393 protein-coding genes, 1 tRNA gene, 7 pseudogenes and 2 riboswitches (1 of these 403 cut by a window edge) are annotated in these 453,979 nt (G+C 71.5%); of the genes and pseudogenes, 189 read left to right on the top strand and 212 right to left on the bottom strand.

Annotation, left to right across the window (positions count from 1 at the left end; genetic code table 11):
• The 5 genes in view from ACZ4Z3_RS04725 to ACZ4Z3_RS04745 are tightly spaced (each overlapping or abutting the next) and all read left to right on the top strand, a layout consistent with a single transcriptional unit that may run on beyond the window.
• Window positions 1–226: the 3' portion of a response regulator gene (locus ACZ4Z3_RS04725; RefSeq protein WP_468499666.1), read on the top strand. Its footprint begins 176 nt before the window's first position; only the last 226 of its 402 coding nucleotides appear in the window; its start codon lies beyond the left edge, outside the window; its stop codon occupies window positions 224–226.
• Window positions 226–600 (top strand): response regulator transcription factor, encoded by a 375-nt coding sequence (locus ACZ4Z3_RS04730; protein ID WP_468499667.1) that lies wholly within the window; start codon window positions 226–228, stop codon window positions 598–600. Before ACZ4Z3_RS04725 ends, ACZ4Z3_RS04730 begins: the two co-directional genes overlap by 1 nt.
• Entirely contained in the window at window positions 597–1,697 is a 1,101-nt protein-coding gene (locus tag ACZ4Z3_RS04735) for a HEAT repeat domain-containing protein (protein WP_468499668.1), read from the top strand. Before ACZ4Z3_RS04730 ends, ACZ4Z3_RS04735 begins: the two co-directional genes overlap by 4 nt.
• Window positions 1,694–3,184: a glycosyltransferase family 2 protein gene (locus ACZ4Z3_RS04740; RefSeq protein ID WP_468499669.1), complete on the top strand. Its 1,491-nt coding sequence runs from the start codon at window positions 1,694–1,696 to the stop codon at window positions 3,182–3,184. Before ACZ4Z3_RS04735 ends, ACZ4Z3_RS04740 begins: the two co-directional genes overlap by 4 nt.
• Entirely contained in the window at window positions 3,181–5,280 is a 2,100-nt protein-coding gene (locus ACZ4Z3_RS04745; protein ID WP_468499670.1) for a sensor histidine kinase, read from the top strand. The genes ACZ4Z3_RS04740 and ACZ4Z3_RS04745 overlap by 4 nt, the downstream gene beginning before the upstream one ends.
• 25 nt (window positions 5,281–5,305) lie before the next feature.
• Here ACZ4Z3_RS04745 and ACZ4Z3_RS04750 read toward each other — a convergent pair whose 3' ends face one another.
• Complete coding sequence (locus tag ACZ4Z3_RS04750; protein ID WP_468499671.1) at window positions 5,306–6,220, bottom strand: glycoside hydrolase family 16 protein; 915 nt, start codon at window positions 6,218–6,220, stop codon at window positions 5,306–5,308.
• Between the two features lie 288 nt (window positions 6,221–6,508).
• Between ACZ4Z3_RS04750 and ACZ4Z3_RS04755 the strand changes: the two genes are divergently transcribed.
• The 3 genes from ACZ4Z3_RS04755 (at window position 6,509) to ACZ4Z3_RS04765 (ending at window position 9,283) form a co-directional block, all read left to right on the top strand.
• Window positions 6,509–7,432 (top strand): ABC transporter ATP-binding protein, encoded by a 924-nt coding sequence (locus tag ACZ4Z3_RS04755; protein ID WP_468499672.1) that lies wholly within the window; start codon window positions 6,509–6,511, stop codon window positions 7,430–7,432.
• Between the two features lie 50 nt (window positions 7,433–7,482).
• Window positions 7,483–8,199 (top strand): ABC transporter permease, encoded by a 717-nt coding sequence (locus ACZ4Z3_RS04760; RefSeq protein WP_468500196.1) that lies wholly within the window; start codon window positions 7,483–7,485, stop codon window positions 8,197–8,199.
• A 70-nt stretch (window positions 8,200–8,269) separates the two neighbouring features.
• The gene (locus ACZ4Z3_RS04765; RefSeq protein WP_468499673.1) at window positions 8,270–9,283 is read left to right on the top strand and encodes a COX15/CtaA family protein; all 1,014 of its coding nucleotides are present in this window, start codon (window positions 8,270–8,272) and stop codon (window positions 9,281–9,283) included.
• A gap of 1 nt (window position 9,284) precedes the next feature.
• Here ACZ4Z3_RS04765 and ACZ4Z3_RS04770 read toward each other — a convergent pair whose 3' ends face one another.
• The 4 genes from ACZ4Z3_RS04770 to ACZ4Z3_RS04785 form a co-directional block, all read right to left on the bottom strand.
• Window positions 9,285–10,079 carry a nucleotidyltransferase family protein gene (locus ACZ4Z3_RS04770; protein ID WP_468499674.1) on the bottom strand — a complete coding sequence of 265 codons (795 nt, stop codon included), beginning with the start codon at window positions 10,077–10,079 and terminating at the stop codon, window positions 9,285–9,287.
• Between the two features lie 30 nt (window positions 10,080–10,109).
• On the bottom strand, window positions 10,110–11,216 hold the full coding sequence (locus ACZ4Z3_RS04775) for an amidohydrolase family protein (RefSeq protein ID WP_468499675.1): 1,107 nt from the start codon (window positions 11,214–11,216) through the stop codon (window positions 10,110–10,112).
• Between the two features lie 58 nt (window positions 11,217–11,274).
• On the bottom strand, window positions 11,275–11,637 hold the full coding sequence (locus ACZ4Z3_RS04780) for a hypothetical protein (RefSeq protein ID WP_468499676.1): 363 nt from the start codon (window positions 11,635–11,637) through the stop codon (window positions 11,275–11,277).
• A gap of 170 nt (window positions 11,638–11,807) precedes the next feature.
• On the bottom strand, window positions 11,808–12,764 hold the full coding sequence (locus tag ACZ4Z3_RS04785; protein ID WP_468499677.1) for a heme o synthase: 957 nt from the start codon (window positions 12,762–12,764) through the stop codon (window positions 11,808–11,810).
• A 373-nt stretch (window positions 12,765–13,137) separates the two neighbouring features.
• Between ACZ4Z3_RS04785 and tkt the strand changes: the two genes are divergently transcribed.
• The 5 genes from tkt to pgl are packed head-to-tail and all read left to right on the top strand — an operon-like array spanning window position 13,138 to window position 19,914.
• Window positions 13,138–15,225, top strand: a complete 2,088-nt coding sequence (tkt, locus tag ACZ4Z3_RS04790; protein WP_468499678.1) for a transketolase — start codon at window positions 13,138–13,140, stop codon at window positions 15,223–15,225.
• A gap of 33 nt (window positions 15,226–15,258) precedes the next feature.
• The gene (gene tal, locus ACZ4Z3_RS04795; RefSeq protein ID WP_468499679.1) at window positions 15,259–16,377 is read left to right on the top strand and encodes a transaldolase; all 1,119 of its coding nucleotides are present in this window, start codon (window positions 15,259–15,261) and stop codon (window positions 16,375–16,377) included.
• Entirely contained in the window at window positions 16,374–17,906 is a 1,533-nt protein-coding gene (gene zwf / locus ACZ4Z3_RS04800) for a glucose-6-phosphate dehydrogenase (RefSeq protein WP_468500197.1), read from the top strand. The genes tal and zwf overlap by 4 nt, the downstream gene beginning before the upstream one ends.
• Window positions 17,903–19,132: a glucose-6-phosphate dehydrogenase assembly protein OpcA gene (gene opcA, locus ACZ4Z3_RS04805; RefSeq protein ID WP_468499680.1), complete on the top strand. Its 1,230-nt coding sequence runs from the start codon at window positions 17,903–17,905 to the stop codon at window positions 19,130–19,132. The genes zwf and opcA overlap by 4 nt, the downstream gene beginning before the upstream one ends.
• Entirely contained in the window at window positions 19,132–19,914 is a 783-nt protein-coding gene (pgl, locus tag ACZ4Z3_RS04810) for a 6-phosphogluconolactonase (RefSeq protein WP_468499681.1), read from the top strand. Before opcA ends, pgl begins: the two co-directional genes overlap by 1 nt.
• A 105-nt stretch (window positions 19,915–20,019) precedes the next feature.
• Here pgl and ACZ4Z3_RS04815 read toward each other — a convergent pair whose 3' ends face one another.
• Entirely contained in the window at window positions 20,020–21,420 is a 1,401-nt protein-coding gene (locus tag ACZ4Z3_RS04815) for an MFS transporter (RefSeq protein ID WP_468499682.1), read from the bottom strand.
• A gap of 431 nt (window positions 21,421–21,851) precedes the next feature.
• On the opposite strand from ACZ4Z3_RS04815, the pseudogene ACZ4Z3_RS04820 reads away from it, so the two are divergent.
• The 10 genes and pseudogenes from ACZ4Z3_RS04820 (at window position 21,852) to fabG (ending at window position 31,925) form a co-directional block, all read left to right on the top strand.
• Window positions 21,852–22,687 (top strand): annotated as a pseudogene (locus tag ACZ4Z3_RS04820) (2-amino-3,7-dideoxy-D-threo-hept-6-ulosonate synthase).
• On the top strand, window positions 22,684–23,904 hold the full coding sequence (locus tag ACZ4Z3_RS04825; protein ID WP_468499683.1) for a 3-dehydroquinate synthase II family protein: 1,221 nt from the start codon (window positions 22,684–22,686) through the stop codon (window positions 23,902–23,904). Before ACZ4Z3_RS04820 ends, ACZ4Z3_RS04825 begins: the two are co-directional and overlap by 4 nt.
• A gap of 6 nt (window positions 23,905–23,910) precedes the next feature.
• Complete coding sequence (locus ACZ4Z3_RS04830) at window positions 23,911–25,305, top strand: class I adenylate-forming enzyme family protein (protein ID WP_468499684.1); 1,395 nt, start codon at window positions 23,911–23,913, stop codon at window positions 25,303–25,305.
• A 68-nt stretch (window positions 25,306–25,373) separates the two neighbouring features.
• A complete protein-coding gene (locus tag ACZ4Z3_RS04835; RefSeq protein ID WP_185093775.1) occupies window positions 25,374–25,649 on the top strand; it encodes an acyl carrier protein in 276 nt (91 codons plus the stop codon).
• A complete protein-coding gene (locus tag ACZ4Z3_RS04840; RefSeq protein ID WP_468499685.1) occupies window positions 25,646–25,936 on the top strand; it encodes an acyl carrier protein in 291 nt (96 codons plus the stop codon). Before ACZ4Z3_RS04835 ends, ACZ4Z3_RS04840 begins: the two co-directional genes overlap by 4 nt.
• The gene (locus ACZ4Z3_RS04845) at window positions 25,926–27,140 is read left to right on the top strand and encodes a beta-ketoacyl-[acyl-carrier-protein] synthase family protein (RefSeq protein ID WP_468499686.1); all 1,215 of its coding nucleotides are present in this window, start codon (window positions 25,926–25,928) and stop codon (window positions 27,138–27,140) included. The genes ACZ4Z3_RS04840 and ACZ4Z3_RS04845 overlap by 11 nt, the downstream gene beginning before the upstream one ends.
• Entirely contained in the window at window positions 27,137–27,961 is an 825-nt protein-coding gene (locus ACZ4Z3_RS04850) for a hypothetical protein (RefSeq protein ID WP_468499687.1), read from the top strand. The genes ACZ4Z3_RS04845 and ACZ4Z3_RS04850 overlap by 4 nt, the downstream gene beginning before the upstream one ends.
• Window positions 27,948–29,657, top strand: a pseudogene (locus ACZ4Z3_RS04855) (class I adenylate-forming enzyme family protein); the annotation flags it as partial. The gene ACZ4Z3_RS04850 and the pseudogene ACZ4Z3_RS04855, both read left to right, overlap by 14 nt.
• 588 nt (window positions 29,658–30,245) lie before the next feature.
• On the top strand, window positions 30,246–31,166 hold the full coding sequence (locus tag ACZ4Z3_RS04860) for an NAD-dependent epimerase/dehydratase family protein (RefSeq protein ID WP_468499688.1): 921 nt from the start codon (window positions 30,246–30,248) through the stop codon (window positions 31,164–31,166).
• A gap of 42 nt (window positions 31,167–31,208) precedes the next feature.
• Window positions 31,209–31,925: a 3-oxoacyl-ACP reductase FabG gene (fabG, locus tag ACZ4Z3_RS04865; RefSeq protein ID WP_468499689.1), complete on the top strand. Its 717-nt coding sequence runs from the start codon at window positions 31,209–31,211 to the stop codon at window positions 31,923–31,925.
• A 98-nt stretch (window positions 31,926–32,023) separates the two neighbouring features.
• On the opposite strand, the gene pgi is transcribed toward fabG, so the two are convergent.
• The 15 genes from pgi to ACZ4Z3_RS04940 all read right to left on the bottom strand — a co-directional run bounded on the left by pgi (window position 32,024) and on the right by ACZ4Z3_RS04940 (window position 52,406).
• Window positions 32,024–33,679, bottom strand: a complete 1,656-nt coding sequence (gene pgi, locus ACZ4Z3_RS04870; protein ID WP_468499690.1) for a glucose-6-phosphate isomerase — start codon at window positions 33,677–33,679, stop codon at window positions 32,024–32,026.
• 241 nt (window positions 33,680–33,920) lie between these two features.
• Window positions 33,921–34,256: an RNA polymerase-binding protein RbpA gene (locus ACZ4Z3_RS04875; RefSeq protein WP_003957010.1), complete on the bottom strand. Its 336-nt coding sequence runs from the start codon at window positions 34,254–34,256 to the stop codon at window positions 33,921–33,923.
• Between the two features lie 224 nt (window positions 34,257–34,480).
• Complete coding sequence (secG, locus tag ACZ4Z3_RS04880; RefSeq protein ID WP_055514354.1) at window positions 34,481–34,711, bottom strand: preprotein translocase subunit SecG; 231 nt, start codon at window positions 34,709–34,711, stop codon at window positions 34,481–34,483.
• A 220-nt stretch (window positions 34,712–34,931) separates the two neighbouring features.
• Window positions 34,932–35,687, bottom strand: a complete 756-nt coding sequence (gene tpiA, locus ACZ4Z3_RS04885) for a triose-phosphate isomerase (protein ID WP_468500198.1) — start codon at window positions 35,685–35,687, stop codon at window positions 34,932–34,934.
• A 39-nt stretch (window positions 35,688–35,726) separates the two neighbouring features.
• Window positions 35,727–36,938: a phosphoglycerate kinase gene (locus ACZ4Z3_RS04890; protein ID WP_468499691.1), complete on the bottom strand. Its 1,212-nt coding sequence runs from the start codon at window positions 36,936–36,938 to the stop codon at window positions 35,727–35,729.
• 134 nt (window positions 36,939–37,072) lie between these two features.
• The gene (gene gap, locus ACZ4Z3_RS04895; RefSeq protein WP_055538514.1) at window positions 37,073–38,083 is read right to left on the bottom strand and encodes a type I glyceraldehyde-3-phosphate dehydrogenase; all 1,011 of its coding nucleotides are present in this window, start codon (window positions 38,081–38,083) and stop codon (window positions 37,073–37,075) included.
• Between the two features lie 269 nt (window positions 38,084–38,352).
• The gene (locus ACZ4Z3_RS04900; protein ID WP_468499692.1) at window positions 38,353–41,310 is read right to left on the bottom strand and encodes a M14 family metallopeptidase; all 2,958 of its coding nucleotides are present in this window, start codon (window positions 41,308–41,310) and stop codon (window positions 38,353–38,355) included.
• Window positions 41,311–41,498: 188 nt separating this feature from the next.
• Window positions 41,499–42,488 (bottom strand): DNA-binding protein WhiA, encoded by a 990-nt coding sequence (gene whiA / locus ACZ4Z3_RS04905; RefSeq protein ID WP_055710847.1) that lies wholly within the window; start codon window positions 42,486–42,488, stop codon window positions 41,499–41,501.
• On the bottom strand, window positions 42,479–43,549 hold the full coding sequence (locus tag ACZ4Z3_RS04910; protein ID WP_468499693.1) for a gluconeogenesis factor YvcK family protein: 1,071 nt from the start codon (window positions 43,547–43,549) through the stop codon (window positions 42,479–42,481). Before ACZ4Z3_RS04910 ends, whiA begins: the two co-directional genes overlap by 10 nt.
• Window positions 43,546–44,598, bottom strand: coding sequence for an RNase adapter RapZ (rapZ, locus tag ACZ4Z3_RS04915; protein WP_468499694.1), 1,053 nt, complete (start codon window positions 44,596–44,598; stop codon window positions 43,546–43,548). Before rapZ ends, ACZ4Z3_RS04910 begins: the two co-directional genes overlap by 4 nt.
• Window positions 44,595–46,664, bottom strand: a complete 2,070-nt coding sequence (uvrC, locus tag ACZ4Z3_RS04920) for an excinuclease ABC subunit UvrC (protein WP_468499695.1) — start codon at window positions 46,662–46,664, stop codon at window positions 44,595–44,597. Before uvrC ends, rapZ begins: the two co-directional genes overlap by 4 nt.
• A gap of 78 nt (window positions 46,665–46,742) precedes the next feature.
• Entirely contained in the window at window positions 46,743–47,414 is a 672-nt protein-coding gene (locus ACZ4Z3_RS04925; protein ID WP_099968787.1) for a response regulator transcription factor, read from the bottom strand.
• Between the two features lie 302 nt (window positions 47,415–47,716).
• The gene (locus ACZ4Z3_RS04930) at window positions 47,717–50,398 is read right to left on the bottom strand and encodes a PAS domain S-box protein (protein ID WP_468500199.1); all 2,682 of its coding nucleotides are present in this window, start codon (window positions 50,396–50,398) and stop codon (window positions 47,717–47,719) included.
• Between the two features lie 413 nt (window positions 50,399–50,811).
• Window positions 50,812–50,991: a hypothetical protein gene (locus tag ACZ4Z3_RS04935; RefSeq protein ID WP_468499696.1), complete on the bottom strand. Its 180-nt coding sequence runs from the start codon at window positions 50,989–50,991 to the stop codon at window positions 50,812–50,814.
• 86 nt (window positions 50,992–51,077) lie between these two features.
• Window positions 51,078–52,406 carry an ABC transporter substrate-binding protein gene (locus tag ACZ4Z3_RS04940; protein ID WP_468500200.1) on the bottom strand — a complete coding sequence of 443 codons (1,329 nt, stop codon included), beginning with the start codon at window positions 52,404–52,406 and terminating at the stop codon, window positions 51,078–51,080.
• A 267-nt stretch (window positions 52,407–52,673) separates the two neighbouring features.
• Here ACZ4Z3_RS04940 and ACZ4Z3_RS04945 point away from each other — a divergent pair, with 267 nt between their 5' ends.
• The 3 genes from ACZ4Z3_RS04945 to ACZ4Z3_RS04955 all read left to right on the top strand — a co-directional run bounded on the left by ACZ4Z3_RS04945 (window position 52,674) and on the right by ACZ4Z3_RS04955 (window position 55,250).
• Window positions 52,674–53,051 carry a response regulator gene (locus ACZ4Z3_RS04945; RefSeq protein WP_468499697.1) on the top strand — a complete coding sequence of 126 codons (378 nt, stop codon included), beginning with the start codon at window positions 52,674–52,676 and terminating at the stop codon, window positions 53,049–53,051.
• A gap of 211 nt (window positions 53,052–53,262) precedes the next feature.
• A complete protein-coding gene (locus ACZ4Z3_RS04950) occupies window positions 53,263–54,228 on the top strand; it encodes a hypothetical protein (RefSeq protein ID WP_468499698.1) in 966 nt (321 codons plus the stop codon).
• Between the two features lie 110 nt (window positions 54,229–54,338).
• A complete protein-coding gene (locus ACZ4Z3_RS04955; RefSeq protein WP_468499699.1) occupies window positions 54,339–55,250 on the top strand; it encodes a carbohydrate kinase family protein in 912 nt (303 codons plus the stop codon).
• 110 nt (window positions 55,251–55,360) lie between these two features.
• Here ACZ4Z3_RS04955 and uvrA read toward each other — a convergent pair whose 3' ends face one another.
• Window positions 55,361–58,399: an excinuclease ABC subunit UvrA gene (gene uvrA, locus ACZ4Z3_RS04960; protein WP_468499700.1), complete on the bottom strand. Its 3,039-nt coding sequence runs from the start codon at window positions 58,397–58,399 to the stop codon at window positions 55,361–55,363.
• A 223-nt stretch (window positions 58,400–58,622) separates the two neighbouring features.
• Between uvrA and ACZ4Z3_RS04965 the strand changes: the two genes are divergently transcribed.
• A complete protein-coding gene (locus ACZ4Z3_RS04965; RefSeq protein WP_468499701.1) occupies window positions 58,623–59,339 on the top strand; it encodes a maleylpyruvate isomerase family mycothiol-dependent enzyme in 717 nt (238 codons plus the stop codon).
• A gap of 36 nt (window positions 59,340–59,375) precedes the next feature.
• The gene (locus tag ACZ4Z3_RS04970) at window positions 59,376–60,026 is read left to right on the top strand and encodes an MBL fold metallo-hydrolase (protein WP_468499702.1); all 651 of its coding nucleotides are present in this window, start codon (window positions 59,376–59,378) and stop codon (window positions 60,024–60,026) included.
• A gap of 25 nt (window positions 60,027–60,051) precedes the next feature.
• Here the strand turns inward: ACZ4Z3_RS04970 and ACZ4Z3_RS04975 are convergent, their stop codons facing one another.
• Entirely contained in the window at window positions 60,052–60,924 is an 873-nt protein-coding gene (locus ACZ4Z3_RS04975) for a universal stress protein (RefSeq protein ID WP_468499703.1), read from the bottom strand.
• Between the two features lie 500 nt (window positions 60,925–61,424).
• On the opposite strand from ACZ4Z3_RS04975, the gene ACZ4Z3_RS04980 reads away from it, so the two are divergent.
• Genes ACZ4Z3_RS04980 through ACZ4Z3_RS04990 form a run of 3 tightly spaced genes read left to right on the top strand, consistent with a single transcriptional unit; the run spans window position 61,425 to window position 64,023 of the window.
• Entirely contained in the window at window positions 61,425–62,324 is a 900-nt protein-coding gene (locus tag ACZ4Z3_RS04980) for an ABC transporter substrate-binding protein (protein ID WP_468499704.1), read from the top strand.
• The gene (locus ACZ4Z3_RS04985; protein WP_468499705.1) at window positions 62,321–63,238 is read left to right on the top strand and encodes an amino acid ABC transporter permease; all 918 of its coding nucleotides are present in this window, start codon (window positions 62,321–62,323) and stop codon (window positions 63,236–63,238) included. The genes ACZ4Z3_RS04980 and ACZ4Z3_RS04985 overlap by 4 nt, the downstream gene beginning before the upstream one ends.
• A complete protein-coding gene (locus tag ACZ4Z3_RS04990; protein ID WP_468499706.1) occupies window positions 63,235–64,023 on the top strand; it encodes an amino acid ABC transporter ATP-binding protein in 789 nt (262 codons plus the stop codon). The genes ACZ4Z3_RS04985 and ACZ4Z3_RS04990 overlap by 4 nt, the downstream gene beginning before the upstream one ends.
• A 134-nt stretch (window positions 64,024–64,157) precedes the next feature.
• On the opposite strand, the gene aroQ is transcribed toward ACZ4Z3_RS04990, so the two are convergent.
• Window positions 64,158–64,631: a type II 3-dehydroquinate dehydratase gene (gene aroQ, locus ACZ4Z3_RS04995; RefSeq protein ID WP_099968798.1), complete on the bottom strand. Its 474-nt coding sequence runs from the start codon at window positions 64,629–64,631 to the stop codon at window positions 64,158–64,160.
• A 100-nt stretch (window positions 64,632–64,731) separates the two neighbouring features.
• Between aroQ and ACZ4Z3_RS05000 the strand changes: the two genes are divergently transcribed.
• Together ACZ4Z3_RS05000 and ACZ4Z3_RS05005 are read left to right on the top strand one after the other, a co-directional pair.
• Window positions 64,732–65,778 (top strand): S66 family peptidase, encoded by a 1,047-nt coding sequence (locus tag ACZ4Z3_RS05000; protein WP_468499707.1) that lies wholly within the window; start codon window positions 64,732–64,734, stop codon window positions 65,776–65,778.
• Window positions 65,779–65,900: 122 nt separating this feature from the next.
• Window positions 65,901–67,178, top strand: a complete 1,278-nt coding sequence (locus ACZ4Z3_RS05005) for an MFS transporter (protein WP_468499708.1) — start codon at window positions 65,901–65,903, stop codon at window positions 67,176–67,178.
• Between the two features lie 50 nt (window positions 67,179–67,228).
• On the opposite strand, the gene ACZ4Z3_RS05010 is transcribed toward ACZ4Z3_RS05005, so the two are convergent.
• From ACZ4Z3_RS05010 to ACZ4Z3_RS05035, 6 genes are all read right to left on the bottom strand, one after another.
• Window positions 67,229–68,329 carry a calcium:cation antiporter gene (locus tag ACZ4Z3_RS05010; RefSeq protein ID WP_468499709.1) on the bottom strand — a complete coding sequence of 367 codons (1,101 nt, stop codon included), beginning with the start codon at window positions 68,327–68,329 and terminating at the stop codon, window positions 67,229–67,231.
• Between the two features lie 111 nt (window positions 68,330–68,440).
• Complete coding sequence (locus ACZ4Z3_RS05015) at window positions 68,441–69,442, bottom strand: TerC/Alx family metal homeostasis membrane protein (protein ID WP_468499710.1); 1,002 nt, start codon at window positions 69,440–69,442, stop codon at window positions 68,441–68,443.
• Between the two features lie 291 nt (window positions 69,443–69,733).
• A complete protein-coding gene (locus ACZ4Z3_RS05020; RefSeq protein ID WP_468499711.1) occupies window positions 69,734–71,716 on the bottom strand; it encodes a TerD family protein in 1,983 nt (660 codons plus the stop codon).
• 46 nt (window positions 71,717–71,762) lie between these two features.
• A complete protein-coding gene (locus ACZ4Z3_RS05025) occupies window positions 71,763–72,341 on the bottom strand; it encodes a TerD family protein (RefSeq protein ID WP_055539083.1) in 579 nt (192 codons plus the stop codon).
• A 171-nt stretch (window positions 72,342–72,512) separates the two neighbouring features.
• Window positions 72,513–74,657, bottom strand: a complete 2,145-nt coding sequence (gene uvrB / locus ACZ4Z3_RS05030) for an excinuclease ABC subunit UvrB (RefSeq protein WP_468499712.1) — start codon at window positions 74,655–74,657, stop codon at window positions 72,513–72,515.
• A 39-nt stretch (window positions 74,658–74,696) separates the two neighbouring features.
• Window positions 74,697–75,587 carry an MHYT domain-containing protein gene (locus ACZ4Z3_RS05035; RefSeq protein WP_468499713.1) on the bottom strand — a complete coding sequence of 297 codons (891 nt, stop codon included), beginning with the start codon at window positions 75,585–75,587 and terminating at the stop codon, window positions 74,697–74,699.
• 281 nt (window positions 75,588–75,868) lie between these two features.
• On the opposite strand from ACZ4Z3_RS05035, the gene ACZ4Z3_RS05040 reads away from it, so the two are divergent.
• Together ACZ4Z3_RS05040 and ACZ4Z3_RS05045 are read left to right on the top strand one after the other, a co-directional pair.
• Window positions 75,869–76,741, top strand: coding sequence for a glycerophosphodiester phosphodiesterase (locus ACZ4Z3_RS05040; RefSeq protein WP_468499714.1), 873 nt, complete (start codon window positions 75,869–75,871; stop codon window positions 76,739–76,741).
• A 97-nt stretch (window positions 76,742–76,838) separates the two neighbouring features.
• A complete protein-coding gene (locus ACZ4Z3_RS05045; protein ID WP_468499715.1) occupies window positions 76,839–77,393 on the top strand; it encodes a methylated-DNA--[protein]-cysteine S-methyltransferase in 555 nt (184 codons plus the stop codon).
• Window positions 77,394–77,452: 59 nt separating this feature from the next.
• Here ACZ4Z3_RS05045 and ACZ4Z3_RS05050 read toward each other — a convergent pair whose 3' ends face one another.
• Window positions 77,453–77,881 (bottom strand): VOC family protein, encoded by a 429-nt coding sequence (locus tag ACZ4Z3_RS05050; protein WP_468499716.1) that lies wholly within the window; start codon window positions 77,879–77,881, stop codon window positions 77,453–77,455.
• A 99-nt stretch (window positions 77,882–77,980) separates the two neighbouring features.
• On the opposite strand from ACZ4Z3_RS05050, the gene ACZ4Z3_RS05055 reads away from it, so the two are divergent.
• Window positions 77,981–78,886: a pseudouridine-5'-phosphate glycosidase gene (locus ACZ4Z3_RS05055; RefSeq protein WP_468499717.1), complete on the top strand. Its 906-nt coding sequence runs from the start codon at window positions 77,981–77,983 to the stop codon at window positions 78,884–78,886.
• 37 nt (window positions 78,887–78,923) lie between these two features.
• Window positions 78,924–79,865 (top strand): carbohydrate kinase family protein, encoded by a 942-nt coding sequence (locus ACZ4Z3_RS05060; RefSeq protein WP_468500201.1) that lies wholly within the window; start codon window positions 78,924–78,926, stop codon window positions 79,863–79,865.
• A gap of 76 nt (window positions 79,866–79,941) precedes the next feature.
• On the opposite strand, the gene ACZ4Z3_RS05065 is transcribed toward ACZ4Z3_RS05060, so the two are convergent.
• Window positions 79,942–80,739, bottom strand: coding sequence for a methyltransferase domain-containing protein (locus tag ACZ4Z3_RS05065; RefSeq protein ID WP_468499718.1), 798 nt, complete (start codon window positions 80,737–80,739; stop codon window positions 79,942–79,944).
• Between the two features lie 263 nt (window positions 80,740–81,002).
• On the opposite strand from ACZ4Z3_RS05065, the gene ACZ4Z3_RS05070 reads away from it, so the two are divergent.
• Window positions 81,003–82,130, top strand: coding sequence for a magnesium and cobalt transport protein CorA (locus ACZ4Z3_RS05070; RefSeq protein ID WP_468499719.1), 1,128 nt, complete (start codon window positions 81,003–81,005; stop codon window positions 82,128–82,130).
• Window positions 82,131–82,157: 27 nt separating this feature from the next.
• Here ACZ4Z3_RS05070 and ACZ4Z3_RS05075 read toward each other — a convergent pair whose 3' ends face one another.
• Window positions 82,158–82,586, bottom strand: a complete 429-nt coding sequence (locus tag ACZ4Z3_RS05075) for a CBS domain-containing protein (RefSeq protein WP_468499720.1) — start codon at window positions 82,584–82,586, stop codon at window positions 82,158–82,160.
• Window positions 82,587–82,810: 224 nt separating this feature from the next.
• Window positions 82,811–83,452, bottom strand: coding sequence for a nucleoside/nucleotide kinase family protein (locus ACZ4Z3_RS05080; protein WP_468499721.1), 642 nt, complete (start codon window positions 83,450–83,452; stop codon window positions 82,811–82,813).
• 92 nt (window positions 83,453–83,544) lie between these two features.
• Here ACZ4Z3_RS05080 and ACZ4Z3_RS05085 point away from each other — a divergent pair, with 92 nt between their 5' ends.
• From ACZ4Z3_RS05085 to ACZ4Z3_RS05095, 3 genes are all read left to right on the top strand, one after another.
• A complete protein-coding gene (locus tag ACZ4Z3_RS05085; RefSeq protein ID WP_468499722.1) occupies window positions 83,545–84,228 on the top strand; it encodes a DUF2293 domain-containing protein in 684 nt (227 codons plus the stop codon).
• Window positions 84,229–84,375: 147 nt separating this feature from the next.
• Complete coding sequence (locus tag ACZ4Z3_RS05090) at window positions 84,376–84,855, top strand: anthrone oxygenase family protein (protein WP_468499723.1); 480 nt, start codon at window positions 84,376–84,378, stop codon at window positions 84,853–84,855.
• Window positions 84,856–84,987: 132 nt separating this feature from the next.
• Entirely contained in the window at window positions 84,988–86,475 is a 1,488-nt protein-coding gene (locus ACZ4Z3_RS05095) for a glutamate synthase subunit beta (RefSeq protein ID WP_468499724.1), read from the top strand.
• 109 nt (window positions 86,476–86,584) lie between these two features.
• Here ACZ4Z3_RS05095 and ACZ4Z3_RS05100 read toward each other — a convergent pair whose 3' ends face one another.
• The gene (locus tag ACZ4Z3_RS05100; protein ID WP_468499725.1) at window positions 86,585–87,175 is read right to left on the bottom strand and encodes a carboxymuconolactone decarboxylase family protein; all 591 of its coding nucleotides are present in this window, start codon (window positions 87,173–87,175) and stop codon (window positions 86,585–86,587) included.
• 41 nt (window positions 87,176–87,216) lie between these two features.
• Here ACZ4Z3_RS05100 and pdxR point away from each other — a divergent pair, with 41 nt between their 5' ends.
• The 4 genes from pdxR to ACZ4Z3_RS05120 all read left to right on the top strand — a co-directional run bounded on the left by pdxR (window position 87,217) and on the right by ACZ4Z3_RS05120 (window position 93,232).
• Window positions 87,217–88,656, top strand: a complete 1,440-nt coding sequence (gene pdxR, locus ACZ4Z3_RS05105) for a MocR-like pyridoxine biosynthesis transcription factor PdxR (RefSeq protein WP_468499726.1) — start codon at window positions 87,217–87,219, stop codon at window positions 88,654–88,656.
• A gap of 306 nt (window positions 88,657–88,962) precedes the next feature.
• Window positions 88,963–91,398, top strand: a complete 2,436-nt coding sequence (locus tag ACZ4Z3_RS05110) for a PEP/pyruvate-binding domain-containing protein (RefSeq protein WP_468499727.1) — start codon at window positions 88,963–88,965, stop codon at window positions 91,396–91,398.
• Window positions 91,395–92,285, top strand: a complete 891-nt coding sequence (locus ACZ4Z3_RS05115; RefSeq protein WP_468499728.1) for a hypothetical protein — start codon at window positions 91,395–91,397, stop codon at window positions 92,283–92,285. The genes ACZ4Z3_RS05110 and ACZ4Z3_RS05115 overlap by 4 nt, the downstream gene beginning before the upstream one ends.
• 206 nt (window positions 92,286–92,491) lie before the next feature.
• Window positions 92,492–93,232: a protein-tyrosine phosphatase family protein gene (locus ACZ4Z3_RS05120; RefSeq protein WP_468499729.1), complete on the top strand. Its 741-nt coding sequence runs from the start codon at window positions 92,492–92,494 to the stop codon at window positions 93,230–93,232.
• A gap of 9 nt (window positions 93,233–93,241) precedes the next feature.
• Here the strand turns inward: ACZ4Z3_RS05120 and ACZ4Z3_RS05125 are convergent, their stop codons facing one another.
• From ACZ4Z3_RS05125 to ACZ4Z3_RS05135, 3 genes are all read right to left on the bottom strand, one after another.
• On the bottom strand, window positions 93,242–94,045 hold the full coding sequence (locus ACZ4Z3_RS05125; RefSeq protein ID WP_468499730.1) for an SAM-dependent methyltransferase: 804 nt from the start codon (window positions 94,043–94,045) through the stop codon (window positions 93,242–93,244).
• Between the two features lie 89 nt (window positions 94,046–94,134).
• Complete coding sequence (locus ACZ4Z3_RS05130; protein ID WP_055715270.1) at window positions 94,135–94,413, bottom strand: DUF397 domain-containing protein; 279 nt, start codon at window positions 94,411–94,413, stop codon at window positions 94,135–94,137.
• 9 nt (window positions 94,414–94,422) lie between these two features.
• Entirely contained in the window at window positions 94,423–95,283 is an 861-nt protein-coding gene (locus ACZ4Z3_RS05135) for a helix-turn-helix domain-containing protein (protein ID WP_468499731.1), read from the bottom strand.
• 243 nt (window positions 95,284–95,526) lie between these two features.
• Between ACZ4Z3_RS05135 and ACZ4Z3_RS05140 the strand changes: the two genes are divergently transcribed.
• From ACZ4Z3_RS05140 to ACZ4Z3_RS05150, 3 genes are all read left to right on the top strand, one after another.
• Window positions 95,527–96,243, top strand: a complete 717-nt coding sequence (locus ACZ4Z3_RS05140) for an ATP-binding protein (protein ID WP_468499732.1) — start codon at window positions 95,527–95,529, stop codon at window positions 96,241–96,243.
• Entirely contained in the window at window positions 96,234–96,698 is a 465-nt protein-coding gene (locus tag ACZ4Z3_RS05145; protein WP_181361772.1) for a hypothetical protein, read from the top strand. Before ACZ4Z3_RS05140 ends, ACZ4Z3_RS05145 begins: the two co-directional genes overlap by 10 nt.
• A 263-nt stretch (window positions 96,699–96,961) precedes the next feature.
• Window positions 96,962–98,920, top strand: coding sequence for an ABC transporter ATP-binding protein (locus tag ACZ4Z3_RS05150; protein WP_468499733.1), 1,959 nt, complete (start codon window positions 96,962–96,964; stop codon window positions 98,918–98,920).
• Window positions 98,921–98,990: 70 nt separating this feature from the next.
• Here the strand turns inward: ACZ4Z3_RS05150 and ACZ4Z3_RS05155 are convergent, their stop codons facing one another.
• The 5 genes from ACZ4Z3_RS05155 to ACZ4Z3_RS05175 form a co-directional block, all read right to left on the bottom strand.
• Window positions 98,991–99,170, bottom strand: a complete 180-nt coding sequence (locus ACZ4Z3_RS05155; RefSeq protein WP_359692496.1) for a hypothetical protein — start codon at window positions 99,168–99,170, stop codon at window positions 98,991–98,993.
• A gap of 294 nt (window positions 99,171–99,464) precedes the next feature.
• Entirely contained in the window at window positions 99,465–100,877 is a 1,413-nt protein-coding gene (locus ACZ4Z3_RS05160; RefSeq protein ID WP_468499734.1) for an amidohydrolase, read from the bottom strand.
• Window positions 100,878–100,940: 63 nt separating this feature from the next.
• A complete protein-coding gene (locus tag ACZ4Z3_RS05165; RefSeq protein WP_468499735.1) occupies window positions 100,941–102,908 on the bottom strand; it encodes an FUSC family protein in 1,968 nt (655 codons plus the stop codon).
• 652 nt (window positions 102,909–103,560) lie between these two features.
• Window positions 103,561–104,292: a DUF7873 family protein gene (locus ACZ4Z3_RS05170; protein ID WP_468499736.1), complete on the bottom strand. Its 732-nt coding sequence runs from the start codon at window positions 104,290–104,292 to the stop codon at window positions 103,561–103,563.
• A gap of 72 nt (window positions 104,293–104,364) precedes the next feature.
• Complete coding sequence (locus ACZ4Z3_RS05175; RefSeq protein ID WP_468499737.1) at window positions 104,365–104,748, bottom strand: hypothetical protein; 384 nt, start codon at window positions 104,746–104,748, stop codon at window positions 104,365–104,367.
• Window positions 104,749–105,026: 278 nt separating this feature from the next.
• Here ACZ4Z3_RS05175 and ACZ4Z3_RS05180 point away from each other — a divergent pair, with 278 nt between their 5' ends.
• Window positions 105,027–105,431 (top strand): RidA family protein, encoded by a 405-nt coding sequence (locus tag ACZ4Z3_RS05180; protein ID WP_468499738.1) that lies wholly within the window; start codon window positions 105,027–105,029, stop codon window positions 105,429–105,431.
• Between the two features lie 144 nt (window positions 105,432–105,575).
• Here the strand turns inward: ACZ4Z3_RS05180 and ACZ4Z3_RS05185 are convergent, their stop codons facing one another.
• On the bottom strand, window positions 105,576–106,301 hold the full coding sequence (locus ACZ4Z3_RS05185) for an aspartate/glutamate racemase family protein (protein WP_468499739.1): 726 nt from the start codon (window positions 106,299–106,301) through the stop codon (window positions 105,576–105,578).
• 5 nt (window positions 106,302–106,306) lie between these two features.
• On the bottom strand, window positions 106,307–107,791 hold the full coding sequence (locus ACZ4Z3_RS05190; RefSeq protein WP_468499740.1) for an NCS1 family nucleobase:cation symporter-1: 1,485 nt from the start codon (window positions 107,789–107,791) through the stop codon (window positions 106,307–106,309).
• A gap of 161 nt (window positions 107,792–107,952) precedes the next feature.
• Between ACZ4Z3_RS05190 and ACZ4Z3_RS05195 the strand changes: the two genes are divergently transcribed.
• Entirely contained in the window at window positions 107,953–108,678 is a 726-nt protein-coding gene (locus ACZ4Z3_RS05195; protein WP_468499741.1) for a GntR family transcriptional regulator, read from the top strand.
• 83 nt (window positions 108,679–108,761) lie between these two features.
• Here the strand turns inward: ACZ4Z3_RS05195 and pip are convergent, their stop codons facing one another.
• Complete coding sequence (gene pip, locus ACZ4Z3_RS05200) at window positions 108,762–109,757, bottom strand: prolyl aminopeptidase (RefSeq protein WP_468499742.1); 996 nt, start codon at window positions 109,755–109,757, stop codon at window positions 108,762–108,764.
• A 93-nt stretch (window positions 109,758–109,850) separates the two neighbouring features.
• Window positions 109,851–110,630, bottom strand: coding sequence for a uracil-DNA glycosylase (locus ACZ4Z3_RS05205; protein WP_468499743.1), 780 nt, complete (start codon window positions 110,628–110,630; stop codon window positions 109,851–109,853).
• A gap of 61 nt (window positions 110,631–110,691) precedes the next feature.
• Between ACZ4Z3_RS05205 and ACZ4Z3_RS05210 the strand changes: the two genes are divergently transcribed.
• Window positions 110,692–111,198 carry an RNA-binding S4 domain-containing protein gene (locus ACZ4Z3_RS05210; RefSeq protein ID WP_468499744.1) on the top strand — a complete coding sequence of 169 codons (507 nt, stop codon included), beginning with the start codon at window positions 110,692–110,694 and terminating at the stop codon, window positions 111,196–111,198.
• Window positions 111,199–111,249: 51 nt separating this feature from the next.
• On the opposite strand, the gene ACZ4Z3_RS05215 is transcribed toward ACZ4Z3_RS05210, so the two are convergent.
• The 3 genes from ACZ4Z3_RS05215 to ACZ4Z3_RS05225 form a co-directional block, all read right to left on the bottom strand.
• A complete protein-coding gene (locus ACZ4Z3_RS05215) occupies window positions 111,250–111,747 on the bottom strand; it encodes a DoxX family protein (protein ID WP_468499745.1) in 498 nt (165 codons plus the stop codon).
• A gap of 171 nt (window positions 111,748–111,918) precedes the next feature.
• Window positions 111,919–112,611, bottom strand: a complete 693-nt coding sequence (locus ACZ4Z3_RS05220) for a class I SAM-dependent methyltransferase (protein ID WP_468499746.1) — start codon at window positions 112,609–112,611, stop codon at window positions 111,919–111,921.
• A 37-nt stretch (window positions 112,612–112,648) separates the two neighbouring features.
• Window positions 112,649–113,662 (bottom strand): acyltransferase domain-containing protein, encoded by a 1,014-nt coding sequence (locus tag ACZ4Z3_RS05225; protein ID WP_468499747.1) that lies wholly within the window; start codon window positions 113,660–113,662, stop codon window positions 112,649–112,651.
• Between the two features lie 166 nt (window positions 113,663–113,828).
• On the opposite strand from ACZ4Z3_RS05225, the gene ACZ4Z3_RS05230 reads away from it, so the two are divergent.
• The gene (locus ACZ4Z3_RS05230; RefSeq protein WP_468499748.1) at window positions 113,829–114,095 is read left to right on the top strand and encodes a DUF6343 family protein; all 267 of its coding nucleotides are present in this window, start codon (window positions 113,829–113,831) and stop codon (window positions 114,093–114,095) included.
• Between the two features lie 29 nt (window positions 114,096–114,124).
• Here ACZ4Z3_RS05230 and ACZ4Z3_RS05235 read toward each other — a convergent pair whose 3' ends face one another.
• The 4 genes from ACZ4Z3_RS05235 to rpsA form a co-directional block, all read right to left on the bottom strand.
• Entirely contained in the window at window positions 114,125–114,505 is a 381-nt protein-coding gene (locus ACZ4Z3_RS05235) for a tetratricopeptide repeat protein (RefSeq protein ID WP_055539514.1), read from the bottom strand.
• A 49-nt stretch (window positions 114,506–114,554) separates the two neighbouring features.
• Entirely contained in the window at window positions 114,555–115,184 is a 630-nt protein-coding gene (gene coaE, locus ACZ4Z3_RS05240; protein WP_468499749.1) for a dephospho-CoA kinase, read from the bottom strand.
• A 93-nt stretch (window positions 115,185–115,277) separates the two neighbouring features.
• Window positions 115,278–116,216, bottom strand: coding sequence for a PAC2 family protein (locus ACZ4Z3_RS05245; protein ID WP_055539512.1), 939 nt, complete (start codon window positions 116,214–116,216; stop codon window positions 115,278–115,280).
• 163 nt (window positions 116,217–116,379) lie between these two features.
• The gene (rpsA, locus tag ACZ4Z3_RS05250; RefSeq protein ID WP_031166273.1) at window positions 116,380–117,876 is read right to left on the bottom strand and encodes a 30S ribosomal protein S1; all 1,497 of its coding nucleotides are present in this window, start codon (window positions 117,874–117,876) and stop codon (window positions 116,380–116,382) included.
• 378 nt (window positions 117,877–118,254) lie between these two features.
• Between rpsA and ACZ4Z3_RS05255 the strand changes: the two genes are divergently transcribed.
• Window positions 118,255–119,112 carry a class I SAM-dependent methyltransferase gene (locus tag ACZ4Z3_RS05255; protein ID WP_468500202.1) on the top strand — a complete coding sequence of 286 codons (858 nt, stop codon included), beginning with the start codon at window positions 118,255–118,257 and terminating at the stop codon, window positions 119,110–119,112.
• Window positions 119,113–119,188: 76 nt separating this feature from the next.
• Window positions 119,189–121,735, top strand: coding sequence for an ATP-dependent helicase HrpB (gene hrpB, locus ACZ4Z3_RS05260; protein WP_468499750.1), 2,547 nt, complete (start codon window positions 119,189–119,191; stop codon window positions 121,733–121,735).
• Here the strand turns inward: hrpB and pgfA are convergent.
• The 3 genes from pgfA to ACZ4Z3_RS05275 form a co-directional block, all read right to left on the bottom strand.
• A complete protein-coding gene (pgfA, locus tag ACZ4Z3_RS05265) occupies window positions 121,725–122,717 on the bottom strand; it encodes a cell envelope lipid trafficking protein PgfA (RefSeq protein WP_468499751.1) in 993 nt (330 codons plus the stop codon). The genes hrpB and pgfA overlap by 11 nt on opposite strands.
• 86 nt (window positions 122,718–122,803) lie before the next feature.
• Complete coding sequence (locus tag ACZ4Z3_RS05270; RefSeq protein ID WP_107099360.1) at window positions 122,804–122,938, bottom strand: SPW_0924 family protein; 135 nt, start codon at window positions 122,936–122,938, stop codon at window positions 122,804–122,806.
• Window positions 122,939–123,094: 156 nt separating this feature from the next.
• Window positions 123,095–124,849, bottom strand: coding sequence for a lytic transglycosylase domain-containing protein (locus tag ACZ4Z3_RS05275; protein ID WP_468499752.1), 1,755 nt, complete (start codon window positions 124,847–124,849; stop codon window positions 123,095–123,097).
• A gap of 413 nt (window positions 124,850–125,262) precedes the next feature.
• Between ACZ4Z3_RS05275 and ACZ4Z3_RS05280 the strand changes: the two genes are divergently transcribed.
• Entirely contained in the window at window positions 125,263–126,111 is an 849-nt protein-coding gene (locus ACZ4Z3_RS05280) for a DUF4184 family protein (protein ID WP_468499753.1), read from the top strand.
• A 1,147-nt stretch (window positions 126,112–127,258) separates the two neighbouring features.
• Here ACZ4Z3_RS05280 and polA read toward each other — a convergent pair.
• Window positions 127,259–129,985, bottom strand: a complete 2,727-nt coding sequence (gene polA / locus ACZ4Z3_RS05285) for a DNA polymerase I (protein WP_468499754.1) — start codon at window positions 129,983–129,985, stop codon at window positions 127,259–127,261.
• A 241-nt stretch (window positions 129,986–130,226) separates the two neighbouring features.
• Here polA and ACZ4Z3_RS05290 point away from each other — a divergent pair, with 241 nt between their 5' ends.
• From ACZ4Z3_RS05290 to ACZ4Z3_RS05325, 8 genes are all read left to right on the top strand, one after another.
• Window positions 130,227–132,506: an FdhF/YdeP family oxidoreductase gene (locus ACZ4Z3_RS05290; protein ID WP_468499755.1), complete on the top strand. Its 2,280-nt coding sequence runs from the start codon at window positions 130,227–130,229 to the stop codon at window positions 132,504–132,506.
• A 72-nt stretch (window positions 132,507–132,578) separates the two neighbouring features.
• Window positions 132,579–133,064, top strand: coding sequence for a hotdog fold thioesterase (locus tag ACZ4Z3_RS05295; RefSeq protein ID WP_468499756.1), 486 nt, complete (start codon window positions 132,579–132,581; stop codon window positions 133,062–133,064).
• A gap of 66 nt (window positions 133,065–133,130) precedes the next feature.
• Window positions 133,131–133,538, top strand: coding sequence for a hypothetical protein (locus ACZ4Z3_RS05300; protein ID WP_468499757.1), 408 nt, complete (start codon window positions 133,131–133,133; stop codon window positions 133,536–133,538).
• An 877-nt stretch (window positions 133,539–134,415) separates the two neighbouring features.
• Window positions 134,416–135,651 (top strand): branched-chain amino acid ABC transporter substrate-binding protein, encoded by a 1,236-nt coding sequence (locus tag ACZ4Z3_RS05305; protein ID WP_468499758.1) that lies wholly within the window; start codon window positions 134,416–134,418, stop codon window positions 135,649–135,651.
• Between the two features lie 115 nt (window positions 135,652–135,766).
• Window positions 135,767–136,699, top strand: a complete 933-nt coding sequence (locus ACZ4Z3_RS05310; protein WP_249828685.1) for a branched-chain amino acid ABC transporter permease — start codon at window positions 135,767–135,769, stop codon at window positions 136,697–136,699.
• 5 nt (window positions 136,700–136,704) lie between these two features.
• Window positions 136,705–138,528, top strand: coding sequence for a branched-chain amino acid ABC transporter permease (locus tag ACZ4Z3_RS05315; protein WP_468499759.1), 1,824 nt, complete (start codon window positions 136,705–136,707; stop codon window positions 138,526–138,528).
• Between the two features lie 7 nt (window positions 138,529–138,535).
• Window positions 138,536–139,429, top strand: coding sequence for an ABC transporter ATP-binding protein (locus ACZ4Z3_RS05320; protein ID WP_468499760.1), 894 nt, complete (start codon window positions 138,536–138,538; stop codon window positions 139,427–139,429).
• The gene (locus tag ACZ4Z3_RS05325) at window positions 139,426–140,142 is read left to right on the top strand and encodes an ABC transporter ATP-binding protein (protein ID WP_468499761.1); all 717 of its coding nucleotides are present in this window, start codon (window positions 139,426–139,428) and stop codon (window positions 140,140–140,142) included. The genes ACZ4Z3_RS05320 and ACZ4Z3_RS05325 overlap by 4 nt, the downstream gene beginning before the upstream one ends.
• Before the next feature lie 121 nt (window positions 140,143–140,263).
• On the opposite strand, the gene ACZ4Z3_RS05330 is transcribed toward ACZ4Z3_RS05325, so the two are convergent.
• Window positions 140,264–140,920: an ANTAR domain-containing response regulator gene (locus tag ACZ4Z3_RS05330; RefSeq protein WP_468499762.1), complete on the bottom strand. Its 657-nt coding sequence runs from the start codon at window positions 140,918–140,920 to the stop codon at window positions 140,264–140,266.
• 100 nt (window positions 140,921–141,020) lie between these two features.
• Between ACZ4Z3_RS05330 and ACZ4Z3_RS05335 the strand changes: the two genes are divergently transcribed.
• Together ACZ4Z3_RS05335 and ACZ4Z3_RS05340 are read left to right on the top strand one after the other, a co-directional pair.
• A tRNA-Leu gene (locus ACZ4Z3_RS05335) sits at window positions 141,021–141,095 on the top strand.
• 106 nt (window positions 141,096–141,201) lie between these two features.
• Window positions 141,202–141,957: a helix-turn-helix domain-containing protein gene (locus ACZ4Z3_RS05340; protein ID WP_468499763.1), complete on the top strand. Its 756-nt coding sequence runs from the start codon at window positions 141,202–141,204 to the stop codon at window positions 141,955–141,957.
• 14 nt (window positions 141,958–141,971) lie between these two features.
• Here the strand turns inward: ACZ4Z3_RS05340 and pyk are convergent, their stop codons facing one another.
• Both pyk and ACZ4Z3_RS05350 read right to left on the bottom strand, forming a co-directional pair.
• Window positions 141,972–143,411: a pyruvate kinase gene (gene pyk / locus ACZ4Z3_RS05345; RefSeq protein ID WP_468499764.1), complete on the bottom strand. Its 1,440-nt coding sequence runs from the start codon at window positions 143,409–143,411 to the stop codon at window positions 141,972–141,974.
• 172 nt (window positions 143,412–143,583) lie between these two features.
• Window positions 143,584–144,291 carry an SIMPL domain-containing protein gene (locus ACZ4Z3_RS05350; RefSeq protein WP_468499765.1) on the bottom strand — a complete coding sequence of 236 codons (708 nt, stop codon included), beginning with the start codon at window positions 144,289–144,291 and terminating at the stop codon, window positions 143,584–143,586.
• A gap of 194 nt (window positions 144,292–144,485) precedes the next feature.
• Here ACZ4Z3_RS05350 and ACZ4Z3_RS05355 point away from each other — a divergent pair, with 194 nt between their 5' ends.
• Window positions 144,486–146,294: a 5'-nucleotidase C-terminal domain-containing protein gene (locus ACZ4Z3_RS05355; protein ID WP_468499766.1), complete on the top strand. Its 1,809-nt coding sequence runs from the start codon at window positions 144,486–144,488 to the stop codon at window positions 146,292–146,294.
• 119 nt (window positions 146,295–146,413) lie between these two features.
• On the opposite strand, the gene ACZ4Z3_RS05360 is transcribed toward ACZ4Z3_RS05355, so the two are convergent.
• The 5 genes from ACZ4Z3_RS05360 to ACZ4Z3_RS05380 all read right to left on the bottom strand — a co-directional run bounded on the left by ACZ4Z3_RS05360 (window position 146,414) and on the right by ACZ4Z3_RS05380 (window position 153,531).
• The gene (locus ACZ4Z3_RS05360) at window positions 146,414–147,856 is read right to left on the bottom strand and encodes a lysine N(6)-hydroxylase/L-ornithine N(5)-oxygenase family protein (protein WP_468499767.1); all 1,443 of its coding nucleotides are present in this window, start codon (window positions 147,854–147,856) and stop codon (window positions 146,414–146,416) included.
• The gene (locus tag ACZ4Z3_RS05365) at window positions 147,853–149,244 is read right to left on the bottom strand and encodes a pyridoxal phosphate-dependent decarboxylase family protein (RefSeq protein ID WP_468499768.1); all 1,392 of its coding nucleotides are present in this window, start codon (window positions 149,242–149,244) and stop codon (window positions 147,853–147,855) included. The genes ACZ4Z3_RS05360 and ACZ4Z3_RS05365 overlap by 4 nt, the downstream gene beginning before the upstream one ends.
• A 586-nt stretch (window positions 149,245–149,830) precedes the next feature.
• The gene (pepN, locus tag ACZ4Z3_RS05370; protein WP_468499769.1) at window positions 149,831–152,335 is read right to left on the bottom strand and encodes an aminopeptidase N; all 2,505 of its coding nucleotides are present in this window, start codon (window positions 152,333–152,335) and stop codon (window positions 149,831–149,833) included.
• A 90-nt stretch (window positions 152,336–152,425) separates the two neighbouring features.
• Window positions 152,426–152,977 (bottom strand): response regulator, encoded by a 552-nt coding sequence (locus tag ACZ4Z3_RS05375; protein WP_468499770.1) that lies wholly within the window; start codon window positions 152,975–152,977, stop codon window positions 152,426–152,428.
• A gap of 140 nt (window positions 152,978–153,117) precedes the next feature.
• Window positions 153,118–153,531: a chorismate mutase gene (locus ACZ4Z3_RS05380; RefSeq protein WP_468499771.1), complete on the bottom strand. Its 414-nt coding sequence runs from the start codon at window positions 153,529–153,531 to the stop codon at window positions 153,118–153,120.
• A gap of 112 nt (window positions 153,532–153,643) precedes the next feature.
• Between ACZ4Z3_RS05380 and ACZ4Z3_RS05385 the strand changes: the two genes are divergently transcribed.
• Window positions 153,644–154,630, top strand: a complete 987-nt coding sequence (locus tag ACZ4Z3_RS05385) for a hypothetical protein (protein ID WP_468499772.1) — start codon at window positions 153,644–153,646, stop codon at window positions 154,628–154,630.
• Between the two features lie 223 nt (window positions 154,631–154,853).
• Here ACZ4Z3_RS05385 and ACZ4Z3_RS05390 read toward each other — a convergent pair whose 3' ends face one another.
• On the bottom strand, window positions 154,854–155,765 hold the full coding sequence (locus ACZ4Z3_RS05390) for an SDR family oxidoreductase (RefSeq protein WP_468499773.1): 912 nt from the start codon (window positions 155,763–155,765) through the stop codon (window positions 154,854–154,856).
• A gap of 374 nt (window positions 155,766–156,139) precedes the next feature.
• Window positions 156,140–156,898 (bottom strand): annotated as a pseudogene (locus ACZ4Z3_RS05395) (SDR family oxidoreductase); the annotation flags it as partial.
• Window positions 156,899–156,951: 53 nt separating this feature from the next.
• Here ACZ4Z3_RS05395 and ACZ4Z3_RS05400 point away from each other — a divergent pair.
• The 4 genes from ACZ4Z3_RS05400 to ACZ4Z3_RS05415 are packed head-to-tail and all read left to right on the top strand — an operon-like array spanning window position 156,952 to window position 160,427.
• Window positions 156,952–157,731, top strand: coding sequence for an enoyl-CoA hydratase family protein (locus ACZ4Z3_RS05400; RefSeq protein WP_468499774.1), 780 nt, complete (start codon window positions 156,952–156,954; stop codon window positions 157,729–157,731).
• Window positions 157,724–158,572, top strand: coding sequence for a CoA transferase subunit A (locus tag ACZ4Z3_RS05405; RefSeq protein WP_468499775.1), 849 nt, complete (start codon window positions 157,724–157,726; stop codon window positions 158,570–158,572). The genes ACZ4Z3_RS05400 and ACZ4Z3_RS05405 overlap by 8 nt, the downstream gene beginning before the upstream one ends.
• Window positions 158,573–158,613: 41 nt before the next feature.
• On the top strand, window positions 158,614–159,360 hold the full coding sequence (locus ACZ4Z3_RS05410) for a CoA-transferase subunit beta (protein WP_468500203.1): 747 nt from the start codon (window positions 158,614–158,616) through the stop codon (window positions 159,358–159,360).
• Window positions 159,360–160,427, top strand: coding sequence for an NAD(P)H-dependent flavin oxidoreductase (locus ACZ4Z3_RS05415; protein ID WP_468499776.1), 1,068 nt, complete (start codon window positions 159,360–159,362; stop codon window positions 160,425–160,427). The genes ACZ4Z3_RS05410 and ACZ4Z3_RS05415 overlap by 1 nt, the downstream gene beginning before the upstream one ends.
• Window positions 160,428–160,801: 374 nt before the next feature.
• Here the strand turns inward: ACZ4Z3_RS05415 and ACZ4Z3_RS05420 are convergent, their stop codons facing one another.
• Genes ACZ4Z3_RS05420 through ACZ4Z3_RS05430 form a run of 3 tightly spaced genes read right to left on the bottom strand, consistent with a single transcriptional unit; the run spans window position 160,802 to window position 163,410 of the window.
• Window positions 160,802–161,959, bottom strand: a complete 1,158-nt coding sequence (locus ACZ4Z3_RS05420; protein WP_468499777.1) for an acetyl-CoA C-acetyltransferase — start codon at window positions 161,957–161,959, stop codon at window positions 160,802–160,804.
• 33 nt (window positions 161,960–161,992) lie between these two features.
• Complete coding sequence (locus ACZ4Z3_RS05425; protein ID WP_468499778.1) at window positions 161,993–162,607, bottom strand: TetR/AcrR family transcriptional regulator; 615 nt, start codon at window positions 162,605–162,607, stop codon at window positions 161,993–161,995.
• A gap of 14 nt (window positions 162,608–162,621) precedes the next feature.
• Window positions 162,622–163,410, bottom strand: a complete 789-nt coding sequence (locus ACZ4Z3_RS05430; RefSeq protein WP_468499779.1) for an SDR family oxidoreductase — start codon at window positions 163,408–163,410, stop codon at window positions 162,622–162,624.
• Between the two features lie 69 nt (window positions 163,411–163,479).
• Between ACZ4Z3_RS05430 and ACZ4Z3_RS05435 the strand changes: the two genes are divergently transcribed.
• Complete coding sequence (locus ACZ4Z3_RS05435) at window positions 163,480–164,619, top strand: acyl-CoA dehydrogenase family protein (protein ID WP_468499780.1); 1,140 nt, start codon at window positions 163,480–163,482, stop codon at window positions 164,617–164,619.
• Window positions 164,619–165,590, top strand: coding sequence for an acyl-CoA dehydrogenase family protein (locus ACZ4Z3_RS05440; protein ID WP_468499781.1), 972 nt, complete (start codon window positions 164,619–164,621; stop codon window positions 165,588–165,590). The genes ACZ4Z3_RS05435 and ACZ4Z3_RS05440 overlap by 1 nt, the downstream gene beginning before the upstream one ends.
• Before the next feature lie 49 nt (window positions 165,591–165,639).
• Here the strand turns inward: ACZ4Z3_RS05440 and ACZ4Z3_RS05445 are convergent, their stop codons facing one another.
• Window positions 165,640–166,359, bottom strand: coding sequence for a vWA domain-containing protein (locus ACZ4Z3_RS05445; protein ID WP_468499782.1), 720 nt, complete (start codon window positions 166,357–166,359; stop codon window positions 165,640–165,642).
• 209 nt (window positions 166,360–166,568) lie between these two features.
• On the opposite strand from ACZ4Z3_RS05445, the gene ACZ4Z3_RS05450 reads away from it, so the two are divergent.
• Window positions 166,569–167,498, top strand: a complete 930-nt coding sequence (locus ACZ4Z3_RS05450; protein ID WP_468499783.1) for a rhomboid family intramembrane serine protease — start codon at window positions 166,569–166,571, stop codon at window positions 167,496–167,498.
• 162 nt (window positions 167,499–167,660) lie between these two features.
• Here the strand turns inward: ACZ4Z3_RS05450 and ACZ4Z3_RS05455 are convergent, their stop codons facing one another.
• The 3 genes from ACZ4Z3_RS05455 to ACZ4Z3_RS05465 all read right to left on the bottom strand — a co-directional run bounded on the left by ACZ4Z3_RS05455 (window position 167,661) and on the right by ACZ4Z3_RS05465 (window position 174,818).
• A complete protein-coding gene (locus ACZ4Z3_RS05455; protein WP_468499784.1) occupies window positions 167,661–169,121 on the bottom strand; it encodes a glutamate synthase subunit beta in 1,461 nt (486 codons plus the stop codon).
• Window positions 169,114–173,718 carry a glutamate synthase large subunit gene (gene gltB / locus ACZ4Z3_RS05460; RefSeq protein WP_468499785.1) on the bottom strand — a complete coding sequence of 1,535 codons (4,605 nt, stop codon included), beginning with the start codon at window positions 173,716–173,718 and terminating at the stop codon, window positions 169,114–169,116. The genes ACZ4Z3_RS05455 and gltB overlap by 8 nt, the downstream gene beginning before the upstream one ends.
• Window positions 173,719–174,089: 371 nt before the next feature.
• Entirely contained in the window at window positions 174,090–174,818 is a 729-nt protein-coding gene (locus tag ACZ4Z3_RS05465; RefSeq protein WP_468499786.1) for a VIT1/CCC1 transporter family protein, read from the bottom strand.
• 511 nt (window positions 174,819–175,329) lie between these two features.
• On the opposite strand from ACZ4Z3_RS05465, the gene ACZ4Z3_RS05470 reads away from it, so the two are divergent.
• The 6 genes from ACZ4Z3_RS05470 to ACZ4Z3_RS05495 are packed head-to-tail and all read left to right on the top strand — an operon-like array spanning window position 175,330 to window position 182,304.
• Window positions 175,330–176,415 carry an ADP-ribosylglycohydrolase family protein gene (locus ACZ4Z3_RS05470; RefSeq protein WP_468499787.1) on the top strand — a complete coding sequence of 362 codons (1,086 nt, stop codon included), beginning with the start codon at window positions 175,330–175,332 and terminating at the stop codon, window positions 176,413–176,415.
• Window positions 176,412–177,695 carry an ADP-ribosylglycohydrolase family protein gene (locus tag ACZ4Z3_RS05475; RefSeq protein ID WP_468499788.1) on the top strand — a complete coding sequence of 428 codons (1,284 nt, stop codon included), beginning with the start codon at window positions 176,412–176,414 and terminating at the stop codon, window positions 177,693–177,695. The genes ACZ4Z3_RS05470 and ACZ4Z3_RS05475 overlap by 4 nt, the downstream gene beginning before the upstream one ends.
• A gap of 19 nt (window positions 177,696–177,714) precedes the next feature.
• On the top strand, window positions 177,715–178,887 hold the full coding sequence (locus ACZ4Z3_RS05480; RefSeq protein ID WP_468500204.1) for an ADP-ribosylglycohydrolase family protein: 1,173 nt from the start codon (window positions 177,715–177,717) through the stop codon (window positions 178,885–178,887).
• Window positions 178,884–180,257, top strand: coding sequence for an ADP-ribosylglycohydrolase family protein (locus ACZ4Z3_RS05485; RefSeq protein ID WP_468499789.1), 1,374 nt, complete (start codon window positions 178,884–178,886; stop codon window positions 180,255–180,257). Before ACZ4Z3_RS05480 ends, ACZ4Z3_RS05485 begins: the two co-directional genes overlap by 4 nt.
• Window positions 180,254–181,453 carry a CaiB/BaiF CoA transferase family protein gene (locus ACZ4Z3_RS05490; protein ID WP_468499790.1) on the top strand — a complete coding sequence of 400 codons (1,200 nt, stop codon included), beginning with the start codon at window positions 180,254–180,256 and terminating at the stop codon, window positions 181,451–181,453. Before ACZ4Z3_RS05485 ends, ACZ4Z3_RS05490 begins: the two co-directional genes overlap by 4 nt.
• Complete coding sequence (locus ACZ4Z3_RS05495) at window positions 181,450–182,304, top strand: HpcH/HpaI aldolase/citrate lyase family protein (protein ID WP_468499791.1); 855 nt, start codon at window positions 181,450–181,452, stop codon at window positions 182,302–182,304. Before ACZ4Z3_RS05490 ends, ACZ4Z3_RS05495 begins: the two co-directional genes overlap by 4 nt.
• A 105-nt stretch (window positions 182,305–182,409) precedes the next feature.
• Here the strand turns inward: ACZ4Z3_RS05495 and lgt are convergent, their stop codons facing one another.
• The 11 genes from lgt to hisI form a co-directional block, all read right to left on the bottom strand.
• A complete protein-coding gene (gene lgt / locus ACZ4Z3_RS05500) occupies window positions 182,410–183,525 on the bottom strand; it encodes a prolipoprotein diacylglyceryl transferase (protein ID WP_468499792.1) in 1,116 nt (371 codons plus the stop codon).
• Window positions 183,526–183,652: 127 nt separating this feature from the next.
• Entirely contained in the window at window positions 183,653–184,426 is a 774-nt protein-coding gene (locus tag ACZ4Z3_RS05505) for a DsbA family protein (protein ID WP_468499793.1), read from the bottom strand.
• Between the two features lie 116 nt (window positions 184,427–184,542).
• A complete protein-coding gene (gene trpA, locus ACZ4Z3_RS05510) occupies window positions 184,543–185,361 on the bottom strand; it encodes a tryptophan synthase subunit alpha (protein WP_468499794.1) in 819 nt (272 codons plus the stop codon).
• Window positions 185,358–186,647 carry a tryptophan synthase subunit beta gene (trpB, locus tag ACZ4Z3_RS05515; RefSeq protein ID WP_468499795.1) on the bottom strand — a complete coding sequence of 430 codons (1,290 nt, stop codon included), beginning with the start codon at window positions 186,645–186,647 and terminating at the stop codon, window positions 185,358–185,360. Before trpB ends, trpA begins: the two co-directional genes overlap by 4 nt.
• A gap of 189 nt (window positions 186,648–186,836) precedes the next feature.
• Window positions 186,837–187,022, bottom strand: a complete 186-nt coding sequence (gene trpM / locus ACZ4Z3_RS05520; RefSeq protein WP_468500205.1) for a tryptophan biosynthesis modulator TrpM — start codon at window positions 187,020–187,022, stop codon at window positions 186,837–186,839.
• A gap of 163 nt (window positions 187,023–187,185) precedes the next feature.
• Window positions 187,186–187,995: an indole-3-glycerol phosphate synthase TrpC gene (gene trpC, locus ACZ4Z3_RS05525; protein WP_468499796.1), complete on the bottom strand. Its 810-nt coding sequence runs from the start codon at window positions 187,993–187,995 to the stop codon at window positions 187,186–187,188.
• Window positions 187,996–188,213: 218 nt separating this feature from the next.
• Window positions 188,214–188,684, bottom strand: a complete 471-nt coding sequence (locus tag ACZ4Z3_RS05530) for a DUF2752 domain-containing protein (RefSeq protein WP_468499797.1) — start codon at window positions 188,682–188,684, stop codon at window positions 188,214–188,216.
• 133 nt (window positions 188,685–188,817) lie between these two features.
• Window positions 188,818–189,093 (bottom strand): HGxxPAAW family protein, encoded by a 276-nt coding sequence (locus ACZ4Z3_RS05535; RefSeq protein ID WP_468499798.1) that lies wholly within the window; start codon window positions 189,091–189,093, stop codon window positions 188,818–188,820.
• A 250-nt stretch (window positions 189,094–189,343) separates the two neighbouring features.
• Window positions 189,344–189,988 (bottom strand): TIGR02234 family membrane protein, encoded by a 645-nt coding sequence (locus ACZ4Z3_RS05540; RefSeq protein WP_468499799.1) that lies wholly within the window; start codon window positions 189,986–189,988, stop codon window positions 189,344–189,346.
• Between the two features lie 52 nt (window positions 189,989–190,040).
• Window positions 190,041–191,519, bottom strand: a complete 1,479-nt coding sequence (locus ACZ4Z3_RS05545; protein WP_468499800.1) for an anthranilate synthase component I — start codon at window positions 191,517–191,519, stop codon at window positions 190,041–190,043.
• A gap of 11 nt (window positions 191,520–191,530) precedes the next feature.
• Window positions 191,531–191,977 carry a phosphoribosyl-AMP cyclohydrolase gene (hisI, locus tag ACZ4Z3_RS05550; RefSeq protein WP_468499801.1) on the bottom strand — a complete coding sequence of 149 codons (447 nt, stop codon included), beginning with the start codon at window positions 191,975–191,977 and terminating at the stop codon, window positions 191,531–191,533.
• Between the two features lie 214 nt (window positions 191,978–192,191).
• Between hisI and ACZ4Z3_RS05555 the strand changes: the two genes are divergently transcribed.
• The gene (locus tag ACZ4Z3_RS05555) at window positions 192,192–192,827 is read left to right on the top strand and encodes a TIGR03085 family metal-binding protein (protein WP_468499802.1); all 636 of its coding nucleotides are present in this window, start codon (window positions 192,192–192,194) and stop codon (window positions 192,825–192,827) included.
• Window positions 192,828–192,913: 86 nt separating this feature from the next.
• On the opposite strand, the gene hisF is transcribed toward ACZ4Z3_RS05555, so the two are convergent.
• Genes hisF through hisD form a run of 8 tightly spaced genes read right to left on the bottom strand, consistent with a single transcriptional unit; the run spans window position 192,914 to window position 198,714 of the window.
• A complete protein-coding gene (gene hisF, locus ACZ4Z3_RS05560) occupies window positions 192,914–193,669 on the bottom strand; it encodes an imidazole glycerol phosphate synthase subunit HisF (protein ID WP_468499803.1) in 756 nt (251 codons plus the stop codon).
• Between the two features lie 16 nt (window positions 193,670–193,685).
• Window positions 193,686–194,090 (bottom strand): RidA family protein, encoded by a 405-nt coding sequence (locus tag ACZ4Z3_RS05565; protein WP_468499804.1) that lies wholly within the window; start codon window positions 194,088–194,090, stop codon window positions 193,686–193,688.
• Window positions 194,087–194,812: a bifunctional 1-(5-phosphoribosyl)-5-((5-phosphoribosylamino)methylideneamino)imidazole-4-carboxamide isomerase/phosphoribosylanthranilate isomerase PriA gene (gene priA, locus ACZ4Z3_RS05570; RefSeq protein ID WP_055512123.1), complete on the bottom strand. Its 726-nt coding sequence runs from the start codon at window positions 194,810–194,812 to the stop codon at window positions 194,087–194,089. The genes ACZ4Z3_RS05565 and priA overlap by 4 nt, the downstream gene beginning before the upstream one ends.
• A gap of 3 nt (window positions 194,813–194,815) precedes the next feature.
• Entirely contained in the window at window positions 194,816–195,490 is a 675-nt protein-coding gene (gene hisH, locus ACZ4Z3_RS05575) for an imidazole glycerol phosphate synthase subunit HisH (protein ID WP_468499805.1), read from the bottom strand.
• Window positions 195,481–195,645 (bottom strand): hypothetical protein, encoded by a 165-nt coding sequence (locus ACZ4Z3_RS05580; RefSeq protein ID WP_468499806.1) that lies wholly within the window; start codon window positions 195,643–195,645, stop codon window positions 195,481–195,483. Before ACZ4Z3_RS05580 ends, hisH begins: the two co-directional genes overlap by 10 nt.
• Complete coding sequence (gene hisB / locus ACZ4Z3_RS05585; RefSeq protein WP_055512118.1) at window positions 195,642–196,235, bottom strand: imidazoleglycerol-phosphate dehydratase HisB; 594 nt, start codon at window positions 196,233–196,235, stop codon at window positions 195,642–195,644. Before hisB ends, ACZ4Z3_RS05580 begins: the two co-directional genes overlap by 4 nt.
• The gene (locus ACZ4Z3_RS05590) at window positions 196,232–197,371 is read right to left on the bottom strand and encodes a histidinol-phosphate transaminase (protein WP_468499807.1); all 1,140 of its coding nucleotides are present in this window, start codon (window positions 197,369–197,371) and stop codon (window positions 196,232–196,234) included. Before ACZ4Z3_RS05590 ends, hisB begins: the two co-directional genes overlap by 4 nt.
• Entirely contained in the window at window positions 197,368–198,714 is a 1,347-nt protein-coding gene (hisD, locus tag ACZ4Z3_RS05595; RefSeq protein ID WP_468499808.1) for a histidinol dehydrogenase, read from the bottom strand. The genes ACZ4Z3_RS05590 and hisD overlap by 4 nt, the downstream gene beginning before the upstream one ends.
• A 183-nt stretch (window positions 198,715–198,897) precedes the next feature.
• Between hisD and ACZ4Z3_RS05600 the strand changes: the two genes are divergently transcribed.
• The 4 genes from ACZ4Z3_RS05600 (at window position 198,898) to ybaK (ending at window position 202,992) form a co-directional block, all read left to right on the top strand.
• Window positions 198,898–200,481, top strand: coding sequence for an oxidoreductase (locus ACZ4Z3_RS05600; protein ID WP_468499809.1), 1,584 nt, complete (start codon window positions 198,898–198,900; stop codon window positions 200,479–200,481).
• A gap of 149 nt (window positions 200,482–200,630) precedes the next feature.
• The gene (locus ACZ4Z3_RS05605) at window positions 200,631–201,689 is read left to right on the top strand and encodes a hypothetical protein (RefSeq protein WP_468499810.1); all 1,059 of its coding nucleotides are present in this window, start codon (window positions 200,631–200,633) and stop codon (window positions 201,687–201,689) included.
• Between the two features lie 11 nt (window positions 201,690–201,700).
• Window positions 201,701–202,441: an LON peptidase substrate-binding domain-containing protein gene (locus ACZ4Z3_RS05610; protein ID WP_055536690.1), complete on the top strand. Its 741-nt coding sequence runs from the start codon at window positions 201,701–201,703 to the stop codon at window positions 202,439–202,441.
• A gap of 38 nt (window positions 202,442–202,479) precedes the next feature.
• Window positions 202,480–202,992 carry a Cys-tRNA(Pro) deacylase gene (gene ybaK / locus ACZ4Z3_RS05615; RefSeq protein ID WP_468499811.1) on the top strand — a complete coding sequence of 171 codons (513 nt, stop codon included), beginning with the start codon at window positions 202,480–202,482 and terminating at the stop codon, window positions 202,990–202,992.
• 203 nt (window positions 202,993–203,195) lie between these two features.
• On the opposite strand, the gene ACZ4Z3_RS05620 is transcribed toward ybaK, so the two are convergent.
• The 4 genes from ACZ4Z3_RS05620 to ACZ4Z3_RS05635 form a co-directional block, all read right to left on the bottom strand.
• Window positions 203,196–203,849, bottom strand: a complete 654-nt coding sequence (locus ACZ4Z3_RS05620) for a DUF2567 domain-containing protein (RefSeq protein WP_468499812.1) — start codon at window positions 203,847–203,849, stop codon at window positions 203,196–203,198.
• Window positions 203,850–203,883: 34 nt separating this feature from the next.
• A complete protein-coding gene (locus ACZ4Z3_RS05625; protein ID WP_180303892.1) occupies window positions 203,884–204,708 on the bottom strand; it encodes an ABC transporter permease in 825 nt (274 codons plus the stop codon).
• A 106-nt stretch (window positions 204,709–204,814) separates the two neighbouring features.
• Window positions 204,815–205,840 carry an ABC transporter ATP-binding protein gene (locus ACZ4Z3_RS05630; protein WP_468499813.1) on the bottom strand — a complete coding sequence of 342 codons (1,026 nt, stop codon included), beginning with the start codon at window positions 205,838–205,840 and terminating at the stop codon, window positions 204,815–204,817.
• Window positions 205,841–205,975: 135 nt separating this feature from the next.
• Window positions 205,976–207,184, bottom strand: coding sequence for an NYN domain-containing protein (locus tag ACZ4Z3_RS05635; RefSeq protein ID WP_468499814.1), 1,209 nt, complete (start codon window positions 207,182–207,184; stop codon window positions 205,976–205,978).
• Between the two features lie 243 nt (window positions 207,185–207,427).
• On the opposite strand from ACZ4Z3_RS05635, the gene ACZ4Z3_RS05640 reads away from it, so the two are divergent.
• Window positions 207,428–207,592 (top strand): hypothetical protein, encoded by a 165-nt coding sequence (locus ACZ4Z3_RS05640; protein ID WP_468499815.1) that lies wholly within the window; start codon window positions 207,428–207,430, stop codon window positions 207,590–207,592.
• Window positions 207,593–207,698: 106 nt separating this feature from the next.
• Here the strand turns inward: ACZ4Z3_RS05640 and dnaE are convergent, their stop codons facing one another.
• Window positions 207,699–211,238: a DNA polymerase III subunit alpha gene (dnaE, locus tag ACZ4Z3_RS05645; protein ID WP_468499816.1), complete on the bottom strand. Its 3,540-nt coding sequence runs from the start codon at window positions 211,236–211,238 to the stop codon at window positions 207,699–207,701.
• A gap of 228 nt (window positions 211,239–211,466) precedes the next feature.
• Here dnaE and ACZ4Z3_RS05650 point away from each other — a divergent pair, with 228 nt between their 5' ends.
• From ACZ4Z3_RS05650 to ACZ4Z3_RS05660, 3 genes are all read left to right on the top strand, one after another.
• Window positions 211,467–212,816 carry a DUF2252 domain-containing protein gene (locus ACZ4Z3_RS05650; RefSeq protein WP_468499817.1) on the top strand — a complete coding sequence of 450 codons (1,350 nt, stop codon included), beginning with the start codon at window positions 211,467–211,469 and terminating at the stop codon, window positions 212,814–212,816.
• A gap of 85 nt (window positions 212,817–212,901) precedes the next feature.
• Complete coding sequence (locus tag ACZ4Z3_RS05655; RefSeq protein ID WP_468499818.1) at window positions 212,902–213,588, top strand: hypothetical protein; 687 nt, start codon at window positions 212,902–212,904, stop codon at window positions 213,586–213,588.
• A gap of 114 nt (window positions 213,589–213,702) precedes the next feature.
• The gene (locus tag ACZ4Z3_RS05660; protein WP_468499819.1) at window positions 213,703–214,503 is read left to right on the top strand and encodes a DsbA family protein; all 801 of its coding nucleotides are present in this window, start codon (window positions 213,703–213,705) and stop codon (window positions 214,501–214,503) included.
• Between the two features lie 169 nt (window positions 214,504–214,672).
• Here the strand turns inward: ACZ4Z3_RS05660 and ACZ4Z3_RS05665 are convergent, their stop codons facing one another.
• Entirely contained in the window at window positions 214,673–215,311 is a 639-nt protein-coding gene (locus ACZ4Z3_RS05665; protein WP_468499820.1) for a hypothetical protein, read from the bottom strand.
• 214 nt (window positions 215,312–215,525) lie between these two features.
• Here ACZ4Z3_RS05665 and ACZ4Z3_RS05670 point away from each other — a divergent pair, with 214 nt between their 5' ends.
• Window positions 215,526–218,816 carry an AAA family ATPase gene (locus ACZ4Z3_RS05670; RefSeq protein ID WP_468499821.1) on the top strand — a complete coding sequence of 1,097 codons (3,291 nt, stop codon included), beginning with the start codon at window positions 215,526–215,528 and terminating at the stop codon, window positions 218,814–218,816.
• Window positions 218,817–218,973: 157 nt separating this feature from the next.
• Window positions 218,974–220,623: an alkaline phosphatase D family protein gene (locus ACZ4Z3_RS05675; RefSeq protein WP_468500206.1), complete on the top strand. Its 1,650-nt coding sequence runs from the start codon at window positions 218,974–218,976 to the stop codon at window positions 220,621–220,623.
• 48 nt (window positions 220,624–220,671) lie between these two features.
• Here the strand turns inward: ACZ4Z3_RS05675 and ACZ4Z3_RS05680 are convergent, their stop codons facing one another.
• A complete protein-coding gene (locus tag ACZ4Z3_RS05680) occupies window positions 220,672–221,241 on the bottom strand; it encodes a dienelactone hydrolase family protein (protein ID WP_468499822.1) in 570 nt (189 codons plus the stop codon).
• 106 nt (window positions 221,242–221,347) lie between these two features.
• Here ACZ4Z3_RS05680 and ACZ4Z3_RS05685 point away from each other — a divergent pair, with 106 nt between their 5' ends.
• Window positions 221,348–222,463: a mechanosensitive ion channel family protein gene (locus tag ACZ4Z3_RS05685; protein WP_468499823.1), complete on the top strand. Its 1,116-nt coding sequence runs from the start codon at window positions 221,348–221,350 to the stop codon at window positions 222,461–222,463.
• A gap of 191 nt (window positions 222,464–222,654) precedes the next feature.
• Here the strand turns inward: ACZ4Z3_RS05685 and ACZ4Z3_RS05690 are convergent, their stop codons facing one another.
• The 6 genes and pseudogenes from ACZ4Z3_RS05690 to ACZ4Z3_RS05715 form a co-directional block, all read right to left on the bottom strand.
• Window positions 222,655–223,395, bottom strand: coding sequence for an SDR family NAD(P)-dependent oxidoreductase (locus tag ACZ4Z3_RS05690; RefSeq protein WP_468499824.1), 741 nt, complete (start codon window positions 223,393–223,395; stop codon window positions 222,655–222,657).
• A gap of 29 nt (window positions 223,396–223,424) precedes the next feature.
• Window positions 223,425–225,012, bottom strand: a pseudogene (locus ACZ4Z3_RS05695) (Na+/H+ antiporter).
• 96 nt (window positions 225,013–225,108) lie between these two features.
• Window positions 225,109–225,525: a GNAT family N-acetyltransferase gene (locus tag ACZ4Z3_RS05700; protein WP_468500207.1), complete on the bottom strand. Its 417-nt coding sequence runs from the start codon at window positions 225,523–225,525 to the stop codon at window positions 225,109–225,111.
• A gap of 71 nt (window positions 225,526–225,596) precedes the next feature.
• Window positions 225,597–226,541 (bottom strand): RluA family pseudouridine synthase, encoded by a 945-nt coding sequence (locus tag ACZ4Z3_RS05705; protein ID WP_466802890.1) that lies wholly within the window; start codon window positions 226,539–226,541, stop codon window positions 225,597–225,599.
• 83 nt (window positions 226,542–226,624) lie between these two features.
• On the bottom strand, window positions 226,625–227,236 hold the full coding sequence (gene lspA, locus ACZ4Z3_RS05710; protein ID WP_107462226.1) for a signal peptidase II: 612 nt from the start codon (window positions 227,234–227,236) through the stop codon (window positions 226,625–226,627).
• An 81-nt stretch (window positions 227,237–227,317) separates the two neighbouring features.
• Entirely contained in the window at window positions 227,318–228,421 is a 1,104-nt protein-coding gene (locus tag ACZ4Z3_RS05715; protein ID WP_468499825.1) for a TraR/DksA family transcriptional regulator, read from the bottom strand.
• A 638-nt stretch (window positions 228,422–229,059) separates the two neighbouring features.
• Between ACZ4Z3_RS05715 and ileS the strand changes: the two genes are divergently transcribed.
• On the top strand, window positions 229,060–232,203 hold the full coding sequence (gene ileS / locus ACZ4Z3_RS05720) for an isoleucine--tRNA ligase (protein ID WP_468499826.1): 3,144 nt from the start codon (window positions 229,060–229,062) through the stop codon (window positions 232,201–232,203).
• 269 nt (window positions 232,204–232,472) lie between these two features.
• On the opposite strand, the gene ACZ4Z3_RS05725 is transcribed toward ileS, so the two are convergent.
• From ACZ4Z3_RS05725 to rsmH, 16 genes are all read right to left on the bottom strand, one after another.
• Complete coding sequence (locus ACZ4Z3_RS05725; RefSeq protein ID WP_055538814.1) at window positions 232,473–233,678, bottom strand: DivIVA domain-containing protein; 1,206 nt, start codon at window positions 233,676–233,678, stop codon at window positions 232,473–232,475.
• A gap of 46 nt (window positions 233,679–233,724) precedes the next feature.
• The gene (locus tag ACZ4Z3_RS05730; RefSeq protein ID WP_055521870.1) at window positions 233,725–234,021 is read right to left on the bottom strand and encodes a YggT family protein; all 297 of its coding nucleotides are present in this window, start codon (window positions 234,019–234,021) and stop codon (window positions 233,725–233,727) included.
• Window positions 234,022–234,082: 61 nt separating this feature from the next.
• Entirely contained in the window at window positions 234,083–234,724 is a 642-nt protein-coding gene (locus ACZ4Z3_RS05735; RefSeq protein WP_055538812.1) for a cell division protein SepF, read from the bottom strand.
• Window positions 234,725–234,852: 128 nt separating this feature from the next.
• Window positions 234,853–235,572 (bottom strand): YggS family pyridoxal phosphate-dependent enzyme, encoded by a 720-nt coding sequence (locus ACZ4Z3_RS05740; RefSeq protein ID WP_468499827.1) that lies wholly within the window; start codon window positions 235,570–235,572, stop codon window positions 234,853–234,855.
• A gap of 5 nt (window positions 235,573–235,577) precedes the next feature.
• Complete coding sequence (pgeF, locus tag ACZ4Z3_RS05745) at window positions 235,578–236,309, bottom strand: peptidoglycan editing factor PgeF (RefSeq protein ID WP_468499828.1); 732 nt, start codon at window positions 236,307–236,309, stop codon at window positions 235,578–235,580.
• A complete protein-coding gene (gene ftsZ / locus ACZ4Z3_RS05750) occupies window positions 236,306–237,496 on the bottom strand; it encodes a cell division protein FtsZ (protein WP_099968919.1) in 1,191 nt (396 codons plus the stop codon). The genes pgeF and ftsZ overlap by 4 nt, the downstream gene beginning before the upstream one ends.
• A 279-nt stretch (window positions 237,497–237,775) precedes the next feature.
• Window positions 237,776–238,579: a cell division protein FtsQ/DivIB gene (locus ACZ4Z3_RS05755; protein WP_468499829.1), complete on the bottom strand. Its 804-nt coding sequence runs from the start codon at window positions 238,577–238,579 to the stop codon at window positions 237,776–237,778.
• Window positions 238,580–238,603: 24 nt separating this feature from the next.
• Window positions 238,604–239,692 carry an undecaprenyldiphospho-muramoylpentapeptide beta-N-acetylglucosaminyltransferase gene (murG, locus tag ACZ4Z3_RS05760; protein ID WP_055521865.1) on the bottom strand — a complete coding sequence of 363 codons (1,089 nt, stop codon included), beginning with the start codon at window positions 239,690–239,692 and terminating at the stop codon, window positions 238,604–238,606.
• Window positions 239,693–239,725: 33 nt separating this feature from the next.
• Window positions 239,726–241,051: a putative lipid II flippase FtsW gene (ftsW, locus tag ACZ4Z3_RS05765; protein ID WP_468499830.1), complete on the bottom strand. Its 1,326-nt coding sequence runs from the start codon at window positions 241,049–241,051 to the stop codon at window positions 239,726–239,728.
• 94 nt (window positions 241,052–241,145) lie between these two features.
• The gene (gene murD, locus ACZ4Z3_RS05770; RefSeq protein ID WP_468499831.1) at window positions 241,146–242,573 is read right to left on the bottom strand and encodes a UDP-N-acetylmuramoyl-L-alanine--D-glutamate ligase; all 1,428 of its coding nucleotides are present in this window, start codon (window positions 242,571–242,573) and stop codon (window positions 241,146–241,148) included.
• Complete coding sequence (gene mraY / locus ACZ4Z3_RS05775) at window positions 242,555–243,628, bottom strand: phospho-N-acetylmuramoyl-pentapeptide-transferase (protein WP_055542685.1); 1,074 nt, start codon at window positions 243,626–243,628, stop codon at window positions 242,555–242,557. Before mraY ends, murD begins: the two co-directional genes overlap by 19 nt.
• A complete protein-coding gene (locus tag ACZ4Z3_RS05780; protein WP_468499832.1) occupies window positions 243,625–245,040 on the bottom strand; it encodes a UDP-N-acetylmuramoyl-tripeptide--D-alanyl-D-alanine ligase in 1,416 nt (471 codons plus the stop codon). Before ACZ4Z3_RS05780 ends, mraY begins: the two co-directional genes overlap by 4 nt.
• Window positions 245,041–245,044: 4 nt before the next feature.
• On the bottom strand, window positions 245,045–246,721 hold the full coding sequence (locus tag ACZ4Z3_RS05785) for a UDP-N-acetylmuramoyl-L-alanyl-D-glutamate--2,6-diaminopimelate ligase (protein WP_468499833.1): 1,677 nt from the start codon (window positions 246,719–246,721) through the stop codon (window positions 245,045–245,047).
• 82 nt (window positions 246,722–246,803) lie between these two features.
• Window positions 246,804–248,777 carry a peptidoglycan D,D-transpeptidase FtsI family protein gene (locus tag ACZ4Z3_RS05790; RefSeq protein ID WP_468499834.1) on the bottom strand — a complete coding sequence of 658 codons (1,974 nt, stop codon included), beginning with the start codon at window positions 248,775–248,777 and terminating at the stop codon, window positions 246,804–246,806.
• Window positions 248,774–249,373, bottom strand: coding sequence for a cell division protein FtsL (gene ftsL / locus ACZ4Z3_RS05795; protein WP_468499835.1), 600 nt, complete (start codon window positions 249,371–249,373; stop codon window positions 248,774–248,776). The genes ACZ4Z3_RS05790 and ftsL overlap by 4 nt, the downstream gene beginning before the upstream one ends.
• 111 nt (window positions 249,374–249,484) lie before the next feature.
• Window positions 249,485–250,441 (bottom strand): 16S rRNA (cytosine(1402)-N(4))-methyltransferase RsmH, encoded by a 957-nt coding sequence (rsmH, locus tag ACZ4Z3_RS05800; protein ID WP_055539329.1) that lies wholly within the window; start codon window positions 250,439–250,441, stop codon window positions 249,485–249,487.
• A 355-nt stretch (window positions 250,442–250,796) separates the two neighbouring features.
• Between rsmH and ACZ4Z3_RS05805 the strand changes: the two genes are divergently transcribed.
• The 4 genes from ACZ4Z3_RS05805 (at window position 250,797) to ACZ4Z3_RS05820 (ending at window position 256,507) form a co-directional block, all read left to right on the top strand.
• The gene (locus tag ACZ4Z3_RS05805; RefSeq protein ID WP_468499836.1) at window positions 250,797–251,405 is read left to right on the top strand and encodes a beta-class carbonic anhydrase; all 609 of its coding nucleotides are present in this window, start codon (window positions 250,797–250,799) and stop codon (window positions 251,403–251,405) included.
• 286 nt (window positions 251,406–251,691) lie between these two features.
• Entirely contained in the window at window positions 251,692–252,732 is a 1,041-nt protein-coding gene (locus ACZ4Z3_RS05810; protein ID WP_468499837.1) for an AAA family ATPase, read from the top strand.
• Window positions 252,729–254,093 carry a DUF58 domain-containing protein gene (locus tag ACZ4Z3_RS05815; RefSeq protein WP_468499838.1) on the top strand — a complete coding sequence of 455 codons (1,365 nt, stop codon included), beginning with the start codon at window positions 252,729–252,731 and terminating at the stop codon, window positions 254,091–254,093. Before ACZ4Z3_RS05810 ends, ACZ4Z3_RS05815 begins: the two co-directional genes overlap by 4 nt.
• Complete coding sequence (locus ACZ4Z3_RS05820) at window positions 254,090–256,507, top strand: transglutaminase TgpA family protein (RefSeq protein WP_468499839.1); 2,418 nt, start codon at window positions 254,090–254,092, stop codon at window positions 256,505–256,507. Before ACZ4Z3_RS05815 ends, ACZ4Z3_RS05820 begins: the two co-directional genes overlap by 4 nt.
• 232 nt (window positions 256,508–256,739) lie before the next feature.
• On the opposite strand, the gene ACZ4Z3_RS05825 is transcribed toward ACZ4Z3_RS05820, so the two are convergent.
• The 3 genes from ACZ4Z3_RS05825 to ACZ4Z3_RS05835 all read right to left on the bottom strand — a co-directional run bounded on the left by ACZ4Z3_RS05825 (window position 256,740) and on the right by ACZ4Z3_RS05835 (window position 258,862).
• A complete protein-coding gene (locus ACZ4Z3_RS05825) occupies window positions 256,740–257,141 on the bottom strand; it encodes a DUF3040 domain-containing protein (RefSeq protein ID WP_359697148.1) in 402 nt (133 codons plus the stop codon).
• Between the two features lie 277 nt (window positions 257,142–257,418).
• On the bottom strand, window positions 257,419–258,189 hold the full coding sequence (locus tag ACZ4Z3_RS05830; protein WP_468499840.1) for a methyltransferase: 771 nt from the start codon (window positions 258,187–258,189) through the stop codon (window positions 257,419–257,421).
• A 133-nt stretch (window positions 258,190–258,322) separates the two neighbouring features.
• Window positions 258,323–258,862 (bottom strand): SAV_6107 family HEPN domain-containing protein, encoded by a 540-nt coding sequence (locus tag ACZ4Z3_RS05835; RefSeq protein ID WP_055514033.1) that lies wholly within the window; start codon window positions 258,860–258,862, stop codon window positions 258,323–258,325.
• A 177-nt stretch (window positions 258,863–259,039) separates the two neighbouring features.
• Here ACZ4Z3_RS05835 and ACZ4Z3_RS05840 point away from each other — a divergent pair, with 177 nt between their 5' ends.
• The 4 genes from ACZ4Z3_RS05840 (at window position 259,040) to ACZ4Z3_RS05855 (ending at window position 264,689) form a co-directional block, all read left to right on the top strand.
• The gene (locus tag ACZ4Z3_RS05840; protein WP_468499841.1) at window positions 259,040–260,026 is read left to right on the top strand and encodes an ATP-binding cassette domain-containing protein; all 987 of its coding nucleotides are present in this window, start codon (window positions 259,040–259,042) and stop codon (window positions 260,024–260,026) included.
• Complete coding sequence (locus tag ACZ4Z3_RS05845; RefSeq protein ID WP_468499842.1) at window positions 259,998–262,082, top strand: YhgE/Pip family protein; 2,085 nt, start codon at window positions 259,998–260,000, stop codon at window positions 262,080–262,082. The genes ACZ4Z3_RS05840 and ACZ4Z3_RS05845 overlap by 29 nt, the downstream gene beginning before the upstream one ends.
• A gap of 35 nt (window positions 262,083–262,117) precedes the next feature.
• Window positions 262,118–262,750, top strand: a complete 633-nt coding sequence (locus ACZ4Z3_RS05850; protein WP_055716610.1) for a TetR/AcrR family transcriptional regulator — start codon at window positions 262,118–262,120, stop codon at window positions 262,748–262,750.
• A 424-nt stretch (window positions 262,751–263,174) separates the two neighbouring features.
• Window positions 263,175–264,689: a phytoene desaturase family protein gene (locus tag ACZ4Z3_RS05855; RefSeq protein ID WP_468499843.1), complete on the top strand. Its 1,515-nt coding sequence runs from the start codon at window positions 263,175–263,177 to the stop codon at window positions 264,687–264,689.
• 10 nt (window positions 264,690–264,699) lie between these two features.
• On the opposite strand, the gene ACZ4Z3_RS05860 is transcribed toward ACZ4Z3_RS05855, so the two are convergent.
• From ACZ4Z3_RS05860 to ACZ4Z3_RS05885, 6 genes are all read right to left on the bottom strand, one after another.
• Window positions 264,700–265,614: an SCO2102 family sporulation regulator gene (locus ACZ4Z3_RS05860; protein ID WP_468499844.1), complete on the bottom strand. Its 915-nt coding sequence runs from the start codon at window positions 265,612–265,614 to the stop codon at window positions 264,700–264,702.
• Window positions 265,615–265,670: 56 nt separating this feature from the next.
• Complete coding sequence (metF, locus tag ACZ4Z3_RS05865) at window positions 265,671–266,594, bottom strand: methylenetetrahydrofolate reductase [NAD(P)H] (RefSeq protein WP_468499845.1); 924 nt, start codon at window positions 266,592–266,594, stop codon at window positions 265,671–265,673.
• A 107-nt stretch (window positions 266,595–266,701) separates the two neighbouring features.
• On the bottom strand, window positions 266,702–267,364 hold the full coding sequence (thiE, locus tag ACZ4Z3_RS05870) for a thiamine phosphate synthase (protein WP_468499846.1): 663 nt from the start codon (window positions 267,362–267,364) through the stop codon (window positions 266,702–266,704).
• A 150-nt stretch (window positions 267,365–267,514) separates the two neighbouring features.
• Window positions 267,515–267,880: an Rv2175c family DNA-binding protein gene (locus ACZ4Z3_RS05875; protein WP_107462251.1), complete on the bottom strand. Its 366-nt coding sequence runs from the start codon at window positions 267,878–267,880 to the stop codon at window positions 267,515–267,517.
• A 97-nt stretch (window positions 267,881–267,977) separates the two neighbouring features.
• On the bottom strand, window positions 267,978–269,207 hold the full coding sequence (locus ACZ4Z3_RS05880) for an NAD(P)/FAD-dependent oxidoreductase (RefSeq protein WP_468499847.1): 1,230 nt from the start codon (window positions 269,205–269,207) through the stop codon (window positions 267,978–267,980).
• A gap of 32 nt (window positions 269,208–269,239) precedes the next feature.
• A complete protein-coding gene (locus ACZ4Z3_RS05885; protein ID WP_468499848.1) occupies window positions 269,240–269,620 on the bottom strand; it encodes an avidin-fold protein in 381 nt (126 codons plus the stop codon).
• Between the two features lie 52 nt (window positions 269,621–269,672).
• A riboswitch (TPP riboswitch) is annotated at window positions 269,673–269,784 on the top strand.
• Here ACZ4Z3_RS05885 and thiO point away from each other — a divergent pair.
• The 5 genes from thiO (at window position 269,782) to ACZ4Z3_RS05910 (ending at window position 275,203) form a co-directional block, all read left to right on the top strand.
• Window positions 269,782–270,957, top strand: coding sequence for a glycine oxidase ThiO (gene thiO / locus ACZ4Z3_RS05890; RefSeq protein ID WP_468499849.1), 1,176 nt, complete (start codon window positions 269,782–269,784; stop codon window positions 270,955–270,957). It overlaps the preceding riboswitch by 3 nt.
• Window positions 270,958–270,980: 23 nt before the next feature.
• Window positions 270,981–271,181: a sulfur carrier protein ThiS gene (thiS, locus tag ACZ4Z3_RS05895; RefSeq protein ID WP_468500208.1), complete on the top strand. Its 201-nt coding sequence runs from the start codon at window positions 270,981–270,983 to the stop codon at window positions 271,179–271,181.
• Window positions 271,182–271,184: 3 nt separating this feature from the next.
• Complete coding sequence (locus ACZ4Z3_RS05900; RefSeq protein WP_468499850.1) at window positions 271,185–271,979, top strand: thiazole synthase; 795 nt, start codon at window positions 271,185–271,187, stop codon at window positions 271,977–271,979.
• A gap of 109 nt (window positions 271,980–272,088) precedes the next feature.
• A complete protein-coding gene (gene pknB / locus ACZ4Z3_RS05905) occupies window positions 272,089–273,999 on the top strand; it encodes a Stk1 family PASTA domain-containing Ser/Thr kinase (protein ID WP_468499851.1) in 1,911 nt (636 codons plus the stop codon).
• A gap of 256 nt (window positions 274,000–274,255) precedes the next feature.
• Window positions 274,256–275,203 (top strand): deoxyribonuclease IV, encoded by a 948-nt coding sequence (locus tag ACZ4Z3_RS05910; protein ID WP_468499852.1) that lies wholly within the window; start codon window positions 274,256–274,258, stop codon window positions 275,201–275,203.
• 22 nt (window positions 275,204–275,225) lie between these two features.
• Here ACZ4Z3_RS05910 and ACZ4Z3_RS05915 read toward each other — a convergent pair whose 3' ends face one another.
• Window positions 275,226–275,873 carry a sulfite oxidase-like oxidoreductase gene (locus ACZ4Z3_RS05915; protein WP_055717127.1) on the bottom strand — a complete coding sequence of 216 codons (648 nt, stop codon included), beginning with the start codon at window positions 275,871–275,873 and terminating at the stop codon, window positions 275,226–275,228.
• Window positions 275,874–276,047: 174 nt separating this feature from the next.
• Between ACZ4Z3_RS05915 and bfr the strand changes: the two genes are divergently transcribed.
• Window positions 276,048–276,527, top strand: coding sequence for a bacterioferritin (gene bfr, locus ACZ4Z3_RS05920; RefSeq protein WP_055521109.1), 480 nt, complete (start codon window positions 276,048–276,050; stop codon window positions 276,525–276,527).
• A gap of 31 nt (window positions 276,528–276,558) precedes the next feature.
• Here the strand turns inward: bfr and ACZ4Z3_RS05925 are convergent, their stop codons facing one another.
• On the bottom strand, window positions 276,559–276,801 hold the full coding sequence (locus ACZ4Z3_RS05925; RefSeq protein ID WP_468499853.1) for a (2Fe-2S)-binding protein: 243 nt from the start codon (window positions 276,799–276,801) through the stop codon (window positions 276,559–276,561).
• Between the two features lie 148 nt (window positions 276,802–276,949).
• Window positions 276,950–278,299: a class II 3-deoxy-7-phosphoheptulonate synthase gene (locus ACZ4Z3_RS05930; protein WP_468499854.1), complete on the bottom strand. Its 1,350-nt coding sequence runs from the start codon at window positions 278,297–278,299 to the stop codon at window positions 276,950–276,952.
• A gap of 134 nt (window positions 278,300–278,433) precedes the next feature.
• On the opposite strand from ACZ4Z3_RS05930, the gene ACZ4Z3_RS05935 reads away from it, so the two are divergent.
• Both ACZ4Z3_RS05935 and ACZ4Z3_RS05940 read left to right on the top strand, forming a co-directional pair.
• Window positions 278,434–278,490 (top strand): trp operon leader peptide, encoded by a 57-nt coding sequence (locus ACZ4Z3_RS05935; protein WP_101392327.1) that lies wholly within the window; start codon window positions 278,434–278,436, stop codon window positions 278,488–278,490.
• Window positions 278,491–278,613: 123 nt separating this feature from the next.
• Window positions 278,614–280,527 (top strand): anthranilate synthase family protein, encoded by a 1,914-nt coding sequence (locus ACZ4Z3_RS05940; protein WP_468499855.1) that lies wholly within the window; start codon window positions 278,614–278,616, stop codon window positions 280,525–280,527.
• Between the two features lie 126 nt (window positions 280,528–280,653).
• Here ACZ4Z3_RS05940 and ACZ4Z3_RS05945 read toward each other — a convergent pair whose 3' ends face one another.
• The 4 genes from ACZ4Z3_RS05945 to ACZ4Z3_RS05960 all read right to left on the bottom strand — a co-directional run bounded on the left by ACZ4Z3_RS05945 (window position 280,654) and on the right by ACZ4Z3_RS05960 (window position 284,694).
• Complete coding sequence (locus ACZ4Z3_RS05945; RefSeq protein WP_468499856.1) at window positions 280,654–281,682, bottom strand: 6-phosphofructokinase; 1,029 nt, start codon at window positions 281,680–281,682, stop codon at window positions 280,654–280,656.
• 186 nt (window positions 281,683–281,868) lie between these two features.
• Window positions 281,869–282,516 (bottom strand): response regulator, encoded by a 648-nt coding sequence (locus ACZ4Z3_RS05950; protein WP_055523929.1) that lies wholly within the window; start codon window positions 282,514–282,516, stop codon window positions 281,869–281,871.
• A 71-nt stretch (window positions 282,517–282,587) separates the two neighbouring features.
• Complete coding sequence (macS, locus tag ACZ4Z3_RS05955) at window positions 282,588–283,832, bottom strand: MacS family sensor histidine kinase (RefSeq protein ID WP_468499857.1); 1,245 nt, start codon at window positions 283,830–283,832, stop codon at window positions 282,588–282,590.
• A gap of 70 nt (window positions 283,833–283,902) precedes the next feature.
• On the bottom strand, window positions 283,903–284,694 hold the full coding sequence (locus ACZ4Z3_RS05960) for a lysophospholipid acyltransferase family protein (protein WP_468499858.1): 792 nt from the start codon (window positions 284,692–284,694) through the stop codon (window positions 283,903–283,905).
• Window positions 284,695–284,891: 197 nt separating this feature from the next.
• Between ACZ4Z3_RS05960 and ACZ4Z3_RS05965 the strand changes: the two genes are divergently transcribed.
• Entirely contained in the window at window positions 284,892–285,809 is a 918-nt protein-coding gene (locus ACZ4Z3_RS05965; protein WP_468499859.1) for an alpha/beta hydrolase, read from the top strand.
• Entirely contained in the window at window positions 285,802–286,530 is a 729-nt protein-coding gene (locus tag ACZ4Z3_RS05970) for a hypothetical protein (protein WP_468499860.1), read from the top strand. Before ACZ4Z3_RS05965 ends, ACZ4Z3_RS05970 begins: the two co-directional genes overlap by 8 nt.
• 118 nt (window positions 286,531–286,648) lie before the next feature.
• Here the strand turns inward: ACZ4Z3_RS05970 and ACZ4Z3_RS05975 are convergent, their stop codons facing one another.
• The 6 genes from ACZ4Z3_RS05975 to ACZ4Z3_RS06000 form a co-directional block, all read right to left on the bottom strand.
• Window positions 286,649–287,407, bottom strand: coding sequence for an endonuclease/exonuclease/phosphatase family protein (locus tag ACZ4Z3_RS05975; protein ID WP_468499861.1), 759 nt, complete (start codon window positions 287,405–287,407; stop codon window positions 286,649–286,651).
• A gap of 146 nt (window positions 287,408–287,553) precedes the next feature.
• Window positions 287,554–288,507 carry an ROK family glucokinase gene (locus ACZ4Z3_RS05980; RefSeq protein WP_468499862.1) on the bottom strand — a complete coding sequence of 318 codons (954 nt, stop codon included), beginning with the start codon at window positions 288,505–288,507 and terminating at the stop codon, window positions 287,554–287,556.
• A gap of 95 nt (window positions 288,508–288,602) precedes the next feature.
• On the bottom strand, window positions 288,603–289,109 hold the full coding sequence (locus tag ACZ4Z3_RS05985; RefSeq protein WP_055523007.1) for a DUF5304 domain-containing protein: 507 nt from the start codon (window positions 289,107–289,109) through the stop codon (window positions 288,603–288,605).
• Between the two features lie 57 nt (window positions 289,110–289,166).
• Complete coding sequence (locus ACZ4Z3_RS05990; RefSeq protein ID WP_468499863.1) at window positions 289,167–290,336, bottom strand: ArsA family ATPase; 1,170 nt, start codon at window positions 290,334–290,336, stop codon at window positions 289,167–289,169.
• Window positions 290,337–290,510: 174 nt separating this feature from the next.
• Window positions 290,511–290,951: an SRPBCC family protein gene (locus ACZ4Z3_RS05995; protein ID WP_055516449.1), complete on the bottom strand. Its 441-nt coding sequence runs from the start codon at window positions 290,949–290,951 to the stop codon at window positions 290,511–290,513.
• A gap of 83 nt (window positions 290,952–291,034) precedes the next feature.
• Window positions 291,035–291,832 carry a metallophosphoesterase family protein gene (locus ACZ4Z3_RS06000; RefSeq protein ID WP_468499864.1) on the bottom strand — a complete coding sequence of 266 codons (798 nt, stop codon included), beginning with the start codon at window positions 291,830–291,832 and terminating at the stop codon, window positions 291,035–291,037.
• A 305-nt stretch (window positions 291,833–292,137) separates the two neighbouring features.
• Between ACZ4Z3_RS06000 and ACZ4Z3_RS06005 the strand changes: the two genes are divergently transcribed.
• On the top strand, window positions 292,138–293,934 hold the full coding sequence (locus ACZ4Z3_RS06005; protein ID WP_468499865.1) for an AMP-dependent synthetase/ligase: 1,797 nt from the start codon (window positions 292,138–292,140) through the stop codon (window positions 293,932–293,934).
• A gap of 18 nt (window positions 293,935–293,952) precedes the next feature.
• On the opposite strand, the gene ACZ4Z3_RS06010 is transcribed toward ACZ4Z3_RS06005, so the two are convergent.
• Together ACZ4Z3_RS06010 and ACZ4Z3_RS06015 are read right to left on the bottom strand one after the other, a co-directional pair.
• A complete protein-coding gene (locus ACZ4Z3_RS06010; protein WP_468499866.1) occupies window positions 293,953–295,590 on the bottom strand; it encodes a GMC oxidoreductase in 1,638 nt (545 codons plus the stop codon).
• A gap of 60 nt (window positions 295,591–295,650) precedes the next feature.
• Window positions 295,651–296,793 carry a glycosyltransferase family 4 protein gene (locus tag ACZ4Z3_RS06015; RefSeq protein ID WP_468499867.1) on the bottom strand — a complete coding sequence of 381 codons (1,143 nt, stop codon included), beginning with the start codon at window positions 296,791–296,793 and terminating at the stop codon, window positions 295,651–295,653.
• A 230-nt stretch (window positions 296,794–297,023) separates the two neighbouring features.
• Here ACZ4Z3_RS06015 and ACZ4Z3_RS06020 point away from each other — a divergent pair, with 230 nt between their 5' ends.
• Window positions 297,024–298,265 (top strand): glycosyltransferase 87 family protein, encoded by a 1,242-nt coding sequence (locus tag ACZ4Z3_RS06020; RefSeq protein WP_468499868.1) that lies wholly within the window; start codon window positions 297,024–297,026, stop codon window positions 298,263–298,265.
• Between the two features lie 23 nt (window positions 298,266–298,288).
• On the opposite strand, the gene ACZ4Z3_RS06025 is transcribed toward ACZ4Z3_RS06020, so the two are convergent.
• Entirely contained in the window at window positions 298,289–299,197 is a 909-nt protein-coding gene (locus ACZ4Z3_RS06025) for an NAD(P)-dependent oxidoreductase (protein ID WP_468499869.1), read from the bottom strand.
• 83 nt (window positions 299,198–299,280) lie between these two features.
• On the opposite strand from ACZ4Z3_RS06025, the gene ACZ4Z3_RS06030 reads away from it, so the two are divergent.
• Window positions 299,281–299,652, top strand: a complete 372-nt coding sequence (locus tag ACZ4Z3_RS06030; RefSeq protein ID WP_468499870.1) for a winged helix-turn-helix transcriptional regulator — start codon at window positions 299,281–299,283, stop codon at window positions 299,650–299,652.
• A 31-nt stretch (window positions 299,653–299,683) separates the two neighbouring features.
• Here ACZ4Z3_RS06030 and ACZ4Z3_RS06035 read toward each other — a convergent pair whose 3' ends face one another.
• From ACZ4Z3_RS06035 to ACZ4Z3_RS06055, 5 genes are all read right to left on the bottom strand, one after another.
• Window positions 299,684–300,901 carry a nuclear transport factor 2 family protein gene (locus tag ACZ4Z3_RS06035; protein WP_468499871.1) on the bottom strand — a complete coding sequence of 406 codons (1,218 nt, stop codon included), beginning with the start codon at window positions 300,899–300,901 and terminating at the stop codon, window positions 299,684–299,686.
• Window positions 300,902–300,974: 73 nt separating this feature from the next.
• The gene (locus ACZ4Z3_RS06040; protein ID WP_468499872.1) at window positions 300,975–302,012 is read right to left on the bottom strand and encodes a C40 family peptidase; all 1,038 of its coding nucleotides are present in this window, start codon (window positions 302,010–302,012) and stop codon (window positions 300,975–300,977) included.
• A 315-nt stretch (window positions 302,013–302,327) separates the two neighbouring features.
• Window positions 302,328–303,362, bottom strand: a complete 1,035-nt coding sequence (locus tag ACZ4Z3_RS06045) for a C40 family peptidase (RefSeq protein WP_468499873.1) — start codon at window positions 303,360–303,362, stop codon at window positions 302,328–302,330.
• 265 nt (window positions 303,363–303,627) lie between these two features.
• A complete protein-coding gene (locus ACZ4Z3_RS06050) occupies window positions 303,628–304,971 on the bottom strand; it encodes an NYN domain-containing protein (RefSeq protein ID WP_468499874.1) in 1,344 nt (447 codons plus the stop codon).
• A 70-nt stretch (window positions 304,972–305,041) separates the two neighbouring features.
• A complete protein-coding gene (locus ACZ4Z3_RS06055) occupies window positions 305,042–305,281 on the bottom strand; it encodes a hypothetical protein (RefSeq protein ID WP_055541554.1) in 240 nt (79 codons plus the stop codon).
• Between the two features lie 191 nt (window positions 305,282–305,472).
• Between ACZ4Z3_RS06055 and ACZ4Z3_RS06060 the strand changes: the two genes are divergently transcribed.
• Both ACZ4Z3_RS06060 and ACZ4Z3_RS06065 read left to right on the top strand, forming a co-directional pair.
• Window positions 305,473–306,249: a rhomboid family intramembrane serine protease gene (locus ACZ4Z3_RS06060; protein WP_468499875.1), complete on the top strand. Its 777-nt coding sequence runs from the start codon at window positions 305,473–305,475 to the stop codon at window positions 306,247–306,249.
• Window positions 306,246–306,527 (top strand): Lrp/AsnC family transcriptional regulator, encoded by a 282-nt coding sequence (locus ACZ4Z3_RS06065; RefSeq protein ID WP_468499876.1) that lies wholly within the window; start codon window positions 306,246–306,248, stop codon window positions 306,525–306,527. The genes ACZ4Z3_RS06060 and ACZ4Z3_RS06065 overlap by 4 nt, the downstream gene beginning before the upstream one ends.
• Before the next feature lie 123 nt (window positions 306,528–306,650).
• On the opposite strand, the gene ACZ4Z3_RS06070 is transcribed toward ACZ4Z3_RS06065, so the two are convergent.
• From ACZ4Z3_RS06070 to ctaE, 7 genes are all read right to left on the bottom strand, one after another.
• Window positions 306,651–307,058, bottom strand: a complete 408-nt coding sequence (locus ACZ4Z3_RS06070; RefSeq protein ID WP_468499877.1) for a hypothetical protein — start codon at window positions 307,056–307,058, stop codon at window positions 306,651–306,653.
• Between the two features lie 109 nt (window positions 307,059–307,167).
• Window positions 307,168–308,538 carry an aminotransferase class V-fold PLP-dependent enzyme gene (locus ACZ4Z3_RS06075; RefSeq protein ID WP_468499878.1) on the bottom strand — a complete coding sequence of 457 codons (1,371 nt, stop codon included), beginning with the start codon at window positions 308,536–308,538 and terminating at the stop codon, window positions 307,168–307,170.
• 164 nt (window positions 308,539–308,702) lie between these two features.
• Window positions 308,703–308,819, bottom strand: a riboswitch (SAM riboswitch).
• Window positions 308,820–309,114: 295 nt separating this feature from the next.
• A complete protein-coding gene (trpD, locus tag ACZ4Z3_RS06080; protein WP_468499879.1) occupies window positions 309,115–310,179 on the bottom strand; it encodes an anthranilate phosphoribosyltransferase in 1,065 nt (354 codons plus the stop codon).
• Window positions 310,180–310,334: 155 nt separating this feature from the next.
• Window positions 310,335–311,975 (bottom strand): cytochrome bc1 complex cytochrome b subunit, encoded by a 1,641-nt coding sequence (qcrB, locus tag ACZ4Z3_RS06085; protein ID WP_468499880.1) that lies wholly within the window; start codon window positions 311,973–311,975, stop codon window positions 310,335–310,337.
• A complete protein-coding gene (qcrA, locus tag ACZ4Z3_RS06090) occupies window positions 311,972–313,030 on the bottom strand; it encodes a cytochrome bc1 complex Rieske iron-sulfur subunit (RefSeq protein WP_468499881.1) in 1,059 nt (352 codons plus the stop codon). The genes qcrB and qcrA overlap by 4 nt, the downstream gene beginning before the upstream one ends.
• Complete coding sequence (gene qcrC, locus ACZ4Z3_RS06095) at window positions 313,027–313,836, bottom strand: cytochrome bc1 complex diheme cytochrome c subunit (RefSeq protein WP_468499882.1); 810 nt, start codon at window positions 313,834–313,836, stop codon at window positions 313,027–313,029. Before qcrC ends, qcrA begins: the two co-directional genes overlap by 4 nt.
• Before the next feature lie 98 nt (window positions 313,837–313,934).
• Complete coding sequence (ctaE, locus tag ACZ4Z3_RS06100; protein WP_055715524.1) at window positions 313,935–314,555, bottom strand: aa3-type cytochrome oxidase subunit III; 621 nt, start codon at window positions 314,553–314,555, stop codon at window positions 313,935–313,937.
• Between the two features lie 154 nt (window positions 314,556–314,709).
• On the opposite strand from ctaE, the gene ACZ4Z3_RS06105 reads away from it, so the two are divergent.
• The gene (locus ACZ4Z3_RS06105; RefSeq protein WP_055715525.1) at window positions 314,710–315,111 is read left to right on the top strand and encodes a response regulator; all 402 of its coding nucleotides are present in this window, start codon (window positions 314,710–314,712) and stop codon (window positions 315,109–315,111) included.
• Between the two features lie 41 nt (window positions 315,112–315,152).
• On the opposite strand, the gene ACZ4Z3_RS06110 is transcribed toward ACZ4Z3_RS06105, so the two are convergent.
• The 4 genes from ACZ4Z3_RS06110 to ctaC form a co-directional block, all read right to left on the bottom strand.
• Window positions 315,153–316,400, bottom strand: coding sequence for a L,D-transpeptidase (locus tag ACZ4Z3_RS06110; RefSeq protein WP_468499883.1), 1,248 nt, complete (start codon window positions 316,398–316,400; stop codon window positions 315,153–315,155).
• A 129-nt stretch (window positions 316,401–316,529) separates the two neighbouring features.
• Window positions 316,530–316,928, bottom strand: coding sequence for a cytochrome c oxidase subunit 4 (locus tag ACZ4Z3_RS06115; protein WP_468499884.1), 399 nt, complete (start codon window positions 316,926–316,928; stop codon window positions 316,530–316,532).
• Window positions 316,925–318,670: an aa3-type cytochrome oxidase subunit I gene (gene ctaD, locus ACZ4Z3_RS06120; protein ID WP_468499885.1), complete on the bottom strand. Its 1,746-nt coding sequence runs from the start codon at window positions 318,668–318,670 to the stop codon at window positions 316,925–316,927. Before ctaD ends, ACZ4Z3_RS06115 begins: the two co-directional genes overlap by 4 nt.
• On the bottom strand, window positions 318,667–319,626 hold the full coding sequence (gene ctaC, locus ACZ4Z3_RS06125) for an aa3-type cytochrome oxidase subunit II (RefSeq protein WP_468499886.1): 960 nt from the start codon (window positions 319,624–319,626) through the stop codon (window positions 318,667–318,669). Before ctaC ends, ctaD begins: the two co-directional genes overlap by 4 nt.
• A gap of 305 nt (window positions 319,627–319,931) precedes the next feature.
• On the opposite strand from ctaC, the gene ACZ4Z3_RS06130 reads away from it, so the two are divergent.
• Complete coding sequence (locus tag ACZ4Z3_RS06130; protein ID WP_468499887.1) at window positions 319,932–321,308, top strand: aminotransferase class V-fold PLP-dependent enzyme; 1,377 nt, start codon at window positions 319,932–319,934, stop codon at window positions 321,306–321,308.
• Window positions 321,309–321,329: 21 nt separating this feature from the next.
• On the opposite strand, the gene ACZ4Z3_RS06135 is transcribed toward ACZ4Z3_RS06130, so the two are convergent.
• Window positions 321,330–322,304: a carbohydrate kinase family protein gene (locus tag ACZ4Z3_RS06135; protein ID WP_468499888.1), complete on the bottom strand. Its 975-nt coding sequence runs from the start codon at window positions 322,302–322,304 to the stop codon at window positions 321,330–321,332.
• A gap of 135 nt (window positions 322,305–322,439) precedes the next feature.
• On the opposite strand from ACZ4Z3_RS06135, the gene ACZ4Z3_RS06140 reads away from it, so the two are divergent.
• Both ACZ4Z3_RS06140 and ACZ4Z3_RS06145 read left to right on the top strand, forming a co-directional pair.
• Window positions 322,440–322,649 (top strand): hypothetical protein, encoded by a 210-nt coding sequence (locus ACZ4Z3_RS06140; protein WP_055512668.1) that lies wholly within the window; start codon window positions 322,440–322,442, stop codon window positions 322,647–322,649.
• Between the two features lie 116 nt (window positions 322,650–322,765).
• On the top strand, window positions 322,766–324,445 hold the full coding sequence (locus tag ACZ4Z3_RS06145) for a hypothetical protein (RefSeq protein ID WP_468499889.1): 1,680 nt from the start codon (window positions 322,766–322,768) through the stop codon (window positions 324,443–324,445).
• A gap of 176 nt (window positions 324,446–324,621) precedes the next feature.
• Here ACZ4Z3_RS06145 and ACZ4Z3_RS06150 read toward each other — a convergent pair whose 3' ends face one another.
• Complete coding sequence (locus ACZ4Z3_RS06150) at window positions 324,622–324,978, bottom strand: HesB/IscA family protein (RefSeq protein WP_055512670.1); 357 nt, start codon at window positions 324,976–324,978, stop codon at window positions 324,622–324,624.
• A gap of 318 nt (window positions 324,979–325,296) precedes the next feature.
• Between ACZ4Z3_RS06150 and nadA the strand changes: the two genes are divergently transcribed.
• Window positions 325,297–326,481, top strand: coding sequence for a quinolinate synthase NadA (gene nadA / locus ACZ4Z3_RS06155; protein WP_468499890.1), 1,185 nt, complete (start codon window positions 325,297–325,299; stop codon window positions 326,479–326,481).
• A 157-nt stretch (window positions 326,482–326,638) separates the two neighbouring features.
• On the top strand, window positions 326,639–327,058 hold the full coding sequence (locus tag ACZ4Z3_RS06160; RefSeq protein ID WP_468499891.1) for a hypothetical protein: 420 nt from the start codon (window positions 326,639–326,641) through the stop codon (window positions 327,056–327,058).
• A 165-nt stretch (window positions 327,059–327,223) separates the two neighbouring features.
• Here the strand turns inward: ACZ4Z3_RS06160 and ACZ4Z3_RS06165 are convergent, their stop codons facing one another.
• The 5 genes from ACZ4Z3_RS06165 to ACZ4Z3_RS06185 form a co-directional block, all read right to left on the bottom strand.
• Window positions 327,224–330,346: an efflux RND transporter permease subunit gene (locus ACZ4Z3_RS06165; RefSeq protein ID WP_468499892.1), complete on the bottom strand. Its 3,123-nt coding sequence runs from the start codon at window positions 330,344–330,346 to the stop codon at window positions 327,224–327,226.
• Between the two features lie 156 nt (window positions 330,347–330,502).
• The gene (locus ACZ4Z3_RS06170) at window positions 330,503–331,192 is read right to left on the bottom strand and encodes a response regulator (RefSeq protein WP_468499893.1); all 690 of its coding nucleotides are present in this window, start codon (window positions 331,190–331,192) and stop codon (window positions 330,503–330,505) included.
• Between the two features lie 22 nt (window positions 331,193–331,214).
• Complete coding sequence (locus ACZ4Z3_RS06175; RefSeq protein ID WP_468499894.1) at window positions 331,215–332,450, bottom strand: sensor histidine kinase; 1,236 nt, start codon at window positions 332,448–332,450, stop codon at window positions 331,215–331,217.
• Window positions 332,451–332,658: 208 nt separating this feature from the next.
• Window positions 332,659–332,937, bottom strand: coding sequence for a PspA-associated protein PspAA (gene pspAA, locus ACZ4Z3_RS06180; protein ID WP_468499895.1), 279 nt, complete (start codon window positions 332,935–332,937; stop codon window positions 332,659–332,661).
• A gap of 36 nt (window positions 332,938–332,973) precedes the next feature.
• Window positions 332,974–333,768 (bottom strand): PspA/IM30 family protein, encoded by a 795-nt coding sequence (locus ACZ4Z3_RS06185; RefSeq protein WP_079049790.1) that lies wholly within the window; start codon window positions 333,766–333,768, stop codon window positions 332,974–332,976.
• A 334-nt stretch (window positions 333,769–334,102) separates the two neighbouring features.
• Here ACZ4Z3_RS06185 and ACZ4Z3_RS06190 point away from each other — a divergent pair, with 334 nt between their 5' ends.
• Both ACZ4Z3_RS06190 and ACZ4Z3_RS06195 read left to right on the top strand, forming a co-directional pair.
• A complete protein-coding gene (locus tag ACZ4Z3_RS06190) occupies window positions 334,103–334,732 on the top strand; it encodes a DUF3043 domain-containing protein (RefSeq protein WP_468499896.1) in 630 nt (209 codons plus the stop codon).
• Window positions 334,729–335,526, top strand: a complete 798-nt coding sequence (locus ACZ4Z3_RS06195) for a class I SAM-dependent methyltransferase (RefSeq protein ID WP_468500209.1) — start codon at window positions 334,729–334,731, stop codon at window positions 335,524–335,526. The genes ACZ4Z3_RS06190 and ACZ4Z3_RS06195 overlap by 4 nt, the downstream gene beginning before the upstream one ends.
• Window positions 335,527–335,693: 167 nt before the next feature.
• Here ACZ4Z3_RS06195 and ACZ4Z3_RS06200 read toward each other — a convergent pair whose 3' ends face one another.
• On the bottom strand, window positions 335,694–335,906 hold the full coding sequence (locus tag ACZ4Z3_RS06200; protein WP_055522013.1) for a hypothetical protein: 213 nt from the start codon (window positions 335,904–335,906) through the stop codon (window positions 335,694–335,696).
• 124 nt (window positions 335,907–336,030) lie between these two features.
• On the opposite strand from ACZ4Z3_RS06200, the gene ACZ4Z3_RS06205 reads away from it, so the two are divergent.
• Window positions 336,031–337,236, top strand: coding sequence for a bifunctional adenosylcobinamide kinase/adenosylcobinamide-phosphate guanylyltransferase (locus ACZ4Z3_RS06205; RefSeq protein ID WP_468499897.1), 1,206 nt, complete (start codon window positions 336,031–336,033; stop codon window positions 337,234–337,236).
• On the opposite strand, the gene ACZ4Z3_RS06210 is transcribed toward ACZ4Z3_RS06205, so the two are convergent.
• Complete coding sequence (locus tag ACZ4Z3_RS06210) at window positions 337,225–338,118, bottom strand: class I SAM-dependent methyltransferase (protein WP_468499898.1); 894 nt, start codon at window positions 338,116–338,118, stop codon at window positions 337,225–337,227. The two genes, ACZ4Z3_RS06205 and ACZ4Z3_RS06210, sit on opposite strands and share 12 nt — an antisense overlap.
• A 338-nt stretch (window positions 338,119–338,456) precedes the next feature.
• On the opposite strand from ACZ4Z3_RS06210, the gene cobT reads away from it, so the two are divergent.
• The 3 genes and pseudogenes from cobT (at window position 338,457) to ACZ4Z3_RS06225 (ending at window position 340,712) form a co-directional block, all read left to right on the top strand.
• Entirely contained in the window at window positions 338,457–339,578 is a 1,122-nt protein-coding gene (cobT, locus tag ACZ4Z3_RS06215; protein ID WP_468499899.1) for a nicotinate-nucleotide--dimethylbenzimidazole phosphoribosyltransferase, read from the top strand.
• A gap of 63 nt (window positions 339,579–339,641) precedes the next feature.
• A pseudogene (locus ACZ4Z3_RS06220) lies at window positions 339,642–339,880 on the top strand (phosphatidylglycerol lysyltransferase domain-containing protein); the annotation flags it as partial.
• Window positions 339,881–339,998: 118 nt separating this feature from the next.
• The gene (locus tag ACZ4Z3_RS06225) at window positions 339,999–340,712 is read left to right on the top strand and encodes a hypothetical protein (RefSeq protein ID WP_468500210.1); all 714 of its coding nucleotides are present in this window, start codon (window positions 339,999–340,001) and stop codon (window positions 340,710–340,712) included.
• Here ACZ4Z3_RS06225 and ACZ4Z3_RS06230 read toward each other — a convergent pair.
• Window positions 340,637–341,419: a hypothetical protein gene (locus ACZ4Z3_RS06230; protein WP_468499900.1), complete on the bottom strand. Its 783-nt coding sequence runs from the start codon at window positions 341,417–341,419 to the stop codon at window positions 340,637–340,639. The two genes, ACZ4Z3_RS06225 and ACZ4Z3_RS06230, sit on opposite strands and share 76 nt — an antisense overlap.
• A gap of 113 nt (window positions 341,420–341,532) precedes the next feature.
• Here ACZ4Z3_RS06230 and ACZ4Z3_RS06235 point away from each other — a divergent pair, with 113 nt between their 5' ends.
• The gene (locus tag ACZ4Z3_RS06235) at window positions 341,533–342,330 is read left to right on the top strand and encodes an adenosylcobinamide-GDP ribazoletransferase (RefSeq protein WP_468499901.1); all 798 of its coding nucleotides are present in this window, start codon (window positions 341,533–341,535) and stop codon (window positions 342,328–342,330) included.
• A 58-nt stretch (window positions 342,331–342,388) separates the two neighbouring features.
• Here the strand turns inward: ACZ4Z3_RS06235 and ACZ4Z3_RS06240 are convergent, their stop codons facing one another.
• Window positions 342,389–343,198: an endo alpha-1,4 polygalactosaminidase gene (locus tag ACZ4Z3_RS06240; protein ID WP_468499902.1), complete on the bottom strand. Its 810-nt coding sequence runs from the start codon at window positions 343,196–343,198 to the stop codon at window positions 342,389–342,391.
• A 352-nt stretch (window positions 343,199–343,550) separates the two neighbouring features.
• Here ACZ4Z3_RS06240 and ACZ4Z3_RS06245 point away from each other — a divergent pair, with 352 nt between their 5' ends.
• The 7 genes from ACZ4Z3_RS06245 to ACZ4Z3_RS06275 all read left to right on the top strand — a co-directional run bounded on the left by ACZ4Z3_RS06245 (window position 343,551) and on the right by ACZ4Z3_RS06275 (window position 354,671).
• The gene (locus ACZ4Z3_RS06245; protein WP_359694730.1) at window positions 343,551–345,089 is read left to right on the top strand and encodes a leucyl aminopeptidase; all 1,539 of its coding nucleotides are present in this window, start codon (window positions 343,551–343,553) and stop codon (window positions 345,087–345,089) included.
• A gap of 290 nt (window positions 345,090–345,379) precedes the next feature.
• A complete protein-coding gene (gene lpdA / locus ACZ4Z3_RS06250) occupies window positions 345,380–346,768 on the top strand; it encodes a dihydrolipoyl dehydrogenase (RefSeq protein ID WP_468499903.1) in 1,389 nt (462 codons plus the stop codon).
• 61 nt (window positions 346,769–346,829) lie between these two features.
• Window positions 346,830–348,674 (top strand): 2-oxoglutarate dehydrogenase, E2 component, dihydrolipoamide succinyltransferase, encoded by a 1,845-nt coding sequence (sucB, locus tag ACZ4Z3_RS06255; protein WP_468499904.1) that lies wholly within the window; start codon window positions 346,830–346,832, stop codon window positions 348,672–348,674.
• Window positions 348,675–348,931: 257 nt separating this feature from the next.
• The gene (locus tag ACZ4Z3_RS06260; protein ID WP_468499905.1) at window positions 348,932–349,573 is read left to right on the top strand and encodes a GntR family transcriptional regulator; all 642 of its coding nucleotides are present in this window, start codon (window positions 348,932–348,934) and stop codon (window positions 349,571–349,573) included.
• 510 nt (window positions 349,574–350,083) lie between these two features.
• The gene (gene aceE, locus ACZ4Z3_RS06265; protein WP_468499906.1) at window positions 350,084–352,786 is read left to right on the top strand and encodes a pyruvate dehydrogenase (acetyl-transferring), homodimeric type; all 2,703 of its coding nucleotides are present in this window, start codon (window positions 350,084–350,086) and stop codon (window positions 352,784–352,786) included.
• Between the two features lie 249 nt (window positions 352,787–353,035).
• The gene (locus tag ACZ4Z3_RS06270) at window positions 353,036–354,055 is read left to right on the top strand and encodes a helix-turn-helix transcriptional regulator (RefSeq protein ID WP_468499907.1); all 1,020 of its coding nucleotides are present in this window, start codon (window positions 353,036–353,038) and stop codon (window positions 354,053–354,055) included.
• A gap of 97 nt (window positions 354,056–354,152) precedes the next feature.
• Window positions 354,153–354,671 carry a DUF4240 domain-containing protein gene (locus ACZ4Z3_RS06275; RefSeq protein WP_359701645.1) on the top strand — a complete coding sequence of 173 codons (519 nt, stop codon included), beginning with the start codon at window positions 354,153–354,155 and terminating at the stop codon, window positions 354,669–354,671.
• A gap of 66 nt (window positions 354,672–354,737) precedes the next feature.
• Here ACZ4Z3_RS06275 and ACZ4Z3_RS06280 read toward each other — a convergent pair whose 3' ends face one another.
• Entirely contained in the window at window positions 354,738–355,688 is a 951-nt protein-coding gene (locus tag ACZ4Z3_RS06280) for a peptidoglycan recognition protein family protein (RefSeq protein WP_468499908.1), read from the bottom strand.
• Between the two features lie 221 nt (window positions 355,689–355,909).
• Here ACZ4Z3_RS06280 and ACZ4Z3_RS06285 point away from each other — a divergent pair, with 221 nt between their 5' ends.
• Window positions 355,910–357,094, top strand: a complete 1,185-nt coding sequence (locus ACZ4Z3_RS06285; protein WP_468499909.1) for a MarP family serine protease — start codon at window positions 355,910–355,912, stop codon at window positions 357,092–357,094.
• A 153-nt stretch (window positions 357,095–357,247) separates the two neighbouring features.
• Here ACZ4Z3_RS06285 and ACZ4Z3_RS06290 read toward each other — a convergent pair whose 3' ends face one another.
• On the bottom strand, window positions 357,248–357,736 hold the full coding sequence (locus tag ACZ4Z3_RS06290; protein ID WP_468499910.1) for a GNAT family N-acetyltransferase: 489 nt from the start codon (window positions 357,734–357,736) through the stop codon (window positions 357,248–357,250).
• Window positions 357,737–357,839: 103 nt separating this feature from the next.
• Between ACZ4Z3_RS06290 and ACZ4Z3_RS06295 the strand changes: the two genes are divergently transcribed.
• Together ACZ4Z3_RS06295 and ACZ4Z3_RS06300 are read left to right on the top strand one after the other, a co-directional pair.
• The gene (locus ACZ4Z3_RS06295; protein ID WP_468499911.1) at window positions 357,840–358,763 is read left to right on the top strand and encodes a TIGR01777 family oxidoreductase; all 924 of its coding nucleotides are present in this window, start codon (window positions 357,840–357,842) and stop codon (window positions 358,761–358,763) included.
• Window positions 358,764–359,107: 344 nt separating this feature from the next.
• Window positions 359,108–360,517: an NAD(P)/FAD-dependent oxidoreductase gene (locus tag ACZ4Z3_RS06300; RefSeq protein WP_468499912.1), complete on the top strand. Its 1,410-nt coding sequence runs from the start codon at window positions 359,108–359,110 to the stop codon at window positions 360,515–360,517.
• Between the two features lie 75 nt (window positions 360,518–360,592).
• On the opposite strand, the gene ACZ4Z3_RS06305 is transcribed toward ACZ4Z3_RS06300, so the two are convergent.
• Window positions 360,593–362,032 carry a regulator gene (locus ACZ4Z3_RS06305; RefSeq protein WP_468499913.1) on the bottom strand — a complete coding sequence of 480 codons (1,440 nt, stop codon included), beginning with the start codon at window positions 362,030–362,032 and terminating at the stop codon, window positions 360,593–360,595.
• A gap of 332 nt (window positions 362,033–362,364) precedes the next feature.
• Here ACZ4Z3_RS06305 and lipB point away from each other — a divergent pair, with 332 nt between their 5' ends.
• The 4 genes from lipB (at window position 362,365) to ACZ4Z3_RS06325 (ending at window position 365,786) form a co-directional block, all read left to right on the top strand.
• On the top strand, window positions 362,365–363,156 hold the full coding sequence (gene lipB, locus ACZ4Z3_RS06310; RefSeq protein WP_468499914.1) for a lipoyl(octanoyl) transferase LipB: 792 nt from the start codon (window positions 362,365–362,367) through the stop codon (window positions 363,154–363,156).
• Between the two features lie 131 nt (window positions 363,157–363,287).
• Window positions 363,288–364,253, top strand: coding sequence for a lipoyl synthase (gene lipA / locus ACZ4Z3_RS06315; RefSeq protein WP_055537037.1), 966 nt, complete (start codon window positions 363,288–363,290; stop codon window positions 364,251–364,253).
• A gap of 346 nt (window positions 364,254–364,599) precedes the next feature.
• A complete protein-coding gene (locus tag ACZ4Z3_RS06320; protein ID WP_468095800.1) occupies window positions 364,600–364,803 on the top strand; it encodes an SCO2195 family GlnR-regulated protein in 204 nt (67 codons plus the stop codon).
• Between the two features lie 284 nt (window positions 364,804–365,087).
• Window positions 365,088–365,786, top strand: coding sequence for a DUF4191 domain-containing protein (locus ACZ4Z3_RS06325; RefSeq protein ID WP_468499915.1), 699 nt, complete (start codon window positions 365,088–365,090; stop codon window positions 365,784–365,786).
• Window positions 365,787–365,921: 135 nt separating this feature from the next.
• On the opposite strand, the gene ACZ4Z3_RS06330 is transcribed toward ACZ4Z3_RS06325, so the two are convergent.
• A complete protein-coding gene (locus tag ACZ4Z3_RS06330) occupies window positions 365,922–366,389 on the bottom strand; it encodes an RDD family protein (RefSeq protein WP_468499916.1) in 468 nt (155 codons plus the stop codon).
• 197 nt (window positions 366,390–366,586) lie between these two features.
• Here ACZ4Z3_RS06330 and glnA point away from each other — a divergent pair, with 197 nt between their 5' ends.
• From glnA to pspAB, 4 genes are all read left to right on the top strand, one after another.
• A complete protein-coding gene (gene glnA / locus ACZ4Z3_RS06335) occupies window positions 366,587–367,996 on the top strand; it encodes a type I glutamate--ammonia ligase (RefSeq protein WP_055514748.1) in 1,410 nt (469 codons plus the stop codon).
• Between the two features lie 510 nt (window positions 367,997–368,506).
• Complete coding sequence (locus ACZ4Z3_RS06340; RefSeq protein WP_055514749.1) at window positions 368,507–368,764, top strand: SCO2583/SCO2584 N-terminal domain-containing protein; 258 nt, start codon at window positions 368,507–368,509, stop codon at window positions 368,762–368,764.
• A 96-nt stretch (window positions 368,765–368,860) separates the two neighbouring features.
• Window positions 368,861–369,784 carry a zinc metalloprotease HtpX gene (htpX, locus tag ACZ4Z3_RS06345; RefSeq protein WP_468499917.1) on the top strand — a complete coding sequence of 308 codons (924 nt, stop codon included), beginning with the start codon at window positions 368,861–368,863 and terminating at the stop codon, window positions 369,782–369,784.
• Between the two features lie 6 nt (window positions 369,785–369,790).
• On the top strand, window positions 369,791–370,396 hold the full coding sequence (gene pspAB, locus ACZ4Z3_RS06350) for a PspA-associated protein PspAB (protein ID WP_468499918.1): 606 nt from the start codon (window positions 369,791–369,793) through the stop codon (window positions 370,394–370,396).
• A gap of 21 nt (window positions 370,397–370,417) precedes the next feature.
• Here pspAB and ACZ4Z3_RS06355 read toward each other — a convergent pair whose 3' ends face one another.
• Window positions 370,418–370,702 (bottom strand): hypothetical protein, encoded by a 285-nt coding sequence (locus ACZ4Z3_RS06355; protein ID WP_468499919.1) that lies wholly within the window; start codon window positions 370,700–370,702, stop codon window positions 370,418–370,420.
• 226 nt (window positions 370,703–370,928) lie between these two features.
• Between ACZ4Z3_RS06355 and ACZ4Z3_RS06360 the strand changes: the two genes are divergently transcribed.
• Window positions 370,929–372,122, top strand: a complete 1,194-nt coding sequence (locus tag ACZ4Z3_RS06360; protein ID WP_468499920.1) for a winged helix DNA-binding domain-containing protein — start codon at window positions 370,929–370,931, stop codon at window positions 372,120–372,122.
• A gap of 250 nt (window positions 372,123–372,372) precedes the next feature.
• Here the strand turns inward: ACZ4Z3_RS06360 and ACZ4Z3_RS06365 are convergent, their stop codons facing one another.
• Window positions 372,373–373,020: a DUF4360 domain-containing protein gene (locus tag ACZ4Z3_RS06365; protein ID WP_468499921.1), complete on the bottom strand. Its 648-nt coding sequence runs from the start codon at window positions 373,018–373,020 to the stop codon at window positions 372,373–372,375.
• A gap of 250 nt (window positions 373,021–373,270) precedes the next feature.
• Window positions 373,271–373,585 carry a hypothetical protein gene (locus ACZ4Z3_RS06370; RefSeq protein WP_099964905.1) on the bottom strand — a complete coding sequence of 105 codons (315 nt, stop codon included), beginning with the start codon at window positions 373,583–373,585 and terminating at the stop codon, window positions 373,271–373,273.
• A gap of 205 nt (window positions 373,586–373,790) precedes the next feature.
• Between ACZ4Z3_RS06370 and ACZ4Z3_RS06375 the strand changes: the two genes are divergently transcribed.
• From ACZ4Z3_RS06375 to ACZ4Z3_RS06405, 7 genes are all read left to right on the top strand, one after another.
• On the top strand, window positions 373,791–374,150 hold the full coding sequence (locus tag ACZ4Z3_RS06375) for an arsenate reductase family protein (protein WP_468499922.1): 360 nt from the start codon (window positions 373,791–373,793) through the stop codon (window positions 374,148–374,150).
• Between the two features lie 127 nt (window positions 374,151–374,277).
• Window positions 374,278–375,018 (top strand): RlpA-like double-psi beta-barrel domain-containing protein, encoded by a 741-nt coding sequence (locus tag ACZ4Z3_RS06380; protein ID WP_468499923.1) that lies wholly within the window; start codon window positions 374,278–374,280, stop codon window positions 375,016–375,018.
• A 496-nt stretch (window positions 375,019–375,514) separates the two neighbouring features.
• Window positions 375,515–376,546 carry a glutamine synthetase gene (gene glnII, locus ACZ4Z3_RS06385; protein ID WP_468499924.1) on the top strand — a complete coding sequence of 344 codons (1,032 nt, stop codon included), beginning with the start codon at window positions 375,515–375,517 and terminating at the stop codon, window positions 376,544–376,546.
• A gap of 160 nt (window positions 376,547–376,706) precedes the next feature.
• A complete protein-coding gene (locus tag ACZ4Z3_RS06390) occupies window positions 376,707–377,630 on the top strand; it encodes a DUF6891 domain-containing protein (RefSeq protein ID WP_468500211.1) in 924 nt (307 codons plus the stop codon).
• A 332-nt stretch (window positions 377,631–377,962) separates the two neighbouring features.
• Window positions 377,963–378,601, top strand: coding sequence for a winged helix-turn-helix domain-containing protein (locus ACZ4Z3_RS06395; protein WP_468499925.1), 639 nt, complete (start codon window positions 377,963–377,965; stop codon window positions 378,599–378,601).
• A 116-nt stretch (window positions 378,602–378,717) separates the two neighbouring features.
• Entirely contained in the window at window positions 378,718–379,740 is a 1,023-nt protein-coding gene (locus ACZ4Z3_RS06400; RefSeq protein ID WP_468499926.1) for an NAD-dependent epimerase/dehydratase family protein, read from the top strand.
• 204 nt (window positions 379,741–379,944) lie between these two features.
• Entirely contained in the window at window positions 379,945–381,507 is a 1,563-nt protein-coding gene (locus tag ACZ4Z3_RS06405; RefSeq protein WP_468499927.1) for a DUF1996 domain-containing protein, read from the top strand.
• A 111-nt stretch (window positions 381,508–381,618) separates the two neighbouring features.
• On the opposite strand, the gene ACZ4Z3_RS06410 is transcribed toward ACZ4Z3_RS06405, so the two are convergent.
• Complete coding sequence (locus ACZ4Z3_RS06410) at window positions 381,619–382,089, bottom strand: hypothetical protein (protein ID WP_468499928.1); 471 nt, start codon at window positions 382,087–382,089, stop codon at window positions 381,619–381,621.
• 438 nt (window positions 382,090–382,527) lie between these two features.
• Between ACZ4Z3_RS06410 and ACZ4Z3_RS06415 the strand changes: the two genes are divergently transcribed.
• Window positions 382,528–384,468, top strand: a complete 1,941-nt coding sequence (locus ACZ4Z3_RS06415) for a hypothetical protein (protein ID WP_468499929.1) — start codon at window positions 382,528–382,530, stop codon at window positions 384,466–384,468.
• 167 nt (window positions 384,469–384,635) lie between these two features.
• Window positions 384,636–385,328 (top strand): TetR/AcrR family transcriptional regulator, encoded by a 693-nt coding sequence (locus ACZ4Z3_RS06420; RefSeq protein WP_468499930.1) that lies wholly within the window; start codon window positions 384,636–384,638, stop codon window positions 385,326–385,328.
• 21 nt (window positions 385,329–385,349) lie between these two features.
• Here the strand turns inward: ACZ4Z3_RS06420 and ACZ4Z3_RS06425 are convergent, their stop codons facing one another.
• The 4 genes from ACZ4Z3_RS06425 to ACZ4Z3_RS06440 form a co-directional block, all read right to left on the bottom strand.
• Window positions 385,350–385,706 (bottom strand): 5-carboxymethyl-2-hydroxymuconate Delta-isomerase, encoded by a 357-nt coding sequence (locus tag ACZ4Z3_RS06425; RefSeq protein WP_468499931.1) that lies wholly within the window; start codon window positions 385,704–385,706, stop codon window positions 385,350–385,352.
• 46 nt (window positions 385,707–385,752) lie between these two features.
• Window positions 385,753–387,360: a SpoIIE family protein phosphatase gene (locus ACZ4Z3_RS06430; protein WP_468500212.1), complete on the bottom strand. Its 1,608-nt coding sequence runs from the start codon at window positions 387,358–387,360 to the stop codon at window positions 385,753–385,755.
• Between the two features lie 75 nt (window positions 387,361–387,435).
• Window positions 387,436–392,862, bottom strand: coding sequence for a pullulanase-type alpha-1,6-glucosidase (gene pulA / locus ACZ4Z3_RS06435; protein WP_468499932.1), 5,427 nt, complete (start codon window positions 392,860–392,862; stop codon window positions 387,436–387,438).
• A 157-nt stretch (window positions 392,863–393,019) separates the two neighbouring features.
• A complete protein-coding gene (locus ACZ4Z3_RS06440) occupies window positions 393,020–394,402 on the bottom strand; it encodes an alpha-amylase (RefSeq protein ID WP_468499933.1) in 1,383 nt (460 codons plus the stop codon).
• Between the two features lie 299 nt (window positions 394,403–394,701).
• Here ACZ4Z3_RS06440 and ACZ4Z3_RS06445 point away from each other — a divergent pair, with 299 nt between their 5' ends.
• The gene (locus ACZ4Z3_RS06445; RefSeq protein ID WP_468499934.1) at window positions 394,702–395,106 is read left to right on the top strand and encodes a hypothetical protein; all 405 of its coding nucleotides are present in this window, start codon (window positions 394,702–394,704) and stop codon (window positions 395,104–395,106) included.
• A gap of 94 nt (window positions 395,107–395,200) precedes the next feature.
• Here the strand turns inward: ACZ4Z3_RS06445 and ACZ4Z3_RS06450 are convergent, their stop codons facing one another.
• The 4 genes from ACZ4Z3_RS06450 to ACZ4Z3_RS06465 all read right to left on the bottom strand — a co-directional run bounded on the left by ACZ4Z3_RS06450 (window position 395,201) and on the right by ACZ4Z3_RS06465 (window position 400,360).
• Window positions 395,201–396,883, bottom strand: coding sequence for a glycoside hydrolase family 13 protein (locus tag ACZ4Z3_RS06450; RefSeq protein ID WP_468499935.1), 1,683 nt, complete (start codon window positions 396,881–396,883; stop codon window positions 395,201–395,203).
• Window positions 396,884–397,025: 142 nt separating this feature from the next.
• Window positions 397,026–397,937, bottom strand: coding sequence for a sugar ABC transporter permease (locus ACZ4Z3_RS06455; protein ID WP_468499936.1), 912 nt, complete (start codon window positions 397,935–397,937; stop codon window positions 397,026–397,028).
• Window positions 397,938–397,950: 13 nt separating this feature from the next.
• Window positions 397,951–398,955 carry a carbohydrate ABC transporter permease gene (locus ACZ4Z3_RS06460; protein ID WP_099963980.1) on the bottom strand — a complete coding sequence of 335 codons (1,005 nt, stop codon included), beginning with the start codon at window positions 398,953–398,955 and terminating at the stop codon, window positions 397,951–397,953.
• Window positions 398,956–399,088: 133 nt separating this feature from the next.
• Complete coding sequence (locus ACZ4Z3_RS06465) at window positions 399,089–400,360, bottom strand: extracellular solute-binding protein (protein ID WP_468499937.1); 1,272 nt, start codon at window positions 400,358–400,360, stop codon at window positions 399,089–399,091.
• A 460-nt stretch (window positions 400,361–400,820) separates the two neighbouring features.
• Between ACZ4Z3_RS06465 and ACZ4Z3_RS06470 the strand changes: the two genes are divergently transcribed.
• Both ACZ4Z3_RS06470 and ACZ4Z3_RS06475 read left to right on the top strand, forming a co-directional pair.
• The gene (locus tag ACZ4Z3_RS06470) at window positions 400,821–401,855 is read left to right on the top strand and encodes a LacI family DNA-binding transcriptional regulator (RefSeq protein WP_468499938.1); all 1,035 of its coding nucleotides are present in this window, start codon (window positions 400,821–400,823) and stop codon (window positions 401,853–401,855) included.
• A gap of 132 nt (window positions 401,856–401,987) precedes the next feature.
• Window positions 401,988–402,851 (top strand): phosphatase PAP2 family protein, encoded by an 864-nt coding sequence (locus ACZ4Z3_RS06475; protein WP_468499939.1) that lies wholly within the window; start codon window positions 401,988–401,990, stop codon window positions 402,849–402,851.
• A 54-nt stretch (window positions 402,852–402,905) separates the two neighbouring features.
• Here the strand turns inward: ACZ4Z3_RS06475 and ACZ4Z3_RS06480 are convergent.
• Window positions 402,906–403,407: pseudogene (locus ACZ4Z3_RS06480) on the bottom strand (MBL fold metallo-hydrolase); the annotation flags it as partial.
• 162 nt (window positions 403,408–403,569) lie between these two features.
• Entirely contained in the window at window positions 403,570–406,572 is a 3,003-nt protein-coding gene (locus tag ACZ4Z3_RS06485; protein WP_468499940.1) for a bifunctional [glutamine synthetase] adenylyltransferase/[glutamine synthetase]-adenylyl-L-tyrosine phosphorylase, read from the bottom strand.
• Window positions 406,573–407,091: 519 nt separating this feature from the next.
• On the opposite strand from ACZ4Z3_RS06485, the gene ACZ4Z3_RS06490 reads away from it, so the two are divergent.
• Window positions 407,092–407,448, top strand: coding sequence for a hypothetical protein (locus ACZ4Z3_RS06490; protein ID WP_468499941.1), 357 nt, complete (start codon window positions 407,092–407,094; stop codon window positions 407,446–407,448).
• Window positions 407,449–407,487: 39 nt separating this feature from the next.
• Here ACZ4Z3_RS06490 and ACZ4Z3_RS06495 read toward each other — a convergent pair whose 3' ends face one another.
• Both ACZ4Z3_RS06495 and ACZ4Z3_RS06500 read right to left on the bottom strand, forming a co-directional pair.
• A complete protein-coding gene (locus ACZ4Z3_RS06495) occupies window positions 407,488–407,982 on the bottom strand; it encodes a hypothetical protein (RefSeq protein WP_468499942.1) in 495 nt (164 codons plus the stop codon).
• Window positions 407,983–408,162: 180 nt separating this feature from the next.
• Window positions 408,163–408,339: pseudogene (locus tag ACZ4Z3_RS06500) on the bottom strand (glutamine synthetase); the annotation flags it as partial.
• A gap of 302 nt (window positions 408,340–408,641) precedes the next feature.
• On the opposite strand from ACZ4Z3_RS06500, the gene ACZ4Z3_RS06505 reads away from it, so the two are divergent.
• Window positions 408,642–409,058: a hypothetical protein gene (locus ACZ4Z3_RS06505; protein ID WP_468499943.1), complete on the top strand. Its 417-nt coding sequence runs from the start codon at window positions 408,642–408,644 to the stop codon at window positions 409,056–409,058.
• Window positions 409,059–409,066: 8 nt separating this feature from the next.
• Entirely contained in the window at window positions 409,067–409,990 is a 924-nt protein-coding gene (locus ACZ4Z3_RS06510; RefSeq protein ID WP_468499944.1) for a pentapeptide repeat-containing protein, read from the top strand.
• A 10-nt stretch (window positions 409,991–410,000) separates the two neighbouring features.
• On the opposite strand, the gene ACZ4Z3_RS06515 is transcribed toward ACZ4Z3_RS06510, so the two are convergent.
• The 3 genes from ACZ4Z3_RS06515 to ACZ4Z3_RS06525 form a co-directional block, all read right to left on the bottom strand.
• Window positions 410,001–410,858, bottom strand: a complete 858-nt coding sequence (locus tag ACZ4Z3_RS06515) for a hypothetical protein (protein ID WP_468499945.1) — start codon at window positions 410,856–410,858, stop codon at window positions 410,001–410,003.
• A gap of 19 nt (window positions 410,859–410,877) precedes the next feature.
• The gene (locus ACZ4Z3_RS06520; RefSeq protein ID WP_468500213.1) at window positions 410,878–411,417 is read right to left on the bottom strand and encodes a P-loop nucleotide/nucleoside kinase family protein; all 540 of its coding nucleotides are present in this window, start codon (window positions 411,415–411,417) and stop codon (window positions 410,878–410,880) included.
• A gap of 134 nt (window positions 411,418–411,551) precedes the next feature.
• Window positions 411,552–412,310 carry a GntR family transcriptional regulator gene (locus ACZ4Z3_RS06525; protein ID WP_468499946.1) on the bottom strand — a complete coding sequence of 253 codons (759 nt, stop codon included), beginning with the start codon at window positions 412,308–412,310 and terminating at the stop codon, window positions 411,552–411,554.
• 488 nt (window positions 412,311–412,798) lie between these two features.
• On the opposite strand from ACZ4Z3_RS06525, the gene ACZ4Z3_RS06530 reads away from it, so the two are divergent.
• From ACZ4Z3_RS06530 to ACZ4Z3_RS06585, 12 genes are all read left to right on the top strand, one after another.
• A complete protein-coding gene (locus ACZ4Z3_RS06530) occupies window positions 412,799–413,068 on the top strand; it encodes a DUF6284 family protein (protein ID WP_468499947.1) in 270 nt (89 codons plus the stop codon).
• On the top strand, window positions 413,065–413,514 hold the full coding sequence (locus tag ACZ4Z3_RS06535; protein WP_468499948.1) for a Pycsar system effector family protein: 450 nt from the start codon (window positions 413,065–413,067) through the stop codon (window positions 413,512–413,514). The genes ACZ4Z3_RS06530 and ACZ4Z3_RS06535 overlap by 4 nt, the downstream gene beginning before the upstream one ends.
• Entirely contained in the window at window positions 413,511–414,626 is a 1,116-nt protein-coding gene (locus ACZ4Z3_RS06540) for a conjugal transfer protein (protein ID WP_468499949.1), read from the top strand. The genes ACZ4Z3_RS06535 and ACZ4Z3_RS06540 overlap by 4 nt, the downstream gene beginning before the upstream one ends.
• Complete coding sequence (locus ACZ4Z3_RS06545; RefSeq protein WP_468499950.1) at window positions 414,626–414,970, top strand: RRQRL motif-containing zinc-binding protein; 345 nt, start codon at window positions 414,626–414,628, stop codon at window positions 414,968–414,970. The genes ACZ4Z3_RS06540 and ACZ4Z3_RS06545 overlap by 1 nt, the downstream gene beginning before the upstream one ends.
• On the top strand, window positions 414,967–415,284 hold the full coding sequence (locus tag ACZ4Z3_RS06550) for a hypothetical protein (protein WP_468499951.1): 318 nt from the start codon (window positions 414,967–414,969) through the stop codon (window positions 415,282–415,284). Before ACZ4Z3_RS06545 ends, ACZ4Z3_RS06550 begins: the two co-directional genes overlap by 4 nt.
• Before the next feature lie 98 nt (window positions 415,285–415,382).
• Window positions 415,383–417,509: an FtsK/SpoIIIE domain-containing protein gene (locus ACZ4Z3_RS06555; RefSeq protein WP_468499952.1), complete on the top strand. Its 2,127-nt coding sequence runs from the start codon at window positions 415,383–415,385 to the stop codon at window positions 417,507–417,509.
• 204 nt (window positions 417,510–417,713) lie between these two features.
• Window positions 417,714–418,181 (top strand): hypothetical protein, encoded by a 468-nt coding sequence (locus ACZ4Z3_RS06560; RefSeq protein ID WP_468499953.1) that lies wholly within the window; start codon window positions 417,714–417,716, stop codon window positions 418,179–418,181.
• 87 nt (window positions 418,182–418,268) lie between these two features.
• Window positions 418,269–419,015, top strand: a complete 747-nt coding sequence (locus ACZ4Z3_RS06565) for a DNA methylase (RefSeq protein WP_468499954.1) — start codon at window positions 418,269–418,271, stop codon at window positions 419,013–419,015.
• Window positions 419,012–419,854 (top strand): bifunctional DNA primase/polymerase, encoded by an 843-nt coding sequence (locus ACZ4Z3_RS06570; RefSeq protein ID WP_468499955.1) that lies wholly within the window; start codon window positions 419,012–419,014, stop codon window positions 419,852–419,854. Before ACZ4Z3_RS06565 ends, ACZ4Z3_RS06570 begins: the two co-directional genes overlap by 4 nt.
• Before the next feature lie 4 nt (window positions 419,855–419,858).
• The gene (locus ACZ4Z3_RS06575) at window positions 419,859–421,334 is read left to right on the top strand and encodes an ATP-binding protein (protein ID WP_468499956.1); all 1,476 of its coding nucleotides are present in this window, start codon (window positions 419,859–419,861) and stop codon (window positions 421,332–421,334) included.
• 466 nt (window positions 421,335–421,800) lie between these two features.
• Entirely contained in the window at window positions 421,801–422,043 is a 243-nt protein-coding gene (locus ACZ4Z3_RS06580; RefSeq protein ID WP_055537951.1) for a helix-turn-helix domain-containing protein, read from the top strand.
• 79 nt (window positions 422,044–422,122) lie between these two features.
• A complete protein-coding gene (locus tag ACZ4Z3_RS06585; RefSeq protein ID WP_468499957.1) occupies window positions 422,123–423,391 on the top strand; it encodes a tyrosine-type recombinase/integrase in 1,269 nt (422 codons plus the stop codon).
• A 74-nt stretch (window positions 423,392–423,465) separates the two neighbouring features.
• Here ACZ4Z3_RS06585 and ACZ4Z3_RS06590 read toward each other — a convergent pair whose 3' ends face one another.
• Window positions 423,466–424,827 (bottom strand): glutamine synthetase family protein, encoded by a 1,362-nt coding sequence (locus tag ACZ4Z3_RS06590; protein ID WP_099963987.1) that lies wholly within the window; start codon window positions 424,825–424,827, stop codon window positions 423,466–423,468.
• A gap of 417 nt (window positions 424,828–425,244) precedes the next feature.
• Between ACZ4Z3_RS06590 and ACZ4Z3_RS06595 the strand changes: the two genes are divergently transcribed.
• On the top strand, window positions 425,245–425,913 hold the full coding sequence (locus tag ACZ4Z3_RS06595; protein ID WP_468499958.1) for a DUF3105 domain-containing protein: 669 nt from the start codon (window positions 425,245–425,247) through the stop codon (window positions 425,911–425,913).
• 34 nt (window positions 425,914–425,947) lie between these two features.
• Window positions 425,948–426,571 carry a DUF305 domain-containing protein gene (locus ACZ4Z3_RS06600; RefSeq protein WP_468499959.1) on the top strand — a complete coding sequence of 208 codons (624 nt, stop codon included), beginning with the start codon at window positions 425,948–425,950 and terminating at the stop codon, window positions 426,569–426,571.
• A 303-nt stretch (window positions 426,572–426,874) separates the two neighbouring features.
• Here ACZ4Z3_RS06600 and ACZ4Z3_RS06605 read toward each other — a convergent pair whose 3' ends face one another.
• From ACZ4Z3_RS06605 to ACZ4Z3_RS06625, 5 genes are all read right to left on the bottom strand, one after another.
• Window positions 426,875–427,321 carry a VOC family protein gene (locus ACZ4Z3_RS06605; RefSeq protein WP_468500214.1) on the bottom strand — a complete coding sequence of 149 codons (447 nt, stop codon included), beginning with the start codon at window positions 427,319–427,321 and terminating at the stop codon, window positions 426,875–426,877.
• Between the two features lie 221 nt (window positions 427,322–427,542).
• Complete coding sequence (locus ACZ4Z3_RS06610) at window positions 427,543–428,778, bottom strand: MFS transporter (protein WP_468499960.1); 1,236 nt, start codon at window positions 428,776–428,778, stop codon at window positions 427,543–427,545.
• Window positions 428,779–428,906: 128 nt separating this feature from the next.
• Entirely contained in the window at window positions 428,907–429,956 is a 1,050-nt protein-coding gene (locus ACZ4Z3_RS06615; protein WP_468499961.1) for an endonuclease/exonuclease/phosphatase family protein, read from the bottom strand.
• 243 nt (window positions 429,957–430,199) lie between these two features.
• Window positions 430,200–430,835 carry a TetR/AcrR family transcriptional regulator gene (locus tag ACZ4Z3_RS06620; protein ID WP_468499962.1) on the bottom strand — a complete coding sequence of 212 codons (636 nt, stop codon included), beginning with the start codon at window positions 430,833–430,835 and terminating at the stop codon, window positions 430,200–430,202.
• Between the two features lie 89 nt (window positions 430,836–430,924).
• On the bottom strand, window positions 430,925–432,502 hold the full coding sequence (locus ACZ4Z3_RS06625) for an MFS transporter (RefSeq protein WP_468499963.1): 1,578 nt from the start codon (window positions 432,500–432,502) through the stop codon (window positions 430,925–430,927).
• A 190-nt stretch (window positions 432,503–432,692) separates the two neighbouring features.
• On the opposite strand from ACZ4Z3_RS06625, the gene panB reads away from it, so the two are divergent.
• The 3 genes from panB (at window position 432,693) to ACZ4Z3_RS06640 (ending at window position 435,693) form a co-directional block, all read left to right on the top strand.
• Window positions 432,693–433,559: a 3-methyl-2-oxobutanoate hydroxymethyltransferase gene (gene panB, locus ACZ4Z3_RS06630; RefSeq protein ID WP_055710971.1), complete on the top strand. Its 867-nt coding sequence runs from the start codon at window positions 432,693–432,695 to the stop codon at window positions 433,557–433,559.
• A 293-nt stretch (window positions 433,560–433,852) separates the two neighbouring features.
• Window positions 433,853–434,878, top strand: coding sequence for an ATP-binding cassette domain-containing protein (locus tag ACZ4Z3_RS06635; protein WP_468499964.1), 1,026 nt, complete (start codon window positions 433,853–433,855; stop codon window positions 434,876–434,878).
• Window positions 434,875–435,693, top strand: coding sequence for an ABC transporter permease (locus ACZ4Z3_RS06640; protein WP_468499965.1), 819 nt, complete (start codon window positions 434,875–434,877; stop codon window positions 435,691–435,693). Before ACZ4Z3_RS06635 ends, ACZ4Z3_RS06640 begins: the two co-directional genes overlap by 4 nt.
• A 41-nt stretch (window positions 435,694–435,734) precedes the next feature.
• On the opposite strand, the gene ACZ4Z3_RS06645 is transcribed toward ACZ4Z3_RS06640, so the two are convergent.
• A complete protein-coding gene (locus tag ACZ4Z3_RS06645) occupies window positions 435,735–439,121 on the bottom strand; it encodes an AfsR/SARP family transcriptional regulator (protein WP_468500215.1) in 3,387 nt (1,128 codons plus the stop codon).
• A 236-nt stretch (window positions 439,122–439,357) separates the two neighbouring features.
• Here ACZ4Z3_RS06645 and ACZ4Z3_RS06650 point away from each other — a divergent pair, with 236 nt between their 5' ends.
• Complete coding sequence (locus tag ACZ4Z3_RS06650; RefSeq protein ID WP_468499966.1) at window positions 439,358–440,158, top strand: site-2 protease family protein; 801 nt, start codon at window positions 439,358–439,360, stop codon at window positions 440,156–440,158.
• A 63-nt stretch (window positions 440,159–440,221) separates the two neighbouring features.
• Here the strand turns inward: ACZ4Z3_RS06650 and ACZ4Z3_RS06655 are convergent, their stop codons facing one another.
• From ACZ4Z3_RS06655 to ACZ4Z3_RS06665, 3 genes are read right to left on the bottom strand one after another with little or no spacing between them, the layout of a single operon-like run.
• A complete protein-coding gene (locus ACZ4Z3_RS06655; RefSeq protein ID WP_468499967.1) occupies window positions 440,222–440,476 on the bottom strand; it encodes a hypothetical protein in 255 nt (84 codons plus the stop codon).
• A gap of 13 nt (window positions 440,477–440,489) precedes the next feature.
• On the bottom strand, window positions 440,490–441,236 hold the full coding sequence (gene npdG / locus ACZ4Z3_RS06660; protein WP_468499968.1) for an NADPH-dependent F420 reductase: 747 nt from the start codon (window positions 441,234–441,236) through the stop codon (window positions 440,490–440,492).
• 51 nt (window positions 441,237–441,287) lie between these two features.
• On the bottom strand, window positions 441,288–442,400 hold the full coding sequence (locus ACZ4Z3_RS06665) for a sialidase family protein (protein WP_468499969.1): 1,113 nt from the start codon (window positions 442,398–442,400) through the stop codon (window positions 441,288–441,290).
• Window positions 442,401–442,567: 167 nt separating this feature from the next.
• On the opposite strand from ACZ4Z3_RS06665, the gene ACZ4Z3_RS06670 reads away from it, so the two are divergent.
• Both ACZ4Z3_RS06670 and ACZ4Z3_RS06675 read left to right on the top strand, forming a co-directional pair.
• Window positions 442,568–443,170 carry a hypothetical protein gene (locus ACZ4Z3_RS06670; protein WP_468499970.1) on the top strand — a complete coding sequence of 201 codons (603 nt, stop codon included), beginning with the start codon at window positions 442,568–442,570 and terminating at the stop codon, window positions 443,168–443,170.
• A gap of 253 nt (window positions 443,171–443,423) precedes the next feature.
• Window positions 443,424–444,710 (top strand): MFS transporter, encoded by a 1,287-nt coding sequence (locus ACZ4Z3_RS06675; protein ID WP_468500216.1) that lies wholly within the window; start codon window positions 443,424–443,426, stop codon window positions 444,708–444,710.
• Window positions 444,711–445,047: 337 nt separating this feature from the next.
• On the opposite strand, the gene ACZ4Z3_RS06680 is transcribed toward ACZ4Z3_RS06675, so the two are convergent.
• Window positions 445,048–445,263: a hypothetical protein gene (locus tag ACZ4Z3_RS06680; protein ID WP_468499971.1), complete on the bottom strand. Its 216-nt coding sequence runs from the start codon at window positions 445,261–445,263 to the stop codon at window positions 445,048–445,050.
• A 294-nt stretch (window positions 445,264–445,557) separates the two neighbouring features.
• Window positions 445,558–445,791 (bottom strand): hypothetical protein, encoded by a 234-nt coding sequence (locus ACZ4Z3_RS06685; protein WP_468499972.1) that lies wholly within the window; start codon window positions 445,789–445,791, stop codon window positions 445,558–445,560.
• Between the two features lie 67 nt (window positions 445,792–445,858).
• On the opposite strand from ACZ4Z3_RS06685, the gene map reads away from it, so the two are divergent.
• Window positions 445,859–446,716 (top strand): type I methionyl aminopeptidase, encoded by an 858-nt coding sequence (gene map / locus ACZ4Z3_RS06690; RefSeq protein WP_468499973.1) that lies wholly within the window; start codon window positions 445,859–445,861, stop codon window positions 446,714–446,716.
• Between the two features lie 263 nt (window positions 446,717–446,979).
• Complete coding sequence (locus tag ACZ4Z3_RS06695) at window positions 446,980–447,648, top strand: biliverdin-producing heme oxygenase (protein WP_468499974.1); 669 nt, start codon at window positions 446,980–446,982, stop codon at window positions 447,646–447,648.
• A gap of 90 nt (window positions 447,649–447,738) precedes the next feature.
• Here the strand turns inward: ACZ4Z3_RS06695 and ACZ4Z3_RS06700 are convergent, their stop codons facing one another.
• Window positions 447,739–448,383 (bottom strand): PhzF family phenazine biosynthesis protein, encoded by a 645-nt coding sequence (locus tag ACZ4Z3_RS06700; RefSeq protein WP_468499975.1) that lies wholly within the window; start codon window positions 448,381–448,383, stop codon window positions 447,739–447,741.
• Between the two features lie 358 nt (window positions 448,384–448,741).
• Between ACZ4Z3_RS06700 and efeO the strand changes: the two genes are divergently transcribed.
• Genes efeO through ACZ4Z3_RS06720 form a run of 4 tightly spaced genes read left to right on the top strand, consistent with a single transcriptional unit; the run spans window position 448,742 to window position 453,146 of the window.
• On the top strand, window positions 448,742–449,893 hold the full coding sequence (gene efeO, locus ACZ4Z3_RS06705; RefSeq protein ID WP_468499976.1) for an iron uptake system protein EfeO: 1,152 nt from the start codon (window positions 448,742–448,744) through the stop codon (window positions 449,891–449,893).
• A gap of 23 nt (window positions 449,894–449,916) precedes the next feature.
• Entirely contained in the window at window positions 449,917–451,251 is a 1,335-nt protein-coding gene (gene efeB, locus ACZ4Z3_RS06710) for an iron uptake transporter deferrochelatase/peroxidase subunit (RefSeq protein ID WP_468499977.1), read from the top strand.
• Between the two features lie 4 nt (window positions 451,252–451,255).
• Window positions 451,256–452,131: an iron uptake transporter permease EfeU gene (gene efeU / locus ACZ4Z3_RS06715; protein ID WP_468499978.1), complete on the top strand. Its 876-nt coding sequence runs from the start codon at window positions 451,256–451,258 to the stop codon at window positions 452,129–452,131.
• The gene (locus tag ACZ4Z3_RS06720; protein ID WP_468499979.1) at window positions 452,088–453,146 is read left to right on the top strand and encodes an SCO2278 family lipoprotein; all 1,059 of its coding nucleotides are present in this window, start codon (window positions 452,088–452,090) and stop codon (window positions 453,144–453,146) included. Before efeU ends, ACZ4Z3_RS06720 begins: the two co-directional genes overlap by 44 nt.
• A 58-nt stretch (window positions 453,147–453,204) precedes the next feature.
• On the opposite strand, the gene ACZ4Z3_RS06725 is transcribed toward ACZ4Z3_RS06720, so the two are convergent.
• A complete protein-coding gene (locus tag ACZ4Z3_RS06725; protein ID WP_468499980.1) occupies window positions 453,205–453,951 on the bottom strand; it encodes a bifunctional DNA primase/polymerase in 747 nt (248 codons plus the stop codon).
• Between the last annotated feature and the right edge of the window lie 28 nt (window positions 453,952–453,979).

A 453,979-nucleotide genomic window follows, 5' to 3' on the forward strand; every position in this document is an offset into this window, starting at 1 on the left:
AATGCTGCCCGGCATCGACGGGCGGGAGGTCATCCGCAGAATGCGAGCGGACGAGCGGACGAAACGGTGCCACCTCGTCGTCACCTCCGTGCTCGACCCGGAGGACCTGGGCGGGCTCCCGACGGACGGACTGCTGGCGAAGCCGTTCCGGCAGGCGGCGGTGGCACGCCTCGTCGCCTCCCACCGCAGTCCCTCCCACCGCAGTCCCGCATCGCAGGAGGAGTAATGGCCCGTGTGCTGGTAGCCGACGACGACGCCGACATCCGGGATCTCGTCGCGTTCAAGCTGACGCAGAGCGGCCACCAGGTCACGGCCGTGGAGGACGGCATGGCCGCGCTGCAGGTCCTGCGCGAGCGTCCGCCGGATCTCGTGCTCCTGGACATCCGGATGCCGCGGATGTCGGGACTGGACGTCTGCCGCGAGCTGCGCGCGGCGGAGGAGACCGCGTCGCTCCCGGTCATCCTGATCACCGCCCGTTCCCAGGAGGGAGACGTCGAGCTCGGCTTCTCGGCGGGCGCCGACGACTACATCGTCAAGCCCTTCAGCCCGCGCGAGCTGTCCAGCCGGGTCAACGCCGTGCTCACCCGGGCCGAACGGTGATCCCGCTCGACCTCGTCACCGGCGCGCTGCTGTACCTGCTGGCCGTGGGACTGGTACTGAGCCTGCTGGTCGTCGGCATCCGCGGGGCCCGTACGTACACCGGGCGTCGACGTGAGCGGATCGCGGCGCCTGTGCGCGGCCTGCTGCTGGAGCTGCTGTGCGCACCGGAGGAGGACCACGGCGAACTGCTGGAACGCATGGCGCGGATCGACCGGCGCACGTGGGCCGCGCTGGAGCCCACCGTGGCGTCCATGCTGGGAAAGGTGGCCGGCAGCGCGCGCACGGCACTGGTCCGGCTGTACGAGATGCGCGGCTCGGCCGCGGAGGCCGTGGCCGACCTGGGCAGCCGCAGTGCCGTCCGGCAGGGGCGTGCCGCACAGCTGCTCGGGCAGCTGCGTCACCGTCCGGCCGCCCCGTCGCTGTGCCGGCTGCTCGACGACCGTGACCGGGACGTGCGGCTGGCCGCGGCCCGCGCGCTGGGCAGGACCGATGATCCGGCGGCCGTACCGCATCTGCTGAGAAGCCTGTACGGACCGCGCGCCGTGTCACCCAAGATCATTACCGCGGCACTGACCTCTCTCGGTGCCGAGGCGTGGGAGCAGGTGGCGGCGGGGCTCAAGGATCCGGTGCCCCTCGTGCGGGCCGTGGCCGTGGAGGTGCTCGGGGTGACCGGTGCGATCGCCCGCGCCCCCGACATCGTCCACGCCCTGCGGGAGGACCCCGCCACCGAGGTCCGCATCCGGGCGGCGCGCTCGTTGGGCAGGCTGGGCATGCCCGACGGTCTGGAGCCGCTGCTGGCGGCCATCCGCCCGGACAGGCCGGCCGCCTTGCGCATCGTGGCGGCCGGCGCCCTGGGCAGCCTGGGCGCGAAGGCCGCGACGGACCCGCTGGCCACGCTGCTCGACGATCCCGACCCGCATGCGGCGGGCACCGCGGCGCGGGCCCTGCTGCGCCTCGGCCCGACGGGCAAGGCAGCGCTGCGGGGCGCCGTCCGCGACCGTCCCGCGACGCGGGCGGCCGTCCAGGCCAGGGCCGTGCTCGCGGAGGCCTCCGTCGGCGGCACGCGCCATGACGTCCTGGTGGAGGTGAGCCTGTGATCGTCGCGGCCCCCGGCCTCTGGGAGGGACCGCTGGGTGCCCTGCACCAGGTGATCACGGTGTGCGACACCGTCATCATCCTCTACTTCGTGGCCATCAACACCGGGCATCTGGTGCTCAACCTCCTCGCCCTGGGGGAGATCGCCAGGAGAATGCGCCGGGCACCCTTCGCCGGCTACGAGGACGCCGCGGGCAGCCCCTTCACCCCTCCCGTCTCGGTGATCATGCCCGCGTACAACGAGGCGGCGGGCATCACCGAGGCCGTACGGGCCATGCTGCTGCTGCACTACCCGAGGTTCGAGGTCGTCGTCGTCGACGACGGCTCCACCGACGGCACCCTGGAGGCCCTCGCCGAAGCCTTCGACCTCACCGAAGTGGACCATGTCGTCCCCCGGGACGTCCCCACCCGGGGGGCGGTCGTCTCGCTGCATCTGCCCAAAGGCGGCCCGGTGCCGCTCGTGGTGGCCCGCAAGGAGAACGGCGGCAAGGCCGACGCGCTCAACGTCGGGATCAACCTGGCCCGCTATCCGCTGGTGTGCATGGTGGACGCCGACTCCATCCTCGACTCGCAGGCGCTGCTGGCGGTGGCCAAACCGTTCAGCGACGATCCGCTGCGGGTGATCGCCACCGGTGGTGTGGTCGGTATCGCCAACGGCTGCACGGTGAAGGCGGGGCGCGTCGTCGAGGCTCACGTCCCCACCGACCCGCTCGGCCGCGCGCAGGTCGTCGAGTATCTGCGCGGTTTCTTCCTCGGCAGGACCGGATGGTCCAAGGTCGGCGGACTGCTGATCATCGCCGGTGCCTTCGGTCTGTTCCGGCGGGACGCGGTGGTGGCGGTGGGCGGGATGGACCCGGACTGCATCGGCGAGGACGCGGAGCTCGTCGTCCGACTCCACCGGCACATGAGGGAACAGGGCCGCGGGAGCGGCGACTACCGCATCGCCTTCGTCACGGAGCCGATCTCCTGGAGCGAGGCGCCCTCACGGCTGCGGGTCCTCGGCCGCCAGCGGCGGCGGTGGCAGCGCGGGCTGACGGAGATCCTGCTCAAGCACCGCCGCATGATCGGCAACCCACGGTACGGCCGCATCGGGGTGATGGCGATGCCGTTCTACGTGCTCTTCGAGCTGGCGGCCCCGCTGGTGGAGCTGGCCGGGTTGGTGCTGGTGCCCCTCGGTGTCCTGCTCGGCGCGGTCGACGTGACCTTCCTGTGGCGCTTCCTGCTCGCGGCGTATGTCTACGCCATGGTCGTCAGCCTGGTGTCGGTCGCGGTGGAGGAGTACGCGTACCACCGGTTCTCGCGGTGGCGTGACGTGTGGGGCGCCTTCGTCGGTGTCGCCGTCGAGAACGTCGGCTATCGCCAGTTCACGGCGTGGTGGCGGCTGCGCGGCATGTGGGACGCGCTGCACCGGGCCCCGCAGGAGTGGGGCTCGATGGCACGCAGTGGATTCGGCTCCGCACAGCTCCCAGAAGGCGGGAAACGCACATGAGGACGGCCCCGGGCCTGCACGGCGTCCGTGTGGGACGCCGGCTCACCGCGACCTTCGCGCTGCTGATCGGACTCCTGCTGGTCGTCGGGGCCGGAGCGCTTGTCACCATGTCCATGGCGAACAGACTGCACGATCGGGTCCTCACGGAACTGGAGCCGGAGGTGCGGGAGAACCTGCGCGTGCGCGAACAGGCGAGCCGCATGCACCGTGCCGTACGCACCTACCTCCTCACCGGGGACGAGACGGAGCTCGTCGGCTACCGACGCGCACGTGAGCAGACCTTCGCCATCCTCGCCGCCGCCCACCGGGACACCCCCACCTCGGCCCGGGGGAACCTGTTGGCGCAGGAAGCGGAGCTGCGTGCCTATGCGGCCGTCGCCGACCGGCAGGCCCAGGCCGCTCCCGGCAGTGACGAGGCGAACCGGCTGACCCTTCGGGCGGCCCGGCGGTTCACCGCCTTCGAAGCCACCAACCGGCGTCTCGACCTGAGCCTCACACGTGAGATGAACCGTCTGGAGGAGCGGGCCGACAGCATACTGGAGGCCAGCTTCGTGGGCACCGGCGTCCTGCTCGCGGTGGGCGGGGCGGTGGCCGTCCTGGCGTCCGTGCGCACCACTCGCGCCCTGACCAGGCCGCTCAGGAGCACCGCTCAGACGCTCGGTCGGCTGGCGGCGGGCGACCACTCGGCGCGTGCGCGGGAGGTGGGGCCGGAGGAGATCAGGGCGGTGGCGCGGTCGGTCAACGTGCTCGCCGATGAGAGCGACCGGCTGCGCGGGCTGGAGCGGGAACGCACGAGCCTCTCGCGGGCGGCGCGCGATCTCGGCATCCGGATCAGGGACCGCCTGGACGTGGACTACGTCCTTGACACCGCGTGCGGCGGCATGGGCGAGATCATCGGCGCCGACTACGTCTTCATCATGCTCGCCGAGGACGGCGGCTCCGCCTTCCCTCTGGTCAGGGTGTGGTCCCCGGAGCGTGGGCTGCTGCCCGAGGCGGAGGTCCGGGCCCTGCCCCCGCTCCCGGCGGACGTGGTCCGTGACCACTACCGGCTGGGAACGGTCTGGCTGGCGGCCGACCTGCCCCGGTATCTGTCCGGCACGACGCCGATGACAGGCGCCCCGGGTTCCTTCGGACAGGTCGGCATGCCCGCCGAGAACCGCGCCGCCGCGGCGGCGCTGGGCCTGGAGTCGGCGGTGGTCACACCGATCGGCGTCGGCGAGGAACCGATCGGCGCCGTGTGCGTGGCGCGTACCAGCGGCGACCGCGCCTGGCGTCAGGTGGAGATCGAGATGGCCGAGTCCATGGCCAGCGGTGTGGGCCGCGCGCTGCACACGTCCCTGCTGTACGAGAAGGAGACGCGCCTGGTCGAGAAGCTGCGCGCGCTGGACAAGGCCAAGAGCGACTTCCTTTCCACCGTCTCCCATGAGCTGCGCACCCCGCTGACCAGCATCGTGGGATACATCGAGCTGTTGAAGGACGAGGAGACCGGGCCACTGACGCCGCCTCAGCTGCAGATGTTGGACGTCGTCGACCGCAACGCCAACCGCCTGCGGGCGCTCATCGAGGATCTCCTCACCCTCTCCCGCATCGAGTCGGGCGCCTTCGGCTCCCTGAAGAAGCCCGTGGACCTGCGGGGTCTGGTGGCCTCGGCGGCCGACGCGATCCGCCCGGCCGCCGAGGCGGCCTCGGTGGCCCTGGAGACACGCTGTCCCTCCCGGCCCCTGGTGCTGGACGCGGACGGCGACCAGTTGGACCGGGTCCTGATGAACCTGCTGTCCAACGCCGTGAAGTTCACCCCCGAGGGCGGGAAGGTCACTGTGGCTGCCGAGGCCCGGGACGGAGAGGCGGTCCTCACGGTCAGCGACAACGGCATCGGTATTCCGGCGGCCGAGCAGGAGAGGCTGTTCCAGCGGTTCTTCCGTGCCTCGAACGCCACCGACGCGGCCATTCCGGGCACCGGTCTGGGGCTGACCATCGTCCACACCATCGTGGCGAACCACGGCGGCGAGATGGAGGTGCACTCCGAGGAGGGCCGGGGCACCACCTTCACCGCCCGGCTGCCGATCAGCGGCGGGACGGGGGCGGCCGCCTCCTGAGGCCGCCCCCTCACGGACGATCCGCTCAGACGGAGTCCTCGAAGGTCACCCCGCGCGACCGGTAGTCGTCGACGGCCGCCGCCACCTCCGCCGGGCTCAGCACCTGGTCCTGCGCGAAGTACACGTAGTCGACCTTCTCCTCGTACGCACGTGTCTTCCTGCTGTTGATCCCCGTCAGGTTGATCAGCCAGTGGTTGAAGCGGATGCTCATCATCGACTCGGGCAGATACGGCTCCGTGTGCGTGGCGAAGAGCCGGCCGTCGATGTAGTAGGTGACTGCCGTGTCGTCGACCGTGATGACGAGGTCGTGCCAGCCGGAGAAGCTCGCGCGCTCCTGGGTGGTGACGTGCTCCTCCTGGGGCGGGTCCTCCGAGTACGTCTCCCAGGAGGAGGCGAGCAGGGCACTGCCAGGGATGCCCCATCCGCCGTTGGGCAGGTACTCGAAGTCGAGTTCGCTGTAGGCGGGGTCCATCGAGTAGTTCAGCGGCGAGATGGTGAAGAACGTCTGCACCATGCGGTCGCCGTCCGGTCCGTAGATCGGCACGTCGCTGAACCGCACCCGCGCCGCGTAGGTGCCGTCCTGGAACTTGCGCTGCTGGTAGATCTCGGTGTGCTCGGTGCCGGCCGCCGTGCCGTTGGTACCGGAACGCATCGTCATGACGGAGGCGCCGGACTCGGTGGCGAAGGTGATGTTCTGGGGCCGCCAGGTGGCGCCGGGCACACCCGGCCCGCCCTGGCCGGACCTGAGCGTCCACCCACGCTGGACGAGGAGCGGATCGAGGTGGGTGCTGTAGGCCAGGTCGTCGAAGAACTGCGGTCCGACCACGGGCTGGGCCTCCGCTCTCGGGGCGGGCAGCACCACCAGGACGGCACACGTCAGCCCCCAGGCGACGAGTGCGGCCACGACTCTGAGCCGGGTGAACGAGGTGCATTCGATCATGCGTCAACTGCCTTTCAGGGGAAGGGAGAAGGGTCCACTGGGCACCCGGGGCAGGACCATGGCAAGTGAAACACCGTCAGAAGATCGCTTGCGCGGAACAGGTCCGCTTCACCCGAACAGCCCAGAATCCGCGAGACGGCGGTTCTCGCCCCGAGGGGCGACGGCCACGGAAACACCTGGTCCCGGCGGCGCGGCCGTCCCGGGAAGGCGCGCCCCCGCAGCGGGACGGACCAGGAGTGCACCCACCCGCCGGTCCCGGGCCGTGCGCGCCTACCTAGACTCGGGGCCATGCGATGTGAGCCCGTGGTCCGGATCCAGGCCCTGGTGAAGCGGTACGGCACGAAGACCGCGGTGGACGGCCTCGACCTGGTGGCCCGGGAGGGCGTGACCGCCGTACTCGGCCCGAACGGGGCCGGCAAGACGACCACGGTCGAGAGCTGCGAGGGATACCGGAAGCCGGACTCCGGCACGGTGCGCGTCCTCGGCCTCGACCCGGTCGGGCAGTCGGCCGAGCTACGGCCGCGGATCGGCGTCATGCTGCAGTCCGGCGGCGTCTACTCGGGGGCGCGCGCCGACGAGATGCTGCGGCACGTGGCCAAGCTGCACGCCCACCCGCTCGATGTGGACGCCCTCGTCGAGCGCCTCGGGCTGGGCAGCTGCGGCCGCACCACCTACCGCCGCCTGTCCGGCGGACAGCAGCAGCGGCTCGCTCTGGCGATGGCCGTGGTCGGCCGCCCCGAGCTGGTCTTCCTCGACGAGCCGACCGCGGGCCTCGACCCACAGGCCCGCCGCGCCACCTGGGACCTCGTCCGGGACCTGCGCGCCGACGGGGTCTCCGTCATCCTGACCACGCACTACATGGACGAGGCCGAGCAGCTCGCCGACGACGTCGCGATCATCGACGCCGGCCGGGTCATAGCCCAGGGAAGCCCCGAGGAGCTGTGCCGCGGCGGCGCCGAGAACACCCTCCGCTTCACCGGGCGCCCCGCCCTCGACGTCGGCTCCCTGCTGAAGGCGCTGCCCGCCGACTCCACGGCCGTCGAGCTGACCCCGGGCGTCTACCGGGTCACCGGCAAGGTCGACCCGCAGCTCCTCGCGACGGTCACGTCCTGGTGCGCCCAGCACGGCGTGATGCCGGACCGGATCTCCGTGGAACGGCACACCCTCGAAGACGTCTTTTTGGAACTGACCGGCAAGGAGCTGCGTTCGTGACCACCAGCGGTACCTACGCGCCCCGGCCCGGCGCCGCCCCGCTCCCCCGCATGATCGCGGCGCAGGCGGCCCTGGAGACGAAGATGCTGCTGCGCAACGGCGAACAGCTGCTGCTGACGGTCGTGATCCCCACGCTGCTGCTGGTGCTGTTCGGGTCGGTGGACATCGTCGACACCGGCGAGGGCGAGGCCGTCGACTTCCTGGCACCCGGTGTCCTCGCGCTCGCGGTGATGTCGACGGCGTTCACCGGGCAGGCCATCGCCACCGGCTTCGAACGCCGCTACGGCGTCCTCAAGCGGCTGGCCGTCTCCCCGCTCCCCCGTTGGGGCCTGATGACCGCGAAGACACTGGCCGTGCTGGTCACCGAGGTCCTCCAGGTCGTCCTGCTCACGGTGATCGCCTTCGCGATGGGCTGGTCCCCGCACGGCAACCCGTTCGCGGTCCTGCTGCTCCTGGTCCTCGGCACAGCGGCCTTCTCGGGCCTCGGCCTGCTGATGGCGGGCACCCTCAAGGCGGAGGCGACGCTCGCCGCGGCGAACCTGGTCTTCCTGCTGCTGCTGGTGGGCGGCGGTGTCGTGGTGCCCCTCGACAAGTTCCCCGACGCGGCGCAGAACGTGCTCGGTCTGCTGCCGATCGCGGCGCTCTCCGACGGACTGCGCGACGTCCTCCAGCACGGCGCGGGGATGCCGTGGGCGGACCTCGGGATCCTCGCGGTGTGGGCGGTGCTCGGGCTCGGCGCGGCCGCCCGGTTCTTCCGCTGGGAGTAACGGCAGGTCACAGCGGTGGTCCGGGAGCGGTGCGCCCCCTCGTGAACGCGTGCACAAGCGGCGGCCTACCATGGTGCGCGTGCCGAACGTGACCCGCGACGACCTCGTCTCCGCAGCGCGCAACCCGCTCGCCTTCATCGCCGAACGCTGGACCCCCGATCCACGGACGGTCCGGCGCGCGGCCCTGGCCGCCCTCGTCATGGCGGTGGTCATCGTGGTGACCGGTGGCGCCGTGCGGTTGACCGGGTCGGGCCTCGGCTGCCCGACCTGGCCCAAGTGCACCGACGACTCGCTCACCGCGACGCGCGAGATGGGCGTCCACGGTGTCATCGAGTTCGGCAACCGCATGCTGACGTACGTGCTGTGCGCGGCGGTCGGCTGGGCGATCATCGCCGCGCGCTCCCAGAAGCCGTACCGGCGCGACCTGACCCGGCTGGGCTGGACGCAGTTCTGGGTGGTCATGGGCAACGCGGTCCTCGGCGGCATCGTCGTGCTGGTCGGCCTCAACCCGTACACGGTGGCCGCGCACTTCCTGCTGTCGACCGCGCTCATCGCCGTCGCCGCCGTGATGTGGCACCGCACCCGCGAGGGCGACGCCGCCCCGCGTCCGCTGGTCGGCACGGCGGTGCGGCAGCTGGTGTGGATCCTGGTGGGCGTCACGGTGCTGCTGATCGCGGTCGGCACGGTCGTCACCGGCGCGGGTCCGCACGCCGGTGACTCCAGCGAGGTCGAGCGCATCCCGCTGAACTGGGAGACGGTCACCAAGCTGCACGCCGTGCTCGCGTGGATCGTGGTGACGCTGACCTTCGCCCTGTGGTTCGTCCTCAAGGCGGTCGACGCGCCCCGCGACCCGCTGCGCCGGACCCGGGACCTGTTCCTGGTCCTGCTCGCCCAGGGTGTCATCGGCTACGTCCAGTACTTCACCGACCTTCCCGAGGTCCTGGTCGGCGCCCATATGCTCGGCTCCTGCCTGGTGTGGATCGCCACCCTGAGGGTCCTGCTGTCCCTGCGGGAGCGACCGGCGGACGAGACGGACGTGCCGGTGCCGGCCCAGGCGGAGCGCCCGGTCGCGGCCCACGGCTGAGTCAGAAGTACGTCCGTACCAGGTCGTCGATCGCGGGGCCGAGGAACGCCCTGGTCAGCTCGCCCCGACGCGGCACCGTGCGGGCCGGCTCCCGGTAGCGGCGCCGCCGGACGTCCTCGACCACCTCGCGGGGCGCGCCCAGCTCCGGCAGCAGTTCCAGCGCCTCGCTCTTGGAGATCAGCCGGCCGTCCCGGAGGGTGGCGGTGGCCCGGGCGTGGGTGAGCAGACCGAGGTCGACCCAGACGTCCCGCTGCCACAGGTGGGCCTTGTCTACCGCCGGGCGCCAGAAGTCCCGCTGGTCGCGTACGACGAAGGCGTGCAGCTCGACATCCGTGACCGGCGGCAACAGGCTCTCGGGCGGCTCTCCCCGCAGGACCACGCCGAACGTGTGCAGTTCACGGCGGGTGACCGGAGTGACCGTCCGGCGGAACAGCTGCCCGTGCGCCCGGGTGAGGTGTCTGCGGCCGGGGTCGGACACGGTGTCGGCGGTCAGATAGGTGCAGTGGAGCAGGGCGGCGAGCGGCTCGTGGCGCAGCCGCGCGTGCAGCCGGGCCAGCCGCCAGACCGTCCCGGCGGTGATCGGCCGGTCGAGGACGGCGATCAGGTCCAGATCGCTGCGGCCCTCCTGGTAGTCGCCGCCGCCGAGCGAACCGTGGGCCCAGACGGCGAGCGGGTCCGGGCCGCCCCGCAGCCCGTCGACGAAGCGGCGGAGGAGGGCGGCGGTCGCACCGGTGGAGTCCGGCAGCGCGCGTAAGGCGGCGGTGCGGGCGGTGGGGGGCGGGTCGCTGCGTGTCATACGGGCCAGTCTGTCCGGCCCAGGTCCCGCTCACTCCAGGCCGTACACCCGTCGCGCGTTGTCCGCCGCGATCAGTGCGGCCACGCGCTGCGCGTCTCTCAGGGACCAGGCGCCCTCCGCGACCCAGGTGCCCAGTACCCGGGCCAGCGCCTCGCGGAAGAGGCGGGCGCCGACGACGTGCAGTTCGGGCAGGCCGTGGGCGCCGCTGGAGAACAGGAGCTTGCCGAAGGGGGCGAGCTCGAGGACCTCGGCGAGCACGGCGGGGGCCCGCGCGCCGGTGCGGACGAGTTCGGCGCCGAGGTCGGCGTAGACGTGCGGGAAGACCCCGGCGAGGTGGGCGGCGTGGCGGTGGTACGGGTAGCCGTGCAGCAGGACCAGGTCGGTGCCGAGGCCGGCCGTGGCGCGTACGAAGTCGGTGAGCAGGACGGGATCCGTGCGGTCGATGCGCAGGCCGGGCTCGCCGAGGCCGGCGTGGAGCTGGAGGGGGCGCCCGGAGGCGATGGCGATCCACAGCAGATGCCGAAGGAGGACCGGGTCGGTGAGTCTCCCGCCGACCGGCCGGTGCGTCAGCCAGCGGCCGACGGCGCCCCGTACCTCTCCCGGGCCGGGGGGTTCGGGGGCGAGTGCCAGTCCGTGCCGTACGCCCGCGACCGAGGCGAAGGCGACGGCGTTCGCGGCGGCCGCGTGCACGGACTCGGCGAGATTGGCGAGGAACGACTCCACGGTGCCGGAGGTGTCGGCGACCTGTTCGGCGAGGAGTTCGAGCCGGACGATCTCGTGTGCGTCCGCGTCGCCCGTGGTGGCCATCTCGCTGGGCCCGGTGAGGTCGCCGGGCAGCCCCGTGTCGACGAGGTAGGTGGTGATGCCGCTGCCCCGCAGCAGTCGGCGGCCCGCCTCCAGGACGCCCAGTTCACGGCGGCGGGCGAGATAGCGGGCCGGTGGGCAGTGCGGTTCGAGGCCCAGCAGGGGCGGGCACCAGCGGCGCACGGCGAAGCCGGTCTGGGTGTCGAAGAAGGTGGTGCCGGGCGCCGGTGGTCCCTCACCGCGGGCGAGGTGGGCCTCGAAGGTGCCGAGGCCCAGCTCCGTTCTCAGTACGCCGTGGCAGTACTGATCCACGAGGGACGGCGTTTCGATCATCCGGACTCCCCGTCGCTGGACCCGTGTGCTCCCACAGGTCCTAACGGGTGAGGCGGGCTCAGGTGTTGCTGTTGGCCGGTCCCCCGACCTGGATTCCGGCCATCCGCGACCACTCGTACGGGCCGGTGCGCACCTTGGCGGCGAACTCGCCGTCGAAGTCCTCGTACACGGTGACGCCGGCCTTGCGCACGGCTTCCTCGGCGATGGCGTGGGTGGGGGCGACGAGGTCGCCCCAGCCGCCGTCCTCGCCCACGAGGACGATGCGCGAGCCTCGCTCGCCGATGTAGGCGACCTGGGCCTCGGCGCCACGGTGCGCTGCCGCGAAGGAGCGGATCTGCTTGGCCAGCCGGGTCGCCTGGCGCTCGGCCTTGGCGGCCCGCTTGGCTTCCCTGGCCTCGTCTGCCTGCTTGGTGTCTGCCATGGACAAGATGTTACCGAGGGGTAGATCGGGCGGCGACGGTGAGGCCAGTGGGGTTGGCCACTCGCCATGCTGCGTCGCCGTGAGGGGGCGCGTGCGGGTGCGTCGTGGTTGTTCGCGCGGTTCCCCGCGCCCCTGAGGGGCGCTGTTGCGGACGCTTCTCAGCAGAACCCTCAGCGGAGGAAGGGGTCCACCGCCACCGCTACGAACAGCAGGGAGACGTACGTGATCGACCAGTGGAAGAGGCGCATCTCCTTGAGCTTGGCGCCGGTGACGCCGCTCTTCGCACGGTTCTGGAGGGCGTGGGCCTCCCAGAGCCACCAGCCGCCGGTCACCAGGGCGACCGTCGTGTAGAACCAGCCGGTGTAGCCGAGGGGGGTCAGCAGGAGGGAGACGGCGACCATCACCCAGCTGTAGAGGACGATCTGGCGGGCGACGACCCTGTTGGAGGCGATCACCGGGAGCATGGGCACGCCGACGCGGGCGTAGTCGTCCTTCACCTTCATGGACAGCGGCCAGTAGTGCGGCGGGGTCCAGAAGAAGATGACCAGGAAGAGGATCACCGCGGCCCAGGACATCGAGTTGGTCACCGCGGACCAGCCGATGAGGACCGGCATGCAGCCGGCGATGCCGCCCCACACGATGTTCTGCGCCGTACGCCGTTTGAGGATCATCGTGTAGACGACGACGTAGAAGAGGAGCGCTCCGAGCGACAGCCAGGCGGACAGCCAGTTGACGAGGAGGCCGAACCAGGCGGTGGAGACGACGGCGAGGGTGATGCCGAAGACCAGGCCCTCACGCGGGGTGACCATGCCGGTGACGAGGGGGCGCTGCGAGGTGCGCTCCATGAGGGCGTCGATGTCACGGTCGATGTACATGTTGAGCGCGTTGGCGCCGCCCGCGGAGAGGTAGCCGCCGATGCAGGTGGCGAGCACCAGCCAGAGGTCGGGCACGCCCTGCTCCGCGAGGAACATCACCGGAACGGTGGTGATCAGCAGCAGTTCGATGATCCTCGGCTTGGTGAGGGCCACGAACGCCTTGACGCGGGCCCCGAACGGCCGCTGACCCCGGATGCTGCTCGTGCTGTTCGCGCCCAGCACTCCCGGTGGACGGGATTCGACGGCCGTCACGCACACCCCTGACAGAGACTCCCAGCGAGCACCACGGATGTGAACTCCCCGTAACGGCTCGCGCGTACCACGCCACTGTAGACGTTGCCCAGAGCCAGCCTTTCAACGGGGTCGGGTCGTGTTGGACGGCATGCCCGGACGAGCCGAACACACTTCGGTTGAGCAGTCGGATGAGCGGCTGCGTATTCAGATGTCGAGCGACCGAACCCGCTGGTCTCACCATGCGGAACGACCGGTCGGGAGGCGGATCCGGGACGGTCCCGGCAGTCTGGAATGACTCGAAAAAATGCGCGTTGTTACAGGGGTAGGCTCGACTGCGGCCGGCGCCCCGAGAACGCCGGCACCGGACATGTGAGAGGAGCCCTGACCCAGGGTGAGCACCAAGCCGACCACTACAGACCTCGCGTGGACCGAGTTGGACCAGCGGGCCGTCGACACCGCCCGCGTCCTGGCCGCCGACGCCGTACAGAAGGTCGGCAACGGCCATCCGGGTACGGCCATGAGCCTCGCGCCCGCCGCGTACACCCTCTTCCAGAAGGTGATGCGCCACGACCCCGCCGACCCGGACTGGGTGGGCCGTGACCGGTTCGTCCTGTCCGCCGGCCACTCCTCCCTGACGCTGTACATCCAGCTGTACCTGGGCGGCTTCGGTCTGGAGCTGGAGGACCTGGAGTCCTTCCGCACCTGGGGCTCGAAGACGCCGGGCCACCCCGAGTACGGCCACACCAAGGGTGTGGAGACGACGACCGGGCCGCTCGGCCAGGGTGTCGCCAACGCCGTCGGCATGGCCATGGCCGCCCGCTACGAGCGCGGTCTGTTCGACCCGGAGGCCGCCGTCGGCGAGTCGCCGTTCGACCACCACATCTTCGTGATCGCCGGTGACGGGTGCCTCCAGGAGGGCATCTCCGCCGAGGCGTCGTCGCTGGCCGGGCACCAGAAGCTCGGCAACCTCATCATGCTGTGGGACGACAACCACATCTCGATCGAGGGCGACACCGAGACGGCCGTCTCCGAGGACACCGCCAAGCGGTACGAGGCGTACGGCTGGCATGTGCAGCGGGTGGAGCCCAAGGAGAACGGCGACCTCGACCCGGCCGCGCTGTTCGAGGCGATCGAGGCCGCGAAGGCCGTCACCGACAGGCCGTCGTTCATCGCGATGCGCTCCATCATCGCCTGGCCCGCCCCGAACGCGCAGAACACCGAGGCCGCGCACGGCTCGGCGCTCGGCGAGGACGAGGTCGCGGCCACCAAGCGGGTCCTGGGCTTCGACCCGGAGAAGCACTTCGAGGTCACCGACGAGGTCATCGCGCACACGCGTGCCCTGGGCGACCGCGGCCAGGCGGCCCGCGCCGTGTGGGAGAAGTCGTTCCAGCAGTGGCGGGACAACAACCCCGAGCGTGCCGCCGAGTACGAGCGCGTCGCGGCCGGTGAGCTGCCCGAGGGCTGGGAGGCGCACCTCCCGGTGTTCGAGGCGGGCAAGGGTGTGGCCACCCGTGCCGCGTCCGGCAAGGTCCTCCAGGCGCTCGGTTCGGTGATCCCCGAGCTGTGGGGCGGCTCCGCCGACCTCGCGGGCTCGAACAACACCACGATCGACAAGACGTCGTCGTTCCTCCCCGCGGACAACCCGCTGCCCGAGGCGAACCCGTACGGCCGCACCATCCACTTCGGTATCCGTGAGCACGCCATGGCCGCCGAGATGAACGGCATCGCGCTGCACGGCAACACCCGTATCTTCGGCGGCACCTTCCTGGTGTTCTCCGACTACATGCGCAACGCCGTCCGGCTCTCCGCGCTGATGCACCTGCCGGTGACGTACGTGTGGACGCACGACTCCATCGGTCTCGGCGAGGACGGCCCCACCCACCAGCCGGTCGAACACCTGGCCTCGCTGCGCGCCATCCCCGGCCTGAACGTCGTGCGTCCGGCCGACGCCAACGAGACGGCGATCGCCTGGCGCGAGATCCTCAAGCGTTGGACGAAGGAGTGGGGCAAGGGCGCTCCGCACGGCCTCGCGCTGACTCGTCAGGGCGTACCGACGTACGAGCCCAACGAGGGTGCCGCCAAGGGCGGTTACGTGCTCTTCGAGGCCGAGGGTGGCGACGCCCAGGTGATCCTGATCGCCACCGGCTCCGAGGTGCACGTCGCCGTCGAGGCCCGCGAGCAGCTGCAGGCGCAGGGCGTGCCGACCCGTGTGGTGTCGATGCCCTCCGTCGAGTGGTTCGAGGAGCAGGACCAGGGGTACCGGGACAGCGTCCTGCCGCCGTCCGTCAAGGCGCGTGTCGCCGTCGAGGCCGGGATCGGGCTGACCTGGCACCGGTACGTCGGTGACGCCGGCCGCATCGTCTCGCTGGAGCACTTCGGCGCTTCGGCCGACGGCAAGGTGCTCTTCAAGGAGTTCGGCTTCACCGCGGAGAACGTGGCCGCCGCCGCGCAGGAATCGCTCGCGGCCGCCCAGCGCTGACGCTCACATACGACACGTAGGAGATGTAATTCCATGACAGACGCACTCAAGCGCCTCTCCGAGGAAGGCGTGGCGATCTGGCTGGACGACCTGTCGCGCAAGCGCATCACGTCCGGCAACCTCGCCGAGCTGATCGACCAGCAGCACGTCGTGGGCGTCACCACCAACCCTTCGATCTTCCAGAAGGCGATCTCCCAGGGTGACGGCTACGACCAGCAGCTGTCGGACCTCGCGGCCCGCAAGGTGACCGTCGAGGAGGCCATCCGCATGATCACGACGGCGGACGTCCGTGACGCCGCCGACATCCTGCGCCCCGTCTTCGACGCGACCGACGGCCAGGACGGCCGGGTCTCCATCGAGGTCGACCCGCGGCTGGCGCACCACACCAAGCCGACGGTCGCCGAGGCCAAGCAGCTCGCCTGGCTGGTGGACCGCCCCAACACCCTGATCAAGATCCCGGCGACGATGGGCGGCCTGCCGGCCATCACCGAGGTCATCGGCCTCGGCATCAGCGTCAACGTCACGCTGATCTTCTCGCTGGAGCGCTACCGCCAGGTGATGGACGCCTACCTGGCCGGTCTGGAGAAGGCCAAGGAGCGCGGCCTCGACCTGTCGAAGATCCACTCGGTGGCGTCGTTCTTCGTGTCCCGCGTGGACACCGAGATCGACAAGCGCCTCGACGCGCTGGGCACGCCCGAGGCCAAGGCCGCGCGCGGCAAGGCCGGCGTCGCCAACGCGCGCCTCGCCTACCAGGCGTACGAGGAGGTCTTCAGCGGCGAGCGCTGGGCGGCCCTGGAGAGCGCGGGCGCGAACAAGCAGCGTCCGCTGTGGGCCTCGACCGGTGTCAAGGACCCGGCGTACAAGCCCACCCTGTACGTCGACGAGCTGGTGGCGCCGAACACGGTGAACACCATGCCGGAGGCCACCCTGGAGGCCACCGCCGAGAGCGGTGAGATCCGCGGTGACGCGGTCTCCGGGACCTACGAGCAGGCCCGTGCCGAGCTGGACGCGGTCGAGCAGCTCGGCATCTCGTACGACGAGGTCGTCCAGCTGCTGGAGGAGGAGGGCGTCGAGAAGTTCGAGGCGTCCTGGAACGACCTGCTCAAGTCGACCGAGGCGGAGCTGAAGCGCCTCGCACCCTCGGAGGGCTGAAAACCTTGTCGAGCAGCAATCCGCTGCGTGACGCCGCGGACCGACGGCTCCCGCGTATCGCGGGGCCGTCGGGCCTGGTCATCTTCGGTGTCACAGGCGACTTGTCACGCAAGAAGCTGATGCCTGCCGTGTACGACCTCGCCAACCGCGGACTGCTGCCGCCGGGCTTCTCGCTCGTCGGTTTCGCCCGCCGGGAGTGGGCGCACGAGGACTTCGCGCAGGAGGTCCACGACGCGGTCAAGGAGCATGCCCGCACCCCCTTCCGCGAGGAGGTCTGGCAGCAGCTCATCCAGGGCATGCGGTTCGTCCAGGGCACCTTCGACGACGACGTGTCGTTCGAGCGGCTGCGCGACACGATCCAGGAGCTGGACAAGGCGCAGGGCACCGGTGGCAACTTCGCCTTCTACCTCTCCGTGCCGCCGTCGGCGTTCCCGGTCGTGATCCAGCAGCTGAAGAAGCACGGGCTGGCCGACCAGTCGAGCGGTTCCTGGCGGCGCGCGGTCATCGAGAAGCCCTTCGGCCACGACCTGAAGTCGGCCGAGGAGCTCAACGCGATCGTCCACGAGGTCTTCGCCCCGGACCAGGTCTTCCGCATCGACCACTACCTGGGCAAGGAGACCGTCCAGAACATCCTGGCGCTCCGTTTCGCCAACACGATGTTCGAGCCGATCTGGAACCGGTCCTTCGTGGACCATGTGCAGATCACGATGGCCGAGGACATCGGCATCGGCGGCCGCGCCGGCTACTACGACGGCATCGGCGCCGCCCGTGACGTCATCCAGAACCACCTGCTGCAGTTGATGGCGCTGACCGCGATGGAGGAGCCCGCCTCCTTCGACGCGGACGCGCTCGCGGCGGAGAAGACCAAGGTCCTCGGCGCGGTACGGCTGCCGCGGGACCTCGGCCGGGACACCGTGTTCGCGCAGTACGCGGCCGGCTGGCAGGGCGGCGAGAAGGTCATCGGCTACCTCGAAGAGGACGGCATCGACCGCAAGTCGAAGACCGACACGTACGCCGCGATCAAGGTGGAGGTCGACAACCGCCGCTGGGCCGGTGTGCCGTTCTATCTGCGGACCGGCAAGCGCCTCGGCCGCCGGGTGACCGAGATCGCCGTGGTCTTCCAGCGGGCGCCCCACTCCCCCTTCGACTCCACCGCCACCGAGGAACTCGGCCAGAACGCGATCGTCATCCGCGTCCAGCCCGACGAGGGCGTCACCGTCCGCTTCGGCTCCAAGGTGCCGGGCACCTCGATGGAGATCCGTGACGTGTCGATGGACTTCGCGTACGGCGAGTCGTTCACGGAGTCCAGCCCCGAGGCGTACGAGCGGCTGATCCTCGACGTCCTGCTCGGTGACTCGAACCTCTTCCCGCGCACGGAGGAGGTCGAGCTGTCCTGGAAGATCCTCGACCCGATCGAGGAGTACTGGGACAAGCACGGCAGGCCCGCCCAGTACCAGGCCGGTACCTGGGGCCCCGTCGAGGCGGACGAGATGCTCGAACGAGACGGACGGAGCTGGCGCCGGCCATGAAGACAGACCTCACGGACACCACGGCCAGCAAGATCAACAAGGCGCTCGTCAAGGCCCGTCGCGCGATCGGCACGCCGGCCGTCGGCATGGTGCTCACGCTGGTCATCGTCACGGACGAGGAGAACGCGTACGACGCGCTGAAGGCGGCGAACGACGCGTCCCGCGAGCATCCCTCGCGCACGCTCGTGGTCATCAAGCGGGTCTCGCGCGGTCCCCGGGACCGGACGAAGTCCCGCCTCGACGCCGAGGTGCGGGTGGGCGCCGACGCGGGCGCCGGCGAGACGGTCGTCCTCCGGCTGTACGGCGAGGTCGCGGACCACGCCCAGTCGGTGGTGCTGCCGCTGCTGCTGCCGGACGCGCCGGTCGTGGTGTGGTGGCCGGTCAACGCGCCGCTCGACCCGGCCCGCGATCCGCTGGGCGCGCTCGGCCAGCGGCGGGTCACCGACAGCTACTCCGCCGAGAAGCCGATCGACGAGCTGCGGGCCCGCGCCGACAACTACGAGCCCGGTGACACGGATCTCGCCTGGACGCGGATCACCCCGTGGCGTTCCATGCTGGCGGCCGCGCTCGACCAGGTGGACTGCGAGGTCATCTCCGCGGAGGTGCACGGCGAGCAGTACAACCCGAGCGTGGAGCTGCTGGCGATGTGGCTCGCGGACCGGCTGCACGTCCATGTGCGGCGCGGGGTGTCGGCGGGCCCCGGCCTGAACGAGGTGCGGATGCTGACCAGCACCGGCCCCATCCGGCTGTACCGGCCCTCCGGTGGCCTCGCCCTCCTCACGCTGGAGGACCAGCCGGACCGGGCGGTGGCGCTGAAGCGCCGCGAGACGTCCGAGCTGCTGGCGGAGGAGCTGCGCCGACTGGACCCGGACGACACGTACGCCTCGGCGCTGCGGTTCGGGGTGGACCGGCTGGGCGGCTCCGCGGGGAGCGCGCTGCCGGGTGGGACGACGTCCGAGACGACGTCGGCCGGGGGCACGGCTTCTCCGGGAGGCGCCGGGTCGGCCCTGTCCTCGGGAAGCGCGTCGTCCTCGGCGGCGGACGCCTCGGGTGCGGGCACGGCTTCGACGGCCGCTTCCGGCTCGGCCTCCGCGTCCGCCTCGACGTCGGCTTCGGCGTCCGCTTCGCCCGCCCTGTCGGCGTCGGCGGCCGGTGGTGACGGCGAGGGCGAGGGCGAGCGGCCCACGCCGGCGCAGATGCCGCCCGTGAAGAAGGCGGCCTCGTAGTGGGTACTCCTCAGCTGGTCGTGCACCGGGACAAGGAGCTGATGGCGCAGGCGGCGGCCGCCCGGCTGATCACCAAGGTCGTGGACGCGCAGGCCTCGCGCGGCTACGCCTCGGTGGTCCTCACCGGTGGCCGCAACGGCAACGGTCTGCTCGCCGCGCTGGCGGCGGCGCCCGCGCGGGACGCCGTCGACTGGGGCCGGCTGGACCTGTGGTGGGGTGACGAGCGGTTCCTGCCCGAGGGCGACCCCGACCGGAACGTCACCCAGGCCAGGGAGGCGCTGCTGGACTCGGTGCCGCTGGACCCGAAGCGGGTGCACGCGATGCCCGCGTCGGACGGCCCGTGGGGCGCGGATGTGGACTCGGCGGCCGCCGCGTACGCGGAGGAACTGGCGCGGGCGGCCGGGCCGGAGAACCACGGTTCGGTGCCGACGTTCGACGTGCTGATGCTGGGCGTCGGCCCGGACACGCATGTGGCGTCGCTGTTCCCGGAACTGCCGGCCGTACGGGAGACCGAGCGGACGGTGGTCGGGGTGCGGGGCGCGCCGAAGCCCCCGCCCACCCGGGTCACCCTGACGTTGCCGGCGATCCGGGCGGCGCGGGAGGTGTGGCTGCTGGCGGCCGGCGAGGACAAGGCGCGGGCGGCGGCGATCGGCCTGTCCGGCGCCGGTGAGATCCAGGCGCCGGTCGCGGGCGCGTACGGAAGGGCCCGCACGCTGTGGCTCCTGGACGCGGCGGCGGCGTCCCAGCTTCCCCGCTCGCTGTACCCGCCGGCGTCTCCCTGAGGGGTACGCGCGCGGTTCCCCGCACCCCTGAAGGCGCACGGCACGGGGTGCGACCCCTGCTGTGCGAGGGGTGCGGGGAACCGCGCGATCAACCACGCATCACCGTCAGACGGAGAAGTGCTCCTCCCGCGTCTCCGGCAGAGCCGCCACGCACGCCAGGCTGACCAGGCACAACCCACCCGTGTAGAAGCCGAGCACCAGCGGCGACGACCACTGGCCGTTCAGCCACGTCGCGACGAGCGGTGCGAACCCGCCCCCGAGCGTGTTGGCGAGGATGAACGCCGCGGACGCCCCGGTGTACCGCAGCCGCGCCGGGAACAGCTCCGCGAGGAACGCCGCCATCGGCGAGAACATCAGCGCGAGCAGCATCAGCCCCACCGCGTACGCACCGGTGATGAGCAGCGCGTTCCGTGAGCTGAGCGAGGCGTACATCGGCACCGCCCACAGCACGGACCCGGTCGCGCCCGTCAGCATGAGGGGCCGCCGCCCGACCCGGTCGGCGAGGCGTGCGACGGGCAGGGTGATCGCGATCCCGGCCGCCGCCCCGATGCTCGCGGCCGTCAGCATCGTGTTCTGCGGGATGCCGAGCGCCTTGGGTCCGTAGGACAGGCTGTAGACGATCGTGAGGTAGTAGACGGCCGAGCCGCCGATCGCCGCCCCGGTGCCGAGCAGCAGCCGGCCTGGGTGCCGGGCGACGAGCGTGCCGAGCGGGAAGCGGGACGCCGGGGAGGGGGCCGGCTCGGCGGGCCGGTCCTCCGTGTCGGCCCAGGTCGGCGTGCGTGTGCCCTCGTCGGTCTCCGCCTTGAACACGGGTGACTCGGCGACCGTCGTGCGCACCCACAGGCCCACCATGACGAGCGCGGCACTGAGCAGGAACGGGATCCGCCAGCCCCAGTCGGCGAAGCCGTCCCGGCCGACGGTGTCGAGGGTGGGGACGATGACGGCGCTGGAGAGCAGGAAGCCGAGCGACGGCCCGATGTTGGGGACGGCCGCGTACAGCGCGCGGCGTCCGGGCGGGGCGTGCTCGGCGGCGAGCAGGACCGCTCCGCCCCATTCGCCGCCCATGCTGACGCCCTGGAGAAGACGGAGCGTCACCAGGAGGACGGGGGCGAGGAGTCCGGCGGTCTCGTAGGTGGGCAGCAGGCCCACGCCGACCGTCGCGACGCCCATCAGCAGCAGGGAGGCGACCAGGGCACGGCGCCGGCCGAGCCGGTCGCCGATCGTGCCGAAGAGGACGACGCCGAGGGGGCGGGAGACGAAGGCCGCGGCGAAGGTGAGGAACGCGGCGAGGGTGGAGACCGTGGCGTTGCCCGAGGGGAAGAAGGCGGGGCCGAGGACGAGCGCGGAGGCGGTGCCGTACACGGCGAAGTCGTAGTACTCGATCGTGGTGCCGATGAGGCTCGCGACGGCGACCTTCGGCGCCGTGGACCGCTGCGGCTCTGACGGTAAGGCGACCTGTCCGCCGCCCCCGGTGTCGGTGACGGTGTTTGCGGGGGATTCGGGCATGGGGGGCTCACTTCCGGTACGCCCGGACATGAATGGTCCGGGCCCGTGGGGGGACGGCCACGCATGTAACACGAACCGGAGTGCGCCTGTCACCCTAGGTCGGGAAAATCGATTTCCACAAGCAAGCCGGAGCTCTGCGGGAATCCCCGCCGGGAAATTGAGCACCCTTTTATTCAGCCAAAACCACCCAGAGCGTACGACCCCTACCACCTCACCACTTGCCGCATAACAACACACGAACACCACTCGGCGAGGGCGTCAACCCTGGGACTACTGTCGATTCGCTGTCAATATTCATGTAAACATCCACATAAAAATTTGCCGACCATCACGCCTTGCCAACGGCCGATCACGCACGGAATGCTGGCCCAGGAAGAACTTTAAAGTTCTACGAACATCGTTTTTCGGCCATGGAGAAGGGCTCTTTACCCATGCTGAAAACTGGCAAGCCATTACGTCTCAGAAGACTTTCCCTCGTCGGCGACGATCGACACTTGCTCATACCGCTCGACCACAGTGTTTCGGACGGTCCGGTCGCTCCTCCGGGGCAATGGGAAGATCTCCTGCGCGCGCTCGTGGCCGGCGGGGCCGATGGAATCATCGTCCACAAAGGGCGGGCCCGAAATCTTTCGTCGGACATCCTCAAGAGCTGCGCGCTCGTGGTGCATCTGAGCGCCAGTACGGCGTGCTCCGCCGATGTCGACGCGAAGGTACTGGTCGGCGATGTCGAGGAGGCGGTGGCCCTGGGCGCGGACGCCGTCAGCGTCCATGTGAACGTCGGCTCCGACACCGAGGGGCGGCAGCTGGCCGACCTGGGAGCGGTGGCGCGTTCCTGCGACACCTGGGGCATGCCGCTGATCGCCATGGTCTATCCGCGCGGGCCCCGGATCGACAACCCGCACGACCCCGCTCTCCTCGCGCACATCGTCAATGTGGCCGCCGCGACCTGGGCGCCGACCTGGTGAAGACGTCCGTCGCCCTGCCGCTCGACCGGATGGCCGAGGTGGTGGCCCACAGCCCCATCCCCGTCCTCGCGGCCGGCGGCCCCCCGGACGGCTCCGATCTGATCGCGTACGGCACCGCCCTCATGGCCGCCGGCTGCCGTGGGCTCGCCGTCGGCCGGCGCGTCTTCTCCTCCCCGTCCCCCGCCGCCCTGGTGTCCCGGCTGGCCGCCGTCGTGCACGCGCAGACGGGGCCACCGGGCGGCATGAGCACGACTGATCCCCATCCCGCCCACTACTCGACGATCGTGGCAGGTGTCGCATGAGATTCGCGTGGATCGATCTCCGTGAAGTCCCCCGTCCCCAGCTCCAGGCGGTGGTGGACGCGGCCGTCCACGCCCGGATGGCCGGAGTGGTCTCCGCGGACGCCGAGCTGCTCGCCACGCTGCCCCCCACCGTCACCCGGGTCCTGGCCGCCGCGGACGGCGCACCGGCCGCCGTGCGGAAGCCGGGCGACAAGGCGGCCGACAAGGGCGGCAAGGACGCGAAAGACGCCGGCGGGAAGGCGTCCGGGGCCACCGCGTCCGCGACCGACGCGGACACCGGGATCGACGTCCTGCTACGGAAGTTCACCACCCAGGAGGAGCTGGACACCCTCGCCGCGGCCCACCGTGCCGCCACCGGCGCGTCCGGCGCTCCCGTCGCCGGATTCGTCGACGTCCGCGACGACCGCACCCTGCGGCTGTCCTGCGCGGGCGCGATGGCCCTGCCGTACACCGTGATCCACTTCGCCGACCCCACGAAGATCCCGCTGGAGATCGTGCTCGCGGCGGCCGAGTCCGCCGAGGGCAAGCTGGTGACCGTGGTCGGCGACCTGGAGGAGGCCGCCATCGTCTTCGACGTCCTCGAACGCGGCTCCGACGGCATCCTCTACGCGCCGCGCTCCGCCGACGAGGTGTTCGCGCTGGCCCGGCTGCTCCAGGCGTCCACCCCGCAGCTGGAGCTGTCGACGCTGACCGTGGAGAGCATCCGGCACGTCGGCCTCGGCGACCGGGTCTGCGTGGACACCTGCTCGCACTTCGAGGAGGACGAGGGCATCCTCGTCGGCTCCTACTCCTCCGGGTTCGTGCTCTGCTGCAGCGAGACCCATCCGCTGCCGTACATGCCGACCAGGCCGTTCCGGGTCAACGCCGGTGCCCTGCACTCGTACACGCTGGGCCCCGACAACCGCACCAGCTACCTCAGCGAGGTCGGCTCCGGCAGCACCCTGCTCGCGGTCGGCGCCGACGGCCGCACCCGGCGGGTCGTGGTGGGCCGCGCCAAGCTGGAGTCACGGCCCCTGCTGGAGATCCGCACCCACGCCGAGGACGGACGGCTGGTCAGCCTGACCGTGCAGGACGACTGGCACGTCCGGGTGCTCGGTCCCGGCGGCAAGGTCCTCAACGTCACCGAACTCCGGGCGGGCGACGAACTGCTCGGCTACCTCGCGCAGGACAAGCGCCACGTGGGCCTGCCCATCGGCGAGTTCTGCAAGGAGGTCTGAGCCCCCATGGGCGAGCTCGTCGACGACGAGGGGATGGGCGCCCTGGTCCAGCGGCTGTTCGACGCGCGGGACGACACCCTCCCCTATCTGACGCACCAGCGGGAGACCGTCCACCGGGGCGAGTTACGGGAGCGCGTGGCCAAGCAGGCCGCCGTGTTCGCCGGGTACGGCATCGGACCGGGCAGCACCGTGGGCCTGCGGACCCCGCCCAGCTTCACCCAGGTCGAGGTGCTGCTCGCGCTGTGGCGGCTGGGCGCCCAGGTGCTGCTGTTCGACTTCCGGCTGAAGCTCGCCGAGGTGAGCGCGCTCGGCGAGGTCTGCCGCCCGCAGTTCATGGTCGGCGCCGGGTCGAACGTCCGGGCGACCTTCGGGTTCCGGCCCGAGTACGAGGTCACCACCGAGATCCGCAGGGGCGGGCGACCCGCCGGCACCGGGCACCGGCTGGTCCAGTTCAGCTCGGGCTCCACCGGGCGGCCCAAGGTGATCGGCCGGACCGTACGGTCGCTGGCCGCCGAGGTCGCGGCGTTCGGCCAGGTCCCCGGCATGCCCGGCCAGGGCGACCGGCTGCTGCTGCTCAGCTCGACCGCGCACAGCTTCGGCCTCATCGGCGGGCTGCTGCACTCCCTGGCCACCGGCGTCCGCGTGGTGTTCACCCCGCGCGTCTCGGCCCGTGACATCCTCCGGACCGCCGTGGAGCACCGTGTCACCGCCCTGTTCGGGGTGCCGATGCACTACGAGCTGCTCGCCGCCGCCCTCGACGCCCCCGTCCTGCCCGACCTGCGGACCGCCGTGTCCGGCGGGGAGCTGATGCCGCCCGAGGCCGCTGCGAGGTTCGCCGAGCGGTACGGCGTGGAGGTCGGCGAGGCGTACGGCACCACCGAGACCGGGATCGTCGCCATCGACGTCGCCGGGCGGCTGCGGCCCTCCGTCGGGCGGCCCGCGCCGGGCGTGGTGGTCCGCGTGCACAAGGGCGAACTGGACGTGGCGCTCGACGAGTCCCCGTACCTGTACGACACGGGCGGCACCCAGTACGCGGACGGCTGGCTGCACACCCGGGACCGGGCCACCGTCGGCGCCGACGGGGCGGTCACCGTGGGCGGCCGTGCCGACTCCCTGGTCGTGGTCGGCGGCCTGAAGGTCGACCTCACCGAGGTCGAGCACGTCCTGCGCCGGCACCCGGCGGTCGAACAGGCGGTCGTCGTCCACGAGGACGTCACCGAGGCGTACGTGGCGGTCGCCGACGGGGCGGACAGCCCGTCGCCGGCGGAGCTGCTGCGCTGGTGCCGGGAACGGCTGGCCGACTACAAGCTGCCCCGCGTGATCCGGCTGCTCGACGACCTGCCCCGCACCTCCAACGGAAAGCTCGTCCGCCAGGCGGCCACGCTGCGCTCCGCGGGGTGAACAGGCCACGGCGGCCGTCCGCCGTCACTTGCATCGGTCACTGAAATCAGTCACTGGAGATTCTGATCATGAGTACGTCCACGTTGGAAGACGAGATCCGCGAGTTCGTCCTGACCTCGGTCATCGACGAGATGAACATCCTGACGAGCCGCGACGGCATCACGGACGACAGCCCGGTGACGGTCGGCGGGCTGGAGGTGGACTCGCTGAGTCTGATCGAGCTGACGCTGCGGCTGGAGTCGCGGTTCGGCGTGGAGATCCCGGACACCGACATCGAACCGCTGGCCTCCCTCACCCTCGGCGGGCTCGTCGCCGAGGTCGTCCGACGCGGTGCCACGGCATGAGCGCGGAAGCCTCCGCGCCGGCCGCCCTCACCACCGACACCGTCCGGGCACTGCTGGCGGACCGGAAGATCTTCCCCGGTGTGCCCGAGGACCTCGACGAGGACGCCGAACTCGTCCTGGACTCCCTGGGGCTGGTGTGGCTGCTGCATGTGGTGGAGGAACGGTACGGCCTGGTCGTGGAACCCGGCGACGACGACATCTCCCAGCTGACCTCGCTCCGCCGGCTCACCGAGTTCCTGCGGACGGCGGAGCGGGCGGCGGACGGGGGTGAGCACCGTGACCGGTGAGGTGACGGTGACCGGCTTCGGCATCCGTACGGCGTTCGGCACGGGAGCGGACGCCCTGCGGCGCGGGGTGTTCGCGGGCGTCCCCTCGTTCGCGCCGACCACCCGGTTCGACACCGGCCCGTACCGCACGCCGATGGCCGGCGTCGCCCCGGACGGGCCCGACGCCGTCGAGGGCTGGGCCCTGCGCCACGCCCTCGCCCGCTGCGGGACGGAGGCCCTCGACATGGCGGGCCTCCCCCAGGGCGCCGAGGCCGCGGTCCTGCTGGGCATCGCCGGTGACTGCACGAGCATCACCCGCCACTGGCGGGACGCGGCGCGCCCCGGGGCCGACTCCGATCGCGCCCACGGCTCCGTGGGCATGGGGGACCCGCTCCGCGCGCGGCTCGCCGACGCCGTCCCGGCCCGTCTCGCCGAGTCGCTGGCGGGCGAACTGGGGCTGACGGGGCCCCGGTTGACGTTCACCAACGCCTGTGTGGCGTCGGCGGCCGCGATCATCCACGGCTGCCGGCTGATCTCGTCCGGCCGGATCGACGCGGCGGTGTGCGCCGGCGGCTATCTGGTGGAGGAGGAGACGTTCGGGAAGTTCGACTCGGGCCGGGCGCTGTCCCGTGACGGCATGGTGCGCCCGTTCAGCGCGGACCGCACGGGCCTGCTGCTCGGCGACGGGGTCGCGGCCGTCGTGCTGGAGTCGGCCGAGCACGCCCGGCGGCGCGGCGCCCGGCCGCTGGCGGGCGTGGTCGGCTGGGGCGCGGCCACCGACGCCCACCACATCGCGCAGCCGCACCCGGAGGGCGTGGGCCTCGCCCTCGCCGCCCGGCAGGCGCTGCGGATGGCCGGCGACCCGGACGGCGCGGACCTCGGTTACGTCAACGCGCACGGCACCGGCACCAAGTACAACGACGGCGCCGAGACCCGGGGTCTGCGGGCCGCCCTGCCGAAGCGGGCCGAGTCGGTGCCGGTCAGCTCCACCAAGAGCACCACCGGGCATCTGCTGGAGGCCGCGGGGGTCGTGGAGTTCGTCATCACCATGCTGGCCCTGACGGACGGGGTCCTCCCGCCGACCGCGGGGTTCACCGCGCCGGACCCGGAGTGCGACCTCGACTACGTGCCGAACGAACCCCGTCCCGCCGACCTCCGCCGCGCCCTCACCATCAACGCCGCGTTCGGCGGCGCCAACACCGCGCTCGTCCTGGAGCGGCCGTGACGACCACAGAGAAGGCGGCGCTCCGCTCGCCCCTCGCCGTGCTCACGTGCGCCACCGCGACCCACGGCACCGGCCGTGACGGCGACATCGCGCTGCCGCGGCTGCCCGGCTTCGTGGAGTCGGCGTTCAGTCCGCTGGCGTACGAGGTGGCCGCCCGGTGCCTGACCGCGTGCCCGGGCGACGGGTCCCGTACGGCGGTGGCGCTGGCGAGCCTGATGGGGGACACCACCACCGCGGACCTGGCCAGTACCCGGATGGTGTCGGGGCGGGTGCACAACCCGCTGCTGTTCATGCAGGCCACGCCCAACTCCGTGCTGGGGCACCTGAGCCGGGAGTTCGAGATCACCGGGCAGATGTTCAGCCTCTCCACCCTGGACGACCCGGTCACCGAACTGCTGGCCATGGCGGACCTGCTGCTGGAGGACCCGGAGCTGGACCGGGTCCTGGTGCTGGGCGTGGAACTGGGCGGCGGTGAACGGGTGGCCGCCGTGCACCGCGAGCTGACCGCCGACGACGGCCGCCCGGTTCCGGACCTGCCCGGGTCGGCCGGTCTGGCCGCGGCGCTGCTGCTGGCCCGGCCCGGCCCCGAGGCGCCGGTGACGGTCCGCGCGACGGACGCGGACGACATCGGGTGTCCTCCGGCGGCCGACCATCACGGCAGCGTCCAGGGCCTGTTCGACCTGGCCGCCGCGCACCGCCGGCTGCTGCGGGACGGGGGCAGCCAGATCCTGGCGGCGGCCGGCCCGGCGGCAGCGGCGTTCCTCCTCAGTTCCGAACGGCTCCCGGAGAGAAACGAGACGGACACCCATGCTCATCAGTAGGCAGGAGCGGGCGCGGATCTGCTCCGACAGCGAACTCGGCGCCGGCAACGTCCTGTACCGGCTGAAGGAGTACGACCGCGCCCTCGACGAGCCCGTCCTGCGGTTCGACGGCACCTGGCGGGCCCCGGACGGCAGCCACCCGGAGGTGCTGACGCTCGGGCAGCTCTACGAGGTGGTCGAGGCGTACGCGGGCTGGTACGCGGCCCGAGGTGTGCGGCCCCGTGACCCGGTCGCGATCCACTCGTACGCGGCGGCCGAGTTCGCGGTGAACTTCCTGGCGCTCACGGCGCTCGGCGCGATCCCCTCGTTCGTCAACGGCAATCTGTCGCCGGAGATCGCCCGCGAGTACGTCCGCCGGCAGGGAGTCGTGGGCACCTTCACCGACGAGGCGCACCACGAGGTGCTGGCCGGGACGCCCGGCCTCGGCTTCTGTGCGACCGCCGCCGGGATCCGGCCGGAGGACCGGGAGTCGCTCCCGGCGTCGTACCCCTACCGGCACGACCCCAGCGACCCGGTGCTGATCTCCCACTCGTCGGGCACCACGGGCCTGCCCAAGGGGGTGCCGCACACCCACCGGACCCTGATGTACGCGCAGCTGCACCGGCTGCGCTACTCCACCGGTACCGACATGGAGCGCACACTGGTCGGTCTGCCCGGCGCGCACAACGCGATGGTGGCGACGCTGATGTACTGCCTGCTGCTGCGCACCGACATCAAGCTGCTGTCCAGTCAGCGCGGAACGGACGTGCTCGACGCCATCGAGGAGTTCCGTCCGACGACGGTGCTGGCGTTCGCCGGGACGTTCGGCGAGATGGCGGTCCAGGATCTGGCGGCGCGTGATCTGGCGAGCGTGCAGGTGTGGTTCAACACCGGGGACGCGGCGCACGAGGCGCACATCCGGGCGCTCGTGCGGCACGGCAGCCATGTCGAGATCCGCCGGGATCTGAGCCGTGCGCGGGTCGACGGGTCGGTGTTCGTGGACGGGCTCGGCTCGTCGGAGGCCGGCTACTCGGTCTTCCACAACCGGCACACCAAGGACACCTCGGCGTACTCGCGCTGTGTGGGCAAGCCGATCAGCTTCGCGGAGGCCGCCGTGCTCGCCGAGGACGGCACCCCGCTGCCGCCCGGGCAGATCGGCCGCCTGGGTCTCAAGTCGCCGACGCTGACGCCGGGTTACTGGAACGACTCGCTGACCTGGAACCGGATGCGGCTCGGCGGCTACTGGCTCACCGGCGACCTCGCCCATCAGGACGAGGAGGGCAACTTCTACCACCTGGACCGGGCCCCGGACGCCATCCGCACCGCCGCCGGCATCGTCTTCAGCACCCGCACCGAGGAGTTGCTGCTGGCGGAGGTCCCCGGGCTCGCCGACTGCACGGTGGTCGGGGTCGCCCCGGACGGCGTACGGGCGGACTGGGACGGCGACGGGGAGGCAGAGGCGTACGCGCTGCTCCAGCTCGCCGACGAGGGCGCGGCCGAGGACGGCGGAGTGGGCGACGGCGGCGGCGAGGGCGACTCGGGCGACGAGAAATGGACCGCGCGTGTCAACTCCGTGCTGACGGCGGCCGGTCTCCCGCCGGTGACGCGGGCCCTGCGGATGAGGCCGGACGACGTGGCCAAGGGCGCCACCGGCAAGGTTCTGAAACGAGTGATGCGCGACAGGTTCGCCGCCGGTCCGGCCGCCGTTGCCGCCGCACCGGCCGACCGATGTCGCCGGGGAGCACGCATGAGCACGCACACAGGTGGCGACACCGTCAACCACCGGGCCGCGACCGTGGAGGCGTACCGGCTGTGGTGGCAGCACGACGCCCACTGGTACCAGGGGGTGGCGGCCAGATTCGGGCAGGAGGCGGCGAACGAGATCAACGCCGAGGCGCTGCGCAAGGTGGCCCTGCACGTCGGACAGCGCGTCGCCCGCCTCGCGGGGCCGCTTCCCGACTCCGGTGACGCCCGCAAGGACCTGGAGGAGCTGCGCCGCCGCTACGACGACTGCGGCGACCGGATGTTCCCGCCCGAGCTGCGCAACGCCTCCACCGAGGTCGAGGCCGACGATCTGATCGTCCTCACGCTGAAGCGGAACTTCGCGATCACCATGGTCCGCATGGCGGGTTCCCTGGAGGGTTACCGCTGCCCCTGCACCGCCGTCCACGCGGGCTGGTCCGAAGGGCTCGGCGTGACCCTGGCCGAGAACCGCGCCGAGAGTTGTCTGCGCGAGGGCGACAAGGCGTGCCGTCTGCTGATGCGGGTCGCCGCGCCGGCCCCGGCCGGAACGGAGGGCTGAGGCATGCGGATCCTTGTCGCCGGGGCCACCGGAGTGGTCGGGCGCCCCCTGGTGGGCGCGCTGCGGGAACGCGGCCACGAGGTGAGCGCACTCGTCCGGAAGGGGGCCCGCGACCGGGCTCCCGACGCGGACGGGGTGGTGGTCGCCGACGCCCTCGACCGTGCGGCGCTGCTGTCGGCGGTGTCGGCGGCCCGGCCCGAGGTGATCGTCCATCAGATGTCGGCCCTGCGGCTGCTGCGCGACGACCCTGCGGCGGCCTTCGCGCAGACGGCGCGGCTGCGCACCGAGGGCACCGCGAACCTGATCGCGGCGGCCCGCGCCGCCGGTGCGCGCCGGCTGGTCGCCCAGTCCATCGCGTTCGCCGCCGCGCCCGCCGGGGAGCCGGTCCTCGACGAGGACACCCCGCTGTACGTGGACGCCCCCGACCCCGGCTGGGCGGCGACCGTAGGGGCGGTCGCCGAGCTGGAACGGCAGGTGCTGGGCGCCGGCCTGGAGGGGGTGGTGCTGCGGTACGGCACCCTGTACGGCCCCCGCACCGCGTACGCCCCTACCGGTGGCACCGCGCAGGCCGTGCTGGCCGGTCGGCTGCCGTTGCCCGGCGGTGGCTCCGGGATCATGTCGTTCCTGCATGTGGAGGACGCCGTGGGGGCGGCCGTGGTGGCCGTCGAGGCGGACGCGACCGGCGTGTTCCATGTGACGGACGACGACCCGGCCCCGGCCGCGCAGTGGCTCCCCCACTTCGCGCGGGCGCTCGCCGCGCCCTCTCCCGGTACGGTTCCGGCGGCCCTGGCGCCCCGGCTGCTCGGCTGGTTCATGGCGCACCAGCTGACCTCCGCCCACGGTGCGGCCAACGACCGGGCGCGGGCGCGGCTGGGCTGGAAGCCGGCGCGGCCGAGCTGGCGCGACGGGCTGGGCCGGGAATGACCGGTCGACGATCGGAACCAGTGAGCAGAGAGGGAGCGCACGATGACAGGGACGGCGGCCCGTTCGGTCCTCGTCACCGGGGGGAACCGGGGCATCGGTCTGGCCATAGCCCGGCGTTTCGTCACGGCCGGCGACCGGGTCACGGTCACCTACCGGGGTGAGGAGCCCCCCGCCGGCGAGGACGTCCTCGCCGTCCGGTGCGACGTCACGGACGGCGAGCAGGTCGATCAGGCGTTCAAGGAGGCCGAGGCGGCCCACGGTGAGGTGTCCGTGCTGGTCGCCAACGCGGGCTTCACCCAGGACCGGCTGCTGCTGCGGATGACCGAGGACGACTTCACCTCCGTCGTCGACACCAACCTCACCGGGGCCTTCCGGGTCGCGCGGCGGGCGGTGCGCGGGATGCTCCGCGCCGGGCACGGCCGTATCGTCCTGATCTCCTCCACGGCCGCCCTGCACGGCGCCCCCGGCCAGACCAACTACGCGGCGGCCAAGGCGGGCCTCGTCGGCTTCGCCCGCGCCCTCACCCAGGAGCTGGGCGCCCGCGACATCACCTGCAATGTCGTCGCCCCCGGCCTCACCGAGACCGACATGAGCCGCGCCCTCACCCCGGAGCAACGCCGTGAACTGCTGCGCACCACCCCGGCGGGGCGGCTGGGCCGGCCCGAGGAGGTCGCCGACGCGGTGGCGTTCCTGGCCGACGCCGGCTATGTGCGCGGCGCCGTGATCCCGGTGGACGGAGGCGCCGGCCTGGGGCACTGAGGCCGGTCACCGCAGCCGGGCCCGGGCGCTGAGCCCGGCGGACCCGAGAGCAGGGTGGGGAGGGGCTCGGAGTGCCTCCCCCCTCCCCACCCGATCCACTACCGGCGGCCGCGCAGCTCCCGGTACTTGGCGACCAGGGCACGCGTGGACGCGTCCAGACCCGGCACCTCGGCGCCCTCGGTCAGTGCGGGCTCCACCCGCTTGGCGAGGACCTTGCCCAGCTCGACGCCCCACTGGTCGAAGGAGTCGATGTTCCAGACGGCGCCCTGGACGAACACCTTGTGCTCGTACAGCGCGATCAGCTGGCCGAGGACCGACGGAGTCAGCTCCTTCGCAAGGATCGTGGTCGTGGGGTGGTTGCCCTTGAACGTCTTGTGCGGCACCAGGTCCTCGGCCACGCCCTCGGCCCGCACCTCGTCCGGGGTCTTGCCGAAGGCCAGTGCCTGCGTCTGGGCGAAGAAGTTCGCCATCAGCAGGTCGTGCTGGGCCCTGAACCGCTCACCGAGGTCGGCGACCGGCTCGGCGAAGCCGATGAAGTCCGCCGGGATCAACTTCGTGCCCTGGTGGATCAGCTGGTAGTAGGCGTGCTGCCCGTTCGTCCCGGGCGTGCCCCACACCACCGGCCCCGTCTGCCACTCGACCTCCTGGCCGTCACGGTCCACGTACTTGCCGTTGGACTCCATGTCCAGCTGCTGGAGGTACGCCGTGAACTTGGACAGGTAGTGGCTGTACGGCAGGACCGCGTGGGACTGGGCGTCGTGGAAGTTGCCGTACCAGATGCCGAGGAGGCCCAGCAGGAGTGGCACATTGGACTCGGCGGGCGCGGTGCGGAAGTGCTCGTCGACGATCCGGAAGCCGTCGAGCATCTCCCGGAAGCGGTCCGGACCGATCGCGATCATCAGCGACAGACCGATCGCCGAGTCGTACGAGTAGCGGCCGCCGACCCAGTCCCAGAACTCGAACATGTTGGCGGTGTCGATACCGAAGTCCGACACCTTCCCGGCGTTCGTCGAGAGGGCGACGAAGTGCTTGGCGACGGCATCGGGGCCCGCCTTCAGCTCGGTCAGCAGCCAGTCGCGGGCGGAGGTCGCGTTGGTGATCGTCTCGATCGTGGTGAACGTCTTCGAGGCGATGACGAACAGCGTCTCCGCCGCGTCCAGGTCCCGTACGGCCTCGTGCAGGTCGGCCCCGTCGACGTTCGACACGAAGCGGACGACCAGATCGCGGTCGGTGTAGGAGCGCAGCACCTCGTACGCCATGGCCGGGCCCAGGTCGGAGCCGCCGATACCGACGTTGACGATGTTCTTGATGCGCCTGCCGGTGTGTCCGGTCCACTCACCGGAGCGGATCCTCTCGGCGAAGCCGGCCATCTTGTCCAGGACGGCGTGCACGGCCGGCACCACGTTCTCGCCGTCGACCTCGATCACCGCGTCACGCGGGGCGCGCAGCGCGGTGTGCAGGACGGCGCGGTCCTCGGTGGTGTTGATCTTCTCGCCGCGGAACATGGCGTCCCGCAGTCCGAACACGTCGGTCGCGGCGGCCAGCTCCCGCAGCAGCCGCAGTGTCTCGTCGGTGACCAGGTGCTTGGAGTAGTCGACGTGCAGATCGCCGACCTCCAGCGTGTACCCGGTGCCGCGCCCGGGGTCGGCCGCGAACAGCTCCCGCAGCTGTACGTCGCCCAGCTGCTGCCGGTGCTCGGCCAGCGCCGTCCACTCGGGCGTCTGGTTGAGCCTGGTACGGCTTTCTGCGTTCATCTCGGACTTCAGCCTTCTTTCCTACTGGTCCTGCGTACCTTGCCCCGCTGCCGGTCCCAACCTAATTGATCACGAGACGACACGAGCGGTCGTCCCGCCGTGGTCCGGCTCGACAACAGATACGTCGGTCGTGCGCACCGGTGTCAGCGTGTCGAGGGACAGGAGGCGAACAGGTGGGAAAGCGGCGCCCCGCGAACGACTACGGCCGGACACCCTGAGGTGCCCGGCCGGCCGCACTTTCCTAGATCTCGCCCCGCAGTTTGGCGAGCGCCTCGGCGAGGATCGCCTCGCCGTCCGCGTCGCTGCGTCGCTCCCGCACATAGGCGAGGTGCGTCTTGTAGGGCTCGGTGCGCGGTGGGTCCGGCGGGTTGTCCCGGTCCTGTCCGGCCGGGAAGCCGCAGCGCGGGCAGTCCCAGGTGTCGGGGACCTGCGCGTCGCTTGCGAAGCTCGGCTGGGTCTCGTGTCCGTTGGAGCACCAGAAGGAGATGCGAAGCCGGGGTGCGGACTCGCCGCGCTCGGCTTCGCCCATCGGCCCCGCCCCGACCCGGCTTCCTCGGATCGCGTTGCCACTTGCCACGGTCGTAACTCCCTGCGTGATGGTGCGGCGAAGCGAGTCGGCGTTTCGCTTCGCTGCGAGCGCCTCAGTCTACGTAAGGCCCAACGCGCGTCCAGTGATTGGAGTTACATCCCATCCCAGACGCGAGCCCCATGATAGGCCGCGCTCGAAGTCGCGTACCCAGCATGGGGCTTTACGTGCGGATCGGTGCGTCCGTGACGCGTTGTCCTACGCGGACCCGAGGGTCAGTTGTTGACCTTCATGAGGATGCCGAGTACGACAATGCACGCGAACCACAGCAGACCGACCACCACGGTGATCCGGTCGAGGTTGCGCTCGGCGACCGAGGAGCCGCCGACGGACGACTGCATGCCGCCACCGAACATGTCGGAGAGGCCGCCGCCCTTGCCCTTGTGCATCAGCACCAGCAGCATCAGCAACCCGCTGAAGACGATCAGGGCGATCGAGAACCCCATAACCACGGCTGGACCAACTTCCTCGGATCTGGATGGACGACAGGGGCATGGCGGCTGCGCCATGCCCCCGCAAGACTACGACGTTACGCCGCTAGCGCCTACTCACCTTTCCCTGATCGCCGTCGGGACGCTCTGATCCGGTGTCGGGAGGCCGACCGTGCTCAGCCCTGCGGGCATCCGCGCGCGCTCGCCCTCCCGACACCGGCCGCCTCCCGACGGCTCACTGGTCACGGAAGCGCACGATCTTGACGAACTCGTCCGCGTCCAGGGAGGCGCCGCCGACGAGGGCACCGTCGATGTCGGCCTGGGCCATGATCTCGGCGACGTTGCCGGCCTTGACGGAGCCGCCGTACTGGATGCGGACCTGGTCGGCCAGTTCCTGGCTGTACAGCTCGGCCAGCTTGGCACGGATGGCCGCGCAGACCTCCTGGGCGTCCTCGGCGCCGCAGACCTTGCCGGTGCCGATGGCCCACACGGGCTCGTAGGCGATGACGACGGTCTCGGCGTGCTCGGCGGGGACGTCCTTCAGGCCGCCCTCGACCTGGGCGAGGGTGTGGGAGACGTGGTTGCCCGCCTCGCGGACCTCCAGCTCCTCACCGACGCAGAGGATCGGGGTGAGGCCGTGCTTGAAGGCCGCCTTGACCTTGGCGTTGACGATCTCGTCGGTCTCGTCGTGGTACTGGCGGCGCTCGGAGTGGCCGACCGCCACGAAGGTGCACTTGAGCTTGGCCAGCATCGGGCCGGAGATCTCGCCGGTGTAGGCGCCGGAGTCGTGGGCCGACAGGTCCTGGGCACCGTACTTGATCTTGAGCTTGTCGCCGTCGACGAGGGTCTGCACGGACCGCAGGTCGGTGAAGGGGGGCAGGACCGCGACCTCGCAGGCCTCGTAGTCCTTGTCGGCCAGGGCGAAGGCGAGCTTCTGGACGTGGGCGATGGCCTCGAGGTGGTTGAGGTTCATCTTCCAGTTGCCCGCCATCAGGGGCAGGCGGCCGTTTTCAACAGCAGTCATCGAGGGTCAGTCCTCCAGTGCGGCGAGTCCGGGGAGCGTCTTGCCCTCGAGGTATTCGAGGGAGGCGCCGCCACCGGTCGAGATGTGGCCGAATGCGTTCTCGTCGAAGCCCAGGATGCGCACGGCCGCGGCGGAGTCTCCGCCACCGACGACCGTGAACGCCTCGGAGTCGAGGAGAGCCTGGGCGACCGCCTTGGTGCCCTCGGCGAAATCGGGGTGCTCGAAGACGCCCATCGGCCCGTTCCAGAAGACGGTGGCCGCGTCGGCGATCTTCGAGGCGTACAGCTTGCGGGTCTCCGGACCGATGTCCAGACCCATCTGGTCGGCCGGGATGGCGTCCGCGGCGACGGAGGTGGGGTCGGCCGGGGCCTTGGCCTTCAGGTCCGGGAACGCGGACGAGACGAGGGCGTCGACGGGCAGGACCAGCTCGACACCGGTCTTCTCGGCGCGCTCCAGGTACTCCACGACGGCCGGGAGCTGGTCCTCCTGGAGGAGGGAGCTGCCGATCTCGTACCCCTTGGCCTTGAGGAAGGTGTACGCCATGCCGCCGCCGATGAGGATGCGGTCGGCCTTGCCGAGCAGCTGGTCGATGACGGCGAGCTTGTCGGAGACCTTGGCGCCGCCGAGCGCGACCACGTAGGGGCGCTTGACGTCCTCGGTGAGCTTCTTGAGGACGCCGACCTCGGTGGCGATGAGGTGGCCGGCGTAGTGCGGCAGCCGGGCCGGGAGGTCGAAGACGGAGGCGTGCCTCCGGTGCACCGCGCCGAAGCCGTCGCCCACGTAGACGTCGGCGAGGCCGGCGAGCCGGTCCGCGAAGGCGGCGCGCTCGGCGTCGTCCTTCGACGTCTCGCCGGCGTTGAAGCGCAGGTTCTCCAGCACGGCGACCTGGCCGTCGGCGAGGCCCGTGACGGTGGCCTCGGCGGACTCGCCGACCGTGTCCGTCGCGAACGCCACGTCGGCGCCGAGGAGTTCACCGAGGCGGGCGGCGGCCGGGGCGAGCGAGAAGACCGGGTCCGGGGCGCCCTTGGGGCGGCCCAGGTGCGAGGCGACGACCACGCGGGCGCCCGCGTCGGCGAGGGCCTTCACGGTGGGCAGGACGGCGCGGATACGGCCGTCGTCGGTGATCGTGGTGCCGGACAGCGGCACGTTCAGGTCGGCGCGGACGAAGACCCGCTTTCCGGCGACTGAGTCAGCGAGGAGTTCGTCGATCGTCTTCATTGAGGGGACTCCCGGAGAGGACTTGTGGTGCTCGTGATCGTAAGAGGGCCGTTTCGCACGTGAGTCAGGGCCCGGGCGGCGCGTCACTGCGCCGCCCGAGCCCTGCCGTCACCTCATGTGCCTGTTTCCGTCGATCAGAGCTGGTTGCCGACGAAGACCGTCAGGTCGACGAGGCGGTTGGAGTAGCCCCACTCGTTGTCGTACCAGCCGAGGATCTTCACCGACGTGCCTTCCTGGACCATGGTCAGGGAGGCGTCGAAGGTGCAGGAGGCCGGGTCGCTGACGATGTCCGAGGACACGATCTGGTCCTCGGTGTAGAACAGGATGCCCTTGAGGTCGCCGTCCTCGGAGGCCTTCTTGAAGGCGGCGTTGACCTCGTCCTTGGTGACCTCGCGCTGCAGCTGCACGACCAGGTCGGTGGCCGATCCGGTCGGGACCGGGACACGCATCGCGATGCCGTCGAGCTTGCCCTTGAGCTGCGGCAGGACCAGCGCGGTGGCCTTCGCGGCACCGGTGGTGGTCGGGATGATGTTCTCGGCGGCGGCGCGGGCGCGACGCAGGTCCGAGTGCGGGAAGTCCAGGATGCGCTGGTCGTTGGTGTACGCGTGGACCGTCGTCATCAGGCCCTTGACGATGCCGAAGTTCTCGTCGAGGACCTTGGCCATCGGCGCCACACAGTTGGTGGTGCAGGAGGCGTTGGAGATGACGTGGTGGTTCGCCGGGTCGTACTTGTCCTGGTTGACGCCCATCACCACGGTGATGTCCTCGTCCTTGGCCGGAGCCGAGATGAGGACCTTCTTGGCGCCGCCGGCGAGGTGCTTCTCGGCGTCGGCCTTCTTCGTGAAGATGCCGGTGGACTCGATGACGATGTCGACGCCCAGCTCGCCCCACGGGATGTCGGCGGGGTTGCGCTCGGAGAGGACCTTGATGGTGTGGCCGTCCACGGTGATCGTGTCGGCGGTGTGCGACACCTCGGCCTTGAGACGGCCCAGGATGGTGTCGTACTTCAGCAGGTGAGCGGTGGTCGCGGTGTCACCCAGGTCGTTGACAGCCACGATCTCGATGTCTGCACCCTGCTCCAGCAGCGCGCGGAAGTAGTTACGACCGATGCGGCCAAAGCCGTTGATGCCTACGCGGATCGTCACGAACCGATCTCCTCGTTGGTACGCCGGCTCAGTGCCGGCGAGCTGTATGGGATGTCCCCGACCGCCTACGACCCTACCTCCCCGGGGCCCGTCGAGTGACATCGAGATGCCCTATACATGCCGGTGCGGTCCGTACCCGCCAGTAGGGGTAGGGACCGCCCGGGTTTTGCAAGCTGATTACCTTTTGAGCGGCCCCCCGATCATCTGATTTCAGACGTTCGGGGTGGCCTCTCCAGGGCCTGCCATCAGCCCTTCGGCGCAGTCGGCGCTCACTTCCTGAGCGCCGCCAGCGCCTTGCCGAGCAGCGCCGTGCGGTCGGCCGCCGCGGGCACCTGCTCCAGGCCGAAGCCCAGCAGCACGGTGTCGTTCGTGGTGACCGCGCCGAACGTCTTGAACAGTTCGCCGGACAGGCCCCAGTCCCGGACGACCGCCGGGCTGCCCGCGGGCGGGCCGGGGGTCTTCCACGCGCCGAGCGACGTCTCGAAGCCCTCGGTCGCGCCGGCGGTGCCGCCGGTGACCACCGTGGTGTTGTCGAGCAGCACGCCACGGCCGCCGGAACCGGGGTCGGTGATGTAGCTGAACGACACCTCGACCGACTTGCCGGCGTAGGCGGAGAGATCGAACTCGACCTGCTTCCAGCCGTCGGAGGCCCCGGTGAAGCTGTTCCAGGCACCGCTGGTGCCGGTCGGCGTGCAGCCGCCGGAGCCCAGGGTCAGGTACCGCTTCAGCGCCGGGTGGGCCTGGATGAAGTACCCGGCCTCGCACTCGACGGGCACGGCGGTGGAGGTGGCGCCGCCCGCCTCGGGCAGCGTCGTCCAGTCGTCGGCCCCGGCGGTGTGCGCCTCCAGGACCGCGTGGTCGTAGCCCTCCTCGGTGTTCCACAGGATCCGGGTGCGCAGCGTGGGCTTGTCGGCCGCGGTCACCGAGGTGAGGTCGATGGTGCGGGTGAGCCGGTTCCAGGCGTAGTCGGAGTGCGTGACCGCCGCCATCGACGCGCCCTCGTACGGGCCGTAGGGGTTGACGGTGCCGGGGTACTGGCCCGCCCCGGCGCTCGCGAACTGCGGGAAGGCGTCCGTCGGCAGGGCGTCGGAGGTGAGGCCGAACGACCCGGCCGTGTTGAGCGGGTTGCCGGGCGCGTCGCCGAGCGTTCCCGTGAAGCCCGCCAGCTTGCCGCTGCCCGCGAAGGATTTGGCGTCGGGCAGGGAGGTGCGGCTGTAGGCGCCCAGGTAGTACTGGCTGAAGTCGTTGGACAGGGTGCCGCCGCCGAGGTCGACGGAGCCGCCGGCGCTCTCGCCCGCCTCGATCAGCTTGCCGCCCTCGTTGAGGTAGGCGCGCAGGGCGAGCTGGGTGGCGACACCGGGGCGCACGGCGCCCGTGTAGTGGACGACCTGCTTGAAGTGCTTCAGTACGCCCAGCGCGTCGGGAGCACCCTGGGTGGCGACGTCCCAGACGAGCGCCTTCTTGCCGTTGGCCTTCAGCGCGTCGACATACGTCTGGGTCTGGGTCGCGGTCGCACCCTCCTCGGCGACGACGAGGGTGTCGGCCTTGGGCCGCTCGGCGATCGTGTAGGTGAAGCGCTTGCTGCGGGTGGCCTTGCCGTTCTTGGTCTCGCCGGTGAACCAGACCTCGACCTTGTCGCCGGGTTCGCCGTCCTGGACCTTCGCCCGGTACTCGTCGAACCAGAGGTTGTCCTCACCGCCGAACGTCTCGCCGCCCTTCCAGGGCCTGAGCGTCTGGTCGTAGGTCCGGCCGCGGCCGTTGATCCGGTACTTCAGCTCCTTGTCGCGCACGGACCTGCGGACGACGACGGAGATCTCCTGGTCGGCGCCGCGCGAGTACGACGTGGTGAAGGACGCCGGGGTGAAGTCGGGGGCGTCGAGGCCGACCGAGGACTTCGGCTGGTCGGGCTTGGCCGCGGACTCGGCGACGGAGAGCGCGAACGGGATGTTCTTCTCGAACTCCTGCTTGATCAGCTTCTCGTCGTCCGGGAACGTGAAGACGGAGGCGCAGTCCTCCGGCTTCCAGGCGTCGGCCGGGTCGATGTTCGAGGCGGTCTGGCACGTCGACATCTCGGGGGTGAACATCGCCGTGCCGTTGACGTTGGCCGCGTGGCCGTCCGCCTCGCCGTTGGTGGTGTACAGCTCCGAGGAGAGCTGGGGGTGGTACCCGGGGACGGCGGGGTTCTCCGGGGTACCGGCCAGCGCCTTGTAGAGCACGTCGTCCGGGGTGGGGGTGGCCACCTGCCAGCCGACGCCGTAGAGGATCAGTTCGGCGGCGGAGTGGTAGTTGATGCCGTACTCGAAGCCGATGCGCTTCTCGAAGGCGTCCAGGGCCTTGGTCTCGGGCTCGGAGCCGGGGCTCGCGCCGCGGTAGGTCTCGCTGGTGGGGAACGGGGACGAACCCTCGTTGTCGTAGCCCCACTTGTAGGCGAAGTTGCGGTTGAGGTCGACGCCGTCGCCGACGGTGATGGCCTTGTCGCCGTTGATGTCGCGCAGGTTCTTGCGCCACTGGCGGTTGCCGTCGGCCTTGTGGGTGAAGTCGTAGCCGTCCGGGTTTGCGGAGATCAGGAACCACAACTCGGTGGTGTCGACGATCTTCTTGATCCGCTTGTCCGTCTTGTAGTTGTCCAGGTAGTGGTGCATCAGCCGCCGGGTCATCTCCGGGGTGATCCACTCACGGGCGTGCTGGTTGGACATGTAGAGGACGGAGGGCTTGGCGCCGTCCTTGGTCTTCCTCGCGTTCTTGGTCAGCTTGAGCGCGAGGATGTCCTGCCCCTGGAGGGACTTGCCGATGGAGACCACCTTGGTCAGGGACGGGTGCTCCTGACCGGTCCGGAGGATCTCCTCCTTGATGTTGCCGGCGCCGCTGTACGGGCGGTAGACCCCGTCGCCCGCGGCGTCCACCCGGGCCTCCGCCTTGCGGGTGAGCCTGTGCTCCGTGAGGTCGACGCCCTGCTCCTCCAGGGCCTTCGCCTGCTTGTCGGTGAGGTAGACCTCGACCGACGCGGTGCCCTTCTCCGGTGCCTGCTCGCTGAGTTCGTGACCGTCCTGCCCGGCCGCCAGAAGCAGGGGTATCTGCTTCTTCGTGACCTCGGCACGGAAGACCTTGACCTCTTCCGCATCGCCGGAACCGTCGTTCTCGGCCGCCTGGGCGAACGGCGCGAGCCCCGCGCCGCCACCCAGCAGGAGCACGCCGGCAGCGAGGATCGATCTCGCTCTTCGTCTCATGAGCCCCCCTTGCGTGGGTTCGCCACAGTGGCGAACAGACGCCAGGCTCATGTCAGATCGGGGTCACGTCAAGGGTGCCGCACGGGCCACACAAGGAATTCACCCCATCACCGAAAAGCCGGCGCCGACAGCCCAACATGGGGTCGGCACCGGCGAGTTCGTCGATACGGCGTTCGGGTGACGGAGGGTCACCCTGCGAGGTTTTCGGCCATCTCCTCGGTGAGGCTCGACTCGGTCCCCGGGATGCCCAGGTCCTGTGCGCGCTTGTCCGCCATGGCCAGCAGCCGGCGGATACGACCCGCGACGGCGTCCTTGGTGAGCGGCGGGTCGGCGAGCGCGCCCAGCTCCTCCAGCGAGGCCTGCTTGTGCTCCATGCGCAGCCGTCCGGCGGCGGCGAGGTGCTCGGGCACGTCGTCGCCGAGGATCTCCAGGGCGCGGCCCACCCGGGCACCCGCGGCGACGGCGGCACGGGCCGAGCGGCGCAGGTTGGCGTCATCGAAGTTGGCGAGCCGGTTGGCCGTGGCCCGCACCTCGCGGCGCATCCGCCGCTCCTCCCAGGCCAGCACGGACTCGTGGGCGCCGAGCCGGGTCAGCAGCGCGCCGATCGCGTCTCCGTCCCGGACGACGACCCGGTCGACGCTGCGCACCTCACGGGCCTTCGCGGCGATCGACAGCCGGCGGGCCGCGCCGACCAGCGCGAGGGCGGCCTCCGGGCCCGGGCAGGTCACCTCCAGGGACGACGAACGACCGGGCTCGGTGAGCGAGCCGTGCGCCAGGAACGCCCCGCGCCAGGCGGCCTCCGCATCGCAGGTGGCCCCCGAGACCACCTGCGGGGGCAGCCCGCGGATGGGCCGGCCGCGACCGTCGACCAGTCCCGTCTGACGGGCCAGCTGATCGCCGCCCGCGACGACCCGCACCACATAGCGCGAGCCCCGGCGCAGTCCGCCGGGCGCCATCACGATCAGCTCGGAGCTGTGGCCGAAGATCTCCAGGATGTCCCGCTTGAGGCGGCGCGCCGCCATCGCGGTGTCCAGCTCCGCCTCGATCACGATGCGGCCGCTCACCAGGTGCAGCCCGCCCGCGAACCGCAGGATCGCCGAGACCTCCGCCTTTCTGCAGCAGGTCCGGGTGACGGGTAGCCGGGAGATCTCGTCCTTCACCGCTGCCGTCATCGCCATGGGCCGATCCTTCCATGCATCCGAAAAATACGGTCGTACGCGGCGGCCAGCAGCTCCGGATCGTGCCGCGGAGATCCATCGGGCCGGGCCACCGGCGCCAGCTCGACCGCGGCGCCGAACCGCTTCGCGGCCTCGGTGAGCACATCACGGTCGGGCACGGCGGCCTCGTCGGCCAGCACCACGTCCAGGGCGAGTTTAGGGGCGTGTCGTGCCAAAACCTCCAAATGACGCTGCGGGGAGAAGCCATCGGTTTCTCCCGGCTGCGGGGCGAGGTTCAGCGACAGCACGAGCCGGGCCTTGGTCTCGGTGAGGGCGTCGAGCAGCTTGGGCACGAGCAGGTGCGGGATGACCGACGAGAACCAGGAGCCGGGGCCGAGCACCACCCAGTCGGCGTCGAGGACGGCCTCCACCGCCTCGGGCACGGCGGGCGGGTCGTGCGGCACGACGTGCACGGACTGCACCTCGCCGGGGGTGAGCGCGACGGTCGCCTGACCCCGGACGGTGTCGATGTCGTCGGGGCGCGCCGGGTCGTGCCCCTTGACCAGGGCCTGGAGCTCCAGGGGCACCGCGGACATGGGCAGCACGCGGCCCTGCGCGCCGAGCAGCTTGCCGACCAGGTCCAGTGCCTGGACGTGGTCGCCGAGCTGCTCCCACAGGGCGACGATCAGCAGGTTGCCGACGGCGTGGTCGTGCAGGTCGCCCTGGGAGGTGAAACGGTGCTGGATGACCCGGGCCCAGGTCTGGCCCCAGTCGTCGTCGCCGCACAGCGCGGCCAGCGCCTTGCGCAGGTCGCCGGGCGGGAGCACGCCCAGCTCGTCGCGCAGGCGTCCGCTGGAGCCGCCGTCGTCGGCCACGGTGACGACGGCGGTGAGGTCGCCGGTGATGCGGCGCAGGGCGGCGAGCGAGGCGGACAGGCCCATGCCGCCGCCGAGCGCGACGACCTTGGGCTGGGCGCCACGACGGCGCGGCCGGCCACCGCGGGTCTCGGCGGGGCCGGTCGTGCGTCCTTCCGGGGTGGTCCGGCGCAGTCTGCTGAGCCGCAGAGCAGCACGTCCGGTCATTCGCGGCCCATGTCGCGGTGGACGACGACGGTCTCCACGCCCTGGGAGGCGAGGCGGGCGGCGAGCTTCTCGGACGTGGCGACCGAGCGGTGCTTGCCACCGGTGCAGCCGACCGCGATGGTCACGTACCGCTTGCCCTCGCGGCGGTACCCGGCGGCGATCAGCTGGAGCAGCTCGGCGTAGCGGTCGAGGAACTCCTTGGCGCCGGGCTGGTTGAAGACGTACGCGGAGACCTCCTCGTTGAGGCCGGTGTACGGGCGCAGCTCCGGGACCCAGTGCGGGTTGGGCAGGAAGCGCATGTCCACGACGAGGTCGGCGTCGACGGGGAGGCCGTACTTGAAGCCGAAGGACATGACGGTGGCCCGCAGCTCGGGCTCCTCCTCGCCGGCGAACTGGGCGTCCATCTTGGCGCGCAGCTCGTGCACGTTCAGGCTGGAGGTGTCGATCACCAGGTCGGCGTCGCCGCGCAACTCGCGCAGCAGCTCCCGCTCGGCGGCGATGCCGTCGGTGATGCGGCCGTCGCCCTGGAGGGGGTGCGGGCGGCGCACCGACTCGAAGCGGCGCACCAGGGCGTCGTCGGAGGACTCCAGGAAGACGATCCGGCGGGTGACGTTCTTCGTCTCCAGGTCGGCGAGGGAGTCGCGGAGGTTGTCGAAGAAGCGGCGGCCGCGGACGTCGACGACGACGGCGATCCGCGCCACGTTGCCCTGGGAGCGGGCGCCGAGCTCCACCATGGTGGGGATCAGCGCGGGCGGCAGGTTGTCCACGACGAACCAGCCGAGGTCCTCCAGACACTTGGCGGCCGTGGACCGGCCGGCGCCGGACATGCCGGAGATGATGACCAGCTCGGGGATGGCCGCCTCGGGGACCCCGGCTGTTTCGATGCCCGTACTCACGTGTGCTCCGTCTTCCTGTGGCGCTGGGTGCTGGGAGGCGTGGTCGCCCACGGCGCTGGGGGCCTGCCCGCGCTCCGCTGTGTGCTCTTGGTGCTGTTCTTCTGGACGCTCGGGGCGCTCGTGGGGTTCTGGGCGCTGTTCGTGCTCGGTCATGTCTCCTGCCCTCGTCGCCGGTCCGGGGGCCCCGCGGTGGACACCGCCACGGGCTCCACGGAGGTGTCCGTCGTGCCGGGCTCCTCGTCCTCCATGATCTCTCCGGTGGCGGTGTTCACGGCGGGTGCCGCCGGAGCCGCCTCCGCGAGGGCCGCGGCGATGGTCTCGGCCGTCTTGCGGCCTATGCCGGGGATCTCGCAGATCTGGTCGATCGTCGCGGCGCGCAGTTTCTTCAGTGAGCCGAAGTGCTTGAGCAGGGCCTGCTTGCGGGTGTCGCCGAGGCCGGGCACGTCGTCCAGGGGGCTCGCCCGGAACCGCTTGGCCCGCTTGGTGCGCTGGTAGGTGATGGCGAAGCGGTGGGCCTCGTCGCGGACGCGCTGGAGGAGGTACAGGCCCTCGCTGGTGCGGGGCAGGACCACCGGGTCGTCCTCGCCGGGCAGCCAGACCTCCTCCAGGCGCTTGGCGAGGCCACACACGGCGATGTCGTCGATGCCCAGCTCGTCCAGGGCCCGGCGGGCGGCGGCGACCTGCGGCTGTCCGCCGTCGACGACGACGAGCTGCGGCGGGTAGGCGAAGCGCTTGGGGCGGCCGTCCTCCTCCGTGAAGGCGTCCTCGCCCTCGGCCCACTCGCCGGTCTTCTCCTTCTCGGCGAGGTAGCGCCGGAAGCGGCGGGCGATGACCTCGTGCATGGACCGGACGTCGTCCTGGCCCTCGCCGTGCCAGACCTGTGTGTCCCCGACACGGCCCTTGATCTGGAAGCGGCGGTACTCGCTCTTGCGGGCCAGCCCGTCCTCGAAGACGACCATGGACGCCACGACGTCGTCGCCCTGGAGATGGGAGATGTCGTAGCACTCGATCCTGAGCGGGGCGCTGTCGAGGTCGAGGGCCTCGGCGATCTCCTCCAGGGCCCGGGAGCGGGTGGTGAGGTCGGAGGCGCGCTTGGTCTTGTGCAGCACCAGCGACTGCTGGGCGTTGCGCTGCACGGTCTCCATGAGGGCCTTCTTGTCGCCCCGCTGCGGGATGCGCAGGGAGACGTTCGAGCCGCGGCGCCCGGTGAGCCATTCCTGGACGGGTTCGACGGGGTCGGGCAGCGCCGGGACGAGGACCTCCTTGGGCACGGAGTCGCCGGTCTCCTCGCCGTAGAGCTGCTGCAGGGCGTGCTCGACGAGGTCACCGGTGGTGACGGCCTCGACCTTGTCGGTGACCCAGCCGCGCTGGCCGCGTACGCGTCCGCCGCGGACGTGGAAGATCTGGACGGCGGCCTCCAGCTCGTCCTCGGCGACCGCGATCAGGTCGGCGTCGGTCGCGTCGGCGAGCACGACCGCGTTCTTCTCCATGGCCTTCTTCAGGGCCTCGATGTCGTCGCGCAGCCGGGCGGCCCGCTCGTACTCCATCTCCTCGGCCGCGTCCATCATCTGCCGCTCCAGGCGGCGGAGGTAGGTGCCGGTGCGGCCGGCCATGAAGTCGCTGAACTCCTCGGCCAGTTCCCGGTGTTCCTCGGCGGTGATGCGCTCGACGCAGGGTGCGGAGCACTTGCCGATGTAGCCGAGCAGACAGGGACGGCCGGTGCGGGCCGCGTTCTTGAAGACGCCTGCCGAGCAGGTGCGGACGGGGAAGACGCGCAGCAGCAGGTCCACGGTGTCGCGGATGGCCCACGCGTGCGCGTACGGGCCGAAGTACTTGACGCCCTTCTTCTTGTGACCGCGCATCACCTGCACGCGGGGGTACTGCTCGTTCATCGTGACCGCGAGGTACGGGTAGCTCTTGTCGTCGCGGTACTTGACGTTGAACCGGGGGTCGAACTCCTTGATCCAGGAGTACTCCAGCTGGAGCGCCTCCACCTCCGTGGACACCACCGTCCACTCCACCGAGGCGGCCGTGGTGACCATGGAGCGGGTGCGCGGGTGGAGGCCGGCCAGGTCCTGGAAGTAGTTGGCCAGGCGCTGGCGCAGGCTCTTCGCCTTCCCGACGTAGATCACCCGACGGTGCTCGTCACGGAATTTGTACACCCCGGGTGAGTCCGGGATCTGTCCCGGACTGGGGCGGTAGCTGGAGGGATCGGCCATGCTCCACACCCTACTGGCGGGGAGTGACAGCGCGGGGCGCCCGGGCAGCCGTCGGAGGGCGGCTGCCCGCCCCGTCGGCTAGCGCGTCTCCAGGAACGTCAGGACGGCCAGGACCCGGCGGTGGTCGTCCGGTTCCTCCGGCAGCCTCAGCTTGCCCAGGATGCTCCGTACGTGCTTCTCGACGGTGCCCTCGGTGACCCACAGCCGCTTGCCGATGCCCGCGTTGGAGCGCCCCTCGGCCATGAGGCCGAGCACCTCGCGCTCACGGTTGCTGAGCATGGCCAGCGGATCGTCGCGGCGCTGCGCGGCGACCAGCTCCTGCACGAGTGAGGGATCGACCACACAGCCGCCCCGGTGGATGCGGTCGAGCGTCTCCAGGAACTCGTCGACGGCGGTGATCCGGCTCTTGAGCAGGTAGCCGATGCTGCGCCCGCCGGCCAGCAGCTCCAGGGCGTCCTCGACCTCGACGAACGCCGACAGGACGAGGATCCCGACCGAGGGGTACCGCTCGCGGATGGCCCGGGCCGCCTTCAGGCCCTCGGTGGACTGGGTCGGCGGCATCCTGATGTCGATGATCGCGATGTCCGGCACCTGCGACTCGACGAGGTCCATGAGCCCGCTGCCGTCGCCGGCCTGGCCCACCACCTCGTATCCGACGCGCTCGCACAGACTGGCCACTCCCTCGCGCAGGAGCACGTCGTCGTCCGCGAGCACCACCCGTCCCAGCGCCGGATGCTGATCGGCGTGCATTGGTCTCGGCCTCCCCCTGCCCGACCTGTTCTCTTCTCCACGGCAGCCTGCCTGAACGCGGTCTTTACGGCTAGCTGGAAGCCTAGTTGGGGGAGAGCCGGGGCGACACCGTGAGGGCGGCACGTCATGCTCGAAAGAGTGCAGTCGCGGGTGGCCGGTTGTCTCGGCGGAGACGGATCGGCCGTTCTCCCGCGTACTGGGCCGGACGGCCGTCTTCACCGTCCGGCACGGCCGCCCGAACGTACGCCCGACCGAGTCCCGCACTCCCCCCTTGAGGGTCTCGCCGCGTGCGCTTCGGGCGGTCATGAACGGGGCACGACGGCGTCCCCCGCCTCCGGGGGCGGTGTCAGCGGCAGGCGGACGGCCAGCGTCGTCCCGCTGCCCGGCGGGCTGGTCACGGTCAGCCGGCCGCCGATCGCCTCCACCCGGTCGATGAGCCCGATGAGTCCCGAGCCCCTGCCCGGTTCCGCTCCCCCGGCGCCGTCGTCGTGGATGACCACCTCCAGGACGCCGCCGGTGTCCTCGGCCGTGACGGTCACCACGCTCGCGCGCGCGTGCTTGACGGCGTTGGTCAGGCACTCCGACGTCACGTAGTACGCGGCCACCTCGACCGGCTCGGGGAAGCGGGGCGTGGAGAGCCGCAGGTCGAGTTCGACGGGGATCGCGCAGCGGCGGGCGAGGGAGCGCAGGGCGGGGCCGAGGCCGCCCTGGGAGAGGATGGCCGGGTGGATGCCGCGGGCCACCTGGATCAGGTCCTGGAACGTGTCGTCGAGGCCCTTGCCGAGGTGGTCGAGTTGCCTGCCGAGCTCCGAGCCGCGCCGCTCGACGAGGGTCTGCGCCATCCGCAGCTCCAGCTGGAGGGAGATCAGGCGCTGCTGCACGCCGTCGTGCAGGTCGCGTTCGATACGGCGCCGGGAGGCGTCGCCCGCGGCGACGACACGCGCGCGTGAGGCGGCCAGCTGGGCCCGGCTATCCGCGTTGGCGATCGCGGTGGCGATCAGTTCGGTGAAGTCGGCGAGCCGGCACTCGGTGCCCTCGGGCAGCGGGTCGAGCAGCGAGGCCGCGACGACGACACCCCACAGCCGGCCCTCGACGACGATGGGGGCGCCCGCGGCCGTTCCCGACCGGGCGGCGCCGCGTGTGCGGGCCACCTCCCGCATCACCGTGCGCGCCGCCCCACGCCGGGTCAGGCGCGGCGCTCCGCCACCGTCGTCGGCGTGTTCGCGCGCGATGCCGAGGACGGTGACGTCGCCGTCGCTCTCGTAGCGCAGGACGGCCGCGGCCGTGCTCAGCAGGGCTCCCACCTCCTCCGCCACCTTCGCGAACACGTCGGACGGAGGCACCCCGCGGGCCACCTCGGTGGCGACGCGGCGCAGTGCGGCCTGTTCCCGGGCGGCGAGGCGGCTGTCGGTGACGTCGCGGGCGGCGGCGTAGATGAGGCCCTCCTCGGGGACGGGCCGGGCGCTCCACTGGAGCCAGCACTCGGTGCCGTCCGCGCGGACGTAACGGTTCTCGAACTCGGCGACGTCGGCGCCGCTCGCCAGCAGCGCGATCGCCTCGCGGGTGCTGTCGCGGTCCTCCTCGTGGACGAACTCGACGAGCGGCCTGGCGGTCAGGGTCTCGACGGGATACCCGAGGGTGCGTTCGAAGGCCGGGTTGACGCGTTTGAAGTAGCCGTCGAGTCCGCTGATGCAGAGCAGGTCCAGGGAGAGGTTGAAGATGCCCTCCAGTTCCTGCTCGGCGCGCCTGCGGCGGCCGTGGGCGGCGGCGAAGGACGCCATGGTGTCGTTCATGCCGCCCAGCAGCTGGGCCCAGGTGCCGTCGAAGGCGTCGACGTCGGCCCGATGTTCGAGGCGGCCGGCGTCGATCGCCGTGTTCATGGCCCGGATCTGGCCGGCCAGCCGTTCCGTGGTCACCCGCAGCTCCCGGAACGTGTCCGCGACGTCCCCGAGTTCGTCGCGGCCCGCGTAGCGGATGTCGTACGACAGGTCGCCCTCCGACAGGGCCCGCGCGCCCGCGGCGACCTGTCCGAGGGGGCGGGTGATCGAGCGACGCAGGGCCAGCGCGAGGACGGTGACGGCACACAGGACGGCCAGGAAGAGGGCCAGTTCGCTGTAGGCGCGGGTGCGGGTGGCCCGTAGTTCGTCGTCGGCGGTGCGGGCGAGGTCCCGCATGGCCCGGTCCTGGATGTCCCGCAGATCGTCGACGTACTCCCCGGAGTCGGCGAGCCAGACGTCGTACGTGGGCCAGTCGACGGGCCGGGTGTCGGAGTCGTCGAGCAGGTCGCGGACCTTGCGGACGGCGCGGCCGGGCGCCTGGAACATGGTGCTGTGCAGTTGGGCCCAGAGTTCCGCGGAGGTGTTCTGCTCGAAGGTGCGGAGCTGGGCCTTCTCCAGTTCGGTCCAGCGCCCGGCGGTTGTGGGGCGTTGGCCGGCGGGGACGCCGAACAGGATGGCGAGCTCGGCCCGTTCCCGTTCGGCGGCGGCGATGGCCTTCCGCAGCGCCACGTGGGCGTCTGCGGCGCGGCCCGCGGCGCGCGTGGGTCGGCCGGACTCCAGTGTGGCGACGGTGTCGAGCAGCACGTCCTCGATGGCGTCGTACCGCTGGGCGACGGTCTGCGCGTCCAGGGAGTCCGTGCCCGTCTCCACGCGCACCGCGTGCAGTTGCCGGTGTACGGCGTCGAGGACACCGGCGACGTCGGGCACCGGCCGGGCGGTGGCGTGCCGGGCGGCCCGGCGCAGCGCGGCGTCGGTTGCCCGCTGGGCGTCGGCACGCTCGCGGGCGGCGCCCGGTTCGCCGTGCAGCCGGGCCCGCACGGCGGTCATCCGCTCCCGCGCGACGGCGTCGGAGACGTCGCCGGTCGCGAACGACACCGTGATCGCCGTGTCGAAGTCGCGCAGCGTCCGCCCCTTCTCCCAGTGCGACATGGCGGCGAACACGGTGAACACCAGCAGCACGGTCACCGGCAGCAGCACGAGCAGCATCAGCTTGGCGCCGACCCGCAGCCGGGCGAGGAACGGCACCCCCGGCACACCCCGGCCCCACCGCCGGCCCGCCCGGGCGTGCCGGGACACCGCCGTCCCGTCCCGACCACCGGAGCCCTCCGGCGCCGGGCGGGACGCGGAGTCGGCCGAGCGGGCGGGCCGACGCGGACTGGGCACCCGCCCCTCGGGACGCCCTACCGGGGCAGGCCCTACCGAGGCGGGCCCGACGGAGGCACGGGCTGCCGGGGGATGGTCCGCCGGGGAACGGTCCGCCGGCGAGGTGGGGCGCACGGGCGGTACCCGCGCCGCCAGGGACGCGCTGGGTGCGTCCGGCGCACGGTCCGTGGACGACGAGGTCGGCTCGGGGGTGTCGGGGGACCGGTTCGGGGAGGGGGTGCGACGCATGGTGGGGCTCACGGGTGGTGGGGGGTGGGGGCGCTGTCCGGGTGGGCCGGCGCAAAGTCGTCGGTCGCGTGCATGTGGTCCGCCTTTGCCGGCTCGGCGGCGTCGTCCGTGCTTCGGGCCGCCGCGACCAGGCGCGCCCCCGTCGGCCGCTCGCCGGGGAAACGTTCGATCAGGTCGCCGTCCGCCACCGCCCGGCCCTCAGGAGGGGGCGCGCGGTGTCCTCAGCATCCCGCTGATCCGGGCGACGGTCCAGACACCCTCGGCGCCCCGGCGGTCACGGCTCGCTCCGCGGGTAACCGTCGTGCGCGGCCAGGTCCTTGTCGATGTCCTCGACCGCCGCGTCCAGCGTCTTCTCGACCGGGGCCCCCGCGAAGACGCTGTCGGCGACCGCGCGGGAGAACGCCTTGGTGATCGCCGGGTACGCGGGGGTCTGCGGCCGGGGCCGGGCGACACCGCCGCGCAGCTGCTCGATGAACAGCCGCTCCGGACCGTTCTCGTCGAACTTCGTGGAGAGGCCGACCGCCCGTTCCGTCCCCGGGATCGCCCCGTTGGCCTCGCTCATCCTCAACACCTGCTCCGGCCGCAGCAGATACTCCAGGAACCGCCACACCGCGTCGCCGTCCGCGCCGCCGGAGGGGATGCCCCACTGCCAGGAGCCCATCCCGGTCGCGGTGCCGGCGCCGAAGTCGGGCAGCGGCACGATCGCCACGTCCCCGGGGTGCGCCGCGCTGAACTCGCCGTACTTCCAGTGCCCCATCCAGGAGAGCGGGGTGCGTCCCTTCACGAACGCGTTCTTGTTCCTGTCCCGGTCGACGTATCCCTCCTTCACCCAGCTCTGCAGGGTGCTGAGCGCCTTCACCGCCTGGGGGCCGTTGAGGAAGCCGTTGGCCGTGCGGAACCCCTGGGGGTCGATGAGGTCGCCGCCGGCCGACCACACGGCCGGCGCGAAGGCGTACGTGTTCCACTCGTCGGGGCTCGAGGAGTCGACGAAGTTGAGGTCGAGGGGCGCCTCGTACCCCTCGGCCCGCAGCTTGCGCAGGACCCCCGTCAGCTCGTCGGCGGTCCAGGCGTCCCCGGCGCCCTTCGGGATCCGGATGCCGGCCTTGCGCAGGACCGAGGGCCGGACGTACAGACCGAGCCCGGAGTCGAAGGTTCCGACCCCCCACAACCGGCCGTCGTACGTGCCCTGCTGCCGGACCGAGGGCAGCAGGTCCTCGCGGACCCCGGCGGGCACACAGGAGTCGATCGGCTTCAGCTTGCCGGACCAGGCGTAGCTGTAGAGGTTCGGGCCGTCGAAGTCGAGGAGGTCCGGGAGGTCTCCGCTGGCCGCCGCGGACAGGACGAGTTCGGTGTACGGGCGCTGCTCGGGCAGGGTCACCAGTTCGACCCGCACCTGCCGCTGGGCCTTGTTGAACTCCTTGACCTGGCTGCGCAGGGTGCTCTGCTCACCGCTCTGCCCGGCGTGGAACCACAGGGTGATGTGGGCGGTGCCGTCGATCCTGCCGTCGCAGGTCGTGTCGCCCGCCGCCTTGCCGTCCGCCCCCTGCCGGTCCTCTTCGTCACCGGCGCTGCATCCGGCCAGTAACAGTGCCACCGCCGACATTCCCGCCACCAGGGCACGACGGATCTGGCGTCTCCCGACGCCGTGGTGCGACGCGTTCATCGCGTATTACTCCCATTCGACCGGGCCACTCGGCCCCAGGGCAGCGACATGCTACTCCCCGTGGCTTGTTCGATTCCCTCGGTGAGTGGGAACGGATCGAATCGGCAAGGGACATGAGCACATTCCACGTAACGGGGCACGCGCCGGGAGGACACTTTCCGGCTGACCGGGATGTGGTTCCGTCACCGGCCGGGGGAGGCTGTCAGCATGTCCACGCGCTGTCTCATCGTCGACGACAGTGCCCGATTCCTGGAGGCCGCCCGGGCCCTCCTCGAACACGACGGGATCCGGGTCGTCGGCGTGGCGTCCACCGGCGCGGCGGCTCTGGCGCGGACCGCGGAACTGGCGCCGGACGTCGTCCTGCTGGACCTCGACCTCGCCGGCGAGAGCGGACTGGACCTCGCGCCGGCGCTCGCGCGGGCGTCACCGTCGGCCGTGATCGTCCTGACGTCCGCGCATCCCCTGGAGGACGTCCGGGAATTGGTCGCGGCCGCTCCGGCGCGCGGATTCCTTCACAAGTCGAGGCTCTCGGGACAGGCGCTGCGCGACCTGCTGGGGCCCGGTCCGGCCTCCCCGGAGCACTGAGGATCTTGCCGTCGGTGTCCGGCCATGTCCCGTCCCGGGTGTTGTCGGGACTTTGTCAACACGCTTCAATGCGGGGGAACTCGGGGCGGGGAACGCCGTCGTACGGATGTGAAGACGGACGGTCGCCGAGAGCGCGCGCGTCCGCGGGGCGCCCCGACCGGCCCACGCGTGGTCCGACCAGCCGACGCGCACCTCACAGAAAGGCTCCTCCATGCGGCACGCCTCAGAGCACGCCGATGTCGCGGCGATAGCGAACGTCGCCGCCGCGGAGTTGGAGTCGGCCCTGCGGGGTGGTCCCTTCCATGTGGCGCTGCGCGCCGCGATCGCCGCGCGGGGACTGCCGTTGCAGCGGGTGCAGCACCATCTGTCGCGCCACGGGGTCAAGGTCGGGGTGACCAGCCTGAGTTACTGGCAGCAGGGCGCCCGGCGCCCGCAGCGCCCCGAGTCGCTGCGGGCGGTGCGGGCCCTGGAGGAGATCCTGCAGCTGCCGGACGAGTCGCTGATCCGTCTGCTGGCCCGGTCCGAGGAGCCCTCCGGGCCGGGCCGCGGCGCCGGCCGTTCCTACCGCTCCCTCGTTGAGGGCTCAGGTGTCCTGGAGCGGCTCCTCGGCGAGCTGGGGTCGCCGCTCGACGGCGGGGTGCACATCATCGGCCATCACGAGCGGGTGCGCGTCGGCGCGCACCGGGAGCTGCTGGGCCGCGAGTCGCAGCACATCGTGCGGGCGCACCGGGACGGTGTGGACCGCTATGTGGCCGTCCACCACGGCGACCCGGGCTGTGTCCCGGAGCGGATGGCGGTCCGCGCCCTGGAGAACTGCCGCCGGGGCCGGGTGCGCTGGGACGACGACACGGGGGTCCTGGTCGCCGAGTTCCTCTTCGGCACCCGGCTGCGCAGCGGCGACACGTTCCTGTTCCGCTACGGCGTCGACGACGGGACGGCCGGGGTGTGCACCGAGTACGTCCGCGGTTTCCGGTCGGGGGGTGGGCTGTACGCCCTCCAGGTGCGCTTCGACGAGCGGGCGCTGCCGGTGCGCTGCCACCGGTTCAGCCGGCACTCGCCGGCCTCCCCGCGCGGAGGGCGGCAGGCCCTCCCCCTGAGCGGACTGCACCGTTCGGTGCACCTGGTGGAGCCCCGGGTGCGCACGGGCGTCCTCGGGATCGGCTGGGAGTGGGAGTGAGGGGCACGGGGCCGGGGTTCCTTCCCTCGGGCCTCGGTCGGGGTCGCCCGTCGCGGGGCGAAAACCTCTGAGGTACCTTCCGGCGGAGACTTCCCAGAAAGGACCCCTTCGTGATCGTCGTCGCCGGTGAAGCCCTGATCGACCTGGTCCCCAGGGGTTCGGGTCCGCTCGCGGATCTGCGGCCGGCGCGCGGCGGCGGGCCGTACAACACGGCGGTCGCGCTCGGTCGTCTCGGCTCCCCCACGGCGTTCTGCTCCCGTGTGTCGTACGACGTCTACGGCGAGGCCCTGCTGTCGGGGTTGCGCGAGGCCGGTGTGGACGTGACGTCGGTGCAGCGCGGCCCGGAGCCGACGACGCTGGCGCTGGCCTCGATCGGCGAGGACGGCTCCGCCCGCTACTCCTTCTACGTGGAGGGCAGCGCCGACCGCCTGTTCGAGGCCCCCGAGCAGCTCCCCGCGGGTACCCGCGCCGTCTCCTTCGGGACCTGCTCACTGGTCCTGGAGCCGGGGGCGAGCGCGTACGAGGAACTGCTGCACGGCGCGGCCGCGCGCGGGGTGTTCACCGCCCTCGACCCCAACGTCCGGCCCGGCCTGATCGCCGACCCGGCCGCCCATCGCGCCCGCTTCAAGAGCTGGCTGCCCTCGGTGTCACTGCTGAAGCTGTCCGAGGAGGACGCCGAGTGGCTGGGCGGCACCCCTGAGCAGTGGCTGGCCTCCGGCCCGTCGGCCGTCGTGGTGACCCGGGGCGGGGAGGGGCTGATCGCCTACACCCGCGACGGGGCCGAGCACCGTGTGCCGGGCGAGAAGGTCGATGTCGTCGACACCATCGGCGCCGGTGACACGGTGAACGCGGCCCTTCTGCACGGTCTGTCCGCGCGGGACGCCCTGTCCGCGGCCTCGCTCGCGGCCCTGCCCGCCGAGGACTGGGGCGGACTGCTCCGCTTCGCCGCCCGCGCGGCCGCGGTCACCTGTTCCCGAGCGGGCGCGGAACCGCCGTACGCGTCCGAGGTGGACGGGGACTGATCCGCCCCGGAAGGGGTGGAACGAGCGGTGCCCCGCGGGGAGGTTCCCCGCGGGGCACACGCCGTTCGTCCGGTGTCGGGCCGGGTCAGACCTTCCCGGCCCCCGGTGGCTCAGGCCTTGCGGGCCCGCGTGGTCTTCTTCGCGGGAGCCGCCTTCTTCGTGGCCGAGGCCGTCTTCTTGGCCGCCGTGGAGCCGGTGGCCCTCGTGGTGCGGGCGGTGGCGGTCTTCTTGGCCGTCGACCCGGCGGCGACCGCCTTCTTGGCCGTGGCACCGCGCGGCGCCTTCACCGGTGTGGCGTCGCTGATCCGGTCGGCGCCGAGGATCTCGCGCAGGAACTTGCCGGTGTGGCTGGCCGGGACCCCGGCGATCTGCTCGGGCGTGCCCTCGGCGACGACCAGACCACCGCCTGCGCCGCCCTCGGGACCCATGTCGACGATCCAGTCGGCGGTCTTGATGACGTCGAGGTTGTGCTCGATGACGATGACCGTGTTGCCCTTGTCGACCAGGCCGGACAGCACCTTGAGGAGCTTGCTGATGTCCTCGAAGTGGAGACCGGTGGTCGGCTCGTCCAGGACGTAGACCGTGCGGCCGGTGGAGCGCTTCTGCAGCTCGCTGGCGAGCTTCACGCGCTGCGCCTCACCGCCGGACAGGGTGGTCGCCGCCTGGCCGAGGCGGACGTAGCCGAGGCCGACGTCCTTCAGGGTGTTGAGGTGGCGGGCGATCGCGGGGACGGCCTCGAAGAAGTCCGTCGCCTCCTCGATCGGCATGTTCAGCACCTCGGCGATGGACTTGCCCTTGTAGTGGACCTCCAGGGTCTCCCGGTTGTACCGGGCGCCGTGGCAGACCTCGCACGGGACGTAGACGTCCGGGAGGAAGTTCATCTCGATCTTGATGGTGCCGTCGCCCGCGCAGTTCTCGCAGCGGCCGCCCTTGACGTTGAAGGAGAAGCGGCCGGGCAGATAGCCGCGGACCTTCGCCTCGGTGGTCTCGGCGAACAGCTTGCGGATGTGGTCGAAGACGCCGGTGTAGGTCGCCGGGTTGGAGCGGGGAGTGCGGCCGATGGGCGACTGGTCGACGTGGACGACCTTGTCGACGAGGTCGTCGCCGTCCACGCGCGTGTGCCGTCCCGGTACGTTCCTCGCGCCGTTCAGCTCGCGGGCGAGGTGGGTGTACAGGATGTCGTTGACCAGCGTGGACTTGCCGGAGCCCGAGACGCCCGTGACGGCCGTGAAGACGCCGAGCGGGAAGGACACGTCGATGTCCTGGAGGTTGTTCTCCCGGGCGCCGTGCACGGTGAGCCGGCGGGTCGGGTCGAGCGGGCGGCGGATGTCGGGCAGCGGGATGGCCTTCCTGCCCGAGAGGTACTGCCCGGTCTGCGACTCGGTGTTGGCCAGCAGCTCCTTCAGGGAGCCGCTGTGCACGACCTTGCCGCCGTGCTCACCGGCGCCGGGGCCGATGTCGACGATCCAGTCGGCGGTCTTGATGGTGTCCTCGTCGTGCTCGACGACGATGAGCGTGTTGCCCATGTCGCGAAGCCGGACGAGGGTCTCGATGAGCCGGTGGTTGTCCCGCTGGTGCAGACCGATGGAGGGCTCGTCGAGGACGTAGAGCACGCCGACGAGTCCGGAGCCGATCTGGGTGGCGAGGCGGATGCGCTGGGCCTCACCGCCGGAGAGGGTGCCGGCCGCGCGGTTCAGCGAGAGGTAGTCCAGGCCGACGTCGACCAGGAACCGCAGCCGTTCGTTGACCTCCTTCAGGACGCGCTCGGCGATCTTCTTGTCGCGGGCGGTGAGCTTCAGCTCGCCCAGGAAGTCCGCGCAGTCGCTGATGGACATCGCGGAGACCTCGGCGATCGACTTCTCCATGATCGTGACCGCGAGGACGATCGGCTTCAGCCGGGTGCCCTCACAGGTGGGGCAGGGCACCTCGCGCATATAGCCCTCGAAGCGCTCCCGGCTGGCGTCGCTCTCGGCCTCGCTGTGCCGCCGCTTCACGAAGGGGACGGCGCCCTCGAAGGCCGTGGTGTACACCCGCTCGCGGCCGTAGCGGTTGCGGTAGCGGACCTCGATCTGCGTCTTGTGGCCGTACAGCAGGGCCTTCTTCGCGCGCTGCGGGAGGCCGGCGAAGGGGATGTCGGTCCGGAAGCCCAGCGCGTCGGCGAGGGCGCCGATGAGGCGGCCGAAGTAGTCCTTGGTGTGGCCGTGCGACCAGGGGTGGATGGCGCCCTCGTCGAGCGACTTGTCCTCGTCCGGGACGATCAGCTCCGGGTCGACCTCCATGCGCGTGCCGATGCCGGTGCAGTCGGGGCAGGCGCCGAAGGGCGAGTTGAAGGAGAAGGAGCGGGGCTCCAGCTCCTCGAAGGACAGGTCGTCGTACGGGCAGTAGAGGTGCTCCGAGAACATCCGCTCGCGCTCGGGGTCGTCCTCGGGGAGGTCGACGAAGTCGAGCACGACCATGCCGCCGGACAGGCCGAGGGCGGTCTCCACGGAGTCGGTGAGCCGGCGCTTGGCGGAGTCCTTCACCGTGAGGCGGTCGACGACCACCTCGATGGTGTGCTTCTCCTGCTTCTTCAGGGTGGGCGGGCTGGAGAGCTGGACGGTCTCGCCGTCCACCCGCGCGCGGCTGTAGCCCTTGGTCTGGAGGTCCGCGAAGAGGTCGACGAACTCGCCCTTGCGCTCCCGCACCAGCGGGGACAGCACCTGGAAGCGGCTGCCCTCGGGCAGCTCCAGCACGCGGTCGACGATGGCCTGCGGCGACTGGCGGGAGATCGGGCGTCGGCACTGGGGGCAGTGCGGCTTGCCGATGCGCGCGAAGAGCAGCCGGAGGTAGTCGTAGACCTCGGTGATCGTGCCGACCGTCGAGCGCGGGTTGCGCGAGGTCGACTTCTGGTCGATGGAGACAGCCGGGGACAGACCCTCGATGAAGTCGACGTCCGGCTTGTCCATCTGCCCGAGGAACTGCCGGGCGTAGGAGGACAGCGACTCGACGTACCGGCGCTGGCCCTCCGCGAAGATCGTGTCGAAGGCCAGCGAGGACTTGCCCGACCCCGACAGGCCCGTGAAGACGATGAGCGAGTCGCGTGGGAGGTCGAGCGAGACGTTCTTCAGGTTGTGCTCGCGCGCGCCACGGACGATGAGACGGTCGGCCACGCCGGTCCGCACCTTTCTTGAGTGAAGTGACAGGAGCGGAGCCCCCGTCCTTCTCAGACTAGGGGGAGCCACTGACAGCGCCGGTCCTGTTTCCCCGTTCCACAACAATCCCGGGCCTTCCAGCATGCCCGACGCAGGACTCGACCATATAGCACGTGCATTCGATTTCGGTCCGGGGTTCACCGCCTTCACCCGAAGGAGTGGCGGAGCTAGGGTCGGCGTCATGAAGTTTCACGCGCGTGACCTGGACTCTGTACGGGAAGCGACCGAGCGGCTCCTCACCGCGGTCGCCAAGATGGACAACGCGGCTGTGACCCAGCCGTCACGGCTGCCCGGCTGGACCCGCGGCCATGTCCTCGCCCACCTCGCCCGCAACGCGGACGCGATCGTGAACGTCCTGGAGGGGCGTCCCATGTACGTGTCCGGCGAGGCCCGGGACGCCGACATCGAGCGGGACGCGCCCCGGCCGCTGGAGGCCCAGCTCACGGACCTGCGGGAGAGCGCGCACCGCTTCCAGGAGGCCGCCTCCGCCCCGGCCGACTGGTCGCGCACGGTCGAGCTGCGCAACGGCGTCACGGACTCGGCGTCGCGGGTGCCGTTCCGGCGCTGGATCGAGGTGGAGCTGCACCACGTGGACCTCGGCATCGGGTACGAGCTGGAGGATCTACCGAAGGACTTCACGCAGCGCGAGATCAACTTCCTGACCGAGCGGTTCCGCGACCACCCCGCCGTCCCCGCGGTGACGATCAAGCAGGACGACGGGCGGCTCCTGTTCACCGGAGCCGTGAAGGGCCTCACCTCGGAGCAGCTGGAGAGCGGCAGCCACACGCTCATGGTCACCGGCCGCCAGGCCGACCTCCTCGGCTGGCTCGCCGGACGACGCGACGGCACCGCCCTGCGCGTCGAGGGCGGCACCCTGCCGTCCCTTCCGGCGCTGTAGCGGCCGGGCGCCCCTCTGCGACCTAGACTGACGGCCATGACGTACAGCGGAGCGGTGAAGGTCGGCGGTCCTGCGGATGTGCACGAGCTGCCGGACCTGATGATCTCCAAGGTCGCGGTGGGCCCGATGGAGAACAACGCCTATCTGTTGCGCTGCCGGGCGACCGACGAGCAGCTGCTGATCGACGCCGCGAACGACGCCGGCACCCTGCTCACGCTGATCGGTGACGACGGCATCGCGTCCGTCGTCACCACGCATCGGCACGGCGACCACTGGCAGGCGCTCGCCGAGGTGGTGGCGGCCACGGGTGCTCGTACGTTCGCGGGGCGCGACGACGCCGAGGGCATCCCGGTGCCGACCGATGTGCTGGTCGACGACGGCGACACCATCCGGGTGGGGCGCGTGGAGCTGACCGCCCGCCACCTGGTCGGCCACACGCCGGGTTCGATCGCGCTGGTCTACGACGACCCGCACGGGCATCCCCATGTGTTCACCGGGGACTGCCTCTTCCCGGGCGGCCCTGGTCGGACCACACGTCCCGAGGACTTCGAGTCGTTGATGTCGGACCTGGAGGCGAAGGTCTTCGTACTCCCGGACGAGACCTGGATCTACCCGGGCCACGGCAACGACACCACGCTCGGCGCCGAGCGCCCTCACCTCGGCGCGTGGCGCGAGCGGGGCTGGTAGATCGGCGCATCGGCGCGCTTGGTACTCAGGTATGGGGGACGACAGCCACGGGGCAGCGTCCGTGGTGGAGGGCGGCGTGGGCGACGTGGCTCAGCAGCGGCCCCGTGTGCGCGTGCCGGTGCACGCGCCGGCCGACGACCAGCAGCCCGGCGTCCGCGGTGGCCTGCACGACGGCCTTGGCGGGACTCGTGAGACGGACACTGTCGGACACGTCCACCCCCGGGTACTTCTCCTGCCAGGGTCGGAGCGCCTTGCCCAGTTCCTTGTGGCCGTTCCTCGTCATCTCCTCGGTGGCGTCGTGGTCCACGCCCCAGGGGGTACGCGCGTGGAGCGGCACGCTGCGGCCGAGGACGGCTACCAGGGGAGCGCCGCGCGCGGCGGCGGTGTGGAAGGCGAAGTCGAGCAACTCGTCGCTGGACCCGTGCGGTTCCACCGCCACGACCACGCGGTTCGCGGTCGCCGGAGCCGGGTGCTCCTTCTCCGGGACCGTGCGGACCACGACGACGGGCCGGTCGGCGCGTGCCACGACCGGGAGGCTGACGTCGCCCAGGAGGTAGCTCGAGAAGGTCTCCAGCCTCCGGGACCCGAGCACGAGCATCTCGGAATCCGCTGCCGCCCGCAGCAGGGCCTCCCGGGCGTCCTCGGCGACCAGGCTGCCCACGACCGTCAGGCCCGGATGGCGGGTCTGCAGTTCCGACTGCGCGGTGTGGACCAGACGCTTCGACCAGTAGTTCTGGTCGACTTCGGAGGGCCCGCGGAGGGGTTCCGGCACCAGCATCGGCCACGCGTGCAGCAGCCGGAGGGTGAGCTTGCGCTTCTCGGCCTCGTCGGCGGCCCAGCGGGCGGCGGTGAGGCTCTCTGGTGAGCCGTCGAGGCCCACGGTGACGACTGGTTGCATGGCGGCGGCCTCCGTCTCGTACGAAGCTGGACATGACGGTGCACGAGTCCGGGGGCGAGCCGTCCGGACGTCGCCGGCGGGCCGAGCGTGGTGCGTTTCTCTCCCTTCGAGAACTACACCAATCCCCTGCGGCGCGCATGTGGACCAGGGAGGCCGTCCTTCTCTCGCGCCCCGTGTGAATCGAACACACACGCCGGTGGCACGCGCGCGCTCCCGGCGCACGCCCTGGCGCAGTCCACTGGAGGACAGGTCCGCACGGGATGACGGCTCCCGCGCGGATGGGCCGCCGGCCTCCCATCCCCGCCCTCGGCCGGCGGCCCCGCCCGTGCCGCGCGCACCGTCCGCACGTACTCCGCGCAAGCGCTCTCCACCGTCCGCGCGCACCCGCCGTCCCGGGTCCCCTCGCGAGGGTTCACAGGATTGCAACACGCGTTCCCACTATGCGGACAATCGCCGACATGACCTCGACAAACGGGACGTGGCGCTGTCAGTCTCCCGCCATGCGTCCTGCCCTTCGAGCCCCGCGCCCCTCCCGTCGTGCCGTCTCCGCCGCCACCGTCGCCCTGTTCGCCACGGTCGCCGTCGGGTGCGCCCCGCAGCCGGAGGAGGACCCGTCCGGCAAAGCCTCCGCCTCGGCGACCGGGGCGGCCTGCGCCAAGGGCGAGTTGCGCACCGAGGTGTCCGGGAAGCTGACCGTCGCCACCGACTCCCCCGCGTACGAACCCTGGTTCAAGGACGACGACCCGAGGAACGGCGAGGGCTTCGAGTCGGCGGTCGCGTACGCCGTGGCGAAGCAGCTCGGCTACGACAAGGCGGACGTCGTCTGGCAGTCCGTGCCCTTCAACAAGGCGTACGCGCCGGGTGAGAAGACCTTCGACTTCGACATCAACCAGGTGTCCGTCAGCGACGAGCGCAAGAAGGCCGTGGACTTCTCGTCCGGGTACTACGACGTGCGCCAGGCCGTCATCGCCCTCAAGGGCTCCGAGGCCGCGAAGGCGAAGAGCATCGCCGACCTCAAGGGCCTCCACCTGGGCGCCCAGGTCGGCACGACCAGCCTCGACTACATCGACGACGTGGTGAAGCCCGGTCAGGACCCCGCCGCCTACGCCAAGAACGACCAGGCCAAGTCGGCTCTGAAGAACGGTCAGATCGACGCGATCGTCGTCGACCTGCCCACCGCTTTCTACATCACCGCGGCCGAGGTGACGGACGCGACGATCGTCGGCCAGTTCGAGAACAAGGGCGGCACCCCCGAGCAGTTCGGCCTGGTCCTCGACAAGGGCAGCGCCCTGACGCCGTGCGTGACGGCGGCCGTGGACGCCCTGCGCGAGGACGGCACCCTGGCGAGCATCGAGCAGAAGTGGCTCTCCGACGCCGTCGACGCCCCGGTGCTCAAGTGACCGTCGTCGAGGAGGAGCCGGGCCGGGACGGCGCGGACGACGACGGCGGCATGCCCGGCGGGGACGACGGCTACGTCCCCTCCGCGCGACGGCTCGACCGGGAGCGGTACAAGCGTGCCCGGTCCCGGCGCGCCACGGGCATCGCCGCCCTGTCGACCCTCGTCACGGCCGTCGTCCTCTATGTGGTCGTCGTCAACGCGCCCGGCTGGCCACGCACCGAGGAGACGTTCTTCAGCGCCGAGTACGCGCGTGAGGCGCTGCCCGAGGTGCTCGAAGGACTCTGGCTCAACGTGCGGCTGTTGCTGGTGTGCGGTGCCGCCGTGCTCGTCCTCGGCATGCTCATCGCCGTCGCGCGGACCCTGCGCGGCCCGGTGTTCTTCCCGGTGCGGGCGCTGGCCGCCGCGTACACCGACTTCTTCCGCGGTCTCCCGCTGATCATCAACCTGATGATCGTCGTCCTGGGGGTCCCGGCGCTCCGCCTCCAGGGCGTGACCGTCGACCCGGTCCTGCTCGGCGGCACCGCGCTGACGCTGACGTACTCGGCGTACGTCGCCGAGGTGTTCCGCGCCGGCATCGAGTCCGTGCACCCCTCGCAGCGCGCGGCGGCGCGCTCGCTGGGCCTCACCAACCGACAGGCGCTGCGGCACGTCGTCCTGCCCCAGGCGGTGCGCCGTCAGGTGCCGCCGCTCCTCAACGACCTGGTGTCGCTCCAGAAGGACACCGGTCTGGTCTCGATCGGCGGCGCGATCGACGCGGTGCGCGCCGCCGACATCATCGTGGGCCGCAGCCTCAACTACACGCCGTACATCGTCGCGGGACTGGTCTTCGTCGCCCTGACCATCCCGATGACCCGCCTCACCGACTGGGTCACGGCCCGGATGGACCGGCGGCGGGCCCAGGGAGGCACGATATGAGCGGCGCCCCGAAGACGTCCCAGGTGTCCGAGGTGTCCGACGCCCCCGTGCTGCGGATGGAGTCCGTCCGCAAGACCTTCGGCGGTGCGCCCGTCCTGCGGGACGTCGACCTGGAGGTCGCCCCGCACACCGTGACGGCGCTGATCGGCGCCTCCGGGTCCGGCAAGTCGACGCTGCTGCGCTGCGCCAACCTGCTGGAGGAGATCGACGACGGGGCGATCTGGCTGGACGGCGAGGAGATCACCGACCCACGGGTGGACCAGGACGCGGTACGGCGCCGTATCGGGGTGGTCTTCCAGTCGTACAACCTGTTCCCGCACATGACCGTCCTGGAGAACATCACCCTCGCCCCGCGCCGGGTGCACGGCGTGGGCCGGGCGGAGGCGGAGGAGCGGGCCCGTGAGCTGCTCGACCGGCTGGGGCTCGGCGCCAGGGCGGGCGAGTACCCGGACCGGCTGAGCGGCGGGCAGCAGCAACGCGTGGCGATCGTCCGCGCGTTGGCCGTACGGCCCCGGCTGCTGCTCCTCGACGAGATCACCGCCGCCCTCGACCCGGAGCTCGTGGGCGAGGTGCTCACCGTCGTCCGGGACCTGAAGGACGAGGGCATGACCATGGTCCTCGCCACGCACGAGATGGGCTTCGCCCGCGATGTCGCCGACCAGGTCTGTTTCCTGGACGGCGGGGTGGTGCTGGAGCGCGGGACCGCCGAGGAGATCTTCGGCGACCCGCGGCAGGAGCGCACCCGGCGCTTCCTGCGACGGATCGTGGAGTCGGGCCGTCTGTGAGGCGGTTGATCGTGGAATCGGGCCGCCTGTGAGGCGGTGGCCGCCGGCGTCCTCGACGGACGCCAGGTCGTCAGGCGTCGGACGCGTGGTCCAGGGGTCGGACGCGTGGTCCAGGCGTCGGACGCGCGGGTCGGTCAGGCGTCGGCCGTGCCCGCGCCCACCAGCGCGGCCACCCGTTCCACGCCGAACACGTAGCCCTGCACCCCGCAGCCGGCGATGACGCCGTCGGCGCGCAGCGAGACGTACGAGTGGTGCCGGAACGTCTCCCGCTGGTGGATGTTGGAGATGTGCACCTCCAGCACGGGCAGGCCGTCACAGGTGTTGAGGGCGTCCAGGATGGCCACGGAGGTGTGCGAGTAGGCGCCGGGGTTGATGACGATTCCGCAGTGGTTCAGCCGTGCCTCGTGGATCCAGTCGACCAGCTCGCCCTCGTGGTTGGACTGCCGGAGGTCGACCGTGCCGCCGTGCGCGGCCGCGGCCTTGGCGCACAGGGCCTCCACGTCGGCGAGCGTGTCGGAACCGTAGATCTCGGGCTGCCGCTGGCCCAGCAGGTTCAGGTTGGGCCCGTTGAGGATCATGATCGGGGCGTTGGCGAGGCTGCGGGGCACGGTTCCTCCGGTCCGTTCGGGTGGGCGGCCCGCCGGGGCCGCTGCTCGGACCCGGTTTATCACGATGCGACGCCCTGGTGAGAGGCCCTAGCCTCCCGTCATGACCATGCCCATGTATCCCCCCAAGCCGTCGCCCGGCGACCGCGTCGCCGTCGTCTCACCCGGCGCCGGTCTGCCCGGACTGTTCCCCCGGCCCTTCGAACTCGGTCTGGAGCGGCTGCGGAAGGAGTACGGGCTCGAACCGGTCGAGTACCCGACGACCCGAAGGATGGGTTCGACGCCCCGGGAACGGGCCGACGACGTCCACGCGGCCTTCGCGGACCCGGATGTGAAGGCGGTGTTCACCTCCATCGGCGGCGACGACCAGATCACCGTCCTGCCGCTGCTGGACCGGGAGTTGATCCGGGCCAACCCCAAGCCGTTCCTCGGGGTCAGCGACAACACCAACCTGCTGGCCTTCCTGTACAACGCCGGGATCGTCGGCTACCACGGCGGGACCGTGATGACCTCGCTGGGCAGGCCCGGCGCCATGAACCCGGTGACCGCCGAGTCGCTGCGCGCCGCGCTGTTCGCCTCGGGGCCGTACGAACTGCGGCCCGCCGAGCGCTTCAACGACATCGAGCGCGACTGGGCGGATCCGGCGACCTTCGACGCGGAGCCGGAGAGCCGGCCCGGCGCCGGATGGACCTGGGTGAACGCCGACCGGGTGGTGGAGGGCCGCGCCTGGGGCGGCTGTCTGGAGATCCTGGGCTGGCTGCTGATGGCCGACCGCGAGGTGCCGCGCGACCTGTCCGTCTTCGACGGGGGCGTGCTCTTCCTGGAGACCTCGGAGGAACTGCCGAGCGGCGAGGAGGTCTTCCGGACGCTGCGGAACATGGGCGAGCGCGGGCTGCTCGGACGCTTCTCCGCGCTCCTGATGGGCCGCCCCAAGACCTGGTCCTTCGAGAAGCCCAACAGCCCCGAGGAGGCGGGGCGTTACGCCGCCGGCCAGCGGGAGGCGGTGCTGCGCGCGATGCGGGTGTACGCCCCGGACACCACGATCGTCTTCGACGTGGACCTCGGGCACACCGATCCGCAGGTCGTCATGCCCTACGGCGGTGCGGTCAGGGTCGACGGTCCCGCCCGGCGCATCACCGTGAGCTACTGACCGCGGTTGACGCCATCCGGAACACAGCACGTCGAGCGGGCCTCCGCACGCCCCCGTAACCAGGTGTCACGGTGGGTAGTTCACGCTGCATGCACAGTGCACGCAACGGAGAGCCGCCCTCCATGCCGCGACTCGCGGCCGCCTCGCTCGTCGGGACGGCCATCGAGTTCTACGACTTCTTCGTCTACGGGACGGCGGCGGCCCTCGTCCTGGGGCCGCTGTTCTTCCCGACGTTCTCGCCGCTGGCGGGCACCCTCGCGGCCTTCGGGACGTTCGGGGTCGGCTTCGTGGCCCGGCCCCTGGGCTCGGTGCTCTTCGGGCACATCGGGGACCGGCACGGGCGGCGCCCGGTCCTCGTCGCGTCCCTGCTGCTGACCGGAGGCGCGACCGTCGCCGTCGGCTGCGTCCCCACCTTCGACTCGATCGGTGTCACAGCCCCCTTCCTCCTGCTCGTCCTGCGCTTCCTGCAAGGGCTGGGGCTGGGCGGCGAGTGGGGCGGGGCGGTGCTGCTGACGGCGGAGCACGCGCCCGCCGAGCGGCGCGGACTGTGGTCGAGCTTCCCGCAGGTCGGTCCCTCGGTGGGCTTCCTGCTGGCCAACGGGGTGATGCTGGCGCTGGCGGCGACCCTGACGGACGCCCAGTTCGCCTCCTGGGGATGGCGGGTGCCGTTCTGGGCGGCGGGTGTCCTGGCCGTGGCCGGACTGTGGCTGCGTGCGTCGCTCGTGGAGAGCCCGCGGTTCCTGGAGATCGACGACCACGCGCGCGTGCCCCTCGCCGAGGTGGTGCGCGACCACTGGCGGCTCGTCCTGCTGACGGCCGGGGCGCTCTCCGTCGGGTACGCGGTGTTCTACACGGTGACGACGTGGTCCCTCGCCTACGGGACCGAGCGGCTCGGGGTGAGCCGTACCGTGATGCTGACGTGCGTCATGGGCGCCGTGGTCGTGAAGGGCGCCCTCACCCCGCTGGCCGCCCTGCTCGGCGACCGGTACGGACGGCGCCCCCTGTGCCTGGCCGGCTGCGCCGCCACCGTGCTGTGGATGTTCCCCCTGGTCGCGCTGCTGTCGACCGGCGAGCCCCTGCTCATGTTCCTGGGCTTCCTGGTGGCGATGCTCGCGTTCGTCACCATGTTCGCCGTCATCGCCGCGTATCTGCCGGAGCTGTACGAGCCCCGGGTGCGCTGCACGGGAGCCGCCGTGGGCTACAACCTCGGCGGGGTCGTCGGCGGCGCCCTCACCCCGATCGTGGCCACCGCCGTGTCCCAGGGCGGCCGGGTGCCCTGGGGGGTCGGCGCCTATCTGACGGGGATCGCCCTGCTGAGCCTCGGCTGCTTCGCGCTGCTGCCGGAGACCCGGCCGGTCCCGAGGGCCACGACGGAGGCGGCGGAGGCCACCGCGGGGTGAGCCGACGAGGGTGCTGGGGGCGTCCCTGCCAGTGATCGGGGGCGCCCGGACTACGGGGTCACCGCGAGTTCCAGGTACGCCGCGAAGATCACGAGGTGCACCCCGCCCTGGAGCGGCGTCGCCCGCCCCGGCACCACCGTCAGCGAGGCCACCACGACGGTCAGGGCGAGCAGCACCATATGGGTCGCGCCGAGGCCGAGGACGAGGGGACCGGAGAGCCAGAGCGAGGCCAGGGCCACCGCCGGGATGGTCAGGCCGATGCTCGCCATCGCGGACCCGAGGGCGAGGTTGAGGCTGGTCTGGACGCGGTCGCGGCGGGCGGCGCGCAGGGCGGCGATGGTCTCGGGGAGCAGCACGAGCAGGGCGATGACCACACCGACGACGGCGTGCGGCAGCCCCGCGGCCTGTACACCGGACTCGATGGTCGGCGAGACGCCCTTGGCGAGGCCGACCACTCCGACGAGCGCGAGGCCGAGGAGTCCGAGGCTGACGGCGGCGGTGTGGGAGGTCGGCGCCTCGGCGTGGTCGTCGGAGGTGATCACCTCGCCCTGCCGGGTGATCGGCAGGAAGTAGTCCCGGTGACGCATGGTCTGGGTCGCCACGAAGAGACCGTAGAGCAGCAGTGACGCCAGTGCCGCGAAGGTGAGCTGGGCCGTGGAGAACTCGGGGCCCGGCTTGCTCGTGGTGAAGGTGGGCAGCACCAGGCTGAGCGTCGCCAGGGTCGCGACCGTGGCGAGGGCCGCGCCGGTGCCCTCCGGGTTGAACACGGCGAGTCCATGACGCAGTGAGCCGACGAGAAGACACAGGCCGAGGATGCCGTTGCAGGTGATCATCACCGCCGCGAAGACGGTGTCCCGGGCGAGGGTGGAACTCTTGTCACCGCCGTCGGCCATGAGCGTGACGATCAGCGCCACCTCGATGATCGTCACCGCGACCGCGAGGACCAGCGATCCGAACGGTTCGCCGACCCGGTGGGCGACGACCTCGGCGTGGTGGACAGCCGAGAGGACGGCCCCCGCGAGCACCAGCGTGACCACGGCGACGAGCACCCCGGGCAGATCACGCCCCCAGGTGAGAACGAGCAGGACGACCGCGGCCACCGGGACGGCGGCTGTCCATCGCGCCGTGAGCGACCGGAGTCGAGCGAGCATGCGGTGATCCTTTCAGACGTGAAGGGGCCCCGCACTCCGGTCGACGCCGTGGATACGCGTCTTCGGTGGGCGGGGCCCCTTCGATCGTTGCTGTGCTGTGCGGCGGCCGCGTCAGGCCTCGACGCTGTCCTTCTCGGCGCCTTCGGTCTTCCGCTGCTCCGCCTCGGCCGCCGCCTGCTTCTTGGAGGCACGGAGGCTGGTGATCGTGGTGACGATCAGGACCGAGCAGATCACACCGAGGGAGACCGGGATGGAGATCTCGGGCACATGGACGCCGGACTCGTGCAGCGCGTGCAGGACCAGCTTCACGCCGATGAAGCCGAGGATGACCGAGAGACCGTAGGACAGGTGGACCAGCTTCTTCAGCAGCCCGCCGATGAGGAAGTACAGCTGCCTCAGGCCCATCAGCGCGAACGCGTTGGCCGTGAAGACGATGTACGGGTCCTGGGTCAGGCCGAAGATGGCCGGGATCGAGTCCAGGGCGAACAGGACGTCGGTGGTGCCGATCGCGAGCATCACGACGAGCATCGGCGTCATGACGCGCTTGCCGTTCTGCTCGATCCACAGCTTGGTGCCGTGGTAGCGGTCGGCGACGCCGAAGCGCTTCTCGGCGGCCTTGAGGAGCTTGTTCTCCTCCCAGTCCTCGTCCTCCTCCTCGGCCCTGGCCTCCTGGATCAGCTTCCAGGCGGTGTAGATCAGGAACGCGCCGAAGATGTAGAAGACCCAGGCGAAGCTGGCGAGGATCGCCGCGCCCGCGGCGATGAATATCGCGCGGAGCACCAGGGCGATCAGTACACCGATCAGGAGCACCCGCTGCTGGTACTGCGAGGGCACCGCGAACTTCGCCATGATCAGGACGAAGACGAAGAGGTTGTCGACGCTCAGCGACTTCTCGGTGATGAAGCCGGCGAAGAACTCTCCGGCCGGCTGGCCGCCGCCGAAGACGAACAGTCCGAGTCCGAAGACGGCGGCCAGGACGATCCAGACGACCGTCCAGATTCCGGCTTCCTTGATGGACACGTCATGGGGCTTGCGGCCGATGAAGAAGTCGACCGCGATGAGGGCGGCAAGGCCCACCACTGTCAGGACCCACAGGGTCGTGGAAACATCCACTGCGCCTCCGGCAGTACGTAACGGCAAATTGCAGCGTCATCGCTACCGGAGGTCTCTTCCACCCGGTCCTCCAGGACGTTCCACAACGCCTGGTGCCGCCGGGCCGACGCCCCGGGATCTGTCTGATCCGTATTGACGGGTACGCCGCAGCAAGCAGGGAGTACTCCCCTCCGCTCACAAGAGCATACCCATTCACCAAGAATGGGTAAAGGGGGAGGCAAAGAAAGTATCAAATTCGCAGGTCAGGGCGACTTTACTAGGTCTTGATGCAGATGGGGGCCAGGTCTGTGCTCACCGGTTCCAGGAGCGGCGGGCGTCCGCGACCTGGGTGAGCACCTGGTGGAGGATCCGGCTGCCCGGCGGGACGAGCGGCGGCTCGTACGTCCACGCGTGACCGACCCAGGGGTCGGCCAGGTGGTCGTCCGGGGTGGGTGTGAGTCGCAGCAGCGAACGCCACAGCGGGTCGAGCAACGGGCCGTAGGCAGCGGCGTCCTGACGGTCGGCGACCATCATCAGATGGACGCCGACGGCGGGACCCTCGTCCGCGAGGTAGCGCAGCTGGGTCACGGCCCGGTCGTCGAAGCCGTGCGGGAAGTCGTTGACGATCAGGAGCTGCTCGGCCGTGTCGAAGCCGGGCGGCAGCGCGTCGGCGACTCCGCCGCGCACCGCCATCTGCACGAGGTCCACCCGCTGGGTGAGCCGCCCCAGGACGTCCGAGACACCGGCGGCGCCGACGGCGGGCGGGCCGGCGAGGACGCCCGGCTGGGTCAGCGGTGCCAGCGTGGTCGCTCCGGCGCCGGCCGGGTCGATGACATGAACGCTGAACTCCCCCGGCGGGTACACCGCGAGGAGCCGCGCGGCGAGCGCCACGGCGGTGTCCAGGGCAAGACGGCGCAGTTCGTCGGAGTCCGCGAAGGAGTCACCGGATCCGGAACGGCCGCTGTCGATCCACAGGCCCCGCTCCAGCGGCAGCCGGACCAGCATGGGGATGCGCAGTCCGTCGCTCTCCGGCAGACGCAGGTCGCCCAGGCGCAGGGCCATCGGAACCTCCATCGGCACTCGGTAGCCGTGCCACACCGGGTTGTCCCAGCGGGCGTACGCCGTGGGCAGCGCGGGCTCCACGACGTCGGCCTCGGCCCGCAGCTGGGCGAGGTCACGGTCGAGGGCGGCGCGGGCCTGGTCGACGAGCTGGGCGTGCTTGGCGCGGGCGGCCTCGCGCGCGGCGTCGCCCTGCCCGCTGATGCGGCTGCGCGGGTCGGACAGGACCCGGTCGAGCTCCTGCTCCATGCGCGACTCGGCGAAGTCGACGGCGCTGCGGTACGCGGCGGTGGTCCGGGCCAGGTCCTCGAACATGCCCCACACCTGGTTGTAGAGCCGCTCGTCCATGGACCAGCCGGTGGCGTCCCCGGCGACGGGCTGCGCGGGCTGACCGGGCTGTGCCGGGGGCGCGGTCGGCGGGGGCGGTGGCGGTGCGGTGGTCTGCCGACCGGGGTGGGTGTAGTTGACGGGCCCGCCGGCCATGGGGGCGGTGGGCTGGGTGTCGGCGGACGGATCGTGCGGCGCGGTGCCGCCGTGCGAGCCGCCGAGGGACGGGGGCGGGGTTCCCTGGGGCGCCGTGCCGGGGCCGCCGTGGGTCTGGTCCGGGCCCAGTGCCGGGGCAGGGGTCTGCCGGGAGCGGTCGGCGTCCGGCACCCGGGGCGGGGGTGCCGCCACCGAGCGGGCGAGGCCACGGGCGACCGCCTCGTGGATACCGGCCGCGAGCTGCCGGGCCTCGGGCAGATCCTGGTCGGCGAACAGTTCCGCGAGGCCGCCCGCGTAGCCCTGGCCGACCGCGCGGACCTTCCAGGCGCCCTGCCTGCGGTAGAGCTCCAGGGCGACGACGGCGGTCTCCGTCTGCAGACCGATGACGGTGTACGTGGCGACCTCGGTGCCGTCGAGACCGGTGACCGCGAGGAACGGGGCGGCGACCGCGCCGAAACGAACCGGGCCGCCGGTCCCCGTCGGCAGGGCGAGCAGCACGGTCACCCGGTGCACGGACGGCGACAGCGCGTCGAGGTCCACCGCGAGGCGGTGGTCGGCCGCCGCCTGCTTGGAGACCTCCAGGCCGGGCAGGGTGGGCGCGCCCGGGTGGGCCACCCACTCCACGCCGTGCACCTTGCCGTGCTCGTCGCCGAGGGTGGCCCCGGCGACGATCGGCGTGCCGGCCGAGACGCGGATCTCCAGTCGGGCCTCGGGCAGTGGATGGTTCTGCCCCCGGACCAGCTCGGCCGTCATCGACTTCGTCCCCCTGTGTCGCTTGCTGCGTGATGCGTCGGGCTGCCTACAGGACCGGCAGGATCGCCGGCATCAGGTCCTGGAAGGTGCGGCCGTTGGCGGGCGAGCCGATGGCCGTCATCTGCCAGCCGGCACCCGAACGGTGCACCTTGGCCATGATCTGGGCCGTGTACTGGCCGCCGCCCGCTAGCGTGTAGCGGGCCAGCTCCTGGCCGTTGGTCTCGTCCACCAGACGGCAGAACGCGTTCTGCACTTCCTGGAAGGTCTGGCCGGTGAACGAGTTGACGGTGAAGACGATCTGGTCGATGTGGACCGGGACCCGGGCCAGGTCGACGAGGATCGCCTCGTCGTCGCCGCCCGCGCCGACACCGCCGACGAGGTTGTCACCGGTGTGACGGACGGAGCCGTCGTCGCTCACCAGGTGCCGGAAGAAGACGACGTCGACGGGCTGCTTGTCCGCGAACAGCACGGCGGAGGCGTCGAGGTCGATCTCACGGGTACGGGACCCGAACAGGCCGCGCCGGGGGGCAGCCTGCCAGCCGAGACCCATGCGGACCGCGGTCAGGCTGCCTCCGTCGTTCTTCTGCAGACTGATGGCCTGACCCTTGGTCATGTTGACGGTCACGCGCCGATTCCCCTCTCGAACTGTCCCCTGTTGCCGCGGGCTCCGCGGATGTGCAGCACCTTACGCAGCGGCACCGACACTGCCGCAGCCCGTGTCGCACTTTGTGTCGGTCTTGCAACACAGTGCGCCGCGCCGGGGTCACCGCTTCTCCCCCGGCGCCCCTCGGGCCCGTCAGGCCAGCCCCGCCTCCTTCATCTGCCGGAGTTCCTTCTTCATCTCGGACACCTCGTCGCGCAGCCGGGCGGCGATCTCGAACTGCAGGTCGGCGGCTGCCGCGCGCATCCGCTCCGTCATGTCCTCGATCTGCTGGGCGAGGTCGGCCGCCGGGCGGTCGGTCGGGACGGTCTCCTTGGCCTTGCCCCTGCCCTTGCTCGTGGTGGACTTGGCCGCCTTGCCGCCGAGGGACGGCACCGGGGCCTTGGCGCCCTTGCCGTCCTTCCCGCCCTTGCGGTAACCCGTGCCGAGCAGTTGTTCGGTGTCGACGTCCTCGCGGGCGATCTGCGCGACGATGTCGTTGATCTTCTTGCGGAGCGGCTGCGGGTCGATGCCGTTGGCCTTGTTGTACGCGACCTGCTTCTCCCGGCGGCGGTTGGTCTCGTCGATGGCCTTCTCCATCGCCGGGGTGATCTTGTCGGCGTACATATGGACCTGGCCGGACACATTGCGCGCCGCGCGGCCGATGGTCTGGATGAGGGAGGTCCCCGAGCGCAGGAAGCCCTCCTTGTCGGCGTCGAGGATCGCGACCAGCGAGACCTCGGGCAGGTCGAGGCCCTCCCGGAGGAGGTTGATGCCGACCAGGACGTCGTACTCGCCGGCGCGCAGCTCGCGCAGCAGCTCGACCCGGCGCAGGGTGTCGACGTCGCTGTGCAGGTAGCGGACCTGGATGCCGAGTTCCAGGAAGTAGTCGGTGAGGTCCTCGGCCATCTTCTTGGTGAGCGTGGTGACGAGGACCCGTTCGTCCTTCTCTGTGCGCTTGCGGATCTCGTGCACCAGGTCGTCGATCTGGCCCTCGGTGGGCTTGACGACCACCTCGGGGTCGACGAGGCCGGTGGGGCGGATGATCTGCTCGACCTGGCCGTCGGAGCGGGACAGCTCGTACTGGCCGGGGGTGGCCGAGAGATAGACCGTCTGTCCGATGCGCTCCTGGAACTCCTCCCACTTCAGCGGGCGGTTGTCCAGGGCGGACGGCAGCCGGAAGCCGTGGTCGACGAGGGTGCGCTTGCGGGAGGCGTCGCCCTCGTACATCGCGCCGATCTGCGGGACGGTCACATGGGACTCGTCGATGACGAGGAGGAAGTCGTCCGGGAAGTAGTCGAGCAGCGTGTTCGGCGGGGAGCCGGGCTCGCGGCCGTCGAAGTGCATCGAGTAGTTCTCCACGCCGGAGCAGGAGCCGATCTGGCGGAGCATCTCGATGTCGTACGTGGTGCGCATGCGCAGGCGCTGGGCCTCCAGGAGCTTGCCCTGCTTCTCCAGCTCCGCGAGGCGCTCCCCCAGCTCCTTCTCGATGTCGTTGACGGCCCGCTCCATGCGTTCGGGTCCGGCGACGTAGTGCGAGGCGGGGAAGACGTACAGCTGCTCGTCGTCGCTGATGATCTCGCCGGTCAGGGGGTGCAGGGTGGAGAGGGCCTCGATCTCGTCGCCGAACATCTCGATGCGGACCGCGAGCTCCTCGTAGACCGGGAAGATCTCGATGGTGTCGCCGCGGACGCGGAAGGTGCCGCGGGTGAACGCCAGGTCGTTGCGGGTGTACTGGATGTCGACGAAGCGGCGCAGCAGCTGGTCCCGGTCGATCTCCTCGCCGACCTTGAGGGGGACCATGCGGTCCACGTACTCCTGGGGGGTGCCGAGGCCGTAGATGCAGGAGACGGAGGCGACCACGACGACATCGCGGCGGGTGAGCAGTGAGTTGGTCGCGGAGTGGCGCAGCCGCTCCACCTCCTCGTTGATCGAGGAGTCCTTCTCGATGTAGGTGTCCGACTGGGGGACGTACGCCTCGGGCTGGTAGTAGTCGTAGTACGAGACGAAGTATTCGACCGCGTTGTTCGGCAGGAGCTCGCGGAACTCGTTGGCCAGCTGGGCGGCCAGCGTCTTGTTCGGCGCCATCACCAGGGTGGGGCGCTGGAGCTTCTCGATCATCCACGCGGTGGTGGCGGACTTGCCGGTGCCGGTCGCGCCGAGCAGGACGACGTCCTTCTCACCTGCCTCGATGCGCCGGGCCAGGTCGGCGATGGCCGTGGGCTGGTCGCCGCTCGGCTGGTAGGGGCTGACGACCTCGAAGGGCGCCACCGTGCGTTCGATCTTGGAAACGGGCCGCATGAATCCACCGTACGACCCCGCACTGACAACGGGGTCGGGTCAGCGGCTCTGCGGGGTGCGGGAGCGGGGTGCGCGGTGTTCGTGCTCGGCTCGGCGCAGGGGGCGGCCGGCGCCGGCGAGCGGTCGCCGGTCGGTGTGCGCGCAGGCGTGGGTGGGGACTCCGGGCCGCCGTTCGGCGGGGGTGCCGTGGAACTTGCCCATGATCATGAAGGGGTCGAACATCACCACGACGCCCGCCAGGATCAGGAAGACCAGCGGACCGATCATCAGCGGGGCGAGGAGGGCCGCGGACGACGAGCCGTCGGCCGGGGCGGCGCCGGCCGCGCCGTGCAGGTGGACGCTGAGGGCGGCCATGCCCGTGTAGTGCATGCCGCTGACCGCGATGCCCATGACGAGGCTCGCGCCGACGCTCCACAGGAAGCCGCGGACCTGTCCGGCGGCCCACAGGGCGGCGATCGCGGCCACCACGGCGATGACGACGGAGGCGGCGACGGTCACGGTGTTGTACTCGAGTGTGCCGTTGAGGCGCATTCCGGCCATGCCGAGGTAGTGCATGGAGGCGATGCCGAGGCCGGTGATCGTGCCGCCGGTGAAGAGCGCGGCCCCGGTCGCTCCTTTGGAGCCGACCATGAAGATGCCGATGCCGACCATGACGATCGCGACGGCGAGACTCGCGAACGTCATCAGCGGGTCGTAGTGGACCGGGGTCCGCAGGACCTTGAAGCCCATCATGGCGACGAAGTGCATGGTCCATATGCCGGAGCCGATGGCGGCCGAGCCCAGCGCCAGCCAGCCGATCCGCAGGCGGCCGTCGACCAGCATCGATCTGGTGGTGCAGCGCAGGCCGAGCGCGCCACCCAGGCAGGCCATGAGGTAGGCCGCCACCGGTGTGACGAGTCCGTAGCTGAAGCCGTCGACGGTGCCCTGCATCCGCGGCTGCCTTTCCCGCCCTGTCGCGTCCCTGGATTCCCTGTACTGCCCCCGCCCCCGGGTCCGCCACGACGGTCAGGGTTGTCGCAGAGAGTATGACCCCCACCGGAATGGTCGAACGACTTTCCGGCAAAGAAACACGGCCTTGCCTCACTTGTGCGGCGCCCGTGTGCGGACTTGGGCAACTCCATTCAATTCATGGCCATCCTGTACCCCCTCTCCCGTTGACTGGCTGCTGTCACTCTTGAGCTGACCGTGACCGATCGACGCGAGGAGTACGCATGCATGTGCGCGCAGTTGCCGCCGCGGCCGCCGCGTTCATGGGGGCCGCCGCCCTCCTGCTCCCCACTTCGGCCGCTGAGGCGGCCTCGTACGCCGACAATCTGATGGTCGTGGCGCATCGCGGGGCTTCCGCCTATGCGCCCGAGAACACCCTGGCCGCCGTCGACAGGGCCGACGATATGGGCTTCAGCTGGGTCGAGAACGACGTCCAGCGCACCAAGGACGGCGCACTCGTCGTCGTCCATGACGCGACGCTGGCCCGCACGACCGATGTGGAGCAGGTCTTCCCGGACCGCGCGCCGTGGAACGTGCGCGACTTCACCGTCGCTGAGATCGCCCGTCTGGACGCGGGCAGCTGGTTCGACACGCGCTACGCGGGCGCGCGCGTGCCGACGTTGGAGCAGTACGTGAGGCGGCTGTCCCGCAATCATCAGAAGCTCGTCCTGGAGATCAAGAATCCCCAGCTCTACCCGGGCATCGAGCAGCAGACCCTGAAGGTGCTGGCCGACGAGGGCTGGCTTACGCCTCTGCACCTCCGGGACCGACTGGTGGTGCAGAGCTTCAGCCCGGACACGGTGCGGCGGGTGCACGAGCTGAGCCCCGGCGTGAAGACCGGCTTCCTCGGCACTCCGGACATCGCGGACCTGCCCGAGTACGCGGCCTTCGCCGACCAGATCAACTCCTCGTACACGACGATCTCGCCCGCCTACCTCGCCACGATCCACGCCTTCGAGGGTCCGCACGGCAAGCCGCTGGAGATGCTCACCTGGACCGTCAACGACGCGGAGAACGCGCGCAAGGTCGCCCGGTACGGCGTGGACGGCATCATCACGAACAAGCCGGACGTGGTCGAGGAGGCCACACGGGACTGACCGCTCTGACCGCGCTGACCGCTCGCGACCGGGAGGGGTGACCTTCACACGGGCGCACGCCGCGAGCGTTGTCAGTGGCGGGCCGTACGGTGGTCGCATGAACAGCCACGGGCAGTACGAGCATCAGGTCGTGTGGGCCGTCGTGGGCACGGACATCGGTCCGCTGCTGCTGGCCGCGACGGACGACGGCCTGGTGAACGTCGTGTTCCACGCCACGGACCCGGTCCGGGACAAGGCGCTCGACCGCCTCGCGTCCCGGCTCGGCACCCAGCCCGTCGAGGCGCCCGGTGCCCCGCAGCTGGCCGAGGCGATACGCCAGGTCGACGCGTACTTCGCGGGTGACCGGCAGGTGTTCGAGCTGCCCCTGGACTGGTCGCTGATCTCCGGTTTCAACCGCCAGGTGCTGCGGGAGCTGGCGGTCGGTGTCCCCTTCGGCTCGGTCGTGGGCTACGGCGACCTGGCCCGCCGGGTCGGGCAGCCGGGCGCGGCTCAGGCGGTGGGCATGGCGATGGGGGCGAATCCGCTGCCGGTGGTGGTGCCGTGCCATCGGGTGGTGGAGAGCGACGGCGGCATCGGCGGGTTCGGCGGCGGGCTGGAGACCAAGCGGAAGCTGCTGGCGCTGGAAGGAGTGCTGCCCGAGCCGCTGTTCTGAGCCGCAGGTTCTCCTCCCTCGCCCAAGCACTGCCCCGACCCCGCGTGCGGCCGTCCGCGCTACTCGTAGTGCCGGGCCTCGACGATGTTGCCGTCCGGGTCCCGGAAGTAGAAGCTGCGCCGGGCCGCGCCTCGGGCGCCGAAGGAGTCGTACGACAGGTCGGAGACCGGGACCGCCCGTTCCTCCAGCCGGGATCGCAGTTCCTCGAAGCGGTCACCGGGCAGGGCCAGGCAGACGTGGTTGACGGGGTGGCCGGCGCTGTCGGCGGCGCCGGGCAGCATCCTCATGCGCTCCGCCGAGCTGCGCGGCATGAGGTCGAGAATGGTCTCGTCGTTGACGCGTACGGAGGGAAAGGGCACCGTTCCCTCGGAGTACTCGGCGAGGCGTACGGGTGCCAGCCCCACGGCCGTGTCGTAGAACTCGGCCGCGGCGACAGGCTCCCGCACCCAGAGGACGACGTGGTCGAGACGTGTGGTGTTCTCCGTCATGCTCCCCAGGCTGGTGTCCCTCACCACAGGTCGCAAGGGTTTGACCGGGCGCGTCGGCCGCCAGTGATGAGGGAGGAACGACTGACAGGAGGCAAGCGCGTGCTGGTGGTGTCGGAAGAGGTGCGGGACGCGGTTGACGCGCGTCGACCCGTGGTGGCGCTCGAGTCCACGATCATCGCGCACGGCCTGCCCCGGCCGCGCAATCTGCAGGTGGCCCGGGAGCTGGAGGACGTCGTACGGCAGGAGGGCGCCGTACCGGCGACCATCGCCGTGCTCGAGGGGCGGCCGCACATCGGCCTCGACAAGGACCAGTTGGAGCGGGTCGCGAACGAGGACGGCATCCGCAAGCTCGGCCATCGGGACCTGCCGCTCGCGGTGGCGTCGGGGGCGAGCGGCGCGACGACCGTGTCGGCGACCGCTCAGCTGGCGTCCCTGGCGGGCGTACGGGTGTTCGCGACGGGCGGTCTCGGCGGGGTGCACCGGGAGTGGACGACGACGCAGGACGAGTCGGCCGACCTGGGGCTGCTGGCGCGCACCCGGATCACGGTGGTGTGCGCGGGCGTGAAGTCGATCCTGGATGTGCCGGCGACGCTGCAGCGCCTGGAGACGCTGGGTGTCGCGGTCGCCGGGTACGGCACGGACCGCTTCCCCGGCTTCTATCTCTCCGACTCCGGGCACCCCGTGGAGTGGACGCTCCGGTCGCCCGGTGAGGTCGCCGAGGTCATGCGGGCCCAGGACGCGCTCGACGGGCCGGAGTCGGCGCTGATCGTCGCCAACCCTGTGCCCGAGGAGGAGCAGCTCGATCCCGGTCTCCACGCGCGTGTGCTCGACGAGGCGCTGCGGGCGGCCGAGGAGGAGGGGATCACGGGGCAGGCGGTCACACCGTTCCTGCTGAGCCATCTCGTGCGGCACACGGACGGCGCGTCCCTGAGCGCCAATCTGGCGGCGGTCCGGGGGAACGTACGGCTGGCCGCGCGGATCGCGGCGGCCTGGACCGGGGCGTGAGATGACCGGGCGGGGCGGGCAGGGGCCGGGCGGCGTGATGAACGCGCCGGGCACCGACGGGACGGGCGCCGACGAGGAGTCGGGCGGCGCGCTGCTCGTCGTGGGCGACGTCGTCACGGATGTCGTCGCCCGGCATCGCGGGCCGCTCGCGCCGGGCACCGACACGGCCTCCGCGATCCGTACGCTGCCCGGCGGCGCGGGCGCCAATGTGGCCTGCTGGGCGGCCCATCAGGGCTGTGGGGACGTGCGGCTGCTCGGGCGTGTGGGCACGGACGCGGCGGGGTGGCACGAGCGGGAGCTGCGCGCCTCGGGGGTACGCCCCCACCTCGTCGTCGACCCGGAGGCCGCGACCGGCACGGTGATCTGCCTGGTGGACACGGGCGCCGCCGCCGAACGCACGTTCCTCACGGACAGCGGTGCCTCACTGCGGCTGGACCCGGACGACTGGTCGCCGGCTCTGCTCGACGGGGTGGCCCGGCTGCATCTGTCGGGCTACCTGTTCTTCTCGGAGCCGAGCCGGGCGCTGGTTTCGGTGGCCCTCGCGTCGGCACGCGCGCGTGGGGTGCCGGTGAGTGTGGACCCTGCCTCGACGGGGTTCCTGACAGAGCTGGGCGTGGACCGTTTCCTCGCACTCGTCGAGGGAGTGGATGTGCTGCTGCCCAGCAGGGACGAGGCGTGTCTGCTCACCGGACTGCCCGATCCGGCCGACGCGGCGGCCAAGTTGAGCCGTCTCTTCCCGCTGGTGGTGGCCAAGCAGGGGGCCGAGGGCGCCCTGATCGCCCAGGGGGGCGGCGTGCGGGCCCGGGTTCCGGCGGCCCCCGCCGTGCCCCGGGACACGACCGGTGCGGGCGACGCGTTCACCGGTGCGTTCCTCGCCGCCCTGCTCGCGGGCGCGGAGCCCGAGGACGCGGCGGCACAGGGGTGCAGGGCGGGCGCGCTGGCCGTGGGGAAGGTGGGCGGGCGGCCACCGGTGGGCTGAGAGGGTGTGGGGCGCGTTGCGGCCCCGTACCCGTTCCGCGTGACGTCGGCTCCGTGGTGGCTGTCGCGTGCCACGCCTACGGCCTCCTCCCCCACGCCGAGACGAGCGGTGTGGCGGCGATGTCCATCGCGCCGGAGGACAGGTTGGCCAGGTGGCGGTCGATCTCCTCGTCCGTGGCGAGACCGGCGGTGACGAGGGCCGTACGGAGCCGTTGGATCGTGGAGGACTCCAGAGCGGCGCAGGCGGGCAAGGCGATGGGGAAGTACACATCGGCCTCCACGCCGCGCAGCCCGGCCCCGCGCAGCAGACGCGGGAGCCTGCGGCCGTGCGCCGGGTCCACCCCGCGCTCGTCGAGGAGAGCGCGGACGGCCTGCCGCAGCCGGTTGGCCAACTGCTGGTCGGGGCCGGTCTCCTCGAGGCAGGCCAGGGGTTGGAGCGCGGGGTCGGCGTCCTCGATCAGCAGGCGCCCGCCGGGCCGCAGGGCCTTGATCATCGACACCACGGCCCGCTCGCGGTCCGGGGCGTGGACCAGGGCGAGGCGGGCGTGGACGAGGTCGAATCCGTCGCCCGGCGGCTGGTCGACGCCCACGTGGTGGACGAGGACCTCGACCGGTGGGCGGGTGACCGAGGGGACCGCCCAGGAGAGGTCGATGCCGGTGGCGATGACCTTCCCCGTGGGCCCGACCTTCTTGGCCAGCCAGGAGACGACCGAGGCCCCGCTCGCGCCGACCTCCCAGCAGCGCCAGCCGGATCCGAGGCCGAAGCCCTCCATGTGCCGGAACGTCGTGCGGTCGAAGAGGGTGGCGAAGGCGTCGGAGGGCTGCCCCGTCTCGCCCTGCCGGTGGTCGAGGAGATGTCCGTCGGTTCGCATCATGTCGAAATCATCCCATTTGCCTGACTTATCACTCTTCGCGACGCTCCAACAGTCCCCCCAGGACCGCTCCGGCGGCGGCCGAGGCGGCACCGACCGTCACCCCGGACCCACCCGGCACCGTCCGCGCCGAGGCGCCCGGAGAGACCACGAACGAAGTGGAGCGTTCCGTTCCCACAGCCTTACCCGCAGCTCAAGGACGCCTGGCACACTGGCGCGACAAGGCACGAAGTGCGGTGCGAGGGGATCCACGCAAGGAGATCCAGATGTCCATGGCAGGGAATCTGCGGAAGGTCACCGGCCTCGACAGGGTCGGCGGCCTGCGCAAGGTGGCACGGCTGGCACGGCGTCGCGCCCGCGTCGACCTGAGCCACCCGGCCCGCTCCCCCCTGGGCACCTCCGTGGTGAACTGCGTGACGTACCACAAGGGAGTGCGCGCCCCCGGCGGCCGCGATGTCGTCGAGGCCCTCAGGCAGGTGCGCAGGGCCGACCACGGCTTCGTCTGGCTCGGGTTGCACGAGCCGACGGAGCGGGAGTTCGCCGGCATCGCCGAGCTCTTCGACCTGCACCCGCTGGCGGTCGAGGACGCGGTCGAGGCCCATCAGCGCCCGAAGCTGGAGCGGTACGGCGACACGCTGTTCGCGGTGTTCAAGACCGTCTGCTACGTCGAGCACACGGAACTGACCGCGACGAGCGAGGTGGTGAACACCGGCGAGATCATGGTGTTCGTGGGCCCCGACTTCGTGATCTCCGTGCGGCACGGCCGCCACGGCTCGCTCGGCCCGCTGCGCGAGGAACTGGAGGCCGACCCGGAGCAGCTCGCCAAGGGCCCGGCCGCCGTCCTGCACGCGATCGCCGACCATGTCGTGGACGACTATCTGACGGTCACGGACTCGGTGCAGGCGGACATCGACCAGGTGGAGACGGACGTGTTCGCGGCGAACGGCGCGCGCGTCGACCCCGGTCGGATCTACCAGCTCAAGCGGGAACTGCTCGAACTGAAGCGGGCGGTGGCCCCGCTCGCCCGGCCGCTGCTGGAGCTCACCACACGGCCCATCCGGGTGGTGGAGCCGGAGATACAGGCCTACTTCCGTGATGTCTCCGACCACCTGCTGAGGGCGACCGAGCAGATCGCCGCGTTCGACGAACTGCTCAACTCGATCCTCCAGGCGCACCTGGCGCAGGTCAGCGTCGCGCAGAACGAGGACATGCGGAAGATCACCGCGTGGGCGGCGCTGATCGCCGTGCCGACCATGGTCTGCGGGGTGTACGGCATGAACTTCACGTACATGCCGGAGCTGACCTGGAAGTTCGGCTACCCGCTGGTCCTGGGTGTCATAGCCGTGGCCTGCGTCGTCCTCTACCGGGGCTTCAAGCGCAACGGCTGGCTCTGAAGGAGGGGCGGACCGGGCTCGGTCGGGTCAGCGCGCCGTGGTCCGGGCGTAGACGCTCTCGGCCCAGTCGGCGATCTGGTCCTCCGGGAGATGCCGGGCGATGTCGGCCTCGCTGATCATGCCGACGAGGCGCTTGTTGTGGATCACCGGAAGCCGACGGATCTGGTGCTCCTTCATCTCTCGGAGCACCTCGCTGATGTCGGCGTCGGCGTCGATCCAGCGCGGTGTTCCCTTCGCCAGGTCGCCCGCCGTGACGCGGGACGGGTCGTGCCCCATGGCGACACAGCCCACGACGATGTCGCGGTCGGTGAGGATGCCACAGAGGCGTTCGTTCTCGTCGCTGATGGGGAGCGCCCCCACGTTCAGCTGGCGCATCAGCTGGGCGGCGCGGTCCAGGGTCTCGTGGGCGGGGATCCACTGGGCGCCCCGGTGCATGATGTCTCCGGCGGTGGTCATGCGGTACCTCCTGAAGCCGGGCGGCCGGCGCGGCGCGGGAGGCGCCGCGGGTCCCGACACGGCGCGGACGGCACCGCTGGTCCCGGCGCTGCTCATTCTCACCGCGCCCGGCGGCGGTCGCACCCGGAGGAGGACGCCGTTGGGGGCAGTCGCCGCCGGTTGACCGCCCTCCCGTGCCGCCTCGGTAGAGACGTGGGGTGGTCGGTCGAGCCGGCGGTCGGCCGTCAGCCGCCCCAGGCCGGATGCCGTGGGTCGTCGGCGCGGACCAGGACATCGGCCGTGGCGGCCGGGTCCGCCTCGGTCTCGTAGCGCTGGAAGGCGGGCAGGGTCCAGTGCTCGCGCTGCGGGGTGCGGCGGCGCAGGGCGCCCGTCGAGAGGTGGACGTGGACGGTGAGGTCGAAGGGGAACCAGTCCTTCAGGAGGAGGGGACCGTGCAGCAACAGCAGTGCGTCGGACGGGAGTTGCACGTAGGAGCTGCGGGTCGCGCGGTCGGTCTCGGGATCCCAGAGGTCGGGCAGGACACGACCCGTGCCGCCGGGTTCGAGCGGACCGAAGACTTCACGCCACAAGGCAGCCGTGTCGAACCAACCGTTGTAGTAGGCCTCCACGTCCTGGTGTCCGTACTCGAAGCGGAGCGACGCCGGCCGGAGGAAGCCCTCGGTTCCCACGACGAGCGAGGACCGGCCGCGTACGCGCAGCGCGTCCGACACCCGTGCCGCGAGGTCGCCCGGGCGGGCGGCGGGGGCGCCGTCGAAGGCGATCCGCGGCCAAGGGGAACCGTCGTCCGGCTTCAGGTCGAGGAGACGGTCGGCGAGGAGATCGCCGAGCCGCTCCCAGGTGATCGCTTCGAGTCGCACACGCTCCATGATGCCGCGCCCCGCGCACCCCGCCCGAGCCGGCCGCGGGACCGGCGCACCTGCCGCGTGACCATGCGGTCGGCGGGGGGAATGAACCGCGTATGGCAGCGCTCGCTACTCCCCCGCCCCCTACCGGACTTGTCGTCGTGCAGGCACTCAGGAAGAAGCACTGCGCCGAGTGCCGGGGCGGGCCGGTGGCGCTGCTCGCGCCGGAGAACGGGGCGCCGCGCTGCCTCGACTGCGCCGACCTGGGGCATCTGGTGTTCCTGCCGCGCGGCGACACCGCGCTCACCCGACGGGCCAGGGAGGAGAGTTCGCTGTCGGCGGTGGTCGTGCGGTTCAACCGGCGCAAGAGCCGGTACGAGCGGCAGGGCGTCCTGGTGGAGGAGGCGGCGCTCGCCCGCGCGGAGGAGCGGTGCCTGGCCGACGCCGAGGCACGAAGGCGCCGCCGGGTACGGGACGCACGGCGGCGGGCCGCGGAGGACGTGCGGTTCACGGACGCGTTCGCGGCGGAGATACGGCGGCTGTTCCCCGCGTGTCCGGCCGAGCGGGCACGGGAGATCGCCGCCCATGCCTCCGTGCGCGGCAGCGGACGCGTGGGGCGCAGCGCGGCGGGGCGGGCCCTGTCGGAGATGGCGGTGACTTCGGCGGTCATCGCGTCGGTACGGCACGTGGACACGCCGTACGACCGCTTCCTGATGAGCGGGGTCGCACACCACGAGGCTCGGCGCCGCATCGCGGGAGCCGTCGAGACGAGGCTGCGGGAGTGGCGGGGTACGGGGTGAATGTCCCGTGCGGTCCCACCCTGGACGTTCGCTGACGGGGGTGCGCTTCTCGGCCATGGTGACGCTGTCCGTGTGGGCGTTCACTTGTGGTGACGGCGAGGGCCGGGGCAGGCTCTTCCACATCGGGGGAACGAGGCGGGAGCGCACATGATCGACGGGCCGTACTTCGTGTTGGTGGTGCTGGGGCTGCTGGGTACCGCGGTCGTGGCGGGCGTCTTCTGCGGGTTCTCGACCTTTGTGATGAAGGGCCTGGCCTCGTTGCCGCCGGCGCAGGGGGCCGCCGCGATGCAGGCGATCAACATCAGTGCCGTGACACCGGCGTTCATGCTCGTCTTCGTGGGGACGGCGGTGCTGTGCGCCGTGCTGGCGGTGGTGACGTTCGTGCTGTGGCCGGACGAGGGCACGGTCGCGTTGCTGCTGGGCAGCGCGCTGTATCTGGTCGGCTGCTTCGGCGTGACGATGGTGGCGAACGTGCCGCGCAACGACACCCTGGCCACGCTGGACCCGGGCACGCGGGAGGCGGCCGCCTACTGGCGGCGGTATGTGAGCGAGTGGACGATGTGGAACCACCTGAGGACGGCCGCCTCGGTCGGCGCGGCGCTCTGCTATCTGCTCGCGCTCGCCTGAGGCGTACGCGCCGGGCGCGTCGTATCGTGGCGGGAGACGAGTGCGCCCGAAGACGGACGACCTCACACCGCCCCGAGTCCGCCGGTGTACGGCCGTGCCCGTACGCGCATGCGATACGTGAGGGAGACGGCGATGGCCGATCCCAAGGGTTTCCTGACCACCCCGCGCGAGGAGTGGCCCCGTCGGCCCGTGCCGGAACGGGTGCGGGACTGGAACGAGGTGTACGTTCCGGGTGCGCTGCTGCCGATCATCAGCAAGCAGGCCGACCGCTGCATGGACTGCGGTATCCCGTTCTGCCACGACGCGTGTCCGTTGGGGAATCTCATCCCGGAGTGGAACGACCTCGTCTCCCGGGAGGACTGGCGGGCGGCCAGCGACCGGCTGCACGCGACGAACAACTTCCCCGAGTTCACGGGGCGGTTGTGCCCCGCCCCCTGTGAGGCGGGCTGCGTGCTGGCGATCAACCAGCCCGCGGTGACCATCAAGAACGTCGAGGTGGCGATAGCCGACCGCGCCTGGGAGGACGGTTTCACCCCGCCGCGCCCGCCCGACCGTTTGACCGGGAAGACGGTGGCCGTCATCGGTTCCGGGCCCACGGGCCTGGCGGCCGCTCAGCAGCTGACCCGGGCGGGGCACACGGTCGCCGTGTACGAACGGGCGGACCGTGTCGGGGGTCTGCTGCGGTACGGGATCCCGGCGTTCAAGATGGAGAAACGGCATCTGGACCGGCGGCTGGACCAGATGCGGGCGGAGGGCACGAAGTTCCGTACGTCGACGAGCGTCGGCGAGGACATCGGGGCCGCCGAGCTGCGGGCCAGGTACGACGCCGTGGTGATAGCGACGGGTGCCACGGCCTGGCGTGAACTGGACGTACCGGGGCGGGAGTTGGCCGGGATCCATCAGGCGATGGAGTATCTGCCGTTGGCCGACCGGGTGTGCGAGGGGGATCTGGAGGTCTCGCCGCTGTCGGCGGCGGGCAAGCATGTGGTGATCGTCGGGGGCGGCGACACGGGGGCGGACTGTCTGGGGACGGCGGTGCGGGAGGGGGCCGCGTCGGTGACCCAGCTGGACATCTATCCACTGCCGGAGGCGGAGCGGGACGAGGACGTCGAGCCATGGCCGACGTTTCCGAAGATCTACCGGCTCTCGGCGGCGCACGAGGAGGCGCGCGATCTGCGCACCGCGCCGGCTGCGGACGCGGACGCGCGGCTGTTCGCGGCGTCCACGCTCCGCTTCACGGGGGACGAGGCAGGTCATGTGCGCGAGCTGCACCTGGTCGAGGTGGACGAGCGGCGCCGGCCGCGGCCGGGCACCGGGCGGATCCTCCCCGCCGACCTCGTCCTGCTCGCCCTCGGTTTCTCCGGCCCCGCCCGCCACGACGGGTTGATCGACCAGTTGGGGCTGACGGTCGAACCGCGGGGCACGATCGCCCGCGGGCCGGACTTCGAGACCAACGTGCCCGGCGTGTTCGCGGCCGGGGACGCCGCCCGGGGGCAGTCCCTCATCGTCTGGGCGATCGCCGAGGGTCGGGCCGTGGCCGCCGCGGTGGACCGCCGGCTCACCGGCACGGAGCGCCTGCCTACGCCGATAGGCCCGTACGACCGACCGATGACGGCGTGACGCGGGCGGCTCCGCACGGTCGCCGCCGGCTCCGAGCGTTGGTCGTGCCCGGCGACTCCAAGCGACGGTCGGTGCCCGCCGACTCCAAGCGCCGGTCGGTGCGCCGGCTCTAGCGTTCGTCCGTGCCCGCCACCTTTCCTGTCGCCAGGGCGATCCGGTTCCACGTGTTGATGGTGAGGATCAGCGCCAGGACGCGGGCCAGTTCGGTGTCGTCGAAGTGGGCGGCGGCCTCGGCGTAGACGTCGTCGGGGACGCCTCGGTCGGCGACGAGGGTGACCGCTTCGGTGAGGGCGAGGGCCGCCTGCTCGCGCGGGGTGAAGAAGTGCCGGGCCTCGCGCCACACCGGGACCATGTGGAGGCGGTCCTCGCTCTCGCCGGCCTTGCGGGCGTCGTTGGTGTGCATGTGCAGGCAGTAGGCGCAGTGGTTGAGGTGGGAGGCGCGGATCTGGATCAGTTCGACGAGGGCGGGGTCGAGGCCCTCGCGGGCCGCCGCGTCGAAGCCGATGAGCGCACGGAAGACGGGCCGGGCCGCCTTGGCGAAGTCGACGCGGCGGGGCCGGGGCGCGGTGCTCGCCGGCGCGTTCGTGATCGCGTTCGCCGTCGCGTTCAGACCCGCGCCCGTGGCCGTGCCGGTGACCTTGTCCGTGCTCGTGCTCGTGCTCGTGTTCGTGTTCGTGTTCGTGTTCGTCGTCATGACCATGAATCTATGGGCTGGAAAGACCTGCCGTAGGGTCCATTTCCATGGAGGATTCATGGGTCAATTCCGCGGAGCGGATCGGTGCCGATCTGCATCTGGAGCTGTCCGCCGCCGGGGGCCGGCGTGCCGCGCTCATCCGGGCCCTGCGGGACGCGGTGCGCGGCGGTCGGCTGGCGCCCGGCACCCTGCTGCCGCCGTACCGCTCGCTCGCGGCGGATCTCGGGGTCGCGCGGAACACTGTCGCCGACGCGTACGCGGAGCTGGTCGCCGAGGGGTGGCTGACGGCGCGGCAAGGGTCGGGCACCCGGGTCGCGGAGCGGGCGAAACCGCTGACCACGTCCGCGCGCGTCCCGAAGAAGGTGCCCGCACGCGCGCGTGGGCCACGGCACGATCTGCGGCAGGGCACTCCGGACGCGTCGTCCTTCCCGCGGGCGGCCTGGGCGGCGTCGTACCGCAGGGCGCTGGCGCAAGCGCCCAACGACGCGTTCGGCCCGGGGGATCCGGCGGGCCGTATCGAGCTGCGCGAGGCGCTCACGGAGTATCTGGCACGCGCGCGTGGGGTGCGCACCGAGCCCTCACGGATCGTGATCTGTTCGGGCTTCGCCCACGCCCTGCGGCTGCTCTTCCACAGCGATGTCAGCGGCCCGGGTCACGGGCGGGTGCTGCGGGGACCACTGGCCGTCGAGTCTTACGGCCTCGGTTTCCACCGGGAACTGCTGGCCGCGGCGTCCGTACGGACCGTTCCGCTGCCGCTGGACGAGGACGGGGCGCGGGTCGACTCACTGGACCGGGAGCGGGCGGTACTGCTCACGCCCGCGCACCAGTTCCCCACCGGCGGGCCGCTGCATCCGTCCCGCAGGGCCGCCGTCGTCGACTGGGCACGCGCGCGTGGCGGGGTGGTGCTGGAGGACGACTACGACGGGGAGTTCCGCTACGACCGCAAGCCCGTCGGTGCCGTGCAGGGGCTGGATCCCGAGCGGGTCGTGCACATCGGTTCGGTCAGCAAGAGCCTGTCGCCGGCGTTGCGGCTGGGCTGGATGGTGCTGCCGGAGCGGTACGTCGGCGCCGTGCTACAGGCGAAGGGCGAGCGGGAGGCGTGGGCGAGCGCCCCGGACCAGCTGGCGCTCGCGGACTTCATCGTCTCGGGGTCGTACGACCGTCATGTGCGGCGGATGCGGCAGCGGTACCGGGCGCGGCGGGACCGGCTGGTGGCCGCCCTAGCCGCGCAGGCGCCGCACATCGAGGTCACCGGGATCGCGGCCGGGCTGCACGCGGTGCTGCGGCTGCCGCCGGGCACCGAGCGGTCCGTGGTGCGGGCGGCGACCTGGCAGGGCGTCGCACTCGACGGGCTGGCCGGGTTCCGGCATCCGCGTGCGACCGGCGGGGATGCGCCGGACGGCCTGGTCGTGGGGTACGCGACGCCCCCGGAGCACGCGTACGCGGCGGCGGTGGAGGCGCTGTGCGGGGTGCTGCCACCGGAGTGAACGCTCCGGCCGCGTGCCCCGTCGCCCAGCCCCTGGTGATGGAGAACGGTACATAACGCCCATTCGACAAGAAATCAACCCCAGTGGGACCATGGCCTCGGGAGGTACGGCACCGCCGTCGGCACCGCATGACAACTCGGCGGTGACCTGCCCCATCCTTCGTTCCGTCGTCAGGCGTAGGGTCCCCTGCCGCGCGTCCCCCCTGTTGACGGCAGGTCCTGGAGGGTGTTGATGACGACGCTCGACGAACGTCAGGGAGAACACGGAGAAGGTGCGCACGGCGGGCGCCCGCCCCGGAGTGACGGCATGTCCGACGGCACCCTCGCATCGACCACCTCCGCGTTCGGCTCCCCCGTCGTCTCCCTGACCCAGCCGACGGCCTCGCTGCGCCCGCTCACCGGCTCCAAGGCGGCCCACCTCGCACGAGCGGCCCGCGCGGGGCTCCCGGTGCTGCCCGGCTTCGTACTCCCGCCCGGCTTCGACGGGTCAGCGGGGCCGTCGCCCCGCCACGGCCCCCGGCCCGCCCCCGAGGACATCGGCGCCTCCCGCTCCGAGACCGAGGCCGAGCCCGAGGTCGGCATCGCCTCCGTCGCCGTCACGCAGGCCTGGGCGGAGCTGTCCCGGCGCGGTACGCGTCCTCTCGTCGTCCGGTCGTCCTCGCCGCAGGAGGACACGGAGGAGTCGTCCCTGGCGGGCCGGTTCGACTCGGTGCTCGACGTGCGGGGGTGGGAGGAGTTCCGGGCGGCGGTACACACCGTGCGGGACTCGGCGCGCCTGCCCGACGGCACCGACGCGCCCATGGCGGTGCTCGTCCAGCCGATGCTCAGGGCTCGGGTGGGGGGCGTACTGTTCGGCGCGGACCCCGTGGCGGGACGGACCGACCGCATGCTGGTCAGCGCGGTGCGGGGCGGGCCCGACACCCTGGTCAGCGGTGAACAACCGGGCACGAACTACTGGTTGACCGGAAGGGGACGACTGCTGCGCACCGAGGCGCCGGAGCCGCCGTCCCACGCCACCGCCTCCCCCAGCACTCCCTCTCCGACCACTCCCTCCTCCACCATCACCGAGCGCACCGCTGACCCCACTGCCCTCCTCGCCCCCTCCGACCTGCGGCGGCTGGCGCGGCTGGCGCGGCGGGCCGCTCGGGTGTTCGGGGGGCCGCAGGACATCGAGTTCGGGTTCGACGACGACGGGCGGCTGTGGCTGTTCCAGAGCCGGCCCATCACGGCGATGGCGGCGCGGCCCGCGCGAGGGGCCCGGCTGCTGGGCCCCGGCCCCGTGGCGGAGACCCTGCCGGGCCGGTTGGAGCCGCTGGAGGAGGACCTGTGGCTGGCACCCATGGCCAGGGGGCTGGCCATCGCGCTGGACCTCGGCGGCAGCGCGCCCCGGCGACTGCTGCGGACACTGCCGGTGGTGACGACGGTCGGCGGTCGGGCGGCGGCCGATCTCCGGCTACTGGGGGCCGTCCCCCCGAGGCACCGTCTGCTCGCGCTGCTGAACCCCGCGACGGGTGCCCGGCGGCTCGGCGCGGCCTGGCGGGTGGGGCGGCTGACGTCGACGCTGCCGGGATTGGCGACGGACCTGGTGGCGGACGTCGACCGGCGGCTCACCGAGATCCCGGCGCCGTCGCGGCTGCGGGCCCCAGCGCTGGTGTCGTCCCTGCGCTGGGCGCGCGCCGCCCTGGTGTCGCTGCACGCCCAGGAGGCCCTGGCAGGCGCGCTCCTGCCCGCGCCCCGCGTCACGGCCGCGAGCGCCGCCCTCGCCACGCTCACCGAACCGTGGACCCAGGGTATGCCGGACGACCGGCTGATCGCAGCCGACCCCGTCCTGCTGACCCTGACGCCGCCCAGCCTGTGGGAGCCCTCGCGACTGCCGCGCACCGCGCGCACCCCGGCCCCGCAGGGTTCCTCGTCGAACACCGGCCCCGAGGACTCTGTCAACGACCACTCGATCCGCCCACCCGCCTCCGCCTCCGCAGGTCCTCTCGACGCTCACACGGGCCGTCCGCCCTCCGGCTCCGTGAGCGCCGTCGACCACCACGCCGTCCCCCCGCCCACCACCGCTGCGGGCCCCCTCGACGACCACGCCACCCCTCCGCCCTACGCCTCCATGGGCGCCCTCCCGCCCCGCGAAGCCCTCCGGCTGCGCATCCGGTGGGTGCAGGAGTTGCAGGTGCGGCTGGTGCGGGAAGCGGCTCACCGGCTGGACGTGCGCGGGGTGCCGGGTGGGCCCCGGCGCGTGGGGCTGCTGCGGTGGAAGGAGTTCGTCACCGCGCTGGAGGGCGGCCCGCTGCCCCGCGATCTCGGGGAGCGGCTCCCCCGGCCGGACTCCGCCCCGCTCCCGGACGCGTTCCGGCTGACGGACGGCGGTGTGGTCGTCGCCGAGCCGTCCGTGCGGCTTTCCGGTGACGGCAGGGGCGAAGGTCCGGGCGGGGGCGGCGCGGGCCGAGGCGTGTCGGCGGGGTGGGCCGTCGGCACCGCCTGGGACGGCGAGGGGGCGGGGCCCGAGGACGCGGTGCTCGTGGTCCGCACCCTCGACCCGGCGTTCGCACCGCTGCTGCCACGCCTCGCGGGGCTCGTCGCGCAGACGGGAAGCCCGTTGTCCCACCTGGCCGTGCTCGCACGGGAGTACGGGGTGCCGACGGTGGTCGGAGCCGCCGACGCGGTCCGCCGCTTCCCGCCGGGCACGCGGCTGACGGTCGACGGCACCCTCGGAGACGTACGGTCGCAGGAGCCACGATGAAGCGGCTGGCCTATCTCTTCGCGGGTGCCGCGGCAGCCGGGGCGGCCGGGTACTTCGTGATCTACCTCTACCGATGGCAGTGGCAGCGGGCCATCCTGTGCGGGGTCGTGCTGCTGATCGTCGGGCTGATGCTGCTGGGGATCGTGCTGTGGGGGCGGCTGGCGCGGATCGAGGAGCGGATCCGGGAGAGCGAACGGAGGCAGCAGGACGTGCTGGCCCGGCTGCGGCAGAGCCGGACGCAGGAGCAGGAGGACCGGTTCCGCTGGCTTGAGGACCCGGCGAGCCGTACGTATGTGTTCGTGCCGGTGCTGATGGTGACCGGGGTGGTGCTGTCCGGGATCGCCTGGCTGGTACAGCGGATCGCGTCGGCCACGGCCCGGCCGGCCGGCGACCGGCGGCTGGCCGGGCAGCTGTCCGTGCTGGCGGCGCCCGATCCGGCGCCGGAGAGGGATCTGGAGGACGAGCGTCCGCCGGGAGCGGGCGGCCCGGGCCGGGCGGCGCGGCTGTCCACGGTGACGGTCGTGGGCGTGGCGCTGCTGACCTTGCTCGTCGTGGGGCTCGCGGACCTGACCCAGACCAGGCGGCAGGAGCGCGACGGGTCCGAGGCGACGTCGGTGCTGGTCCGGGTCGACATACGCGGGGTTCCCGTGACCACCGAGCGGCAGTTCATGGCGGCGTCGCAGGCCTGGGAGCGGTGCAGGAACTCGACCTCGGTGCCCCTGAGCCGGACCACGCTCGGCGAACTGGGCGACGGGGTGTTCGCCGGCATCGTCCGGCCCGCCCTCACCGACCACGACCGTCTCCGGCTGCGCGGCTGCCTGGAGGACAGCGAGGTGGACCGCGCGAGTCTCACGGTGGTCGGCATCGGCGACACGGACGAGGGGTGAGCCCCGGAGGCAAACCGGCTCGCGCCCAGGGATGAGCGCAAGGCCCCTGACCTCGCACGACGCAAGATCACTGCAAAATACATGAATTAGGTGAGTTTGCGCACATCAGAACAGATCACCCGATAAGTCCGGGTTACGCTTCGAACGGGTCCTCCACCGGAGGCCCCTTTTCCGCGCCCTCCGCCCCCCAGCCCCTCAGGTCACCCATGTCTGTCAGCCTCGCGCCGTCATCCGTACAGCCCGGTCCGGCGTCCCCCGCTCCGGTCCGCCCCGGCACGCGCCCCCGTTCGCTGCGCCGCCGGCTCGCGCACATCGTCGTCGGCGTCCTGCTCGGCTACTTCGCCCTGTGGGCCGCCGGCACGCTCGGGATCCTGGCCGTGTCGTACGTCGCGCGCGAGTCGACCGCGCCGCCATCCGGCACCCGTGCCGTGCAGGGCATCCACAACTTCCAGCCCGTCGGCACGGCCGGCAAGCTGTGGCGAGGGGCGGCCCCCTCCCCCGCCGGCTACCGGGCCCTCTCCGACCTCGGCTTCGCCACGGTCGTCGACCTGCGGGCCGAGAACCTGTCGGCGGCGCAGCTCGCCAAGCCGCGCGAGGCGGGACTGGACGTCGTACGCCTTCAGATGCGGGACGGGCAGACGCCGAGCCCGGAGCAGGTGCAGCGGCTGCTCGACACCGTCTCCCGGAGCTCCGGGCCGGTGTTCGTGCACTGCGGCGCCGGCGTCGGCCGTACGGGGACGATGGCGGCGGCGTATCTCGTCAGGACCGGGCAGGACGGTGCCGAGGGCGCGGTCTGGCGCAACCTCTCGGTCGGGCCGCCGTCGATCGAGCAGATCTACTACGGGCTGAACCTGGAGCGGGAGCGGGCGACCGAGAAGCCGCCGCTGTCGGTGGTCACCCTCAGCCGCCTCGTGGACGCGCCGCGCCGCATCTGGTCGTACCTGTAGCCGCTCGCCTCAGACCTTGCGTGCCACCGCCCCGTACCCGGGAATGACCCCGTCGTCCTGGCCGGGTACCGGCTCGCCCAGCTCGGGGTGCCAGTGGTGCGGGACCTCCACGCCGGGGTCGACCAGGTCGAAGCCGTCGAAGAAGCGGGTGAACTCCTCGCGGGAGCGCAGGGCCAGGGTGACCCCCGCGGCCTTGAGCTTCTCCGTGGCCGCCTTCGACTCCTCCGGGGTGAAGTCGGCGGTCGCGTGCGTGACGACCAGATAGCTGCCGGAGGGCAGCTCGGCCGTCAGCCGCCGGACCAGGTCGTGCGCGCCGTCCTCGTCGGAGACGAAGTGCAGCAGCGCGATCAGGGAGAGCGCGACGGGCCGGCTGAAGTCCAGCACCTTCCCGGCGCCCTCCATGACGGCGACCGGGTCCCGTACATCGGCCTGGAGGTACTCGGTCCGCCCCTCAGGGGTGCCGCGCAGCAGGGCCGCCGCGTGCGCCAGCACGATGGGATCGTTGTCGCAGTAGACGACCCTCGCGTCGGGGGCGACCTCCTGGGCGATCTGGTGGAGGTTCGGCTCGGTGGGGATCCCGGTGCCGATGTCGAGGAACTGCCGTACGCCGTTGCGGGCCAGCCACCGTGTGGAACGGTGCATGAAGGCACGGTTGACGCGTGCCATCACCGGCACACGAGGGTCGAGGGCCAGCATCTGCCGGCCCATCGCCTCGTCCACCGGGTAGTTGTCCTTGCCTCCGAGGTACCAGTCGTACATCCGCGCGGGGTGGGGTCTGCTCGTGTCGATCTCGACGGGGGGCCGCCCGCTCATGACGAACTCCATAAGGTTCCGCAGCAGTCAATGATCAATTCAGGGCCAACATAGGGGTATCGGCTGAACAACAGGGAGTGCGCAACAAGTCAGGAGAGCAGGAAGTCGGCCACCCCCGCCTTGGCCCCCTGGATGAAGGCGTTCATCTCGTCGGGCGTGTAGATGAGGGCCGGCCCGTCGGGGTCGGTGGACTGCCGGACGGCGATACGGCCGTCGGCGAGCTTCATCGCCTCCAGGCAGTTGCCGCCGTTGCCGCCACTCCAGGGCTTGTGCCAGCCTTCGCTGCCCAGCTCGCGGGCGGGCATTCCGTTGTAGACACGGATGTGCGACTGCGAGTGCGTGCGCGACTGCGGCTTGATGCGATCCATTCGGTGTCTTCAGAGCTCCTTGCGGAGATCCCGGAGGATCTCCTTCGTGCGTTGTGCCGTGGCGGCCTGCGCCGCCATGCGGTCCATGACCTCGAGGTGGGTCGCCACCTCGGAGCGGTCGTCCAGGTAGACGGCGCCGGTCAGGTACTCGCTGTAGACCATGTCCGGGAGTTCGGGCATGGCGAAACGGAACAGGACGAACGGCCCGTACGTGCCGGGATGGGGTCCTGTGTCGAAGGTGGTGACCTGCACCGTCACATGGGCCAGCTCCATGACCTCCAGCAGTCGGTCGAGTTGGGCGCGCATGACGTCCGGTCCGCCGACGGGACGGCGCAGGGCGGTCTCGTCCATGACGAACCACAGCCGGGGGGCGTCCTTGCGGGTGAGCAGTTCCTGCCGCTGCATGCGCAGGGCCACATGCCGTTCGATGTCGTCGGGTCTGGTCTGGCCGATGGCGCCCGAGCCCATCACCGAGCGCGCGTAGCACTCGGTCTGCAGCAGGCCGGGTACGAAGTGCGGGTCGTAGCTGCGGATGAGGGCGGCCGCGCCCTCCAGGCTGACGTACATGGAGAACCAGTTCGGCAGGATGTCGTGGAACCGCTGCCACCAGCCGGGTTTGTTGGCCTCCTCCGCGAGCCGGACGAAGGTCTCGGCCTCCTCGTCGCCGACGCCGTACGCCTTCAGCAGGAGCTGGAGGTAGGGGATCTTGAGGGCGACCTCGGCGGTCTCCATACGGCGGACCGTGGCCGGCGCGACGTGCAGGATGCGCGCGGCGTCCTCCCGCCGGATGCCCGCGCGCTCGCGCAGATCCAGCAGACGCCGACCGAGCACCACCTGGCCGACCGTCGGCGCGGACCGCGGCTCGCTCATCTCGCAACTCCATCCGACCGTGAAAAGCCCGACACGAACCCCGTACACCTGGTCCCCACAGCTCGGCGGCGCCATACGGAAGTCCGCGGCTCACATGCGTTTCCGCATACATACGGACACTGTGCGTACATGTGAACGTTGTGCGAGGGATTTCCAACTGGCGCCGCTACACGTGCTGTTGCGTGCAGTGTGCCATGACCGTTCAGAGAGTCATACGGCACTCTGCAATTTTCAGAGTGACACTTGCCAAGTGTTCATGGCGCGGCGATAGTGGCAAGCGTGATTCCGCCCCCTGCGCCGTTAGGAACAGACGCCGCCGGTGACCGCCCCGGTCCCGGTCCGGCCTCCGGGGCGCGCCCCGATACCACCGTCGACCGCCGGTTTCGCTTCGAGCTGGCCGCGCACCCGGGTGCTGTGGCACAGGCCCGGCGCGTGACACGTACCCAGCTCACCGGCTGGGCCCTGTGCGAGGACACCTGCGACACGGCGGCCCTGGTCGTGTCCGAGCTGGTGACCAACGCGATCGTGCACACCGCGAGCGCCCAGATCGTCTGCGAGCTGCAGGACGGCGACGACCTGGTGCGGATAGCGGTACGCGACGAGGGCTGTGCTCCCGGCGAGCCGCATCCCTCGCCGCAGCGGCCCGAGGAGGAACACGGCCGGGGGCTGCTGCTCATCGAGTCCCTCTGCCGTTCATGGGGCGCCCAGCCCGCCGGCATGGGCCTGCTGGTGTGGGCCGACGTCCCCCGTGGCGTGCTGGACGTGGCCACCGCGGCCCGCTCCGACCTGGGCTGGGGCGCGAAGAAGCCGCCGAACGACGACCGCGGCGGCGAGGCGGACGCCTGCCACCGCGCGGAGCCGCGGATCGAGGACCGTTCGATGCCCGAAAGGGGCAGTTCGATGCCCGAACGAGGCAGGACGGGGGCCGAATGGGGCAGGACGGGGGCCGAATGGGTGTGAGCGCGTCGATCGGCCCCACCGGTGCCGCCGGTGGGGGCAGAGTGGCCCGCGTGGTGAGCCTCGACACCCTGACCCGCCTGCGCCGCGCCCAGCGGCCCGTCGCGACGCCCCGCCCCATCCCGTTGCCCGAGGGCATGACCACGCCCATGGGATGCGACGCCGTCGCCGTCCCGGCGGACATCGGCCCGCTGGTGCTGCCCCGGCTGCCCCGCGTCGGCTGCGTCTACGCCGACCGGGACCACTGGTGGTGGCTCGTTCCGGCCGACTCCGACTATGCGCTGGAGTGGCCGGAGCCGGCGCGGTACACCACCGGAGCGTTGGTCTCCGACGGTTCGGCCGCACTGATCCACCGGCCGGAGGGGACGATTCCCTATACCCCGCCGATACCTCTGTACCTGGCGGTGTGCCGGGTGACGGGGACGACGCCGGCGTGGTCGCGGACCATGACGGCCTGAAGGCACCCCTTCCGGTTGCCACGTGCGCCTTCCGGGTGGGGGTGTGCCGGTTCGCGGGCGGGTGCGGGTGCGGTGGGACTGGTCGCGCAGGTTCCCCGCGCCCCTGGAGGGCCTTCGGCCCTCGATCTCTGGCGGCGCACTCTCTTCTGACTCCGAGCGCCCTGCATGCTCCGGGGGGACCAAGGGACGCTCCCGTGCGCCCTGGTTCGGGGCGGGGCTGGGGGCCATAGTGGCCGTCGGCGACGACTCCGGGGAGGGCGCGGGTGCGGAAGGCGCGGGACAGGGTGAAGCCGGAGACGTCGGAGTCGGAGCAGCTGCTGTTCGGGGGGCCGCTGCGCTACGACATGGGCTGGTCGCAGCACGCGGACGCGTTCCTGGAGCTGAACTTCCGCGGGATGGTGCGTCGGCTGCCGTCGCTGCTGGCGTCGAGTTTCCGGCTGGCCTGGCGCGCGGACCGACGCGCCGCCCGTACCGTGCTGGCCGCCGAGACGGGCCGCGGCCTCGCCCAGGCGGTGAGCCTTCTCGCGGTGAACACCGTCCTCGCACGGCTGATGGCGGACGGCACGGTCGAGGAGCGGTTACGGGGAGCCGCTCCCGCTCTCATCACCATCGCCGCGGTCACCCTCGTGGCCACCCTGCTGCGGGCCGCCTCGACCTACGCCACGGGCCGTCTGGAACCCAAGGTGGAGCGGGTCGCGACAGAGCTGTATCTGGAGCGGGCGGCGGCCGTGGAGCTGTCCGCGATCGAGGACGACGGCTTCCACAAACTGCTCGACACCGCCAAGTACGGCGCCCAGTCGGCCCGCCGCATGATCAGCTACTCCGCGCGCGTGGTGAACGCGCTGATCTCCCTGACCGCCGCGGCCGGTGTGCTGACCGTGCTGCATCCGGCCCTGCTGCCGCTGCTCGTGACGATGACGCTGCCGAGCGCGTGGAGCGCCCTGACGATCGCCCGCCGCCGCTACGCCTCGTTCCACGCCTGGGTGCAGCACGCGCGCGCGGGCTATCTGATCGGCTCCCTGCTGATCGAGCCGGAGGCCGCCCCGGAGATCCGCGTGCACGGCGTGGGCCCGTTCCTGCTGCGTCACTTCCGTTCCATGTCGGAGACCGCAGAGGCCGAGCAGGCGCGCCTGGCCCGGCTCGCGGCCCGGACGGGGCTGTACGCGGCCGTGTGGACCGGGCTGGCCACCGTGGCGACGTACGCGACGCTGGGCGGTCTGCTGCTCGGCGGGGCGATGGCGCTGTCCGTGGCCGGTACGGCGGTCATCGCGATCCGCACCGGATCCGCCAGCCTCGACACGCTCGTCCTGGAGGTGAACTCCCTGCACGAGGAGGCCCTCTTCGTCGGCGACATGGAACGCCTGTACGTCGAGGCCGCCAAGCGCGCGATCCCGGTGGGGGGCGACCCGCTGCCCGAGGACCCGCACGAGATCCGCGTGGAGAACGTGACGTTCACCTATCCGGGGAAGTCCACCCGGCCCGCGCTCGACGACGTGACGCTGACCGTGCCGCTCGGCAAGATCGTGGCACTCGTCGGCGAGAACGGTTCGGGGAAGACGACACTGGTCAAGCTGCTGGCCGGGCTGTACACCCCCGACCGGGGCAAGATCCTGTGGGACGGTGTGGACGCGGCGTCCGCCGACCGGCACCAGCTCGCCGAGCGCATCGCGATGGTCGCGCAGGACTTCAAGCGGTGGCCGTTCACCGCCCGCGTCAACATGGCGATCGGCCGCCCCTCCGCACCCCTCACGGAGGAACGGCTCGCCGCGTCGGTCGCCGAGGCAGGGGCGCAGGACGTGGTGGAAGACCTCCCCCGCGGCCTCGACACCCTGCTGGCGCGCGGGTTCAGCGGCGGACACGAGCTGTCGGGCGGCCAGTGGCAGCGCCTCGGGATCGCGCGGGCCGCGTACCGGCGGGGGCGCATCCTCATCGTGGACGAACCGACCGCCGCCCTGGACGCTCGGGCCGAGCTGGAGGTCTTCGAGAAGATCCGCGCCCTGGCCGGGACCGGGCAGACCGTCGTCCTCATCACGCACCGGCTGGCGTCCGTCCGCCACGCCGACCTGGTGCACGTCCTCGACCAGGGCCGACTCGTGGAGTCCGGCACCCCGCAGGAGCTGCTGGCCAGGGGCGGGGTGTACGCGGAGCTGTACGCCCTCCAGGCGGAGCAGTTCGCGGTCGAGGTCCCGACGGCGAAGGTGCCCGCTCCGAAGGCGGGGTGACGCAGGCGGTACGACTCGGGCCGTACGACGCGGGCTTGACGACTCGGCGGTACGCCCCTGTCGGTACGACTCAGGCGGGGGCGGCCGCGGCGGTGTCGGCACCGCGCACGATGACCAGGAACATGTCCGTCGCTATGTCCATCACGACTTCCGCCTGCTGCCCTTCCTCGCGGGCAGCGTGCGCCAGCTCCTCCGCCGGCCACGAGCCTCGCGGCCCACCGGCGGGAAAGCGTCCCAGCACCGTTCGCATGTCCACCTTGCACCTCCGTGTAGCGCTGTCCTCGTAGAGTTAAACGCCAACCATGGCCTGAACGACTCTTCCAGTGACGCTACTGAGACGTAGTTGACACGCGGTCAACGCCGGAGCGAGAGATACCTCGCAGAAACCACACCTTTCGGTGACTCTCCGTACCATCTCCCATACGCGTCGTGACGGCTACTCCTCTCACGGTGCGTGGGTGGCGGCTCACTCATGGTCAACGCGTACGCCGGGTACCGGAACAGGCCCACCTCATGCGGCCTTTCCGGGGATTCGTGCGGACGCTCACGCGGGAGGCGCGTCGTAGTCCTGGATGCGCCCGCCGTGGCTGCGGTCGGTGAGGGCGGTCAGCCGGTCCTCCAGTTCGCGCACGGTCGCCGCCACGTCCACGGTGAGCAGCTCACGGTCCCGCATCAGGACGCGCCCGTCGACGACGGTGGTGCGGACGTCGGCGGAGCGGGCGCTGTGCACGAGGGTGGCGGCGAGGTCGTGCACGGGCCGGGTGTGCGGGCCCGTGAGGTCGACGAGGACGATGTCGGCGCGCCGGCCGGGTGCCAGGCTGCCGATCCGCTCCCCCAGCCCGACGGCCCGAGCGCTCTGCAGCGTGGCGTGGTGCAGCGCCTGCCGGGCGGTCAGCCAGCGAGGATCGCCCTCCGTCGACTTCTGCACGAGCGCGGTCAGCGCCATGGACTCCCATACGTCGAGGGAGTTGTTGGAGGCGGCGCTGTCCGTGGCGAGCCCCACGGGGACGCCGATACGCCGCAGCTCCCGTACCGGGGTGGTCGGCCAGGCGAACTTGAGGTAGCCGCGAGGCGCGGTCGCGACGGCCACCGGCCCGGTCGCCCGCTCCAGCACCGGCAGGTCTCGCGCGACGATGCCGGTGCCGTGCGCGATCAGCACGCCCGCGTCGAGGCCGAGGAGCCCGGTGCGCTCCAGGACCTCGATGGGCGTGACGCCGTGCCGGGCGAGGCTGTTGTCGGTCTGGGCGCGGCTCTCCGCGGCGTGCAGATGGACCGGGAGGCCGTGCGCACGGGCCAGCTCGGCGGTGGCGGCGAGGTCGGCGTCGTCGACGGTGTAGGGGGCGTGCGGGGCGAGCGCGGTGGTGATACGACCATCTGCCGCGCCCCGGTGCCGTAGTGCGAACTCCAGCGACCGCTCCCGCCCTTCGACGCCGAGCGAGGAGAAGAACGCCTCCCCCAGATGGGCGCGCAGACCGGTCTCGGCGACGACACCGGCGACCGTGTCCATCGAGAAGTAGTGGTCGGCGAAGCAGGTCACGCCGCCCCGGATCATCTCCGCGCAGGCCAGCCGCGCCCCCAACTCCACGTCCCGGGCCGTCAGATTGGACTCGACGGGCCAGATGACGTCGTTGAACCACTCCTCGGCCGGCATGTCCTCGGCGAAACCGCGCAGCGCGACCATCGGTGTGTGCGTATGACAGTTGATCAGCCCGGGCATCGCGACCTGGCCCCGGGCGTCGATGCGTTCGGCCGTGGCGACGACGGCCGTCTCGGACTGCGGCCCGATGCTCTCGATCGCCCCGTCCCGCACGACGATCGCGGCGTCCTCGACGAAGGCGATGCCCTCGTGCTCGTCGTGGACGAGGGCGGTGCAGCCGGTGATGACGAGATCGGCGGGCGAGGAGGACGGCGAGGGAGCAGGTGAGGGAGAGGGCGACGGGGGCGGAGGCGGCGTCATGCGGTCACGGTACGACGCGGGCGGGCCCGGAAGGGTCGGTGTCCGGCGGGTGGGAGCACCGGCTCAAGCGGTGAGCCGAGGCCGTACGCCCCTACGCCCTTCCGCCCCGCCGACCCCGGCCCCACCCGGTGTTTCCAGCAGGTCCGGCACGTCCGGTACATCCGGGAGGCTGATGCCGGTGTGCCGCTGATGGCGGGCGAGCTGGTCGAGGAGGGCGGTGAGCTGCTCGGTGTGGTGGCGGCCGAGTCGTCCGGTGTCGTCGAGGTGGACCGCGCAGGCGGTGGTGGTGTCGACGAGCTGTTCGAGGACGGCGGCGATCTCGTCGGTGCCCTCGCTGTGCCGGGCGAGGGCGGGGTGTTCGGCTCCGGCGAGGGTGATCGCGGTTCGTGCGCCGGCGAGGGTGCGGTAGGCCTCGCGGCGCAGGGTCCAGCGGGCGGCGCGGTCGTCGGACTCCAGCACATGGGCGAGGTAGAGGTGGGCGGCCGCGGCCGCTTCGTCGAGGCGGGCGCGGACGCCTCCGCCGCGCTGGCCCTTCGGTATGGGCAGATGGCCGACGATCAGGACGATGGCGCAGGCCAGCAGCGTCTCCCCGATTCGGCTCCAGGAGGCCTGGGGTTCGCCGCCGACCATGACGAGGGCGAGGACGAGCACGGTGACGACGGCGGTCTGGGCGGCGAAGTGCCGGGTGGCGACGGGGATGAGCGCGCCGCTGACCGCGACGAGGACGACGAGGCCCTCCGGCCGGGGCAGCACGGCGGCGCAGCCGGCGAAGAGCACGGCGCCCAGGACGGTTCCCGCGGCCCGGCACAGCACCCGGGACACGAGCGGCCCGAGGTCGGGCTTGACCAGGAACACGGCGGTCGCGGGCAGCCAGTACCAGTGCTCGTGGTGCAGTGCCTGCGCCACGGCCGCGCTGGCGCCGAAGGAGAGGGCGACGCGGAGCCCGTACTCGCGTCCACCGGTCCCGAGCGCGAGCCGGAGGAGGGATCCGACGGTACGGCTCCGGGTGGGCAGGGTGCGCGCGTCGCCCCGGTCGAAGGCTTCGGCGGCGTGCAGGAGGGCGTCGTCCAGGGCGCGCAGCGCGGGCGCGGAGCGGGCGGGCGCGGGCAGCGGCCCGGTAGCGGTGTTGCCGCGTACGGCCTCGGCGAGGCGCCGGGGTCCCGCGGAGGCCCGGTCGTCGACGTGGTCGCCGGTCCATGCGAGCGCGGTCGCGGCCTCGGCGAGCGGCAGGGCGGCCGTGTACTGGGCGTGCAGCCGCCGTTCGGTCGACGAGCTGGCGTACCGCCGCAGCCGGGGTCCGGTGAGCGCGTCCTGGGCGTGGTCGAGAGCGGCGGTGAGGGCGACGCGGCGGGCGGTCGCGTCCGGGGTACCGACAGCGTCGAGCAGTGCGGCGATCGCGTCGTACACGGCGGCCACGGCGGCCCGTTCCCCGTCGAACCGGTAGTCGCCGCCGGTCAGCGCGCTGGGGGTGGGCAGGACGAGGCGCAGGGCGAGCAGCCATCCGGCCCCGGCGAGATAGCCGAGCGCCCGCTCCCACCCCGGCTCCGGCAAGGGCATGCCGGCCCCGATGGCGGTGGCGACGAGCAGTTGGGTGCCGGCACCGGAGGCGACGGGCCCGACGGCGCTCATGCCGCCGGCGAGCAGTCCGAGTGAGGTGAACAGCAGGGTGAGGGCCACGGCACCGGCGTACTGTCCGGGGCCGCCGGAGGCGTGGCGGTCCGCGTACGCGGAGGCGTACTGCCCGGCGTACGTCCCGATGAGCAGTCCCAGGGCGCCCGCGAGGGCGGGCACGCCGAGGCGCCGCACCGAGACCCGGCGGCTGCCGGGCCGGTCGTTGATCCCGGCGAGCATGGCGCCGAGCGCCGCGACGACGCCGAGGGTGGGGTGTCCGGCGAGCAGGGCGAGGGTGAGCAGCGGTCCTCCGGCGAGTGCTCCGCGCACCACCGCGTTCCAGGGCACCGGCCCCCTTTGCGCACGCAGGGCATGAGCGAGCCAGGGCGGCAGGGCGGTGCGGAGTGCGGGGCGGGACACGGGGCTCCTGTCGTCGGGGGAGGCGGAGGTGTGCCTTCGGGCGACGGTGGCCGGGGCGCGGGTGGGGCGTGGTGCCGGTGGGGCCGATGGACGGGGTGGTGCCGTTCGGCCGTGGTGTCCACGGTAGGTCCCGGATCAGGAGGTTGTGGAACGCTCGTATTACCGCGATGTGACGATACTTGGAAAGGCCATGTTCTTTATGAACGCAATTGCCGCGCGACTCGCATGGCGCGTACACGGATCCGCGCCGAACGCGTGCGGGAACCAGCGGGAACTCGCCGGAAACCCGCGGGAAAGGAAGCGGGCCCGGGGGCGTAGCCGGCCCCCGGGCCCTGTGATGCCGCCCATGTGGCACGCCGCGACGGTTGAGAACCCAGGTCAGTCGTCATGTCGTCGCGTCCTGCCTTTGGACCACCGCACATCGAGCTGTGCGGGCCGGACTTGAACCGGCATTTCGACGTCCCGGGGCCTGGGTCCGGTCGTTGGGGCGATCGGCGGCGAATACTGAGTCTGGAGCAATAGTCTGAGATTGAACGCGGCCCGTCCCTGAAATCTTCGGCGGGTACGGTCCGCTCCGTCACGACAAGCCTCAGCTTCAGCTTTGCGCTCCTCGCGCACCCCGCCCGAAACATCGGGCGGGGAGTCTGTGAGGCTACCCGAACAGGTAGCCGAACACCGCGTCACCGACCCGCTGGTCGACGACGTCCACACCGTTCGCCTCCTCGCGCGCGAACTTCACGGCCTGCTGCAGCTTCTCGACGCGGTCGAGGATCTCCCGGACCCGGCGGGCGGGCAGCGCACCGGAGAACTTCACGGTGGTCCAGTACCCGACGGGTATGTCCTCGTAGTACACCTCGACCTGTGCGGGGTGCTTGTCGGTCGCCTCGGCCTTCACATGGTTGCGGGGCACCTTCTTGGTCCGCACCGTCCGCACGGGCTCGGTCTTCCAGGCGTCGGTGGAGGGGTCCTGCACCCACGCCTCGGAGGCGTCGAGCACGGGCAGCTTCCGCACGAGCGCGTTGATCTCGCCGAGCTGCTTCTCCAGGAAGAGCAGATAGGCCACCGGCACCTCGGCGACGAGCACCCGCCCGTCGACCGTCACGTCCGCCCGTGCCGTGCAGTTGGCCCAGTCCTTCGTGGCGGTCACGTCGAACAGTCGCGTGAGGATCCCCGCCGTGTCCCGCAGCACGTCCTCCGCCCGCACCTGCACCCGGGTCGACTCGGGCGGCAACTGCTCGCCCTCCTCGTCCTTCGGCTGATACGTACGCGCGATTCCGGCCAGCAGGGCAGGCTTCTGCAGCCCGTGATGAGCGGCCGTCAGGTCCTGCTGGGACTTGGCCTTGACGCCCTTCTCGACTGCGATGATCTGATTGAGTTTCGCCACGCCTGGAAGGTAGCAGCCGGGTAGGGGCTTCTTCGAAGGGATATTCCTCCCGGGCATATCGCCTCTCCCGTGTCACGCTTCCCAGAGGTTGCGGTGGCGGTGGCGGGTCGGGGGATGGTCGAGGGTTTCGGCCGCGGTGACGAGGTCGCCGGGCGGGGCCGCGCGCAGGTGTTTGCGGGCCGTGGTGCGGAAGGTGCGCAGGGCGGCCCGGGCCTGGGATTCGTAGGGGTTCCAGAAGCATTGGTTCACGGCCCGGGCGTACCGGTAGGACGTGAACGTACGGACGACTCGGGTCGGCCGGGGGCGGCGGCCCTCCCGGCGCGCGCTGCTCAGTTCGGCACCGCTGTAGCGGAGTTCGGTGAGGGTGTGCGCGGTCCAGGGGGCCGGCAGCCCGGCCGCCCAGTACGCCGGGATACTCCGGTGCCGGCTGCGGGTGTGGTGCACGGTGCGTGACATGGCTGACCTCCGGGGCTCGCCGGAATCTCCGGCTCGGCCCGCTAGGAGTCAGCCGCCGTGAAGCGCCCCAAGGGCTTCGCGCGCAGGCGTACGGACATGGACGGAGCATGGGGTGCCCTGCGCCGAGATGTCGAGCGAATTTCGACAAGGGCTCGGCACGCGGGGCTTGGGAGGCGGCGCGGTGTGGTGACGGCCGGAATTTCGGATGCGTTCCCGTCCCGTACTTCGCATCATCGACAGGTTGCCCCAGCACTCCCACCAACGCACCGGAGCCCTTCATGATCGAACGCGTCACCGTCCCCAGCCTCTTCCAGCCGCCGGTCTACTCGCACGCCTCGGTCGTCGAGGCCGGTGCGCGGCTCGCGTTCCTCGCCGGCTCCGTTCCGCTGGACGCCGAAGGGAAGCTGGTGGGTGAGGGGGATCCGGTACGGCAGGCGCAGCAGGTGCTGGCGAATCTCGGGGAACAACTGCGCGCGGTGGGCAGCGACTTCGCCCATGTCGTGGCGACCGACGTCTATGTGGTGAGCAGCGAGCCCCGGGTCCTCTCCTCGGTCTGGGACGTCGTCGAGGCCTCCGGTCTCAGCACCGGCCCCCATTCGTCGACCCTCCTCGGCGTGGCCTGCCTGGGCTACACCGGCCAGTTGGTGGAGATCACGGCTACCGCGGTGGTGCCGGAGTCGTAGCCGAACCGGAGGGGGTGACGGCAAGGCCAGGACGACGACCCGGTCCACGGCAGGGCCAGGACGACCCGACCGGCGTACGGCAAGGTCAGGACGACCGACCGACGTACGACGGGGCAGCCGCGGGGACCGACCCCGGCGTGCCCTTCACGCCGACGCCCCGCCGCCCCTCCCCCACACTCGCTGCTTGGCCGGCGGCTTCGCGTACGTCCCCGCCCGGCTGGTCTCCAGCCCCAGCCCCACCAACGCCTCCGCCAGCTTCACGGCCGCCCCCACCCCGTCCACCACGGGGACGCCCACCTTCTCCGCCACCACCTGCTGCAACCCGGTCATGCCGGCGCACCCCAGGACCAGCACCTCCGCACCGGCGTCCCGGACCCGCCGTGCCGCGTCGACGAAGGCCCGCAGCGTGCGGTCGGTGTCGTGCAGGTCGAGGACGCCCAGCCCGGTCCCGACCACGCCCGCGCAGTTGCGCCCCACCCCGGCCGTCTCCAGGCTGTCCTCGATCTGCCCGCACGACCGTTCCAGCGTGGTGACCACCCCGTACCGCCGCCCGAGCAGACACGCCAGGTGCGCGGCGGCCTCGGTGATGTCGACGACGGGCACGTCCAGAAGTTCCCGCGCCCCTTCGCGTCCGTGTTCACCGAACCCGGCCATGACCACGGCGTCGTAGGGCTCGTCGTACGTGCGCAGGGTGTCGAGCACGGCCGCGGCCGACAGATAGCTGTCGAGCCAGCCCTCCGCGGACTCGGGCCCCCACGCCGGGGTCAGCCCGGTCACGGTGGTGCGCGGGCCGGCCGCGGCCCGGGCACCTCGCACGATCTCCTCGGTCATCTCCCGCGTGGTGTTGCAGTTGGTGACGACGATCCGCACGTTTCTCAGACCTCCACGGTGACGGTGGGCTCGGTCTCCGCTCCCCCCTTCGCGGCACGCTCGTCGCGGCACAGCACCGCGTACAGCCCGGCGGCCAGCGCCGTTCCGATGAACCAGGAGTACGGGGCGACCGCGCTGAAGTCCTTCACCAGCGCGAGGACGGCGGAGACGGCGGCCGCGGGGAGGAACGCCCACAGGGCCTTGGGGTTGACGCCCTTGCGGTAGTAGTACCGGGAGCCGGGCTGCGCGTTGAACAGTTCGTCGACGTCGATGCGTCCGCGCTTGACCCAGAAGTAGTCCAGCATGATCACACCGAACAGCGGGCCGAGGAACGCGCCGAGACCGCCGAGGAAGTAGTTGACGACGGTCGGGTTGGAGAAGAGGTTCCACGGGGTCACGACGAGCGCCGCGACCGTGCTGATCATGCCGCCCACCTTGAAGCTGATCTTCTGCGGCCAGACGTTGGCGAGGTCGTACGCCGGGGAGACGAAGTTCGCGACGATGTTGACGCCCATGGTGGCGATGGCGAAGGTCAGGGCGCCCAGCACGAGGATCCAGGTGTTGCCGATCTCCGCGACGAGGTAGGCGGGGTCGGTGATCGCCTTGCCGAACACCTCGATGGAACCGGCGGTGACGATGACCGACACCACCACGAAGGCGGTGGAGTTGACCGGAAGACCCCAGAAGTTGCCGCGCTTGACGGTCCGGTAGTCGGGGGCGAAGCGGGAGAAGTCGCAGAAGTTGAGCATCAGCGTGCCGTAGGTGGCGAGGACCAGGCCGATCGCGCCGAACCACTGCCGCCACTGCTCACCGACGGAGACCGGGTGCGGCGTGGAGGTGAGGGAGATGGTCCAGTCGGCCTTGGCGAGGATCCACACCGCGAGCGCGATCATGACCAGCCAGATCGCCGGGCCGCAGAAGTCCTGGAACTTCCGCACCGACTCCATGCCCTGGCTGATGATCACCGCCTGGACGAGCCAGAGGGCGACGAAGGTGATCCAGCCGAGCTGGTGCAGGCCGAGGAACGAGCCGTGGGTCCAGGACTCCAGGCCCGGCCAGGCGGCCAGCAGCATGATGTTGACGGCGACGGACGCGAGATAGGTCTGGATGCCGTACCACATGATGGCGATCACTGCCCGGATGACGGCCGGGATGTTGGCGCCCCAGACACCGAAGCTGATACGGCTGACGACGGGGAACGGCACACCGTGACGCTGGCCGATCTTCCCCATCCAGTTCATGCCGATGTAGATGATCACGAAGCCGACGAGCAGCGACGTGAAGACCTGCCAGACGTTCATGCCGAGGACGAGCAGTCCGGCGGCGAACGTGTAGTTGCCGAGATTGTGGACGTCGGACATCCACAGGGCGAAGAGGTCGAAGACCTTCCAGTTGCGCCTGTCGGCGGGGGCGAGGTCTTCGTTGGTGAGGCGGGGGTCGGGCACGAACGCGGTGGTGCCGGTTGCTTCGGCGGGATCGGCGAGGGACACGGGGCCTCCGGGAGCGAGAGGAGGAGACGGGGACGGAGCGGACCGCGCGCGGGAGCTTTGGTATACCAAACTCCCGTCATGGTCCGCCGTCAACCGTTCGGGCCGATGTCGCTGTTGTTAACGAGCCGTAAAACGCCTCGGGCGTCGGCGAGGATGGCCTCATGAGCTCCCTGGCTCCTGACGGAGCGAAGATCGAAACCCTCGGTCCTCTCGGCGCGGTGCGCGAGCGTGTGCTGGGGACCCTGCGGCAGGACATCATCGCGGGCCGGCTCCGTCCGGGCGACCGGCTGGTCGAGCGCGAGCTGGCCGATCGTTTCGGGGTCTCACGGGTCCCGGTCCGCGAGGCGATCCGCGCGCTGGTCGCCGAGGGCTTCGTCCTCTTCGAGACGCCACGCCGCACAGTGGTCCGTCGTCTCACCAGGGCGGATGTCGCGGAACTCTTCGAACTGCGCGAGGCGTTGGAGGTGTACGCCGCCGGGCTCGCCGCCACCCGCGCCACCCCGGAGAGCCTGACCGAGCTGTCGGCCCTGCTCGATCAGGCGGCGGCCGCCACCCGTGCCGGGGACGCCGAGGCGATCACCGACATCAACACGCGCTTCCACGACCGTGTCCTCGCCATGGCCGGCAACAGCCTGCTCATCTCCGTCATGGAGCCGGTCGACGGCCGTCTGCGCTGGCTCACCCGCCAGAACACGGAGTGGCCGCAGCTGCTCACCGAACACCGCGAGCTGTACGAGGCGATCGCCTCCGGCGACCCCGACCGCGCCCGGACCCACGCCCTCACCCACGTACGGACCAACTACCGCTCCACCGTGCGGCACCTCTTCGAGGAGGACGAGACGGGGGACGAGGGCGGGGGCAAAGGCGGAGGCGGAGGGGAAGACTAGGGGGACGGACGTGGTGGCGGAAGGCAGAAGGAACTGGGCGAGACCCACGCTCCCCGCCCCCGTCCGCTCCCGCCCCCGCCGTCTCACCCCTTGGCGTACTTGTCCGTCGCATCCACCAGGGCCTGTGCCATGTCCGGCGCGCCCGCGTTGTGGCCCACGTCGTCGATGAGGACCAACTCGCTGCCGGGCCAGGCGTGGTGGAGGCGCCAGACGATGCCGAGGAGGTTTCCGGGGTCGAGGCTGCCCTGTACGAGGGTGCCGGGGACGCCCTTGAGCAGTCGCACGTCCCGCAGCACGACACCGTCGTCTCCCGCACCGCCTTCGCCCACCGCACCGCCCCCGCTGCCCTCGTCGAGGAAGTGGCCGTTGCCCCAGTAGTGGGTGACGGTGCGGGCGAAGCCGTAGCGGAACACGGGGTCCTCGTAGCGCGGCACGGAGCGGGGCGGCTGTGCCGCGATGGCCGTCTCCCAGTCGGTCCAGGCCCTCGCTGCCCGCGCCCGTACCTCCGCGTCGGGCGACTCGAGCAGCCGGTGGTAGGCGGCGGCGAGGTTGCCGTCCCGCTCGCCCTCGGGCAGCCCGGCGAGGAACCGTTCGAACGCCTCCGGGAAGTACTGACCGAGCCCCCGGGTCAGCAGGGCGACCTCGGCCTCGGAGCCCGACGCGACCCCCGTCAGCACCAGCTCGGACACCGCACCCGGATGCGTCTGCGCGTACCGCAACCCCAGCACCGAGCCCCACGACACACCCCACACCAGCCAGCGCTCGATCCCGAGGTGCCGTCGCAGCAGCTCCAGATCGGCGAGGAGACGCGGCGTCGTGTTGACGCTCATGTCCGTCTCGTACGCGCTCGCCGGCGGCGTCGAACGCCCGCAGCCGCGCTGGTCCAGCAGCACGATCCGGTACGCGCCGGGGTCGAACAGGCGCCGGAACCAGGGGCCCGCCTGGGATCCTGGCCCGCCGTGCAGCACCAGCGCGGGCTTGCCCCGCGGGTTCCCGCAGACCTCCCAGTACACGTGGTTGCCGTCACCGACGTCGAGCATGCCGCGGTCGTACGGTTCGATCTCGGGATACAGAGGCATTGCGCGACCCTAGACGGCGTACGACACCATCGGCAGCCGCTTTTCCGCCGCCCCGCAGAGGGGCCGGCCAAGCCCGGTGGACCGCTCGCGGCCCTACGAGGTGACGCTCAGCCCGGCCGCTTCGGCCGCCGTGCGCAGGACGTCCCGGAGCATGTCCGGGGTCAGCCGGCCGGTGAACGTGTTGCGCTGGCTGACGTGGAAGCAGCCGAAGAGATCGAGTCCGTCGAGCGGTACGCGGGTGCCGTGGCCGAAGACCGGTCGGGGCCGGGGCACCCGCCAGCCCGCCTCGGCGAGCGCGGGCAACGCGGCCTGCCAGCCGAACGCACCGAGGGCGACCACGGCCCGCAACGAGGGCCGCAGCAGCTCCAGCTCACTGACCAGCCACGGTCGGCACGTGTCGCGTTCCTCGGGAGTCGGCCGGTTGGCGGGCGGCGCGCAGTGCACGGGTGAGGTGATCCGTACGCCGTGGAGTTCCAGGCCGTCGTCGACGCCGACCGCGGTGCCGCGCGAGGCGAGGCCCACGTCGTGCAGCGCCGCGTACAGCACGTCGCCCGAGCGGTCGCCGGTGAACATCCGCCCGGTGCGGTTCGCGCCGTGCGCGGCGGGGGCGAGCCCGACGATCAGCAGCGCCGCGTCGGACGGTCCGAAACCGGGCACCGGACGGCCCCAGTACTCCTGGTCGGCGAACGCGGCCCGCTTGGTCCGCGCCACCTCTTCCCGCCAGGCGACCAGCCGGGGGCAGGCCCGGCATCCGGTGATCCGGGCGTCTAGCGCGTCCAGCCCGCTCCCACCGTCGAGCCCGGAGTGCCCTCCGCCCACGCCGCCACCATCCCGGCCACCGTCACCGCCACCGCCGCCGTCACCGCTGCGCATGTCTCCACGGTACGGTCTGTGATCTCCTCCCCCGTCGGCACCGGGGAGCTAAGGTCGATGCATGGCTTCTGAAGGTACGGGCGAGCGGACGGGCGGCCCTGGCACCACGCACCGGGATCCCGGCGCCGCGGCGGCCGCCGCCGAGGCCGCGCGGCCCACGAGCGGCGAGACCGTGCGCATCGACAGCTGGATCTGGTCCGTCCGCTTGGTCAAGACCCGCTCCATGGGGGCGACGGCCTGCCGGGGTGGGCACGTCCGCGTCAACGGCGAGCGGGTCAAGCCGGCGTACGCGGTGCGTGTCGGCGACGAGGTACGGCTGCGCCAGGCCGGTGGGCATGAGCGGATCGTCGTGGTCAAGCGTCTGATCCGTAAGCGGGTCGGCGCGCCTGTCGCCGCCGAGTGCTATGTGGACAACTCGCCGCCGCCCCCGCCTCGCGAGGCCATCGCCCCCGCCGGTATCCGCGACCGGGGAGCCGGTCGCCCCACCAAGCGCGACCGCCGGGACCTCGAGCGCCTCCGGGGCCTCACCGACTCCGCGAACGCCGCCCGCGCCCGCCGCGACGACTGACGGCGGCCGGCGGTACCCGGCTCCATCGCGCCGCGCACCGCGCCCCGGGGATCACGCCGTCCGTCGCAGCAGCCGCTTCAGTCCGGCCACGTCCTGCCGTCGTGCCCAGGCGATGACGAGCAGCGGCACCATCAGGATCAGCGGGGTCGCCGCGTACTGCCCGTCGAAGACGGCGACCTGGGTGATGAACGCCCCCACCATCAGCGCGCTCAACGACACCCCCGCGACCGAGGCCAGCGCGGGGATCACCAGCCCGATCGCTCCCGCCAGTTCGAGCGCGCCGATGGTGTACATGCCCGTGCTGCCCCAGCCGAGCGTCTCGAAGGACTCGGCGGCCGACGGGTGTGCGATCAGCTTGGGCAGTGCGCTCGCCACCGCGAAGAACAGCGCGAGCACGATCTGCAGTGCGCCCAGCGAGATCCGGGCCCATCGGCTGCGTGCCCTGCCCTTCGTGCCGGTGCCGGAAGCCGGGGCCGTGACCGCGGCAGTGGCATGGGCATGGGCAGTAGCGGTGGCGACTCCGGAGGTGGGAGCGGTGGTCTCGGACATGAGGTCTCCTGTGGGAAGCGGTGCGTCGTGCCTGTCACAGAGACAGACCGGCGTCCTCCCCCGAACTCATCGGTCCCGAGCGGATTTTCGCGCGACATCACTCGGACGCCACGCGCCCTGTCAGCCGTCTCACCACATGCCCCATCAGCCGTCTCGCCCGCGCCCGCCCTCTCACCCCACCGGCACCGCCCGCACCCACGTCCGATCCTCCGTCAGATACCGGTCCACCCTCAGCCCTGACTCTCCCAGCGCCTCCTCGAACTGCTCCTTCGTCATCGGCCGCACCCGGAACGTCTGGGTCCACTCGCCGTCCGGGAAGTGGTACTCGGCGTGCACGGAGCGGACCCCGTCCCCCACCGGCTCGCTCGACGCGATACGGACCGTGAAACCACGAGGGTCGACCCGCTCCCGGGGTACATCCGTGTGGTAGTCCTCCCCCTCGCGCTGGATCAGCACGATGCCGTCGTCCGCGACGTGCCGCAGGCATGTGGCGAGCAACCCGCGGCGCAGCTGGGGATCCCCGGTGTGGACGAGGAACGACGCGAGCAGCACCACGTCGAACTTCTCGCCCAGGTCCAGTTCCTCGATGGGGCTGCATATCGTCCGCGCCCCGCGCACCCGCTCCAGCATCTCCGCCGACTCGTCCACGGCGGTGACCGTGAAGCCCCGTTCGATCAGTGGGTGGGTCATGCGCCCCACGCCGCTGCCCAGTTCGAGAATGGTCGCGCCCGCGGGCGCTGCGGCGGCGATCACCTCCGGCTCGTCACCCACCGGCAGTCGTGTGTACACCTCGACCGCGCAGCCGTCCGGGGTGATCGCCCCCGGCCCCGTCCCCTGGAATCCCTCACGCGTCTGGATGCTCATATCCGTTCAACGGCCGGGCAGACGCGGGCCGTTCCGCTCACCCCTCACCCGATGGGGTGAACCTGAACCATCCGTGCCCGCTGTACCAGTGCCCTCCCGCCCGCAGATGGTCTCCGACGGCCCGTTCGAGACGTGTCCGGCGGGGCAGTGTCCCCACCGGCAGGTCCGGGTCGCCGAACACGAAACGCAGGGGCAGGTCGTCGTGGGGTTCGCTGTTCCCGCAGGTGATGTGGAACCGCTCCTGGAAGCGGACGATGTTGGAGTCCGCCGGCAGATACCGCTTCAGCTGCGGGTCGAGCAGCCACGAGTGGCAGCAGGCGGCGGTGTGGCGCTCCGCCGGGAAGTGCCTCGGGAAGAACTCCCGGGCGAGCGCGAGCGACCGGTCGCACGCCTCCGGTGTCAGAGGGCCGGCGTAGTCGGGTATGTGCAGGTCGAGGCAGTGCTCTCCGGGGCGCAGCGCCAGGCCGGCCGCCGCGAGCGCGACGCCCTCCCGGCCGCCCAGCCGGGTCCGCTGGAACTGCAGCCGCCCGAGCTGGAACAGTTCCCCGTGGAAGTGGAGCGAGAACCAGCCGGGTGCCACGAGCCCGCCCACCCCGTACCTCCGGCGGTGCAGCACGAGGCCCCGGCCCACGTCCGCGAGGGTGCGCCGGGAGATGTCCTCGGGGATGCCCCGCTCACGGTGGTACGCGCGCACGTACGGCAGGGCGGCGACGAGGACGTACACCGGGAAGTAGCGGCCCAGCGGACCGGACTCCAGAGGAAACGGCCGCAGTCTCAGCCCTTTGCCGATCTTCCCCATGTCCCGTACGAGACCCCGTACGCACCGTCCGAGGAGCGCGGTCGCCTCCGCGTCGTCCGTCAGCGTCCGGCGCAGCGCGACCAGGTCGTTGACGTCCTCGTACGGCACGGCCAGGTCCTGCAGGACGTCCGGGAGCTCCTCGGCGTCCGGCAGCCACGCCGGGGGCACGTCCGGCGCCTCCTCGTCGTCCTCCTCCAGCTCCTTGAGCCACTCGGCGAGCCTCTCGTCCGCCCGCACCACATCCCAGAGCACCTTCGGCCTCCCCCGTCACTCCACACCGTCTTCTGGAGAACGCACGAGCCGGAGAGTACGTTTCCGAGTAGGACGAAGAAGACGAGAACAGCGAAAGAGGGCACATGGGAGCAGGAGGTTCAGAAGGTCGGAAAGGGCGGCCGAGTGAGCGGGAGGCGTGGTTCTGATGCGTACGGGCAGTGAACCGAGGACGGCGCGCAGTCCGCTGCGGATGCGGCTCTGGATGAGCGTGTGGGGTGCGATCTGGGCGGTCCTGGGGACCGTGGCCTTCTCACTCGTCGGCCGCCCCGGCTGGGCGGCCGTCTGCGGTGCGGTGTTCCTGATCGCCGCCGTCGACGCCGCGGTGATCATGCGCCATATGCGCGAAGGCCCGCACTATCAGCCGGGCCGCGAGGTCCCGCCCTACCAGCCGCCGGACCCGCGCCACCCGTAGCGGCGGCGCGTCAAGCACTCCGGCGGCCGTCAGGAGTCGAACCGCGCGGCTTCCAGGTACTGCGGGTTCGGATCGAGCGCCGCGGCCAGCCGGAAGTGGCGTTTGGCCTGGTCGGGGCGGGCCTGCCGCTGGTAGGTGCGGGCGAGCGCGTAGTGCGCGTACGCGTTGTCCGGCTCGCGCTCCAGGACGATCGTGAACTCCAGTTCTGCCGGCCGCAGTTGCGCGGCGGCGAAGAAGGCACGGGCGCGCAGCAGACGGGCCGCCGTGTTCTCGGGGTGTTCGGCGATGACCCGGTCGAGCAGCTTGACGGCGCCCTGCGGGTCGTTCGCCGTGAGGAGCCGCTCGGCCGCGCGGAAGTCGATGACGTGCGTCTCCGGGGTACGTCCGGTGGAACCGCTGGTCTCGGGCACGGCTGAGTCCTTCCCTTGCTGGGACGGTTCAACGCCCCCTGGGGGTGCGCTATTCCTGTGCGAGTTCGGACCGCTCCCGGGGCTGGTGTGCTCTGCGCTCCAGGTCGGCCCAGACCTCCCGGACGCGTCGCCGCAGGTCCTCCAGGGGGACGTCGTTGTCGATGACGATGTCGGCGATCTCGCGGCGCTGGTCGCGCGTGGCCTGGGCGGCCATCCGTGCGCGGGCGTCCTCCTCCGTCATGCCGCGCAGCCGGACGAGCCGGTCGAGCTGGGTCTCCGTGGGCACGTCCACGACGATGACCAGGTCGTACAGGGGGGCGAGGCCGTTCTCGGTGAGGAGCGGGACGTCGTGGACGACGACCGCGTCCGGCGCGGCGGCGTGCTCCAGTTCCCGGGAGCGGGCGCCGACGAGGGGATGCACGATCGCGTTCAGCGTGGCGAGCTTGTCGGGGTCGGCGAACACCAGGGAGCCCAGCTTGGGGCGGTCAAGGCTGCCGTCCGGCGCGAGCACGTCCTCACCGAAGGCGTCCACGACCGCCGCGAGCCCGGGTGTGCCGGGGGCGACGACCTCGCGCGCGATCCGGTCCGCGTCGATCAGCACGGCCCCGTGCTCCACGAGCAGCCGGGACACCTCGCTCTTGCCGGCGCCGATACCGCCGGTCAGACCCACTTTCAGCATGCCCGGCAGCTTAGGGGGTGGGCGAAAGCCCCGCACAGAGCAGTGGGAGGCCCGATCCGCGCGGGCCTCCCACTGCTGGTGGAGAAGTGGGCGTCAGCCCTCGCCCTCCCGTTCCGCCAGGAACTTCTCGAACTCGAGGCCGATCTCGTCGGCGGAGGGGATCTCGACGGGCTCGGCGAGCATGTTGCCCCGCGTCTCGGCCCCCGCAGCGGCGTCGTACTGGTGCTCGAGGCCCTGGACGAGGGCGACCAGTTCGTCGTCGCCCTCGCGGATCTGCCGGTCGATCTCGGTCTGCGTGCGGTGGGCCTCCGTGCGCAGGGCGTGCGCGACGCTCGGCAGGACCAGGCCGGTGGCGGCGGTGACGGCCTCCAGGACGGTGAGGGCGGCGTCCGGGTACGGGGAGCGGGCGATGTAGTGCGGGACGTGCGCGGCGACGCCCAGCACGTCGTGGCCGGCCTCCATGAGGCGGTACTCCACGAGGGCCTCGGCGCTGCCGGGGACCTGGGCCTCCTCGAAGGGGCTGCGGTGTCCGGGGACCAGCTCGGCACGGTTGCCGTGCGGGGTGAGGCCGACGGGCCGGGTGTGGGGCACGCCCATGGGGATGCCGTGGAAGTTCACGGAGAGGCGGACGCCGAGCCGCTCCACGATCTGCTGGACGGCCTTGGCGAAACGCTCCCACTCCACGTCGGGCTCGGGGCCGGACAGCAGCAGGAAGGGCGCCCCCGTGGCGTCCTGGACGAGGCGCACGTCCAGGCTCGGCTCCTCGTAGTCGGTCCAGCGGTCACGCTTGAACGTCAGCAGCGGGCGCCGGGCCCGGTAGTCCACGAGCCGGTCGTGGTCGAAGCGGGCGACGACCTGGTGGGGCAGCGAGCCGAGGAGCCGGTCGACGATCTGGTCGCCGGTCTCGCCCGCGTCGATGTATCCGTCGAAGTGGTAGAGCATGACAAGTCCCGCCGACTCCTGGGCCAGCGCCATGTCGACGACTGCCAGGCCCTTCGGCTCCCATGCGTACAAACCCTGCGGATCAAGCACTGTGACCGCTCCTCCTCGTGTTCGTACGTCCCAACGCCGTACGGGGGGCCCGGCATTCCCGGAGCCGGTCGAGAAGTGCGGTTCACGCACACACGTCGGGCCCGCACCCCCCGGAGGGGATGCGGGCCCGACGTGTTATCGGCTGTGCCTCAGCGGCGAGCGGTCAGCTCTGGCCGCCGGCCAGCTTCTCGCGCAGTGCGGCGAGCGCCTCGTCCGAGGCCAGCGCACCGGAGGTGTCCGCGCCCTCGGAGGAGTACGAACCGCCACCCGCGGCCGGAGCCGCACCCGCGGCGTCGCCACCCTCGGCAGCGGCAGCGGCGTCGGCCTCGCGGCTCTTGATGACCTGCTGCTGGTGCTGCTCGAAGCGGGTCTGCGCCTCCGCGTACTGGCGCTCCCACTCCTCGCGCTGCTTCTCGTAGCCCTCGAGCCAGTCGTTGGTCTCGGGGTCGAAGCCCTCGGGGTAGATGTAGTTGCCCTGGTCGTCGTAGGACGCGGCCATGCCGTACAGGGTCGGGTCGAACTCGACCGAGGCCGGGTCGGCACCGAAGGACTCGTTGGCCTGCTTCAGCGAGAGGCTGATGCGCCGGCGCTCGAGGTCGATGTCGATGACCTTGACGAAGATCTCGTCGTTGACCTGGACGACCTGCTCCGGGATCTCCACGTGGCGCTCGGCCAGCTCGGAGATGTGGACCAGACCCTCGATGCCCTCGTCCACGCGGACGAACGCACCGAACGGAACCAGCTTCGTGACCTTGCCGGGCACGACCTGGCCGATCTGGTGGGTGCGGGCGAACTGCTGCCACGGGTCTTCCTGGGTCGCCTTCAGCGACAGGGAGACGCGCTCGCGGTCCATGTCGACGTCGAGGACCTCGACCGTGACCTCCTGGCCGACCTCGACGACCTCGGAGGGGTGGTCGATGTGCTTCCAGGACAGCTCGGAGACGTGGACCAGACCGTCGACGCCACCCAGGTCCACGAAGGCACCGAAGTTGACGATCGAGGAGACCACACCGGAACGGACCTGACCCTTCTGGAGGGTCGTGAGGAACGTCTGGCGGACCTCGGACTGGGTCTGCTCCAGCCAGGCACGGCGGGACAGGACCACGTTGTTGCGGTTCTTGTCCAGCTCGATGATCTTGGCCTCGAGCTCCTTGCCCACGTAGGGCTGGAGGTCACGGACGCGGCGCATCTCGACGAGAGAGGCCGGGAGGAAGCCGCGGAGGCCGATGTCGAGGATGAGACCACCCTTGACGACCTCGATGACGGTACCGGTGACGATCCCGTCCTCTTCCTTGATCTTCTCGATGGTGCCCCAGGCACGCTCGTACTGGGCGCGCTTCTTCGAGAGGATCAGGCGGCCTTCCTTGTCCTCCTTCTGGAGGACCAGGGCCTCGATCTCGTCACCGACGGCGACGACCTCGTTGGGGTCGACGTCGTGCTTGATCGAAAGCTCGCGGCTCGGGATAACGCCTTCGGTCTTGTAACCGATGTCGAGCAGGACCTCGTCCCGGTCGACCTTCACGATGACGCCGTCGACGATGTCGCCGTCGTTGAAGTACTTGATCGTCTCGTCGATCGCGGCGAGGAAGGCTTCCTCGTTACCGATGTCGTTGACCGCTACCTGCGGGGTGGTGGCGGTGGTCTCGGTGCTGCTCGTCATGTGGGAAAGGGCTCCGGTACGGACATTGAAGTCGTAGGTACTGCTTACGCCGGGAGCCCGTTTCGCTCTGCAGAAGCCGGACAGCCAAGGAAGCGCCACACAAAACCGCTGGTGGCGCCTCGACAACCGAGGGGACATACAACAGATGCGAGCGCAGCCTGCTACGTCTGAGGTGCGCAGGCCCGCAGCGCAACTTGTAGCATACGGGGGCAGCCAGGCAGGGTCAATGCGCGAAGGCGCACCACCCGGGGCGGAACGCCGCATACCCGGCACAAATCCCGTCCCATGAGGCCACGCAGGCCTGGGACACACCTTCCGTGACGCGATTCTGAGGCCGTCGCGCCACTCGGGTTACGGAAGAGTACGACGAGGGAGCCGATCATCCAAGAGCGCGATGTCCACGAAATCTCCACCGCCCCCGCGACCGTCGGCTCCCCCGATGCCGACGAGCCCGAGGCCACCCGGCGCGCGGCCGGGGTGGCGGAGAGCTCCCGGGCCAACCGGGGCTGGTGGGACCGGAACGCGGACGACTACCAGGTCGAGCACGGCACGTTCCTCGGCGACGACCGGTTCGTCTGGGGTCCGGAGGGGCTCGACGAGATCGAGGCGGAGCTGCTCGGGCCGCCGGAGGAGCTGAAGGGCAAGGACGTCCTGGAGATCGGCGCGGGGGCCGCGCAGTGCTCCCGCTGGCTCGCCGCACAGGGGGCCCGGCCCGTCGCCCTGGACCTCTCGCACCGTCAGCTCCAGCACGCCCTGCGGATCGGCGGATCGTTCCCCCTGGTGTGTGCCGACGCGGGCGACCTGCCCTTCGCGGACGCCTCCTTCGACCTGGCGTGCTCGGCGTACGGGGCGCTGCCGTTCGTCGCGGACCCCGTGCGGGTGCTGCGGGAGGTCCGCCGCGTCCTTCGGCCCGGGGGCCGTTTCGTGTTCTCGGTGACCCACCCGATCCGCTGGGCGTTCCCGGACGAGCCCGGTCCGGAGGGTCTGTCGGTCTCCGCGTCGTACTTCGACCGCACGCCGTACGTCGAGCAGGACGAGGAGGGGCGGGCCGTGTACGTGGAGCACCACAGGACGGTCGGCGACCGCGTCCGGGACATCGTCGCGGCGGACCTCCGTCTCGTCGACCTGGTCGAGCCGGAGTGGCCCTCCTGGAACACCTCGGAGTGGGGCGGCTGGTCGCCGCTGCGCGGGAACCTGATCCCGGGCACCGCGATCTTCGTGTGCGCGCGGGACTGAGGCACACGACCGCAGGTCCGGCTCACGCACACGTACCGGCCCACGCGCGCGTGGCGGACGTACGACACTGAAGGGCGTGATCCGTTACGACGCTCTGGACGCGCTGCCCGTGCGCGGTGCCCTGCCCGGCCTGAAGGACGCCCTGGAGGGGCACGGCACCGCCGTTCTCGTCGCGCCGCCCGGCACCGGCAAGACGACGCTGGTGCCGCTGGCGCTGGCCGGGCTGCTGGACGGCGGGCCGGCGCGGCGGGTGGTCGTGGCCGAGCCCCGGCGGATCGCCGCGCGGGCGGCGGCGCGGCGGATGGCGTGGCTGCTGGGCGAGAAGCCCGGCGAGAGCGTCGGCCACACGGTGCGCGGCGAGCGGGTCGTGGGGCGGCACACGCGCGTGGAGGTCGTCACGACCGGTGTGCTGCTGCAGCGGTTGCAGCGGGACCAGGAACTCGCCGGGGTCGACGTGGTGGTGCTCGACGAGTGTCACGAGCGGCATCTGGACGCGGACACGGTGGCGGCGTTCCTGCTGGACGTGCGGGAGACGCTGCGACCCGAGCTGCGGCTGGTGGCGGCGTCGGCGACGACGGACGCGGAGGGCTGGGCGCGGCTGCTGGGCGGGGCGCCGGTCGTGGCGGCGCAGGGTGTGTCGTATCCCGTCGAGGTGGTGTGGGCGCCGCCGTCGCGTCCGGTGCGGCCGCCGCACGGGACGCGGGTCGATCCGGCGCTGCTGGCGCATGTGGCCTCGGTGGTGCGGCGGGCGCTCGCCGAGCGGTCGGGGGACGTGTTGTGCTTCCTGCCGGGCGTGGGCGAGATCGCGCGGGTGGCGGGGCAACTGGGCGAGATCGACGGCGTCGACGTCCTCCAGGTGCACGGGCGGGCGGCGGCGGCCGTGCAGGACACGGTGCTGGCCGGCGGGGAGCGGCGACGGGTGGTGCTGGCGACGGCGGTGGCGGAGTCGTCGCTGACCGTTCCGGGGGTCCGGGTGGTCGTCGACTCCGGGCTGGCCCGGGAACCGCGGGTCGACCATGCGCGCGGGCTGAGCGCCCTGACGACCGTACGGGCGTCGCAGGCGGCCGGGCGGCAGCGGGCGGGGCGGGCCGGGCGTGAGGCGCCGGGTGCGGTGTACCGGTGCTGGGCCGAGGCCGAGGACGGCCGTCTGCCCCGGTTCCCGGCGCCGGAGATCAGGGTCGCCGACCTCACCGCGTTCGCCCTCCAGGCGGCCTGCTGGGGTGATCCGGAGGCTTCAGGTCTCGCGCTGCTCGACCCGCCGCCCGGTGGGGCGATGGCGGCGGCGCGGGAGGTGCTGACTGCGATCGGCGCGGTGGACGCCACCGGGCGGGCCACCTCGCGCGGTGCGCGCATGGCGCGGCTGGGCCTGCATCCCCGGCTGGGGCGGGCCCTGCTGGACGCGGCGCCCCTGGTGGGGGCGGACCGGGCCGCGGAGGTCGTGGCGCTGCTGAGCGAGGAGCCGCCGCGGGAGTACGGCGACGACCTCCTGGCGGCGCTGCGTGCGGCCCGGCGCGGCGGTGACGCGTACACCGGCCGGTGGCGTGCGGAGGTACGACGCCTGCGGACGGCCGCGGCACCGCCCTCGGAGCGGGACGCTTCCGGCCCGTCCCGTCCGCCCGCCGACGGCAGCCCAGCGCGGTCCGCCGACTCCGACGAGCGGCTCGTGGGGACCGTGGCGGCACTGGCCTTCCCCGAGCGGGTGGCGAAGGCGGTGCAGGGGGCCCATCTGATGGTCAACGGGACTCGGGCGCAGGTCGGGGAGGAGTCGGGGTTGCGGAACGCCCCGTGGCTCGCCGTGGCCGTGGCGGACCGGCCGGTGGGTGCCGGGCACGCGCGCGTGCGGCTCGGCGCCGTCGTCGACGAGGAGGTGGCGCGATCGGCGGCCGCCGCCCTGCACGACGAGGGCGAGGAGGTCCGCTGGAGCGACGGGGATGTCGTGGCGCGGCGGGTGGAGCGGCTGGGGGCCGTGGAGTTGGCGGTACGGCCGCTCCGGCAACCCGGATCCGGGCTCGTACGGGCGGCGTTGCTGGAGGGGTTGCGGACCGAGGGGCTGGGGCTGCTGCGGTGGTCGGAGGGCGCCGTGTCGTTGCGGCAGCGGCTCGCCTTCGTGCACGCGCGTCTCGGTGAGCCCTGGCCCGATGTCTCCGACGGTGCCCTGCACGCGCGCGTGGACGACTGGCTGGAGCCGGAGTTGAGCCGTGCCCGGCGGCGGGCGGATCTCGGACGGATCGACGCCGGGGAGGCGCTGGGGCGGCTGCTGCCGTGGGCGAGCGGGGACGCCGTACGGCTGGACGAGCTCGCTCCGGAGCGGATCGAGGTGCCGAGCGGGTCGCGGATACGCGTCGACTACACGCGGCCCGAGCAGCCGGTGCTGGCGGTGAAGTTGCAGGAGATGTTCGGGCTCCAGGCGTCGCCCGTGCTCGCCGGGGTGCCGGTGCTCGTGCATCTGCTGTCGCCCGCCGGGCGGCCCGCCGCCGTCACCGCCGATCTCGCCTCGTTCTGGAAGGACGGGTACCGGGCCGTACGGGCGGAGCTGCGCGGCCGGTATCCCAAGCATCCGTGGCCGGAGGACCCGGCGGCGGCCGAGCCGACCCGGTTCACCAACGCGCGGCTCAGGCGGTGACCGGCTCGGAGGTGACGGGTTCCTCGGCCCCGGGCCCTCCCGCCCTGCGGCCGCGGGCCTCCACGTAGAGGGCGAGTGCCAGGAGCAGGAGGCCCAGGCCCAGGAAGCCCCAGGGCAGGTAGGAGGTCATGAGGAGGACGACGACGCGCTGGGACGTGACGAGGTCGACGGTGTGTTCGATGTAGTCCTCGCGCATCTTCACGTGGCCGGCGAACGCGGTCACCTTCTCGCGGTCGCCGAGGAGGGTGCCGCCGCGGAGTTCCTCCTTGTGGATCTCCTCGCCGTACACGGGGGCTCCGGTGACCGGCTCCACCCAGAACTTGCGGACCGTGGTGTACCAGCGGGTCGTGCCGGTCTTCGCGACCGTCTCACGGGTGATGCCCTCGACGGGCATGATCCGGGGGAAGGGGACCTCGGTCCAGGGGATGGTCTGCTCGAAGTAGTAGACCTCCACGCCGCGGAAGTCCTGGGTGCCCTTGTAGTGGATGGGGGCGGTGACACGGGCCTGGGCGTCGAAGTACTCGTAGTCGCGGGGTTCGGTGAGGAAGGGCCACTTGAACTCCAGGCCCTCGCGGCGGACGGGGTCGCCGTCGACCATCTCGCCCCTGGCGTGGACGGGTTCCTGGGTGTGGGCGTCGAAGATGTAGCGCTCGGGGATCTTGGAGACCATCTCGCCGTCGGGGCCCTGGACATAGGACAGGCCGTCCCAGACGACCACGTCGCGGCCCGCCGTCCTCTCGATCCGCTCCGAGGCCTCCACGTTCCCCTTGAGGGTCTGCACGATGGTGACCTGGGGGACCTTGCGTTCGGTCATCGTGCCGTAGTCGAGGAGGGTGGCGTCCTTCGCGACGAGGACCATGTCCTGGTACTGGTCGGCGGGGATCTTGGCCAGGCGCGGGAAGGCGTACCAGCGGGTCAGCGGGGACAGCGCGGCGAAGAACACGGCGAACGCGAGCAGGATCAGACCGGCCCTGCGGTGCATCTCGGCCTCCCTCCCGGGCGGTTGTGGATGTGCGGCCTCCGTCGGCCGTTCGACCGTGGACAGCTCGGTGGACGTCGGCCGTTCGGCTACGGATGCGGGGGCACCGTCGTCAGCAGGGGTTTCGGGGATGTCTCCCCCGTCGGTGTGCCCAGCTCGGTGAGCGCGAGGACCAGCGCGAACGCCAGGGCGAGGCCGGTCGCGGCGGCGATCAGGGCACGCATGCGGAACCTCCCGACCGGTGGGCCCGCCGACAGCGGGAGCTGATACATCGTCAGGTCCGGCACCGTAGCAACGGCCGGGTGAGATGAGAACACGTTGCGCACACAACGACGGCGCCCCTCCGGAAGAGGGGCGCCGTCGTGGCGGGTGCGCGGTGGTTACTGCGAGGCGCCGGCGCTCGGCGAGGCGGACTCCGTGGGGGTCGCCTCCGCGGGGGCGGCCTCCACCTTCAGTTCGACGGTGAGGGTCGCGCCGCCCTCGGTCTCGATGCGGAGGAGGTAGGTGCCGGGGGCGTCGTCCGCGTACAGCTTCGGCAGGGTGAGCAGGCCGTCCTTGTCGGTCTGCAGGCCCGTCAGGGTGCGGAGCGGCTTGCCGTCGGCGGCGTTCTTGAAGTAGGGGCCCTTGTCGTTCTCGGCGGGGTCCAGGGGCGACTTGATGAGGGTCGCCGTGGCCGCGACCTTGCCTGCGACCGCGCCCTTGTAGGTGGCCTTCACCGCGACCTGTTCGGCGAACTCGCCGTTCGCCACGCAGGTCAGCTCGGTGGTGGTGGTGCGGGCGAGGGCGTCGGCCTGGCGGGCGGTGACGGTCGCCGTGTAGTCGAGGGCGGCCACGGTGCGGCCCACGACGGTGGCGCGGACGGTGACGGTGCCGGTCTTCTCGCCGGCCACGAGCCCGGGGGCGGTCGCCTTGCCGGTGCTGTTCGTGACGACCGTGGCGACCTTCTCGCCGCCGGTGAAGGTGGTGTCCGTGTCGCCGACGACGGTGAAGCGGACCCGGACCTTCGCGACGGCCTTGCCGGCCTTGGTCTCCGTGCGGGCGGCGATCCGGTCGGTGAAGGTGGCGCCGGCCGTGGCGGTGAGCTTCGCCGGGCCCGCGGCCTCCAGGTGGTGCACCGTGTCGGTGTTGGTGGGCGGCTTGGTCGGCGGGGTGGGCGGGGTCGGCGGCTTGGGCGTGGAGCCGCCGCCGGGCTTGCCGCCACCGGGCTTGTCCTTGTTCGGCGGGGTCGGGCTGGGGCTGGGCTTCGCGCTGCCCGAGCCGCCCTTGTTCCCGGTGTTGCCGTTGCCGGTGGTTCCGCCGCCGTTGTCGCTCGGGGTGCGGGGCAGCGAGCCGGTGCCGTCGGGGATCTCGTGGGTGCCCTTGCGGTAGTACTCCAGCCACGACATGACGGTGTTGTAGTAGGCCGTCGAGTTGTTGTAGCTGAGGATCGCGCTGCGCAGGTTCCCGGAGTCGGCCAGGTCCCAGTTGAAGCGGCACAGGTAGTGCCCCGCGGCCAGGGCGGCGTCGTAGATGTTGTTGGGGTCCTTGGCGCCGTCGCTGTTGCCGTCGCGGCCCGCCCACTCCCAGGTGGAGGGGATGAACTGCATGGGGCCGACCGCCCGGTCGTGGGTGGCGTCCCCGTCGTACGCGCCGTTGTCGGTGTCGCTGATGTTCGCGAAGCCGTTGCCGTTGAGCTGGGGGCCGAGGATCTTGCCTATCGTCGTGCCGCTCGCGTCGACGCGGCCGCCGCGGGCCTGGCCGGACTCGACCTTGCCGATTGCGGCGAGCAGTTGCCAGGGCAGGTTGCAGCCGGGCTTGGAGTCGCGCAGGGACGCCTCGGCCTTCTTGTAGGCGTCGAGGACGGTCGCGGGGATGCCACGCTCGCCGCCGCCGACCGTGGTCGAGCCGCCACCCGTGCCGGGTGAGGGGTTGGGGCTGTCGAGGGGCGGGAGGTCCGTGTAGTAGCGCCCGTCGCCCGACGCGGTGTCCTCGGAGTAGGTGGTCGCCTCCGGCGAGGGTGACTCGGCGGTCTGTCTCCCGGCGCTGTCGGTGGTCACTCCCGGAGCCTGGGACGCGGCCAGTGCCGCTACCGTGGCCGCGGCCAGGGCGGTGGTGGCCGCCCCCTTGCGGAGCCTCAATCCGAACTGCGCCGCCATTGAGTGAACCCTCCCCGGTGGTCGATCGCCTTGGCGTTCTTCCCTTTTGACACTGTCTCGGGCAACTTCTCCGGACTCTCTCCGGATCAGCTTTCCCGCTCTGCTACACCGACTCCGGAGTTCCGGGTTTGGTTGCCCTGTTCCGGCGTTTCCTTCCCCGGATTTCCGATGGCACCCGCACGCATCGACGCGGCGGCCCAGGCGACCCTACGACAACTTCCGTCGCCCGGACACCCGTTCACGCCCGATTTCCGCTGGTTGCCCCTGTCGGTTCCCTGTCACGCGGGCGCACGCCGGGGTCGGCGGGCGTCGCGCATACTGACGCCGGTGATCGCCGGACCGGCCGACCGCGGCGGAGGTCCGCCGCGGACACCTCACGCACAACGTCACAGAATCCGCTCCAGGGGGACGAATTGCCTTTCACGCTGAGCCATGCGGCCGCCGTGCTGCCCGCGTTGCGCGGGGACGGGAGCGCGCGGGGGCGACTCGTGGCGTCGGTGCTCGTCGCCGGTTCGTTCGCGCCCGATCTGACCTATTACGCGGCGAGTGTGCTTCCCGGGGCGATGGAATTCGGCGACGTCACGCACTCCTTCGCCGGGGTCTTCACCGTCGACGTGCTGTTCACCTGGGCGTTGGTGGGCGTGTGGCTGGTGCTCCGGGAGCCGCTCGTCGCGCTGCTGCCGAGGGCGCGGCGGGCGCGGGTGGCCTCGCTGGTGGGGTGCGGGGCGGGCGTGCGGCGGGTGCGTCCGTCGCTGGTGCTGTGGTGGTACGTGTCCGCGGTGCTCGGTGCGCTCACCCATGTCGTCTGGGACGCGTTCACGCATCTCGACCGGTGGGGGATGCGGTTGCTGCCGGTGCTGGGCGAGGAGATCGCGGGCTCGCCGTTGTACTGGTACCTCCAGTACGGCGGTTCGGCGGTCGCGGCCGTCGTGATCGTCGTGTTCCTGGTGCTGGCGCTGCGCCGTCAGCCGATGGTCGAGCCCGTGGGTGTCCCGGTGCTCTCGTCGGCCGACCGGTGGGTGGCGGGCGCCGTGATCGGGGGGTGCGCGCTGATCGCTACGGCGCAGCGGGTGGCCCGCTGGTGGGCCACCTGGGGTTCGGTCGCCAAGCCGTACGAGGTGATCCCGACGGTGTGCTTCGGGGCCGGGGCCGGGCTGATGCTGGGTGTGGTGCTGTACGGGGTGGGCGTCAGGATCTGGCGCCCGGCTTCCGCTGCGGTGATCGCAGCCGACGCGGAGGCGGACAGCTCGGTCCGCCGCTGAGCACCGGGCGGCGGCGCACGGGGGCTCCACGGGGGATACGGGGCCGGGCCGCGCCGGGGGCGTACACCGGGACGTGGCCCAGCAGGGCCGGGACGGGGTGGGTGAGCCGCCAGGGGATCAGTGTGTGCGCCCAGCGGCGGTGGGGCGCCCATGGGAAGTGGGGCTGCACCCTGGAGAGGCGGGTGAGCGCCTGTGGCAGGCGGCCGGCAGCTGTCGCGGTACGGCGGCGGAGCGTGCGTATGCCCATGCGGGCATCCTCACGCCCCGCCTCCCCGTCGGGCCCCTCGACGGGGGCCAGCCGGGTGACACCGGGGGCGCGCCGCGGGGACGGATGGGGCGGGCCGGGGAGCGCCGTCGAGGGGGGCGGCGGGCGGCGCTGCGACGGCGGAGGAGGCGGCACCGGACCGGCAGAGGCCGGCCCCTGGACGAGCACCGGAGGACCGAGCGGACCACCGGCCCCCTCGGCACCGCCGGACACCACCGTCGCGGCGGAGCGCCGCTTGCGGCGGAGTAAAGAGGGCGGCAGAGAAAACCAGCCCCCGGAAGGGGCACGGGAACGCGGCCAGCCGGTCGGCACGGCACCGCCGGACAGCGCCGTCGCGGCGGAGTAAGAGGACGGCAGGAAAAAGCAGCCCCTCCGAAGGGGCACGAGAGCGCCGGACAGCCTGTCGGCCCAGGAGCGCCGCCAGCCAGTCAGCACGGCACCGCCGGACAGCACCGTCGCGGCGAAGCGCCGTCGCGGCGGAGTAAGAGGACGGCAGGAAAAAGCAGCCCCTCCGAAGGGGCACGAGAGCGCCGGACAGCCTGTCGGCCCAGGAGCGCCACCAGCCGGTCAGCACGGCACCGCCGGACAGCACCGTCGCGGCGAAGCGCCGTCGCGGCAAAGCGCCGTCGCGGCGGAGTAAGGGGACGGCAGAGAAAGGCAGCCGCTCGAGAGGGGCACCGGAACGCCGGGCTGCCGGTCCGCTCGGCGGCGCCCTTGCGGCGGAGCCGGCCGGTTCGCTGGGCAGCGCCTGGCGCCGTTGCGGCGGCGTGAGGGGACAGGTCCGTCGCCCTGGTGGGGCGCAGGCGCGGGGGAATGAGAGGGCAGCGGGGGAAGCCTGCCCTCCGGAGGGGCCCGGTGTAGGGGCCGGGCCCCTCCCGGGGGTCAGTGCGCGGCCGATTCCCAGTCCGGGCCGTGGCCCACCGAGACGTCCAGGGGGGCTCGGAGGTGGACCGCGTTGGACATTTCGTGGCGGACCAGGTCCTCTACGCGGGCGCCCTCGCCGGGGGCGATCTCCAGGACGATTTCGTCGTGGACCTGGAGCAGCATGCGGGACGTGAGGCCGGCGTCCTCCAGGGCGCGGCCCACATTCAGCATGGCGATCTTGACGATGTCCGCGGCCGTGCCCTGGATCGGGGCGTTGAGCGCCATCCGCTCGGCGGCCTCGCGGCGCTGCCGGTTGTCGCTGTTGAGATCGGGCAGATAGCGGCGGCGGCCGAAGAGCGTCGCCGTGTACCCCGTCGCGCGCGCCTCGTCGACCGCCCGGCGCAGATAGTCCCGGACCCCGCCGAAGCGCTCGAAGTACGCGTCCATCAGGGCGCGGGCCTCCCCCGCGTCGATGTTCAGCTGCTGGGACAGGCCGAACGCCGACAGGCCGTACGCCAGGCCGTACGACATCGCCTTGATCTTGCGGCGCATCTCCGCGTCGACCGCGCCCTGCTCGACCCCGAACACCTGGGCGGCGGCCGTGGTGTGGAGGTCCTCGCCGGAGGTGAACGCCTCGATGAGGCCCTCGTCCTCGGAGAGGTGCGCCATCACCCTCAGTTCGATCTGGCTGTAGTCGGCCGTCATCAGCGACTCGAAGCCCTCGCCGACGACGAAGCCGCGGCGGATCGCCCGGCCCTCGTCGGTGCGGACCGGGATGTTCTGCAGGTTCGGGTCGACCGAGGAGAGACGGCCCGTGGCGGCGACCGTCTGGTTGAAGGTGGTGTGGATGCGGCCGTCCGTCGCGATCGTCTTGATCAGGCCCTCGACGGTGACACGGAGCTTCGCCTGCTCGCGGTGGCGGAGCATGATGACCGGCAGTTCGTTGTCGGTCTGGGTGGCCAGCCAGGCCAGGGCGTCCGCGTCGGTGGTGTACCCCGTCTTGGTGCGCTTGGTCTTGGGCAGGGCCAGCTCGCCGAAGAGGACCTCCTGGAGCTGCTTGGGCGAGCCGAGGTTGAACTCGTGCCCGGCCGCCGCGTGCGCCTCCTTCACCGCCTGCTGCACGGCACCGGCGAACATCTGCTCCATGGCTTCGAGGTGCGCGCGGTCCGCGGCGATGCCGTGGCGCTCCATGCGGGCCAGCAGTGCCGACGTCGGCAGCTCCACGTCCCGCAGCAGCTCGGCGGCGCCGACCTCCTCCAGGCGCTGCCCGAACGCCTCGCCCAGGTCGAGGATGGCGCGGGCCTGCACCATGAGGGCCTCGGCCTCGGCGCCGTCGTCCGCGCCGAAGGCCAGCTGCCCGTCGGCGGTGGCGGCGGGGGCCAGCTCCCGGCCGAGGTACTCCAGGGACAGCGCGTCCAGGTCGAAGGAGCGTCGGCCCGGCTTGACCAGGTACGCGGCGAGGGCGGTGTCCATGGTGACGCCCTCGATGGTCCAGCCGTGCTCGGCGAAGACCCGCATCGCGCCCTTGGCGTTGTGGAACACCTTGGGCTTTCCGGGGTCGGCGAGCCAGGCCGCCCACGTGGTCTCGTCCGTCTCGTCGAGCTGGGTCGGGTCGAACCAGGCGGCCGCTCCCGAGGCGGCGGCGAGCGCGATCTCGGTGACCGAGCCGGTGCCGAGCGCCCACGTGTCGACGGTGGCCACGCCGAGGATCTCCGCGCCGTGCTCGGTGAGCCAGCCGGTCAGCTCGCCGGAGCCGAGGACCGTGCCGTCCACCGCGACGCCCGCGGCGGGCTGCGGGCCGGCGTCGGCCTCCTCCGCCCCCGGGTCGACGGCCAGCAGCCGCTCGCGCAGCGACGGGTTGCGGATCTCAAGGGTGTCCAGGACCATCGCGACGGCCTTGCGGTCGTACGGGGCGCGCTCCAGGTCGGCGACCGTCCTCGGCAGGTCGACCGTGCGCACCATCTCGGTGAGGCGGCGGTTGAGCTTGACCGCCTCCAGATGGTCGCGGAGGTTCTGCCCGGCCTTGCCCTTGACCTCCTCGACGCGCTCGACCAGATCCGCGAACGAACCGAACTGGTTGATCCACTTCGCGGCGGTCTTCTCGCCGACGCCAGGAATGCCGGGCAGGTTGTCGGACGGGTCGCCCCGCAGGGCCGCGAAGTCCGGGTACTGGGCGGGCGTCAGGCCGTACTTCTCGAACACCTTCTCCGGGGTGAACCGGGTCAGCTCCGAGACGCCCTTGGTGGGGTAGAGCACGGTGGTGTGCTCGGAGACCAGCTGGAAGGAGTCGCGGTCACCGGTGACGATGAGGACCTCGAAGCCCTCCGCCTCGGCCTGGGTGGCGAGGGTGGCGATGATGTCGTCGGCCTCGAAGCCGTCGACGGCGAAGCGCACGGCGTGCATGGCGTCGAGCAGCTCGCCGATCAGCTCGACCTGCCCCTTGAACTCGTCGGGGGTCTTCGAGCGGTTCGCCTTGTACTCGGTGAACTCCTCGGAGCGCCAGGTCTTGCGGGAGACGTCGAACGCCACCGCGAAGTGGGTGGGCGCCTCGTCGCGCAGCGTGTTCGCCAGCATCGACGCGAAGCCGTAGATCGCGTTCGTCGGCTGGCCCGTCGCGGTCGTGAAGTTCTCCGCGGGGAGCGCGAAGAACGCGCGGTAGGCCAGCGAATGCCCGTCCATGAGCATGAGCCGGGGACGGCTGCCGCCGGTGGTCGTGTCGGTCTTCTTCGATGCTGTCTCTGCCACGCACCCGATCCTGCCACGTGCCACTGACACTCGGACCACGCCCGCCGCCCCGCGACCCCGCACCGGCTCCCGACCCGCCCCTGCCCCCCTCCCCGCCCCAGGGCGTCGAAGCGGACATGTCCCCGCCCCGGTCACCGCGGATCGTCCTCGTGCACCGATCTCGATCGGGGCCGGTGACACGTGCGAGGATCGGAGGCGTACCTCAGGCTCGACCGCACACGTACGCGAATGGGGAGCAGCGATGGCCGGCAAGGCGCCCAAGAGTGATCCGGTTCAGGACGCGCCGCAGGTCGCGCAGCCGAAGCATGCGGCGGCCGGGCTCCCCGCGATCGGGCACACCCTGCGGATCGCACAGCAGCAGATGGGGGTGAAGCGGACCGCGCTGACGCTGCTGCGGGTCAATCAGAAGGACGGCTTCGACTGTCCCGGCTGCGCCTGGCCGGAGCCCGAGCACCGGCACACGGCGGAGTTCTGCGAGAACGGCGCGAAGGCGGTCGCCGAGGAGGCCACGCTGCGCCGGGTCACCCCGGAGTTCTTCGCCGCGCACACCGTGGCGGACCTGGCCACCCGCAGCGGGTACTGGCTGGGCCAGCAGGGCCGGCTCACCCACCCCGTGTACCTGCCCGAGGGGGGCGACCGGTACGAGCCGGTGTCCTGGGAGCGGGCCTTCGACATCGTCGCCGAGGAGCTGAAGGCTCTCGGCTCCCCCGACGAGGCCCTCTTCTACACCTCCGGGCGCACCAGCAACGAGGCCGCGTTCCTGTACCAGCTGTTCGCGCGCGAGTTCGGCACGAACAACCTGCCGGACTGCTCCAACATGTGCCACGAGTCGTCGGGCTCCGCGCTGTCCGAGACGATCGGCATCGGCAAGGGCAGCGTCCTGCTTGAGGACCTGTACAAGGCGGATCTGATCGTCGTCGCCGGACAGAACCCGGGCACGAACCACCCGCGCATGCTGTCCGCCCTGGAGAAGGCGAAGGCGGGCGGCGCGAAGATCATCACGGTCAATCCGCTGCCCGAGGCGGGCCTGGAGCGGTTCAAGAACCCGCAGACCCCGCAGGGCATGCTCAAGGGCGCCGCCCTCACCGATCTGTTCCTGCAGATCCGCATCGGCGGTGACCAGGCCCTGTTCCGCCTCCTCAACAAGCTGATCCTCGACACCGAGGGCGCGGTCGACGAGGAGTTCGTGCGCGAGCACACGCACGGCTTCGAGGAGTTCGCGTCGGCGGCCCGCGCCGCCGACTGGGAGGAGACGCTCACCGCGACCGGTCTGACGCGCGAGCGGATCGACGAGGCGCTGCGCATGGTCCTCGCCTCGAAGCGGACGATCGTCTGCTGGGCCATGGGCCTGACCCAGCACAAGCACGCGGTGCCCACCATCCGCGAAGTCGTCAACTTCCTGCTGCTGCGCGGCAACATCGGCCGCCCCGGCGCGGGCGTGTGCCCGGTGCGCGGCCACTCCAACGTGCAGGGCGACCGCACGATGGGCATCTTCGAGCGGCCCGCCCCGGCGTTCCTGGACGCCCTGGAGAAGGAGTTCGGCTTCGCGCCGCCCAGGGAGCACGGCTACGACGTCGTGCGGGCCATCAAGGCCATGCGCGACGAGAAGGCAAAGGTGTTCTTCGCGATGGGCGGCAACTTCGTGTCGGCGTCCCCCGACACGGAGGTCACGGAGGCGGCGATGCGCCGCGCCCGGCTGACGGTGCACGTGTCGACGAAGCTGAACCGCTCGCACGCGGTCACGGGCGCGCGTGCGCTGATCCTGCCCACCCTGGGCCGCACCGAGCGTGATGTGCAGGGCAGCGGCGAGCAGTTCGTGACCGTCGAGGACTCCATGGGCATGGTCCACGCCTCCCGCGGCCGTCTGGAGCCCGCGAGCCGGCACCTGCTGTCCGAGCCGGCCATCGTGTGCCGCCTCGCCCGCCGGGTCCTCGGGGAGGAGAGCCGTACGCCGTGGGAGGAGTTCGAGAAGGACTACGCGACGATCCGTGACCGCATCGCGCGCGTGGTGCCCGGTTTCGAGGACTTCAACGCGCGGGTGGCCGACCCGAACGGCTTCGCGCTGCCGCACGCCCCGCGCGACGAGCGCCGCTTCCCCACGGCCACCGGCAAGGCCAACTTCACCGCCGCGCCGGTGGAGTTCCCCCGGCTGCCCGAGGGCCGCCTGCTGCTGCAGACCCTGCGCTCGCACGACCAGTACAACACCACGATCTACGGCCTCGACGACCGCTACCGGGGCATCACGGGCGGCCGCCGGGTCGTCCTCGTCCACCCCGAGGACGCCGCGGAGCTGAAGGTCGCCGACGGCTCCTACGTGGACCTGGTGAGCGAGTGGAAGGACGGTGTGGAGCGCCGGGCGCCCGGTTTCCGGGTGGTGCACTACCCGACGGCCCGCGGCTGCGCCGCCGCCTACTACCCCGAGACCAACGTCCTGGTGCCGCTGGACGCCACCGCGGACACCAGCAACACCCCGGCCAGCAAGTCCGTCGTGGTCCGTCTGGAACAATCGGCCACCGACTGAGCGTTTGCTCAGGCAGTCAGGCCGGTATACGACCGCCGACGGCACGCGGCGGTCGACGACGAACGGAGCCCCATGGGCGAGCAGCACCACGTCACGTTCCCGCAAGAGGTCATCGACGAGTACGCGGCACTCGGCGTCGACCTGGTCGCGATGTTCTCCGCGGGGCACCTGGGCATCCGCATGGGCGTGCAGATCGTGGAGGCGTCCGCGGACCGCGTCGTCGGCACCATGCCGGTCGAGGGCAACACCCAGCCGTACGGGCTGCTGCACGGCGGCGCGTCCGCCGTGCTGGCGGAGACCCTCGGCTCGGTCGGCTCCATGCTGCACGCGGGCAGCTCCAAGATCGCGGTGGGCGTCGACCTGAACTGCACCCACCACCGCGGCGTACGGTCCGGGCTGGTCACCGGAGTGGCCACACCGGTGCACCGGGGGCGCTCGACCGCCACGTACGAGATCGTCATCAGCGACGAGGCGGGTAAGCGGGTGTGCACGGCCCGGCTGACCTGTCTGCTGCGGGACGTCCTGCCGGCCGACGCCCAGCGGGCCACGGGCGGCTGACCGTCGACGAGCCCGCGGTCACCGGACGCTGGCGGACGGCGGCGGGGGAGGTCTAGCTTTCGGGGCATGGGAACGGGTGGAGCCTTGGGGTGGAGGGCCGCCCTGGGACCGGCGCTGCTGATCGGCGCCCTGGTTACCGGGTGCGGGGCGGCGGGGACGGACGACGGACCGGGCGGGCCGCGGGCCAAGGACCCGACGTCGTCGCCGTCGGCCGAGCCGCCCGAGGAGCTGTGCGCGCGGATCGTCTCCTACTGGTCGCTGAGGACACTGGACGAGGACGGCTACGGCGACTACCAGTCCATGGGGCTGTCGAACGGCCAGTACGACATCCTGCGCGAGGTCCTCGACGCCGCCCGGGCGAAGGAGCGGCACGCCGGCCGGACGGCGGCCGAGCGGCTCGTCGGCGAGGAGGCGCGCACCCGCTGCGCGCAGTTGTACCGGAACGGCAACCCGACCGGGGGGCCGTGGAGTTGAGTGGCGTCGGGCCCGTCGAAGCGGGCGAGGGGACGCACGCCGAGGACGCCCCGTCGCCGCGCGGGCGACTCACCCCGCTGCGCACGCGGCACCGCCGCGCCGCGCTCGCCGTCGGCTCGGCCGCCCTCGTCCTCGCCGGCGGCCTCCTCTACGTGACCCGTCCCCGGCCGGAGCCCTCCGACCCTCCCCCGTACCCGTCCCAGGCCGTGGAGTTCACCTACCTGGGGCCCGAGACCCGGCCCGCCGGCCTCCCGGCCGGGAGTTTCAGCTTCGGCATCGCGGTGACCACGCGCGACGGGCCCCCGGTCACCGTGACCCGGATCTCCCAGCCGTCCGCCGGACTCACCCTCTCCGCCAGGCCGCGACCGCCCTTCCGGAGCCCGGCCGACGGTGCCCGCACCGTCGTGCTCACCATGCGGGTGACGGATTGCGGGAAAGTCCCGAGGAACGCCGGACTGCCTTTCCTGGACGTAACTCTGCGTAATAGGCGCGCAATAGAAGACCACAGTTTCATCCTCGGCGGACGCTATGCCCGCGACCTCTCCGAAGCGATTGAGGTCGCCTGCAGCAACGACTTGACGTCACTACCAAAACTCAAGAACACTCCTGAAAACGGCAGCGCACTTCCTGCGGCTTCTCACAATGTGGACAGGGCGAATCGGTCTTAATTCCTCGCATCCACCCACGGAGTACCGCTCTGCATTACGTCGTGTCATAACAAGAGCGTCACAGCCTCCGTCAGACCCTCCTCCACGTTCCCATCACACGCTTAGAGTCACGCCCAGTCACCGCGCCATCGGATTCGAAGTCATTTTCGTCCCAGCGCTCGACTCGGCCCGCTCAACCAGGAGGGGCCGTGCCACGGAAAGGACTGATCGTGCGTCAACGCTCGCTCATCGCCATCACCGCCGCGCTGGCGGCGGGAGCTCTTACCCTCACCGCCTGCGGCTCGCGCGACGACAGCGCCGGCTCGGACTCCGAAGGAAGCGGCGGCGGCACCACTGTCGTCATCGGTGTCGACGCACCGCTGACCGGCGACCTGTCCGCCCTGGGTCTCGGCATCAAGAACTCCGTAGACCTGGCCGCCAAGACGGCCAACAAGGAGAAGACCGTCGAAGGCGTGACCTTCAAGGTCGAGGCCCTCGACGACCAGGCACAGCCCTCCTCGGGCCAGCAGAACGCCACCAAGCTCGTCGCCGACAAGGACGTCCTCGGCGTCGTCGGCCCGCTGAACTCCTCGGTCGCCGAGTCCATGCAGAAGGTCTTCGACGACGCCAAGCTCGTCGAGGTCTCCCCGGCCAACACCAACCCGGCCCTGACCCAGGGCACGGACTGGCAGAAGACCAAGACCCGCCCGTACAAGTCGTACTTCCGCACCGCGACCACGGACGCCATCCAGGGCCCGTTCGCCGCGCAGTACGTCTACAACGACGCCAAGAAGAAGAAGGTCTTCGTCATCGACGACAAGAAGACCTACGGCGCCGGTCTGGCCGCCACCTTCACCGAGGAGTTCAAGAAGCTCGGCGGCAAGGTCGCCGGCACCGAGCACATCAACCCCGACACCAAGGACTTCTCCGCGGTCGCCACCAAGGTGAAGAACTCCGGCGCGGACGTCGTCTACTACGGCGGCGAATACCCGCAGGCCGGCCCGCTCAGCAAGCAGATCAAGGCCGCCGGCGCCAAGATCCCCGTGGTCGGCGGTGACGGCATCTACAGCGCCGACTTCATCAAGCTGGCCGGCGCCAGCGGCACGGGCGACCTGGCCACCTCGGTCGGCGCCCCGGTCGAGGAGCTCCCCTCCGCCAAGGAGTTCGTGGCGAACTACAAGGCCGCGGGCTACAAGGAGGCCTTCGAGGCCTACGGCGGCTACTCCTACGACTCGGCCTGGGCGATCATCGAGGCCGTGAAGAAGGTCGTCGAGGACAACGGCGGCAAGCTCCCGAGCGACGCTCGCGCCAAGGTCACGGCCGCGATGCAGAACGTCTCGTTCGACGGGGTGACCGGCAAGGTCTCCTTCGACGAGTACGGTGACGCCACCAACAAGCAGCTCACCGTCTACGCCGTCGAGAACGGTGCCTGGAAGGCTGTCAAGTCCGGTACCTACACCGGCTGATCCTCCACAACCGCACCATTCCTGAGCCGCGCGGGGCGCTGTTCCACTGGCGCCCCGCGCGGACTCGCATCCGGCCCCCCGTCGAAACATCCGAAACCCTCTCGGAGGACATGCGGTGAACGAACTGCCGCAGCAGCTGGTCAACGGCCTGCTACTGGGATCCATGTACGGGCTGGTCGCCATTGGCTACACAATGGTCTATGGCATCGTCCAGCTCATCAACTTCGCCCACGGCGAGATCTTCATGACCGGAGCGTTCGGCGCTCTGACCATCTACGTGTACGTCCTGCCCGACGGCACGTCCATGTGGATCGCCCTGCCGCTGATGCTCATCGGCGCCGCCCTGGTCTCCACCACCATCGCCGTGGGAGCGGAACGATTCGCCTACCGCCCCCTCCGCAGCGCCCCACGCCTCGCCCCCCTCATCACCGCCATCGGCCTCTCCCTCGCCCTGCAGCAGGCGGTGTGGGCCTGGTACCCCGAGGCCAAGTCCGCCCGGACCTTCCCCGAGATCCCCGGCGGCCCCTTCGAGATCGGCAGCGTCACCATCCAGACCGGTGACGTCTTCCTCCTGATCGCGGCCCCCATCAGCATGGCCGTCCTCGCCTACTTCGTCATGAAGACCCGCACCGGCCGCGGCATGCAGGCCACCGCGCAGGACCCGGACACCGCCAAGCTCATGGGCATCAACACCGACCGCATCATCGTGGTCGCCTTCGCCCTCGGCGCGATCTTCGCCGCGGTCGGCGGTGTCGCCTACGGCCTGAAGTACGGCCAGATCGACTTCCGCATGGGCTTCATCCTCGGCCTGAAGGCCTTCACCGCAGCCGTCCTCGGCGGCATCGGCAACATCTACGGAGCCATGATCGGCGGCGTGGTCCTCGGCATCGCCGAAACCCTGGCCACCGCTTACATCGCCGACATCCCCGGCATGGACCAGTTCGGCAGCCAGTCCTGGGCCGACGTCTGGGCCTTCGTACTCCTCATCCTCGTACTGCTGTTCAGACCACAAGGTCTGCTCGGCGAGCGCGTCGCGGACAGGGCGTGACACCGATGACCACACAGACCACCGCACCCGAAACCCCCACCCCTGCCTCCGGCAAGCCCGCCGGCCTGATCGGCCTCCCCGAGAAGACCGGCCTCGCGCTCGCCCTCGGCGGCAGCGTCCTCACCATCATCTCCACGTTCCTCGCCTGGACCTGGACCTCCGCCTTCCCCGGCAACCTCACCGTCTACGGCTACCCGGGCGGCCTGCAGGTCCTCGTCCTCATCGGCGGCGCCCTGGCCACCCTCTTCTGCCTGGCCCGCTACGACGTGACGGGCCTCGGCTGGCTGGTACCCGCCGGCGCCGACGCGGCCATCAAGTTCGCCACCCTCGCCACCTTCGCCACCAGCTGGTACACGGTCCTCGCCATCAGCGTCGACCTCGGCGGCCTCGTCAACCTCGAACCCGGCGGCTACCTCGTCGCCGTCGCCAGCCTCGCCGCCCTCCTCGGCGCCCTGGCACTGCCCTTCGAGCGCCCCGCGCCCGACCCGTTCGACCCCGACGACACCGGCTGGGAGCTGTTCAAGCACCAAACGGGCAGCAAGTGGGCCACCTTCAAGGCGGCCTTCGCCAGCGGCACCCCCCGCCGCGTCGGCACGCTCCCCTCGTACGTCGAGATCCTGATCATCGTCGCCGTCCTCGCCCTCGGCCTGACCGTCTTCACCTACGGCATCGGCACCGAGTACGACGAACTGTTCATCGGCTTCCTGATCACCGCCGGCTTCGGCTTCGGCGCCCTCAACAAGGCCGGCCTCATCGCCCAGGCCTCCCAGATCACCGCACGGCACCAGAACATCACCATCTGCGGCGCCTTCGTCGCGGCGGCGCTGTTCCCCTTCACCCAGACCGACGACCAGTACGCGACCATCGGCGTCTACATCCTGATCTTCGCCACCGTCGCCCTCGGCCTGAACATCGTCGTCGGCCTCGCCGGCCTCCTCGACCTCGGATACGTCGCCTTCCTCGGCGTCGGCGCCTACGCCGCCGCCCTGGTCTCCGGCTCCCCCAGCTCGCCCTTCGACGTGCACTTCCCGTTCTGGGCCGCCGTCCTCGTCGGAGCCCTCGCCTCGCTCGTCTTCGGCGTCCTCATCGGCGCCCCGACCCTGCGACTGCGCGGCGACTACCTGGCCATCGTGACCCTCGGCTTCGGTGAGATCTTCCGGATCACCGCCAACAACCTCGACGGCACCTCCGGACCCGACCTCACCAACGGCTCCAACGGCATCTCCTCGATCCCGAACCTCAACATCCTCGGGTTCGACTTCGGCCTCCAGCACACCATCGGCGGCTTCACCATCGGCCGCTTCGCCAACTACTTCTTCCTGATGCTGCTCATCACCGCCGTCGTCGTGCTGGTCTTCCGGCGCAGCGGTGACTCCCGCATCGGCCGCGCCTGGGTCGCCATCCGCGAGGACGAGACCGCCGCGCTCGCCATGGGCATCAACGGCTTCCGCGTCAAGCTCATCGCCTTCGCCGTCGGCGCCTCCCTGGCCGGCCTCGCCGGAACCGTCCAGGCCCACGTCACCTACACCGTGACACCCGAGCAGTACCTCTTCGCCGGTGTGATCCCGCCCAACTCCGCCTTCCTGCTCGCCGCGGTCGTCCTCGGCGGCATGGGCACCATCAGCGGACCCCTCATCGGCGCGGCCCTGCTGTTCCTCATCCCCAACAAGCTCCAGTTCCTCGGCGACTACCAGCTCCTCGCCTTCGGCCTCGCACTCATCCTGCTGATGCGCTTCCGCCCGGAGGGAATGATCCCCAACCGGCGCCGCCAGCTCGAGTTCCACGAAGACGCGGAACCGCCCACAGTGCTCACCAAGACGGGGGCCTGACACCACCATGACGACTGACACCATCACCCCGAGCACCACGGGCCAGACGGTCCTCGACGCCCGCGGCGTCACCATGCGCTTCGGCGGCCTCACCGCCGTCCGCAACGTCGACTTCACCGTGAACGCCGGCGAAATCGTCGGCCTCATCGGCCCCAACGGCGCCGGCAAGACGACCTTCTTCAACTGCCTCACCGGCCTGTACATCCCCACCGAGGGCGAAGTCCGCTACAAGGGCAACGTCCTGCCGCCCAAGTCCTTCAAGGTCACCGCGGCCGGCATCGCCCGCACCTTCCAGAACATCCGCCTGTTCGCGAACATGACGGTCCTGGAGAACGTGCTCGTCGGCCGCCACACCCGGACCAAGGAAGGCTTCTGGTCGGCCGTACTGCGGCTGCCCAGCTTCCACAAGGCCGAGGCCAAGTCCCGCGAACGCGCCATGGAACTCCTGGAGTTCGTGGGCCTGGAGAGCAAGGCCGACCACCTCGCCCGCAACCTCCCCTACGGCGAACAGCGCAAGCTGGAGATCGCCCGGGCACTCGCCAGCGAACCCGGCCTCCTCCTCCTGGACGAGCCCACCGCCGGCATGAACCCGCAGGAGACACGAGCCACCGAGGAACTCGTCTTCGCCATCCGGGACAAGGGCATAGCCGTACTCGTCATCGAGCACGACATGCGGTTCATCTTCAACCTCTGCGACCGCGTCGCCGTCCTCGTCCAGGGCGAGAAGCTCGTCGAGGGCGACAGCGCCACCGTCCAGGGAGACGAACGCGTCGTCGCCGCCTACCTCGGCGAACCCTTCGAAGACGCTCCCGGCAAGGACGAGGTCGCGGAAGTCGAAGCCGCCGAAGCACACGCCGAGGCCGCCACCGACGCCGCGCCCGGCAAGGAGAACGACCGATGACCGCACTGCTCGAAGTCGAGGACCTCCGGGTCGCCTACGGCAAGATCGAAGCCGTCAAGGGCGTCACCTTCAAGGTCAACGCGGGCGAAGTCGTCACCCTCGTCGGCACCAACGGCGCCGGCAAGACCACGACCCTGCGCACCCTGTCCGGGCTCCTCAAGCCCGTCGGCGGCCAGATCAAGTTCAACGGCAAGTCGCTGAAGAAGGTCCCCGCGCACGACATCGTCTCGCTGGGACTCGCCCACTCCCCCGAGGGGCGGCACATCTTCCCGCGCATGAGCATCGAGGACAACCTCCGCCTCGGCGCCTTCCTGCGCAACGACAAGCCCGGCATCGAGAAGGACATCCAGCGCGCCTACGACCTCTTCCCCATCCTGGGCGAACGTCGCAAGCAGGCCGCCGGCACCCTCTCCGGCGGCGAGCAGCAGATGCTGGCCATGGGCCGCGCGCTCATGTCCCAGCCGAAGCTGCTCATGCTCGACGAGCCCTCCATGGGCCTCTCGCCGATCATGATGCAGAAGATCATGGCGACGATCGCCGAGCTGAAGTCCCAGGGCACCACCATCCTGCTCGTCGAGCAGAACGCCCAGGCGGCGCTCTCCCTCGCCGACCAGGGCCACGTCATGGAGATCGGCAAGATCGTCCTCTCCGGCACGGGCTCCGACCTGCTGCACGACGAATCCGTCCGCAAGGCGTACCTCGGCGAGGACTAGCGGACCAGCCACCGGACCGACACACGAGGAGGCCCGCACCCCCCTTCCCAGGGGGGTGCGGGCCTCCTCGCACGTACGACGGTGACAGTACGGACCGGCCGACAGCACGACCGGGCCGCCGTCAGCCCTTCGCGGACTTCTTCTCGTCGGCGTCCTGAATGACCGCCTCCGCGACCTGCTGCATCGACATCCTGCGATCCATCGACGTCTTCTGGATCCACCGGAACGCCGCCGGCTCCGTCAGCCCGTACTCCGTCTGCAGGATCGACTTCGCCCGGTCGACCAGCTTGCGGGTCTCCAGCCGGAGCGTGAGGTCCGCGACCTCCTTCTCCAGCTCCTTCAGCTCCGTGAACCGCGACACCGCCATCTCGATCGCCGGCACGACGTCACTCTTGCTGAACGGCTTCACCAGGTACGCCATCGCGCCCGCGTCCCGTGCCCGCTCCACCAGGTCGCGCTGCGAGAACGCGGTCAGCATCAGCACCGGGGCGATACGCTCCTCGGCGATCTTCTCGGCGGCGGAGATGCCGTCCATCTTCGGCATCTTCACATCCAGGATCACCAGGTCCGGCTGGTGCTCCCGGGCCAGCTCGATGGCCTGCTCACCGTCACCGGCCTCGCCCACGACGGAGTAGCCCTCCTCTTCGAGCATCTCCTTGAGGTCGAGGCGGATCAGCGCCTCGTCCTCGGCGATGACGACACGGGTCGTGAGCGGAGGCACGTGCGACTTGTCGTCTTCGGGCACGTCGAGGGGCTGGGGCGACTCGGGGGCGGTCACGTGGGCTCCTTGTTCAGGGCAGGGGTACTGCTGACAAGAGGGTACCTAGCTGCGGTAAGGTGGTCTGGCAGCGGGTCGAGGTAAACCTTCGATTCACTGGGCCCCGGTAGCCCAATTGGCAGCAGGCAATGGATTCAAAACCCATACAGTGTCGGTTCGAGTCCGACCCGGGGCACTTTTCCTTCGGTTCCAAGGTCGCCATTCAGAAGCGGATGTCCACATTCTCGTGAACATCCGCTTTTTGCTGCACCCAGGAGTGAGCAGTCGCCCAGAGTGACCGCATGTACGACGTCAGCACACGCCGACGAGCCCTGGCACTTGTCGCGCAGGGGCGCAGCCTGAACTCCGTGAGCCGCGAAACCGGCGTCTCCCGGGCCGCGATCCGCTCTTGGCAGGAGAGGCTCGAACCACTCCCCCGCATGACGACTCCGGATCCCGGGCCACCAGCCGACGACCCCGCGTACTCCTACCTGCTCGGCCTCTACCTCGGAGACGGCTGCCTCAGCGCCCACCCACGGGGCGGCCATTACCTCCGCATCGCTTGTGCCGACGCGTGGCCAGGGCTGGTCCGACTGTGCCGGGAGGCCATCGCGCAGGTACGACCTGGCGTCGGCGTGTACGCACAGCAGAAGCAGGGCTGCGCGATGGTCACCAGCTACTACCCGCACTGGCCTGCTCTGTTCCCCCAACACGGCCCCGGCAAGAAGCACGAGCGTCGCATCGTGCTGGAACCCTGGCAGCAGGCCATCATCGACGCTCACCCGTGGGAGTTCGTCCGCGGACTCATTCACTCCGACGGGTGCCGTATCACCAACTGGACCACCCGCCTCGTCGGCGGCGAGCGCAAGCGCTACGAGTACCCCCGTTACTTCTTCACCAATAAGTCGGAGGACATCCGGCGGCTCTATACCAGCGCCCTCGACCAGCTGGGCGTGGAGTGGACGAACTGCACCCGCGACGGCAACTCGTACAACATCTCCGTCGCCCGTAAGGCCTCCGTCGCGCTGATGGATACCCATGTCGGGCCCAAGCACTGACCACCCCCGGCCCGCTACCCCTTCGGGGCGGCGGCCTCGGCGATGTGGTGGATGTGGACCAGGTTCGTGGTGCCCGCGACGCCCGGTGGGGAGCCGGCGGTGATGACGACCGTGTCGTCCTTGCGGCAGCGGGCGTACCGCAGCAGCAGTTCGTCGACCTGGCCGATCATCGCGTCGGTGGAGTCGACGCGCGGTCCGAGGAACGTCTCGACGCCCCAGGTGAGGCTCAGCTGGGAGCGCGTGGCCGGGTCGGGGGTGAAGGCGAGGAGGGGGATCGGGGAGCGGTAGCGGGACAGGCGGCGGGCGGTGTCGCCGGACTGGCTGAACGCCACGAGGAACCGGGCGCCGACGAAGTCACCGATCTCGGCGGCGGCGCGGGCCACGGCGCCGCCCTGGGTGCGGGGTTTGTTGTGCTCGGTGAGGGGTGGGAGGCCGTCGGCGAGCATGTGCTCCTCGGCGGCGGCGACGATGCGGCTCATCGTGCGGACCGTCTCGACGGGGTGTTTGCCGACGCTGGTCTCGCCGGACAGCATCACCGCGTCGGTGCCGTCGAGGACCGCGTTGGCGACGTCGCTGGCCTCGGCGCGGGTGGGCCGGGGGTGGTGGATCATCGAGTCGAGCATCTGGGTGGCGACGATGACCGGTTTGGCGTTGCGTCGGGCGAGGGCGATGGCGCGCTTCTGGACCAGGGGGACCTGTTCGAGGGGCATTTCGACGCCGAGGTCGCCGCGCGCGACCATGACGCCGTCGAAGGCGGCGACGATGTCGTCGAGGGCGTCGACCGCCTGGGGTTTCTCGACCTTGGCGATGACGGGGAGTCGGCGGCCCTCCTCGTCCATGATGCGGTGGACGGCGTCGACGTCCCGTCCCGATCGCACGAAGGACAGGGCGATGATGTCGAAGCCGGTGCGCAGGGCCCAGCGGAGGTCGTCCTCGTCCTTGGTGGACAGGGCGGGGACGGAGACGGCGACGCCGGGGAGGTTGAGGCCCTTGTGGTCGGAGACGACGCCGCCTTCGACGACCTCGGTGTGGACGCGGGGCCCGTCGACGGCGGTGACGTGGAGGGTCACTTTGCCGTCGTCGACGAGGATGCGTTCCCCGGTCGTGACGTCGGTGGCGAGGCCGTCGTAGGTCGTGCCGCAGATCTCGTGGGTGCCTTCGATGTCAGGTTCGACGGTGAGGGTGAAGGTGTCGCCGCGTTCGAGGAGTACGGGGCCTTCGGTGAAGCGGCCGAGGCGGATCTTCGGGCCTTGAAGGTCGGCGAGGAGGCCGACGCTGCGGCCGGTTTCGTCGGAGGCCTTGCGGACGTGGTGGTAGCGCTCCTCGTGTTCGGCGTGGTCGCCGTGGCTGAGGTTGAAGCGGGCGACGTCCATTCCGGCTTCGACCAGTGCCTTGATCTGGTCGTACGAGTCGGTGGCGGGCCCGAGGGTGCAGACGATCTTTGCTCGGCGCATGGTTCGAGCCTAGGGCTTACCCGCCGGTAGGGACTTGGAGGCACGTGACTACTCAACGGCCTTTGGGTGAAGGGTATTTGACAAGCAGTCAACAGATGTCGTCGGTAGTTATCGAGGTGGCGTCAAGGTGGCGTCAAGCAGTGAAGCCGGGCGCCGGCGTGGCGGGGGGCGTTCACAGGGTGGGTGGGTGCAGGGTGAAGCGGGCGTTGACCTGGGCGTGGATGTGCTGGCGTTCGGGTTCGAGGTCGAGGGGGGCCGGTGCGGCGTCTTCCGTGGCGTAGGCCATGGTGCGGGCGTAGGCGGCGGGTCGGAAGGGTTCGGGGGTCTCGGCGCCGAGGTCGGCGAGTTCGACGAGGGCGGCGAGGGTGGTGCCGAGTGCCTCGGCGTATTCGCGGGCGCGCTGGACGGCTTCGCGGACGGCTTTCTGGCGGGCTTGGCGGTGGGCGGGCGAGTCGGGGCGGAGGGTCCAGGTGGGGCCGTCGACGTGGGTGAGGTCGAGGTCGGCGAGGCGGGTGGTGAGTTCGCCGAGGGCGGTGAAGTCGGTGAGTTCGGCGGTGATGTGGACGCGGCCGTGGTAGGCGTGGACGCGTTCACCGCGGCCTTTCTCCTTGAGTTGGGGGGTGAGGGAGAAGGTGCCGGTTTCCAGGCGTTCGACGGCGTCTCCGTAGCTTTTGACGAGGTCGAGGGCGGTGTTGTTGCGGCGGGTGAGGTCGTCGAGGGCGGTGCGGCGGTCCTTGCCGCGGGCGGTGACGGTGATGCCGATGCGGGCGATCTCGGGGTCGACCTCCAGGTGGGCGTCGCCGCGGACGGCGATGCGGGGGGCGTCGGGGGTGCCGTAGGGGAGGGCGGCGGGGTGGGGCTGTGCGGGCGTGTCGGTCATACGTCCCACTCTGTCACCGCGGGTCCGGTTGGCGTGGGGAGCCGCGGGGTGCCGGTCACCAGATCGCAACCTGGAGGGTCTGTTGCTGTGTGGAATGTACGGGTCAGAATCTACGCGCGTTATCGCGTGTGGCCTTTTTTGTTGTTCGCCGGTCTACGCGCGTTGAGATCCCGTTCCTCCCGAGGAGTACCGATATGGCCTTGAACCGCCGGAAGTTTCTGAAGAAGTCAGCCGTGACCGGTGCCGGGGTGGCCATCGCCGGTTCGGCCCTGGCGCCGAACGCACAGGCGGCCGAGGTGACCGGCGGCAAGGAGAAGGCCCCGAAGCGGTACCGGTTCACCGTGATGGGGACGACGGACCTGCACGGCAACGTCTTCAACTGGGACTACTTCACGGACAAGGAGTTCGACGACAAGGCGCACAACGACGTCGGCCTCGCGAAGATCTCGACGCTGGTGAACCAGGTCCGCAAGGAGAAGGGGCGCGGCAACACGCTCCTCATCGACGCCGGTGACACGATCCAGGGCACGCAGCTGTCGTACTACTACGCGAAGGTCGACCCGATCACGGCCAAGGGCGGTCCCGTCCACCCGATGGCGCAGGCGATGAACGCGATCGACTACGACGCGGCGGCACTCGGGAACCACGAGTTCAACTACGGCATTCCGGTGCTGCGGAAGTTCCAGGAGCAGTGTCGTTTCCCGCTGCTGGGTGCGAACGCGCTGGACGCGAAAACGCTGCGCCCGGCGTTCCCGCCGTTCAGCATGCACCGGCTGCGGACGCCGTTCGGCCGTGATGTGAAGGTGGCGGTGCTGGGTCTGACGAACCCGGGCATCGCGATCTGGGACAAGGCGAACGTGCAGGGGAAGATGACGTTCCCGGGTCTGGAGGAGCAGGCGGCGAAGTGGGTGCCGAGGCTCAGGTCGATGGGCGCGGACGTCGTCATCGTGTCGGCGCACAGCGGTTCGTCCGGGACGTCGTCGTACGGTGACCAGCTGCCGTACATCGAGAACGCGGCCGGGCTGGTGGCGGAGCAGGTGCCGGGGATCGACGCGATCCTGGTGGGGCACGCGCACACGGAGATCCCGCAGTACTTCGTCACCAACAAGAAGACCGGCAAGCAGGTCGTGCTGTCTGAGCCGCTGAAGTGGGGTCAGCGGCTGACGCTGTTCGACTTCGAGATGGTATGGAGCCGGGGCTGCTGGAAGGTCGAGAAGGTCGGTTCGCAGGTCCTCAACTCCAACGCGGTGGAGGAGGACCCGAAGATCGTGCAGCTGCTGTCGGACGAGCACGCGAAGGTCGTGACGTACGTCAACCAGGTGATCGGTACGAACGCCGCGGAGATGAGGTCGGAGGAGGCGCCGTACAAGGACGTCCCGATCATCGACCTGATCAACCACATCCAGGCGGACACGGTGAAGCAGGCGCTGGCGTCCTCCGAGTACGCGTCGCTGCCGGTGCTGTCGCAGGCCGCCGCGTTCTCCCGCAGCGCGGTGATCCCGGCGGGGAACGTCACCATCCGTGATGTCGCCGGTCTGTACGTCTTCGAGAACACGCTGGAGGCGCGTCTGATGACGGGTGCGCAGATGAAGGCGTATCTGGAGTTCTCGGCGAACTACTTCGCGCAGACGGCGCCGGACGCGGTGGTGGACCCGGCGAAGCTGACGAACGCGAACGGTACGCCGGACTACAACTACGACGCGGTGAGCGGTCTGTCGTACGAGATCGACATCGCGCAGCCGGCGGGTTCGCGGATCAAGAACGTGCGGTTCGAGGGTGCGCCGTTGGCGGACGACCAGAAGTTCGTGTTCGCGGTGAACAACTACCGGGCCAACGGTGGCGGCAACTTCCCGCATGTGGCGGCGGCGCCGATGGTGTGGTCGAACTCGGACGAGATCCGTAACACGATGATCGCGTGGGTGAAGGCGAAGGGGGCGATCGACCCGGCGGCGTTCGCGTCGGTGGACTGGAAGCTGACCCGGAACGGTACGCCGGTCTTCTAGGGGTTCGGCCAGGGTTCGGCTCCCGGTTCGCGGGAGTGCAGGTCGACGGCGTCGGCGCCCGGTGGGTGCGCCGGCGCCGTCGGTGTGTTCGGTGAGTGCTGGGGCCGTGCCGGTGGCGGTCAGCGCACGTCGGCCAGGGGGGTCAGGGGGCCCGTGGTCCGCTCGTCCCTGGCGCGGGGGATGTGGGGCCGGGGTTCGAGGCCGAAGGTGGTGAAGGCGGTGCGGCTCGGCAGGGGGTAGGTCTCCTTGCCGGTGAGGGTGTTGAGGATGGTGGCGCTGCGCCAGGCGGCGAGGCCCAGGTCGGGGGTGCCGACGCCGTGGGTGTGGAGTTCGGCGTTCTGGATGTGGAGGTGGCAGCCGGAGGCGGTGACCGACGGGTCGAGGACCATCCGGAAGTGTTCGTCGACCCTGGGGCGGTCGTGGCTGTCGCGGCGGATGTAGGGGTCGAGGCCGGCGAGGAGGCGGTCGAGGGGGCGTTCGCGGTAGCCGGTGGCGAGGACGACGGCGTCGGTGGTGAGGCGGGAGCGGGTGCCCTGCTCGGTGTGTTCGAGGTGGAGTTCGACCTTGGTGGTGGCGAGGCGGCCGGCGGTGCGGACGTGGACGCCGGGGGTGAGGACGGTGTCGGGCCAGCCTCCGTCGAGGGTGCGGCGGTAGAGCTCGTCGTGGATGGCGGCGATGGTGTCGGTGCCGATGCCCTTGTGGAGGCGCCATTGGGCGGCGACGAGTCGGTCGCGGGTGGTTTCGGCGAGGGCGTGGAAGTAGCGGGTGTAGTCGGGGGTGAAGTGTTCCAGGCCGAGCTTGGAGTACTCCATGGGGGCGAACGCCTCGGTGCGGCCCAGCCAGTGGAGTCCTTCGCGGCCGGCGGGCCGGTGGCGCAGCAGGTCGAGGAAGATCTCGGCGCCCGACTGGCCGGCGCCGATGACGGTGACGTGTCCGGCGGTGAGGAGGCGGTCGCGGGCGTCCAGGTAGTCGGCGGCGTGGAGGACGGGGACGCCGGGGGCTTCGACGAGGGGCTTGAGGGGTTCGGGCACGAAGGGTTCGGTGCCGACGCCGAGGACGACGTTGCGGGTGTAGGTGCGGCCGAGTGCCGCGTCGCCGTCGGCGTCGAGTCGGGTGAAGTCCACTTCGAACAGGTCGCGTTCGGGGTTCCAGCGGACGGAGTCGACCTGGTGGGCGAAGTTCAGGCCGGGGAGGTTCTCGCTGACCCAGCGGCAGTAGGCGTCGTACTCGGCGCGCTGGATGTGGAACCGCTCGGCGAAGTAGAAGGGGAAGAGCCGGTCGCGGGTCTTGAGGTAGTTGAGGAACGACCAGGGGCTGACGGGGTCGGCGAGGGTCACCAGGTCGGCGAGGAAGGGGACCTGGAGGGTGGTGCCCTCGATGAGCTGGCCGGGGTGCCAGTCGAAGCGGGGGCGTTGTTCGTAGAAGACGGCGTCGAGTTCGGTGAGGGGGTGGGCGAGGGCGGCGAGGGAGAGGTTGGCGGGGCCGATGCCCACGCCGACGACGTCGCGGGGGGCTTCGGGGGCGGGCGGCGGCGTGCTCGGGGTGGGTGGGGTGGTGCTCATGTCGGGGTGTGTCCTTCGGGGAGGTCCGCGGCAGCGGCGCCGTCCGCGCGTTCCACGAGTGCGAGGAGGGCGGTGAGGTCGCCGGGCCGGGTGTGGGGGTTGAGCAGGGTGGTCTTGAGCCAGAGCCGGCCGTCGAGGGCGGCGCGGCCGAGGACGGCGCGGCCGTCGTGCAGGAGTTTTCGCCGGATGGCGGCCACGGTGTCGTCGCTGGCGCGGGCGGGCCGGAACAGGACCGTGCTGATGGTGGGCCGGTCGTACAGCTCGAAGCCGGGGTGGGCGTCGATGAGTGCGGCGAACTCGTGGGCGAGGTCGCAGACCTGGTCGACGAGGGCGCCGAGTCCCGTGCGGCCGAGGGTCTTGAGGGTGGCCGCGATCTTGAGGATGTCGGGGCGGCGGGTGGTGCGCAGGGAGCGGCCGAGGAGGTCGGGGAGGCCGGCTTCGGTGTCGTCGTCGGCGTTGAGGTAGTCGGCGCGGTGGCCGAGTACGGCCAGGTCGGCTTCGTCGCGGACGGTGAGGAGTCCGGCGGCGACGGGCTGCCAGCCGAGTTTGTGCAGGTCGAGGGTGACGGTGTGGGCGCGGTCCAGGGCGGTGAGCCGGGGGCGGTGGCGGGCGCTGAAGAGGAGCCCTCCGCCGTAGGCGGCGTCGATGTGGAGGCGGGCGCCGTGGGCCGTGCACAGGTCGGCGATGTCGGGCAGCGGGTCGATGAGTCCGGCGTCGGTGGTGCCGGCGGTGGCGGCGACGAGGAGCGGCCCCTGGAGCCGGGTGAGCGTGTGGTCGAGGGCGGCGGGGTCGAGGGTGCCGGCCGGGGTGGGGACGATGACGGGTTCGGGCAGGCCGAGGAGCCAGGCGGCGCGGGGCAGGGAGTGGTGGGCGTTGGCTCCGCAGACGAGCCGTACTCCGGTGTGGGCCTCGCGGGCGAGGAGGACGGCGAGTTGGTTGGATTCGGTGCCGCCGGTGGTGACGAGGGCGTCGGCGGCGCCGGTCTCGGCGGCGAGCGCCCGGGTGACGAGGGCTTCGAGGGCGGAGGCGGCGGGGGCCTGGTCCCAGGAGTCCAGCGACGGGTTCAGTACGGAGGCGGCGAGGTCGGCGACGGTGGCGACGGCCAGGGGCGGGGTGTGCAGGTGGGCCGCGCACAGGGGGTCGGCTGGGTCGGCGGTGCCGGCGGTGAGGGCGAGGACCAGCCGCCGCAGCGCCTGCGGGTCCCCTTCGGCGGGCAGCGGGTCACCGAGCGCGTGCCGCACGGCAGCAGCGACCGCCTCCGGCCCACCGGCGGGCAGCGGCCCGCCCCTGGCCCGGGCCCCGTCCCGCAACGCGCCGAGCACGATCTCGACCAACGCCCGGAGTGCGTCGGGGCCTTGGGGGCCTGAGGCGAGGGGCGGGCTGGTCATGGGTTCCTCCGTGGCGCGGGAGTCCCATCTTGTACGCCGATTGGGTGCTCGGCCCCGAAACCGCCACCGAATACCACCGAAAGAGCGTACGGCGCCCCCCCGGCCGCCGCCGGGGCGCGGAGATCCGGGCCCCCAGCCGCGCACGGGCGGGGCTCACGCCCCAACCGTGCAGCCTGTCGGCGGAAACCGGACGCCCGACACCGCACGGGCCGTGCACCGCGACCGGCCCCGCGCGCGTTGAGGACCTCGACCGGCCACGCGCGCGAGCGCACGACGGCGGGCGCCCGCGGGGCGCGAGGCACCGGGCCACGGTCCCTGGTGGTGGCCCGTCGGCGGGGACCTTACGACCGATCCCCCCATGGCCCGCATACCCCGACCGGCCAGGCGCGGCTTGAGGACCTTGACCGGCTGGGCCTGCGGGTGGGCGCCTCTGCCGGTCCAGTCATGCGTGGCCTCGGGGCCTTCATCGGGTCGGCCTGCGGTCTTGCTTCGCCGGCCCGGCCACGGGCTGCGCGAAGCCTTGGGGCGGGTACCTGCCGCGCATGGCCTTGGGGAGGTCACCGGCCCGGGGGCGGGCCGGGGGCCGTTACGCGTTCCTGATCTTCAGGGCGCGGTTCAGGTCGTCGAGTTGGTCCACCAGCTTTCGGCGTAGGGCCGGGATGGGGGCGGCCTCGGTCAGGCAGCGTTCGCCGCGGCCGAGGGTTTCCGCGTCCACCGTGTGGACGGGGAACGCCCAGCGTCCGGCGGCCTCCGCGATGGCCGGGCCGCGTCGGGCGGCCAGCGTGACCGCGTCGTCCCAGTAGCGGTCGACGTACTCCTGGAGGAGTTCCGTCTGTTCCGGCTGCCAGAAGCCCTGGGCGGTTGCGGTGAAGAGGTAGTTGGAGAGGTCGTCGGTGGTGAACATCGCCTCCCAGGCGGCCTGCTTGGCCGCCGGGTCGGGGAGGGCGGCCCGGCAGCGGGCGGCGCCTTCCTGACCGGTGGCGCTGGGGTCGCGTGCCAGTTCCTCGGCGATCGCGTCGGCGTCGACCGCGCCGAGGACGGCGAGCCGGCCGAGGACCCGCCAGCGCAACTCGGGGTCGAGTTCGGGGCCGCCGGGGACCGTGCCGTCGGCGAGCCAGGCGGCGATGGTGTCGGGGTGGGCGGCGACGTCGATGAAGTGGCGTACGGCGGTCAGGCGCAGGCCGGGGTTGTCGCCGTCCTCGGTGCGGCGGATGAGGTCGCGGCACAGGGCGGCGAGGGTGGTCAGGCCGCCGGGGCGCTGCTCGGGGGTGAGGAAGCGGTCGGCGATCTGGGTGGTGGCGAAGGTGAGGACGCCCTGGACGATGGCGAGGTCGGTCTCGCGGGGCAGATGGGTGCGGGCGGCGTCCAGGTAGGCGGTGGGCGGGAGTTCGGCGTCGCGTACGGCGTCGCGCAGGGCGTTCCAGACGACGGCGCGGGTGAGCGGGTCGGGGAGTCCGCTGAGGTGGCCGGTGACGGTGGTGAAGGAGTCGGGGTCGAAGCGGACCTTGGCGTAGGTGAGGTCGCCGTCGTTGAGGAGGAGCAGGGCGGGGCGTTTGCCGATGGGCTGGTCGCCGGTCTGCGGGATGTCGAGGGCGAGGCTCTCGCGGAGGGTGAGGTGCCCCTGGTCGTCGCCGGGGTCCTGGTCGTAGATGCCGACGGTGATGTGGTGGGGGCGGGTGCCGGCGTGGTCGACGGTGAGGGTGTAGGTGCTGTCGGTGCCGCGCGTGACCTTGGGGGTGAGGGTGTCGACGCCGGTGGTGCGCAGCCAGGCGTCGGCCCAGGCGTGGACGTCGCGTTCGGTGGCGCCGGCGAGGTTGTCGATGAAGTCGGCGAGGGTGGCGTTGCCGAAGCGGTGGCGGGTGAAGTGGGCGTTGATACCGGCGAGGAAGTCCTTCTCGCCGAGCCAGGCGACGAGTTGGCGCAGGGCGGAGGCGCCCTTGGCGTAGGAGATGCCGTCGAAGTTGAGGAGGGCGGCGGCGGTGTCGTCGACGTTCTCGGGGGCGACGGGGTGGGTGGAGGGGCGCTGGTCGGCGTCGTAGCCCCAGGCCTTGCGGGCGACGCCGAAGTCGACCCAGGTGTCGGTGAAGCGGGTGGCCTCGGTGAGGGTCTGGTAGCCCATGTACTCGGCGAAGGACTCGTTGAGCCAGATGTCGTCCCACCACTTGAGGGTGACGAGGTCGCCGAACCACATGTGGGCCATCTCGTGGGCGATGACCATGGCGCGGGTCTGGCGTTCGGTGTCGGTGACGGCGGAGCGGTAGACGAACTCGTCGCGGAAGGTGACGAGTCCGGGGTTCTCCATGGCGCCCGCGTTGAACTCGGGGACGAACGCCTGGTCGTAGGAGTCGAAGGGGTACGGCTCCTCGAACTTCTCGTGGTAGCGGTCGAAGCAGGCGCGGGTGACGTCGAGGATCTCGTCGGCGTCGGTGTCGAGGTAGGGGGCCAGGGAGCGGCGGCAGTGGATGCCGAAGGGCAGGCCGCGGTGTTCGGTGCGCACGGAGTGCCAGGGGCCGGCGGCGACGGCGACGAGGTAGGTGGAGATGAGGGGGGTGGTGGCGGCGCGCCAGGTGCCGTCGTCCTGCTGGGCGGTGATGCCGTTGGCGAGGACGGTCCAGCCCTCGGGGGCGGTGACGGTCAGGTCGAAGACGGCCTTGAGGTCGGGTTGGTCGAACGCGGCGAAGACGCGTTGGACGTCGTCCATGAACAGCTGGGTGTAGACGTAGGTCTCACCGTCGGTGGGGTCGGTGAAGCGGTGCATGCCCTCGCCGGTGCGGGAGTAGCGCATGGCGGCGTCGACGCGCAGTTCGTGTTCGCCCGGGGTGAGGCCGGTGAGCGGCAGGCGGTTGCCGTCGAGGGTCTCGGGGTCGAGGGGCTTGCCGTCGAGGGTGACGGAGCGCAGGTCGGCGGGCTTGAGCTCGACGAAGGTGTCCGCGGCCTTTTTCTTTCCCCGTACGGTGAAGCGGATGACGGTACGGGAGTCGAAGGTCTCGTCGCCGCGCGTGAGGTCGAGGGTGATCTCGTAGCGGTGGACGTCGAGGAGTCGGGCACGGGCATGCGCTTCGTCGCGCGTCAGTACGGACATGAGGGACATGCTGCCTGATGCCCAGGGCACGGGACAGGGGCGGGCCGGGTACGCCACCTATGTCCGGTCGTATGCGCCGCGCGCCCGGTCGTATGGGGCCTATGCCCGGTCGTTCGCACCGTCCCGCGCGTCGTCGTCCGTGCGCTCCCGTTGGGCGGGTACGCGGCCGCCGGTGTCGTCGTGTTTGCGGTCCGCGCGGTCGTCGCGGTCCTGGTGGTCCTTGAGGCGGGCGCGCAGTTCGCGGACCTCGCGTTCCAGGGCGTGGGAGCGTTCGTGGGCGTCGAAGAGGTAGCGGACCTTGGTGCGCAGCGCCCACGGGTCGATGGGCTTCATGACGAGGTCGGCGACGCCGAGGCGGAAGGCGGTGGCGGTCAGCTCGGCGTCGGGGCCGAAGCCGGTGAGGAGGATGACGGGGATGTGCTGGGTCTGTTCGACGCCGCGCATGTAGCGGACGACGTCGAGGCCGCTGACGCCGGGCATGCGCACGTCGAGGAGGAGCAGACCGACCTGGCCGCGCAGGACTTCCTTGAGTGCCGCGTCGCCGCTGGTGGCGCGGGCCAGGTGGTAGCCCAGCGGGGCCAGGGCGCTCTCCAGGGCGTAGAGCGTGTCCTCGTGGTCGTCCACGATGAGGATCTTGGCTTCCGACGGCATGGCCCGTGTCCCCTCGCTCGGCTCGGCGGCACGCGGTCGGCGGCGCCTTGATCCGAGTTTCTCACCGCATGCAGTCACTGTCTGACGAAGAGTGCTCACGCAGGATGCCCGCTGGAGGGCGGGATGTCACTCCCCCGTGGTCACCGCCGGCCCGCGGCGGCACCGTTGGCGGTGGTGCCGTTGCTGCCGGGTGCGTCGGTCGTGCCGTTCAGTGCGTCGTCCGCGATGCGTTCGTGGTGCCGGATGACCTCGGCGATGATGAAGTTGAGGAGCTTCTCCGCGAACGCCGGGTCCAGCTTGGCACTTTCGGCGAGCCCCCGCAGCCGGTTGATCTGCTGGGCCTCGCGGGCCGGGTCGGCGGCGGGCAGCTGGTGCGCGGCCTTGAGGTGGCCGACCCGCTGGGTGCACTTGAAGCGTTCGGCGAGCATGTGGACGACGGCGGCGTCGATGTTGTCGATGCTGTCCCGCAGCCGGGTCAGCTCCGCCCGCACCTCGGCGTCGACCTCGCCGGCCGCCGCGCCGCTGTTCGCCTCGTTGGTGTCGCTGGTGGTCATGGTCGTCACCCTACGTCGGCCCGGTCCGCCGTCCCACGCCGCGGGCACCGGTCGGCGTCGGCCCGCACCGGCTTAGAGTGGAACGTGTCGAGGCGTCTTTGGGGGTGCGGACGTGGCGAACGGCGGACCGGTCGAGCACGGGTACCCGCACCTGGAGGTCGTGCGGGCGTCGATCACCGCGCTGTACAAGCGGCTGTCGTACGACACCATCCACACGTTCGACATGAGCGTCGCCCCGGTCGACGTGGCGTTCTGCGACACCGACGATCTCCATCTGGGTGCCCAGCGGGTCGCCCGTGAGCTGGTGCGGCACTATCGGCTGCCGGACGCCCGGCTGATCGTCGGCTTCCGGGAGATGACCCATGCGGCGAACGTCGAACTGGCCGCCGGGCCCGAGTACTTCGTCGAGCTGAACGACCGCTTCCGCACGCACCGGCGGGACATCGGGGCGGCCCTCGCGCACGAGGTGACGCACGTCTATCTGCACCGGCTGGGGCTGTCGTTCCCCGGTGTCCGTGAGAACGAGATCCTCACGGACACGGCGGCGACGTATCTGGGGGCGGGGTGGCTGCTGCTCGACGCGTACCGGGAGGACGGGGCGTCTTCGCAGAAGCTGGGGTATCTGACGCCGGAGGAGTTCGGGTACGTGCTGGCCAAGCGGGCGCGGGTGTTCGGGGAGGACCCGTCGGTGTGGTTCACCAGCGCGCAGGCGTACACGGCGTACGTGGAGGGGCGGGGGCGGGCGCGCGGGGACGAGGAGCAGCCGCCGTTGTCCGCGGCGGGGTGGGCGGGGCGGCGACGGTACGCGCGGGACCGGCGCCGGGCGCGGGAGCCGCGGGCGGCGGCGGGTGGGGTGGAGCGGGGGGTGCCGTACGTCTTCTCGGCGGAGGGGGTGCCGGGGGCGGGTGCGGGGGCGCGTGCCGCCGGGGCCGGTGGTCGGGGCGTGGGTGAGGGTGAGGGTGGCGGTGGGAGTGGGAGTGGGGGCTTGCGGGTGTCGTTTCCCTGTCCGACGTGTCATCAGCGGATCCGGGTGCCGGTTCGGGGGCGGGTGCGGGCTCGGTGTGGGTTGTGCCGGACGGTGCTGGACTGCGACACGTAGCTTTCGGGGCCGGGTGCGGTAGGGGGTGGGGGGCCGCCGGGTGGGGGGGTCGCCGCGTGCGTGGGCGGGTGCGGGTGTGTGAGGGTTGGTCGCGCAGTTCCCCGCGCCCCTGGGGAGATGGGGTGCGGGGGGAAGGGTGCCGGTTGCCGGGCGAGGTCGCGTTCTCTGCGCGTGAGTGGGGGCTGGGCGCGCGGTTCCCCGCGCCCCTGTGAACCCCCTGGGGCTACGTGCCGTAGGTGCGGCCGGGTCGTTGGGCTTCTGCCAGGAGTTTCAGGGTGGTTTCGCCTGCTTCGCCGGGGGTCCAGCGGGAAGGGCGGGTGGCGGTGGGGCCGGGGTGCCAGCCCTCCATGACCGTGATGCGGCCGCCCTCCGTCTCGAAGACGCGACCGGTGACTCCGGTGCACACGGCGGAGCCCAGCCAGACCACCAACGGGGAGACGTTCTCCGGGGCCATCGCGTCGAAGCCGGTGCCGGGCGCGGCCATCGTCTCGGCGAAGACCCGCTCGGTCATCCTCGTGCGCGCCGCGGGGGCGATCGCGTTGACGAGGACGCCGTAGCGGCCCAGTTCCGCCGCCGCGACCAGCGTGAGGCCGATGATGCCCGCCTTGGCCGCGCTGTAGTTGCCCTGGCCGACCGAGCCCAGGAGGCCGGCGCCGCTGCTCGTGTTGATGACGCGCGCCTCGGGGCGGCGGCCCTCCTTGGCCTCGGCGCGCCAGTGCAGGGCGGCGTGCCTCAGCGGGAGGAAGTGGCCCTTGAGGTGGACGCGGAGAACGGCGTCCCAGTCGTCCTCGTCGAGGTTGACGAGCATGCGGTCGCGCAGGAAGCCGGCGTTGTTGACCAGGGTGTCGAGGCGTCCGTACGTGTCGAGCGCGGTGCGGACGAGGGACGCGGCGCCGTCGGTCGTGGCGACGTCGCCGCCGTGGGCGACCGCCTCCCCTCCGGCGGAGCGGATCTCGTCGACGACCCGGGCGGCGGGGCTGTCGGGGTCCGGGGTGCCGTCCAGTCCCACGCCGAGGTCGTTGACGACGACATGGGCGCCCTCCGCGGCGTACGCGAGGGCGTGTGCGCGCCCCAGTCCGCGCCCCGCGCCGGTCACGATCACCACGCGCCCCTCGCAGAGTCGTTGTCCGCTCATCGTCCGCCTCCTCGGGTTCCGTCGCTGTCGTGGGGCATCGCCGCCCTGCGCGGGTCGTGCGCCGCGCCCCGACCGGTGTCGTCAGGCGGGCCTGGGTGGCCTCGGTGGGGGGCGCCTGTCGCGTGCCGGACGGTGTCGCCGCCGGTCCCGCTCCCGGCGCCCCGACCGGGCCGGCCTCCGGCGTCCCGGTCAGCGGCGCCCCCGGCCGCCCCGCCGACGTCCCCCCGAGCGCGCCGATCGGCTTCGCCCACGGCCGCCCGACCGGTATGACCGTCAGCGCCCCGGTCAGCATCACCACCGATGGGCTGGCCGGTGTCGCTGCCGGTGGCCCGGCCGAGACCACCCCCAGCGCCCCGAACAGCGTCAGCCCCGCTGTCCCGCTCCGGTGTGGCCGCCGCCAGGAACGCCGGGCGTTCCCCGCCGCCGTGGACCAGTAGGGAGGCGCCGGTGATGTACGCCGCCGCGTCGGACGCGAGGAAGACCGCCGCCCCGCCGACGTCGGAGGGGTCGGCGAGGCGGCCGAGAGGGACCGTGCGGGCGACGGCGGCGACGCCGTGCTCGTCGCCGTAGTGGAGGTGGGACAGCTCCGTGCGGACCATGCCGAGGACAAGGGTGTTGACTCGGATGTCGGGGGCCCACTCCACGGCCATGGAACGGGCGAGGTGTTCCAGGCCGGCCTTGGCGGCGCCGTACGCGGCGGAGCCGGGCGAGGGGCGGCTGCCGCTGACGCTGCCGATCATCAGGATCGAGCCCCGCGACCGCCTCAGATGGGCGTGGGCGGCGAGGGACACCGTCAGGGGCGCGGTGAGGTTGAGGTCGATGACGCGGGCGTGGCGACGGGCGATGGTGGCGGTGCCGGCGTCGGGGCCCGTGCCGGTGAGTGGCCGGTAGGGCGTGCCGCCCGCGTTGTTGACGAGGACGTCGACGCGGGGCAGGCCGTCGAAGAGCGCCTGCACGGCGTCCGGGTCACGGACGTCCACCGGTAGGAACTCGGCGCCCTTGAGCGGTGCGTCGGGTGGGCGGCGGGCGCAGATCACGACGTCGGCGCCCGCCTCGGCGAAGGCGCGGGCGATGCCGGCGCCGACGCCGCGTGTGCCGCCGGTGACGACGGCGAGCTTCCCGTTGAGCTCCATCCGCTGCTACCTTCCACCAAACAAACGTTAGGTGGAAGGTAGCTGATGCTCCCATGGGTGTCTCCACCTCGTCCCCGGAAAAGGGGACGGTTCTCGTCACGGTCGATTTCCCTCCGGTGAACGCCCTGCCGGTGCGGGGGTGGTTCGAGCTGGCCGACGCGGTGCGCGCGGCGGGGCGTGACCCGGCGGTCGGGTGTGTGGTGCTCGCGGCGGAGGGCCGCGGGTTCAACGCGGGCGTCGACATCAAGGAGATCCAGGCGGCGGGGCAGCGCGCGCTGATCGGCGCCAACCAGGGCTGCGCAGAGGCGTTCGCGGCGGTGTACGAGTGCGAGGTGCCCGTGGTGGCGGCGGTGCAGGGGTTCTGCCTGGGCGGCGGGATCGGTCTGGTCGGGAACGCGGACGCGATCGTGGCGAGCGAGGACGCGACGTTCGGTCTGCCCGAGCTGGACCGGGGGGCGCTCGGGGCGGCGACGCATCTGGCGCGGCTGGTGCCGCAGCACCTGATGCGGGCGCTGTATTACACCTCGCGCACGGCGACCGCCACCGAGCTGCGGGCGCACGGCTCGGTGTGGCGGGTGGTGCCGCGGGACGAACTGCGCGCGGCCGCGCTGGAGTTGGCGGCGGAGATCGCCGCGAAGGACGGGCGGCTGATCCGGCTCGCCAAGGCCGCCATCAACGGTATCGACCCCGTCGACGTACGGCGCAGCTACCGCTTCGAGCAGGGCTTCACCTTCGAGGCGAACCTCAGCGGGGTGGCCGACGAGGTCCGCGGCACATTCGGCAGGGAGGACACGAAGGGCAGGAAGGGCAGGGAGGTGGGCGCGGATGAGTGACAAGACCATGACCGCCGAGGAGGCCCTGGCGGGGCTGGAGAGCGGGATGACCCTGGGCATCGGCGGCTGGGGCTCCCGGCGCAAGCCGATGGCCCTGGTGAGAGCGCTGCTCCGTACGGAGATCACTGATCTCACCGTCGTCTCGTACGGCGGCCCGGACGTGGGGATGCTCGCCGCCGCCGGACGGATCCGGAAACTGGTCGCCGCGTTCGCCACGCTCGACTCGATCCCCCTGGAGCCGCATTTCCGCGCGGCACGTGAACGCGGGGCGTTCGAGCTGATGGAGGTCGACGAGGCGATGTTCATGTGGGGCCTGCACGCCGCCGCGAACCGGCTGCCCTTCCTGCCGGTGCGGGCGGGCATCGGCTCGGACGTGATGCGGGTCAATCCCTCCCTGCGGACCGTCACCTCGCCCTACGCCGACGGGGAGACGTTCGTCGCGATGCCCGCCCTGCGCATGGACGCCGCGTTCGTGCACGTCAACCGGGCCGACCGGTTCGGCAACGGCCAGTACCTCGGCCCGGACCCCTACTTCGACGACCTGTTCTGCGAGGCGGCCGACACCGCGTACGTCTCCTGCGAGCGGATCGTGGACACGGCCGAGCTGACCAAGGAGGCGCCGCCGCAGTCACTGCTGATCAAGCGACATGTGGTGACGGGCGTGGTGGAGGCGCCGAACGGGGCGCACTTCACGTCCTGCGCGCCGGACTACGCACGGGACGAGTCCTTCCAGAAGCGGTACGCGGGCACGGCGTGGCCGGAGTTCGCCGAACGGTTCCTCACCGGCGACGAACACGCCTACCAGGCGGCCGTGCGGGCCTGGCGCGAGGACGAGGCATGAGCGGAGACGGCGGGGGTGGGCACGGCGTGGGCGGGGACGGCATGGGCGGGGACGGCATGGGCGGGGCGACCCGCGCCGAGTACTGCGTGATCGCGTGCGCCGAGGCATGGCGTGGGGCCGGGGAGATCCTCGCCAGCCCCATGGGGCTCGTCCCGTCACTGGGCGCACGCCTCGCCCGGCGGACGTTCGCCCCGGATCTGCTGCTCACCGACGGCGAGGCGCTGCTCGTCGGCGCGGACGGCACCGTCGAGGGATGGCTGCCCTACCGGCAGCACCTGGCCCTGGTCACCGGCGGCCGACGGCACGTGATGATGGGCGCGAGCCAGATCGACCGGTACGGCAATCAGAACATCTCCTGCGTCGGTGACTGGGCCCGCCCCCGGCGCCAGCTCCTCGGAGTGCGGGGCGCGCCGGTCAACACGCTGAACAACACGACGAGTTACTGGGTGCCCCGGCACTCCCGGCGGGTGTTCGTGGAGAAGGTCGACATGGTGTGCGGGGTGGGGTACGACCGGGCCGCCGCGCATCCCGCGACGGCTCGCTTCCACCGGCTCCCCCGTGTCGTGTCCGACCTCGGGGTGTTCGACTTCGCCACCCCGGACCGCTCGATGCGGCTGGCCTCGCTGCACCCGGGGGTCACCGTCGAGCAGGTCGAGGAGGCCACCGGGTTCGCGCTGGCCGTACCGGAGGAGGTGCCGTACACACGGGAGCCGTCGGCTGAGGAGCTGCGGTTGATCCGTGAGGTGCTCGACCCGGAGAACGCCCGCGCACGGGAGGTCCAGGGGTGATGGACACCGCCCTCACGCGGCTCGTGGGCGTCCGCCATCCGATCGTGCAGACCGGGATGGGCTGGGTCGCCGGCCCCCGCCTGGTGTCCGCCACGGCCGAGGCGGGCGCCCTCGGCATCCTGGCGTCCGCGACGATGAGCCCGCAGCGGCTGCGGGACGCCGTACGGGAGGTGCGGTCCCGCACGGCCGCGCCGTTCGGGGTGAATGTGCGGGCCGACGCCGGGGACGCCCGGGAACGGGTGCGGATCATCGTCGAGGAGGGCGTCCGGGTGGCGTCGTTCGCGCTCGCGCCGTCCAGGGAGCTGATCGCCGAGCTGAAGGACGCGGGGGTGGTCGTCATCCCCTCCGTGGGGGCCCGGCGGCATGCGGAGAAGGTGGCGGCGTGGGGTGCGGACGCGGTGGTCGTGCAGGGTGGGGAGGGCGGCGGGCACACCGGGGACGTGGCGACGACCGTGCTCCTGCCGCAGGTCGTGGACGCGGTGGGCATTCCCGTCGTCGCCGCGGGCGGCTTCCACGACGGGCGGGGGCTGGTCGCCGCGCTCGCGTACGGGGCGGCCGGCGTCGCGATGGGCACACGGTTCCTGCTGACGTCGGACTCGACGGTGCCCGACGCGGTCAAGGCGCGCTACCTCGCGGCGACCGTCAAGGACGTCACCGTGACCAGGGCCGTGGACGGGCTGCCTCACCGCATGCTCCGCACGGAGTTCGTGGACGCCCTGGAGAGGTCCGGCCGCGTCCGCGCCCTGCTGCACGCGGTGCGCCACGCGGCCGGCTTCCGCCGGATCTCGGGGCTCACCTGGCGCGGCATGATCCGGGACGGGCTCGCGATGAAACACGGCAAGGACCTCACGTGGAGCCAGGTCCTGCTCGCCGCCAACACGCCGATGCTCCTGAGGTCCGCGATGGTCGACGGCCGCACGGACCTCGGCGTCATGGCCTCCGGCCAGGTCACCGGAGTCATCGACGACCTGCCGTCCTGCGAGGAGCTGGTGAACCGGATCATGAAGGAGGCGGAGGAAACCCTGACGAGGCTGACGACACCGGGAGGGCTCGGCCCCGAGGACTGACGGCCCCCCGGGGGCCCCGCCGCCACCCGGTGCCTGACGGCTATGAGCCACCCATCCCTCGCCCGCCGCCCACCGACCACCGGCCCGCCCACGCCTCGGCTCCATCGGGCTGTCGGGCCACCGGACCGCAGGGGCGCAGGGCTGCAGGGCTGCAGGGCTGCAGGACCACCGGACCACCGGACCACCGGACCACCGGACCGCAGGGCCACCGGACCGCAGGGCCACCGGACCGCAGGGCCACCGGACCGCAGGGCCACCGGACCGCAGGGCCACCGGACCGCAGGGCCACCGGACCGCCCGGCGACCCGGATCCGGTCGGCCCCGCCCCCCGCCCGGTTCGCTCGCAGCGGCTCACCGTCGGCCCGGACCGTGCCTCATACCCGTTCGATGATCGTCACGTTCGCCTGGCCGCCGCCCTCGCACATGGTTTGGAGGCCGTAGCGGCCGCCGGTGCGTTCCAGTTCGTGCAGGAGGGTCGTCATGAGCTTGGCGCCCGTCGCGCCCAGTGGGTGCCCCAGGGCGATGGCGCCACCGTTGACATTGACCTTCTCCGGGTCGGCGCCCGTCTCCTTCAGCCAGGCGAGGACGACGGGTGCGAAGGCCTCGTTGATCTCGACGAGGTCGATCGCGTCGAGGGAGAGGCCGGCCTTCTTCAGGGCGTACGCGGTCGCCGGTATCGGCGCGGTCAGCATCCGGATGGGGTCCTCACCGCGTACGGAGAGGTGGTGCACGCGGGCGCGCGGGATGAGCCCGTGCTCCTCGACGGCCCGCTCGGAGGCGAGCAGCAGCGCGGCGGCGCCGTCGGAGACCTGCGAGGAGCAGGCGGCGGTGACGGTGCCCCCGTCGATGACGGGCTTCAGCGCGGCCATCTTCTCCAGGGACGTGTCCCGGCGCGGCCCCTCGTCGACGGTCACGTCCCCGTACGGCACGGTCTCCCGCTCGAAGCGGCCCTCGTCGACGGCCCGCACCGCCCGCCGGTGCGAGCGCAGCGCGTACTCCTCCTGGTCACGGCGGCTGATGCCCCACTTCGCGGCGATCATCTCGGCGCCGGCGAACTGGTTGACGGGCCGGTCCCCGTACCGGGCGCGCCAGCCCTCACTGCCGGCGAAGGGGCCCTCGGTGAGGCCGAGCGGCACGGCGGCCTGACGGGAGGCGAAGGCGATGGGGACCATCGTCATGTTCTGGACGCCACCGGCGACGACGAGGTCCTGGGTGCCGGACAGGACGGCCTGGGCGGCGAAGTGCACGGCCTGCTGGGAGGAGCCGCACTGCCGGTCGACGGTGGTGCCGGGCACCTCCTCGGGCAGTCCGGCGGCCAGCCAGCTGGTGCGGGCGATGTCACCGGCCTGCGGCCCCACGGTGTCCAGGCAGCCGAAGACGACGTCCTCCACGGCGGCGGGGTCCACGCCGGCACGCGCGACGAGCGCCTTCAGCACATGTGCGCCGAGGTCGGCGGGGTGCGCCCCGCCGAGCCCTCCTCCGCGCCGCCCGACGGGCGTACGGACCGCTTCGACGATGTAGGCCTCGGCCATGGCGACTCCCGGACTCCGGTCTTGAGTTGGTGGTCAGGTACGTACGGCGATCCCGTCCAGCACCATCGACAGGTACTGCCGGGCGATCTGCTCCGGGCTGTACTGCCCGCCGGGCCGGTACCAGGAGGCGGCGACCCACACGGTGTCGCGCACGAACCGGTAGGTGACCTTCGTGTCGAGGTCGGCCCGGAACTCCCCCTCGGCGACTCCGCGCTCCAGCGTGGACAGCCAGGTCTGTTCGAACTTGCGCTGTGACACCTCCAGGAACCCGAACCGGCGTTCCTGTGCGATCAGTTGCTTCGCCTCGTTCTGGTAGATCTCGACGGCCGCGCGGTGCCGGTCGATGGCCAGGAACGACTCGGTGACCAGGGACCGGAAGGTCTCGCTGGGCCCGAGGTCGGCGGCCAGGACGGTGTCGTACTGCTCCCAGAGCTCGTCGAGGAAGGTCCGCAGGATCTCCTCGAGCATCGCGTCCTTGGAGTCGAAGTAGTAGTAGAGGCTGCCCGCGAGCATGCCCGCGTCGTCCGCGATCCTGCGGACGGTGGTGGCGTTGTACCCCTGCTCGGCGAAGACCTCGGCCGCCCTGTCGAGGAGTTCACGACGGCGGGCGGGGGCGGCGGTCACCTGGGGCTTCTTCTTGGTCGGCACGCTGTTCATTGTCCTCAAGGGTGCTGGTTGCTGACGGACACGACCTCGCCCGTCAGGTACGAGGAGTAGCCGGACGCGAGGAACACGATCACGTTGGCCACCTCCCAGGGTTCGGCGTACCGCCCGAGGGCCTCGCGTTCGGTGAGTTCCGCCAGCAGCTCGGGGGTGGTCACCTTGGCGAGGTGGGGGTGCATGGCGAGGCTGGGCGACACGGCGTTGACGCGCACCCCGTACGCGGCGGCCTCGACTGCGGCGCAGCGGGTCAGCGCCATCACGCCTGCCTTCGCCGCCGCGTAGTGCGCCTGCCCGGCCTGGGCGCGCCAGCCGACGACGGAGGCGTTGTTGACGATCACGCCGCCGCCGGTCGCCCGCATGTGCCGCAGGGCCGCCCGGGTGCAGCGGAACGTGCCGTAGAGGGTCACGTCCAGCACCTTCGACCACTGCTCGTCGGTCATGTCGACGAGGTCCGAGGTGCCGCCGAGGCCCGCGTTGTTGACGACGACGTCGAGGCGTCCGTGCAGCCGGACGGCCGTGTCGAACAGGGCGCGCACCTGGTCCTCGTCGGTCACGTCGCACGCCGTCGCCGTGACCGCGTCCGCGCCGAACTCCCCGGCCAGCTCGGCCTCGTGCTCCTTGAGGCGGCGGGTGTGCGCGTCGCTGATCAGAACGCGGGCGCCCTCCTCCAGGAAGCGTCGCGCGGTGGCCCCGCCGATGCCCGCGCCGGCCGCCGCGGTGATGACGGCGGTACGGCCGCGGAGGAGGCCGTGGGCGGGGACGTAGGTCGGAGGCTCGACGTTCGTCATGAGGGCACGCTAACCTACCAAACACTTGTTAGGGAAGGTTGGGTGCTTGCCCGGAAAGAGGTGACCCCCGTGGACCTCGCCCATTCCCCCGCCGACGAGGCGTTCCGCGCGGAGGCCCGCGCCTGGCTGCGGGCGCGGGTGCCGTCCGTCCCGCTGCCCTCCCTGGAGACCGAGGAGGGCTTCGCGGCCCACCGCGCCTGGGAGGCCGAACTGGCGGCCGACCGCTGGTCGGTGGTGAACTGGCCGGCCGCGTACGGGGGCCGGGACGCGAGCCTGATCCGCTGGCTGATCTTCGAGGAGGAGTACTACGCGGCGGGCGCCCCCGGCCGGGTCGGGCAGAACGGAGTCAACCTGCTCGCTCCCACCCTGTTCGACCACGGCACGCGGGAGCAGCGGGCACGGGTGCTGCCGCCGATGGCCTCGGGTGAGGTGGTGTGGGCGCAGGCGTGGTCGGAGCCGGAGGCCGGTTCGGATCTGGCCTCGCTGACCTCCCGGGCGGTGCGCACGGACGGCGGCTGGCTGCTCAGGGGCCAGAAGACCTGGTCGTCGCGCGCTGCTTTCGCGGACCGCGCGTTCGGGCTGTTCCGCAGCGAGCCGGGCACCCCGAAGCCGCACCAGGGCCTCACGTACCTCATGTTCGACCTGCGCGCGCCCGGTGTGACGGTCCGCCCGATCGGCCGCCTCGACGGGAAGCCGGCCTTCGCGGAGCTGTTCCTGGACGATGTGTTCGTGCCGGACGGGGACGTCATCGGCGAGCCGGGGCAGGGCTGGCGGATCGCGATGTCGACGGCCGGCAACGAACGCGGGCTGACGCTCCGCTCCCCCGGCCGCTTCCTCGCCTCCGCCGACCGGCTGCGCGACCTGTGGGACGCCCGGGGCCGTCCTTCGGCCACTCGCGACCGCGTGGCCGACGCCCTGATCGGTGCCCGCGCCTACGAACTGTTCACCTGGGCTAGCGCCTCGCGCTTCCTCGACGGCGAGTCCCTGGGCCCCGAGTCCAGCCTCAACAAGGTGTTCTGGTCGGAGCACGACATCGCCCTGCACGAGACGGCACTGGAACTCCTGGGCGGGGAAGGCGAGTTCGCCGACACCGACTGGTCCGAGGGCTACGTCTTCTCCCTTGCCGGCCCGATCTACGCCGGCACCAACGAGATCCAGCGGGACATCATCGCCGAACGCCTGCTGGGCCTGCCGAGGGGGCGACGCTGATGCGTTTCCTCCTCGACGCCGAGCAGCGGGCGTTCGCCGCGTCGCTGGACGCGATGCTGACGGCCGCGGACACCCCGGCGGTCGTGCGGGCCTGGGCCCGTGGGGAGCGCGCGGCCGGGCGGGCGCTGTGGGCGCGGGTCGCGCGGGCCGGCGTGTTCGCGCTGGTGGCGCCGGAGGCGTACGAGGGCGTGGGCCCGCTGCCCGTCGAACTCGCCGTCGCCTTCGTGGAGTTGGGGCGGCACGCCGTACCGGGCCCGCTCGTGGAGACGGTCGCGGCCACGGTGCTCCTCGCGGGGCTGGACGACCCGGGCCCGGCGAAGCGGCTGCTCCCGGCGCTGGTGTCGGGGGAGGCGATGGCCACGGTCACGCCGCCGGGGTCGCCGTACGCGCTGGACGGGGACGCGGCGACCACCCGTCTGTCCCTGAGCGGGCCCGAGCTGCGGCTGTCCCCCGGCCATGGCCCGGTCCGCCCGTCGCTGGACCCCGCCCGCCGGCCGACGCCCCTCTCCCCCGGCGGTGAACTCCTCGCCATCGGTCCGCCCGTCGCCCGAGCGGTCCTGTGGGCGCGGCTCGCGGTCGCCGCGCAGGCCCTCGGCGTCGGTCTCGCCCTCCTGGACAGGACGGTGGCGTACGTCGGGCAGCGCACCCAGTTCGGGGTGCCCGTCGGCTCGTTCCAGGCGGTGAAGCACCGGCTGGCCGACACGAAGGTGGCTCTGGAGTTCGCGCGCCCGCTGGTGTTCGGCGCGGCGGTCACCCTGGACCCGGTGGACGTGGCCGCCGCCAAGGTCATGGCCTGCGAGGCGGCGTACCGGGCCGCCCGCACGGCGCTCCAGTCGCACGGCGCGATCGGCTACACCGCGGAGTACGACCTGTCGCTGTGGCTGACGAAGGCCCGGGCGCTGCGCTCGGCGTGGGGTTCACCGGACGCCTGCCGGGAGACGGTGCTCGGTGGTGCCGGTCGCCGCCGCTGAGCTGCCGGTACTCCTCCGGGGTCGGTTGCCGAATGCCCCACCGGGCCGGTTACGCGACGATCCCCCGTGCCCGCGCCTCCACCAGCCACTTCGGGAACTCGCCCAGCAGCCGGTCGTACAGCTCCGCGTCGGACAGGGCGCCGGGATCCGAACCGGCGTGGAAGAAACCGGCGTTGTCGACGACCCGCTTGCCGGGCACGGCCAGCTCGTCGAGCCTGCGCAGGAAGTCGAACTGCCGGCTGTCCGGGTCCCCGAAGCCGATGAACTGCCAGAACAGGGGCAGCCGCGCGGCCTTGCACACATACCGCTCGGCGGCGAGCTTGCTCGTGGGCCCGCCGTCCGTCTGGAACACGACGAGGGCCGGATCCCGCGCACCGCAATCGAGGTAGTGGTCGATGACCGCGTCCATGGCCAGGTGGTAGTCGGTCTTCCCCATGTGTCCGAGCCCGGAGACGATCCGCTCGATCCGGCCGTGGTGGTCGGCGAGCCCGATCTCGGTCACCGCGTCGACGCCGGTGGAGAAGAAGACGACCGGCACGATCCCGTCGTCGTCGAGCTGAGCGGACAGCCCGAGCACCCGGTCGGCGAGGGCCTGCACGCTCCCGTCCCTGTAGTACGGCCGCATGGAGCCGCTGTGGTCGACGACGAGGTACACGGCCGCGCGCTGCCCGCGCAACCCGTGCTTGGCGAGGGAGACCCCGGCGGCCTTGTAGAGGTCCACCAGAGCGGGGGCGGTCTCCCGCACCTTGCTGAGACTGATCGCGGGCATACGGGCCCTCCTGGCGTACGGGGTCGACGGGCCCCCGAGGCTACGGCCTCGGCGGGGCACCGGTGGCGGGATCACCCCCGACGCCCTCCCACACCCCCGCCCGCACCCCTGTACGCCTCCCCGTCACCCTTCACCCCCGATGGTTCGCTATTTTGTTCGCCGCCGTCCTCACCGGCTCGTCATCAGTCCGCACCCCCAAGGAGCCGGCCGTGGAACCCCAGTCGCCGTCGTCGTCCGAGCCCGCCGTCACCACCTGCTACCGGCACCCCGAGGTGGAGGCGTACGTCCGCTGCACGCGCTGCGACCGCTTCATCTGCCCGGACTGCATGCGTGAGGCGGCCGTGGGCCACCAGTGCCCCGAGTGTGTGAAGGAGGGCGCCCGGACCGTCCGTCACGCCCGCACCGCCTTCGGCGGCCGGATCTCCGCCGTGCCGCTGGTGACGTACGCCCTCATCGGCCTCAACGTCCTCGCCTACGTGGCCGAACTGGTCCGCCCCTCCGTCGTGGACGACTTCGCGGTGCTGGGCCGCGGCCTCACCGGCCCGGACGGCCTGCACTACGTCTGGCAGGCCGTCTATCCGTCCGACTTCCACCCCGAGGGCGTCATCGACGGCGAGTGGTACCGCCTCCTCACCGGGGCGTTCCTCCATCTCCCGCCCACCGAGGGCACGTTCGGCATCCTCCACATCGTGATGAACATGGTCACGCTGTGGAACGTCGGCCGGATCGTCGAGGCCCAGCTGGGCCGAGCCCGCTACCTCGCCCTCTACCTCCTGTCCGCCCTCGGCGGTTCGGTGCTCGTCCTGCTCCTCGCCCCGGACGCCCGCACGGTCGGCGCCTCCGGCGCGCTCTTCGGCGTCTGCACCGCGTACTACGTCCTCGCCCGCCGCCTGGGCGCCGACCCCAAGGGCATCAACCGCTTCATGGCGGGCCTGCTGATCTGGCTGGTGCTCTCGGCGGTCGTCACCTCCTGGCAGGGCCACCTCGGAGGCCTTCTCACCGGCGGCCTCATCGCCCTCGCCTACGCCTACGCCCCCCGCGACCGCCGTCGCGTCCGCGTCCAGGCGAGCGCCTGCGCGGTGGTCCTCGCCCTGCTGCTGGTGCTGGCGGTGGCGAAGGTCGCGGCGATGACGAGCTGAGCGCGAGGGGGGCCGCCCGGCCGCCCCACCGCGCCCGCACATGCGACAGCGCCTGCCCAGTCGTCCGGTCGGGGACTGGCGGGCAGGCGCCATCAGGTGTTCCGTACGCCGTTGTACGGGACGTATGGGGGGTGCCCCGAGGTCACCCGGTGGGTGCGGTCGTCAGACCGTCAGGGCGCGGTCCGTGGGCTTGATCGGCGCCGGGAGGTCGCTGGCCCCGGTGAGGAAGCGGTCGCAGCCGCGGGCGGCCGAGCGGCCCTCCGCGATCGCCCACACGATGAGCGACTGGCCGCGGCCCGCGTCACCGGCGACGAACACACCCGGCACGTTGGTCTGGAAGTCGGCGTCGCGGGCGATGTTGCCGCGCTCGTCGAGCTCCAGGCCGAACTGCTCGACCAGGCCGTTCTCCCGGTCGGTGCCGGTGAAGCCCATCGCGAGGGTGACCAGCTGGGCGGGGATCTTGCGCTCCGTGCCCGGCTTCTGCGTCAGCTTGCCGTCGACGAACTCGACCTCGACGAGGTGCAGCCACTGGACGTTGCCGTCCTCGTCGCCCTCGAAGTGGGTGGTGGAGACGGAGTAGACCCGCTCACCGCCCTCCTCGTGCGCCGAGGTGACCTTGTAGAGCATCGGGAAGGTCGGCCACGGCTGGTGGGGGGCCCGGTCCTCGCCCGGCTTCGGCATGATCTCCAGCTGCGTGACGGAGGCCGCGCCCTGGCGGTGGGCGGTGCCCACGCAGTCCGCGCCGGTGTCGCCGCCGCCGATGACCACGACGTGCTTGCCCTCGGCCGTGATGGGGGGCGCCACGAAGTCGCCCTCCTGCACCTTGTTGGCCAGCGGCAGGTACTCCATGGCCTGGTGGATGCCGTTCAGCTCACGGCCGGGCACCGGCAGGTCGCGCGCGGTCGTGGCACCGGCGGCGATCACGACGGCGTCGTACCGCTTCTTCAGGTCGGTCGCCTTGAGGTCGCGGCCGATCTCGATGCCGGTGCGGAAGCGGGTGCCCTCCGCGCGCATCTGCTCGATGCGGCGGTTGATGTGCCGCTTCTCCATCTTGAACTCAGGGATGCCGTAGCGGAGCAGACCGCCGACGCGGTCGGCCCGCTCGTACACCGCGACCGTGTGACCGGCGCGTGTCAGCTGCTGCGCCGCCGCGAGGCCCGCGGGGCCCGAGCCGATGACCGCGACCGTCTTGCCGGACAGGCGCTCGGGGATCTGCGGGGCGACATCGCCCGTCTCCCACGCCTTGTCGATGATCGAGACCTCGACGTTCTTGATGGTGACGGCCGGCTGGTTGATGCCGAGCACACACGCCGACTCGCACGGGGCCGGGCACAGCCGGCCCGTGAACTCCGGGAAGTTGTTGGTGGCGTGCAGGCGCTCGCTCGCGGCCGCCCAGTCCTCGCGGTAGGCGTAGTCGTTCCACTCGGGGATGAGGTTCCCCAGCGGACAGCCGTTGTGGCAGAACGGGATGCCGCAGTCCATGCAGCGGGACGCCTGCTTCGAGATGATCGGGAGCAGCGAACCCGGGACGTAGACCTCGTTCCAGTCCTTCAGCCGGACGTCGACGGGGCGGGACTTGGCGACCTCGCGGCCGTGGTTGAGAAAGCCCTTGGGATCAGCCATTGGTCGCCGCCTCCATCATCTTCTCGGTGATCTCGGTCTCGGAGAGACCGGCTCGCTCGGCGGCGTCCTTGGCGGCGAGCACTGCCTTGTACGTGCTGGGGATGATCTTGCTGAAGCGGGTCACGGCCTCGTCCCACTCCGCGAGCAGCTTCTCGGCGACCGTGGAGCCGGTCTCCTCGGCGTGGCGGCGCACCACGTCGTGCAGCCACTGCTTGTCGGTGTCGTCGAGCGCCTCGACGGCGTTCACGTTGCCGACGTTGACGTTGTCGCGGTCGAGGTCGATGACGTACGCGATGCCGCCGGACATACCGGCCGCGAAGTTGCGGCCCGTCTCACCGAGGACGACCGCGTGACCGCCGGTCATGTACTCGCAGCCGTGGTCGCCCACGCCCTCGGAGACGACCAGCGCGCCGGAGTTGCGGACGCAGAACCGCTCACCGGTGCGGCCGCGCAGGAACAGCTCGCCGCCGGTCGCGCCGTAGGCGATGGTGTTGCCCGCGATCGTCGAGTACTCGGCGAGGTGGTCGGCGCCCCGGTCGGGACGGACGATCACCCGGCCGCCGGAGAGGCCCTTGCCGACGTAGTCGTTGGCGTCGCCCTCCAGGCGCAGCGTGACACCGCGCGGGAGGAAGGCACCGAAGGACTGGCCCGCGGAGCCGGTGAAGGTGATGTCGATGGTGTCGTCGGGCAGGCCCGCGCCACCGAACTTCTTCGTCACCTCGTGGCCGAGCATGGTGCCGACCGTGCGGTTGATGTTGCGGACCTTGACCTGGGCGCGCACGGGCTGGGCCTCGGTCGCGTCGGAGGCGGCCAGGGCGTCCGCGGCGAGCTTGATCAGCTCGTTGTCGAGCGCCTTCTCCAGGCCGTGGTCCTGCTCGATCAGCTGGTGGCGCACCGCGCCCTCGGGCAGCTCGGGCACGTGGAACAGCGGTTCCAGGTCCAGGCCCTGCGCCTTCCAGTGGTCGACGGCACGCCGCACGTCGAGGACCTCGGCGTGGCCGACGGCCTCCTCGATGGAGCGGAAGCCCAGCTCGGCCAGCAGTTCGCGGACCTCCTCGGCGATGAACCGGAAGAAGTTCACGACGTACTCGGCCTTGCCGGAGAACCGGTCGCGCAGCGTCGGGTTCTGCGTGGCGATGCCGACGGGGCAGGTGTCGAGGTGGCAGACGCGCATCATGACGCAGCCGGAGACGACGAGCGGCGCGGTCGCGAAGCCGAACTCCTCGGCGCCGAGCAGCGCGGCGATGACCACGTCACGACCGGTCTTCAGCTGGCCGTCGGTCTGGACGACGATGCGGTCGCGCAGGCCGTTGAGCAGCAGGGTCTGCTGGGTCTCGGCGAGGCCGAGCTCCCAGGGGCCGCCGGCGTGCTTCAGCGAGGTCAGCGGGGAGGCACCGGTGCCGCCGTCGTGACCCGAGATGAGCACGACGTCGGCGTGCGCCTTGGACACACCGGCCGCGACCGTGCCGACGCCGACCTCGGAGACCAGCTTCACGTGGATGCGGGCCTGCGGGTTGGCGTTCTTGAGGTCGTGGATCAGCTGCGCCAGGTCCTCGATGGAGTAGATGTCGTGGTGCGGCGGCGGGGAGATCAGGCCCACGCCCGGCGTCGAGTGACGCGTCTTCGCGACCCACGGGTACACCTTGTGGCCGGGCAGCTGACCGCCCTCGCCGGGCTTGGCGCCCTGGGCCATCTTGATCTGGATGTCGTCCGCGTTGACCAGGTACTCGGAGGTCACACCGAAGCGGCCGGAGGCGACCTGCTTGATGGACGACCGGCGCGCCGGGTCGTACAGGCGCTCGGGGTCCTCGCCGCCCTCACCGGTGTTGGACTTGCCGCCCAACTGGTTCATGGCGATGGCGAGGGTCTCGTGCGCCTCCTTGGAGATGGAGCCGTACGACATGGCGCCGGTGGAGAACCGCTTGACGATCTCGGAGACCGGCTCGACCTCGTCGACGGGGATCGGCTGCCGGTCCGACTGGAAGCCGAACAGGCCGCGCAGCGTCATCAGCCGCTCGGACTGCTCGTTCACCCGCTCGGTGTACTTCTTGAAGATGTCGTAGCGGGCCGCGCGCGTGGAGTGCTGGAGGCGGAAGACCGTCTCCGGGTCGAACAGGTGCGGTTCGCCCTCGCGGCGCCACTGGTACTCGCCGCCTATCTCCAGGGCGCGGTGCGCCGGGGCGATGCCGGAGGCGGGGTACGCCTTGGCGTGGCGGGCGGCGACCTCCTTGGCGATGACGTCGATGCCGACGCCGCCGATCTTGGTGGCCGTGCCGTTGAAGTACTTCTCCACGAACTCGTCCGCGAGACCGACGGCCTCGAAGACCTGGGCGCCGCGGTAGGAGGCCACGGTGGAGATGCCCATCTTCGACATGACCTTCAGGACGCCCTTGCCGAGGGCGTAGATCAGATTGCGGATGGCCTGCTCGGGCTCGATACCGGAGAGGAACGTTCCGGCGCGGACGAGGTCCTCGACGGACTCCATCGCCAGGTACGGGTTGACGGCGGCGGCGCCGTAGCCGATGAGCAGGGCGACGTGGTGGACCTCGCGGACGTCGCCGGCCTCGACCAGCAGGCCCACCTGGGTGCGCTGCTTGGTGCGGATGAGGTGGTGGTGGACGGCCGCGGTGAGCAGCAGCGACGGGATCGGCGCGTGCTCGGCGTCCGAGTGGCGGTCCGACAGGACGATCAGCCGGGCACCGTTCTCGATGGCGGCGTCGGTCTCGGCGCAGATCTCCTCGATGCGCGCGGCGAGGGCGTCACCGCCGCCGGAGACCCGGTACAGGCCGGAGAGGGTCGCGGCCTTCATGCCGGGCATGTCGCCGTCGGCGTTGATGTGGATGAGCTTGGCCAGCTCGTCGTTGTCGATCACCGGGAAGGGCAGGGTGACGCTGCGGCACGACGCGGCGCTCGGCTCCAGGATGTTGCCCTCGGGGCCCAGCGAGGAGCGCAGCGAGGTGACGAGCTCCTCGCGGATCGCGTCCAGCGGCGGGTTGGTGACCTGCGCGAACAGCTGGGTGAAGTAGTCGAACAGCAGCCGGGGGCGGGAGGACAGCGCGGCGATCGGCGAGTCGGTGCCCATGGAGCCGATCGGCTCGGCGCCGGCCTTGGCCATCGGCGCGAGGATGACGCGCAGCTCCTCCTCGGTGTACCCGAAGGTCTGCTGGCGGCGGGTGACCGAGGCGTGGGTGTGCACGATGTGCTCGCGCTCGGGCAGGTCGGACAGCTCGATCTCGCCGGCTTCCAGCCACTCCGCGTACGGGTGCTCGGCGGCGAGGGCGGCCTTGATCTCGTCGTCCTCGATGATGCGGTGCTCGACGGTGTCGACGAGGAACATGCGGCCGGGCTGGAGGCGGCCCTTGCGGACGACCTTCGCGGGGTCGATGTCGAGGACGCCGACCTCGGAGCCGAGGACGACGAGGCCGTCGTCGGTGACCCAGTAGCGGCCGGGGCGCAGTCCGTTGCGGTCGAGGACCGCGCCGACCTGCTTGCCGTCGGTGAAGGTGACACAGGCCGGGCCGTCCCAGGGCTCCATCATCGTGGAGTGGAACTGGTAGAAGGCGCGGCGGGCCGGCTCCATGGAGTCGTGGTTCTCCCACGCCTCCGGGATCATCATCAGGACGGAGTGCGGGAGGGAACGGCCGCCGAGGTGGAGCAGTTCGAGCACCTCGTCGAAGGACGCCGAGTCGGAGGCGTCCGGCGTACAGATCGGGAAGATCCGCTCCAGCTTGTCCTGCGGGCCGAAGAGGTCGGAGGCGAGCTGGGACTCGCGGGCGACCATCCAGTTGCGGTTGCCCTTGACCGTGTTGATCTCGCCGTTGTGGGCAACGAAGCGGTACGGGTGGGCGAGCGGCCACGACGGGAACGTGTTGGTGGAGAACCGGGAGTGCACGAGCGCGATCGCGGAGGCGAAGCGGCGGTCGGACAGGTCCGGGAAGAAGGGCTCCAGCTGGCCGGTGGTCAGCATGCCCTTGTAGACGATGGTCCGCGCGGACAGCGAGGGGAAGTAGACGTCGACCTCGCGCTCGGCGCGCTTGCGCAGCACGAACGTCTTGCGGTCGAGGGCGATGTCCGTGGCGGGCACCGCGGCGCCGTCGGCGACGAAGATCTGACGGAAGGCGGGCATCGTCGAGCGGGCCGTGGCGCCGAGCAGCTCGGGCGCGACGGGCACCTCGCGCCAGCCGAGGACGCTCAGGCCCTCCTCGGCGGCGATGGCATCGATGCGGGCGGCCGCGTCGTCGGCGCCGTCCTGGGGCAGGAAGGCGATGCCGACCGCGTACGCGCCGGCCTCGGGCAGCTCGAATCCGGCCACCTCGCGGAAGAAGCCGTCGGGCACCTGGGAGAGGATGCCGGCGCCGTCGCCGGAATCCGGCTCGGAGCCGGTGGCACCACGGTGTTCCAGGTTGCGCAGAACGGTGAGCGCCTGCTCGACCAGCGCATGGCTCGCCTCGCCGGTGAGGGTGGCCACGAAGCCGACGCCACAGGCGTCGCGCTCGTTGCGGGGGTCGTACATACCCTGCGCAGCAGGGCGAGCATCCATGAACGACCACTTCTGGCCATTCGTGGAGTGCTGGGACGGCTGGCGCGGCGTACGCATCGGCTCTCCCGTCGTCGTCATGTGGCATGTGCGGTGCCGAGGGACGACGTTGGCCCTCTGCGTGGAGTGCAAAATTTCGTGCAGGTTACATGATGGAGCGATTCTCGGGAACCGGGATAGTTCGTTCCAACATGCGGACGCCGCGGCGCTGAAGCGGATACGACGCACGGCGGCGGGAGCAAGGGGAGCCTTCCGGACAGATCCATGTCCTTCGACTCGATGTGCGGGGGGCGTCGTCGCTCCCTGCGGCAAGGTGCGGTGCAGGCGTCATTGCCGGCGGCGCTTACGGCTCATGCCCAGCGGTTAAGCATTCGAAACCGCGTAGTAACGACTACTTATACGACCTGGCGCATACGTAGCCATCCGATTCATCATACGGCCGCACCGAACAGCGTGCCCAGGGCGTACGTCACACCGGCCGCGGCACCCCCGAGGGCCAGCTGACGCAGCCCGCTGAACCACCAGCTTCTGGCCGTCACCTTCGCCACCAGGGCACCACAGGCGAAGAGTCCCAGCAACGCCACCAGCACGGCGGGCCACAGCGCGCTCGCGCCGAGCAGATACGGCAGCACGGGCAGCAGGGCGCCGAGCGCGAAGGAACCGAAGCTCGACACGGCGGCGACGGTGGGCGAGGGGAGGTCGCCCGGGTCGATGCCGAGCTCCTCGCGGGCGTGGATCTCCAGGGCCTGCTCGGGATCGCGCGAGAGCTGTCTCGCGACCTCACGGGCGAGCTCCGGCTCGACGCCGCGCGCCTCGTAGAGGGCGGCCAGCTCCTTCTCCTCGTCCTTGGGGTGCTTGCGCAACTCGCGCCGCTCGACATCCAGTTCCGCCTCGACGAGTTCGCGCTGCGAGGCCACGGAGGTGTACTCGCCGGCCGCCATCGAGAAGGCCCCGGCGGCCAGTCCCGCGAGCCCGGCGACGACGACCGCCTCCCGGCCGGCCGTGCCGCCGGCGACACCGGTCATCAGCGCCAGATTGGACACGAGCCCGTCCATCGCCCCGAACACGGCGGGCCGCAGCCAGCCGCCGTTCACGTCCCGGTGGGTGTGGTTGTCGCGGTGCGCCACGTGGAGCGCTGCTTCGGTGTCGATGATCGCCATACGTCGAACGTACGCTCGGAAAATCGCTTCTGCCAGCAAGGAAGGCCGTACTTACCTGCGGCTACGCGGTGATTCGGGGACGTCCGAGTGGGCTTCGCGACTGTTCGAGGAATCGTTGCCGCTCATTCGTACAAGGCTCCGCACAGATGTCGACCGGGTGATACCGGAGCGTTCGGAGGGCCGGTCGGGCACGCGATGTGGCAGAGATCGTCACAGAGAAATCTGCAGAACGGATCAACTACCCATAGTGCTGCGCGACCCACCGGTCGAGGCACGCACGGTCACCGAGGGACCCAGGCACCACCGGGTCGCCACGCCCCCGGAGCGGGGCAGCCCACCAGGCAGCCGCAGGCACCCGCCTCCCACCAGCCCCCGGCGAGCGGCAGGCCCCCAGCCGCCCGCACAGCACCCACACCGCCCCACCCAGCTACGTACCGCGTCGCCGACCCCCACTTCCCTCGGACACGATCCGCTGGACCGGCCCTCGATGAGCGGGCCAGAGAGGCGTCCTATGCCTTCGATCGCCTGCGTCCCTCCGGCCCCGCTGCCGGGGGACGCCACCGGTCTTCGTGAGCGGGCGCGCGGCGCCATGCTCGGGCTCGCCGTCGGGGACGCGCTGGGGGCGCCCGCGGAGAACATGAAGCCGTCCGAGATCCGCGCCCGCTGGGGCCGCATCACGGGGTACGTCGTCGAGAACCCCGCGGGCACGGACGACACCGAGTACGCCATCTTCTCCGGGCTGCTGCTGGCCCGGCACGGCTCGGCGCTCACCGTCACGCATGTGGAGACGGCCTGGCACCAGTGGATCGCGGACCTGGACGAGGGTCCCTTCCGAGGCGCCGGCTTCAGCGAACGCGGCACCCTGGAGAACCTCCGCCGGGGTCTGGCCGCCCCCATCTCCGCGCAGCACCGGCACGCCTGGAGCGACGGTCTGGCGATGCGCGCGGCACCCTTCGGCGTCTTCGCGGCGGGCCGCCCCGCCGAGGCCGCCCGGCTGGTCGCCATCGACGGCTCGGTCAGCCACGACGGAGAGGGCATCTACGGAGGTCAGGCGGTCGCGGCGGGAGTGGCGGCGGCGATGGCGGGCGCGCCGACCATCTCGGTCGTGGCGTCCGCCCTGGCGGTCGTCCCGGACGACTCCTGGACCGCGCGCTCACTGCGCCGCGCGGTCGCGGTCGCCCACCGGGGCGAGCGTGCGGTCCGCTCCGCCGTGGTCGTCGGCGGTTACCCGTGGACGGACCTGGCCCCCGAGGCGGTCGCGCTCGCGTTCGGCGCGTACGCGGTGGCCGACGGCGACTTCACGGAGTCCGTCCTCACCGCGGTGAACATGGGCCGCGACGCGGACACGACGGCGGCCGTGGCGGGCGCCCTGGCCGGCGCCACGCGCGGCGCCTCGGCCATCCCCCCGGAGTGGACGACGCCCATCGGCCCCGCACGGGGCAGTTGCCTCCCCGCCATGGCCGGCCACCACGTCCTGGACGTGGCCGAGCTGCTCACCCCGGACGACTGCGCCAAGTGGATCACCGGCCCCCTCCCCCCGGCCTGGCCCGCCCCGTCCGCCTACGCCCCGGCCCCCGAGGAGGAGCCCCACCCATGAACCCCCCGAGCCCCTGGGACGAGGGCCCGACAGGCACGCCCCTCACCCTGCCCCCTCCCACGCCGTCCGAGGTCCTCCCGGAGCCACCGCCCCTCACGCTCACCCCGCCCGCCCCGATGCCGTCCGAGGAACCGGCGGAGCCACCGCCCCCCGCCGGGACCCGGCACAGAGTCGAGGGCCTCCTCCTCGGCCTCGCCGCCGGTGACGCCGCCGGCTGGCCCGCCGCCCGGCACCGCGCCGCCCGTATGCCCGAGTGGACCCGCCGCCTCACCCGTGAACTCGACACCTTCGCGGAGCAGAACGCGACGACCACCCTCCCCGTCCCCATCGCCCTCAACCAGCCCCCCGAGCCGCTCCGCCTCGGCCCTTCCGACGACGCGGAATGGGCGGCGTTCGCCGCCGAGGCGCTGCTGCGCGCCGGGGACGCCGCCGCGCTCGGCGACCTGAGCCTTGAGCGCCGTACCCGCGCCTCCATCGACCTGTCCTGGAACACCGTCGCCAGCGAGATCGCCGCGGCCGCGGAGCGCGCCCCCGAGGTCGAGTCCGCCGTGCTCCCGCTGCGCGCCCGCATCTCCGTGCGCGCGGGACTCGGCAACCTCGCCACCGGTCTGCGCCCGCCCGCCACCGGCCACGACAACCCGCACTACTTCGACGACGCGGCCTGCGTACGCGCCTGTGTGCTCGCGGTGGCCCACCCGGGCGATCCCCGACGCGCCGCCGACCTCGCCGAGTTCGACGCCCGCTACACCCAGGACGGCGACGGTGTGCACGGCGCCCGCGCGATGGCCGCCGCCCTCGCGCTCGCCCTCGCCGGCGCGGACGTCGACGGGTGCGCCGAGGCGGCCCTCGCCGAGCTCCCCGCCGAGACGGAGATCGGCCGCAACGCCCGCCACGCCCTGGACCTGGCCCACCGCCACAAAAGAGAAGGAACATTCGCCCTCGTGCCGCTGCTGGAGCACCAGATCGTCGACCACGTCTACAGCTACGGCATCGCCGCCGCCGAGACGGTCCCCGTCGCCCTCGCCCTGGCCACCGCCGCCCGCGGCCGGATCGCCGAGGCCGTCCCCGCCGCCGCCTGCCTCTCCCGGGTCGCCGACTCCGCGCCCGCGCTCGCCGGCGCCCTGACCGGCGCGCTCGGCGGCGCCGCCGCCCTCCCCGACACCTGGCGGGACGCCTGCCGCACCCTCTCCGGCTGCGCCCTCCCCCGCCTCACCGGTACGGATCTCGTACACCTCGCCGAACTTCTCGCAGCCACGGAACTCGCCGCCCCTGGAGGATGATTCGGGCATGACGCCCCCTATGGAACCCCATCGCCACGCAGTGCCGCATACCGACGCGGGTCTGGAGGAACGCTTCACCGGCGCCCTGGTCGGCGCCGCCGTCGGCGACGCCCTCGGCGGCCCGGTCGAGGGCTACACCCCGGAGCAGATCCTCGAACGTCACGGCGGCCGCGTCCACGGCATCGTCGGCCCCTGGAACGGCGACGACTGGTGCACCGCCCGCCCGATCGCCCCGTACCACAAGGGCGACGGCCACGTCACCGACGACACCCTGATGACGCACGCGCTGGTGCGGGTGTACGAGCGGGTCCGCGACCACCTCGACGCGTACGCGATCGCCGAGCACCTGGTCCCCGACATGATGACCACCCCGCGCTGGATCCCGGAGCTGGAGGCGGAGGCCCTCCCCCTGCAACGGGTCTTCCTCGCCGAGAAGTGGCTGGTGGCCCGGCTGCACTACGGCCATGTCGACCCCCGGGAGGCCGGCGCCGGAAACATCGTCAACTGCGGCGCCGCGATGTACATGGCGCCGGTCGGCCTGGTCAACGCGGCCGACCCGAGGGGCGCGTACGCCGAGGCCCTCGACATCGCGGGCGCCCACCAGTCGTCGTACGGCAGGGAGGCGGCGGGCGTGTTCGCGGCGGCCGTCGCGGCGGCGTGCGCGCCGGGCGCCACCGCGCGGTCGGTGGTCGACACCTGTGTGCGGCTGGCGAAGGACGGCACGCGCGCCGCGATCGAGGCGGTGTGCGAGGTGGCGTCCCGTCACGCGGACTTCGAGTCGGCGCTGAAGCCGCTGCGGGAGGCGGTGACGCCCTTCGACACGGTCGGCCCCGACTACCGCGCCCCCTCCCTGGGCGCCCGCCGCCCCTCCCGTCTCCACTCCGTCGAGGAACTCCCCATCGCGCTGGGCATGGTGCTGGTGGCCCGCGGCGACTACCGCCACGCGGTGCTGGGTTCGGTGAACTACGGCCGCGACTGCGACTCCATCGCCACGATGGCCGGAGCCCTGGCCGGGGCGCTGGGCTCGGACGTGCCCGCGGACTGGGCGAAGACCGTCGCCGAGGCGAGCCGCCTGGATCTGCACGCGCCGGCCACGGCGTTGACGGAGGTCGCCCTGCAGATCCACGAGCGGGACGTACGCCGCCGCCGCGCGCACGAGGCGGCCTTCACCACCCTGGCGGGCATCCGATGACCGCCCTCCGCCTCAGCTGGGTCCAGCCCGAGGACCTCCTCGGCCACGAGCTCCAGCAGGCGGTCCAGGACGGCCGGGCGCCCGCCGCCATCGCCACCCGCTGGAAGAACGCGGGCGGCCCCCCGGCCCCGCTCCGCGCCGGTGCCTCCCCTCAACCGGCCTCCCGCTACCTGCGCTTGCTGGCCGAGGACCTGCTGGACGAACTGGAGGACCTGCCCAGCCGGTCGGCGCACCGGGAGCCGACGGAACTCGACCGGATCAAGGCCCTGTGCCCCGACTGGCCCGCGCGCGGGAGCGCCCCCGGCGAGGCGGCCGGATACCCGGCGGCACTGGAGGCCGCCTGGCTGGGCCGGGCCGTCGGCTGCCTCCTCGGCAAACCCGTCGAGAAGCTGCCCCTCACCGCCATCCGGCAGCTCGCCCAGACCGCCGGGAACTGGCCCCTGAACACGTACTTCACCGCGCGGGGCGTCCCCGACGACCTGCTGCGGGCCCACCCGTGGAACCGCCGCTCGGCACACACCTCCCTCGCCGAGAACATCGACGGCATGCCCGAGGACGACGATCTCAACTACCCGCTCCTCAACCTGCTTCTGCTCCAGCGGCACGGCCACGGCTTCACCACCACCGACGTGGCGGCGCTCTGGCTCGACGAACTCCCCGCGGGCCGCACCTTCACCGCCGAGCGCGTCGCCTACCGCAACCTGCTCAGCGGCATCGAGCCGCCCCGCACGGCACGCCACCGCAACCCGTTCCGGGAGTGGATCGGCGCCCTGATCCGCGCCGACGTCCACGGCTGGACCCATCCGGGCGACCCGGCCGCCGCGGCCGAGCGGGCCCACCGCGACGCCACCCTCACCCACACCGCGAACGGCGTGTACGCGGCGATGTTCGTGGCGGCCGTCATCGCCGAGGCCGCCACCGGCGCCCACGACATCCACCACTGCCTGCGCACCGGCCTCACCGTCGTCCCCGAGCACTCCCGCCTGGCCGGAGCGATCCGCCACGCCCTCGAACTGGCCGCCGAGGAGCGGGACTTCGACCGGATCGTCGACGCACTCCACACCACCTACGCCGACCACCACTGGGTCCACGCCCTCCCCAACACGGCCCTGCTGACCGCCGCCCTCACCCACGCGGACGGCGACTTCACCGCCTCCGTCTGCCGAGCGGTGTCGGGCGGCTGGGACACCGACTCCAACGGCGCCACCGCGGGCAGCGTCGCGGGCCTCCTCGCCGGTTCCCCGCGGGCACTCCCCGACCGGTGGACGGCGCCCCTCAAGAACCGCCTGGCCACCTCGGTCGCCGACTTCGACGGCATCGGCTTCGACGCCCTGGCCCGCCTCACCCACCGGGAGATCCGCCGCTCATGACCAAGGCGTACGACCCCCCGCTCCGGCACCTGCGCGTCCTCGACCTCGCCACGCTCTTCGCCGGTCCCCTCGCCGCCACGATGCTCGGTGACTTCGGCGCGGAGGTCATCAAGGTCGAGCACCCCACGAAGCCCGATCCGTCGCGCGGCCACGGCCCCTCGAAGGACGGCGTGGGCCTGTGGTGGAAGCTCCTCGGCCGCAACAAGCGCACCCTGACGCTGAACCTCTCGACACCGGGCGGCCGGGACACCCTCCTCCGGCTCGCCGCCACCTCCGACGTGATCATCGAGAACTTCCGCCCCGGCACCCTGGAGCGGTGGGGCCTGGGCTGGCCGGAGCTGTCGGCCGTCAACCCGCGCCTGGTCCTGGCCCGCGTGACCGGCTTCGGCCAGTTCGGCCCGTACGCGCGCCGCCCCGGCTTCGGCACGCTCGCCGAGGCGATGAGCGGCTTCGCCGCGATCACCGGCGAGCCGGACGCCCCGCCGGTGCTCCCGCCGTTCGGCCTCGCCGACTCGATCGCGGGCCTGGCGACGGCGTACGCGGTGATGACCGCGCTCGCCGCGCGTGACCGCACGGGCGAGGGGCAGACGGTGGACATGGCGATCATCGAGCCGATCCTCACCGTCCTCGGCCCCCAGCCCCTCTGGTACGACCAGCTGGGCCACGTCCAGCCCCGCACGGGCAACCGCTCCACCAACAACGCGCCCCGCAACACCTACCGCACGGCGGACGGTTCCTGGGTGGCCGTGTCGACCTCCGCCCAGTCCGTCGCGGAGCGGGTGATGCGCCTGGTCGGGCGCCCGGAGCTGATCGACGAGCCGTGGTTCGGTTCGGGTGCGGAGCGGGCCCGCCACGCGGACGTCCTGGACGAGGCGGTCGGCGCGTGGATCGCCCGCCACACCCGCGAGGAGGTCGTGGAGGCCTTCGAGAAGGCGGAGGCGGCGGTCGCCCCCATCCAGGACGTGCGGGAGGTGATGACCGACCCCCAGTACCGGGCCCTCGACACCGTCACCACCGTCGACGACCCGGAGCTCGGCCCGCTGCGCATGCAGAACGTCCTCTTCCGGCTCTCCGCGACACCGGGCGCCATCCGCTGGGCGGGCCGCCCGCACGGCGCGGACACGGACGCGGTGCTGACCGAGCTGGGTCTGACCGGCACGGACATCGCGGCCCTGCGCGAGGAGGGCGCCCTGTGACCGCCCCTCCCGTCACCTCCGTCCCGCTGACCTGGCTGTACGTCCCCGGCGACCGCCCCGAGGTGGTGGTCAAGGCCCTGGCCTCCGGCGCGGACGTCGTGATCGTGGACCTGGAGGACGCGGTCGCCGCCGACCGCAAGGAGTACGCGCGGTCCGCCACCGCGGAGCTGCTCTCGGAACCCCCGCCCCTCCCCGTCCACGTCCGGATGAACGCCCTGGACACCGTGTACGCAGAGGACGACCTCAGGGCGCTGGCCCCGCTGCCCGGCCTGAGCGGCCTGCGCCTGCCGAAGATCTCGGCCGCCGCCGACGTGGTGCGCGTCGCGGAGCGCGCCGCCCCCGCCGACGGAGGGGCACTCCCCCTCCACCCCCTGCTGGAGTCGGCGCTCGGCGTGGAACGGGCGTACGAGATCGCCGCCGCCCACCCGACGGTCCAGGGCATCGCGCTCGGCGAGGCGGACCTCCGCGCCGACCTCGCCGTCCGCGACGACCGGGCGCTCGACTGGCCCCGCTCCCGGGTGATCGTCGCCGCCCGCGCCGCGGGGCTGCCCTCGCCCGCGCAGTCCGTCCACCCGGACACCAAGGACCTCGACGGCCTGGCCCGCTCCTGCGCGCACGGCCGCGCCCTGGGGTTCCTCGGCCGGGCCGCGATCCACCCCCGCCAGCTCCCGGTCATCGAACGCGCCTACACCCCGACCCCGGCGGAGATCGAATCCGCCGAGCACATCGTCGAAGCCGCCACCGTGAGGCCCGGCGCCCAGGCACTCCCCACGGGTCACTTCATCGACCCGGCGATCCTGGCGCAGGCCCGCCGCACCCTGACCCTCGCACACCGCGCCGGGAGGTCCTGACCGACGCCGGGTGCGGAGAACCGAACGCCCACCCGCCTGATCCGGCGGGTGGGCGGGGACGACGTCCGTCGCGAGGCGACGGGTCGCAGCGGGGCGAGCGGGGCCTCAGCTCTTCTCGGCGGCCTGCGGCTCGGCGTCCGAGACCTTCGCGTCCTTCTCGGCCTTCGTGTCCTTCTCGGCCTTCGTGTCCGTCTTCTCCTCGGCCGTCCCGGAAGCCTTGTCCGAGGGCTTACCGGAGTCGGACGCCTTCTCCGTGGTATCCGCGGGCTTGCCCGACTCGGACCTCTTCTCCTTGGTCTTGGCAGGCTTCTCGGACTCGGACGCCTTGTCGGCGGCCTCGGCGTCCTTCTCCGACTCCGCGTCCCCGTCCCTCTTCAGGGCGGTGGAGTCGTCGTCGCCGTCACCGGCGCCCGGCTCGACGATCTCCTCGCGTCCCGGCCGCTTCCGGGCCGAGAGCACGATGTAGATCACGGCGAGCACGAACACGAACAGCGCGGTCCAGTTGTTGAGCCGCAGGCCCAGGATGCGGTGGGCGTCGTCGACCCGCATGTACTCGATCCAGAACCGCCCCGCGCAGTACGCGGCGACGTACAGCGCGAACGCCCGCCCGTGCCCGAGCCGGAACCGCCGGTCGGCCCAGATGACCAGCACCGCGACGCCGATGCACCACAGCGACTCGTACAGGAAGGTCGGGTGGTAGGTGCCCGGCATCCGCCCGTCCGTGGAGGATGTGATCTCCAGGGCCCAGGGAAGATCCGTCGGCCTGCCGTACAGCTCCTGGTTGAACCAGTTGCCCCACCGGCCGATCGCCTGGGCGAGGGCGATGCCGGGGGCGACGGCGTCGGCGTACGCGGGCAGCGGGATGCCACGGCGGCGGCAGCCGATCCACGCGCCGACGGCGCCGAGGGCGATCGCGCCCCAGATGCCGAGGCCGCCCTCCCACACCTTGAAGGCGTCCACCCAGTCACGGCCCTCGCTGAAGTACAGCTCGTAGTCCGTGATCACGTGGTAGAGCCGGCCGCCGACCAGGCCGAAGGGAACGGCCCAGACCGCGATGTCGGCGACCGTGCCGGCGCGCCCGCCCCGGGCGACCCAGCGTTTATTGCCGAGCCAGACGGCTACGAAGACACCGATGATGATGCAGAAAGCGTAGCCGCGCAGCGGGACGGGACCGAGGTACAGCACCCCGCGCGACGGGCTGGGAATGTAGGCAAGTTCCATGGCAGGGTCGACGCTACCCTGCCGGGCCCGGCCGACGACGGGCGGCCCGGCAACGGGTCCATAACGCCGCCCCACGAACTCCCGGACGCCACAGGGGTTCCCGTGCCCCCGGGCGCCCCCCGGGGTCTCACCCCTGGGCGTTCTTCTCCACCATCTGCTTCAGCTTGGCCGGGGTCATCGACCGGTCGGCGTAGATGTTGGTGCCGTTGAGAAAGACGCTCGGGGTGCCGCCGAAGCCGCCCTTCTGGAAGGCCTCGTTCGACTTGGCGACCCAGGCGTCGTGGGTGCCCTTCTCGACGCAGGTGCGGAACGCGGCGGTGTCGAGGCCGTCGACCTTCTTCGCCAGGTCGATCAGCGTGCCGTTCTTCGAGAAGGCGTCGTCGGTCTCGGGCGGCTGGTTCTCGTAGAGCACGTCGTGGTACGCCGGGAACTTGCCGGCGTTCTGCGCGCACGCGGCGGCGTTGGCGGCCTTGCGGGAGCCGCTGCCGCCCATGTTCCCGTCGATCAGGGTGGCGAGCCTGTACTCGACCTTCAGCTTCCCCGCCGCGGTCAGTTCATGGATCGTCGAGCGGTACGCGTCCTCGAAGGACTTGCAGGCCGGGCAGCGGAAGTCCTCCCAGACCGTGAGGGTGGACTTCGCGCCGGCGGCGCCCGCGGGGAGTGCCAGGCTGTTCTCGCCATTGGCTCCGGAAGGCACCACGACCGGGCCCGAGGCGCCGCCGTCGTCCTTGCCCGCCTTCGCCGCGACGACGCCGATCACGGCGGTCAGCCCCAGGACACACACCACCGAGGCACCCACGATCAACGCCCGACGGCGCTTCTCGGCGGCCTTCTGCTTCTCGCGTTCCTCCGCCAGCCGCTCACGGGCGGTGCGCTTTCCCTCACGGTTCTTCTCGCTCACATCCCGCAGAACGAACCGGGGAGGCGCACCGCGCCTCCCCGATCCCACTTCCACCCCTTCGAGTGAGCGGGTCACCCCTTACGTCCCGCAGACCCTGTACGACGAACGGGTGAACGTCACGCGCTCCGGCGCACGCCCTTGGCGAGGTCGCCGGCCAGCTCCCGTACGGCGTCCAGACCGGCCGCCTCGTCCGGGGCGTCCAGCATCCTCTTCACGAACGCGGACCCCACGATCACCCCGTCGGCGAACCCGGCGACCTCGGCGGCCTGCTCGGCGTTGGAGACACCGAGGCCGACGCAGACCGGCAGCCCGGAGCCCGTGGCCCGGGTGCGTTCCACCAGGTCACGCGCCTGGGCGCCGACCGACTCCCGGGTGCCCGTGACGCCCATCAGCGAGGCGGCGTAGACGAAGCCGCTGCCCGCCGAGGTGATCTCGGCGAGGCGGGCGTCCTTGCTGCTGGGCGCGACGACGAAGACCGTTCCGAGGCCGTGCTTCTCGGCGTGCTCCCTCCACAGCGCCGACTCCTGGACGGGCAGGTCGGGCAGGATGCAGCCCGCGCCGCCCGCCTCCGCCAGCTCGGCGGTGAAGCGCTCCACGCCGTAGCGGTCGATGGGGTTCCAGTACGTCATGACGAGGACGGGCTTGCCGGTGGCCTCGAAGGCCTCCCGCACCGTGCGCATCACGTCCGCGATCTTGACGCCGCCGCGCAGGGCGATGTCGTCGGCGGTCTGGATGACGGGACCGTCGAGGACCGGGTCGCTGTGCGGCAGACCGACCTCGACGACATCGGCGCCGCCCTCGAAGACCGCCTTGATGGCGGCGATACCGCCGTCGACGGTCGGGAACCCGGCCGGCAGATAGGCGATGAGCGCGGACCGCCCCTCCGCCTTCGCGGCGGCGAGGGTGTCACTCAACAGCTGGATGTTCCCGCTCACTTGGCGTCCCCCTCGATCTCGGCGGTGTCGGCGGCGTTCGCGGCGACCTCGGCGTCGGTCCCCTCGTCGTAGAGACCGAAGTAGCGGGCCGCGGTGTCCATGTCCTTGTCGCCGCGCCCGGAAAGGTTGACCACGATCAGCCCGTCCTCGCCCAGCTCCCTGCCGACCTCCAGGGCACCGGCGAGCGCGTGGGCGCTCTCGATCGCCGGGATGATGCCCTCGGTGCGCGACAGCAGACGCAGGGCCTGCATGGCCGCGTCGTCGGTGATCGCGCGGTACTCGCCGCGGCCGCTGTCCTTGAGGTAGGAGTGCTCGGGGCCGATGCCCGGGTAGTCCAGACCGGCCGAGATCGAGTACGGCTCGGTGATCTGTCCTTCCTCGTCCTGGAGGACGTACGACCGCGAGCCGTGCAGGATGCCCGGCTCCCCGGCGGTCAGGGTCGCCGCGTGCTCGCCGGTCTCGACGCCGTGGCCCGCGGGCTCGCAGCCGACGAGCCGGACCGAGGCGTCCGGGATGAAGGCGTGGAAGAGGCCGATGGCGTTGGAGCCGCCGCCCACACAGGCGACGGCGGCGTCGGGCAGCCGGCCGGCGCGCTCCAGCAGCTGCCGCCGTGCCTCGACACCGATGACCCGGTGGAAGTCGCGGACCATCGCGGGGAAGGGGTGCGGGCCGGCGACCGTGCCGAACAGGTAGTGGGTGCGGTCGACGTTGGCCACCCAGTCGCGGAACGCCTCGTTGATGGCGTCCTTGAGGGTCCGGGAACCGGACTTCACGGCGACGACCTCGGCACCCAGCATGCGCATGCGGGCCACGTTGAGGGCCTGCCGCCGGGTGTCGATCTCGCCCATGTAGATGGTGCAGTCGAGGCCGAAGAGGGCGCAGGCCGTGGCGGTGGCGACGCCGTGCTGGCCCGCGCCGGTCTCGGCGATGACCCGGGTCTTGCCCATGCGCTTGGTGAGCAGTGCCTGCCCGAGCACATTGTTGATCTTGTGGGAACCGGTGTGGTTGAGATCCTCGCGCTTGAGGAACACCCGGGCGCCACCGGCGTGCTCGGCGAACCGGGGCACCTCGGTCAGCGCGCTGGGCCGGCCGGTGTAGTTGACGAGCAGGTCGTCGAGCTCGCGTGCGAACTCGGGGTCGGCCTTCGCCTTGTCGTACTCGACGGCGACCTCGTCCACGGCGGCGACCAGCGCCTCCGGGATGAACTTGCCGCCGTACGCGCCGAAGTACCCCGCGGCGCTGGGGACCTGACCCTCCGGGTCGGGAATGAAGAACTCGCTGGACATGCGATTACCTCACAGGGGCAACGGCCCCGATGTCGAACGGACGATGAGAGGCCCATACAGGGGCGTCACCGGGGACGAGGGGCGCGGGGCAGCGGCGGACGGCCGCGTGTGCGGCGGTACCGAACCGGCCGGGGCCGTACTGGTCCTCCGGTGGACAGGCGTCACCCGGTGCGCGGAGCGGAGATCGGCTCAGCTCACCGAGGGTGACGCGGGCCGGGGCCATCGCATGCCGTTCACCTGGCCCGGCTCGTCACCGATGACATAGCGGACCCGGCGCCCGTGGACCCGGCGCGCGGGCGCCCGGCAGCCACGGGGACGGCACCCGCGCGCGAGGCGGGCGTAGGGGTCCCTGGTGGTCATGGTGAGCGAGAACATCGGGGCACAGCCTACCGGCCCGATCTCACCCGTGTGAGGGATACCGGGCTCTGTCGTACCGGTCACGGGTGAGGCCGTCATGGCCGCCCGTACGCACCCCGCGGCCCCGGCCGGGACGTGCCCGGACCGGTCGGCGGCGGTGGTGCGGTCGGTCATGGCGCGGTCAGCTCCGGCCGTGGCGCAGCGCGGGGTGCTCACCGGCGGCGACGAGGTCGGCGACAGCGGTCTTGGGGTCCTTGCCGGTGACGAGCGACTCGCCCACGAGGACCGCGTCCGCGCCGGCGTTGGCGTAGGCGATGAGGTCGTGCGGGCCGCGGACGCCGGACTCGGCGACCTTCACGATGTGGTCGGGGATCTCGGGGGCGACGCGCTCGAAGGTGGAGCGGTCCACTTCGAGGGTCTTGAGGTTGCGCGCGTTGACGCCGATCACCCGGGCGCCCGCGTCGACCGCCCTCTCGACCTCGTCCTCGTCGTGCACCTCGACGAGCGGGGTGAGCCCGATGGACTCGGCGCGCTCGATGAGGGACTCCAGGGCGGGCTGGTCGAGGGCGGCGACGATCAGCAGGGCGAGATCGGCGCCGTACGCGCGGGCCTCCCACAGCTGGTAGGAGGTGACGATGAAGTCCTTGCGCAGCACGGGGATGTCCACGCGGGCCCGCACGGCCTCCAGGTCGGCGAGCGAGCCGCCGAAGCGGCGCTGCTCGGTGAGGACGGAGATGACCGCGGCGCCGCCCGCCTCGTAGTCGGCGGCGAGGCCGGCCGGGTCGGCGATCGCGGCGAGCGCGCCTTTGGAGGGGCTGGAGCGCTTGACCTCGCAGATGACCTTGACGCCGTCACCCCGCAGGGCGGCCGCGCCGTCCTTGGCCGCGGGAGCCTTGGCCGCGCGCTCCTTGAGCTCTTCGAGGCTGACGCGGGCCTGCCGCTCCGAAAGGTCGGCACGGACTCCGTCGATGATCTCGTCGAGCACACTCACGCGAGCGGCCCCCTTTCAGACGGTTGCGTTCGGTGACAGCGTTCGGCAGTCGATTTTCGGCTGACGGGCGCTTCACAGGGTCCTGGCGGTTCACTGCGATGGTAGCCGGACCGGGGCACAGCTCTCGCATCCGGTTGACGGCGGTCCCTCCCCCACCCGCGAACCAGCTTCGCTCGGCTCGGTCGGAGGCGCCCCCATCCTGGACCTTCACCGTTCGATCATGGGTGAAGCCATGCGCCGAACGGCAGGTTCCGGACAACCGTGAAGGCCAGCACCGACGCGCCGAGCGCCCACAGGGCCGCGGGCCGGAGTTCGAGTCGCATCGGCCGCCCGCGGGCCGCCCGGACCACCCATACGGTCCACAGCGCCGCACAGGTCACGAAGGCGACCACGGCCAGTGCGTTGTCCGTGAGGGCGGTCGCGAGGTCGCCGTGGGCGAAGGCGTGGGCGCTGCGCAGTCCACCGCAGCCGGGGCAGTACAGGCCGGTCAGACGCCAGAGCGGGCACACGGGGTAGTGGCCGGGTTCGTTCGGGTCCACGGCCGCGACATATGCGAAGGCCCCGCCTACGGCCGCGAGTGCGGCGGCGGGGATCCAGAGCCGTCGCAGCGCACCCCCCCGGACCGAGGTGGCCCGGACGGCGTGCGGGGGCGGCGCGACTGGCTGGGGCTCGGCGTTCACACACCGCATTGTGCCCGGCGGGCGCCGCACGCGCGCGTGAGGGCGGCCGGGCGGCCCCCGGGCGAACCGGACACGCCGGCCCCCCGAGGCGGACCGGACGGCCGGGTGCCCCGAAGCGGGCCGGACCGCCCCGTGCGGAGCGTCAGCCCTTGGCGGGGACGGGCTCGCCGCTGATGGCCTTGGCCTCCGCCTTCGCGGCGCCGGACCAGTCGTCGCCGTGCGCCGACTTGGCCTGGCCGAGGCCCATCGCCTTCATGATCATGCCGACGACGCCGCCGAGCAGGACGATGACCATGCCCGCCCAGAATCCCAGCGGTTCGGCCATCACCATGTAGGCGCCCGAGACGCAGAAACCGATGAAGGCGATGGTGACGCCGGTCCAGGCGGCCGGGGTGTGGCCGTGGCTGCTGCCCGCCATGACGTTGCTCCTCGTTGCTCAGTTGCTCTGTGCGAGTGCTCGACGCGCGCCGCTTGATGCGTGGCGCTCGATGCCTGTGGTGAGTCGGACGCTCGACGTCCATTGTCCCGTACGCCCACGACTGCCTTGAGCGGGGGTCCGCCCCCGCGGTTCCACCAGGGCCTGTCGTTTGGATCATGCCTGGGTCGCGGGGCTCACCGGCAGCCACAAGGTGCCGTAGCCCGAAGCCGGCATGATCCAAAGACGGACCCTAGGTGGGGCCCGGTCCCGTGGGGTCCTCGCCGCGGTCCAGGGCCTTCCACATGTCCTCGGGGCGGTCGGGGTCCACCGGCTCGGCCTTGCGTCGGCGGGGTGTGCCGTCGCGCTCGTAGCGGCCGGACATCCCGGGCCACAGCCGTCCGTAGCGCAGGGCGAGCAGCCCGGCGAGCAGGATGAGGGCGCCGCCGACCGCCGCGACGTACGGCCAGCCGGTGTGGCTGAGCGCGTCGACGGTGGCGGAGGTGTCGCCGGAGGCCTCTGCGGCCTTGTCGTCGAGGGCCGAGCTGTCGTAGGCGCCGAACAGCGCCGCGGCGACGGTGCCCGCGCCGGAGAGGGCGAGCAGCACGGCGACCAGGACGCGTCCGGAGCGGCGGACGGCGAAGACGGCGACGAGCGCGGCGAGGCCCACTATGGCGAGGGCCGCGGGCACGCCCGTGACGTCGCTGCCCTTGGCGGTCAGCGGGAAGGCGCCGCCGGCCACCGATGCCGTGCCCTCCGACCAGCGCTGTCGGGTGGCGAGCAGCGCGACGGCGGCGCCCAGCGCGCCGCTCAGCAACGCCAGGGCGAGGCTGCGCCGGCCGGAGCGGACGAACGCGGGCTCGGAACGGGGGTGAGGTACTGCGGTCACGTACTCCACTATCGCCTGAGCCCCGGGTGGGTTGTCACCCGGGGCTCACGTGAGAAGCGCCCTATTGTCCGAGCCGGTTCGCCGTGTGCACGGCGCGCAGCACGGCCGCCGCCTTGTTGCGGCACTCGGTGTCCTCCGCGACGGGGTCGGAGTCGGCGACGATACCGGCGCCGGCCTGGACGTACGCCGTGCCGTCGCGCAGCAGGGCGGTGCGGATGGCGATGGCGGTGTCCGAGTCGCCCGCGAAGTCGAGATAGCCGACGCAGCCGCCGTACAGGCCGCGGCGGGAGGGCTCCAACTCGTCGATGATCTGCATCGCGCGCGGCTTGGGGGCGCCGGAGAGGGTGCCCGCGGGGAAGCAGGCGGTGAGCACGTCGAACGCGGTGCGGCCGGGGGCGACGCGGCCGGTGACGGTGGACACGATGTGCATGACGTGGGAGTACCGCTCGATCGACATGAAGTCGACGACCTCGACCGAGCCCGGTTCGCAGACCCTGCCCAGGTCGTTGCGCCCCAGGTCCACGAGCATGAGGTGCTCGGCTCGCTCCTTGGGGTCGGCGAGCAGTTCGTCGGCGAGGGCCTGGTCCTCCTGCGGGGTGGCGCCCCGGTGCCGGGTGCCGGCGATGGGGTGGACCATGGCCTGTCCGTCCTCGACCTTGACGAGGGCCTCGGGCGAGGAGCCGACGACGTCGAATCCGTCGAACCGGAACAGGTACATGTACGGGGAGGGGTTGGTGGCCCTGAGGACGCGGTAGACGTCGAGGGCACTCGCCGTGCACGGGGTCTCGAAGCGCTGGGAGGGGACGACTTGGAAGGCCTCGCCCGCGCGGATGCGCTCCTTGATGTCCTCGACGGCCTCCTGGAAGTCGGGGCCGCCCCAGCGGGCGGTGTACTCGGGCAGCTCGGAGGGCGGGAGGACCGCCGGGGGCTGGGCGACGGGCCGGGTGAGGTCGGCCTGCATGGCGTCGAGGCGGGCGACGGCGTCGGCGTAGGCCTCGTCGACGCCCGTGTCCAGGTCGTTGTGGTTGATGGCGTTGGCGATGAGCAGGACCGAGCCCTCCCAGTGGTCCATGACCGCCAGGTCGCTCGTCAGCAGCATGGTCAGCTCGGGCAGCCGCAGGTCGTCCTGGTCGCCGGGCCCGATCTTCTCCAGGCGGCGCACGATGTCGTAGCCGAGGTAGCCGACCATGCCGCCGGTGAAGGGGGGCATGCCCTCCTGGTGCGGGGTGTGGAGCGCCTCGATGGTGGCGCGCAGGGCCGCGAGGGGGTCGCCGTCGACCGGGACGCCGACCGGTGCGGTGCCGAGCCAGTGCGCCTGGCCGTCCCGCGCGGTGAGGGTGGCATGGCTGCGGACGCCGACGAAGGAGTAGCGGGACCACGAGCGGCCGTTCTCCGCCGACTCGAGGAGGAAGGTGCCGGTGCGCTCGGCGGCGAGCTTGCGGTAGAGCGCGACCGGGGTGTCGCCGTCGGCGAGGAGCTTGCGGCTGACGGGGATGACACGGCGGTCGGTGGCCAGCTTGCGGAACGTCTCGAGGTCCATGGCGGCTGACCTTACTGATCCAGTGGCGGTACGCCGGAATCGGCGCCGCCCTCGACGGCCTTGAGGACGTCCTCGTCGAAGCAGGTGCGGGCGCCGGTGTGGCAGGCGGCGCCGATTTGGTCGACCTTGACGAGGACCGTGTCGGCGTCACAGTCCAGGGCGACCGACTTCACCCACTGGTAGTGGCCGGAGGTGTCGCCCTTCACCCAGTACTCGCGGCGGCTGCGCGACCAGTAGGTGCAGCGTCCGGTGGTGAGGGTGCGGTGGAGCGCCTCGTCGTCCATCCAGCCGAGCATGAGCACTTCGCCGGTGTCGTACTGCTGGGCGATGGCGGGCAGGAGCCCGTCGGCGCTGCGCTTGAGGCGCGCGGCGATCTCGGGGTCCAGCGCGCTGGGAGCGCCGGGGCCGCTCGGTGCTCCGGGACCGCTGGGGCTGCTGGGGGACGGCGTGCTGGTCATGCGTGCCATTGTGCCGCGCCGCGGCGATCGGCCCCGCCCGTTGTCCACAGGCCGGACCGTATCGTCGTACTAGCGACTCCCGTGTTGACGGCCGCGCCGCGCGGGCGACCGCTTCGGTCGCCGTCCCCCTCGCCGTCCCGTTCGCCGTCCCGGTCCTGGCGCGTCGGCGGGGCCTGCCCTGGGCCGCCGGGGGCGGCGGTCGTAGGCTGGCGGCATGTCGACCCATGCCAAGCGTGAACGGCTCCTCTTCGCCGACCTGTTGGAGACTTCGGGCCCCGACGCCCCCACCCTGTGCGAGGGCTGGACGACCCGGGATCTGGCCGCGCACGTGGTGGTGCGCGAGCGTCGCCCCGACGCCGCCGGGGGCATCCTCATCAAGCAGCTCGCCTCCCGCCTGGACCGGGTGATGGAGGAGTTCGCCGCGAAGCCGTTCGAGGAGCTGATCCAGCTCGTCCGTACCGGCCCGCCGCGCTTCTCGCCCTTCTCCCTCAAGCAGATCGACGAGGCGTCCAACACGATCGAGTTCTACGTCCACACCGAGGACATCCGCCGCGCCCAGCCCGACTGGTCGCCGCGCGAACTCGACCATGTCTTCCAGGACGCCCTGTGGTCCCGGCTGGAGCGCACCGCCCGCCTCATGGGCCGCGGCTCCCCCACCGGCCTGGTGCTGCGTCGTCCGGACGGCCGTACGGCGGTGGCCCACCGCGGGACCCCGGTCGTCACGGTCACCGGCGAGCCCTCGGAGCTGCTCCTGTTCCTCTACGGCCGCCAGCAGGCCGCCGATGTGGAACTGGAGGGCGAGAAGGAGGCCATCGCCAGGCTGCACGAGACGAAGCAGCTGGGGATCTGACCGGGCTCCGTCCCGGCGGCCGTGCCCACAGCTGAGCCCCGGCCACCCAGTGACCGGGGCTCAGCTCGCCATGGACCGCGGCGGGGTCACCGCACCGGGTGGCCCGCTTCCCTGAGCGTGTTCTTGACCTCGCCTATGCGGAGGTCGCCGAAGTGGAAGACCGAGGCGGCGAGGACGGCGTCGGCGCCCGCCTCGATGGCCGGGGGGAAGTCCGTGAGCCTGCCCGCGCCGCCGGAGGCGATGACGGGGACCGTGACGTGCTTGCGGACGGCGGTGATCATCTCCAGGTCGTAGCCGTCCTTCGTGCCGTCCGCGTCCATCGAGTTGAGCAGGATCTCCCCGGCGCCCAGCTCGGCGGCCCGGTGGGCCCACTCGACGGCGTCGATGCCCGTGCCCTTGCGGCCGCCGTGGGTCGTGACCTCGAAGGAGCCGGACTCCGTGCGCCGGGCGTCCACGGACAGGACCAGGACCTGGCGGCCGAAGCGCTCGGCGATCTCGCGGATCAGATCGGGGCGGGCGATCGCCGCGGTGTTCACACCGACCTTGTCCGCGCCCGCCCGCAGCAGCTTGTCGACGTCCTCGGCGGTGCGGACGCCGCCCCCGACGGTCAGCGGGATGAAGACCTGCTCGGCGGTGCGGCGCACCACGTCGTAGGTGGTCTCGCGGTTGCCGGAGGACGCGGTGATGTCGAGGAACGTCAGCTCGTCGGCGCCCTCGGCGTCGTACACCTTGGCCATCTCGACCGGGTCGCCCGCGTCACGCAGGTTCTGGAAGTTGACTCCCTTGACGACCCGGCCGTTGTCCACGTCCAGGCAGGGGATGACTCGGACCGCCAGGGTCATGAAATCCACGGCTCCTTCAGGAGGGCCTGAGGCCCTTGAATGCTTCGACTTCTACTTCGACGAGGATGCGCGGGTCGACGAAACCGTCCACGACCAGCAGGGTCGCGGCGGGACGCACGGGCTCGAACAGTTCCCGGTGGGCCCGCCCGACCGCGTCGACGTCCCGCAGGTGCGCCAGGTACATCCTCGTCCGGATCACGGACTCGGCACCGAGCCCGAACTCGCCGAGCGCCTCGACCGCGCTGGTGAAGGCCACCTTGGCCTGCTCGTACGGGTCGCCCTCCCCGTACAGCACATCGCCCTTGAAGGACGTGGTGCCCGCCACCAGCACACGGTCGCCCGCCGCGACGGCACGCGCGGAGCCGAAGGACTCCTCCCAGGGACTCCCGCTCTGCACCCGCCGCACGGCATCGGACGTCATGACGACACAGCCTCCAGGGCCTCTTCCAGGGTGAACGCCTTCGCGTACAGGGCCTTCCCGACGATGGAGCCCTCGACACCGAGGGGTACCAGCTCGGCGATGGCGCGGAGGTCGTCGAGGGACGACACGCCGCCGGACGCCACGACCGGGCGGTCGGTGACCGCGCAGACGTTGCGCAGCAGCTCCAGGTTGGGGCCCTGGAGCGTGCCGTCCTTGGCGATGTCGGTGACGACGTACCGGGCGCAGCCCTCCTTGTCGAGGCGCGCCAGCGTCTCGTAGAGGTCGCCGCCGTCGCGGGTCCAGCCGCGGCCCTTCAGGGTCGTGCCGCGGACGTCCAGGCCGACCGCGATCCGGTCGCCGTGCTCGGCGATGACCTTGGCGACCCACTCGGGGCTCTCCAGGGCGGCCGTGCCGAGGTTGACGCGGGTGCAGCCGGTGGCGAGGGCCTTCTCCAGGGAGGCGTCGTCCCGGATGCCCCCGGACAGCTCGACCTTGATGTCCATGGCCCGGGTGACCTCGGCGACCAGCTCACGGTTGTCGCCGGTGCCGAACGCGGCGTCCAGGTCGACCAGGTGCAGCCACTCGGCGCCCGCCCGCTGCCAGGAGAGGGCGGCCTCCAGCGGGGAGCCGTAGGAGGTCTCCGTGCCGGACTCGCCGTGCACGAGGCGGACGGCCTGGCCGTCGCGGACGTCGACGGCGGGGAGGAGTTCGAGCTTTGCCATGGTCTACAGGGTTCCGATCCAGTTGGTCAGCAGCTGGGCTCCGGCGTCGCCGGACTTCTCGGGGTGGAACTGCGTGGCCCACAGGGCGCCGTTCTCGACGGCCGCCACGAAGGGCTTGCCGTGCGTCGACCAGGTGACCTTGGGCGCGGTGATGTTCGGGTTGTGCGTCTCCAGGGACCAGTCGTGGACGGCGTAGGAGTGCACGAAGTAGAAGCGGGCGTCGGCGTCGAGGCCGGCGAACAGCTCCGAGCCGGCCGGGGCGTCGACGGTGTTCCAGCCCATGTGCGGCACGATCTCGGCCTGGAGCGGCTCGACCGCGCCGGGCCACTCGTCGAGGCCCTCGGTCTCCACGCCGTGCTCGATGCCGCGCGCGAAGAGGATCTGCATGCCGACGCAGATGCCCATGACCGGGCGGCCGCCGGCGAGCCTGCGGTCGATGATCCAGTCGCCGCGCGCCTCCTTCAGCCCCTTCATGCAGGCGGCGAACGCGCCGACGCCGGGCACCAGCAGCCCGTCGGCGTTCATCGCCGTGTCGAAGTCACGGGTGATCTCGACGTCGGCTCCCGCGCGCGCGAGGGCGCGCTCGGCGGAGCGGACGTTGCCGAAGCCGTAGTCGAAGACGACGACCCGCTTGGCGGGAGTGGTCCTCGCCCCGGTGTTCTCGGTGCTCAATTCCACACCTCCAGCCTCATGACGCCCGCGACGAGGCACATCGCGGCGGCGATGGAGAGCAGCACGATCAGGCCCTTCGGCATCTGCTGCTTGACGAAGGAGATGATCCCGCCGACCAGGAACAGACCGACGACGATCAGGATGGTCGAGAGGCCGTTCACAGCGCGCCCTTCGTGGAGGGCAGGATGCCGGCCGCGCGCGGGTCGCGCTCGGAGGCGTAGCGCAGGGCGCGGGCCAGCGCCTTGAACTGGCACTCGACGATGTGGTGGGCGTTGCGCCCGTACGGCACGTGCACGTGCAGCGCGATCTGCGCCTGGGCGACGAAGGACTCCAGGATGTGCCGGGTCATCGTGGTGTCGTACTCGCCGATCATCGGCGCCATCTTCTCGGGCTCGGTGTGCACGAGGTAGGGGCGGCCGGAGAGGTCGACGGTGACCTGGGCGAGGGACTCGTCCAGCGGGACCGTGCAGTTGCCGAAGCGGTAGATGCCCACCTTGTCGCCGAGGGCCTGCTTGAAGGCGGCGCCCAGCGCGAGGGCGGTGTCCTCGATGGTGTGGTGGGAGTCGATGTGCAGGTCGCCGTCGGTCTTCACGGTCAGGTCGAACAGCCCGTGGCGGCCGAGCTGGTCGAGCATGTGGTCGTAGAAGCCGACCCCGGTGGAGATCTCGGTGCGGCCGGTCCCGTCGAGGTTTATCTCGACGACGACCGACGTCTCCTTGGTGACCCGCTCCACGCGTCCAACGCGGTTCATGCGCTCTGCTCCTCCGGGAGTGTGGGGGTGTCGCCCACACAGCTCAGTAGTTCACGTACCGCGTCCAGGAACGCGTCGTTCTCGGCCGGGGTTCCCGCGGTCACCCGCAGCCATCCCGGTACGCCGTTGTCCCGGACCAGGACGCCCCGGTCGAGGATCTTCCGCCACGCCTTGTGCGCGTCGTCGAACGTCCCGAACTGCACGAAGTTGGCGTCGGACTCGGTGACGTCGTAGCCGAGGGCGCGCAGTTCGGCGACCAGCCGGTCCCGCTCCGCCTTCAGCTGCTCGACATAGCCGAGGAGGGTGTCGGTGTGCTCCAGGGCGGCCAGGGCGGTCGCCTGGGTGACGGCGGAGAGGTGGTAGGGCAGCCGTACGAGCTGGACCGCGTCCACGACCGCCGGGTGCGCGGCGAGGTAGCCGAGGCGGAGTCCGGCGGCGCCGAACGCCTTGGACATGGTGCGTGAGACGACGAGATTCGGCCGTCCTTCGAGCAGCGGCAGCAGGGAGTCGCCGTGGCTGAACTCGATGTAGGCCTCGTCGACGACGACCATGGACGGCTTGGCCGCCTGGGCCGCCTCGTACAGGGCGAGGACCGTCTCCCGGGGGACCGCGTTGCCCGTGGGGTTGTTGGGCGTGGTGACGAAGACGACGTCGGGGCGGTGCTCGGCGATGGCACGCTCGGCCGCCGCGAGGTCGATCGTGAAGTCGTCGTCGCGGGGCCCGGAGATCCAGCCGGTGCCGGTGCCGCGCGCGATGAGCCCGTGCATCGAGTACGACGGCTCGAAACCGATGGCCGTGCGGCCGGGGCCGCCGAAGGTCTGCAGCAGCTGCTGGATGACCTCGTTGGAGCCGTTGGCCGCCCAGACGTTCGTCATGTCCAGGGCGAACCCGGAGGTTCGCGTCAGGTACTCCGCGAGCCGGGTCCGCAGCTCCACCGCGTCCCGGTCGGGGTAGCGGTTGAGGTTCCGTGCCGCCTCGCGCACCCGCTCCGCGATCCGCTCCACCAGCGGCTCGGGCAGGGGGTAGGGGTTCTCGTTGGTGTTCAGCCGTACGGGGACGTCGAGCTGGGGCGCGCCGTAGGGGCTCTTGCCGCGCAGTTCGTCCCGTACGGGGAGATCGTCGATTCCGAAGCTCACTGACCAGGTACCTTCCAGCCGCGTGTCCACTGTTCGGCTCCGCCGAAACGAGCCTTGATCGCCGCGCCGTGGGCGGGCAGGTCCTCCGCCTCCGCCAGCGTGACCACATGGTGCGCGACCTCGGCCAGCGCGTCCCGCGTGTAGTCGACGATGTGGATGCCGCGCAGGAAGGACTGGACGGACAGACCGGAGGAGTGGCAGGCGCAGCCGCCGGTCGGGAGCACGTGGTTGGAGCCCGCCGCGTAGTCGCCGAGCGAGACCGGCGCCCACGGTCCGAGGAAGATCGCGCCCGCGTTGACGACGCGTTCGGCGACGGCCGCCGCGTCCGCGGTCTGGATCTCCAGGTGTTCGGCGCCGTAGGCGTTGACGACCCGCAGGCCCTCGTCGATGCCGTCGACGAGGACGATCGCGGACTGGCGGCCCGCGAGCGCGGGGCGGATCCGGTCCTCGATGTGCTTGGTGGCCTCCACCTGCGGGCCCAGCTCCTTCTCCACGGCGTCGGCGAGCGCGACGGAGTCGGTGACGAGCACGGCGGCGGCGAGCGGGTCGTGCTCGGCCTGGCTGATCAGGTCGGCGGCGACGTGCGCCGGGTCGGCGGTGTCGTCCGCGAGGACCGCGATCTCGGTGGGGCCGGCCTCGGAGTCGATGCCGATGACGCCGGTGAAGTAGCGCTTGGCGGCGGCCACCCAGATGTTGCCCGGCCCGGTGACCATGTTGGCCGGCGGGCAGGACTCGGTGCCGTACGCGAACATCGCGACGGCGGTGGCGCCGCCGGCCGCGTACACCTCGTCGACGCCGAGCAGCGCGCACGCGGCGAGGATCGTGGGGTGCGGCAGTCCGTCGAACTCGGCCTGCGCGGGCGAGGCCAGCGCGATCGAGGGGACGCCCGCCTCCTGCGCCGGGACCACGTTCATGATCACGGAGGAGGGGTAGACCGAGCGGCCGCCGGGGGCGTAGAGGCCGACGCGTTCGACCGGCACCCACTTCTCGGTGACGGTGCCGCCGGGTACGACCTGGGTGGTGTGGGTGGTGCGGCGCTGCTCGCGGTGGACGAGGCGGGCGCGGCGGATGGACTCCTCCAGGGCCGCGCGGACGGCCGGGTCGAGCTGGTCCAGCGCGTCCGTGAGGGCCTCCGCCGGGACCCGCACGGAGGTGAGGCGTACGCCGTCGAACTTCTCGGCGAAGTCGATCAGCGCCGCGTCCCCGCGATGATGCACGGCCTCGCAGATCGGACGCACCTTCTCCAGGGCGGCCGAGACGTCGAAGTCGGCTCGGGGCAGCAGGTCGCGCAGGGCGGGTCCCTTCGGGAGGGCGTCGCCGCGCAGATCGATTCGGGAGATCACACGCCCAATTCTCTCAGACCTCGGTCGGCGGCCGTCCGCACGTTCCAATGGCTGATACGCGTCCACGGCGAAACCCGGAAGATCCTCTTCACGTCTAGCGTTCGGGGCGTCACTCAGCGGGCATCACCAGCATGAACTGTTGTGCGATACACACGAGTGACGGAGACGGAGGAAGGAACAGCCGTGAGCGAGGGTGCCGCCATCCGGGACGACGGGGAGATCCCGGACGACCTCACCGCCGCCGAGGCCGGTATGTGGCAGGCGTTCCGCAACGGCAGCGTGTACGACCTCCGCAGCGGCGACACCGCCGAGGACGATCCGCACGGCGGCCACCCCTGGGGCCCGGAGCGGACGGTACGGGCCCGGATCGTGGCCTGGCTGCTGCTGGACGGGCCGCCCGCGCTGGCCGGGCGGGTGTCCGCGCTCAAGCTGGTCGGCGTGCAGATCAAGGGCGTCCTGGAGCTGGCGGGCGGCCAGGTGGTGCCGTACGTGGAGATGAAGGGCTGCCGCTTCGAGAAGGAGATCCTGCTGCCGGAGGCCCGGTTCACCACCGTCCGGCTGGTGGACTGCTCGGTGCCGCGGCTGGAGGCGGCCCGGCTGCACACGGAGGGCGATCTGCATCTGCCGCGCTGCCGCTTCCACAACGGGGTGCGGCTCGCCGACGCGCACATCGGCACCGATCTGCTGCTCAACCAGGCGGTCGTCTACCGCGACCGGCACGGCCGCTCCCTGTCCGCCGACGGTCTCAGCGTCGCCCAGGACGTGCAGGCGGAGATGCTGGAGTCGCACGGGGAGCTGAGCCTGCGCGGGGCGACCGTCGGCGCGTCGCTCAGCCTGCGCGGCAGCCGGCTCGCCAACCCCTACGGCCGCCTCGCCCTGAACGCACCCCAGCTGACCGTCGAGCGCACTCTCTATCTGACCCCCGCCGGCGTGGGCAATCCGCTGTACACCAGCGGCAGCACGCCCGCGCGCGGCACCCGCGTCCAGCGGTTCGAGTGCCAGGGCGGGATACGGCTGGACGACGGGCGTTTCGGGGACGCCGTCGACCTGGAGCGGGCCAGGTTCACCTTCACGGACGAACAGGAGCTGTCCCTGCGCCGGGTCCAGGTGCCCGAGCTGCGCTTCCTCGGCGAGCGGCCCGAGCGCGGCAAGGTCGTGCTGTCGGGCGCCCGGGTCGGTGTCCTCATCGACCGGGCGGACAGCTGGCCCGGTCCCGGCAACCTCCAGATGGGCGGCTTCCAGTACGAGAACCTCGTGCCCCGCGACCGGTTCCCGCTGGCCGGACGGCTGGAGTGGGTGGCGGCGGCGACCCCCGAGTACCAGCCGGAGCCGTACGAGCGGCTCGCGACCGTGCTGCGGGCCAGCGGCGACGACGAGGGCGCCCGCGACGTGCTCCTCGCCAAGCAGCGCCACCGCCGGGAGAACCTGCCGCTCGCGGCCAAGCTGTGGGGCTACGCGCAGGACTGGACGGTGGCGTACGGGTACCGGCCGGGACGGGCCGCCGTCTGGATGGCGCTGCTGTGGGCGCTCACCTCGTACGCCTTTTCCCACGCGGACCATCCGCCGATGAAGACCGGTGAGCACCCGCACTGGAGTCCGTCCCTGTTCGCCCTGGATCTACTGCTCCCGGTGATCGACCTCGGCCAGGTCGGCTACTGGCAGCTGCGGGGCGGCTGGCAGTGGCTCGCGGTGGTGGTGATCCTGCTGGGCTGGATCCTCGCGACGACGGTCGCCGCCGGCGCCACACGGCTGCTGAGCAGGAACTGAAAAGGTTGTGAAGAGGCACAACCCGAGCCGCCCGCGCTCCGTCTTCCCCTCGAACCACCGACCACGACACCACCGTCGAGGCGTTGTACCTGAACGGTGAGCACCGGTCCCGCCGAGCGGACCGGCCGGGCGCTAAGGGGGCGCGCCACATGGACCTGCTGCGTGCGCTCGTGCGCACGGCACGGATGGCGCGGCACACCTCGGGCCTCGCCGACGGTCTGCCGGCCGACGACGACGTGCTGCTCGACGCCCCCGACGAGCGGCTCGGGCCCGCGCTGGTCGCGGCCGGCCGGGGGGAGTACGCGCCCGCGGCCCGGCTCCTCGCGACGACGCGGGAGGCGGTGGAGTGGGAGAACCGCGACCGGTACACGCTGCGGCTCGCCTCCTTCGCCCGCGCGCGCCACCCCTGGCTGCACGAGTGGCGGCGCGCCGCCCCGCACGACCCGGACGTCCTGCTGGTCAGGGCCGAGCTGGCGGTGACCCGTGGCTGGCACTCCCCCGCCAGGGTGGAACTGCTGCGCGAGGCAGGCCCGTTGATCATGGCGGCCGCCGAGCGCGAGCCGCGCGACCCCGTGCCGTGGCGGATCGCGCTGGACCACGCGCGGGGCACGGGCGTCGGCCGCGCCGGCTTCGAACGGCTGTGGGCGGAGGCCGTCTCCCGCTCCCCGCACCACTACGGCTGCCATGTCTCCGCCCTGAAGTACCTCTCCGCAGCCTGGTACGGCTCGCACTCGGAGTGCTTCGACTTCGCCGAACGGGCCGCCGAGGCCGCCCTGCCCGGCTCCCTCGTCCAGGCCCTCCCGGTCCGGGCGGCCTTCGCCCATCTCGTCGACGGCGGCGGCCCCGAGGTGCGGCGCGCCCGGCTGGACGAGGCGGCGGACCGCGCCATCGCGCTCTCCGCCGCGTACGAGCCCGGCGACCCCTGGCCCGCCGAGGTCCGCAACCTCCTCACCTACGTCCTGGTCCGTCTCGAACGCTGGCCGGACGCCCTGGAGCAACTGCGCAGGATCGGCCCGTACGCCACCTCGTTCCCCTGGGACCGGATCTCCGGCGATCCGCTGGGCCAGTTCCTCCAACTACGGGACGGGGTACGGCTGGAGGTGGCGTCCTCGATGCCGCTGCTGACGCGGTCCCAGAAGCGCGCCGGGAGTCCCGCGGCAAGGTCACAAACCAGTACGAGCGAACGCGCGCGCCCCTACGGCGACTAGGCTCTGGCCTCGTGACCACCGTCCGGCTGCCGCTCTTCCCCCTGAACTCGGTGTTGTACCCGGGGCTCGTGCTTCCTCTGAACATCTTCGAGGAGCGCTACCGCGCCATGATGCGCGAGTTGCTGAAGACCCCCGAGGACGAACCCCGCCGCTTCGCCGTCGTCGCCATCCGCGACGGCCACGAGGTCGCGCCGAGCGCGCCCGGCATGCCGGATCCGACGGCGCTCCCGGAGCGCGGTCCGACCGCCGGGTTCGGCGACGACCCTGCCAAGGCGTTCCACACGGTGGGCTGCATCGCCGACGCGGCCACCATCAGGGAGCGCGACAACGGCACGTTCGAGGTGCTCGCCACCGGCACGAACCGGGTACGGCTGCTCTCCCTCGACACGAGCGGACCGTTCCTCGTGGCGGACCTGGAGGAGCTGCCGGAGGCACCCGGCGACGAGGCGGGCGCGCTCGCCGAGGGCGTGCTGCGGGCCTTCCGCCAGTACCAGAAGCGTCTGGCGGGGGCGCGGGAGCGCTCGCTGTCGACGGGCGCGGACCTGCCCGACGAGCCGGCCGTGGTGTCGTACCTGGTCGCCGCGGCCATGATGCTGGACACACCGGCCAAGCAGCGGCTCCTGCAGGCCCCCGACACCGCGTCCCGGCTGCGTGACGAGCTGAAACTCCTGCGCGCCGAGAGCGCGATCATCCGTAGTCTGCCGTCGTTGCCCGCGTCGGAGCTGACGCGGGGTCCGACGAGCCTCAACTGAGGACGGCTCGCGGACACGGCTACCGGGAACAGGCTGGGATGGCGAAGAAGGCGAAGAAGCAGCAGGCGGGGGGCACGCCGGCGACGGTGGCGCTGACGGCGGCGGGCGTGGAGTTCACCGTCCACGCCTATGAGCACGACCCGTCCCACCCCTCCTACGGCGAGGAGGCGGCGGAGGCGATGGGCGTCCCGCCCGAGCGCGTCTTCAAGACCCTCGTCGCGGACGTCGACGGTGCGCTCGTCGTGGCCGTGGTGCCGGTCGCGGGCCAGCTGGACCTGAAGTCGCTGGCGACGGCGGTCGGCGGGAAGCGGGCGGCGATGGCGGACCCCACGCTGGCGGAACGCACGACGGGGTACGTCCGCGGGGGCATCTCCCCGCTGGGCCAGCGCAAGAAGCTCCGCACGGTCCTGGACGAGTCGGCCTCCGGCCACACCACGATCTGCGTCTCGGCGGGCCGCCGGGGGCTGGAGGTCGAGCTGGCGCCGGGGGATCTGGCGGCGTTGACGGGGGCGACGACGGCGCCGATCGCGAGGGCTTCGGGCGCCTGGTAGCTCGGGGGCGGGTGCGGTTGGGCGACTGCGGGTGGTTCGTGGTTTCTCGCGCAGTTCCCCGCGCCCCTGAAGGGAACGGGCCTGCGGCCCGCCCTTCATGGGAAAAGCACGGTGCGCAGCCCCGGTCGCTTCTCAGGGGCGCGGGGAACTGCGCGAACAACCCCCACGCACCCGCAGCCGCCAACGAACCGCGCACCCCCGAGTCATTTGGCGCCCTCGTACTCCTCGAACCGCTCCGGATCCCGCGGCCCGAACAGCCCCGTCAACACCAGGTGCACCAACAGCCCCGCCAACGGCCACGCCAGCAACGCCCCCTTGGCCGCCAGCTTCAGCGGCGCCGAGAACGTCACCCCCCGGCCCGCTTCCTTCGCCCGTGCCACCACATCCGTGCCGGGCCCGAGCCACACCCCGAGCCGCCACGCCACGACCGCACCCAGCAGTCCGCCCACGGCGAGCGCCGCGACCAGCGGCACACCGCCGCGTCGGCGCGGGAGGAAGACGAGGAGCCCGCTCACCGCGCCCATGCCCAGCGCGAGCAGCGTGAACGTTCCGTCGACGCCGACGGCCTGCTCCCCCTCGGTGTCCTTGAAGTAGACCGCCGACCCGTCGGAGACGAGCGGCACGTGCGGGGCGAGCCACCACCACAGCACTCCGAGCAGCACCCCGCCGACCAGCGTCATGACCACCGTGACGACGGCGGCCTCCAGCAGCTCTCTCCGCAGCCCGGGCCCGGACGGCTCCTCCGGCTCGTGCCACCCGTGTCCCTCACCGTGTCCGTCGGTGGGCGGCGGTGCCCAGGGGTCGGTCGGCGGCTGGTGGTGCGGCTGCGGCGGAGGCGAAGAAAACGGTGCGGTCACTCTGACATCGTGCCAGGCGCGGCTGTGCGGCGCGTCACCGGACGGCGGCCCTGCGGTACGCCCAGGTGGCGACGGCGAGGGAGACGACACCGACGCCCGCGCACACGGCGAGGTCGCCGAGGACGAACGCCCAGTCGGGGTGCGGCCCGAAGGTCCGCGCGAAGGCCTCGACGCCGTAGGTGGAGGGCAGCAGATCGCGGGCGAACTGGATCAGGGCGGGCATCCGGTCGGCCGGGAGCACGCCCAGCAGCAGCGCCGCCGACATGCCGAGCTGACCGAGGACGGTGGCGAGTTCGGGGCGCGGGGCGAGCAGCCCCAGCGCGGCGCCGAGCCCGGCGAGGGCGGCCCCGGCGAGCGGGATCACCGCGGCGAGCACCCACAGGTGGGCCAGCGGCAGCCCGAACAGCACGCACCCGAACACGGCGGTGACGACGGTGCCCGGCACGGTGAACGACGCGTACGCGCCGGCGGCACCGAGGACGACGGCGGCCGGCGGCACCGGCAGGGTCGCGTAGTGGTCGAGGCCGCCACTGGAGCGCAGCTGCCCGAAGTACTGCGCCAGCAGGTTCAGCGCCACGAACGCGACGACCAGCACGGACGATCCGGCGACGACGGCCCGCGCCTCGGCTCCGCCGTCCACCACACCGCGCATCAAGATCATGATCCCGATCGACTGGAAGGTGGCGACGAACAGCAGCGGGATCCGCGCGACCCGCGCCCGGGAGAGCTGCGCCCGGTACACGGCGGCGAGGGAGGGCCACAGCCGGGCGCGGGGCCCCAGCTCGGCGGCCTCCCGCTCCGCACGCTCCTCGACTGCCAGGGCACTGCCCGGCAGTGCCTCGGCGGGTACGACACTCACGTCGAGCTGCTCCTTCGCGCTTCGGCTGTCGCCCATTCTCGTACGGCTGCGGCAGCCCTGGCGTTCACGTCGGTACCGGGCGCCGTCCGGCCCATGCCCGCGCCCCTCACGCCTTGACCAGGCCCTGTGCGTGGCCCGCGCTGCCGCCGAGCGCCAGGTAGACGTCCTCCAGGCTCGGTGTGGCGAGCGTGAAGTCGTCGAGCGCGACGAAGGCGGCGCCGCCGGTGACGGTGGCCACCACCGCGCGCGCCTCCTCCGGGGCGAGCCGCAGTGTCCAGCGGCGGCCGGACTCCACGGCCCTCGGCAGCAGGGCGGCGACCTCGGGCACGTCCAGCGGGGCCCGCTCGCGCCACACCAGGTCGACGCGGACCTCGCCGGCGACCTTCTCCTTCAGCCCGGCCGGGGTGTCGCAGGCGATGACCCGCCCCTGGTCGAGGACGGCGACCCGGTCGAGGACGGTCTCGGCCTCGATGACGTTGTGGGTGACCAGCAGGACGGTGGTGCCGGACTCGGCGCGCCGCCGGTCGACGGCCGCCCACACGGACCGCCGGGCCACGGGGTCCATGCCGCTGGTCGGCTCGTCCAGCACGAGCAGCGGGCGCTCGCCCACCAGCGCGGTGGCGAAACAGGCGAGCCGGCGCTGCCCTCCGGACAGTTTCTTCAGGGGCCGTGCGGCGAGGCAGCTCAGCCCGAGTTCGTCGAGGACGGCGTCCCGCTCGGCGCGCGCCCGCCGTACGTCGAGGCCGCGCAGCCGCCCGGTGGTCTCGGCGGCCAGCGCCACGGTCAGCTCGTCGAGCGCGGTCGACTCCTGGCCCAGGTAGGCGAGGATGCGCGCGGCCCGCTCCGGGTGGCGCACGATGTCGTGCCCGAGGATCTCGACGGTGCCGTCATCGGGCCGCATGAGCCCGGTCAGCTGCCGTACGAGGGTGGTCTTTCCGGCGCCGTTGGGCCCGAGCAGTCCGAAGATCTCGCCGCGCCGGACCTCCAGTCCGACCGCGTCGTTGGCCCGTACCTCGGGGGTTCCCGGCGTCCCGCGCCGTCCCCGGGTCGCCGGATACGTCTTGGTGAGGCCCCGCACGGCACACACGACATCCCCGTCATGCCGAACCGCCTGTGCCGAACGCGTACTCACGAGGGACGAGCCTACGGGGTCCCGGGGACCGAATCGTCTCCGGGGCACCCCTCCCGGGGCGCGGGGAACCGGGCGACACGCCGCGGTGAGCCCGTCGCCGCCGGCGAACGCGCAGGCCCGGGCGGTGCCGCGGGCTCACTCCCCGGCCGGTGCGTGCTCCGTGGCCGTCCGCACATCGATCTCGCGCCAGAACCCGGCCCGGATGGCGTACCGGTCGTGCTCGTCGATCTGGTCGTCCTTGTGCGCGAGCAGCCCGAACCGGGCCGCGTACCGCAGCAGCTCCCCGTCCACGCGGTGCGGCACCCGCGGGTACATCGCCGACAGCTTCTGCACATGGGACTGGTCGGTCAGCCGTGAGATCCACCGCCGGGCGAACACCTGTCCCACCTCGAAGGGGTCACCGCCGACCGTGGTGATGTCCTCCTCACGGTCGGCCCACCGCTGCTCCGCCGTGGTCAGCTGCGCCAGCGTCGGCATCGCCGCCGCCTCCGGCGGCTCCGCCGTGGCACCGGGCCGGTCCACCCACCCCTTGTCGGAGGACCAGCGCAGCGTGGCGGTCGCCGGGTGCTGCGCGGGGTGCGTGCCGGGTCCCCGCAGGGCGGCGAGGTCCTTCGGCGTCGGTACGCCCTTGGCGGCGGGCACCCGCTCGGCGGTCCCGTTGCGTCCCGCGGGGGCCTGCTCGGGCTCGGGCGCCGTCCGTTCCGCCGCGGCGAGGGCGGACTCCGGCAGCGGCGCCGACAGGATCGCGGCGATCTCCGGGCGGGGCACGGGAGGCGGCGCGCAGACCCCGCCGAGGTCCTTCGCCCGTACGGCCTTGGTGATCCACGCCCGGTCGAGGACGCGCCGCTCGTCGGCCTCGGCGACCAGGTCCTCGGACTGGTTGTAGTCCCCGTCGGCGGCCTGCACCGCCCACAGGTGCACGGCGACGCCGTGCTCCTTGGCCGCCATCATGCCCGGCAGGAGATCCCCGTCGCCGGTGACGAGGACGACGTCGGAGCAGGCCCGGTTGCGGGCCAGCTCGGTCAGCTCGGCGTGCATGGCGGCGTCCACGCCCTTCTGCGCCCAGCGCCCGTCGCTGCGGGTCAGCGCGCCGAGCCGGACGGTCACCCTGGGCATCACGCGCAGCCTGCGGTGCTCGGGCTGCGGTACGCGGTCGGGGGCGCCGTCGAACCAGTAGATGCGCAGCAGGGGGCGTTCGGTGTCGGCCTCGGCGCGTTCGCGCAGGCCCTGGATGAGGGCCGTGTGGTCGACGGTGATGCGGGAGCGGGAGGGTTCCCCGGCGAGGAGGCTGGCGGCCGCGCCGAGCAGATACCCGGCGTCCACCAGGACGATGCAGCGGTCCACTCGATCCACCCTCTTTCCGGGAGGTGTCCTTAGGGCTTCCTTCGAGTCTGCCCGACCGCGCGGAGGTTAACGGCCGGAACTGGATCATCGGCGTGGCGTATGCGCCGGTCGCGCCGCGCATCGCACCGCAGGTGCCGACAACGGTCGTCACGGACGGTGATTCCCTGACATGCGCGGCGTGTCGGGCTATGTGAATCTGGTCGCGGCCCTGGCCCCTAGATCACCCACGGGAGGCAGATCACCATGGCCAAGAACAAGAAGCAGGACCGTAAGCAGCCCCAGTCCGAGCGTGGTCAGCAGGAGGTACAGCCGTCCTCCATGGAGTCGGGCGCCGACCAGCCTGTCGCCTCGGTGACCCCCGGCGACATGGCCCGCAAGGGCCGGCAGAAGCGCTTCGGCCACAACTGACATCCGTGTGACGGGCTGATCGCAGCCCCATGGCACCGAGGGGCGCATCCGGAACTCCGGATGCGCCCCTCGCGCGCTCACGCCCCTGGGGTCCGCCGGGGCGGACTCAGCCGGCCAGGCAGGACGGACCGAGCAGTACCTTCAGGTCACCGAAGAGGGCCGGGTCCGGCTTCACCCGGTGTCGGTCGAGGCGGAGCACCGTGGTCTTGGTGGGCCCCTGGAGCCGGATGCGCACCTCGCTCTCGCCCTTGTGGTGGGTGAGGATCTCGCCGAGCCGGCTGACCATGGGCGGGGTCACCCGGGTGGCGGGGATGGTGAGGATCACGGGCGCGTTGGTGCCGGCGTTGGACAGGTCGGGGACCTGGAGCTCCATCGCGACGAGCCGGGGGACGTCCTCGCGCTTGTCGAGACGGCCCTTGACGAAGACGACGGCGTCCTCGACGAGCTGGGTCGAGACGAGCTGATAGGTCGCCGGGAAGAACATGCATTCGATGGAGCCGGCGAGGTCCTCGACGGTGGCGATGGCCCAGGCGTTGCCCTGCTTGGTCATCTTGCGCTGGAGGCCGGAGATGATGCCGCCGATGGTGACCACCGCGCCGTCCGCGTGCTCACCGCCGGTGAGCTGGGCGATGCCCGCGTCGGCCTTGTCGGACAGCACGTGCTCCAGGCCGAACAGCGGGTGGTCGGAGACATAGAGGCCGAGCATCTCCCGCTCCTGGGCGAGGAGGTAGGCCTTGTCCCACTCGTCGTCGGTGAACTGGACGTCGAGTCCGAAGCCGGGCTCGCTGCTCTGCTCCTCACCCATGCCGCCGAAGAGGTCGAACTGGCCCTCGGCCTCCTTGCGCTTGACCGCCACCACGTTGTCGATCATGGGTTCGAACTGGGCGGTGAGGCCCTTGCGGGTGTGGCCGAGGGTGTCGAAGGCACCGGCCTTGATCAGCGATTCCGTGGTGCGCTTGTTGCAGGCGGCGGCCTCGACCTTGTCCAGGTAGTCGGGGAAGGAGGCGTACTTCCCCTTCGCCTTGCGGGAGCGGATGATCGCGTCGACCACGTTGGTGCCGACGTTGCGCACGGCCTCCAGGCCGAACAGGATCACGTCGTCGCCCTGGGCGGCGAAGTTGTGCACCGACTCGTTGACGTTGGGCGGGAGCACCTTGATGCCCATGCGCCGGCACTCGTTCAGGTAGATCGCGGACTTGTCCTTGTCGTCCTTGACCGAGGTGAGGAGCGCGGCCATGTACTCGGCCGGGTGGTTCGCCTTGAGGTAGGCGGTCCAGTAGGAGACCAGTCCGTACGCGGCGGAGTGCGCCTTGTTGAAGGCGTAGCCGGCGAAGGGGACCAGCACGTCCCACAGGGCCTGGATGGCCTCGTCGCTGTAGCCGTTCTTCTGGGCGCCGGACTGGAAGATGGTGAAGTTCTTCGCCAGCTCGTCGGGCTTCTTCTTGCCCATGACGCGGCGGAGGATGTCGGCCTCGCCGAGCGAGTAGCCGGCGATGATCTGGGCGGCCTTCTGCACCTGCTCCTGGTAGACGATGAGGCCGTAGGTGACGTCCAGCACCTCCTTGAGCGGCGCCTCGAGCTCGGGGTGGATCGGCGTGATCTCCTGCTGCCCGTTCTTGCGCAGCGCGTAGTTCGTGTGGGAGTTCATGCCCATCGGGCCCGGGCGGTACAGGGCCGACACGGCGGAGATGTCTTCGAAGTTGTCGGGCTTCATCAGGCGCAGCAGGGAGCGCATGGGGCCGCCGTCGAACTGGAAGACGCCCAGGGTGTCGCCGCGCTGGAGCAGTTCGAAGGTCGTGGGGTCGTCCAGCGGCAGCGACAGCAGGTCGATGTCGATGCCCTTGTTGGACTTCACCATCTTGACGGCGTCGTCCATGATCGTCAGGTTGCGCAGGCCGAGGAAGTCCATCTTCAGCAGGCCGAGCGACTCGCAGCTCGGGTAGTCCCACTGGGTGATGGTCACGCCGTCGGTGTGCCTGACCCAGACGGGGACGTGCTCGGTGATGGTCTCGCTGGACATGATCACGCCGGCGGCGTGCACACCCATCTGCCGGACCAAACCCTCCACACCGCGGGCGGTGTCGATGACCTTCTTCACGTCCGGTTCGTTCTCGTACATCCCGCGGACCTCGCCGGCCTCGCTGTAGCGGGGGTGGCTGGGGTCGGTGATGCCGGAGAGCGGGATGCCCTTGCCGAGGACGTCGGCGGGCATGGCCTTGGTGATGCGGTCGCCCATCGCGTACGGGTAGCCCAGCACGCGCGCGGAGTCCTTGATCGCGTTCTTCGCCTTGATGGTGCCGTACGTGCCGATCATGGCGACCTTGTCGGCGCCGTACTTCTCGGTCACGTACCGGATCACCTCGACGCGCCTGCGCTCGTCGAAGTCGATGTCGACATCGGGCATCGAGATGCGCTCGGGGTTGAGGAACCGCTCGAAGATCAGGCCGTGCGGGATGGGGTCGAGGTCGGTGATGCCGAGGGCGTAGGCGACGATCGAACCGGCCGCGGAGCCTCGGCCGGGGCCGACCGCGATGCCCTGCTTCTTGGCCCACATGATGAAGTCGGCGACCACGAGGAAGTAGCCCGGGAAGCCCATCGAGATGATGGTGTCCATCTCGTACTCGACCTGCTTCATGCGGTCGTCCGGGATGCCGTCCGGGAACCGGCGGTGCATGCCGCGCATGGTCTCCTCGCGGAACCAGCTGACCTCCGTGTACCCCTCGGGGATGTCGAACTTGGGCATCAGGTCGCGCTTTTCGAACATGCCCTTGGTGTCGACCATCTCGGCGATCAGCAGGGTGTTGGCGCAGCCCTCCTGCCAGGCGTCCGAGGAGTCGATGGCGTACATCTCGTCCGTGGACTTCAGGTAGTAGCCGGTGCCGTCGAACTTGAAGCGGTCCGGGTCGGAGAGGTTCTTGCCGGTCTGGATGCACAGCAGGGCGTCGTGCGCGGTCGCCTCGTGGGCGTAGGTGTAGTGCGAGTCGTTGGTGACCAGCGGGGGGATGCCGAGCTTCTTGCCGATCTCCAGCAGGCCGTCACGGACCCGGTGCTCGATCTCGATGCCGTGGTCCATCAGCTCCAGGAAGTACCGGTCCTTGCCGAAGATGTCCTGGTACTCGGCGGCCGCCTTCAGCGCCTCGTCGTACTGGCCGAGGCGCAGCCGGGTCTGGAGCTCACCGGAGGGGCAGCCGGTGGAGGCGACGATCCCCTCGGACCACTTGGAGATGGTCTCCTTGTCCATACGGGGCCACTTCTGCAGCCAGCCCTCGGCGTAGGCGTCCGAGGAGAGGCGGAAGAGGTTGTGCAGGCCCGTCGAGTTCACCGCCCACATCGTCTTGTGGGTGTAACCACCGGAACCGGAGACGTCGTCGCGCTTCTGGTGCGGCTGGCCCCACTGGATCTTCCGCTTGTTCCGCCGGGACTCGGGGGCGACATAGGCCTCGATGCCGATGATCGGGGTGATCCCGGCCTTCTGCGCGGAGTGGAAGAAGTCGTACGCGCCGTGGAGGTTGCCGTGGTCGGACATCGCGATGTGGGTCATGCCCATCTCGTTGCACGCGTTGAACATGTCCTTGAGCCGCGCGGCACCGTCCAGCAGCGAGTACTGGGTGTGGACGTGCAGGTGCGTGAACGGCGGCTTTGACACGGCTTCGGCCTCCAGGGAGAACTGCGGACGACAGGGCGACGACGGGTCCCCGACGGGCTGCGGACAGTCTGGGGGACAGCGTCGAAGTCTATGCCTCGGCACTGACACGGCGAGGGCTCTCCCCCGTACCTTTCGTGAAGGAGTCGCGGGCACTCCCGCGCACCCCCGGACGTTGCCCAGGGGACGGACCAGCCGTCCCATTCCTCATGTACCAGGAGGCACCCAGCGATGTCGGTTCCGCAGCTCAGCGACGAGCGACGCGGCGAGGAGATCCTCGCCGTCTTCGACACCGCCTTCGGCCGGCTCCTGGCCGCCGACCCGGCCGCGTTCCGCGTCAAGTTCCGGAAGATGGCGGCCTCGGCCTTCGCGTTCTACCGGGGTACGGCGTGCCTCTTCTACCACGACCTGAGCGAGGCGAACTCCGGCTGGGGCGGCGGGGACGGCGACTGCGGCCCCTACCTGGACGAGCGCACCTCGCGCGTGTGGATCCACGGCGACCTGCACGCGGAGAACTTCGGCACGTACATGGACTCCACGGGCCGTCTGATCTTCAATGTGAACGACTTCGACGAGGCCTATGTCGGCCCCTTCACCTGGGACCTGAAGCGCTTCGCCGCCTCGGTGGCGCTCATCGGGTACGCGAAGGCGTTCAGCGACGAGCAGATCACGGACCTGGTGAACGTGTACGCGGCCGCCTACCGCGAGCGGATCCACGCGGTCGCGGCGGGCGCCAAGCGGGACGAGGTGCCGCCGTTCACCCTGGACACCGCGCAGGGCCCGCTGCTCGGGGCGCTGCGGGACGCGCGGTCGCTGACGCGTTTCGGGCTGCTCGACTCGATGACCGAGATCCGTGACTTCGAGCGCCGTTTCGCGCCCGGCGGCGGCTCCATCGAGCTGGACGCGGCCACGCGCTACAAGGTGCTGGCGGCCTTCGACGGCTATCTGGAGACGCTCCCGGAGTCCTCCCTGACCCGCCCCGACTCGTACCGGGTGAAGGACGTCGTGGGCCGCCGGGGCATCGGCATCGGCTCGGCGGGGCTGCCGTCGTACAACATCCTGCTGGAGGGCGCCACCGACGCCCTGGAGAACGATGTGGTGATCTACATCAAGCAGGCCCAGACCCCGGCCGTCTCCCGCCACATCACCGACGAGCGCATCCAGGACTACTTCCAGCACGAGGGCCACCGCACGGTGATCTCCCAGCGCGCCCTCCAGGCGCACGCCGACCCGTGGCTCGGCTGGACGGAACTGGACGGCGCGGGCCAGCTGGTCGCCGAGGTGTCGCCGTACGCGGTGGACCTGGACTGGGGCGACATCGACGACCCGGAGGAGGTCGCGGCGGTCGTCGCCGACCTCGGCCGGGCCACGGCGACGATGCACGCGGCGGCCGACGACCTCTCCGGCCAGTCCCTGGTGCCGTTCTCCACGGAGCGGGCCATCGACGCGGCGATCGCCGCCGACGAGGCGGGCTTCGCTCCCCTGCTGGTGGACTTCGCCCACCGCTACGGCGCACGCGCGCGTACGGACCACCAGATCTTCGTGGACCTGTTCCGCAATGGCCGGATCCCGGGTCTGTGACCGGCCGGATGCCGTGCCTGTAAGGGAGTGCACAGGCATCCTTTAGGGCTCCCTTACGGGGGTCCGTGGGACACTCTCCAGCGGTATGGACATATCCGGGACGCATCTCAGAGCCGTGCGCGCGGCGCTGTTCACGGCACTCGTCGTGACGCTCAGCACCGCGTCGCACGTCCTGCTGTCCCGGGCCCCGCTCCCGCTGGTCGCCGTGGCCGCGATCACCGCCGCCGTCTATGTCGTGGCGTACGCGCTGGCGGGCCGCCGTGAGCGCGGCTTCGGACGGATCGCCGCCGTGCTGATCCCGCTGGAGCTGGCGGCGGACACGGTGTTCACGACGGGTCAGCACGCCTGTTACGGCGAGGCGGGCGGACCGGTCACCGGTCCGCTGCGCCAGGTCGGTCTGGACGTGCTGTGCGCCGGAGGCGTCGGCGCCCCGCTGGCGCGCGTCACCGGTGACTCCGACCAGGCGGCCGCGCTGCTGTCGGGCGCGGGACCGGCCGCCGCCTGGCTGCTGCTCGCCGCGCACATCGGTGTGGGGCTGCTGGCCGCCGCCTGGCTGCGCCGGGGCGAGCGGGCGCTGGCCCAGCTCCTCGGCGCCGCCGTGGCCGCCGGTTTCCGGCCCCTGCTCCTCGCGGTCGCCGCGCTCACGCCGCGGTGGTCCCCGGTGAAGCAGCGGCCGACGCGCACCGCGCACCGCGGGTCCACCGCCCGCACCCTTCTCCTCGCCCACTCCCTGGGGCGGCGCGGACCGCCGTGCTCGGTCACCTTCGCGTGACCCCTCCGGGCGTTCGGTGAGCCACGGGCTCCCGAGCGCCGCCCAGCACGAGCAGTCCATCCACGTATCCCGCACACCGACGTGTGCGCGTTTTTTTCCAGGGAGTTCACCCACATGAGCAAGCGGAACAGCCAGACGGCGAAGTCGGCGGCGCGCGAGCGGCTGCGCCTGGAGCGCGAGCGTCAGGCCAAGCGCGCGAAGGTCAGGCGGCAGGCGATCGTGGCGGCCTCGGTCGTCGCGGTCCTCGCGGCGGCCGGCGGTATCGGCTACGCCGTCGTGCAGACCGGCAAGCCCACCAAGTGGGAGGCCGCCGCCGAGGCCACGGTGGTGAAGCCCGCCAACACCTCGGGCGAGAACGGCGCCACCGTCGTGATCGGCGACTCCAAGACCGACAACGTGGTCCACCTGTACGAGGACCCGCGCTGCCCCGCCTGCGCCCAGTTCGAGCAGACGGTCGGTGAGACGGTCGACAAGGGCATGGAGGACGGCGACTACAAGCTGTCCTTCACCCTCGGCACCTTCCTCGACGACAGGCTCAGCGGCGAGGGCTCGAAGAACGCGCTGAGCGCGCTGGGCGCCGCGCTGAACGTCAGCCCCGAGGCGTTCCTCGACTACAAGGCCGCGCTGTACTCCGCGAAGTACCACCCGGAGGAGACGACCGACAAGTTCGCCGACGACAGCTACCTGATCAAGGTGGCGAACACGGTGGACGCGCTGAAGAACAACAAGAAGTTCCAGGACGCCGTGGAGAAGGGCACCTACGACGCCTGGGCGATGAGGATGAGCAAGTCCTTCGACGACGCCAAGGGCGTCCAGTCGACCCCCACCATCAAGATCAACGACAAGACGGTCGGCAACCCGTCCTCGGTCGCCGACTGGGAGAAGTCCCTGAAGGACGCGGGCGTCACCAGGTAACGCCGGCGTCCGCGCCGTCCGCCGTGGGGCGGGCGGGTGTTCCCGGAGGCCGCCAGGAACACCCGCCCGCACGGCCCGCCCGCGGCACGGCGCCGGCGGAGGCAGAAGGCGCGGCAGAGTACCCGGCGAAGGGCGCGTCGGAGGGCCCGCCGCAGGCCGGCCGGCCGCGCTACGGGGCGATGTACGGCTTGACGCGCTTGCGGTAGTCCTCGGGGCGCACCTCGTTGTAGTACTTGTTCGCGTCCTCGCCCTTCGAGGTGAGGATGTAGTACGGGCACTCGTCGGACTCGGCCTTGCCGGTGTAGGTGTACTGCTCCTTGCCGGTGCGCGCCTCGACCACCCGCAGCCGGTACGTGGTGTTGTACGTCTTGATCTTCAGCGGCTTGCCGTCGGCCTCCATGTCGCACACCTTGCCGGTCGCGGTGGCCTTGGTGCGCTCGACGCAGACGACCAGTTCGGCCTTCTCCGGCTTGTCCATGTAGTCGAGGAACCAGCCCTTGGGGAAGTCGCCGTCCGAGGGCACGCTGCTCGTCCAGCCGTCGTCGTCGCCGTCGCTGCGCATGAGCTGCGCCGGGTGCACGGACTTCTTCGCTCGGTCGTAGGCCGGCAGTCCCTTGAAGCCGAGCCCGTCGGAGCAGACCCGCTCCAGGTCCTGGGTGGTCACCGGCACCTCGGGCGTGTCCGTCGCGGCCCCGCCCGACGACGACCCGCCGCCGCTGCCCGCTCCCGTGGACCCGGTGGACGACGAACACCCGCACAGGGCCACGCCCAGCACCCCGGCGACGGCCCACATCCGGGCACCCTGCATGACGACCTCCCAGCACGACGGTTGAAGCGGCAGGCAGGGCATGTTCCCCCCGGGTCATGCCCTGTCCCCCTGCCCTGCCGGTAGGAAGCGTGCCCCGGCGCCGGGCCCCCGGCCATCGGGGAAGATCCCCCATATAGTTGTGCGGCCCCTGTGAAGACGGGTACTAACCTGTACGCCTCGAAGGCGTATTCGACGCGGCGCAGGGAGCCTTGAGGTGTCGTCGTTCTCATCACTGTCGGCGCCCGCGCTGGTCGGCAGGGAGGCGGAGCGGGACCTACTGACCGCCGCCGTACGGGCGGCCCGCGAGGGGCGCGGCGCGTCGGTGTTCGTGCTCGGCGAGCCCGGCATCGGCAAGTCCCGGCTCGTCGAGGAGGCCGCGTCCGCCGCGGCGCTCGCCGGAGCACGCGTACTGCGCGGGCGGGCGGCGTCCGCCGGGCGCGCCGTGCCGCTGCGCCCGCTCGCGGAGGCCGTGTTCTCCGCGCTGCGCGGGGAGGGCGCTCCCTCGGACGGTGACCTCGGCCTCTACGAACCGCTGCTGTCCCGGCTGTGCGGGCTGGCGCCGGAGGACGGGGCGCCCCTGGTCGGTTACGCCGAGGCCGTGTTGAGGCTCCTGGCGGTGCTGGGCCGCGACGGCGGCTGTGTGCTGGTGCTGGAGGACCTGCACGACGCGGACGCCGACACCCTCGCCATCGTCGACTACCTGGCCGACAACCTCACCGGCCAACGGGCCGTCCTGCTGGCCACGTTGCGCGGCGAGCCCGGTCCCGCCCTCGACCTGGCCGAGGCCGCCGCGTCCCGCCGCACCGCCCGTTCGCTGCGGCTCGCTCGTCTCGGGCCGGCCGGCACCGCCGAGCTGGCCGCCCGCTGTCTCGGTCACGGCGACGCCGACGAGGTGCCCGCGGCCGTGCTGGAGCGGTTGCACGCGGTCTCCGAGGGCGTCCCGTTCGTGGTGGAGGAACTCCTGCGCGCCATGGTCGACGGCGGCAGCCTCGTCCGGGACGGCGCCTCCGGCTGGACGGTCACCGGTTCCCTGGACGCCGGGGTCCCGGCGACCGTCGCCGCCGCCGTCCTGCAACGCGTGGACCGGCTGGCGGCGCCCGGTGTGGCCCTCCTGGAGGCGGCGGCGGTCCTCGGCAGACGGTTCCCGGTGGACATCGCGGCGCGTGTCGCCGGCCTCGACCGCGCCACCGCGCTCACCCACCTCCGCCACGCGGCCCACGCCGACCTGGTCTCCGGCGGCTCCACGTCGGGCGAGCCCGGCTGGCACGCCTTCCGCCACGCGCTGACCGCCGACGCGATCGCCCACCGCCTCCTGCCGACCGAACGAGCCGCCCTCTGCCTCGCCGCCGCCGACGTGATCGAGTCGGTACGGGACGCGGCGGGACGGCTGCCGGGCGCTTCGGGGCGCACGGAGGACGAGGGCCCGCCCCATACGGACACGCGGTACCAGGGCACCCGCCACGCGGACACGCGGTACGGGGACACCGAGCACGAGGGCGCACGGCACGAGGGCCCGGACGACGAGGGCACCCGACACGCCGCAACACGACACGAGAGCGCACGACACGCCCGGACGCGGCACGAGGACGCGCGCCACACCGGGACGCGGCACGAGGACGCATGGCACACCGGCACGCGGCACGAGGACGCATGGCACGCCCGGACGCGGCGCGAGGGCGTTCCGCACGAGCCGCACGGGCTCATCGGTGGGGAGGCCGGGGACGATCTCGACCGACTGGCCGCCGAATTGTGTGTCGCCGGTGGCCGGCGGGCACGGGCGGCCGTCCTGCTCACCCGGGCCGGGCGGCAGGCCGTCGCGCGCGGCGCGCTGCTGACCGCGGTGGAACTCCTCGACCGGGGCCTGGAGTTGACCTCGGGCGCCCCGGACACCCCGCCCGAGGCCGTGGCCGGGCTGCTGGAGGAACTGCTCCGCACCCTGGTCCTCACCGGTGACGTCCGGCGCGTACCGGAGCTCGGGGACCGGCTGGACGACGTACTGACCGCGTCGGGCGCGCCGAACACCCGGCGGGTGGCGGGCTTCGTGACCCGGGCCAGGGCCGCGGCCACGGCACAGCAGTGGGAGGAGGGCCTGGCCACCGTACGGCGGGCGAGGGAACTGCTCGGCGACGACCCGGACCCCGGTTCGCGCGCCTCCCTGGACGCGGTCGCCGCCCACCTGGTCCTCAACTCCCGGCGCCCCGACCGGTTGGAGTCCGCCCGCGCCCTCGCCGAGGGAGCCGTCGCCACCGCCGAGGCGGTCGGACTGCCGGAGGTGAGCTGCAAGGCGCTGAACATGCTCGGCTACTGTCTGCGGCCCCAGAGCCTCGCCGAGGCGGAGGAGACGTTCACCCGCCTGGTGGCGACGGCCGAGGCCCATTCCCTGCCGGTGTGGCGCATCCGCGGTCTGCTGGAACTCGGTGTGCTCGACCGGCTCCGGTTCACCGGCACGGACCGTCTGACGGCCGCGCGGCGGGCGGCCGAGGAGACGGGCGCGACCCTCATGACGGCCTGGGCCGACATGCATCTGACGCTCGCCCATGTGCTGCGCGACGAACAGGATCGGGCGGTGGGGTCCGCCCGGCGGCTGCGGGAGACGGCCCGGCGGCTGCGGCTGCGCGAGGTGGAGCTGATCGGGGTCGGCGTGGACGGCGTCGTCGCCGCCGCGCTCGGTGAACGCGAGCGTCTCCAGAGCGCCCTGGACGCCCTGCGGAACGCGCTGGCCGGCCGGAGCGCGGGGGCCGTCTGGGGCTACGACACCTCCGTGTGGGGCTGGGCCCAGGGCATCTGCTCCCTGATGCGGGAGGAACACGACCGGGCGCTGGCCGAGTTCACGGAGGCGGACCACGTCATGCGGGCGCTGCCCAGCACCCGCGGGGTCGGCGGCTTCCTGGGGCCGTATCTGCTGCTGCGCACCCTGAAGGGCACGGTCGGCTGGGCGGAGCTGGAGGGTCCCGGCACGGACCGGCTCGCCCAGGTCCACTGGGACCGGCCCTTCGTCGGCTGGTCCCGTGCCGTGCTGCTGGGTCGTGAGGGCCGGGCCGCCGAGGCCGCGAAGTCCGCGGAGGAGGCCCTGGTCGGGACCGAGTCCATTCCCCTCGCCGCCCACCTGTGTCTGCGTCTGGGCGCCGGGGCGGCCCTCGCCGACGGCTGGGGCCGGCCGGTCGAATGGCTGCGCTCCGCCGAGCAGTTCTTCCACGACCGGGGTACCACCCGCGTGTCGGCTGCGTGCCGCGCGCTGCTGCGGGACGCGGGCTCCGCCGTGCCCCGGCGCCGCCAGGGCCACGACACGATCCCGGCGGAACTGCGGCGGACGGGGGTGACGGCCCGGGAGTACGAGGTGCTCCGGCTGCTCGGCCGCCGCTTCGGCAACCAGGAGATCGCCGAGCATCTCTTCCTCTCCCCGCGCACCGTCGAGAAGCACCTGGCGAGTCTGCGCAACCGCACCGGCTGCGCCGACCGGGCCGCGCTGATCGCCCTGGCCCGCAGGTACGCCGACGGACGGTGACCGGGCAGACCACCGACCAACAGGGCACCGCGATCTGAACATTGAGCGGATTTCACGTCATACGCCTTACCCAAACCGCTACTGATCAGTAATCTCATCCGCCGTGACCAGTCGCAGATCTCACTCCAACTCCGGTGTCCCCGCCGACCCCAGGGGCATGTCGCCCGCTCAGCCGGGCCTCTCCTCCTCCGCCCCGCGCCGCCGTACGGTCGTCAAGGCGGCCGCCGCGGGCGCCGTCCTCGCGGCCCCGCTGACCGCCGCGTTCCCCGCGAGCGCCGCCGACGCCCCCGCGTTCCTGCACGGTGTCGCCTCCGGCGATCCGCTGCCCGACGGTGTCCTGCTGTGGACCCGCGTGACACCCACCCCGGAGGCCATACCCGGCTCGGGGCTGGGCCCGGACGTCGAGGTCGGCTGGACCGTCGCTCTGGACAAGGCGTTCACGACGATCGTGGCCAAAGGTTCGGTCACCGCGACCGCCGACTCCGACCACACCGTGAAGGCGGACGTCCGCGGTCTCGCCCCGGCCACCGACTACTGGTTCCGCTTCTCGGCCGGCGGCACCGACTCGCCCGCCGCCCGCACCCGCACGGCCCCCGCCGCCGACGCCGCCCCGGCGGGGCTGCGCTTCGGAGTCGTCTCCTGCGCCAACTGGGAGGGCGGCCACTTCGCCGCCTACCGCCATCTGGCCGCCCGCGGCGACCTGGACGCCTGGATCCACCTCGGCGACTACATCTACGAGTACGGCACCGGCCAGTACGCCACCCGCGGCAAGGTCGTCCGACCGCACGCGCCGACCCACGAGATCGTCTCCCTCGCCGACTACCGCGTCCGGCACGCCCGTTACAAGACGGACCCCGACCTCCAGGCCCTGCACGCGGTCGCACCGGTCATCGCCATCTGGGACGACCACGAGATCGCCAACGACGCCTGGGCGGGCGGCGCCGAGAACCACACCGAGGGCACGGAGGGCTCCTGGGCGGCCCGTCAGTCGGCGGCCAAGCGGGCGTACTTCGAGTGGATGCCGGTGCGTCCGGCGATCGCCGGCACCACCTACCGTCGGCTGCGCTTCGGCAAGCTCGCCGACCTCTCGCTGCTCGACCTGCGCTCCTACCGCTCCCAGCAGGTGGGCGTGGGCAACGGCCAGGTCGACGACCCGAACCGTACGCTGACGGGCCGGGCCCAACTCGACTGGCTGAAGACGGGGCTGAAGTCCTCCGACACGACCTGGCGGCTGGTCGGCAACTCGGTGATGATCGCCCCGTTCGCGCTCGGCAACCTCACCGCCGATCTGCTCGGACCGCTGACGGAGCTGCTCGGTCTGCCGAAGGAGGGCCTCGCCCTCAACCCCGACCAGTGGGACGGCTACACCGACGACCGCCGTGAACTCCTCGCCCACCTGCGGGAGAACGCCATCCGCAACACGGTCTTCCTCACCGGCGACATCCACATGGCCTGGGCCAACGACGTGCCCGTCAACGCCGGTACCTACCCCCTGTCGGCGTCCGCGGCCACGGAGTTCGTCGTCACCTCGGTGACCTCGGACAACCTCGACGACCTCGTGAAGGTCCCCGAGGGCACCGTCTCCGCGGTGGCCTCCCCCCTGATCCGCGCCGCCAACCGGCACGTCCACTGGGTCGACACCGACCGGCACGGCTACGGAGTCCTCGACATCACCGCCGCGCGGGCGCAGATGGACTTCTACGTCCTGTCCGACCGGACGAAGCCCGACGCGCGGTCGTCGTGGGCGCGCTCGTACCGGACGCGCAGCGGGACGCAGAAGGTGGAGCGGACGTACGACCCGGTGTAGCCGGTGTGGTCCGCCCGCACCCCGGGGCCTCCGGGCGCGCTCCGGCCGTCAGAGGGTTTCGAGGAAGCCGAGTGCCACCCGCCAGGTGGCCTCGGCGGCCTCCTCGTCGTAGTCGGGCAGGTCGGAGTCGGTGTAGAGGTGGCCCGCGCCGGCGTAGCGGTAGACCTCCACGTCGGCGCCGGCCTTGCGCATCTGCAGGTACCAGGCGCTCAGCCAGTCGTCCGTCTCGAACGCGTCGGGCTCGGCCACGTGGAGCTGCACGGGCAGGCCGTCGACGGACGCGGTGGCCGCGATGTCCGACGTGCCGTGCAGGAGCAGCAGCCCGCGGGCCTTGGCGTCGCCCAGGGCCAGGGTCTGCGCGGTGGCGGCGCCGAGGGAGAACCCGGCGTAGACGAGCCCTCGCTCCGAGTAGGGCGCGGCGGCCAGGACGGCCCGCTTGAGCAACTCCTCCTTGCCCAGCTCCTCGTTGAAGGCCATGCCCTCCTCGACCGTGTCGAAGGTCCGTCCGTCGAAGAGGTCGGGGGTCCACACCTCGTGCCCGGCGGCCCGCAACCGGTCCGCGGCCCGGTGGACCGCTGGTCGCAGGCCGTAGGTCGAGTGGAACAGCATGATGTTCATGGGGCCATGGTGCCAGCCGGGTACGACAGCGGCTCGCGGCCCCGTACCCCGAGCGCGGCCGAAGTCACATGTTCATGACCCCGCGGGGGCGGTTACGTTCGAAGGCATGGAGAACCTACTCCGCCCACTGATCGTCATCGGTGGTTCGGTCGTCCTGACACTCGTCATCGGCTGGACCACCGACCTTCTGCTGCGCAAGGCGGACCAGCGGCACCACGAGACACCTCTGTGGGGCCTGCTGCGCCGCGGCCGCATCCCCTACCAGCTGGTCCTGTGCGCGGCCTTCCTCAGAGCGGCCTACGACGAGGCGCAGCTGCTGGAGCAGCACCGGACCACGATCGGCCGCGCCCTGACGCTGGTGCTGATCGGCGCCACGGCCTGGCTGGTGATCCGTATCGCCGCGGCGGTGGTGGAGACCTCGTACAGCAGGTACGCCCGCGTCCACCGCGATCCGGCCCGGGTGCGCCGGGTGCGGACCCAGGTGACGCTCATCATGCGGGTGGTCTCGGCGATCGTCGGTGTGGTCGCCGCCGCGGCCATGCTGCTGACCTTCCCGGCGATGCGGGCCGCGGGCGCCTCCCTGCTGGCCTCGGCGGGCCTCCTGGGCATCGTCGCCGGTATCGCCGCGCAGTCCACGCTGAGCAACCTGTTCGCGGGGCTCCAGATCGCCTTCGGTGACATGGTGCGCCTCGGGGACGTGGTCGTCGTGGAGGGCGAGTGGGGGACGGTCGACGAGATCACCCTCACGTTCCTCACCGTGCGGACCTGGGACGAGCGCCGGATCACGATGCCCGTGTCGTACTTCACCGCGAAGCCCTTCGAGAACTGGTCGCGCGGCGGCGCCCAGATGACCGGCACGGTCTTCCTGCACGTCGACCACGCCGCTCCGCTGCCCGCGATGCGGGAGAAGCTCCGCGACATCCTGCGGGAGTGCCCGGCGTGGGACGGCCGCCACTACGACCTGACGGTCACCGACTCGACGCCGTCGACGATGGAGGTCCGCGCCCTGGTCACCGCCAAGGACCCGGACGACCTGTGGACGGTCCGCGTCACGGTCCGCGAACAGCTGATCCGCTGGCTGACGGAGACCCACCCGTACGCCCTCCCGAGGGTCAACACGGCCGACGCGGTCCTGCCCCCGACCCACCCGCGTCCCGACGCCCACCTCCCGCGCCCCACCCGGTCCCGGGTCCATGAGCCACCGAGGTCGACGGGAAGGTGAGGCCGCGGGGTCACGGCAGAGCCGGGGCCACGACGGACAGCCGTACGGGCAGCCGGTGATTCCGGGGGAGCGGCGCGCGGCGTCGCTCCCCCGGAACCGGTGGACGGACCGGACCGGGACGCACGGCGGGTGCCTGCGCGGAGAGCGCGGGCACCCGCCGTCCGCCGTTCGCGGTGCGCCCGGCTTGGCCCTCAGTGCCCCCTCTCCGCGCCCCCGTTGACCTGGAGGACCTGGGCGGTGATGTGGCCGGCGCCGGGTGAGGCGAGCCAGTGCAGGGTGTCGGCGACGTCGGCCGGTGTGCCGGCCCGGCCCGTGGACGTCTCGGCCACGAGCCGGGCCCGCCGGGCCTCCTGTATCGCCCCGCCGAAGAACTCGGTGTCCTCGATGTACCCCGGCGCCACGACGTTCACCGTGATCCCCCGGGGCCCCAACTCCCGCGCCAGGTCGAACGCGTACGGATGCAGCGCCGCCTTGGACGCGGCGTACGCCCCGCTTCCCGAGCCCCGGTACGCGGCGATGGACGACAGGAACAGCACCCGCCCGCCGGGCGAGGCGAGCCGCTCCCGCAGCGCCTCCGTGAGCAGTACGGCGGTCAGCGTGTTGAGCCGGAAATTGACCTGCCAGTCGTGCGCGACGGCGTCGAGCGGATCGTCCCCCTCCGCCGCGGGCTCCAGCCCGCCGTTGCCGCCGGCACTGTGGATCAGCACGTCCACGGTCCCGAACTCACGCCCGACGAACTCGGCGACTGACCGCACGCTCTCCGTGTCGGCGAGGTCCGCCGCGTACGTGAGGGCCCGGTCCACCCCCGCCTTCTCCAACACCTCGGCCCGCCGCCCGAGCAGCAGGACCCGATCCCCGCTCTCGGCGAACGCCCGCGCCGCCGCGAGCCCGATTCCCGTACCGCCACCACTGATCACCACATTGCGTGCCATACCCCGACCCTACGAAACGGATCACCCGGTCACCGCAGGCTCCGCACATCCAGATGCCGCAGCACGCGGTCCACCACCTCGGGGTCCGCGCCCGGCTCACTCCGCGCGGCCAGCACCTCGTGCCGGGCAGCACTCAGCATCTCCCCCTGGATCCGCCGCATCCTCCGCAGCCACCGCACCCGCTGCTCGTGCCCTGCCCGCCGTTCCTCCTCCGCCACGTCGGGACTGATCCGCACCCCGATCTCGAAGGCCCGCCGCAGCAACCGCTCGGCCATCTCCTCCGGGAGTTCCTCCTCGTCCTCGATCTCCTTCAGCCGCCGCTTCGCCGCCTTCGCGGCCCGCACGGCCAGCACCTTCTCGAACTCCTTCTCGGCGCCCTCGTCCGCCCGCACCCCCAACCGCCGTACGAGCCACGGCAGCGTCAGCCCCTGCAACACCAACGTCGCCATGATCACGCCGAACGCGATGAACACGATCTCGTCCCGGTCGGGAAAGGGCCCCCCGTCCGACGTCTCCAGCGGAATCGCCAGTGCCAGCGCCACGGACGCCACGCCCCGCATCCCCGACCACCACATCACCACGGTCTCGCGCCACGACATCGGGATCTCCTCGTCGTAGTCACGCTTCGCGTGCAGCCGCCGGGCGAGCCAGGTGGCCGGCAGCAGCCACAGCAGCCGTACGAGGACCACGACGGCCACGACCGCAGCCGCCCAGCCCAGCATGTCGGACCAGCGCCCGGACGCCGTCCTGACCGCGTTGTGCAGCTCCAGCCCGATCAACCCGAACGCGACGCCCGTGACCAGCGTGTCCACGACGTCCCAGACGGTGTGCCCGGCGAGCCGCGTCATGACGTCGTCGGCGCCGAGCGCGTACTCCGCGAGGAACAGCGCGGTGGTGAGCACGGCGAGCACCCCGGACCCGTGCAGCTCCTCGGCCATCACGTACGACGCGTACGGCACGAGGAGGGTCAGCCCGATCTGCAGCGTGGCGTCGTCGAGGAAGTCCATCAGCTTGTTGGCCGCCCAGCCGAGCGCGAGCCCCACGGCGACGGCCACGACACCGGAGAGCACGAGCTGGAGCGCGGCGTGGGGCAGCGAGAAGGAGCCGCTGACGGCCGCCGCGATCGCCACGTGGTAGAGCACGATGGCGGTCACGTCGTTGAAGAGGCCCTCGCCCTCCAGGATCGACACCAGCCTTCGGGGCAGCCCGAGTTGACCGGCCACGGCCGTCGCCGCGACCGGGTCGGGCGGTGCGACCAGCGCGCCCAGCGCCACGGCGGCGGCGATGGGCAGCCCGGGGACGATCGCCTGGGCGACGGCGGCCACCGCGGCGGTGGTCACGAACACCAGCGCCACGGCCAGCAGGAAGATGGGCCGCCGGTTGGCGGCGAACTGCCGCCAGGAGGTCCGCCGCACCGCCGCGTACAGCAACGGCGGCAGCACCAGGGGCAGGATGAAATCCGGCGGGATGTCGATGTTGGGCACGAAGCCCGGCAGGGCGAGGGGAGATCCCCAGCAGCGTCATCAGCACCGGCGCCGGCAGCCGGAGCCGCTCGCCCACCGGCACGCTCAGCACGGCCCCCAGCAACAGGACGAACAACAGGGCCAACTGATCCACGCTGAGCACCCCGACGAGGTCTAGACGATTGCCTCAACAGCCCCCAGAGTGCCACGCCCCCACATCCCGCCCGTTCGAGTCCGCCGGGCCCCGGCCCTACAGCGACCGCCGCATCGCCCGGTGCGGTATCCCCGCGTCCGGGAACTCCGGCCCGTACGCCTCGTACCCCAGCCGCTCGTAGAACCCCAGGGCATGCGTCTGCGCGCCCAGCTGCACGGCGGTCAGGCCCCGCGCGCGTGCCGCGTCCTCGACGGCCCGCACGAGCGCGACGCCCACGCCCAGCCCGCGGGCCGCCGGCAGGACCGCCAGCCGCCCCAGGGAGCCGACGCCCGGCTCCCCACCGGTCTTGCCGGCGGCGGCCGCCCCGTGGAGCAGCCGACCGGCGCCGAGCGGCACCCCGTCGTCCCGCACGGCGAGCACGTGCACGGCCACCTCGTCGTACGCGTCGTACTCGAGGTCCTCCGGCACGCCCTGTTCGACGACGAAGACCTCCTTGCGCACCGCGAAGCACATCGCGCGGTCGGCGGGGTCGTCGGCCACGCGCACCGCGTAGGCCACCGGTTCCGGGCTCGCGGGCGCGTCGCTCACGCGTACGTCTCCTCCCGCACCTTGTCGAGGGCCTTCTGCAGATCGGCCGGGTAGTCGCTCTCGAACTCGACCCAGCTGCCGTCCCCGGGGTGCTCGAAGCCGAGCCGGACCGCGTGCAGCCACTGGCGGGTGATGCCGAGGCGCTTGGCGAGCGTCGGGTCGGCGCCGTACGTCAGGTCGCCCACGCACGGGTGGCGGTGGGCGGACATGTGGACGCGGATCTGGTGCGTACGCCCCGTCTCCAGCTTGATGTCGAGCAGGGAGGCGGCGCGGAACGCCTCCACCAGGTCGTAGTGCGTGACGGACGGCTTGCCCTCGGCGATGACCGCCCACTTGTAGTCGTGGTTCGGGTGCCGCCCGATGGGCGCGTCGATGGTGCCGCTGGTGGGGTCGGGGTGGCCCTGGACGAGCGCGTGGTACCGCTTGTCGACGGTCCGCTCCTTGAACTGGCGCTTCAGGAACGTGTACGCGTACTCCGACTTGGCGACCACCATCAGGCCCGACGTGCCGACGTCGAGCCGGTGGACGATGCCCTGGCGCTCGGCGGCGCCGGACGTCGAGATCCGGTACCCGGCGGCGGCGAGCCCGCCGATCACGGTCGGCCCGGACCAGCCGGGGCTGGGGTGCGCGGCCACCCCGACCGGCTTGACGATCACGACCACGTCATCGTCGTCGTGCACGATCTCCATGCCCTCGACCGGCTCGGCCACCACCTGCACCGGCGCGGGCGCCTGCGGCATCTCGACCTCCAGCCAGGCCCCGCCGCGCACCCGCTCCGACTTGCCGACCACCGACCCGTCGACCGCGACCTTCCCCGCGGCGGCGAGCTCCGCGGCCTTGGTACGGGAGAAGCCGAACATGCGGGAGATGGCGGCGTCGACGCGCTCGCCCTCCAGGCCGTCGGGCACGGGCAGGGTACGGATCTCGGGAAGCGTGCTCACCCGTCGAGTATGCCGGACCGCCACGACACGCCCGACCGCGCCTGTGGAGAACTCCCACGCCCCGGCCGTGCCCGCGTGGGGCGTCAGTCCTTGTGGACGGTGCCGTCCGGGTCGAGCCCGCGGAAGGACAGCAGCACGATCAGGATGCCGCCGCACACGATCGCCGAGTCCGCCAGGTTGAACACGGCGAAGCCCTTGGGCGCGATGAAGTCCACGACCGCGCCCTCGAAGACGCCCGGCGAGCGGAAGATCCGGTCGGTGAGGTTGCCCAGCGCGCCGCCCAGCAGCAGGCCGAGCGCGATCGCCCAGGGCAGGCTGTAGAGCTTGCGCGCGAGCCGGGCGATCACCACGATCACGATCGCCGCGATCATCGTGAAGATGATCGTGAAGGCCTCGCCGAAGCCGAAGGCCGCGCCCGCGTTGCGGATCGCCTCGAACTTCAGCCAGTCCCCGATGATCTCGATCGGCTCGTGGTGCTCCAGCCTGGCGACCACGATCATCTTGCTGACCAGGTCGAGCGCGTATGCCAGCGCGGCGACCCCGAACAGCACGGCGATACGGCGCTTGCCGCGCGGGCGCGCGGACGCGTCGGCCCGCGCCGCGTCCGCACCGTTCCCGTCGTCGGCCTGCTCCGGGTCCGTGCCCGCCGCCTCTGGGATGTCCGGCGTACCGATGATGCGCTCCGCCTCTGCCACGTGAGTCCCTCAACCTAGGTTCCTGACTGAGGACAAAGGTACGACACGACCTCCGGGGACCAGGGGCTCAGGCGGGGATCACTACCGCCGTTCCTGCTTCTGCTTGCACTCGACGCACAGTGTGGCCCTGGGGAAGGCCTGCATGCGCGCCTTGCCGATCGGGTTGCCGCAGCTCTCGCAGAGGCCGTACGTGCCCGTGGCGAGCCGTTCCAGGGCGCGCTCGGTCTGGTCGAGCATCTCGCGCGCGTTGTGGGCGAGCGCCATCTCGTGCTCGCGCGTGATGTTCTTGGCGCCGGTGTCGGCCTGGTCGTCGCCCGCGCCGTCGCCGGAGTCCCGCATGAGACCCGTGAGCGACTTCTCGGAGGCGTCCAGCTCCGCCCGCAGCCGCATCGCCTCGGACGTCAGCTCCGTGCGGGCCGCGGCGACCTCCTCCGGGCTCCAGGGGTCCTCACCGGGCCGTACCGCCAGCTCGCCGGGGTCCGCCGCGGCGGGCCGTGCCTTGGGGACGGCGGTGGGCTTCTTCGCCGCCGTAGCCGTACCAGGAGTGTTCTTCGCAACCACCGTCGTGGCTCCCGTCGTCTCGGCGGCCTCGGCCGCGCCCGCCTTCTCGGCCTCGCTCGTCGCGGAGGTGTTCCGGGCGGTGCTCTTCTTGGATGTGCTGCTCTTCGTGGCCGCCGTCTTCTCGGCGGCACCCTTCTTGGCCACCGCTTTCGTGGCCGTGCTCTTCCCGGCCGCCGACCGCGCGGCGGCACTGTCCTTCCCGACGGCCTTCCTGGCCGCTGTCTTCCTCGCCGCGGCCTTCTCGGCCGTGGTCTCCCGCGCCTCGCTCTCCTCGCCCTCGGCCTTCTTCCCCCCGACCTTCTTGGCCTCGGCCTTCTTCCCCCCGGTCTTCTTGGCCGCGGTCTTCTTGGCCGCGGTCTTCGCCACCGCGGTCTTCTTGGCCGGACTCCTCTTCGCCGCGCCCGTGCCGACGGCCTTCTTCTTCGTCACCCGCACGGCACCGGCACCAGGCGTGCCCTCCTGCTCGGCGCCGGACCTCGGCCCCACCGCGGCGGTCTTCGCGGCTCCCTTCTTCGCCGTCGTTGCCTCGGCGTCCGTCTTCCGGGCGCTCGTCCTGCTGGTGGCCGCCTTCGTTCCCGGGGTCGCGGGGACCCGCTTCTTGCCGCTCACATCCTTCGCCACCATGGCCGCGGCCCCTTCACATATTGTGATCTTGCACGCGAATCGTGCTGGGACGATAAATCGGCCCGAGTCCCACGGCAACGTGGCACACCACCCATTCCGACCGCCCCGCGACCGCCACGCGGCGAGCCTGCAAGCGTTGTGCCCCGCTCCTCGCCGGGTATTCCGCCCCGCCGCGGGTCCCGGGATCCGGACGTCCGGGCCGCTCCATTCGGGTCACCCCGCAGGTCACCGCGCCACCGGGCCGCCGAGCCCGCCGAAGGCCCCGGCCCGCCCCGCCGCGGGCGCCGCAAAACCGGTCGGCCGCCGTCCGCCCGGCGCCGTACACTGGGCGCAGCGAAAAGCGTGGATGGGGACGAGTAGCGCCGTACGCAGCCAAGAGCGACCCGGGGACGGTGGAAGCCCGGGGGCGAGCGCGACGCGAAGATCACCCCGGAGCCGCCGGAAGAACGCCGAGACCCTCGGGACACGGCCAGTAGACCCGGCATCGCGACCTCAATGAGGGGGCTCGTCACGGCGTACGACGCGACGACGGGCCAAGGAGGGTGGTACCGCGGGAGCGCGCCGCACACGGCGTACGCAGGATGAAGGCTCTCGTCCCTCCGACGGAAGGCAGCAAGTCCGTTGGAGGAAGCTCGCTCATGACAGAGCCGACGTACCGCCAGGTCCCCGCCCAGGTCGATCTGCCCGCGCTCGAGCACGCGGTGCTCGACTTCTGGCGCGAGCAGAAGATCTTCGCCAAGAGCCTGGAGCAGTCCGAGGGTCGCCCCGAATGGGTGTTCTACGAGGGCCCGCCCACCGCCAACGGCATGCCGGGCGCCCACCACATCGAGGCCCGCGTCTTCAAGGACGTCTTCCCCCGCTTCCGCACCATGCGCGGCTACCACGTGGCCCGCAAGGCCGGCTGGGACTGCCACGGCCTGCCGGTGGAGCTGGCGGTCGAGAAGGAGCTCGGCTTCAACGGCAAGAAGGACATCGAGGCGTACGGCATCGCCGAGTTCAACGCCAAGTGCCGTGAGTCCGTGCTCCGCCACACCGACGCGTTCTCCGACCTGACGACCCGCATGGGGTACTGGGTCGACCTCGACGACGCGTACGTGACCATGGAGCCCGAGTACATCGAGTCCGTCTGGTGGTCGCTGAAGGAGATCTTCAACAAGGGCCTGCTCGTCCAGGACCACCGCGTGGCCCCCTGGTGCCCCCGCTGCGGCACCGGCCTGTCGGACCACGAGCTGGCGCAGGGCTACGAGACGGTCGTCGACCCCTCGGTGTACGTCCGTTTCCCGCTCACCTCCGGTCCGCTCGCGGGCGAGGCCGCGCTCCTGGTGTGGACGACCACGCCGTGGACGCTGGTGTCCAACACCGCGGTCGCCGCCCACCCCGAGGTCACCTACGTGGTGGCCACGGACGGAACCGAGAAGCTCGTCGTCGCCGAGCCGCTGGTCGCCAAGGCGCTCGGCGAGGGCTGGGAGACCACCGGCCAGTCCTTCACCGGCGCCGAGATGGAGCGCTGGACCTATCAACGTCCGTTCGAGCTCGTGGAGTTCCCCGAGCCCGCCCATTTCGTGGTGAACGCCGAGTACGTGACCACCGAGGACGGCACGGGTCTGGTCCACCAGTCCCCCGCCTTCGGTGAGGACGACCTCAAGGTGTGCCGGGCGTACGGCCTGCCGGTGATCAACCCGGTCCGCCCGGACGGCACGTTCGAGGAGGACGTCCCGCTGGTCGGCGGCGTCTTCTTCAAGAAGGCGGACGAAAAGCTCACCGAGGACCTCCAGACCCGGGGCCTGCTCTTCAAGCACATCCCGTACGAGCACAGCTACCCCCACTGCTGGCGCTGCCACACCGCGCTCCTCTACTACGCGCAGCCGTCCTGGTACATCCGCACCACCGCCGTCAAGGACCGCCTCCTTCAGGAGAACGAGAAGACCAACTGGTTCCCGGACACGGTCAAGCACGGCCGCTTCGGCGACTGGCTGAACAACAACATCGACTGGGCGCTGTCCCGCAACCGCTACTGGGGCACCCCGCTGCCGATCTGGCGCTGCGAGGAGGGCCACCTCACCTGCGTGGGCTCCCGCGAGGAGCTGAGCCGGCTCTCCGGCACCGACCAGTCGGAGCTGGACCCGCACCGCCCGTTCATCGACGCGGTCACCTTCGCGTGTCCCGAGGGCGGCTGCGCCGCCACCGCCACCCGCGTCCCGGAGGTCATCGACGCCTGGTACGACTCGGGCTCGATGCCGTTCGCGCAGTGGGGCTACCCGTACAAGAACAAGGAACTCTTCGAGAGCCGCTACCCGGCCCAGTTCATCAGCGAGGCCATCGACCAGACCCGCGGCTGGTTCTACACGCTGATGGCGGTCGGCACCCTGGTCTTCGACAAGTCGTCGTACGAGAACGTCGTGTGCCTCGGCCACATCCTCGCCGAGGACGGCCGCAAGATGTCCAAGCACCTCGGCAACATCCTGCAGCCCATCCCGCTCATGGACCAGCACGGCGCCGACGCGGTCCGCTGGTTCATGGCGGCCGGCGGCTCCCCCTGGGCGGCCCGCCGCGTCGGCCACGGCACCATCCAGGAGGTCGTGCGCAAGACCCTCCTCACGTACTGGAACACGGTCGCCTTCCAGGCCCTGTACGCCCGTACGTCGAACTGGGCGCCGTCCGAGGCGGACCCGGCCCCCGCCGACCGTCCCGTCCTGGACCGCTGGCTGCTGAGCGAGCTGCACGCCCTGGTCGACCAGGTGACGCAGTCGCTGGAGGCGTACGACACCCAGCGCGCCGGCAAGCTCCTCTCCGCGTTCGTGGACGACCTGTCGAACTGGTACGTCCGCCGCTCGCGCCGCCGCTTCTGGCAGGGCGACAAGGCCGCGCTGCGCACCCTGCACGAGGTCGTCGAGACGGTCACCAAGCTGATGGCCCCGCTGACCCCGTTCATCACCGAGCGGGTCTGGCAGGACCTGATCGTGCCGGTGTCGCCGGGCGCCCCGGAGTCCGTGCACCTGGCGTCCTGGCCGGAGGCGGACCTCACCGCCATCGACCCGGAGTTGTCGAAGCAGATGGTGCTCGTCCGCCGTCTCGTGGAGCTGGGCCGCGCGACGCGCGCGGAGTCGGGCGTCAAGACCCGCCAGCCGCTGTCCCGTGCCCTGGTGGCCGCCACCGGGTTCGACTCCCTGGACCCCGAACTGCACACCCAGATCACGGAAGAGCTGAACGTGAGCTCGCTCGCCTCGCTGAGCGAGGTCGGCGGCAGCCTGGTGGACACCACCGCCAAGGCGAACTTCCGCGCCCTCGGCAAGCGCTTCGGCAAGCGCGTCCAGGACGTGGCCAAGGCCGTGGCGAACGCGGACGCCGCCGCCCTCTCCCTCGCCCTGCGTGAGGGCACGGCGTCGGTCGAGGTCGACGGCGAGACGATCACCCTGGCGCCGGACGAGGTGATCATCACGGAGACCCCGCGCGAGGGCTGGTCGGTCGCCTCCGACTCGGGTGCGACGGTGGCCCTGGACCTGGAGATCACGGAGGAGCTCCGCCGGGCGGGCCTCGCCCGTGACGCGATCCGTCTGATCCAGGAGGCCCGCAAGAACAGCGGCCTCGACGTGGCCGACCGCATCGCGCTGCGCTGGACCGCGACCGACGAGGCGGTGGTCGACGCGCTCACCGAGCACGCCGGGCTGATCGCCGACGAGGTCCTCGCGACGGACTTCGCCACCGGAGAGGCCGACGACACCTACGGCGCCCCGTTCACGGACGAGGCCCTGACCCTGACGTTCCGCCTCCACAAGGCGTGACGCTGCCCCGCTGAACCGCCCCGCTCGGAGCCGCCCGCTCCGAGCCGCGGCGCCGACATGACCGAAGGCCCGGTGACACCGCACAGGCGGTGTCACCGGGCCTTCGGCGTCGTGTGCTTCGGCGTGGTGTGCGCAGGACATCCGCCCCACCTGCGAACAACCGTCCCAAACACCCCCGAACGCGCGTAGCACAAGGGCGGGGCCCCGGACCGAAGAGATCCGGGGCCCCGCCCTGAACGCTGCCGACGCCTATGGCGTGCCGCTGATGATCAGTTGTCGTCCTCGTCGATGAGGAAGCCACGCATCGGCGAGGGAGCCTGCCCCATCGGCGACGGACCCTGCGGCCGGACCGGAGCCATCGGCTGGGTCATGGCCGGGGACATCTGCTGCTGACCGCCGTAGGAGGGCGCGGCCGGCGCCGGGGCGCCACCCATGCCCTGGCCGCCGTACGACGGCGCGCTCGCACCGGCCGGCGCCATGGACGGCGACGGGGACGGCGGCAGCGACGCGGTCGCCGGGGTCCGCGGCGGGGCCAGCGAGTCGTCCGCCTGGGTCTCCAGCTGACGCAGCTGCGACTCCAGGTACGACTTCAGACGCGTGCGGTACTCGCGCTCGAAACCGCGCAGGTCCTCGACCTTGCGCTCCAGCGTGGCGCGGGCGGACTCCAGGGAGCCCATCGCGACGCGGTGCTTCTCCTGCGCGTCCCGCTCCAGGGCGTCGGCCTTGGCACGGGCGTCCCGCTCCAGACCCTCGGCGCGGCTACGGGCCTCGCCGACGATCTTGTTGGCCTCGGAACGGGCCTCGGCGATCGCCTGGTCGGCGGTCTGCTGGGCCAGCGAGAGCACACGCGCGGCGCTGTCGCCGCCCGGGCCCTGACCGGGGCCGCCCATCGGACCACCCATGGGGCCGCCCATCGGGCCACCCATCTGCTGCATGGGCGGCTGGCCGCCCATCGGGCCCTGCCCCATCTGGGGCTGACCCATCTGGCCCTGACCCATGGGGCCCTGGCCCATCGGCCCCTGACCCATCGGTCCGGGACCCTGCTGCCCCTGGCCACCAGGGCCGGCGGGCAGCTGCGGAGCACCGCTCGGCAGCTGGGGCGGGCCACCCATGGGGCCCCCCATCTGCTGCGGCGGACCCGATATCCCAGCGGGTACGGGACCGCCGGGTCCCCGCATGCCCTGCTGCTGCATGCCTCCCTGCTGCATACCGCCCTGCTGCATGCCACCTTGCTGCATGCCACCCTGCTGCTGGTCCTGCGGCTCGGGGGGCTTGCGCATGTTCTGCTGATTCTGGGCAGCAGCACGCGTGGCCGCGGCGAGCTTGGCACGCAGGTCCTCGTTCTCACGAAGCAAGCGCGTCAGTTCGGCTTCGACCTCATCGAGGAAGGCATCGACCTCGTCCTCGTCATAGCCTTCTCGGAGGCGGACGGTCGTGAACTGCTTGTTCCGCACGTCCTCGGGGGTCAACGGCATCTCTTCACCTCAACGTAGTCGTCGGCATTCGGCAAGACCGCATCTCTCACACCGTTCCCATCCCGCTGGCCACTAGCGTGCGCAGGATAAAAACGATGATCATCAGCACGAAGAAGGACAGGTCGAGCGCCACGCCCCCGAGACGCAGCGGCGGAATGAACCGCCGCAGAAGCTTGAGCGGTGGATCAGTGACAGTGTAGGTGGCCTCCAGAACGACCACCATCGCCTTGCCGGGTTGCCATGAGCGGGCGAACTGGAAGACGTAGTCCATGACCAACCGGAAGATCAGCACGATGAAGAACACCGTCAGCGCGATGTAGAGGATCGTCAAGACCACGCTCATGTCCGGTGTTTCCCTCTCCCCGTTCCGTGCTGCCTGTACTGCTGTTTCCGGGTGGTGCGTCTCAGCTCTGGTTGAAGAACCCGCCCTCTGCGATGCGGGCCTTGTCCTCCGCCGTGACATCGACGTTAGCAGGCGACAACAGGAACACCTTCTGCGTCACCCGCTCGATGCTGCCGTGAAGACCAAACACCAAACCTGCCGCAAAGTCGACAAGTCGCTTCGCATCTGTGTCGTCCATCTCAGTCAGATTCATGATCACCGGGGTGCCCTCACGGAAGTGTTCCCCGATGGTACGGGCCTCGTTGTAGGTCCGCGGGTGCAACGTCGTGATCCGATACGGCTCCCGTTCGGACACGACCTTGGGCATGATCACCGGTGCGTTCTTCTCCAGACTGGAACGGTCTTGTGTGATGGACGCCACGGGCGCGATCCGGGCGGGTCGCACCGATTCCGCGGGGAGCGAAGTGGCGTGCGCCACCGGCTCGCGCTGCGCCGGGGGCTGCACCACTCGCACCGATTCGTCCCTTTGGGACTGATGTGACTGGTGTGACTGGTGCACCGGTTCATGGCGCCGGTGGTCCCGCTCGGGCTCGGGGTCGAGCTCGGGCTCGAAGTCGTCATCGGGGTCGAATCCCCGGCCGTCGTACCCATCGTCCTCCACGAGGCCGAGGTAGACCGCCATCTTGCGCATCGCGCCGGCCATGCTCTGAGTCCTCCGCTCTGTGGTGGATCGACTGACGACTTCCCAAGTGCCCGCGATCCACGAGGTCGTTGCGCCGCCCTTCGACGGAATGACCATATTTTCTGCTGTGGTCCGACTTCTTGGCGACGTTACCCGAGCCTGGGACGGACTCCGAGTACCGCAGTGCCGACGCGCACATGTGTCGCCCCTGCCGCCACGGCCTCCTCGAGGTCCGCACTCATCCCTGCGGAGACCATGTTCGCAGCCGGATGGTCCCGGCGCAGGTCGGTCGACAAATCCATCAACCGCCCGAACGCCTCACGTTGCCGCCCGGCGTACTCGCCGGTGAGCGGCGCCACGGTCATCAGACCATCGAGCCGCACCCCCGGGGAGTCCGCGAGGAGGTCGGCCAACTCCGCGATCCCGTCCGGCCCGACACCGCCGCGCGCCCCCCGGCCGCTCTCGTCCGCGTCGAGGGCGACCTGGATGAGGCACCCCACCTCGCGTCCGGCCCGGACCGCCTCCTTCGACAGCGCCGTGACGAGTCGGGAGCGGTCGACGGACTGCACAAGATCGGCATAACGCACCACAGAACGGACCTTGTTGGTCTGCAATTGACCCACGAAGTGCCACACAAGGGGCAGATCCGAGCACTCCGCCGCCTTGGGGGCCGCGTCCTGGTCCTTGTTCTCGGCGACATGGCGCACACCGAGTTCCGACAGGATCCGCACATCGCTCGCGGGATAGGTCTTGGTGACCACGATCAGGGTCACCTCTTCGCGCCCCCGCCCGGCGGCCGCGCACGCCGCCGCGATGCGACCCTCCACCTTCGCCAGATTCGCGGCGAGTTGCGCCTTACGGTCGGTCATGCCCCTCAGTCCAGCCAGACATATCCCGCGAGTCGCCCTGTGGTGCGGTCGCGGCGGTACGAGAAGTGGTCGTGCGACTCCAGCGTGCACACCGGCGACTGCTCCCGGTCGCGCACCCCCAGTCGCTCCAGCTGGGAGTGCACTCCGGCGCTCACATCCACGGAGGGCGTGCCCCAACTGGTCTCGGCGTACGCCGTCGGCTCCACGGCGGCCACGTCGGCGCGCATCGCTTCGGGCACTTCGTAGCAGCGGCCGCAGACGGTGGGGCCGGTGCGGGCGACGATCCGCGCGGGGTCGGCGCCGAGTTCGATCATGGCCTTCACGGCGGCGGGGACGACCCCGGCGACCATTCCGGGCCGGCCCGCGTGGGCGGCGGCCGCGACTCCGGCGACGGGGTCGGCCAGCAGTACGGGCACGCAGTCGGCGGTGAGCACCGCGAGCGCGAGGCCGCGCCCGGTGGTGACGATCGCGTCGACGGAGGGGATGTCGGCGGCGGAGCCCCACGGTCCGTCGACCACCGCGACGTCCGCGCCGTGCACCTGGTTCATCCAGACGACCCGGGCGGGGTCGAGGCCCAGCGACTTCGCGGCCAGCTCCCGGTTGGTCGTCACCGCGGCGGCGTCGTCCCCGACCGCCCCGCCGAGATTGAGCTCCTCATACGGAGCGGCGCTCACCCCGCCCCACCTGTCGGTGAAGGCGAAGTGCGCGCCGCTCGCGTTCTCGCGCTGTCCTATCACTTGAGGAAGTCCGGTACGTCCAGCTCCTCCGCCGCGCTGTCCGTGTAGGACCGGGACGGCGGGACCGGCGGGGCGACGGGCACCTCGCTCACCGGCTCCGGTGCGGGCGCCGGCTCCTCCTTCGGCTTGACGCTGCCGAGCGAGCCGAAGGACGGGCGGGCCTCGGCGGCCCGCACCGGGGCGGGCTCGTCGCGCTTGGCCGCGGCCGAGCCGAGGATGTTGTCCCGCTTGGCCGGGGGCTGCCCGCCGTCGAAGCCGGCCGCGATGACCGTGACCCGGACCTCGTCGCCGAGGGCGTCGTCGATGACCGCGCCGAAGATGATGTTGGCCTCGGGGTGGGCGGCCTCGCTGACCAGCTGGGCGGCCTCGTTGATCTCGAAGAGACCGAGGTCGGACCCACCGGAGATGGAGAGCAGCACCCCGCGGGCGCCGTCGATGGAGGCCTCCAGCAGCGGCGAGGAGATCGCCATCTCGGCGGCGGCCACCGCGCGGTCGTCGCCGCGGGCCGAGCCGATGCCCATGAGGGCGGAGCCGGCCTCGGACATGACGGACTTGACGTCGGCGAAGTCGAGGTTGATCAGGCCCGGCGTGGTGATCAGGTCGGTGATGCCCTGGACACCGGAGAGCAGGACCTGGTCGGCCGACTTGAAGGCGTCGAGCACCGAGACCTGGCGGTCCGAGATGGACAGCAGCCGGTCGTTCGGGATGACGATGAGGGTGTCGACCTCTTCACGGAGCTCGGCGATGCCGTCCTCGGCCTGGTTGGCGCGGCGGCGGCCCTCGAAGGTGAAGGGGCGGGTGACCACGCCGATGGTGAGGGCGCCCAGCGAGCGGGCGATGTTGGCGACGACGGGCGCGCCGCCGGTGCCGGTGCCGCCGCCCTCGCCGGCCGTCACGAAGACCATGTCGGCCCCCTTGAGGACCTCCTCGATCTCCTCGCGGTGATCCTCGGCGGCCTTGCGGCCGACCGCCGGGTTGGCGCCGGCGCCGAGTCCGCGGGTGAGTTCACGGCCGACGTCGAGCTTGACGTCGGCGTCGCTCATCAACAGAGCTTGCGCGTCGGTGTTGATGGCGATGAACTCGACGCCCTTGAGACCGACCTCGATCATCCGGTTGATGGCATTGACACCACCGCCGCCGACACCGATGACTTTGATGACTGCGAGGTAGTTCTGCGGTGCTGCCACGTCGAAGGCCTCTCGCCTCGAGTTACGTGTCGCCGCCTCGCGGGGTACCCGCGATCCGACGACTGATGCCGAAGTGGGACGGTCCGAACGCCGACCCGAACCCTAACGCTGAAGTTTAGGGTTACCAGTGTGTCTGTTCCTTGGACTCTTCCGAACAGGACACTAAGTCGACAAGTGGCGCACGTTCAACGAACACGCCGAACCTCCCGTTTTTCTTTTCACCCTATGTGATCAGCCGTAGCGGTGCCCAACCAGGGTGCTGGCCTGCACGGATATGCGTCAACTCCCTGATGACGCAGGCGCCGTGGGGACACTCACGTCGAAGTGCCCCGCGTCGGGGGCGGCTTTCATCAGCGCGCTGAGTGCACGCGCCTTCGCGCGCCCCTTCTCCGCGCTCCCCCAGGCGACGGTGCGGTCCCCGCTCAACTCCAACGAGATGGAGTCGTAGGAGCGGACCTTGACGACCCGGGTGTCCGGCGCGACCGCGGCCGGAATGTCACCCGCGACCCGCACCGCCTCGCGCACGAGCCGGTCCTCGCCGAATCGCCGCAGACTGGGGGCGGAGGATCCCGGACGGGACAGCGCCAATTCCAGGACGGGAACACCCTGCGGGGCACGCGAAACGGTGGCGAAACGAACACCCTTCGCGTCGACTTCGACGTACTTGCCCGAATTCCCGGCGGCTTCGACAATCAGGACCGGGGTGCGTTCGGTGACTTTCAGCCCGATTCCGTGAGGCCAGGAACGAATGACCTCAACCGAGTCGATTCGGGGCAATTTCTCCAGCAGTCGCGACACGATCGCGTCGGCGTCCACGGAAATCAGCGGATCCCCGAGGGGCACCTCGGCCGCCTCGCGCACCTGGGCCTCGGTGAGCACCCGGGTCCCCGACACGGAGACCCGCTCGGCCCGCAGCCACGACGAGCCGTACAGGACCCAGACCGAGAACCCGCCGAGCAGCACCAGGGCGACCGCGGCGGCGACCAGGGCCCGCGGGCCGGGCAGCCGCCGGCGGCGTCGTGGAAGCGGGCCGGAGTCCAGATCGTCGTCCGCGCCGCGTTCGGCGGTGGTCGGTCCGGCCACGCTCCCCTGCCTTCTGCCGCGCCCCTAGCGGCGCGACGCGATCGCCTCGTACACCATCCCGACGAGCAGGTCGTCGGCGTCCCGGCGGCCGAACTCGCTCGCGGCGCGGGACATCTCGTACAGCCGGTGCGGGTCGGCGAGCACGGGCAGTACGTTCTGCTGGACCCACTGGGGGGTCAGTTCCGCGTCGTCGACCAGCAGTCCGCCGCCGGCCTTGACCACCGGCTGGGCGTTCAGCCGCTGTTCGCCGTTGCCGATGGGCAGCGGGACGTAGGCGGCGGGGAGCCCGACGGCGGAGAGCTCCGCGACGGTCATCGCGCCCGCGCGGCAGAGCATCATGTCGGCCGCGGCGTACGCGAGGTCCATCCGGTCCACGTACGGTACCGGGATGTACGGGGGCATCCCCGGCATCTGGTGCACCTGCGGCAGTTCGTTCTTCGGACCGACCGCGTGCAGGATCTGGATCCCTGCCTGCTGGAGGTAGGGCGCGACCTGCTGGACCACCTCGTTGAGGCGGCGGGCGCCCTGCGAGCCGCCGGAGACCAGCAGCGTCGGCAGGTTGGGGTCGAGGCCGAACAGGGCGCGGGCCTCGGGGCGCGCCGCGGCGCGGTCGAGGGTGGCGATGGAGCGGCGCAGCGGGATGCCGATGTAGCGGGAGTCGCGCAGCTTGCTGTCCGGGGTGGAGACGGCGACCTGGGCCGCGTACCGGGAGCCGATCTTGTTGGCGAGGCCGGGGCGGGCGTTGGCCTCGTGGACGACGATCGGCACCCCGAGGCGCTTGGCGGCGAGGTAGCCGGGCAGGGCGACGTAGCCGCCGAAGCCGACGACGCAGTCCGCCTTGGTGCGCTCCAGGATCTGCTCGGTCGCCTTGATCGTGCCGCGCAGCCGGCCGGGCACGGTGATCAGCTCGGGCGTGGGCTTGCGTGGCAGGGGCACGGCGGGGATCAGCGCGAGTTCGTAGCCGCGCTCGGGGACGAGGCGTGTCTCAAGGCCGCGCTCCGTGCCCAGGGCCGTGATGCCCACGGTCGGGTCCTGCCTGCGCAGGGCGTCCGCGAGGGCGAGCGCGGGCTCGATGTGACCGGCGGTTCCGCCACCGGCGAGGACGACATGCACCGAAATTCACCGCTCTCCGGACGAACGCGCCGTTCAGGCGCGCCGTCGCATCGTGTTCCATCTCCCGGGCCGCCCCGAAGGGCCGCCGCCCCGCTTTCTACCAAAGCGAGGTTGCCGCATCGCAAGCGCCGCCCGCGCAGCGGGCTCGTCGCGTGCGAAGGCGATCAGCAGCCCGATGGCGAACATGGTCGGCAGCAGGGCGGAACCCCCGTAGGAGAACAGCGGGAGCGGGACTCCGGCGATCGGCAGCAGACCGAGCACCGCACCGATGTTGATCACCGCCTGAGCGGTGATCCAGGTGGTCACGCCTCCCGCGGCATACCTGACGAAGGGGTCCTCCGTGCGTCCGGCCACGCGGATACCCGCATAGCCTAGAGCCGCGAAGAGGGCGAGCACCGACAGCGTCCCCGCGAGACCCAGTTCCTCACCGGTGACGGCGAAGATGAAGTCGGTGTGCGCTTCCGGGAGTTGGCCCCATTTTTCCACACTGGCACCGAGCCCGGAGCCGAAGATTCCGCCCGAGGCGAGGGCGTAGATGCCGTGCACGGCCTGCCAGCAGGTGTCCCCCTGCCCCGGTTCCGTGGCACCGATGCACGCGAGCCGGGCCATACGGTTCTCACTGGTCCTGATCAGGACGAAGCCGATCAGTCCGGCGACGGACAGCACACCCACGAACAGCCTGGTCGGCGCGCCGGCCAGCCACAGCAGGCCGAACAGGATGGCCGTGAGGATGATCGCGGTGCCCATGTCGCCGCCGAGCATGATCAGCCCCAGGAGCATGAACGCCACCGGTACCAGCGGCACCAGCATGTGCTTCCACTGGGTCAGCAGCCGCTTGTCCTCCTTGCGGGCGAGCAGGTCGGCCCCCCACAGCACCAGCGCCAGCTTGCCGAACTCGCTGGGCTGGATCTGGAACGAGCCGCCGACGGCGATCCAGTTCTGGTTGCCGTTGATCGACTGCCCTATCCCCGGGACCTGCACGAGGGCCATCAGGAAGACACAGCCGGCCAGCATCGGGTACGCCAGCGCCCGGTGCAGCTTCACCGGCATGCGCGAGGCCACGAGCAGCAGCAGGGTGCCGATCGAGGCCGCGAGGAACTGCTTGCGGAAGAAGAAGGTCCCCGGCAGCGACTTCTGCAGCGCCGTGATCTGCGAGGCCGAGTAGACCATCACCAGGCCGAGCACGGTGATCAGCAGACTGCCGCCGAGGATCAGGTAGTACGCGGTGAGCGGGCGGTCCCAGGCCCGCCGCGCCCGCGTGTGGAGCCGGCGTACGGGGTTCTCGCGGGACGGGCGGGGGACGGGCGGCCTGCGGGTGAGGCGCTGGACGGGAGGACGGCCGGTACGGCTACTGGGCATCGGGGGCGCCCTTCCCGCGGCGCACCGACGACATCCGTGTCACGCGTTCCCTCCCAGGTTCGCCCAGCTCCGCCGCCAGGCACGGGCGGGCCGGTCAGCCGTCCGCGGAGGCGAGTTCGCGCACTGCCTCCGCGAACGCGTCCCCGCGCCTGTTGTAGTTGACGAACATGTCCATCGACGCGCAGGCCGGTGCCAGCAGCACCGTGTCGCCCGCCTGTGCGAGCGCCCGTGCCTCGCGGACCGCCGCGAGCATCGCCCCAGTGTCTGTCCGGTCGAGGTCCACGACCGGCACCTCGGGGGCGTGTCGCGCGAGCGCTTCGCGGATCAGCGCGCGGTCCGCGCCGATCAGCACGACGCCCTTCAGCCGCTTCGCCGCCCCGGCGACGAGCTCGTCGAAGGTGGCGCCCTTGGCGAGTCCGCCCGCGATCCACACGATCGACTCGTAGGCCGCCAACGAGGCCCGCGCGGCGTGCGTGTTGGTGGCCTTGGAGTCGTCGATGTACGTGACGCCGTCCACGTCGGCCACGTGCGCGATGCGATGGGCGTCCGGGGTGAAGGCCCGCAGGCCGTCCCGTACGGCCCTGGCGGGCACGCCGAAGGCACGGGCGAGGGCGGCCGCGGCGAGGGCGTTGGCCACGTTGTGCGGGGCCGGCGGGTGGATGTCGGAGACCTCGGCGAGCTCCTGGGCGTTCTTCTGCCGGTTCTCGACGAAGGCCCGGTCGACAAGGATGCCGTCGACGACGCCGAGTTGGGACGGACCCGGGGTGCCGAGCGTGAATCCGACGGCCCGGCAGCCCTCTTCGACGTCCGCCTCGCGCACCAGGTCCTCGGTGGCCTTGTCGGCCACGTTGTAGACGCAGGCGATCCGATTGCCCTCGTAGACGCGGCCCTTGTCCTTGGCGTACGCCTCCATGGAGCCGTGCCAGTCGAGGTGGTCGGGGGCGAGGTTCAGGACGGCGGCGGAGTGGGCGCGCAGGGAGGGCGCCCAGTGGAGCTGGTAGCTGGACAACTCCACGGCCAGGACGTCGTACTGCTCGTCGCCGAGGACGACGTCCAGGAGCGAGACCCCGATGTTGCCGACGGCGGCCGTGCGCAGCCCCGCCGCCTTCAGGATCGAGGCGAGCATCTGGACGGTCGTGGTCTTGCCGTTGGTGCCCGTGACGGCCAGCCAGGGCGCCGCGTCGGGGCCGCGCAGGCGCCAGGCCAGCTCGACGTCGCCCCAGATCTCCAGGCCCGCCTCGCGGGCGGCGGTGAACAGCGGCTTGTCGGGCTTCCAGCCGGGCGCGGTGACGACGAGGTCGGTGCCCTCGGGCAGGGTGGCGCCGTCACCGAGGCGCACGGTGATGCCGAGCGCCTCCAGCTCGGCGGCCTGGGCCCGGGCGCGTTCGTCGTCGCCGTCGTTGACGACCGTGACGGCGGCGCCGAGGCCGTGCAGGACCTTGGCCGCGGGGATGCCGGAGACGCCGAGCCCGGCGACGGTGACGTGCTTGCCCTGCCAGTCGGTCACTTGTCGGCCGCCCATCCCGCGTAGAAGAGGCCCAGTCCGACGATCACACAGATGCCCTGGATGATCCAGAAGCGGACCACCACGAGGACCTCGGACCAGCCCTTGAGTTCGAAGTGGTGCTGGAGCGGTGCCATGCGGAAGACGCGCTTGCCGGTCAGCTTGAACGAGCCGACCTGGATGACGACCGACATGGTGATGAGGACGAACAGGCCGCCGAGGAGCGCGAGGAGCAGCTCGGTGCGGGAGCAGATCGCGAGACCGGCGAGCGCGCCGCCGAGGGCCAGCGAACCGGTGTCACCCATGAAGATCTTCGCGGGCGAGGTGTTCCACCACAGGAAGCCGAGGCAGGCGCCCATCAGGGCGGAGGCGACGATCGCGAGGTCGAGGGGGTCGCGTACCTCGTAGCAGGCTTCCGGGTTGGTCAGGGTCTGCGTGTTGGCGCAGGACTCCTGGAACTGCCAGACGCCGATGAAGGTGTACGCGCCGAAGACGAGCACGGAGGCACCGGTGGCGAGGCCGTCGAGGCCGTCGGTCAGGTTCACGCCGTTCGACATCGCGAGAATCATGAACAGCGCCCAGATCACGAACAGCACCGGACCGATGGACCAGCCGAAGTCCTGCACGAAGGAGAGCTTGGTGGAGGCCGGCGTCTGGTCGCGGGCGTCCGGGAACTGCAGCGCGAGGACCGCGAAGCCGATACCGACGATCAGCTGGCCGGCCATCTTGGCCTTGGCGCGCAGACCGAGCGAACGGCGCTTGACGATCTTGATGTAGTCGTCGAGGAAGCCGACCAGGCCCATGCCGCCCATCAGACCGAGCACCAGCAGACCGGAGAAGGTCGGCGGCTGGCCCGAGATCACCTTGGCCAGGAAGTACGCGACGATCGTCGCCAGGATGAAGGCGATACCACCCATGGTCGGCGTACCGCGCTTGCTGGCGTGCTCGCGCGGGCCGTCGTCACGGATGTACTGGCCGTAGCCCTTGCGGGCCAGCAGCTTGATCAGCAGCGGGGTGCCGACCAGCGTCAGGAAGAGACCGATGACTCCTGCGAACAGGATCTGATTCATCATCGCGCGGCAACCTCACCCTCGTTGCCGCCGTCGAGCAGCGCCTGCGCCACACTCTCGAGCCCGACCGACCGGGACGCCTTCACGAGCACGACGTCCCCCGGGCGCAGCTGACTGCGCAACAGGTCGATCGCCGCCTGTGCGTCGGACACGTGCACCGACTCCTCACCCCACGAACCCTCGTTGTATGCGCCCAGTTGCAGCCAGGAGGCCTCCCTGCCCCCGACCGCGACGAGCTTGCCGACATTGAGCCGGACGGCGAGCCGTCCGACCGCGTCGTGCTCGGCGAGCGATTCGTCCCCGAGCTCGGCCATCTTGCCGAGCACCGCCCAGGTCCGCCGCCCCTTGCCCATGGCTGCGAGCGCGCGCAGAGCGGCCCGCATGGACTCGGGGTTCGCGTTGTAGGCGTCGTTGACGACCGTCACGCCGTCCGGGCGCTCGGTGACCTCCATCCGCCAACGGGAGAGGGAGCCCGCCTCGGAGAGCGCGGTGGCGATCTCTTCCGCGGACATGCCCAGCTCATGGGCGACGGCGGCCGCGGCGAGCGCGTTCGACACGTGGTGCTCACCGTACAGGCGCATGGTCACATCACTTGCACCGGAGGGTGTGTGAAGGCGGAACGCGGGCTGTCCCGCGTCCGTGAGCCGTACGTTCTCTGCGCGTACGTCCGCTTCGCCGGACTCTCCGAAGAGGACCACCTTGGCCTTCGTACGGGAGGCCATGGCGCGGACGAGGGGGTCGTCGGCGTTGAGGATCGCGGCGCCGCCCTCGCTCGCCGGCGGCAGGGCCTCGACCAATTCGCCCTTGGCCTGCGCGATCTGCTCACGGCCGCCGAACTCGCCGATGTGGGCGGTGCCGACGTTGAGCACGAGGCCCACCTTGGGCGGGGTCAGGCCCGTGAGGTAGCGGATGTGACCGATGCCGCGGGCGCCCATCTCCAGGACGAGGAAGCGGGTTTCCTCGGTGGCGCTGAGCGCGGTGAGGGGCAGCCCGATCTCGTTGTTGAGGGAGCCGGGCGTGAACACCGTCGGCGCCTTGCGCCGGAGCACCTGGGCGATCAGGTCCTTGGTGCTGGTCTTGCCCGCGGAGCCGGTGAGGGCGACGAGGGTGGTGCCGAGCTCGCGCACCACATGGCGGGCGAGGGCACCGAGGGCCGCCTGGACGTCGGCCACGACGATCGCGGGCACGCCGACGGGGCGGGACGCCAGCACCGCTGCCGCGCCCGCCTCGACGACCGCGGCCGCGTAGTCGTGGCCGTCCGCGCGCTCGCCGACGAAGGCGACGAAGAGGCTGCCGGGCTCCACCTCACGGGAGTCCCGGACGACGGGTCCGGTGACGAGCGCCGACGGATCCGGTATGTCGTGCGTCTGCCCGCCGACGACTTCTGCGATCTCGGCGAGAGAGAGGGCGATCACAAGTTCATCCCTGGGTCTGCTGGATAGCTTCGCGAAGCACCTGGCGGTCGTCGAAGGGACGTACCACGCCGGCGATGTCCTGGCCCTGCTCGTGGCCCTTGCCCGCGACCAGCACGGTGTCGCCGGGCTCCGCGCGGGCCACGGCCGCGGCGATCGCGGCGGCCCGGTCCTCGAAGAGGAGTACCTCGCCGCGCTCGTGGGTCGGCACGGAGGCCGCGCCCTCGAGCATGGTGGCGAGGATCGCGAGGGGGTCCTCGGAGCGGGGGTTGTCGGAGGTCAGTACGGCGGTGTCGGCGAACCGGGCGATGGCGGCGCCCATCGGCGCGCGCTTGGTGCGGTCCCGGTCGCCGCCGCAGCCGAGCACCACGTGCAGCCTGCCCTCGGTGACCTTGCGCAGCGCCTTGAGGACCGACTCGACGGCGTCCGTCTTGTGGGCGTAGTCGACGACCGCGAGGTAGGGCTGCCCGGCGTCCACGCGCTCCAGGCGACCCGGCACTCCCGGCACGGCGGCGACGCCGTCGGCGGCGGTCTGCGGGTCGATCCCGGCGACGGCCAGGGCGGCGATCGCGGCGAGGGTGTTGGCGACGTTGAACGGGCCCGGCAGCGGCGACCTCGCGGTGATCCGCTCGCCCTTCGGTCCGATCACGGTGAACGTCGAGTCCATCGGGCCGACCTCGACGTCCACGGCGCGCCAGTCGGCGTCGGGGTGGCCCTCGGCGGAAAACGTGACGACCGGGACCGTGGCCTCCTTGGTGAGCCGGCGGCCGTACTCGTCGTCGAGGTTGACGACGCCGAGTTTGCTGCGCTCGGGGGTGAACAGCCCCGCCTTGGCCTGGAAGTAGTCCTCCATGTCGGAGTGGAACTCCATGTGCTCCGGGCTGAGGTTGTTGAACACCGCCACGTCGAAGACGCAGCCGTCGACCCGGCCGAGGACCAGGGCGTGGCTGGACACCTCCATGACGACCGCGTCCGCGCCGCGTTCGCGCATGACGGCGAAGAGGGCCTGGAGGTCGGTGGCCTCGGGGGTGGTGCGCTCGGACTTGACGCGCTCGTCGCCGATGCGCATCTCCACGGTGCCGATGAGCCCGGTGGAACGCACCGTGCGCAGGCCGCCCTCGACGAGGTAGGCGGTGGTGGTCTTGCCGGAGGTGCCGGTGATGCCGATCTGGAGCAGGTCGCGGCCGGGCCGGCCGTAGATGGTGGCCGCCAGTTCGCCCATCCGTCCGCGCGGGTCGTCGACGACGAGGACCGGCAGCCCGGTGGCGGCGGCGCGCTCGGCGCCGGTCGGGTCGGTCAGGACGGCGACGGCGCCGAGGCCGGCCGCCTGGTTCACGAAGTCGGCGCCGTGCAGCCGGGCGCCGGGCAGGGCGGCGTACAGATCGCCGGGGCGGACGGCGCGGGAGTCATGGGTGATGCCCGTGACCCCGATGGTGGCCTCTTCGGTCTCCGGCTGTGTGGCACCCAGGTGTCCGGCGAGTTCCGCGAGGGGTGTGGCGGAGACCTGGGCCGGCCTGGGCGGTCCGGGGTATGTCACGGAAACGCCCTTCTGGGTGGTTTGGGACTGATCAGCGTGTGGCACGGCGGTGAGCGTACCGGGCCCACCCCCGGCGGAGCGAAGCGAGGGTTTGTGCGAGGGCGGTGGGGCGGCGTGGTTCCCGGGGTCGGGAGTGATCATGGTCACGAGTGCGTTCCTGGCTGGTTGCGCTGATCAGTGGGTGGATCAGGGAGGGGTCAGGAGGGTCGGGGGTCGCCCGGTCGGCGGGTCATGGCTTGAAGCTGACGGGCAGGTTCGCGGGCCCGGCGCCGGTCGGCGGGACCTGGAGGGTCTTCAGGGCGAACTCCATGACCTCCTTGTAGATGGGCCCGCAGATCTGACCGCCGAAGTAGTTGCCCTGGGTGGCGTTCTGGATGGCGCAGTACACGGTGATCCGCGGCTTGTCCGCGGGTGCGAAGCCGGCGAACGAGGAGGTGTAGCCGCGGTATCTGCCGGTGGCCGGATCCACGCGGTTCGCCGTCCCCGTCTTGCCCGCGACCCGGTAGCCGGGGATGCGTGCCTTGGTGCCGGTGCCCTCCTCGTCGTCCACGACGGACTCCAGCATCCTGGCCAGGGTCTTCGCCGTCCTCTCGCTCACGACCCGGTTCTTCTTCGGCTTCGGGGCGGGGGTGAAGCGGCCGTCGGGCCCCTTGGTGCCCCGGACGAGGGTGGGCGCGACGCGGACGCCGCCGTTGGCGATCGTCGAGTAGACGGAGGTCGCCTGCATGGCGTTTATCGAGACGCCCTGACCGAAGGGGATCGTGTACTGCTGCGAGGTCGACCAGTCGCCGGGCGCGGCGAGGATGCCCTTGGTCTCGCCGGGGAAGCCGAGCCCGGTGTAGCTGCCGATGCCGAACTTGCGCAGGTAGGAGTAGAGGATCCGGTTGGACTCGCGCTGGTTCCTGCCGAGTTCGCCGGTGGCGAGGATCGTGCCGATGTTGCTGGACTTGGCGAGCACGCCGTTGAGCGTCAGGTACCAGGTCGGGTGGTCGATGTCGTCCTTGAAGAGGCGGTCGCCGCGGTGCAGCCGGTTGGGCACGGTGACATGCGTCTCGGGGGTGGCGACGTTCTCCTCCAGTACGGCGGCCATCGACATGACCTTGGCGGTGGAACCGGGCTCGTAGGCGTCCTGGAGGGCCGCGTTGCCCAGGGCGTCCGGGTTCGCCTTGCTGAGGTCGTTGGGGTCGAAGCCGGGCGAGTTGGCCATGGCGAGGATCTCGCCGGTCCGGGTGTCCTGCACTATCACGTAGCCGCGGTCCGCCTTGGACTTCTTCACCTGCTCGGTGATGGCGCTCTGCGCGGCCCACTGGATGTCGCGGTCGATGGTCAGCTCGACGTCGGAGCCGGCCACGGCGGGGGTCTCGGCGGAGCCCGCGGTGGGCACGAGGCGTCCGCCGGACTGGGCGTAGCGGATCTTGCCGTTCTTGCCGGACAGAGCGCGGTTCAGCTGCTGCTCGATACCGCCTCCGCCCTTGCCCTCGGCGTTGACCCAGCCCAGTATCCCGGCGGCGAGATCGCCGTTGGGGTACACGCGTTTGCTGCTGGGCTCCTGGAAGACGCCGGCCAGCACGTTGACGGTGCCCGGGTCGTCCTTGGCCTTCTTGACGAGCGCGGTCTTCAGGTCGGTGATCTGGTTCCAGACCTGGGGGGTCTGGCGGCGGGCGAGGAGCACGTACCGCGTGTTCTTGGTGCGCAGCTTCCCGGCGATCGTGTCCTGGTCGGCGTCGAGGATCGGCGCGAGGAGCGCGGCCGCCTGCTCGGGGCCGTCACCGATCTTGAGCTGGTCGCGCGTGAACATGGTCGGGTCGGCGGTGATGTCGTTGGCGGCCGCGCTGATCGCGAGGTCGACGCCGTTGCGGTCGGTGATCCCGCCCCGCTCGGCGGCGAGCACCCGGCCGACGTAGCGGTTGCGGTCGGCCTTGGCCGCGTACTCGCCGGCGTCGACGGCCTGCACCTGGAGCAGCCGGACGACGAAGGCGATCATCACCAGGGTCAGGGCGAGGCTCACCATGCGCAGCCGGGGGCGGGGGCTGCCCAGGCGGATGGTGCGCGGGGCCGGCTGCCGGGGGCCCGGCCGGCGCTGGCCCGCGGGCCGGGCGCCGGGGCCGGGGCGGCGCTGCTGGCCGCCCGGACGCACGGGCCGGGCGGGGCCGGGTACGCGGCGGCGGGGCGGCTGCCTGCCTGAATCGACCACTTCCGTCACCTGCCGGGGTTCGTCGAGAGCGGGGTGGACGTGGACCGTGCGGACGCGCCGGTGGGGATGGGTGCGGCTCCGGGCGCCGCCGCGGGCGGCAGCGCCGGCGAGTCCGACGGTGAGGGGGTCGCTGCGGGGGCCGACGTGGGGGTCGGCGTGGGCGTGGGGGCCGGGCCGGCGGCGGACGCGGGGGCGAGTGCCTCGGGCGCGAGGACCAGGGGCAGGCTCGCCGGTGACTGCGGGGCCGCGGGGCTCGGGACGCCCTTGACTCGGCCGTCGGGCTCCAGGAAGGCGGGGTCGCCGCCGGGCACCATGCCCAGCTCGCGGGCGCGGCGCTGGAGGGCCTCCGGGGCGGAGTAGGCGTCCACGTCCCGCTGGAGCGCCTGCTCCTCGTCGGTGTAGCTCTTCACGTCGTCCTGAAGGTCGTCGAGCTGGAACGACCCCTCGCTCAGCGCGGAGTTCAGGACGAGGAGGCCGATGAGGCCCCCGCCCAGGAGCACGACGACGAGGAGGACGAACGGGGTGCGGGCGGCCCGGCCGGAGCCGGCGGGCAGGAGCCGCGCGAGCCGGGCGGCCCGGCCCCTCAGTTCGGGTTTCCTGCTCACACACCCTCCCTGCCAGTTGGCTTCTCGGAGTCACTCCTGGCGCCGGCGAGTTCGGTTCTCGGACCCACCACCGCCCCCTTCACGCACCGTGTTCCGGCCGCCCCGTCCGCCTCACTCGACGTCCTCCCGGATGCGCTCCGCCCCGCGCAGTCGTGCGGGGGCGGCCCGCCGGTTCTCGGCGACCTCTTCCTCGGTGGGAAGTTCGGCACCACGGGTCAGGAGCTTGAGCCGGGGCTGGTAGCGCTCGGGGACGACGGGCAGTCCGGGGGGCGCGGTGGTGGCGGCGCCCGCCGCGAACACCTGCTTGACGAGGCGGTCCTCGAGCGAGTGGTACGACAGCACGGCGACCCGGCCGCCGACCGCGAGGGCCTTGACGGCGGCGGGGATCGCCCGCTCCAGCACGGTGAGTTCGCCGTTGACCTCGATGCGCAGTGCCTGGAAGGTGCGCTTGGCGGGGTTGCCCCCGGTGCGCTTGGCGGCCTGCGGCAGGGCGTCGCGGATCAGTTCGACCAGGCGCGCGCTGTTGCTGAAGGGCTCCTTCTCGCGCTCGCGCACGATCGCGGAGACGATCCGCTTGGCCTGCTTCTCCTCGCCGTACGCCCTGAGGATCCGGACGAGTTCGCCGGCCGGGTAGGTGTTGAGGACCTCTGCGGCGCTGATGCCGGTCGTCTGGTCCATGCGCATGTCGAGCGGGGCGTCCTGGGCGTAGGCGAAGCCCCGGTCGGCCTCGTCGAGTTGCATGGAGGAGACGCCGAGGTCGAAGAGGACGCCCTGGACGTGGGGGACGCCCAGGCGGGCGAGCACGTCGGGGAGTTCGTCGTAGACGGCGTGCACCAGTGTGGCCCGGTCGCCGAAGGGGGCGAGCCGTTCCCCGGAGAGGCGCAGCGCCTCCTTGTCCCGGTCGAGGGCGACGAGCCGGGCCTCGGGGAACCGGGTGAGGAGCGCCTCGCTGTGGCCGCCGAGCCCGAGGGTGCAGTCGACCACGACGGCGCCGGGCTCCGTGAGGGCCGGGGCCAGCATGTCCAGGCACCGCTGGAGCATGACGGGGACGTGTCGGCTCTCGGTCAAGGGGCCCTCTCAAGTCCGGCGGGCCCGTACGCACCGCCGGGTCCCCGCCCGCTCAGGAAGGGGAGGTCGGCCGGCGCCGGAAGTGCCGGCCGACCGGGAGCGGGAGGAGGCCGAGCCGTACGTACGCGCCGCGCACGCGGGGAGATGCCGGGCAGTGGCCGGATCTCTGGGGTTCATCGGTCGAGCAGGGGGCCTCGCCTCCCGCTCCGCGTCACTTTAGTCCACGGCCCCTCGCGGTCAATCAACCGGCCTGCGCGTCGCGACGCCGCCCTGGGAGCGAAGCCCGGAAAGCCGAGAAATCACTCGGAGTGGTGCAATCCCGCCACCCCTGTGGGTTACCTCACAACAACCCTCAATGACGTTCTTTGTCCCCTCTCACAGAGCGCCATCGGCACCCGTGACCAGTACCGTCATGCCTATGACGACCTCCGCATCAGTTCCCACCGAATCCGAAGGCGCCATAAACGGCGACACCGTCACCGACCGGCTGGTCGAGGCCAACGGGAGGTACGCCGCGGCGTTCACCGACCCCGGCATGGACGCCCGCCCCGTCCTGCGCGTCGCCGTCGTGGCCTGCATGGACGCCCGCCTCGACCTGCACGCCGCGCTCGGCCTCGAACTGGGTGACTGCCACACCATCCGCAACGCGGGCGGTGTGGTCACCGACGACGTGATCCGCTCCCTCACCATCAGCCAGCGCAAGCTGGGCACCCGCAGCATCGTGCTGATCCACCACACCGGCTGCGGTCTGGAGGCCCTCACCGAGGACTTCCGCAGCGAGCTGGAGGCGGAGGTCGGCCAGCGCCCGGCCTGGGCCGTGGAGTCCTTCCGGGACGTCGACCAGGACGTACGGCAGTCCATGCAGCGGGTGCGGACCAACCCGTTCCTGCTGCACACCGACGATGTGCGCGGTTTCGTCTTCGACGTGAAGACGGGTCTGCTGCGGGAGGTCGACGCCGCCTGAGCGGCGTCGAGACCGGCCCCTCGCACCGGCCCCTGCCCCACCCCCGGACGGTCTTCCGCTGTCGTGGGTTTCTGTCAATCTCCTGGCATCTTGGCGGGCGAAACGGTACAGACCTGACAAATCACCGACCGTTATCCACAGGCGAGTGACACGAATCGGTAACGGCAGCAAGAATGCACGTGTGGCAACACGCGGAACTGTGCGCGCGTGGTGCCCGTGTTTCGGGGTGGGCCGGTCCGCATCGCAGAGCGTCGGCCCGGAGAAAGAACGGGCCGAGGAGGGCCGGGTGACGACCTATGACGATCGAGCGAGCCTCACTGATCTGACCAGCACTGTGGAGCGAGTCCGCAGTTCGGTCGAGGCGGTGATCGAGGGCAAGCCTGAGGTCGTACGGCTTTCGCTGACAGTGCTGCTCGCCGAGGGACATCTTCTGATCGAGGATGTCCCCGGCGTCGGCAAGACCATGCTGGCCAAGGCACTGGCACGGTCCATCGACTGTTCGGTACGGCGTATCCAGTTCACGCCGGACCTGCTGCCGTCGGACATCACGGGTGTCTCCATCTGGGACCAGCAGCGCAAGGAGTTCGAGTTCAAGCCGGGCGCGATCTTCTCGCAGATCGTGATCGGCGACGAGATCAACCGCGCGTCGCCGAAGACGCAGTCCGCGCTGCTGGAGTCCCTGGAGGAGCGCCAGGTCACGATCGACGGACATACGTACGAGCTGCCCCACCCCTTCATGGTGGTGGCCACGCAGAACCCCGTCGAGATGGAGGGCACCTACCCGCTCCCCGAGGCCCAGCGGGACCGCTTCATGGCCCGGGTCTCCGTCGGCTACCCCAGCCCGGAGGCCGAGCTCCAGATGCTCGACGTCCACGGCGGCGTCTCGCCCCTGGAGGACATGCAGCCGGTGGCCCATGCCCATGACATCGTGAAGCTGATCGAGGCCGTCCGCGGCGTGCACGTCGCGGAAACGGTCCGGCGCTACGCGGTGGACCTGGTCGGCGCCACCCGCACCCATCCCGACCTCAGACTCGGCGCCTCGCCGCGCGCCACGCTGCATCTGCTGCGTGCGGCGAAGGCGACCGCCGCCCTGAGCGGCCGGGAGTACGCGCTGCCGGACGACATCCAGTCCCTGGCGGTGGCGGTCCTCGCCCACCGGCTGCTGCCCACCGCCCAGGCCCAGCTCAACCGCCGGACGCCCGAGCAGGTCGTCCAGGAGATCCTGCAGCGCACGCCCGTGCCGCAGGCCGCGCCGCCGCAGGCCGGCTTCGGCTCGGTCCGCTCGGCGCCCGCGTATCCGCAGCAGCCGCCGCGGAGGCTTGGATGACCACCGCGGGGCCCGCTCCCACCCCGGAGCAGGACAAGGGCGGGCTGCGCACGGCTCTCGCCGGGCTCACCACACGCGGGCGCTCCTTCCTCGCGGCCGGAGTGGCGGCCGCGATATGCGCGTACGTCCTCGGGCAGAGCGATCTGCTCCGGGTCGGGCTGCTGCTCGCCGTCCTGCCACTGGTCTGCGCGACCGTGCTGTACCGCACCCGCTACCGGGTCGCGGGCAGCCGCCGCCTCTCCCCCGCGCGGGTGCCCGCGGGCAGCGAGGCCCGCGTCCACCTGCGGATGGACAACGTCTCGCGACTGCCCACCGGGCTGCTGATGCTGCAGGACCGGGTGCCGTACGTGCTCGGTCCGCGTCCCCGGTTCGTCCTGGACCGGGTCGAGGCGGGCGGCCGGCGCGAGGTGTCGTACCGCGTCCGCTCCGATCTGCGCGGCCGCTACCCCCTGGGCCCGCTCCAGCTGCGGCTGACCGATCCCTTCGGGATGTGCGAGCTGACCCGGTCCTTCTCGACGTTCGACACCCTGACGGTGATCCCGCGCGTGGAGGCGCTGCCGCCGGTGCGGCTGAGCGGTGAGGCGAAGGGGTACGGCGACGGCCGGCAGCGCTCGCTGGCGCTGGCCGGCGAGGACGACGTGATCCCGCGCGGCTACCGTCGCGGCGACGACCTGCGCCGGGTGCACTGGCGCTCCACCGCCCGCTACGGCGAGCTGATGGTGCGCCGCGAGGAGCAGCCGCAGCGCGCCCGCTGCACCGTCCTGCTGGACACCCGGGCCGTGGCCTATCTGGGCGCGGGCCCCGACTCGGCCTTCGAGTGGGCCGTCTCGGGCGCCGCGTCCATGCTGGTGCACATGCTCGAACGGGGCTACTCCGTCCGACTGTTGACGGACACCGGCAGTTCGGTGCCGGGTGAGGGCGCCGACGGGTTCGCGGGCTCCAACCAGGAGTCCGCCGACGCGGCCGGCCTGATGATGGACACCCTCGCGGTGATCGACCATTCCGACGGCACGAGCCTGTCCTCCGCGTACGACGTGCTGCGCGGCGGCAACGAGGGGCTGCTGGTCGCCTTCCTCGGCGACCTCGACGAGGAGCAGGCGGGGCTGATCGGCAGGATGCGCCGGCGCAGCGGCGGGGCGATCGCGTTCCTGCTGGACAGTGAGACGTGGACCGGTGAGTCGGGCGAGGTGCCCGCCGGGGGCGGTGAGAGCGCGGGCGAGGAGTCGCTGCGTCTGCTGCACGAGGCGGGCTGGACGGCGCTGGGCGTGCCGCGCGGCGCCTCGCTGACGGACCTGTGGCGCCAGGCGGACCGGCAGCGGGCCGGCCTGGTGTCCGGGCTCGGGACGGAGGGACGGTCATGAGCGGTCGGGCGAGGCTGGCGCTGTGCGCCTGGGCCGCCACGATCATGACGGCGTGCACCCTGCTGCCGCTGGTGGACCCGGCGACGTGGATCTTCCAGGCGGCCGTGCTGCTGGCCGTGCAGAGCGGCGTGGGAGCGCTCGCCCGGCGGGTGCCGCTGGCCCGGGCGCTGACGGTGGCCGCGCAGGCCCTGGTCACGCTGGCGATGCTGACGCTGGTCTTCGCCCGGCAGCAGGCCGTCGCCGGGCTGTTCCCGGGCCCGGAGGCGTTCCAGCACTTCGGTTCGCTGCTGCGGAGCGGTGCCGACGACGTCGGCCGGTACGCGATCCCGGCGCCGATGACGGACGGCATCCAGCTGATGGTGATCGGCGGTGTCCTGATCATCGGCCTGATGGTCGACGCGCTGGCGGTGACGTTCCGCAGCGCGGCCCCGGCCGGTCTGCCGCTGCTCGCGCTCTACTCGGTGGCGGCGGGGCTGTCGGACGGCGCCGCGTGGCTGTTCTTCCTGCTCGCCTCCGTGGGCTATCTGATGCTGCTGCTGGCCGAGAGCCGCGACCGGCTGTCCCAGTGGGGCCGCGTCTTCGGTGGCGCCGCGCGGGCTCCCGGCATGGAGACCGGTGGCGCCGTCGCCCCGGTGCGCACCGGGCGCCGGATCGGCGCGGTCGCGCTGGGCATCGCCCTGGTGGTGCCGCTGGGGCTGCCCGCCCTCGACGGCGGGCTGCTGGGCGGCGCGGGCGGCGGGATCGGCGCGGGCTCGGGGGGCGGCGGCACGATCTCCGCGGTGAACCCCCTGGTCCAGCTGAGCGAGAGCCTGAACGTCGACCAGGACCGCCAGGTCCTGTCCTACCGCACGAACACCGACAACATGCAGGAGATGTATCTGCGGATCGTCTCCCTGGACGACTTCGACGGCACCTCCTGGAAGCCCACCGAGCGGTCCATCACCGGTGTCCCGGACGACTTCGGCACGCCGAACGGCCTGGGTCCCGACGTCAAGCGGAACGAGATCGAGACACGGATAGCGGCGGCGAAGGACTACGCGCAGAACTGGCTGCCGATGCCGTATCCGGTGACGTCGGTCGACATCGACGGCGACTGGCGGTACGAGCCGGTGGGCCGCACCCTCGTCGGCGACCACGGTCAGGACACCAAGGGCGCGCAGTACACGGTCAAGAGCCTGATCGTGCGGCCGACCGCCAAGCAGCTGGCCGCGGCGCCGGAACCGCCGCCGGCGCTGAAGCGGGAGTACACCGAGGTGCCTCCGTCGCTGCCGCCGGTGGTGGCGCGGACCGCCCGGGAGATCACGGCGGGCTCGGCGAACGACTACGAGCGGGCGGTGAAGCTCCAGGACTGGTTCGCGTTCAGCGGCGAGTTCACCTATGACACCGAGGTGCAGAGCGGCACCGGCTCGCGGGCGATCGCCCGGTTCCTCCAGGAGAAGGAGGGCTTCTGCGTCCACTTCTCGTTCGCGATGGCCTCCATGGCCCGCACGCTGGGCATTCCGGCCCGGGTCGCGGTGGGCTTCACACCCGGCACGCCGGAGGCGAACGGTTCGATGTCGGTGGGGCTGCGTGACGCGCACGCCTGGCCGGAGCTGTACTTCGAGGGCGTGGGCTGGACCCGCTTCGAGCCGACGCCGAACCGGGGGACGACCCCCGAGTACACGCAGCCCGAGTCGTCCGGTGACAACGGCCTGCCCGATGTGCCGCGGCCTTCGGAGTCGTCGTCCTCGGAGCCGTCCGCGGCGCCGTCGGAGAGCGAGAGCTGCACGGCGCAGCAGGTGCGTCTGGAGGGCGGCTGCTCGTCCGAGTCGGCGGCGGCCCTGCCGGGTTCCGACGACGAGGAGCGCGGGTTCTGGGGGCTGGTGTTCTTCTCCCCCTGGGCGCTGCTGATCGTCCCCGGGGCGCTCGCGCTGCTCGCCCTTCCGCTGCTGCCGATGCTGTGGCGGATGCGGATGCGGTCCGTGCGGCTGGGCGCGCACGGGCGGACGCCCGCCGAGGCGGCGGCTCACGCGCTGGGGGTCTGGCAGGAGGTGACGGACACGGCGTGGGACTACGGGATCACGCCGGACGAGTCGCAGACGCCTCGCAAGGCCGCCGCGCGGATCGTGCGGCTGGGGCGGCTCGAACCGCAGGCCGAGGCGGCGGTGCACCGGCTGGCGGCGGCCGTGGAGCAGGTGCTCTACGCTCCGCAACCGCAGGTGCCGGCGGGACTCGCCCAGGACGCGCACGAGGTGGCGGCCGGGCTGCGGGCCCAGGTCGGCCGCTGGCCCCACCTGCGGGCGCTCTTCCTGCCCCGTTCCACCGTCCGCGTGATCTGGGCGGTTTCGGCCCGCTGGTCGGCCCTCACGACCGAACTGGCGGCCCATCGCCCGACCCTGCGCCGGCCGTCGGCCCCGACCGGCCAGAACAACTGAGGGCCTGGTCCGACCCTAGGTCCGTATAGGTCTGTCCCCACCGGGTTCGCCGGGTGGGGGCAGACTCATGCCGGGGCCGGGGCCGGGGCCGGGGCGCGGGGAACGGCGAACCGCGGCGCGAGGCGCCCGGCCCGGTGTTCGATTGTGGGCGTGCGTGAAGGGTGACTGCCCTGAGGGCGGTCACCCTTCATCTGTCTTCAGGTCTGGCGTGGAGTCCGGAAACCCGGGGGGCTCAGTGGCCGCCCTGTTCGTCGCGGCGGCGCTGCCAGCGCTGTTCGATTCGATCCATCATGGAGCGGCGCTGCCGTGTCTGACGACGGGCACCGGCGGAGCCTGTGGGAACGGTGGGCTGCTCACCCGGCTTGGGGGCCTTGCGCCAACCGGTCACGGCGAGCACGGCGCAGCCCAGCATGACGAGGAATCCCACCACGCTGACCCAGATCTGCTGTGCGACCATTCCGGCCATGAGGAGCGCGATACCCACCAGAAAGCCCGCGACCGCCTGGTAGACCCGCCGCCGGGTGTACGTACGCAGCCCGCTTCCCTCAAGCGCTGACGCGAACTTGGGATCTTCGGCGTACAGCGCTCGCTCCATCTGCTCGAGCATGCGCTGCTCGTGCTCTGAGAGCGGCACGGAGTCCTCCTCATCGTGCGGTCGCCGGAGCGACCCGGGGGGTCCTCTTCAGGATAGGCAGGGAATCGCCCCCTTGAAACCCGCCCCTCTACGCCAATTCGCCAACCGGAACCCGCCATGGCACCCCGACTCGCTGAGGTGTGGATTCCCCAGCGAACGGCCCGTCATGCCGGACGGTCTCCCTCGATCATACGGCTCCGAGCGCCCGATCGGGTGGCCTGTGGCGTACTCCATCCGCCGCCGCGCCCCTGATCAGGCGGCACGGCACAGCGGACGCTCAGGCCTCGGCGTCCCCCCGGGTCTCTCCGAGCACATGCAGTTGCGTGGCCACGGAGTGGAACGCGGGCAGTTCCGCGGCGGCGGCCTCCAGCTTGAGGAGAGCGTCCAGGGCACCCGGTTCGGTGTCGACGAGGACACCGGGGACGAGGTCGGCGAAGACCCGGACGCCGTGGACGGCGGTCACCGCGAGGCCGGCGTTCTCGACGAGCGCGGTGAGCTGCTCGGCGGTAAAACGGTGGGGTACGGGATCACCCTCGCCCCAGCGTCCGTTCGGGTCGTCGAGTGCCTGCCTGGCCTCCTTGAAGTGGCCGGCGAGGGCCCGCGCGAGCACCGCGCCGCCCAGTCCGGCGGCGAGCAGGCTGAGGACGCCGTCGGGGCGCAGCGCGGCGACCGCGTTGCCGATGCCCTCGGCGGGGTCGTCGACGTACTCCAGGACGCCGTGGCACAGCACGGCGTCGTAGCCGCCGCGCTCGACGACGTCGAAGAGGCCGTGGGCGTCGCCCTGGACTCCCTGCACCCGGTCGGCGACACCGGCCTCGGCGGCCCGGCGCTCCAACGCGAACAGCGCGTTGGGGCTGGGGTCGACGACGGTGACACGGTGGCCGAGGCGGGCCGCGGGCACCGCGAACCTGCCGCTGCCGCCCCCGGTGTCGAGCACGTCGAGCGACTCCCGCCCGGTGGCCTTCACTCGGCGCTCGAGGGCGTCCTGGAGGACGTCCCAGACCACGGCGGTACGGAGGGAGGCGCGGGGGCGCGACGGGTCCGACACGGCAGTTGACTCCTCGGCGCGGCACCGCCTGGTGTGCGGCGGAGCGGTGGGCTTGCTGGTTCCGTCGGCGGCCGGGGCCGTGACGGAGGTTACGGGTGCCCCCAACCCTAATGGGCGGCGCCGGGACGGTCGGTCAGCCCGCGTCCGGGACGCCTCCCCCTCCGTCCTGCCGGGGCTGGGGCAGGACCGGCTGGAGCACCAGCATCCGTTCGACCAGGCGCAGGAACATCGCCACGTCGCGTATCAGGTCGTCGGCGTCGCGCGCGCTCGCGGCGCCCCGTATGCCCGCCTCGGCCCGCGCCCGGCGGGCGGCGCCGGAGGCGAACAGCGCGCTCCACTCGGTGAGTTCGGGTGCGATCTCGGGGAGCACCTCCCAGGCGCTCCGGATCTTCGCCCGCCGTTTCGGGGTGGGCTCGGGGCGGCCCCGGGCGGCGAGTACGGCGGCGGCGGTGCGCAGGGCGGCCAGATGGGCCGTCGCGTACCGCTCGTTGGCGGCTTGGAGGGCGGACGCCTCGTCGAGGCCGGCGCGGGCCTGGGCGAGGAGGTCGAGGGCGGCGGGCGGGGCCGTCGCCCGGCGCAGCACGGGGTGCACGTCGCTCGCCGGGCCGGTCAGTGAGGGGGCAGGGCCGGTGGCACGGCGCCGATTGCCGGCTGCTGCGTGGTACGTGGCCATGACGAACCTCCTGTCGTCTGCGTGACGGCACGCCCTGACACGGGGTGCCGTATGTGCCCATCGTGAGGTATGCCACTGACAATCCGTTCTGACCTGGGCTTTTGCTTCGATCGACAGTTCGGGGTAAATTTTGCACTGACCAGTCAGTTCAAAATGGCACGAGGGGGTCCGGAGCACATGGACGAGCCGCCTACGACAGCCGCGGCACCCACCGGGGAGGGCGGCGTCGCCGTCGGCGCCGAGGGCTTCGGGATGGAGGGCCCGCGCGGGTGGGTGTTCCGAGAGGTGGGGTTCCACGCCGAGCCCGGTTCATTGATCGCGATCGAAGGTCCCTCGGGGTCGGGCAGGACCTGTCTGCTGCTCGCCCTCACCGGGCGCATGAAACCGAGCGAGGGGCACGCCACGGTGGGCGCCCTGCGGCTGCCCAAGCAGATGGCCGCCGTCCGCCGGATCAGCGCGCTCGCCCATGTCCCCGGTGTCACGGACCTCGACCCGGCGCTCACCGTCGGGGAGCACCTGCGGGAACGCGCGCTGCTGCAGCGGCGGTTCGACGGCTCGCTGCGCGGACTGCTCCGGCCCCGCCGTGAGCGGACGGCCGAGGCCGAGGGGCGGATCGACGCCGCGCTGGCCGCCGCCGGGCTCGACCGGGCGTCGCTGCCCAAGGGCGAGCGGACCGCCGTGCGGGACCTGGACCGGGTGGAGGCGCTGCGGCTCTCGCTCGCCCTGGCCCTCATCGGCCGGCCCCGCCTGCTCGGCGTCGACGACACCGACCTGAAGCTCTCCGAGGCCGAACGGACCGAGATGTGGGGCCTGTTGCGGTCCCTCACCGAGGCCGGGACCACGGTCGTGGCGGTATGCAGCGAGGCCCCCGAGGGGGCGCTCGTCGTGTCCACGGCGAGGAAGAACGAGGCCGGGACGGGGACCGAGGCCGAGGCCAGGACCGCGGCCGGGGCCCGAGCCGGGAGCGAAGACGAGGCCGAGACCCGGACCGGAACCGAGGCCGAGGCCGACACCATGCCCGAGGCCGACACCGACACCGACACCGTGGCCGTGGCCGACATCGACACCGGCGCCGAGCCCGACACCAAGACCGCCTCCCAGGCCGACCGCCGTGACAACGACAAGGAGATGGGCGATGCGATCGCCGAAACTCGCCTCGCTTGAGCTCAGGCGGTTCGGGCGGGGGAAGCTCCCGCGCGCCGCGCTGGCCTCGCTCATGTTGCTGCCGCTGCTGTACGGCGCCCTGTACCTGTGGTCCTTCTGGGACCCCTACGGCCGGCTGGACCGCATCCCGGTGGCGCTGGTGAACGACGACAAGGGGGCGTCGGTCGGCAAGCAGAAGCTCAGGGCCGGCGACGACATCGCCGACGGTCTGCGGGACAGCGACACCTTCGAGTGGCACGAGGTGAGCGCCGAGCAGGCCCGCGAAGGTGTCGAGGACGGCACGTACTACCTGTCGCTGACCATGCCGTCGGACTTCAGCCGGCGCATCGCGTCCAGTTCCGGTGACGCACCGGAGACGGGCGCCCTCCAGGTCCGTACGAACGACGCGAACAACTACATCGTCGGGCAGATCTCCCGGACCGTGTTCTCCGAGGTGCGCACGGCGGCGTCGACGAAGACGTCACGGTCGTTCCTGGACCGGATCTTCATCTCCTTCTCCGACATCCACGAGAAGACCCAGAAGGCCGCGGACGGCGCCGACGACCTCAAGGGCGGCATCGACAAGGCGGAGAAGGGCTCCAAGGACCTCGCCGACGGACTGAAGGCCGCCAAGGACGGCAGCGGCAAACTGTCCGGCGGCCTCTCCGACCTGGACCAGGGCGCGGGCGACCTCCAGGACGGCGCCCAGCAGGTCGCGAACGGCACCCAGAGCCTCGCCGACAAGGTCAACAAGTCCGCCGACCAGGTCCGGCCCTTCCTCGACGAGAACAGCGACACGATCGCCGACACCGCGACCCTGGTCGCCGACTCGGCGGCGACGATCCGCACCCACCTCTCGGCGTTCGTGACCACGGCCCCGGCCGCCGCGACCGGCACCCGGACCGCCTCCGACACGCTCGACGACGTCTACAAGCGGCGCTGCGAGGACCCGGTGCTGCCGGACGCGGCCTGCGCGGACCTGAAGAAGGCGAAGGAGGCGGCCGCGGAGGCGGCCCGACTGGCCGAGGACGTCAACACCGTGGTGAAGAACTACGACGGTGACCTGAAGGCCTTCAAGAAGGATCTGACGACCCTGGAGCGGCAGGCCCGCGCCCTGGCGAAGGCCGCGCCGAACCTGTCCGGGGACCTCGACGACGCCGTGACCAAGGTGAACGCCCTCAACAAGGGCGCCACGAAGGTCGCCAAGGGCGCCAAGACGCTGCACACGGGCCTCGGCACCGCCAAGACGGGCGCCGAGGACCTCGACACCGGCGTCGGCGACCTGAAGACCGGCGCGAACGACCTCAAGGGCGGCATGTACAAGCTGGCCGACGGCTCCGGCAAGCTCGCGGGCGGGCTGCACGACGGTGCCGACCGCATCCCGGACTACGACGAGAAGGACCGCGACCGGCGCACCGAGGTGATGGCCGACCCGGTCCGACTGGCCAGCAAGGACCTCCACAAGGCACCCAACTACGGCACCGGGTTCGCCCCGTACTTCATCCCGCTGTCGCTGTGGGTGGGCGCGATGGTGGCGTACATGCTGATCCCGCCGCTCAACCGGCGCGCCCTCGCGGCGGGTTCCCCGGCCTGGCGGGTCGCGCTGGCGGGCTGGCTCCCCGTGGCCGCCCTCGGTGTGCTGCAGACGGTCGCGCTCATGGCGGTGCTGCACTGGGCGGTGGGCCTGCAGATGGCGCGGGCGGCCGGGACGGTGGGCTTCCTGTTCCTGGTGACGGCGTGCTTCGCGGCGATCGTGCAGTGGCTCAACGCGCGCTTCGGGGCCGCCGGCCGGATCCTCGTCCTCGCCTTCCTGATGCTCCAGTTGACGTCCGCGGGCGGCACGTACCCCGTGCAGACCAGCCCTGACTTCTTCAACGCGGTCCACCCGTTCCTGCCGATGAGCCACGTCGTGGACGCCCTGCGGCGACTGATCACCGGCGGCGGTCTGGGCCCGGTCTGGCAGGCGTGCGCCGTGCTGGTGGCCTTCACCGCGGGCGCGCTCGCCCTGACCGCCGTGTCGGCCCGCCGCAAGCAGGTGTGGACCCTCGACCGACTGCACCCGGAGTTGACTCTGTGACCGCGCAGCGCACGGTTCCTGTGACAATCAGGGCCATGGAAAGCAGCAACGCCCCCGGCGGCACAGGCGGGGGACGCCGCGAGGCGACCCGGCAGAAGCTCTACGAGGCGGCCGTCACGCTCATCGCGGAGCAGGGGTTCTCCGCCACGACGGTCGACGAGATCGCCGAGCGCGCCGGCGTGGCCAAGGGCACCGTCTACTACAACTTCGCCAGCAAGTCGGTCCTCTTCGAGGAGCTGCTGCGGCACGGCGTGGGGCTCCTCACGGCGTCGCTGCGGGAGGCCGCCGACCGCAGCGCCGAGGGCGGCGGCAGCAGGGTCGACGCCCTGGACGCGATGATCCGGGCCGGACTGGTCTTCATCGACCGCTACCCGTCGTTCACGCAGTTGTACGTGGCCGAGCTGTGGCGCACCAACCGGGCGTGGCAGTCCACGCTCATGGTCGTCCGGCAGGAGGCGGTCGCGGTCGTGGAGAAGGTGCTCCGCGAGGGCGTCGAGGCGGACGAGCTGAGCGACGAGATCGACATCGGCCTCACGGCGTCGGCCCTGGTCGGCATGGTCCTGGTGGCCGCGCTGGACTGGAAGGCCTTCCAGCCGGAGCGCTCCCTGGACGACGTGCACTCGGCCCTGTCGCGGCTGCTCCAGGGCAGGGTCAGCGGCAACCGGTAGACGGACGGAGACCCGCGCCCCCGTACGAACGAGAGCGCCGGTTCGAACTGGCCGCGTCCCCGCGGGCCACGTCGAACCGGCGCTTCCCCGTTCCCCCCTTGTTCCCCCCTGCCCCCGCTCCCCCGTCCCCGTTCCCCCGTGCCTCGCTCCCGCCGACCGTCGAAGCCTCGACCCTGTCGACGGAAGGAGCGGTAGGAGCGCGAGACCCGTTCCGCCGCCCCGTGCCGGCGGTTCCGGAGCCACGCCCCTTGCCGTGCCTCCACTCTTCCGTCCGCGCGGACGGGAGCCCATCCGCGCGGCTACTCATTTCCGCCGGTAGGTACGCGTACTCAGCCCTGCGTGCTCAACCCCCCGCGCAGACCGCGGGCCCCGGGTCCGCTCCCCCTCAAGAAGGTGCCGTTCGGCGCCCGCTAAGGTCGCAGACATGGCAAGGATTGCGGTGATCGGCGCCGGTCTCGGCGCCATGGCGGCGGCCGCCCGGCTGGCCGTCGCGGGCCACCGGGTGGTGGTGTACGAGCGCACGACGACCTACGGCGGTGCGGTGGGCCGGTACGAGCGCGACGGCTTCGCGTTCGACACGGGCCCGGCGCTGCTGCCCCTGCCCGCCGTCTACCGCGACCTGTTCCTGAAGACCGGCAAGGAGCCGCTGGAGAAGTGCGTCGACCTGGTCCAGGTGGACCCGGCCGGACGGCACGTCTTCGCCGACGGCACGGACCTGCTGCTGCCGAACGCCTCCCGCGCGGGCGTGGTCGCCGCCCTGAACACGGCGCTCGGCTCGGGGGCGGGCGACCGATGGGGCGACTTCCTGGTCCGGGCCCGCGAGGCGTGGGACCGCACCCGACGGCCCCTCCTGGAGGAGCCGCTGTGGCCCGACTGGCAGGTCCTAGCCGAGCGCGAGCCCTATCCGGCGGTGCCCCACAAGCGGCTGCTGCGCACCCGCCGCGCCGGCACGCTCGCCGAAGTCGGCGCCCTGGAGCTGCGCGACCCCCGGCTGACGGCCCTGCTGGAGAGCCACGCCCTGGCGTACGGGCTGGACCCGCGCACCACCCCGGCGAGCGCGGCGGTCCTGCCGTACATGGAGCACGCCTTCGGCGTCTGGTACGTGCGGGGCGGTCTCCGGGAGCTGGCGCGGGCCGTGTACGAGCGGTGCCTGGCCCGGAAGGTCGAGTTCGTCTTCGACACCGAGATCACCGGGATCGTGGAGAAGGACGGCCGGGCGGCCGGGATCGAGTCGGCGGACGGGACGGTGGCCGAGGCGGACTTCGTGGTCGCCGGGGTCGCGCCCGAGGTCCTGGACGGGGCGGTGCGGCAGTCCGTCGTCCGGGGTTCCGGGGAGGTGCCGGCCCAGCGGGTGCGGACGAGTCGGCTGACCGTGCTGCTCGCGCTGCGCGGTGGCCGGCCGGAGGGCACGGCGCACCGCACGGTGGTGCACACGGAGGACCGTGACAGCGAGCTGGAGCTGCTGTTCGGCGCCTCGTCGGGGACGGTCGCGCACCCCACGGTGACGGTGGTGCGCCCGGACGACCCGGCGTGGGTGCCGGACGCCGGACACGAGGCGATCACGCTCAGCTCGGTGGTGCCTGCCCGACCCGACTGGGGATGGTCGGAGACGGAGGTCTTCGAGCGGCATGCCCAGGCGGTGATCACCGCCGCCGAGCGGGCCGTGCCCGGTCTCCGGGACCGGCTGCTCTGGCACGAGGTGCGCACCCCCGCGGACATCGAGCGCGCGACGGGTGCGGCGGGCGGCGCGATCCCGGCCCCGGCGCTGGCGGCGGGCGACGGCCGCCTCCTGCAGCCGTCCAACACCACGGCCCTGCCGGGCCTGTTCACGGTCGGCGGCTGGTCACACCCCGGCGGCGGCCTCCCGCACGCCGGCATGTCGGGCTCCCTGGTCGCGGGACTGATCGTGGAAGGACCCGGCTTCCGCGGCTCCCAGTGAGAACCGACCGTCAGAAACGGTACTGCTGCTCGTCGTACCCGTTGCCGTTCCCCTGGTACGGGTACGACTGGTCCGTCGGGAGATCCGACCCGAACGGGTCGTCGGTGTTGCGCTGTTGCGGTACCCAGACACCGCCGGGCGGGGTCTCGCCGCCGTACGCGCCGTTGCCGTACTGGTCCTGCCCGTAGCCCTGCTGCCCGTACCCCTGCTGGCCGTAGGACGGGTCGTAGGAGGCGGTGGCGTCGTAGGTCTGGGTGCCGATGTACGGGTCGGAGTAGGCGGCGTACTGCTGCTCGGACTGGTCGTAGCCGTAGCCCTGCTGGTCGTAGCCGTAGTAGGCGAAGGCCTCGTCCTGGGCCTGGTCGGCGTTGGCGTAGGACTGGCCCGGGGCCGCCGCGTACGCGTTGTCGTCGCGGTAGACGCCGTAGGTGCTGGTGTCGTCGGGCATGGGCTCCGGCGAGTACACGGTGGCCGCCCCGGAGGGGGTGGACTTCGGGCGTACGAAGACGTCGTCGTCCTGGTCCAGCGGGTCGTCGTCCTGCTGGTACGTTCCGGCAATGTCGGGCTGCAGGTCGGAGACCTCCAGCGTGGGCTCCTGACGCTCCGGCTCGCCGCCCCGGCGCCGCTTCTTGCCGGGCTTGGCCGCGGGGGCCTCCGCATCCTCACCGGAGCGCGGGCGGACGGCCCAACCCGCCTCGAAACCACGGCGGAACGACAGGGTCACAAACGTCTGGCCGACCGCGAAGGCGATCGCGCCGACGCCGATGACGATCACATTGGGCATCAGGACGCCGAGCACGACACAGAGGAACCCGACGAAGGCGAGCAGCCTGTATCGCAACCGCGCCTTGTACTGCAGCAACACCTCACCCAGCAGCCACAACGCGACGACGCCGAACGCGATGTAGAGGACCGTCCAGCCCATGTACGCCCCTCTCCCTGTGGCCGCTACGCAGTGTGTCGTACGCGAGTGCGACCGGTCTAGGCCCCCGGTGGGTGGTGCAGGCCCAGGTTCTCGTAGATTTCCAGAGTCGCGGTGGAGTTGTTCAGGGTGATGAAGTGAAGTCCGGGGACTCCCTCGTCCAGCAGCCTCGCGCAGAACTCCGTGGCGAACTCGATGCCAATGGAGCGTACAGCGGCCGGATCGTCTTTGGCTGTGACGATCCGCTCTTTCAGGGCGTCCGGGATGGCCGCGTTGCTGAGTTGGGGCAGCCTTTCCAACATCTTCACGCTGGTGACGGGCATGACCTCCGGGATGACGGGGGTTTCGCAGCCGGCGTCCGCGACGGCGTCCCTCAGACGCAGGTACGAGTCCGGGTGGAAGAACATCTGGGTGATGGCGTAGTCGGCGCCGGCCCGGCACTTGTCCACGAAGTGGGCGACGTCGGTGTCCCAGTCGGCGGACCGGGGGTGCATCTCCGGGAAGGCCGCGACGCCCACGCAGAAGTCACCCGACTCCTTGATGAGGCGGACGAGTTCGGCGGCGTACGTCAGGCCCTGCGGGTGCGGCACCCAGTCGGCCATGGGGTCGCCGGGCGGATCGCCGCGGACCGCGAGCATGTTGCGGATACCGGCGTCCGCGTACTGGCCGATGATGTTGCGCAGTTCGGCGATGGAGTGGTTGACGGCGGTCAGGTGGGCGACCGGGGTGAGGGTGGTGTCGGCGGCGATCTGCTCGGTCGCCCGGACGGTGCCGGCGCGTGTGGAACCGCCCGCTCCGTAGGTCACGGAGACGAAGCTGGGGGCCACCGCCTCGACCCTGCGGAGGGCGTTCCACAGGTTCCGCTCGCCCTTCTCGGTCTTGGGGGCCCAGAACTCGAACGAGTACGTGGTCCTGCCCGTGGCGAGCATGTCCCGCACGGTCCGTGCGCGATCAGTCCTGGTGGAGGCGGTTCCTAGGGCCATAACCGCAGGTTAGTCAGGTCGGGCCCGTCCCCCAACCAGAGCACCCCCTTTTGTCCGCTTTATCGGCTCGGGTGTCCACGCCTTGGACACCCGGGCCGCGTGCGGTCTCACAGGGCGCGCAGGCGCTCCGCGAACGCCGCCGCCGCGGCCGCGGGATCGTCGGCCTCGGTGATCGCGCGGACGACGACGACCCGTCGGGCGCCCGCCGCGACGACCTCGTCGAGGTTGCCGAGGTCGATGCCCCCGATGGCGAACCAGGGCCGGTCGGTGCCGAGGGCGGCGGTGTACCGCACGAGGTCGAGGCCGGGGGCGTGGCGGCCGGGCTTGGTGGGGGTGGGCCAGCAGGGGCCTGTGCAGAAGTAGTCCACGCCCTCCTGGACGGCGGCCGCCGCGGCCTCCTCCTCGGAGTGTGTGGAGCGGCCGATGAGGACGTCGTCACCGAGGATCGCGCGGGCGGCGGGCACCGGGAGGTCGCCCTGGCCGAGGTGCAGGACGTCGGCGCCGCCCAGGTGCGCGGACCGCGAGGCGTGCGCCACGTCGGCCCGGTCGTTCACGGCGAGCAGCTTGCCGTGCAGGCGGCACTTCTCGGCGAACAGCTCCAGGAGCTCCAGCTCCTGTGCCGCCTCCATGCCCTTGTCGCGCAGCTGGACGATGTCCACGCCTGCGTCGAGGACCGCGTCCAGGAACTCCGGGAGGTCGCCCTGGCGCTCGCGGGCGTCCACGCAGAGGTAGAGACGGGCGTCGGCGAGCCGGGCAGCGGCGTCGGTCATGGATGAGTCCCCCGTGGGTGGTGCCGTGTCGGTGCGGCGTACGGCGGTCGGGGGCCCAGGCGGCCCCGGCCGCCGTACGCCGCACGGTGCTGTTCAGGTGGTGCGGTGGTACGGGTCCTGCCGGTGGTGCGGCTTCTCAGCCTCCGGTGATCACACGGCGAGCGCCTGCGCGCGGCGCTTCACCTCCGTGCCGCGATTCTCGCTGAGGGCCTGGGCCGGGGTGCCGGGCAGGCTCGGGTCGGGAGTGAAGAGCCACTCCAGCATCTCTTCGTCGGTGAAGCCGTCGTCCTTCAGCAGGGTCAGGGTGCCGGTGAGGCCCTTGACCACCTTGTCCCCGTCGATGAAGGCGGCGGGGACGTGCAGCGCGCGGTTCTCACCACGGCGTACGGCGATGAGCTGGCCCTCCTTGACCAGCTGCCGCACACGGGTCACCTCGACGCCGAGCATCTCGGCGATGTCGGGGAGGGTCAGCCACGCGGGGACGAGAGCATCGATCTTTGCGTCAATCTCGGTCACGTCACCAAGACTGCCATCTGGGACTGACAGTGGGTAGCCGAGCGGGGCCCTCCGGGGGGGGTGGGCCCCCGGACGGGGGCGGCGGGGAGCCGCCGGGCTAGGCCGTCGCCGCCTTCAGGGGCCTCGCCGGGTCCGCGAGCAGGGCGGGGTTCATCGGGGTGCCCGACTCGATGAGGCGGCGGCCCTGGGCCAGGTCCCTCGGCCGGCCGACTGCGAGCAGGGCGACCAGACGGTCCTCGCGCAGCCAGCACACCGTCCAGGCGGCGCCCGCGGGGTCCCCGCGCCGGACCATGGTGCCGGCGGCGGGGTGGTGCCCCGCGTACTGGACGAAGCGGCCGAACTGCTCCGACCAGAAGTACGGGACGGGGTCGTAGGGCTCGGGCGTCTCGCCGAGGATGTTCGCGGCGACCGTGCGGGGGCCCTGGAGGGCGTTGTCCCAGTGGTGGACCAGGAGGCGCTCGCCGTAGCGGCCCGAGGGGAAGGACGCGCAGTCGCCGACCGCGTAGACGTCCGGCGCGGAGGCACGCAGGTGGTCGTCGGCGAGCACCTCCCCACGGGGGCCCAGTTCGATGCCGGAGTCCCTCAGCCAGGCCGTCGCGGGGCGTGCCCCGATGCCGACGACCACGGCACCGGCCGGGATCCGGGAGCCGTCGTCCAGGACGACCGTGCCCGGCTCGACGCGCTCCACGCGCGCGTGGGTCCGCAGCGTGGTGCCGCTGTCGGCGTACCAGGCGGTCATCGGTGCGGCCACCTCGGCGGGCAGCGCCCCGGCCAGCGGCCGGTCGGCGGCCTCCACGACGGTGACCGCGCAGCCCGCCTCCCGCGCGGCGGTGGCGAACTCGGCGCCGATCCAGCCGGCGCCCACGACGACGATGTCGTGCTGCTCGGCCAGGACGGGGCGCAGCCGCTCGGCGTCGTCCAGGGTGCGCAGCAGGTGCACGCCGGGCACACCCTCCACGCCGGGCAGCCGGATCGGTTCGGCGCCGGTGGCGAGGACCAGGAGGTCGTACGGGACGGGTCCGGCGGCGGTGTCCAGTTCGTGTTCGCCGGGGCGTACGCCCAGGACCTCACGGCCCAGTTGGAGTTCGATGTCGAGCGCCTCGAAGTCGACGTCGAACGCGGAGTCCTCGGCCTTGCCGAGCAGGACGGCCTTGGACAGGGGCGGCCGGTCGTACGGCTGGTGGGGCTCGGCGCCGATCAGCGTCACCTCGCCGGAGAAGCCCTGTTCGCGCAGGGCGACCGCGGTCTGCACCCCGGCCATGCCCGCGCCCACGACGACGACCCGGCGCGCCGTCGTCCCTCCCGCTGCCCGTGTCTGCTCGTTCACCTGATCACCATAGACAACTGACGATCCGTCAGTCAGCGGTCCTGCGCCGTGACCTGCTCCACGGCGCCGTCCGCCGTCTCGATCTGCTCCACCGTGCTCGTGCCGCTGCCCGGCCTCGACTCCCACTCCCAGGTCTCCTCCAGCCGCACCCGCCCGTCGGGCAGCTCGACCACCAGGGACACGCAGTGCCCCGACGCGGTCGTCCCGTCGGTCCGCAGCTGGACGTAACGGAAGTCCAGCCGGTCACCCTCACGGGTACCCAGGAGGTGGCCGCGTACGACGTCGCCGCCCGCGTAGTCGGCCCAGATCTCGCCGTCCTTCTCGTGGTACGCGAACCGTGTGCGGGTGCCGACCTGACCTGGGGCCTGGTCGGCCACGGGGGCGAGGACGAGTCCGTCGAGCGAGCGGGCCATGGCGGGAGGCTCCCTTACTGAGCGATACGGCACGGGCTAGGGTGGGCCACCGTAGAGCACTCGCGGGAGCCCGGACGCACCGGGCTGAGAGGGAGGCTGGCGGCCTCCGACCGTACGAACCTGATCCGGGTCATGCCGGCGAAGGGAGGGGCTGGACGCCCATGTCGCGTACGCACACCTCAGACGTCCTCGTCGTGGGGGGCGGGATCATCGGGCTGGTCACGGCCTGGCGGGCCGCCCAGCGCGGGTTCACCACCACCGTCGTGGATCCCGGGCCCGGCGGCGGGGCGGCCCAGGTGGCGGCCGGGATGCTCGCCGCGGTGACGGAACTGCACTACGGCGAGCAGACGCTGCTGGGGCTCAACCTGGAGTCCGCCCGCCGCTACCCCGGCTTCGCCGCCGAGCTGACCGAGGAGACCGGCCTCGACCTCGGCTACCGCCGCTCCGGGACGCTCGCCGTCGCCCTCGACGCGGACGACCGGGCCCACCTGCGTGAACTGCACGCCCTGCAGCGCCGTTCGGGCCTGGAGTCGGAGTGGCTGAACGGCCGCGAGTGCCGCCGTCTGGAGCCGATGCTGGCGCCGGGCGTGCGCGGCGGGCTGCGGGTCGACGGGGACCACCAGATCGACCCGAGGCGGCTCTCCAGGGCCCTCGTCACGGCCTGTGAGCGGGCCGGGGTCGTGTTCCACCGGGCCCGGGCCGAGGAGCTCTCCGTGGTGCGGGGACGGGCCGCCGGGGTCAGGACCGACGACGGCACCGGGCTGACCGCGGGGCGCGTGGTCCTGGCCGGGGGCAGCCACAGCGGGCGGCTCGCCGGTGTCCCCGACGACGTGCTGCCGCCGGTGCGGCCCGTGAAGGGGCAGGTGCTGCGGCTGACCGTGCCGAAGCGGTACGCGCCCTTCCTGACCCGGACGGTGCGGGCCGTGGTCCGCGGCAGCCACGTCTATCTGGTGCCGCGCGAGAACGGCGAACTCGTCGTCGGCGCCACCAGCGAGGAGCTCGGCTGGGACACCACGGTCACCGCGGGCGGGGTGTACGAACTGCTGCGGGACGCCCATGAACTCGTCCCCGGCATCACCGAACTCCCGCTCACCGAGACCCGCGCGGGACTGCGCCCCGGATCCCCCGACAACGCCCCGCTCCTCGGCCCCACCGAACTCGACGGCCTGCTCCTCGCGACGGGCCACTACCGCAACGGGGTCCTCCTCACCCCGATCACCGGCGACGTCCTGGCCCATGTCCTGATCAGCGGGGAACTGCCCGAGGTCGCACGGGACTTCACACCGCTGCGCTTCCGCGCCGGCGCGCCCAGGGAACTCTCGGAGCAGCCCGTATGAGCACCGTGGACCGAACCGACGCCCTGACCGTCCTCGTCAACGGGGAGCGCCGGCGTGTCACCCCCGGCACCGCCCTCGACACCCTCGTACGGACGCTCGCCGCGTCCCCGTCCGGTGTCGCCGCCGCGCTCAACGAAACCGTCGTCCCGCGCGCGCAGTGGCCGTCGACACTCCTCTCCGAGGGGGACCGCGTCGAGGTCCTGACCGCCGTCCAAGGAGGCTGACCCATGGCAGACGACCCCTTCGTCCTCGGCGGTACGACCTACTCGTCCCGCCTGATCATGGGCACCGGCGGCGCCCCCAGCCTGGACGTGCTGGAGCGGGCGCTGGTGGCCTCCGGCACGGAGCTGACGACGGTCGCGATGCGCCGGGTGAACGCGGCCGTGCACGGCTCGGTGCTCTCGGTGCTCGACAAGCTGGGCATCCGGGTGCTGCCCAACACCGCCGGCTGCTTCACGGCGGGCGAGGCCGTGCTCACCGCGCGGCTCGCGCGGGAGGCGCTCGGCACGGACCTGGTGAAGCTGGAGGTCATCGCCGACGAGCGGACCCTGCTGCCGGACCCGATCGAGCTGCTGGACGCCGCGGAGACGCTGGTCGACGACGGTTTCACCGTGCTGCCGTACACCAACGACGACCCGGTGCTCGCCCGAAAGCTGGAGGACGTCGGCTGCGCCGCGATCATGCCGCTCGGGTCGCCGATCGGGTCGGGCCTCGGCATCCGCAACCCGCACAACTTCCAGCTGATCGTGGAGCACGCGCGCGTACCGGTGATCCTGGACGCGGGGGCCGGTACGGCGTCCGACGCGGCGCTCGCGATGGAGCTGGGGTGCGCGGGCGTCATGCTCGCCTCCGCGGTGACCCGGGCGCAGGAGCCGGTGCTGATGGCGACCGCCATGCGCAACGCGGTGGAGGCGGGCCGCCTCGCGCTCCGGGCGGGCCGGATCCCCCGCCGCCACTTCGCGCAGGCGTCGTCCCCGAGCGAGGGGCTGGCGCGACTGGACCCGGAGCGGCCGGCGTTCTGAGCGGGCGGGTCCCTCGTCCGGGTGCGGGACGGTCACAGGTCTGCTGCAGTACGCCCCCGTCGCCCCGGAACGGGTGGGGGTGTCCGTGGCGGCTCGTAGACTCACCCGCGTGGACACGACCCTTCAGGACCCGCTTGTCGGCCAGGTGCTCGACGGCCGGTATCGAGTCGAGGCGCGGATCGCGGTCGGCGGGATGGCCACGGTCTACCGGGCCGTGGACACCCGCCTGGACCGGGTGCTCGCGCTCAAGGTGATGCATCCGACGCTGGCCGCGGACGGTTCGTTCGTGGAGCGGTTCATCCGCGAGGCCAAATCGGTGGCGCGGCTCTCCCATCCGAACGTGGTGGGGGTCTACGACCAGGGCGCCGACGGGTCGTACGTCTATCTGGCCATGGAGTACGTGGCCGGGTGCACCCTGCGGGACGTGCTGCGTGAGCGCGGCGCCCTGCAGCCGCGGGCCGCGCTGGACATCCTGGAGCCGATCCTCGCCGCCCTGGGCGCCGCCCACCGCGCCGGTTTCGTGCACCGCGACATGAAGCCGGAGAACGTGCTGATCGGGGACGACGGCCGGGTCAAGGTCGCCGACTTCGGGCTGGTCCGCTCCGTGGACACCGTCACCAGCACCACGGGCACCGTGCTCGGCACCGTGGCCTATCTGGCCCCGGAGCAGTTGGAGCACGGCACGACCGACACCCGCGTCGACGTGTACGCGTGCGGGGTGATGCTCTACGAGATGCTCACCGGCGGCAAACCCCACGGCGGGGACACCCCCGCGCAGGTGCTCTACCACGCGCTGAACGACGACGTGCCGCCGCCGTCGGCCGCCGTGCCCGGCCTGCCGTACGAGCTGGACGAGTTGGTCGCCTCGGCGACCGCCCGCAATCCGGAGCTGCGGCCGTACGACGCGGTGGCCCTGCTCGCGCAGACCCTGGAGGCTCGGTCCGCGCTGAGCGTCGAGCAGCTGGACGCGGTGCCGCCGCAGGCGAGAACCGCCGGGCACGACAACGCGGAGGACCGCACGAGCGTCATCCCGCGGTCGCTGACCGTGTCCCGGTCGGCGGGGCTCGACGGGATGAACCGCACGAGCCGGTTCGAGACGCCCCCGCCGCCGCCCCGGCGCCCCGGTGGCGGCACCGCGCCCCGGCGGGGCCTGCTCGCGATCGTCGCCGCCGTGCTGCTCGTCCTCGGTGTGGGCGGGGGCATCTGGTACATCAACTCGGGACAGTTCACGAAGGTCCCGGCGGTGCTGGCCCAGTCGGAGGCCGTCGCGAAGCAGCGGATCCAGGGTGCCGGGCTCGGCGTCAAGGTCGAGCGCGCGTTCAGCGACACCGTCAAGCGGGGCGAGGTGATCCGCACCGACCCGGAGCCGGGCGACCGCATCCGGGACAACGACACGGTCACGCTGACGATCTCCAAGGGCCCCGAGATCGTGGCGCTGCCCGACCTGAAGGGCTACCGGCTTGACAAGGCGAAGGCCCGGCTCAAGAGCGCCGGGCTGGAACCGGGCCTGGTGACGCGGGAGTTCAGCGACGAGGTGATCAGGGGTCAGGTGATCCGCACCGAGCCGGGCGCCGGGACCAAGGCGTCCTCGGGTTCGGCGGTCGCGCTGGTGGTCAGCCGGGGTGCCCCGGTGGAGATCCCCGACGTGGCCGGCGACTCGGTCGAGGACGCCACCGCCGCGCTGGAGGACGAGGGCCTGAAGGTGGAGATCGCCTCGGAGCGGGTCAACTCCGAGTTCGACAAGGGCACGGTCGCCGAGATGTCGCCGGGCGCGGGCAAGCAGGTCGGGGCGGGCGACACGGTCACGCTGACGCTGTCCAAGGGCCCCGAGATGATCGAGGTCCCGGACGTCGTGGGCGACAGTGTCGACGACGCCACGCGGAAGCTGGAGGACGCGGGCTTCGAGGTCGACGAGGACCGGGGTCTGCTCGGCCTCTTCGGCGACGAGGTCAAGGGACAGTCGGTGGATGGCGGCGAGACGGCCCCCAAGGGCTCGACGATCACCATCGAGATCGGCTGACCCCGGTCCACCACGGTGGGGGCCACGGTCTGGGCCCCGCGGCCGGGGCCTCGCGGTGGGGCACCACGGTCGGCACCCCACCGTCGGTGCCCCACGGTCGGCACCCCACCGTCGGTGCCCCACGGTCGGCACCCCACCGTCGGTGCCCCGCGGTCGGGGCCCCACCGTCGGTGCCCCGCGGTCGGTGCCCCGCGGTCGGGGCCCCCGGATGCCATCCGCCGTCCGGGTGGTCTCCGCCGCATGACACCCTTGTGCGGTGAGTACTGAGCAGTCCCCCGGTCGTCCCGGCGCCCCCGCCCCCGCCCCCGCGTCCGCTCCCGTCCCCTCCCCCGCCCCCGTGTCCGGGCCGGTGCGCAACCCCGTCGGCGGGCACGTGCCCGTCGCCGGTGGGCTGAACTCCGTCGGGCTGACCTACGCCCGTGACCTCAGGGCCGAGACCGTGCAGGTCTTCGTCGCGAATCCGCGGGGCTGGGCCACACCCGTCGGGAACCCGCGGCAGGACGAGGAGTTCCGGGCGGCCTGTGCGGCCGAGTCGATCCCCGCGTACGTGCACGCCCCGTACCTGATCAACTTCGGCTCGCACACCGAGGCGACGGTCGAGAAGTCCGTGGAGTCGCTGCGGCACTCGTTGCGCCGGGGCCGGGAGATCGGCGCCCTCGGCGTGGTCGTGCACACCGGGAGCGCGACCGGCGGCCGGGACCGTGCGGTCGCGCTGAAGCAGGTGCGCGCGCACCTCCTGCCGCTGCTGGACGAGCTGACCCACGACGACGACCCGTGTCTGCTGCTGGAGTCGACCGCCGGCCAGGGCGCCTCCCTGTGCTCCCGCACGTGGGACTTCGGCCCGTACTTCGAGGCGCTCGACGCGCACCCGAAGCTCGGAGTCTGCCTGGACACCTGCCACATCTTCGCGGCGGGCCACGACCTGACCGGGCCCGACGGCATGCACCGGACGCTGGACCTGCTGGTGGACACCGTCGGCGAGGGCCGGCTGAAACTGATCCACGCCAACGACTCCAAGGACGTCGTCGGCGCCCACAAGGACCGTCACGAGAACATCGGCTCAGGCCACATCGGCGAGGACCCGTTCCGCGCGCTGATGACCCACCCGGCCACCGAGGGCGTCCCCCTGATCATCGAGACCCCCGGCGGCAAGGAGGGCCACGCGGCGGACGTGGAACGCCTGAAGAAGCTCCGCGACGGCTGAGACGGCGAGGCGCCGGGCCCGGTCAGAGCTCGGGCCCCTCCCCCGGTTCCTCCTGGTAGGAGTAGCGCTGCTCGCGCCACGGGTCACCGATGTTGTGGTAGCCGCGCTCCTCCCAGAAGCCCCGCCGGTCGGCGGTCATGTACTCGATGCCCCGGACCCACTTGGGGCCCTTCCAGGCGTAGAGGTGGGGCACGACGAGCCGCAGCGGGAAGCCGTGCTCGGCGGTGAGCAGCTCGCCGTCCTTGTGGGTGGCGAAGATCGTGCGGTCCGAGGCGAAGTCGCTGAGCCGGAGGTTGGAGCTGAAGCCGTACTCGGCCCACACCATCACATGGGTGACCTCGGCGGCCGGCGGCGCGATCTCCAGGATCGTCCGGGCGGGGATGCCGCCCCACTCCGCGCCGACCATGCTGAACTTCGTCACACAGTGCAGATCGGCCACGACCGAGGCGTACGGCAACGCGGTGAACTCGTCGTGGGTCCAGCTCCGCTTCTCACCGTCGGCGGTGGCGCCGAAGACCCGGAAGTCCCACCGCTCGGGGCGGAACTTGGGTACGGGACCGTAGTGCGTCACCGGCCAGCCTCGCTGGAGTCGCTGTCCCGGCGGAAGCTGCGGCTGTGCCGCGTTCTCAGATGCGCGATCTCCCGACTCGCGTCCCACCGGCTGACCCATGACTCCATCCTGACAGACCCCGAGTGGTGCACCTGACCAGCCCCCGCCCGAATGAGACAAAACGAACTAAGGCTGGGCTAACTTACTAAGCTTGCACTTACTGGACGATCTTCGATGCCGGTGCAATCATCGCGGCGCAACCTCCCAGTTCCCCGCTTGGAAGGAGCCTTTGCGATGCAGGGCGACCCCGAGGTCATCGAATTCCTCAACGAGCAGCTGACGGCCGAGCTGACCGCGATCAACCAGTACTTCCTGCACGCGAAGATGCAGGAGAACTTCGGCTGGACGAAGCTCGCGAAGTACACCCGGCACGAGTCGTTCGACGAGATGAAGCACGCGGAGGTCCTCACCGACCGGATCCTGTTCCTGGACGGCCTGCCGAACTACCAGCGACTGTTCCACGTCCGCGTGGGCCAGACGGTGAAGGAGATGTTCGAGGCGGACCGGCAGATCGAGGTCGAGGCGATCGACCGCCTCAAGCGCGGCATCGAGGTGATGCGGGCCAAGGGCGATGTGACGTCCGCGAACATCTTCGAGTCGATCCTCGCCGACGAGGAGCACCACATCGACTACCTGGACACCCAGCTGGAGCTGCTGGAGAAGCTCGGTGAGGCGCTGTACATCGCCCAGCTGATCGAACAGCCGGAGAGCTGATTCCCCGCGTCGAGGGGCCGCGCCGGACGGGCTAGGCGGCTTCCTCGAGCTCCTGCACCTCCGAGAAGGCGGGCTGCCCCTGGTCGGTCGACTCACGGCGAGGGCACGCGCCCCTGCCCAGGATCGCCTGGATACGGCGGACGCACGAGCCGCAGTCCGTACCCGCCTTGCAGGCCGACGCGATCTGGCGAGGAGTGCAGGCCCCGTCCGCCGCGTGCTTCTTGACCTGCTGCTCGGTGACACCGAAGCAACTGCAGACGAACACGCGGTCCACCTCCCGCCGGGATCGATACGTAACGCCGTCCCGACGATGATCGGTGAGGCTAACCTAACCTTACCCGGCGGCCAGGGAGCGCAAAAGTGGAGTGGGGCGCGGATCGTATGTGATCCGCGCCCCACTCCAGTGTGTCGTCACTCCCGTACTAGTCGCGGTACAGCTCCGCGACCAGGAAGGCCAGGTCGAGGGACTGGCTGCGGTTGAGCCGGGGGTCGCAGGCGGTCTCGTAGCGCTGGTGCAGATCGTCGACGAAGATCTCGTCGCCGCCGCCCACGCACTCGGTGACGTCGTCACCGGTGAGCTCCACGTGGATGCCGCCCGGGTGGGTGCCCAGCGCCTTGTGGACCTCGAAGAAGCCCTTGACCTCGTCGAGCACGTCGTCGAAGCGGCGGGTCTTGTGGCCGGAGGCCGCCTCGAAGGTGTTGCCGTGCATCGGGTCGGTCACCCAGGCCACGGTCGCGCCGGAGGCGGTGACCTTCTCGACCAGCTCGGGCAGCTTGTCACGGACCTTGTCCGCGCCCATGCGCACGATGAAGGTGAGACGGCCGGGCTCGCGCTCCGGGTCGAGGCGCTCGATGTACTGCAGCGCCTCCTCGGCCGTGGTCGTCGGGCCGAGCTTGATCCCGATCGGGTTGCGGATCTTCGAGGCGAACTCGATGTGCGCGTGGTCCAGCTGCCGGGTGCGCTCACCGATCCACAGCATGTGCGCGGAGACGTCGTACAGCTGCCCCGTGCGCGAGTCGACGCGGGTCAGCGCCGACTCGTAGTCGAGCAGCAGCGCCTCGTGCGAGGAGAAGAACTCGACGGTGCGGAACTCCTCCGGGTCGGCCCCGCAGGCGTGCATGAAGTTCAGCGCGTTGTCGATCTCGCGGGCGAGCTGCTCGTAGCGCTGGCCGGACGGGGACGACTTCACGAAGTCCTGGTTCCAGGCGTGGACCTGGCGCAGGTCGGCGTAGCCGCCGGTGGTGAAGGCGCGGACCAGGTTCAGCGTGGAGGCGGAGGCGTGGTACATCCGCTTCAGGCGCTGGGGGTCCGGGACGCGGGCGGCCTCGTTGAAGTCGAAGCCGTTGACCGAGTCGCCGCGGTACGTCGGCAGGGTCACGCCGTCGCGGGTCTCGGTGCCCTTGGAGCGGGGCTTGGAGTACTGCCCGGCGATGCGGCCGACCTTCACCACGGGCACGGAGGCCGCGTACGTGAGGACGGCGCCCATCTGGAGCAGCGTCTTCAGCTTGTTGCGGATGTGGTCCGCCGAGACGGCGTCGAAGGCCTCGGCGCAGTCGCCGCCCTGGAGGAGGAACGCCTCTCCCTTGGCGACGGACGCCATCCGGGCGCGCAGCTGGTCGCACTCGCCCGCGAAGACGAGCGGCGGATACGACTCGAGCTCCGCAACGACTGCGCGCAGAGCCTCGGTGTCGGGGTACTCGGGCTGCTGCGCCGCGGGCAGGTCTCGCCAGGTGTTGCCAGCGCTCGCGCTGGACTTAGCGTTCACGGTCACGACGTCCACATTACGGGGTCATGTCGGGCGTCCATTCCCCTGCTCATCAAGTGAGACGAACCCCGCTCGATCGGGACGGGGCCCCCGGGCGCGGCCCGTGGCGCCACCGGACCGCCTCCGGTAGGGTGCGGCGCATGTTCGCGCACAGCAACCAGAACTGGTGGTGGACCGCTCATCCGGCGGCCCACTGACTGCGCGTACGCACGACTTCGCGAAGGCCGCCCGAGGGGCGGCCTTCCGTGTTTCCACCACCGGGCCGTCCCTCCTCGATCACCGCACTGATCACGTTCCGATCAGCCACCGAGGAGAACCCGATGGACCTGGCTCGACTCCTGCACGACCCCCGACCGTTCGCGCTGCTGCGCCGCCGCACCCCCGGTCTCGACCACGACACCGTGGAGGTGCTGATCGGCCCGGTCACCAACTGCGAGCGGCTCGCCGACCTCCCCGACGAGGGGCTGGCCCTCGTCCCGTTCCGGCAGATCCGCGAACGCGGCTTCGACGTCCGCGACGACGGCACGCCCCTGTCGGTGCTCGTGCCGGAGGAGTCGTACACACTGCCGCTGGAGCGGGCGCTGGCCCAGCTGCCCGCGCACGACGTGCGGGTCGAGGGCGGCGGCTTCGACGTCGGCGACGAGGAGTACGCGGAGATCGTCGGCCGGGTGCTGCGCGAGGAGATCGGACGGGGCGAGGGCGCGAACTTCGTGATCCGGCGGACGTACGAGGGCGGCATCCCGGGCTTCGGCCGCGCCGACGCGCTGGCGCTGTTCCGGCGGCTGCTGGAGGGCGAGCGGGGCGCGTACTGGACATTTGTGGTGCACACCGGCGAACAGAAAGGGCCCGAAGGGCCTTCCTTGGAAGGGCGGGGGCGGGAGACGGGTGGGCGGACCCTCGTCGGGGCGAGCCCCGAGGTGCATGTCCGGATGTCCGGCGGGACGGTCGTGATGAACCCGATCAGCGGCACGTACCGCTATCCGGCCGGCGGGCCGACACCGGAGGACCTGCTGGAGTTCCTCTCCGACGGCAAGGAGATCGAGGAGCTCTCGATGGTCGTCGACGAGGAGCTCAAGATGATGTGCACGGTCGGCGACATGGGCGGGGTGGTGATCGGGCCCCGGCTGAAGGAGATGGCGCACCTCGCGCACACGGAGTACGAGCTGCGCGGACGCTCCTCGCTGGACGTGCGGGACGTCCTGCGGGAGACCATGTTCGCGGCGACCGTCACCGGGTCTCCCGTGCAGAACGCCTGCCGGGTCATCGAACGGCACGAAGTGGGCGGTCGCGGCTATTACGCGGGGGCCCTCGCGCTGCTGGGCCGGGACGAGGGCGGGGCGCAGACCCTGGACTCGCCGATCCTGATCCGGACCGCCGACATCGCGGGCGACGGCCGGCTGCGGGTGCCCGTCGGCGCCACGCTCGTCCGGGGCTCCGATCCGGCGGGCGAGGTCGCCGAGACCCACGCCAAGGCGGCCGGGGTGCTGGCGGCGCTCGGGGTACGGGCCGGGCGGCCGGAGCGGGAGCGGATCCGGCCGGGGCTCGCGGAGGACCCCCGGGTGCGGGCGGCGCTGGACGGGCGGCGCGCGTCGCTGGCGCCGTTCTGGCTGCGGATGCAGGACCGCACGGCCGAGCTGACCGGGCACGCGCTGGTGGTGGACGCGGAGGACACGTTCACCGCGATGCTCGCGCATCTGCTGCGGTCGTCGGGGCTGGAGGTGACGGTACGGCGGTACGACGAGCCGGGGCTGCGGGAGGCCGCGCTCGGTCATGCCGGGGTGGTCGTGCTGGGCCCCGGGCCCGGCGACCCGGGGGACGCGGACGACCCCAAGATGCGGTTCCTGCGGGAGCTGACCGCCGAGGTGCTCCGGGACCACCCGTACGGGGTGCTCGGGGTGTGTCTCGGGCATGAGCTGATCGCGGCGGAGCTGGGGCTGGAGATCGTACGCAAGGAGGTGCCGTACCAGGGGGCGCAGACCTCGATCGACCTGTTCGGGCGGGAGGAGGTCGTCGGCTTCTACAACAGCTTCGTGGCGCGCTGCGACGACGGGGCGGCCGGGGAGCTGGCCGCGCACGGGGTGGAGGTCAGCCGCAGCGCCACCGGGGAGGTGCACGCGCTGCGGGGGCCCGGGTTCGCGGGGGTGCAGTTCCACCCGGAGTCGGTGCTGACGCTGGACGGGGTGAGCGTGGTGCGGGAACTGGTGGCGGGGCCGCGGGCCCTTCGGGCCCGGTAGGCCGGTTGCCGGGTGCGGGTGGGCTTTTCAGGGGCGCGGGGCGGTGACACATGCGGCTCCGCCGCGTGGGCGCGAGACACCACGAACCCACCCGCACCCGGCAACGTACACGCGCCCCTCCCCCGGTCAGCCGAAGAAGACGCCGACCTCCTCGTACAGCGCGGGAACCACCGTCTTCAGCTTGGCCGTCGCGTCGGCGATGGGGACGCGGACGATGTCCGTGCCGCGCAGCGCCACCATCTTGCCGAAGTCCCCGTCGCGGACCGCGTCGATCGCGTGGAGCCCGAACCGCGTGGCGAGCCAGCGGTCGAACGCGCTGGGCGTGCCCCCGCGCTGGACATGGCCGAGGACGGTCGTCCGGGCCTCCTTGCCCGTGCGCTTCTCGATCTCCTTGGCCAGCCATTCGCCGACCCCGGACAGCCGGACGTGCCCGAAGGAGTCCAGGGACTCGTCCTTCAGGACCATCTGGCCGTCCTTCGGCATCGCGCCCTCCGCCACGACCACGATCGGCGCGTACGACGCCTTGAAGCGGGAGGTCACCCAGGCGCACACCTTGTCGACGTCGAAGCGCTGCTCGGGGATGAGGATGACGTTGGCACCGCCGGCCAGGCCGGAGTGGATGGCGATCCAGCCGGCGTGACGGCCCATCACCTCCACCACCAGGACCCGCATATGGGACTCGGCCGTGGTGTGCAGCCGGTCGATCGCCTCGGTCGCGATGCCCACGGCCGTGTCGAAGCCGAAGGTGTAGTCCGTGGCCGACAGGTCGTTGTCGATCGTCTTCGGAACGCCCACGCAGGGCACGCCGTACTCGTCCGACAGGCGCGCGGCCACGCCCAGCGTGTCCTCGCCGCCGATGGCGACGAGCGCCTCGACCTCCTGCTTGGCGAGGTTGTCCTTGATGCGGCGGATGCCGCTCTCCTCCTTGAGCGGGTTGGTGCGCGAGGAGCCGAGGATCGTGCCGCCGCGCGGCAGGATGCCGCGCACGGCGGGGATGTCGAGGCGGACGGTGTCGTTCTCGAGCGGACCCCGCCAGCCGTCCCGGAAGCCGACGAAGTCATAGCCGTACTCCTGCACGCCCTTGCGGACGATGCCCCGGATGACGGCGTTGAGCCCGGGGCAGTCGCCGCCTCCGGTCAGTACTCCGACCCGCATGGAAATGTCCCTTCACCGCGGTTGCCGTAAGCCTTCCGCAGCACCGTAATGGTGACGCAGGTCACTTCGACATGACCGGGTAAGGGCAATTCCGGTGAACTGTCGGGCGGTTGGTTTACTCCTCGGATTGGCCTATGGGCGCATTTGGCGATCCACGCGGGCCGGGACGGCGGAGTGGACGGCGGTCTACTCGTCGTCGAGGCCGCGTTCGATGGCGTAGCGGACGAGTTCCACCCGGTTGTGGAGCTGGAGCTTGCCGAGGGTGTTCTGGACGTGGTTCTGGACCGTGCGGTGCGAGATCACGAGGCGTTCGGCGATCTGCTTGTAGCTCAGGCCCTTGGCGACGAGGCGGAGCACCTCCGTCTCACGGTCGGTGAGCTGCGGCGCCTTCGGCTCGTCGGCGCCCGCGGCGGGCACCGGCTCGGAGGCGAGACGGCGGTACTCGCCGAGGACGAGGCCGGCGAGGCCGGGGGTGAAGACGGGGTCGCCGACGGCGGTGCGGCGTACGGCGTCGATCAGTTCCTCGGTCGAGGCGGACTTCAGCAGATAGCCCGTGGCGCCGGACTTCACCGCCTCCAGCACGTCCGCGTGCTCGCCGCTCGCCGACAGTACGAGGACCCGCAGGGCGGGGTTGGCGCCGACCAGTTCCTTGCAGACCTGGACGCCGGGCTTCGCCGGCAGGTTGAGGTCCAGCACGAGGACGTCGGGCGCGGCGGCCTTGGCGCGGCGTACCGCCTGCTCGCCGTCGCCCGCCGTGGCGACCACGTCGAAGCCGGACTCGGTCAGGTCGCGGGCGACGGCGTCGCGCCACATGGGGTGGTCGTCGACCACCATGACCTTGATCGGGTCGCCCGGCCCCTGCCCGTCGACGCCCGACCGCTCCTGTCCGTCCAGCACGTTGTCCGTCACCGCTTCTCCGCCTTCCCCCGTGTGTCCTTCGGTGCTTCCGAGGCCCTGGGTACCTTCAGTTCGACTTCCGTGCCCTGTCCCGGCACCGAGATCAGCTCGGCCGTGCCGCCGATGTCGCGCAGCCGGCCCCGGATGGACAGGGCCACCCCGAGCCGCCCCTCGCCCTCGGCCTGGGCGAGCCGCCCCTCGGGGATGCCGGGCCCGTCGTCCCGTACGGTCACGATGACCTCGTCCGTCCAGTCCTCGACCAGGATCCAGGCCCGCGCACGCTCACCGGCGTGCCGGCGCACATTGTCCAGGGCGGCGCCGACGGCGGCGGCCAGCTCCCGTGCCACGGGCGCGGCCAGCTCCACCGGGCCGCCCGGCTCGGACAGGGTGACCTGCGCCCCGGCGTAGGGGGCGAGCAGGGAGCGCAGGTCGAGGGGGCCGTCGCCGGACTCCGCGGTGTCCGGCTCGTCGACGACCCGGACGAGCGCTCCCTCGGCGGCGTCCTCCGAGATCCGGGAGACCGGTACGAGGCCGCCGGAGACCAGGGTGCGCAGCGCGACCTCCTGCTCGCCGGCCATCCGGCCCAGCTCCGCGGCCTCGCCGCCGAGGGCGGTGCCGCGCCGCTGCACCATGGCGAGGACCTGGAGCACGCTGTCGTGGATGTCGCGGGCGAGGCGCTCCCGCTCGCGAGTGGCGGCCTCGATCTCCAGGGCGCGGGCGAGGGTGCGCTCGGAGGCGCGGGCGACCTCGACGACATAGCCGATGGCGATGGAGGCGACCCATACGAGCAGCACGTTGTGGACGGTGTCGCGGGTGGGGGCGCCGCGGTGGACCAGGTTGGCGACGGCGACGAGGGTGGAGGCGAAGGCCGCCCACCGCCAGCCGCCCTTGACGGCGAAGGCCAGGACGGCGCCCGCGGTCCATATCGACGGCAGGGTGGGGCCGCCGGCCTCGATCCGCGCCGGGGAGTCGGCGAGCCGGGTGAGCAGGATGCCGACGACCGCGATGGTGAGGTCGGCGGCGAGGAACCGTTTGGTGCAGCTGGCCGCGTTGGCGACCTTGGGCAGGGTCGCCAGGGTCCAGCCGGCCAGCACCACGAAGTAGGCGATCGCGAGCCAGGGGCGCGGGAACTTGCCGTACGCGCTGATGAACAGGCCGACCGCGTAGATCATCGTCAGGACCCGGTAGCCGGTGAGCGCGCGCCACAGCGGCAGCTCGACCGACATCCTCATGACCCTCTCGCGCTTCGGCATGTGCCCGACCCCCACCCCACCCGCGACGGACGCGTTGTCCGCACGCGACCGTATCCGCCGAACGCGACCGCTACGAAGTCGGCCGGTCCCGGTCCTCCGTGGACTTCTCGGCCTGCTCCTTGGCCGTCTGGTCCTTCTCGGCCTTGGCGAGGGCCGCCCTGGCGGCCTTGTCGGCCTCCTTCTCCGCCTTGGCCGCGTCCGCGATCTGCCGCTTGGCGGCGGTCGCGTAGATGTCGACGTACTCCTGGCCCGAGAGCTTCATGATCTCGTACATGACCTCGTCGGTCAGCGCCCGCAGGACGAAGCGGTCGTGCTCCATGCCCTGGTAGCGGCTGAAGTCGAGGGGCTTGCCGATCCGGATGCCGGGCCGCATCACCTTCGGCAGGACCTTGCCGGGCGGCTGGATCTTCTCGGTGTCGATCATCGCGACGGGGATGACGGGAGCGCCGGTGGCGAGGGCCACGCGGGCGAGGCCGCCGGGCTTGCCCCGGTAGAGGCGGCCGTCGGGCGAGCGGGTGCCCTCGGGGTAGATGCCGAACAGTTCGCCCCGCTCCAGGACCTGGATGCCGCTCCTGATGGCGGCCTCGCCCGCGCCACGCGCGCCGGAGCGGTCCACGGGGAGCTGGCCGACGCCCTTGAAGAAGGCCGCCGTGAGCTTGCCCTTCACGCCGGGCGTCGTGAAGTACTCCGCCTTCGCGATGAAGGTGACCTTGCGGTCGAGGACCGCGGGCAGGAAGAACGAGTCGGAGAACGAGAGGTGGTTGCTCGCCAGGATCGCCGCGCCCTCGGCCGGAATGTTCTCCAGGCCCTCCACCCAGGGCCGGAAGGTGACCTTGAGCGGTCCCCCGATGGCGACCTTCATCGCGCCGTACAACAACCGAGTGCCTCTCTGTGTTCCGAGGATCAGACCTTAACCCGGACGGCTCACGAACGGCCCGGCGCCCCGCCCTCCGCCCCTCCTCCCCCCGCCGAAGCCCCTGGTCGGTGTCAGTGCGGTCGCGTACGGTGAACCACACCGGGACTCGTTTCACACCCTTCTCATGAACAGGAGACCGAACCGTGCCGGTCCTTCCTGGAGCCGAGCCCTACCGCCATGAGGGCGGGCGGGTCGGGGTGCTCCTCTGTCACGGCTTCACCGGTTCGCCGCAGTCGCTGCGCCCCTGGGCGGAGTACCTCGCCGAGCGCGGTCTGACCGTCGTCCTGCCCCTGCTGCCGGGGCACGGCACCCGCTGGGAGGACCTGCGGATCACCGGCTGGCAGGACTGGTACGCGGAGGTGGACCGCGAGCTGCGCGCCCTGCGCGAGCGCTGTGCGCGGGTCTTCGTGGCCGGGCTGTCCATGGGCGGCGCGCTGGCCCTGCGGCTGGCCGCGAAGCACGGGGACGCCGTCGACGGCGTCGTGGTCGTCAACCCGGCCAACGAGGTGCACGGCCTGGCGGCCCGCGCCCTTCCCGTGCTCCGGCACCTCGTCCCCAGCACCAGGGGGATCACCGACGACATCGCCAAGGAGGGCGTCACGGAGCTGGGGTACGACAAGGTGCCCCTGCACGCGGCGCACTCCCTGCGGACCTTCCTGCGGCTGGTCGACGGTGAACTGCCCCAGGTGACGCAGCCGTTGCTGCTGTTGCGCAGCACACGGGACCATGTGGTGCCGGCCGCCGACTCCGCGCGTGTGCTCGGCCGGGTGTCGTCCACGGACGTCTCGGAGATCCTGCTGGAACACAGCCACCACGTCGCGACGTTGGACCACGACGCGGACCGCGTTTTCGAGGAGAGCCTGGCGTTCGTGACCCGTGTAGCGGGGGACGGCGCGCCGGACGCCGCGGAGGGGACCGACGGGGAGTCCGCGGAGGGATCCGGGACGGAGTCGATGAAGGAGTCCGGGACGGAATCCGTACAGCAGTCCGGGTCGGGGTCCGCGGAGCGGTTCGGTGCGGGATCCATGGAGCAGAGGGAAGGGACGGCCACTGGTGGCTGAGCACGACTCCGAGCGTGAGCCGGAGGAGAAGGGCGCGCCCCTCGGTGAGCGCCACGGTGACTCACGCGGATCGGGCTCGGGCGGATCGGGTTCCGGTGGCTCGGGTTCCGGTGGCTCGGGCGGCTCGGGGGCCGCGTCCGGTGACACGCCGGGCGAGGAGCAGCAGGTGCCGTTCGACGAGGACGCCGCCTGGCGGGCCATCGTCGCCGGGTTCGGTGAGGAGCCGCCGGATCCGCCGGGCGCCAAGCCGTTCCGTTCGGTGGAGGACCTGGCGCTGCTGGAGGCCGATCCGGAGGAGGCCTCCGACCCGCCCGCGGGCGGCGCCGCGGACAGTGCCGGGCCGGCGGCCACCAAGCCGCTGGGCAGCTCGGTCGCGTTCGCGCCCGGTGTCGGCGCCGGTCCACGGGACTACACGGTGCCCGACCCGGTGGGTGAGGACACCGGCGAGGACGACGACGAGGACGAGGACGGCGAGGGCCACTTCGTGCCCCCGGAGCCGCCGCCGCTGCCGGAGGCCGACGCGACCGCCAAGTTCGCCTGGCTGGGCGTGGTCGGCGGCCCGGTGCTGCTGCTGCTCGCGGTGCTGCTCGGCTGGGACATGACCTGGTGGCTGACCACCCTCGGCATCGGCGGATTCCTCGGCGGTTTCGCCACACTGGTGATGCGGATGAAGACCGACGACGAGGACGACGACGATCCGGGGCGGGGCGCGGTCGTCTGACCCCCGCCGCCGTACGAGGGCCCGCCCGGGAGCGTTCCGGGCGGGCCCTCGCCGCTGTTTCCGGAGTCGCGGAGGCGGCATGGTTCGTTCGTACGAAGGGCCCTGCTTCGCACAGGCCCTAGGACGACGCCGCGGGCACTCTGAGGGCGGCCAGGACCGGGAGGTGGTCCGTGGCCGCCCTCAGGTCCTCCCGGCTGATGCCGGCCAGGCCGAGCGGCACACCGCAGCCGAGGACCTCGATGCCGTGGGTGGCCAGGACGGCGTCGATGCGCTGGTGGGGGTCGGCGGGGGTCGAGGTGTACTCGCTGCCCCAGGGCGCGGTGGCCCAGCAGTCCTGGAGCGCGCCGGCCAGCCGCCGGAACGTGCGGCCTTCGGGGCGTTCGTTGAGGTCGCCGCCCGCGACGGCGTGCTCCACGCCCAGGGCGGCGAGGCGGTCGAGGAGCATGCCGCCCTGCTCGTACCGTTCGTCCTTCTGCAGGGAGAGGTGGCAGGACAGGACGCCGAGGCGGGCGCGGCCGAAGCGGACCACGGCCGTGGCGAAGCCGCGTCGGTGCAGGCCGGGGGTGAGCGGCAGCAGGACGTCCTCGGTGTGCTCGACGGTGGCGCGCAGGCCGCACAGCAGGGCGGGGCCGGAGGCGGTGGCGCCGCCGGAGAGGGTGACGAGGTCGGAGGCCGCCGCCAGCCGCGCGAGTTTCTTGCGCCAGCGGAAGAAGCGCGGGGCTTCCTGGATGAGGACCAGGTCGGGGGCGCAGCCCTTGATCACCCGGGCGAGGGCGTCGGTGTCGTCCCGCATCGAGCGGATGTTGTAGCTGAGGACACGGATGGTCGCCGAACCGTCGGGGTTCGTGCGGGAGTTGGGCAGCGGGTTCGTCGCCATGAGGATCAAGATACGCCCCGAGCCCGGGGGTATTTGTCCGTTTGCGGCCGGGGGCGGTTCGTGGCTCGGCGCGCCCGTGCGGCACAGCCCGACATGCATACGGCCCCGCGCCCCTTTCGGGACACGGGGCCGCGGCCGATCGGGGGTCACATGATCGGGTCGGGCTCTCTCGCCAGGTCGGCCGCGCCGACGAGGCCGGCCTCGTTGCCCAGCTTGGCGGCGATGACCTGGGCGACCGGGCGCCAGTTGCCGCCGACCAGCCACCGCTTGTACGACTTGCGGATGGGGTCGAGGACCAGTTCGCCCTCGTCGGACAGGCCGCCGCCCACGATGAACGCCGACGGGTCGAAGAGGGAGGCGAGGTCGGCGAGACCGGCGCCGGCCCAGCGGGCCAGCTCGCGGTAGGAGTCGACGGCGACGGGGTCGCCCTGGCGGGCGGCCATGGAGATGTGCTTGCCCTCGATGCCGTCGGGCGTGCCGTCGCCGAGGCCGAGGAGGATCTCGGCGTTCTCGGGGGTCGCGTTGGCGCGCTGCTTGGCGTACCGCACCAGCGCGCGCCCCGAGGCGTACTGCTCCCAGCAGCCCTGGCTGCCGCAGCCGCACAGCAGACCGTCGGGCACCATCCGGATGTGGCCGAACTCGGCGGCCACGCCGAAGTGCCCGCGGCGCAGCTTGTTCCCGATGATGATGCCGCCGCCGAGGCCCGTGCCGAGGGTGATGCAGATGACGTTCCGGTGGCCCTTGCCCGCGCCGAACTTGTACTCGCCCCACGCGGCCGCGTTGGCGTCGTTCTCGACGACGACGGGCAGGCTCACGCGGGCCTCGACCTTCTCCTTCAACGGCTCGTTGCGCCAGTCGATGTTCGGGGCGAAGTAGACCGTGGAGCGCTGGCGGTCGACGTAACCGGCAGCGCCGATGCCGACGCCGACGATCTCGTGGCCGGCTCGCGCGCCCTCGACGGCGGCGGCGATGGCGTCCACGATCGCCTCGGGCGTACCCGGGGTCGGCACCTTGTGGGTCGAGAGGATGTTGCCTTCCTCGTCGACCACACCGGCCGCGATCTTGGTACCGCCGATGTCGACGCCGATGGTGAGTCCCATGAATCCCTCAGTTTCGGTCGAGCCCCGCTACGGCCAACCGTACCCGAGGGCCCAGCACCGGGGCTCCCGTCGTCCGCCCGGCGGACGCCCCTGAGTCAGTCCAGGTCGATGCGTTCGCCGGGGCCCTGGCCGTCGTCCTCGTCGCGGCGTTCCCGGTGGGCGGGGTCGCGGGTGGTCCAGCGGCGTTCCTGGGCCTCGACGGCGGAGCGGTACGCGGCGAGGAGTTCGTTGCCCGCGGCGGCGAGGTGGTCGAAGACGTCCGGGTTGCGTTCGATGACGGGTTCGACGGCGGCCTTGGCCTGCTGGACGACCTGGCTGACCATCTGCTGGGCCGCTCCGCCCGCCACCGCGCCGAGCAGCGGCGACTGGAGGCCGGACAGCTTGTCGGCGACGGTGTCGACCAGCTTGCGCAGCTCCTCGGCGGCCGAGCCCGGCGGCGGCCCGTGCTGCGCCCGGCGGCGGGCCTTCTCCGCGGCGAGGTCCTCCTCGCACGCGGTGGCCCAGGCGTCGGCGTCCGTGGCCCGTACCTCGTACTCGTCCGCGGCGGCCTGGCCGGCCGCGTCCTGGCGAGCGGCATCGGACGTGGGGCGCTCTTCGCTCATGGCGGACTCCTGCCTACGTTTCGTACCTTCGACGTTACCCGAACGGGGGTATGCGGTTCACCGGGTGCGGGGCCAGAAACGGGGGTCCGGGGCGAAACGGATCCTCAGCTCGCCGTCCCGCAGGGCCGCCCCGTCGACCGTGCAGCGGCGCAGGGCGGAGGGCAGCGGCACGATGCGCCGGAACTGCCCGGCGCTGATGACCAGCTCGTCGCCGCGCCGCACGAGGTCCAGCTCGTCGCGTATGGCGCCGGGCAGCGGGAGGTGCCAGACGAGCACGCCGTCGTCGGCGAGCCGGTCGGTGACGGGCCACTCGACCCGGGCGGGCCTGTCACCCGTAGGGGGTACGTCGAGAGCGGTGAGGTCGTCGGTGCCGCGCGGGTCGCGGCCGAGGTGGGCGACCTCCCGCACGGGGTGGGTGGCGCGCCACTCCGACAGTGTCTTGTCCTGATGGGCGACGAGACCCGCGAGCCAGGTGTCGGAGGTGTCCGCGGGCAGGATCCGGTTGGCGACCAGCGCGTCCACGGGGAGGCCGCGCAGGGCGAGGCCGACGCCCGCGGTCCGGACGTGGTCGGCGCCGGCGGGGCCGGGCTCGGCGACCAGCCGTACGGTCGTGCCCGGGTCGTCGACGACCGCGGCGACGGCGGCCAGCTCGACGTCCCAGCGGCCGGCTGTCTCGTACAGCCACTCCGCGGGCATCGGCACCCCGGCCAGCCGGCCGAGCACGGGGCGCAGGGCGCGGGCCGCCTGGCGTTCGGCGGGCAGCAACCGCCGCAGATAGCGACGGAGTTCCTCGGGGAGGCCGAGCAGGGCGAGCGCCTGCGGGAGGGGCGGCAGATCGACGACGAGGAGGTCGTACACCTCGGACAGCGCGGCGTCGCGGAGTGCGCGCAGGAGGGCCAGCTCCTCGGCGCCGGGCAGCGGGGTGAGTTCCTCGGCGTCCAGCCGGCCGGCGCCCAGCAGATCCAGGACGGAGGCGGCGCGCTCCTGGAACGCGACGAGGTCCGCGCGGAAGCCGGCGGCGGCGTCGGGCCGCCACGCGGTGAGGCCGGGGCCGACCCGTACGGGCTCGGCGCCGGTCGGGGTGCCCAGCACCGCCCCGAGGCTGTCGGTCCGGTCGGCGCTCAGCACGAGCGTGCGGCAGCCCTCCCGAGCCGCCGCCACCGCCGTGGCCGCGGCAACCGTCGTACGGCCACTGCCGCCTTGCCCGGTGATCAGGATGGTGCGCATGGGGCTGACGGTAACCCACTGAACGGGGCCAGGGATTCAGCTCACCGCGCGAACGCGGCGGAGGACGGCGCCGAGGAACCGCCGGGTACTCAAGGGGCGCGGGGAACTGCGCGACCGACCACAGCGGACCCGCAGCCGCGAACACACGCGTACCCCCGCCCCCTTGGGCGGGACCTACGCCCCCGATTCCACCCGCTTCTTCAACCCCGCCAGCGCCCGATCGATGATCACCTTCTCCGCCTTGCGCTTGATCATCCCGAGCATCGGGATCTTCACGTCCACGGTCAGCTGGTACGTCACCTCGGTCGCCGAGTCACTCACCGGCTTGAGGATGTACGACCCGTCCAGCGACCGCAGCATCTGCGACTTGACCAGCGTCCAGGACACTTCGTTCGCCCCGGTCCACGTGTACGCCAGCGTCTGGTCGTCCTTGATCGCCCCGGCGTCCATGACGAGCCGCACCTGCTCGGCGCGCCCCTCGTCGTCGGTCTTCAGGACCTCCGCCTCCTTCACCTCACCCGTCCAGTCGGGGTAGCGGGCGAAGTCGGCGATCACTCCCATGACGTCGGCCGCCGCAGCCTCGATCGTGATGCTCGAACTGGTGAATTCCGCCATCGCCGTGGCTCCTCCAGAGACGGTCCGGTGAGGGAGGTGGGTGCGCACGTATGTGCAGCGTGAAGGCTACCGCGCGTACGGGCTCACCACTCCAACGCCCACGGCTTGCCGCTCCCGGCGAAGTGCCCCACGTTCACGCACTCGGTGGCCCCGATCCGCATCCGCCGCACCAGCGGCTGGTGGACGTGCCCGAACAGCGAGTACCGCGGCCGGGTCCGGCGGATCGCGTCCAGTAGCGCGCGGCTCCCGCGCTCGAACCGGCGCGCGACCGTGTCGTACACCAGCTCGGGCACCTCCGGCGGGATGTGGGTGCACAGCACGTCCACCTCCCCCACGGCCTCGATCTTCGCCGCGTACTCCTCGTCGCTGATCTCGTACGGCGTGCGCATGGGGGTGCGCAGTCCGCCGCCCACGAACCCGAAGACCCAGCCGCCGATCTCGACGCGCTCCCCGTCCAGCACGGTCGTCCCCTTGCCCGCGTACTCGGGCCACAGCGCCGGCATGTCGACATTGCCGTAGGTGGCGTACGTCGGCTCCGGGAACGCCGCGAACAGCTCGGCGTACTGCTTGCGCACGGCCTTCTCGATCACGGCGGAACGGTCCTGCCCGATGCCGGCCCAGAGCCGGGCGCCGTGTTCGCGGGCCTCCTCGAAGCGCCGGGCGGTGCGCAGTTCGACGAGCCGGGTGGCGTTCTCGGCGCCGAACAGATCGGGGAAGATCCCGCGCGAGTGGTCCGCGTAGTCGAGAAAGAGGACCAGGTCGCCGAGGCACACCAGGGCGTCGGCACCCTCGCCGGCTCTGGCCAGGTCGCGCGCGTTGCCGTGCACGTCACTGACCACATGAATACGTGTCCTGCGGTTACCGCCTGGTGTGGGTGCCATGACGATCAAGCGTAGGCGGGTGCGGCATAGGTGAACAGGGTCGACCGAACCTGTGGTTACTGGCCAGTCAGTAAGTGCGGGGATTATTGTTCCCGGAGAACCCCATTCGTGTGACGCGGAAAACATCTCCCGCACCCCCCTCGCGGAGAAGCCATACCGGCGGGTAACGTCCGGGCAGTCCAGTCGTGCTCAGGTTTTCAACCAGTGAGGAACCAAGGGGACCTGAGCGCTAGCCCCAGCCTTGGACCGCACCGTCGCATCACACACAGAGTCGTGGCGCCGGCGCCCTATGAGGAGCAGCAGTCTTGCGCGAGTTCAGCCTTCCGGCTTTGTACGAGGTCCCCGCGGACGGCAATCTGACCGACATCGTCCGCAGAAACGCCGCGCAGCATCCCGATGTCGCCGTCATCGCCCGCAAGGTGGACGGTGCCTGGCAGGACGTCGACGCGGTCCAGTTCCTCGCCGAGGTGCGGGCGGCCGCGAAGGGGCTCATCGCCGCCGGCGTCCAGCCGGGCGACCGGGTCGGGCTGATGTCCCGTACCCGGTACGAGTGGACGCTGCTGGACTTCGCGATCTGGTCGGCGGGCGCGGTCACGGTGCCGGTGTACGAGACCAGTTCGCCGGAGCAGGTGGAGTGGATCCTCGCCGACTCGGGCGCCACGGCCATGATCGTGGAGCTGGACACGCACACGGCCGCCGTCGAGTCGGTGCGCGACCGGCTGCCCGCGCTCAAGCACGTGTGGCAGATCGAGGGCGGTGGTGTGGAGGAGCTGGGGCGCCTCGGCCAGGACGTCACCGACGAGGCCGTCGAGGAGCGCAGCTCGCTGGCGAAGGCCGACGACCCGGCGACCATCGTCTACACGTCCGGCACGACGGGCCGCCCGAAGGGGTGCGTCCTCACCCACCGCAGCTTCTTCGCCGAGTGCGGCAACGTGGTGGAGCGGCTGCGGCCGCTGTTCCGCACGGGTGAGTGCAGTGTGCTGCTCTTCCTTCCGCTGGCGCATGTCTTCGGCCGGCTGGTGCAGGTCGCGCCGATGATGGCGCCGATCAAGCTGGGCACCGTGCCGGACATCAAGAACCTCACGGACGAGCTGGCCTCCTTCCGGCCGACGCTGATCCTGGGCGTGCCGCGGGTGTTCGAGAAGGTCTACAACTCCGCCCGGGCCAAGGCGCAGGCCGACGGCAAGGGCAAGATCTTCGACAAGGCGGCGGACACGGCGATCGCGTACAGCAGGGCGCTGGACACCCCGTCGGGCCCGGCACTCGGGCTGAAGATCAAGCACAAGGTGTTCGACAAGCTCGTCTACAGCAAGCTGCGGGCGGTGCTCGGCGGCAAGGGCGAGTACGCGATCTCCGGCGGTGCCCCGCTGGGCGAGCGCCTGGGGCACTTCTTCCGCGGCATCGGCTTCACGGTCCTGGAGGGCTACGGCCTCACCGAGTCCTGTGCGGCGACGGCGTTCAACCCGTGGGACCGGCAGAAGATCGGTACGGTCGGGCAGCCGCTGCCGGGGTCCGTGGTGCGGATCGCGGACGACGGCGAGGTGCTCCTGCACGGCGACCACCTGTTCAAGGAGTACTGGAACAACCCGGGCGCGACCGCGGAGGCGCTGGCCGACGGCTGGTTCCACACCGGTGACATCGGCACCCTCGACGAGGACGGCTACCTCAGCATCACGGGCCGCAAGAAGGAGATCATCGTCACCGCGGGCGGCAAGAACGTCGCCCCGGCCGTGATCGAGGACCGGATCCGCGCGCACGCGCTGGTCGCGGAGTGCATGGTCGTCGGCGACGGGCGTCCCTTCGTGGGCGCGCTGGTCACCATCGACGAGGAGTTCCTGGGCCGTTGGGCCGCCGAGCACGGCAAGCCGGCGGGGTCCACCGCGGCGTCACTGAGCGCGGACGCCGATCTGAACGCGGCCGTCCAGGCCGCGATCGACGACGGCAACGCCGCGGTGTCGAAGGCGGAATCGGTGCGGAAGTTCCGCATTCTCTCCTCCCAGTTCACGGAGGACTCGGGCCACCTGACGCCGTCCCTGAAACTCAAGCGGAACGTGGTGGCGAAGGACTTCGCGGACGAGATCGAGGCGATCTACGCGAAGTAGCACGCCCCGGCTGTACGGCTATGGCGCGGTGTCCTCGGCGAGGACCCGCGCCATCGTGCGTTCGGCGAGGGCGGTGATGGTGACGAACGGGTTGACGCCGATCGAGCCGGGCACCAGCGAGCCGTCGGTGACGTAGAGCTTCGAGTAGCCCTTCACCCTCCCGTAGTCGTCGGTCGCCTTGCCCAGCACGCAGCCCCCCAGGGGGTGGTACGTGAAGTCGTCGGCGAACACCTTGTTGGACGAGCCGAACAGGTCGTACCGGTAGATCGTGTGGTTGGCCGAGTTGATCCGGTCGAACAGCTTCTTGGCCATGGAGACGGAGACCGCGCTCTGGGCGGCGCTCCAGCCGAGCTTCGCCGAGTCGCTCCCGGCGTCGTAGGTGAACGAGGCGCGCTCGGGGTTCTTGGTGAGGGCGAGGTAGAGGCTGACCCAGTGCTCCAGCCCGGTGGGCAGCGGGGCTATCTCGGCGAAGACGGGGTTGGCGGTGTTGGCCCAGTCGTCGATGCCGAGCACCGGCATGGTCGACTGGTTCGCCCCGACCGTGTCCCACAGGTGGTTGGCCCGGCCGAGCATCACATTGCCGTTGGGGCCCCAGCCCGCGCCTACGCTCGCGTTCAGCGCGGGCAGGGTGCCCTTGGCCCGTGCCCGGACGAGGAGTTCGGAGGTGCCGACGCTCCCCGCGCCGAGGAAGAGGTACGTGCAGCCGTACTCCTTGGTCTCGACGACCGTGTCGGTGTCGTCGACGCGGTCGACGGTGACGACGTACGTCCCGTCGCGCTCCCTGCGGATGCCCCTGGCCCGCTCCATGGTGTGGATGGTGACGTTTCCGGTGCCGAGGGCGGCGGCGAGGTACGTCTTGTCGAGGCTCCTCTTGCCGTGGTTGTTGCCGTAGATGACCTCCCCGGCGAGGGCCGACTTCGTCGCCGTGCCGGCCGCCTCGCGCTGCATGTAGCCGAAGTCGTAGACGCTCGGCACGAAGGTGGTGCGCAGGCCGGCTTTCTGGGCGTGGGCGCGGGAGACACGGCTGAAGCGGTACCACTCGGTGGACTCGAACCACGCCGGGTCGACGGTGTTGACGCCGAGCATGGCGCGGGCGCGCGGGAAGTACGTGCCGTACATCTCGGCGGTGTCGACGGTGGGGAACTGCTCGGCGAAGTACGACTGGAGGGGGGTGACGGCCATGCTGCCGTTCACGAGGGAGCCGCCGCCGACGCCACGGCCGAGGAAGACGGACATGTTGGCGTAGCGGACCCGGTCCAGGACGCCGGGGTAGGGGCTGATGTCCCTGTTGACGACGTCCAGCCACAGGAAGGTGGCGAGCGGGGCCTCCGTGCGGGTCTTGAACCACATGGATCTGCTGTCCGGTTCCCTGGTCGAACAGAAGACCTTGCCGTCCGGGCCGGCCGTGTTCCACAGTCGGCCCATCTCCAGGACGACGGTGCGGATACCGGCCTGCCCGAGGCGGAGGGCGGCCACGGCGGCGCCGTAGCCCGAGCCGATCACGAGCGCCGGGGAGGTGTCGGCGGCGTCGGGCTCGACGGCGTGCGCCGACTGGAGGCCGACCCTGGTGAGCCCGAGGGCGGCGGCCGTCTGGAGGGCGGCCATGCCGAGGATGCGACGGCGAGAAAGGTGATGTTGCGTCAGTTTCTCTGTCATGCACACAGGATGGGCGGACGCCCCCATTCCCACCAGAGATGCTGGATGCCCCTTTTGCCCCTACAGCAACAACTCCAACTTTTCGGCCAACGTGTCCCACCGCCACCGTTCCTCCACCCACGCCCGGCCCCGCTCGCCCATACGACGGCGCAGCTCGGGATCGCCGAGCAGGGTGACGACGCGTTCCGCCACCTCCTCCGGGTGACCGCCCCGCACGACCCAGCCGGTCTCGCCGTCGAGCACCGCGTCGGGGGCGCCGCCGGAGTCACCGGCGACGACGGGGAGGCCGGTGGCGGACGCCTCCAGGTAGACGATGCCGAGGCCCTCCACGTCCAGCCCGCCCCGCCGGGTGCGGCACGGCATGGCGAAGACGTCGCCCGCGCCGTAGTGGGCGGGCAGTTCGGACCAGGGCACGGACCCGGTGAAGCGGACCGACCCGGCGACACCGGTCTCCTCGGCGAGACGGCGCAGCTCCTTCTCGTACGGTCCTCCGCCGACGATCAGCAGGACCGCGTCCGGCTCCTTCGCGAGGATCGCAGGCATCGCCCGGATCAGGGTGTCCTGGCCCTTGCGGGGGACCAGCCGGGAGACGCACACGACCACCGGCCGGTCGGTGAGCCCGAGCCGAGCGCGGACCTCGTCGCCGCCGGAGTCCGGGTGGAAGGTCTTCTCGTCCACGCCGGGCGGCAGCTGGACCATGCGCCCGGCCGCCTCGGGGGTGAGGGCCGTGGCGATCCGGGAGCGCGTGTACTCGCCGAGGTAGGTGATCGTGTCCGTGCCCTCGCCGATCCGCCGCAGCAGCTGCCGGGCGGCGGGCAGCTGGGCCCAGCCCGCCTCGTGCCCGTGCGTGGTGGCCACCAGCCGCCGGGCGCCCGCCCGGCGCAGGGCGGGGGCCATCAGGCCGAGGGGGGCCGCCGCCCCGAACCACACCGACGTGCAGCCGTGCTCCCGCAGCAGCCGCACGGCCGTGCGCGTGGCACCCGGTGTCGGCAGCAGCATGGTCGTGCGGTCGCGCACGACGGTGAAGGGCTGCTCGGCGTCGAAGGCGGCCGTCGCCTCGACGCCCTCGCGGCTCCGCTTCCAGGTCGAGGCGTAGACGACGACCTTCTCGGGGTCCAGGCGCAGCGCCATGTTGTGCAGGAACGCCTGGATGCCGCCGGGCCGGGGCGGGAAGTCGTTGGTCACGATCAGGGTCTTGTGCATCGCCGCCGACCCTACCGAACGGGGCCGCGACAGCCGCCGCGAGGCACCCCGCGCGGGATCCGCCCCTGCTTCACCGCCGTCTCAACGCCGGACGTCTCACAGGCGGACGTCTCACAGGCGGACGTCTCACGGCCGGAGGGGAGATCATGTCCCACCACCCGCACAATCGTGGGGTGACCCGCGCGGAGACGACACGCCGGGCGCAGCGGCACTTCGGACAGGGGCATCGGATGGCTCAGCTGGACATGACGGGCACACGGCGGCCCCCGTTGGGCCTGCTCGCGGTCTGGGGCGCGACCAGGCTGGTCCTGCTGCTGTTCGTGTTCAGGGTGTGGGTGTTCCCGGGCCCGGACGTCACCACCGACGTATCGGTCATCTACCAGGGCTGGTACGGCACCCTGCGCGCCGGAACGTATCCGCTGGACGACGTGACCTGGCAGTACCCGCCCGCCGCCGCCCTGGCGATCCTCTCCCCCGCGCTGCTGCCCTTCCTGGAGTACGCCTCCGCGTTCTTCGTCCTCGCCTTCCTCGCCGATCTGGCGGTGCTCGCCCTGCTCCTGCGCACCGGCGGCCGGCCGGGCCGGTCCCGGCGCGGCGCCTGGGTGTGGGCGGTGGGCCTGCCGCTGATCGGCCCGACGGTGTACGCCCGCTACGACGTGATGGTGACCGCGGTCGCGGTCGCCGCGCTCCTCGCCGGGAGCCGCCGTCCGGCGGTGATGGGGGCGCTGACGGCCTTCGCGGCCCTGCTGAAGGTGTGGCCGGCCCTGCTGCTCCTGGGTGTCCGCGGCCGTACGGCGTGGCTCTGGGCGGCGGCCACGGCGGCGGGCCTGTCGCTGGTCCTCGCCGTCTGGATGCCCGGTGCGTTCGCCTTCCTGACCTTCCAGCGCGACCGGGGCACCGAGGTGGAGTCGCTGGGCGCCCTCGTGTTCCATGTGGCCCGGCACTTCGGCTGGGAGGGCCAGGTGCTGCTGAACTACGGCTCCGTGGAGTTCCTCGGCGACCACGTCGACGTCGTGAGCGACGCGGCCCTGGTGCTGAGCGGGGTGGCGTTCGCCTGGCTGCTGCTGTGGCGGGTGCGGGCCCGGCGGTTCGCGCCGCACACCCTGGCGGACGCCGCGTTCACGGCGGTGCTGATGTTCACCGCGACCAGCAGGGTGATCAGCCCTCAGTACATGGTGTGGCTGGTCGGCCTCGCGGCCGTGTGCCTCTGCTTCCGGGCGGGTCGCATGCGGTGGCCCGCCGCCCTGGTCCTGATGGCGTCCTTCGTGACCGTGCTGGAGTTCCCGATCTGGTTCGGCCATGTCGTCATGAGCGACTGGCTGGGCATCACGCTCCTCTTCGTCCGCAACGGGCTCCTCGTGCTGGCCGCGCTCGTCGCCGCCGTCGAACTGTGGCGGAGCACGGTCCCGCACCCGCGCCGGGCCGCGGTCCCGGGGCAGGCGGCCCGCACCAGGGAGTCGCTGAACTCCTGAGCGTGCCCGGCGCGACGGCGGCGTCAGCCGCGGCCGCGAATGCTGTCGATGATGCGGGTCCAGTTGTCGCCGCCGTGTCCGTCCTCGATCGCGCGCCGGTAGTGGGCCTGCACGGCCAGGGGCAGCGCGAGGTCGAGGCCGAGTGACGTGCTGGTCTCGACGATGTGGTCGGACGTCGCGCCCATCATGGTGACCGTGCTGAGGTCGCCCGGGTGCTCGCCCGCGTCGAGCGCGGCACCGGGGTGCTCCTCACCGGCCCTCAGCATCGCGCCGATCGAGTCGGTGAAGGACAGCAGCTCCGGCAGCGCCTCCTTGGCGGGCGTCCCCGCCGTTCCCAGCATCGCCGTGGCGTGCATCAGCCCGGACAGGGTGGTGAGGAACACGGCGAGCTGGGCCTGGTACATCAGCTGGGCGAGACCCGGGTCGGCGCCCAGGTACCGCGGTGTCCCCAGCCGGGCCAGCACCTCCCGGTGCCGCTCGAACACCGGGGCGTCGCCGCTGTAGTAGACCCGCGACGCCGGTGTGCCGACCATCGGCGCGGGGACCATGACGCCCCCGGTGAGGAAGGCGGCCCCGTGGCCCGCCGCCCAGGTCACCGCCTCGCGGGTGCGGTCGGGCGTGTCGGAGCTGAGGTTGACCAGCGTCCGGCCCGCGAGGGACGCGGTGGCGCGGTCGAGGATGTCGTACATGGCCCGGTAGTCGGTGAGGCTGAGGATCACGAGGTCACCCGCCTCGACGGCTTCGCCGGGGGTCGCCGCGAGGGTCGCGCCGTCGGCGACGAGGCCGTCGGCGCGGGAGGCGGTGCGGTTCCAGACGGTGACCCGGTGGCCGGTCGCGAGCAGGGTGCGGGTCATCGCCTGCCCCATCGGACCGAGCCCGATGACGGTGACGGAACTGTCCTTGCTGGTAGGGGGGTTCTGGTGTGCGTTCACCCCTCCATGCTCGAACAGCGCCACTAGTCTCGGAAGTACCGACTAATTACTGCGGTACTTACCTTTCCGTAAGGGGGATCGTGATGGCGAGGGCGCCGAGACGGGGGCCGTACATCTGCGGCATCGACGCCGCGTTCGACGTGTTGAGCGGCAAGTGGAAGGGGTTCATCCTCTGGGAACTGGAGACCCACCGCGTACGCCGCTTCGCCGAGCTCCGCCGCGGGATGCCGGGCGTGAGCGAGAAGATGCTGACGCAGCACCTGCGCGAGCTGGAGGAGGACGGCCTCGTGCACCGGGAGGTCTACGCCGAGGTGCCGCCGCGGGTGGAGTACTCCCTGACCGAGGACGGGCGGACGCTCAACCGGGCGCTGGAGCCGCTCGGCGCCTGGGGCGTCGAGCGCATGCGCCGCGAGGGCACCGAGGCGGTCGACGCCGCCGGCACCGCGCACGGTTAGGCGGGCCGCGTGCGCCTCAGGAGCCCGGCGCTCAGTCGAGCTGCGCCCGTACGTACTCCCGCCACCGCGCGGTGAAGGCGGCGAGATCCGTGCCCAGGACGTCCTGCAGGGCGCCCTCCACGGCCCCGGGGCGCTTGCCGTGGGCTCCGACGGCGCGGTAGAACTCGTCGAGCCGTACCTCGCCCCAGCGGTCCGCGATCAGCCGGCAGGCCAGCCAGCCGCCCTCGTAGGCGCGGGCGAGCCGGCCCGAGTCGCCGGAGAACCCGAAGTCGGCGTCCGTCGGCAGCGCGCCGGGGACCCGCCCCGCCGCGACCGCCCTGCGCAGCTCCGGGGCGACCTCCGGCGCGGTGCGGCCGGTCGCCCGGTAGCCGACCCAGTCGGCGTACCCCTCGGAGAGCCACAGGGGCGTGGCGGCGTTGGTGTGGGCGCGGGTGGCGACATGGGTCGTCTCATGGGTGAGGACGACCTGCTTGCCGAAGGCGCCGAGCACCGCGTAGGCGTCGGGGTTGACGATGATCCGGTCCGCGGGCGCCCTGGCCGCGCCTCCGGCCTCCCCGGTGGTGACGGCGGCGATCCCCCGGTAGCCGGACGCGGGCGCCCCGAGGAGCTCCGCCATCTCCTCCAGCGACTTCGGGACGAGGACGACGACCCGCCGTGCCCAGTCCTCGCCCCACGCCTCGGTCACGGCGGGCACTGCCCGGTCCGCCAGCCGCGCGTACTCCCGCAGGTTCGCGTCCGACCGGCCCACCCCGAGCACCAGGCTCCGCTCACCGCGGACGGCCCGTATCGGACCCTGCTCCCACAGCTGTGCGGTGCCCTGGTCCGACGGCTCGTCGGAGGCGACCCGCCACCGGCCGTCGTCCCGCGCCAGGGTCAGCGTCCGTACGGCGGTGACGGGCGCCTTGTCGTAGCCGCGTATCCGATAGCGCAGGGCCGCCTCGGCCGTCGCCCGGTCGCCGGTGCGCCGGAAGCCGGTGAGGTCGTAGGACCAGGAGGCCAGTGGCAGAGCGCTGAGGTTCGCGAACTCGGCGGCCCCGGTGGCCCGTTGACCGCTCGTGGTGACCACCGGCTCCTCGGTGGCCCGGTACGCCGCCGCGTCCCGTTCCAGGACCGCCGTCGCCCGCCGGTCGAGCAGGGCCTCGACGTCGGCGCGCGCCGAGTCCGGTGCAGCGCCCCCGCAGCCGGCGAGCAGGCTCAGCGCCAGACAGACTCCCGCGCCTCCCGCGAGCGCACGCCTTCGACCAGCCACGTTCCCGATCGTACGGCGGCCCGGCCGCCCCGCCCCAGGGGCGGCCGGGCCTCGATGCGGCGGCGGGTCGCGGTCAGGGGCGGGTGACCGAGGCGATGGGCATCATGCCGACGGGGTCGTAGCGGACGGGGGCGCCCGGGTAGGGGGCGTGAATGACCTGGCCGTTGCCCACGTACATACCGACGTGGCTGGCGTCGGAGCGGTAGGTGACCAGGTCTCCCGGCTGGGCCTGGGAGAGCGGGACCTGGGTGCCCGCGTACCGCTGGGCCTGCGAGGTCCGCGGGAGCGCGACACCTGCCTGGGCGTACGACCACACCATCAGGCCCGAGCAGTCGAAGCCGTGCGGGCCGGTGGAGCCCCAGACGTACGGCTTGCCGAGGGCGGAGCGGGCCGCGGCGACGGCGGTGGCGGCACGGGCGTTGGGAGCGACGGCACCGGAGAGGTCGGGCTCCTCCTGCTTCATCTCGGCGCGGCCGGAGCGGGAGGCGCGGTCGTACTCCGCGCGCTCCTCGTCGGGCAGCGAGTTGAGGAGTTCGCGGGCCTTGGCGAGCTTCCGCTCGACCGTCCGCTTGTGTGCGGCGACGGCCTTGCGGCTCTTCTCCAGCTCGCTGAGCTTCCCGGTGGCCTCCTGGCGCTTCTGGGCGAGCTCCCGCACCGCCTGCTGGAGGTCGCGGAGTTCGCCCGCCTGGTGGGTGCTGATCCGGTCGAGCGCGGAGGCCTTGGCGAGGTAGTCGTCCGGTTCGGTGGAGAACAGCAGGGCGAGCGACGGGTCGAGGGCGCCCGAGCGGTACTGCGCGCCGGCCAGCGAACCGAGGGACTCCCGCATGGTGTTGACGCTGTCCTGCTTGCGGGCGATGGCGTCCTGGGCGGCGCCGACCTGGTCGCGCAGCTCGTCGGCGCGCTCGTCGGCCTTGTTGTACGCCTCGGTGGCCCGTTCGGCCTGCTCGTACAGTCGGTCCACCTCGGCGCGGGTGGAGTTGTCGTGCGGCGCGGCGGCGGCCTGCTGGACGGGGATGGCGCCGAGCGCGGCGGCCGCGGCGGACAGCACGCCCAGGGCGGCGGCTGCGCCCCGGTCGAACCCGGACGGTACAAGACGACTGTGGGACCCCACGGGAAGCCGCACTCCCTTCGACGGCGGACAGGATCCTCCCCCGGCACGGCGTCGAGGTGCCCCTTCACGGGGGCGTTCTCACGGCGGGTGAGGAAGGCGCGGCCGACAGTAGCCGCGCGACCCGGTCACAGCCAACGACCTCCGCGAGCACGGAGCGTGACGCCCTGCTCCGGACGCAGGTCACCAGCGGGGCGCGGGGTCAGTACGAGGTGCGGGAATTCGCCCGTTCGGGCGGCGTTGTGTCCTGATCTTGAAGCGCGAAGAGGCCGGCTGTCACGGAGTGTGACAACCGGCCTCGTTCGAGCCGTGGGGGCCTCAGACGACGCGGACGCCGAACTGGAAGGAACCGATGGTGTCCATCGACTCGTAGCGGACGACCTTGCCCGGGTAGGGGGCGTGGATGACCGTGTTGTTGCCGGCGTAGAGGCCGACGTGGCCCAGGTTGTTGAAGAACACCAGGTCGCCCGGCATCAGCTGGTCGCGGCCGATCTTCGTGCCGTCGTTCTGCTGGGTGTACGTGGTCCGGGAGATCGACACACCGGCCTGCGCGTACGCCCACTGCGTGAGGCCGGAGCAGTCGTAGGAGTTGGGGCCGCTGCCACCGGAGACGTAGGGCTTGCCGAGCTGGGTGTCGGCGGCGGCGAGCGCGGCGGCGGCGCGGTCGGAGGCGGGGACGTCCTTGCCGAGTTCGACGCGCTCGCCGGCGTCGCGGCTGGCGCGCTGCTCGTCCTCGGCGAGGTCGGCCCGCTCCTGGGCGGTGAGGCTGTTGAGGAGCCTCTGCGCCGCGGCGAGCTTGCTCTGGTATTCCTTCTTCTTCTTGCCCAGGGTCTCGCGGGTCTCGGCGAGGTCCTCGAGCTTCTCGGCCGCCTCCTGGCGCTGCTGGGCGAGCGCCCGCTGCTTCTCCTGGATCTTCTTCAGCTGCTCGACCTGCTGGCTGCTCAACTGGTCCAGGGTGGCGGCCTTGTCCAGGTAGTCGTCGGGATCGGCGGAGAGGAACAGCTGGATCGAGGAGTCGATGCCGCCGGTGCGGTACTGGGCGCTGGCCGCCTGGCCTATGCCCTCGCGCAGCTCGTTGAGCTCCTCCTGGCCGCGGGCGACGTTGTCCTGGATGGTGGAGATTTCCTTCTGGAGCTTCTCCTGCTTCTCCTTGGCCCCGTTGTACTTGTCGGTGGCCCGACCCGCGTCCTCGTAGAGCGCGTCGACCTTGGCCTTGACCTCTTCCTTGCTCGGCTTGTCGCTGGGGGCGGCGTTGGCCGCCTGCGAGGTCAGTGCCACGGCAGCGGCGGCGGCGGTGGTGAGCACGCTCACTCGCGCACGGCTCGGCTGCTTGGGTCGACGGTGGGACGCCACGGTAGGTGAACTCCTTCTTGTGAGCGATCGCCCGCCCGAAGGGGGACCGGCGGCAACGATCACCCGTCCAGAGGTTTGAGCCCAGACCCTAGTGACCTCATGGTGATCACTTCAAATCCCAGGCGGCAAAAATCCCATCCCCCGGCGCACTATTTACACTCAACACACATGCAGTAATGCCCGATTGACGCTACGTTGCGCAACAGTTCGGTCAATTCGGTCATACAGCGCGTACGTTGCGGTTGGCGCGGACGGGGCCGAAGGGTCAGGAAAGCCGTTTGAGGAGCACCGCCGACGCCACCGGCCTCGCGCCCGCCTTGGCGACGCCGTCGGCCACCTCGCGGTCGGTGGAGGCGACGATGACCGGCCGCCCCGGCGGTTCGGCGCGCACCAGCTGCCGGATCAACTCGTCGGCGGTGACGCCGGGCTTGGAGAACAGCACCCGCACCCCGCGCGGCGGTGCGAGCAGCACGGGCGCGGCCAGCTCCGCCCCGTCGAAGACACAGGTGACCTCGGCGCCGGTCTGCGCGGCCAGCTGCGACAGCTGCCCGAGGAGCCGCAAGCGCTGCTTCTCCAGGGGCATCTGCGGATAACCGGTCTTGGTGACGTTGTAACCGTCGACCACGAGGTGGGCCTGCGGCAGCGCGAGCAACTGGTCCAGGATCGCCGGGTCGTTCTCCGACAGCGCGCGGGCGGCGATGTCCTTCGGCGTCATCCGCCCGGGCTCGACCGCGTCGACGGTCTCGGCGGGCCGCACGGAGACCGGCGGCAGCGCCAGCTCCCGTCTGAGGCCCTGGGCGGCGTCCAGCACGGTGTCCAGCAGCAGCCGTACGCGCATGTCCTCGACGCTGCGCCCCTCGCGGGCCGCCCGCCGCGTGGCCTCCAGGGCGGCCTCCGCCTCGCCGAGCCGGGCCTTCAGCCGCCGGGTCTCGCTCTCGGCGGCGGACACCTGGGCGTGGCTCTCGGCGCGCAGGGCCTCCATCTCGGCGTTCTGCTTGCGCAGGGCGGCCTCGCCGCGCTTGACGTCGCTGAGGGCCGCCCGGAGCTTGCGGTGCAGGGAGTCGGCGTCCTTCTTGGCCGATTCCAGCTCCTGGCGCAGCCGTTCGGTCTCGGCCTTCGTGTGGTCGCGGGCCTCGGCGAGCTGCTCGCGCAGCCGCTCCAGTTCGGCGCGGCTCTCCTCGTCGGCCCGCTCGGCGTCCGCCCGCTGGGCCTCCTCGCCGGCCGCGGCGACCAGCTTCACCCAGCCCGGGGGGCGCAGGACGTACGCGGCGGCCGCCACGTCCAGCGGGTCGGCGGCCGGGGGCGGGGCTCCCGTGTCCAGGGCGCCGGCCAGTTCCGGGTGGGCCTCGCGGAACCGCTCCGCGATCCGCTGTCTGAAAAGCGTGTCGCCCTCGACCGCGGCCGCCATGGCGTTGCCCGCGAACTTCACCCGGCGGTTCGGGGCGAACCGGGCGTACTGCCGGAGCTGCGCGGGCAGTTCCGCGACGGTCAGGCCACCGAACCCGTCCGACACGATCTGTACGACACGCCGGCGCACGCCTTCGGGCAGCGGACGGTCGAGCACCTCAGCGGCGCCGTCGCCCGGCCCCCCGCCTGCGGTCTCCACCATCCGTCACACCCCATTTCCATGCGGGCCCCTCCGCCGCTCCCGACTCGCGCGAGCGCGGGGACCCACGTCCTCAGGAGCCGGCGCCCGGCCTGTCCACGAGTTCCACCTGGTCCACGGCGTTGCACCAGCGGCAGCGGACCGACTCGATGGTCTCACTGACCACCTCGCGCTCCTCGACCTTCGGCTCCCCGGCGAGGTCCAGGTGAACGTACTCGACGACCTTGGACGAGCGGGTCACGTCGAACCGCGTGAGATTGCCGCAGAGGGTGCAGCGCCAGCGGGTCGTGGCCGTCGGCAGGGGAACCGTCATCGTGGCTGCTCTTCCTTCTTCCAGTCTCCGTGATGCGCGCGCCGGACTCCCGGTGCGTGTGGCTCGTAACCCTACGGCCTGACCGGTACTCGCCGCCCGTCCGCCCGGGGAGTGCCTCCGGCGGTGACGCCGAACCCCCTCGGCGGCGAGGCGGTCTGTGCGGGTGGGTCCCGTTACGTCATGCTCTGCTCATGATCGGCAAGTGGAGCGCACATGTTTTCGGACCCCGGTCCGGCCCCGGGGCGGGGCAGCCGCTGGAGCGGACCGTGCGGAACGAGTCGGCGCCGGTGACGTACGGGCTGATCGCCGCCTGCTGTCTGGTCTTCCTGATCGGTCCGGCCGCGGGCCTGAACCCCGTGTACGGCGCCGGGGACGAGCTGCTCGCGGCGCAGCGGGCGTATTTCCGCCGCTGGGGTGTGGTACCGGTCGAACTCTTCGCCGGCACGCCCCGCGCGGCCCTCACGCCCCTCACGGCCCTCTTCGTGCACGGCAGCTGGCTGCACCTGCTGGGCAACATGCTGTTCCTCTTCGTCTTCGGGGCGATGGTCGAGGAACGCATGGGCCATGTGGAGTTCGCCCTCTTCTACGTGGTCTGCGGGTACCTCGCCCTGGTGGCGTACGCGATCGCGCACGCCGGGTCGCAGCAGTCACTGGTGGGCGCGTCCGGTGCGATCTCCGCCGTCCTCGGCGCGTTCCTCTTCCTGTTCCCCGGAGCGCGCGTGACGAGCCTGTTCCCGTTCCTGTTCTTCCTGCCGCTGCGCTTCCCCGCATGGGTGACCCTGCCGTTCTGGGTGACCCTGCAGTGGCTGGCCGCGCGCCGGGAGACGTCCGGGCCGGGGGTCGCCTATCTGGCGCACCTCGTCGGGTTCGGACTGGGGTTCGTCTACGCGTGGGGGCGTCATGGACGGAGGACTAGAGTGACAGCGAATGCCCCCGCTCCGGCCCCCGAGGGAGAACACCAGCCGTGATCACCGCGATCGTGCTCATCAAGACCAGCGTGGACCGGATCCCGGAGATCGCGGAGTCGATCGCCGCGATCGAGTCGGTGACCGAGGTGTTCTCGGTGACCGGTACGTACGACTTGGTCGCCATGGTCCGGGTCAAGGCCCATGAGGACCTCGCCGAGGTGATCCCCGGGCGCATCAGCAAGATCCCGGGGGTGCGGGGGACGGACACGCACGTGGCGTTCCGCACGTACTCGCAGCACGACCTGGAGGCCGCGTTCGCCATCGGCCTGGACGGCTGACCAGGGCCGACGACGGCCGCACGGACGCCGCGCGGCGGGCCCCCACCGAGGAGCGCCCGCCGCGTCGAGCTGCCGAAGGGCCCTACGGCCGTCCGGCGATCAGCCGGGAATCGTCTCCCGGGGTCACTTCCAGCACCACTTCTTGATCGACTTGTAGGCGCTGATGTCCGGATCGGTCGACCCGCGCATCCCGGTCTTGCGCACGATCTGACGGTCCTTGCCCCGGCTGTCCTTGCCGTACCACGTCTTGGTGGTCCGGTTCCACGTCGAACGCGGCAGCCGCTTGTGGGTGGGATGGTCGGCGTACGGCGGCACCCACGCGCCCCTGCCGCACTTGTAGTCGGGCACCGCCTTCACCATGTAGTACGTCATGGTGTGCTTGTAGTTCTTGGCGTCCCACAGGCAGAGCGAGCCCTTCGGCTTGCAGTCGCCCATGGCGGCCTCGGCCGAGTCCGCCTGGATCCCGCCCGCCAGCACCATGCCCACCGTCATGGCGGAGGCGACCGCGAACCCCTTCATCCCACGCTTCATCCGTACTCCCCGTAGTGAGCGGCCGCGAAGACCGACCGCCCACCCACCTTAGGCAGCCCCGCTCAGCCCCGAACAGTTGTCCTTTGGGGCAGGGTGGCGCCAGGGGACGTCAGGTGGCGGGGACGCAACGGCCGTCCTCGGTGCGGTAGTTCCACCGGGCACCGTCCCGGACGAGTTCCCTGACCGCGCCCACGAACCGCTCGACGTGCTCGTCCGGCGTGCCGGCGCCGAAGCTCACCCGGATCGCGTTGAGGGACTTCTCGCCCGGCGCGGCCTCGGGCGCGCCGCACTCCCCCTGGGTGTGCGGGTCGCTGCCCAGCAGGGTGCGGACCAGCGGGTGGGCGCAGAACAGGCCGTCGCGGACGCCGATGCCGTACTCGGCGGACAGCGCCGCCGCGAAGTGGGAACTGTTCCAGCCGTCGACGACGAAGGAGATGACGCCGACCCGGGGGGCGTCGTCCCCGAACAGGGAGAGCACCCGGACCTCGGGCACCTCGGCGAGACCGGCGCGGACCGTGTCGATCAGGTGCCGCTCACGGGCGACGAGGGTGTCGAACCCGGCCTCGGTGAGGGCCTTGCAGGCGGAGGCGATGGCGTACGCGCCGATGACGTTGGGCGAGCCGGCCTCGTGGCGCGCGGCGGTCTCGTGCCACTCGATGTCCACGCCCCCGTCCGTCCGCCGGGTCACCTTGCGGGAGGCACCGCCGCCCGCGAGGTACGGGTCCGCCTCCCGCAGCCAGTCGGCGCGCCCGGCGAGGACGCCGGAGCCGAACGGCGCGTACAGCTTGTGCCCGGAGAAGGCGACCCAGTCGACGTCCAGGTCCCTTACGGAGACGGGGTGGTGGGGGGCGAGCTGCGCGGCGTCGAGCACGATCCGCGCGCCGTGCGCGTGTGCGGCGGCGGCCAGTTCGCGCACCGGCCAGATCTCGCCGGTGACGTTGGAGGCACCGGTGACGCAGACCAGTGCCGGGCCGTGGGGGTCCCGGTCGGCGAGGGCGCGCTCCAGCGTGGCGACGGCCTGGGCGGGCGTCCGGGGCGCGTCCAGATAGGTCACGCGGGCGTCCCGCCAGGGCAGCAGCGAGGCGTGGTGCTCGGTCTCGAACACGAAGACCTGGCAGTCGGCGGGCAGGGCCGCGGCGAGAAGGTTCAGCGAGTCGGTGGTGGAGCGGGTGAAGACCAGCTGGTCGTCCTCCCGGCAGTCGAGGAACGCGGCGACGGCGCGGCGGGCGTTCTCGAAGAGGTCCGTCGACAGCTGCGACAGATACCCGGCGCCCCGGTGCACGCTCCCGTAGTACGGCGCGTACGCGGCCACGTCGTCCCAGACCCGCTGGAGCGCGGGGGCGCTGGCCGCGTAGTCGAGCGCGGCGTAGGTGACCTCCCCGCCGGTGACGAGCGGGACGGTGACATCACGGCCGAGAACGGACAGCGGGGCACAAACGGACTGGTCGGCGGCAAGGCTGGACACGCTGGAGACAGACATGGGGAACTCCCGTGAGAGGGCATGCCGAAGAAAGGCACGCTGAAGGAAGGAAAAAGGGGTGCGCGGAGGCGGGGCTCGGCGGCCCTATCGCATTCGCTTGCTCACGGAAGACTCCCTCGAACGACCAGGACCCCTGGCCCCACACTTCTCACAAGTGCGTGAGGGGTCCGCGCTTGTCGTAGACCTCGCTGCCTACGACCTGGTCTTCACCCGGGGCACCCCGCCACGGACGGAGGGTTGCCGGACAGCCGGCCGGGGCCTTGTGGCTGTCACTCATGACCTGATCAGGAACGTACGTGAAGTGATCGCCGCCCCGCAACTCGTGTCCGGATGGCGGGATCGGGCGCCTAGTCACTCGGGGGTACGGGTCCCTCGGCGGGTGCGGGTCCCTTGTGGCTTGTCGCGCAGTTCCCCGCGCCCCTGAAGGGAACGGGCCTGCGGCCCGCCCTTCATCGGAAAAGCACGGGGCCGTAGGCCCCTGCTTTTCCAGGAGCGCGTCGGGGAACTGCGTGAACAACCCCCACTCACCCGCGGCCGCCAACGAACCCCGCGGCCCTCCCCCGACCGCGTCCGGCCCTACCGATTCGTCGCCGCCACCCAGCGGTCGAGTACCCTCCGCGCCGCCCCCGAGTCGATCGACTCCGCGGCCCGTTCCATGCCGGCCCGCAGCTGCTCCGCCAGCGGCGCGCCGCCCGGATCCAGTGCCACCAGCGCCGCCGCCGAGTTCAGCAGCACCGCGTCGCGGACCGGGCCCGTCTCCCCCGCCAGCAGGCGTCGTGCGACGTCCGCGTTGTAGGACGCGTCGGCGCCCCGCAGCGCGGACACCGGCACCAGTTCCAGGCCCACGTCCCGTGGATCGAACGTCTCCTCCGTCACCTTGCCGTCGCGGACGACCCACACCCGTGACGTCGCCGTGGTCGTCAGCTCGTCCAGCCCGTCGTCGCCGCGGAACACCAGCGACGAGTTGCCTCGTTCGGCGAAGACACCCGCCATGATGGGCGCCATACGGGGGTCCGCCACGCCTACCGCCTGGGCCCGCACCTTCGCCGGGTTCGCCAGCGGCCCGAGCGCGTTGAACACCGTACGGATGCCCAACTGCCCGCGCGCGGCGGCCACATGACGCAGCGCCGGGTGGAACTTCACCGCGAAGCAGAAGGTGATGCCCGCTTCCTCGGCGACCTCCGCGACCCGCTGCGGGGTCAGCTCCAGATTGACGCCGAGCTTCTCCAGCACGTCGGACGCGCCGGAGGCCGAGGACGCGGCCCGGTTGCCGTGCTTGACGACCTTGGCGCCCGTGCCGGCGACGACGATCGACGACATCGTGGAGATGTTGACCGTCTTGGCGCCGTCGCCGCCCGTGCCGACGATGTCGACGGTCCGCCCCGACACCTCGATCACCTTGGCGTGCTCGTACAGCGCCCGCACCAGCCCGGTGATCTCGTCGACGGTCTCGCCCTTGGCCCGCAGCGCCACCACGAACCCGGCGATCTGCGCGTCCGTCGCCTCACCGCGCATGATCTGGTCCATCGCCCAGAACGTGGCGCCGGCGTCCTGGTCCTGCCCGGCGAGGAGCGCGTTCAGCACCTGGGGCCAGGAACGGTCCGCCGCGGTGTCGCCTCCGGCGGGGGTCACAGCGCTCATCAGCCGCTCCTGGTGGTCGTAGCCGCGGGGACGGTCACCGCCCGCGGACGTGAGGTCATCGATGGCTCTCACCCTATCCAGCTCCGAGCACGGCGAAGGGCCCCCGTCCGAAGATCGGACGGGGGCCCTTCGACCGTGTGTGGCGAAGCGGGAGATCAGTGGTGGCCGTGGCCGCTCGTGATCTCCTTGTACTCCTCGACGCTGGGCTTGAGGATCTGGTTGTCCTCGCCGTAGTAGCCCTTGCTCAGCTTGGCCCGCAGCTTCTCGCGACGCGTGATCTTGCGGGTGACGCCGTTCTCGTCGACCGCGGGACCGATCTCGGCCGGCTTGTACTGCTCGTGCGCGGTGAGCGTGTGCAGCTGCTCCTGGCTGAGCGGCTCGTGGATCTCGATGAACTCACCGTGCGGCAGGCGCTTGATGATGCCCGTCTCGCGACCGTGCAGGATCTTGTCCCTGTCGCGGCGCTGGAGGCCGAGGCAGATGCGCTTGGTGACGACGAACGCGAGGACCGGGGCCACGAAGAACGCGATCCGGACGAACCAGGTGATGGCGTTGATCGACAGGTGGAAGTGGGTCGCCCAGAGGTCGTTTCCACCACCGATCAGCAGAACCATGTACCAGGTGATCCACGCGACGCCGAAGCCCGTACGTGTCGGGGCGTTGCGCGGGCGGTCCAGGATGTGGTGCTCGCGCTTGTCGCCGGTGACCCAGGACTCGATGAACGGGTAGACCGCGATCGCGACCAGGACCAGCGGGAAGATCACCAGCGGGATGAACACACCCAGGACGAGCGTGTGACCCCAGAAGTTGATCTCCCAGCCCGGCATCACACGGATCAGGCCCTCGGAGAAGCCCATGTACCAGTCGGGCTGGGCGCCGGTCGACACCTGGTCCGGACGGTAGGGACCCATCGTCCAGATCGGGTTGATCGTGGCGATCGCCGAGATGATCGCGATGACACCGAAGACCAGGAAGAAGAAGCCTCCGGCCTTGGCCATGTACACGGGCAGCAGCGGCATGCCGACGACGTTGTTGTTCGTCTTTCCGGGGCCCGCGAACTGGGTGTGCTTGTGGTAGAAGACCAGGATCAGGTGCGCCACCACGAGGCCGAGCATGATGCCGGGCAGCAGCAGCACGTGCACCGAGTAGAACCGGGCGACGAAGTCGCCGCCGGGGAACTCCCCGCCGAAGAGGAAGAACGACAGGTACGTGCCGACGATCGGCACGGACAGGACCGCGCCCTCCATGAAGCGGACACCGGTGCCGGAGAGCAGGTCGTCCGGGAGCGAGTAACCGGTGAAGCCGGTGAACATGCCGAGGACGAACAGCAGGAAGCCGAACAGCCAGTTGACCTCACGCGGCTTGCGGAACGCGCCGGTGAAGAACACGCGCATCATGTGCACGAACATGCCGGCGAGGAAGACCAACGCGGCCCAGTGGTGGATCTGCCGGATCAGCAGACCACCGCGCACCTCGAACGAGATGTGCATGGTCGAGTTGAACGCCTCGGACATCAGCTGGCCCTGCAGCGGGACGTACGGGCCGTGGTACTCCACCTCGTTCATCGACGGGTGGAAGAACAACGTCAGGTACACACCCGTGAGGATGATGATGATGAAGCTGTAGAGGCAGACCTCACCCAACATGAACGACCAGTGGTCGGGGAAGATCTTGCGCATGTTGGCCTTGGCCAGGGAGTAGATCCCGAGCCGGCCGTCGGCCCAGTCGGCGACGCGCTCGCCGGCCGGTGCCTTCCCGCGCTTGTCGCGCGCGTCGGTGGTGGTTGCAGTGCTCATCCGCGCTCCCAGAAGGCAGGACCGACGGGCTCTTCGAAGTCGCTCAGGGCTTCGAGGTAGCCGTCTTCACCGACGGTGATCCGCAGCTGCGGCAGGGCGTGACCCGCGGGACCGAAGATCACCTGGCCCGCGTCGGCGAGGTCGAAGGTGGACTGGTGGCAGGGGCAGAGCACGTGGTGCGTCTGCTGCTCGTACAGGGAGATCGGGCAACCGACGTGGGTGCAGATCTTCGAGTAGGCCAGGATGCCCTCGTGACCCCACTCCAGTGACTTCTTGGACTTGATGTCGTCCGGCTGGATCCGGACGATCATCAGGGCGTCCTTGGCGATGTTCTTCTGGAAGTCGTGCTGGTGCTCGTCCAGGCCGGCCGGCATGGCGAAGGTCAGCGACCCGACCACGACGTCCGCGGGACGCAGCGGCTCACCCGTGTTCATGTTGACGAGCTTCTTGCCCTTGGCCCAGGTGGTGTGCCGCAGCTTGGTGCCGGGCAGCGGACCGAGGTCACGCAGCAGGACGACACCGGAGAGCGGGACCATCGCCATCGCGCCGAGCATCGTGTTGCGCACCAGCTTGCGCCGGCCGATGCCCGACTCGGCGGCACCCTGCTTGAAGTCCGCGTGGACCTTCGCGCGGACCTCGGGCGAGGCCTCGATCGGGTGACGCTCGTCGGCGACCTCCACGTCGGACATCAGGGTGCGGGCCCAGTGGACCGCGCCGGCGCCGATGCAGAACAGGGCCAGGCCCAGGGTGCCGCCCAGCGCGAAGTTCAGCGCGCTGATGTGCCCGATCGGCCAGACGTAGATCGACCGGTCGACGGGGATCGCGACATACGAGGCGATGAACGCGATGGTGGACAGCATCGACACCGTGAACAGCAGGGCGACCGTGCGCTCGGACCGCTTGGCGGCCCGCTCGTCGATGTCCTGGATCCGGTGCTCGTGGGGCGGCAGGCCGGGGTCCGCGAAGGGGTTCTCCTCGTCCGCGACCTTCACCGCGCCGTGCGCGTCGTCCTGCTCAGCCGGCAGGTTCTCTTCTGGAATGTCTTGGCTACTCATGACTTCTTGGCCTTTGCGGTCCGAGCGGCGACCCACACGGCGACAGCGATCAGCGTGCCGAGACCGAAGACCCAGCCGAACAGGCCCTCGCTGACGGGACCCAGTCCGCCGAGGCTGAGGCCACCGGGCTCCACGGTGTCATCGCTGTTGACCGCTTCGAGGTACGCGATGATGTCCTTCTTGTTCTCCTCCGACAGCGTGGTGTCGGGGAAGGACGGCATGTTCTGCGGGCCGGTCTGCATGGCCTCGTAGATGTGCTTCGGGTCGACACCCTCAAGGCTCGGCGCGTACTTGCCCTCGGACAGCGCACCGCCCTTGCCGGTGAAGTTGTGGCACTGAGCGCAGTTCGTCCGGAACAGCTCGCCGCCCTCGGCGATGTCCGCGCCCTCGGGGTTGTACGCGTTCCCGGTCGGGATCTCGGGACCGGCGCCCAGCGAGGCGACGAACGCCGCGAGCTGGTCGATCTCGGCCTGCGAGTAGATGTTCTTCTTCTTCGGGACCTGCGCGCCGGGCTGCTGCGCCGGCATACGGCCCGTGCCGACCTGGAAGTCGACGGCCGCCGCGCCCACGCCCACCAGGCTCGGCCCGTCGGTGGTGCCCTCGCCGCCCTTGCCGTGGCAGCTGGCGCAGCCCACCAAGTAGAGCTTCTTGCCCTCCTCGATGGTGAGGGTCTGGGCGGTTTCATCGGCCTGCGCCTTGTCCGCGGGCGCGAAGGCGGTGTACAGCCCCCCGGTGGCCGCCAGCGCGATGAGTAGGACGACGACCGCCGCCAGCGGATGGCGTCGTCGTGCGGAGAGCTTTTTCACGGATTACCCCGGTGTCAGGATCTTCTGCGTCGGTGCTTCTGGAAGGGTCGTTCTCGGGATCGAGGCGGGCGTACGGTCCGCCCGGCTCGTCCGCCCGATTACTTGATCATGTAGATCGTGGCGAAGAGGCCGATCCAGACGACATCGACGAAGTGCCAGTAGTAGGACACGACGATGGCCGCGGTCGCCTGCTCGTGGGTGAACCTCTTGGCCGCGTAGGTGCGCCCGAGGACCAGCAGGAAGGCGATGAGGCCGCCCGTCACGTGCAGGCCGTGGAAGCCGGTGGTCAGGTAGAAGACCGAGCCGTACGGGTCGGACGAGAGCGACAGGCCCTCGTGCTTGACCAGCTCGGTGTACTCGAAGACCTGACCGCCGATGAAGATCGCACCCATCACGAACGTGACGATGAACCACATCCTGAGCTTCTTCACGTCCCCGCGCTCGGCGGCGAACACGCCGAGCTGGCAGGTCAGGGAGGAGAGCACCAGGATGGTGGTGTTGGTCGCCGAGAACGGGAAGTTCAGGGTGTCGGCCTTCTCCGACCAGAACTCCGGACCGGTCACCGATCGCAGGGTGAAGTACATCGCGAAGAGGGCCGCGAAGAACATCAGCTCGGAACTCAGCCAGATGATGGTTCCGACGCTGGTGAGGTTCGGCCGGTTGACCGACGGGTGCGCGTGCCCGGTATCTACTGTCGTTGCTGTCGCCACGACCGACATTATGTCGGTCGCTATCCCGCCCTCACTCCGGGGGGTGCCGTTCGGAGTGTTGCTCCCTTCCGTACCGGTGCTGACGTGGGGTTCAAGGGAGTAGCATCCGGCGCATCGGTCCCTGTCCGTACGACGTCTGAATCTTCTGCGTAACGGAGGAACAATGCGCCCGACCGCCACGGTGCTGGTGTACAGCGACGACTCCAACACCCGTGAACAAGTACGGCTGGCGACCGGCCGGCGCCCCGCCCCGGACGTCCCGTTCGTGGAGTTCCTCGAGTGCGCGACCCCCGCGGCCGTCGTGAAGGAGCTGGACAAGGGCGGTATCGACGTCTGCGTCCTCGACGGTGAGGCCGTGCCCATGGGGGGCATGGGCCTGTGCCGGCAGATCAAGGACGAGGTCTTCGAGTGCCCGCCGGTGCTGCTGCTGATCGGTCGGCCGCAGGACGCGTGGCTGGCGACGTGGAGCCGCGCGGACGGCGCGGTGACGCTCCCGGTGGACCCGGTGGAGTTCGCGTCGGCGCTGGCGTCCCTGCTGCGCGGGAAGCGGGCGCTGAGCGCCTAGGCCGTACTCGCCCGCGCCCCTGAGGGGGCGCGGTTCTTCCCTCACGCCGATTCGGGGCGCAGGCGGGCCTGGATCTCGGAGCGGGGGGCCTGCTTGGTGCCGGCCGTGAGGGCGCTGCCCTCGCGCCACTTCTGCCAGTCGAGGTTCCAGTCGCCGAAGCCGTTGCCGAAGGGGGTCATCATGTCGCCGGCGGAGTTGACGACCTTGACGATGTCGCCCTCGTTGATCGTGTCGTAGAACCACTCGGCGTTGGCGCTGCTCATGCCGGTGCAGCCGTGGCTGACGTTGGCGTAGCCCTGGGAGCCGGTGGACCAGGGGGCGGCGTGGACGTACTCGCCGCTGTTGGTGACCCTGACGGAGTTGTGGACGACCAGGTCGTAGAAGTCCGACGCGCCTATGCTGGCGCTGGTCATGCGCACGGTGCCTTCCTTGGCCAGGACGACCTTGACCCCGTTGCGGGTGTCGTAGCCGGGCATCCCCGTGGTGACCGGGATCTCCTTGATGACCTTGTCGTTCTTGTAGACGGTCATCTGGTGCGCGGCGGCGTCCGTGACAGCGACGATCTTGTCGCCGGTGGTGAGCGTCAGGGGGTCGGCCTTGCCGCCCCAGAGACGGTCACCGATCTTTATGCCCTCCAGGTTGCTGCGGACCTTGATGGTCGCGCCCGCGGGCCAGTACTCCTTGGGTCGGTAGTGGAGCTTCTTGTCGTCCACCCAGTGCCAGGCGCCCTCCGCGGCGGGCGTGGACTCCACCTTGAGCGCGCGTTCGACGACTGCCCTGGCCGCCTTGTCCTTGACGGCCCTGCTGAGCTCGGCGGTGACGGGCTGGCCGACGCCGTACTTGCCGCCCTTGGGTCCGAAGGTGACGTTCAGGCGCTTCTTGGCGAGCGGCCGGCCGGTGTCGAAGGACCGCTCCTCGCGGCCGGGGGCGCCGTCGTCGTCCTCGGTGCTCACGCGGACGGTGTAGCGGGCGTTGGCGGCGAGCGGTGAGGTGGAGTGCCAGCGGCTGCCGTCGGCGGAGAGTTCGCCCGCCACATAGCGTCCTGCGGCGTCCACGGCGGTGACGTCGGTGATGCGTCCCTCGTCCTCGGCGGTGACTTCCAGGGGCTTGTCCGGGTCGGCCTTCTCGCCGTCGCCGGAGGGGGTGTTGAAGGAGACCTGGCCGGCCGCGTCGTACGGCTTGCCCGAGAGCGGGTGCCCGCCGGAACCGCAGGCGGTGACGCCCGCTCCCAGCGAGACGACCAGCAAGGTGCAGCTGACGACCGTGCGGTTTCGCGGTGTAGTGCTCATGGCTTCAACGTAGGAACGGCCGTCGGGCGCGGCGCGCCGAGTGGGCCGAGTGAGGGACACGCGGTGTGGCAAACGAGGGAAGCCCGGACCTCCTGTCGGAGTGTCCGGGCTTCCGCCGCTCAACGTGTGTTACTGGTTCTGGTTCTCTCCGCGGTAGTACTCGAAGACCCAGCCCCACAGGCCGACCAGGATGATCGGCAGGGAGAAGTACAGCAGCCACCAGCCGAAGACGACGCCCAGGAAGGCGAGCGCGCCGCCGATGCCGAGGGAGAGCGGCTGCCAGCTGTGCGGGCTGAAGAAGCCCAGCTCACCCGCGTCGTCCGCGACGTCGGCCTCCTTGTTGTCCTGCGCGCCCACGTCGACCCGCCGGGCCGTGAAGGCCAGGTAGTAGCCGACCATGATGCACAGGCCGAAGGCCAGGAAGAGCGCCGTGGTACCGGCCGGCTCCTTCGACCACACGCCATAGACGATCGCCATGGCGAGGACGAAGACGCTCAGCCAGATGAACATCTTGCCCTGGATCTTCACTTGCCGGCCTCCTTGCCGCTGCCGCTGCCCGCGAGCTCGTTGGCGCGGGGAGCGCCGTGCGCGAGCTGCTCGAGCGCGGCGATCTCCGGGTGGTGCAGGTCGAACGCCGGGGATTCACTGCGGATCCGCGGCAGGGTGAGGAAGTTGTGCCGCGGCGGCGGGCAGGAGGTCGCCCACTCCAGAGAACGGCCGTAGCCCCACGGGTCGTCGACCTCGACCTTCTTGCCGTACTTGGCGGTCTTCCACACGTTGTAGAGGAACGGCAGGATCGACAGACCGAGCACGAAGGAGGCGATGGTCGAGATCGTGTTCAGGGCGGTGAAGCCGTCGGCCGCCAGGTAGTCGGCGTAACGGCGCGGCATGCCCTCGGCACCCAGCCAGTGCTGGACGAGGAAGGTGCCGTGGAAGCCGATGAACAGCGTCCAGAACGTGATCTTGCCGAGGCGCTCGTCGAGCATCTTGCCCGTCCACTTCGGCCACCAGAAGTGGAAGCCGGAGAACATCGCGAAGACGACGGTGCCGAACACCACGTAGTGGAAGTGCGCCACCACGAAGTACGAGTCGGAGACGTGGAAGTCCATCGGGGGCGAGGCCAGGATGACACCGGTCAGACCACCGAAGGTGAAGGTGATCAGGAAGCCGGTCGCCCAGAGCATCGGGGTCTCGAAGGACAGCGAGCCCTTCCACATCGTTCCGATCCAGTTGAAGAACTTCACGCCGGTCGGTACGGCGATGAGGAACGTCATGAAGGAGAAGAACGGGAGGAGCACGCCACCGGTGACGTACATGTGGTGCGCCCACACCGTGACCGAGAGGCCGGCGATCGCGATGGTCGCGCCGATCAGGCCCATGTAGCCGAACATCGGCTTGCGGGAGAAGACCGGGATGACCTCGGAGATGATGCCGAAGAACGGCAGGGCGATGATGTACACCTCTGGGTGGCCGAAGAACCAGAAGAGGTGCTGCCAGAGCAGTGCGCCGCCGTTGGCCGCGTCGAAGACGTGGGCCCCGAACTTGCGGTCCGCCTCCAGGGCGAACAGCGCGGCCGCGAGGACCGGGAAGGCGAGCAGGACCAGGACACCGGTCAGCAGCACGTTCCAGGTGAAGATCGGCATGCGGAACATGGTCATGCCCGGTGCGCGCATGCAGATGATCGTGGTGATGAAGTTGACCGAGCCGAGGATCGTGCCGAAGCCGGAGAAGGCCAGGCCCATGATCCACATGTCGGCGCCGACACCCGGGCTGCGGACCGCGTCCGACAGCGGAGAGTAGGCGAACCAGCCGAAGTCGGCCGCACCCTGCGGGGTGAGGAAGCCGGCCACCGCGATCAGCGAGCCGAAGAGGTACAGCCAGTACGCGAACATGTTCAGCCGCGGGAACGCCACGTCGGGCGCGCCGATCTGCAGCGGCATGATCCAGTTGGCGAATCCGGCGAACAGCGGCGTCGCGAACATCAGCAGCATGATCGTGCCGTGCATCGTGAACGCCTGGTTGAACTGCTCGTTCGTCATGATCTGCGTGCCCGGGCGGGCCAGCTCGGCGCGCATGAGGAGCGCCATGACGCCGCCGATGCAGAAGAACGCGAACGACGTGACCAGGTAGAGCGTGCCGATCGTCTTGTGGTCGGTGGTCGTCAGCCACTTGACGACGACCTCACCGCGGCGCTGGCGCCGGACGGGCTGCTCGTCCTCGTAGTGGGACCCCGCCGCCGCGGCACCCTGAGGTTCGTTGAGGATGCTCACAGTACGTTCGTCTCCCGGTTCTTCTCGTGCTTCGTCTGCTCAATACCGGCCGGGACGTAACCGGTCTGGCCCTGCTCCGCGAGCTCCTTGAGGTGCTGCTCGTAGCGCTCGGGGGAGACGACCTTGACGTTGAAGAGCATCCGCGAGTGGTCCACACCGCACAGCTCGGCGCACTTGCCCAGGAAGGTGCCTTCCTGGTTGGGGGTCACCTGGAAGGCGTTGGTGTGGCCCGGGATGACGTCCTGCTTCATCAGGAACGGCACCACCCAGAAGGAGTGGATGACGTCACGCGAGGTGAGGACGAAGCGGACCGTCTTGCCCTTGGGGAGCCAGAGGGTCGGGCCGGGGTTGCCGGTCTGCGGGTTCCTCTCACCCGGGATACCGCAGGTGTAGACGCCGCCGGCGTTGGCCGGGAAGTCCTTCTTGTACCGCTCCGGGATCGCGGCGAGGTTGGCGTCCTTGGCCGCGTCGCCGGTGGAGCCGTCGACGTTCTCGATGTAGTTGAAGCACCAGCTCCACTGGAAGCCCACCACGTTGACCGTGACGTCGGGCTTCTTGGACATGTCGAGGAGCTTCGACTCGTCGCGGGCGGTGAAGTAGAACAGCACCGAGACGATGATCAGCGGAACGACCGTGTACAGCGCCTCGATGGGCATGTTGTACCGGGTCTGTGGGGGAACCTCGACCTTGGTGCGGCTGCGCCGGTGGAAGAAAGCACTCCACAGGATCAGGCCCCAGACCAGTACGCCCGTGGCGAGCGCGGCCGCCCAGGAACCCTGCCACAGGGAGAGGATCCGCGGAGCCTCTTCCGTGGTCGGGGTGGGCATACCAAGGCGAGGGAAGTCCTTGTATGTGCAACCGGTGGCGGTCGCCAGGACCAGGCCCGCAGTCAGTGCCTGCAGCAGCTTCCGCCGCATCGGGCGCCGCGGCGAGCGGTCGGAGCCGTTGGGACTCACGTAGCGCCTTCCCGAGAGTCTCGCCCGCGCAGGTCAGGCTGCGGCCTTCTCGCTGGTCGGTCGCCGCCCTGCGGCGGGCAGGGGTTTGGATGTTTATGCGGACCAAACCCTACTGGACGCGATTTGGGGTCGCGCGGGGAGGGGGGCCCAACTCGCCGGGGGTCACTTGGAGCGGCTATCCGGGGTGCCGGGTGCGCCTGATAGCTCGACGGTTCGGGGGGTTTGGCGGGTTCAGGCGAGTTGTGGTCTTTCGCGCAGTTCCTCGCGCCCCTGTTGCACTCGCCCCGAGGCTTTAGCGTTGACCTGTGGCGTACTTCGACTCTGCTTCCTCCGCTCCCCTCCACCCCGTCGCGCGGCAGGCGCTGTTGGCCTCCCTGGACGAGGGGTGGGCCGATCCCGCCCGGCTGTACCGGGAGGGGCGGCGGGCGCGGATGCTGCTGGACGCCGCCCGTGAGGCCGCCGCCGAGGCCGTGGGGTGCCGGGCGGACGAGTTGGTCTTCACCTCGTCCGGGACGCGCGCGGTGCACTCCGGGGTCGCGGGGGTGCTGGCGGCGCGGCGGCGCGTGGGGCGCCACCTGATCGTGTCGTCCGTCGAACACTCTTCGGTGCTGCACGCGGCGGAGGTCCACGAGGCCACGGACGGGACGGTCACCCGGGTGGTGGTGGACCGGTCGGGGGCGGTGTCCGCGTCCTCCTTCGCCGAGGCCCTGCGCCCCGACACCGCGCTGGTCTGTCTGCAGTCCGCCAACCACGAGGTGGGGACGGAGCAGCCGGTGGCCGAGGTGGCGGCGGTGTGCCGGGAGGCGGGGGTGCCGCTGCTGGTGGACGCAGCGCAGTCGCTGGGGTGGGGCCGGGTCGACGGGGACTGGTCGGTCCTGACGGGGAGCGCCCACAAGTGGGGCGGTCCGTCCGGGGTGGGGCTGCTCGTCGTGCGCAAGGGGGTGCGGTTCGCGGCCCAAGGGCCCGCGGACGAGCGGGAGTCGGGGCGGGCCGCCGGGTTCGAGAACATCCCGGCGATCGTGGCGGCGGCCGCCTCGCTGCGGGCGGTGCGGGCGGAGGCCGAGGCGGAGGCCGTAAGGCTGCGGGAGTTGACGGAGCGGATCCGGACGCGGGTGCCGGCGCTGGTGCCGGACGTGGAGGTGGTCGGGCATCCGCAGCGGAGGCTGCCCGGTGTCGTCACCTTCTCCTGTCTCTATGTCGACGGGGAGACATTGCTGCACGAGCTGGACCGCGAGGGGTTCTCCGTGTCGTCCGGGTCCTCCTGCACGAGCAGCACGCTGACGCCGAGCCATGTGCTGCGCGCCATGGGGGTGCTGAGCGAGGGCAATGTGCGGGTGTCGCTGCCGCCCGGCACCGCGGAGGAGGACGTCGAGCGGTTCCTGACCGTACTGCCGGGGGCGGTCGCGGCGGTGCGGGAGAAGCTGGGCGCGCCGGCCCCGGCCGCCGTGGTGCGCGAGGACGCCCTCGTCGTGGACGCCCTCGGCAAGCGGTGCCCCATCCCCGTCATCGAGCTGGCGAAGGTGATCGCGGACGTCCCCGTCGGCGGCACCGTCCGCGTCCTCTCCGACGACGAGGCGGCCCGTCTGGACATCCCGGCGTGGTGCGAGATGCGGGGCCAGGAGTACGTCGGAGAGGAAGCGGCGGAGCGGGGCTCGGCGTATGTGGTGCGCAGGGTGAGCTGAGCCGAAAGGCGAGGCGGGCCGTCAGGCGAGGTGGGCCTGCACCTCGGCGGCGGCCTCGTCGCCGTACGCCTTGGTGAACCGCTCCATGAAGTGGCCGCGGCGCAGCTGGTACTCCTGGGTGCCCACGGTCTCGATGACGAGGGTGGCGAGCATGCAGCCGACCTGGGCCGCGCGCTCCAGGGAGACGCCCCAGGCGAGCCCGGAGAGGAAGCCGGCGCGGAACGCGTCGCCGACGCCGGTGGGGTCGGCCTTGCGCTCCTCGTCCGGGCAGCCGACCTCGATCGGGTCGTGGCCGACGCGCTCGATGCGGACGCCGCGCGCGCCGAGGGTGGTCACCCGGTGGCCGACCCGGTCGAGGATCTCCGCGTCCGACCAGCCGGTCTTGGACTCGATGAGGCCCTTCTCGTACTCGTTGGAGAAGAGGTACGTCGCGCCGTCCAGCAGTATCCGGATCTCCTCACCCTCCATGCGGGCGATCTGCTGGGAGAAGTCGGCGGCGAAGGGGATGCCGCGCGAACGGCACTCCTCGGTGTGGCGGAGCATCGCCTCCGGATCGTCGGCGCCGATGAGGACCAGGTCGAGGCCGTCGACGCGGTCGGCGACGGTCTTCAGCTCGATGAGGCGGGCCTCGCTCATGGCGCCGGTGTAGAAGGAGCCGATCTGGTTGTGGTCGGCGTCGGTGGTGCAGACGAAGCGGGCCGTGTGAAGCGTCTCGGAGATGCGCACGGAGGCCGTGTCGACGCCGTGCCGGTCGAGCCAGGCGCGGTACTCGTCGAAGTCGGAGCCGGCCGCGCCGACGAGGATCGGCCTCGTGCCGAGCTGCCCCATGCCGAACGCGATGTTCGCGCCGACACCGCCCCGGCGGACGTCGAGCTGGTCGACGAGGAAGGAGAGGGAGACCGTGTGCAGCTGGTCCGCGACGAACTGGTCGGCGAAGCGGCCCGGGAAGGTCATCAGATGGTCGGTGGCGATGGAGCCGGAGACTGCGATACGCACGGCGAGGACACGCTCCTGCGAAGGGAGAGGGGATTGACAGTTCACGCTACCGGGTCGTAGGCGCCGTCAGAAGCAGGCAAAACTACCCGATAGTAGGTCTTTCTTCGTGGGGTTCCCGGTGCGTACGGTGCCGATATGACGAACCCCAAGATCCACGGCACCGTCCCGTTCGACCCGGACGGCGGCCTCGCGGCGCTGCGCGGCGACTGCGCCCGGATGGCCCCGCACTGGGCGGCCCCCGCGAAGGTCATTACGGCTCCGGTGCCCCCTTCGCTCATCCACGGGGTGACGGTTCCCGCGACCTCCGCACGGCTGGTGGACGCGATGTCGGACTACGGCGACTGAGGGGAGTCCGCCGCGCATCCGCTCGGCGGACGGGGAACCGTCGGCTCCTCCGCCGCGTCCCATCGCTGTCCCCCGTATGGGGGAGGCGGTGTACGACCAGCCGAAGGAGCGATGCGGTGAACGCCGAGCGACCCGACCACCCCGAGAACCCGGACGAGGGCACCCGGCCCGACGCGCCCGAGGAGATCAGGGCTGCCGGGGACCGGGCCGAGGGGGTCGAGAAGACCGACCCGGCCGAGGCCGAGGAGGCTCCCGCCACAGGGGCCGGTGACGACGAGGCGCGCACCCGTTCGGCCGGCCCCACGGACGAGGGCGACGACGAGGCGCGGGAGGCCCCTACGGCCGACGTCTCCGAGGTCGCCGACGTCGGGCAGGACGAAGCCGCCGATGTCGAGGACACCCGGCGGGCGGCGCGGCGGCGGTCGCGCGTGGTCGTGGCCTCCGTGGCCGCGGCGGTGCTGCTCGTCGGCGGTGGTGGGGCGTTTCTCGCGGCGACCACGTCCGGCGGGTCCGGCAGTGGTTCCGGGCGCTCGGCCGGGTCCGACGGCACTCCTCCGCCGCTGGCGCTCGACGGGTACGGCGGCGGCGGTTCGAACGGCATCGCTCCCGGTGAACCCGACCCCGGCGGGGTGACCTATGAGGCTGTCGGCCAGCTGCCGGACGGCCCGGACTCGGCCCCCGTGTACCAGACCGGGGGGCAGGTCACGGCCGCCGAGGTGGCGCGGCTCGCGAAGGCGCTGGGCGTCGAGGGCGAGCCGAGGGCCGAGGGCGAGAGCTGGCGGGTCGGCACCACGGGCGACGGATCGGGCCCCAGCCTGCACGTCGGCAGGCAGGCGCCGGGCGCGTGGACGTTCAGCCGGTTCACACCGGGCACCGACAACTGCCAGAAGGTCGACGTCTGCACCGCCGTGCCCCCGGCCGGCGACGTCGACCCGGTGAGCGAGGCGGCGGCGCGGAAGGCGGCGACACCGATCCTCAAGGCCGTCGGCCAGGACGACGCCAAGCTCGACGTCTCCCAGCTCCTCGGCACCGTCCGCGTGGTGAACGCCGATCCCGAGGTCGGCGGGCTGCCCACGTACGGCTGGGCGACCAACCTCCAGGTGGGCGCCGACGGCACGGTGGTCGGCGGCAGCGGCAATGTCAAGGCGCCCGTGAAGGGCGACACGTACCCGGTGGTCGACGCGGAGCGGGCACTGAAGCTGCTGAACGACGCGGGGCAGGGCGTCGGCCCCGCCCACGAGGACGTCACGCCGTCGCCGTCGAAGCCGCGGACCCCGCCGGTGCCGGTCGAGGACGCGGTGTTCGGGCTGGCCTCCCACCAGGTCGGCGGCCGGACGGCGCTCGTGCCGTCCTGGCTGTTCGAGGTGCGGCCGCACAAGGCCGCGGCCGGCTTCACGGTGACGCATCCGGCCGTCGACCCGAAGTACCTGGCCCCCTCCCAGCCGGAGGAGCCGACCGAGGGGCCCGAGGACCCTAACGTCCCCGGTGACCGGCCGCCGGCCGACCCCGCGTCCCGGAACGTCCCGGTACAGGGCTACACCGTCGACGGCAGGGAGCTGACCGTCAGCTTCTGGGGCGGGGTGTGCAGCGAGTACGCGGCCACCGCGACCGAGAAGTCGGGCGAGGTGACGGTCACCGTGACCGGCACCTCCCAGCCCGGCCGGGTCTGCGTCATGATCGCCAAGGCGATGGAGCGCACCGTGCGGCTGGACGGGCCGCTGGGCGACCGCGAGGTGGTCGGGCCGGACGGCGAGGAGATCCCCAAGGGCGGGATCCGGGAGACGCAGCCTCAGTAGGGCCGGCCGCGAGCCGGGAACGGACGAAGGCGGCGTCCCCGTCGGAGGGGGACGCCGCCTTCGTCGTGCTCAGTGAGCGCCGTACGGGTCGCGGTGCTCAGTGAGCGCCGTACGGGTCGTGCTCGGCGAGGCCGTACGGGTCGTGCCAGTGAGCGCCGTACGGCGTGCGGGCGGGCTCAGCTGAAGGAGTCGCCGCAGGCGCAGGAGCCGGTCGCGTTCGGGTTGTCGATGGTGAAGCCCTGCTTCTCGATGGTGTCGACGAAGTCGATGGTGGCGCCGCCGAGGTAGGGGGCGCTCATGCGGTCGGTGGTGACCTTCACACCGTCGAAGTCCTTGACCACGTCACCGTCGAGCGAACGCTCGTCGAAGAAGAGCTGGTAGCGCAGGCCGGAGCAGCCGCCGGGCTGGACGGCGACGCGCAGCGACAGGTCGTCACGGCCTTCCTGGTCGAGCAGGGCCTTGACCTTGGCCGCGGCGGCGTCGGTCAGGATGATGCCGTCGGTGACGGTGGTGGTCTCGTCCGATACGGACATCTACATCTCTCCCGGGTTGTACGGAGACTGCTTGCCGACGAGTGCAACCGCCGGGGTCCCGGATTCATTCCGTCCGGGGCGAGCGGATTTCCACCGCGTCCTTCTTCATGCTCGCACATGGCCCGCGTGGTGGGCACCGGCCGCCGCACGGGCGTCCGGTCCGGCCGCCGGGATTCATGTCACATCGACGCTATGGGCATCGTCAACGTGACGTGAAGCGGTTATGATAGATAGCGTCATTTCGACGAAAAGGCTAGCCCGCATGTCCCGCCGGCTCCCCTCGGGCCGGCGAGTCGCAGAACAGAAAGGGTGCGTGTCGTGACCACCGCCCAGTCCCCGGAGCTCGACGTACAGCCGACGCCCCTCGCCCTGCTGCTGCTCGGCCGCGAGGCCGACCCGAGGAGCGAGCGCGGAGTCGACTGCCCCGGCGACCTCCCCTCCCCCTCCGACCCCGACCTGGTGGAGCGTGCCCGGGCGGCGAAGGCGAAGCTCGGCGACAAGGTCTTCGTGCTCGGCCACCACTACCAGCGCGACGAGGTCATCCAGTTCGCGGACGTCACGGGCGACTCCTTCAAGCTGGCCCGGGACGCGGCGGCGCGACCCGAGGCCGAGTACATCGTCTTCTGCGGTGTGCACTTCATGGCCGAGTCGGCGGACATCCTGACCTCCGACGACCAGAAGGTGGTCCTCCCCGACCTCGCCGCCGGGTGCTCGATGGCCGACATGGCCACCGCCGAGCAGGTCGCCGAGTGCTGGGACGTGCTGACCGAGGCCGGGGTGGCCGAGCAGGTCGTGCCGGTGTCGTACATGAACTCCTCCGCCGACATCAAGGCGTTCACGGGCAAGCACGGCGGGCTCATCTGCACCTCGTCGAACGCGAAGCGGGCCCTGGACTGGGCCTTCGAGCAGGGCGAGAAGGTGCTGTTCCTGCCCGACCAGCACCTGGGCCGCAACACCGCGGTGCGGGACATGGGCATGTCGCTGGAGGACTGCGTCGTCTACAACCCGCACAAGCCGGGCGGCGGCGTCACGGTCGAGCAGCTGCGGGCCGCGAAGATGATCCTGTGGCGGGGCCACTGCTCGGTGCACGGCCGCTTCAGCCTGGACTCCGTGAACGACGTGCGGGCCCGCGTACCCGGGGTCAACGTCCTCGTCCACCCCGAGTGCAAGCACGAGGTCGTGGCGGCGGCGGACTACGTCGGGTCCACCGAGTACATCATCAAGACGCTGGAGGCGGCCCCCGCCGGTTCCAAGTGGGCCATCGGCACCGAGCTGAACCTCGTACGCCGGCTGGCGAACCGTTTCGCGTCCGAGGACAAGGAGATCGTCTTCCTCGACAAGACGGTCTGCTTCTGCTCGACCATGAACCGCATCGACCTGCCCCACCTGGTGTGGACGCTGGAGTCGCTGGCGGAGGGCACCCTCGTCAACCGGATCGAGGTCGACAAGGAGACCGAGGCGTTCGCGAAGCTGGCGCTGGAGCGGATGCTGGCCCTGCCGTAGGCGTGCGGCCGGTGCTCACCCCGACCCGGGTTCCGGTCGGGGTGAGCGGTGTCGAGGGTGAAGAGGCTAGGCGTCCTGTTTCTGATCTTGTGCTTGTTACTGGCCTGTAGTGAGATGTGGTCTCACCCTTCAGACACAAGCTTCACGCGGGGGACCCATGCCACGAGTCCTTTCAACCACCGCCGCGACTCTTGCCCTTGCGGTCGGCATTGTCATCAGCGCCTCAAGCCCCGCCGCCGCGGAGTCGGCTCCGGGCTGCGCCGCCGTCGCCCAGATCGGCAGTACCGCGTACATCAGGACATCCAACGGACAGACTGCCGCCTCCGTCAAGCAGTTCATAGGCTGCGGCAAGAACTTCGGGTACGTCTACGTCTGGGACAGCTTCAGTGACACCCACAGCTCATGGCGCATATCCGCCATGATCAAAACCTCGTCGGGGCTGCTGGGGGAAAGGTCATCGTCGGGGCGCGAGGTCTGGTCCTCCGGAACCAACACGCTGGACACTTGCACGCAAGCTGCCGGCCAAATCGACTTCGGTACCCAAAGCAGGGGGGCGCTCACGGATATCCGCTGCTGACCTGAGCAGTACGAGCGGTCCTCAGGTACCCGGTGCTTCCGGCAGGAGACGCCTCGCGAATCTGTGACCCCGGGGTCATCCTTGTGCAGTGGCACGGCCGGCGGAAACGAAGGCCGGGCACCGGACCATGTCGGTCCGGTGCCCGGCCGTGCCGGTCGCGGGGTGTCACACCCCGGCGGTCTCCGTCCTCTCGGAGCCGGGCTCCGTCGCGGCGGACGTGGCGCCCGCGCGCTTCAGGGCCTTCTTCTTCGCCCGGCGTTCCTTGCGGATCTCGACCATCGTGTAGAGGGTCGGGACCAGTAGCAGGGTGAGCAGGGTCGAGGTGATCAGCCCGCCGATCACCACCACGGCCAGCGGCTGCGCGATGAAGCCGCCCTCGCCGGTGATGCCCAGGGCCATGGGGAGCAGGGCGAAGATCGTCGCCAGGGCCGTCATCAGGATCGGGCGGAGGCGGTGTCGGCCGCCCTCGACGACCGCTTCGACGGTGCTGTAGCCCTGCCGCCGGTACTGGTTGATCAGGTCGATCAGCACGATCGCGTTGGTGACGACGATGCCGATCAGCATCAGCATGCCGATCATCGCCGGGACGCCCATCGGGGTGCCGGTCGCGACCAGCAGTCCGATGGCGCCGGTGGCGGCGAACGGGATGGAGACCAGCAGGATCAGCGGCTGCACCAGGGACCGGAAGGTCGCCACCAGCAGCATGAAGACGATGGCGATCGCCGCGAGCATCGCGAGGCCCAGCGAGGCGAACGCCTCGTCCTGGTCCTGGGAGACACCGCCGATGTCGGCGGTGGCGCCCGCGGGGAGCGTCAGTCCGTTCAGCTTGGCGGTGAGGTCCGCGCTGACCGCGCCCGTGTTGTCGCCCTTCGGCTTCGCGGTGATCGTGGCGGCCCGCTGGCCGTCGATCCGGGTCATGGCGACCGGGCCGTCCACCAGCTCGACGTCGGCGATGGCGCCGAGCTTCACCGGGCCGAGCCGCAGGTTCTTCAGCTCGTCCAGCGTGTCGGCGGGCTTCGCCGACTTGATGACGATGTCCCGCTCGGTGTCGTCGAGGATCGCCCGGCCGCTGGTCGTGCCGCGGACGGCCTGGGCGACGGCGGCGCCGAGGGTCTGGTCGTCGAAGCCGGCCGCGGCCGCCTTGTCGGTGGCCCTGACCGAGATGCGGGGCACGCTCTGGGAGAGGTCACTGGTGACGTCGGTGACGTTGTCCAGCGTCGCGACCGCGTCCCTGACCTGCTCGGACGCCTTGCGCAGGACGTCGGCGTCGGCGGCCTTCACGACCACGCTCAGGTCCTGGCTGCCGAAGGCGTCACCGACCGCGATGGTCGTCGTGCCGATGCCGGACAGGTCCTTCAGACCGTCCTCGACGCGCTCCTGGACGTCCTCGGCGGTCGCCGAGTCCTCCAGCATCACGCTGTACGAGGCCTGGTTGGAGTCGGTGCCGCCGCCGAAGGCCGCCATGAAGCCGGAGGAGCCGATGGTGACCTGGTAGTCCTTGACGCCCTCGGTGCCGGCGAGCAGCTTCTCGACCTTCTTCGTCTGCTCGTCCGTGGCGGCGAGGCTGGTGCCGGGCTTCAGCTCCTGCTTGACGCTGAGGACTTCCTGGTCGCCCGGGTCGAAGAAGTTGGTCTTCAGCAGCGGGGCCATGCCGAACGTGCCGAGCAGGACGACCACCGCGATGACCACGCTGGTGAGGCGGCGCCGGGTCGCGAAGCGCAGGACGGGCACGTAGAAGCGCTGGAGACGGCTCTTGGCCTCCTTCTCCTCGGCCCTGCGGCGCGCTTCGTCGGCGTCCTCGGGCGTGCCCTTCGGAGCGCGCAGGAACCAGTACGACAGGACGGGGACGACCGTCAGCGAGACGAGGAGGGAAGCCAGCAGGGCCGCCGTCACCGTCAGGGAGAAGCTGCCGAACAGCTCGCCGACCATGCCGCCGGTGAGGCCGATCGGGAGGAACACGGCGACCGTCGTCAGCGTGGACGAGGTGACCGCGCCGGCGACCTCGCGGACCGCCTTGAGGATGGCCTCCTGGCGCTCCTCGCCGTAGCCGAGGTGGCGCTTGATGTTCTCCAGGACCACGATCGAGTCGTCGACGACGCGGCCGATGGCGATGGTGAGCGCGCCGAGGGTGAGCATGTTCAGGGAGAGGTCGCGGGTCCACAGGACGATCAGGGCGAGGACCACCGACAGCGGGATGGACACGGCCGTGACGAGGGTGGAGCGGACCGAGGCGAGGAAGACCAGGATGACGAGGACCGCGAAGAGCAGTCCGAGCGCGCCCTCGGTGGTGAGGCCCTCGATGGACTTGGAGACCGCGGGGCCCTGGTCGCTGACCACGGTGACGGTGGCGTCCGAGCCGAGGTCCCGGCGCATGTCCGCCAGCTTGCCCTCGACGGCCTCGGAGATGGCGACGGCGCTGCCGTCGCGGTCCATGGTGACCATGACCGCGAGGCTGGGCTCGCCGTTGGTGCGGGTGAGGGAGTCGGCCTTGGCCTCCTCCTCCTTGACGGTGGCGACGTCGGCGAGCCGTACGGGCTTCTTGCCGCCCTCACCGCGCACCCGCAGGTCCTGGATCTGCTTCAGCGAGGTGTAGCCGCCGCCGACCTGGACCGTGCGGTTGGCGCCGCCCTCGTCGAAGGAGCCCGCGGGCAGGGTGACGCCGCCGGCCTGGAGGGCCTGGGAGAGGGCCATCGTGGTGAGGCCGGCCTTCGCGAGCTTCGCGTCGTCGGGGGTGACGGTGACCTGGACGTCCCGTACTCCGTCGACGGTGACCTGGCCGACGCCGTCGATGTCCTCCAGGGTGGGGACGACCGTGCGGTCGATCCGGTCGGCGAGGGCCTGCTGGTCCTGGTCGGAGGTGACGGCGAGGACGACGGTCGGCATGTCGTCCGTCGAACCGGCGATCACCTGCGGGTCCACGTCGTCCGGGAGCTGCGCGCGGACCCGGTTGACGGCCTGCTGGACATCGGCGACGAGCTGGTCGGTGCCGGGGCCGTAGTCGAAGGACGCCATGATCAGGGCGTTGCCCTCGCTGGCGGTGGACGTGACGCCCGTGATGCCGTCGACGGATTCGAGGCTGTCCTCGATGGGTTCGACGACCTGCTTCTCGACCACGTCCGGGGAGGCGCCCTGGTACGGCGCGAGCACGGACACCATCGGCAGTTCGATGGTGGGCAGCAGTTGCTGTTTGAGCTGGGGTATCGCGATCGCCCCGAAGGCGAGCGCGATGATCGACACCAGACCGACGAGGGCCCGTTGCGCGAGGCTGAACCGAGACAGCCAGGACATGGGTGACCGGATCTCTCTTCTTGTGGCAGGAGCGGAGGACGAGCGCCGATGTGCGCTCACCCCACACCCTGGGCCACGGAGGAGGCCGATCCGTCGCTCCGCAGGTCCATTTCCTTATCCCGCGCATACTCCGGCCGCAGTAGTACGGGGTGGAGTTCACTCCACCCTTGGGCGTACCAGGCCCGACTCGTACGCGAAGACCACCAGCTGGGCCCGGTCGCGGGCGCCGAGCTTCGCCATGGCCCGGTTGACGTGCGTCTTCACGGTCAGCGGGCTCACTTCGAGGCGCTCGGCGATCTCGTCGTTGGACAGGCCCGCGGCGACATGGACGAGGACCTCGCGCTCCCGGCCGGTCAGGGTGCCGAGCCGTTCGGAGCGGGCGGTGTCGATGTCGTCGTTCCCGTCGGGGTCGTCCGACTGCGCAAGGAAGCGGGCGATCAGCCCCTTCGTCGCGGACGGCGAGAGCAGCGCGTCCCCGCCGGCGGCGACCCGGATGGCGTTCAGCAGCTCGTCCGGTTCGGCGCCCTTGCCGAGGAAGCCGGAGGCGCCGGCGCGCAGGGACTGCACGACGTAGTCGTCGACCTCGAAGGTGGTGAGGATGACGACCCTGACCTGGGCCAGCTCGGGGTCGGCGCTGATCATCCGGGTCGCGGCGAGTCCGTCGGTGCCGGGCATCCGGATGTCCATCAGGACGACGTCGGCCCGCTCCTCCTTGGCCAGGCGCACCGCCTCCGCGCCGTCCGACGCCTCCCCCACGACCTCCATGTCCGGTTCCGAGTCCACGAGCACCCGGAAGGCGCTGCGCAGCAGGGCCTGGTCGTCGGCGAGCAGGACGCGGATGGTCATACGGGGTCCCCCGGTGCGGTGGTCAGGGTCGCGCGGGTGCGTCCGCGCGGGCCGTGCGGCTGGTGAGCGGCAGGATCGCATGGACGCGGAAGCCGCCTCCGTAGCGGGGGCCGGTGGTGAGGGTGCCGCCGAGGGCCGTGACGCGTTCACGCATGCCGAGCAGGCCGTGCCCGCCGCCCGCGCCGCCGGTGTCCGGGCCGCCGGGGTTCCGGGCGCCGTCGTCGAGGACGGTGATCTCCACGTTCGGTCCCACGCGGACGACGCTGACCTCGGCCTTCGCCTGCGTCCCCGCGTGCTTCTGCACATTGGTGAGGGCTTCCTGGATGACGCGGTACGCGGCGAGGTCGACGGCGGCGGGGAGGGTGCTGCCCTCGTCGGCGCGGACCACGTCGACGGCGAGGCCCGCGCTGTGGAAGGTGCCGACGAGTTCGCCGAGCCGGGTCAGGCCGGGGGCGGGTTCGGTGGGGGCCTCGGGGTCGCCGGACTGGCGGAGCAGGCCGACCGTGGCGCGCAGTTCGCCCAGCGCGGAGCGGCTGGCCTCGCGGACGTGGGCGAGGGCCTCCTTGGCCTGGTCGGGCCGCTTGTCCATGACGTGCGCGGCGACGCCGGCCTGGACGTTGACCAGGGCGATGTGGTGGGCGACGACGTCGTGCAGGTCGCGGGCGATCCGCAGGCGCTCCTCGGCGACCCTGCGGCGGGCCTCCTCCTCGCGGGTGCGTTCGGCCCGTTCGGCGCGTTCCCGTATCGCCGCCACGAACGCCCGGCGGCTGCGGACCGCGTCCCCGGCGGTGGCGGCCATGCCGGTCCAGGCGAAGATGCCGATGTTCTCCTGGTCGTACCAGGGGGCGGGGCCGACGAGCATGGCCGTGGCCGTCAGGGCGGTCATCGTGAGGAGGCCGACGCGCCAGGTGGTGGGGCGGTCGGTGGTGGAGGCGACGGTGTAGAGGGCGATGACGGCGGCCATCGCGACGGGGGCGCGGGGGTCGCCGGTGACGAGCTCGGTGAGGGTGAGCGCGGAGGTCGCCGCCAGGACGGGCAGGGGGGAGCGGCGGCGGGCGACGAGGGCGGCGGCGGCGAGCACCATGAGGGTGATGCCGACGGCGTCGGGGGTGCGGGTGCCCCACTTGTCGGGGTGCTCGGCGTGGGGGTCGACGAAGGAGCCGGCGAGCATGCAGGTGAGGACGCCGAGTGCGAGGGCCGCGTCCAGCGCGAGGGGGTGCGCGGTCAGCCAGGTCCTGGTGCGCTGGAGGGTGCTCACGGGGGTTTACGGTACGGGGCCCTCGCGGGGGGCGGTAGCCGTGGGGCGCCCTAGCCGTCCCGTCCACCAGGGGCTGCCGCCCCTTCGACCCCGCGGCGGCGCCTCATGGCTCGGGAGGGCGGGTTCGTCGGCGGGTGCGGGTCCGTGGGGCCTCGTCGCGCAGTTCCCCGCGCCCCCGGGAAGGGGGCTGCGCCCCTTCCCCCGGCGGCTAGCCCGGGATCAGGCCGTCGTCGCTCAGCATGTCCCGGACTTCCTCCAGGGTCGCGTCCGGGGACGGGAGGATCAGCTCGGAGGGTTCCAGGGCGTCGTCCGGGAGGGCGGTGCCCAGTTCCCTGACCTTGGACAGGAGGGCGTGGAGGGTGCGGCGGAAGCCGGGGCCGTCGCCGCTCTCCATCTCGGTCAGTAGCTCGTCGTCCAGCTTGTTCAGCTCGGCGAAGTGGCTGTCCGCCAGCTCCACCTGCCCCTCCCCCATGATCCGTACGATCATGTCGCCCTCCTCAGGCACGGGACTCACACGGGATGACTACTGCTTGTCGAAGCGGGGGGTGTCCTGGCGCTGGGACTGCTGCTGGGCGGAGCCCTGGCCGCCCTCGATGGCCTGCTGCCCGGACGTGCCGCCCGCCAGCTCCGCCTTCATGCGCTGGAGTTCCAGCTCGACGTCCGTACCGCCGGAGAGGCGGTCCAGCTCGGCCTGGATGTCGTCCTTGTGCATACCGGACGGGTCGTCGAGGGCACCGGAGGCGAGCAGTTCGTCGATGGCACCGGCACGGGCCTGGAGCTGCGCCGTCTTGTCCTCGGCGCGCTGGATGGCGAGACCGACGTCGCCCATCTCCTCGGAGATGCCGGAGAAGGCCTCCCCGATCCGGGTCTGGGCCTGGGCGGCGGTGTAGGTGGCCTTGATCGTCTCCTTCTTCGTACGGAAGGCGTCGACCTTGGCCTGGAGCCGCTGGGCGGCGAGGGTGAGCTTCTCCTCCTCGCCCTGGAGGGTGGAGTGCTGGGTCTCCAGGTCCGTCACCTGCTGCTGGAGCGCGGCACGCCGGGAGAGCGCCTCGCGGGCCAGGTCCTCACGGCCCAGCGCGAGCGCCTTGCGGCCCTGGTCCTCCAGCTTCGAGGACTGGGACTGGAGCTGGTTGAGCTGGAGTTCCAGGCGCTTGCGGGACGTGGCCACGTCGGCCACACCGCGCCGCACCTTCTGGAGCAGCTCCAACTGCTTCTGATACGAGTAATCGAGGGTCTCGCGCGGGTCCTCGGCCCGGTCAAGGGCCTTGTTCGCCTTCGCGCGGAAGATCATCCCCATACGCTTCATGACACCGCTCATGGGCTTCGCGCGCCCCCTTCTGACGGACTCCAGCTCACCGGTCTCTCGACAGAACCCACAGTACGGGCCCTGCATCCATTACCGCACTGTTCGGGGACGGATGCGCTCCTCCCCAAGGACGACTGTGGACGGCTCCGATCCGGCGTAGGGAGTAGGTGTCCCCCGGGGTTGTGTACGGGCGGACCCCCGGAACGCGTCAGCTCCCCCACGGACGAATCTTCACCGCACTCCCCCGTTTCCGTCTTCTCCGGTTCCCCGGTCCACCTTCGGTCCCGTTCTGTCCCCAGCACAGACGCCGGGTGTTGCCGGATCGTTCCCCACGGGACTGGGGTCCATGCCCCGGCACCCCGTACCCTTGGGTTTTGTGTTTCGTAGCCGCGCCAAGAGCGAGAAGGAAGCGGTCGCCGAGAAGGCGTCGGTGACCGACTCCAAGCAGACCCGTGACCCGCAGGCCCCCAAGGGGCGGCCCACTCCCAAGCGGAGTGAGGCCCAGTCCCAGCGTCGCAGCGTCGCCAACACGCCGACGACGCGCAAGGAGGCAGCCAAGCGTTCCCGTGACGAGCGGCGCGCCGCGCTGGAGAAGCAGCGCCAGGCGCTGGCCACCGGCGACGAGCGCTATCTGCCCGCGCGGGACAAGGGCCCGGTCCGCCGGTTCGCCCGCGACTACGTGGACTCGCGTTTCCACATCGCCGAGTTCTTCCTGCCGCTGGCCGTCCTCATCCTCGTGCTCAGCATGGTGCGGGTGCCGGCGCTGCAGAACATCGCGCTGCTGCTGTGGCTGTTCGTGATCATCCTGATCGTGGTCGACTCGATCGGCCTGGCGATCCGCCTGAAGAAGCAGCTGAACGTCCGCTACCCCGACCAGAACAAGAAGGGCGTCGTCGCCTACGCCCTGATGCGCACCCTCCAGATGCGTCGACTGAGGTTGCCGAAGCCGCAGGTCAAGCGCGGAGAGCGGCCCTGAGCACGACGGCTTTCTCCGGGGACGCCGCCGAGGCCTGGCTCAACCGGCTGGGGACGCTGCGTGAGGTCGTACGACAGGAGCTGGTGGCCCGCCAGGTCGACGAGCAGATAGCCGCGCGGTTCCCCGTGGGGCAGCGGCTGCGGGTGCTCGACGTCGGGATGGGGCAGGGCACGCAGGCGCTGCGGCTGGCACGGGCCGGGCACGAGGTGACCGGGATCGAGCGGGAGCCGCGGCTGATCGCCGTCGCGCGGGAGGCGCTGGCTGCGGAGCCCGAGGGCATCCGCGGCCGGATGCGCATCGTCGAGGGCGACGGCCGGGACACCGGTGTGCACTTCCTGCCGGGCGGTTTCGACGTGGTGCTCTGCCATGGCGTGCTGATGTACGTCGAGGAGCCGGACGCCCTGCTGGCCGGGCTGGCCCGGATGCTGGCGCCCGGCGGGTTCCTGTCGCTGCTCGTGCGCAACGGCGACGCGCTCGCGATGCGGGCCGGGCTCGCCGGGGACTGGGCGGGGGCGCTCGCGGCGTTCGACACGACCGCGTACCGGAACAGGCTGGGCCTCGATGTGCGGGCGGACCGGCTGGACGCGCTGACGGACACGCTCGGGGGGATCGGGGCCCCGCTGCACGCGTGGTACGGGGTGCGGGTGTTCACCGATCTGGCAGCCGACGACGCGGTGGTGCCGGAGAGCCGGGAGGCCCTGGAGCTGTTGCTCGCGGCGGAGGAGCGGGCCGGGCGGACGGATCCTTATCGGCGGGTGGCGGCGCTGCTGCACCTGTGCGGGGTGCGGGGCTAGGTTGCCCCCCGGTCCATCGGCGTCCCGTCCTGAAGGGGCTGTGCCCCTTCGACCCCCTGAGGGCGCGTCACAGCTCGGGGGTCCGCCTTCGTCGGCGGGTGCGGGAGCGTCGGGGTCTTCGCGCAGTTCCCCGCGCCCCTGATGGGGCGCGGGGCCGTTCCTCGCCGTTACGCCTCCTGCGCGTGCAGGCTCATCGGGCCGTAGATCTCAGTCGTGTCCTCGAAGAGGCGGACCTGGTCCGCGCCGCCCTCCAGGAGGGCCTTCCACTGTTCGCCGATCCATGACTCGGCATCCCCCTGGGTCGTGAACTCCTCGGGCTGGACCGCGGGCTGGACCTCCGTCCCGTCGGCCTTCTCGAACCGCCACGTCCATGCCGTCATGTGAGCCTCCGTAAGTACCGGCCCGGCACCGCTCACCGGCGCCGGGCAAGATCCGGTTCCCCCTGAGCCTAGTCGGACGCACAAGACCTGCGGGTGTTCCTCGGGACGCGGGAAAATCGAAGGCGTGGAACTGACACTGCTCGGCACCGGCGCCCCCGCGGGGCTTCCCCGCCCCGACTGTCCGTGCGCGGCGTGCGCGACCGCGCTCGGCGATGCCGCGCGCGGGGCGACCGCGCTGCTCGTGGACGGCACACTGCTGCTCGACCTCACTCCCGGCGTCGCCCTCGCGGCCGCGCGCGCCGGGCGCTCACTGACCGGCGTACGCCAGGTGCTGCTGTCGCATCCGCACGCCGGGCCCGCCATGGAGGTGCCGGCGGGGCTGCCGCAGCCGGGGCGGGTGCCGGACGGGCGGGAGCTGGCGCTGCTGACCGGGCACCGGGTGCGGGCGCAGGCGCTGGACTCGCCGGGCACCGGGTACGCGGTGACGGGACCGGGCGGGCAGCGGCTGCTGTACCTGCCGCCGGGGAGCGCGCCCGCCGGGCTGGAGGAGCGGTCGGCGGAGCCGTACGACATGGTGCTCGCCGATGTCCTGGGGCGGCCCGACGCCCTGGCGCGGCTGCGGGCGGCGGGTGCCGTGGGGCCGACGACCGATGTCGTCGCCGTCCATCTGGACCATGACGTGCCGCCGGGTGGCGAGTTGCCGCGCCGGCTCGCGGCGGCGGGCGCGCGCGCCGTGCCGGACGGGACGACGCTGGCGGTCGGCGCCTACGAGGACGTGCCGGACGTACCGCGTCGCACGCTTGTGCTGGGCGGGGCGCGGTCCGGCAAGTCGGTCGAGGCGGAGCGGCGGCTGGAGGCGTTCCCGGACGTGCTGTACGTGGCGACGGGCGGCACCCGCAACGGGGACGGCGAGTGGGCGGCGCGGGTCGCCGCGCACCGCGAGCGGCGGCCCGGTTCCTGGCGCACGGTCGAGACCTGTGACCTCGTCCCCCTGCTCAAGGAGGAGGACGGGCCACCGCTGCTCATCGACTGTCTGTCGCTGTGGCTGACGGACGTCATGGACGCGGTGGGGGCGTGGGACGACGCGGAGTGGGCGGGCGGTGGGGAGCGAGCGCTCCGGGCGCGTGTGACCGAGCTGGCGGAGGCCGTGCGGCAGACCCGCCGGACCGTCGTCGCCGTCTCCAACGAGGTCGGGTCGGGGATCGTACCGGCCACCGCCTCCGGGCGCCGCTACCGGGACGAACTCGGGCGGCTGAACGCGGCCTTCGCGGCGGAGTGCGAGCACGTGCTGCTGGTCGTGGCGGGCCAGGCGCTGGCGCTACGGGGCTGAGGGGTCGGGCGGCGGGGCCACGGGGGCGGGTGGAAGTGCAGTGCGGCGCGCGATGATCCGGTGCGCGCGGGGCGGGAAGGGGGCGCAGGAGCGGGTGGCGACCACCTCGTAGCCCAGCGACCGCAGTTCGGCGAGGAGGTTGCGCAGGGGCATCAGATGGAGCGGGCGGGGCCGGTCGTACGCCCTGCCCGGCCATCCCGGGCCCATGGCCAGGGTGCCGAACGGGCGCGCGGGGTCCGGCACTTCGACGAGGAGATGGCCGTCGGGGCGCAGGACCGTGCGGGCGGCGCGGAGTTCTTCGCGGGGGTCGGCGGTGTGCTCCAGGTGGTGGAACATGCTGACCACGTCGTAGCGGGCGCACAGCCGGGCCGTGATCTCCGGGTCGGTGAGGAGGCCCTGGTACGCCTCCTCGATCCGCCCGGCTTTCCGCGCGCGCTCGACGCGCGGGGTGGGGTCGACACCGTCGAACGCGGTGTACGGATGCACCTCGCGGGCGGCCTCCGGGAAGTAGCCGTGCCCGGTGCCGACGTCGAGCCAGCTCTCCGGCTCGGGGTACGGCAGCATCGCGCGGGCGGCGGTGCGGTGGTGCCGGCGACGCAGCCGGCCGGCGAGGTCGGACCGGATGCGCCCCTCGGTGGGGTGCCGGTGGTGGCGCAGGAGCAGCCCGTCCGCGGTGGGCCGGGGGTTCTGGAAGGCGTGGGAGCAGTCCCGGCACTCGTCCACCACGAACGTGCCCGGCGTACGCCGGGGCCCCTCCGACGCCCGCACCCGCGTCCGCAACCGCCGCGAGCCGCACCAGGGGCAGTCGTCCCGGCGCGCTTCCTGAAAGGGGTCGACACCCGGGGCGAGCGGGCCGGGGTCCGGCCGGGGGGTGGGGGGCATGGCGGCTCCTGAGGGCGAGGGAGAGTAAGCGGATATACGGACATTCGCCTCAAAACGGTACGTAGACGATCGCGATCCGAGGCGCAACGACGTGCCCGTGGCTTCGCGATCCGAGGCGCATTGACGTGCCCTGGCGGGGCGACGAGCCGAGGTGAGCCCGCGGACGAGGAGGTGAGAGCCGGGGGGCGGCGGACCGGTGGGTGCGGAGGCGACGGGCCGGGGAGACGGGCCGGGGCGGCGGGTCGGAGGTGCGGTGGTGTGGGGCCGTGTGCGGTCGGTGTGCGGTGGGTTTCGGTGTGGCGCGGTCGTGTTCGATCGCTGCCGGTACTGTTCGGCGAATGAGCTCGCTTAATCTCGACGACTTCACCGATCTGATCGAGCGCCCCGACGGCGGGGTGCGCCGCGACGCCGAGGCGCGGCGGGAGAGGCAGATCGTGCCGCCCGGGGCGCTGGGCCGGTTGGACGACCTCGGTGAGTGGCTGGCGGCGGCGCAGTCCGCCGTGCCGGTGCGGCCGATCGGCCGGGCCCGAGTGGTGCTGTTCGCGGGCGACCACGGCGTCGCCGAACTGGGCGTCTCCGCCCGACCCGCGGGCACGGCGGACCAGTTGGTGCGGGGCGTGCTCGACGGAAGCAGCCCGGTGGCGGTGCTGGCCCGGCGGCTCGACGTACCGGTCCGGGTGGTCGACCTGGCGCTGGACTGCGACCCCGGGTCACTGCCCGAGGAGGTCGTACGGCACCGGGTGCGGCGCGGCTCCGGGCGCATCGACATCGAGGACGCGCTGACCTTGGAGGAGGCGGAGGCCGCGTTCCGGGCGGGCGTCGCCGTCGCGGACGAGGAGGCCGACTCCGGGACGGACCTGGTCGTGCTCGGGGACCTCAGTGTCGGCGGGACCACGGCCGCCGCCGTCCTCGTCGCCGCGCTGTGCGGGACCGACGCGTCGGTGGTGACCGGGCGGGGCGGCCGGGCGATCGACGATCTGGCGTGGATGCGCAAGTGCGCGGCCGTACGGGACGCCCTGCGGCGGGCACGGCCCGTCCTCGGGGACCAGTTGCAGCTGCTGGCGGCGGTGGGCGGGGCCGATCTGGCGGCCATGACCGGGTTCCTGCTGCAGAGCGCGGTGCGGAAGATGCCGGTCATCCTCGACGGGGTGGTGTCCGCCGCGTGCGCGCTGGTCGCCCAGCGGGTGGCCTTCCGGGCGCCGGACTGGTGGCTCGCCGGGCAGAACAGTGGCGAGCCGGCGCAGGCCAAGGCGCTGGACCGGATGGCGATCGAGCCGCTGCTGGACCACGGGGTGAAGGTCGGCGAGGGCGCGGGTGCGCTGCTCGCGCTGCCCCTGGTGCAGGCCGCGGCGGCGTTGGCCGCGGAGCTGCCGGAGCGGGAGCCGGCGGAGCCGGAGAAGGCGGCCGACGACGGCGGGGCCGAGGAGAAGAACCTCGCGGAGGAGTACGACGCGACGTAGGACCCCGTCGGGACCCCACCCCCGCCGGGGCACACCCCACCACCGGCGGGGCACCCCCGTGACATCGGCCTCCTCCGGCGGGCCGAGGAGATCGGGATCACGCAGGTCTCGCTCAACTTCGCGATGTTCCGACCGGTCTTCGAACGTGGCGCGCGCCTCGGCGCGGGACCGGTTCTGCGAGTCGCTGTACCGGGCCGACGCCGAGTACCGGCCCATCCGGGAGCCGCGGTTCCCGCTCCTTCCTGGTGGCGCCGGGACTGCCGAAGTGGCTGCGGTGCAGCCACCTGGAGTCACGCCGGTGACCGCGTAAGGGGACGGGCGTCCGGCGACGGACGCGCGGGGCCCCCGCGTCGGGACCCGGCGTACGGAACAGACGCACGGGACATGGGGACGAGGACGTACACAGATGCGGGCCGGCGGATGAACGGGGTCGCCCGGGCGGCCCGCGCCGAATGGGGGCCGTTGTACGACACCGTGCGCCCGGCCCTGGCGCGCCGGTCGCGGGCCGTCCCGATGACCGTCGCCGCCGTCGGTCTGGCGACCGTCGTCCACCTCGTGCACCGGCAGTCCTGGGGCTACGGGTTCATCGAGGACGTGGGCGCCGTACGGGCCGAGGACCCGCTGTGGCTGGCGCTGCTGCGGACCCCGCTCTCCCTGTTCGTCCCGGCGCTGGACCTGCCCGTGTGGGGTGCGCTCGCGCAGATCCTGCTCGTGTTCGGGATCGCGGAGATCTGCCTGGGGAAGAGGCGGACGCTGGCCGTGGCGTTCCTGGCGACGCTGGCCGGCACGCTGTACGCGCGCGTGGGCATCGCGCTCGGCCCGGACGTCCCCTTCGTGGGGCTGCCCGCCTCGGACGCCCAGGTCGTCGACACCGGGCCGTCGGCGGCCGTGGTGGGCCTCGCGGTGTTCCTCGGGTGGCGGTTCCGGGCGTACGTCACGGCGGGCGCGGTGGTCGTGGCGATGGTCGTCGAGGTGCTGGTCAAGGAGAACCTCGCGGGCAAGGAGCACCTGGCGGCGATCGCGGCCGTGCTGGCGCTGTGCGGGCTCCTGGCCGTGCGTCAGCGGCGTTCCGCCCGGTCGGGCGGGGGCGCCGGCCCGGAGGGCAGGTCCGGGGTGCCGCCGATCCAGTCCTGAAGACGGCGGCTCGGGCCCGACCAGCGGCGGTCGTGACGGTAGGACCGCAGCAGGGCCCTGGCGCGGGCGCGCGGGCGGCGGCGGTAGAAGCGGCGGGCCCAGGCGGAGGTCGGGCGGGCCAGGCGGACGGCTCCGACGACGGCGACGATCGGGATGATCACCCCGAAGATCGCCGTGCGGGCCTTGCCCTTGCTGAGGGCGACCAGGGCGATGAGGAAGTTCGTGCCGATGGTGAGGAGGGCGGCGCCCCGGTCCTGGAGCTCCTCCTCGCTGAGGTCGTTGACGCCGAAGGGCAGGAAGCCGCTGAGGACGAGGCCCACCAGGGCCGCCGTCAGCACCACCATCTCGACGCTCTTGCGGCCCTCCTCCGACCAGTACACGTCGTCGAGGTGCAGGATCAGCGCGAACTCGTCCAGGACCAGCCCGGCGCCCATGCCGAAGATCACGGCGGAGAACAGCGAGCCGAAGCCGTGCCCGTCGGAGGCCACGGAGCCGAAGCCGCCGGCGACGGTGAGGAGGACACCGGGGACGACATGGTGGATGTGGACGCCGCCGCTGCCGCTGATGTTGCGGAAGGGACCCTTGCCGGCCCGGATGAGTCGGGTGATGAGCCGGGTGATCAGGAAGGTCAGGACGAACGCGGTGAGCGCGAGGAGCAGCGGCAGTTTGCCCGGCTCGACGATGTTCCGTTCCCACCAGTGACCCATACGGGAACTTTATGCGGATACGACCCGAATGCCTCGCGCAGTGCTGCCGTTCGGGCCTCACCCGCCCCCCGGGCGCCGTTCTCGCCTCTCCGGCTGCCGGGTAGCCTGCGCCGGTGTCCACGACCCCGGTGCCCGCGCCCACCCTCTCCGACGGCCTGCGTTTCGCCTTCGGCACGCTGACCGTGCTGCCGGTGCGGGTGCCCCGGTGGGACCGCGACGCGGCGCGCGTGGGGATGCTGTGCGCGCCCGCCGCCGGGCTGGTGGTCGGCGCCGCCGCGGCCGCGCTCGGCGGGCTGCTGCTGTTCCTGGGCGCGGGGCCGCTGCTCGCCGCCGTGGCCGGGGTCGCCGTACCGGCCGTGCTCACCCGGGGACTGCATCTGGACGGGCTCGCGGACACCGCCGACGGGCTGGGCAGCGGCAAGCCAGCCGAGGACGCGCTGCGGATCATGAAGCAGTCGGACATCGGACCGTTCGGCGTCATCACCCTCGTACTCGTCCTGTTCGCCCAGGTCGCCGCGCTCACCGAGGCCTACGGGGAGTCCTGGGCCCTGGGCACGGTCGCTGCCGTCGTCGCGTCGACCACCGCACGGCTGGCCCTGACCCTGGCCGCCCGCACCGGCGTTCCGGCCGCCCGGCCCGAGGGGCTGGGGGCCGCGGTGGCGGGGGCCGTGCCGCTGCGGGGCGCGGTGCTGGTGGCGGTGGTCGTGGGGTGCGCGGCGGCGGGCGCGGGCGCGCTCCTCGGGCCGTACGACCTCGCCCGTACGGTGCTCGCGGTCGTCCTCGGCTGCGCCGCCGCCGAGTCGCTGCTGCGGCACTGCGTACGGCGGTTCGGCGGGGTGACCGGCGATGTGTTCGGGGGGCTCGCGGAGACGGCGGCGACGGCGACCCTGGTCGTGTTCACCCTCGGGTGAGCCCGAGGGCGACCGTCGGGGGCTGTCCGCCGAGTGGTCGTCCCGCCGCGCGCCGGGGTCAGCAGGCCTCGCGCCACACCCCCAGTTCCCACTTCTTCAGCAGGGAGCTGAGCCGCAGCCGCCGGGACTGGGGGCAGAAGTCGTCCGTCTCCATCTCGTACTCGACGTGGAAGACGGCCTTGTCCGCGTCGATGAACGGGGTGAGGGTGTCGCACTCCTCGTACTGGGCGCACTGTTCGTTGACCGCGAAGTCGAAGTCGTCGACGAGCGCGGGGATCTGGTCGAGGTCGTTCTTCAGGCCCACGGCCAGGCCCCGTTCGTGGGCGAGGCGGGCGACGAGACGGTTGTAGCGGAGCTGGTCGGCGGCCTTCAGGGGGAAGCCGGTCCGGTTGCGGTAGCCGTCCATGTTGTCCGGCTCGACCGCGTCGAAGCCCTTCTCCTCGCACATGTCGATCCGCGCGGCCATCAGCGGTTCGAGGACGTCGAGACGGCGGATGTCGAGCCAGCGCTCCCCCTCCCAGCCGTTGCCCCTGCCTATCACCGACTCGGGGAACTCGTCGGCGTCCGGGCGCCAGTCCTCCCAGGCGCCGGTGGACAGATAGCAGATGACCTTGCGGCCGTCGTCGTGGAGGCCGTCGACGGTGTCCGCGGAGTGGTCGAAGCCGTCGATGTCGTACACGGGGACGTCCACGGAGGTGTCCAGGCGCCCGCTCAACTGCCACTGCCAGTCCGTGCCGGGCTTCGGCCGCCAGCGGTCGCCCGTCCTCGGGCCGGGGTCCGCGCCCGGCCTGTCGTCGGGGGCGGCGGTACAGCCCCCGACCAGCAGGAGCAGGGTCAGCAGGGCGCTGCGGGCGGGGGCGCGTCTCATCGCAAGGGCTCCAGGGCGGGCGGCAACGTACCCCAAGGATGATCGCGGACCATGTCATCGAGCGGTGCGGCAGGGCCCGTTCGCGGCCCGTGACCACCGTCCGCACGAGTGAGCGACATCGGCTTCGCGCGACAAGGGTTCCCCCTATGCCGAAGTCATGGGGATCTCCCTGCATGGGCCGGGCGGAAAGTCAGGGAGGCTGGTGGCAGCGAACGCCGTCCGGCCGGCCGGTGCGGAACCGGCCCCGCGCCCCAGATCCGACGGACCGAACGAGGGCCTAGGCTCGTGCCCGGCACGTCGACCCGATCCGTTCGGCTACCCAAAACTCAATCGGAAGCGAGATTTCACCACCGTGACTGCTCTCACTCTCAGCACCGCCGCCGCGTCCGGCCTCCGCGCCGACGCGATCGTGGTCGGTGTCGCGAAGGGCGCCAAGGGCCCGGTCGTTGCCCCGGGTGCCGAGACCGTGGACAAGGCGTACGACGGCAGGCTGGCCGGCCTGCTGGAGACCCTCGGCGCCTCGGGCGCCGAGGGTGAGGTGACGAAGCTGCCCGCCCCGTCCGGCTTCAAGGCGCCGCTCGTGGTGGCGGTGGGCCTGGGAGCGGAGCCCGACAAGGACGGCTCGTTCGGCGCGGAGACGCTGCGCCGCGCGGCCGGTGCCGCGGCCCGTGCCCTGGCCGGCTCGAAGAAGGCGGCGTTCGCCCTGCCGCTGGCCGACACCGACGCCGTGGGTGCCGTCGCCGAGGGCGCGCTGCTCGGCGCCTACTCGTTCGACACCTACAAGGAGAACGGCCGTCAGGCCAAGGACGCCGCCAAGGCGAAGAAGGGCAAGGCGCCGCTCGCCGAGGTGGCCCTGCTCGGCGCCAAGCCGCGCGACCGCGCCCACAAGGCCGCCGTCGAGCGCGCCGTCGCGGTCGCCGAGGAACTCAACCGCGCCCGCGACCTGATCAACACCCCGCCGAACGACCTCGACCCGGCGGCGTTCGCCGCGATCGCGCAGGGCGCCGGCAAGGAACACGGCATCAAGGTGACCGTGCTCGACGAGAAGGCGCTCGCCAAGGGCGGCTACGGCGGCATCCTCGGCGTCGGCGCGGGCTCCGCGGCCACGCCCCGGCTGGTGCAGCTGACCTACACCCACGCGAAGGCCACGAAGCACCTGGCGTTCGTCGGCAAGGGCATCACCTACGACTCGGGCGGCATCTCCCTCAAGCCCGCCGGGCACAACGAGACGATGAAGTGCGACATGAGCGGCGCCGCCGCCGTGTTCGCCGCGGTCGTCGCCGCCGCGCGCCTCGGCCTGGAGGTCAACGTGACCGGCTGGCTGGCCCTCGCCGAGAACATGCCGTCCGGCACCGCCACCCGGCCGGGTGACGTGCTGCGCATGTACAGCGGCAAGACGGTGGAGGTGCTGAACACCGACGCCGAGGGCCGTCTGGTGCTGGCGGACGCGCTCGCCAAGGCGTCGGAGGACGCGCCGGACGCGATCGTCGACGTGGCGACGCTGACCGGGGCGATGATGCTGGCGCTGGGCAACCGGACGTTCGGCATCATGGCGAACGACGACGCGTTCCGCTCCGCGGTGCACGAGGCGGCGGAGGAGGTCGGCGAGGCCGCATGGCCGATGCCGCTCCCGGACCACCTGCGCAAGGGCATGGACTCCCCCACCGCCGACATCGCGAACATGGGCGAGCGGTACGGCGGCGGGCTCGTCGCCGGCCTGTTCCTGAAGGAGTTCGTGGGCGAGGGCATCACGTGGGCGCACCTCGACATCGCGGGTCCGGCGTTCAACGAGGGCGGCCCGTTCGGGTACACCCCCAAGGGCGGTACGGGGTCCGCGGTGCGGACGCTGGTGCGGCTGGCCGAGCGGGCCGCCGCGGGTGACCTGGGCTGACGTCCGTTCACCAACTCGATCTCCGGGGGCGCGGGCGACCGCGGGCCGGCTGTGGCCGGTCGCGCGGTCGCCCGCGTCCCTTCGGGCTCTCCCGCGTCCCCGCCCGGTTCACATGTGAGCGTGTGGTGTCTCACACCCCGGCCCGGCGTCTCGTTCCCTCCCGACAAGTGCGAAGATGGGGCACGGCAGGACAGGGCCCCCACCACAGGGCCGAAGAAGAGCGGCCGGACACCAGCCGCCGCCCGGTCACTGGAGACCGGCGTACGGCGCACATGCATGGAGGACGTGACGTGGCGAACGACGCCAGCACCGTTTTCGACCTAGTGATCCTCGGCGGTGGTAGCGGTGGTTACGCCGCGGCCCTGCGCGGGGCGCAGCTGGGCCTGGACGTCGCCCTGATCGAGAAGGACAAGGTCGGCGGCACCTGCCTGCACCGGGGATGCATCCCCACCAAGGCCCTGCTGCACGCGGGCGAGATCGCCGACCAGGCCCGCGAGAGCGAGCTGTTCGGTGTGAAGGCCACCTTCGAGGGCATCGACGTACCGGCCGTCCACAAGTACAAGGACGGCGTCATCTCCGGCCTGTACAAGGGCCTTCAGGGGCTGATCGCCTCCCGCAAGGTCACGTACATCGAGGGTGAGGGCCGGCTGTCCTCCCCCACCTCCGTCGACGTCAACGGCCAGCGCGTCCAGGGCCGCCACGTCCTGCTGGCGACCGGCTCCGTGCCGAAGTCGCTGCCGGGTCTGGAGATCGACGGCAACCGCATCATCTCCTCGGACCACGCCCTCGTCCTGGACCGCGTGCCGAAGTCGGCGATCGTCCTCGGCGGCGGTGTCATCGGCGTCGAGTTCGCCTCCGCCTGGAAGTCCTTCGGTACGGACGTCACGGTCATCGAGGGCCTGAAGCACCTCGTCCCCGTCGAGGACGAGAACTCCTCCAAGCTTCTTGAGCGCGCGTTCCGCAAGCGCGGCATCAAGTTCAACCTGGGCACCTTCTTCTCGAAGGCCGAGTACACCCAGGACGGTGTCAAGGTCACCCTCGCCGACGGCAAGGAGTTCGAGGCCGAGCTCCTGCTGGTCGCCGTCGGCCGCGGCCCGGTCTCGCAGGGCCTGGGCTACGAGGAGGCCGGGGTCGCCATGGACCGCGGCTACGTCCTCGTCGACGAGTACATGCGGACCAACGTCCCGACCATCTCCGCCGTCGGTGACCTGGTCCCGACGCTCCAGCTCGCGCACGTCGGCTTCGCCGAGGGCATCCTGGTGGCGGAGCGTCTGGCCGGTCTGAAGACCGTCCCGATCGACTACGACGGTGTCCCCCGTGTGACGTACTGCCACCCGGAGGTCGCCTCCGTGGGCATCACCGAGGCCAAGGCCAAGGAGATCTACGGCGCGGACAAGGTCGTCGCTCTGAAGTACAACCTCGCGGGCAACGGCAGGAGCAAGATCCTGCAGACCGCGGGCGAGATCAAGCTCGTCCAGGTCAAGGACGGTGCCGTGGTCGGCGTCCACATGGTCGGCGACCGCATGGGTGAGCAGGTCGGCGAGGCCCAGCTGATCTACAACTGGGAGGCCCTCCCCGCCGAGGTCGCCCAGCTCATCCACGCCCACCCGACGCAGAACGAGGCGCTCGGCGAGGCCCACCTGGCCCTCGCGGGCAAGCCGCTGCACTCGCACGACTGACCCCTCGGTCGACGAAGCGACGATCCAGACTTCCGCAATTCGTTAAGGAGCAACAGAAACCATGGCGGTTTCCGTAACCCTTCCGGCGCTCGGCGAGAGCGTCACCGAGGGCACCGTCACCCGCTGGCTGAAGGCCGAGGGTGAGCGTGTCGAGGCCGACGAGCCGCTGCTCGAGGTCTCGACCGACAAGGTCGACACCGAGATCCCCTCCCCCGCCGCCGGTGTCCTCGCGTCCATCAAGGTCGCCGAGGACGAGACGGTCGAGGTCGGCGCCGAGCTGGCCGTGATCGACGACGGCACGGGCGCGCCCGCCGCCGCCCCGGCCCCGGCCGCCGAGGAGGCTCCGGCCCCCGCGCCCGAGCCCGCCGCTGCCGCGCCCTCCACCGAGCAGGCCGCCCCCGCCCCGGCCCCGACCGCCGAGGCCGCCGCCGGCGCCGGTTCCGCCGAGGGCACCGACGTCGTCCTGCCCGCGCTCGGCGAGTCCGTCACCGAGGGCACCGTCACCCGCTGGCTCAAGGAGGTCGGCGACAGCGTCGAGGCCGACGAGCCGCTGCTCGAGGTCTCCACGGACAAGGTCGACACCGAGATCCCGGCGCCCACCTCCGGTGTGCTGCTGGAGATCGTGGTCGGCGAGGACGAGACCGCCGAGGTCGGCGCCAAGCTGGCCGTCATCGGCGCTCCCGGTGCCACCCCGGCCGCCGCTCCGGCTCCGGCCGCCCCGGCTCCGGCGCCCGCCGCCGCTGCCCCGGCCCCGGCTGCTCCCGCGCCCGCCCCGGCCGCCCCCGCGGCTCCGGCTCCGGCTCCGGCCCCCGCGCCGGTCGCCCCCGCCGCTCCGGCCCCGGCGCCCGCCGCCGCCGCTCCGGCCGCTCCGGCTCCGGCCGCTCCGGCTCCGGCGCCCGCCCCGGTGGCCCCGGCTCCGGCCGCCGCCCCGGCCGCCGCCAAGGCGACGGACGAGGGTGCGTACGTGACCCCGCTGGTCCGCAAGCTCGCCGCGGAGAACGGTGTCGACCTGGCGTCCGTCAAGGGCACCGGCGTCGGCGGCCGTATCCGCAAGCAGGACGTCATCGCCGCCGCCGAGGCCGCGAAGGCCGCTGCCGCCGCCCCGGCTCCGGCCGCCGCGGCTCCGGCCGCCGCGGCTCCGGCCGCCGCCGCGTCGAAGAAGACCCCGGTCCTGGAGGCCTCCCCCCTCCGCGGCCAGACCATCAAGATGCCGCGCATCCGCAAGGTCATCGGCGACAACATGGTCAAGGCGCTGCACGAGCAGGCGCAGCTGTCCTCGGTCGTCGAGGTCGACGTGACCCGTCTGATGAAGCTGCGTGCCAAGGCGAAGGACTCCTTCGCGGCCCGCGAGGGTGTGAAGCTCTCCCCGATGCCGTTCTTCGTGAAGGCGGCGGCCCAGGCGCTGAAGGCCCACCCGGCCATCAACGCCCGGATCAACGAGGCCGAGGGCACCATCACGTACTTCGACACGGAGAACGTCGGCATCGCCGTGGACTCCGAGAAGGGCCTGATGACCCCGGTCATCAAGCACGCGGGCGACCTCAACATCGCCGGCATCGCCAAGGCCACCGCCGACCTGGCGGGCAAGGTCCGGGCCAACAAGATCACTCCGGACGAGCTGTCCGGGGCGACCTTCACCATCTCCAACACCGGCTCGCGCGGCGCGCTCTTCGACACGATCATCGTGCCGCCGAACCAGGTCGCGATCCTCGGCATCGGCGCCACGGTCAAGCGCCCCGCCGTGATCGAGACGGAGGAGGGCACGGTCATCGGCGTCCGCGACATGACCTACCTGACCCTCTCCTACGACCACCGCCTGGTCGACGGCGCCGACGCGGCCCGTTACCTGACGGCGGTCAAGGCGATCCTGGAGGCGGGCGAGTTCGAGGTCGAGCTCGGCCTGTAAGGGTCCACCACCGCAGTACGACGGTGCCCGTCCGGAGCTTCCGGGCGGGCACCGCTGTTTTCCCGGGGGCGGCCCGCCCGTGGCGGCTTCGCAGCTCGGCCGGTACGGGTCTTTACAGACGGGGCCACCATGGGAGCGTGTAAGTCTCGTCTCACCTGCGAGAAAGCGCCCCTGTGCGCCCCTCACGGGCGGCGTCGCGGCTTTATTGTCTATGGGTCAACGCCCTTGGGGCTCAGTCCCCCGCCGAAGGAGCCCGCATGACCACCGCGCCCGTCGTCCACTCGCTGCGCGAACAGATCCGCGAGCACATCGTGGAGGGGATCGTGAGCGGGCGTTGGAAGCCGGGTGAGCGGATCGTGGAGCGCCGGATCGCGACGGAGCTGGAGGTCAGCCAGACGCCGGTACGGGAGGCGCTGCGCGAGCTGGAGTCGCTGCGGCTGATCGAGTCCGCGCCGAACAAGGGCGTACGGGTGCGGAACCTCACGGCGGCCGATCTGGAGGAGAGTTACCCGGTCAGGGCCGGTCTGGAGGCGATCGCGGCGGAGCTGGCGGCCGAGCGGCTGGCGGAGGACTGCTCGGCGCTCGAGCCGCATGTCGCCGCCCTCTACGAGGCGGACCGCAACTCCGACGGCACGTCCCAGGTACGGCACACCGTCGCCTTCCACCGCGAGCTGGTCCGGGCCGCCGGCAACTCCGTGCTGCTGCACACCTGGGAGGGCCTCGGCATCGAGGTCTTCACGGCGCTCAGCATCCGCTGGCTCGGCACGGTGCAGCAGTCGTACGCGGAGGAGCACGAGGAGTTGGTCGCCGCGTTCCGCCGCCGGGATCCGCGGATCGCGGACCTGGTCAAGTCCCACGTGTTGGGCTGCGCCCCGCACACCGACGACGAGCCGGCGTAGCGTTCCGGGGCCGCCGGGGGTGCGTTTTCGGCCGCGGTGAGTGGGCTTCGCGGGTCCGTTCTCGGCTGCGGGTGAGTGGGGGCTTGTCCGCGCAGTTCCCCGCGCCCCTGAAAGCGACCGGGGCCGCGCCCCGTGCTTTTCAGGATGAAGGCCGGGCCGCAGGCCCAAGCCTTCAGGGGCGCGGGGAACTGCGCGAACGCCCCCCACCCACCCGCACCCGCCAACGCACCCCACCCCCCGATCTATTGGGCGCACCCCCGCTCAAACGCCGCCCCACCTGCGCAAACCCCGGCCCACAGCGGCACCCGGTGTCTCCGCCGAAGGCACCCCGTGCCGACTTTCTCGTGATCAAGAGGTTTTGCCAAAGAACCCTTTGATCGATCATCGATCAGCGGGTTACAGTCGCCGACGGGCTTCCACCGAAGCCCCAGCCCTGTCCTGCCAAAGACCAAGGGCACCCCCGAACCCTTACCGATGAGGGAACCCCCTTCGACTGAGGAAGGCGGCGCAATGACCGACCCCAACGCCATCCAGCCGAGCGCGCTCGACCAGCTCCCCGACCGCGATCCGGAGGAGACCGCCGAATGGCAGGCCTCGCTGGACGCCGTCACCAAGGCGGCCGGCCCGCACCGTGCCGCGTACCTGATGCGTCGCACCCTGGAGCGCGCCGAGGGCAACGGCATCGCGCTGCCCAAGCTGCTCGAGACGGACTACGTCAACACCATCCCCACCGCCGCCGAGCCGGGCGTCCCCGGTGACGAGGCGTTGGAGCGCCGCATCACCGCGTGGAACCGCTGGAACGCGGCCGCGATGGTGACCCGCGGCTCCAAATACGGCGTCGGCGGCCACATCGCCACCTTCGCCTCCGCGGCCTGGCTCTACGAGACGGGCTTCAACCACTTCTTCAAGGGCAAGGAAGCCGACGGTTCCGGCGACCAGCTCTACATCCAGGGCCACGCCTCCCCCGGCATCTACGCCCGCGCCTTCCTCGACGGCCGGCTGAACGAGGCCCACCTCGACAACTTCCGCCGCGAGTCCGGCGGCAACGGCCTCCCGTCGTACCCGCACCCGCGGCGGCTGCCCTGGCTGTGGGAGTTCCCGACGGTGAGCATGGGCCTCGGCCCGCTCTCCGCCATCTACCAGGCGCGCTTCAACCGCTATCTCACCAACCGCGGCATCAAGGACGTCTCGGCCTCCCACGTGTGGGCGTTCCTCGGCGACGGCGAGATGGACGAGCCCGAGTCGACGGCTGCACTCGCGCTCGCCTCCCGCGAGGGCCTCGACAACCTGACCTTCGTCATCAACTGCAACCTGCAGCGCCTCGACGGCCCGGTCCGCGCCAACTTCAAGATCGTGCAGGAGCTGGAGGCCCAGTTCCGCGGCGCCGGCTGGAACGTCGTCAAGACCCTGTGGGGCACGGCCTGGGACGAGCTGTTCGCCCTCGACACCACCGGCGCGCTCGTACGTCGGCTGCGCGAGGTACCGGACGCCCAGGTCCAGACGTACCAGACCCGCGACGCCGCCTACATCCGCCAGGACTTCTTCGGCAAGGACCCGGCGCTCGTCGAGATGGCGAAGCTGCTGAGCGACGACAAGATCCTGGAGTGCTTCCACCTCTCGCGCGGTGGTCACGAGGCGCGCAAGGTGTACGCCGCGTACAAGGCGGCCGTCGAGTTCAAGGGCGCGCCGACCGTGATCCTGGCCCAGACCGTCAAGGGCCACACCCTCGGCGAGGGCTTCGCGTCGAAGAACGCCAACCACCAGATGAAGAAGCTCTCGGTGGACGAGTTCAAGACGATGCGGGACCTGCTCGACCTGCCGATCAAGGACAGCGACTTCGTCGACGGCGTCGTGCCCTACGGCCACCCGGGCGCCGACTCCGCCGAGGTCCGCTACCTCCAGGAGCGCCGCGCCGCTCTCGGCGGCCCCGCCCCGGCCCGTCGCGTCCACCCGGTGGCGCCGCTGCCCGCCCCCGCCGAGAAGGCCTTCGCCTCCTTCGACAAGGGCTCCGGCTCCCAGAACGTGGCCACCACCATGGCCTTCGTCCGCCTGATCAAGGACCTGGTCCGCGACAAGGAGACGGGCAAGCGCTGGGTGCCGATCGTCCCTGACGAGGCGCGTACCTTCGGCATGGAGTCGCTGTTCCCGTCCCTCGGGATCTACTCCCCCAAGGGCCAGACGTACGAGCCGGTCGACCGCGACCAGCTGATGTACTACAAGGAGGCCGAGAACGGCCAGATCCTCAACGAGGGGATCACCGAGGCCGGTTCGATGGCCGACTTCATCGCCGCGTCGACCGCGTACTCCACGCACGGCGAAGCGATGATCCCGTTCTACATCTTCTACTCGATGTTCGGCTGGCAGCGCACGGCCGACCAGATGTGGCAGCTCGGCGACCAGCTCGGCCGCGGCTTCCTCGTCGGCGCGACCGCCGGCCGTACGACGCTGACGGGCGAGGGCCTGCAGCACGCGGACGGTCACTCGCCGGTCATCGCGGCGACCAACCCGGCCGCCCTCACGTACGACCCGGCCTTCGCCTACGAGGTCGCGACGATCGTGAAGGACGGTCTGCGCCGGATGTACGGCGAGGCCGCGCCCGGTGAGGACCCGAACGTCTTCTACTACCTGACCGTCTACAACGAGCCGCTCCCGCAGCCCGCGAAGCCGGCCGGTCTCGGTATCGACGAGGGCATCGTCAAGGGCCTGTACCGCTTCAACACGGCCGAGTCCGCGGGCGTGACCGTCCCGGCGAACGCCCCGCGCATCCAGCTGCTGGGTTCCGGTACGGCCATCCACTGGGCGCTTCAGGCGCAGAAGCTCCTCGCCGAGGAGTGGGGGATCGCGGCCGACGTGTGGTCCGCGACGTCCTGGAGCGAGCTGCGCAGGGACGCCCTGGAGGCCGACGCGGCGCTGCTGCGCGGCGAGGAGCGCGTCCCGTACGTCCGCCAGGCGCTCCAGGGCGCCGAGGGTCCGGTGCTGGCCGTGTCCGACTACATGCGCCAGGTTCCCGACCAGATCGCCCAGTGGGTCGAGCAGGACTACTCCTCCCTCGGCGCCGACGGCTTCGGTCTCTCCGACACCCGCGAGGCGGCTCGCCGGCACTTCGGTGTCGACGCGCAGTCCATCGTCGTGGCGGCGCTCGCGCAGCTGGCGAAGCGGGGGGAGACCCGGGCGGCGGCGGTGAAGGAGGCCCGCGAGAAGTACGGGCTGTGAGGCTGCCGGGCGCCTTCTGAATGGGGGGCGCCCGTCCGTCGGCGGCTACGGGTGGTTCGTGGTTTCTCGCGCAGTTCCCCGCGCCCCTGAAGGGTTGGGCCTTCGGCCCACCCTTCATAGGAAAAGCACGGGGCGCAGCCCCGGTCGCTTTTCAGGGGCGCGGGGAACTGCGCGACCAGCCCCCACGCACCCGCACCCGACAACGCACCCCCACGGCCCTTCCCCCGGAGGGCCCGGCATGATGAACCCATGCGCGCTGCCCGGCTCATCAAGATGGTGCTGCTTCTCCAGTCCCGCCCCTCCATGACCGCCGCCGAGCTGGCCCGTGAGCTGGAGGTGTCCGAGCGCACGGTCACCCGGGACGCCCAGGCCCTCTCGGAGGCCGGTGTCCCCGTGTACGCGGATCGCGGGCGGGCCGGTGGCTACCGTCTGATCGGCGGTTACCGCACCCGGCTGACCGGTCTCGCCCGCAGCGAGGCCGAGGCGCTGTTCCTCAGCGGCGTTCCGGGGGCCCTGCGCGAGATGGGCCTGGAGGACGCCGCGTCCGCCGCCCGTCTGAAGGTGTCGGCGGCCCTCCTCCCCTCCCTCCGCGACGCCTCACGCACGGCGTCCCAGCGGTTCCACCTCGACGCGCCGAGCTGGTTCAAGGAGCCGAAGACCCCGGAGCTGCTGCCCGTCGTCGCGGACGCCGTGTGGGACGACCGGCGGATCACGGCGCGCTACCGCAGGGGCGACACCGAGGTCGAACGGCGGCTGGAGCCGTACGGTCTCGTCCTCAAGGCCGGCATCTGGTACCTGTGCGCCCGCGTCGCCGACGCGCGCACGGACCCCGGCTCCGACACCCGTTCCGCTCCCTTCCGTACCTACCGCATCGACCGGTTCAGCACCGTCGAGACCGAGGACGCCCGCTTCACGCGCGACGAGGACTTCGACCTGCCGGCGTACTGGGACCATCAGGCGGAACGTTTCGCCCGCTCGATCCTGCACGCCGAGGTCGTCGTACGGCTGTCCCCGGAGGGCGTGCGGAGGCTGCCGCACGTCGTCGATCCGGTGTCGGCGCGGGACGCCCTCGCGGCGACGGACGACGCCCCCCACGCGCACGGCTGGACGACCGTGACGCTCCGGGTCGAGTCGGAGGACGTGGCCCGCACCCAGCTCACGGCGCTGGGGGCCGAGGTCGAGGTGCTGGCCCCGGAAAGCCTGCGGAGCCGTTTCGCGGAGGACGCGCGGCGGCTCGCCGAACTGTATCGGGGAGAGAAGCGGGGCTGAGGGGGCCGCACGGACCGTCGGGGCGCGTCGGCGGGTGTGGCCGATCCGTGGTCCTCCACGTGCATCCGCCCCCCTGAGGCCCGATGCTGGACCCGTGATGGACGAGACGGAGTTCTGGGAGCTGGTGGACACGACCCGGGAGGACGCCGAGGGCGACCCGGAGGACCAGGCCGACCTGCTCGTGGAACGGCTCGGCCGACTGGACCCGGAGGCGGTGCTCGACTTCGCCCGCCACTTCGAGTCCCGCTACAACCGCGCCTACACCTGGGACCTGTGGGGCGCCGCCTGGGTGCTGCTCGACGGCGCCAGCGACGACGCGTTCGACTTCTTCCGGTGCTGGCTGATCGGCCAGGGCCGGGAGGTCTTCGAGGGCGCGGTGCACGACCCGGACGCGCTCGCCGATCTGCTGGGGGACTTCGACGAGGAGATCGACGGGGACGGCGAGGAGCTGGGGTACGCCGCCGACGAGGCGTACGAGCAGCTCACCGGTCTCGTCGCGCCGGACCTCGGCATTCCGCCCGCGCCCGGCGAACCGGAGGGCACCCCGGTCGACTTCGAGGACGAGTCCGCGCTCGCCGAGCGCTACCCGAAGCTCTGGGAGCGTTTCAGGCCCTGACACCCCGGCGGTGGATGCGCGGCAGCGAGGCGGTGCGGGTCACGACCGGCCCTGAGGCGGTGCGGGTCACGACCGGCCCTGGAGACGAGCCGCCAGTTCCCTGATGGCGGGCAGGCGTTCGGCGAGGGCCGCGCCCGGGCAACTGGTCATGTAGCCGTCGCTGTGGCCCGCGAGGGTGGGCAGCAGGACGGTGGTGCTGGCGGCGTAGCGGCTGCGGCTGTTGCTGGAGGTGAGGCGCACACTGCCGCGGGGGTCGCTGTCGGAGAGGCCGAGCTTCCAGGCGACGAGGGCGGCGATCGCGTCGGTCATGGCCTGGGGGACGGGGACACCGGCGGTGAAGGTGCCGAGGGCGGCGACACCGGCGGTGCGGTGGTTGAAGCCCTGGGTGTGGGCGCCGGTGACGGGGCGGTCGACGCCGCCCGCGCGACCCTCGTAGATGGTGCCGCAGCGGTCGACGAGGAAGTTGTAGCCGATGTCGTCCCACTCCCGGGTGCCGGTCTGGCCGGCGTACAGGTAGCGGATGATGCGGGGCGCGTCGGCGCAGTCGTAGCCGTTCGGTGAGTCCGTGTGGTGGATGAAGACGGCGGCGACCTGGTCGTCGTAGCGTGCGGGCGGCTGGCTGCGGCCGTCCCCGGCGAGCCAGCGGCTCCTCGGCACGATGGGCGGCCGGGGCGCCTGGTGCGAGGGGTGCGACTGGGAGGGCCGGGCCGCCACGGGGCTGGGGGCACGGCCGCCCGTGCCGTCCACGCCGATCGCGCACAGCACCAGCGCGAGGACGGCGGCGACACCGGGCAGACAGGCCAGCGCGAGGAGGACGGGACGCGGCGGGCGGGGGCGCCCGCGCCGGGTGCCGCGATGGCGGGCGGGCTGGGGGGCGGGTGCGGTCCGCGCGGCGGTGGCGCCGCGCGGACCCCGTATTCGCGCGACCGTGAGGCCTCGCGGAGTCCGTGTTCGGCGCCGCCCCGCACGGAGTGGCCGACGTCGTGACGATCCCCGCGACTTCCGGAACACACGCATGCACCGAGCCTCACCCCGATGCGCCCCCGCCGCCCTGTGGGTTGCGCCACCCGGGTGAACGGATTGGAACCATCGTCCCGGTCCGGGACGTTTTCACGATTCAGGCGGACGGGCGTACCGGTGGCCGATTCCCGCACGCCACCGGCGTGCCGTGCGGGCGTGACTGATCACTGCGCCCACCCCACGCGTACTACTGGGTCCCCAAAGAGAGAGGCGCTGGAGTGGACGTGCTCGACATCCTGCTGATGCTGGTGATCCTGGCCTACGCGGCGTCCGGCTACCGTCGCGGCCTGGTCGCGGGATGTGTGTCCCTCGCCGGTTTCGTGGGCGGCGCGGTGGTGGGCGTCTGGATGCTGCCGTGGATGATGGAGCTGGTGGCGCCGGGCACCCCCGCGGCGACGGTCACGGCGGTGCTGACCGTGCTGGTGCCGGGTGTGATCGGGCACGAGCTGGCGGGCCGGCTGGCGCTGCGGCTGCGCCGCGAGATAGACCGCAGCCCGCTGCGCGTGGCCGACGGCATAGGCGGGGCGGCGGCCAACTCGATCGCCGTGCTCATCGTGGCGTGGGTGGCCGCGAGCGTCCTCGGGGCGTCCTCGTCGCCGCTGGTGACCAACTCGATCCGCAACTCCGCGCTGCTGGGCGCCGTGCAGAACACCATGCCGGACACCACTCCGACCTGGTTTTCCAACGCCACGTCCGCGCTGACCGAGGCGGGCTTCCCGCAGGTCTTCAACCCGTTCGAGAACGAGGCGACGGCCGAGGTCGCCAAGCCCTCCGGGGACAGTGTGACGGCCGCGGCGACGAACGCCGCCAAGCGCAGCACGGTCAAGATCGAGGGCGTCGCGGGGACGCAGGGCCGCGAGGGCAGCGGCTTCGTGTACGCGCGCGAGCACGTGATGACGAACGCGCACGTGGTGGCGGGCATCGACGACCCGAGTGTGCGGGTGGGCGGCGTGGGCCGGACGTTCCAGGGGCGGGTGGTGCTCTTCGACCCGGAGAAGGATGTCGCGGTGCTCTATGTGCCGGGTCTGGAGGCGCCGGTCCTCCGCTTCGACGACACCGCCTCGCGGGGTGACGCGGCGGTCGTCGCCGGTTACCCGGAGGACGGCGGGCTCGACCTCCAGGCGGCCACGGTCGCCAGCCGTATCGACGCGACTGGCCGGAACATCTACAACACGGACGCGGTCACCCGCGAGATCTACTCGATCCGCTCCACCGTCCGCCCCGGCAACTCCGGCGGCCCCCTCCTCACCACCGAGGGCCAGGTCTACGGCGTCGTCTTCGCCCGCTCCACGTCCGACGTGGAGACGGGGTACGTCCTGACGGTCGACGAGGTCGCCCCCGAGGCGAACAGCGCGGCGAACGCGACGAAGGCGGTGGACACCGGGGAACTCGTGACGTCGTGAGCATGCCGCCGTGGGGCCGCGTCGTGGGGGCGGTTTCCCGCCGTCATGCGCGGCGCACGGTGGCACGCCCCTGTGAGGCCGGGCCAGGGCGGTGGCATGCCGACGGCGTGGGCGTCGCCGTGACGTCGCGTCAGAGGTGAACGCCCCGTCGCGTCAGAGGTGAACGCCCATCAGTACGTCGTCCACGTAGGCCCCGTCGAGCAGGAACTCCTCGGGCAGGACTCCCTCCACCACGAACCCCTCGGACTCGTACAGCTTCCTGGCCGGGGTGTTGTGGCCGAGCACCCGCAGGGTGAGCCGCCGGGCGCCCCGGCTTCGCGCCTCCTCCCGCGCGGCCCGCACCAGCGCCCGCGCCACCCCGGCCCCGCGCGCCTCTTCCGCGACGGCGAGCCCCTGGATCTGGCGGACATGCGCGTTGCAGTCCAGCGAGGTGGGCCGGCCCAGCCGGAGGTAGCCGACCACGTCACCGCCGAGTTCCGCGACGAGATGGTCCCCGGGACCGAACCGGTCGTCGAAGAACGGCCTGTACGGCTGCCGGGGGCGCTCCTGCACCGAGTGCAGCGTCGACCAGGTGGCCCGGTCGAGCCGGGCGAGCGCGTCCTCGTCGTCGGAGGTCGCGACCCGTATGAAGGGAAGCGGCATACGGACAAGCGTACGGGGGCACACCTCGACAGCCCGGCGGCACGGCGGGGCCGCGGCGGGCCCGGTCCGTTGATTCGCCGCATGGAGGGGCAGGATGGGAGGCATGGACACAGATGCGCCCGTGGCGCCCGGTTCCCGTGTGGTGATCGCCGGGGCGTCCGGCCTGATCGGTTCGGCGCTGGCCCGGTCCCTCACCGCCGACGGGTACGAGGTGCGCCGGCTCGTGCGGCGTGCGCCGCGCTCGGCGGACGAGGTCCGCTGGGACCCGGAGGCTCAGCAGGTCGACGTGGCCGGCCTTGAGGGGTGTGCGGCCCTCGTGAACCTCGCGGGCGCGGGAGTCGCCTCGCGCCGCTGGACCGACGCGTACAAGGAGACGATCCGGCGCAGCCGGGTGCTCGGCACGAGGGTGCTCGCCGAGGCCGTCGCCTCCCTGGACACACCACCGAGCGTCTTCGTGTGCGGCAGCGCGATCGGGTTCTACGGCGACACGGGCGACCGGGTGGTGGACGAGGCGGCGTCGGCGGGAACGGGGTTCCTGCCGTCGGTGTGCGTGGAGTGGGAGGCGGCGGCGAAGCCCGCGGCGGACGCCGGGGTGCGGACGGTGTTCGCGCGGACCGGGCTGGTCGTGGCGCGCGGCGGGGGCGCGTGGGGGCCGCTGTTCCCGCTGTTCAAGGCGGGGGTGGGCGGGCGGATGGGCGACGGGCGGCAGTACTGGAGCTTCATCTCCCTCCATGACGAGGTCGCCGCGCTGCGCCACCTCATGGAGACGCCGTCGCTGTCCGGGCCGTTCAATCTGACGGCGCCGAACCCGAGGACCAACGGGGAGATCACGGCGGCGATGGGCAAGGTGCTGCGTCGGCCGACGCTCTTCCCCGTGCCCGCCGCCGCCCTCCGGCTCGCCCTCGGCGGGGTCTCGTCCGACGTCCTCGGCAGTACGCGCGCCGTACCGACCCGGCTCCTGGAGTCGGGCTTCGTGTTCACGCACCCGGACATCGAGTCGGCGATCCGCGCGGCCGAGACGGACTGAAGCACCGCCGACCGCAGGCGGCGCCCGGCGCCGGGCGTCCCCGGGCGGACCGGGTGCGCCCGGCGCTCTCCGGGGCTTGCCAGGGGCGCGGGAGCCCCGCCACAAGCCCCCGCCGTCCCGCGCCCGCCTCGCATCCACCACCCGCCGACCCGGTGGGCGTGGGACCACGGAGGCGTGGCGGGGACGCCGGGCGCACGCGCCTTCCCGCCATGCCCCCGTGCGAGGGTCGCGCGCGACTTCCCCGGTCAGCGCCGGAAACCGCACCCTCGTCCCGAACTCAGGTATTCCAGAAGGCCGTTGAGGGCATGACGTCCCCAGCAGCCGCGCGACCTCGGGAGGGGCACGTGCTTGAGTCGGTGTACCAATCGACGTACTCAGCGGACACGGAGACCGTGGACGTCATCGTCGTCGGGGCCGGCGTGGCCGGCCTCGCCGCGGCCGGACATCTGACCAGGGCGGGTCTGACGACCACCGTCCTGGAGGCCGCGCCCGCCATCGGCGGCCGGATGTCGACCGAGAAGATCGACGGCTTCCGCCTCGACCGCACCCCCCAGTTGCTCTCCACGTCCTACCCCGAACTGCGCCGCACGCCGGGCCTGGACGCCCTGCCCCTGCGCCCGTTCGCCCCCGGCGTCCTGCTGTACGCCGACGGCCACCACCACCGGGCCGGCGCCACCCCGCCCCTACGGAGCGCAAGGGGCGCACTTACAGCCGCGCGCGCCCTCGCAAGCGCCCCCAGGCTGCCCCGGAACGGAGGCCGCGCACAGGGCCGCCACCAGGGCCGGCCGGCGGGTGTCCGGCCGGGCCGGCTGGGCGCCCCGGCCGACCAGTCCCGGCTGGCCATGGCGCTGGCCCGGCTCGCCGCGACCGCGCCGGAACGGCTCGCCACCCGCGCGGAGCTCCCGATCGCCGAGGCCCTCGCGACCCGCGGCTTCCCGCCCCGGACGATCGACGGTTTCGTACGGCCCCTGCTGGCCGCCCTGCTCGCCGACCCGGCTCTGCAAACGTCCAGCCGCTGTGCCGATCTGGCCCTGCACGCCTTCGCGACGGGCCGGTTGTGCCTGCCGGAGGGCGGCGCCGACACCCTCCCGGAGCTGCTCGCCGCGGCCCTGCCGCCGGGCACCGTCCGTACCGGGGTCAGGGCAACCGCGATCAGCACGACCTCGGTGACGACGGCCGACCACGGTGAACTCTCCTGCCGTGCCGTCGTCCTGGCCACGGACGCCCGGTCCGCGGCAGAGCTGCTGCCGGGGCTGCGCGTACCGGACTTCCACCCGGTGACCGTGCTGCACCACGCCACCGACGAGCTCCCGCCGGGCGAGGGGGCGCTGCTCCTCGACGCGGACCGCGGCGGCCCCGTCTCGCACACGGCGGTCATCAGCCAGGTCGACCCGACCCGGGCTCCTGCGGGCCGTGCCCTCATCACCTCCACGGTGCTCGGCACGCCGCCGGACGCGGCCCATCTGGACGCCACGGTCCGCGCCCAACTGGCCCGGTTGTACCGCACGTCCACGGCCCGGTGGGAGCTGCTGGCGGTCCATCACGAGCCCGAGGCCGTGCCCGCGATGCCCGCGCCGCACGACCTGCGGCGCCCGGTGCGGCTGCTGGCCGGTCTGTACGTCTGCGGCGACCACCGCGACACCAGCACCGTCCAGGGCGCCCTCCACTCGGCCCGCCGGGCCGCCCACGCCGTCCTCACGGACCTGGACGCCCACCCGACGCCCATGGAGGAGGCACTCGAGACGGCCGCCTGACCGAGGCGCGGCGGGGGCGCCCGGACGGTCTCCGGGCGCCCCTGAGCATGCGGCACACGGGCCGCCGCGCGCCCCCTAGCCCAGGGCGGCCACCTTGTCCCGGTAGCCCCTCACCGGGGCGGCGTCCCGGTACGGCTCCAGACGGCGCTCGAAGTCGCGGACGTACTCCACGGCACGCACCGAGCGCATCTCCGCGGCCTGCCCGGCGGCCTCCGCGCCCAACTGACAGGCCTGGTCCAGCTCGCCGAGCCCGAGGCGGGCCGAGGCGAGCACCACCCGGCAGAAGAGGCGGCTGCGGGCGAAGGCGGGCGCCCTCAGTTGCAGCGACCGCTCGGCGTGCTGGGCGGCGGCGCGGTACTGCTGGAGGTCGCGGTGGCTGTGCCCGAACTCGTCGGCGAGCTGGGCCTCGTCGAAGAAGCGCGCCCAGTAGGGGACCTCGTCGCCGGGGCGGGCGGCCTCCAGGGCCCGTTCGGCGCGGACCAGCGCGGCCGTGGAGGCCCGTACCTCGCCGAGGACCGCGTGCCCGCGGGCCTCGACGGCGTGCAGCAGCGACTGCACGACCGGCGGCACGGCGGACCCGACGCCCTGCTGGGCGACGCGCGCGAGCTGCACGGCCTCCCGTCCGTGCCCCAGGTAGACCGCCTGCCGGCTCATCGTGATGAGGACGTACGCCCCGTACGCCCGGTCGCCCGCCGCCTGCGCCAGGCGCAGCGCCTGTACGAAGTACCGCTGGGCGAGCCCGTGGGCGCCGATGTCGTACGAGGTCCAGCCGGCGAGCCGGGTGAGGTCGGCGGCGGCCGCGAAGAGCCGTCGGCCGACCTGTTCGCCGTAGGCCCCCCGCAGCATCGGCTCGGCCTCGTGCTCCAGGTAGCGCACGAGGGCCTGGCGGGCGTGGCCACCGCCGTAGGCGTTGTCGAGGGCGCGGAAGAGTTCGCCGACCGAGCGGAGCGCGGCGATGTCCCCGGAGGTGACCTTCTGGCCGGGGCCGCGCTCGGTCTGGCTGCGCTGCCGGGGGACGGCCGGGCGGCCCTGCGGGGGGACGCGGGTGGCGGCCGGGTCGCCCCGGCCCACCCGGTCGTCGGCGCGGCCGATCAGCCAGTCCCGGCTGGGGACGACGAGTCCGGCCGGGGTGAAGGCGATCTTCCGCAGTTCGGCGTGGCTGCCGGAGTCCTTGCGCCACAGGCCGCTGACGATGTCGATGGCCTCGTCGGGGGTCGCGGCGAACTCCAGCCCCGCGTACACGGGGGCGCAGGCGTCGAGACCGAGGTCCTGTGCGGTGAGCCTGCGGCCGAGGCGGCGGGTGAACACCTCGGCGATGAGCGCGGGCGTGGTGCCCCTCGGCTGCTGGCCTCGCAGCCAGCGGGTGACCGACGTCTTGTCGTATCTGAGGTCGAGGCCGTGTTCGAGACCGAGCTGGTCCACACGACGCGCTAGTCCCGCGTTGGAGAACCCCGCTTCTGCGATGAGGGCGGCGAGCTGGCGGTTGGGGGTGCGCTGCGCGGGTCGTTCCGTCATCTGCGGTGCGGTCTCCTGCCTTCCGGGTGTCGGCGCGGTGCCCGGATTGCCTGGTGAGAAGCCTTTGCGGCCTTGTGAACGGCGTGAATGTAGCGGAGAGTAAACGCCCGATCGCACACTTCCGCGTCGGTTCATCCGATCGTGTGAGGATTGGCCGCGTAGCTGACGGGGCGGGGGCGCGGTGTACGCCGGCGGTCGCCGCCGTGCGCCGGTGGGACGGCCGCCGAACATCGCGCGGTCCTACGGTCGTACAGTGGCGTGGGCGCGTCACGCGCCTGACAGAGCTATCGCGGTACCGCCGCACGGCCGTACCGCCGAGGGAGGCGCTTGCCGTGAGTGGGTTGCGGTTCGTCCGCATGGGGTTCGGCACGGAGGCCGTCGAGTACCAGGAGGCCTGGGACGAGCAGCGCCGGGTGCACGCGGCGCGCTTCGTCGACGAGGTCCCCGACACCGTGCTGCTCCTGGAGCACCCGCCCGTCTACACGGCCGGCCGGCGAACGGCCGACAACGAGCGCCCCCTGGACGGCACGCCCGTCATCGACGTGGACCGCGGCGGCAAGATCACCTGGCACGGGCCGGGCCAGCTCGTCGGGTACCCGATCCAGAAGCTGCCGCGCCCGGTGGACGTCGTGGCCCATGTGCGCCGCCTGGAGGAGGCCCTGATCCGCACGTGCGCCGAGTTCGGCGTGGAGACGACGCGGGTGGAGGGCCGCAGCGGGGTGTGGGTGCTGGGCGACCCCGTCGAGCAGCGGCTCGGCGGCCTCTCCCTGGACCTCGACCCCCGGATGCACGACGACGAGTTCGACCCCCGGCTGAACGGTCCCGAGTACGCGCCCTCCAACGCGGGGCAGCGGCGCGAGGACCGCAAGATCGCGGCGATCGGGATCCGGGTGGCGAAGGGCGTGACGATGCACGGCTTCGCGCTGAACGTGAACCCCGACAACCGCTGGTTCGACCGGATCATCCCCTGCGGGATCCGCGACGCGGGCGTCGCGTCCCTCGCGACGGAGCTGGGCCGCGACATCACCATCGCCGAGGTCCTCCCCGTCGCCGAGAAGCACCTGCGAGACGTACTGGAGAACGCCGACCTCCGGCCGAGGGTCGTGGAACGCGCGTCGGCGTGAGGTCCCGGCGGGCCGGGGCCCGCCGCCCGGGGAATGCGACCCGAGAGCCGAAGGTTGCCCACCTCGGGGAGCGACAACAGCACGGGCGTACCCTGGGGTGCGCCGAAGAATCGAAGCTACAGGGAGCCGATGTGTCCGCAGTCTCACCCGACGGACGCAAGATGCTGCGCCTGGAGGTCCGCAACAGCCAGACCCCCATCGAGCGCAAGCCCGAGTGGATCAAGACCCGGGCGAAAATGGGTCCCGAGTACACCGCGATGCAGAAGCTCGTGAAGAGCGAGGGCCTGCACACGGTCTGCCAGGAAGCCGGCTGTCCCAACATCTACGAGTGCTGGGAGGACCGCGAGGCGACCTTCCTCATCGGCGGCGACCAGTGCACCCGCCGCTGCGACTTCTGCCAGATCGACACCGGCAAGCCCGAGGCGCTCGACCGTGACGAGCCCCGCCGCGTCGGCGAGTCCGTGGTCACCATGGACCTGAACTACGCCACCATCACCGGCGTCGCCCGCGACGACCTCCCCGACGGCGGCGCCTGGCTGTACGCGGAGACGGTCCGCCAGATCCACCAGCAGACCGCCGGCCGCGAGGGCGGCCACACCAAGGTCGAGCTGCTCGCCCCGGACTTCAACGCCGTACCGGAGCTGCTGCAGGAGGTCTTCGCCTCCCGCCCCGAGGTCTTCGCGCACAACGTCGAGACCGTCCCCCGCATCTTCAAGCGCATCCGCCCCGGCTTCCGCTACGAGCGCTCCCTGAAGGTCATCACCGAGGCCCGCGACTACGGCCTGGTCACCAAGTCCAATCTGATCCTCGGCATGGGCGAGACCCGCGAGGAGGTCAGCGAGGCACTCAAGCAGCTGCACGACGCGGGCTGCGAGCTGGTGACCATCACCCAGTACCTGCGGCCGAGCGTCCGGCACCACCCCGTGGAGCGCTGGGTCAAGCCGCACGAGTTCGTGGAGCTGAAGGAGGAGGCCGAGGAGATCGGCTTCTCCGGAGTGATGTCCGGCCCGCTGGTCCGCTCCTCGTACCGCGCCGGCCGGCTGTACCAGATGGCGGTCGAGAAGCGCGGCACCTACGTCGCGTCGCAGGCCGTCTGACCGTCTCCCCCCGGCCTGCGGGCTCGGCTCCGGGCCCCCGGGGGCCGTCTCCCGGCGGTGCTGCGCCGACACGCCGTACGGCCAGTCGAGTGGCACGGAGTGCCAGGCAAACGTGTGAATCTGAGCACAAGAACCTACTGGCCAGTAATGGCCAATTGTCCGCGGCCCTGACCGTTCTCCCAGATGGGGGCACCGTCAGGGCCGCGTCGGCGTTTGAGCGCCGCCAATCCAGGCTTCATGGGCGTTTGACCGGTCGGTCACGCCCTGGTAACACCAATCAGTGACCCTGGTTTCACGCCCGGTACAGACCCAGCCCGCTCACCCGATCCCTAGGGGGGACCTCATCATGCAGGCCGCGCCCGTTCGCGCCACGGCGATCCCGTCGTTCACCGATGCACTCCGTGCCGTCGAGTCGCTGCTCCTCAGCAGCGGCCAGCGCACCGCCCGCCGCAACGCCTGGACCTCCGTCCTGGAGGACCGCCGCCGCGCCAAGGACCGCGTCGAGGCCGAGCGCGTTCTCGAGGCCGCCGTCTCCACGCGCACCTCGTGACGCACCACGGCTGACGCACCACCCCGGCCACCCACGGCCCCTTGAGCGGGGGACGAGCCGACCGCCCGAAGGCTCGACCGCGATCCGCACCGCGACCGCTCAGGCGCCGCACCGTGGCCGTCGAGGCCGCGCACCGCGGCCGCTCAGGCACGACCCCGCACCACCCGAGGCACCACCGAGGCACCGCCGCCGCCCGGCGCCGCTCCCCCCGCGTCGTCGCCGGTCACCGGACCCCACCGGCACCGCCGTCGTCCTCGCTTCCCCGGACACGTAGACTTCGTGCCATGGCGAGGAAGGAACCCGCAGCGGACGCTGCGAACCCCGGGCGACTCAAGCAGATCGCTCTGACGTACAAGATGACCCGCAGGGCCGACAAGAAGATCGGTCTTGTACTCGCGGCTGTCGGAATCATCACCTTCGGTGTCTTCCTCGCGATCGGTTTCTTGATCGGTCACCCCATCTATCTCGGCATCCTGGGCCTCCTGCTCGCCTTCCTCGCGACGGCGATCGTCTTCGGACGGCGGGCCGAGCGGGCCGCGTTCGGGCAGATGGAGGGCCAGCCGGGTGCCGCCGCGGCGGTGCTGGACAACGTGGGCCGAGGCTGGACGACCACCCCGGCGGTGGCGATGAACCGCAACCAGGACGTGGTCCACCGGGCCGTCGGCAAGGCCGGCATCGTCCTGGTCGCCGAGGGCAACCCGAACCGGGTGAAGAGCCTGCTGGCCGCCGAGAAGAGGAAGATGGCCCGGATCGTGGTGGACGTGCCGGTGCACGACCTGATCGTGGGCACCGGCGAGGGCCAGGTCGAGCTGAAGAAGCTCCGCACGACCATGCTGAAGCTGCCCCGCGTCCTGTCCGGCCCCCAGGTGACCGCCACCAACGACCGGCTCCGCGCCATGGGCGACCTGATGAGCAACATGCCGCTCCCCAAGGGCCCGATGCCCAAGGGCATGCGCATGCCGCGCGGCGGGAAGATGCGCTGACCTCCCCCGACTGACACCACTCTCCTCGTACGACGAAGGGGGCGCCCGGAATCTCCGGGCGCCCCCTTCTCGTGCGTGGCGGGTCCATGCGTCTCGGGCGTCCTCGTACGTCTCGGGCGCTCGTACGCGGCGGTGCTAGATCCGTACCTCCACCGTCCGCGCCAGGCGGTCGTGGAGGCCGCGGCCGTCGCGGTCCCAGACGAGGGCGGGGATGGCGAGGCAGAGCAGGACGCTGCGGACGAGGGCGCGCCACGGGTTCACCGCGCCGGTGTCCTGGGCGATCACCCGGAGGCCGAAGAGACGCTTGCCGGGGGTGAAGCCCACCGTGCCCAGGGTGAGGACGTGGAGCAGGAAGAAGATGAGCAGGGCCCAGTTGCTGGTGGCCTGGTCGTAGCCGTCGGTGATCAGGCCGTATGCGATCAAGAGGCACAGCCCCCAGTCGACGGCCAGCGCCCCGAGACGGCGGCCCGGGCGGGCGATGGAGCCAGGCCCGTGCTCCGGCAGACCGAGCTGCTCGCCCCGGTAACCGAAGTCGACACCCGCGTCCTCGGCGGCCGCGCGGGGGCCGGAGAGCCACGATCCGATTGCTTGCCTCTTGTCCACTCGAACACCGTACTGCGACCGTTCTGCCATTCGGACAGGTGGGGTCAGGTACGGGATGTCCGGTTAACTTGTGCGAAACAAATGGGTCACGTACGAGAAATCACCCGTCCCTAGGGTCGAGAGCAGCGTGTGCCACCGCACTGGCCGCACGAACGAACTACCACCCCGGCGGGATGGTCGGGAGTAGGAGGAGCTGGATGTTCCAGAACGCCGACGAGGCCAAGAAGTTCATCGCGGACGAGGACGTCAAGTTCATCGACGTCCGCTTCTGCGACCTGCCGGGCGTGATGCAGCACTTCACGATCCCGGCCGAGGCCTTCGACCCGGCCGAGGAGCTGGCCTTCGACGGCTCCTCGATCCGCGGCTTCCAGGCCATCCACGAGTCCGACATGGCGCTCCGTGCCGACCTGTCCACCGCGCGCGTCGACCCGTTCCGCCGCGACAAGACGGTCAACGTCAACTTCTTCATCCACGACCCGATCACGGGCGAGCAGTACTCCCGTGACCCGCGCAACGTGGCGAAGAAGGCCGAGGCGTACCTCGCGTCCACCGGCATCGCCGACACCGCGTACTTCGGCCCCGAGGCCGAGTTCTACGTGTTCGACAGCGTGCGCTTCAAGACCTCGGAGAACGAGTCCTTCTACCACATCGACTCCGAGGCGGGCGCCTGGAACACCGGTGCGCTGGAGGACAACCGCGGCTACAAGGTCCGCTACAAGGGCGGCTACTTCCCGACCCCGCCGGTCGACCACTTCGCCGACCTGCGTGCCGAGATCTCGCTGGAGCTGGCCAAGTCCGGTCTCCAGGTCGAGCGCCAGCACCACGAGGTGGGCACCGCCGGCCAGGCCGAGATCAACTACAAGTTCAACACGCTGCTCGCCGCGGCCGACGACCTCCAGCTCTTCAAGTACATCGTGAAGAACGTGGCCTGGCGCAACGGCAAGACCGCGACCTTCATGCCGAAGCCGATCTTCGGTGACAACGGCTCGGGCATGCACGTCCACCAGTCGCTGTGGTCGGGCGGCTCCCCGCTCTTCTACGACGAGGCCGGTTACGCGGGCCTGTCGGACACCGCCCGCTACTACATCGGCGGCATCCTCAAGCACGCCCCGTCGCTGCTGGCCTTCACCAACCCGACGGTGAACTCGTACCACCGTCTGGTGCCGGGCTTCGAGGCCCCGGTCAACCTGGTGTACTCGCAGCGCAACCGCTCCGCGGCCATGCGTATCCCGATCACGGGTTCGAACCCGAAGGCCAAGCGTGTCGAGTTCCGCGCGCCCGACTCCTCCGGCAACCCGTACCTGGCCTTCTCAGCGCTGCTGCTCGCGGGCCTCGACGGCATCAAGAACAAGATCGAGCCGGCCGAGCCGATCGACAAGGACCTCTACGAGCTCGCCCCCGAGGAGCACGCGGGCGTCCCGCAGGTCCCGACCTCCCTCCCGGCCGTCCTCGACTCCCTCGAGCGCGACCACGAGTTCCTCCTCCAGGGCGACGTCTTCACGCCGGACCTGATCGAGACGTGGATCGACTACAAGCGCGCCAACGAGATCGCGCCGCTCCAGCTGCGTCCCCACCCGCACGAGTTCGAGCTCTACTTCGACGTGTGATATCGCCCCAGGTCGGAGCGGGCTTCCGCTCCCCTGGGCCGTGTGTGGGCCGTCGGCCGTGTTCTTCCTCGCCGGAAGGGCACGGCCGACGGCCTGTTTCGGGGCCGCCATCCGCGATCGGTTCTGTCCAGCGCCTTCCGCTCCCGCGAGTGAACAGCGAGGCGCATCCGACACCACGCCCCGCAAACCCGCGCCCGCACCCGACGTCGACGATCGGCGCATTCGGGCTGGGAAGTCCGTTCCGGACGGCGCCGCGCGGTCTTGTGGTGCTACCCCTACGTCTACTCCTGTTCGACAGCAGTCGCACTGCACCCGCCCCCCTGCGCCCTCCTGGTCGCACGCCGCCATTCAGCATGCAGCAGGCAGAGGTGGGCCCCCGGCTGCTCGCCATCCCGAGATGGCTCAGCGCGTACCGTTCGGCCGGCGTCTCGGTTCCGGCTTTCCAGGGCGGGGGCACCGTCGTATGGTTTCCTGCACGACTGTTCGATGGACTACGGGGGAGACACGGGGATGCCCGAACAGGACGACAGCGAGCGGGAGTTCGACCTCAGGTGGGCGGACAACGCCGAGCACAAGGAGCCCTCCGCGCGAGCCCGGATGCTCGCCGCGCGCTGGAAGGAGAATCCGCCCGCGCCGCAGCCCTTCCGCGCCGATCCCGGCCCGCGCGCACCGCGCCGCTCGTCGTGGGTGTCGACGCTCGTGGTGTTCGGCTGTGTGGCCGGGCTGATCGCGGTGATCGGCTACCTCAACTACCGGTCCTCGTACTGAGCCCGTCCACCGCCGCCGGCCCCCGGAGCCGCGGCCGCCGCCCCAGCGCACAATGGAAGGCGGGACGGGTGCCTGCCTGAGTGCGGGGTGGTACGGATGTCGAACCGGTTCCGGAGTGATCCCCGGCTGACCACGCGGATGACGATCACGTTGTTCCTGCTCGGGCTGTTGTACGTGCTGTTCGCGGCCGCGTTGATCGCCTTGCTGAAGTCATGGGTGCTGGTCGTGGTGGCCGCGGGCCTTCTCCTGGGGGCGCAGTACTGGTACTCCGACCGGGTCGCCCTGTACGCCATGCGCGGGCGGATCGTGGAGGCCGAGGAGTATCCGCGGCTGCACGGCGTGGTGGACCGGTTGTGCGCGGTCGCGGACGTCCCGAAGCCTCGGGTCGCGGTGGCGGACATGGACATGCCCAACGCGTTCGCGACCGGGCGGAACGCCGATCACGCGGTGGTGTGCGTGACGACCGGGCTGCTCAGAAGGCTGGAGACGGACGAGCTGGAGGGCGTGCTCGCGCACGAGCTGTCGCATGTCGCGCACCGCGATGTCGCCGTGATGACGGTCGCCTCGTTCCTCGGGGTGCTGGCGGGGCTGGTCGTACGGTTCGCGTTCCACTCGCACATGTTCGGCGGGCGCCGGGACCAGAACACCGCCGTCGTGTTCAGCGTGGTGATGGGGGTGGCGGCCGCCGTGTACGTGCTGAGCTTCCTGCTGATCCGTGTCCTGTCCCGGTACCGGGAGCTGGCCGCCGACCGGGCGGGCGCCCTGCTCACCGGGCGGCCCTCGGCGCTCGCCGCCGCGCTGACCAAGGTCACCGGCGACATGGCGCGGATCCCCACCCGGGACCTGCGGACCTCGCAGGCCTTCAACGCCTTCTACTTCACCCCCGCCCTGGGCGACCACCCGCACCTGGCCCGCTTCTTCGCCACCCACCCGCCCCTGGAGCAGCGGCTCGACCAGCTGGGCAGGATCTCCGTGGAGCTGGGTGAGACCCCCGCGTCCGGACCGGGGAAGGCGGCCTGAACCGCCATGGGGCTGCTGGACGTGCTCCTCGGCCGTACGAAACCGGTGCCGCCGGACCTGGACCGGCTGTTCGCCCTTCCCTCAGCCGCGGTGACCCTGGAGGCCGCCGCCTCCCTCACCCCGACCGGGACCGGCGCGGTGTGCTTCGCGTCGGTCGAGGGCGCGGCCTTCGACGACGTACGGCGGGAGGTGCGGGCGCTGCTCGACGTCGACGCGGACGCGGAGCGGGGTGCGGCGGGTGTCGAGGCCGTACGGGACGAGTACGGGTACTCGTGGCTCGTCTCCCGGCGGAGGCCGCAGGAGCTGCCGGACCTGGTGGGGGATCTGCACACGGTCAACAGCGCCTTGGAGGGCGGCGGGTTCGGGCCGCAGCTGCTGTGCTCGGTGGTCGGGTTCCGGGGCGGCGAGGACGGGGAGCGGCGGCTGGGGCTCGTCTACCTCTACAAGCGCGGCACGTTCTATCCGTTCGCGCCGCTGCCGGGTGAGGCGCGTGAGGCGGGCCGACGGGACAACGCGCTGGAGCTGCGGGTCAGGGCGGTCCTCGCGGGGGACCTGCGGATCGAGCCCGATCTGGGCCGCTGGTTCCCCCTCTGGGGTGCCCCGGGGCTGTGACCGCCCCGGGGCACGGGCTCGTTACTTGCCGCTCTTCTGCCGCTCCTGCCGACGGGCCTCGAAGGGCCGCTCACGGCGGTAGCGGCGCTCCCACTTCGCCTGCTGGTCACGGCGCTCGCGGTAGGCCCGGTAGGAGGCGGGCTGTGCGCCGCCGCTCGACGACGGCGACGACGCCGCCGAGCCACCGCGGGTGCGGCCGTGGCGGATGTACAGGTAGAGCAGCCCGACCGCGGCGAGCCAGAGCAGTTCGTTCGAGAAACCGAGGACGACCAGGACCGCGGTCGCCGAAAGGATCAAGGTGCCCATGGCGGGCCTCCTTGGGTGTGCGTGGGTGGTGGCAGCGATGCCCGTCCCGCACGGTCCGGTGCCGGACGCTCGGCTGCGCCCGTCCAGGATGCTGGGCGGGCCGATCCGCCCGCATCCGAATATCGGGGGCGGTGGGGCGTGCGGACGCCTTCGGAGGGGTGATTGTCAGTGGTGTCCGGGAGGATTGGGCGGACGGGACGACTGATGTTCGGGTGGAGGCGGCGGCATGGGGGACGCACGGCGGTACGTCGGAGTGGCCGAGCGGCGGGCGCGGCTCGCGGCGGGGCAGCGATTGGCCGGATCCGTGCGGGCGGCGCGGCCGGAGGAGGTCGCCGACTCGCTGGTGGCGCTGCACGGCTCGGACCCGGCGACGGTGTACCTCGCGGTGGGCGCGCGGCTCGCCGAGCCGGCGCGGACCGTGGCCGAGACCGAGCGGGCGCTGTACACGGACCGGACCCTGGTGCGGATGCACGGCATGCGGCACACCGTGTTCGTGTTCCCCGCCGGTCTTACCGCCGTGGTGCACGCCTCGACCGGCATCACGGTCGCCGCGAGGGAACGGGCCGCGCTGCTGAAGGACATGGCGGCGGCCGGGGCCCCGGACGCGGCCTGGCTGAAGGAGGTCGAGGAGTCGGCGCTCGCCGCGCTGGCCCGGCGTGGCCAGGCGACGGCGGCGGAACTGGCCGAGGACGAGCCCCGGTTGAGGGAACGCTTCGTGTACGCGGCCGGAAAACCCTACGAGGGGACGCACACCGTCTCGACGCGGCTGCTGAGGGTGCTGGGCGTGGAGGGCCGGGTGGTGCGGGGCCGGCCGCTCGGTTCGTGGACGTCGAGCCAGTTCCGGTGGGCCGTGGCCCCCGCGCACCCCGAGCTGGATGTGGCGGAGGCCCAGGCGTCGCTCCTCGGGCGGTGGCTGGCGGCGTGCGGTCCGGCGACCGAGGCCGACCTGAAGTGGTGGACGCGCTGGCGGGTCACGGAGGTCCGCCGGGCGCTCACGGCGATCGGGGCGCGGGCGGTGACGCTGGACGAGGGCACGGGGTACGTGGTCGCCGGGGACGAGGAGCCGGTCGCCGCCCCGGCCGGGCCGTGGGCCGCCCTGCTGCCGGCCCTCGACCCCACCGCGATGGGCTGGCGGGACCGCGACTGGTATCTGGCGCCGGAACTGCTGCCCGCCCTGTTCGACCGCAGCGGCAACGTGGGGCCGACGGTGTGGTGGAACGGCCGCGTGGTCGGCGGCTGGGCCCAGCGGGCGGACGGCGAGATCGTGTGGCGCCTGCTCACGACGGAGGGGATCGGTGCGGAGGCTCGCGGGGCGATCGCCGAGGAGGCCGAGCGGTTGCGGGCGTGGGTGGGCGAGACGCGGGTCACGCCGCGCTTTCGGACGCCGCTGGAGAAGGAGTTGGGCGGGCAGGGCGCCTAATGACTCGGGGGTGAGGGTGGGTTCGGCGGGTGCGGGTGCGTCGTGGTTTCTCGCGCGGTTCCCCGCGCCCCTGAAAAGCAGGGGCCTGCGGCCCCGTGCTTTTCAGCTGAAGGGCGGGCCGTACGCCCGTACCTTCAGGGGCGCGGGGAACCGCGCGACCAGCCCCCACGGACCCGCACCCGGCAAACCCGCCCCCACACCGACCGCGGTGCCGGGCGCCCCAAAAGAAGCGGCCCCCGGCACCCCCGGCTCACTTGGGCGGGCACTCCTTCCACGCCAAGTGGTAGATCGTGCTGATGTCCCCGTCCGTCGAGTCCATCGTCATGAAGCTCGTGCTGCTCGCCGGCGACGAACCCCGGTTGACCCGCAGCTCCGTGTTGATGTTGAAGTTGCGTTCGACACCGCACGGCGCCCACACCAGCTGGGCCCAGTCGGTCTCGTCCGTGGCCTGCCAGTTGTCCTCGTACGGGCCGTTGAAGCCGTGGGTGCGGGAGGCCGTGTCCGGAGAGCCCTGGAAGTAGTACGAGGCCTTCTGCGTGCCGTTGGCGCCGCGCTGGAGTGAGGCGAAGCCTCGGTAGTCGACGCTCGCGATGGCGTACGTGAAGCCGCCCGGTACATGAACTCTCAGGTTGAGCTGGCAGTTCTTGCGGAACGCCGTGGAGGGCGCGCCCCCGCCGACCTGGGCGAGGTACTCGCTGTAGGTCACGGTGAACGCGGTGTTGTCCGGGGCGACGGCGACCGCCGTCGTGCCCTGGGGACAGCCGGAGCCGTTCACCGTGGCGACCTTGATGATGATCTTGTCCGGCGGCGGGTTGTCGAAGGGATCCGTCGCGTGCGCGGGAAGCGCTCCGGCGAACAGGGCGGCGACGGCGCCGCCCAGGAGGAGACCACGAACCATGGGGGGTTCTCCCATCATAGGCATGCACATGTCAATAGACATGCGCGACGTCCCCGCACACCTGTGAAAGAGCTGTGAAGGCTGCGGGGCGACCGCATCGTATGGACCCCTGACGGGCACGGCTAGGGCGATCTCCGGCCAACCCTGGCGGCCGGAGATCGCCCTCCTCCTTCGGCCCCGGCCCCAACGCACCGGTGCCGCCCACCCCGAGGGGCGGACGGCACCGGAAGGCCCGACCAGTGGGCCGGCGTCAGCGGCAGTACCGCATCAGCGCCCGGACCATGTGGCACGTGGTGTCCGACGGCGGGTGCACACCGATCACCTCGGCGGTGGTGCGGATCGTCTCGTTGCGCGCCTGGTTCGGCATGTAGACACCGGAGTCCAGCAGGGCGATGGCGAGACGCATCGCCTTCAGACGCCGGTTGTGCGTGATGTACCACTCCCGCGGACGGCCCGGCGGCAGCGTGTGCTTCACGACGGGCTCGTACGGCAGGTCGAGCAGGACGGGATGCTTGACGGTTGACTGGGTGGGCAGCGGCTTCGACTTCAGTGCGGCAGCGGGCACGGACATCCTCCTGTCGCGGTCTGGGCGCCGCCGGAAATCCCCCGTCGGCAACCCTCGAACACTGCTTCTATTTTACTACCCCCCACTGACAATCGCCCCTGGCCAGAAGGCCTTTGAGCGGTTCTGTGACAGGGATGGAACACGGGTTTTCGGGGGCCTCGGAACACCTTCCGGCGGGCCGGGAGCGGTTGGCTACGGTGGGGCCATGGAGATCTGGATCAACCCGGCCTGTTCCAAGTGCCGCAGCGCCATCAGCCTGCTCGACGCGGAGGGTGCCGACTACACCGTCCGCCGCTATCTGGAGGACGTCCCGAGCGAGGACGAGATCCGTGAGGTCCTCGACCGGCTCGGGCTCGAACCGTGGGACATCACCCGCACCCAGGAGGCCGCCGCGAAGCAACTCGGCCTCAAGGAGTGGGCGCGGGACGCGGCCACGCGCGACCGGTGGATCGCGGCCCTCGCCGAGCACCCGAAGCTGATCCAGCGGCCCATCATCACCGCGGAGGACGGTGCGGCGGTCGTCGCCCGCACGGAGGAGGCCGTACGGGACGCGCTGTCGCGGTAGGCGGCCCTCGACCGACCCGACTCATGTGTGACGCAGGTTACTTCGGAGACTGCCGTAACCGTTGAGTAACCTCGTTCGGTATCTCGTACATAGCGGCGTACGCTCCCCTACCTCTCAGGAGGCGCGAATGTCGCGCAGGAGAACTCTCAGTACGAAGAAGAAGATCGCGCTTTTCGTCAGCGCGGCGGCGGTGGCGGGTGGTGGGGCCTTCACCATGGCGGCCACCTCGAACGCGGCGCAGACCGCGGCGGATTCCAGCGTCTGTCAGGGTCTCGCCACCGCGCTCGGCAACAACCAGAAGTTCATCGACGGTCAGCGGGCCACCCCGGACGCGCAGTCCGAGGCGCGGATCGCCAACCGCGAGGCCGTGATCAAGCAGATCAAGGTGCAGCAGGAAGCGTCCGGCTGTGTCGTAGGGGAGTCGGCTCAGGGCTCCCAGGCGGCACAGCCCGCGCAGCCCGGCGGCGCGGAGACCGGGGGGTCGGCTCAGGACCCCCAGGGCGACGAGGCCGCCGGGAACGCGGGCGGCGCCGGGGACGCGGGGAACGCCGGAGGTGCCGGAAACGCGGGCGGCGACGGCGGTGCCGACAACGCGGGTGGCGACGGCGGTGCCGGGGGCGGCCAGCAGGTCTGCAACGGGTCCACCGTCACGCTCTCCGGTGAGGGCGGCGCCCCGGCCGCGTCCAGCAACCAGTTCCCGGCCGGAACGAAGCTGAAGGTGACCAACCTGGACAACAACAAGTCCACGACCGTGGAGGTCACCTCGGTCTCCGGCAGCTGTGTCCTGCTGAACAACTCCGCGTTCGAGCAGGTCCGGGAGCCCGGCAAGTTCCTGATCCGCCGGGCGCTGATCGAGAAGGTCGGCTAGAACGACGGTCACCGGCCCCGCTGTTGCCGCCAGGGAGCAGCGGGGCCGGCCCGTCGTGGGTCCCGCCGAGCCGGGTCGGGAGGTCGGCCACCGTACGGAGGGGGTGGCCGGCCTTCCGACACCGGTTCGAACGCGATCCGCAGTGTGCCTGATTCGCGAACCGGAACGGGAAGCATCCGACCGACGTCCGTCGACGAGGACGCGATCGAACTGGGAAAGAAGGGCGATTGTGCCGTGACCCGCCGACCGCTCCCTTCGCATACGGCTCGGGGCGCGGCCGACGCGTCGCTGGTGCGAACACCTCCAGGGAAGGTCGTCGGTGCTCCGGGGGCGTGAACCGCACCACAGCGACGCCCGGTAACACGGGGTTCACATGCGAGCAATGATCGGGAAATCGCATGTTGGCAGGCTGCCCGGCATCAGCGCGGCGTTTCAGTGCCGCAGCGCCGCAGCACCCGCACATGCGCCTAGTGACCCACCCCGAAGGATGTGTCCCGTGACCTTCAAGGCTGAGTACATCTGGATCGACGGCACCGAGCCGACGGCCAAGCTCCGCTCCAAGACCAAGATCATCGCGGGTGAGCCCGCCGGTCTGGACGCGCTGCCGATCTGGGGCTTCGACGGGTCCTCCACGAACCAGGCCGAGGGGCACTCCTCGGACCGTGTGCTCAAGCCGGTCTTCACCTGCCCCGACCCGATCCGCGGCGGCGACGACGTCCTCGTCCTGTGCGAGGTCCTGAACATCGACTTCACCCCGCACGAGTCCAACACCCGTGCCGCGCTGCGTGAGGTCGCCGAGAAGTTCGCCTCGCAGGAGCCGATCTTCGGCATCGAGCAGGAGTACACCTTCTTCCAGGACGGCACCCCGCTCGGCTTCCCCAAGGGCGGCTTCCCGGCCCCCCAGGGCGGCTACTACTGCGGTGTCGGCGCCGACGAGATCTTCGGCCGTGACATCGTCGAGGCCCACCTGGAGAACTGCCTGGCCGCCGGTCTCGGCATCTCCGGCATCAACGCCGAGGTCATGCCCGGCCAGTGGGAGTTCCAGGTCGGCCCGCTGGCCCCGCTGGAGGTCTCCGACCAGCTGTGGGTGGCCCGCTGGCTGCTCTACCGCACCGCCGAGGACTTCGACGTCGCCGCCACCCTCGACCCCAAGCCGGCCAAGGGTGACTGGAACGGCGCCGGCGCGCACACCAACTTCTCCACGAAGGCGATGCGCGAGGGCTACGACGCGATCATCACCGCGTGCGAGTCGCTGGGCGAGGGCTCGAAGCCGCTCGACCACGTCAAGAACTACGGCGCCGGCATCGACGACCGCCTGACGGGCCTGCACGAGACCGCCCCGTGGAACGAGTACTCCTACGGTGTCTCCAACCGTGGCGCCTCGGTCCGTATCCCGTGGCAGGTCGAGAAGGACGGCAAGGGCTACATCGAGGACCGCCGCCCGAACGCCAACGTCGACCCGTACGTCGTGACGCGGCTCCTCGTCGACACCTGCTGCTCGGCACTGGAGAAGGCCGGCCAGGTCTGATCGGCCGCGCCCCGCGCGAAGCGTCCCGGAGGGCGTCCACCGTTCGCGGTGGGCGCCCTCCGGCGTTGTCGGTGGGGCGTGCGAGGGTGAGCGCATGACGATCGACGGGGGCGGCACGGCCGCGGACGGCCTGGCAACGCACAGCCTGGCCTCGGACGGCTTGGCGACGGACGGCCTTGCCATCAAGGTGAAGACGGAGAACTGGCAGGAGCACGCCCGGATCACGGCCGGGGGGCTGCGGGAGCTGGTGGACCGGATCGGCGGCGCGGACGACCGGTTCCTGGTCGTGCAGAGGATCCCGGACGTGCCGGACGTCTTCGTCCAGGTGTGGCACGAGCACGGCAGCGGGGAGTACCAGCTGGAGCACCGGGAGGGCCGCGACCGGTTCTTCGGGACGGTCCTCGCCGACCGGGAGCGGGTCGCCGAGGCGATGACCGGCTGGGCGCGGCGGGCGGACGGCTGGGACAGCGGCATCGACTGGACCCCGCTCGACCACGACCCGCCCGTGGACGTGCCGGAACTCCCGGACGCGGTACGGGAACAGATCGAGGAGCGGGTACGGGAGCTGCTGGCCTGCGGGTACGACGACCGGGCGCGGCTCACCGAGGCCGCCGAGGAGTACCTGGTCGACGGCGACGACCGGCCCGTCTCCCCCGCGCAGGCCCGTCGGCTCGTGGACCGGCTGTGGACGGAGCGGCTCGCGGAGCAGGAGACCTGGGAGGGCACCACCGACCCCGAGCGGATCACCCGCGCGTTCACGGCACTTCGGGCCGCCGGGATCACCGCCCGGGAGAACTTCACCTGCTGCCGCACCTGCGGCATCAGCGAGATAGGCGGCGAGAGCACCGACGGCGACCGGGGCTTCGTGTTCTTCCACAGCCAGTGCACCGAGGGCGCGGCCGCCGGACACGGACTGATGCTGCTGTACGGCGGTTTCGACGGGGCGGCCGCCACGACGACGTCCGTCGGGCACGAGGTCGTGGCGGCCCTCGCGGCCGAGGGACTGTCCACCCGGTGGGACGAAGATCCCTCCCAGGCCATCACCGTCACGCCCCTGGACTGGCGGAAACGCCTGGTGGGATGAGGTGCTGACCGATCCGTGCGGTTTTCGGGACGCGTCCGAGGAGTGAGAGCGGGGTCCTCTCGCGGGGCGGTGTCTGCTTCAATGGGGCCATGGCCAGCTTCCAGATCAGCCGCGCGACGGGTCGCCATGACCTCGAGCCCTTCTGGCCTTCCCGTCAGCACCACGACTTCGACCGGGTGTGTTGCCGCGCGATGAACGCGCCGGCCCTCTAAAGCCGCACACCCCGGCCTTCGGTCGGCGCGACACGACGTACGTCCCTCGGCGGAGCCGACCACGAATTCGGTCGCCGAGGTTTCCCGGACGAACCTCTCGCGCGAAAGAGCTGACCTCTCATGGCGAACACCCGTTCCCTCTCGACCGCCGCCACCCTGACCGCCGCCCCGGGGCCCGCCCCGGCCGCCGCGCCCTCCGCCACCGGTTCGCCCCGCCACCGGTTGCGTGCCGTGGGCCGGGACGAGGTGGTCGACGTCGCGGACTTCCTGCCGCCGGGCACCACCTGGCTGCCCGCGCCCCAGCACACCCTGCCCACGCTTCCGGGTCAGCCGCCGATGGTCGGCTATCTGGTCCTCGTACCGGCCGACCAGCAGCCCCCGTTGCTGCCGTTCGCCGTCGCGGGAGAGGGGCCCGCCGACGGCGCGGGCGGCCCCGAGGCCGCCGTGCCGGGCGCCGGGTCCGGCGACGAACTGGTCCGCGTCGACACCGTGCAGCGCACCGCCCAGGTGAACGGGCGGCCCCTCGACCTGACCTACCTGGAGTTCGAACTCCTCGCGCATCTCGTCGCGCATCCCCACCGGGTCCACACCCGCGACCAGTTGGTCACCACGGTGTGGGGCTACGGGCATGTGGGCGACGGGCGGACCGTCGACGTCCACATCGCCCGGCTGCGCCGCAAGCTGGGCGCCGAGTTCCGTCAGGCGATCCAGACCGTACGGCGGGTCGGCTACAAGTACGCGCCGCCGCCGGCCCGTTGACCTCGGCTCCGCCCGGCCCGGCTGCACGCCGCGGAGGCCGGGCGGCGACGGCGGGCGAATCTTCTGAGAGCAGAGCACCGTTCCGTACCGGGCGCCCGGCGGGCAGAGTCGGCCCTATGAGACTTCTGATGCTGGGTGGTACGGAGTTCGTGGGTCGCGCCGTCGTGGAGTCGGCGCTGGCCCGCGGCTGGGAGGTGACCGTCTTCCACCGGGGACGGCACGAACCCCCCGCCGGGGTGCGGTCGTTGCTGGGCGACCGCACCGCTCCGGACGGGCTCGCGGCGCTCGTCGACGCCTCCGCCGCCGTCACCGCCTCCGGCGAGGGCGGGTGGGATGTCGTCGTCGACACCTGGTCGGCGGCGCCGCGAGCCGTCCGGGACACCGCCCGCCTGCTGGCCGGTACGGCCGGGCGGTATGTGTATGTGTCGAGCTGCTCCGTGTACGCCTGGCCGCCGGCCGCCGGGTCCGACGAGAGCGCGCCGGTGGTGGAGGGCGCGGCGGCGGACGCCGGGCAGACGGACTACGCCCGCGACAAACGGGGCGGTGAGCTGGCCGCCGTCGAGGCGTTCGGCGCGGACCGGTCGCTCCTCGTCCGGGCCGGGCTGATTCTCGGGCCGTACGAGAACATCGGGCGTCTGCCGTGGTGGCTGGGCCGGGTCGCCCGGGGCGGGCCGGTGCTGGCGCCCGGACCGCGTGACCTCCCCCTGCAGTACATAGACGTCCGCGATCTGGCGGGCTGGGTCCTCGACGCCGTGGAGCGGGGGGCGAGCGGGGCGTACGACGTCGTCGGGCCGCCGGGGACGACGACGATGGGGGAACTCCTCGACGCGTGTGTGCGGGTGACGGGCGGACCGGCGGACCTGCGGTGGACTCCGGCGGAGGCGGTGCTCCGGGCGGGGATCGAGCCGTGGACGCAGTTGCCCGTGTGGGTGCCGGAGGGCAGCGACCTCCATGGGGCGCTGCACCGCAGGGATGTCTCCCGTGCCGTACGGGAAGGGCTGCGGTGCCGGGGCGTCGAGGAGACCGTGCGGGACACCTGGGAGTGGTTGCTGAGCCTCGGCGGGGTCGCCCCGCAGCGGCCCGACCGGCCCGTGGTGGGGCTCGATCCGGAGGTGGAGACCAAGGTGCTGGGCGCGTAGGTGGTGGACGGGCCCCAGGCTCCACACGCCGTGAGCGCTCGACAACTCGTAGTCGCGCGGCGGGTGTTGAAACCCGGTCTCCACACGAATCTCTCATCAATTTGTGAGTCGGCTGAACACTCCTGGGACTCACCGCGTATCTGAGGGAGCCGCTTCACTCCTGTCGGGCGCCTCGATGCCCCGCAAGGAAGTCAGAGGAGTTCCATGGGACGCAACACACGGAAACGACGTTCGCCGCTGGCCGTTCGGGCCATTGCCGCATCCGCGGCGCTCGCGGTAGCGGGCGGCGGTCTGGTCTGGGCGAATTTCTACGCCTCAGCAGGCGAGTCGAAGTCCAAGCCGAACGCCACGCTGGCCGCTGCCCAGGTGGCCACCATCGCCTGCCCGGACGTCGGCCAGAAGCTGACGAACGTTCCCCGCCAGGCGCGCGCGGGAGTCGCCAAGGAGCTGGCGCTGCTGGACCGGCAGATCACCGAGGCCTACAAGCGTCTGGCGGAGACCCGCCAAGCTCAGTCCCGGGACGCCAACTTCGTCAACAACGCCATTCTCGGCCCGCTGAAGTCCAAGCGGTCGGCCACCATCGACCGGATCGGCATCAACATCCGGCGTGTGGGCGGCCAGGTTCCGCAGGGCATGGCGCAGCTCGCCGCCTGCCAGAGCAAGACCGACCAGGCGCAGACCAACGCCGGCGGCGCCCAGAACCAGGGTGGCCAGCAGGGCGGCCAGCAGGGTGGTCAGCAGGGCCAGAACCAGGGTCAGCAGGGCGGTCAGAACCAGGGTGGCCAGCAGGGCGGCCAGCAGGGCAACAACGGCCAGGGTCAGGGCCAGGGCGGCAACGGCCCGGTGGCCGGGGACTTCATCAACATCAACCAGGTCCAGCCCAACGGCGGCCCGAAGGGCGTGAACGGCAACGGTCTCGCCGCGAACGGCAACGGTGGTTCGCGCGGCTCCTTCACCACGAACTGCGGAAACAACAAGAACGAGCTCCGCAACTCGGACAACGTGATCGTGGCCCCCGGCGTCAGCAACGGTGCCCAGCACCAGCACGACTACGTCGGCAACCAGAGCAACAACGCCTTCGCGAGCGACCAGCAGCTGGCGAACGCGCAGACGTCCTGCCAGAACCAGGGCGACAAGTCGTCGTACTTCTGGCCGGTCATCCGTATCCAGGACGGTACGCAGGACATCGACCAGGGCAAGCCCGGTGGTGGCCAGGACAAGAACGTCGGCAAGATCGTCGAGCCGAACCAGGTCCAGCTGAAGTTCGTCGGCAACAAGCGCGGCCCCGTCGTCGCGATGCCGCAGGCCCTGCGCATCATCACCGGTGACGCGAAGGCGTTCGTGAACGGCCTGGGCAACGCCAACACCAACTGGAGCTGCACGGGCTTCGAGAACCGTGTGGTGACGGACAAGTACCCGATCTGCCCGCAGGGCAGCTCCGTGGTGCGGACGTCCTTCTTCCAGAGCTGCTGGGACGGCAAGAACATCGACAGCGCCAACCACCGCACCCACGTGAGCTTCGTCAAGGGTGACGGCAGCTGCGCCAACGGCTTCAAGGCGATCCCCCAGCTCCAGGTCCGCCTGGTCTACAACGTCCCGGCCCCGCAGATCCAGAACGGGCAGGTGAAGAACGCGTACGCGGTCGACTCCTTCCCGGAGAACCTGCACAAGCCGATCACCGACCACAACGACTTCATCAACTTCTTCAACCAGAACACGATGAACAAGATGGTCAACTGCATCAACAACGGTCAGAACTGCACGTGATACCGAAGCGGTCCTGAACGACCGAAGCCGGCGGTGGGAATTCCCACCGCCGGCTTTCGTGTGTGCCGTGTGCCGGGCCCGCGCGGTCGAGGAGGCGGGCGCGGCGCCCGGCTATCCGCTGTGGCCGCCGCCGCCGTGGCTGCCGCTGTCGTTGTGGCTGCCGCCGGGGTTCATGTGCTCCGAGCCCTCCTGCACATCCCCGCCGAGGGTGCCCTGGAGCCCGGCGACCGTCTTCTTCTCGCCGACGGCGACCCACTTGCGGCCGACGAGGTAGTAGCCGCCGTAGTCCTTGGCGCCGGCGAGCCATTCCGCCTGGCCGCGGTCGGTGGCGAAGGTCGCGAGGACGAACTTGCCGTCGAAGTCGCCGTCCTTGTTGGTGCACAGGGCCTGGCGGATCGTGTCGGCGTCCGTCTGCATGTCGGGCTTGCAGCCCACCTCGCCCGCGATGTGCTCCAGCGTCCCGGTGGCCGTCTTCGGAACCGCCGCGGCCTCGTCGTCGCCCGAGCCGCAGCCGGTCAGCGCCAGCAGGGCCAGGGCCGCGCCGACCGCGCTCCCGGCGAGCCTCTTCCTCGTCACACTCATTCGTACGTACCTCCGGGTCCGTTCCGGCGACGTGAACGCGCCAGCTCCGTGCGCACCGTTGTTCACGGACGGTCGCCCCGTCAGTGTGCCGCCACTGTCGACACAGGGGGCACACGGACATGAACAGTCCGTCGCGACGCACGGTGCTGGGCTCGGCCGGTGCCTTCGGCCTCGGAGCCTTCCTGGATGGTCGGCCCCGGCCCACGCCGCGGAGAGCCCCGGCGGGGCCCCGTCTTCGATACGGCTCCCGCGCGCTCGGCGCTCAATCGGCTGCCGCCCCGTCATGCCGGGCAGTTCGGGGGCGCGGGGAACCGCGCGAGGAACCCCCACCCACCCGCACCCGCCAACGGACAGCGGCACCCCCACCCGCTAGGCGCCCGGCCCCACCCCGGCGGAGCGGCGAGGTGACCATCTCATCATTCGCTCGTTCTGCTGAACGTGCAGTCACAGGATGTCGCCCCGCGCCCCGCACGTTCCCACGACCGAGAGGCGGTGGTGGATGTCGACCAGGCGGAGGCCGCCGTCGTCGAGCACTACCCGCGTCTGGTACGGCTCGCCTACCTCACGCTGCCCCCGGCACTGGGCCGGAACCGGCGGGTGCTGACGGCACACTCGTTGACGCAGCGGGCCCTGCCGAGGGGCCGCCGCTCGACCTCGTCGATCCCGGCGCAGGCGACGGGGCGGGACCGCGATCCGGCGTACGCCTACGTCCGCCTCCAGGTCGTCCGCTCCGCGCTGGAGGCGGGGCTGCCCCCGTTCCGCGGCGCCTCCTGGCCCAAGCGGTCGCAGCTGCCGCCGTTGCTGCCCCGGGTGTGGGGGCTGCGGCTGTTCCCCCGGCCGGGCGGCGCCGATGAACTCGCCCTGGACCAGCGGCTGTCAGCCCTCTCGGCGGCGGCCCGTGCCGCGTACGTCCTGCGCGGGCTGGAGCGGCTCCCCGACCCCACGGTCCGGACCCTGCTGGAGCAGGCGGGTGTGGAGGACCCGGCGGCCGCGCTGGCGGAGGCCGGCTCCGTACCGGCCGAGCAGTACGCCCTGCTGACCTCTCCCGAGTTCGACCCCTGCTCGCTGCACGCCCGGCCGACCGATCTCGTGCGGCGCCGCCACCATGTGCGGGCCGCGCTGGCCGCGACCGGCGCGGTGCTGGTGTGCGGGGCGCTGCTCGGTCCGCCGGGCGACGCGTGGGGGCCGGACGACGCGGCGGCTCCTCCGTACGCCCGCAACCCCGCCGCCCAGGCCGCCCTCGATCCGGGCCGGTTGACGAAGGCGGCGGCCACCGCCTGGGAGGCGACGGGCCGCACGGACTTCTCCACCTGGCCGGCGCGCGGTGACCTCACCGGCGACAAGGACCTGCTGCGGCGTGCCCTCGCCGTCTGGGCCCGCCCCGGCGAGTCCGTACAGACGTCGGTGACCCCCGGCACCCAGGCGGGACCACCGCCCGGTCCGCCGCAGCTGCTGTACGCGGGGAAGGTCGACAACCTGCGGGTGGTGCTCCTGTACGACGGCCTGCGCGTCGCCCGCTACGCCGAGCCCCTCGACAACCCCGAGGTGGCCGCCCTCGACCTCTCCCGTGTCGACGGGGCGACCGGCGGCGGGGCCGGCGCGCTGCTCCTGGGCCGGGCCGACGGCAACGTCCGCTATCTGACGGCCCCTTGGGTGCGGAAGGCGGCCGTACGGGATCTGGCGCGGCCCTCGGAGGAGGTGGCGCCGCTCGCACTGTCGAAGGACGGGGTGACGGGGCCGTTCGCCAGCCCGGCGGTGCGGACCGGCAGGTGCGCGTCCTGGGACGTGCTGCAACTGACCGAGGAGTCGGGGCGGACCCGGCTGCTGACCGACCTGTCGGAGGTGGTCCCCGCCCACCTCACCGTGGGACGCCCCTCGTCGGCACCGGCCCGGGAGGCCACGCGGGCCCCGGAGGCGTGGGCGCCCTTCGCCTGCTCGCTGGCCGCCGTACGGTCGCAGGGCGTACGGGCCGTGAACGCCTGGCAGTTCGCCCGGCAGCCGTTGCCCGACGGCAGCGGCACCGCCGACTGGGTCTGCACCCGTGCCGAGACCTGGCGGGGCGCGGGCACCCGGGTGCTGGCCCAGTTCAACACCCCTGGCGGCGCCTTCGTCACCGCGGCCGTCGACGAGGTCCCCGCCTGCGGCCCGGCCGACCCGCATGTCCTGGCCGCCGCCCCCTGGAAGTCCGCGGCGGGCGAGTCGTACCTCCTCGCCGCCGGTGCGAAGGACACCGTCTCCGTGGAGGTCACCGGCGGGGTGAGCGGTTCGGCACCGGGGAACGTACTCGCCGTACCGGCGGAGGACGGCGCCCGGACCGAGCTGAAGGGCACGCTGGCCAACGGGCGGACGATCAGCGGTCTTCAGCCGGCCGCCCAGTGAACGGGGCCACGCGGGAGGTGAACTCATCCACCGGTCCACCTTGTCTGCCCGTCGACCTGATCCCTCCGAACCCTCCGAGCCCTCCGAGCCCTCCGAACCCTCTCGAACCCGCGGATGCCCCCTGATCCAGCCGCTCGAAGGCCGGAATGAATCGGTAAGGTGTTCGCATGAGAACCGGTGTGCGCCGCAGGATGGGTGTGGAGGAGCGGCGGCAGCAGTTGATCGGCGTCGCTCTCGACCTCTTCAGCCGGCGCTCGCCCGAAGAGGTCTCCATCGACGAGATAGCGACGGCGGCCGGTATCTCCCGGCCGCTCGTCTATCACTACTTCCCCGGCAAACTCAGCCTGTACGAGGCCGCGTTGAAGCGGGCCTCGGAGGATCTCGCGGACCGTTTCGTGGAGCCCCGCGAGGGCCCGCTCGGGGGTCGCCTGCTGCGGGTGATGCGCCGCTTCTTCGACTTCGTCGACGAGCACGGCCCCGGTTTCTCCGCCCTGATGCGCGGCGGCCCGTCCTTCGGCTCCTCCCGGACGAACGCCCTCGTCGACGGCGTGCGCCAGGCCGCCTATGTCCAGATCCTGTCGCACCTCGACATCGAGGACCCGCCCGCGCGCCTCGAACTGCTCATCCGTTCCTGGATCTCCCTGGCCGAGTCCACCGCTCTCATCTGGCTGGACGGCCGCGAGATCCCCCGGCGGGAGCTGGAGACCCAGCTCGTGCACGACTTCGCCGCGCTCATGGCGGTGAGCGCGGCGTCGGACGAGGACATGGCGGCGATTTTGCGCCAGGTGATCGCCGACGAGCCGGAGGACGGCCCGTTCGGCGATCTGATGGGGCGCCTGGTGACCCTGGCGCAGCCGTAGCGGGCGCCGGGCCCGGCTCGGCTAGACCTCGTACTTGGCGTAGGAGGGGTCGAGGTCGCGTACCTCCGCCGACGCGTGGAAGGCCAGGCCCTCCGCCACCTTCACGTGCTCGCGGAGCAGGCCCAGCACGTTCTCCGTCAGTGTCGCCTTCGTCTCGTCGGTGCGGCCGACGAGCAGGCCCAGCGTGACGTGCACGACACCGTGCCCCTCGGTGTCGGGTCCGACCGTGGTGTCCTCGGTCCGCCGGAACTGGGTCTTGCAGGCCTCCGGCTTGGCCACGGCGGTCCGTACGACCTCCTCGTGCAGGGCCTTCGCGAACGCGGGCCGGTCGAAACCATCGGAGAGTACGGCGGAGTAGTCCACGGTGATCTGCGGCATCGATGCGCTCCTCGGCAAGGTGTTCCAGCGGGTGTGGAAAATCAGCTCACCCTAGCCGGAGGCGGAGCGCCAGCATCGCGATGTCGTCATCCCGGTCCCGCCCGAAGCAGTGCAGCAGGGTGTCGCACAGGGCGACCGTGCCGAGCGGGGCGTCCGCCGCGGCGGTCCGCAGATGCTCCATGGACACCGACAGGTCGATGCCGCGGGTCTCGATGAGTCCGTCGGTGACCATGAGGAGCCGGTCCGTGGGCCAGAGCGTCGTCTCCGTGGGCTCGGGCCGGTCGAGGCCGAGCCCGAGGAGCGGCCCGGACGCCTTCACGTACTCGGCGTTGCCGGCCTCGTGGACGACCAGCGGCGGGATGTGGCCGGCGTTGGCGACGCGGACGCGTCCGCTGCGGGGGTCGACGAGGGTGAGGCAGACGGTGGCGGTGACGTCGGGGTGGTAGTGCTGGAGCATCTGGTCGAGCCGGGCGGCCAGCACTCCGGGGTCGGCCTCCTCCACGGCGAAGGCCCGCAGGGCGTGCCGGATCTCGACCATCACGGTGGCCGCCTCCAGGGAGTGCCCGACGACGTCGCCGACGGCGGTGAGGACTCCGCCGCGGGTGGAGACGGCGGCGTAGAAGTCGCCGCCGATCTCGGTCTGGCGGGACGCGGGCACATAGCGGACGACGACTTCCAGGCCGGGGAACTCGGGCACCTGCTTGGGCAGGAAGCTGTGCTGGAGGGTGAGGGCGACATGCCGTTCGACCTGGTACATGAGCAGCGGCTGCGCGGCCAGCGCGGTCGCCTGGGCGAGCCGGGAGACGAGGCCGATGGTGTCGGTGGGCGTGGCGTGGGTGCCGCTCAGGGGCAGGGCGACGCACACGGGGGTTCCGCCCTCGGTGCGGGCCAGCACCAGGCGGGCGTCCTCGCAGACGCCGGGCCGGAAGAAACCGGCGGGCCACAGGGGAGCGGGGACGACGGTGTCGTGCGCCCGGGGGTCGGCGGCGGTGAGGCGCCGGATGAGCCGGCCCACGGCGTCGTGGGCGCCGGCGTCGGGGAGGGTGGTGCGGGCGCGGGCACGGGAGGTGCCGCTGTAGAGCTCGCCGTCCTCGCCGAGCACGAACACGGCGGCCGGTGACCGGGTGAGCCGGGCGGCGCCCTCGGCGGCGGCCGCCGCGAGTTCCCCGAGGGAGCGGGCGGCCTGGACGTCCACGATGGTCTCGGAGAGCAGGGTGAGCCGGCGGACGAGGGCCTCGGCGCCGTTGCGCATACGGGCGCCGCGTACGGCGGCGCGGACGACGGCCTGGATCTCCTCGGGTTCGGCGGGCACCGTCAGATACGCCTCGCCGCCGGCGTCGAGGCCCCGGCAGCGGTCGCCCGGTGCGATGGCGGCGGCGGAGAAGTGGACGACGGGGAGGGCCGCCGTCGGGGGCTGTGCCTTGAGCCGGCGGCAGAGTTCGAAGCCGCTCATGTCGGGGAGGCCGACGTCGACGAGGGCCAGGTCGGGCAGGGCGCCCGAGCGGAGGCGTTCGTCGAGTTCGGCGAGGGCCTCGCCGGCGCTGGCGACGGGGACGACGCTGTGTCCGGCTCTGCGGAGCACGGCGCCCATGGCGTAACGGCTGGCGGCCGCGTCGTCCACCACCAGAACGGTGGTGCGTCCCTCGTCGGCCATGAGACTCATACGGTTGCTCGTCCCTGAGGCTCGGGTGGTACAGGCCCTTTCGCCTGCACCACCCAAGCTAGCGTCCTACCGGTTCGAGCGTGCGAATACCGCCACGGTCCGCCCCGGAACGGCGAACGTGCCGGATTCCGCCGCGTACGACGCGGACTTGACGGTAGAGTCCGCGCCCCCCGCCTGCACCGGGTGCAGTGCGTAGGCCGTTCCGGCGAGGTCCGTCACCGTCTGCTTCGCCTTCTCGGGGGTGGCGTTGAAGACGACGACGAGGTCACCGAGCTCCATGGTGATCACGCCGGGGGTCTCGTCCTTGCCCGACAGCGGGAAGGAGAGCTTCGACTGGACCTGTCGGGTGGTGTCGAGGGAGAAGTCGCCCTCCGTGGAGCGGATCCGCAGCAGGTCCCGGTAGGCCGCCGAGGCGCCCTCGATCTGGTCGCAGCCGACGGCGACCGAGGTCAGCAGGGGCTTGGCGTAGGACCACTTGGCCTTGTTGTCGGTGGCCGGGGGCAGGCCGCGGCCGAAGCCGTTGCCGGCGCGGCAGTCCCAGTGGATCGCGTTGAACCAGTCGCCGCTGTCGTAGGAGTTGCGGTCGAGGGACTTGGAGCGCAGCAGGTCGGTGCCCGCCTGGGAGAGGGCCGGGCCCTGCGAGAGGGCGGCCGTGGCCATGGCGAGGACCTGCATGCGCGAGCGGTCGGCGGCGCTCGTCGACTTCGGCAGTTTGAAGGCGAGCGCGTCGAACAGTGACTCGTTGTCGTGGGCGTCGACGTAGGCGAGGGCGTCGCCCGGGGCGTCCGCGTAGCCGGCGGCGCTGCCGTTGTAGTCGACCTCGGAGCCCTTGACCTCCTTGCCGTTGGTGTCGGTGAACCGGTAGTCGGCGAGGTTGCCGCTCAGGCCGACCTTGACGAGGTCCTGGTAGTGCAGCAGCCGGGACTTCTGCTCGGCCGGGGTGCCGTTGCCCGCGGAGGAGTTGGGTTCGGTGTAGAGGCCGGAGGCGAAGCCCTGGACTCCGGGGTCCTCGTCGAAGGGGCCGCCGCCGCGGACGGCGTCACGGGCGCGGTCGGAGAAGGTCGCGATACCGGTGCCGGCCATGTTCTTCTGCGTGGCCTGGGTGAAGCGGGCGTCGTCGGCGACCTCGCCGAAGTTCCAGCCCTCCCCGTACAGGATGATCTTCTTGCCGTCGACTCCGTCCTTGGCGGGGGTCAGCGCGTCGAGGGCCTTGCGGACGGCGAGGATGTTGGCCTTGGGGTGGTGGCCCATGAGGTCGAAGCGGAAGCCGTCGACCTTGTACTCCTTGGCCCAGGTGACGATCGAGTCGACGACGAGCTTGCCCATCATCGTGTTCTCGGGTGCCGTGTTGGCGCAGCAGGTGCTGGTCGCGACGGAGCCGTCGGCGAGGAGCCGCTGGTAGTAGCCGGGGACGACCTTGTCGAGGACGCTGGTCTTCGCCTGGCCGCTCGCGGTGGTGTGGTTGTAGACCACGTCCATCACGACCCGCAGCCCGTCGTCGTTGAGCGACTTCACCATCGTGCGGAACTCGACCGTGCGCCGCGTCCCGTCCGGGTCGGTCGCGTACGAGCCCTCGGGGACCGTGTAGTGGTACGGGTCGTAGCCCCAGTTGAAGGCGTCCTTCGCGGCGGCCTTCGCCACGCACTCCTGCTGCTGCTCGGAGTCGGCGGCGTAGGAGCCGAGGTCGCAGTCGGGGGCCGTCTGGTCGGCCTTCCTCTCGGGGACGGTGGCGATGTCGAAGGCGGGCAGCAGGTGCACGTACGAGGTGCCGGCCTTCGCCAGCCGCCGCAGGTGCTTCGAGCCGTCGCTGTCCTTGTCGGTGAAGGCGAGGTAGGTGCCCTTGTTCTCGGCCGGGACCGTCTTGTCGGCGATCGAGAAGTCGCGGATGTGCAACTCCTGGATCCGCGCGTCCTTCAGCGGCACGGCCTTGGGCTTGTCGTACGAGGTCCAGCCGCGCGGGGCGAGGGAACGGTCGGTGAGGTCGACGACGAGGCTGCGCTCGGAGTCGGTGGTGAGGGCGACGGAGTACGGGTCGGTGACCTTGTTGGTGACGACCTTGCCTACGCCGGGCGCCCACACCTTGACGGTGTACCGGTAGGGCCTGCCCTTCCAGGACTTCGGGCCGGTGACGGACCAGACGCCGGTGGCGCCGTTCCGCTTCATGGCCACCTTCGTGCCGTCGAGGTCGAGGGAGACCTGCTGTGCGGTGGGCGCCCAGACGGCGAGGGTGGGGCGGCCGTCGCGGAACGTCGGGCCGAGGTCGGCGTCGGATCCGTCGTAGAGGTCGTCGAGCACCCCGGCGATCTGGACGCCGGTCGCGGCGAGAACGGCTCCGTTGGCGGCCCGCTGGGAGGCGACGAGCTGGCCGCGCAGGGCCTCGCGGACCCGGTCGCGGTCACGGGGGTCGACGGTCCAGGCGGTGTACGCCTTCAGGTGCGGGAACTTGGCCTTCTGGGCGTCGCTGAGGGACGACTTGGTGAGGCGGAGCCAGCGCTCGTCGGTGCTGGTGAGCGCGCCGTCCTTCACCTTGATCGAGCCGGTGCCGGAGTACAGCAGTTGGGTGGAGGCGGCGGCCTCGTCGCCGTTCCAGGCGAGGGTGGTCCGGTCGATCCAGACCGCCTTGGAGGTCGTCAGGTCGAGCGCGGCGGCGGACCCGGCGGGCTGCGGGAGCAGGTACTTCTCCTGGCCGCTGAGCAGCCACACCTCGTGGCCGTTGGCCTTGAGGTCGAGGGACTGGTCGGCGGGGAGGTCCTTCTCGTCGCCCTTGTGGAGGATGTAGCTGAGGCTGGTGGCGCCCTCCGCGAGAGGCACCTCGAAGACGGCGCCGTACGCGTCGGTCCGCACCGGCTCCAGCGGCTTGGACCAGTCGGTGGGGTTGGCGGCCCCGGCCCAGACGTGCAGGCCCCAGCCGTCGTACTTGCCGTCGGCGCGGTGGTAGTGCAGGACGGCCTTGGACTTGTCCTGCTCCGGGTACTCGCCGGCGGGCTTCTCCGTGCGGACGGCCTCCTTGCCCTGCTCCACCCAGATCTCACCGGTCCTGGTGACGTCGATGGAACGGTCGGCGGAGACGTCCTTGGTGCCGTCCTTGTCGATGACGAGGTAGCCGACGCGGGAGGCGCCGGGCTTCAGCTTGACGTAGGCGAAGGCGCCGTAGGCGTCCCGTCCGACGAAGTCGTGCCCCTCCGGCCAGGTCGTGCCCTCGCCGTCGGCGATGTCGCCCCAGGCGTACAGCCGCCAGTCGGTGTAGTCGCCGTCGGCGCGCTTGTAGTGGACGATCGCGTAGTCGCGGGAGGAGGCGGTGGGGATCTCGGGGGCGGGCGGGGTGCCGGTGGTGGAGGTCGCCGTGGCGCTCGCGGTGCGGCCGGCCGAGTCGGTCACGACGGCCTTGTACCGCAGGGCGGTTCCGGCCGGGACGTCCTTGCCGAGGGTGTGGGTGACCTTGTAGGGGGCGTGGTCGGCGGAGCCGAGGGTCTTCCACTTGCCGTGGCCGGTCTGGGCGGCGAAGACCACGCGGTTGAGCTGACCGCCGTCGACATCGGCGGCGATCTCGACGGTGCCGGTGGCTCCGGCGGCCGGTGCCTTGAGGGTGAGGGACGGCTTGGCGGCGGGCTTGCCGAGCTTGCGGGCGGCCTTGAGGACGACGGAGGAGCGGGCCGGGACGGTGACGGTGACCTTGCGGTCGGCGTCGCTCTTGACCTGGTCCTTCGTCCCGTAGATGCCCTTGAAGGTCATGCCCGCCGAACCGGTCGCGAAGGTCGCCGACCTGGCGTCGTCCGCGTTGTTGAAGGCGACGACGTACTCGACGCCGGTGCGGGCGTCGGTGCGGGAGAAGGCGTAGACGCCCGCGCCGTCGTCGGCGTGGCGCTCGGTCTGGATGCCGTCGGCGAGGGCCGGGTGGGCCTTGCGGAGCTTGGCGAGCGCGCTGATCCGCCGGTAGAGCGGCGCCTTCGTGTCGTAGGCGTCCGTGGCGTGGGTGCGGTCGGTGCCCAGCTGATCGTCGTCCAGGTAGTCGGCGACCTTGGAGGCGAAGAGGGTCTGGCGGGCGTCCTTGTCGCCGCCGGCGCCGGTGAAGCCCTGCTCGTCACCGTAGTAGACGACCGGGTTGCCGCGGCTGAGGAACATCAGCTCGTTGGCGAGCCGGTCCTTGGCGAGCAGTTCGGCGTCGTCGGCCTTCGGGTCGTCCTGCTTGAGGAAGGTCCCGATGCGGCCCATGTCGTGGTTGCCGAGGAAGGTGACCTGCTCGTACGCGTTGGCCTTGTCGGTCGTGTACTTGTAGTCGTCACCGAACACGGCGGCGAGCTTCTCGGCGCTGCCGCCCTGGGAGGCGTACGCGCGGGCCGCGTCCTGGAAGGGGAAGTCGAGCGTGGAGTCGAGGCGGCCCCGGGTGACGTACGGGGAGGTCACGGAGGTGTCGGCGGAGTAGACCTCGCCGAACATGAAGAAGTCGTCGCGGCCCTTCCTCGCCGCGTACGCGTCGAGCGCGGTCGCCCACTGGGTCCAGAACTCGGTGTTGACGTGCTTCACGGTGTCGATGCGGAAGCCGTCGATACGGAAGTCCCTGACCCACTTCTCGTAGATCTTCTCCATGCCCTCGACGACCTCGGGACGCTCGGTCCACAGGTCGTCGAGCCCGACGAAGTCGCCGTAGGTGGCGGACTCGCCGGCCCAGGTGGAGTCGCCCCGGTTGTGGTACATGGTCGGGTCGTTGAGCCAGGCCGGGACCTTGAGGTTCCTCTTCGACGACGGCACGACGGGCGTCCGGGGGAAGGAGTCCCGGTCGACCTTCGGGAACGCCTTGGCGCCGTCCGCGTAGTCGGCGTCGTCGAAGGGCTTCCCGTCCTTGGTCAGGTAGGGGAAGGCGCCCTTGGAGAGGTAGCCGTACGACTTCTCCTTGTAGTCGACGACGTCCGCCGTGTGGTTGGTGATGACGTCGAAGAAGACCTTCATGCCCTTGGCGTGGGCCTTGGAGATGAGGGTCTCCAGGTCCTTGTTGGTGCCGAAGTGCGGGTCGACCTTGGTGAAGTCGGTGATCCAGTAGCCGTGGTAGCCGGCGGAGGCGTTCTCGCCGGTGCCCTGGACGGGCTGGTTCTTGAAGATCGGGGCCAGCCAGATGGCGGTGGTGCCGAGGCCCTTGATGTAGTCGAGCCGCTGGGTGAGGCCCTTGAGGTCGCCGCCCTGGTAGAAGCCCTTGTCGGTGGGGTCGTACCCGGTGGCGAGGCGCGAGCCGGTCAGTCCGCCCTTGTCGTTCGTCTTGTCCCCATTGGCGAAACGATCCGGCAGGACGAAGTAGAACTGCTCGCGGGTCAGGTCGTGGCGGGCGGGCTCGGCGGCCAGCTTCGCGTCGGACGGCGGCGGGGGCGGTGTCGCGGCCCCCGCCGCGAGCGGCTGGACGAGCGCTGCGGTCAGCGCGGTCGCGGTGACCGCGCTGACCACGGCGGCCCGTTCGGCACGGGCGGTACGGCGCCTCGACGGCGTCGGCCATCTCGGTATCACAGAGGGACTCCTAGCGATGACGGCTCTGGGGGCGTTGTGAAAGTCCCGCACAACACCCTCTTGTGGGTCCGACCCCGCGCGACCGTATCGCCGCCGAAAGGTTTTCAGCAAGAGGCTTGAAAGCACCGGTAAGTGCTTTCAGTTCGGCGCGAGAAGGTCAACAGCCGGACTTTCCGGCGTAGATCGCCAGTGCGGTGTTCGAGCCGAGGGTGGCGGTGAACTGGCCGGAGCCGTTCACGGACACCGTCGTGTTGTTCTGGACGTTGCAGTACGTGCCGGCCGGGAGCGAGGTCTGGAACGTCCGGGTCAGGCTGCCCGACTCGTGGTTGATGGCCACGAAGCCCTTGCTGCCGCGCCCGAAGGCGATCGCGTCGCCCCCGTTGTCCCACCAGTTGGTGACGGACTGGCCGCGCGTCGCGTTCCGGAAGGGCACCATGCGCAGGATCTCCGGCCAGGCGTGCTGGCACTTCCAGCCGTCCTGCCAGCAGGCGTTGACCGTGCCGCCGTTGGGCGGCCCGGCGTCCGTGGAGGAGAATTCGTAGCCGGAGTTGATGTCCGGGGCCCCGTACGGGTACGCCAGCATGAAGACGTTGGCGAGGGTGTAGGTGGCGTTGTCCTTGTAGCTGAGCGTGGAGCCGTTGCGCTCGGTGTCGTGGTTGTCGACGAAGACACCGGCGACGGAGCTGTTCATATAGCCCCAGCCCTCGCCGTAGTTCTTGAGGTAGGCGAGGTTCTCGTTGTTGAAGACCCGCTTGAGGTCGAACGCGTAGCGGAACTCCTGGACGTCGCCGTTGCCGGTGTACTCGGTCGGCTGGACGGCCTCACCGGCGCCGTAGATGGCCTCCTGCTTCCAGTAGACCGACGGGTTGGTCAGCCGTGACTTGATGGTGGCGAGGTCCGCGGCCGGGATGTGCTTGGCCGCGTCGATGCGGAAGCCGTCGACGCCGTACCCGAGCAGGGTGTTCATGTACCCGGCGATGGCCGAGCGGACGTAGTCCTCGCCGGTGTCCAGGTCGGCGAGGCCCACCAGCTCGCAGTTCTGGACGTTGCCGCGGTCCTGGTAGTCGGTGATCTGCGCGGTGCAGTTGTCGAAGTCGAACGACGAGTACAGACCGGGGTAGGTGTACTTCGTGTACGACGAGCCGCCGGTGCCGGTGCCGCCGCCCGCCGCCATGTGGTTGACGACCGTGTCGACGACGACCTTCACACCGGCGGCATGACACGTGTCGACCATGTGCTTGAACGCGGTGGCGTCACCGAGCCGGCCGGCGATGCGGTAGCTCACCGGCTGGTACGACGTCCACCACTGCGAGCCCTGTATGTGCTCGGCGGGCGGCGAGACCTGGACGTACCCGTAGCCGTTCGGGCCGAGGGTGGTGGTGCACTCCTTCGCCACCGAGGCGAACTTCCACTCGAAGAGGACGGCGGTCACGTCCTTCGTACCGGGCAGGGAGGCGTACGCGCCGCCCGTGGGGACGGTCAGCGCGAGGGACGCGCCCGCCGCGAGGGCGAGCACGCCGGAGAGGGTTCTGCTGGCCATGTGGGGTCCTTCTCCGTTGAAGGGATCCTGGGGGCTCCGAAGGGGAAGTTCGGAGGCGGGTGCGCGCAAGATCCGTTGCTGATTCTTGCTGCAAGATGGCTGAAAACTTTCAACCGCCCAGAAGGTACGAGCCAGTTCGTGGAACGGTCAACCCTCCCGACACACGTTCTTCACGCCTCCGAAATGTCTTCACGGGTACGGAGGTTGGGGAATGGCGCGACCCCTCGGCGCGGATACTCGGGGAGAACTGAGTATGTGCGCTCTGTCGGGCGGTGCCGCGCGGCCGGGACGCTGGCGGCATGACTCGACGACAGAGCAACCCCGCCGCCCAGCTGTTGACGGTTCTCGTGCTGGCCGTGGCGTCATCGGTGATGTGGGCCGCCTGGCTGGGCTGGGACCAGCGGCGGGATGTGCACCCCGACGGTTCGACGACCGGACCGTACGAGGCGTGGCAGGTGATCGGGCTGGTGCTGACCCTGCTCGCGGCCGTGTACTGGGCGGCCTCGCACCGCTACTTCGTGGGCGCGGTGGCCGGGACCACGGCCGGGCTTACCGTCGCCTCGTTCTACGACTGGTCGGACGACGCGAGCGGCCTCTACGGCATCGGCGTGGGCCTGGTCATGCTGGGGAGCCTCGCCGCGACGGCCACCGTCTCCGCGGTGATCGCCGCCGCGAAGGGGGACGGCGGCCGGGTCACGGCATGACGGCCGGGCCCGCGGACGACGACTGAGGCCCGCCGCCCCTTCCGGGGTGGCGGGCCTCAGTGGTCGCGCGTGCGGACCTCGGTGGTCGTGCCGGTCAGGCGGTCGTCCACCACACGGTGGTGTCCGCCGGCAGCTTCGCCTCGTCCCCGGCGACGGTCGGCTCACCGCTGGCGACCAGGACCCGGCCGTACGCGGGGATCGTGACCGACTCGCCCGTGGTGTTGGCGACGCACACGAAGTCGCCCCGGCGGAAGGCGAGGACGCCCTCGGGGGCCTTCAGCCACTCGACGGAGTCGCCCGCGCCGAGGGCGGGCTGCTCACGCCGGACGGCGAGCGCGGTGCGGTACAGCTCCAGGGTGGAGCCCGCGACGCCCGTCTGCGCCTCGACGCTCAGGTCGCCCCACTCGGCGGGCTGCGGCAGCCAGGAGCCTCCCGCGCCGAAGCCGTACGAGGACCCGGTGCGGGTCCACGGGATCGGCACCCGACAGCCGTCACGGAAGCCGTCCTGTCCGGCGCCCCGGAAGTAGGCGGGGTCCTGGCGCACCTCGTCGGGCAGGTCGACGACGTCCGGGAGGCCCAGCTCCTCGCCCTGGTAGACGTAGGCCGAGCCGGGCAGCGCCAGCATCAGCAGCGTCGCCGCCCGGGCGCGGCGCAGACCCAGCTCGCGGTCGCCGGCGAGACGGATCTGCGTGCCGAGGCCGGGCTCGTTGGCGAAGCGGGTGGCGTGGCGGGTCACGTCGTGGTTGGACAGCACCCAGGTGGCGGGGGCGCCCACCGGGCGCATCGCGTCGAGGGTGCGGTCGATGACGACCTTCAGCTCGGCCGCGTCCCAGTAGGTGCCGAGGTACTGGAAGTTGAAGGCCTGGTGCAGCTCGTCCGGGCGGACGTAGTTCGCCGTGCGCTCGACGGTCGGGGTCCACGCCTCGGCGACGAAGATGCGCTCGCCCGCGTACTCGTCGAGCACCAGACGCCACTCGCGGTAGATGGCGTGCACGCCGTCCTGGTCGAAGAACGGCATGACATCGTTGCCCAGCAGCTTGAGCTGCTCGTGGGATCCAAGGTCGGGAAGGCCCTCGGCCTTCACCAGGCCGTGCGCCACGTCGATGCGGAAGCCGTCGACGCCCATGTCGAGCCAGAAGCGCAGGATGGAGCGGAACTCGTCGCCGACGGCCGGGTGCTCCCAGTTGAAGTCGGGCTGCTCGGGCGCGAAGAGGTGCAGGTACCACTCCCCCGGCGTGCCGTCGGGCTCCGTCACCCGCGTCCAGGCCGGACCGCCGAAGATCGACTCCCAGTCGTTCGGCGGGAGCTCGCCGTTCTCGCCCTTGCCGGGGCGGAAGTGGTAGCGGTCGCGCAGCGGCGAGCCGGGACCCTCCGCGACCGCGCGCCTGAACCATTCGTGGTGGTCGGAGGAGTGGTTGGGGACGAGGTCCACGATGACCCGCAGGCCCAGGTCGTGGGCGTCGCGGATGAGGGCGTCGGCGTCCAGCAGATTGCCGAACATGGGGTCGACGGCGCGGTAGTCGGCGACGTCGTACCCGGCGTCGGCCTGCGGGGAGGCGTAGAAGGGGGACAGCCAGACGGCGTCCACACCGAGATCGCGCAGATAGGGCAGGCGGGAGCGTACGCCCTCCAGGTCACCCATGCCGTCGCCGTTGCTGTCGGCGAAGCTGCGCGGGTAGACCTGGTAGATCACCGCGTCCCGCCACCAGTCGCGGCGGGAGGCGACCGTGGCGAGCGCGGAGTTGTCGGCCGGGTCGATGGCGGAGTGCTGGCTCATGACGTCCTTGGTACGTAAGGGAGTGCGGGGCATCGGAGTCTCGGATCGGTCGACGAGGCGGCCGCGGTGACAGCGGGGTCGGATGGGCACCGCGGCCGCCGCCCGTACGGCAAGGCGTACGGGAGTCTTCAAGGTGGCGGGCTCAGCCCTTGGTGCCACCGGCGGTCAGACCCGTGACCAGGTTCTTCTGCACGAGGTAGAAGAACGCGGAGACGGGGATCGCGACGAGGACCGCCGTGGCGAACATGAGGTTCTGCTGGGCGTCGTGCTCACTGACGAAGCTCTGCAGGCCGACCGCGAAGGTGTACTTCGTGTCCGACAGCATGAACGTCGAGGCAAAGGCGACCTCCCCGAACGCGGTGATGAAGCTGTAGAACGCGGCCACCGCCAGCCCGGGCTTGGCGAGCGGCAGGATGAGCCGCGCGAACGTGCCGAAGGGGGTCAGCCCGTCGACGCGTCCGGCCTCGTCGATCTCGAACGGGATCGTGTCGAAGTACCCCTTCAGCAGCCAGGCGCAGTACGGCACGGCCGTCGAGCAGTAGACGAGGACGAGACCAAGGTAGCTGTCGATGAGCTGGAGTTCCGACAGGATCTCGTACATCGGCACCATCAGTACGGCAACCGGGAACATCTGGGTCACCAGGAGCACCCACATGAACTTGCGGTAACCCGGGAACCGCATGCGGGAGACCGCGTAGCCGGTGGTCGCGGAGATCAGCACACCGATGATCGTCGTGCCGAGCGACACGACGAGGGTGCTGACCAGCCAGTCGAAGAACGCCGTCTTCTGCAGCACGAACGCGTAGTTGTCGAACGTCATCTTGCCCGGGATGCGACCGGGGTGCAGATAGTCGTCCTTGTCCGGGCCGAGGGAGAGGAAGACCAGCCAGGCGATCGGGAAGAGCGCGACCAGGCTCGCCACGATGAGGACGGCGTGCGAGGTGAGGGAGCCGGCGAGGCCGCGCTCACCGCGCCCGCGCGTCGCGCGCGGGGTGGCGTTCGGCGCCGGCGAGGGGTCCGCCGCAGCCGTGGTCTTGACGGTCGTGGTGCTCATGGGGGCTCCTGCCTCAGATCGCGAGCTGCTGCTCATCGCGGTTCAGCCAGCGGCGGTAGACGGAGGTGAAGACGATCAGGATGGCCAGCAGCAGGATGCCGTAGGCGGCCGACTGTGCGAAGTCACGCGGCTGCTGACCGAAGCCGAGGTAGTACGCCCAGGTCACGAGGATCTGCGCCTCGGGCGCGGTGTCGCCGAACAGCAGGAAGATGACGGCGAACTGGTTGAAGGTCCAGATCACCCCGAGCAGGACGACGGTGGAGCTGACCGAGCGCAGACCCGGCAGGGTGACGTAGCGGAAGCGCTGCCAGGCGCTCGCGCCGTCCATCTCGGCGGCCTCGTACAGGGAGGCGTCGATGGACTGGAGGCCGCCGAGCAGCGAGACCATCATGAACGGCACACCGCACCAGGTGTTCACCATGATCGCGGCGAACCGCTGCCAGAAGGTGTCCTCCAGCCACAGCGGGGCCGGCAGGTGCAGTGCTTCGAGGCCGGCGTTGATGATGCCGCCGTCGGCGAGCATGAACCGCCACCCGAACACGGTGACGAAGGTGGGCACCGCCCAGGGCAGGACCAGGATCAGCCGGTAGAAGGTGCGGCCGCGCAGCTTCTGGTTGAGCAGCAGCGCGAGGCCGAGGCCGATGACGTAGTGCAGGGTGACGCAGAGCGCCGTCCAGACGATCGTCCAGATGAAGTGCGACCAGAAGCGGTCGTAGGCGGTGGGGCCCCACAGGATGTCGGCGTAGTTGTCGAAGCCGATGAACTCGTAGGTCGCCTCGATGTGGTTGACGCCGATGGTGCGCGCCGAGTTGAGGCTGTTGGCGTTGGTGAGCGTGAGGTAGAAGCCGCGGACCAGCGGATACACCACGAGGACACCGAGCACGACGACCACCGGGGCGATCATCGCGTAGGCGTACCAGTGGCGCTGGTAGGAGTGCTTCAGACGCGACAGCGGACCCGGGCGCCCGCCCGGCTCACCGCGGCGCTTGCCGGTCGCTCGGTCGATGGCGACTGTCATCGTTCGACACCTTCTGGAAGATCACTGGAAGATCGGGCTGGCTGGTACGCGGGCCGGTTCCGGCTGGTGCGCGGGCCGGTGGCCGCCGCGTCCGTCCCCCCACAGGTCGGTCGGACGCGGCGGCCACACGGGGTCACTTGCTGTAGTCCGGGACCAGCTTGGCGATCGAGGTCTCCGCGCTGCTCAGCCCCTTGTCCAGGGACTTCTTGCCACCGGCGATGGCGAGCAGCTCGGTCTCGAGCGGGCCCCACAGCGAGCTGTACTCGGGCAGCTCGGGACGCGGCTGGGCGGCGGCGAGGACCGTCTGGTAGCCGGCGATGCCCGGGTCGGCCTTGACCTCGGTCGTGTAGGCGTCGTCACGCGTGGGCAGCGTGGAGTTCTTCAGGGCGATGGTCTCCTGGGACTTCGCCGAGGTCATGAACTTCACGAACTTCAGCGAGGCCTCCTGGTGCGCCTTGTCGGAGCCGGCGTAGACCGAGAGGTTGTGGCCGCCGGTCGGGGCGCCCGCCTTGCCGGTGGAGCCGGCCGGGACGGTGGCGATGCCCAGGTTGGCCTTGTCCTTGAACGCGGCGCCCTTGTAGAAGTTCGTGATCTCCCACGGGCCCTGGACGATCGAGGCGACCTTGCCGTTGACGAAGGCGTCCTGGATGTGGGCGTAGGCGTCGGCGGTGGTGTCCGCCTTGTGCAGGCCCTTGCCGTCGAACAGGCTCAGCCAGGTCTCGTAGCCCTTCACGGCCGCGGGGGACTTGACCGTGATCTTCTTGGCGGCGACGTCGACGGTGTCGGCGCCCTCGCCGTAGAGGAAGGACTGGGCGTAGTACGCCTGGGTGGAGCCCCAGTAGCCGTCGACGCCGGTCTTGCTCTTGATGGTGGCGGCGGCCTTCTTCAGGTCGGCCCAGCTCTTGGGGGCCTCCTTGATGCCGGCCTTCTCGAACAGCTCCTTGTTGTAGACCAGCGCGAGGGTGTCGGTGACGAACGGGACGCCGTAGGTCTTGCCGTCGTACTGGGCCTGCTTGATCAGGTTGGGCTGGAACTTGTCCTGGTCCGCGAGGGCCTCGGTGCCGTCCAGCGGCAGGAAGAAGCCCTTCTTGGCGAAGGCGGGCGTCCAGCCGACCTCGGAGCGCAGGATGTCCGGGGCGCCCTTGGAGCCGGCGGCGGTGTCGAACTTGTTCTGCGCCTGGTCGAAGGGCACGTTGACGTACTTGACCTTGATGTCCTTGTTGGCGGCCTCGAACTCCTTGACCAAGGCCTTGTACGTCGGTGCCTCATTGGTGGCGTTGGACGTGTCCCACCAGGTGATGGTGACCGGACCGCCGGCCGAGTCGCCGCTGTCACTTCCGCCGCAGGCCGTCGCCGCGAGGGCGAGGGACGCCACCAGCGCGGTGGCCGCTATGCCACGCCGCATGAGATCTCCTTGAGGGTTAAGCCCGTGTGCTGGGAGGAAGGCCCCGTCCGACCCCCTCCGAGTGCCGGCGCGTCGTCGCCGCCGCCGGGCGTGGCCGAACGTAACAGCGATGTAAGCCGGACGAAAGACCTTGCTGCAAAAAAATGCAAGAAGCGGTGATGGTTACTCCGTCGTGACCTGCGCTCAACTACCCCGCAACCCGGTATCGGGGCCGATCAAGGTGGGTGTGGGCGGTCGTGAAAGACTCTGCAAGCTCTTGCCACACGATGGCAGGGACGGGAATCATCAGCCCGTCAGCTCTTGCGAATTCCATCTCTTCGCGCAGGGGCGCCCCCACGGACACCGACCAGAATCACGAGGGACCGCGATGACGCAGCAGCCCGCAGTGGGCCGCACCCCCGCCCGTACCCGACGCCGGGGCGGTGGGCAAGCGGATGCCCGGCCGGTACAGTCCGGTCCTGTGACCACACGGCTTGCCGACATCGCAACCCAGGCGGGGGTCAGCGAGGCGACTGTCAGCCGCGTCCTGAACGGGAAGCCGGGCGTCGCCGCGACCACTCGCCAGTCCGTCCTGGCCGCCCTCGACGTACTGGGCTACGAGCGGCCGGTACGGCTGCGGCAGCGCAGCGCGGGTCTGGTGGGCCTCATAACCCCGGAGCTGGAGAACCCGATATTCCCGGCGCTGGCCCAGGTCATCGGGCAGGCACTGACCCGGCAGGGTTACACCCCGGTCCTCGCCACCCAGACTCCCGGCGGATCCACCGAGGACGAGTTGACGGAGATGCTCGTCGACCGCGGTGTCGCCGGCATCATCTTCGTCTCCGGGCTCCACGCGGACACCTCCGCGGACATGCAGCGCTATGAGCAACTGCGCGCGCAGGGCGTGCCCTTCGTGCTCGTCGACGGGTTCTCCCCCAAGGTGCAGGCGCCTTTCATCTCGCCGGACGACCGCGCGGCGATGAGTCTGGCGGTGACGCATCTGGCGTCACTGGGCCACACCCGCATCGGTCTGGCCCTCGGCCCCAAGCGGTTCGTGCCCGTGCAGCGCAAGATCGAGGGGTTCGTCCGCACGATGCAGGAGCTGTTGGGCCTGGACGCCGCGGCCATCGAGACCGAGCTGGTCCAGCACTCCCTCTACACCCTGGAGGGCGGTCAGGCGGCGGCGACGGCACTCATCGACCGGGGCTGCACGGCGGTGGTGTGCGCGAGCGACATGATGGCGCTGGGCGCCATCCGGGCGGCCCGGCAGCGGGGCCTGGAGGTCCCCCGGGACGTCTCGGTGGTCGGCTTCGACGACTCCCCGCTGATCGCCTTCACCGACCCGCCGCTGACGACGATCCGCAAGCCGGTCCCGGCGATGGGGCAGGCGGCGGTGCGCACGTTGCTGGAGGAGATCGGCGGGACTCCGGCGCCGCACAGCGAGTTCGTGTTCATGCCGGAGCTGGTGGTGCGGGGGTCGACCGCTTCGGCGCCTGGGGACCGCAGTCGTCCTTGAGGCGGAGAGAACGGGGGTGGGGACAATACGTGCGTATGAGACGACCCCTGGTGGGACCCCGGAGAATGTGCGGAGAGAACCCGACCAGAGGATGATCGGTGGGGGATGGCTTATCTGGCAGACTCTGTGCCCATGGGTGAAACGACCGTGACGACACTGGAGGAAGGCCGGGAGCAGGCCGCTCCGCGGTCCGTCACGGACGCGCCGGAGCAGCGGCGTCTGCAGCGGCTGAGGGCTCCGCGCCGCCCGCGTGTCTGGTTCGAGATCCTGCTGATCGCGGTGAGCTACTGGACCTACTCGCTGATCCGCAACGCGGTCCCGGAGCAGAAGGCCCAGGCCCTCACCAACGCCGACTGGATCTGGAAGGTCGAGCACCACCTGGGGATCGCGGTCGAGCAGACGATCAACCATGCGGTGAATTCGGTCACATGGCTGATCGTCGGCATGAACTACTACTACGCGACGCTGCACTTCGTGGTCACGCTCGGTGTCCTGGTGTGGCTCTACCGTAGTCATCCCGGTCGTTACGCGGCGACGCGTCTGGTGCTGTTCGCGACGACGGCGGTGGCCCTGGTCGGCTACTACTTCTACCCGCTGGCCCCGCCGCGCCTGATGACCGGCGAGCACTTCATCGACACGGTCGTGGTGCACCAGACCTGGGGCTCCATGGCGTCCGGCGACCTGAAGAACATGTCCAACCAGTACGCGGCCATGCCCTCCATGCACATCGGCTGGTCCCTGTGGTGCGGCCTGACGATCTTCGCGCTGGCCTCGGTGCCGTGGGTGCGGGTGCTGGGCCTCCTCTATCCCGCGCTGACGCTCGTGGTCATCGTCGCCACCGCCAACCACTTCTGGCTGGACGCGGTCGGTGGCATGCTCTGCCTGGCCTTCGGCTACGCGGTGGCACGGCTCTGGTACGGATCGATGCCGTACGCGCTGCCGCGTCAGGTGACCGTGGGTGACGGGGGCCGCATCATGGCGCCGGTGAAGGCGTAGCGCGGCGCACCGCGCCCATCACGGCGCACCGCGCCGATCCCACGGTCGCCGGGTTCAGCCCACCTGAAGGCGGTCGGCGAGGCCCGCGTCGGTCAACGAGGCGATCAGTTCGCCGCGGCCCTCGGTGAAGTGGCCCCAGCTGTCGCAGTGGACCGGCACGACCCGGCGGGCGCCGAGGATCCGCGCGGCTTCGGCGGTCTGGGCGCCGTCATGGACGAGCAGGGCGTTGTCGAAGATGCCGATGCGGGGAGCGCCCGCGAACATCACCACGGTGTCCACCGGACCGAACCGCTCCGCTGCCTCCTTGACCACCGCCAGTGAGGCGTGTCCCCGGTGACATGGACGGTGGAGAGGTCGGGGGCGGTCAGCACGACCCGATGACCTCGCCCGAGACAGCCTCGACCGCCTGCGTCCCTAGCGCTTCCGGCCCGTGCAGCGCGGGGGTGGCCGTGACGGTGACGGTGCCGCCGCCGGGGCGGCGCAGTTCCGTGGACTCCCAGGGTGCGAGGTCCCGCGCGGTCCCCTGAAGGCTTGGGCCAGCGGTCCGGCCTGTCATCCCCGTGGCGCCGTTGAAAGGCACGGGGCGCAGCCCCGGTCGCTTTTCAGGGGCGCGGGGAACTGCGCGAGAAACCACAACGAGCCCGCACCCTCCGACGAACCGCGCACCCCCGAGACATCAGGCGCCCGGCCCCGACCCCTACGCGCCCGGCCCCCACCCTCACGTGCCGTAGAACAAGTCCTCCACCACCGCCCGAGCCCGCCGCGTAGTTCTCCGGTAGTCGTCGAGCATGTCCCCCACATGCCCCGGCCCGTACCCCAGGTAACGCCCCACCGCGGCCACCTCACGGCTGTCGGACGGGAACGTGTCGCCGGCCCGCCCCCGGACCAGCATGACCGCGTTGCGGACACGCGTCGCGAGGACCCACGCCTCGTCGAGGGTCGCCGCCTCCTCGTCCGTGACGAGGCCGGCCTCCCGCGCCGCGCCCAGCGCGGCCCGCGTACGGGTCGTGCGCAGGCCCGGCACGCGCCGCCCGTGACGGAGCTGGAGGAGCTGGACGGTCCACTCGACGTCGGAGAGACCGCCGCGGCCGAGCTTGGTGTGGAGGGTCGGGTCGGCGCCGCGCGGCAGCCGCTCCGATTCCATGCGGGCCTTCAGCCGGCGGATCTCGCGGACCGCGTCCTCCGCGAGGCCGTCCGCCGGATAGCGGAGCGGGTCGATGAGGTCGACGAAGCGGCGGCCGAGATCCTCGTCCCCGGCGACCGGCTCGGCCCGCAGCAGGGCGTGGGACTCCCAGACCAGGGACCACCGGCGGTAGTACGCCTCGTACGAGTTCAGGGTCCGCACGACGGGGCCGGACTTGCCCTCGGGGCGCAGGTCGGCGTCGATGAGGAGCGGCGGGTCGGCGCTGGGGAGCTGGAGCAGGCGGCGCATCTCGGCGACGACCGTGTTCGCGGCGCGGGCCGCCTCCTGCTCGTCGGCGCCCTCCCACGGCTCATGGACGAACAGGACGTCGGCGTCGGAGCCGTAGTTCAGTTCGTGGCCGCCGAAGCGGCCCATGCCGATGACGGCGAACCGGGTGGGCAGGGTGTCGCCCCAGCCCTCGCGGACGACCGCGCGCAGGGTGCCCGCGAGGGTCGCCGCGGTGAGGTCGGAGATCGCGCCGCCGACGAGGTCGACCAGCGCGCCCTGGTCGGCGGTGGCCGGGGACGCCTCGGTGCCGTAGGAGCCGACGATGTCCGCGGCGGCCGTACGGAAGAGTTCGCGGCGCCGTACGCCGCGTGCGGCCGTGACGCCCTGGGCGGCGCCGTCGGCGCGGCCGACGGCGGCGAGGATCTCCTGTTCGAGGTGGGCGCGGCCGCGGGGTTCCAGGCCGCCGGCGCCGCCGTCGCCGTCGCCGAGGAGGGCGACGGCCTCGGGGGCGCGCATGAGGAGGTCGGGGGCGAGGCGCCCGGCGGACAGGACCCGGGCGAGGTTCTCTGCGGCGGCGCCCTCGTCGCGCAACAGCCGCAGATACCAGGGGGTCTTGCCGAGGGCGTCGGAGACCTTGCGGAAGTTGAGGAGTCCGGCGTCCGGGTCGGCGGAGTCGGCGAACCAGCCCAACAGGACGGGCAGGAGGGTGCGTTGGATGGCGGCCTTGCGGGTGACGCCGGAGGCAAGGGCCTCCAGGTGGCGCAGGGCGGAGGCCGGGTCGGCGTAGCCGAGCGCGACGAGCCGTTCGCGGGCCGCGTCGGCGCTCAACCTTGCCTCACCGGGCGCGAGTTGGGCGACGGCGTCGAGGAGCGGTCGGTAGAACAGCTTCTCGTGCAGTCGCCGTACGACGGCCGCGTGGCGCCGCCACTCGCGATGCAGCTCGGCGACCGGCTCGGTGCGCAGGCCCAGCGAGCGGCCGATGCGCCGCAGGTCGTTCTCGTCCTCGGGGACGAGGTGGGTGCGGCGCAGCCGGTAGAGCTGGATGCGGTGCTCCATGGAGCGCAGGAAGCGGTAGGCGGCGTCGAGTTGGGCGGCGTCGACGCGGCCCACGTATCCGCCGGCGGCGAGTGCGCCCAGCGCGTCGAGGGTGGTGCCGCTGCGCAGCGAGGTGTCGGCGCGCCCGTGGACCAGCTGGAGCAGCTGCACGGCGAACTCGACGTCCCGCAGGCCGCCCGGCCCCAGCTTCAGCTGGCGGTCGATCTCGGCGGCCGGGATGTTCTCGACGACCCGGCGGCGCATGCGCTGTACGTCGGCCACGAAGTTCTCCCGCTCGGCCGCCTTCCACACGAGGGGTTCGAGCGCGGTGACGTACTGCTCCCCCAGGTCGAGGTCCCCGGCCACCGGACGGGCCTTCAGCAGGGCCTGGAACTCCCAGGTCTTCGCCCACCGCTGGTAGTAGGCGAGGTGGCTGCTGAGCGTCCGTACGAGCGGGCCGTTGCGGCCCTCCGGCCGCAGGTTGGCGTCGACGGGCCAGATGCTGCCCTCGACGGTCGTCTCGGAGCAGATCCGCATCATGTGCGAGGCGAGCCGGGTGGCCGCGCGGATGGCCGCCTGCTCGTCGGCGCCGTCGGCGGTCTCCCCGACGAAGATGACGTCGACGTCGGAGACGTAGTTCAGCTCGTGGCCGCCGCACTTGCCCATCGCGATCACCGCGAGCCGGCACAGCGCCGCGTCCTCGGGCGCGGCCGCGCTCGCCATGGCGAGGGCGGCGCGGAGGGTGGCGGTGGCGAGGTCGGCGAGTTCGGCGGCGGCCTGGGCGACATCGGTGGTGCCGCACACGTCACGGGCGGCGATCGACAGCAGACAGCGGCGGTAGGCGACCCGCAGGGAGACGGGGTCGGTGGCCTCGGCGAGGCCGCGTTCGAACTCCTCGACCCCCGGATGCAGGTCCTGCGGTTCGTAGGTGACGAGCGCCTGCCAGTCGTGCGGGTGCCGTGCGAGGTGCTCGCCCAGTGCGGCGGAGGCCCCGAGCACCCCCAGCAGCCGGTCCCGCAGCGGCTTCGCCGCGGTCAGTGTGTCCAGCACCTTGCGCCGGTCCGTGTGGTCCGGCTGCCTCTCCAGCAGCCGGACGAGCCCCGCGAGCGCGAGGTCCGGATCGGCGGTCGCCCCCAGCGCGTCCAGCAGCACCGGATCACTGCGTACGGTCGCCAGCTCCGTACTCTCCAGCAGCCGCTCGGCCGCCGAGGGGTCCGTGAAACCGTGCCGCAGCAGTCGCGAGAACGTGCTGCTCCTGCGCCCCGGCGCCGTCATCCCCGGCCTCCCGCATCGATCGAGCCCGATCAAGGATCAAGGTCGTACGGCCTGAGCCTAACCGGAGTACCTGGGGCAAGCGTCGGTCGGATGGGCGGGGGATTCGGTGGGGAGGGGTGGAGCGAGGGGCGTGGGTGGCTGTGGTGGAGAGGTGGGCCGATGAGGGGATACGGGCGGAGCGGCCGGATCTGGCGCCGTCTAGGGGGCCCGATGGGGATGAGCCGGAGGGAACCGGACGGAGCGCGACCCGGCGCGGCAGCGGAACCCGAAGCGGTGTCGGGAACGACCGAGGCGGAACCGGAAGCGGTGTCGGGAACGACCGAGGCGGAACCGGAAGCGGTGGCGGGAGCGGGAGCGTACGAAGCGGAAGCGGTGGCGGGAGCGGGAGCGGACGAGGCGGGAGCGGTGGCGGGAGCGGGAGCGGAAGTGGCGGCGGGGGCGAGGTCGGACGGGGCGGGATCCGGAGGGGCCGCGGGAACGGGCGGGGCGCGGTCGGAGCGGGTGGTGTGGGAGCCGGTGGTGGCCACCGTTCTGCTGGAGTGCGTGGGGCTCGGCTTCTCCGCGGCCGTCGCCCTGGTGGGGTGGCCGTTCGGGTGGCTGCCCGATCCCGGCCTCGCCGCCCTGATGACGACCCTGGTCGCGGTGGGGCCCGCGGCGGAGCTGTACCGGGCGGGGGCACGGCCACGCGGGCCGGCCGTGATCGCCGCGCTGCTCGCCCTGATGACGGTCACCGTGCTGGTGGCGGCGGCGGTGACCTGGGCCGTTCCGGTCCTGACCGCGTCGCGAGGCGCCGCCCTGGCCGTCGGTCACCTCGTGGCGCTGCCGGCCGGGGTGGCGGTGCTGGCCCGGTTCCTCGGCAGGGAGGCGAAGGGCTGACGTCGGGCCGGCCCGGCAGGACGGGCGCGGGCGCGCCCATCAGACGACGCCCGTCGCGGCGTACCGGCAGCCTTCGAGGCGGCGGTACCACCACACGTCGGGCCGCCACTCCCGGCGTACGTCGGCGAACGGGTCGGGGAGGGTGCGGTCCAGGTAGACCGCGTCGAGGGCGGCGACCTTGCGCCCCAGCTCGGTGCGGGGCCGACGCGGAAGGCCGCGAAGAACGGCGCCGAGGACGTCACGCGCGTGCCGCACGTCCAGGAGTGAGCAGCCGCGGCACGCGCACTCCTCCAGGAACGGATAGCGGGGCCGGCGGCCGGGAGGCATGAGGAACGCCCGGTAGCGCCGGAGCGCTCGGTCGGTGACGCCGGGGAAGACGTCGTAGTGGTGCGACAGGGCCTCGAACCGGTGGACGGCGAGGCTGGTGCGGGCCGAGAGGCCGTGGATGCGGTCCGGTGAGGGCGTGTCCCACCGGAACGGACGGTGTCGTACGCGCCGTGCCGCGCGCAGTGCGCCGGGCCGGTTACGCGGCATCGGCCTTTCGGTGGACGGTGGAGACGTCGACGTATGCGGTCATGAGCGCATCATGACGCAATCTCGCGACCCATGGCACGCGACCACGCACACGCACTGCCCACGACACCGCCGCAGCGGGAAGACAGCCGGTGGCTGCTCCCACTGCGGCGGGTCCGCGTGAAAGCCTGTGGGTGCGCCCTACAGCACCGGCAGGTTCTTCCGCAGCTCGAACGCGGTGACCTCGGAGCGGTACTCCTCCCACTCCTGCTTCTTGTTGCGCAGGAAGTGTTGTGGTCCGTGAGCGATCTCGGGCGAACGACGTCGATGCAGCGCTGGCAGTTGGCCGAGCAGTCGTCGTTGGTCGTCGTTGGTCGCCTTGGGCCGCCCTTTGACGGCCCACAGACGGCCCCGCTCATGCGCATCGGCAGATTTACAGACCGTGCACGAGGCACCCCCTGAGCTGGGCTGTCAGCCCTCTACCTACTCGCTGCCCCAGGGAGGTCCCACAACTACTCCTACTACGCAGGTGGATGCAGCTCTACGTGATGGACATGCGTGAACTGGACAACCGACGCAGGCTGCGTGCCCAGCTATGCCAGCCGGGGCCGAGATGCAGATTCCACCTTCCCGACGCACCATGAGGAGGAGAACCGATCACCTGACCTTAGGGGACTTTGATGGACGTCTCTGAATTCGAGCCAGCCCGAAAGATCGAGGTGAAAACGGAGGACGGAAAGTCCGCTGGTCAGGTTAGGGCAGTGCACGCCAAGGGCGATGAGGCCGTTTTCGCGCAAGTAGATTCAGGCCTACTGATTCCACTCCAAAGGGCAAATCTGGAAAACGATACACTGACCGTCCCCTATAAGATTCAGCAAATAGAGCGGGCACCGAGTCTGAGTGACGACGACCAGGTCTTGACTGCCGGCCAAAGCAAGGCCGCAGCGGATCACTACAATGAGGGGTCAATCGAAGTCGCCGACAGAAGCCAAGCTACGGGAAAGGTAGGGAGCCAGCGAGAGATCCTCGAAGAAGAGGATTCCCGGATAGTAATCAAGAATCTCCCTCCGCGCGTGGTGTACCGGCCGGGGTACTAGGAGCCCTCATGGCCATCACAGGACCGGATCCAGAGATGCCCGACGACAACAGGACGGCATTGCTGTTCGCTAATCGCTCGATTCGAGATGCCGCAAAATGGCTCATAGGCAGTTTTGCAGCTGTCGGGGCAGCTCTGCTTGCGGGCAGCCAGCTGTCCAACGTCGGCAAGCTGGAGCCAGGTTCGAGACTCTTTATAGCCATAGCAGGGGCGATCCTTGGCCTTGTTGCTGTGGTCTGGGCCATATGGATAGCCGTGCGACTCCTCCTTCCCGTTACGGTCACAGTGGAGGAACTTGCATCAAATTGGGAGCCACCCGCAGACAAACCGTGGCTCGATAAAGATTTAAGAAAAAAGAGGAAGAGCAGGAAGAGGATAGAGCCTGCGATCACTTTCTTCGGCACACACGGAAAGTATTTGCAAGGTTTCGACAGCCCGCAGAAAATTATAGACGAGAGAGAAAAGGAAAATAGGGCCCTAATGGCGCTGGGAGAGGATGCCGACGAAGCTCAGCGCAAGGAGAAAATCGAGGATATAGAAAAACTAGATGAACGCATTATCGACATAGAAGCCATGTCGCAGACACGGGTGCTCGAAGGGCAGTTTCGCCGCTCGCTGAGAACCCTCCTCATGGCTACGTCAGTCGCCGCTCTTGGGATTGTCGCGTTCGCCTGGGCATCTAACCCTCCGGCCCCGAAGGAGCCCTTTGCGGTTCTAAAGAATGCCAAGCTAGTCAACGCAAATCTACGGGATGCCGACCTAACGAGAGCTAAGCTCGACAATGCCGACTTGACGGGTGCGGACCTTACTGGCGCAAAGCTGGAAGGGGCATCAATCGTTGGCGTTAAGTGGAAAAACACAACATGCCCCGATGGAAAAAACAGCGATAAGGTCGGCGATAGCTGCGCCGGCCATTTGACCGCAAGTAAATAAGAAGCTCGTCTCAGAACTGAAGAACCACAATGCCCGCAATATCGCGACTGACCTCCGGAGGGGCAGAATTTCCCACTATCGCGTCTCGGACGTACTGCGGAACCTCATTTCGCCAACCCTGAAGGAAGTATGACGACGATATATCGACCTTCTCCCAAGCTGACCCCGCATAGTTGAATATCATTGTTCGCATAGCTAGCTGAAAAATCGTCAGAGCCACTTTACGGGCGCCGGACTCGGGACCAGTTACGAAATTCCGCAGGACTGGGCCGATCGGGCGGGAGAGCCAATCTGTGCTGCTGTTCGGGTCGGCAATATCTTCGAGGGGCGACGAAAATTGAAACGCATTTTCACCTACAGACTCAGGTAGCAGCGAAAGCTTTTTGGCTCCGATGCCGTCTATGATGGAAACGCTGGCACGAGAACAGCGATGGCAGGTGTCATCATGCACTCGCGATCCGCACGTTAAACCCGCCCGGTACGAGGTATCGCCACAGTACAAGATGTACGCCGCAGGTACTTCGAAGTGAGCAGCAGTTTGCATCAGGCGCGCAATTTGATGTCCGCCTCGATAGTTGAAGTCCACATACCATCTGCCCCGCTCGCGCTTCAGACTCTTCGCCTGAACTAGCATGCCGAAGCAGTCGCCAGACGGATCTATCCACCACCATAGCCAGTCGGCTCCAAGCTCACCCTCTTGGTTCTGTGTGAACTCGATCGGGCGAACATGTGGCGCAGAATGCTGAAACAGGATGTCGGTTACGGTCACCTCGCGCCAAAAAAGCCCACTGTTCCACATGAACTTCATGTGGTCTTCTGCGGCCTGCCTTCCTTTCACCAGGGAGGAAAACAATTCAGGATCATTCATTGGCGTCCCAAGTGCTAGTTTAAGGGTTGGAGGCTTCGAGGGTCGCGATCACGGTCGCCGGATCACCGTCGTACAGCACATGCGGTTCGTCTGCCTGCGGGGGGATGAACCGGGTGCGATACCGTTGTAGGTCGCTTTCCGAGAAGTAGATGGAATTGGGATCATTCGCATGGAACTCGTTGCGCTTGCTGATCCTTGCCCACAGCTCGTCATGGCTGACTGCGAGGTAGACCAGCACAGGAGTTGCGCCAACATCCGTGGCGATGGTTCGCCATTTATCCCGGTCCTCCGGGGTCCAAAAGCCGTGATCAACCACGACATCGTGCCCGGCCTTGAGGTGCTCTCGGAGGTCGACCGCCACGTCTTCGAGGACGGGTCGCTCAAGGACAGGGAAGATGCCTCGGGGGAAGTCCACGCCATAGACACCGTGTCGGCGGAACATCTCTTCGTCTGGGCACAGTCGTATGAACCCACGGGCTGTTAGGGCGCGGGAAAGAGTCGTCTTACCAGAGCCGGGGAGCCCGGCCATAAGGACGCAGTACGGTGGATGTAGTGGCATCGGTTTCGTCACGGGTCGGGAGATGGCGGACACCTCCGCCTCGACTTCGGGCGTGATTGTGCCAGCTCTCCGGGCTTTAGGGGGTCCTTCCTGGCGGTCCCCAAGCGCACTCACTAGTTGGCTGCCCACGAGGGTCACGAGGTGACCTCCGACTCTGTGCGCCATGTCCGGCCGGGACCGCCGAGGTCCACGCCGTACTCAACGATGCTGCCCTCGCTGTCCACGAACTTGGCTGTCATCACGACCACCGGGTCCGTCGGCGGGTGGTCAGGGTCCAACTCCAGAAGGCGGGCGTACTCCGGTGTCACCAGGCGCGCGGAAGCGGTGTCGATGCGGTGACTGATTGGGTGACCAGTTGCCTGGGCGATGAGCTGGAGCGACGTTCCCCCTGTCAAACGCTCGCTCTCTGCCAGCTGAGGGATCAGCTTCCCGTACCGAGCGGGAATCCACGACGTACTGTGAGCGACGATGCCGTGCCGGTCCCGGTAAACGCGGCTACGGCGCACCACGTCGGATCCGGGTTGAATGTCCAGCGCTTGTGCCACTTCTTCGGGTGCGGGCACCACGTCAGCCTGATGCGAGTCGGATCGCTCGCCTGCCCCCCAGCTAGATCCGGTACGGCGTCCCCGGTCCTGCCTCTGCGCCCCGGACGACATCGGGGCCGGCTGGTCCAGCACTTCGGTCCCGATGCCGTGGATGCCACGGACGAGCCCCTCGTTGCGCAGCTTGCGCAGGGCTTTCTCGGCTGTCGCCGTGCTCACCTTCCACTCTTCCGAGAGGTTCTTGATGCTCGGCAACAGAGTGCCCGGCTGTAGCTGACCAGACGTAATCAGCTCCGCGTAGTGGGCGGCGATCCTCGCGTATGGCGCCCGATTGTCGGCCTGGCCTGCCATGTTGTCCGCTCCCTGTCGTCACTTCCCTGGGGTTCCCTAGCTTACTGCTTGACACCGCAGGGAACCCTAGGGAACCTTAGGGATGTGCCCGCCGGTCGGTTCACCGGACAGCGGGTGCCGGACCTCAATACGCCCTGAACCAGGGCCCATTGAGGTCAAGGGGTCCGGGACAGAGCGGGCCGAGGGCGCACCCGACCCTGGTCATTCGGGAGGGCTTAGACCGAAAGGTCACGTCTCCATACGCCTACAACGGGGTCATGCCGCGCTACCTGATACGGGCGCGGCACCCCCGAAGGAGACATGCACGTCGCCCCGGCATTCAGCCGTGAAGGGCGCGAGATCGAATCTCGCTCGGGGCGCTCCGACCGTTTCTGCGGCCGTGCCGCGCGTTCCGCGTGGCTGATCACCCCACAACGGCGCGCACCCCCGGAGGGCCAACTCCAGGGGTGCTGTTCGGGCCGTTTCACCTGCTAGGGAGACCACGACCCATGAAGTCCATCGTGACTGTTCAGGACGCTGTTACCGCGTTCGCCGACTGGATCGAACCGACCGACGCGGAGTTGGACGCGATCGAGGAGGAGATGCCCGCGATTCTGGCGGAGGTCGACCTGCTCGACGCGCAGATCATCACCCTCGACCGCACCCCGACCGAGCTGGACGCCCGCCGCATCCGCCGGGCCCGCAACCGCGTGCTGGCCGCGCGGCGGGACCTGGCCAACCACGCCGTCGGCGCGATGCTGCCGGGAGGTGCCGCGTGAGCGCCACCGACCCGAAGCTGACCGCCGCGCACGCCGAGGTGAAGGCGGAGATCGCCCGGACCGACACCAAGACCGGCCTGCTGCTGGCGTTCGTCGGCGCGGTCCTGGCCGGCGCCTGGACGGTCGCCAAGGACATGCCGCTCACCCCCGCCGCGTACGCGGTCGGCGGGTTCGGGATGGCGCTGCTGGTCGCGGCGGCCAGTCTGCTGCTGCGGTCGGTGCGGCCGAACCTCAAGGGCCGGCACGGTTTCCCGCTGTGGGCGACGCTGACCGCCGAGGAGATCACGACCACCCTGGCGGGCGGCGACCTCAGCGCGGACATCGCGGGCCTGTCCCGCCTCGCCGTCGTCAAGTTCACGAGCCTGCGTCGCGCGGTCGACCTGACCTGTGCGGGCGGGGCCCTGCTCATCGTCGCAGCCCTGATCGCTGCCGGGAGTGCGGCATGAGTGAGCGCCGGGAGCTGACGAAGCCGCAGATCGCCGTGCTGGCCGCCGCGTTCGTGCCGATGCTCGCCACCGGTGTGGCGGGCGGGTACGGCACGTACAGCAACATCAGCCACGCCTACGGCAAGGGAACCGCCCTCGGCGCGGTCGCGGCCGGTGAGGGCGCAACAGCCGTTCTCGCCCTGGTCCTGCTGGGGCTGACCATGCTGGGGCAGTCCTCCCCGCGCGTGGTCCGCACGGGCTTGTGGGTGCTGCCGGCCGCCGCGTCCGTGATGGCCGCGATGGCCGCGCCGGACCTGGGCCGGACGGTCATCTTCGCCCTGACACCGCTGGGTATGTCGGTGTCGGCGGAGGGCATGGCGTTCCTCGCCCGGCGGATCGTCGTGCACACCGACGGCCGGGACGCGGAGAACGAGCGGCGTACCGCCGATCTGGTGCAGGCGCTCGCCTACCACCACGCCCGCGCCGCCAACCACCCCAGCGACCTGGTCAAGCGATGGTCAGAGCGCAAGTCGTGGCGCCTGGTCCGCAAGGTCGGTGTCGGCGATGTGGCGCTCGGATCGAGGCTGCTGGACGTGCAGCGCGATCGGGTCACCGCCGGCGCGGACGCCGCACTCGCGTCGATGCTCGACACCACCACCGCCCCCGATCCCAACCCGTTCGCGAATGCGGAGGAATCTACCGAGACCGCAATGAAACGGTCTACGGCTGATCTGCGGGAATCGACCCCTGCCCCGGAGGTGACACTGACCCGGCTGTCGGTGCCCGATCCGGTCGCCGTCGACCTGGGCAAGTCGATTCCTCCGCTCAAGCCACTGCCCGCCATACCCGCCCCGATCGAGCCCGCCGCCCCGGCCCCGGTACGGCGGACGGTTCCGGCGGAATCGACCCGGCCGCGCCGGGCAACCGGCAGGCTTCCCGAGGCGGCCCGATCGCCCCGGCCCAAGCGCACCCCGGACGAGCTGCTCGCCGAGGCACGGACGGCGACGGCTGGTCTGCCGGATGCCAAGGTGACCGCCGAGGGCATCCGCCGTGCGATCCGCACCTCGCCGGCCAACGCCCGCAAGCTGCGGGATGCCCTGCTCGCTGAGCGGGCCACCGCGTCGGCGATCTGATGGCCACGCTGCCGGTCTACCGATGGCACCTCGCCCCGGACGGCTACGCCACCCGCCGCCAACTCCGGGCGCGCGGCCTGCGGCCCGGCGGCCAGGACGTGGCCGCGCAGTTGGAGCGTCCCCGCCGCCAGCGGGGGCCGCTGGTCGCCTACCTGTACCGCGTCGACCTGGCCAAGCCAGTGCGACCCATGACTCCCGCGAAGTGGGCGGCGCTCGCCAAGGCCAACGCTGCCCGCCGCCTGTGTCCGGCCTGCCGGCGCGATGCCGGATACGTCATCCCCACCTCGCTCGGCACCTGCGTGCCCTGCGATTCCCCTTCCCCCTCACCTGGGAGTGCGACATGAGCAACTCCGACATCCGCCGCCTTGACCGAGAGATCCGGGCGACCACGAAGAAGCTGGAAGCCGTGCGGCGGGGTGAGTGGTGGCCGCTGACCAGCCGTGAACGCCTGTCCATGACCCGTGCCATGGCCGGCGGTGCGCGCAGCGTCCACAAGGGCCGCAGCACGACCGGTGCCGAGGACCGCATGGACTCCATCGGTTCCGCCGTCGAGATGCGGCTGAACGCGGAGCTGACCGCCCTGCACGGTGAGCGTCAGCGCCTGATCACCGAGGCCGCCCGCGCCAAGGCCGCCAAGAAGTCGTCCCGCTGGTTCTGACCAGCCACATGCCGGGGTGGCCGCCCCTGCCACGGACACGGCCACCCCGGCTTTCCTCAACTCCCGCCCCGATCGGGGCAGTCAGGAGCAGTTCCAGCATGTCTGAGAACGTCGTCCACCTCCACAAGCCCACCGACCCCCCGGCCGCCGACACCACGCCCACCGTCCTGACCGTCGTCCCCGACGCCCCGCCAGCGCGGCCGGTACCGCTGTGGGTGCGCTCCGGTCGCGCGGTGAAGCGTGTAGCCACGCACGAGCGCACCAGGACGGCCGCGCGCGCGGTGGTGCGGCACGGCCTCTACACGTTCAACGGCGGGCGGATCGTGGCCCGCCGTACGTGGGACGGCCGTACCGGTTCCCGCTACGAGCGCATGATCCGGACCGCCGAAGCCGCGGGGAACCTGGAAGCGGCCGAGGAGTGGGAGGAGCGGTTGCAGCGCTTCCGCGCCGCCCGCCACCACCGCCGCATGGACCTGCTCCACTCCCCCGTGGAGGCCGCCAAGGGCGTGGCCGTCGGCACGGGCATGAGCATCGGCACCCTGGTCGCGCTCGGGGTCGTGATGGCCATCAACAACGGCGACATCCGCGACGTCATCACCCCACTGTCCGCCACCATCGACTTCATCGCCCTGCTGATCCGGATCGTGCAGATCGTGTGGGGCCCGGCGCTCTCCATCGGCCCGTTCCTCGCCCTGCTCGCCCTGTGGGCCGTCGGCAGCAAGCAGCAAGCCGCACCCATGTGGGCGCTCCCCGCGAGCGTCCGCAGCGGTGAGGGTGAGCCGATCACGCCGTCCATCGTGGTCAAGGCCCTGCGTCATCTGGGGTTGTCGGCCCTGCGCAACGCCATCAAGGGCATGGACGACGGGGGCGCCGCGATGCTCTCGCCGATCGTGATCGCCGGATGCGGTGTCGAGGTCGACGTGACGCTGCCGCTGGAGGTGTCGACGGTCGAGATCCAGCAGCGGCGGCGCAAGCTCGCGGAGAACCTCAACCGGCACGAACACGAGGTGTACATCACCATCCCGACCGCCGCCCGCACGGTCCGGCTGTGGATCGCAGACTCCGGTGCCCTCGATGAGCCGATCGGGCCGTCGCCGATGGTCACCGACGAGACGATGACCGCGAACTACAAGACCGGCAGGGCCCCGTGGGGCCGCGACCTGCGGGGGGATGCGGCGGAGCTGAGCACGTATCAGCGGATGCTGCTCATCACCGGGCGCTCCAACCAGGGCAAGACCGCCGCCCTGCGGGCCCTCGCCCTGTGGCTGGCGCTGGACCGGTCGGTGAAGTTCTGGATCGCCGACCTCAAGGGCGTCGGCGACTGGTCGATGTTCGAGGGCATCGCCGACGTACTGATCGAGGGCCCCTCCGACGATCACTGCATTCAGGCGACCGAGATGGTCGAGGACGCGGTGCAGGAGATGAACCGGCGGATCGAGGCCCGCCGCAACGACCCCACCTCCACGTTCCCGCCGCTGATCGTGCTGGTCGATGAGGCACAGAAGGCGTTCATGTGCCCGGCCGTCGACGACGCCAAGCGCCCCTACGGCGGCTCCAAAGCCACCAGCCGCTACTACATGGCCGTCCGCGAGATCCACAACCAGGGCCGTGCGGTGGATGTGCTGATGTGGCAGGGCACCCAGGACCCCACCGACCAGAACCTTCCCAAGCTGGTCCGCGAGGGCGCCCACACCCGCGCCTCGCTGGTGCTGGGCACCGAGTCGCAGTCGAAGATGGCGCTGGGCGACAAGGCCGTTGAGGACGGGGCCGCCCCGCACCTGCTGCGGCAGGGCCTGGACAAGGGCACCCTCGTGGTGGCCACCGACGGCATCGAGATGCCCAGGGGCCAGTCGTTCATCACTGTGCGCACGCACTTCATCGACGACGAACCCGCCACCGCCATCGCCGAGCGCGCCAAGGCCCTGCGCGACGGCGTGACCACCCTGCGCGTCATCGAGCGCGTCGAGGAGCGTGACCCGCTCGCGGACATCGCCGCCGCCATCGGCGACAGCCCGCGCCTGCCCACGACCGATGTCCTCAAGCGGCTCGCGATGCTCAACCAGGACGCCTACGGCCGCTGGACCAACGGTGATCTCAAGCGCGTGCTGGAGGCCGAGGGCGAGGAGCCGAAGAAGTCCCACGGGCGCATGGTCGTCCACCGCGACCACGTCCTGCGCGCGCTCGCCAACCGCGACACCGACGGTTCCGCTTCCGCCTCCCAATAGCGGGGAGGAACCTCCACTCGGGCTGGGGAGGCGGGGAGAACTCCCCAACCACCTCCCCAGCCCGCCTCCCCTGCGTTGATCAGCGAAAACATCGTTTCGGGGAGGCAGGGAGGCACCCCAGGCCAACCCCCTGAAACCCCCGCCACAGACACCCCGGCAGGGGGTGTCTCTACCTCCCCAACTGAGCATCGGAAGGGATTCCGCATGTACCCCGAGCACGGCCACCACCCGCCCGCCGTACGGGCGCCGGACGTCCACCACCCCACCCCCATCACCCCCGCCGCGACGCCGTATGTGGCGCCCCTCGCCCCCGTCCAGCCGCAGGGCGTGCCGACGGTCGCCTCCGTCGTCCTCCCGGACGGACGAGTCGTCACCGGCTACGCCATCGAGGCAGCCAAGGCCGAACCAGTCACGCACAAGCCGGCCGTCTCGCGGGCGGCGATGAACGTCGCGCTCGGGGGCATCGGGTTCGCCGCCGTCTGCGGCGGACTGCTGATGCTCACCACGTTCATCACCGCGCTGACCGCGTTCATCACCCAGCTCATCACCCTCGCCGCCGTCCTCTTCGGCGGATACGCCGCCGTTCAGATCTTCAAGCCCCACGAGGCCAAGAGCGGCCACACCTTCCACATCCGCAAGGCCGTGATCAAGCGCAACCGCTTCTACCAGTAGCTACGCCAAGGGCGGCCCCCGTCTCGCCAAAGTCCGGGGCCGCCCTGACCAACCAGCATCCATCCCAGGAACTGGAGATCTCCCAGCATGACGCAACCCACCGACATCCGGCGAGTGCCGGGCACGCTCAAGCCCTTCCGGGTTCTGGACGCCTTCTGCTGCATCGGTGGCGGCTCCGAGGGCTACCGCGCCGCGTTCGGCGAGGACTGCCACATCACCGGCGTGGACATCGAGCCCCAGCCCGACTACCGGGGCGACGACTTCCACCAGGGCGACGCCGTCGCCTTCGTCCTCGCCCACGGTCACACCTTCGACTTCATCCACGCCTCCCCGCCCTGTCAGGGCGAGGGCGCCCCGACCAAGGGCACCAACGCCGCCCGCAACGCCGCGATCGGCCGCACCTACCCGAGGCTCATCGCCCCCACCCGCGCCGCGCTGGAGAGCACCGGCCGGCCGTACGTGATCGAGAACGTGGCCGGTTCCGAGGTCCGCAAGGACATCCGGCTCTGCGGGGAACAGTTCGGCCTCGCCGTGCTCATGCACCGCTACTTCGAACTCGGCCGGTGGACGACCGTGCAGCCGGCCCACCCCCGCCATCGAGGCAGGGTGCGCGGATACCGCCACGGCGTGTGGCACGACGGCCCCTACGTGGCCGCGTACGGCAAGGGCGGCGGCAAGGCCACCGTGGAGGAGATCCGCGCCGCCAAGCGGATCGACTGGTCCACCGACCACCTGCGCCTGCGTGAGGCACTTCCCCCGGCCTACACCGAATGGATCGGCCGCGCCTACCTCGCATCGCTCGCGACCACGGCTGGGTTGGGGGTGGCTGCATGAGTGCCGCGCACCTGCGGACCGCGCTGCACCTCGCCGCGCACGGCGTCCCCGTGCTGCCGCTGCGGGCAGGGAAAGTGCCGTTCGGCAACTGCCCAGACTGCACCGGCAACGCGTGCGGCGGCCGGCCGAACATGAAGACCCCCGGCTCCTGCACCTGCCCGCGCCCGTGTCATGGCTGGGCCGCCGCCACCACCGACCCGGCAGTCCTCGACTCCCCCGCGTGGGTGTCCGCGTGGGGCCAGGCCGCCGCTGTCGCTTACCACCCCGGCGGCGCCGGCGTGACCGTGGTCGACCTCGACAACCCGGCCGCCGTCGACTGGGCACGCGCCACGCTGCCCCCCACCCTCACCGTGGCCACCACGCGCGGTGAACACTGGATCTACCAGGGCGCCATGCGATCCGTGAACGGCGTCCGCGCCGGTGTCGACATCAAGTCGACCATGTCCTATGCCCGTTGGCTCGGTTACGGCGTCGGCGCCATGGCCGCTCTCCCGGACGCTGTGCGGATCCTGGCAGTAAAGGAGCCGTCCACCGCCCGCAGGGCGCCACAGCCGCTCACAGCGCCTCTGAGGGGTGGACAGGGCGAGTGCCCGCACCGCACACCCACCTATCTGGACCGTGGCATCGCCATGGCGGAGCAGCGCATCACCGCCGCCCGCGAGGCGGTGCACTCCACCGTGTACCGGACGTTCCTCGCGGTGCTGTCCACTCACGGCCGGTGCGGCTGCCTCACCGACACCCACGTCAACCGGCTGTTCACCGCCGCGCAGGCCAAGGGCGAGTCGCCCCGGCACTGCACGGACGCGTGGACCAACGCACTGACCGCTCTGGGGATGTGAGCCCATGTCGGACGACGAGAAGACTCCCGCCCGGCAGGTCATCACCGACTACGCCCAATCCCACTTCCGGTACTTCCGCACCGTGGACGGCACCGTGTACGCGCAGCGCACCGGCCACCCCGTGGCCCGCCCGATCCGCTCCCAGGGCACCACCGGCAGCCACCGCCAGGAACTCATGGTCGGCCTCTTCCGCGACGGGGTCGGCGTCTTCAACGGAACCGCCCTCAAGGAGGCGTTGGACTTGATCGAGGCACTCGCCCTCACCGAGCAGGTACAGCCCACCCACATCCGCGTCGCCCCCGGCTTCGACGGAGCCACCTGGCTCGACCTCGGCCGCGACGACGGCCGGTCCGTCCGCATCCACCCCACCGGCTGGGACATCCGCGTCCCCGACCCCGAGGAGGTGTGCTGGCGGCGCACCCAGCTCACCGGAGAACTCCCCCTGCCCGCCAAGGACACAGGCGGCAAGGGCATCGACCTGCTGATGCGGCTGTGCAACTTCGCCGACGCCAAGACCGAAGCCCTCGCCATCGCGTGGCTCATCGGCTGCCTGGAGCCGTCCGTACCCGTCCCGGCCCCGTTCCTCACCGGGCCGCAGGGCGCCGGCAAGTCGACCGGCGGGCGGATGCTCGTGCGGATCATCGAGGGCATGACCGGCGACCTACGGCGGGCGCCCAAGGACGAGGAGAACATGATCACGGCGGTCGCGGCCGGATGGATCACCGCCCTGGACAACCTCTCCCACCTGCCCCCGGACCTGTCCGACCTCATGTGCTGCGTCATCACCGGGGCCGAGAGCATCAAGCGCGCGCTGTTCACCGACGGCGACGTCGTCCGCTCCCGCTACCGCCGCCCGATGCTGCTGACCGGCATCGACGTCGGCGTCATCCGCCCCGACCTCGCCGAACGGCTCCTGACCCTGCGGCTGGAACGCCCGCGGGTGCGGCGCACAGAGGCGGAGCTGTGGGCGGAGTACGCCGAGATCCTGCCCGTCGTCCTCGGCTCCCTGCTCGACCTGACCGTCAAGGTCCGCGCCGTGCAGGCCGAGACCCCGACCGATCTGCGCATGGCCGACTTCGCCCACCTGTGCGCCCAGCTCGACACCGCCACCGGCTTCGGGACGCTGGAGGCATACCGGGCCGGCCTGGACGACCTCAACGACGACGTCATCGAGGGTGATCTCCTCGCACAGACGGTCCTCAAGCACGCCGCCGAACTGACCCCCGGCGAAGAGGTACGGATGACGTCGGCGGAGTGGCTGCACGCCTTGACCGCCCTCTACAGCGGCGAGGAATGCCGTCCCCTGCCCAAGGGCTGGCCCACCACCGGCAAAGTGCTGTCCGACCGGCTGCGGCGCATCCAGCCCACCCTTGCCGCGCGGGGCGTCCTCGTCGACTGGGGCCGCACCAGCGCCGCCCGCTACATCGAAATCGGTCGCCAGGCCCCGCCCCCGCCGCCCGAGCAGCAGACCGCGTTCTGACCGCCGCGCCCGGACGCGCGGACAAGCAAGAGGAGCACGCCACGACGGGGGTGCTCCTCTTGCTGTTCGGCGGCGACAGCCGCCCTGCACAGGTCGCGCCGCGAAGCGGCCCGTTCTTCAAGCCCTGAGCAGTGACGTAAGACCACAGACACCACCCCTTCTCTTTCCTAAGTAGGGAAGACCTGCGTCACTGCGTCACCACGGGGCCGACAGACGGCCACTGACCTGCGGCAACAGGGGGTGACGCAGACGGCGAATCCTGCGTCATCCCGCGTCATCAGCGTCACCCCGTGACGAGCGCCCATGTCATCAGTGACGCAGAGCCCACCCTGCTGCGTCACCGGAAACCGCAGGTCAGAAGCCTGATTGACGCAGGTGACGCGATGACGCAGAAATCCCAGCTTCGGACAGCACAGACCGCCTCGCCCCCGAAACAGGATCCCCGCCCGCGCCCGGAGGACATGCCATGAGCACCGCACGTGAACAGCCGGACCCGCGCGCCACGCTTCGCGGCGGGTTGCCGGACCGCTACCTCACCGCCGACGACATCGCCGTGATCTTCAAGGTGCCCAAAGAGACCGTCTACCAGTGGCGAAAGAAGAGGATCGGCCCGCCCGGATTCCGCATCGGCAAGTACATCCGCTACGACCCCGCCGACGTGCTCGCCCACGTCGCAGAACGCAAGAGCACCGACCAGAACGCCGCCTAACCCGACACCCGCCGTAGACAGCAGGGAGAGCCGCTACCCAGCGGCTCTCCCTGCTGTGTGTTGAGAGGACCGCCGCCACATGGCAGGCCACATCCAAGACCGCTGGTTCAAGACCGAGACGAACACCGGCGGCAAGACCGTCCGTGTCAAGACCGACCGCCACGGCACCGGCATGCGCTACCGGGCCCGGTACATCGGCCCCGACGGCACCGAGAAGTCCAAGAGCTTCCCAGACGGACAGAAGCGCCTCGCCGAGAAGTGGCTCACCAACATTGAGGCCGACATGTCGCGCGGCCAGTACGTTGACCCCGCCGCCAGTCGCGTGACGTTCCGGCAGTACGCGGAAAAGTGGCTGAGTACGCAGACCACCGCCATGACGACGCGCGAGTCCGTCGAGTCCTCGCTCAAGGGCCATGCAATCCCCTACCTCGGTCCGCGCCCACTCGGTTCCTTCAAGCCGGAACACATTCGGGACTGGCTGAGCAAGCTGGAGTCCGCAGTACCCGCTTCGTCGTACCGGCGCGTGATCTACAACAACGTATCGACGGTCCTTAACGCCGCCGTCGACGACGGCCACCTGTTGAAGAACCCTTGCCACGCGCAGTCCGTTCGTCCCCCTGCCCCTGGTACTGGCCGCATTGTGCCGTGGAACGCCGAGCGCGCCTTCGCCATGCGCGCGGCCCTCCCCGAGCGCTTTCGCGCGGCAGTCGACCTCGGAGGCGGATGCGGGCTCCGTCAAGGCGAGATCTTCGGGCTTCCCGTCGATGCCATTGGGTTCGACTCGGGATGGCTGCACGTCGCCAATCAGGTGAAAGTGGCCAGGGGCCGTCTCGTGTTCGCCCCTCCCAAACGGAACAAGGAGCGCGACGTTCCCTTGCCGGACTGTGTGGCGCGGGTCCTCAAGGAGCACATGGAGGACTTCCCGCCGGTGGACGTCACGCTGCCCTGGCTAGGGCCAGATGGTCCGCTCGTCACGAAGCGGCTCGTGTTCACGCGCCTCGACGGCGCCGGCGCAGTCCGACGGACCGACTTCAACACTCGGGTATGGAAGCCCGCACTCGTCGCCGCTGGCGTCATCCCTGAGCCCAGGCCCGGCGAGCGTCACCAGTCCGCCCGCGAACACGGCATGCACGCTCTCAGGCACTTCTACGCTTCCGTCCTGCTGGACGCCGGGGAGAACGTCAAGGCGCTCAGCGCATACCTCGGACACAACGATCCGGGGTTCACGCTCAGGGTCTACACGCACCTCATGCCGAGCAGCGACGCACGGGCCCGTAAGGCCGTGGACAGTCTGTACGAGGGCATCCTTCCGGGGTCGGGCGGCCCACAGACGGCCCAGGGCCAGTGAGACACCGTGGGGCCGACGGTCCGCGACCGTCGGCCCCACTCGTCGTTACAGCGGAAAACTGCCCTGACCTGCGCCTACAGCACCGGCAGGTTCTTGCGCAGCTCGAACGCCGTGACCTCGGAGCGGTACTCCTCCCACTCCTGCTTCTTGTTGCGCAGGAAGAAGTCGAACACGTGCTCGCCGAGGGTTTCCGCGACGAGGTCGCTGCGCTCCATGAGGGCCAGGGCCTCGCCGAGGTTCTGGGGGAGCGGCTCGATGCCCATCGCGCGGCGCTCCGCGTCGGAGAGGGCCCAGACGTCGTCCTCGGCGCCCGGCGGGAGCTCGTAGCCCTCCTCGATGCCCTTGAGACCGGCGGCCAGCAGGAGCGCGTACGCCAGGTAGGGGTTCGCGCCCGAGTCCAGGGAGCGGACCTCGACGCGTGCCGAGCCCGTCTTGCCGGGCTTGTACATGGGGACCCGGACCAGGGCCGAGCGGTTGTTGTGGCCCCAGCAGATGTACGAGGGGGCCTCGCCGCCGGCGCCGGCGGTGCGCTCGGTGCCGCCCCAGATGCGCTTGTAGGAGTTCACCCACTGGTTCGTCACCGCGGAGATCTCGGCCGCGTGCTTCAGCAGGCCCGCGATGAAGGAGCGGCCCACCTTCGACAGCTGGTACTCCGCGCCGGACTCGTAGAACGCGTTCCGGTCGCCCTCGAAGAGGGAGAGGTGCGTGTGCATGCCCGAGCCGGGGTGCTCCGAGAACGGCTTGGGCATGAAGGTCGCCTGGACGCCCTGCTCCAGCGCCACCTGCTTCATGACCAGGCGGAACGTCATGATGTTGTCGGCCGTCGACAGCGCGTCGGCGTAGCGCAGGTCGATCTCCTGCTGACCGGGCGCGCCCTCGTGGTGGGAGAACTCGACCGAGATGCCCATCGACTCCAGCATGGTGATCGCCTGGCGGCGGAAGTCCATGCCGACGTTCTGGGGCGTGTGGTCGAAGTAGCCCGAGTTGTCGGCCGGGGTGGGCCGGGAGCCGTCGAGCGGCTTGTCCTTCAACAGGAAGAACTCGATCTCGGGGTGCGTGTAGAAGGTGAACCCCAGGTCGGACGCCTTGGCCAGGGCGCGCTTGAGGACATAGCGCGGGTCGGCGAAGGACGGGGAGCCGTCCGGCATCAGGATGTCGCAGAACATCCGGGCCGTGCCCGGGGCCTCCGCGCGCCACGGCAGGACCTGGAACGTCGACGGGTCCGGCTTGGCGATCATGTCGGACTCGTACACCCGGGCGAAGCCCTCGATGGCGGAGCCGTCGAAGCCGATGCCCTCGTCAAACGCCTGTTCCAGCTCGGCAGGGGCCACGGCCACGGACTTCAGGAAGCCCAGCACGTCCGTGAACCACAGGCGTACGAAACGGATGTCGCGCTCCTCCAAGGTACGGAGCACGAACTCCTGCTGCTTGTCCATCTTCCGCTTCCACCCATTCCTTGCTGGTCAGGCCGTCCTGCTCCCGAGCGTCGGGATGCGGTCGGGCGTCTGAGCATCCCACCACAACACCATTTCACGCGTGTTGCGCACCTTGATCGGCGGACCGACCACGGGCTGAACGGCAGGCGTACGGCAGATGTACCGCGCGCCGCGCCGCTCAACCTCTCTGCCGCCCATCTTGCCTGCTCGCGGGCCTCCGCGTAACGCCCGCGGCGTCCGGTATACGGCCGCGGGCGTACGCATCCGTAACGCCCTGGTCATCACACCGCGCGCCCCGCCCGCCCCGCGCGCGACCATGGGAGGCGGGAACCCTCGTTTACGAGAGGGAGCCCATCAAATTACGATCAGCTGGTCCTACTGTCCCATCCGCCTCATCCCCCACTAAGGACTCAACCCATGGCCGCCAAGAACACCAGCAGCGCGGCGCGCAAGGCGCGCATCGAGGAGATGCGCCGTGCCGAGCGCTCCCGTGAGCGCCGGAACCGGATCCTCGTGATCGGCGCCAGCGTGGTGATAGTCGCCGGCCTCGTCGTCGGCGGCACGGTCCTGATCCGCTCGCAGGCGGACAACGGCAGCGACAGCAGCAGCACGGCGAGCGACGCCAAGGGCAACGGCAAGTTCACCACGGACGCGGACGGCGTCAAGACGTGGAGCACCAAGCTCACCCAGAACCACGTCACCAAGTCGGTGACCTACCCGATGACGCCCCCGGTCGGCGGCGACCACAACCCGGTCTGGCAGAACTGCAACGGCGACGTCTACGACAAGGCGATCAAGAACGAGAACGCCGTGCACTCCCTGGAGCACGGCGCCGTCTGGGTGACGTACAACGACAAGGCCTCCGAGGCGGACGTCAAGGCGCTCGCGGCGAAGGTCAAGAAGACCCCGTACACCCTGATGAGCCCGGTCGAGGACCAGAAGGACCCGATCATGCTCAGCGCCTGGGGCCACCAGCGTACGGTGACCAGCGCCACCGACCCGAACGTGGACAAGTTCTTCCAGAAGTTCGTCCAGGGCGACCAGACGCCCGAGCCGGGTGCCGCCTGCACCAACGGCATTTCCTGACGACGGCCGAACGCGATCTGGGACAGTGGGACGGATGAAGCACATCGGTTGGATCGCCTCCGGCGCCGCGGCGGTACTCGTCGCGGCCGGGGCGATCACGTACGCGGTCGCCGACGGCGACGGCTCCGGGCTGAAGGCCCCCGCCACGGACTCCGCGGACGCGGGGTTCGCCCGGGACATGGCGGTCCACCACCAGCAGGCCGTCGAGATGTCGTACATCGTCCGTGACCGCACGGACGACGAGGAGATCCGGCGGCTCGCGTACGACATCGCGCAGACCCAGGCCAACCAGCGCGGCATGATGATCGGCTGGCTCGACCTGTGGGGGCTGCCGAAGGTGTCGTCGCAGAAGCCCATGGCCTGGATGGGCATGGGCGACTTGGCCTCCGGCGAGGACGGCTCCCTGATGCCCGGCATGGCGACCGACGCGGAGATGGCGAAGCTCGGCAAGCTCAACGGCAAGCAGGCCGAGATCTTCTTCCTCCAACTGATGACCGACCACCACAAGGGCGGCATCCACATGGCGGAGGGCTGCGTCGCCAAGTGCACGGTCGGCGTGGAGAAGAAGCTGGCCCAGGGCATGGTCAACGCCCAGGAGTCCGAGATCTCACTGATGACGGACCTGCTGAAAGCCCGGGGAGCCGCACCCCGCCCGTAGGACGACCGCGCAGCTCACCGAGGAGCAGTGGCGCGCGGCGGCCGGCCGCTCGGCTTCGCCTACCCGGCGATCCACTCCCGCCCCGCGGGACGGCCGCTCCCTACGGCACGAAGGCGTACCACGACGTGACGGGCGTGGGGTCGCCCGCGCGGGGCTACGGGGAGTCGTACGTCCGGTGTGGTGAGCGAAGCGCGGTGGGGTGCCCTTGCCCCGGACGCCCGTACGCGGGGCGCCCCACCCGCCGCACGCCCCGGTGCGCGCCGCGGCCTCTCCGGGCCGGGGCCGCGCGTGCGAGGGCCGGCCTCACCGCTCCCGGGCGGCCAGATCCGCCAGCACGCGGTGCAGCGGCTCCGTGGCGCGGCGGCGGTACTCCTGGATCGCCCAGCCGTTCCCGTCGGGGTCGGTGAAGTACATGAACGTGGCACCGTCGTCGGGGGCGTACTGGACGGGCTCGGAGACGTCGAGTCCCCGTTCGACGAGTTCGGCGCGGGCGGCCTCGATGTCGGCGACGCAGAGCTGGAGGCCCTGGTAGGAGCCGGGGGCCGGCTTGGGGCCGGGGGCCATCTCCCAGATCATGTCGCCCAGCGCGATCGAGCAGCCCGAGCCCGGCGGCGTCAGCTGGACGATGCGCATGCCGGGCATGACCTCCTGGTCGATGTCGACGTGGAAACCGACCTTGTCCCGGTAGAAGTCCCGGGCCCGGTCGATGTCGGTCACGGGCAGCGGGAGCACTTCGAGCGAGAAGTCCATCTGGTCCTCCAGGTCGCCGTCGACGGGAGCGCGGAAGCGCCGCCCGCCAGGCACGCACGCCTCCGGCGCGCGCATCACGCGAACCGCCGGCGCGTCCGACTGAACGGTTCTCCCTCACCGAAGCGGAAATCCACGCGCGGCGCCACCGGGTCGGGGCGATAAGAGGGGCGGTACGGAGGGCGATACGAGGGCGCGCGGCTCACCCAGCCGGGCGGTCTCTCTCAGCCCCGTACCGGCTCCGACTCCCGCCCGGGTACGTGCGAGGCCACCAGGCGGCCCCCGGCCGGCTGCGCGGAGCGGGCCGCGGTCGCGCGGCGGGCGTCCACCGCGTAGGCGACCGCGGCGACGCCGAGGCCCAGGACGGCGAGGCCCGCTCCGACGACCGCCGGGGACGTGGTGCCGAGGCCCAGGGAGAGGGCGAGGCCGCCGATCCAGGCGCCGCCGGCGTTCGCGAGGTTGAAGGCGGCCTGGTTGGCGGAGGACGCGAGGGACGGGGCGGAGGCGGCCTTCTCCATGACCATCAGCTGGAGGGGCGAGCCGGTGACGAACGCGGCGACGCCGAGGAGGACCACCGCCAGGGCCGCGCTCCACTGGGCGGACATCAGCGCCGGGAACAGCGCGAGGACCACGACCAGGGAGGTCAGGCCACCGAAGAGGGTGCCCCGCATCGAGTGGTCCGCGAGGCGGCCGCCGGCCAGGTTGCCGATGGTCGCGCCCACACCGAACAGGGCCAGCAGCAGGGTGACGGTGCTGTCGGCGTACCCGGCGGACCCGGTGAGCATCGGGGTGATGTAGCTGTAGGCGGAGAACAGGGCGGCGAACCCGGCGACGGTCGTGCCGAGGGCCAGCCAGACGGGCAGGGAGCGCAGGGCGCCCAGTTCGCCGCGCAGGCCGGTCGCCGGCGCGGTGGCGTGGTCGTGGGGGAGGAGGGCGGCCAGCGATCCGATCGCGGCGAGACCGATGGCGCTCACGCCGAGGAAGGTGACCCGCCAGCCGAGTTCCTGGCCCATCAGCGTCGCCACGGGGACACCGGCGATGTTGGCGACCGTCAGCCCGAGGAACATCAGCGACACCGAGCGGGCCTTGCGCTCCGGTGCGACGAGGCCGGTGGCGACGACCGCGCCGACGCCGAAGAAGGCTCCGTGCGGCAGGCCGCTGAGGAAGCGGGCCGCGAGCAGCCAGTGCTCGTCGGGGGCGAGCGCGGAGAGCGCGTTGCCGGCCACGAACAGGGCCATCAGCCCGATGAGGACCGTCCGGCGGGGCATCCGGGCCGTGGCCGCCGCGAGCAGCGGGGCACCGACGACGACGCCGAGCGCGTACGCGGAGACGAGGTGGCCGGCGGCGGGGATCGAGACACCGAGGTCGGCCGCGACATCGGGCAGCAGGCCCATCATGACGAACTCGGTCGTCCCGATACCGAAGGCTCCTACGGCGAGGGCGAGCAGGGCCAAGGGCATGAGGAGACCTTTCGGGCAGGAGGAGAGCAGGGGGAAGGAGGGATTCCTCGGGATTCCTTCCCCACTATATGTTCACTGGCGGAACAAACTCTCCGGGCTCTCCATTCCCGCCCCGCTGACCTGCGGGATCAGTGACCTGACGTGGTGATCGTCACCCGCGCCGCCACCGGCAGGTGGTCGCTGCCCGTCGCCGGGAGGGTCCAGGACGCCATCGGCTCAAGACCCCGGACCATGATCTGGTCGATACGGGCCATCGGGAACGACGCCGGCCAGCTGAAGCCGAAGCCGTCGCCGGCCGCGCCCTGGGTGGAGCGCATCTGGGCGGTGACGGCGTTCAGGGCGCGGTCGTTCATGGTGCCGTTGAGGTCACCGAGGAGGATCACGTCCTGGATGGGCTCGTCGGCGATGGCCTCGCCCAGCGCGTTGGCGCTCTTGTCGCGCTGGCGGGCGGTGAACCCGGCCTCCAGCTTCACCCGCACCGAGGGCAGATGGGCGACGTACACGGCCACCGGGCCCTCGGGGGTGGTCACGGTGGAGCGCATGGCGCGCTCCCAGCCGAGCTTGATGTCGACCGGCTTGGTGGCGCTCATCGGGTACTTGCTCCACAGCCCGACGGTGCCGACGACCTCGTGGTACGGGTACGTCGCCGCGAGCGCCTTCTCGTACACCGGCACCGCGGTCTCCGTGAGCTCCTCCAGGGCGACGACGTCCGCGCCGGAGGCGGCGACGTCACCGGCGGTGCCCGACGGGTCGGCGTTGTCCGCGTTGACGTTGTGCGTGACGACCATGAGGTCGCCGCCGCCGCCGGTCTTGCTGGTGACGAGTCCGCCGAAGAGGTTCAGCCAGACGATCGTGGGGACCAGCACCGCGATCAGCGCGATCGCCGACCTGCGGACGATCGCCAGGACCAGCAGCAGCGGGATCGCGACGCCCAGCCAGGGCAGGAACGTCTCGGTCAGACTGCCGAGGTTGCCCACGCTGTTGGGGACCTGGGCGTGCAGCACCATCGCGAGCGCGACGAGCAGGGCGAGGACCGCGACGACGGCGCCCCGCCGCCAGATCCCGCGGTCGCCTCTCCAGCCGTCGAACCACCGGCCGAGCAGGCGCCGGAGCCGGGATCCTTCGCGGCCCTCGCCCGTGCCGCCGCCGCCCGTCTCCGTCATGTACGCCTGCGCCATACCGTCGCCTCACAACCTGCCGTGCACACCGTCCCCCGCGCCCGGGGAGTACCGGGAAGTCCACGACACCGGGGTGTGGTGCGGGACTTCGCGGCACCCCCTAGACCCTAGGGGATGATCGCCGTCGATCCTGCCGCCGCGTGGCGGCCGTACGGGCACGAGGACGAACAACCCGCTGTTCGGAGTTCCGAACCGGCGGTGAAGGGGTGAGCTCTGTGACGGAATGCGAACATTCGCTGTGACTCAGCTCGCAGGCGGACGCAGTCCTTCGAGCACCGTGTCGACCATGACCTCCGCGAGGCCCTCGGGGAGCGGCGAGTCGGGACGCATGATGGTGCGTACGAGCATCGGGCCGAAGACGAGGTCGCCGATGAGGTCGAGGTCGACGTCGGCGCGGAGTTCGCCGTTGCCCTGCCCGCGCCGCAGGACGTCGGCGAGGGTCCGGCGGCGCGGGGCGACGACGTTCGCGTGGTAGGCGTCCCAGATCTTGGGGCTGGACTTCATCTGGGCGAAGACGTTGTGCAGGATCGCCGAGGAGCGGTTGACGAGTCCGCGGCGGCGGACGGCCTCCAGCAGGACGACCAGGTCGTCCCGCATGGAGGTGCCGGGCAGCACCGGGTCGGGCGGTTCGGCGGCCCGCAGGACGTCGACGAACAGCTCCTCCTTGCCGCGCCAGCGGCGGTAGATGGTGGCCTTTCCGACACCGGCGGTGCGGGCCACCCGTTCTATGGACAGCTCCGCGAGGGGCACACCGTCCTCCAGGAGCTTCATCACACCCTCGATGATCGAGCGCTCCACGGCCTCGCTGCGGGGCCGCCCCCGCACGGGGCTCACTTCCCGGGCCCGTCCGTCCTGGGCCCGGCTTCCGGCGAGGCTCACGGTCCACTCCGTCTCTGTCGTCGCACCGGGGTGATTCTCCCCCGGCCGCGACCCCGAAGGGCGCCCCCCTGCGCTCCGTTGGCCGAACCTCAGTGCTTCTGGGCCACCAACTCGGCCTCCTTCTCGTCCGGTTGGCCGCCCGCCGGCCGGCCCGGCAGGAAGACGGCCATGGCGACCGCCCCGAGGACGGCCACGGCGGCCCCGCACAGCGCCGTCACGTGCATGGCGTGCAGGAAGGCGTCGTGGGCCGGGCCGACGAGGGCCGCGCCCCGGTCGCCGAGACGGGCGGCGAGACCGAGGGTGGCCTCGATGGACTCGGCGGCGGCGTGCGGTGCGCCGGCCGGCAGCTCGTCCTCGATGCCGGAGCGGTACGCGGTGGACAGCACGGAGCCGAGGACGGCGATGCCGAGGGCGCCGCCGACCTGGCGGAAGGTGTTGCTCAGCGCGGACGCGGAGCCCGCCTTCTCACGGGGCAGGGCCTGCATGATGACGACGCTCAGCGGGGTCATGACGTGGGCCATGCCGGCACCCATGAGGAAGAAGATGACTTCGAGGAGCCAGATCGGTGTGTCCCCGTCCAGGACGGCGAACGCGGCCAGCGTCCCGGCGATCAGCAGCATGCCCGCCGTGCACACCACGCTGTTGCCGAAGCGGTCGACGACGAGTCGGGCGCGCGGCGCGAACACCAGCTGCGCGACGGCCAGCGGCAGCATCAGCAGACCGGTCTGCAGCGGCGAGTAGCCGCGGACGGTCTGGGTGTAGAAGACCGAGAAGAAGGTCACGCCCATCAGGGCGAAGAAGACCAGGCCGATCACTCCGATGGCCGCGGAGAAGACCTTGTTCCGGAAGAACGAGATGTCGATGGACGGGTGGTCGCTGCGCTTCTCGAACACGACGAACGCCGCGAGGACGGCGAGACCGGCGGCGATGGCGCCGAGGACCGTGGCGTCGGTGAAGTCGGCGAGCTGGCCGCCCCGGATGATGCCGTAGACGAGCAGCACCAGACCGACGACGGAGAGCAGCACACCGACGGGGTCGATCCGGCCCGGGTTCGGGTCGCGGGAGTCGGGGACCAGCCAGAGCATCAGGACGAGCGCGAGCACGACGATCGGCACGTTGATCAGGAAGACCGAGCCCCACCAGAAGTGGTCCAGCAGGACACCGCCGGTGATGGGGCCGATGGCGATGGCGAGGCCGACGCCGCCCGCCCAGATGCCGATGGCCTTCGGCTGCTCCTCGCGTTCGAAGACGTTCATCAGGACGGCGAGGGTCGCGGGCATCACGAAGGCGGCGCCGAGACCCATGACCGCGCGGAACGCGATGAGCTCCACGGGTGAGCCGGACCCGGCCGCCAGCGCCGAGCCGACGCCGAAGACGACCAGACCGCCGAGCAGCACCCTCTTGCGGCCGAGCCGGTCGCCGAGCAGGCCCGCGGTGAACAGCAGACCCGCGAAGACGAGCGTGTAGGCGTTGATCGCCCACTCCAGCTCGCTCTGCGTGGCGCCGAGGCCGGTCGGCTCGGGGGTGGAGATCGTCTTGATGGCGACGTTGAGGATCGAGTTGTCGAGCACCACGATCAGCAGGCTCAGCATCAGCACGCCGAGGATCGCCCAGCGGCGCCGGTGCACCGCTTCCGGTATCCGGGATTCAGGGGCTGCGGAAGTCATGCCTTCGAGAGTAGGCCATTTTCGATACGGGACCGTCTCGTATCGAAATTCCTTTACCGAGGTCTTACGTAAGGGGTGCCTGAACGGTCACAGCGACCTGCTCTGGCCCTCGCCGGGCCGAGGTGCCACCATGGAGTCGGTCCGGGGACGCCGTCAGGGCGCCTCGAGATGACATGAAGGAGCCGTGGCAATGACGCAGCTTTCGGCTGCCCAGACGAAGCCCTCCGACGGCAGCAAGGCGCTGTACGGGGGCAAGGGCACACGCCGCATCACCGTCCGCGACATCGCCCTCGCCAAGGAACGCGGCGAGAAGTGGCCGATGCTCACCGCGTACGACGCGATGACCGCGTCCGTCTTCGACGAGGCCGGGATCCCGGTCATGCTCGTCGGCGACTCGGCGGGCAACTGCCACCTGGGGTACGACACGACCGTGCCCGTCACCCTCGACGAGATGACCATGCTGTCGGCGGCCGTCGTACGGGGCACCAGCCGTGCCCTGATCGTCGGCGACCTGCCCTTCGGCTCCTACCAGGAGGGCCCGGTGCAGGCGCTGCGCTCGGCGACCCGGCTGGTGAAGGAGGCCGGGGTGGGGGCCGTGAAGCTGGAGGGCGGCGAACGGTCGTACGAACAGATCCGGCTGCTGGTGGAGTCCGGCATCCCCGTGATGGCCCACATCGGTCTCACCCCGCAGTCCGTCAACGCGATGGGATACCGGGTGCAGGGCCGGGGCGAGGAGGCGGCGGCGCAGCTGCTGCGCGACGCGAAGGCCGTGCAGGACGCGGGCGCGTTCGCGGTGGTCCTGGAGCTGGTCCCGGCGGAGCTGGCCGCGGAGGTCACGCGGGTGCTGCACATCCCGACGGTGGGGATCGGTGCGGGGGCGGAGACCGACGCGCAGGTCCTGGTGTGGACGGACATGCTCGGGCTGACCGGCGGGCGGATGCCGAAGTTCGTGAAGCAGTACGCGGACCTGCGGGGCGTCATGACCGACGCGGCGAAGGCGTTCGCGGAGGACGTGGTCGGCGGGACGTTCCCGCTTGAGGAGCACTCGGTTCACTAGGCCGTTGGCCTGGTGGCCCTACAGCCACTGCGGTACGGAGCAGCCCGCCGATCTTCCCCCAGTCGGCGGGCTGTGGCGTTGGGGCGCCTGGTAGCTCGGGGGTACGGGTTCTTTGAAGGGCGGGCCGCAGGCCCGTTCCCTTCAGGAGCGCGGGGAACTGCGCGAGAAACCACGACGCACCCGCACCCGCCGAACCCATCCGCACCCCCGAGCTACTGGGCGCCCGGCACTCCGCCGCGCGCTGTCGGTGACTTGTCGGTCGTTTGTCGGCGGCCCCTGACACCGTCGTCCGCATGACACGAATCGACAAGGAACCCAGCGGCGCGACCCGCGCTGTCACCGTACGGGGGCTGGTCAAGCACTACGGCGAGACCAGGGCGCTGGACGGTGTCGATCTGGACGTCCGCGAGGGCACCGTGATGGGCGTGCTCGGCCCGAACGGCGCCGGCAAGACCACACTGGTCCGGTGCCTGTCCACGCTCGTCACGCCCGACTCGGGGCAGGCGACCGTGGCCGGCTACGACGTCGTGCGCCAGCCGCGCGCCCTGCGCCGGGTGATCGGCCTCACCGGCCAGTACGCCTCGGTGGACGAGAAACTCTCCGGCTTCGAGAACCTCTACATGATCGGCCGTCTGCTCGACCTGTCCCGCAAGGACGCCCGGGGCCGGGCGAACGGTCTGCTGGAGCGGTTCTCGCTGACCGAGGCGGCGGGACGCCCGGTGGCCACGTACTCCGGCGGTATGCGGCGGCGGCTCGACCTCGCCGCGTCCATGATGGGCCGCCCGGCCGTGCTCTACCTGGACGAGCCGACGACCGGCCTCGACCCGCGCACCCGGATCGAGGTGTGGGACGAGGTCAAGCGCATGGTCGGCGACGGGGTGACCGTGCTGCTGACCACCCAGTACATGGAGGAGGCCGAGCAGCTGGCCTCCGAGCTGACCGTGATCGACCACGGCAAGGTCATCGCCAAGGGCCGCATCGACGAACTCAAGGCGCAGGTCGGCGGTCGTACGCTGCGTGTCCGCCCGGCCGACCCGGCGCGGTTGCGGCCGCTCGCGAGGGAACTGGACGACCTGGGGATCACCGGGCTCGCCACCACCACCGTCGACGCCGAGAACGGCACCCTGCTCGTGCCGATCCTCAGCGACGAGCAGCTCACCGCCGTCGTCGGCGCGATCAGCGACCGCGGCGTCACCATCGGCGCGATCAGCACCGAACTGCCCAGTCTCGACGAGGTGTTCCTGTCCCTCACCGGCCACAAGGCCGGTGCCCCGCAGGACCCGGCCCCGTCCACCGCCTACGAGGAGGTCGCCGTATGAGCACCACCACCCTGCCCCGCACCGGCGACGCCGACGGCCGGATCGGGCTGCGCGCGCAGGCCCGGCACACGGGTGCCCTCGTACGCCGCAACCTGCTGTGGATCCGCAACGACCCGCAGTCCGTCGCCGACGCGGTCCTCATGCCGATCGTGTTCGCCCTGCTGTTCGTGTACGTCTTCGGCGGCTCCATCGGGCAGGCGCTGGGCGGCGGCCAGGAGCGGTACGTGCAGTACGTGATCCCGGGGCTGATGGCCATGCTCGGCATGAACATCGCGATGGGCGTCGGCACCGGCTTCAACGAGGACTTCCAGAAGGGCATCATGGACCGCTTCCGGTCGCTGCCGATCGGCCGGTCCTCGGTGCTGCTCGCGAAGATCTCCGTCGAGCTGCTGCGGATGCTGCTCGCCACGGCCATCCTGCTGACCGTCGCCGTCCTCATCGGCTTCGACATCACCAACTGGCCGGGCCTGTTCGCCGCGGTGAGCCTGTCCGTCGTCTTCGGCTCGTCCCTGATGTGGATCTTCCTGGTGCTGGGCGTGACCCTGAAGAACGCGCAGTCGGTGCAGGCGATGGGCTTCCTGGTGCTGTTCCCGCTGCAGTTCGGCTCGTCGATCTTCGCGCCGCCGCAGTCGATGCCGGGCTGGCTGCGGAGCTTCACCGACTACAACCCGCTGTCCTCCCTGGCGGACGCGGCGCGCGGTCTGATGACGGGCGGGCCGGTCGCCCACGACGTGATGATCACGCTCGGCTGGTCCGTGGCGTTGACGGCGGTGATGGCCCCGATCGCGATCCACAAGTTCCGCACCAAGAGCTGAGCCGCCGGTCAGGGGCGCCGGACCTGGGCACCGGACGGGCCCTAGATAAGGGCGCCGGCCTCCTCCAGGGTGAGTCCGGCGCCCTCGGCGTACGCCGCCTCGTACGCCTCGTCGTCCAGTCGCGCCCGGACCTCGGCCTCCGCCTGCGCGCGTCCCTCGGCCTCCAGCGGGCTGGGGTGGTGGCCGGGCGGGAGGTGCGCGTCGGAGGCGCCGAGGAGCCGGGCCGCGTCCCCTGCGCGGGCACCGCCGTCCACGCCCGTGACGGCGACGGCGGCGGTGACGAGGTGGGAGGCGGGCAGCTGGGGGGTGATCGTCCGGGCCAGCGGGTCCATGGCCTGCTCGAACGCCTTCCGGATGCGTGCGCGGGCCTCGGTGTGGCGTCCGCCCATGGTCATCAGCCATGCCTCCAGGCCGAGGACGAAGCCGGCGAACAGCACGAAGTCGACGGCCTCGAACTCCTCGCGCAGCCGTGTGATGTGCCGCCACGCCTCGTCCGTGCGCCCGGTGCGGCCGAACCAGATGGTGAGGTAGAGACGGGCCGCGGGCAGCGCCTCCTTGGGCGTGTCGTGCCGCGCCAGCACGTCCAGCAGCATCTTCTCGCCGAGTTCGGCCTCCCCGCACTCCAGGAGCACGTTGCCGAGCCGGACCCCGAGGACGCCCGAGTGGGCGTTGGTGCCGATCCGTTCGGCGTGGGCGATGGCCCGCCGGTAGTCGGCCGCGGCGAGGTCGAACCGGCCCGTGCGCTCGTGGCTCATGGCGCGCGCCGAGAGCGCCTCGGCGGCGCCCCAGGCGTCCCCGAGCCGTTCGCACAGCTCCAGCGCCTCGTCGGCGTCGCGGGTGGCGTCGCCGGACCAGTCGCTGCGGTTGGCGAGTATGTTGGCCCGCATGTGCAGGGCCTGGGCCAGCTCCCAGGTGTGGCCGAGGTCACGGGCGGTGGCGATGCTCGCGTCGAGGATCTCCCGCAGCCGCTCCATGTCGCCGGAGAGCACGACGGCGTAGAACCACATGAAGCCCGGGAAGCGGCAGGTCTGCGGCTGGCCCGGACGGTAGGTGTCCCGGATGACCTGGAGCTTCTCCTTCCCCTCGGGGGTCTCCCATACGGAGATCTCCATGTCCATGCAGGCGAGATGGACGAGGTGGAGTGCGCGCCGGGCCTCGTCGAGCACCTCGGGGCGCATCGGCGGCGGGCTGTCGGTGAGGCCCTCGCGCAGATCGGGGACGGGGCGGGCCGGCGGGGCGAACGGGTCGGGGCCGAGCGCCATGACCTGGGTGGCCCAGTGCCGGGCCTCGGTCTTCAGGTCGCGCATCTGCCAGTACCAGGCGAGCGAAAGGATCAGGCAGAGCGCCTCCTGCTCGTCGCGTTCGGCGACGGCGTGCCGCAGGGCGGTGCGGAGGTTCTCGTACTCCAGCTCCAGCAGTTCGTTGGCCCTGCGCTGACCGGGGCCGCGCAGCAACGGGTCGGTGGTGCGGGCGAGTTCGCGGTAGTACGTGCGGTGGGCGCGTTCGGCGGCGGGGCGGGTGCCGGCCTCGGCGAGGCGTTCGCCGGCGTACTCGGCGACGGTCTCCAGGAGCCGGTAGCGCATCCCGCCGTTCGTGGTCGGGGCCGCGACGACGAGGGACCTGTCGACGAGGGAGCCGAGCGCCTCCAGCGCGGCGGGGCCGCAGACGGCCTCCGCGGCGGCGAGGTCGCAGCCGCCGGCGAACACGGACAGCCGCCGCAGGACGTCCCGTTCCTCCTCGTCGAGGAGCTCCCAGGACCAGTCGACGACCGCGCGCAGGGTCTGCTGGCGGGGCAGGACGGTGCGGCTGCCGGAGGTGAGGAGCCGGAAGCGGTCGTCGAGCCGGTCGGCGATCTGGCGCGGTGTCAGCATGCGCAGCCGTGCCGCCGCGAGTTCGATCGCGAGGGGGAGGCCGTCGAGGCGGCGGCAGATCTCGGCGGCGGCCTCCGGGTCGTCGGCGACGGTGAAGCCGGGCCGGGCGGCGGCGCCCCGGTCGGCGAGCAGCCGCAGGGCGTGGGGCTGGTCCAGGGGTTCCACCGGCCGCACCAACTCCCCCGGTACGCCGAGGGGTTCGCGGCTGGTGGCGAGGACGGTCAGGCCCGGGCAGTGCTGGAGGAGATGTTCGACGAGGTGGGCGGCGGCGGCCACGACGTGTTCGCAGTTGTCGAGGATGAGCAGCATCCGGCGTCTGGCGCAGTGTTCGGTGAGCCGGCCCAGGGGGTCGTCGTGGCGGTCGGAGACCACGCGCATCTCCTCGGCGCCGGCCCCGCGCAGGACGGTCTCACGCGCGCCGAGGGCGGTGACGACGGCCTCCGGGACGTCGGCGAGGTCGTCGACGGGGGCGAGTTCGGCGAGCCAGACCCCGTCGGGAGCGGACGCCGCGACCGCCTCGCCGGCCTCCTGGGAGAGACGGGTCTTCCCGGCGCCGCCGGGCCCGAGGAGGGTGACCAGGCGGGCGGCGCTCAGGTCGGTGCGGATGGTGTCGATGTCGGTGTCCCGGCCCACGAAGGAGGTGAGCCGGGCCCGAAGGTTGCCCCGCGGGCGACCGTCCTCCGCGGGCTGCCGCCCGAGGGCCGGCTGAGCGGGGCGGGCGCTCACGGGTGGCGGGGCGAGGTGGCCGCCGGCGGGCGACGGGACGGCATGGCCGCCGGCGGAAGGCAGGACCGCGCGGCCGTCGGCGGAGGGCGGGGCGCCGTGACCGTCGGTGTGCAGGAGTTCCTCGTGCAGGGACCGTAGTTCGGGGCCCGGGTCCGTGCCGAGGCGGTGGGCCAGGAGGAGGCGTACGGAGTCGTACGCGGCCAGCGCCTCCGCCGGGCGGCCGGTGTCGCGCAGGGCGCGCAGACGCAGGCACTGGAGGGGCTCGTCGAGGGGGTGCGTGTCGCACAGGGCGGTGAGTTCGGGGAGGGCGGTCCCGGCGCGGCCGAGGGCGAGCGCGGCGGTGAGGCGGGCGCGCTGCGCGTCGAGCCGGCGGGTCTCCCAACGGGCGGCCTCGGCGGTCCGGTCGGGCAGGTCGGCCAGCGGCGGGTCCTGCCAGAGGGCGAGCGCGTCGTCGAGGACGACGGCCGCCTTGGCGGGGTCGCCGTCGGCCAGCGCGCGGGCGCCCTCGGCCGTGAGACGGTCGAAACGGTGCAGGTCGATGTCGTCGGGGGCGGCGGTGAGCCGGTAGCCGCCGTGCGCCGACACGATCGCGTCCGGGCCGAGCGCCCGACGCAGCCGGCCCACCAGCGCCTGGAGCGCGCCGCCAGCGTCGGCGGGCGGGTCACCGGCCCACACCTCGTCGACCAGCGTGGACACGGTGACCGTACGGCCCGGGCGCAGCGCGAGCACGGTCAGCAGGGCGCGCAGCCGGGCGCCGCCGACCGGGACCGGGGTGCCGTCGGCGTGCGACGCCTGAGTAGGGCCGAGGATGCGGTAACGCACGGGGTCCATTGTCTCCGTCGGTTCGGTGCCGGTGGCCGGGCCGTCGCAGGGGGCGGCCGCGACGGCCTGGACCGCCGACCCGTACGACCCCCGACCGTACGTCCCCCGACCGTACGTCCCCGCCTTCATGTCCCCCACCTTCCTAGGAACCAGGGGGCGACCGCGAGACGTTTTCGCCTTGCGCCCGGTACGGTCGGGCAGTCCGTACGAGTGATCGACAAATCCACGAGCGCCCTAGGAGCCCCATGACCACCGCCGCGTCCCGCCGGAGCGACCGGAGGATCAGCCCCGTCTTCGTGGGGATCGTGGCCGTCATGGCGGTCACGGGCTGGGCCACCTGGACCGGTTTCGCCGAGCAGCCCGGGCTGGCCGTCTTCCTGTTCGTGACCTCGGCGTGGATCGTCTCGCTGTGTCTGCACGAGTACGCCCACGCCCGTACCGCCCTGCACAGCGGCGACATCTCCATCGGCGCGAAGGGCTATCTCACGCTCAACCCGCTGAAGTACACGCACGCCCTGCTCAGCATCGTGCTGCCGGTCGTGTTCGTGATCATGGGCGGTATCGGTCTGCCGGGCGGCGCCGTCTTCATCGAGCGCAACCGTATCCAGGGCCGCTGGAAGCACAGCCTGATCTCGGCGTCCGGCCCGCTGACGAACGTGCTGTTCGCCGCGGTCTGCACGGCGCCGTTCTGGCTGGGGGTGACCGACGGGGTGCCGGCGGCGTTCCTGTTCGCCCTCGCGTTCCTGGCGATGCTGCAGGTCACGGCGGCGATCCTGAACTTCCTGCCGGTGCCGGGCCTCGACGGCTACGGCGTGATCGAGCCCTGGCTGTCGTACAGGATCCGCCGCCAGGTGGAGCCGCTCGCGCCGTTCGGGCTGCTGCTCGTCTTCGCGGTGCTGTGGATCCCGGCGGTCAACGGCGTGTTCTGGGACGTCATCGACGCGTTCATGCGGGGCCTCGGCATCGAGGACCAGCTCTCCGACTGCGGCTACTGGCTGTACCGCTTCTGGCGCGAGGACAGCGACGTGTGCCTGACCGGTCTGTGACGGACGGTCTGGACGGCGGAGCCCGGGGGGCTGAGGCGGCACCTCAGCTCGCGGCGGACCGCCTCAGCTCGCGGCGGACCGGCGCTCCGTCTTCGCGCGGCGCGCGTAGTACCAGGCCATGTTGGACGACAGCCCTGCCATCAGCACCCACACCACACCCAGCCAGCTGCCCCGGGCGAACGACACCACGGCCGCGGTGATCGCGAGCAGACAGACGACTAGGGCGTAGAGGGCGAGGCGGGGCATGGGGGTCGGCTCCTGACAGGGCGGTCGGACGAGGCGGTACGACGGGGTCGTACGACGTCCAGTGTCCCCCATGCCCGGCGGCGCCTCACACGTCGGTCAGGCGGATCCCGGCGTGCGCCTTGTAGCGGCGGTTCACGGAGATCAGATTGGCGACCAGCGCCTCCACCTGGTGGGCATTGCGCAGCCGGCCCGCGAAGACGCCCCGCATACCGGGGATGCGGCCCGCCAGCGCCTGCACGATCTCGACGTCGGCCCGGACCTCGCCGAGCACCATCACGTCGGTGTCGATCTCCTCGATCGCCGGGTCCTCCAGGAGGACCGCGGACAGGTGGTGGAAGGCGGCGGTGACCCGTGAGTGGGGCAGCAGGGCGGCTGCCTGCTCGGCGGCGCTGCCCTCCTCCGGCTTCAGCGCGTAGGCGCCCTTCTTGTCGAAGCCGAGCGGGTTGACGCAGTCGACGACGAGCTTGCCGGCCAGTTCCTCCCGCAGGGACTCCAGGGTCTTGGCGTGCCCGTCCCACGGCACCGCGACGATCACGATGTCGCTGCGGCGCGCGGTCTCGGCGTTGTCGGCGCCCTCCACACCGTGGCCGAGCTCCTCGGCGGCGGCCTGCGCACGGTCGGCGGCCCGCGAGCCGATGATCACCTTCTGGCCGGCCTTGGCGAAGCGGTACGCGAGGCCCTTGCCCTGCGGCCCGGTGCCCCCGAGCACGCCGACGACGAGCCCGGAGACATCGGGGAGGTCCCAGGGGTCCTTGGCCGGGGCCTTGGCGGGCGCCGCGCCGGGGGTCTCGGGTGTGCCGGGGGGCGTCTGTGCGCTGTCAGTAGAGGTCATGGGCTGACTTTACGTGCGCGGTCGTGGCGGGGGTGGGCCGGGCACCGGCGGTCACAGGAGGGCGGTGACGGGGATCCTGCGGAACGTGATCGTCTCGTACGCGCTGAAGTCGCCCGTCTCGTAGAGGAGCCCGATCGTGTGCTCGTCGACGCGGACGAGGTCCGAGTACGCGGCGGGCAGCCCGTCGACGGTGTGGGCGACCCGCCAGGTCGTGCCGTGGTCGGTGCTGGCCCGCACGGTCATCAGGGCGCGGAAGCCGGGGTCGGCGGGGCCGGAGTAGAGGAGCAGGTCGGGGTCGCTCAGCTGGAGGAGGCTGCCCTCGACGACCGGGCCGACGAGGCCCGCCTGCGGCCGGAACGGCTTGATCAGGCCGGCGCCGCCGTCGGCGGAGTACGCGTCGGCGCGGGTGCCGGGGGCCGGGGAGTCGTTGCGGGTGTTGAAGTAGACGCGTCCGTCGGGGAGTTCGGCGGCGGTGGTCTCGTTGGCGTTGATGTAGCCGTCGGTGTTGTCGTCGACGTAGCCGATCCGCCAGGTCTCGCCACGGTCGTCACTGAGCAGGCAGTGGCCGCCGTTGTACTTGCCCTCCGTGCCGTTGTCGGTGCCCGTCGGCGGGAGGGAGTGGTTGGCGGGGACGACGACGCGGCCGCTGCTCAGCTGGATCGCGTGCCCGGGGGTGGTGGCGTACCAGCGCCACTCCCGCTTCTTGGTGTCCTCGGTGATCTCCCGGGGGCTCGACCAGGTCTCCCCCTCGTCGTCGCTGTGCCGCACCCAGACCCGCCGCCCGTCCGCGGCGCTCACGGTGCCCCGGCGGATGGCGTCCTCGGTGGCGGACGCGGCGTTCCGGACGTGGACGAGCAGGACGCGGCCGGTGTCCAGCACCACGGGGGCGGGGTTGCCCGCGAGGCCGTCCCCGTTCTCGGCGGCGACCCGCAGGGGGCCCCAGCTGCGGCCTCCGTCCGTCGACCGCTTCACCACGATGTCGATGTTCCCGAAGTCCTCCCGCCCGCCGACCCGCCCCTCGCAGAAGGCCAGCAGAGCGCCGGACGCCGTACGCACGACCGCCGGGATCCGAAAGCTGGCGTAGCCTTCGCGGCCGGCTCGGAAGGGGGTGCTGGATTCGGGGGTGGTGGTCTCGGGGGTGGTGGTGTCGGCCGTGGGGGGCATGGGGGCTCCTTGGGGTTTGCGGGATTCGGGTGGGCGGCGGGTTGTGGGTGGCTGCGGGCCGTCGGTCGGGGGCGGGGGTGGGGCTGACTCGCCGTGCGTGCCCGGCTCGGGCGAATTCGCGGTGAACACCGGGTCACGAGTGGCCGGTTGCGGCAGGATGCTGGCGCATGGATGCCATACGGGTCGCGTTGTTGCGCGAGGTGCTCGCCGGGACCGAGTGGCTGGGGGCGACACGGCGGTTCGCGGGGACACTGCGGCGGTCCGTGGAGTCGTACGGGGGTGGACTGCTCCTCGTCGGCACCGCCGAGTACGAGCCGTGGCACCTCGCGGCGCATCTGGTGGACGAGGCGGCCTGGTCCGGGACCCCGGAGCTGTCCCCCACGCTCGTACGGCATGCCGCGGGCCCCTCGGATCCGGCGCACCTCGCGGTCGGGCTGGGCCGGCTGTCGGAGGCCCGCCGGGGCGAGACCCTGCTCGTGGTGGCACCGTCCGCGCCGGGGACCGGTCTGCTGGAGCGGGTCGACGACGCGCGGCGGGCCGGGGCGACGGTCCTCGCGCTGGACACCGGGCACCGGGAGCTGGACGCGATGGCCCACGAGGCGCTGGTGGCGCCGGACGACCGGGAGGTCGACCTCGACACCGTGCAGCACCTGGTCAGCGCGGCGGCCGGGGAGAACGTGGTGCCCCGGCAAAGGGGGCGGGGCAGGTTGCGTGACCGCCTCTCCCGACTGGCGGACCACCTGACGTCCCCACCGCCGGCCCGGTGGTGACGGATCTCGCCCACCCACCCGACTCGTTCACGTGAGGCGGGTGACGCGGCCAGGCGGTTGGAGGGACGGGGACGGGCTGGTTGGGCGCAGGGGAGGGACGGGCTGGAAGTGGGCGGGGCCTGAAAAAACTGGTTGCTCCAGGCGGTGGCGCGGCTGAGCATGGGGCGGCGTGAGCAGACCCGATGACGACGAGTGCGCCTCTGCCGATGCCTCGACCACGCGTTCACCAGCGGCCGTTCCCTCGTCCTCCGGCGTGGCCGCGCGGCTCGTTTCGTTGTTGCCGGATCTCGGTCCCTGGCGGGTGTCCGTGGACTTTCGGCGGCTGTGGGTGGCCGGGCTGATCACCAACTTCGGGAGCTTCCTGACCTTCGTCGCGCTGCCCGTACAGATGAAGGAGCTGACGGGGTCGGTCGCGGCGGTCGGCGCCATCGGAGCCGTCGAACTCGTACCGCTCATCGTGTTCGGGCTCTACGGCGGAGCCCTCGCCGACGCCCTCGACAAGCGGGCCCTGATCCTGTGGACCGAGGTCGGGCAGGGGCTGCTGTGCGCGGCGCTCCTCGTGAACGCGTTGCTGCCCGAGCCGCTCGTGTGGCCGCTGTACCTCGTCGCCGCCCTCTCCTCCGCGCTCGTCGCGGTGCAACGGCCGGCCCTCGACTCCATCGTCCCCCGGATCGTCCCGCACGAGCATCTGCCGGCCGCCGCCTCCCTCAACTCGCTGCGGTGGACCGTCGGCGGCGTCGCCGCGCCCGCGCTCGCCGGTGTGGTCGTCGCGTACGCCGGGCTCGGCTGGGCGTACGCGGCGGATCTCGCGACGTTCGTCGTCTCCGTCGCCCTGGCGGTGGGGTTGGCGCCCTCCCCCGCCTCGCACGAGGCCGCGAAGCCGTCGTGGCGGTCGATCGCGGAGGGCGCGCGGTACGCCTGGAGCCGGAAGGAGCTGCTCGGTACGTACGCCGTCGATCTCGCCGCCATGTTCCTGGCGATGCCGTTGGCCGTACTGCCGTTCCTCGCGGACGAGTTGGACGCGGAGTGGTCGCTGGGGCTGATGTACGCGGCGCTGCCCACCGGGGCGCTGCTGGTGACGTTGACCAGCGGGTGGACGTCCCGGGTGCATCGGCACGGGCGGATGGTGGTGCTCGCGGCGGCGCTGTGGGGGCTGTCCGTGGTGGGAGCGGGGCTGGTGCGTGAGGTGTGGCTGGTGCTGGCGTTCCTGGTGCTGGGCGGGGGCTTCGACATGATCAGCGGGATCTTCCGGGCGGCCATGTGGAACCAGACCATCCCCGACGAGTTGCGGGGGCGGCTCGCCGGGATCGAGCTGCTGTCGTACTCCGTGGGGCCCCAGCTGGGGCAGGTGCGGGCGGGGACGATGGCCGCGTGGACGTCGGTGCGGGCGTCCGTGTGGGCCGGTGGGGTGTTGTGTGTGGCGGCGGTGGGGGTGTTGGCGGTGTGCCTGCCGAAGCTGATGACGTATGACGTGCGGACGAATGAGCATGCGGTGCGGATGCGGGAGGGGCGGGTGCTTGCCCACCCGCCCCTCCCGTGACTGCCCGGTTACACGTACGGGTCTCCCGTGGGGGGCCGGCGCCGTCGGCGACTGCGGGTCACTGATCTGCCCCGCCCCGCACCGCCCGATACTCCCCCGGCACACGTGTGGATCTCCCGTGGGGGGCCGGCGCCGTCGGCGACTGCGGGTCACTGATCTGCCCCGCCCCGCACCGCCCGATACTCCCCAGTCACACGTGTGGATCTCCCGTGGGGGGCCGGCGCCCTCGGCGACTGCGGGTCACTGATCTGCCCCGCCCCGCACCGCCCGATACTCCCCAGTCACACGTGTGGATCTCCCGTGGGGGGCCGGCGCCGTCGGCGGCTTTCGGAGGGCGTTACGGGGTCCACTTGTTCGGGCCTCCGCCTCGCCATTCGATCAGGGCGGACTGGGCCACGTACGTCTCGTCGGCGTCCTCGATGCCCGCTCGGCGGAGGAACTCGCCGATGTCGCGGAGGTCGTACGCGCGGCCCAGGATCTCGCCGTCCACGCGCACGCGGCGGCCCCCGTCCTCGTCGGGCGGGTACACGACCACGGGCATCGCAGAAGCCATACCGTCAGCCTCGCCCAAGCCGGTGCGGATCGCACCCCCACCCGCACGGCCACATTTCCGTCCCGAGCGCAGGAGCGGCGGGGCGCCCACCCCGAGCGACACCACCCACCCCGAACAACACCACCCGCCCAACCTCACCCGCCGCAGTCCGCCCCCGGGACACGGTCACCGCAGCCGGCCCGCCCCACCCCTGCCCCCCGGGACCACGAGCCGCCCGGTCCGCCGAGCCCAGGCACCGTCACCACGGCCCTCCCGGCCCGCCCCCCGGCAACCATCACCGCGCGCCCTCGGCGCTCAGCCCTCGCGGTCGTTCTCGCCCCTCGGGGCGTCGTGCCAGCGGGGGTCGTTCTCCCATTCCGCGTTGCGGTCGCGGGCCGTCTCCATCGCGCGGGTCGCCTCCTCGCGGCTGGCGTACGGGCCCATGCGGTCCTTGCCGGGGCAGTCCGGGCCCTCCTCCACCTTCTTGTGCTCCAGGCAGTAGAACCACTCGCCGGGCTTGCCGGCCGTGCGGCGCTTGAACAGGGGCATGGCCTGAGTTCCCTTCACCAGTCGTCACCGACATGGTCCCCCACCACCGCTGGTTAAACTCGCTGGCATGTCTGGCCAGTCGCTGCTCGCACCGGGGACGCTCTCCCCCGCCCGCTCCGTCCCGGGGCACATCCGCCGCCCCGAGTACGTGGGCAAGCCCTCCCCCACCCCGTACACCGGACCCGAGGTGCAGACGCCCGAGACGATCGAGGCGATGCGGATCGCCGGGCGGATCGCGGCCCGGGCGATGGCCGAGGCCGCCAAGCACATCGCCCCCGGCGTCACCACCGACGCGCTGGACCGCGTCGCCCACGAGTACATGTGCGACCACGGGGCCTACCCGTCCACCCTCGGCTACCGCGGCTTCCCCAAGTCGCTGTGCACCTCCGTCAACGAGGTCATCTGCCACGGCATCCCCGACTCGACCGTGCTGCGCGACGGCGACATCGTCAACCTCGACGTGACGGCGTACATCGGCGGCGTCCACGGCGACAACAACGCCACGTACCTGGTGGGTGACGTCGACGAGGAGTCGAAGCTGCTCGTCGAGCGGACCCGCGAGTCCCTCACCCGCGCCATCAAGGCCGTCAAGCCGGGGCGGCAGATCAACATCATCGGGCGGGTCATCGAGTCGTACGCCAAGCGGTTCGGGTACGGGGTCGTGCGCGACTTCACGGGGCACGGGATCAACTCGTCGTTCCACTCCGGGCTGATCATCCCGCACTACGACTCCCCGCACGCGACGACCGTGATGCGGCCCGGAATGACCTTCACGATCGAGCCGATGCTCACCCTCGGGTCGTACGACTACGACATGTGGGACGACGGCTGGACGGTCGTGACCAAGGACCGCAAGCGCACCGCCCAGTTCGAGCACACGCTGGTCGTCACGGAGACCGGAGCGGACATCCTCACCCTCCCGTGACACCCGGCCCGCTCCCGAGACACGGCATGCTCCCGTGACACCCGGCCCGCCCGCGGCTCCGCCCGCCCCGTGCCACCCCACCCGCCTTCGGCCCTCCCGGCCGCCAGGCGGGTTTTTTCATCTCGTCCTCGTTCCAGGTGGGAGTCGTGATGATCCGGGGTACGGTTTTTACCGACAGGGAGTCGGGAACCTGTTGACTTAGGCAAACCTAACCATTGAAACTGAGCGCAGCTTCTCGTCTCTCCCAGGCATCGGAGGCCTTCATGAACGCGTCGGTCACCTCGGACACGGCGTTCTCCACGCTCATCCGCACCGCGTCGCACGAGCAGCACACCGAGGCGGAGACCACGACGTTCATCGGCGACATGCTCGGCGGCAAACTCGGCGTCGAGGCGTACGCGCGGTACACCGAGCAGCTGTGGTTCGTGTACGAGGCGCTGGAGAGCGGTGGGCGGGCGCTGGTCGACGACCCGGTCGCCGGGCCGTTCATCCAGCCGGAGCTGATGCGGCTGGCCGCACTGGAGCGGGACCTGGCGCATCTGCGCGGCCCCCGCTGGCGTTCGACGCTCTCGGCGCTGCCGGCGACGGAGGCGTACGCGGCGCGGGTCGCCGAGTGCGCGCGGAGCTGGCCCGGCGGTTATGTGGCCCACCACTACACGCGCTATCTCGGCGACCTCTCCGGCGGGCAGATCATCCGCGACCGGGCCGAGAAGACGTGGGGGTTCGAGCGGAAGGGCGACGGTGTCCGCTTCTACGTGTTCGAGGACATCGCCAATCCGGCCGCGTTCAAGCGGGGATACCGCGAGCTGCTGGACCGGGTGCGGGCCGACGATCTGGAGAAGCAGCGGATCGTGAGCGAGTGCAAGCGGGCGTTCGCCCTGAACACGGCGGTGTTCCTGGCGCTGGGCGAGGAGTTCCCCCTGTCCGCGTGAGGGCGCGGCGGAGCGGTCGGGGGGACCGGCCGCACCCCCACCTCACCGTTCCAGCACCTCACCGTTCCAGCACCTCACCGTTCCAGCACCTCACCGTTCCAGGAACACCCTTCCGCCGACCTCCACCCAGCCGTGCGGTTGCGGGGCCGTCAGGAGCTGGGAGCCCGCGCCCTGGGTGATGTTCAGGGCGCGGCCCAGTTGGGCGGTGAGCTGGAGGGCCGCGGCGCCGGTGGCCTCGTCCTCGTCGATGCCGTCGTCGCGGCCGGGGAAGGCGCGCGCGCGGATCCGGCCGGCGGCCTCGTCCTCCCAGGCCCAGGCGTAGATCCACTCACCGGGCGGCGGGACCGTGAGGTCGTCGATCTCGGCGGCGGTGCCGTACTGACGGAAGGTGCGGGGCGGGGCCCACTCGGGCAGGGCCTCGATCCAGCTGAACTCGCCGTCCAGCCGGGCGCCGACGACACCTGCCGGGGTGACCAGTTCGGGTACGTCGAGGAGCCAGGCCGTGCCGACGCAGGGATACCCGGCGAACGGCAGGCGCTGCGTGGGGGTGTAGATGTCGATGACTCCGCGCTCGGGGTCGTCCACGAACACGGTCTCGCTGAAGCCGAGTTTGGCGGCGAACGCCTGGCGGTCGGCGCGGTCGGGCATGACGGAGCCCTCGCGGACGACGCCCAGTTCGTTGCCGTATCCGCCGCCGGGCCCGCAGAACACCCGCAGCACATCGAAGTCGGTCACATGCGGAATTGAAGCATCACCTGGGCCGCCCAGTCGCTTTCGGGCGTTGTTCGCGGACCGTCGGCCGCCGGCAGGCGGTCGCGTGTTCCCGCGCCCCCGGACCGGTGATGTCTTGATCACAGCGCTGATGATGTCTTGATCACACCGAAACGGGGTTCTTGACCACGGAATGGGAAACTTGACCGCCACTTGACCGAACGATGGGCCCTGGTTGTGTGCACCGTGATCGGGCCGTGCTCGTACGGGCACCGGGGCGCGGGCTTCACTGGAGGCACGGCATCTGGTGAGGTAAGCCTCAGATAACTTGGGGCAGCCTCACCTTATCTGTGTGTCCCCCGTGTCCTTCCTTGGAGCCGAAATGCGCCCCCTCAGACTGTCCTTCGTCACCGCCGCCACGACCGTCGCGGCCCTGACCGCCGTCACGGGCTGCACCGAGAAGAGCAGCGCGGGCGCGGACGGGGTCATCGCGGTGACCGCGACCGACACCAAGTGCGAGGTGTCGAAGAAGGAGTTCCCGGCGGGGCACGTCGAGCTGGACATCGAGAACAAGGGCTCGAAGGTCACGGAGGTCTACCTCCTCTTCCCGGACGACCGTGTCGTCACCGAGCGCGAGAACATCGGACCCGGCACCAAGCAGAAGGTCACCGCCGAGGTGAAGGCGGGCGACTACCGGATCGCGTGCAAGCCGGGCATGAAGGGCGACGGCATACGCCAGGACGTCACCGCGACCGGTTCCGGCAAGGTGGCGAAGCGCGACCCGCGGCTGGACGAGGCCGTGGCCTCGTACCGCAAGTACGTGCAGACGCAGGCCGACGAGACGATCCCGCTGGTGAAGGTGTTCGCCGAGGCCGTCAAGGACGGCGATGTCGAGGCGGCGAAGAAGGCGTACGCGCCCTCCCGCATCGGCTGGGAGCGCACCGAGCCGGTCGCCGAGTCCTTCGGTGACATCGACCCGAAGGTCGACGTCCGCGAGGACGGTCTGGAGGAGGGCCAGGACCCCGAGAAGGACTGGACCGGCTGGCACCGTCTGGAGCGCTCGCTGTGGAAGGACGGCAAGCTCACCGACCGTGACTCCGAGCTGGCCGACCAGCTGGTGAAGGACCTGGTCGACTGGCAGAAGCGGGTCGGCAAGGCGGAGATCACCCCGACCTCCATGGCCAACGGCGCCAAGGAACTCCTCGACGAGGTCGCCACCGGCAAGGTCACCGGCGAGGAGGAGCGCTACTCGCACACCGACCTCGTCGACTTCAAGGCGAACGTCGAGGGCGCCGAGGAGTCGTACAAGCTGCTGAAGGCCGTCGCCGCCGAGAACGACCCGGAGCTGACGAAGGAGCTCGACAAGCAGTTCACGGCGCTGAACACGCTGCTCGACAAGTACCGCACGGACAAGACGGGTTACGACTTCGTCTCCTACGACAAGGTCGGCGAGGCCGAGCAGAACAAGCTGTCGGACGCGGTGAACGCGCTCGCCGAGCCGCTCTCGCAGCTCGCCGCGGCGGTCGTGAAGTAGGCGACGGAGGAGAGTCGGCAGTCATGACGGACACCACCGAGAACACCACCGGCGACGACACCGCCGCGACGGGCACCGCCTCGACCGGCACCGCGGGGGCCGGCGCCCCGGCCGGTGACAGCTCGCGGGCGCCGTCGCGGCGTGCGCTGATCGGCTGGGGCGGTGCCGGTCTCGCGCTCGGAGCCGCCGTCGCCGGGGGTGCCGTGGCCGTGGCCCGGTCCGGCGAGGACACCGTGGAGACGGTGGCCGCCGGCGGTCCCATCGCCTTCCACGGCACCCACCAGGCCGGTATCGCGACGCCGGTGCAGGACCGGCTGCACTTCGCCGCGTTCGACGTGGAGACGGACGACCGCGAGGCCTTCGTGGCCATGCTGAAGGACTGGACGGAGGCCGCGCGCCGGATGACCGCCGGGAAGGCGGTCGGTGACGGCGCGTACGGCGGTCTCGCGGAGGCGCCCCCGGACGACACCGGGGAGGCGCTGGGGCTGAAGCCGTCCCGGCTGACGCTCACCCTCGGCTTCGGGCCCTCGCTGTTCGAGCGGTTCGGACTCGCGAAGCAGCGGCCCGAGGCGCTGGTGGACCTGCCGCAGTTCGCCGGCGACAACCTGGACCGGGCCCGCAGCGGCGGCGACCTGTGCGTCCAGGCGTGCGCGGACGATCCACAGGTCGCGGTGCACGCCATCCGCAACCTCGCCCGCATCGGCTTCGGCAAGGTGTCGGTGCGCTGGTCCCAGCTCGGCTTCGGCAAGACCTCGTCGACCACGCCGGAGGCGCAGACCCCTCGCAACCTCATGGGGTTCAAGGACGGCACCCGCAACATCGCGGGCACGGAGACCGCCCGGCTGAAGAAGCACGTGTGGGTGGACGAGAAGGACGGGCCGTCCTGGATGGTCGGCGGCTCGTACCTGGTGGCCCGGCGCATCCGGATGCACATCGAGCCCTGGGACCGGACCTCGCTGCAGGAGCAGGAGGACATCTTCGGCCGCGACAAGGGCGAGGGCGCGCCCGTCGGCAAGGCGAAGGAGCGGGACGAGCCGTTCCTGAAGGCGATGAAGCCCGACGCGCACGTACGGCTCGCGCACCCCGACTCCAACGACGGGGCGACGATCCTGCGCCGCGGCTACTCGTTCACCGACGGCACCGACGGGCTGGGCCGGCTGGACGCGGGGCTGTTCTTCCTCGCCTACCAGCGCGACGTGCGCAAGGGGTTCATCCCGATCCAGCGCAACCTGGCCACGGACGCGCTCAACGAGTACATCCAGCACGTGGGTTCGGCGATCTTCGCCGTCCCGCCGGGCGTCCGGGACGCGGACGACTGGTGGGGCCGGGCGCTGTTCTCCTCGACGACGGAGGGCTGAGGCCGTGTTCGCGAACTATCTGATCGGGCTGCGCGAGGGCCTGGAGGCAAGTCTCGTCGTCTGCATCCTCATCGCCTATCTGGTGAAGACGGAACGCCGGGACGCGCTGCGGCCCATCTGGACCGGTATCGGTGCCGCCGTCGCCCTCGCCCTGGGCTTCGGCTGCGTCCTCGAGTTCGGCTCGCAGGAGATGACGTTCGAGGCGCAGGAGGCGCTCGGCGGCTCGCTGTCCATCATCGCGGTGGGCCTCGTGACGTGGATGGTCTTCTGGATGCGCCGCACGGCCCGGCACCTGCGCTCGGAGCTGCACGGAAAGCTCGACACCGCCCTCCAGTTGGGCACGGGCGCCCTGGTGGCGACCGCGTTCCTGGCGGTGGGCCGGGAGGGCCTGGAGACCTCGCTGTTCGTGTGGACGTCCGTCCGGGCGTCCAGCGACGGCACGGAGGGCCCGCTGATCGGTGTGCTGCTGGGCCTCGCGAGCGCGGTGGTCCTCGGCTGGCTGTTCTACCGGGGTGCTCTGCGCATCAACCTGTCCAAGTTCTTCACGTGGACCGGCGGCATGCTGGTCGTGGTCGCGGCCGGCGTCCTCGCGTACGGCTTCCACGACCTCCAGGAGGCGGACTTCCTGCCGGGGCTGACGGACAAGGCGTTCGACATCACGGGGACGATCCCGCCGGACAGCTGGTACGGCACCCTGCTGAAGGGCGTGTTCAACTTCCAGCCCGACCCGACGGTCCTCCAAGTCACGGTCTGGGTCCTGTATCTGGTCCCGACGCTCGCGCTGTTCCTCGCCCCGGTAGGGTTCGCCTCCGGGAAGGGGAAGGTGAAGGTTCCTGATGAGCAGGGTTCGCGGGGTTCCGAGCACACGAAGGCTTCGTGAGGTTCGTCCGGTTCGTACGCGCGGGGGGCGGCGCGGGCTTCGGTCGTACGGCCGCGGTGCGCTGCTGACGACGGCGGTGGCCGTCCTGTCGCTGACGGCGAGCGGGTGCGTGGTGGTCCGCGGCGATCTGGAGATCGTGCCCTCGTCGACCCAGGGTGAGGCGGAGCGGGCGCTGGAGGAGTTCACCACCGCGTACAACGACGCGGACAAGGAGTACGACCAGTCCCGGGACGCCTCGCGGGTGACCGGTGCCCTCGCCGACATCGACGGCGGCAAGCTCCGCTCGGGCGCGAAGATCAGCCCGAGCGGCAACCCCGACCATGTGCCGCTGAAGCTGAGCGACGTGAAGTACACGATCCCCGAGAAGGCGGCCTGGCCCCGCTGGTTCGTGGTCGACGCGGCCGCCAACAAGGGCCGGGACAGCGACCGTTGGCTGTTCGTGTTCACCCGCGACGGTCTGGACGACGTGTGGGAGGTGTCCTTCCTCACGATCATGCCCGCCTCCGACGTCCCCCAGTTCAAGAAGGACGAGGACGGCTACGCGCAGGTGGTGTCCGCCGACGACCCCCAGCTGTCGGTGGCCCCGGCGGAGCTGCCCGAGAAGTACGTGACGTATCTGAAGGAGGACAGCGCCCTCTTCGCCGACGGCCCGTACACCTCGCAGGAGCGCGCGAAGCGCCAGAAGAACGCGCAACGGCCGGGCATCGTGCGGCAGTACGTCGACGAGCCCCTCACGAACGGCGACTACGCGCCGGTCGGGCTGCGCACCACGGACGGTGGTGCGCTGGTCTTCTTCACGACCCGCCACTACGAGAAGCAGACGGCCGCGCAGGGCGTGGACATCCCCGTGAACGACGCGGCTGTCAGGGCGTTGATGACGGGCGAGCCACGGCAGTCGCTGACGCTGGAGTTCGTCTCCAACCAGGCGGTCCTGGACCCGGCGCGGACGGCCTCCGACGAGCAGGTGAAGTTCCTCGGCCAGGTGGGCGGCCTCACGTCCGCGAAGGGCGAGTGACGGCGAAGGGCGAGTGACGGTGGGGCCCGTTCCCGGCGGCGGGTGACGCCTCCGGAGCTCAGCCGTGCTGCGGCCAGGCGGTGGTGTCCGGTTCCCCGGCCGCGTGGCGGGCGCATTCGTCGGTGAGGATCTCCAGCAGGCTCAGCGGGTCGGGCAGCGGGTGCTCCGGGCCGCGCACCCAGTGGACGGCGACGTCACCGGGGAGCCGGGCGGGCGGTACGAGGACGTAGGAGCCCCGGCAGTGCCAGCGCAGGCCGGGATGCTCGTCCATGGTCTCCGGGTGGCAGTCCAGCTCGCAGGGCCACCACTCGTCCTCGTCCTCGGGGGTGCCCCGGGTGTGGGTGAAGAACAGGAGCCGTCCGTCGTCCGCCTCGGACTCCGACTCCGCGACGGGCCCCACCTCCACACCGGAGGCGAGCAGCCGTTCCAGGGCCTGCCGGCCGGCGGAGAGCGGTACGTCGAGCACGTCGTGGACCATACCGGTCGCGGTGATGAAGTTGGCCTCCGGCTGGTGCCGGGCCCATCGCTCCACCTGGGCGCGGTCGGTGGTGGACTGCGTCTGCCAGGCGAAGGAGACCGGGTGGCGGGCGGGCGTCGGACAGCCGACGCGGTCGCAGGAGCACCGGTAGCCCGAGGGGTGCGCGGCGGGCGCGAGCGGGAGCCCGGCGGCCGCTGCTGCGAGCAGCAGCGCCTCACGGCCGGCGGCGTCGGGGGTCTCGTCGAGCGGGCGGCCTGCGCGTCGGCCCCGCAGCCACTCGGAGATCCTGCCCTGCCGACCGGACCGGCCGCCGAACGTCGCGCTCATCTATCCCCTCGCCTCGCTGTGGTGCGGA

Source organism: Streptomyces sp. NPDC030296, from assembly GCF_055572815.1.

Excerpts from the sequence above, each read along its gene's own strand:
- ACZ4Z3_RS04730 (WP_468499667.1), top strand. The coding sequence starts at position 226 with ATGGCCCGTGTGCTGGTAGCCGACGACGACGCCGACATCCGGGATCTC.
- ACZ4Z3_RS04745 (WP_468499670.1), top strand. The coding sequence starts at position 3,181 with ATGAGGACGGCCCCGGGCCTGCACGGCGTCCGTGTGGGACGCCGGCTC.
- ACZ4Z3_RS04750 (WP_468499671.1), bottom strand. The coding sequence starts at position 6,220 with ATGATCGAATGCACCTCGTTCACCCGGCTCAGAGTCGTGGCCGCACTC.
- ACZ4Z3_RS04755 (WP_468499672.1), top strand. The coding sequence starts at position 6,509 with ATGCGATGTGAGCCCGTGGTCCGGATCCAGGCCCTGGTGAAGCGGTAC.
- ACZ4Z3_RS04760 (WP_468500196.1), top strand. The coding sequence starts at position 7,483 with ATGATCGCGGCGCAGGCGGCCCTGGAGACGAAGATGCTGCTGCGCAAC.
- ACZ4Z3_RS04765 (WP_468499673.1), top strand. The coding sequence starts at position 8,270 with ATGGTGCGCGTGCCGAACGTGACCCGCGACGACCTCGTCTCCGCAGCG.
- ACZ4Z3_RS04770 (WP_468499674.1), bottom strand. The coding sequence starts at position 10,079 with ATGACACGCAGCGACCCGCCCCCCACCGCCCGCACCGCCGCCTTACGC.
- ACZ4Z3_RS04775 (WP_468499675.1), bottom strand. The coding sequence starts at position 11,216 with ATGATCGAAACGCCGTCCCTCGTGGATCAGTACTGCCACGGCGTACTG.
- ACZ4Z3_RS04780 (WP_468499676.1), bottom strand. The coding sequence starts at position 11,637 with ATGGCAGACACCAAGCAGGCAGACGAGGCCAGGGAAGCCAAGCGGGCC.
- tal (WP_468499679.1), top strand. The coding sequence starts at position 15,259 with ATGACAGACGCACTCAAGCGCCTCTCCGAGGAAGGCGTGGCGATCTGG.
- opcA (WP_468499680.1), top strand. The coding sequence starts at position 17,903 with ATGAAGACAGACCTCACGGACACCACGGCCAGCAAGATCAACAAGGCG.
- ACZ4Z3_RS04815 (WP_468499682.1), bottom strand. The coding sequence starts at position 21,420 with ATGCCCGAATCCCCCGCAAACACCGTCACCGACACCGGGGGCGGCGGA.
- ACZ4Z3_RS04825 (WP_468499683.1), top strand. The coding sequence starts at position 22,684 with ATGAGATTCGCGTGGATCGATCTCCGTGAAGTCCCCCGTCCCCAGCTC.
- ACZ4Z3_RS04830 (WP_468499684.1), top strand. The coding sequence starts at position 23,911 with ATGGGCGAGCTCGTCGACGACGAGGGGATGGGCGCCCTGGTCCAGCGG.
- ACZ4Z3_RS04835 (WP_185093775.1), top strand. The coding sequence starts at position 25,374 with ATGAGTACGTCCACGTTGGAAGACGAGATCCGCGAGTTCGTCCTGACC.
- ACZ4Z3_RS04840 (WP_468499685.1), top strand. The coding sequence starts at position 25,646 with ATGAGCGCGGAAGCCTCCGCGCCGGCCGCCCTCACCACCGACACCGTC.
- ACZ4Z3_RS04860 (WP_468499688.1), top strand. The coding sequence starts at position 30,246 with ATGCGGATCCTTGTCGCCGGGGCCACCGGAGTGGTCGGGCGCCCCCTG.
- fabG (WP_468499689.1), top strand. The coding sequence starts at position 31,209 with ATGACAGGGACGGCGGCCCGTTCGGTCCTCGTCACCGGGGGGAACCGG.
- pgi (WP_468499690.1), bottom strand. The coding sequence starts at position 33,679 with ATGAACGCAGAAAGCCGTACCAGGCTCAACCAGACGCCCGAGTGGACG.
- secG (WP_055514354.1), bottom strand. The coding sequence starts at position 34,711 with ATGGGGTTCTCGATCGCCCTGATCGTCTTCAGCGGGTTGCTGATGCTG.
- tpiA (WP_468500198.1), bottom strand. The coding sequence starts at position 35,687 with ATGGCGGGCAACTGGAAGATGAACCTCAACCACCTCGAGGCCATCGCC.
- ACZ4Z3_RS04890 (WP_468499691.1), bottom strand. The coding sequence starts at position 36,938 with ATGAAGACGATCGACGAACTCCTCGCTGACTCAGTCGCCGGAAAGCGG.
- ACZ4Z3_RS04900 (WP_468499692.1), bottom strand. The coding sequence starts at position 41,310 with ATGAGACGAAGAGCGAGATCGATCCTCGCTGCCGGCGTGCTCCTGCTG.
- whiA (WP_055710847.1), bottom strand. The coding sequence starts at position 42,488 with ATGGCGATGACGGCAGCGGTGAAGGACGAGATCTCCCGGCTACCCGTC.
- ACZ4Z3_RS04910 (WP_468499693.1), bottom strand. The coding sequence starts at position 43,549 with ATGACCGGACGTGCTGCTCTGCGGCTCAGCAGACTGCGCCGGACCACC.
- rapZ (WP_468499694.1), bottom strand. The coding sequence starts at position 44,598 with ATGACCGAGCACGAACAGCGCCCAGAACCCCACGAGCGCCCCGAGCGT.
- uvrC (WP_468499695.1), bottom strand. The coding sequence starts at position 46,664 with ATGGCCGATCCCTCCAGCTACCGCCCCAGTCCGGGACAGATCCCGGAC.
- ACZ4Z3_RS04925 (WP_099968787.1), bottom strand. The coding sequence starts at position 47,414 with ATGCACGCCGATCAGCATCCGGCGCTGGGACGGGTGGTGCTCGCGGAC.
- ACZ4Z3_RS04930 (WP_468500199.1), bottom strand. The coding sequence starts at position 50,398 with ATGCTGCTCGTGCTGCTGCCGGTGACCGTGCTGCTGGTGTTCACCGTG.
- ACZ4Z3_RS04940 (WP_468500200.1), bottom strand. The coding sequence starts at position 52,406 with ATGTCGGCGGTGGCACTGTTACTGGCCGGATGCAGCGCCGGTGACGAA.
- ACZ4Z3_RS04945 (WP_468499697.1), top strand. The coding sequence starts at position 52,674 with ATGTCCACGCGCTGTCTCATCGTCGACGACAGTGCCCGATTCCTGGAG.
- ACZ4Z3_RS04950 (WP_468499698.1), top strand. The coding sequence starts at position 53,263 with ATGCGGCACGCCTCAGAGCACGCCGATGTCGCGGCGATAGCGAACGTC.
- ACZ4Z3_RS04965 (WP_468499701.1), top strand. The coding sequence starts at position 58,623 with ATGAAGTTTCACGCGCGTGACCTGGACTCTGTACGGGAAGCGACCGAG.
- ACZ4Z3_RS04970 (WP_468499702.1), top strand. The coding sequence starts at position 59,376 with ATGACGTACAGCGGAGCGGTGAAGGTCGGCGGTCCTGCGGATGTGCAC.
- ACZ4Z3_RS04975 (WP_468499703.1), bottom strand. The coding sequence starts at position 60,924 with ATGCAACCAGTCGTCACCGTGGGCCTCGACGGCTCACCAGAGAGCCTC.
- ACZ4Z3_RS04980 (WP_468499704.1), top strand. The coding sequence starts at position 61,425 with ATGCGTCCTGCCCTTCGAGCCCCGCGCCCCTCCCGTCGTGCCGTCTCC.
- ACZ4Z3_RS04990 (WP_468499706.1), top strand. The coding sequence starts at position 63,235 with ATGAGCGGCGCCCCGAAGACGTCCCAGGTGTCCGAGGTGTCCGACGCC.
- ACZ4Z3_RS05000 (WP_468499707.1), top strand. The coding sequence starts at position 64,732 with ATGACCATGCCCATGTATCCCCCCAAGCCGTCGCCCGGCGACCGCGTC.
- ACZ4Z3_RS05005 (WP_468499708.1), top strand. The coding sequence starts at position 65,901 with ATGCCGCGACTCGCGGCCGCCTCGCTCGTCGGGACGGCCATCGAGTTC.
- ACZ4Z3_RS05010 (WP_468499709.1), bottom strand. The coding sequence starts at position 68,329 with ATGCTCGCTCGACTCCGGTCGCTCACGGCGCGATGGACAGCCGCCGTC.
- ACZ4Z3_RS05020 (WP_468499711.1), bottom strand. The coding sequence starts at position 71,716 with ATGACGGCCGAGCTGGTCCGGGGGCAGAACCATCCACTGCCCGAGGCC.
- uvrB (WP_468499712.1), bottom strand. The coding sequence starts at position 74,657 with ATGCGGCCCGTTTCCAAGATCGAACGCACGGTGGCGCCCTTCGAGGTC.
- ACZ4Z3_RS05035 (WP_468499713.1), bottom strand. The coding sequence starts at position 75,587 with ATGCAGGGCACCGTCGACGGCTTCAGCTACGGACTCGTCACACCGGTG.
- ACZ4Z3_RS05040 (WP_468499714.1), top strand. The coding sequence starts at position 75,869 with ATGCATGTGCGCGCAGTTGCCGCCGCGGCCGCCGCGTTCATGGGGGCC.
- ACZ4Z3_RS05045 (WP_468499715.1), top strand. The coding sequence starts at position 76,839 with ATGAACAGCCACGGGCAGTACGAGCATCAGGTCGTGTGGGCCGTCGTG.
- ACZ4Z3_RS05050 (WP_468499716.1), bottom strand. The coding sequence starts at position 77,881 with ATGACGGAGAACACCACACGTCTCGACCACGTCGTCCTCTGGGTGCGG.
- ACZ4Z3_RS05060 (WP_468500201.1), top strand. The coding sequence starts at position 78,924 with ATGAACGCGCCGGGCACCGACGGGACGGGCGCCGACGAGGAGTCGGGC.
- ACZ4Z3_RS05065 (WP_468499718.1), bottom strand. The coding sequence starts at position 80,739 with ATGATGCGAACCGACGGACATCTCCTCGACCACCGGCAGGGCGAGACG.
- ACZ4Z3_RS05070 (WP_468499719.1), top strand. The coding sequence starts at position 81,003 with ATGTCCATGGCAGGGAATCTGCGGAAGGTCACCGGCCTCGACAGGGTC.
- ACZ4Z3_RS05075 (WP_468499720.1), bottom strand. The coding sequence starts at position 82,586 with ATGACCACCGCCGGAGACATCATGCACCGGGGCGCCCAGTGGATCCCC.
- ACZ4Z3_RS05080 (WP_468499721.1), bottom strand. The coding sequence starts at position 83,452 with ATGGAGCGTGTGCGACTCGAAGCGATCACCTGGGAGCGGCTCGGCGAT.
- ACZ4Z3_RS05085 (WP_468499722.1), top strand. The coding sequence starts at position 83,545 with ATGGCAGCGCTCGCTACTCCCCCGCCCCCTACCGGACTTGTCGTCGTG.
- ACZ4Z3_RS05090 (WP_468499723.1), top strand. The coding sequence starts at position 84,376 with ATGATCGACGGGCCGTACTTCGTGTTGGTGGTGCTGGGGCTGCTGGGT.
- ACZ4Z3_RS05095 (WP_468499724.1), top strand. The coding sequence starts at position 84,988 with ATGGCCGATCCCAAGGGTTTCCTGACCACCCCGCGCGAGGAGTGGCCC.
- ACZ4Z3_RS05100 (WP_468499725.1), bottom strand. The coding sequence starts at position 87,175 with ATGGTCATGACGACGAACACGAACACGAACACGAACACGAGCACGAGC.
- pdxR (WP_468499726.1), top strand. The coding sequence starts at position 87,217 with ATGGAGGATTCATGGGTCAATTCCGCGGAGCGGATCGGTGCCGATCTG.
- ACZ4Z3_RS05110 (WP_468499727.1), top strand. The coding sequence starts at position 88,963 with ATGTCCGACGGCACCCTCGCATCGACCACCTCCGCGTTCGGCTCCCCC.
- ACZ4Z3_RS05115 (WP_468499728.1), top strand. The coding sequence starts at position 91,395 with ATGAAGCGGCTGGCCTATCTCTTCGCGGGTGCCGCGGCAGCCGGGGCG.
- ACZ4Z3_RS05120 (WP_468499729.1), top strand. The coding sequence starts at position 92,492 with ATGTCTGTCAGCCTCGCGCCGTCATCCGTACAGCCCGGTCCGGCGTCC.
- ACZ4Z3_RS05125 (WP_468499730.1), bottom strand. The coding sequence starts at position 94,045 with ATGAGCGGGCGGCCCCCCGTCGAGATCGACACGAGCAGACCCCACCCC.
- ACZ4Z3_RS05130 (WP_055715270.1), bottom strand. The coding sequence starts at position 94,413 with ATGGATCGCATCAAGCCGCAGTCGCGCACGCACTCGCAGTCGCACATC.
- ACZ4Z3_RS05135 (WP_468499731.1), bottom strand. The coding sequence starts at position 95,283 with ATGAGCGAGCCGCGGTCCGCGCCGACGGTCGGCCAGGTGGTGCTCGGT.
- ACZ4Z3_RS05145 (WP_181361772.1), top strand. The coding sequence starts at position 96,234 with ATGGGTGTGAGCGCGTCGATCGGCCCCACCGGTGCCGCCGGTGGGGGC.
- ACZ4Z3_RS05155 (WP_359692496.1), bottom strand. The coding sequence starts at position 99,170 with ATGCGAACGGTGCTGGGACGCTTTCCCGCCGGTGGGCCGCGAGGCTCG.
- ACZ4Z3_RS05160 (WP_468499734.1), bottom strand. The coding sequence starts at position 100,877 with ATGACGCCGCCTCCGCCCCCGTCGCCCTCTCCCTCACCTGCTCCCTCG.
- ACZ4Z3_RS05175 (WP_468499737.1), bottom strand. The coding sequence starts at position 104,748 with ATGTCACGCACCGTGCACCACACCCGCAGCCGGCACCGGAGTATCCCG.
- ACZ4Z3_RS05180 (WP_468499738.1), top strand. The coding sequence starts at position 105,027 with ATGATCGAACGCGTCACCGTCCCCAGCCTCTTCCAGCCGCCGGTCTAC.
- ACZ4Z3_RS05195 (WP_468499741.1), top strand. The coding sequence starts at position 107,953 with ATGAGCTCCCTGGCTCCTGACGGAGCGAAGATCGAAACCCTCGGTCCT.
- pip (WP_468499742.1), bottom strand. The coding sequence starts at position 109,757 with ATGCCTCTGTATCCCGAGATCGAACCGTACGACCGCGGCATGCTCGAC.
- ACZ4Z3_RS05205 (WP_468499743.1), bottom strand. The coding sequence starts at position 110,630 with ATGCGCAGCGGTGACGGCGGCGGTGGCGGTGACGGTGGCCGGGATGGT.
- ACZ4Z3_RS05210 (WP_468499744.1), top strand. The coding sequence starts at position 110,692 with ATGGCTTCTGAAGGTACGGGCGAGCGGACGGGCGGCCCTGGCACCACG.
- ACZ4Z3_RS05215 (WP_468499745.1), bottom strand. The coding sequence starts at position 111,747 with ATGTCCGAGACCACCGCTCCCACCTCCGGAGTCGCCACCGCTACTGCC.
- ACZ4Z3_RS05220 (WP_468499746.1), bottom strand. The coding sequence starts at position 112,611 with ATGAGCATCCAGACGCGTGAGGGATTCCAGGGGACGGGGCCGGGGGCG.
- ACZ4Z3_RS05230 (WP_468499748.1), top strand. The coding sequence starts at position 113,829 with ATGCGTACGGGCAGTGAACCGAGGACGGCGCGCAGTCCGCTGCGGATG.
- coaE (WP_468499749.1), bottom strand. The coding sequence starts at position 115,184 with ATGCTGAAAGTGGGTCTGACCGGCGGTATCGGCGCCGGCAAGAGCGAG.
- rpsA (WP_031166273.1), bottom strand. The coding sequence starts at position 117,876 with ATGACGAGCAGCACCGAGACCACCGCCACCACCCCGCAGGTAGCGGTC.
- pgfA (WP_468499751.1), bottom strand. The coding sequence starts at position 122,717 with ATGCACCGCAGGGCCGGTCTGATCCTGCTCGCGTTCGCCGTGTTCTTC.
- ACZ4Z3_RS05270 (WP_107099360.1), bottom strand. The coding sequence starts at position 122,938 with ATGCGTGCCCTGATCGCCGCCGCGACCGGCCTCGCCCTGGCGTTCGCG.
- ACZ4Z3_RS05275 (WP_468499752.1), bottom strand. The coding sequence starts at position 124,849 with ATGGCGGCGCAGTTCGGATTGAGGCTCCGCAAGGGGGCGGCCACCACC.
- ACZ4Z3_RS05290 (WP_468499755.1), top strand. The coding sequence starts at position 130,227 with ATGGCCGGCAAGGCGCCCAAGAGTGATCCGGTTCAGGACGCGCCGCAG.
- ACZ4Z3_RS05295 (WP_468499756.1), top strand. The coding sequence starts at position 132,579 with ATGGGCGAGCAGCACCACGTCACGTTCCCGCAAGAGGTCATCGACGAG.
- ACZ4Z3_RS05300 (WP_468499757.1), top strand. The coding sequence starts at position 133,131 with ATGGGAACGGGTGGAGCCTTGGGGTGGAGGGCCGCCCTGGGACCGGCG.
- ACZ4Z3_RS05315 (WP_468499759.1), top strand. The coding sequence starts at position 136,705 with ATGACCACACAGACCACCGCACCCGAAACCCCCACCCCTGCCTCCGGC.
- ACZ4Z3_RS05320 (WP_468499760.1), top strand. The coding sequence starts at position 138,536 with ATGACGACTGACACCATCACCCCGAGCACCACGGGCCAGACGGTCCTC.
- ACZ4Z3_RS05325 (WP_468499761.1), top strand. The coding sequence starts at position 139,426 with ATGACCGCACTGCTCGAAGTCGAGGACCTCCGGGTCGCCTACGGCAAG.
- ACZ4Z3_RS05340 (WP_468499763.1), top strand. The coding sequence starts at position 141,202 with ATGTACGACGTCAGCACACGCCGACGAGCCCTGGCACTTGTCGCGCAG.
- pyk (WP_468499764.1), bottom strand. The coding sequence starts at position 143,411 with ATGCGCCGAGCAAAGATCGTCTGCACCCTCGGGCCCGCCACCGACTCG.
- ACZ4Z3_RS05350 (WP_468499765.1), bottom strand. The coding sequence starts at position 144,291 with ATGACCGACACGCCCGCACAGCCCCACCCCGCCGCCCTCCCCTACGGC.
- ACZ4Z3_RS05355 (WP_468499766.1), top strand. The coding sequence starts at position 144,486 with ATGGCCTTGAACCGCCGGAAGTTTCTGAAGAAGTCAGCCGTGACCGGT.
- ACZ4Z3_RS05360 (WP_468499767.1), bottom strand. The coding sequence starts at position 147,856 with ATGAGCACCACCCCACCCACCCCGAGCACGCCGCCGCCCGCCCCCGAA.
- ACZ4Z3_RS05365 (WP_468499768.1), bottom strand. The coding sequence starts at position 149,244 with ATGACCAGCCCGCCCCTCGCCTCAGGCCCCCAAGGCCCCGACGCACTC.
- pepN (WP_468499769.1), bottom strand. The coding sequence starts at position 152,335 with ATGTCCCTCATGTCCGTACTGACGCGCGACGAAGCGCATGCCCGTGCC.
- ACZ4Z3_RS05375 (WP_468499770.1), bottom strand. The coding sequence starts at position 152,977 with ATGCCGTCGGAAGCCAAGATCCTCATCGTGGACGACCACGAGGACACG.
- ACZ4Z3_RS05380 (WP_468499771.1), bottom strand. The coding sequence starts at position 153,531 with ATGACCACCAGCGACACCAACGAGGCGAACAGCGGCGCGGCGGCCGGC.
- ACZ4Z3_RS05390 (WP_468499773.1), bottom strand. The coding sequence starts at position 155,765 with ATGAGCGGACAACGACTCTGCGAGGGGCGCGTGGTGATCGTGACCGGC.
- ACZ4Z3_RS05400 (WP_468499774.1), top strand. The coding sequence starts at position 156,952 with ATGGGTGTCTCCACCTCGTCCCCGGAAAAGGGGACGGTTCTCGTCACG.
- ACZ4Z3_RS05405 (WP_468499775.1), top strand. The coding sequence starts at position 157,724 with ATGAGTGACAAGACCATGACCGCCGAGGAGGCCCTGGCGGGGCTGGAG.
- ACZ4Z3_RS05410 (WP_468500203.1), top strand. The coding sequence starts at position 158,614 with ATGGGCGGGGACGGCATGGGCGGGGCGACCCGCGCCGAGTACTGCGTG.
- ACZ4Z3_RS05415 (WP_468499776.1), top strand. The coding sequence starts at position 159,360 with ATGGACACCGCCCTCACGCGGCTCGTGGGCGTCCGCCATCCGATCGTG.
- ACZ4Z3_RS05420 (WP_468499777.1), bottom strand. The coding sequence starts at position 161,959 with ATGGCCGAGGCCTACATCGTCGAAGCGGTCCGTACGCCCGTCGGGCGG.
- ACZ4Z3_RS05430 (WP_468499779.1), bottom strand. The coding sequence starts at position 163,410 with ATGACGAACGTCGAGCCTCCGACCTACGTCCCCGCCCACGGCCTCCTC.
- ACZ4Z3_RS05440 (WP_468499781.1), top strand. The coding sequence starts at position 164,619 with ATGCGTTTCCTCCTCGACGCCGAGCAGCGGGCGTTCGCCGCGTCGCTG.
- ACZ4Z3_RS05445 (WP_468499782.1), bottom strand. The coding sequence starts at position 166,359 with ATGCCCGCGATCAGTCTCAGCAAGGTGCGGGAGACCGCCCCCGCTCTG.
- ACZ4Z3_RS05455 (WP_468499784.1), bottom strand. The coding sequence starts at position 169,121 with ATGGCTGATCCCAAGGGCTTTCTCAACCACGGCCGCGAGGTCGCCAAG.
- gltB (WP_468499785.1), bottom strand. The coding sequence starts at position 173,718 with ATGCGTACGCCGCGCCAGCCGTCCCAGCACTCCACGAATGGCCAGAAG.
- ACZ4Z3_RS05465 (WP_468499786.1), bottom strand. The coding sequence starts at position 174,818 with ATGGCGATCATCGACACCGAAGCAGCGCTCCACGTGGCGCACCGCGAC.
- ACZ4Z3_RS05470 (WP_468499787.1), top strand. The coding sequence starts at position 175,330 with ATGCCTTCGATCGCCTGCGTCCCTCCGGCCCCGCTGCCGGGGGACGCC.
- ACZ4Z3_RS05475 (WP_468499788.1), top strand. The coding sequence starts at position 176,412 with ATGAACCCCCCGAGCCCCTGGGACGAGGGCCCGACAGGCACGCCCCTC.
- ACZ4Z3_RS05480 (WP_468500204.1), top strand. The coding sequence starts at position 177,715 with ATGGAACCCCATCGCCACGCAGTGCCGCATACCGACGCGGGTCTGGAG.
- ACZ4Z3_RS05485 (WP_468499789.1), top strand. The coding sequence starts at position 178,884 with ATGACCGCCCTCCGCCTCAGCTGGGTCCAGCCCGAGGACCTCCTCGGC.
- ACZ4Z3_RS05490 (WP_468499790.1), top strand. The coding sequence starts at position 180,254 with ATGACCAAGGCGTACGACCCCCCGCTCCGGCACCTGCGCGTCCTCGAC.
- lgt (WP_468499792.1), bottom strand. The coding sequence starts at position 183,525 with ATGGAACTTGCCTACATTCCCAGCCCGTCGCGCGGGGTGCTGTACCTC.
- trpB (WP_468499795.1), bottom strand. The coding sequence starts at position 186,647 with ATGTCCAGCGAGTTCTTCATTCCCGACCCGGAGGGTCAGGTCCCCAGC.
- trpM (WP_468500205.1), bottom strand. The coding sequence starts at position 187,022 with ATGTTCTCGCTCACCATGACCACCAGGGACCCCTACGCCCGCCTCGCG.
- ACZ4Z3_RS05530 (WP_468499797.1), bottom strand. The coding sequence starts at position 188,684 with ATGCGGTGTGTGAACGCCGAGCCCCAGCCAGTCGCGCCGCCCCCGCAC.
- ACZ4Z3_RS05535 (WP_468499798.1), bottom strand. The coding sequence starts at position 189,093 with ATGGCGGGCAGCAGCCACGGCCACACCCCGGCCGCCTGGACCGGCGTC.
- ACZ4Z3_RS05545 (WP_468499800.1), bottom strand. The coding sequence starts at position 191,519 with ATGGACCTCGAGACGTTCCGCAAGCTGGCCACCGACCGCCGTGTCATC.
- hisI (WP_468499801.1), bottom strand. The coding sequence starts at position 191,977 with ATGACCAGCACGCCGTCCCCCAGCAGCCCCAGCGGTCCCGGAGCACCG.
- ACZ4Z3_RS05555 (WP_468499802.1), top strand. The coding sequence starts at position 192,192 with ATGTCGACCCATGCCAAGCGTGAACGGCTCCTCTTCGCCGACCTGTTG.
- hisF (WP_468499803.1), bottom strand. The coding sequence starts at position 193,669 with ATGACCCTGGCGGTCCGAGTCATCCCCTGCCTGGACGTGGACAACGGC.
- ACZ4Z3_RS05565 (WP_468499804.1), bottom strand. The coding sequence starts at position 194,090 with ATGACGTCCGATGCCGTGCGGCGGGTGCAGAGCGGGAGTCCCTGGGAG.
- priA (WP_055512123.1), bottom strand. The coding sequence starts at position 194,812 with ATGGCAAAGCTCGAACTCCTCCCCGCCGTCGACGTCCGCGACGGCCAG.
- hisB (WP_055512118.1), bottom strand. The coding sequence starts at position 196,235 with ATGAACCGCGTTGGACGCGTGGAGCGGGTCACCAAGGAGACGTCGGTC.
- ACZ4Z3_RS05605 (WP_468499810.1), top strand. The coding sequence starts at position 200,631 with ATGGACCTGCTGCGTGCGCTCGTGCGCACGGCACGGATGGCGCGGCAC.
- ybaK (WP_468499811.1), top strand. The coding sequence starts at position 202,480 with ATGGCGAAGAAGGCGAAGAAGCAGCAGGCGGGGGGCACGCCGGCGACG.
- ACZ4Z3_RS05640 (WP_468499815.1), top strand. The coding sequence starts at position 207,428 with ATGGCCAAGAACAAGAAGCAGGACCGTAAGCAGCCCCAGTCCGAGCGT.
- ACZ4Z3_RS05650 (WP_468499817.1), top strand. The coding sequence starts at position 211,467 with ATGTCGGTTCCGCAGCTCAGCGACGAGCGACGCGGCGAGGAGATCCTC.
- ACZ4Z3_RS05655 (WP_468499818.1), top strand. The coding sequence starts at position 212,902 with ATGGACATATCCGGGACGCATCTCAGAGCCGTGCGCGCGGCGCTGTTC.
- ACZ4Z3_RS05660 (WP_468499819.1), top strand. The coding sequence starts at position 213,703 with ATGAGCAAGCGGAACAGCCAGACGGCGAAGTCGGCGGCGCGCGAGCGG.
- ACZ4Z3_RS05665 (WP_468499820.1), bottom strand. The coding sequence starts at position 215,311 with ATGCAGGGTGCCCGGATGTGGGCCGTCGCCGGGGTGCTGGGCGTGGCC.
- ACZ4Z3_RS05675 (WP_468500206.1), top strand. The coding sequence starts at position 218,974 with ATGTCGCCCGCTCAGCCGGGCCTCTCCTCCTCCGCCCCGCGCCGCCGT.
- ACZ4Z3_RS05680 (WP_468499822.1), bottom strand. The coding sequence starts at position 221,241 with ATGAACATCATGCTGTTCCACTCGACCTACGGCCTGCGACCAGCGGTC.
- ACZ4Z3_RS05685 (WP_468499823.1), top strand. The coding sequence starts at position 221,348 with ATGGAGAACCTACTCCGCCCACTGATCGTCATCGGTGGTTCGGTCGTC.
- ACZ4Z3_RS05690 (WP_468499824.1), bottom strand. The coding sequence starts at position 223,395 with ATGGCACGCAATGTGGTGATCAGTGGTGGCGGTACGGGAATCGGGCTC.
- ACZ4Z3_RS05700 (WP_468500207.1), bottom strand. The coding sequence starts at position 225,525 with ATGTGCTTCGCGGTGCGCAAGGAGGTCTTCGTCGTCGAACAGGGCGTG.
- ACZ4Z3_RS05715 (WP_468499825.1), bottom strand. The coding sequence starts at position 228,421 with ATGGTGGCGAAGGATGTGAGCGGCAAGAAGCGGGTCCCCGCGACCCCG.
- ileS (WP_468499826.1), top strand. The coding sequence starts at position 229,060 with ATGACAGAGCCGACGTACCGCCAGGTCCCCGCCCAGGTCGATCTGCCC.
- ACZ4Z3_RS05725 (WP_055538814.1), bottom strand. The coding sequence starts at position 233,678 with ATGCCGTTGACCCCCGAGGACGTGCGGAACAAGCAGTTCACGACCGTC.
- ACZ4Z3_RS05730 (WP_055521870.1), bottom strand. The coding sequence starts at position 234,021 with ATGAGCGTGGTCTTGACGATCCTCTACATCGCGCTGACGGTGTTCTTC.
- ACZ4Z3_RS05735 (WP_055538812.1), bottom strand. The coding sequence starts at position 234,724 with ATGGCCGGCGCGATGCGCAAGATGGCGGTCTACCTCGGCCTCGTGGAG.
- ACZ4Z3_RS05740 (WP_468499827.1), bottom strand. The coding sequence starts at position 235,572 with ATGACCGACCGTAAGGCGCAACTCGCCGCGAATCTGGCGAAGGTGGAG.
- ftsW (WP_468499830.1), bottom strand. The coding sequence starts at position 241,051 with ATGCCCAGTAGCCGTACCGGCCGTCCTCCCGTCCAGCGCCTCACCCGC.
- murD (WP_468499831.1), bottom strand. The coding sequence starts at position 242,573 with ATGGGCGGCCGACAAGTGACCGACTGGCAGGGCAAGCACGTCACCGTC.
- mraY (WP_055542685.1), bottom strand. The coding sequence starts at position 243,628 with ATGATGAATCAGATCCTGTTCGCAGGAGTCATCGGTCTCTTCCTGACG.
- ACZ4Z3_RS05805 (WP_468499836.1), top strand. The coding sequence starts at position 250,797 with ATGACGTTCTTTGTCCCCTCTCACAGAGCGCCATCGGCACCCGTGACC.
- ACZ4Z3_RS05815 (WP_468499838.1), top strand. The coding sequence starts at position 252,729 with ATGACCACCGCGGGGCCCGCTCCCACCCCGGAGCAGGACAAGGGCGGG.
- ACZ4Z3_RS05820 (WP_468499839.1), top strand. The coding sequence starts at position 254,090 with ATGAGCGGTCGGGCGAGGCTGGCGCTGTGCGCCTGGGCCGCCACGATC.
- ACZ4Z3_RS05835 (WP_055514033.1), bottom strand. The coding sequence starts at position 258,862 with ATGGCCACGTACCACGCAGCAGCCGGCAATCGGCGCCGTGCCACCGGC.
- ACZ4Z3_RS05840 (WP_468499841.1), top strand. The coding sequence starts at position 259,040 with ATGGACGAGCCGCCTACGACAGCCGCGGCACCCACCGGGGAGGGCGGC.
- ACZ4Z3_RS05845 (WP_468499842.1), top strand. The coding sequence starts at position 259,998 with ATGCGATCGCCGAAACTCGCCTCGCTTGAGCTCAGGCGGTTCGGGCGG.
- ACZ4Z3_RS05850 (WP_055716610.1), top strand. The coding sequence starts at position 262,118 with ATGGAAAGCAGCAACGCCCCCGGCGGCACAGGCGGGGGACGCCGCGAG.
- ACZ4Z3_RS05855 (WP_468499843.1), top strand. The coding sequence starts at position 263,175 with ATGGCAAGGATTGCGGTGATCGGCGCCGGTCTCGGCGCCATGGCGGCG.
- ACZ4Z3_RS05860 (WP_468499844.1), bottom strand. The coding sequence starts at position 265,614 with ATGGGCTGGACGGTCCTCTACATCGCGTTCGGCGTCGTCGCGTTGTGG.
- metF (WP_468499845.1), bottom strand. The coding sequence starts at position 266,594 with ATGGCCCTAGGAACCGCCTCCACCAGGACTGATCGCGCACGGACCGTG.
- thiE (WP_468499846.1), bottom strand. The coding sequence starts at position 267,364 with ATGACCGACGCCGCTGCCCGGCTCGCCGACGCCCGTCTCTACCTCTGC.
- ACZ4Z3_RS05885 (WP_468499848.1), bottom strand. The coding sequence starts at position 269,620 with ATGGCCCGCTCGCTCGACGGACTCGTCCTCGCCCCCGTGGCCGACCAG.
- thiO (WP_468499849.1), top strand. The coding sequence starts at position 269,782 with ATGTCGCGTACGCACACCTCAGACGTCCTCGTCGTGGGGGGCGGGATC.
- ACZ4Z3_RS05900 (WP_468499850.1), top strand. The coding sequence starts at position 271,185 with ATGGCAGACGACCCCTTCGTCCTCGGCGGTACGACCTACTCGTCCCGC.
- ACZ4Z3_RS05915 (WP_055717127.1), bottom strand. The coding sequence starts at position 275,873 with ATGGGTCAGCCGGTGGGACGCGAGTCGGGAGATCGCGCATCTGAGAAC.
- bfr (WP_055521109.1), top strand. The coding sequence starts at position 276,048 with ATGCAGGGCGACCCCGAGGTCATCGAATTCCTCAACGAGCAGCTGACG.
- ACZ4Z3_RS05940 (WP_468499855.1), top strand. The coding sequence starts at position 278,614 with ATGGACCTGGCTCGACTCCTGCACGACCCCCGACCGTTCGCGCTGCTG.
- ACZ4Z3_RS05945 (WP_468499856.1), bottom strand. The coding sequence starts at position 281,682 with ATGCGGGTCGGAGTACTGACCGGAGGCGGCGACTGCCCCGGGCTCAAC.
- ACZ4Z3_RS05950 (WP_055523929.1), bottom strand. The coding sequence starts at position 282,516 with ATGGTGGTCGACGACCACCCCATGTGGCGCGACGCCGTCGCCCGCGAC.
- macS (WP_468499857.1), bottom strand. The coding sequence starts at position 283,832 with ATGCCGAAGCGCGAGAGGGTCATGAGGATGTCGGTCGAGCTGCCGCTG.
- ACZ4Z3_RS05960 (WP_468499858.1), bottom strand. The coding sequence starts at position 284,694 with ATGAAGGTCGCCATCGGGGGACCGCTCAAGGTCACCTTCCGGCCCTGG.
- ACZ4Z3_RS05975 (WP_468499861.1), bottom strand. The coding sequence starts at position 287,407 with ATGGCGACGAACCCGCTGCCCAACTCCCGCACGAACCCCGACGGTTCG.
- ACZ4Z3_RS05980 (WP_468499862.1), bottom strand. The coding sequence starts at position 288,507 with ATGGGACTCACCATCGGCGTCGACATCGGCGGTACCAAGATCGCGGCC.
- ACZ4Z3_RS05985 (WP_055523007.1), bottom strand. The coding sequence starts at position 289,109 with ATGAGCGAAGAGCGCCCCACGTCCGATGCCGCTCGCCAGGACGCGGCC.
- ACZ4Z3_RS05990 (WP_468499863.1), bottom strand. The coding sequence starts at position 290,336 with ATGCGCACCATCCTGATCACCGGGCAAGGCGGCAGTGGCCGTACGACG.
- ACZ4Z3_RS05995 (WP_055516449.1), bottom strand. The coding sequence starts at position 290,951 with ATGGCGGAATTCACCAGTTCGAGCATCACGATCGAGGCTGCGGCGGCC.
- ACZ4Z3_RS06000 (WP_468499864.1), bottom strand. The coding sequence starts at position 291,832 with ATGGCACCCACACCAGGCGGTAACCGCAGGACACGTATTCATGTGGTC.
- ACZ4Z3_RS06010 (WP_468499866.1), bottom strand. The coding sequence starts at position 295,590 with ATGACAGAGAAACTGACGCAACATCACCTTTCTCGCCGTCGCATCCTC.
- ACZ4Z3_RS06015 (WP_468499867.1), bottom strand. The coding sequence starts at position 296,793 with ATGCACAAGACCCTGATCGTGACCAACGACTTCCCGCCCCGGCCCGGC.
- ACZ4Z3_RS06020 (WP_468499868.1), top strand. The coding sequence starts at position 297,024 with ATGGCTCAGCTGGACATGACGGGCACACGGCGGCCCCCGTTGGGCCTG.
- ACZ4Z3_RS06030 (WP_468499870.1), top strand. The coding sequence starts at position 299,281 with ATGGCGAGGGCGCCGAGACGGGGGCCGTACATCTGCGGCATCGACGCC.
- ACZ4Z3_RS06050 (WP_468499874.1), bottom strand. The coding sequence starts at position 304,971 with ATGGTGGAGACCGCAGGCGGGGGGCCGGGCGACGGCGCCGCTGAGGTG.
- ACZ4Z3_RS06055 (WP_055541554.1), bottom strand. The coding sequence starts at position 305,281 with ATGACGGTTCCCCTGCCGACGGCCACGACCCGCTGGCGCTGCACCCTC.
- ACZ4Z3_RS06060 (WP_468499875.1), top strand. The coding sequence starts at position 305,473 with ATGATCGGCAAGTGGAGCGCACATGTTTTCGGACCCCGGTCCGGCCCC.
- ACZ4Z3_RS06070 (WP_468499877.1), bottom strand. The coding sequence starts at position 307,058 with ATGAAGCGTGGGATGAAGGGGTTCGCGGTCGCCTCCGCCATGACGGTG.
- ACZ4Z3_RS06075 (WP_468499878.1), bottom strand. The coding sequence starts at position 308,538 with ATGTCTGTCTCCAGCGTGTCCAGCCTTGCCGCCGACCAGTCCGTTTGT.
- trpD (WP_468499879.1), bottom strand. The coding sequence starts at position 310,179 with ATGAGCGCTGTGACCCCCGCCGGAGGCGACACCGCGGCGGACCGTTCC.
- qcrB (WP_468499880.1), bottom strand. The coding sequence starts at position 311,975 with ATGAGCACTGCAACCACCACCGACGCGCGCGACAAGCGCGGGAAGGCA.
- qcrA (WP_468499881.1), bottom strand. The coding sequence starts at position 313,030 with ATGAGTAGCCAAGACATTCCAGAAGAGAACCTGCCGGCTGAGCAGGAC.
- ctaE (WP_055715524.1), bottom strand. The coding sequence starts at position 314,555 with ATGTCGGTCGTGGCGACAGCAACGACAGTAGATACCGGGCACGCGCAC.
- ACZ4Z3_RS06105 (WP_055715525.1), top strand. The coding sequence starts at position 314,710 with ATGCGCCCGACCGCCACGGTGCTGGTGTACAGCGACGACTCCAACACC.
- ACZ4Z3_RS06110 (WP_468499883.1), bottom strand. The coding sequence starts at position 316,400 with ATGAGCACTACACCGCGAAACCGCACGGTCGTCAGCTGCACCTTGCTG.
- ACZ4Z3_RS06140 (WP_055512668.1), top strand. The coding sequence starts at position 322,440 with ATGACGAACCCCAAGATCCACGGCACCGTCCCGTTCGACCCGGACGGC.
- ACZ4Z3_RS06150 (WP_055512670.1), bottom strand. The coding sequence starts at position 324,978 with ATGTCCGTATCGGACGAGACCACCACCGTCACCGACGGCATCATCCTG.
- ACZ4Z3_RS06160 (WP_468499891.1), top strand. The coding sequence starts at position 326,639 with ATGCCACGAGTCCTTTCAACCACCGCCGCGACTCTTGCCCTTGCGGTC.
- ACZ4Z3_RS06165 (WP_468499892.1), bottom strand. The coding sequence starts at position 330,346 with ATGTCCTGGCTGTCTCGGTTCAGCCTCGCGCAACGGGCCCTCGTCGGT.
- ACZ4Z3_RS06170 (WP_468499893.1), bottom strand. The coding sequence starts at position 331,192 with ATGACCATCCGCGTCCTGCTCGCCGACGACCAGGCCCTGCTGCGCAGC.
- pspAA (WP_468499895.1), bottom strand. The coding sequence starts at position 332,937 with ATGATCGTACGGATCATGGGGGAGGGGCAGGTGGAGCTGGCGGACAGC.
- ACZ4Z3_RS06185 (WP_079049790.1), bottom strand. The coding sequence starts at position 333,768 with ATGAGCGGTGTCATGAAGCGTATGGGGATGATCTTCCGCGCGAAGGCG.
- ACZ4Z3_RS06190 (WP_468499896.1), top strand. The coding sequence starts at position 334,103 with ATGCCCCGGCACCCCGTACCCTTGGGTTTTGTGTTTCGTAGCCGCGCC.
- ACZ4Z3_RS06200 (WP_055522013.1), bottom strand. The coding sequence starts at position 335,906 with ATGACGGCATGGACGTGGCGGTTCGAGAAGGCCGACGGGACGGAGGTC.
- ACZ4Z3_RS06210 (WP_468499898.1), bottom strand. The coding sequence starts at position 338,118 with ATGCCCCCCACCCCCCGGCCGGACCCCGGCCCGCTCGCCCCGGGTGTC.
- cobT (WP_468499899.1), top strand. The coding sequence starts at position 338,457 with ATGAGCTCGCTTAATCTCGACGACTTCACCGATCTGATCGAGCGCCCC.
- ACZ4Z3_RS06225 (WP_468500210.1), top strand. The coding sequence starts at position 339,999 with ATGAACGGGGTCGCCCGGGCGGCCCGCGCCGAATGGGGGCCGTTGTAC.
- ACZ4Z3_RS06230 (WP_468499900.1), bottom strand. The coding sequence starts at position 341,419 with ATGGGTCACTGGTGGGAACGGAACATCGTCGAGCCGGGCAAACTGCCG.
- ACZ4Z3_RS06240 (WP_468499902.1), bottom strand. The coding sequence starts at position 343,198 with ATGAGACGCGCCCCCGCCCGCAGCGCCCTGCTGACCCTGCTCCTGCTG.
- sucB (WP_468499904.1), top strand. The coding sequence starts at position 346,830 with ATGGCGGTTTCCGTAACCCTTCCGGCGCTCGGCGAGAGCGTCACCGAG.
- ACZ4Z3_RS06260 (WP_468499905.1), top strand. The coding sequence starts at position 348,932 with ATGACCACCGCGCCCGTCGTCCACTCGCTGCGCGAACAGATCCGCGAG.
- aceE (WP_468499906.1), top strand. The coding sequence starts at position 350,084 with ATGACCGACCCCAACGCCATCCAGCCGAGCGCGCTCGACCAGCTCCCC.
- ACZ4Z3_RS06270 (WP_468499907.1), top strand. The coding sequence starts at position 353,036 with ATGCGCGCTGCCCGGCTCATCAAGATGGTGCTGCTTCTCCAGTCCCGC.
- ACZ4Z3_RS06275 (WP_359701645.1), top strand. The coding sequence starts at position 354,153 with ATGGACGAGACGGAGTTCTGGGAGCTGGTGGACACGACCCGGGAGGAC.
- ACZ4Z3_RS06280 (WP_468499908.1), bottom strand. The coding sequence starts at position 355,688 with ATGCGTGTGTTCCGGAAGTCGCGGGGATCGTCACGACGTCGGCCACTC.
- ACZ4Z3_RS06290 (WP_468499910.1), bottom strand. The coding sequence starts at position 357,736 with ATGCCGCTTCCCTTCATACGGGTCGCGACCTCCGACGACGAGGACGCG.
- ACZ4Z3_RS06295 (WP_468499911.1), top strand. The coding sequence starts at position 357,840 with ATGGACACAGATGCGCCCGTGGCGCCCGGTTCCCGTGTGGTGATCGCC.
- ACZ4Z3_RS06305 (WP_468499913.1), bottom strand. The coding sequence starts at position 362,032 with ATGACGGAACGACCCGCGCAGCGCACCCCCAACCGCCAGCTCGCCGCC.
- ACZ4Z3_RS06320 (WP_468095800.1), top strand. The coding sequence starts at position 364,600 with ATGCAGGCCGCGCCCGTTCGCGCCACGGCGATCCCGTCGTTCACCGAT.
- ACZ4Z3_RS06325 (WP_468499915.1), top strand. The coding sequence starts at position 365,088 with ATGGCGAGGAAGGAACCCGCAGCGGACGCTGCGAACCCCGGGCGACTC.
- glnA (WP_055514748.1), top strand. The coding sequence starts at position 366,587 with ATGTTCCAGAACGCCGACGAGGCCAAGAAGTTCATCGCGGACGAGGAC.
- ACZ4Z3_RS06340 (WP_055514749.1), top strand. The coding sequence starts at position 368,507 with ATGCCCGAACAGGACGACAGCGAGCGGGAGTTCGACCTCAGGTGGGCG.
- htpX (WP_468499917.1), top strand. The coding sequence starts at position 368,861 with ATGTCGAACCGGTTCCGGAGTGATCCCCGGCTGACCACGCGGATGACG.
- pspAB (WP_468499918.1), top strand. The coding sequence starts at position 369,791 with ATGGGGCTGCTGGACGTGCTCCTCGGCCGTACGAAACCGGTGCCGCCG.
- ACZ4Z3_RS06355 (WP_468499919.1), bottom strand. The coding sequence starts at position 370,702 with ATGGGCACCTTGATCCTTTCGGCGACCGCGGTCCTGGTCGTCCTCGGT.
- ACZ4Z3_RS06360 (WP_468499920.1), top strand. The coding sequence starts at position 370,929 with ATGGGGGACGCACGGCGGTACGTCGGAGTGGCCGAGCGGCGGGCGCGG.
- ACZ4Z3_RS06365 (WP_468499921.1), bottom strand. The coding sequence starts at position 373,020 with ATGGTTCGTGGTCTCCTCCTGGGCGGCGCCGTCGCCGCCCTGTTCGCC.
- ACZ4Z3_RS06375 (WP_468499922.1), top strand. The coding sequence starts at position 373,791 with ATGGAGATCTGGATCAACCCGGCCTGTTCCAAGTGCCGCAGCGCCATC.
- ACZ4Z3_RS06380 (WP_468499923.1), top strand. The coding sequence starts at position 374,278 with ATGTCGCGCAGGAGAACTCTCAGTACGAAGAAGAAGATCGCGCTTTTC.
- ACZ4Z3_RS06395 (WP_468499925.1), top strand. The coding sequence starts at position 377,963 with ATGGCGAACACCCGTTCCCTCTCGACCGCCGCCACCCTGACCGCCGCC.
- ACZ4Z3_RS06400 (WP_468499926.1), top strand. The coding sequence starts at position 378,718 with ATGAGACTTCTGATGCTGGGTGGTACGGAGTTCGTGGGTCGCGCCGTC.
- ACZ4Z3_RS06405 (WP_468499927.1), top strand. The coding sequence starts at position 379,945 with ATGGGACGCAACACACGGAAACGACGTTCGCCGCTGGCCGTTCGGGCC.
- ACZ4Z3_RS06410 (WP_468499928.1), bottom strand. The coding sequence starts at position 382,089 with ATGAGTGTGACGAGGAAGAGGCTCGCCGGGAGCGCGGTCGGCGCGGCC.
- ACZ4Z3_RS06420 (WP_468499930.1), top strand. The coding sequence starts at position 384,636 with ATGAGAACCGGTGTGCGCCGCAGGATGGGTGTGGAGGAGCGGCGGCAG.
- ACZ4Z3_RS06425 (WP_468499931.1), bottom strand. The coding sequence starts at position 385,706 with ATGCCGCAGATCACCGTGGACTACTCCGCCGTACTCTCCGATGGTTTC.
- ACZ4Z3_RS06430 (WP_468500212.1), bottom strand. The coding sequence starts at position 387,360 with ATGGCCGACGAGGGACGCACCACCGTTCTGGTGGTGGACGACGCGGCC.
- ACZ4Z3_RS06440 (WP_468499933.1), bottom strand. The coding sequence starts at position 394,402 with ATGGCCAGCAGAACCCTCTCCGGCGTGCTCGCCCTCGCGGCGGGCGCG.
- ACZ4Z3_RS06445 (WP_468499934.1), top strand. The coding sequence starts at position 394,702 with ATGACTCGACGACAGAGCAACCCCGCCGCCCAGCTGTTGACGGTTCTC.
- ACZ4Z3_RS06450 (WP_468499935.1), bottom strand. The coding sequence starts at position 396,883 with ATGAGCCAGCACTCCGCCATCGACCCGGCCGACAACTCCGCGCTCGCC.
- ACZ4Z3_RS06455 (WP_468499936.1), bottom strand. The coding sequence starts at position 397,937 with ATGAGCACCACGACCGTCAAGACCACGGCTGCGGCGGACCCCTCGCCG.
- ACZ4Z3_RS06460 (WP_099963980.1), bottom strand. The coding sequence starts at position 398,955 with ATGACAGTCGCCATCGACCGAGCGACCGGCAAGCGCCGCGGTGAGCCG.
- ACZ4Z3_RS06465 (WP_468499937.1), bottom strand. The coding sequence starts at position 400,360 with ATGCGGCGTGGCATAGCGGCCACCGCGCTGGTGGCGTCCCTCGCCCTC.
- ACZ4Z3_RS06475 (WP_468499939.1), top strand. The coding sequence starts at position 401,988 with ATGGGTGAAACGACCGTGACGACACTGGAGGAAGGCCGGGAGCAGGCC.
- ACZ4Z3_RS06485 (WP_468499940.1), bottom strand. The coding sequence starts at position 406,572 with ATGACGGCGCCGGGGCGCAGGAGCAGCACGTTCTCGCGACTGCTGCGG.
- ACZ4Z3_RS06495 (WP_468499942.1), bottom strand. The coding sequence starts at position 407,982 with ATGCCGCGTAACCGGCCCGGCGCACTGCGCGCGGCACGGCGCGTACGA.
- ACZ4Z3_RS06505 (WP_468499943.1), top strand. The coding sequence starts at position 408,642 with ATGGACGTCTCTGAATTCGAGCCAGCCCGAAAGATCGAGGTGAAAACG.
- ACZ4Z3_RS06510 (WP_468499944.1), top strand. The coding sequence starts at position 409,067 with ATGGCCATCACAGGACCGGATCCAGAGATGCCCGACGACAACAGGACG.
- ACZ4Z3_RS06515 (WP_468499945.1), bottom strand. The coding sequence starts at position 410,858 with ATGAATGATCCTGAATTGTTTTCCTCCCTGGTGAAAGGAAGGCAGGCC.
- ACZ4Z3_RS06520 (WP_468500213.1), bottom strand. The coding sequence starts at position 411,417 with ATGCCACTACATCCACCGTACTGCGTCCTTATGGCCGGGCTCCCCGGC.
- ACZ4Z3_RS06525 (WP_468499946.1), bottom strand. The coding sequence starts at position 412,310 with ATGGCAGGCCAGGCCGACAATCGGGCGCCATACGCGAGGATCGCCGCC.
- ACZ4Z3_RS06530 (WP_468499947.1), top strand. The coding sequence starts at position 412,799 with ATGAAGTCCATCGTGACTGTTCAGGACGCTGTTACCGCGTTCGCCGAC.
- ACZ4Z3_RS06540 (WP_468499949.1), top strand. The coding sequence starts at position 413,511 with ATGAGTGAGCGCCGGGAGCTGACGAAGCCGCAGATCGCCGTGCTGGCC.
- ACZ4Z3_RS06545 (WP_468499950.1), top strand. The coding sequence starts at position 414,626 with ATGGCCACGCTGCCGGTCTACCGATGGCACCTCGCCCCGGACGGCTAC.
- ACZ4Z3_RS06550 (WP_468499951.1), top strand. The coding sequence starts at position 414,967 with ATGAGCAACTCCGACATCCGCCGCCTTGACCGAGAGATCCGGGCGACC.
- ACZ4Z3_RS06555 (WP_468499952.1), top strand. The coding sequence starts at position 415,383 with ATGTCTGAGAACGTCGTCCACCTCCACAAGCCCACCGACCCCCCGGCC.
- ACZ4Z3_RS06560 (WP_468499953.1), top strand. The coding sequence starts at position 417,714 with ATGTACCCCGAGCACGGCCACCACCCGCCCGCCGTACGGGCGCCGGAC.
- ACZ4Z3_RS06565 (WP_468499954.1), top strand. The coding sequence starts at position 418,269 with ATGACGCAACCCACCGACATCCGGCGAGTGCCGGGCACGCTCAAGCCC.
- ACZ4Z3_RS06570 (WP_468499955.1), top strand. The coding sequence starts at position 419,012 with ATGAGTGCCGCGCACCTGCGGACCGCGCTGCACCTCGCCGCGCACGGC.
- ACZ4Z3_RS06575 (WP_468499956.1), top strand. The coding sequence starts at position 419,859 with ATGTCGGACGACGAGAAGACTCCCGCCCGGCAGGTCATCACCGACTAC.
- ACZ4Z3_RS06580 (WP_055537951.1), top strand. The coding sequence starts at position 421,801 with ATGAGCACCGCACGTGAACAGCCGGACCCGCGCGCCACGCTTCGCGGC.
- ACZ4Z3_RS06585 (WP_468499957.1), top strand. The coding sequence starts at position 422,123 with ATGGCAGGCCACATCCAAGACCGCTGGTTCAAGACCGAGACGAACACC.
- ACZ4Z3_RS06590 (WP_099963987.1), bottom strand. The coding sequence starts at position 424,827 with ATGGACAAGCAGCAGGAGTTCGTGCTCCGTACCTTGGAGGAGCGCGAC.
- ACZ4Z3_RS06595 (WP_468499958.1), top strand. The coding sequence starts at position 425,245 with ATGGCCGCCAAGAACACCAGCAGCGCGGCGCGCAAGGCGCGCATCGAG.
- ACZ4Z3_RS06600 (WP_468499959.1), top strand. The coding sequence starts at position 425,948 with ATGAAGCACATCGGTTGGATCGCCTCCGGCGCCGCGGCGGTACTCGTC.
- ACZ4Z3_RS06605 (WP_468500214.1), bottom strand. The coding sequence starts at position 427,321 with ATGGACTTCTCGCTCGAAGTGCTCCCGCTGCCCGTGACCGACATCGAC.
- ACZ4Z3_RS06610 (WP_468499960.1), bottom strand. The coding sequence starts at position 428,778 with ATGCCCTTGGCCCTGCTCGCCCTCGCCGTAGGAGCCTTCGGTATCGGG.
- ACZ4Z3_RS06615 (WP_468499961.1), bottom strand. The coding sequence starts at position 429,956 with ATGGCGCAGGCGTACATGACGGAGACGGGCGGCGGCGGCACGGGCGAG.
- ACZ4Z3_RS06625 (WP_468499963.1), bottom strand. The coding sequence starts at position 432,502 with ATGACTTCCGCAGCCCCTGAATCCCGGATACCGGAAGCGGTGCACCGG.
- panB (WP_055710971.1), top strand. The coding sequence starts at position 432,693 with ATGACGCAGCTTTCGGCTGCCCAGACGAAGCCCTCCGACGGCAGCAAG.
- ACZ4Z3_RS06635 (WP_468499964.1), top strand. The coding sequence starts at position 433,853 with ATGACACGAATCGACAAGGAACCCAGCGGCGCGACCCGCGCTGTCACC.
- ACZ4Z3_RS06640 (WP_468499965.1), top strand. The coding sequence starts at position 434,875 with ATGAGCACCACCACCCTGCCCCGCACCGGCGACGCCGACGGCCGGATC.
- ACZ4Z3_RS06645 (WP_468500215.1), bottom strand. The coding sequence starts at position 439,121 with ATGGACCCCGTGCGTTACCGCATCCTCGGCCCTACTCAGGCGTCGCAC.
- ACZ4Z3_RS06650 (WP_468499966.1), top strand. The coding sequence starts at position 439,358 with ATGACCACCGCCGCGTCCCGCCGGAGCGACCGGAGGATCAGCCCCGTC.
- ACZ4Z3_RS06655 (WP_468499967.1), bottom strand. The coding sequence starts at position 440,476 with ATGGGGGACACTGGACGTCGTACGACCCCGTCGTACCGCCTCGTCCGA.
- npdG (WP_468499968.1), bottom strand. The coding sequence starts at position 441,236 with ATGACCTCTACTGACAGCGCACAGACGCCCCCCGGCACACCCGAGACC.
- ACZ4Z3_RS06665 (WP_468499969.1), bottom strand. The coding sequence starts at position 442,400 with ATGCCCCCCACGGCCGACACCACCACCCCCGAGACCACCACCCCCGAA.
- ACZ4Z3_RS06670 (WP_468499970.1), top strand. The coding sequence starts at position 442,568 with ATGGATGCCATACGGGTCGCGTTGTTGCGCGAGGTGCTCGCCGGGACC.
- ACZ4Z3_RS06680 (WP_468499971.1), bottom strand. The coding sequence starts at position 445,263 with ATGGCTTCTGCGATGCCCGTGGTCGTGTACCCGCCCGACGAGGACGGG.
- ACZ4Z3_RS06685 (WP_468499972.1), bottom strand. The coding sequence starts at position 445,791 with ATGCCCCTGTTCAAGCGCCGCACGGCCGGCAAGCCCGGCGAGTGGTTC.
- map (WP_468499973.1), top strand. The coding sequence starts at position 445,859 with ATGTCTGGCCAGTCGCTGCTCGCACCGGGGACGCTCTCCCCCGCCCGC.
- ACZ4Z3_RS06695 (WP_468499974.1), top strand. The coding sequence starts at position 446,980 with ATGAACGCGTCGGTCACCTCGGACACGGCGTTCTCCACGCTCATCCGC.
- efeO (WP_468499976.1), top strand. The coding sequence starts at position 448,742 with ATGCGCCCCCTCAGACTGTCCTTCGTCACCGCCGCCACGACCGTCGCG.
- efeB (WP_468499977.1), top strand. The coding sequence starts at position 449,917 with ATGACGGACACCACCGAGAACACCACCGGCGACGACACCGCCGCGACG.
- ACZ4Z3_RS06720 (WP_468499979.1), top strand. The coding sequence starts at position 452,088 with ATGAGCAGGGTTCGCGGGGTTCCGAGCACACGAAGGCTTCGTGAGGTT.
- ACZ4Z3_RS06725 (WP_468499980.1), bottom strand. The coding sequence starts at position 453,951 with ATGAGCGCGACGTTCGGCGGCCGGTCCGGTCGGCAGGGCAGGATCTCC.